Genomic DNA, 372,883 nt, shown 5'->3' on the forward strand with positions numbered 1-372,883 from the left:
CTTCTTGGAGTTATTTTATTATATTTCTTATCATTGCAATACTTGCGGCATATTCATTAACATCACTGAAATTTAGCATAATCAACAAAATTCAACCCTAAAAACGATTTATTTTAAGCTATATTTAATAATCCATAAAAATTAACCCTATATATTAACAAATATTTAAATAAAATATATTCTGTAAGGCATAGTATTTGCAACTGTATTCACTACCACATCATTTTTAATAACCTCCTTAACACTAAATATTATGAACGTTGCAGACCTTAAGATTAGAAATTTAGTAGAGTACAAAAATCAAATTTTCACTATCACAGAGATATTTCAAAATAATACGAAAGATTATTTTGTAAAAATTGAAAATGATATTCATAGTATTTCTGCTCCGGCAGATGCCATCAACCCTATCCAGATCACTGAAGAGTGGTTGGAGCAATTTGGATTTTCAAGAACATACAGTTCGGAACAACGGATTCGTTACGAACGACCGGAAGAGTTTATCAAGTATGATATTGACTTGAGTCCGAAGAAGATTGTTGAGGGACTAAAAATTTATGGTAATTCTATCCGATGTAAATATATCCACGAGTTTCAAAATATATTCTCATGTTTATTTGGAAAAGAAGCCTTCACACGAATTCAGATTCATCAATAAATTGGATTACAAGGACAACTATAATAAACCCACAACTTTAAAAAGTTGTGGGTTTATTAATTTTTTAAATTTAAAATCTTTTTATTTTCTTAAAGATTTAAATGCTGCGCGAAGTTCCCTGGCATAGATCTGAGGCTCTTCCCATGAAGCAAAATGTCCACCTTTTGTGACTTCATTAAAATAAGTAAGGGTTGGATAAGCTTTTTCTGCCCAAGTCTTTGGCGCCTGATAGATCTCCCCAGGAAATACTGTAATGGCAACTGGTACTTTTATTTCTCTTGTTTTCTGTTCTACCACGTTGAAATTGTTATTATTATTTTCCCAATACAGCTGTGCAGAGGAAACGGCAGTATCTGTAAACCAATATAAACTGATATCATCTAACATTTCGTCTTTTGTAAGTGACTTTTCAGCATTCCCACCGCTATAAGTCCATTCATTAAACTTATCAAGGAAGAAAGAAGCAAGCCCAACCGGTGAATCTGTAAGTCCATATCCCAGCGTCTGAGGACGGGTAACCATCATTCCTGCATAACCACCACCACGGGTATATAATTTATTCAATGAAATGAAAGCTGCTTTTTCTTTATCGGATAAGCCTTCCGGAGCAGGATCACCTGCTTTTAAAACATCTGCGATTTCCGCCGGTACTGTTGCGGGCATATTTACATGAATTCCTAAAAGGCCATCCGGAGCCTGACGTCCCATAGCATCAGCAATTACAGCACCCCAGTCACCTCCTTGTGATACATAATGATGATACCCCAAACGTTTCATCAATACATCCCAGCTTTTTCCTATTTTTTCCACACCCCACCCTGTTCCTTTTGGCTTTTCAGAAAAACCATAACCCGGCATGGATGGTATAACAACATCAAAGGCATCTTCAGCTTTTCCACCGTATTTCGTTGGATCTGTAAGAGGATCGATTGCTTTTAAAACTTCAAATACCGATCCCGGCCATCCATGAGTAATGATCAAAGGCATCGCATTTTTATGTTTTGAACGGACATGGATAAAATGAATATCCAAACCATCTATTTTAGTAACAAATTGCGGCAATGAATTCAGTTTGTTTTCAGCTTTATGCCAATCGTAGGTGCTTCCCCAATACTGTACCAGGTCTTGAATTTGCTGTAGCTTTACACCTTGTGACTGATCCGCAACGGTTTCCTTTTCCGGCCATCTTGTGGCATTGATCCGCTGACGGAGTTCTTTAATAGCGGCCTCAGGAATACTAACATGATAAGGGCGAATGGCATCAGCATCTTTTGTTGTATTCTGCGCAAAGCCGGTTACTGATAATAATAAAAATACACCTGTTGTAAGTGTTGTTTTTAGGTTGTTTCTTTTTGTTTCCATTGTTTTGATTTTAAATAAGTTGATTTAGAATTATTTCTTCGGCAAATGTATTTTGCTTACGAGCACTAATCAATCACCTCTTACTTCAATCAGACTAAATAGACATTGAACCGGTCATTTCAAAACTTAAAATCTACAGAGCTCTTTTTAATGATTATGATGAAGAATATCTATCTTGTTTAGCATTACCATTATTAGAAATAATTGTCTGAAATTATCTTTTAAAACATTGCCGTTTCCAATTGTCTGTTTCACCTTTTAAAATGACGACCTCATCTTATTTTCATTGGTTTTCATTTAGGATTAAGGCTTCCTTTGCAAAGCATTTTAAATGTATTATTAACTAAAATTTACAGTAATGAACAACGATCAAAAAACGGCAGGAATAGAAAAAGTATTATACACTGCAAAAACACACACTACAGGAGGGAGACAGGGAAATTCCAAAAGTGATGACGGAAATTTAGATCTCCTACTATCTCCTCCGGGATCAAGCATTCCAGGAACCAATCCAGAACAGCTTTTTGCCGCAGGCTGGTCAGCATGCTACATTGGGGCACTAGGATTAGCTGCTAAAAAATTAGGCACAGCCATTCCTTCTGATACTCACGTTGATGCGGAGGTTGATCTGGGAATGAATGGTGGAGATTTTCTTTTACAGGCTCGCCTCACTGTTAGTCTACCAGGTTTAGATAGAAATATTGCAGAGCAATTAACAGATCTTGCGCATCAGACCTGTCCTTATTCCAAGGCAATCTATGGGAATATTAATGTAACGACCACTATTATTTAGTCCAAAAAAAAATCCACAACTTCAATGCTGTGGATTTTTCTTTTCCTTGAATTTCTATTAATTTACCTTTTTAGTTTTCAGGTGAAGTCCATCTGATATCATCTCGAGCTCGTAAACTCCTGTATCTTTATTCAAAGTAAATATCAGTCCATCATTTGAAGCCGGATCAAAGAAGAAAGTGGTTTCAGAATCAGGAACCCCTTCAGTTACCTCACCATTTTTATCTGTAATGTATAATTTTCCGTCTTTTACATTAATGATCAGATATTGAGTTTGGTCGACCTCTAAGATATATTTACCCTCATATCTTTTCATTATTGCTTCTGAAAGGTTGATCTTTACTCTTTTTATTGCAGTGGGAACCTGATATGGCTTTCCATCAAATATCTTCACAATATCTTCTGTAACCTGCTGAATTGGAATTCCGGTGTAGTTACTGACAAAAAGAAAGTCGAAGCCCGTTTTCCTATTTTTATAAAAATAAGCTCTATATCCTGGCCGGCCTCCTGCTTGAGCCAATACTTCATTTTCATCAAATAGTTCTTTAATAAGAGCCTTCTGAAGATGTTTCCCGTTAAAACCTTTTTTAGAAAAAAGGTACAGATCATTAATTGTTGAAACGTAATTACCTGTTTCAAACCGATCAAGATCTTTTGCTGAAGCCATTACTATTTTACCATCTTCATTATCAAATCCCCGTACAAATTTTTTGGAAAGCTTTTTACTATTGTATTCATTTGTACTCTTTAGACCAATAGGATCAAATATTTCCTTTTTTATAAATGCCAGATATCCGTTAGGTGCCGTTTTACCAATAATATAATGGAGGATTAAAAAACCAATATTTGAATATAGTGTTTTAGTTCCCGGTTCAAATAAAAGTTTTTCTTTTTTCGCCAGTTCAATGATTTGTTCACCGGTTAGTTTATCAAATTTTTCATAATCCTTAATTTCTCTAGGCAGTCCTGACTGATGGTGTATTAAATGATTTATGGTGATTTTATTTCCTTCGGGGAAATCGGGAATAAACTTAGACAGTGGATCATCTAAAGATACTTTCTTTTCTTCAACAAGCTTCAGTATTCCATATTTTACAAATACTTTAGATACAGATGCTATAATAAATCTACTATTCTTCTTCACCTTTAAACCTTTTGGTCCACCGGATAAGTTGTAGGTTTTTTTAAGAATAATGTCTCCATCCTTTGCAATGATCACATTTCCATTAAACTGTTTTAAGCTTGTTAATGCTGAAAAATACTCATTTGTTTTCTGTTTTATTTCATATTTTGTCTTATCGACAGAAAGCTGCTGCTCCTGGCCGAAGCCAAACAAATACAAAAATGTAAAAAGCATCAATGCAAGTTGATATTTCATAATTATTTGTTTTATATAAATTTCATTTTTTTAATTAATGACCTCCAGATCCCGAAGAACATTTTTAGTAATTTCTTTACGGCATTTTCCAAAATCAGGGTTATTAAATTTTCTATCCTGCAAAAGACGAGTTGCAAAAAAATAAACTCCCTTTGGATTTTCTACGAAGCCTACCCACCAACCGGTATTTATTCCTTTATCTCTGGTCCATCCTGTTTTTGAACGAATGATGTAGTTGTCTTTTTTTTCTGTGATCATTACTTTTTTTACAATCTGTATATTCCTTTCTGAGAAAGGAAGCTGTTCATCATAGAGCTTCTTTAAAAACTCTACCTGATTAACGGTTGAAATTTCAAATGCTCCAAAATTCCAGAAATCAGCATCCTTTTGTGACAGATCTCCATTCCCATAATGGCTGAGTGCCAGGTATTTTTTATATTTCTCCTTACCTATTTTCTTTGCCAATTCTACAAATACCCAGCCTGCTGATACTTCAAAAGCTTCTTTTACACTCATATCATGATAGATATCCGGCCTGTAACCATACTTTAGTGTATCGGTTTTTCCAATCCATTTCACTACTTGGTTCTCATCTTTAATCGTTTTGGTTTCCAGAGCAATCAACAAATTGATGATTTTAAATGTGGAAGCCGGCAATGTTTCTTTACGGACACTCATTGTATCAGAAGCAAACCACTTCTTTTTCTGGTTATCAAAAATTACAATAGATCCACCAATACCACAGTCTTTAAAATAATTTTTCGTCAGAATAATTTTATCATTATTCTTCCACAAATCAGCATCATCAGCTGTTATGATATTTTTTTGATTTTGTCCAACGCAGGTTAAACTTAAAAACAAACTCAGTACTACGAAAATTTTATTCATATTTGAAAAGTATCGATAAAAATTCGAAGTTATACAAATAGGACAAAATCTTTTTTATCAGCCCATCTTGTATGATCAAATATATATACTCAAAAATAAGTCCTGCTTACTTTTTATACATATACATCGTTTTTTTATACAAAAAAGAATTGACCTCTCAATAGTAAAGAGGGGTATGAAAAAGCCCAGATCACAATCCGGGCTTTTTATTTATTCTATCTAATAAAGTTTTCTTATTTGCAGACCATTTAGGATAGGCTCGCCCTGTTTAGTAATAAAATTTATCGTTATACCCTGTCCTTCTTTCACCAACAATGTTGTCTTAGTATTATATGCTGTTATTGGTTTCAGGTAATTATCATCAGAAAGGTCTTCAAGGATGGTAAGTCCATTAACAGCTACATCAAACCTGCGTCCTATTCCGGTTTTGGTATTCTGATTGGCATTGTTTTCCAGATTATAGACCAGTTTTTCCTGTTGCTCCGGGCTAAGAAGTTCAGCAAAGTGTAATGTTAATTCATAAAATCCATCAGGAACATCAGCCTTAAAGGTCTTCAAACCTATACGTTGTGTTTCGTACATCGCATCATATGAAGTTCCAAATATATTTCTCCTTGAACCGTAACGCTCACCCTTTTCATCTTCTTTATATATTTTCCCACCGATATATCCCCAACTTCCTGCTTCATATTCTTTTTCCGGTACCCAGGCTTCTTTTGTCAAATCATCTTCAAACATTCTTTGATCTCCCATGCTTACATTTAAAGTAGAAAAAGAATTTTCTTTGCTTTTTAACTGATTGGCTATAACATGGAAATCAATATTAACAAAATCTTCCTGGCCATCATTGGTTATAGCTTTAAGTGTATTATTTCCATTTTTGAAAATACAGGTAAAAACAGCTTTACCTTCACTCATACTTTCTGCACCTATCAACTGTCCATTAAGCCAGAGTTTTACTTCTTTCTGATTGGTATATACTGTGACTGGCTGTGTTGCATACGTATCACTTCCCTGATCTGCCTGCTGAGCACGATATAACCAGTCCGACCCTCCGATTTTTACAAAAGGTTCCTTTGCCAGTAAAGCCTTATAAATAAAGTAACTGTCTTTGGGTTTGCGGTCGGTAGTTAGCAAACCCTTGTTATTAATATGCGGAACGGCTTCCTGACGGCTTTCATTCCCAAATTCTGCAAGATTCCAAACGATTGCCCCTGCAATGAAAGGATATTTTTTAATTGTTCTAATGTATGCTTCATGATAGAGATTCGCGTATTCCTGGGTTTTATCGAAAATTGTAGGTTTAAAATTATGAAGACGATAATCTGAATCAGCGCCAAATTCTGAAATGATCAAAGGTTTTAGGGGATATTCTTTATGATGTTTTAAAACAAAAGTCTCAAAATCTTCAAACTTTCCACCATACCAACCCTGATATAAATTCCATCCTGCAATTTTTGGAATATCGATGAGACCTATCCTTTTATATAAATCAAAATCGCCATGAAATGCAATCATGGTATATCTTTCACCATCTTCAGCTCTGCATAAAGCCTCCATCTTCTGGGCGAGCTCATAAAGATTTCCCCAATACTTTTCTCTTTCAGGCGTTTTATCTTTATACAGCGGTTGGATAAGTGCCTCATTCATATAGCTCCACATTATTACACTGGGATGGTTATAATTCTGGCGAATCATTTCACGTTGCATGTCCAGCATATTACGGGTATAATTTTCACTTTCAGTAATCTGATTATTACCTGGTGTTTCTACTGCTGTTAATATTCCCAAACGATCACAAGCTTCCATAATAGCCGGATCCTGTGGATAATGTGAAACTCTTAAAAAGTTTCCGCCCATATCTTTAAGCCATTGCACATCATTGATATGCAAAGCATCAGTAAGAGCAGAACCCATTCCTTTAAAATCCTGATGCCTGCTCGCTCCCATAATTTTATAGGGTTTTCCATTGAGATAAAATCCCTTTTCCACATCAAAATGGTACCATCTGAATCCTAGTGGATTAACGACTTCATCATAAACTACATTATTTGATTCATCTGCTAATTCGCTGACAACCTTATATAGATTAGGATCTTCCGGACTCCACAGATCGGGTTTTTTGATATTTTTTATCTGTGTAGTAAAGTTTCCATTTTTATCAGGTTTGCTTTCTGAAAACGCTATTTTTCTTCCCTCCTTATCATAAACTGAAGTTTTAATTCTGATCTTTTTATCACTGACTATCTTTCCCTTTATCTGTATTACAGCTGATTCTTCATTAACACTCGGAGTACTGATAAATACACCATTAGTCGCATAATTATCCATATCAAAATGATTTTTATCGACGGCAATAAGATAAACATCACGATAAATACCTCCATAAACGCTAAAATCACCTCCTAGTGGGGGAATATCGGAATTATGACTGTTATCAAGTTTTACTTTAATTTCATTTTTACCTTCATGTAAAGCTTTAGTGATATTAAAACTAAAAGCCAGATAACCGCCTAAATGAGTTCCCACACTTATCCCGTTTACGAATACTTCTGCAACCTGACTCGCCCCTTCAAAATACAGATAGATACTTTTCTCTTTCCAGCCCTGGGGAATGTAAATTTCTTTCTGGTACCAGCCAATCCCCCGATAATATCCAGCTTCATCATCCATTACATCTTCGGCATTCCATGTATGAGGAATATTAATATCTTTCCAATAGTCTTTATCACTTTCGCTTCCACCTGTTCCTTTGTGAAACTGCCATGAAGTATTCATGCTTTGTTTGATGCGCTGCGAAAATAGCAGAACTGGTAGTAGTAATAATGCAGGTATAATGATATTTTTTAACTGATTCATGGTATTAAAAGATTTATGAAAGACATAATATCTCAAAAAGAGACAAAAACAAATTTAATTGAAATAATTGGGTATTATAAAATTTTCCTTCGTTTAAATAATTTAAAAGAAAAAGATAAAATGCTTATGATTACAGCTATACGTTGTTTCAACAAAAGTTTCTTTCAAATCGTGAGCTTATATAAATTAAAAAGCAACTTAAATACTTTATATATTCATTAAAATTTTCTCTCATAATTGACAATTTGTTCATATTTTTTTAAAACAACCTTAATCTTAATTTGATGCCTTCCATCGTGTCAACCATTATTTTTACGCTGAAATTTAATATACTAAAGTGAAGAAAATTTTTACATCTGTTTTATTGTGTGCATCGATCTATTTTTATGCACAATCGGGAACTGTTTCCGGAAATATCAATGATGATTCAAAAATTACATTACCCGGAGCTAAGATCTCCCTGACTCCAGGAAATATTTATACTACATCAGATGAACATGGAAACTTTATATTCCTGAATGTTCCCGCAGGAAACTATACGATGAAAGTAGATTACATCGGCTATGGAAGCAACGAATACAATGTTCTTGTTGAAGCTGATAAAAATACAAAGCAAAATATTGTTTTCACAAGAAAGGAAACGGAAATCCAAGAAGTTGTAGTAACAGGAGCTACCCTTCGTAATCAGGCCAGAGCTTTAAACAAACAAAAGAACAATGCCAATATTACAAATGTGATCTCTTCTGATCAGATCGGACGTTTTCCGGACGCTAACATTGGAGATGCACTAAAACGTGTTCCTGGAGTAACCATACAAAATGACCAGGGTGAAGCCAGAAATCTGATTATCCGGGGATTGGCTCCTAATTTAAATTCGGTAACCTTAAATGGTGACCGTATTCCATCTGCGGAAGGAGATAACAGAAATGTTCAGATGGATTTAATTCCTTCTGATATGATAGCAACTATTGAAGTCAACAAAACACTGACTCCGGATATGGATGCTGATGCTATTGGAGGATCTGTCAATCTCATTACAAGAGCTTCTCCAAACGGACAAAGGCTTTCTGCAACGCTGGCAGGTGGTTATAATCCGATTCGTGAAAAAGGAAATTATACTGCAGGTTTCGTTTATGGAAACCGTTTTCTTAATAAAAAACTGGGCGCTGTTTTCAGTTTTTCTTATAACAATAACAATTTTGGATCAGATAATATTGAGCCTACCTGGAGTCTTGCGGATGATGTAGCAAAAACAGCATATATAAGTAAGATGGGTGTTCGTTATTATAATGAACATCGCATCAGACACAGCTTTGATTTGAATATGGATTACGAATTCAATTCAAAAAATAAGATCTATGCTTCAGCAATGTATAATTTCAGGAATGATAAGGAAAACCGATATGCTTTAGGTTATAAAATAAAACCGGTTTATAATACGGATGAAACAGAAATCACAGGCTGGACGGGAAGTATTACAAGACAGGACAAAGGTGGAGATGCCGATAATGATAATACCCGTCTTGAAAAACAAAAAGTTCAGAATTATGCTTTGAGAGGTGAACATGTATTAGGCTCTAAGATCGATCTTGACTGGTCCATGAATTATGCAATGGCAAGTGAAGAAAAGCCTCATGAACGGTATATAGAATTTGAACGTAAAAACGTAAACTTTCTAAGTGATCTGAGTGACCCTGAAAGGCCAATGATCACACCGACAACAGCAGATAACCTGGGCGGCTACAAACTAAGTGATCTTTCAGATGCAAATAGTTTCACTCAGGAAAAAGAATTTGGCGCAAAAGTGAACCTTCGTTTTCCTTTTTCAGTAATTGAGGATCAAAAAGGAAGATTGCGTGTAGGAGCGAGATTACGTCTGAAAGAAAAAGAAAGAAACAATGATTACTATGCTTTTGAACCGGTAAATAGTATGGGAAGCCTTTTAACAGTTCCTACTTCTTATTTCGATGGACACAACTTTCAGGCGGGCAATTATGTTCCGGGAACTTTTGCCAGTGCAGCCTATATGGGAGGTCTTGACCTCTTCAATCCTAATTTGTTTAAAGGAGAACTTAAACCTGAAGAGTTTCTTTCCAATAATTACAGTGCAAAAGAACATATCTATGCAGGATATATCAGATGGGATCAGGATTTTAGTGATAAATTCTCTATGATCGCAGGAGCTCGAATTGAGACTACAACAATAGATTATACAGGAAATTATGTGATGGATGAAGACGATCTTGTAGGAAAAATCAATAATACGAATACCTATACGAATATTCTACCGAATGTTTCCTTTAAGTATGTTCCTGAACAAAACCTTGTTCTTCGTGCTGCCTTTACTACAGCTTTAGCCCGTCCTAATTACTATGCATTGGTTCCTTTTCTAAGTGTCATCTCAGCAGATGAACTGATCTCAGCAGGAAATCCCAATCTGAAAGCTACTTACGCCTATAACTTTGACTTCATGGCCGAAAAGTATTTCAAATCTGTGGGTATTCTTTCCGGTGGTGTATTTTACAAAAACCTGAAAGACTTTATTTATACCTATTCGAGAAAAAATTATACTGCTGCAGATTTTTCAGGAGATTTTGCGGGTCAGACCAATCCTATTTCTGAGGGAGAAGGCAATTGGAGATTTACCCAGCAAAGGAATGGTGATAATGTAGATATTTACGGTTTTGAGGTTGCCTTACAAAGACAATTGGATTTTATTCCGGGGGCATTTTGGAAAGGCCTGGGTGTTTATGTTAATTATACTTATACCAAATCAAAAGCTAAAGGAATCACTAATGAAGAAGGCGTTGAGAGAACAGATGTAGGATTACCGGGAGCTGCTCCCCATATGTTCAACGGATCTCTTTCATGGGAAAATAAACGTTTCTCAGCCAGAGTTTCTATGAACTATGCATCTTCTTATATCGACGAATTGGGTGGCACCTCATTTGATGACCGTTACTATGATAAGCAGTTGTTCCTTGATGCTAATGCTTCCTATAAAATTACCAGCCAGCTGAGAGTTTTTGCAGAAGCTAATAATTTAACTAATCAGCCGTTGAGATACTACCAGGGAATTCAAAGCAGAACAACTCAGGTTGAGTATTACAGACCCAGATTTACAATGGGTGTAAAGTTTGATTTTTAATGATTAAAGAAAAAATGACAAAAATAAATAAGGGTATAGCTATATTAACTTTCCCTTTACTGATCAACTGCATTGGGCAAAATCAGTTAGGAAAAAAAATAATGCCTACTGCTATCACAGAGCAGGTAGGTTATGATACCGATGATCCTGCCATATGGATCAATCATCAGGATGCGTCAAAAAGCATTATCATAGGAACTGATAAAGATTCTAATGGTGGATTATATGCTTTTGATCTGAATGGAAAGATCATCAATAAAGTTCTGGGATTAAAGCGTCCAAATAATGTAGATCTTGAATATGGTTTATCTTTAAATGGAAGTAAAATAGATTTTGCTGCCGTTACGGAAAGAGAAACCAATAGTGTAAAACTTTATTCACTTCCTGATCTCAAGGAAGTGGGCTCATTCACTGTTTTTGATGGTGAAACAGAGCGGTCTCCAATGGGAATTTCTATTTATAAGAACCCTGCAACAGATGAAATATTTGCTATTGTTGGAAGAAAGTCAGGGCCTAGTGACGGTTATCTCTGGCAATATAAATTAACAGAAAAAGAAGGGAAAATTACCGGAGAAGTTGTACGGAAATTTGGAAAATACAGTGGTCTGAAAGAAATCGAAAGTATTGCTGTGGATGATGAATTGGGATACATTTATTACTCTGATGAGCTATTTGGTGTCCATCAGTATTATGCTGACCCTTCAAAAGGCAATGAAGAGCTTTTGGTTTTTGGAAAAGGAGATTTTAAATCCGATGTAGAAGGAATTTCTATTTATGCCACCTCTCCAACAACAGGATACATACTGGTCTCGAATCAACAGAAAGACACATTCAACGTTTACCTGAGAGAAAATCCTTCGAAAGGAAAAATTGCAGAAATCCCTGTATCAACCAGTGAAAGTGATGGTTCAGAGGTAACAAATGTGAACCTGGGACCAAAATATCCAAAAGGGATATTTGTAGCGATGAGCAATGGTAAAGCATTTCATATTTATGACTGGAGAACACTGGAAGAAAAGATCAAGACCACCATGAAATAAATTAATCTACATTTTTTTTAATCTTGTAAACCATTGTAACTTAGTTGCAGTGGTTTTTTTATAAAGTTTCCATATTTACAATTTCTAAACCTTGCGAACATTTTACTTTACACGTTGTAAAAACAATCACATTTCATGTTCAAAAAGTACCTTAAAATAAAGATCTTAATGATCCTGATATTCTTTAATATCTCTTTTGTTCTTGCTCAGGAAAACAGTAATGCGGTTAAAAATATAGAAAAACAATTGGCTGTACTTGAGAAAGAAAATAATTTAAGCGGAGTCGTATTGATCGCTAAAAATGGTAAACCTATTTTTAAACAAGCCTATGGGATGGCAAATATTGCAGATCATATTCCCAACAAAATCAATACAAAATTCAATCTGGCATCCATGAATAAAATGTTCACGGCAATGGCTGTTATGCAATTGGTACAGGAAGGCAAAATATCAGTTCAGGATTATGTAGGCAAGTACCTCACAGATTATCCTAATAAGACTGTTCATGATTCAGTGACCATTCATCAGTTATTGACACATACTTCAGGGCTGGAAAGTTTTTGGGATGAACACGCTAAACTCGCGAAGGAAAAGTTTAGAAATACTTCCGATTACCGCCCCTTATTTGTTGATAAAAAACCGATTTTTAAACCCGGAACACAAATGCTTTACAGTAATACGGGATATATGATATTGGGACTCATTATAGAAAAACTAACCGGAAAAAATTATTCTGATTATGTAAAAGAAAAGATCTTTGTCCCATTAAAAATGTATGATACAGACGCTTATGAACTCGATGATGCCATCCTCAATATGGCAACAGGATATACGATGTCAGTGGAAAAGCCCGGTCAATGGAAAAATAATACCTTTTTAAATGTTATCAAAGGAACTCCAGCAGGAGGTGGATTTTCAACTGCTGAAGATCTACTCAAATTTGCGGATGCGTTACAGAATAATGTTTTACTCAATAAAAAAAATACCGAAATCTACACCAAAGGTTCTTTAAAATACCGTGATGCCAGGTACGCCTATGGAATCAGTGAAAGCGATATCAACGGTCATCGCATTATAGGACATACTGGAGGACATTATGGCATTGCCAATGAACTGATGATCTTTACAGATATGGGATACACCGTGGTAATACTGACCAACGGAGAAGTCGAAAACTATTGGGAAGCAGGTAATTTCATTAAACAACAATTGGCTGGTACAACACCTGCATTGGATAACTTTTTTTACACCAGAAAAGTGATCAGGCAGATTTCTGATCACGGATATGAGTCTGGCAAGAAAATGATATCAGATGATTCCGGTAAGCATGTGTTAAAAGAAAACCTGATAGAAAGATATGGTTACAAATCACTATTTGAAAGGAAAAATCAACTGGCCATAGATTTATTTATAACTAACATTTCCCAATTTCCCGATTCCAGCTACGGCTATTATAACTTAAGTGAAGCCTATAGAATTTCCGGGCAAAAAAAAGAAGCTATCGCCTATTTAAAGTACTATTTAGAGAAGGAACCTACTGACCAGGATGCAAGAATAAAATACGAAAAACTCGCCCATTAATTATAAACAAACAAGAAGCCTCTACTATTAAGTAAAGGCTTCTTTCCACCAAAAGATATAAATATGAAAAAATATTTATTCAAAAATTTGAAATACTAATAATATCAGTTTCTATTAGTATTAGTTGAAAGTTCTGCTGCTTCGAGCATTATATAATGTAAGTCTGTGTTTTTCACAAAAGGTTTTAGCAATTCACTTCCCGGACCGAACATTGCAAGTTCAACATAATCGCCAGAATGATCCATACTGATCCAGCCAACAGAATTATGCTTTTTCTGAATTTCTGAATAGAGCTTAAATGGGAGCTTTTTATAATTATATAACCCACCTTCTTTTTCAAGGCTGGTGTAGAAACCCAAAAGACTTTTTGCTTCATCATCTGCCAGACTTACTTGATTGGTTTCATAGATCCAGTCTTTCGTCTGCTGAAGGTTGAAATCAGGATGAATAGCATTAAGTATATATTCATTAGTAAATTTATAATTGGCTATACTATTGAAATTTTTAGTGGCATCAGCTCCATAAATCGTTCCTGGGTTAGCATTTCCATGATCCGTTGTGATGATTACCAATGTATTTTTATCTTTTTCGGCAAAGTCAATCGCCACTTTTACAGCATCTTCAAAAGCAAGCTGATCATGGATAAGTGCAGCAACATCATTAGCATGAGCTGACCAATCCACCTTCCCACCTTCGATCTGAAGGACAAAACCTTCTTTATGATCCTTCATCTGATCGATAGCCGCTTTTGCCATTTCTGCAAGTGTTGGTGTGTTTTGTAAAGCAGTTGTATTTTCCCGATCTATCGTATATGGTAGTGCTCCCGTATTAAAAACCCCTAAAACCTGTTTACTTTTTTCAATCTTCTGCAAATCGGAACGGTCTCTTAAAATTTGATATCCTTTTTGCTGATACAAACCATATACATCTTTCTTATCTTTTCTTTTTGAAGGATTGAAGAATTCATCTCCCCCACCCATCATTACATCAAAGCCTATTTCAGCGTACATTTCGGCTATTTCAGGTTCGGCATTTCTACTGTCAGAATTCACGCAAAAACCAGCAGGAGTAGCATGTGTGATTGTTACAGTGGTTACACATCCGGCTTTCTTACCAGCCTTTTTAAATTTTTGCCAGATTGGAACATACCTCTCACCATTTGCTCCTACATTCAAAACTCCATTTTTTACCCGGAATCCACCTCCAAATGATGAACTGGCTGCTGCAGAATCTGTAACAATAGAACTCGCCGAAGCAGTATCCATTAATGCTCTCGATACTTTATTCTCTTTATACAGATTAACCCAGTTTCCAGTTTTACCAAGAATGTTCTCAGAATACAGATTAGCCATTGCCAACGTTCCGGAACTCATCCCATCACTTACCATAAAAATGATGTTTTTGGCCTTCTTATTGGATTTTGGAATTATCAGGGTTTGATTTGCCAGTAAATCTACCGGATTAATTGTTAATAACCCGGAAAGTAATGCTGATCCTTTTAGAAACTTACGTCTATCCATCTGTATTAAAATTTCGCTTTGCAATATAAATAATAAAAACCAATAATGAAACAATGTTGCATTAAATAATTATGAATTTAGTTTAAATGGAAACTATCAGATATTCTCGGGGAAAGGGTCCTGAAAAACTATTGACTCATCGAACATTATCTTTTCCTCTACCGTGATCAGGCAATTTTCAAGATCATTCATCATTTTTTTCTGATCTAAATTCTTTCCAATAAAAACCAGTTCATTGATCCTGTCACCCCAACTTCTATCCCACCGGCTTTCAATAAATTCCTGATTTTCTATAAATGAAGGATATTGTACACGATTACTCATGGGCATACTCGACCACCATACTCCAGCTTTTTCCAATCTAAAAGATCCACCTGCCTGGGAAAAATTAAGGGCATCATCAGGACGGGAAGCGAGCCAGAACAGCCCCTTAGCACGTAATGCACCTTCTGGATACTGTACATTGAGATATTTCCATAACCTCATTGGATGAAAAGGTTTTTTATTTCTGAACACAAATGAACCAATTCCATATTCTTCAGTTTCCGGTGTATGATGTTCAGCTTGCAGTTCTTTTTGCCATCCTGCCGACTGTTGAGCTTCATCAAAATCAAATAATCCCGTATTCATAATTTCTTTGGGTTGTACCTTTCCAAATTCAGAAGTGATCAGTTTTGCAACAGGATTTAATTTCCGGATCGTTGCTTTCAAAAAATTAACAGTTTCCGTATTTACCATATCCGTTTTGTTCAGGATAATAACGTTGGCAAATTCTATCTGATCGGTCAGAAGGTTTACAATGGTACGGAAATCTCCTTCCATGTCGGTGAGATCACGATCCATTAATCGTTCGTTGGAACCAAAGTCTTTAAAAAAATTAAAGCAGTCTACTACCGTCACCATCGTATCCACATAGCTAAAGGATGAAAGGTCAATTCCACTTTCTTCATCTATAAAACTAAAAGTCTGTGCCACAGGAACTGGCTCACTGATCCCCGTACTTTCAATTAACAGATAATCAAATCTTTTTTCACGCGCTAACCTTTCTACTTCTATCATTAAGTCTTCGCGAAGTGTGCAGCAAATACAGCCATTACTCATTTCCACCAGTTTTTCTTCTGTTCTGGACAGTGTATTTTGATTTTCCACAAGACGTGCATCAATGTTTATTTCGCTCATATCATTAACGATTACAGCTACTTTTAAACCTTCTTTATTATGCAGAATATGGTTGAGTAATGTGGTCTTCCCTGCACCAAGAAAACCACTGAGTACAGTTACAGGAAGTTTTTCCTTTGTCATGATAATAGAATTAATGTTTATGATTTTTAAAATTGAGAATATGACCGGTAATTAATCCTACAGCTCCTACATAGATCAATGGAATATGGATTTCATAAATGAGATCAACCAATACCGATATAGAGATTAATAGAATTGAGATCCAGAACAACGATTTCAACCAGAGTTTTGAAACCTTTTTCGTTACTCTGTACACAACCACTCCTCCAATGAAAAGAAAAGCAAGATCAACATAAGGATTATGAGAGATTCCCAGAGGAACAATCATTAATAAAGGAAAAATAATACAATGGATCAAACATAAAACTGCTGCTGAAATTCCTACTGCATCTAAAATTTTTGATTTCATAAATGGATATTTAAGTTTAAAATACTTATCGTAACTTTGTTGCAAATGTAAATATTAAATCTAATTAATGCAACATTGTTGCAATAAAATCATGAAGCAAGTTAGAAATACCCAGGCCAAAACTGAGATATTAAACATTATCAATAACTCAGAAAGCGCATTATCCCACACTGCTATTCAGGAGAAAGTTGGGGATCTATGCAATCGTGTTACTACTTATCGAGTATTGGACCGTTTGGAAGAGGAAGGGAAAATACATAAGATTGTGAATGTAGATGGTGTCGTGAATTATGCCAAATGTCATCATTGTACAGAGAATGATCACTCCCATAATCATATCCATTTCAATTGTGAGAAATGCCAGTCGGTTACCTGTATAGAAAATATAGTTCCGGAAATAACACTACCTAAGCATTTTGTTGCAAAAAGTTACAATTTCGTAGTAAGCGGAATTTGTCCGAAATGTTATCAAAATTAACCTTTGATAACGTAAATAAAGTAAAATATCTATCAGCTGTTAAAGATTTTTTTATCTATTTTTGATTTAAAGCATTTCAGTACAGAAAGTACCCGAAAAGTATGGCAGTCACAAATATGAAAAAAATAAATTTTTCAAAAATCTTCAAGTTGGTTCGCTGGAAGGAAGTTTTAGCAGTTGCTATCTTATTACTGGCATTTGTATTTTTCCGAAGTGAAAGACATGAGCTGGCTACTATTGGTCCTGAGCTTCAAAATGCAAAATTAGGTTGGATCTTAATTGGAGTATTATTAGCCTTCATTTATGTTCTTCTTCAAGGTTTAATGTATGTAACGAGTTTTCGCGCTACAAAATTAAATGTAAGTATATCAGATGCTACAAGTTTATTTTTAAAACGAAACTTCCTAAGTGTATTTCTTCCTGCCGGTGGCGTCAGTTCACTTGCTTATCTTCCCCGAAACATTAGAACGAAAGGTTATAAGTCTTCGAAAATCCATCAGGCCAGTGCCATATATGGATTTGTAGGCTTACTGACAGTAGTACTGGTTGGGATTCCATTAATCGCTTATGCAGTTTTGATCAATAAAAACTTTAATGACAGCTGGGTTGGTATTTTAGTTTTAGTGGCAATACTTATCGGAAGTTATCTCATTTTCATTTCTTTCCGGAAGAAAAATTCCTTCTACCAATTCCTTGATAAGAAATTCCCAAAATTTATCAGCACAGTTGATGAAATATTTACCAATGAAATCGATAAAAAGTACTTTTGGATTACTATTCTGGTTTCTATTTTTATTGAATTTTGTGGTGTTTTCCATCTTCTGATCGCCATGTATGCATTTGGAGTTCCTGCTTCATTTTCTGCGGCAGCAATATCGTATGTTGTTTCAATTTTATTAATGATCGTATCTCCTTTTCTTCGTGGTTTGGGGGCTGTGGAATTTTCTCTCACCTATATCCTTGCCAATTTCGGATATAAGCATGCCGATGGTTTAGGAATTACATTGCTTTATCGTTTTTTTGAATTTTGGATTCCTTTGATTCTGGGAATAGTAGCCTACCTATGGGGTGGAAGAAAACTATTTGCTCGTATTTTACCTGTAATCATGATCTTTTTATTAGGTATTATTAATATCCTTTCTGTAATTACACCAGCATTAACAGATCGTCTTCATATTCTGAAAAACTATTTACCCTGGGAATTGATCCATATTTCCAAGATGATCACACTTATTTCAGGAGTATTGCTTTTGGCGACTTCTGCCAATCTTTTTAGAGGTTATAAAAGAGCTTGGTATTTTGCTGTGATCCTTACCATCTTCTCTATTGTTTTTAATTTATCAAAAGCTCTGGATTATGAAGAAGCCTTGTTTTCAGCATTCACTTTAGGCCTGTTATTATATACCAGAAAAGAATATATTTTCACGACTAAAATCGTTTCTTTACAAAAAGGATTTAGCTGGTTTTTAGGGATCTTTACCGTCATTTTAATTTTCAATTACCTTAGCTTCTACTTTATAAGCAAATCTCATTTCGGTATAGATTTTACAAAAGAAGAGGCTCTGTATTATACATTACATACATTTTTATTATTCAAAGATTCCGGACTTACCCCGCTTACAGGGTTTGCAAGGGATTTTCAGAACCTCAACTATATTCTTGGGGTTATTTCCTGGTTGGTACTTATCTTTTCATTTTACAGGACCCACTCCCGTATTGAAAAAGATGACAAAGAGAGCCATATGAATGCCCAACATCTTGTAGAAGAGTTTGGAGCTTCTTCATTGGACTATTTTAAACTGACCAAGGAAAAACAGTTTTACTTTTCAGAAGAAATCAATGGCATGGTATCCTTCCGGACAGCAAACGGATTCGCTGTCGTATTAGAAGATCCTGTTTGTGCTGAGCAAAATAAGACAGATCTGATTAATGAATTTGATCAATACTGTAAGAATAATAACCTAAAGACCTGTTATTACAGAGTAGGTGAAAATGGAATCGTTTATTTTAATCCTTTAAAAAAACAAAAATTATTTATTGGTCAGGATGCAATTGTAGATACAGAAAAGTTTAGTCTGAGTGGGAAAGACAGGAAAACGATTAGAAATGGAATTAATGCTGTTGAAAAATCAGGTTATACCACAACAATACGCTATGCTCCTCATAATGAGGATATGATAGATCATATTCAAAGGGTTTCCGACGAATGGTTAAGAGAGTTTGATAAAAAAGAAATCGTATTCGCTGAAGGGATGTTTGATCGCGAAGTTGTAAAAAATCAAGATCTTATTACCATTTTTGATGTCGATGGTATGTGTGTTGCATTTTTAAATATCATTCCACATTGTGCCCCTGATGAATGCAGTTATGATATGATCAGAAAAACTGAAAATGCGCCGAATGGCAGTGTAGATGTTTTAATTGTGAAACTTATAGAATATGCTAAAAGTAAAAATCTAAAGTTTGTCAATATGGGAATGACCCCAATGGCAGGAATAGAACAGACCAACAATACGGCTGAAGATATTATGAAATTTGCCTATCAAAGAGTAGGAAGTTTTAAGCATTATCAAACACTGAGAAACTTTAAAGAAAAGTATGCTGATATCTGGGAAAACAAGTATCTGGTGTACAACAATGATTTTGAACTACTTCAAATCCCGACGACATTAAGTAAAGTGATGAAACCGCAAAAAAATGAAGAATAAGCTGCAAAAACTGATAAGAATTTTATCTGTATTGACATTAGCCTTTTTTTTCGGCTGTCAGAAAGATAATGATTTTAGGATCACGGAATGGGACTCCAATACCAATAAGCCCATCATCTTTTTTATAAGTGGGGATGCTGGTTTTAATACGTTCACAAAGAGCTTAGGGACGAATCTTCATACACTGGGTTATGATGTATTTGCTTTAGATACAAAATCTTATTTCTGGAACAAAAAAACTCCGGAACAAACCTCTTTAGACATTGAGAATTGTATTAAGGAGAAGTTACATGGACGAAAAAATCAACACGTCGTTTTATTAGGGTTTTCATTTGGTGCTGATGTTACTCCCTTTGTATATAACCGTTTTACCACCAGCTTAAAAGAGAAGATTCAAAAAGTTTTTATTATGGGCCCTTCAAAAAGTAATGATTTCAAGATCCATCTTGATGAGTACTTCGGATTTGAACCTAAAGGCAGCCTCCAGGTGATCCCTGAAATCAATAAAATGGGCACAGTTCCCGTAATGGTTGTCTTAAGTGATTTTGAATTTACCCGTTTTCCCTACCGGACAATAACCCTGGGAGCCAATTACAGGATGAAACATATAGCTGGAAATCATCATTATGGAAATAATACCAAAATGCTGGCGAATTTCATCAAGAGTAATTTATAACTTGCATAATACTGAAGCTAAATCCTGAGCCTCTACTTAATATATCTTTCTGGATACTATAATCTAAAATTTAATTTATTACTATTCATAAGAACTTATGAATAGCTGAACATATGGTATTTTGTTTAAGTGATCAAAAAATTGAGAGAAAAATAATATCTTAGTTGAATGAAATATTTAGAAAAAATTCAAGGATTATTACCATTAGGGTATTTATATCTTATTATTCTTGGACTTTTAAAGGAAAGTATTCTTTTTTATCAATTGGGAATAAATATTTTAAAATACTCATCTATTACAGATATCCTCATCAGTCCGATTGCTGATATGACATCAAGTCCTATATTGATTATAATAATAATTTCTGTCGTCCTTTTTTTCTTTTTATTTCAGGTAGTCCTGATCAGGAACAGAGATAAAAACTGGGGCAAGAAGCTACTAGGAAGCTATAAAATAAATCCTGAAAGTGATAAAAAAGAGTTGCAGAAAACCATGATTCCGATCTTTTCTATACTTGTAGCCATTGAACTTCTTGCCTTATTCGTTGGATTGGGAATAGGACAAGGCAGCATTATTAAAAAAAGAATAGAAGCCCAAAACCTAAAATACAATTATACAATCACTTCTGAATCCAGTGAACCGACTGACATCTATATGATCGACATTAATAGTACTTACTATTTTTATGTAACAAAAGGAGATCAACAAATCAAAATAGATCCTGTCGGAAAAATTAATAACCTTGAAGTCATCAAAAAAAAATAAAATGAAAAATAAACCTATAACCGAATACACAAACGAGGAACTCATCAACAATGAAAAGAAAAGTAAAGCAGTAACCACCTTGCTGATGGTTTCAATCCCGATACTATTCTTAAGTAATATGTTTTTAATATTCAAAAATGGATTTACTGCCCTCACTGTAATTCCTATCGCCCTGCTCCCTATTTTAATCCTAAATATTAACAAGTGGAATCAATTAAAAAAAGAAAAGGCGAATAGAAATTTATAAAAGATAAAAAAGCCGCCCAGAATTATAAGAGGTATTAAAGAAATACCGGATCAATATTATTTTTTATGTACATATTTTTCCAATCGGTGTAAACCTTCCTCCAAAACTTGTCTTGGACAGGCGATATTTATGCGTAAAAAACCTTCTCCAGAGCTTCCGTACATGGTACCTGAATTTAACCAAAGCTTTTCTTCTTTAAATAAAAACTTGGAAAGTTCATCTGATCCTTTACCTAAAGTATGACAATCCAGCCATACAAGATAAGTCGCCTGTAAGTCACTAACCAATACATTTGGCAGATATTCCTTGCAAAAATATTTTAGATATAAATAGTTGGCATATACATATTCTTTTAGTTCTTCCATCCAATTTCTACCCTGATTATAAGCTGCTATTAAAGCTTCAACGGCGAATGGATTAATGGTAGTTGTTTCCTGTATTGTAAGTATTTTCTCAATCCGTTTTAAGATCTCCTGATCTTTGGAGATAACATAAGATACAGGCAGGCTGGATAGATTAAATGTCTTACAGGGCGAACCACAGGTAACAGAAACCAGATCATAATTTCCTGCAACAGAAACAAACGGAATATGCCGATGATTTTTATAAACCAGATCAGCATGGATTTCATCTGAAACTACCATTACTTGATGTTTTGTGCATATGGAAGCTATTTTCTCCAGTTCTTCACGTACCCAAACTCTACCCACAGGGTTATGAGGACTGCAGATTAACAGCATTTTAGTTTGTGGATCTGAAGCTTTCAATTCCAAATCAACAAAATCTATTTGATAATTTCCATTTTCATAGATCAAATGGTTCTCAACTGTATTGCATTCACAGTTTTCTATAAGCGTAAAGAAATGATTGTAGACAGGTGATTGAACAATAATATTATCCCCCGGTTGAAGATGGGCTCTGATAATAGCTGAAAGTGCGGGGATCATTCCGGGAACTGGTAACAGCCACTCTTTTTTCAAGATCAGCTGATGGCTTATTTCCCACCAATTGATAATAGAATCATAAAATGCTGAAGGAATAATACTGTAACCAAATATTCCTTGTTCAACCTTCCTTGAAAGAGCTTTTATAACTTCAGGAGGTGTTTTAAAATCCATATCAGCTACCCACATTGGCAATACATTTTCATCAGCAACCTTATCCCATTTTATAGAGTTCGTTCCTCGTCTTGGTATTATTTCGTCAAAATTATAGTTCATGTAATTAAGGAGTGTCTAAATAGTTTTTAAGATCTGAAATAGTTTTTATTTTTAATTTCTGAGACTGTTCTCTACGCATCATTAAAGCATAAGAATTATTAAAACCCAAAGGTTTCAGCCATTCAATTCCATATTGTTTTTTAAATTCTGAATTGACATAATCATAGGTTTTTTCCGCACTCTGACTTACATTTTTAATGGTTGATTCCGTTGGCTTTAGAAGCACTAAAAGTCCGGTGCCTGTATATTCAGGATAAAAATCGATCGCATCATTCGTCAGAGCATCGAAACATATTTTAGTTCCTCCCAATCCGGTCTTCGTTTCAACCTTATAATCGGTATAGCCTTCAATAAGCATTTTATACATTTCTGTAAGAATATACTGCTCGCCAAAAATTTTTGATCCGATCCTTATGGTTCCGCCGCTACCTTTTCTTGGGGTCTTTAATAATCCATTTTTTCTTAGAAAATCTTTAGCAATTTTTTCCGGCGTCTGGTGTAAATAGTCCGATCTGTAATTAAGATCCGTCATAACGGAATCATTAAATTTTCCAACCAACAAATTTAAAACTTCCTTCAATTGGGGAAATTTTTGTAATGTTTTTGTTTTGATGATTGGTGCTGCAAAATAAGGTGGAAATATTTTTTTATCATCATTTAAAACATAGAGATCAAAAGCCTTAATTCTGCCATCTGTAGAATAACCACTGATAACATCCAGTTCTTTATCATAAGCAGCTTTGTACATAATAGCATCACTTACAATGGTAGGCTTCGCATTCAGTCCATACACTGATCTCAAACCGATATCTCCATCCTGTCGTCCCATAAACTCCGGCGTAAAACCTGCTTTAAGTTTGTTCCCGGAATTTGAAGTTAGTACATAGAATCCAACAACGACAATCAGTATTAAGGGAATGATAAATAAGATCTTACGAAGTCTTCGGTAACCTGTCTTTTGTAAAACAGCAATCAGCTGATCTAATATAATAGCAAGTAAAGCCGCTGGAATGGCACCTGCAAGGATCATATTGGTATTATTCAGTGAAATACCACCGAATATAAATTCACCTAATCCTCCTGCCGCAACAAATGAAGCTAATGTAGCCACTCCAACATTGATAACAGCAGCGGTCCGTATTCCTGCAATGATAACGGGCATTGCTAAAGGAAGTTCAACTTTGAAAAGAAGCTGTTTCCTACTCATTCCCATTGCTTTCGCCGCTTCAATAACTGCAGGGTCAACTCCCGTAATTCCTGTGTAAGTATTTCTGATAATTGGTAAAAGCGCATAGATCAGTAAAGCTACAATTGCCGGGGTTGCTCCTATCCCAAAAGCAGGAATCATAAATCCAAGCAAAGCAATACTGGGAACAGTTTGTAAGATACCTGCAGTTCCAAGAACAGGATTGGCAAATAATCTCTTCCTTGCTATCAATATTCCCAGGGGAACTCCAACTACGATCGCCAATAGTAATGACACAAAAGTCAATCCAAGATGTTGTACAATTTGAATCAGGAGTTTATCTTGTTGTTCGACAATAAATTGCCATAGACTTTGTTGCGTCATTCGGTCTGCACTTTTCTATAAATATTGAATGCTTCTGTTAATTTTTCATACTGTTCTGTATAGCTTTTATCAGCACTTAGCTTTTGTAAAATATTCCATACGTTTTCAGTTTTATTAAACCTTCCATTTAGTATTTGAGAATCGGCAAGAAAGGGTCGGACATTCTCTAAGCTGGCTACTTTATACTCCAGTAAAAGCCTGTTTTCTGCAAAAAAATCTTTTACAAAATCGTTCTCAGGGCGATAAAGCATTTCCATCGGAGTTCCTATTTGAATAATTTGCCCTTTATCCATCAAACAAATCCTATGCCCCAGTTCAAACGCTTCCTGCACGTCGTGAGTAACAAGAATGATGGTTTTATTTTTAAGCTCTTCAAGTGATTTAAATTCAGAATGAATGTCTGCTTTTGTTATATTATCCAATGCACCAAAAGGCTCATCCATTAATAGTATGGGAGTATCTGCAATTAAAGCTCTGGCAATGCCAACACGCTGTTGCTGTCCCCCACTTAATTCCTGAGGAAAACGAGTTAAAAGATCTTCGGGTAAATGAAGCTTATGTATTAACTCCCCGGTTCTGCTCTGGATCTTTTTTTTCTCCCATTTCAGCAACTCCGGAACTACAGCTATATTCTGTCGAATCGTATAATGGGGAAACAACCCTGAATGCTGCATAACGAAACCTATATGCATCCGGAGTTCTTCAACCTTCTTATTGCGAATATTTTCTCCGTTAATAAATATATTACCAGAATCAGCTTCTATCAGACGATTGATCATTTTTAGAGTCGTTGTTTTTCCGCAACCACTGGTTCCCAGAAGTACTAATATTTCCTTGTCATTCGCTTGAAAAGAAATGCGGTCGACAGCAGTTCGTTCGTCAAAATTTTTAGTTACTGATTCTACTTTAATCATAGTTTAAGACTTATTTCGCCAATCTGATTCCTGTGAACTGCCAGCGTAGATTCGCATGAAAGAAATTACGATATGTATTTCTACTGTGCCCCTTTGGTGTTGCTTCTGAGGCACCTCGTAAGACCATTTGGTTTACCATAAATTTTCCATTGTATTCCCCTACTGCACCAGCTTCTTTTTTAAATCCCGGGTAAGGTAAATAGGCACTTCCAGTCCATTCCCAACGGTTTCCCCACGGAAATTCTTCAGAAGCGACTTCCCACTCGGCTTCGGTAGGTAAACGCATTCCTTTCCAGGCAGCATAAGCTGCGGCTTCGTAGAAATTAATGTGACAGACCGCTTCTCCGGGATCTAATTCCTGTAAACCATCTAAAGTATAATACATCCATTGGCCTTCAATAAAATGCCAATACAAAGGAGATTTTATATTATTTTGTTTTACCCAGTCCCAACCTTCAGCATGCCAATGCCTGAAATCAGTATACCCGCTATCATTTATAAATTCCAAGTATTCACCATTGGTAACTGCCCGATCACTTATTTCAAAATCCTGAAGATAAACTTTATGTCTCCCTAACTCATTATCGAAACAAAAACCATTACCATTAAAACCAATTTCATAGATCCCTTCATTAAAATGGATCATTTTCCCTATACTTAGGTTTTCCTGTTTTACACCTGAATCTTTTCTATAAGCAGGAAATAAAGGATTATGTCCAAGAATATATTTGATATCGGTAAGCAAAAGTTCCTGATGTTGCTGTTCATGATTTAATCCAAGTTCCAAAAGGGACTCAATAGATTTACTCATTGATTCACTTTGAAGGAAAGCTTTCATTTGCTGATCAACATATTCTCTGTATTGGTAAACATCAGCAACTGAGGGACGGCTCAGATTACCTCGATCGGTCCTGATAACACGTGCTCCGATGGTTTCATAATAACTGTTGAAAACAAAATTATATTGGGGATCAAAAACCTCATAACCTGGAAAATTGGGTGACAATATAAAAGTTTCAAAAAACCAGGTGGTATGTCCTAAATGCCATTTTGGCGGGCTAACATCTACAATAGGCTGCACCACAAAGTCTTCAATTTCCAATGGGGCACAAATTGCTACGGAATGGTTTCGAACATCCGTATATTTCTTTACTACATCAATAATCTTAGGATTTGCTATCATCTTTTTAGATTTTAATTATTATTTCACTTTCCAAACGGAATCTATAAACCATTTTTTTGAGTCTCTTATTTCTCCCTTGATCTCAAAACCCGCTTTTTCTGCTAATTCTTCGATATCTGTTTCTGAAAACTTTTGTGAAACTTCCATATCAATCAGCTCATTTTCTTTAAACGATATTACTGCATGATCAATGGTTACAACCTGATCGATAAGACTTACAAGATAACTTCGGCATGCCCCACTAACAGGGTCGTATGTCTGATAATGCTGAAATTGCTTAAGGTCAAAATCGGCATCAAGTTCACGATTAATGCGGGTAAGAAGATTAAGATTAAATGACGCTGTTATACCAGTCTTATCATTATAGGCATTTAAAATAGTATGTGGATTTTTCTTTAGATCAAAACCTACCAATACCCGATCTCCTGATGCGAGATGTTGTTTTAGACCTGAACAAAATGAACGGGCCTCATCAAGTTCCATATTTCCGATATTACCACCTAAAAACAATATCACCTTCCTTCTTGAGGAAAGTGAAGCTGCTTTATTTAACATTTCGAAATACTCACCTTCTAAGCAGACTACTTTTAATTCCGGTATGCTTTCATTTAATTTCTGATCCAGAATTGAAAGGATATTACCTGAAATATCAATAGGCATATAGGTAAAATCCAAGCCTTTTTTTACCATGTATTTCAAGAGGTGCGTTGATTTCATGGCATCACCGGCACCAAGTTCAATAAGATCGAATGGTTGATCATCAAAGGCAATAAGATCAGCAATATCCGATGTTTTATTTTGAAATATATCCAGTTCACATTGGGTAAGATAATATTCCGGCATTGCCATTATTTTCTGGAAAAGATGATCCCCAATTTCATCATAAAAGTACTTTGAAGATAATCTCTTAGGATCACTTTCCAGTCCTTTTTTTACATCGAGGAAAAAGTTTTCGGTCTTATTGTGATTATTTTTTATTTGAGAATTGGTGTTTAAATTCATTTTACGTTTTCATTATAGTTCGGTAAGCACTACTTATTTACCGCTATCTACATTACTCCTCATAAAAGTTTGTGCTTGAATTATATCATTATAATTAAATGTATACATATTTTTTGATTTAGCAATTCCGTTTTTAGTCTTTTTAAGAAAATCATGAAAATTTAAAATATCAATCATAAAAGTAAAGCCTGCAAAAACAGTATTATTCATCTTACCTTTTTGAAAAATAATTATCTAGAAAACAGTAATATGAGCTCCTAAATAAGGTTCTAAAATAAAAACAGTATATACATTTAAAATATCGTTTTAATATTTTACTTTTAGCGCTATAATTCGATGCACAATTCTTATATATTTATAGCATGTTCTATTTAGCGGGAATCTTTATTGCTTATTTTTCTTCTTTTCTCATTTTAGGAAAGAAAAAGAAAGTAAGTGCCGATTATATATTATCATTATGGTTCTTAATTATTGGTATCCATCTGACTTTATTTTTTTTAATTTTCTCCGGAAAATATATACAGATTCCTTATCTACTTGGTTTGGAAATACCCCTACCTTTGATTCATGGGCCTATTTTATATGTTTACATTTTGAGTCTGACAAAACAGAGACCCCGTAGATATCTTTGGAGTTTACATTTTTTACCTGCGCTGGCTATTTATCTTATTTTATGGGATTTTTTCAGACTTCCTCCAAAAGAAAAAATTTCAGTTTATCAGAATGGAGGTCTTATGTATCAGGAGTTAAGAAAGAACATTAATGTATTAATTTATTTATCAGGATTTTTATACATCTGCTTAAGTATTTTTTCATTGCAGAAATATAAAAAGAACATTGCAAAACAGTATTCAAATATTGAAAAGATCAATTTAAACTGGGTATATTATCTTATTATAGGAATTTCAGTAGTCTGGATCTTAATTATTCTAAAAGATGATACCATTACCTTTACATCAGTAGTTGTCTTTGTATTGCTTGCTGCTTATTTTGGAATTAGTAAAGCAGGTATTCTGAATTTACCCGAGATAAAAACCAATATAGAAACAGAAAACATTCCTGAAGAAAGTGAGATTTCTGTTAAATATCAAAAATCCTCATTAAGTGAGGAGGCGATACGGATGATCTATGAGAATCTGGCTTATAAAATGAAATCTGAAAAGCTTTTTAAAGATCCGGAACTCAACTTAAATACGATTGCATCTACACTAGAAATCCATCCCAACATTCTTTCCCAGGTCATCAATTCTATTGAAAATAAAAACTTCTATGATTACATCAACACACAAAGAATTGAAGAATTCAAAAGAATAGCGGTTTTGCCCGAGAATCAAAAATTCACTATTCTTTCTTTAGCTTTGGAAAGTGGATTCAATTCTAAGACTTCTTTTAATAGAAACTTTAAAAAATATGTAAAATGTTCACCCCGTGATTTTTTAAAGGAACAAAATTTAGATATGGAATAATTAATTTCCATCCACCAAGGGATTTTTTCTGCTATACTGTTACTTTAGTATCAACTTCCATTCTGATACTTTTCCTTTCCATCATCACATCGTTTTTCTTTTTTGATATCAACATAGGAATCATTTTTTTCTTTTACCATCAATCTTACCAATTAAGAATTCTTATTTTAACTATGGAAGGAACAAGTCTATAGAAATTAGTCTTTTATTTTCATAAAATTAGTTCCACCTTACGTTTTGGAGCATGTACCTTTTAAATATTCTTCATTTTTGCTAAAACTTTAATCTGTTAAAAGCACTGAAGTTGAATCATTTAAATTACTTTTTGTCATGAAAAACCTCTTATTTATTATTCTCGTTATTTGCGCATTGTTAGTAGGTGCATACCCTCTTATTTATGTATTTGTTGATCACAAACATACCTTTTTAGGCTCTAAACCTTTAGAAATTCTAAACAACCCGGTATGGAGATTTTCATTTTTTTGTCACATCATCTTTGGTGCTGTATCCCTTTTCATCGGATGGAGACAGTTTGGGGCTAAATTTCGAAATAAGCATCTTTCACTACACCGATTAATTGGCAAAACATATATACTATCGGTTATTATAAGTTCATTATCAGGAATTTATATTGGCATTTTTGCCCATGGAGGAATTGTTTCATCAATGGGATTTGTTAGCCTGGGAATCGTTTGGTTTATAACCACTGTTATTGCATTTTTAAAAATTAAAAATGGAGATGTCAGGCAACATCAGAATTTTATGACCTACAGTTACGCCTGCACTTTTGCGGCTGTAACATTAAGGATATTATCACCATTATTAAAATTAGCCATAGAAACTCCGGGACTGTCATATCATATCGTTGCCTGGTTATGTTGGATTCCCAATCTGATGTTTGCTTACTATATCAATAGAAAACGTTCGTACAAAAGTGCTATTCTTGAATAAAAAAATTCGTAGAGGAAACTTTAATATAAAGTATCTGGATTACAATCCGATAGTAACAAATTTAAGCCTTATAAATGTATATTTGTATCCATTGAATTTTATGTTTTTGTCATATTTGAGTTAATATTTTACAATTATGAAAAAGAAGCTTTGCCTACTGCTTATACTATTTTTCTCTTATGGATTATATGCCCAAAGGTTTTATACTCTTGATGATGACGGTCCATATATCGATAGTCTTACACAGGTAATAAAATCAACAAAGTCAGATAGCATAAGGGGAATTAGCAGCTTCAAGCTGGCTGACCTGTTCAGAAGAAGTAAGAAAAATGAATTATCAGATCAGTATCTTCTTATGGCCAACAAGATCGCCCCAAAATATCCTTTTTTAAAAGCCGTTGCCATATATTATAATGCGGCAGGATTAGTAAGTAAAGGTGATTTTGACAACTATGCAAAGCAATTGAAACTGGCTGATAGTGAGCTTAAGAAATATAAAACCAAGGACTCGTATGTCTTGCGGGCATTCATCCTAAAAAATCTATCCCTTGTCTATGTCCTTCAAAATAATGAGGTGGAGGGAATGAAAGTTTTGGTTAATGAGGCTATTCCTTTGGCAAAAAAAGGCGGTGATCTGGAGGTTCTAAGTATTTTATACAAATCCGTTGCCGTTATTTTTATGAATAGTGAGGAAAGGGTTAAAGCTAACAGCTATTTGAAAACAGCTAAAGAATATATCGAGCAAGCAAACACCTCTTCTTACAGCTATCTGGAAACTAAGGCGGACATCTATATCGTAGACGTTGAAAATCTTTGTTTTCTTACCATGACAGCCGAAGCAAAAAAATCACTTGATAAGGCATATAACATTATAAAAAAACATCCTAATTCAAATCTAAGTGGAAGTTATTATACTGCTGAAGGTTATTATTTTTATAAGACAGGACAATTTAACAATTCTCTAAAAAGTTATGATAAAGGTATTGTTAACAGTACCCTTCATAAGGATGTACTTTTAACTAACCGTTTAAAGTTTTCCAAATATCTGCCTCTGAAAGCAATGAACAGACTGGAGGATGCTAAAGATCTTTTGCTCGATCTTATTGGAACTACAACTAATTTTGCTATTGATCAGAGAAACTTTACTAAAGAGCTGGCATTTATTTATGAAGGTCTGGGAGATACTAAAAATGCCTATAAATATCTTTCAAAATACACAGCAATTAATGACAGTTTGAATATTAGTGAATCAAAGGGGAAAATAGCAGCACTGGAAGCTAAATTCAACAAAGTTGAAAACGAAAAAAAAATCAGTATGCTCGAGGCACAGCGTGAACGTGACCGCTTGGTAGCCCAAAACAACAAACTATACTATAGTTTATTGTTTGCTATTTTAGTGATATTGCTGTTATTGGTCATTTTCCTATGGATCAATTCAAAAAATCAGAAAAAAATAGCTGCCCAGCAGTCTCAAAATTATACCCAGAATATAGAGTCTCTGAAAAATCAGAAAGAAATAGATGTAATGCAGGCAATGATCCGGGGAGAAGAGGATGAGCGTAAAAGAATAGCGCGAGACCTTCATGATGGTATTGGAAGTATGCTTTCCTCATTGAAGATTCGTTTTCTGAAGGTAAGTAAATCCTCAGAACCTGCCCCACCTATCGAAATTGAAAACATAAATAATCTTTTGAACAATTCCATTACAGAATTACGACAGATTTCTTTTAATCTTATTCCAGAGACACTTCTTAAATTGGGGCTTGAACATGCATTAAGTGATTTATGCCATATGCTGGAAACAGACGAAATTCGTATCTACTTCCAGTCTAATGAGATCAAGAACAATATCCCTGAAAACATTCAGATCATGATTTACAGGATCGTTCAGGAGCTGCTTAATAACGCTTTGAAACATTCTTCGTGTACAGAAATTCTAGTAGATTGTAGCCAGAATGAATCTCAGTTTTATATTACTGTTGAAGATAATGGTATTGGATTCGATACCACACAGATCAATGACTTTACTGGACAGGGTTTAAAAAATCTTAAAAACAGAGTGGAGTTGCTTAGTGGAAAAATGGATATTCATTCTTCACAGAAAAACAGCACGATCTTTAATATTGAACTATCTATTTAAATTCCGATGACTATGACAAAACCATATAAAACAATAATCGTTGATGATCATCCCATAATTACTGAAGGGCTACAGCTGCTTTTTTCAAACTCAGAAGATATAGAGATCGTCAAAAGTTTTAAAACTGGTGAAGCGCTTTTAAAATATGACAATCTAAATAAAATTGATATTATCCTGCTGGATATATTTCTTCCTGATATCAATGGTATCGATCTGTGTCTGAAAATTAAAAAATTACATCCTAAAACTATTATTTTAGCAATAAGCAGCCAGTCAGAGCGCAGTATTATTTTGCAAATGATAAAAAACGGAGCTCAGGGATATCTGTTGAAAAGCGCCTCAATGGAAGAATTTAAAGACTGCATCAATAAGGCTGCATCCGGACAATTAGCATTCAGTGATGAGGTTGAAAAAATAATTGAAAAGACCAGTATCTATGATCTAAAGACTGTTCCCAGATTGACCCAAAGGGAAAAGGAAATCTTACAGCTTTTAGCGGAAGGAAAATCAACTCAGGAAATATCTGACATTCTATTTTTAAGCTATCTCACCGTACAGACACACAGAAGAAACTTACTGAATAAGTATGGAGTTAGGAATGTTGTTGAACTATTAAAATTCGCTAAAGATAATGGGTTGTAACTCTGCAGTTACCAAGGCCACTACTCTATTTCACAGAATATATAACAAAAAAGTACTATCCAAGGGATAGTACTTCACCACCATAAATAAAAACAATTACTGTTTACTGATTTTTTTCGAAATAGTTTTTCCGTTTTTAAGCTCTCCTTGCACAATGTATATTCCATTGGGAAGGTTTGCCACATCAATTATTTTGTGATTTGGTGTTTTTCGAACAACTTTTCCATCAAGACTTATAATGTTAATATTTTTGATGTCTTCATTTGATTTTATGGTTATAGATTGTGTTGCCGGATTAGGATAAATAACAATCTCATCTTTTGTGCTATCCAAATCTACAGTAGATAGCGTAGAGGAAGATGTAAAATAAGCTAAAGATGGTTGAGTGGTGGTCTGACCATTAATTGTAAAAGTGTTAAATGCGACAGTAAGAACGGGACCATTACTTTCAGTAACCCATTGATAGGACTCATTAACATAGTTAAATGTTGCTCCGCCACTGGCTTGAGATCCATTTCTTATTCTTTTTATTCTAAGCGCATTGGGAAAGGTTCCATTTGGAGTGATAACGGTACCATAACCATCCACTTTAAAACTTTGCTGTCCTGTTTCAGTTGTTCCTGGTGTGCTAAACTGATAGGTATCTGTAAACTCCTGCAGATAATTTACAGGAAACTTATAGTTGATCAAAGGATCTGAATACGTCATGGTTACATTTCCCATTCCACTAAAATTACCGATCGTAGTTGCTTCGGCATCGCTATTAAGTAAATAGTCGTAAGTATCGCTTCCCACAAGTTCAGAAAGTCTGTTAGCAGTTGGAAATCTTGAACAATTTGTCTGCCCTGGACATGGATAAATTTTTGTTGTTATGACAGGAGTTCCTACATAAGAAGAAAAATTCCATGTCTGTCCAGCTCCCGATGGTCCAGGACTTAATGTGCCTGTAGAAACATCAGCATGATAAACATTAGTGGTAACATTAATTTTATCAAGAGCAAGCCTGGTTACAGTAGGCTGTGCAGCAGTCCCAATTCCCATTAATATTAAAGAAGTAAAGATTAATTTTTTCATTATGTATTTATTTTGGTGTTCTATTAGATAACTTTATATCCTGAATTATTCTAAAAATTTAAAATAGGAACAGGTTCTGATGTTACTTACTGTTTCATAAGTTATAGGACAAATTTATCCCGATAAAGACCGCGATCCAATACCTGTAGCAGTGTATAATTCTTTACCTGATATCAGGTAGTCGTGAAAAAATAAATTTTTAACAAACTGACAAACAATAGTTTACACATTTTACAATTAATTCTGTCTAGTTAAATACTTTTCATTGATATCTGTATACTAAATAAATTTATTACTTTCACTCTTCTAAAAATAATTCGTTTATGATACCTTTATCAAAAATTTAACTGATAAAAAGGATTGGCAAAATATTCAAAGTTGTATCAGTTGTAAACAAATTATTATTACTTCAAACTATTTAAATAGATGAAAAAAGCAGGAATTATTGGTTGTGGTTGGTTAGGTTCAAAGATTGCCGAAGTACTCTCAGAAAACTTTGAAATTTATACTACTACGACGACTCCGGATAAAGCAGAACTATTGATATCAAGAGGCTTCCATCCTCATATTATAAACTTCCCTGATTATCTACTGACTGAAAAACACAGACAATGGCAGGTTATTAATGATCTTGAGGTATTAATTATTACCATTCCACTTTCTGGAAAAAGCTGCTGCCCCAGCTCATTGTACAATAGGATTCAAAATTTGCTTTCTTTTATCGGGGATTTTAGTGGCCAGATATTCCTCATGAGCTCAACCGGTGTTTATCCTGATCTTTCCCAGGAATTTACAGAAGAAAATATATCTCCTGATGATATTTCAGGTGAAAGAACGATAAAAAACAGATATCCACAGGTTAACATTCTAAGATTAGCGGGGCTGATGGGAGGTGACAGACTTTTAAGCAAGTATCATGTGTCGAACTTAGAGTTTTTTGCTAATCATATTCATTATGTTGATGTATGTTCGGTAATTGAAAAAATGATCGAGCAGGAATCACAATCCAAAATTTACAATGTAGTTGCACCACTCCATCCTACAAAATCAGAAGTGATCAACGCTCAAAAAAGCATTGACAGTATAAAAGAAATCGGAGAGCCCATAGGGAAAAAAATCTCATCTTCTAAATTAATTTCAGAATTGGATTTCGTATTTAAATATCCGGATCCCAGATATTTCCATGAATTAAGTTCAAAAGAATAGCAAGAAGGATTAAATCTAAACACCAATCACCATATATCATGAACGAAGACAATCAACTATGGAAAAAATTAAAAAACTGGCTTCAACCATTAAAAGCTTCAGTAACTCCTAACCGAGCAACATTAAAAGCCGCTGGCTTTGGCATTCTTATCAGTTCAGTCATCTTTTTTATTTTGGTATCGGCTGACAAATTTTTACCGGCTATAGGTTTTGGTAATTTCATTTTGTTTATACTGATTTCCTTTTTAGTAAGTTATTTTATAGGCTGTATACTTAGCTGGATAGCCGGTTTAATCGGCAAAACACCCCCAAACTTCAGGCAGGCTATAGGTTTTTTATTATTCTTTTTCTTTTATTTAATTCTAATCACTACTACTTTCCGTTGGGTGCTTGTCATTTTTCTTATCCTATTTCCGGCACTCACTTTTGGAGCATTATTTTACTGGAAATCAAAATCAAAATCTAAAACATCATGGTCTTTGAGCCAGAAAATAACCACTAGCCTTTCACTTTTAATTGGAATTTTAGGATTAAGTATAGGCGGTTATCTTTATTTATACACCGGAAGTGTACAGCCTGTTGTAAAAAATTATAAAATGTCCGGCAAACTTCCAACACCTATTGAAGCTGTTAATCCAGCGCTTCCAGGTAAATATAAGGTTGCTTTTTTAACCTATGGATCAGGAAAAGATAAACATCGGGCAATTTATGGCCAAGAGGCACGTATTATAACACCTTCTGTTGACGGGTCACTTCTTCTTAAATCATGGGATGGTATTTCAGGTAAACTACGTACCCGATATTTTGGATTCGACAAGACCCAATTGCCGTTAAATGCAATGGTATGGTATCCTGAAAATTTTAAAGGGCAGGCTCCTTTAGTATTAATTGTTCACGGCAATCATCTAGCACAGGATTGGTCAGAAGAAGGATATGATTATCTGGGGAAACTACTGGCAAGTAAAGGCTATATTGTTGCTTCTGTAGACGAAAATTTCTTAAATACCAGCATTACTGATCTGGATCAAAAAGGCTTTAAGGATGAAAATGGTGCGCGTGGCTGGCTTATGCTTAAACACCTTGAACTCTGGCGAAAATGGAGTAAAGACCCGGCAAATCCATTTTTCAACCGTATCAATATGGATCAGATTGCTTTGATTGGGCATTCAAGAGGTGGTGAAGCGATGTCGCATGCTGCTTTATTTAATAAGCTTCCTTACTTTCCAGATAACGCTAATGAAGTATTTGATTTTAATTTCAATATAAAAGCATATGTAGCTATTGCTCCGGTTGATGGACAATACCAACCCGCATCTATATTAGCGCCTTTAAAGGACATTAATTATTTCGTTATTCAGGGCGTTCATGATATGGATATGCAATCTTACGGTGGCCTCGCTACTTACAAACGAATTCAATATTCATCAGATTACCAAGGATTTAAAGCTGGCTTATATGTCAATCAGGCTAACCATGGCCAATTCAATACTTCCTGGGGAAGTTATGATTCAAGCAGTCCATATATTAATCAATTTAATATGACCCATCTGATGCCTGAAAAGGAACAGCAACAGATTGCCAAAGTCTATATCAGTGCATTTTTAGATGTGAATCTAAAAGGAGAAATGGTATATAAACCTCTTTTTGTTGATTACCGTTATGGTCGTAAATGGCTTCCCAATCATATTTATTTCAATCAATTTGAAAATAGTGAGACTCTATTTGTTGCCCGTTATGAGGAAGATCTTAATTTATCTACTGCAACCTTACAGGGTGTAAGCATTAACATAGAAAATCTAACCTTATGGAGAGAAGCACAACAGAAGCTGATCTGGAATAGTGAGATTTCCAGGGCAGCCTATATCGGCTGGAATCATAAAGAAACATCAAATAAACCCGGCAGATATACCTTTAATTTTAATGAAAATATTGGTCAGGATTTAAAAGGACGAGCATTGGCATTCAATCTGGCAGAAAGTGATGAGCCTTCTGTAGCGCCTAAAAAGGAACAAAAGAACAAAAAAGATAAAAAGGAAAATCCTGTAAAAGGAGATCAGCAAAAACAGGCGATCGACTTTAGTATTGAGCTTACAGATCAAAAAGGCACACATGTTCGTTTTCTTTTGAGTGAATGCGCTCCATTGCAACCTCAGCTGAAAAAGAACCTGACCAAGTTTAGCTTTTTTAATGATAATGGAGATGCAGAATCAATTCCGGATTATTTCTATTTTGATCTTGATATCCTTCAAAAAAAATATCCAACAATGGATTTAAACAGTCTGAAGTCTATTTCTTTTATTTTTGATAAGAGTCCGGAAGGAGCGATTATTTTAGATGATGTAAGCTTTGTTAAACTTTCTGGTCCTTCAAATTAGTCAATTAAAATCACATCTATTAAAAAACCTTATAATGGATATTAAGAACTTTGCCGCTCAGTAGATTAATTCCTGGAACTCTCATGATTTGGAGGATATACTAAGTCATTACGCTGATGATATTGAGATCACAACGCCCATGATCAAAACATTTACTTCTGGTGAGGATACGTTGAAAGGAAAAGAAGCTGTTAAAAGGTATTGGGAGAAAGCCCTGGAAAAAGTGCCGGACTTGCATTTTGAGCTTTATGAAGTAACGTACGGGATTAATTCTATTGCACTCTATTATCAATCAATCATGAATAAAAAAGCAATGGAGGTTATGTTTTTTAATGAAGAAGGGAAAGTAAATAAAATGTTTGCATTTTATACAGACTAGCAATACACATATCTGATAAACAATACGATTAACAAAATGGAAGATAAAAAAGCATTACTTATCATAGACCTTCAAAATGATTATTTTGAGGGCGGTGCCAACGCTTTACAGGGAAGCCTTGAAGCGAGTGTAAATGCTAAAAAATTATTGGAGAATTTCAGGGAAAAATCACTTCCTGTTATTCATGTTCAACATTTTTCAACCAGAGCCGGCTCGGCATTTTTCATCCCTCATACTAAAGGTGTCGAGATCCATGAAAATGTAACCCCAATAGATGGAGAGAAAATAATTGTTAAAAATTACCCTAACAGCTTTCATCAAACAGACTTGCTCGAGTATCTCAGAACAAATGAGATCATAGAATTGGTCATTTGCGGTATGATGACACATATGTGTGTTGATTCAACGACCAGAGCAGCAAAAGATTTTGATTTTACCTGTACGTTAATTGGTGATGCCTGTGCAACAAAAGATCTCGAGATCCAAGGGCAAAATGTCGCGGCTGGCGAAGTACACAAATCTTTCCTGGCAGCATTAAGCTACTTTTATTCTACGGTTAAAAACACGGATGAATATTTAAATGAAATTTAATAACGATAAACCAAAATATCCAATCATTGATTGGATATTCTATTATAAAAGTCTTATCCGTTCTTCTTCTAAATCGATCTGATAGATTTGCCAGTTTATATATTCTTCGTGTAATTCAGGATCATCCTTGAGGCCTGCTACGAACTGGCGTTGACCTTCCAATAGTTCTAAATAATTTTGTTTGGCAGATTCTGTCATTCTCAAATGCTCAGGTTGACTTATTTTATATTCCCACTGATCAATCATTTTTTGCAGATGAGGATCGTTATAGAGACCTTTTTTTTGTTTCTCTTTCAGCACCCGTATCGTTTCTACCACAAGGTGGTTTTTTACTTTCATCTTTGCATCATCTTCAGACAGTTCCCTGCCATAATCAAAGAGTTTGGAACGTTTAATAAAATACGGAAGCGTAAGCCCCTGAATTAAAAGAGTCAGTAAGATAACGGTGAATGTGATAAATAAAATAAGGTTTCGGTGTGGGAAAGGCTCCCCATTAGGCAAAGCCAAAGGAATAGATAAGGCAGCAGCCAAAGATACCACTCCCCTCATTCCTGTCCAACCCAGCAATAAAGGCATCCCAAGTCTTCTGCGCCTGCTTAAGCCTCTTCCAGGAGTTACACTTGGCCTAAATAAGATTGTAGCGATCATTGCTCCATAAGATGAAATCATTCTGGTGGCAATTAAAATAGCAGTAACCAAGCCGCCATAAAAAATAGCTTTACTTAAAGGTATTCCATCAGCCCGTAATCCTTTCACAATTTCAGGAAGGGCTAAACCAATAATCATAAATACGATTCCATTTAGAATAAATATTAAAGCCTCCCAGAAGCTAAAGCCCTTAATCCTGCTGGAACTGCTTAAAAAAGAAAGCCTATTACTGGATAAAAGTAAACCGCCCGCTACAACCGCCAGTACACCGGAACTGTGTACCTGTTCAGCGGCCCAATAAAGTAAATAAGGTTCAACAAGGGTAAATACAATATCAGAAGGTGCATCTGTAGGTAACCTTTTATGTGCTTGTATAAATAACCAACCACCAATAAGACCAATACCAATACCACCAATTACCATCCATGAAAACTCAACAATTGCGGTCTGAAAAATAAACTGTCCGGTACCTACAGCCACTAAGGCAAACCTAACAATAATAAGTGATGAGGCGTCATTAAGCAAACTCTCCCCTTCTAATATAGCCGATGTTGCCTTAGGAATTTTTACAAATTTCATAATGGCTCCAGTACTCACAGCATCTGGAGGTGATACAATCCCACCCAGTAAAAAGCCTAATGCTAATGTAAAACCAGGAATGAAATAATTGGTAAGTAAAGCAACAGTGAGTGCCGAAAAAAAGACAACGACAAAAGCAAAACTACTGATAATACGCCACCACTTTTTCATTTCCTTAAAAGAAATACTCCATGCTGCTTCAAATAAAAGTGGGGGTAAAAAAATGAAAAAAATCAAATTCGGATCTATCTGTATCGTTGGTAACCCCGGAATGAAACTGATCAGTAATCCTACAACAACAAGAAGTATAGGATAGGCAATCTTTAGTTTTCCTGCCAGCATTTCGATCAATACAATTAACACAATAAGTGCCAACATGAAAGGTAATAATTCGTGCATATTTTTGAAAAAAGTTATTTGAATAAAACAATATAAGACTAAGCAGATACTAAAAATAAGGTTTTAACAGATTACTTTCAAGAAAAATTATGTATCCCTCTTTAAATCAGCTTTTATTCTCTTTTGTCAAAAAAATAAAACCTTACATTTATAAAACATTATGTATTATTCTTTTACAAAAAACGAGAAGAAAAAGATTATTATTTATTCTGATAAAATATTTTCAATACGATGAAAACAGTAGAAATTCTTACTGATAAAGGCCATTCTATTTCTGCAAATATTTTTGATTCTCCAGGAAACAGTACCATCCTCATCATATCTTCTGCTACCGGAGTAAAACAATCCTATTATAAAAAATTTGCCCAATTCATATGCGAAAAAGGAATTTCAGTTATTACGTTTGACTATTTAGGAATTGGAAAATCTCTTAAACAACCTCTTAAAAATTTAAACAATAATGCTGTCGACTGGGGTAATACAGACTTGACCTCTGTTATAGAGTTTTCAGAAAAAAATTACCCGGATTCTAAGATCACTTTATTGGGACACAGTATAGGTGGGCAACTGATTGGATTATCAAAATCAGCTTCAAAAGCTCATAAAATCATTCTCGTGGCCGCACAAAGTGGATACTGGAAATTTTGGAATGGATTTGAAAGATATAAATTATGGACCTATTGGACGATTCTCTTTCCAGTCCTTATTAAAGTTTTTGGCTATTTACCCTCAAAGAGAATCAGCGGAATGGAAAATCTTCCTAAAAATGTTGCAAAACAATGGATGAAATGGTGTTTATCTCCAGAATATCTTTTTGAAAACACAGCAGAAGAAGACTTGTTCTTTAAAAACATAAAGGTATCTCTGACTTCTATCAGCATTGAAAATGATTATTTCGCTCCTGTTGCAGCAGTAGACTGGCTAACGGCAAGATATGAAGATGCAGATATTACAAGAATTCATCTTGCTTCAAAAGATTTTAATACCAATGATATTGGACATTTTGGAATCTTCAGGGAAAAATTTAAAGACAATATCTGGCTGTTGCTTTTAAAAGAAACAGACTTCAGCGAAAATCAGGATATATAATATTCTATTCATTAATATACCAACAAAAGGAATGATAAGTCTGGCAAAGGAGCATACAGGTTCATCATATTATATGAAAGACAACAATTTACCTTTTCAGAGAAATGTATAAGAAGCTCCTTGAAATGTATAAATAATATCCTCTCGTTTTTAGGAATTTTGTATAGAATTTAAAAAATATCACAATGCAAAAGACCATATTAATCACGGGAGCCTCATCTGGCTTCGGCAGAGAAACAACAAAGCTATTTCAAAAAAACGGATGGAATGTTATTGCTTCCATGCGGTCACCTGAAAAGGAAAATGAGCTAAATAAACTTAATAATGTTTTTGTTACCCAACTTGATGTAACAAATAAACAAAGTATTCAGGAAGCTGTAAATGCAGGAATTAGTCAGTTTGGAAAAATTGATATCCTGCTTAATAATGCCGGATATGGTGCTATTGGTGCTATTGAAGCGGCAACAGATGAACTGATCAAACAACAATTCGATGTAAATCTGTTTGGGCTTATCGATGTAACAAAAGCTGTTTTACCTTTTATGCGCCAAAACAAAGAGGGCGTTATCATCAACATATCATCTATGGGCGGCAAAATAACATTTCCATTTGGTTCCTTGTATCATGCTACAAAGTTTGCTGTGGAAGGACTTACAGAAGCCATGCAATATGAACTCAACCCATTAGGTATTAAACTAAAGCTTATTGAACCTGGCAGTTACAGAACTGATTTTGGTAACCGTTCTCTAGCCATGTTCGGAATTGACGGACTTGAGGATTACAAACCAGGTTTTGATAAATTAACCGCGTTTGCAAGTACTCCGGATCGGGGGAACAAAAACATCAATGAAGTAGCTGAAGCTATTTATGAAGCGGCAACAGACCGCACAGATAAGCTTCGGTATCCTGTAGGGGCCGATGCACTACAGCTTATCCGGGCAAAAGAAGAATCTGGAGATATAGACTTCAAAAAAATGATGATGAGCCATATAGGTTTATGATAATCAACCAATTTGATTATTGTTGGAGTTATCTGTTTATTGTACCTTTATATTGATATTATTCATATGCCAACATACAAAAACATAGCAAGCATTAGCGAGGCACATCAATTAATAGGATTATCTCCACCAAGACATCCGTTAATTTCTGTTTTTGAACTTTCCAAAAATGTCACCAGAGGCTACCGAAGTAAGGATATCTTTTATACATTAGGTTTTTATACTATCTATTGTAAGACCTTCAGAGGTATTTTAAATTACGGCAAAGGCCACTACGATTTTGACGAAGGATCATTGATGTTTACGGCACCAAATCAGGCAATATCACCAGATCCTGATATTAATTGCGAGGAAGGCTGGGGACTTTTCTTTCATCCGGATTTGATCCACTCAACAAATCTGGGCAAACAGATCAATACGTATTCTTTTTTTAATTATGATATAAACGAAGCCCTTCATGTATCAGAAAATGAAAAACTGGATTTGAAAGATTGTTTTTTAAAAATTGAAAAAGAGTATTCACAAAATATAGATAAGCATACCCAATCTCTAATTGTAAACAATCTGGAATTGTTATTGAATTATTGCAATCGCTATTACGACCGCCAGTTTATAACAAGAGAGAAGGTAAGCAAAGATATCGTACAGAAATTTGAGGCATTACTTATAGAATATTTTTCTGTAGAAAGTCTTATTGAGACAGGATTACCATCTGTTAGTTATTTTGCTTCAAAATTAAATCTCTCCACCAATTATCTGTCGGATCTATTAAGCAAATATACAGGAAAAAGTACTATGGAACATATTCACTTGCAACTGGTTGACAGAGCAAAGACCTTGTTATGGGGTTCGGACAGATCCATCAGTGAAATCGCTTATGACTTAGGATTTGAGCACCAGTCTCATTTCACCAAATTGTTTAAAACAAAAACGGGTGTTTCACCAAAAGCATTTAGATTATTAAATTAAAGAAAAATCACATCATCTAAATCTTTTTATCTAAAAAACCGGGTATATACACCCGGTTTTTGTTTAAAATCAGACAAGAACTTTGTAAAATTATATCAGTGTCCTTAATTATTTTTCTGCTATTTCTTTCGCGGCCTTCATAATTACTGCAGCCACTTTTTGAGGTTGAGAGATAAAAACAGCATGACTTCCCTTGATCTCTGTAACTTTAGTATTAGAACGTTTGTACATATTACGTTGGATGTCCGGATGAATACTTTTATCTTCAGTAGCTACTATCCCGTAAGTTGGTTTATTTCTCCATGCTGCATCTGTAATTGGTGTTACAAAACACTGGCCATTGAATGCACCTTGTGAAGCATACATAAAATCAGCTAATTCATTGCTGACATCTGCACAAAAGCCTGCATGAAATTTTGCCTTATCATAATAAACAATCCCTTTTTCATCCGGAGGCAATACTCCATTTTCAGGGGCAGGTTTCATGGTCTGAAACCATTGTAAGGCCGTTTCTCCGTTGTCAGGTTGGAATGCTGCAATATAAACCAGTCCAGCTACTTTTGGATGATTTCCAGCCTGAGTAATAACTGCTCCACCCCATGAGTGCCCAGCAAGAATCGTTGGTCCGTCCTGAGCGTCCAGTGCCAGCTTTGTTGCTTTTACATCATCTTCCAGAGAGGATAATGGATTTTGTACTACAGTAACGTGGTAACCCTGTTTTGTAAGTACGTCATAAACACCTTTATACCCGGAACCATCAGCGAAGGCACCATGTACCAATACTACATTTTTTATAGTCTGTGCATTTACTAATGCAGTGGTGGAAAAAAGAACGGTTGCCAATGCTATGATACCGCTTTTTAATGTACTCATAAAAGTTTGCTTTTTCATTTCTTTAGTTGTTGAAGTTTTTGTTCGAATCAACACCACAAAGATGCGCTGAAAAAGAGGTGCAACCTGTGGGCATATTCCCCGGTTAGTTGTAGTTATTTCCCGTCTTTTGATATTTCAAGTGAATTTCTGAAGTCAGAAGGAGATACACCGGCATTTTTCTTAAAGAAATTGGAGAAATAAGATACATCTTCAAAGCCAAGTTCAAAAGTGATATTCTTTACAGATCTATCGGTATACAGTAAAAGTCTTTTAGCTTCCAGGATGATCCTCGTTTGGATGATCTGTGAAGGTGTTTTTTGATTGTATATTGCAAATAGGTTAGATAAGGTTTTAGGGGATTTAAAAAGTTGTTCTGCATAAAAACTTACTGAATGCTCTTCTTTAAAATTCGCTTCTACCAATAGGTTAAATTTCCTCACAATATGAAACCGGTCTTCCTGACTTTTCAGAACCGGGATATACTCTGATTTGGCCAGCCCTGTCACATAAATGATCAGTCGCTTCAGTAACACGAGCAGCATCTCATTTTGAATAAGATCAGAAGTCCCGAATTCTTCGATGAAAATATCCGATAACAACTGTAATTTTTTCTGAGCAGATTCATCCAGTTTTACAAGCATATGATCTGTACTGCTGAATAAAAATCCAACACAACTCACCTCACTATCATGATCAATAATACAATAGAATTCCCGATTAAACTGCCATACAATAATATTTGAAGAGTCTTCAAAACTGAAAGTCTGATTAAACAAAAGGGTCAGCAAAGAATGGGAAGGAAATTCATATTCCTTTCCATCAACTGTAACCTGCTGACTTTTTCCAGGATTCCAGGCAATAGTAAAGTATTTATTAAACCTGTCTCTGGTAAAAAACAACCGGTCAAAACCAGGTTCGTCTCTAAAGAACATTAATTCGCCACCCGTATTTTCTTCCTTTATTTTAAGTTTCATGGTTTATATATTCTGACCTTAAAAATACAAAACCAGAAGAGGAACTCAAAAAAGAAATCCAGTTACTGTGTTCATTTTTTATTCATTATTTGAAATATTGGTGTTTTTACTAATTTGGGTTTATACTTATTAAAGAATACCGTTATGAAAATATCATTCTCTATTGTTAACATTTTGCAAAGTATCCGTTAATTATCGTTTCGATAGAAAAAATTATGCTAATTTCACATTAAAATATAGCTTAAGAAAGGTTAAAAAAAGACAACTTTATAAGCTTAGAAGTTATTGACTTCTATCTTTATTTGTGTTTCAATCCAACTAGTACAAAATGCCTAAAAAATATATCCTACCATCTGAATTATCCTGGTTATCTTTTAATGACTGTGTTTTACAGGAAGCCGCTGATAAAACAAATCCTTTATACGAAAGAATAAAATTTCTTGCCATTCATTCCTCTAATCTGGATGAATTTTATCGTGTAAAGATCAGTGATCTGCATTCAATTCCTGAAAAGATCACATTGTTTGAAAAAGTGAAAAAGGAAATAAACCGTCAACAGAATAAATTTGGTTCCATATGGAAGGAACAAATCGTTCCGGAATTAGAGGATAGCAAAATTATCTATTACGAAAAGCAACCATTACTTCCTTTGCATTCGGATGAGATTGAAAGTTATTTTAAAACAACCATTCTTTCTTACATACAGATCGTTTATCTCTCTGAAGACGAAAAGCAGGAATATTTTTTGAATAACCGGCAGCTTTATTTACTTATTAAATTAAAGGCAAAAAATGGTGAAATCAGATATTGCTATATCAATATTCCTTCAGATAAACTGAACCGGTACAAAATATTAAGCAGTCATAAAGGAAAAAGTTATATCATCTCTATAGATACCATTATCAAACGGTGTCTGCACTACATATTTACCGATCAGGAAATTATCACAGCCTTTGCCATTAAACTCAACAGGGATGAAAATTACCAGATCGATGACGAAGCAAGCGGAAATCTAGTATCTAAAATAAAAAAGAAGGTTCTTGAGCGAAAATCAGGTTCATCAACACGTTTTTTATATGATTTCAATATGCCTGAGGATCTATTGATTCTTTGTAAAAAATCCTTTAATCTTAAAGAGGATGAAATGATTGTGGGTGGGACCCATCATAATTTTTTTGATTTGTTTAAATTCCCGAATCCCAATTTTCCAAATCTTCAAAATGAGAACTTTCCACCGGCAAAACATATCCCTTTTGAAAGTAAAAGATCAATGTTTGACATTATTGATAATGAAAACCAACTGATTCATTTTCCTTATCAATCTTATCATTATGTTCTACAGTTCTTTAATGAAGCTGCTATTCATAAAGACATCACGGAAATAAAGGTAACGTTATACAGAATATCCTCACAATCACTCATCGCCAATGCCCTTATCAGTGCTGCAAAAAACGGAAAAAAAGTAACTGTTTTTGTAGAAGTAAAAGCACGATTTGATGAAAATAACAATCTGTTCTGGGCTAATGAGATGCAAAAGGCAGGAATTAAAATCATTTACAGCATGCCCAACCTGAAGGTACACGCGAAAGTAGCATTGTTTACTTTGAAAAACGAAAAAAAAACAAAAAATTACGCCTACCTTTCCACAGGAAACTTCAATGAAAACACTGCAGAAACATACACTGATTTTGGTCTTTTCACCTCTGAAAAAGAATATACAGAAGACTTAAAACAGGTATTTCGTTTTTTTAGAACCAAAGAGAAAAAATACATTATTTCTAATTTATGGGTGGCAGGATTTAATCTGAAAGAAAATATTCTAAAACATATTGATATTGAGATCCAAAACGCCGAAAATGGTAAGAAAGCGGCTATATTTCTAAAGGTTAACGGATTGAATGACAAAGATATTATCAGTAAATTAATTGAAGCCAATAATTCAAAAGTTGAAATTACCCTTATTGTAAGAGGTATCTGTACATTATTACCTGGAATCAAGGGATATACCGAAAACATCAAAATTTACAGGATCGTAGACCGTTTTCTGGAGCATTCACGTATTTATAAATTTCATAACGATGGTGAAGAAAAAATTTATCTTTCTTCTGCAGATATGCTCAGCAGAAACCTGAACCGTAGGATAGAAGTCGCTTTTCCGATTACAGATAAAAAAATGATGCAAGAGATCGATACGATCATAAAAATGCAACTTAATGATAACACCAAAAAGAGGATATTAAATAACAAAGGTCAAAGTATCTCACAATATCAGCCCGAGCAATTACAAAACGCATCCCAAAAGGAAACTTATCTTTGGTATAAAAAGAAAGAAGAAAAGCTAAAAAAGGAATGAAAATCTGGCAAACAGCATCATTACTCAGTTGGTCATAAAGTCTACCAAATTTCTATTTATGTGATGTGGGTCACATAACTATCTTATTAATTCTGTTGACATTTGTATGAGAAAGAGGTGAAAAATTTGAAGCCTTAATTAACCATCATACATTTTATAAAATGGAAACAATAAATAATAAAATTGGTATGCCTGTACTCGGATTTGGAACATTAATTCCTGATCCCGTTCTTACGGTAAGTGCAACTATAGATGCTTTAGAAGCTGGATTTCGACACTTCGACTGTGCCGAGCGATATCAAAATGAACGCGAAGTAGGGAAAGCGTTACGTGAAGGACTTGCGACAACAGGTATTAAACGTGAAGAGATCTTTGTTACAGGAAAGTTATGGAATACCAACCATCGTCCCGATCGCGTTGAGGCCGCATTTGAAGCAAGCTTGGAACGATTGGGTCTTGATTATATGGATGCCTATCTTATTCACACTCCATTTGCCTTTCAACCGGGAGATGATCAGGATCCACGGGATGAAAATGGCCATACAATTTATGACCATGAAATCACGTTATCAGACACCTGGAGGACTATGGAAAATCTTGTAGACGATGGTAAAGTCCGCCATATCGGATTGTCTGATGTCAGCTTGGAAATACTTTCCTCTATTTACCAATCAGCAAGAATCAAACCCACTGTAGTTCAGATCGAATCACACCCCTATTTACCGGAAACAGAACTTCTAAATTTCTGCAAAGAAAATGATATTGTGTTCTTGGCTTTTGCACCATTAGGTCATGGAATAAGACCTGGGTTACTTGAAGATCCTACCATCTTAAAGATTGCTGTTCGAATTGGAAAAACGCCAGCACAGGTATTATTAGGTTGGGCAGCCCAACGTGGAACAGCTTTGCTTACCACACCAAAAACTAAGGCTCGTGCACAGGAGAATTTTGATGTGGATTTCCTGCCACAAGATGCTTTTGATGAGATTAACAGCATTCAGATCCGACAAAGATATAATCAGGTTGTGAAAACCGGAGTTCCTGGTTTTATTGCAAGGATTGACTAAGCTGAAATCAAAAAAAAATCAAAACTAAATGGTTCTAAAATTCACTGTTTTTCAGACAATAAATTTTATCTCCTTTTTTTAGCATAACCTTTTTTCAGGTATTATTATTTTTTCTACATCAATATACCATCGATTGGCTGTATGGGCTTAGGAAGTTCGGTTTCTCCTAACATCTGCAGCAGATCGATCTCAATGGTCCTGCAAATAGAAAGCATGGGTATATCGGTTGCTAATCCTTCGAATGGATTTTCAGAATAATCACCTATCAGTTCCATCATTACATAAACCCAGCCCACAACCGTTCCAAATGGAACCATCAACCAAATACCAGCCTCACCCAGTTTTTCAAATTCAGCTACAATACCAAGAGGTAGTAAAAAAATAAAAATACAGATAAAGATAAAGCTTAAACTGGCATACTGCCGGGGTAAAGGAAACTTTTTTATGCGTTCTGCCCTACCTTGATGCTCATAAAAATCACAAAGAACCTTCTGCATATCAAGTTGTCTCCTCATGTGCAGATGTTCTTTCTCTTCCTGTTCTGCCAAATACTGCGATTGTAGATTTATAATTTGTGTGGCAGCATTAGCAGCATCCTTCCATTGGTCAGCAGTTGAAAAATAATCTAATTTTTGTTTTTCATTTAAATAGTCCTTATACATTCCAATCCCATACAATTCTCTTCGCTTTACTCCAACTTTACCAAACAACCATTTCAAACTGGCATGCTCCCACTGGGTAGGTACCAATAATTGTTCTCTTAAAATATACAGCCACGCAATATGCTGATATATTAGTTTGGTTTTTATGTTCCTGTGTTCACTAGATGAAAGTTGGCTATGACCTACATAAGCATTCACCAGTACTCCCCAGCTTCGACTGCTGTTAACAATAGCTCCCCATATTTTACGGGCTTCCCAAACTCTGTCATAGGACTGATTATTTTTAAATCCTACATAAAAAGCTACCGCAGTTCCAATAAGTGATAATGGCAACGATGGGATAGAAATCCATTTCCAATCCAAAATATCGTATAGGAATGCAATAAAAAGCATATACAGGACCAGCCACCATAAATGGTGTCCTGCAAATTCGAATAATTTTTTTAGAGTAATGTTTTTTTTAACAAGCATCTTTGTGTGTTTTTCACGTACAATATAACAAAACATTTATGTTTATTACAACTTATACTGCCCACACTAGTAAGAATTACCAAATACGCACCCTCTTTTCAGGCGATAGGTATAACTTGTCTTCTGGATTTATATTGAAAGCCTTATACCATGCATTCATATTTCTTACAACGCCATTTACACGGTACTCTGCAGGCGCATGATAGTTCTGTGATACGTTCATCCGATAGGCTTCCGGAGTATAAAGGCTACGATTAACCTGAGCGAAAGATAGAAAATAGCGCTGATCACCAGTATATCCATTTAAAACACGTTGTTGATCGGCATAATCTTTACAATACAGTTGATAAGCTTCATAGGCAACTTCAGCCCCAGTAAGATCCCCAATATTCTCTCCTAGCGTTTGTTTTCCATTGATATGGATTCCATCTAAAGGTGAAAATGAATCATACTGTTCTATAAGTAGTTTAGTTCGCTCTTCGAATTGTTTTCGGGTCTGATTAGTCCACCAATCATGAACCAGTCCCTGTCCATCAAATCTTGACCCTTCATCATCAAAACAGTGTCCCAATTCATGTCCTATTATAGCACCAATGGCGCCAAAGTTTACAGCCGGATCAGCAAATGGATCAAAAAACGGTGGTTGTAAGATACCTGCAGGAAATTCTATGGAATTATATAATTTACTACTGGTTGCATCAACAGTTTGCGGAACCTGATACCAATCTTTACTAGTAAAGACTTTTTGAAGGAGTGAACGTTCATAATCCCAGTTGGCTTTTGCAATAAGTTGCTCATTACCAATAGGATCTTTAGCGTCAAATTTGATTGATGAGTAATCCCGCCAAACTTCAGGATACCCTATCCTTACAGTTACTGCATCTAATTTAGCTTTTGCTTCCTTTCTACTGCTTTCATCGAGCCAATCCAGATTGTCAAGTCTGACTGCAAATGCTTTACGGATATATCCAACTAAATCCTCGATTCTTTTAAGCGTTTCGCGAGGAAAATACCTTTCTACATATAACTTCCCTACTATTTGCCCCAACCTATTATTAACATATCGAATTGATTTCTGTTCCCTTGAAATATCCTTTGAAATCCCATTTAAAGCAGTAGAATAAAAATCAAACTGACTTTTGCGAAAGTCTTCTGATAAAATAGTAGAATGATTAACGATCCAATGAAATGCTAAATAAGATGACCACACTTCGACAGGAGTTTTTGCAAATAGAGCAGCTTTTGCTTTTATCGCTGAATCTGCCTGCAATATCACTTCACTTACATGATCTACCTGTCTGCTTGCCAGAAAGGTCTTCCAAGGGAAACCCGGAGCATACCTATTCAGTTCTGAAGTAGACAACAGATGTGAATTAATCTTACTATCACGTATTTGTGCTGGTGTCCATTGCATTGATGCTAATTTAGTTTCAAGCTCCAGAATATCATTGGCTCTTTTATCAGCATTTTTTATACCTGCAAGCTGGAAAGTATGAATAATATAATCTTTATAAGCTTTGCGATAACCCGGATAAGGTCCATCTTGTTTTTGATACCACTCAGGTGCAGGCAAACCAATACCACTTTCACTTAATGTAACAAGAAACCTGCTTCTGTCATTTAAATCAGGTCCCGTCCGAATTCCTATAATGGAGAAAGATTTTGGATTTGCCATCCATTTAGCAACATCCTTATAGCTACTTAAGGCAAATATCTGTTCTAAATCCTTTTGAATTGGTTTAATACCCAGTTTATCCATATTTTCAGTATCCAGATAACCTAAGTAAAGTGCACCTATTTGTTTTTGGGAATTATCTGCCCCACTTTTTGCGTCTGATCCTTCATGAATCACCTTGGCTATTCTCTCATTAACCTGATTGCCCACTTCACTATAGTTACTTAGCCCCGAGGATCCTGTCGGAATGGTTTTTGATTTTAACCATCCGTCATTAACATAAGCATAAAAATCATTGCCCGGCAATATTGACTTGCTTATAAACTGAGTTTCAACACCCCAATTACCAAAAGCAGCTTTATCTTTACTAAATTCCGTTGTCTGTGCACCAATGTAACAGGGAAAAGTTGCAGATACTATAATAGTCGTAATAATTTTCACTTCCAATTTCTGAAGTTGAGATGTTATGGAGAGGATTGACAGGCAGTTTCTATAATTCATTGGGTATCCATTGTAATGCCTCCAAGTTACTTCTAGATTTTGAATTTTGATTATATAAATGTCAATAAGAAGCTTTTTTTAGTTTAATTTATCATGACATCTTTATTTCTTCATTATTAAAATTTAGCTGGGAATACTTATAATTTGTTAAATTAGTATCATTTAAATACCTAAATATCACATTATGAAAATATTAAAACCCGTTGAAGCATTTGACAAAGCGGCAAAAATATACCAGGATAAGTTTATGGATGTCAGTTCCTTTGCTGACACTTTTAATTTGTTCTGCGATCATATAACAGCCGATCATGCAGACATTCTGGATATCGCCTGTGGTCCTGGAAATATTACAAAATACCTGTTGGATAGAAAACCCGATTACGATATATTGGGAATTGATTTATCATCAAAAATGCTCGATCTTGCCCAGATCAATAATCCTACTGCTCAATTTCAGCTTATGGACTGTCGGGAAATAAATCAGATTGAAAAGAGATTTAATGGAATCATCTGCGGCTTTTGCCTTCCTTATTTATCTCGTGAGGAAGCTGTTGAGTTAATCGCAAATGTCTCCGGATTATTACAACCTGGTGGTGTATTTTATCTAAGCACTATGGAGGATGACTACAATAAATCGGGATTAATCACATCCAGTTTAGGTGATCAGGTGTATCTTTATTATCATCAGGCAGATTATTTAACCAAAGCATTTCAGGAAAATAACTTTGAGGTTATTCAAACAAAACGTTTTAAATCTACTGATAAGGATGGCGCCACGATTACAGATTTGGTATTGATCGGAAAGTTGATTTGATTGATTCGTATTTCTCCTTGTAATTACTTATATTGAAGAAGTTTCATAATCAATAATCATCGCTAAAAACATTTTATGAATATTAAAAACAAATAATTATGTCATTTACAACTTACATGAAAAACATTGAAGAAAAAACCGGCAAATCACCGGAAGACTTCCAACTTCTTGCAGATGAAAAAGGTTTCACTAAAAACGGTGCTATTAATACAAATATCAAAGCGACTGAAATTATCAACTGGTTAAAGGAAGATTTTGATTTAGGGCACGGACATGCAACAGCAATGTATGCCTATCTTAAAGGCAAACGTGAATAATAGATTATAAGTTAAAGGAGATATTGTAAAAACATCTGAGCTTTTGAACAAATTAATTTTGGACTTTTGAACAAATTTATTCTTCATTTTATGATGGAACTTTGTCCTATCAAAACTTTCAAAAATGAAAAATAAAGAAACAGTATTGGTAACTGGCGGTTCAGGCTTCATAGCTTCTTACTGCATTATTACTTTACTTAAAAATGGCTACAAAGTAAAAGCCACGCTCCGTTCACTAAAAAAATCACAATTGGTAAAACAAATGTTAAAAGAAGCCGGTCTTCATTCATTCGAAGATTTATCATTTGTAGAAGCGGATTTACAGAATGAATCAAGTTGGGAAAAAGCAACCGAAGGATGCCAGTACGTCATTCATGTTGCATCACCAACTCCTCATACTGATGCAAAGACTGAAGATGATTTTGTAATTCCTGCTAAAAATGGTGTTCTATTTGTATTACGAGCGGCAAAAAAGGCAGGTGTAAAAAGAGTTGTTCTTACTTCAGCTTTTGGTGCTGTAGGATTTGGTACTGTAAAAACCACTCCATATACAGAAGAAGACTGGACAGTACTTAATGAAACAGTATTCCCTTATCAAAAATCGAAAACAATTTCTGAAAAAGCAGCTTGGGATTTTATAAAAAATGAAGGCAAAGGAATGGAATTGTCTGTGGTAAATCCCACCGGAGTTTTGGGCCCTGTATTAGGAGATGACTTTTCACATTCTATTCAAAACATCAAGCAAATGCTTAATGGAGATATGAAAGCCTGTCCCAAAATAATTTCTGGATATGTGGATGTCCGTGATGTTGCTGATTTGCACTTTAAGGCGATGACAATGCCTCAGGCCAATGGCCAACGTTTTATAGCGGTTGCAGGGAAAGGTTTTTCTCTGATAGATACAGCAAATGTCCTTAGAAAAAACCTGGGTGAAAAAGCATCAAAAGTGCCAACCAAAGAATTACCCAACTGGTTCATTAAAGTTTTGGCCATATTCAATCCTAAATTGAAATCAGTTGCTCCTTATTTAGGAATGATAAAGAATGCAAGTAGTGAAAAGGCCATCAAAGTGTTAGGATGGAAACCACGTTCTACCGAAGAAGCTATTGTAGCGACAGCCAATAGTTTGATTAAATTTGATATTGTAAAATAAACATAGATGAAAATAATTATTACCGGAGCTACAGGATTAGTAGGTGAAGGCGTTTTGCTTGTTTGCCTGGAAAATCAAGTGGTAAAAGAGGTCCTCATCATAAGCAGGAAACCTCTTACTCTCACACATGAAAAATTAAAAGAACTGATCGTAGAAGATTTTGCAACCATCAAAAACTACCGTCAAGATCTGGAAAACTATGATGGGTGCTTTTTTTGCGCAGGAGCAAGTGCTGTTGGTGAAAATGAGGAATCATTTACCAGAAAAACATTTGGCTTTGTCGTTCCATTTGCTGAGATACTATCTCAAATTAACCCTGCCATGACATTTATATATGTTTCTGGCAACCGTACTGATAGTACAGAAAAAGGAAAAGCGATGTGGGCCAGAGTAAAAGGACGAACCGAAAATGCTTTGCTTAAATTATCTTTTAAAGCAGTATATAATTTTCGTCCCGGTTTTATGAAACCGGTAAAAGGTCAAAAAAATGTAAGATCTGTTTACCGTATTTTTGAAGTACTATCTCCTTTATGGTACTTGCTTTTCCCTAATTGGATCTGTACAATGCGGGAAGTCGGTCTGGCAATGATCAATTGCGTATCCAAAGGATATAAGGCTCCTATTTTGGAAGTAAAAGACATAAAATCACAAGCAAAATCATGAAAATATCAGAAATAAAATCCTGTATCGTAGGTCCTGCCATTTCAGCAGAAGAATTCATCACCGAACATTTCTTTTTATTCCTGGTAAAAGGCAACATGAATGGCTATGATGGAAACAAGCATTATACACTCAAAATCGGCGAAAGCTGTGTTGTCCGTAAAAATAGACTGGCACGATACAATAAAGTGAGAGTGAATAATGAATTTGAAAAAATTATCTTTTTCTTCGATGAAATTTTTCTGAGAGATTTTCAAAAGAAGCATAGCATTAGCTTTCTTAATCATGAATCAAAGGACACATTTATCAGACTCAGAAAAGATAACCTTATCAATAGCTTCCTTCTTTCATTAGAACCCTATTATAATGGTTCTGGAGACATCAGTAAAACATTCTCTGATTTAAAAAGAGAAGAATTACTTCTTATCCTGTTGCAGTTGCATCCCGAATTATCAGATGTGTTATTTGATTTTGGTTTCCCTGGGCGTGTGGACCTTGAAGAATTTATGCAAAAAAATTACAGGTTCAATGTAAGTATGGAACGTTTCGCTTTCCTTACCGGGCGCAGCTTGTCAGCTTTTAAAAGGGATTTTAAAACCATCTTCAATGAAACACCTAATCGTTGGCTAACGAGGAGACGATTGCAGGAAGCAAGATTTCTTATAGAGCAAAAAAGACAAAGGCCAACAGATATATATCTTGATTTAGGCTTTGAGGATCTGTCGCATTTCTCTTTTGCATTTAAAAAAGAATTCGGTGTATCAGCAAGTAGCTTGTAGCGGATTAAAATCTACAATATTATAGACCTGGCTACTTAGAAGCGAACAAACTTTATAAATATTTCATTTTATTGATCACAGGATTAGCGTACATAGCCAGGAAGCTCTGTTTCAGAACCGAATCAGAAATATCGATACGCATTTCCATTCTTCTTCCAAAAAGCATTTTCTCATCTTCTGTATAGTAATCGGAATATTTATTTGTTCCATTTAGTAAATCATAAGCTATAAAGTTGGTCGGCCAAAGTTTATAATTTTCTATAATGGAATTATCAATGACCTGAGCGATCGCTTGCAGTTGTTTATTTTTATTGTCGAATTTTGAAACAATCTCATCAAATTCCGTATTAAGAACTTGACCTGCATGCAGGTGAATACGTTTTTTTTGTCCCAATACTCCACTGAGCATAGTCATAAAGTCTTCATCTTTCTCTTTTACATATAATTCATTTCTTGATTTTGCCATAAGTTGTGGCATTTTAAGAACATCTGTAGGATCATATTCATATGAAATGGAAAGAGGAACTATCTTCAATGTCTTAAAAAAATCATTTAACGGTTGGTCACCTGCCGCCATAGCAAGCATTTTTAAGACACCCTGCTGGGTAGCATCGTTGCCATCTTTGGTTCGGCCCTCACGTTGTGCAATCCAGACTGAACGGTTTTCTTTCGTTAATAAATCGTAAATATACTCAGACATCACCTTTGAGCTGTTCAGCTGTTCGCGAATAGGTAATCCTCTTTGAACTAAAAAGTTACGATTGAGTTTTGCAAGTATATGCAGAAATTTCTTATGTACAAGATTATCACCAATGGCTGAAGAGGTCATAATCAGTCCTTGATCCAGCAATACTAAATTAAGCAGAGAGGTATCTAAAACAATGTCTCTGTGACTGGATACGAACAAATACGCAGCATCTTTATCCAACTGATCAAATCCCGATGTACTTAATCCTTCGGAACTCTGTTTCAGAATCTGGCGGACAGTTTGTGAGATAAAATGATGTTGAAAATCACTTATTGAATGGATATTTGTAAATTCTTTAAGCCAAAACTCTTCATCATGATCGGGAAAAGTAAAACGCATCAATGCCTTCATCATAGGATGCTTAGCAATACTTTGCAATGCATCATTTACTTCATGGTCGTAAAAAGGCCTTATATCATCAAATTTCGACATTCTTTTATTTAAAAATTAAACGCTTTGCAAAAGAACAAAAAATTATTGACTACATCTGATGATTCATGTCATAATTGCTATTTTGCAAATAGAATACAAAAAAAAGATTTTAATAAGAGGCTTTTTAATTATAATTCTATTTTTTCAAAAAGATTGCAAGCCCCGAAGAACTGCTGCTGCCTCCATTAGAAAGATGTGTTGCTACACCATTTTTCCAATAGGTTACAAAATTCCCTTCATATCCCGCAATATATACTGCACCTCCCGAAAGAGCAATAGCATTCGCTTGGGATCCTCCTTGTGATCCGTTTGTAAGATCTCTGGCGACACCATTTTTCCAATATTTCGCGGTATTTCCGGTACTGCCATTATTTTGATATCCGCAAACGTATACGTTTTTCCCCAAAATGGCAATGTCGGTTGCAATATTATAATTGGCGCCATCAGTGAGTGACACAGCGACTCCGTTTTTCCAGTATTTGGCAATAGGAAGACTTCCACCGTCAGTTGTTTTAGCTTCATATCCTGCAACATAAATATCACTTCCATCAACTGCAATGGCATAAGCATGTGCTGATTTGGTGCCATCGGTAAGAGGTACGGCTACTCCGTTTTTCCAATATTTGGCAACACCCCGGCTTCCGTTAAATTCACCACCGGCTATATAAACATCGTTTCCTACCACCACTATTCCACCAGCATTGGTATGATGACCAGGTGTACCGTCGGAGAGATTCGTAGCCACACCATTTTTCCAGCATTTTCCAACTTTAGTTCCATTACTGTCAGTTTGTGCTCCTGTGACATAAACATCGTTACCACTTACAGCAATGCCGCCTGTTAATGTGTTATGATCGCCAACAGCAAGTTGTGTTGGAACACCGTTTTTCCAATATTGGAGCTTTCTTCCGCCAGGAATATCGTCCCATCCGGCTACGTATACATCGTTGCCTGCAACCGTTATTCCTGTTGCATATCCGCCACTGCTCGATGCACTGGTAAGATTGGTAACAGTACCATTTTTCCAATATTTTGCATCTCCGCTTTCATAACCAGAGACATAGATTTCAGAGACCGGTATTTCAGGTATCTCTGCATCACCAGGATCTGAAGAATCGGATTTATCTCTGTCGCAACTAACTAAAGATAAAGCTAATATAGAAACCGTTATTAGACTACGATAGTGTAATTTCATTTTAATGTGTGTGATTGGTTAGTTTGGCTCGGCTTTTCGATCTCAAATAGTATTTAACAATCTTAACTCACCTAGCTTAGAAATTAATGAGCAATATCTATACCGAAGGATTTGATTGGCTTTTGTATGTTTGTGGATTATTTTTAAATTTGAAATGCTTGTGAATTTATTTGCATTTGTATTTTTAAGCATCTTTTATAAAGGGCTTTTTACAGTGTAAAATTAAAAGTTCGTTTTTCCTCAATAAAAGGCCAATCATTATTTGTATCTTATGAAAAATCAGGAATTAAATCAGTTAATTGATATTTTATTTAAATCAGGGAAAGAAGAAAAATATAAACCCAAAACAATTATTATTGAAGAAGGTATCATTTCAAAAAAATTTTATTATCTGAAAAAGGGAATCCTTAGAGGATGGACAAATTACGATGGTAAAGAAATCTCTTTCCAATTTCTTTTCGAAGATCATATTTTCTGCTCCTCTGAAAGTTTTTTTTATAACAGACCAAGTTCTTACACCATTGAAACAATTGAAAACTGTACAGTATTATCAATAGAAAAAACGGTAATAGACAAATTATCAGAAAACAATGATTTCTTAAATTTATTCAATAAATACCTGATCAGCAGAATCAATGATTATCAGCAACTACTGATATCAAAAATACAGGACAAACCGGAGGTACGATACAAAAAACTGCTTGAAGCAAATCCTGAAATTATTCTTCGTATTCCTCAACATTTAGTTGCATCCTATCTGGGTATTACTCCGGTAAGCTTAAGTAGAATCAGAAATCGTTGAGTGTATATTTCTTTACAATTGTTATCGATTGGCCACCCGGATGCTAAGTACTTTTGTTGAAAATAATATCAACAATGGAAAAATTAATAAAAGCAGTATTTACCGATGTCATTGAAAATAAAAACTACGATGAATCATTGATCAATAAATACTTTAGTGAAGATTATATACAGAGCGTAGACAATGTAACCTTGGATTTTAATTCTTTTAAAAAGCATATTCAGAAATTAAAAGAAAAAGCAGATCAGCAAAATGTGGTATTCGAAAATATAGCAAGTAATGAAACTTCAGTATTTACCAAACATTTTGTCACAAGCGTTCTCAAAAATGGGGAAATTGTAAAACATAAGGTCTTCGCGGAATTTACTATTAAAAACAATAAGGTAATATATTGTGATGAGTTGACTACCTTATTAGAAGGCTCTGCTTCAGAAAAAAAACTCGGCTCAGAAATTTAAGCTCTGCTAAAATATGCAGAAGGGTAAATCTCCCTTGTATTATTTGAAAATGAGAAATGTAAACAAAAATGAGGTAGATATAAATTCTACCTCATTTTCTTTTATTGATCAATTCGTCAACCCTAAAATTAGAGCTCCCTGAAGGCAAGCATCAATTCTTCAAATAGGTTTCAATTACAGAAAGTGCCTTTAAAGTAAGCAGAAAGTTTTACAAGTTTTAAAATCAAAAACAATAGGGTTATTAATTGCAAAGAACAAACTATCTTAGTAGAAGGATCCGTTACTGAAATCCTGCTGAGAGGCCAAATAAATAGAATGTATGGTAAATGACTATAAAAAGTATGATCTTTTTGGAAAGACTTTAATGCAAAAAATTGCATTGACACCACCTTTTAATTTTGATTTCCCTGTTACTGAACAGGCCTGTTTTCTATATGTTCTAAAAGGTGAATTTCAATATCAGATTGATAACGAGGATATTAATATTCCTACAAATTATTCATTGTTCCTGAATTGTATAAGCTCTGGAAAGCAAATACATAATTCACACCCCGAAAGCAATTGTGAAATTGTAATTGTTACTTTTTATCCGGATATATTAAAGAAAATTTATGACCGGGAACTCCCATCATTGCTTCATCCACCAAGGAATATCATTTCAAATCAGTCAAATAAAAAAATAAATAATGAATTTTTAATTCAAAAATACATTGAAGGCTTATTATTTTATTTTGAGAATCCATCTTTGATTAATGAGGATATCCTGATCCTGAAGCTAAAGGAAATCATACTGTTGTTAGCTCAAACACAAAATGCAGAAGCGATACAGGTTATATTATCGCAGCTCTTTTCTCCAATAACTTATACTTTTAAGCAGATCATTGAAGCTAATTTGTTTTCACAATTAACAATTGAACAGCTCGCAGAACAAAATAATCTAAGTGTATCTTCTTTTAAAAGAGAATTTGCCAAACTATACAATGATACTCCCGCCAACTACATTAAAAACAAGAAACTCGAAAAAGCAGCTGAGCTACTTCTGGTTTCGGATCAGCGAATCACCGATATTGCTTTTGATTGTGGATTTAATGATCTGGCAAATTTTACAAAAAGCTTTGGTGATAAATATAACTTAAGTCCTACAAATTATCGTCAGGAACTGAAAAATAAACATTTAAAATAATATTCTATTACTCGATAATTCTTACAATATTCCCCAACAGGATCGGGCGTTCTTAAAGCTAATTTAAGAATGCTTTTTTTATGAACCAAAATCCCAAATAATTGAACGAAATCACAAAGTTATTTTTTCTTTTCTATTGCAATTTTGCAGTGTTCCTCTTAGAGAAACAATAAAGCGGACAGATGACTTTTTATCAACCTGTCGTCTTTAAAACAATAGAATTTATAACATAAAATAATATAAAATGGGACTATCAAGTTTAGGAATTTTTCACACAATTATAGGTATAGCTGCTATAATAGGCGCATTAGTATCGTTTATTAAATATGGAAGGATTAATCTGAGTGAACCATATGGCAAAGTATATTTCTATGGAACCCTTGTTACATCACTCACCGCATTGGGTATCTCAAAACATGGTGGCTTTAATCCAGGGCATGCTTTTTCGATCTTTATCATCATTTTGGTATCCGTGGCCTATTTCCTTTTTTCAAAAAAGCAAAAAAGTAAAAGAGCCCGCTATTTTGAAAACTTCTCACTTTCCTTTAGCTTTTTCCTTTCCCTTGTTCCAACAGTTAATGAAACATTCACCCGTGTTCCACTAGGGCATCCTTTGGCTAAAGATATCACTGATCCAATTATAGGTAAAACCCTCCTTGTTCTTTTTATTCTTTTTATTGCAGGCTCTGTTTATCAGTATATAACGCAGCGAAAGGCAAATAAACAAGGGTCATTTTAAACTCTTAAATTTTTTATTGAATTTCTATCTTATTTACTCTGCTAAAGGGACAACAGGCTCTTCAACGGAAGTCATATCAGCAGCTGCCTTTTTTTTAGCTAAATTGCTAACCCGCCACATTAAAAATATACTGATAAAAGAGATGACAACAATCACATAACCAACTATATCATAATGTTCTAGAGGTGCTCCTTTGCTTTTTTGGGTAACAATGACACCAGCAACAGCTGCTGCAACTCCACCTGCAATTTGTTGTAATGAAGAGTTGATACTCATAAAAGCTCCCCTATCCTGTAAATCTGGTATGGCACTTGTCAGAGCTGAAGAAGGAATCATCCTACTCATAATTCCGATCATCATCAGGATATTGAATATCATAACCAACCATAGCGGTGTTATAGATAAATTGGTATACAGCACACACATGACCACCATCCACAAAGAGGCAACGGCAAATATTTTAAACTTATCGATCTTATCACTTAATTTTCCTATTAACGGCATGATCACGAGTGAGCTTACCCCGGACACCATAAATAACATCGGAAGTTGCTCGTTTGTAAGCCCCAGATTATTGATCGCAAAGGCACTTCCAAAAGGCATCATCATAAAACCACCAATGGAAAGTAAAGCTGTTGCTGTAAAACCTACCCGGTAATTGCCTTTTGCAATGGTATGCCATAAATGCTGGAAGGCAGATTTATCCCTTTGTACAGAAAGATGTTTTACTACAGGCTGCAGTTTCATAAAAATTAAAACAGCAATAATGATACTCAAAGCTGCTACCATCCAGAAAGGAGCCTCCCAACCCCACTGATTAGCTAAATAAAGACCAATAGGCACACCCAAAACCTGGCTGCCACCAAATCCCATCTGAATAAATCCCATCACTCTACCCCTCTGCTGAAGGGCGAATAAATCGGTAATAATGGCCATAGAAATAGAACCTATTACTCCACCAAAAAGACCGGTAATGATTCTGGCAGCAACTAATACCGGATAAGATTGTGCCATTCCACAAAAGATGGTTCCAGCTATAAATCCGATGTAAAAGAAAAGTAAAAGCTTCTTCCGGTCAAACCTATCGGCAAAGCCCGCAGTTAGCAAACCTGAGATACCTGCGCTGAAAGCATAAGCTGAAACCGCAAAACCAAAAGCCGACGGTTTAAGACTAAGTGATTTCATCAGCATGTCGCCAAGCGGAGACATCACCATAAAATCTAATATTACCGTAAACTGCGTAATAGCTAAAATAAATATGACAAACTTTTGATAGCCCGTAAAGGGCAAAGGTTGTTGTTTTTCCATAATTTTAAAATTAATTTACAGCGGTTATCGCCGTTATTTTTTAATTTAAACTGACCATTCAAGTTGTTTTAATCAGTTTCTGTTGTAAATAAAAAATGTGACTGAAATTTCTAATTAGGTCTTCTTAAGCGCCTTGACTACCAGATCAAATGTTTGCCATAAAATCTCATCAGTCATTTTAAACACTTTTCCACCAAGGCTTTTTCCTTCGTTATGAAAACGTGCTAAAGAGTACATAGGCGAAAAAGCAACCGACCAGTAAACTTCAAAAGGCATCTGGTCTAATTCACCTCTCTTAACAGCATTTTCTAAAAACCTTCCTAGAATTTCCTTAAATCCGCGTAAAAAATGATGAAGAAATTCTTCCTGATAACTTGAATTTCTCAATTGTTCAAAGAACAGATGTTTATCCTGATTTGTTGTTATATAACTATATCGGTTTTTCCATTGGACTCTCAACCCTTCTTCAAAATGTGCGTCCGGATCAAAATCTTTAAGAATGGCATCAGACATTTTTTGCCCTACTTCTTTCGCGATCGTTAAAATTAAATCGTCCCTGTCTTTGTAATAGATGTAGGGAGTTGCAACAGAAATTTTGCAGGCTTTAGCCAGCTTGTTCATACTGAATCCTTCCAATCCATCTTTTATGATCATCTTAATTGCTTCTGTCTGAATCAGTTCCCTTTTATCAGTGTCTTTTATGCGCATTTTTCAAATGTTCTAAAATTTCAAGGCGTAAAATTAATGAATATTTATTAATTATAGAAATTATTTTCTCTTAATTTTCCGTAATACAAAAACATCACTACTCTAAGATTAACACAGAGTTAATAAGAGTTTGTTGATTTATTTTTAAACAAAGTTTAGTTTTGTTAACTGATAAATTTGTCTTTGTTCTATGAAAACTAAATTTTTCCTGATATTCATGCTGTTTGCACAATTGGCCGGTGCACAAAATACAAAAACCAAGAATATCGTATTGATTTCTATTGATGGTTACCGCTGGCAGGAAATCTTTAAAGGAGCTGATTCTTCTCTTTTACAAAATAAAAAATTCCGTCAGCAGGATTCTACTGAGGTGTATAAAAAATTCTGGGCTGAAACAGAAGATGAACGTAGAAAAAAATTAATGCCTTTCTTCTGGAATGTAATTTCAAAAAAAGGACAATTATATGGCAACAGGAACCTAAGCAGCCCGGTGAATGTAAAAAATAAATACTGGTTCTCTTACCCCGGAAGAAGTGAAACAGTAACCGGTTTTTATGATGAAAAGATAAATTCTAATTCATATCCAAATAACCCGAACGAAAATGTACTGGAGTTTATAAATAAACAGAAGGACTATCAGGGTAAGGTAGTTACAATTGCTGGCTGGGATGCTGTATCAAAAATTGTAAATCGTGATCGGAATCATATGCCTGTAATCAATCCGTTTGAAAATGCAGAAGGTAAAAACCTAACTGAAGCCCAGAAACTGGCTAATGAAATACAAAATTACCTTCCTAATTATTTTGGCAGATCTGTACGTTGGGACGTGGGTACTTATGCTATTGCTAAAACATATATTGCCGCCAATCATCCTAAAATGGTTTATATTGATTTCGCTGATCCTGACGATCTTGGCCATGCAGGACAATATGATTACTATTTGGATTCCGCACATTATCTGGATGCTATGATTGGAAATCTCTGGGCGGCAATGCAGGCGGATCCTTTTTATAAAGACAATACCACTTTTATTATTTGTCCCGACCATGGAAGAGGTTTAGAAAGTCAGTGGACAAGTCATGGATCATCATCAGAACATTCTAACGAAACATGGTTGATTGCACTAGGACCTGATACTCCCCCATCGGGAGAAATGAAAAATACTTCACAGATCTATCAGGATCAGATTGCTCAAACCATTGCCAGTTTACTTGGATTTACTTTTAAGACTAATCATCCCGTTGGGGAATCTATAAAATCTGTTGTTGGAAAATAAACTTGAATTGCATGTATAAACTTAAAGCCTCGATCATCATTGATCAAGGCTTTATTTTTTAAAGGAAATGATTCAGTTACTTATAAAAAAAAGGTCAGCTAAAATACTTTTGCCTCTTTCATTATCCCTTTTAATAGTTCAAATAAGATTAGATGGAATTATCTTTTACTTTTTTTAGTCGGGCTATCCTTTTTTTCAGGTTCAGGTGTTCTATTTAAGAGAATATCCAATACTTTTTCTGTATAATCGAATTTCTTCTCATGGTAAAGGACATTACTGTCTTTTTTATCGATAATGGTTCCCAATCCGTTTTTTTCAGAAACTGTCATAACAGCATTGTGTATCTGCTCCTCAAAAGGTACAGCCAGGTTTTTTTTCAGTTGACTGACTTCACCATTATTTCCGAATCTTAAGCTGGTAGTGGTTTTAATGTTTTTATCCAAATCAGCTACTTCTTTTTCTCTCTGCTTTAGCTGATCTCCTACTAATAATACTCTTTCGTTATCTAAAGCTGATTTCTTCTTTGCATATTCCGTCTGTATAGCCAGAAGTTCAGACTTCCAGGTATCTATCTGTGCGTTAAGTCTCGCTTCAGCTTCTTTATATTGAGGCATTTTATCCAATATTGCTCTGGTGTCTATAACCCCTATCTTCTGGGCATTAGTAAAGCCAAAAAGTAAGAATAATCCAAATGTAACCGCAATTTTAAAATTTTTCATTATTAAATATATGTTCTAATCATTTTGCAAAACGAACCTGAAAATGATCTAAGTATGTTTACATGCCTGATCAACTGTTGTACGTTTTGGTGTAAAAATATTAATTTTAAACGGTTTTTATCATCTAAAATTGCTGTATTAAAGAATTATTAAAAATTAAAATAAAATTTCCTTTAAAGAGGATATCTTTTTATGACAAATTAGTTTTAATTCAAACTAATTTTTACTATATTTGTTATACAAGTGATGACTTAAAGATTTTAAATAAACTTTATGATCTATCCTCACCTACAGTTAGTTAATCATTACATATGTCTGAAAAACAAAATAACATATCCGAATTAGCTTTAGAACTAGGTCTGGCAATGGGTGAAATGAAAAATCGTCTACGGCAAAAGATCCAAACGAAAGTTAATGAATATGACCCTGATCTTTCTTTTGAACTTATTGAAATACTTGGCCTACTTTCCCGTAATGACGGAATAAACCAACAGGAAATAAGTAATAAAATCAGCAAGGATAAATCAAGCGTAACCTACCTGATTAACAATCTTGTAAAAAGGGAGTTAGTTGAAAGAGTGGAATATACAAATGACCGAAGAAACAAACAGATCTTCCTTACTGTAAAAGGAAAGGAAATTGTAGAAATCGTTTATCCCTGGGCATTGGAACTTTATAAAAAAGCGGCTGATGATATTAGTAAAGATGCTATAAAAAATGCACTTTTCCTAGTAAAAAAAATGACAGCGAATCTCGAATAACTAAGCTTAAATTAATCAATATGAGAACCATACTTGTACCGGTTGACTTTACATCAACTACCGAAAATGCAGTAAAGCTTGCTGCAGAATGGGCAAAACAATATCAATACACCCATATTATTCTTTTAAAAACCTCACAGGAATCTGAATTCGACTACCTGCATATCTCAGAAGGACATGTATTAGTTAATGAGGAAAATGTAAATAGCCTGATCGAAAGTACAGAACAACTCCTTAATAACTTAGTGGATATCATAGTTGAAAAAGCACCTGATTTAAAAGTTTTAAAAGCCGTAAGTGAATGGACACTGACCAGAAGTATCCATGATCTTGTAAAGAATCAGCCTTCTATAGAACTTCTTATTTTGGGAAGTGATGATAAGGCCTCTTCCAGTGACAGTTTTGTTTCAGAGAATATTATTAGCATTGCCAGAACAAGTCCTGTCAAGGCCTTAATAGTTCCTAATGGCTATATATACAGTACAATAAAAAACATCCTGATTCCATGCGATGTAAATGGTATAACAAAATTAGACCGGTTATTTCATCACAAATCCGTTATTGAAAAACAGGATGTTCGGCTGATGTTTTTAAATATTACAAAAGAAGGAGCTGATGGTGATGATGATAAAAAGAAAGAGCTCGAAGAATATATCCGTCAATATCTTACTAAAATCCCTAGCAGTATTCATTATTATAATGATGAAAATATCATCAACGGAATCCTGACTTTCGCAGCATCTAATGAAACGGATCTGATCATTGCTTTACCGGGAAGACATAGTTTCCTGTATTATCTGGCAAACAGGAGTATTTCTGAGGGAATTTATCAAAATGTCAACCAGCCAGTTTTGATATTAAAGTAAGATCTATTCAAATAAATATCAAGCGGGTTTTTCAAAGTCATTTATAACTGATTTAAAATTATTTCATTAATAAAACTCATGAAAAGAATTTTTGTAATAAACGGTAGCGCAAGCAATACCTCAGCAAATCAGAGGCTTATAGATAACTTCGCGAGTCTGACAAAAGATTTTTTTAATCTAAAAGTTTTTAACGCACTTAAGGCACTTCCGCATTTTGACCCTGAACTTTCCATAGATAAGACACCAAAGGCAATCTTAGATTTCAGACAAGAAATTGAAACCGCAGATGGAATTTTAATCTGTACGCCTGAATATGTTTTCAGCATTCCAAGCGGACTTAAAAATGCTATTGAATGGTGTGTAGCGACAACAATATTATCTGAAAAACCCACAGGACTTATTACAGCTTCTGCAAGTGGTGAAAAAGGACATGAAGAATTACAGCTGATAATGAATACTTTAATGGCAAAATTCACTACTGATACGACACTTTTAATTCAGGGTATAAAAGGAAAAATAAATGAACAGGGAGATATAACCGATAGCCTAACTAAAACTGATCTGGAAAGATTTGTCAGTGCATTTGAGAAACTTGTTTCCTGAATCCCATTTGCGGACGGCAGAACAAATCATTATTTAGCCCTATTCCACTACTTTAATCTTTAAACATTCAGCAAATATACTACGTGAAATAAATGCAAAATTTATATTTCATGACAAATAAAAAGTAATGTAAATTTAATTATCATTATTTTATTATTATTTATTCCGTTATATCTTTGTCTCATTCTTAAAACAATGAGATTTGCCTAAAAATATACTTTTAATCCTCTTATTCATCTTTTTCAAAGTCAGCAGTCAGAAATATAACATTCAGTTATATAATACTGATAATGGGCTTCCACAAAACAGCGTTAAGGATATTATAAAAGATAAGTACGGATTTATATGGTTGACCACCGAAAACGGAATTGTAAGATATGATGGTGCTAAATTCCTGGTCTATAAAAACTTCCCATTAAACAGTCAGCGTTTTACCTTTTTCTCTGGAAACACGGATAAAGACAGTATTTTTACTGCCGGAGATTATGGAAGAGTTATACTTATACACAAAAAATTTCCAAAAGTCACTGCTCCATCAAAACGGTTTCCTAATTTGATACTTAAAGATAATATCAATTACTTTTTGTATGGTTCTAATTATAGTTACTCAAAATCTCCAGGTGTATATTTTTATATGAATTTTAAAGATGGGAGATACTACATAAAGGAAAATAATTTAACATTTATTGACTTCCACTCAAAAAATGAAGAAAATCTAAAGATCAGATCTATCTACAAAAATATACCCAGAATTTTCACTATAGATGAAGACTTATTTTATATAGACTTCAGTTCAAAAAAGGTACTTAAAATAAAAAAAGGAAAGATTATAGATTCATATGATGCGCCACTATTAACTGATATTCATAGTAAAGTTTTCTGGAGCAGAATAAATAATCAGGTTCTGATTCAAAATAAAAATATTTTCTATAGCTGCACTTATGAAAATGAGCAGCTAAAAATATCTAAGATCATTCAGATAGATAAAGTAAAAGGTGACAGTTTTATTAGTGTTTACTATGACCAATTTTACAAAAGGCTTTATCTTGGAGGAAGTACGGAAGGTTTACAAATTATAAATTTTTCAGATTTCGTTACCATAAAAAGACCGCCATCAAAACCAGAGTCGGTTTTTTATGCTACTTTACCTTATGACAGCTCTTCGGTCATGAATACATATGGAGAGATCTATAATCGAAATGGCATTGTAAAAAACAAAAATTTCAGAAACACGGTTCCTTTTTTTATGGCGTATGATCCATCTGGAAATATTATAGTAAGAAAGGATGACGATTTAAACATATATACAGAAACAACATCCTATACCGATTACACTACTGTAAAAGATTTTTCTTTAAAGGACTTTTTCTTTGACGGGGAAAAATATTATGTATTACGTTCAAAACCAAAAAAAAATGGCACTCCCGACTTTAGCGGCGTATTTGAAATATACAGAGATCGGTCATTCAGATCTTTAAAAAAGAGATTTTTATTTGATAATGAACCGACAAAATTAATACCACTTGATCAGAACAATATCTTAGTCGGTACTATAAAAGGATTATACAGGATACAGACAGAAACAAACAGAATATACAACATTACCGGAGATAAGGAGTTATCAATCCGTAGTATTATAAAATCAAAAGACGGTAATTTCTGGGTCACTACTTTAGGAAAGGGGTTTTATTTATTAAGAAATAACCGGCTAATTAAAATGCCTTATGATCTTAATAATAACATTTCTTCTTCTCATACTATTTTGGAAGATATGAAAGGTTTTTTTTGGATTCCTACCAATAATGGATTATACAGGGTTTTAGAAAGTCAGCTATTGCAATATGCTCAAAATAAAAGCTCTAAAGTAAATTATTATAGATTTTCAAAAGATTCAGGTTTCAATACCAATGAATTTAATGGCGGCAGTAATGTATGTGGTAATCAATTAGACAATGGTGATTTTGTCATTCCTTCTTTGAATGGTCTTGTTTTTTTTAATCCATTAAAGATCCGAAGTTATTATCCGAAGAATATATACATCGAAAGAGCTCTGATTGATAATAAGGAGCAATGTTTTAAAAATGATCTGCATCTGGAGCAAAAATCTAACAGGATCGATCTATTTATCGATGTCCCTTATTATGCTAATCCTGACAATATTGTTATAGAAGCAAAAATAATGGGCATACAAAATGCAAAATGGGAATCTATCGGAAAAGACAGAAAATTTTCTATTTCCAATCTTGGGTACGGAAAATATTCACTGATTGCAAAAATGCTTGTTTCTGATGATGGAAAATACATTTATAAAAAAATTAATATAATTATCCAGCCTTATTTTTACCAGACGCTATGGTTTAAGATTCTTACTTTTTCAATGTTCTTACTCCTATTATTCCTTTTGGTAAAATGGAGAATCAATTTTCTACAAAAGAAAAATCATGATCTGGAAGAAATTATTAATATCCGTACTAAAAGCCTTTCTACGACTGTAGAAAAATTAGAAATAACAAAAACACAGCTTCATAAGGAAATTGAACAACAAAAAAAACTCATCGGTACAATTACCCATGACATAACAACTCCGGTAAAATTCATTGCCCTAACAGCAAAGGAAATACTGAGTCAAAAAGAATTTGATCAACAGAGGACTGAAAAAATACTTGATTCCATTTACAAGTCATCAGATCAACTGTACAATTTTACAGTCACATTAAAAGAATATGCAGATATATACAGTCATTACCGATCAGATAAAACAGAGGTCTATTCTTTATATAAGCTAATTGAAGAGAAAAAAGTGCTTTTCCATGCCATAGCCGAAAATAATAACACATCTATTAGCAATCTTGTTGAAGAGAATATAATGACACAGATCAGTAAAAATATACTTGCTGCCATTGTTCACAATCTTTTAGATAATGCGGTGAAATACACAAAAAATGGTGAGATAACAATAGATAGCCATATGGATGGTGGGAATATTATTTTACGTATAAGTGACACTGGCATCGGAATGGACGAGCAAAAAATAAAATACTATACAAGGCTACAGAATAATATTGAAAGTGAAAAATTGTTACTTCAAAAATATGGCATGGGCCTGCATCTGGTACTGCAATTATTACAAATGATAGAAAGTAAAATTATCTTCAAAAAAAATGACTCCGGTGGAACCTCCTGCCAATTGATTTTAAAAAATAAAAAAGATGATTAGAAACATTCTTATAGCTGATGATCACCAAGTCGTACTAACAGGAACAAGCCTGATACTGGAATCAAGGATACCCAATATAGCAATTGATCAGGCCGAAGACTATCCGGAAGCTTTAGATAAGATCTCAAAACAAAAATACGATCTTATTATTTTGGATATCAATATGCCAGAGACTAAAAATAAAAAAATGATCCCTGAAATTAAAGAGCTTGATCCCGATATAAAAATTCTTATATTCTCAGCCTATGAGGAAGAAATAGCGGTACAATATATAAAAGAAGGAGCCAATGGATATCTTAGTAAGCTGAGTAAAGTTGATGAGATTTCAGAAGCAGTGAATAGAATATTTTCAGAAGGCTACTATTATCCATCCAGTATTGTCCACCAACTATTAAAGTTTTCCCCTTTAGATTCTATAAAAAATCTCTCAGAAAGGGAATATGAAATTTTTATTCTCATGGTAAAGGGATATGGGAATTTAGAAATCTCAAATGAACTGAATATTCAGATGAGTACAATCAGTACTTACAAAAAAAGAATCCATAACAAGCTAAAAACCAACCACCTTGCTGACCTGATTAAGCTTTACCAAACCTATATATCCTAGAATAAAGCTTTTCCATAATGGTATTCTTTTTTTGCTATTCATTAAATAACTCTTCTTTTGCAGTTATAAAATACACTATTTAAAATTATCAACTTAAAAAGAATGATGTAGAAAATTTTCTACATCATTCTTTACTTCATTCTACATACTATAAGATCCCTTGTAGCAGTATTTCCTATAATTTTACACCAACAAATGAAATATAAATGTACCTGCTTATTTTCTAGTAATGAAGGACTTTTAAAAGCATCATAACCATTAAAATATTTAATAAATGCGTAGAAATTTTACACCACTATTGAAAACAATAGGATTATTCATTTCAACAGTCACTTTTGCACAAACAGGAAATGTTGGAATAAATACGGTAACCCCAGGATCGACAATAGATATCAATGGATCTGTAGCTGCCAGTTACAGGGCAGTTAGTGCAACATCTTACAATTTGACCGCAACCGATTTCCATGTTTCATATAATGGCACTGCTAATGCGGTATTCAGTCTTCCCCCGGCAATTAATGGAGTTGGAAACTTCAAAGGACGTATCTATACGATTAAGAATAATACCAATTTCACAATAACAGTAAACTCTGCAGCTCCAGAAACAATTAACGGAAATACAAACGTTTCAGTACCTGCCAATCAAAGCGTACAGTTGATCAATACAGGACTAACGGGAGCAACGAGCACATGGGAGGCTACAACAGCCAATAGTAGTGCAACTACTGCCAGTAATGGACTTACGCTTTCGGGTAATGATGTAAAATTAGGAGGCGCTCTTTCCCAGGCTACAGATATTGCTACCACAGGAAACAATTTAAGTGTAACCGGTACAGGTAAAGTTTTATTAGGTACAAATACAGTTCCGGCAGGAGCTGCCAATGCGAAAATAGTTATTGATAATGGAACAACAAACGGAGCATTACAAATTAAAGATGGTACACAACAATTAGGATATGTATTAACCAGTGATTCCAATGGATTAGCGACGTGGTCATCTACAGTTACCACCGCTTTTGCCAATAACTGGACATCTTATACAGGAACATTGGTCAATCCTTTCACCGGAAATGCAGGTGGAGATAATCTAGCCACAGGAATATCCGTAAACATTCCTGCCAAAGGATGGTATTTTTTCCGTTCTGGAATTACAATCACATCTACTTGTAATGATTACTGGTTTTACATAGGTGGTATAGGAGAAGTATGGAAAGCATATTGTGGAACCGGCAGCCCTGATCCTATTAATTTTGTACCAAGAGATCAGACCAGAGTATTATACTTCGCAGCTCCCGGAATTTATCCTATAGTTGCTCACAAAACGAATTTAGTAGTTCCGACGGGATTTAATGGTGGAAACCCTTCTTTTTACTTAGATTTTGTAAAGTTCCAAAATTAATATAATATAAACTTTCAGTTCATAAAAATGAACAACAGAAATTATTTAAATACTAATGATCTAAATACCATTTAAAAACAACAATTTTATATGAGAAGAAATTCAATTTTCCTTACCTTATTACTAATTTTAAATAGTATTCTAATCTACTCACAAGCTGGAAATGTAGGCATTAATACCACTACTCCCGGTAGTACTTTAACGGTGAGCGGATCATTTGCAGCCACGTATAGATCGGTTACGACAAGTGGAACTGTAGATCCCAAAGATTACTATATAGCTTATAATGGTAACAGTAATGGAACTTTAACTCTGCCCGCAGCCATAAATGGATCCGGAAATTTTATGGGTAGGACCTACCATTTTAAAAATACAGGAACTGCCCAACTTTCCATCACCGCCAATGGAACTGAATTAATTGACAATCAAAGTGGAACTGGTATAACAACAGTAAATGTACCTCCTGGTTACTATGCATTTTTTATTAGCAAAGGAACGATCACAGGAACAACATGGGAACTTATTTTACTGTCGAGTTCTGATAATTTACCGGTAGCAGCTTCTACCTATCCCTTTTCAACGGTAAGTACTGCAACCAGGCAAAACCTTACAGCAAGCACAGGCCCTTATATTACATCTGAAATACATTATCCTGAAGGAACGGTAATAAATACAGGAAATGTTCTTAACACTGTAAATGGAAAATTCACAGCACCTACCAATGGATATTATATGTTCTACGGATCTACACAGTTCGATAATGGCTCTGTTCCAGGTGCTCCCAATTTTGCCTGGGTGGTTTTATATCTTATAAAGAATTACAGTACAAATCCCAATAACATATTAGTTCAGTCTTATCATCCTAATCCAGGCACATTAATAGGTAAAAATGTCTCTTGTATTGCCTATTTAAATGCAGGTGAAACAGTAAGCATGGCAGCAGCAGCTGCAGTAACAAGTGGTAATGTCTACCAAGTGGTTGTAAGCTCTTTATATGGTTATAAAATCGCTAATTAATAATATATCATACTAGGAGAATCATTCATAGATATGCTATTCATCGTTTATAGATTCTAATAACACAATGGAAACTCAAACATGTAGAAATCCCTCATTTTACAAGATTTAACAAGTGGCTGTCTTAAAGGGCAGCCACTTTGTTTTTAAAAATTCACAAAACATAGGTAAGTATCCAAACATTTTGACGGAGGAGTAAGGCCAAAGAACTGCTATGTTTCATTTTTTTTAAAATGTTAAAAAGCTAATTTAAAATACTCCCTATTAATTTATTTCGAGCGTTTTTATACAACAAAAACTCTGAATTTTAATTTTATATACGATTTATTTCATTATTTTTAGTCTAGCAATAAAGCCATAAACTGCATTTAATCAAACAAAATCATTATGGAAAAATTTGACGTAATTATTATTGGTTCAGGACAGGCAGGAACTCCACTTGCAAAAAGGTTATCTAAAGAAGGTAAGCGTATTGCACTTGTCGAGTCAGATTTTGTTGGTGGGACATGTGTGAACTACGGATGTACACCCACCAAGACATTAGTAGGATCAGCCAAAGTCATCTTTCAGGCCCAAAATGCCACAAAATATGGCATTACATTAAATAATAATGCACCCGATTTTCAACTAATTAATCAGCAGAAGAACAAGGTTGTAACTCATTCCCGGGAAGGTTTGGAAAAATCACTTTTTGAAGATCCCAATATTAAATTTTTTCATGGAAAAGGTAGCTTTTCAGGACATAAACAGATACGAGTAGAATTTGCAGATTCAAGCGATATTTTTATTACAGCATCATTGATATTTATTAATACGGGAACAAGAGACCGGATTCCTGAAATAAAGGGATTAACAGGCGTAAATTACCTTACATCAAAGACTCTTTTAACCCTTGAACACTTACCCAAAAAGTTACTTATTATTGGGGGTGGTTATGTTGCGCTTGAATTTTCACAGATTTTCAGTCGATTGGGCAGTCAGGTCACGATTATAGAGCAGTCAGCCAAATTATTACCTAAAGAAGATGATGATGTTGGATCTATGATCACACAGATTCTTACAGCAGAAGGGGTAAAAATTATCACGGATGCAGTGGTTAATAGTGTATGCTCAAATGCAGATGAATCCATTCAAATAGAACTGTCATCAGGAGAGAAACCTTTTACAATATCAGGAACCCATGTTTTAGTCGCTACCGGTAGAATACCCAATACTGAAACACTCAATCTATCAAAATCAAATATTCCAATGGACGGAAGGGGATTTATTCCTGTTAACGATTATCTGGAAACAACGGAAGCGGGCATCTATGCTCTTGGAGATGTAAAGGGTGGACCTGCATTTACTCACGTGTCATATCATGACTATCTTGTTGTGGCCGACCATTTATTTGGCAAAAAAACTTCTACTATTCGCGATCGATTGATTCCCTACTGTGTTTTTATTGATCCTGAGCTTGGAAGAATTGGGATCACGGAAAAAGAAGCCCGTGAAAGAAATCTGAATTTTTCTGTAGCTAAAATGGATGCATCCTCTATAGCAAGGGCTGTAGAAACTGACGAAACAATAGGTTTCGTAAAGGCGATTGTGGACCATAATACTAAGAAGATTTTGGGAGTTGCAGCACTATGTGCGGGAGGTGGTGAGTTCATGTCTATATTGCAGATCGCTATGTTGGGCGGGTTGACTTATGACCAATTACGCGATACCATGTTCGCCCATCCTACCTATGCCGAGGCAATTAACAATCTCTTTAATCCAGCCCATCTAAAACCAGGCATTTCATCATGATAAATTTTTAAAATAGTAAGCATCAGTGCCTCTCTTTCAAGGTAATCATTAAAGTTCATTAATATTAAAATAAAATTTCGAAATACTGAAACTATAATTCTTGCCTCTCGACAAAAAAAAGATGACTACAGAAAGTCTATCCTCAATATGGCTTCAAACAGTCTCGATTTAACTACAAATCCTGCTATTTTAATATCCAAATTTGCTGTATTAATTTAAATCAATTAAAATTATGCAGACAAATGAACAAAAAGTAGCATTGGTTTCAGGTGCGAATACTGGGATAGGTTTTCAAATTGCTAAGGCCCTCACCAATAATGGATACGCAGTTTATGTAGGTTCCCGTAATCTTCAAAAGGGCATGACAGCTGTCGCAGAGATTGGCGGTCAAGCAAAAGCTATTCAATTAGATATCACTGATTCCAATTCCATCGATGCGGCAGTAAAAATAATAGAAAATGAATTTGGGTACCTTACATTGTTAGTGAATAACGCAGCCATCTCACATGCTGGCCATTCCGGACGTACAATGGAAGAAGTATTGGGAGCACAACGGGCAAGCATTGTACCTATCAACGAAATAGAAACCGTTTGGAAGACAAATGTATTCGGTACTTTAGAAATCACGCAAGCCTTTTTGCCTTTATTACAAAATGCACCTGCTGCGCGTATTGTGACGGTTTCCAGTGCATTGGGATCTCTCGTGTTGAACTCAAATCCGGAAAACCCTTACCGTTCGGCATTTGATGCGGTTTATGGAGCTTCTAAAACAGCACTCAATGGGATTTTTCTTTCTCTAGCCATAGAATTGGAAAACACCAACATCAAAGTCCATCTTGTAAGTCCTGGTTTTACCGCTACGGCACTCAATAATTTTCAGGGAACAGATACAGTGGAAGAAGGATCGGTTGAACCAATAAGAGTGGCCTTGGCAGAAGATATCCCAACAGGAAGCTTTACAGGACCCAGCAATTTTTCGGGAGTAAACAACAGTCTTCCGTGGTAGGAATTCATTAAACCAAAAACTTATGGTAATCAATTTGTCATAAGTTTTTTTACAAATTTATGTAATGAAAAATAAAAACGATAAATTGATCCGGTTAAATGATAGATTTTAATTTTCGTGACTGATTCCATTTCTTTTTACAATTTCTGCTTGCTTTAAAGATGAGTTAAAAATACAAATTTCCTTTGTCTCTATTATTGACTCAAAAACTGTTTCAATACCTACTAATCAAAATACACAGGAGATCAATACAGGAAGGTATTACTTCTTCTTTCATTACAAAAGCAGCTTTGCAATGAATATTTAATTCTCTCTGATGTGAAAATTTAACATTTAGAACATACTCTATTCAATTTATTATTTTAAATTTATTATTCTATTACCAAACATATTGCATTATGAATAAATTATCATCAGACACTTCATGAATTTTAACAAATAAAAAAAACAATATTAAACTTTTAACCAAATCAAAAAAACTAATATGTCAAACATCAATTCAACATCAGAAACACAAAAAAATTTAACCTCAGTTTCTCTATCTCCGGAAGACAGATATAAACTTCTAAATGAGTTTAATGACACCAGTTGGAGCTTCCAGAAAGAACAAACTTTGGTTTCTCTTTTCCAAAAACAAGTCAGTCTTCATGCAGATCATACAGCAGCCATCTATCAGAATCGACAAATAACCTACCGCGAGCTGGATCAGAAAAGCAATCAGCTTGCCAATATCCTGATCGCAAAAGGAGTAACAGAAGGTATGTTTGTTCCCGTCTGGCTCGACCGCTCACTGGAATGGATCATTGCCATTCTCGGAGTTTTAAAAACAGGTGCAGCTTATGTACCTATAGATCCGGCGTATCCTGTAAAACGTGTAGAATATATTCTTAATGATACTAAAGCAGAAATCATTATTACCAATCATACCCTCAGCCAATCATTTGCAGGAAGTAAAATCTGCCAGATTTTTTATCTCGATCAAAAAGAAGATCTCACAAATTTATCCGTTCAACAACCGGAGGTTATCCCCCATTACTATGCCCTTGCTTATACAATTTATACCTCTGGCTCAACAGGAAATCCTAAAGGAGTAATGATTACTCATGAAAGCATCCAGCATTTAGTATCCTGGCATAACAGTCATTTTAATGTAGATCATACTTCTCACCTAACTCTGGTTGCAGGATTAGCATTTGATATATCAGTATGGGAAACCTGGTCAGCCCTTACTGCGGGTGCAACTCTTTTTATAACAAATAGTGAAGAAAGGACTGCGGCTTCGGCATTGGTTAACTTTTATCACAAGAACAGAATTACTCACGGTTTCGTACCTACTGTTTTAGCTCCGGCAGTTGTAGCACAGACTAAAAATTACGGTGACCTTGCACTGCAATATCTTTTCACAGGAGGTGAAAAACTTAAACCGGTACTTACTAACGGATTAAGCTATGAGCTTATTGATTATTACGGACCTACAGAATGTACAGTTTATGCTACTTTTAAAAAGGTAAAAGATATTAATGGAGAATATGTTTCTTCAATTGGTAAACCTATAGCAAATGCTAAAGCTTATATTCTGGGAAACCAAATGGAACTATTGCCGATAGGTGCAACTGGAGAACTGTATATTAGTGGAATTTTATTAGCTAAAGGATATCTTAATAATGAAGAACTCACCTCTTCAAAGTTCATTGTCAATCCTTTTATGGAAACTGAAAAATTGTATCGTACAGGAGATCTTGCCAGATGGACTTCAGAGGGAGATATTCAATTTCTTGGACGAATTGATAATCAGGTGAAAATTAGAGGATTCCGTGTTGAATTAGGAGAAATAGAACGCACCTTTGACCGGTTGGAGGGAATACAGGAAGCGATTGTAATCACAAAAAACACTTCAGGAGATAACAAATACCTAACTACTTTTATTGTTTTAAAACCTAATGTGGAAAAAAACATTGCACTGATCAGAAATCAGCTCAAAGAGGAATTGCCAGGGTATATGATTCCCGCACAGATTATTGCTATTGATAAAATACCATTAACGGCCAATGGAAAAACAAATACTGATCTTTTACAGAGCTTAGCTGATAAGGAAGCTAAGGAACTTATCTCCCACGAACCACCAACAAATGAGACCGAAAGAATTATCGCAGATATTTGGTCATCAGAACTAGAACTTCCCATCATTAATATGACAGATCAGTTCTTTGATATTGGCGGAAATTCTCTTTTAGTAGCTATTGTAGCTGTTGCATTACAGGAAAAATTAAATGTAAAAGTATACCTACGCGATATTTATCAATATCCTGTATTACGAAATCTCGCTAATGTACTGATAGCTCGTGCTAAGGAAGTAAGGGAGGCAATTCCTCTCGAAGATGTGGAGCCTTATGTTGAATTACAGCAAGATGTCTACCTGAATCCCGGAACCTATTTTGAGGATAATTTTGATCCAAAAAAAATTGAAGATCCATCAGCAATATTGTTGACCGGTGCCACAGGATTTGTAGGAATTCATCTTTTACAGGAACTTTTAGATACAACTACCGCAGATATTTATTGTCTGGTAAGAGCCCAGGATGAATTTCATGCAATGGAAAAAATAGACAAGTGTTTTATTCAATTTCATGTCCCTCAAAACCATGAACAGCGATCAAGAATTATCCCTGTTTTAGGTGATCTGGCAGTACCTTCGCTCGGATTATCAGAGGAAATATTTAATATGCTGGCAACAACTATTGATCTGATTTATCATTCCGGTAGTTCCGTAAACTTTATTGAGCCTTATTCTTATATGAAAGCTCCCAATGTTGATGGGCTCAGAGAAATTATAAGACTTGCAGGAGCTCAAAGAACAAAATGCCTTGCTTTGTTATCTACTATTTCTGTTTACAGTTGGGGACATGTGTTTACCGGAAAAAAAGTAATGCTGGAATCTGATGATATTGAACAAAACATTGTATCAGTAAGTAAAGATATCGGCTACGTCAGAAGTAAGTACGTAATGGAAGCCATAGCCGATCTGGCCGCAAAAGAAGGTCTCCCATTAATTACTTATCGTCTGGGATATGCAATGTGCCATAGTGAATCCGGAGCAAGTGCGCCCTATCAGTGGTGGTCGGGTCTGGTGAAAAACTGTATTGAATTTAAGTCTTACCCTGCATTAACAGAGTTAAGAGAAGGTTTGATAACAGTCGACTATATGACTAAATCAATGGCTTATATTACAAAAAATAAAAATGCCATCGGAAAGAAATTCAATCTGATTGCCAGCCCGGAGACCAATCTGACCTTGGAAGGTTTCTTTGACCTGCTTAAAAAAAATTACCCCTACCACCTTAGCCCCCTTCCCTATAAAGAATGGCGAAAACATTGGGAGAATGACAGCAAAAACAGATTATACCCATTGACAAGTTTGTTTAAAGATAATATGCATGAAGGTTTGTCTACGGTGGAACTTTATCAGCATACTTACATTTGGGACTGTTCAAATGTACAGGAGTTCCTCAAAGATTCTGATATTAAAGAACCTGTGTTCGACAAACCACTCCTCGATTCTTATTTAAAGTATCTTGGCCTGCATTCTTAGTTATGGTTTATCCCCGGTTCTGGCCGGGGATTTTATTTGAAAATCTTCTGAGCAAACTGATATAGAGATCTTCTCCAGGTAAGCCATTCGTGATAAGTGCCCGCAGAACTGTATAAAGTGTAAGAATACTTATTTTGGCTAAAAAAATCATTCAATGTTTTATTAAATTCAAAAAACCTTGCCTCTTCTTTTTCCCCGATTCCAATAAAAAAGTAAGGCTTTTTCTTTGATTTTAATAAGTTTCCGATTGGAAGTTCTTTAAAAGGGTCGGATTCGGTACCTTCATAAATCACTGGGCTAAATACCCCAATTGCTGAAAACATCTCAGGATGACTAGCTCCGATAAGCATAGCCTGATAACTTCCACGAGAAAGTCCGGCAATAGCTTTTTTATCAGTCGTTTTATATTTCTTTTCAATATAGGGAATCAGCTCCTGAGTAAGGATTTTGTCAAGGTTTTTGGAAGAAAGAACAGTTCTTGGATAATCATCTGCCATCTTTTCTTCTTCTGGATTTAACGCAACTCCATAATCCATAACCACGATCATTTCCTTAGCTTTTTTCTCTGCAAAAAGGTTATCAAGAATTTGGCGGATAAAACCTTGTTTTTCCCATCCTGTAATATCTTCTCCTGTACCATGATATAAGTACAGAACAGGTAGCTTCTCCGATCCGTAATTCGGGGGAAGATATACTTTAAAATTTCTTTTACCCTGTGTTATATTCGAATTTAGGCTGTCCTCAACTATTTCCCCATGTTTTACATTTTTCTCCATAAAAAAATCTTCTCCTGAGGGAACTTCAATACCACTGGTAGGTTGGCCATAGCCAAAATACAGCTGTGTATTTGGATCATTTACCCGTTTGCCATCCACATTCAACCAGTAATAATGAAACCCTATTTCCAACGGTGTTGTTGAGATATTCCAAAAGCCATCTTTATCTTTTGAAACAAGGGATTTTATACTTTTCATTCCATCACCACCATCTAAGGTCACCGATTTTGCATCTGGAAAATAAACACGAAATTTCGCTTTCCTCTCTGCATCTATTTTAGGAAATGCTTTTCCAGGCAAGGCTGTAGAAGTAATTGTATAGGTTTGGGAAAATGCTATTGAAGAAAATAAAATGAAACTAAGAAATATCTTTTGTAGGTACTGCATTATTTTAGTTTTAAAAAATAAGAAAATCATAATCATTCATCACAAGACACCATTTTTAAGAAAGGTCTTAAATCAGTCTTTAAGTTAACATTAGGTAATTTCATTTCAATATTAAGGAAATATTTATAGAAAAATAGTCAAAGACAGAATTTTCAAAAATTATCGAAGTTTAATTTAAAATCAAAAAAATAAATGAAAATCAAGAATATAAATACTTAGAACTTAACAATGATTAATCAAATTACAGATAAAATAATACTTCAAAACCTACATTCCATAAGTAAACTAATTGAATATTAATATTTTAATAATAATTTCACTTCAATTAACCAAAATTGATTAATTTAGAATGAACTAAACGTAATCTGCAAAACTAAAGCAGAATAGCAAATTATAAAATTAAATTCTTATGAAAAATTTAAAAAAAATCAACAGACAAGAAATGAAAACCATCCAGGGCGGCATTAACTGCATGGGTGGACAACTGTGTTTGATCAACGGAAAATGGCAGTGTATGCCATATGACGGATGTGGTGGCGGAAATCAACCGTAATTCTTAAGTTCAACCAAATTACTTTATTATGAAAAATTTTAAGAAAATTTCAAGAGATCACCTGAAGAATATTAATGGTGGTGCCGTGACGTGCTCTGAAGCATGTTGTCCTCCTCCAGGAACAAAAAGATGTCCTTGGGTGTATTGTTTTGCACCATGTGAGATATTGAGCTAAATACTACAAGTTTTTAGATCATATAAAAGCTGTCCTTTTGGGCAGCTTTTTTTTAATGTAAAATAATAATGAAATAATATTTCCACTAAAAATAGTTGACTTAGTCAACTATTGTGTATTTTTACATTATGAAACAAGAATATATTGACCAAATAAGATCCTTTAACAGGAATTATACGCAGGTACTGGGGCTGCTTAACAAAGGTATCCTGGATGGGGACCTTGGCATTTCGGAGGTTAGGGTTATGCGTGAAATTTATTTCAATTCTGATATAACACCAACACAAATCGCCAGTACTCTTGAATTAGATAAAGGTTTCTTAAGCCGGATACTTAAACGTTTTGAAAAATTGGGTCTCACTATTAAAAAGAAATCTGGAGAAGACCATCGCTCAAATATTATTAATCTTACAGATGTAGGTCGTATGACGTATGAAAAAATAAATCTTGATTCGGACAATCATATAGAAAATTTATTTACTGACTTTTCCAAAGAGAAATTGAAAACCATCATTCGATGTATGAATACCATCGATTCACTTCTTCACCAAAAGGATGATCATGACCCAGTTGACCCTATCATTATTCGTCCGATTGAAGAAAAGGACAATGAGCAATTAGCGGCTCTTATTCGTCAGGTATTTGATGAATTCAATGCTTCTAAAAAAGGAAGCGTGTATGATGATCCCCAGACAGATATATTATATCAACATTTTCTACATCCTTCTGCTGAATATTGGGTAGTAGAATGTAATCATACAATTTTAGGAGGGTGTGGCTTTTATCCAACCCCAGGACTACCTTCATCATGTGCGGAGATTGTCAAGTTCTACCTTTCAGATAAATTAAGGGGAAATGGTATTGGCTTATATCTTCTTAATATGATTGAAGAAAGAGCAAAAAAAGCTGGTTACCATCAACTCTACCTGGAATCCTTCGAGGTATTTCAAGGTGCAGTATCTTTATATGAAAAACTGGGTTACAAACATTTAGATGACTCACTCGGTAATTCAGGACATTACGCTACAACAATTCATATGTTGAAAAGTATCGATTAGAAAATGACAGAAAAGTTAATAATCTTAAAATCAAAATCTAAACTTCAACATCACCAGTTATCACTTTTCCATCACGTTTGTAAGTGGCTATAATAACTCCTTTTGATGTTACCTGATTTTCCGTTAATGTAAATGCCGCCGGAATCATATTATTTTCAAATAGCTTTTTCCCTTCACCAAGTATTAAGGGGTAAATTTTGAGCCGCATTTCATCAACGAGATCATGTTTTAGCAGCAATTGGACAAGCTTACTGCTACCCCAAACCTGAATATCAGCGCCTTCCGAATTCTTGAGCATTTTGATATCTTCAAGACTTTTGATAAAAGTGGTGTTTTCCCAATCTGATTCTTCCATGGTGTGAGACAGAATATATTTATTACCATCATTGATACCTGGCCAGAAGTCAGCATGCTGAGGCCAATAGGATGAAAAAATATCAAAGGTTTTCCTACCCAAAAGATAATCCGATGGCTTCATTTCTTCTTTCATGATCTCGCCGAAAAGCTCATCCCCGTAAGACACCGTCCATCCACCATATTTGAAGTCTCCGGATACGTCTTCCTGAGGTCCACCAGGAGCCTGGATAACACCATCCAATGTCATCATTGATAAAACAGTTATTTTCCTCATCTTATTATTTTTTCGTAGTCTAAATCTGAATTTAATTACTTTAAAAAACTGTTCAAATAACCCAAAATAATTGAAGTCTGCATCATAAGGCTGACATGGCTCTGTCCTGGAACGATGGCTAATTGAGATTTTGGCATAGGTTTAAAATCTGCAGAAATGCCACCTCCCAACAATTTATATGTTTTTGCCAGCTCTACTTTATCCAGTCCGTCATTGTCTCCAGAAATAATTAATACAGGTGAAGAAATTTTCGAAATATTATTGTCTCCAAAGTCATATGGAACTCCAGCGGAAGCAATCATCTGCTCTAAGAATTTTGTCCATTTTGTTTTATCAGGTGCTACTGCATCATACGCAGTCTGCATAGGGCTGTTTGCAAAAAGTTCTGGCTTCATGTTCTTAAAAGCATTGTTTATCTCAGGTAGCCAACCACTACTTTTATAGGTCGCAGAAATGATTACCAGGTTCTTAAGTCGTTTAGGACTTTGGATAGCAAATTCGTATGCTATAGCACCTCCAAAGCTATACCCTACTACATCGGCACTTTCAATTTTCAGATAATCCATGACTCCAACTACATCACTTGCTAAGGTAGCATGAGACAATTTTCTATCTGAAAATGCTGTATGTCCATGTCCCTGCAATTCAATTGCAATGACTTTCCTTGTTTTTGACAGCTCTGGAATTAACTGCCCCCAGTTTGTGTCAATGGTCATAAAAGCGCCATGCAATAGAACAATGGGTCTACCCTCACCATATACTTCATAATAAACTTTAATACCATTAACCGGTACGTAGCCACTGTTAGAAGGCTTTATTTGTTGCCCATATAATTGCGATGCTGTAAACATCATAATAACAACCATTACTAATGGCGTAAGGAACTTACAGGAATTTAATAGATTTTTCATAATTATATTTGATTTTGTTTAACCAAAATTAGTAATCTATCATGAAAATTAACTTACCATAAGGCAAGATTTTATTTTGAAGCTATAAAGGACCTAAGAAAAGCAGATCTTTCTATATTTTAAAAAAAAAGAAAAAATTAAACATGTTTTTTTATTATCCAGTTCCACCATATATCCTACCATTAATAATTAAAAAAATGTATTATTCCCATTTTACTGCCAGAATTCATTGCTTCATAGAAATGTTTACTTTATCAAAATATACAATCTTTATCAAACCCTTTTCTTTGATTTTTCTGTATTCTTCTCTCTCAACATCAATCCTTTTCTTTTCACCGTTAAAAGTATTTATTAAAAATATTTTGAAAATTACTTTACATTTGTAAGTAGTTACCATTTTGATATATAGGAACATAAAGTAAAACCTGGTATTAATTTCCGGAAAATAGATAATGTCAATCACCAATTGTAACCGGAGTCAGATAAGTTGCAAAAAGATATATTATAAGTTTTAATAAAATCATCATATGCAGATTTTACCTTCCACAATTTTAGTACCCTACATAAAGAACTTTACTGTTGTTACGATTGACAGGGATATTGATAATGAGGTATTTTATCCAAGTGGATATGTAGATTTAATCATTAATTTATCTGGAGGGGCAGCCGCCACTATTATCAATGGTAAACGGAAGAACACTCCAGATATAGAATTGTTGGGACATCTTACCCTTCCAACCAGGCTCACAGTAAAAAAATATACATCTATTCTTATTGCTCGTATTTACCCGTATGCTGCATCATTATTCTTTTCAGCCCCTTTATCCGAATTCACTAACTATGCCACAGATATGTATGATGTGGCCAATGCAGAAAACAAGGAATTATATGATCGCATAATGCTGACAGAAGGACTCATCTCTAAAATCAGTATTTTGGAAACTCACTTTCTTAAGCAACTGAAAAAAAACGAAACGCGGTTAAAGAAAATTTCAATTATCCAGACCCTCAGCCAAAAGTTTTTTCTCGATCACCAACCATTAGCCCTCTCTACTATTGCGCAGAACTCAGGACTGTCTGAAAGATATATCCAAAAGCTTTATATGATGAATATGGGTATTAGTCCATCAGCCTTTTCTGGAGTAATACGGTTTAATAAGAGTTTACAGATGGTACTGAATACAGCAGCATCACTTACTGAAATAGCTTATGCATGTGGATATTACGATCAGGCACATTTCATTAAGGAGTTCAGAAAATTTACAGCTATTACTCCATTTGCATCCAGGAACTCACTGATAAAAAATGATGCTGAATTTCAACAAGCCGTCAACATCGGTTTCTGAATCTATTTCACCGGGTGGTTACTGCTGAACATATCGCGATGCATCTTCCAACCTTCGTTTGTATTTTTCCAGATAACAATTACTTTTCCATCATCCAGTTTCTTACCCTCCAGATCTGTCATCTCATAATAACTTTCCTCTGTTACATATGTTTTACCGTCTCCATAAAGGTTCTGGATAGAAAATTTAACATGTACTTTAGGTCCGGACTTAAAGAATATTCCTATTTCTTTACTCCCACATACTGGTGTAGCGTTTGGAGGAAAGAGACAGGCATCATCGGTATATCGGGTCAGGATGGATCCATCATTTTTATTAGCAAGGTCAGCGTAGATAGCATTGCTCGCTTCAATTGTCTTTCTCACAGAACTAAAGGCATCACTGGTTTGAGCATTACACCAAAAAGCTAATGTCAGCAATCCACTTAAAACAAGTATTTTTTTCATTTCAATTTTTTATTCAAAGTAAATCATCTTTACTCACTAAAAATTGTAAAATAGCGAACAAATTATATGGATACAAAATATATAAATAAATCAATTTCCAGCAAAAATCTATTTTGAAAAGAACGAGAGATTGCTTTCCTATAAAAATTGACAGAAGCTTATATGTGCCAATTTTGTTGAAGGACTTTTAAAAAACATAATTAAGATCAAGCCCTGAAAACATTACCGGTTCTCCTTTACCAATCACACTCCCTAATCTAACCTCTAAAGGTAATATCATCTGTGCCGGAATCCTTAACCACAAGGGCATATTGTAATAATTGATATTAAAAAGTGGTCCTAGCTGTATGCCCACAGAGGGTACAAATACAATAGAAGCTTTTCCTTCCTGAAATTCAACCCCACCTTCCATATAACTGATAAAACCCAAAAACTTTTTATCCGTGATCCAATAATCATAATTGCTCCTGACACCTCCTTTTAACAAATAAACTCTTTGCCTGGGCAATTCAGAACCGAATTGGCCAATACTCCCAAATCCATAACTCAGCGTATAACCATTAAAATAATCCAACATTCCTCTTTTTGTTCCCAATTCATTATACTCATACCGTTTTGAGAAAAGCCCAAACTTCAACCTGAATTCACCGCTTTCCAAATTAGCACTTTTAAATGCTCTCGAATTAAAACCAAAGACTATAGAATTTCCAATCCTACTCCTGATGAAGTTTCGGTCTGGTAATATCTGACTCGCCTTCCTGGCCTCTACTGTAATCAGGCTGTCAGGAAGGAGATTGTTTAAATCGGTATTATAGGGGATCGGTATCAGCCATAGAGGTTTAATAGAATCTAACAAATCATCAGCCTTCATACTTCCAATTAACTTCCCTGAATATGCATCAAACACTTCTGAAAGCGAAACCTGAACGGCCTCAATTATCCTGTCAGCACCACTCTTTTCCAATGATCCATCACCATAAGCTTTCCATACCTCTCCTCGCCTATTGACCACCATACTTCCTTTCATCGAATAAAAATCATGCAATGCTTTATTATTGGTAAAAGATGCCAATGGACTCCTGTTTACCACAAGATGCCCTGATGAAAAAGCATCTTCCAGAAAATGGTCTGCAAAACTGTTAAACAATATAGCCTGTTGTAACCATGTTTCTGCACGTTCCTGATCAAATTCCTTAAGCTTACCAGCTTTTGCAGCAAGATCCATGGCTATTAAGTGCACCGTCACATACATTGTTAGTGCATTTGTCTTTTTCAACTTTTGAAATACAGCTTTCACTTTGGTTTTATTCTGTGCATCCTGTACCCAAGCCGGTTTAAAAGCATTAAGCTGCGAGCGTAGGTCTTTGCCATACAGATAAAAATGCGACATATTAGCTACTGCTAACAGCGCATATCGCATATCGAGCCCAGCCAGCTTTGCATCGGGTGCTGCCAATTGTCCCTGATCAATATATAATTGGTGCATAGTGATGATCTGTTGGATCACGGATTCTTTATTACGCAATTGCTCTTCAAGCAATACCGGATCTATTTCATGGTCTCCATTAAGCCCGTTTAATATACCATAACTGATTTTACTGCCGCCAGAAGATAAAAAACCAAAATTTTCAGGATCTTCTCCACTTAGTATCGCTTTAAAAAAGAATCCACCTCCAGGTTGATCCAAATGCATAAATCTGAACCGTTTAAAAGCAGCATCCCCGATCTTTTTATGTTCCCCATATAAATAGGCGAAACTTTGACCGGGGATTGCTAGAAATACTAAGATAATACCAATGGACATACGTAATTTCATAATCCATTAAAATTTATCTGTTTTTGATCTCTGAGGTTTGTTAGGCTGCAACAATATTTTATGTTTTATTTTATCTTTTGGGTTAGCAGTATCTAACAAATATAAAGCATCCGCATTTCTAATAATGAGAAATTATACTAACAGTACCTTATTTTATACAAACCCTACTAGAAGATTATTTAGTATAAAAAATATGTCTTCTTGTATAATAAAGAAAAATAACCGCCCGATTATAATTTCTTTTGTAATACGATGAATTTATTAAATAGACTTCAGCAATATACGACTCACATCATGGATGAACCCCATTTGTCAGGGATACAGCAAGAGGAAAAAATGATCCAGGTTTTTGATCTTTGTCATTTTATTCATATATACAATCAATCATTGCAAATAATCGATTATGAGCATAAAATTAACGTCATTGAAGAAAATGGTATACGAAAAGGAATCTACTTCTGTGATCTCCTTTATAACATACAATACTCTATTGACAAATGGATGTATCAAATAAGTAATTTACAGAATTTAAAAAATCAGTTAAAGATCGAAGAACTGTGGTTTGTGATTGTTGTAGAAAGCTTCTTTTCAAAAGATTTGATTGGTAGTGAGAAATTTGTGAAAAAAAATAACGTTGATAGGATATATAACAAAATATTCTATTTCAATTTTTCTCAATCAACAATTAAAATCTTAAAATAGGCTATATTAGAGATAATAACAGAGAATAAAGAACGAATAATGAAAAACGACTTAAACCTCATAAGAATTCATTATTTATTCAATTACATTTAAACTTTAAGCAATAAAAAAAAATTCCTAAAATATAGAATGACATCGTTCTATTTATTCATTTTCTTAACACATACAAGTACACTTGGTATTCATTTATTTTTATAAACTGAATTAGTTGTTTTTCCTGGAATAATTCCATTTAAATTCAACATGTAATACCTATGTCATACATTCATTAAAGGATTATGTAATACAAATTCTTATTATTGCCGCACATAATCATAAATCAATATTAATTCAAACGCCGAGAACTAAGTAATTTATTTTAATTACTTAGTTAAAGCACTCATTTAATATCTTCAGTAATTAATTCATTAATTAATGTAAAATATCAAAATATTCCCTAGTTTTACACACCACAATTCGCAAAATAACTAGTACAAAATGAAAATTTTCACATTATTCATCGCTATTTTCATATTTAATCATCAAGATATAACACCTAAATATATAGATTCAGAATTTCAAAATATAGAAAATTTAGCTAGAAAAGGTAACTACAATCAGTTTATGTCCAGAAATATGTCGGTATTGAAAAGCTCTAAACGGATCAATTATTCTAAAGGCATTGCACTGAGCTATTTGAATCTTTCTTATGGATATTCATACTCCAGAAACTACAAAAAAAGCTTCCAATATTTACAACTTGCTAAAAATGCAGAATATGCTAAAGATAATTTTGATTTTCAAGTCAACTTTAAAAGATTTCTGGGCTTTAACTACTCTAATATAGGACTTTATCGGGAAGCTATTAATGAGCTTAAAGAGGTAATAGTTTTAGCTGATGATATGTCAGCTGATACTCTCAGGGTATATACTAAATCTTCAGCATACTGTGATATAGCAGCTATTTATAAGAACCAAAAGCAATTAGATTCTTGTAAACTATATTTAGGAAAAGGACTTAATATTCTAAAAGATCAAAAAAAATTAACTCCCAGACTTCAGGCAATTTTATTATGGTATTCTATGGGTTTGATCGAAGTAAATATCACTGAAAAAAAAATAGATTCAGCAACTATACTGCTCCAGGCGATAGAAATTCCATCAAAAAAAATTCTTGGAAACAATAATTTTAGGCTATACAAAGTAAAAGGCTTAGTCAATTGCTATAAAAAAGAATATGATTTTGCCATTATAAATTATCAAAAGGCAATTGAACTGGTTAAAAACACCCATAATATAGTACAATTACAATGGCTATATCATGCTATGTCTGAAATTTACAAGCAGAAAGGGGATAATAATTCTGCTCAAAAATATTCTAAAATGTCGGCTGCTATAAATGAGAAATTAATACGGACAAAGCAACCGGAAATTGAAAAAATAGTACAAGAATTAATTATACAAAAAGAAAGTAAAATAGAGACCACAAACCAACTTTTACTAGGCAGTTTGATTTTATGTACTTTCTGTTTGCTTATTTTTATGTTTTTCATGATAAGAAAGAGAGATAAAAAGAAAAAAAAATTTAATCTAAAAGATGAAGAAACTACATTATTAAATGAAAAACTTCCCATTGCTTATGAAGAGATCATACAAATGGCGAAAAATAATAATTCAGAATTTCTAACCAGGTTTCAAGAAGTATACCCTGATTTCTTTTCAAGCCTTTTAAATATTGATCCCATGCTTCTTCACAGTGAGTTAAAGTTTTGTGCTTTGCTATTTCTCGATTTTTCTACCAAAGACATAGCGACATATACTTTCGTAAAGCCTCAATCCATACAAACACGAAAAAACAGATTGAGAAAGAAACTCAACATTACTTCTGATCAAGATATTTACAATTGGATGAAGAACATTAATAATGCTATTTAATAATTCATTAATCTATGCTAAAAATTCTATTCTTTTTATTTTCAACTTTTATATTTGCCCAGGAAAAGATCACTTCTCAATATATTGATTCGAAACTTAAAAGGCTAAGTACTTTAGGACTAAATGGAAAACATGATCAATATATAAGAGAAAATATGTTGGTCTTGAAAGAAGCAAAAAAAATCAGCTATTCTAAAGGAATTACGTTGATTTATTTAAATCTATCCAATACTTTTATTTTTGAAGCGAATTATAAAAAAAGTCTGAAGTATCTGAATTTGGCAAAAACAGAGAACTATGCTAAAAACGATCTCTGTACTCAGATGAAAATAAAACAACTTACCAGTTATAATTATATTGCTATAGGCCTTTATAAAGATGCCATAATTGAACTTAAAGAAATAGCTGTATTATCAGATAAAATACCTGTTGATTCAATAAAAATATATACTAAAGCATCGGCATTCATTGATACTGGTGTCGTGTATAGAGGTAAAAAACAATTTGACTCTGCTACTTTCTATCTCGAAAGAGCAATTGCTCTATTACAGAAGAAAAAAAATCAAAGATTACAAACAATATCAGCTTGGGCTCATTTAACATTGATAGAAGTTAAAATTGACGAAAATAAAATTGATTCGGCAGATATATATTTTAAATTATTGAAAGTACAAAAAAGAATTTTAGTAGGTAGCTGTAATGTCAAATTATATCAGGTTAAAGGCAAAATTTATGACAGAAAGAAAAAATATTCATTAGCCATTAACAACTATCAAAAGGCGTTAGAATTGGCTAAGGAAACTAAGAATATACATGTCATGTCAGATCTTTATCAATTAATTTCTCAGGCCTATTTAAAAATTAATAATAAAGAGTTATACAAAACATTTCTCCAGAAATATAATTCTACCAATAATAGTTTAAATACGAGCTCTCAAGACTCAACGGAAAGCATTGTAAAAGAGTTGGTTATCAAAAAAGAGGAGAAATTGAAGTCCAAAACCAGATCCTTAATTTATATTATATATATAATCGCTATATTGGTTATAGCTTTTTTTATATACATTTTTACAAAGATCCGTAAAGAGCGAAAGATTTTAAATAAAAAAAATCAAGAAACTAAATTATTAAACAAAAAGCTAAATACTGATTTTGAAGAAATAGTAAGATTAGCTAAAAACAATGATTCGGAATTTTTAAACCGCTTTCAAGAGGTATATCCTGATTTATTTCCAGGACTTTTAGAAATAGAACCTAATATGCTCATCAACGAATTACGATTTTGTGCTTTATTATTCCTTAACTTTTCAACTAAAGATATTGCTCAATATACGCTTGTACAACCACAATCCATACAAATAAGAAAGCATAGATTAAGAAAAAAATTGGGGATCCCATCAAACGTTGATATCTACATCTGGATGAAGAATGTCAATCAAAATAATAAAACAGCCGATTCACCTATTCAACATAAACTTTACAGTTACAGTAAATACAATTGTATAATAAAAAAATTAAGCACCTTAATTAAAAGATAAAGTATGAGTAAAAATAGGAATCAACAGAACCTTAGAACCTCACTACATTCAACATTAATTAATAATCACAAGGAAAAACATTTCCTACGGAGACATAACATCCCGATTTTGGTATTTCATTTTAAGTTTTCTTTATTATTGGTATCACAATAAATATTCAAAAAAGAGAAAATAATAGCAATAAATATCAGATTTCCTAAACCAAAAAATAGATCTGTTACAACGAGAATATAATGGAGTTGATTTGTATAAATGATATTCTTTTCAGAATCTATAATTGCAGATTACCAATTTTTAATACTTCATATCTGGAAAATAGTATACAAAATGCATGTTAAAATTGAAAAATATAGATTTTATATCTGCTTTAATTTTATTAAAATAATAATATTGCATCATCTCCCAGATTTACAAATAACTTTAAACAACTGATTTACAACAACTTAAATACATGTTATATCTATGTAATATCCTCAAATTACAGCGTATAATGGTTTGGATTGTATACTTGTGAAATCAATGGTCATTGTAAAGTGAATTGTGAAAAACATAACTTTTACTCTAACTGTTGAATTTTAATAAACAAACCAAACAAAAGATTTTATTTATGAAAAACAAATTAATTTTTGCGTTTTTTATTCCACTTTTAGTAAGTGGTATTTCTCTACAAGCTCAAAGATATGTTGAGCAAAAGATCAATAGTGATGATGGCAGATCATCATTCATTAAGTTCAATTCAGGAACAGCCGCTAAAGACCTGGCCTTATCAGACAACAAAAAGTTTTTCTCAGAGCTTTTAAACCTCCCTGCAGGATCTGAAATGGTTAAAACGGAATCTGCAAAACTGTTCAGTGATTTTTCGGACGAAAAATACCAGCTTTATCACAATGGGATTAAAGTTGAATTTGCCAAGTACATATTGCATTATATAAAAGGCAATCTGGTAAGCATGAACGGTGAAATGTATGATACTGACAATGTGAATACCCAACCCGATGTTTCAGAATCTGTGGCACTTCAAAAAGCCATAAAACATCTGGGTGCAAAAACTTTAATGACAGGAACTGAGCATGGAAAAGAAATTGGGTATCAGCCAAAAGGAGAACTTGTTTTAATCCCTGTTGAGGCTTCTAATGGAAAGTATAGACTTTTATTATCATATAAGTTTGATATTTTTTCAGCTGAACCATTTTTAAGATCTCATGTTTATGTAGATGCAAAATCCGGAGCAATAATACTTAATGATCCCATCATGAAACATGCGGGAGAAAATGCCCATGGAAAAGAATTGAGTAGCATCCCAATTATTGGAGTAGAAAATCAGGCAAAACAGGATTTTGCATCAATTTTTGTTGCAGGAACAGCCCAAACAAAATACAGTGGATCAAAGTCTATTGAAACCACTCTTTTGAATAATAAATATGTATTAAAAGATAACACAAGAGGTGGTGGAGTAAATACTTATAATAACAATAATGCGAATTATACCAACCTTGTAAAAAACAATATCACGGATACAGATAATAACTGGACCACTGCAGAACATTCTTCTACCGGTAATGATGTGGCACTGGATGTACACTGGGGAGTAGAAAAAACGTATGATTATTTCAAAACAGCTTTCAATAGAAATAGTTATGATAATCAGGGTGCTGTACTTGACAGTTATGTTCATGTATTAAATTCTTGGGAAAATGCAGCTTGGACAGGAAGCGAAATGGTATATGGTGATGGCGCAAGTACATTCAAACCACTTGGTGCATTTGATGTTACAGCTCACGAATTAGGACATGCAGTATGTCAAACAACTGCCAATTTAGTATACCAAAGAGAATCAGGAGCTATAAACGAGGGACTTTCTGACATCTGGGGTTCCGTGGTTGAAAATACATATGCACCGGATAAACAGAACTTTTTAATTGGAGAAGATATTACCAAAGTATCTCCTAGTTATTTAAGATCACTTAGTAATCCAAACTCAGGATTATCAAAACAACCGGACACTTATAAAGGAACCTATTGGAAAGATGCAAGTAACAATTGTATTCCTAACCCCAACACCAATGATAATTGTGGTGTTCATTACAATAGTGGTGTCCTGAACTATTGGTTTTATCTTTTGGTAATGGGTAGTACAGGTACCAATGATATTGGAAATAGCTTTAATGTTACGGGAATAGGATTTGAAAAAGCTGCGAAAATTGTGTATAGATTGGAGACTTCTTATCTCACATCCAACTCCACTTATAATAATGCTTTAACCTATGGAATCCAAGCCGTTAAAGATCTTTTTGGTGCTGATTCGGCAGAACATATAGCGACTCAAAATGCATTTTATGCAGTAGGTCTAGGACAGGCATATACTGGAGGTGGAAACCCGACAACAGATACTCAGGCTCCTACTGCACCTCAGTTGACAGCGTCTTCTACTACACAGAATTCCACTGCATTATCATGGAGCGGATCTACGGATAATGTTGCCGTAACGGGATATGATGTTTATAGAGGAACAAGTCTTTTAGGTTCTACTACTACAGCGACAACATATTCGGTAACAGGACTTTCGCCTTCTACAGCATATAGCTTTACGGTAAAAGCAAAAGATGCTGCAGGGAATGTTTCTCCAGCTAGCAATACAGTAAATGTAACTACCCAATCAGGTGGAACGACAACAACTTACTGTTCTTCTTCTGCAAACTCTACTTCAGATGAACGCATTGCTAATGTTAAATTTGCGAATATCAACCAAGCTTCAACAGGAACAACGGGATATGAAAACTTTACTTCTTCTATAGGAAATGTTGCAAAAGGAAATACCTATTCCATTACTATAACTCCATATTGGTCATTTTATAAGTTTAGTGAAGCTTATGCTGTTTATATTGATTATAACGGTGACGGCGACTTTACTGATGTTGGGGAATTAGCATGGTCTAAAACAGGCAGCACAACATCTCCTGTTTCAGGAAATATAACAATTCCAACAACAGCTATTACAGGTGATACAAGAATGAGAGTTATTATGAGATACAATTCATTGCCAACTTCATCATGTGGAACATTTGATTACGGTCAGGTTGAAGATTATACATTAAGAATAGCTTCATCTGCTGGTATCAGCTCATTGGTTTCTGAATCTTTAGCAGATAATAATACCATCAGTATTTATCCAAATCCGGTAAAAGAAATAATTAAAATTAAATCTGCTTCCGGTTCGGAGTTCAAATATCAGCTTATTGATGCTCTTGGAAAAGTGGTATTATCAGGAGAAACAAGATCTCAATCCATTAATGTAGAATCATTGCTTTCAGGAGTTTATATTCTATCATTAGATAATGGTAAAGAAAAAACCACACAAAAAATTATTAAAAATTAATCACTGATTTTTAAAAAATCCTGTAGGATTAAACAGGTAAAATGATGTAAACAGTTGTGAGATTAATTTCACAGCTGTTTTTTTTAAACTTATAGGTAATGACTGTTCAGTAAACTCTTTGCATTTATTTTTGCCTTTTTTACATGAAAACATTTAATAAAGAGAATTAATCTTTATCAAACCCTGTTTTAAATTCCAAAGATTGCAAATTAATACTTCCGATAAAGTTTGTAGGACAAATAAATATTTTAACTTCTATCTATTAAAAAAAACAGACCTTTGAAATTTCTTTTATTCTTTATTAATCATTATAAAAAGTACATTTTGAGTTCTTACATATCGTTTAATTTGGGTAAATCTAATTTCTCTTTATTTATTAATGCAATCGATTACATAAAAAATTATATATTTCAGAAAAAATTAGAAATCAGTTACGCCGACAGTGCAGGATAATTTCTAATTGCAATTATTTTAGATTGCGATAAAAGAAAAGAAAACTATAGAATAGCATTCCTCTTTAAAACTAAACAATCTTATAATATTATGAAAAAGTATGCTTTATTCCTTTTTGCACTGTTATTATCAATCCAGATCCCGGCTCAATATAAAGCCTGGACTTCAGCACAGGAGCCACTAAAAGAAATTCAGGCATTAAAAAAACAAATTATAAAACCCAACTTCAGAAAAAAAGATTATCTCATTACTGATTTTGGTGCCATTGGAGATGGAAAAACAAAAAATACTGAAGCATTTAGAAAAACTATTGAAAGATGCAATTCTGAAGGAGGAGGAAGAGTTGTAGTTCCAGAAGGAATTTTTTTGACGGGTGCCATTTATTTAAAAAGTAATGTGAATCTTCATGTAAGTGAGGGTGCCACAATTTTGTTCAGTCAGGACAGTAATGATTATCCTATTGTATTCACAAGATGGGAAGGAATGGAATGTATGAATTATTCATCACTGATATACGCTTACGAGGAAGAAAATATCGCCATTACAGGAAAAGGAACATTAGATGGAAATGCAGATGAAGATCATTGGTGGTTTTGGTGTGGTGCAAGAAAATACGGTTGGAATGAGTCACGTCCCGGAAAGCAAACACCTGCACGTACAAAGCTCCATCAATATATGGCTGAAAAAAAAGATCCTAGAGAAAGAGTGTTTGGAGATGGATATTACTTAAGACCTAATCTCGTTCAGCCTTACAAAAGTAAAAATTTCTGGATGGCAGATGTTCATGTAAAAAATTCCCCGATGTGGAACCTCAATCCGGTACTTTGTGAAAACGTTCTGATCGAAAGAGTAAGAATAATAAGTCATGGTCCCAATAATGACGGTTTCGATCCGGAGGCATGTAAAAATGTTTGGATTAAAGATTCCTATTTCGATACCGGAGATGATTGTATTGCCATAAAATCCGGAAGAGATGAAGATGGAAGAGATATCGGAAAACCTGCAGAAAATCATATCATTGAAAATTGCGAAATGAAAGACGGACATGGTGGCGTTGTGATCGGAAGTGAAATTGCAGGTGGTGCCAAAAACATCTATGCAGTAGGAAATGTAATGGACAGTAAAAATCTTGAAAGAGCACTTCGTATTAAAACCAGTTCGAGCCGTGGTGGAATTATTGAAAATGTATTTTTTTACAACACAAAAGTTGGCTCTTATAAAGAAGCAGCCGTCCGTTTCAATATGCATTATGAAAAACCCGGCAATTTTATTCCGACGATTCGAAATATAAGGGTAGAAAACTTAGAGGTGAAAGGAGGGGGAAAATATGCTGTCCTTTCTGATGCTTATGAAACTTCTCCTGTAACGGATTTCACCATGATCAATGCTAAAATCAATGGTGTTGAAATTCCTTATAAAGTTGATTTCTTAAAAAATGTGACTTTAAAAAATGTCATTGTGAATGGCCAACCTGTAACCAATTTTAAATAAGATGCGAAAAAGATCAATTCTGGCCTGCTTTATCGTCTTATCTGCTTTTTCACTTTCTTTTTCCCAATCAAAACACTGGCAGAAAAGTGAGCGGAAACTGCATTATAAAGAAGACAACGGTGATTTTTTATTGGTCAATGGAAAATACAGATTCAATCGTGCACTTTATGGAAACCACCTGGCTTCCCGCGTAGAAGCTGGTGACTTGCCGGAATTTGCCTTGTATTTCCCCGGAATGGGTGGCAATCTTCAGTTTGTTATTCAGAAAGGAAGTTCCATTAAAAAATTAATTCAGGCAGAAAAAATTGAAACCCGCTACCGCCCCGGAACAATGCTTTATACCATCAAAGATCCGCTTTTTGGGAATGGAGGTTTAAAATTAACTGTTTTAGCTCAATCAAAGCAGGAAGGTTTGATTTTAAAAATGGAAATGGATCATATAGATACTGATACCAAGATCTATGCTGTTTATGGGGGAGCAAGCGGAAAAGCCTTCAGTAGAAATGGTGATATTGGTGCTGATCCGGAATCAGGATTCTATTTACTTCCTGAATACTGTATCGATAATAAATTTCAAATTAATAAAAACCAATTCCAGCTCTCTTACTTTAACAAAAAAAAGGAAACTCAAGTTGTTAATGGAAGTTTTTCTAATACCAACTTATTACAATTAGCTGATGCTAAAACACTGCAAAATCTTTCTGATCTTACTCAAAATATGGTTGAACGATCTCCTGTAATTTACACAACCTATTCAGCACAAAAAAAACCTGTTTACATTCAGATTACAAAAGGAGAATCAATTTCTGAAACGACCACAGAAGAACATTTTACAGCTATTTTTGATGAAGCTGAACAAGCCCGATCCGCATTGGCCAATCGGATTCAGTTAAAAACACCGGATTTGGATTTGAATAGCTTTGGAGCTACCCTTGCTATAGCTGCGGATGGCATTTGGGAAAGCCCTACATTTCTCCACGGAGCAATAGCCTGGAGAATGAGGTTAAATGCATGGCGCGGTGCTTATGCAGCAGACGTTCTCAGCTGGCACGACCGGGCAAAAGAGCATTTTGAAAGTTATGCAAACTCTCAGGTTTTGGTTCCTGAAAAAGCACCTGTTAAGATGGATACCCTTTTACATTTGGCTCGACATGCAGAAAATATGGGAACTTCAGTATTTTCAAGTGGATATATTTCAAGGAATCCCAATGACAATTCCAAACCCCATCATTATGATATGAATCTCGTTTTCTTTGACCAGATATTTTCTCATTTTAACTATATAGGTGATGTTGAGTTTTTAAAGAAAATGTGGCCGACAATGGTCCGCCATATGGATTGGGAAAAACGAAATTTTAAACGAAATAACCTTTACGATGCCTATGCAGCGATTTGGGCAAGTGATGCCTTACAATATTCTGGTGGTGGTGTCACTCATACTTCTGCCTATAATTATAGAGCCAACCGTGAAATGGCGAAATTAGCGAAAATAGTAGGTGCAGATCCAACGCCTTATGAAAAAGAAGCTGATATAATTCTGAATGCAATGAAAGATCAACTCTGGATAAAAAAGAATGGTTATTTTGCTGAATTTAAAGATGCTTTGGGTAACAAAATCCTTCATGATAAACCGGGAGTCTGGTCAATTTATCACGTTTCAGATGCTTTTATTTTAAACGAATTTGAAGATTATCAGAATACTCAATACATCAAAAATTATATACCACACATTCCGGTAACAGTGAAAGGTGAAGCTTCCAAAAACTATTATACTTTAGCAACCACAAACTGGCAACCATACACCTGGTCTATCAACAATGTCGCCTTGGCAGAAAATCTGCAGACCGCATTAGCTTACTGGCAATCCGGAAGAAACGAAGATGCATTCCAACTTTGGAAAGGTAATTTGATGGAAAGTATGTATTATGGAATCAGCCCTGGAAATTTTGAACAGTTATCCAATTATGATGCCTTTCGTGGTGAATTGTACCGGGATTTTGCAGATCCGATCGGAGTTGCGGCAAGAACTTTAACAGAAGGCCTGTTTGGTGTCTATCCAAAATTGTTGGAAAATAAAATTAACATAAAACCGGGATTTCCAAAAGACTGGAATTTTGCAGAATTGAAACTTCCGGATTGGGAATTTAAATTTAGCAGAAATTCTAAAAAAACGAATTATTGGTTTAAATCAAACTTTGCCAATGTGGTTTCACTCGATTTGTTAATTCCGATAAATCATACCCAAATAAAATCTGTAAAAGTAAATGGTAAAAAAATACATTGGAGCATACAACCGAATTCTATTTCACAACCTGTTGTAAAGCTGGAGACAGCAAAAGGAAAAGATTTTGCCATTGAAATTACCTACTCAGGAGAAGAATTAAAAAATGAGAAGACTGATTATATAAATTATATTTCTGAAAGTCTTCAACTTAATGTAGATTCTAAAAAGAAGATTCAGCAGATTTACGATCCACAGGAATTAATAAAATTCAGAAACGGAAATCAATTTGACTTAGTAAAAGAAGAACGGAAAGGAACTTTTTTCGTTCAACTCGAGCAAAATGGAACAAAATGGTGGCAACCTGTAAATGTTGACATTCAATATCCTTTAGAAATTAATTGGAGAATGAAAGGTCTGCAAATTCAATCACAATCATCAATTCAGATTAGTGGAAAATTGAAAATTAATGATTTTTCCGATACTTTTTCTATTAAAAAAGATGAGATGAAATTCATTGAAATTCCGACAAATGCTTTAAGTAAAGGAACTAATTCTGTTGAACTCGAATACAATGGAATCAAACAAAATTTAGAAATAACAGATTGGGAGATTGAAAATAAAGGAGAGTTTAATCCCATTTCACTGCAGTCACAATATAATGATCGGGTGACCCACATTTTTAACCAAAAATACCTTTCACCCCGACCAACAGTTCCTACTCTTCAGCTTCCATGGCAGGGAATTGGAAACTGGTGCTATCCATTGTCTACCACTCAAATTGATGATACCGGATTGATTGCCATTCGGAAAAATGAAAAGCTTACGTTTTTAGGAATTCCTTTTTTAATCAATAACGAAGAAAAAAATATTGTTTTTACGAGTCAATGGGATAATTATCCAAAATCCGTTGAAATACCACTGAAAGGAAAGGGTAAAAAGATCTATTTTCTTTTGTCAGGTTCTACTAATCCAATGCAGTCGCAGATTGTAAATGGAATGATTACAATTAATTATTCCGATGGTTCGTACACCAATTTGGAGCTAAAAAACCCCGTCAACTGGTGGCCGATTGAGCAGGATCTGTTTGATGATAATTTTGCTTTTGAAATCCCGGATGATAAAATCCCCTACCGGGTACAGTTAAAAACCGGCCTATTGTATAAAGGTGGAAGTTTAACGAAATATTCAGAAATAAAAGGACTTACCAATCGGGCAGTCGAAGGTGGTGCAGCCACCATTCTTGATCTGCCAATTGACCCCAAAAAGGAATTGAAATCAATTAAATTAACAGCAGTGAGCAATGATGTTGTAATCGGAATGATGAGTGCTACTGTCCTTAAATAAAAATATAATGAAAAAATTAGTCGTATATCTTGGTCTGTTTTTGATGGGATTCTCCTCATTACACGCTCAAAAAATTGATCGTAAAAAGGTTGTCGGGCGTCATAATATTATCAATACAAAAATTGATACATTATCTACTTTGACTGTTGGCAACGGAAAATTTGCTTATACTGTAGATATTACCGGGATGCAGTCATTTCCTGAATTTTATAAGAATGGAGTTTCCCTAGGCACACAGTCTGAATGGGGATGGAACAGTTTTCCAAATCCTCAAAATTATAAATTTGATGAAACCCTGAAAGCTTATGACTTTAACAATGACGGACGTAAGGCACTATACAGTGTACAGCTTAAAGAACCCGAACGAAATAAAGAAGCCGTTGATTATTATCGTGTAAACCAACACCGATTGCAATTGGGAAATGTGGGTATTGAATTATACAAAAAAGACGGTCAGAAAGCAAAAATAGCTGATCTCAAAAATATTCATCAAACCCTTAATCTTTGGACAGGAATTATAGAAAGTGAATTTTCTCTGGAAGGAACAGTGGTAAAAGTACAGACCGCTTCTTTTCAGAATTCCGATAAAATCGGAGTTAAAATTGAATCTGATCTGATCACGCAAAAAAGGCTTAAGGTTTTTACACGTTATCCCTCTCCTACCGGTCAATTTTTAGATGATGCCGCTTTTTATGGTAATGAAAATGATCACACAACAAAAATTCTATCATCACAGCCAACATCCGGACTGATCCATCATCAGTTACAGAGTTCCGATTATTACACTCAGTTTTATTTTTCAGAAGGAATATTACGTGAAGCCGGAAAACATTATTTCGTGTATGAACCCTCTTCTAAAACAAAAAAAATAGAATTGAGTATTGAATTTTCTGCTAAAGATCCGAAAAGCAGTAAAAGTCTGTTTACTGATGCAGAAAGCGAAAGTACCTTAGGATGGAAATCGTTCTGGGAAAGCGGTGCAGCCGTTGATTTTGATGGAAGCACAGATCCGAGAGCAAACGAACTTGAACGCAGAATTGTTCTCTCAGAATATTTAACCAAAGTACAGTGTGGAGGAAGCAATCCACCACAGGAAACCGGTTTAACCTTTAACAGCTGGTATGGAAAACCACATACAGAAATGCATTGGTGGCATGGTGTACATTACGCTTTATGGGGAAGACCCGAAATTTTAGAAAAGCAACTGGATTATTATTTCAGGTCTTTTGAAAAAGCAAAGGCTTTAGCTGAAAGACAGGGATATAAAGGTGTTCGATGGATTAAAATGTCTGATAATGAGGGTAATGAAAGTCCTTCTTCTGTGGCTGCCTTTTTAATCTGGGAACAACCGCATATCATTTATATGACGGAACTGCTGTATCGGGATAAAAAGGATAAAAAAGTATTGGAAAAATATAAAGACCTGATTTTTGCAACGGCAGATTTTATGGCGGATTTTGCAACCTATGATAAAGAAAAAAACCGTTATAATCTAGGCAAAGGAGTGATCCCTGCTCAAGAAGTTTTCCCGGCTAAGGATACTTACAACCCAACTTATGAAGTAGCCTATTGGGATTGGGCACTAAAAACAGCACAGCAATGGAAAGAAAGATTGGGAGAACCGAGAGATAAAAAATGGGATGACGTCATTTCAAAATTATCTCCGCTTCCAGTTCAGGATGGTGTTTATCTGGCTACAGAATCTGCAAAAGATTCGTATACTTTTCAAAAATGGATGACCGATCATCCAGCTGTTCTCGGAGCCTTGGGAATGGTTCCGGAATCTCCAAAACTGGACAAAAAAATTATGAAAAATACGTTGGATACCGTTTGGAAAAAATGGAATTGGGAACATACCTGGGGCTGGGATTTCCCGATGACTGCCATGAATGCAGCAAGATTAGGTCTTCCATCAAAAGCTTTGGATGCTCTTTTTATGAACATTCAGACCAATACCTATTTGAAAAACGGCCATAACTACCAGGATAAACGTCTGCGTATCTATCTTCCCGGAAACGGAGGTGTTTTAACTACTGTTGCTATGATGCTCGAAGGTTGGGATAATTCAAAAGGTGAATTTCCCGGTTTTCCAAAAGATGGATCCTGGAAAATAAAAGCAGAAGGTTTCAAAAAAATGCCTTAAAAACTCACATTCATATATAGTGAAGTCTGTCCGGAAACGGCAGGCTTTTTTTTATGCTTAAAATTATATTTTCGTCAATATTCAAACACAAAAAAGAAACATTAATCAATCCTTATTCGTAATTGTATTATAATATTTAAGATAATAACAATAAAACTAACAATACAGCATAGTGCAGGATGATTTTATGGTGTTAAGCTTTTAATTTAATACAATCAAAAAATCAAAACTTATTAAACATGAAAAAAATTTCTACAACACTTTTGTTTTCTTTATTTCTGTTATCGTGTAATCATGATGATCACAGCAATCCACCAACTACTGAAAGCTGCAATTCTGAAAGGGCTTTGGCTTTTCCTGAAGCGGAAGGTTTTGGAAAATTTTCTAAAGGAGCACGAGGGGTGACGAATCCCAGCGTTTATATTGTCAGTAATCTGAATGACAGTGGTCCGGGTTCCTTTCGGGACGCTGTGAGTCAGCCCGGCAGGTTTATCGTATTTTCTGTAAGTGGTATTATCAATTTGCAATCTTCCTTAGCGATGTCACCAAATCTTACCATAGCTGGCCAGTCAGCTCCCGGGAAGGGAATCGTTCTCTATGGCCAGAAAGTATCCTTTACGGGCGCAAATAACACCATTGCAAGATACTTCAGAATCCGACTGGGGAATGTAAACGGATTATCCAAGAATACAGATGCTTCAGGAGTAGCAAATGGTAAAAATATTATGCTGGACCACATGTCTTTTTCGTGGGGTCTCGACGAAGTTTTTTCCATCAACTGGGATAATAAAGGGTTTGAACCCGACAGTATAACCATACAGAATTCTATTATAGCACAGGGTCTGCATCGTCACAACCATTCTGCAGGTGGCCTGATCCAGACAACCGACGGGCATATCAGTATTTTAAAATCTCTGTATGAAAGTAACAAAACAAGAAATCCTAAAGTAAAAGGGAAGAATGAATTTGTAAATAATGTCATATACAATTATGGTAACCTGGGAAATACTTATGGGCATACCGTTTCTGGAGATGGCTATATTATGGGTGATTCAGCAGGAATTTCGGAAGTGAATATTATCAATAATTATTTTGTTGCCGGTCCTTTAAATGTGGATAATCAATCGACACCATTCAGCAGAGGTACCAGCACATTCCATTTATATCAATCGGGAAATTATTACGACTCTAATAAAAACGGGGTTTTGGACGGAAATCTGGTTCCTCAGAATACAACGGCATTTCCCGGAAATACACCGGTTCAATTTATGAACAGCCCATTTGCATACCCTTTCAATGCAACTAACCTGTCTGCTACTCAAGCATTTTATCATGTTATACAAAATTCAGGAGCTAATTTTCCTCATCGTGATGATGTCGATAACTTGATCATTTCTGAAGTGAGTTCCAAAGGAACTCAGGGACTCTATGTGTACACTGAAAACAATCTTCCTCTTGCTAACGGTGGTTTAGGAGACTACCCTGCTTATCAAAGCATTCAGGACAGCGATAAAGATGGAATACCAGATGCTGTTGAAGTTCATATGGGACTTAATCCGCGAGACTCAACAGATGCCCTGAAGGTTAGTAAATTTTGTAAAAATTATTTAAATATTGAAATTTACTTGAACAACATTATGAAGTAAGAATCACCTTTACTATTCACTTCTAAATACTTATATTTTCGTCTTCATTCTGTTTCAACATGATTCAGAATGAAGATTTTTTAGTAAAATATTCATATATATAGACTTATTATAATTAATTAAAAATAAATATAGATTTATTGACATAAATTTTACGACTTATTTACGATCATTGGTTAATTTTTTATAAATTAGTTTCTTTAAACCGTTTTAACCGATCCTATCTGAAAAACATGGCAGAAACATTTGAAATACAGATCAATGAACACTCCAGAGTTCCTAAATATAAGCAGATTGTTGATTCTATTCTGAATGGAATAGATGGTGGAGAAATTCAGATTGGAGAGAAGATTCCTTCCATCAACGAGCTCAGCGAATCCTGCTTTCTCTCGAGAGATACTGTGGAAAAAGCATATAAGGAATTGAGGAAAAGACAGATCATAGAATCCGTAAAAGGTAAAGGATATTATATTTCACGTATCAATAAAAATGATATTATTAATATCTTTTTTCTGATCAACAAACCGAGTACCTATAAAATGATGATCTATAATTACTTCGTCAATGCAATCGGTACCAAAGGCAATGTTGAGATGTATATTTACCATTGTGATGAAACACTTTTCATTAATTCTTTGAAAAAGAATCTGGGCGGATTTGATTACTATGTCATTATGCCTCACTTTCGGGACGAACAGTCTAAACATACCAGTTCTACAAAGGAAGTGATTGACATGATTGAAAAAATACCAAAAAATAAACTGCTGTTGCTGGACAATACCAAACCCAATGTTTCAGGAGAATATGGTACTATTTTTCAGGACTTCGAACATGATATTTACAATGCCCTTCTGGAAGGTTTAGACAAGATAAAGAAATATGAGAAAATCATCTTAGTCTATCCTGATAAATCAATCCACCCCTATCCTTTCCGTATTGTACGCGGTTTTGAGAATTTCTGCAAAGATTTTAAACTTGATTATGAAATCCTTGATGAAATTTATCCTGATATGGAATTACAGGAAAAAGATATTTTCATCACAATCCGCGAACGGGATCTTGTTAATTTGGTGAAGCAGATCAGACAGAAAAATCTTGAACTGGGCAAAGACATCGGAATTATTTCCTACAATGAAACTCCTCTTAAAGAATTGCTGGGAATCACAGTGATTACTACAGATTTTAAAGCAATGGGAGAATCTGCTGCCTACATGATCCTGAAAAATAAAAGGGAACAGGTCAACAATGTCTTTAAATTTATTCAAAGGGATTCTTTATAAAGTCATTTATTTTTTTTAAATAATGCAATCGATTGCGCTTGTCATTAGACTAACACCTCTAACAATTAAATTATAGACAGCATTTAAAACCTACTAAAAAATATTTATTTAACTATGATTAAAAAATTAATTTTCGCCATGGCTTTCTTCATGGTACTTGCTGTGTCAGGACAGAAAAAGAATGATAAAGACGCTGTTACTGAAGCCGCTGAAAAGCTAAGATCGGCCATGATAAGCGGTGACAAACCAACATTAGAATCATTGATCTTACCGGGATTAACTTATGGACATTCGGGAGGTCACATTGACAATGCAGTGGAATTTGTCGAGAAATTAGTCAGTAAAAAATCAGATTTTGTAACTATTGATATTACCAATCAAAGGATCGACCTTGTTGGTAACACAGCGATTGTCCGTCACCATTTTTATGCAACAACTGCTGACTTTGGAAAAACTCCGGGTGATGTAACGTTGGATGTATTACTGGTTTGGGTAAAAACCAAAAACGACTGGAAATTACTGGCCAGACAGGCAGTAAAATCTGAAAAGAAAAAATAAGTATCAAGATTATGATAAACAAAATTCGCAAAGGTAGCTTTGCGAATTTTTTATTTAGAATTTATTCTAAGTTTTGGTTAAAGCCCATTTTTTTTTTTTATTGAGCATTAATAAGTCTTAAAGATTTTATTTCACTCTAAAATTTTGCAGATCTTCCGGTTTTTCACAGCAAAGCTGTTCCATTACCTGTCTGAACTGCATTTTAAGCATTTCAATGATGTGATCGCCCCCTTTTTCACCCAAAGCACCCACTGCATACATAAATGTTCTTCCCATAAATGTAAATTCAGCACCACAGCTGAGAGCACGGGCAACATCCGGACCTGTTCTTACACCACTGTCCATCATTATTTTTATCTGATTTTTATATTTTTCACTAATTTCCTTCACTACCGCAATGGTAGATTCCCCGGCATCCAGCTGTCTTCCGCCATGATTGGAGATAATCATTCCATCAAATCCCAGACGTACTGCTTCAGCAGCATCTTCATCAGACGCAACTCCTTTAATCACTAATTTACCTTTCCATTGATCACGGATCACTTTTAGCCTGTCTGCATTCAGCCTGCCGGAAAAAGTAGAGTTCATAAATTGCCCCAACTGCTTTACGCCCATACTCTTATCTATGTATTTATCCAAGGTTGCAAAACGGGGAACACCATGCTTTACCATTTCCATTACCCATTGTGGTTTTACCAAAGCCTGAGAAACATTTCTAAAATTAATCTGAGGCGGCATTGCCAAACCATTTCGGATTTCTTTGGCCCGGTAACCAAAAGTAGGAACATCTGCTAAAACAACGAGTACGTCATATCCGGAAGCTTCACAACGGTTGAGAATATCATCACGCAGCCATTCTTCCCTTGGATGGTATAATTGATACCAGGCTTTTCCTTCCGTTAATTCTGCAATTCTTTCAATACTGCTGGTCGTTACCGTACTTAAAATAAAAGGAATATTATGTTTGAAAGCTGCTTTTGCTAAAATTTCCGGAGCATTAGGCCACATCAATCCTTGTAAACCGACAGGTGAGATTCCAAAAGGCGCAGAATATTTCACACCGAATAATTCGGTCTCCATACTGGTTTCACTGTAATTATTCAAATAGCGTGGACGAAGAAGAACTTCTCTCAGCTCAGATGTATTCCGGTCTCTGTTTATGTTTTCATTGCAGCCTCCGTCCAGATATTCAAAAGCGAAACGGGGCATTCTTTTTTTTGCCCTTTCAATCAGAAGCTCAAGGGAAGCATATCGGGTATCGAATGGAAATGACATGATTATAAATTAAGAATTAAAGGTTGAAGCACTTTCATCTGATAATGCTGTTGTAAAAAGGTTTCATCTATTTTCTTGTTAGAAATTACCATAGAAGCCCCCAATGCAGAGCCTAGTGGTGAATGCGTTGACATCACGCTGTAGTGGTGGAAATGATGAGACATCAGTTTCATAAATACATCATTATCCGTAAATCCGCCATCAATGTAGATTGTTTCAATTTCTGAATTTCCTATTGCATTTTTAATGGTATGAATCTGCAGATCCATTAATTCTATCATCAATTGATGATAGGCTTCTTCAAAAGTTGCAAATGATTTTAGATCTGTTTCAGTGATCATTTTTCGTTTTAAAATAATTCCTTCAAACCGAAAATAAATATTCTTATTTTTCATCAAACGCAAATACACATCCTGATCAAAATGTACTTCTCTATGGAAACCATATTCTTTTCCATAATAAGCGCATAATTTTTCTACCTGAATCTTATATTCATTTCCCATAAAAAAGCGGGAAGCTTTTACGCGTTTACCATCGATCCGCATATAATTCAGACAATTGTTCTCGATATCCTCATCGGTAAGACTTTCGTCATTAAATGGATTTAAAGAAATACTCCACGTTCCTGTTGACAGCAATAAAAAAGGTTCTTTTTTACTTAAAATGTAAGGCAATAATGCTGAAGAACTGTCATGAATTCCAACACCTATTTTAATTTTTTTGTTTCTGTAGGAAGTATTTATGCTTGCTGAAGTTGGAACGATGGGTGCCAGTAAAACATCGATCCCTTCTTCATACACCCAGTCATGATAATCGGATTTATCATAGTTCCATAAATTGGTATGACAACCTATTGAAGTAAATTCCGACACACAAATTCCTGTAAACAGATAAGATAAATATTGAGGCAAGTGAAGACTGTACCTGATCTTTCTGAATGTTTCCGGATGCTTGTACTTGAGCCAAAACAACTGCATCCCTGAGTTGAGCATACCTGATTGCGGTGATGCTGTTTCGCGTGCAATTTTCAGCTTGCTCCCATGTTTTTCATAAAACAAATCCAGTATTTCCTGATCCATGGGTTTGGTATAATTGTACAGTGGAGCCAAAACATTTCCTTTGTGATCCAAATGCACCAAACTTGCTCCATAACTGGAGAAATTAATCGCTTTTACTTCAAAATTTTCATCGTCAAGAATGGCATTAAAATTATCTTTGATCCAGTTTTGCAGTGCTGCAAGATCTTCTGTAGGATAATCATCTTCATCAGTAGTTAACGGTAATTCTGTATACTCACGAACAACTTCTTTATAATTTTTATCAAATAAAAAGAACTTTTTATTGGTCTTTCCAATATCAAATACTATGGTTACCTTTTTTTTGGACATTCTCGAGATGAATTAAATTATGTATTTATAGGACAAATCAGTTTTTTAAGATCTGTGCACGCTTTTTTAAATTTTATTAAATATTCTTTTAAAGACCATTAAGGAGTGTTTAGCAATTAAGGAAGAATAAGAAAAAAATCCAATAATTTTCTTAATAAACGAAGTTTCGCTTAATACTAAACACTCTACCTTAACGGTAAAAAATAAGGATACATATAATTAAACTTTCGATTGCACCTGAAAGTTGAAATTATCAAAATTTAAATAAGTCTTATAATCCGGTTGCTTTTGTTTCTAAACCTCTTTCGGTAATTAAACGCTGTCTTATCTTTAGTTTTCTGTAAGCAGCTATCGGATCCAGAGCTGCACCAGTCTGCAACCTTGCAGCTTTTAACAATGGGCGTACATCGGTTCTGTATGCATTCTGTAAAATCTCCTGAGAGAGCACTACATCATTTTCCAATTGTGCTGTTTTTAATGCTTTTTGATCTACAAGAAGTGCCTGGGCATAAGCAATTAAAATAGCTTCAAGAGATTGTATTAAATCCTCTAAAGGATCTTTTATATTATGACTAGCATCGATCATCCATGCCGGATAAGGATTTTGAGGATTATTTTCAATTCCATATACCAACTCATTGAAAATTAAGAACAATGCATAAGGTTTGATCGATCCTACGGTTAAATCATCATCTCCATATTTGCTGTCGTTAAAGTGGAAGCCTCCTAGTTTCCCTTGGTACATTAAAGTAGCAACGATCTGTTCAATATTGGTATTTGGTAAATGATGTCCCAAATCCACTAAAGTGTAAGCCCTTTCTCCACAGGCATTTGCCAACATCAAAGAGGTTCCCCAATCCTGAATCGTTGTAGAATAAAAGTTAGGTTCATAAGGCTTATACTCGATGAACAGTTTCCAGTCTTCAGGCAAACCGCCATAAATTTCTTTTAGACTTTGCTCAGTTTTAGACAAGGCAGTCTGGAAGTTTAACTGACCTGGAAAGCTAGAGCCATCTGCCAACCAAACGGTTAAACTTTTAGAACCCAGTTCTTTTCCAATTCTGATAACTTCTTTATTATGTTCCACTGCATAAGCACGGGAATCTTCATTCACGCTGTTCAGAGAACCAAATTTATATGATTTTTGTGCTCCCGGCTGATCCTGAAAAGTGTTGGAATTCATTGCGTCAAATACAAGATTGTGAGAAGCCGCGACTTCTTTTATTGCTTTTACGTCACCCGGAATATCCCAGGGAATGTGCAGTGAAACAGCTCCTGCAGAGTGCGTTAAAGCGTGAATCAAGCCTACATCATCCAATTTCTGTTCTAAAGTACACGGTTCACCACCATAAGAAAACCTTCCGAAACGGGTTCCGCCTGCTCCTAAAGCCCAGCTTGGAATTGCCACCTGAAAATCGGCAATCTTATTGACTACTTCTGCAACATTTAACCCTGATTTTGTTAATTTATTTTGTAGAAAATCAAAATCTGAATTGAAATTTTCAATTTCTCCTTTATTATTTTGTTCAATGATATCTTTTCCTATAATCATGATTTGATTTTTAAAACTTTTTAATTGAAACATTTAAACTTTTAAGGTTTACTATTATTCAAACCAAAAGATTAAATTAATTCATTGCAGATCCAGTAAAACTGGCTCTAAATTTACCAAATTATATACTTTTGAGAATAATATTTATCTAGGAAATGCATTTGCCATCCCTCCGTCTACATTAATAATGTTTCCTGTCGTTTTATCTAAAATAGCTACACATACAAAAACACCGTTTGCAATATCTTCAGGAAGAATGATTTCGTTTAATAAATTTCGCTTTGCATAAAATGCAGGCAGTTCTTCTACAGAAATTCCATTCGCTTTAGCACGACCTTCTGCCCACGAACCTTCCCATATCTTACTTCCTACAATAACTCCGTCCGGATTAACGACATTGACACGAATTTTATCCGTTGCCAATTCCGCTGCCAATAGTCGGGTCATATGCTGTTGAGCCGCTTTAGCAGTTCCATACGCCACATTATTAGGTCCGGCAACCAGGCCATTTTTACTTGCAATATTTACAATATCACCCCCTAATCCCTGCTTCTTCATTATTTCAACACCATTTTTTGCCATTAAAAACTGACCTTTTACCAAAACATTTTCCAGGAGATCCCAGTCTTTTGTTGTGGTATCTTCCAGAGATTTAGAAATTGCCAAACCTGCCGAATGAACAATAATATCTATTCCTCCAAATGCCAGAACTGCTTCTTTAAAAGCATTTGCAATAGCACCTTCACTGGTTACATCGCACGGAACAGCTACCGCCTGATCTTTGCTGTATTTTGCTGTAACAGAATCTAATGCTTCCTGATTCAAATCTGTAAAAACAACTACTCCACCTTCCTGAACCATTTTGTCTGCAATTGCCTGTCCTATTCCACCACCAGCTCCTGTAACAACAGCTATTTTCCGGGAAAGAGGTTTCTCTTTAGGCATTCTCTGCAATTTTGCTTCTTCAAGCAACCAATATTCAATATCAAATGCTTCCTGTCTTGGTAAAGAAGTATACTCAGAAATGGCTTCTGCTCCACGCATCACATTGATCGCGTTTACATAAAATTCACTTGCCACACGGGTGGTCTGTTTATCTTTAGAGAAACTGAACATCCCTACCCCCGGATAAATAATGATCACCGGGTTTGGATCACGCATTGCGGGACTGTTTGGATGCTTGCAGGTTTCGTAATATTCCTTGTATTCTTCTCTGTATTTTTCAAACAGAGGATTTAATTTAGCAAGAATAGCCGCAGAATCCGTAAGATCCTCGTTGGTCGAAAGATTAAGAATCAATGGCTGAATTTTGGTACGTAAAAAGTGATCCGGACAAGATGTTCCCATTGGTGCCAGACGCTCCAGATCATTGCTGTTTATATATTCCAATACAGCATCACTGTCAGTAAAATGACCTATCATTCTATTTTCAGACGAAGCCAGACCACGTAATAACGGCATGAGTTGAGCCGCTTTATTCTTACGCTCATCAGCCTGCAGGGATTCAATTTTCTGTCCACCGAAAACCTGCCCGTCTTCTTCTATTTTTTTAGCAATATATTCGGAAGCCATTTCGATGACTTCTAAGCTATTAATATAGCATTCATAGGAAGTATCTCCCCATGTAAATAATCCATGGCTCCCTAAAATGATCCCGCGGATTCCCGGATTGTCATCTAAACATTTTTCCAACTGCAGTCCCAGATCAAAACCAGGACGCTGCCATGGAACCCAACCCATTGTGTCACCCCATATTTCTTTGGTAATTTTTTCGCTGTCCTTTGCTGCAGCGACAGCAATTAAAGCATCAGGATGAAGGTGATCAATATGTTTGAATGGAAGTAAGCCATGTAATGGTGTATCTATGGAGGGAGCTTTACTGTCAAGGTCAAAAATACAGTGATTGAATAATCCCACCATTCTGTCTTCATCTGCCAGACCCTGGTAAACATTTTTTAAGTTTCTCAATCTCTCTGTGTACAATCCGGCTATTCCTTTACGTGTTAATGTTCCAATGTCACCACCTGAACCTTTTACCCACATTACCTCAACTTCTTCGTTCGTCAAGGGGTCTTTTTCAATTGTTTTGCAGCTCGTATTACCACCTCCGTAATTCGTGATTCTTAAATCTGCCCCTAATATGTTTGAACGGTATAAAAATAAAGCGACCTGATCATCTTTTAAAGATGCTGCTTTGTTTTCATCCCATAAATAATCTACGTATTTAAATGTTTTTACATTTTCCATTTGTTTTCTTTTGTTTCTGAATTTTAACTCAAAATTAGATTGTTATATTTTTTTCAGTATCCCGTACTATACTGATGAACACCTTATTTAAAGATATTTTAACACTTAAATTCCATTGTAACTCAATTCATCTTTACAACTGATATACAATCCCGTTGAGTTTATTTATAAATTTATTTTCAATGATTATGTTGTTATTCACTAGTATCCAGGAAGTTGAGTAAGATTAGGATTATCAACCAGCGGATGACCGGCAGACTGCGCTGCAAGCGGAAGTAATTCCGTTTTATTAGGTACAAATCCATAGAAAAGACCTTCGCCTCCGCCCTCGATCCAGTTTGGATATGCTCCTCCGTTTTCAAATGAACCAGTTGGTTTTGTGTAGATGATATTTCCGATTTGAAGCTGATTAAAACCTTCAACAAAACCTACCGCTTTTCTTGCATTACCGTTAAAGGTACTCGTATATGCCTGGAACATATTGGCAGGATACCATTTGTCTTCTGCTGTTGAAGCTTCCCCGTTCGCTAATGCTATATTCTTCAGAGTCGTCTGATAGGCTTCATATCCTGATGAATTGGTAGGCACAGCCTGCACTTGTGCAATCTGCGCAGGATCTGTTAAATCTATATAAGTAACAGCTAAGAACGGATCTCCATAAACCTGTGCATTCTTGTGATATTTGTAAAGCCTGTAAATTGGTGTTGATGCGAATTGACCTGTACGATCAGATAAGTTTTTCATTGCCTGTCTTGTAGCATCAATTTCACTAGCAATACGATTCATCCTGATTAAATCGGTACGAAGCATAAATTCATCCGAAAATTCCCACTTACGCTCCTGAACAATTGCTGATTCAAAAGCCTGTTGACCACTTGGAACAGGTAATGATCCAATTCCGGCACGATTTCTTACCTGCATTAAAGCTGTAATACCTGCAGCAGTTGGTCCTCCATTTAAATAATTTTGTGTTTCTGCATACATCAATAATACATCAGCATATCGAATAATAGGAATATTCAAGTTACGTGCATCTGCAGCTTGTGGCTCCACACACCAGCTAATTCTGAACTTGCCCGGCATAATACAAGAATATGTAGTTCCTACATCTACCCAAGTATCGGTTGCAGAACCTGTTTTTAAGAAATAAATACTGTAAGAAGTACAAGCCACATCTCTACGTTTATCTGTCTTATTAAAAGAAAGATAATAACTTGGAAGTAAAAACTGTAAAGCTTTACGAGAACCATAGGTACCCCCTCTGGAACCTGGATGTGCATATATTCCGAATGCCGAGTTGGTATTTGGACCGTATTCAGCAATGTGCCAAAGCATCTCCTGATTTACAGCTGCAAAATTTCTTCTGTCAAAATTAAACCACAATGCTTCGAAACCACTTTTCCCTCCCTGAGCCTGTACCAAGCTATTAGTACCTCCATTAATTACAGAAGCTGCTGCTTGATCTGCAATTTGATACAGTTGTTGAACCCTGTTATTATCGGGACGACGAGACATTGTACCCGCAGATCCGGTATTCAAGTCCCAACGAAGAGAATATCCTGCAGCATACAGGGCAATTCTTGCTAAAAGAGCATTGGTTGACTGCTTGTTTAATCTCTCCGGTGATCCATTCGAAGCCGGTAAACTGTTTACTGACTCTTGAATATCGGTGATGATGCGGTCATATATTCCGTCTCGGGAAGACCGTTTCGGGTAAAATGTATTCGGATCATTGGGATCTGCATCTTCTAAAGGAATCCAAATGGCTGGTACATCGCCATACACTCTGATTAGGTTGTAGTAGCAAAATGCACGAATTGCTTTTGATTCTGCCAGTAAGGCATCACGCTTTGGACTTATAGCCATCTCACCTAGCCTGTCGATAGCAATATTGGTTCTCTCAATAACCGCATACATTGCAGAATATATTCCTGTAACAGTATTCGGAGTATAGGCATCATACTGATAGTTGCAGATGTTGTATTTGGAATTATTAGTTGTTCCGTCTTCAGCAGAATGAGTAACCGTATCTCCTGCTCCCAATTGGTAAAACATTTCGGTAGGAACAAGACCTCTATAAAGACCCTGAACAAAAGCGTCTGCGGTGTCTAAATTTGTAAACACCGATTCTGTATCAGATGAATTATAAGCAGGCTGATCTAAAAACTCCTCGCTGCAGGAATTGACACCCAATCCTGCAATTAAGATTGATGGAACGATGATTAGTTTTTTAATAAAACTATGATTATTGAATATATTTTTCATGATGGAACATTTAAATATTAGAAAGTAAGATTGATCCCTAAAACATAGCTTCTAGATCTTGGGAATGAAGAACTATCATATCCAGGAGAAACTGTAACGCCGCTTGCCGCTGAAACTTCAGGGTCAAAACCGGAATAACCTGTAATAGTTGCTAAATTATTAACTGTAGCATAGATACGCGCATTAGTCAATTTAATATGGTTCAAAAATTCTTTGGGAAAAGAATAACCCAAAGTTACCATGGAAATCCTTAGATATGAGCCATCTTCCACGTAATATGAAGAAGGATACGTTATGTTAGCAGTATTTGTATTACTTAAACTCCACAAGCTTGAATCTTCATTAGGATTAAGTTCTTTTAATCTCACCAAATTCGTTGTCGCCTGTCCCGTATTGGGATCGATCAAATGATAATAGTTGTTTCCGAATTCTGAAGGAACATTCTGATACATCCCGTAGGGACTCAAACTTTGTTTAGTTGCGTTATAAATATCACCACCTACGCTGAACTTCAGAAATACTGCAAGATCAAAACCTTTGTAAGAGAAGTTATTACTGATACCTCCAATAAAGTCAGGAGTACCGTTACCTATTTTCACCAGCTTTCTTGTAAACTGATCTCCAGCCTCATTATCTGCGGCAAATTTCATATCTCCAGGTTTAGGAGTTCCCGATGCTGGTTTCACAACGCCTGGTTTTAAGGTCAATGTTCCGTTTGCATCCTGGTTAAAGTCATCAGTCGTGTAAATTCCCTGGTAAACATATCCATACATATCCCCTAATTCTTCTCCAACTGTGGCATAATATGTTACCATACCTGCTCTGTTGCTGCCTACACTGAATGTTCTAAAGGTTCTTCCCTCGTCAAGAGACAATACTTTTGACTTGTTAAAACCTATATTGGCATCGGTAGACCATCTGAAGTTTTCAGTTTTTAAATTTATTGAGTTTAACGTGAACTCCATACCGGTGTTTTTCATGGAACCGATATTTACAAACTTGCTTTTATATCCCGTAGAGGCAGGAAGTACAGTTTCCAGTAACATACTGCTTACATTGTTATTATAAAATTCAGAAGTTAATTTTATTCTATTATTAAATAAAGCCAAATCTACCCCAATGTTGGTAGATCTCATTTCTTCCCATTGTACAATACGATTACCCAAAACACTACTTGTTACCAGAGCAAGATTACCCACTGTATTATTCAAAGGATAATCGGTCCCTACCACATTGGTTCTGAATACGTTATTTGGTATACTGTTATTCCCCACGATCCCATATTCGAATCTGAACTTCAGATCATTGATATAATTTTTGATTTTAGAATTTTTCCAGAAGCCTTCTTCTGAAACCCTCCATGCAGCAGCTACTGATGGAAATACACCCCATCTGTTATCAGGACCGAATTTTGAGGATCCATCACGACGAATAGTACCTGTTAATAAATAACGATTATCGTAATTGTAATTTACACGGGCAAAGTATGAAAGTAAGCTGAGTGAAGATCTGTCTGTATCTTTATCGGCAATGGTAGCATTAGATATATCATCTAATCCATAATTTAAGATGGAAGGAAACTTTATCAATGTTATGTTGTTACTTTCAGTTTCCTGATAGATTATTTCATTACCAATTAAAGCAGTAAGTTTATGCTTTTCACCTAAAGCCTTATTATAGGTCAATGTATTTGTGATCTGATATCGGTATGCTTCAGAATTCCCAATACTTCCGTTGATTCCTGTATTAATAGGATCTGTAAGATATGCACGGGAATTTTTATCTGAAAATGAAGTTGCTTTAGTGTTCGTCCAGTTATAAGATCCTGCAGTTCTGAATGTAAAATCTTTCAACAAATCAAATTCAAGACCTACATTAGCTAAAAATGTTCTTGCCCGTTTGTTTTGAGTAGATGCTGCCGTTTCTATATATGGGTTTTCTGTATCAAAACTCGAATCCAATGCAGAGTAATCTGGGAAAGTCTGAGTATTAAATAACTGATCCTGTGTAAATAATGTTCCTCCTGTAATAGGTTGAAGCAATATCTTTTTCATTCCTGAATAGGCCCCACCTCCGTTTGTAGAATTTGAAGTAAACATTGAACTGAAGTCTAAACGTATTCCTTTATACAGTTCTGAATTAATATTAGCTCGTAATGAGTTTCTGGTCTCATTAAAGTTTTGTAATAAACCTTCCTGTTTGTTGTAGTTGTAGCTGATAAATGCCTGTGTTTTATCATTACCTGCCGAAACGCTCACATTTTGATTCTGCGTAAGTCCTGTTCCACCAAGCATTTTTTCCTGCCAGTCTAATACTGGTGCTGATCCATACCGGTTGCCGATCCTATTAAATGCACCTGTATAAAATCCCGGAGAATCTGTTCCTAAACTATTATCAAATACATTACTCCATTTTGTTGCATTTCCTCCTAATTGAGCTAACTCATACTGATATTTCACATATTGTTCTGCATTGGAAACCATATCCAACTTCTTTGAAAGCATATCAAAAGACATGAAAGAATTATAGTTGATGGTTACTCTTCCTTTTTTTCCGGTTTTTGTCTTAATAACGATAATACCGTTGGAACCACGGGCACCATAAATGGCAATGGCAGAAGCTCCTTTCAATACATCAATACTCTCGATATCATTAGGATTAATGATGTTTAATGCATTATCCAGCTGGAAACCGTCTACAATGTAAAGCGGTTCTGTACCCTGAGTAATAGAAGCACCACCACGAATCGTAATGTTGGCACCTGCTCCCGGAGCACCACCTGCAGTAACGATATTTAATCCTGAAGCCCTTCCCTGCAAGGCTTGTAATGCATTCATTGCTGGTGTAGCTGCTAAATCCTTTGCAGATACTGAAGCCACCGATCCTGTTAAATCTGATTTCTTAACTTTACCATAACCAATAACCACTACTTCTTCAATATCTTTTGTGCTTTTCACAGTATCATTTACAGTCTTTTGCCCCCAGACAAAACTTGTTGAAAGCATAAATGCGGGAAACACTATTCGCTTTATATTCTTGTGTTTAATTATCAAAGACATATATTAAATTTTAGTAACATTAATTATTATGTCCCAATCTACACAGTTACCAAATTTTTAGCATCCTGCAATATCCTGCATTAATTATAAAATACTTAACCCATCCTAATAATGTATAATTATACTTAGTTCAAATTTTATAAATATTATTAATTTGCTTAAATATCTTTAAATAAACTCTGAAATCTGAAACCCAAATCACTCTATGAATTGTTTGCGAATATATTTATCGGGAACGTCGGATATCCATCAACACAAAAAAAGACACTGAAAAAATCAGTGCCTTACAAAAACTAAACTGTATATTGAATATGAATGATGAAGAAAAATTTTTAATTATGATCAGAAAGACTCTATCTCAAAGAATTTCCATATCCGACAATTAAAATAGAAATGAACATCACAACCATTCCCATAAGAATGGTAGAAATAGTTTTTTTAGAAACTCCTTTCCATTCCTTAATGATAACGCCCCACAGATTGGCAATTAAAATGATAAACGCCATATGTAGTATCCATGAACTAGGGCCATTTCCCATTTTACTTTCTCCCATACCATAAAAGAAGAACTGTAAAAACCACATCGTCCCGGCAAGTGCACAAAAAACGATGTTACGTACAACCGGTACTTTTCTTTTTGTATAATCTGTATACGATTTATTTTTAATAGCTAAATATAAACAGCCTATAAGATTTACTGCCATTCCACCCCAGAGTACAACGACATAGGTTACATTATTTTGAAAAAGGAATTCTCCCTGTCCCGGATTTGCATTTTTCCACAATTCATTTGCTACGACTGCCATCGGTTTTCCAGCTTCCAACCCAAAGTTAAAGCAGGCACTTAAAACTCCTGATATAATGGAAACAACTAAGCCCAACCTAAACTTGTACTCCGTTTTCACCTGTATACCGTGTGGATCTGTAGATTCAGTTTGCAGTTCTTTTTCTTTCATCATTCCCGCTTTCCCACTAATGATGATTCCGATGATACAAACTAAAAGTCCCAATAAAACCATCTGTCCCCATGTACTGGAAAGCATTAACCCAATATTGTCCTTTCCCGTATGTGGAGAAAATTCATAATATACAGATGGAACCAGCGAACCAAAAACCATACAAAGCCCAAGAATTATGCTGCTTCCAAGTGCTACTCCTAAGTATCTTACCCCTAAACCATAAGTAAACCCACCAATTCCCCACAAAGCACCGAACAAAAACGTCAATCCCAATATAGAAGAACTTTCATTCTGTATGATTTCCCAAAACCCTGGAATGGTAATAAATGCAGCAAGTGGCGGAACAATGATCCATGAAAACACCCCTCCTATCAGCCAATATGTTTCCCAGGACCATCCTTTTACTTTTTTATAAGGTAGATAAAAACTACCTGAAGAGAATCCTCCTAGGAAATGAAAAAAAACTCCTAACAATGCATTCATAATTTTATCTTATTGATATTGAATTTGAAAATTAATAATATGGTATCGATTGCGCATCTTGTAGTGTCATGTCTTCAATATGTCAGAAAATAAGCATTTCTGCAGTATCCAATACCATTAACCTTTTTTATTTTTATAAACAATTTTGTGAATCTGCTCTTCTTTATAATTTAATTCAACTTATAAACCTCACTCCCTGCGAGCAACAGACATCCTAAACCATAGTCTTCAAAATCAGGTTCTTTATCAACAGCGAGAGGCTGACCATCTTTAGGTTCTTTTCCTGTTCCCTGTACCCAGCCTAAAAATCCATTTGGCTGAACAGAGTCTTTTACAATAGCATTCCAAGCCTTTACGACAGCCGGCAAATAAGTTTCTCTATCAATTAGTCCATTATTGAGTCCATACGCCATTCCGTAAACAAATAGGGCCGTTCCTGTCATTTCTTTTCCACCAAAATTATTGGGATCATGCAGACTTACATTCCAAAAACCATCTTCTCTCTGAACAGGAAGTAAGGCTGATAATAAATCTCTGTAATCCTGTAAATATTCTTTATAGTGGGGATCTGATTTGGGTGTATCTTCCAGGGTACGTGCTAAAGCAGCAACTACCCATCCGTTTCCGCGACTCCAGTAGGAATCTTCACCGTTTGGTTCTTTATAAGGTGGAACAAAACTTTTGTCTCTCCACCAAAGCTTGTCTTTAGGATTATATAAACCATGATCTCCATGTTTGTATTTCGTATAGGCATACATTTCGTAATTTTTATCGAAATACTTTTTGTCACCTGTAATTTTACCCAGTTTTGTGAAAATAGGCATTCCCATTTGGAGTGCATCAATCCACCACCATTCATCTACTTTATTGGAAGCGATCATACTATCTATCGATGCTTTTACCAATTTTATTCGCTCAGGATTCTTTCTGCCATCGAGTTCATAAAGGTCTAAGTATGTTTGTCCACAAGCCTGATTGTCTGCATTACGGGTATAGGTATCACGCATCATGTTCCAATTGTGTTTTTCTGACCAGGAAATGGCATACTCATAATATTCTTTTTTGGGATCTATCTTATAGAGTGCTATTAATCCTTCATAGTAAACAGCACGGGTCCATAAATTACTTGGCCATACCTTTTTACCAACAATTTCTTTTCCGGTATCCGGCCATTTGTTCATGAAATATTGGTTGGCCCGTCGCGAAACTTCCAGAACCTCTTTTTTATTTGGAAGATCAATATTTTTAGCAGCTGTTTGTTTTTGAACTGAACATGAGGATAAAAGTCCAAAAGCCAATATACAAAAGGCACTTTTCATTACTATCATTTTCATAATTGGTAAGTTATTTTTTATTAATTTTCTAATTTAACGTCAAACAATAGATTGAAGATCGATCCGATGTAATCAAACTTTTAAGTATTAGTTAAAGTTTTTCTCTACTGATTTAAAGTTTGTTAATTTTTAGATTTTACAGTAATGATGTTTGGATTTGGAATTTTTGAAACAGATTCATCCAGATAATAATCAGTATGTGGAGGCTGATTATAGCCTACATTCTGCCATACGATACTCAACCGGTATTGTGGATTGTGCATCAGGGTATACAAACGGTGATGTGTTGGAAGTGTTGAACTGAAGATCCGGAGTTCCTGATTGTCTGACGTTCTGTATATTAATTCTTCCCGCCAGTCACCGAATAAATCTGCAACTAAAGATGGATTTTTTTTCGTTCCGTTATTTGATTCACATTGGAAATCTTTGGCGTCAAATATAATATTTGTATTCTCTTTCTTCCAATCCCATTTTGACACTACAGTACCGTCTAAAATTTCGCTTAGAAAATCTCCATCCCAATAGACACCCATATTACAGGCTGGATTTTTATCACTGATTTTATTTCCTTTGGCATCATAAAGACCTTTAACTCCAGCTCCTGCGGCCCAACACTCAGAACCTTCATGCCGGGGATCTATATTCAGAGACAATCCTCTCCCGGGACCCTGAAATTTGCCCTGTTTACTGTATATCAAGGATGGCAATTTCCATAATACTTTTCCTGTTGCCCCATCTCTGAAATGTGCACCGGCATCATCAAACCTTTCCTGAATATCAAAAATTTCCAATCCGGGATGAGAGGGATCCAAATCCCCGACATGCAGAGCATCTCCATGACCATATCCGGTACTGTTCAATACCGTTCCGTTGTCATCGATAGTCATTGCACCAAAAATAATTTCATCTTTTCCATCATTATCAACATCTGCAATACTCAGGTTATGGTTTCCCTGTCCTCTGAATTTTTTATTTTCTTCTGAACTTTCTGTATCGAATAACCATCGTAAACTCAACTTCTTATTTTTGTAGTCCCAGGCTGCCATCGCTGTACGGGTATAGTAACCTCTTGACATAATAACACTCGGATGCTTACCATCTAAATAACCCACTGCACCCAGAAATCGATCTACACGATTGCCTTTTGCATCGCCCCAGGTCTCTGTAAGCTGTTCCGGAGATGGATTCAGATTGTTCGGAAACCTTGGAACGACATAGTCTACTGTATTTATTTCTTCACCAGTCTGACCATCGAAAACAGTCATATACTCAGGTCCTGAAAGTATAAATCCATTTTCATTTCGCCAATCTTTTTTGGGATCACCAATATATTTCCCTCTGCTGTCTTTGGTACCATCTGCCGTTTTCATCACGATCTCCGCTTTACCGTCCTGATCTAAATCGTATACCAGAAACTGAGTATAATGAGCCCCTTCCCTGATGTTTTTACCTAAATTAATTTCCCATAACAAATCACCGTTTAACTTATATGCCTGAATAACCGGGGGATCTGTAAAGCCTTTCTGACTATTATCACGGGATTGTCCGGTTTGATGAAGGATGATTTCATAAGCACCGTCTCCATCCAGATCTGCTACAGATATATCATTTGGTGTATAGCCGGCTGGTGTTTTTAAAGGAATGGAAAAATAGGGCTTTTGAGAAGCAACATATCGGGCAGAGTCCATATCCAAGGTTTTATCTGGGGTATTGGATTTCACGAAATAAGTATAATTCTTTGCTTTATCTGCCGTTTTATCTAAAAAATTTGTTTCGTTGAGCAATATCTTTTCATTCAATTTTTTGCTCTTGTTATTTTCAACACGATATAGGTCAAACTGAGTGTTTTGAGGCTCCGAACCTAATAACCTCCAGCTGACAAAAACCCCTGATTCTGCAGGTATGGCTATAATTCCTCTTTTCAAATACTCCATTTGTCTTTGTGCTGAGAGTACTTGTGAAAAAAGAACTGTAATTAAGATAAAATTAAATTTTAAGTTCATAATTCCAGTATTGTTTTAAATATAGATAAGGCAATCGATTGCATATTTTGATTTATTTACTTTGTTTGATCAGCCATTTCACAAACTCTTCAGCTCCCTGGAAATTGGTGAAATCGGCAGGTAATTTTTTACCGTCCGTATATTCGTTGTAACACCACGGATCTCCCAGAGCGAAAACGGTTCCTTTTCCAAACTTCGCAATGGCTGCAATGTTTTTACCTTCCGCAGATAATAAAGTTTTTGCAGGCTCTTTTACAGTGATTGAACTCACTTCTTTCATGTATAATTTTTGTGCAGAAAAAACTTCATTTCCCTCTCGAACATGTACTGCACCCTGTTCAAATTCTTTCCCTTGAACTCTATTGTAGCTATCGTCATTAAAATAAATCCCAAACTCTCCCGCCAGCTGGTTAAAGTGTTCAAATTCAGAATTGCCATGATCATTACTTAACAAAACCAATACCCCACCTGCTTTTACCCATTTTACCACATTTTTAATGGTCGTAGGATCTATTAAATTGGCCTTTCCTTCAAAAGCTTCTTTGTCAATATCTGCATCTACAATAATGTAAATATCTGCGTTTTTCAGGTCTGCCTGTGTAGGAGCATTTTTAAGAGAACTGATTGATGCACCCTGTTTTATAAAGATTTCTCCTAATAATGAAAACCCACCATTGGTCTTATCATTCCACGTGTAATGCCAGGATTCTATTTCCTTCGTTTCTTTGTTTTCTTTTTTTTCATTGTTGAAAAAATTATCTAAAACTACTTTTGGTTTTTTCTGTGAATACGAAAATCCGAATGTCAACATGAAGGTTCCAACTGCTAATGACTTTACTATTTTATGTTTACTCATAACTTTTATTTTTACAATATTTGTTAAGCTTCGATGTTATTTTTAAATTTTTATTTTGAATATATGATTGGAATCAATTGAATCTGCCCATCCAAACCAGAGGGTTGAACCTTCCAACCGGAGGCATCAAAGGATTTGTAATCAATATTTACAAAGTTAATCTCATGGTAGTTACGCCACTGTATTTTTTTCTGATCCATATACCGTATTCTATTGGCCATCAGATTACAAACTTCAATTTGAATGGTATTTGTACCCTTTTTTAAATATTTACCAATGCTGATTTCAAAAGGGATGCTCCAGACAATACCGGCATCTTGGCCATTTACAATCACTTTCGCACTTTCATAGAGTTTATCCAGTTTTAAGACATAATCATCTGCATTCTTTTTCCTCAGATCCAGTGAAGTAGTGTACACACCTGTTCCCGAAAAACTTTGTGTTGCAGGATCTTCTGAAAAGCTGGTCCATGGTTGAGGTTTCTTTAGTTGTCGTGATTTGGGAAGTTCGGGACCACCTTCTTTAAAGGTTAACTGCCAGGGTTGATCTAAAATAATCGGAGTCCCTGTCTTTTCAGTATAATTCCATTTCTGTACGGATGAATCAATAGTTTTACTACTTTTCAGAATTAAAGACTGTCCTGATTTCAACTGAATTCTTGCAGAATTATTCTGTATTTGTGCCATTCCGAAATCTCCGTTTTCCGGATTCATAATAATGGTCTGCTTTCCTGTATAATTTATGGGAAGAAATTGATTGATTTCTTTTGAAGTATGATTAACAATATAGTAGTATTTTCCACCCTCAAACTGTCTTCTTACAAATTTCAATCCCGTTTCTGTTAGTTTTTCTCTTTCTATTTTCAGATATTCAAGCGCTTTTGAAACATCGGAACTCAAAATAATCTTTCCTTTTCCAAATTCTGCAGTTTTTAGATTTTCACCCTGATTATTAAATAGAATTTGAGACCACAAAGATTTTAAAAGATTTCTTCTTTTTTCAACCTCAAAGTAACCCGGAATATCTTTTGGTTCATTCTGAAAAATAACTGAAGCACCATTTCTCGCTAATTCCAGAATATTATTCAACGTTGTTTCTGGTAAATACGTTAATTCGGGAACGATCAAAACCTGATAGGAAGATCCTTCTTTTGCAATTTGAATTTTATTATTGTAGGATTTTGCTTCACCAATCATTTTATCCGAGGTCATGTCAAAAGAATATCCCATTTTATCCAGTTTGGTCAGATCTTCATAAAACGGAGTTGGCTGCAGCCATTTTTCAACGTTATGAACTTTAAAGGCAACATCTTTCCCTTTTGCTGATGCCCAAGAATCATAAACCGGCCAATATATCAGCAATTCATTATCAGATTTCCCGCTCTGCAAAATACTTTGAGAACGCATAACAAAGGAATTGAGGCCACTTATATGAGGCCATAAACTATTTTCTGGAACAAAATTAACCGAAGCATAAAATAACCACCCTGGAAAAGGGACATCAGCAGGCGTATAGGTTGTACCATGATAAAAAACATGATTGATCCCAGATAAAAAAACCTGCTCAACTTCTGGTTTGGCCTGCGACCAGGAAGTTTTAAAATGTTCAGTAAGCCAGGTAAAAGTTTCATTTGAAATCAATTGCTTCCCTTTAGCATTGGCCGCCGATGAGGCAAACTTCAACATATTTATATCCGGATGATCTGCTTTTTGCACATCCAGGCTGTCTCTTCGTAAACCCGGAATATCAAAAACAGTACTTCCGAATGTTTCTGATTCTGGAATATCTACTGCTGCATAAAGATCCAGTAAGTTTCCGGGTGAACCGTGCGCCTGATTTGTGTTTTTAGAGTTCTTGGAATGCGCCCAGCTTGTAAACTGATCAGTAAAATTGTATAATATCAATTCACTAAGGGTTTCTCTATAATCTGATTTTACCCTTCTCGTAGTCCCGTTTTCCTCATCGTTGATCAGATATTTGATGTAAGGACTAATATCATATCCCCTTCTTTTTAAAAATTCATTCTTAAAGTCAGGGGTCCAGTCTGCATTATAGACCTCATAGCTATCATTAAAAAAAGAACGGACACCATAATTGGAATTGCCAAATGCCTTATCAAATGTTTTAAAATAATCAACCGTTGCAGCACCTGAAAAATGGTTTAATGTAAATCCTTCCCCTCCGGGAGCGGCCCTTTTTACCTTCTGAAGTGTTTTACCAGTAAAAACTGCATATATTGTCCATTTCCTGGAGTCCGGTTTCCAATTGAGAACACCATCATTTGTAACTTTATCTGTTAAGACAACCGCCTCATTTTTTTCGTTGTACGCCGTTACAATATCTAATTTTACAGTCTGTAAGTTTTTAAGTTTTTCGTCTTTAAGGAATATCTTTTCGGCTAATTTTTCACCTGATAAAAGTGCATACTTCTGAACGATCATTTTTGTGGCCGCATCCTCTTCATTTACCTGAGGTCCACCTATCGGCCACCCGGTTCCGACAGCCATATCAACACCCATCTGTAAGCTTTTTGCTTTATTCACAGTAAACTGCAGCATCTTCATCCATTCCGGACTGAGATAAGATATATATCGATTTTCAAATCCTTTTGCCCCGTAAATAGGAACGACTTCCACGCCTCCAAAACCAGCGTTACTGAGCGTTGTCAATTGCTTATCCAATCCTTTTTCATCAACTGCATTTCCCATCCACCACCACCGTGTCCATGGTTTAGCGGTGTTCGTCATTACCGGCCACAGATTTTGTGCAGAAAGATTTCCAAACGCCAAACAAAATACACTTAACTTGATAATAGATTGAATATTCATTTTCCCATTCTTTATTTAGTTTCCATCGGGTTTCAAGGCTTCCATAAAAATACTTTCAGGCCAATGGAACTTTTCAGCATCATCAGGTTTTTCCGGATCAAAATTCCGGTAATTTTTTGAAATAAATTGCTGCAAAGGCAAGTTTTGTTCAGTAATACTTTTTACAACACATTTTGCCAATTCATAAGCGCCATAAGTATTGAAATGAGTATCATCGGCCAAAGCTTCTGCCTGATTGGGATAAGAATTTGCCGGATAGTAAACAAATGCTTTTTTAGAGAGCTCAGGTCCCATGGCTTCGAACAGTGTTTTACTCATTGCATTTAAATCGATTAAAAAAACATTTTCTTCTTTTGCTACTTCCCGCATTGCGGAAGGATAGTCACCGAGTGTATTGACAATTTTTTTGTTTCCATCAAAAACATGACGGTTTACTGAAGTTACCAAAACCGGAATAGCTTCTAATTGCCGGGCTTTATGAATCCATTCTTTTAATTTTTCTTTATACCCAGAATTTGCTTCCAGATGGCTGTTTCCCGGCTTTTGATCATTATGTCCAAACTCAATAAACAGATAATCCCCAGGTTTTATCCTGTTCCAGATTTTATCAATACGGTGACGGCCTTCAAATGCTTTCAGCGTTTCTCCACTTTCCGCATAGTTAGCCACAACAACCTGATGCGGAATTAAAAAATAAGGAAACATCTGTCCCCATGATGCCCAAGGTTCATATAGCTGATCTACTACCGTAGAATCTCCTGTGAGATAAATCGTTTTTGCGACTTTATTGGGTTGGATTACTACAGCACAAACTTTTGGAGCTTTATCATTAAATTCGATAGTCAGCAAATTATCCCAGTGTAAATATTTTTTTTCTCTCGGTTTTAATTTCACAATCCCAATCTCATTTCCATTTTGATTACGGATGATACTGTCTTTAACATGGACGGTTATTAATTTTTCTACAACATCACCATCTTTTGTTTTCACGTCATCCAATAGTAAACGGCGATTCTCTACGCGTACCGTTGTTTCAGAACTTCCTTTACTATCCCCCAATGTCAATTGTATGTCATAATTCCCTTCAGATAATATAACTGAAAAATAAAAAGGTCGGTCACTTGTGATAAAATCTCCTTTCAAAGTATCTCCTCCTCTGTCAACTGATTTTATATTGGAAATATCCATAAATCCATAACCTGTCTTTCTGTCAAATTTAGAATGTTCTGTGATGGCAATAAAACCGTCCTTCGTTCTGCTTCCTCCAAAATCAAATTTGAAAGTAGTTTGTTGTGCAGAAATAGATGAACAGATAAATACTGTCATAATGATTATCCAATTTTTCATAATCAATCGGTTAAAATATTCACATTCCATCATAAACTGATGATTGTCCAAAACGGTTCCCTATGTAATTTCGATCACTCTGTACTGTCAGAAGAAAACTTTATTTCCGAGCTTCATCAGAATCGTCCTTTTTATCATACAGTTTGTCAGGTGACTCTACTTTTGCTACGTTTACTTTTATTTTCTTTAAATTTTTAATGAAGTTTAGTTTTTCCAGATCGGGCTTCATTGCTTTTATGGTAAGATTTTCGAATGTGAAGTCTGATAATTGATACTGATCGGACGGATCTACCGAAAAAGCAGTTTCACAACTTATATTTATATTTTTCAGAAGAATGTTATGGGCATGTGACATTTTTGGCCCTACCTCACCTTTTAGATCAAAAAACTGATTCCAGGGTTTTACGTATAGAAAAGTTTTAACATTTCCTGTTATATTTTCGACGGTAATATATTCGTAATGCTGTGGTGTATCAGGTCTCATTTTAAGATGCAGGAGTCTGGAGGCATCTTTCACCTTAGAATTTCGTAAAACAATATTATAATTATGAATAGATTCGCTGCCACAAGTAAGCACGCTGTGACAAAATCCAAAACTGTTATCTTCAATGATGATGTTCCTGTTTTCACCATTTTGAGCATCTTTATCGGCATTCGGACCTTTTCCTCCTTTCAGAGCTATAGCATCGTCATTCACGGATAGGTAACAGTTTTTAATTAAAAAATTCTTGCATGCATCAATATCAACGGCATCTGTACTTGGTGCTTTTACAGGTTCTTTCGGAGCCAAAATCGTTAAATGCAGAAGTTTCACAAATTCACATTTATAATAATGGGTACTCCAGAAAGGAGAATTTTTTACGGTAATATCTTCAATCTGAATATTTTTTGAATTTGATATATAGATGATACGGGGTCTCATTTCATCCATATTCGTACACTTAGGATTCCACTCCCGTCTTTTCCAAAATGCTTTCCAAAACCTTAGTCCATTTCCATTTAGAGTTCCTATACCTGAAATGGTAAAACCATCCAATCCGTCTGCATTAATAAGGGCTGGAAAGTAATTGATAGTCTGTCCCTCCATCCTGGTTTTCATTACCGGATAATTGCTTATATCATCACTCCCTTTTAAGACAGCCCCTTTCTCTAGATGCAAATGGGTACCTTGTTTAAAAAAGATAGAACTTATCAGGAATGTTCCCTTAGGCACTATAATGACACCACCGCCACTTTTAGCAGCCTGGTCAATAATGGCTTGGATCTTCTTTGTCTGAAGAATGGTACTGTCATTCACAACTCCAAAATCTGTAAGGATATATTTTTTACCTAATGTATTAATGTCCGTAGGTTTGTTTTCTTTAAACCATTCCGGAATCCGGGTTCCATCCGGGAACAGATCCTGACTTTTTACTCCCGATGAAGAGAAAAGCATTATCAACAGAAACCAATAAAAAACTGATGTATTTTGAAATTTCATAATTTATTCTTTCTTGCTATATAATTTTTGATTTTTATAGCTATTAACAAAAATATATTCGTTTTAGTGTAATGAAACCGGGTTCTGCAACCCATTTGATTGATAATATAGAACCTCAACATTAATTTCCTCTTAAATCAATTCCTCTTCTTCAGTAAGACAGTAACAAAACTATCCTGAATTTCATCTTCATAAAAATATACATTTTAGGAGCTTACGGTATCCTGCTCTTTCATGTTAACTCATCTTATAATTTTAATTCTTTTTATAATCTCTGTTTATTTCAAACAAAAAAAACAAATTTATGCAATCGATTGCTCAAATTCAACTTTACGAATCAATTTTGGGAGCAATATAGAATAAATTTATCAGTTATGCTTATAGAAAATCCATGTTTATAATAAGAGATTAAATCCGTAAATAACTGATATTGAAGCACTCAAATATCCGAAACCATATAATTTATTAAATTTTCAAAAATAAATCAAATATTGTATAAAATTACTATTTTTAAATCCCTACAATTATTAACTACAATGAAATTTATAGGATATGATGTCGGAAGCTCATCAATAAAAGCTTCTATCGTAGATAACAAAGGTAGATTAATTGCTCATGCCAAATATCCGGAAAATGAGATGTCTATTGATTCACCAAAAATTGGTTGGGCAGAACAAAATCCTGAAGAATGGTGGCAGAATTTACGGATACTGACTCAAAAGATAATTGCAGAGAGCCATATCGACAAAAATGAAATCAAAGGCATTGGAATTTCGTACCAGATGCATGGCCTCGTATTGGTGGATAATAACAGGAAGGTTCTCCGGCCCTCTATTATCTGGTGCGATAGCCGTGCAGTTGAAGTTGGTGATTCCGTTTTTCAGGAAATTGGTAAAGAAATATGTATGAAAGAATTACTAAATTCTCCTGGAAATTTTACCGCTTCAAAGTTAAAGTGGGTACAGGAAAATGAGCCTGAAGTCTATGAAAAAATCTGGAAATTTATGCTTCCGGGAGATTTTATCGCTCTTAAATTAAGTGGAGAGGCCACCACTTCCATCACTGGGCTTTCCGAAAGCATTCTTTGGGACTTTGAGAGAAATGAAGTTTCCAAAACAATGCTTACTCACTTAGGCATTGATCAATCGCTGGTTTCTGATGTAGTTGAAAACTTCAAAATACAGTGTACTGTTTCGCAGCAAGGTGCTGAGGAAAGTGGCTTACCTGTAGGAATTCCTATTTTTTACCGTGCAGGAGATCAACCCAATAATGCATTAGCACTTAATGTGATGAATCCAGGCGAGATAGCTGCTACAGGAGGAACATCCGGAGTTGTATATGGTGTTACAGACACAATACAATCCAACGAACCTGTGCGTGTCAATAATTTTGCGCATATCAATCACACCAAAGAAACCCCAAGAATTGGAAAAATGCTTTGTTTAAACGGTGCAGGTATTCAATATAGCTGGCTTCGCCACCAGGTGGATCAGAAAAGACATTCTTATCATGATCTGAATGCAATTGCCTCTGAAATTCCTATAGGATCAGATGGAATTATTGTACTCCCTTTTGGGAATGGTGCCGAAAGGGTGTTAAATAATAGGGATATCGGTGCATCTGTTTTTAATCTCAATTTTAACCGTCATAAAAGTGAGCACTTATTCAGAGCAGGTTTGGAAGGTATCGCTTATTCTTTTGTGTATGGAACAAATATTCTATTATCGGATGGGTTGCAAAATGGAATTATTAAAGCTGGTGGGGATAATTTATTCCGTTCATCCTTATTTACACAGTCGATTTCTTCGTTACTGAATACTGAAATCAGGATTATTGATTCTACAGGGTCTACTGGTGCAGCCAGAGCTGCTGCTATGGGAGCTGGAGCATTTGATAGTTTTGATGATATACTTAGTAATAAAGATATTTTAAAAAGCTATTATCCTGAGCACATCTATTATGATCAATATAAAGAAAGCTATGAAAGATGGAAAACAAAATTATTACAAATTTTAAATAATTAATTAAATTCTTGATTCATTTAATGCAATCGATTGCATTAAATGAATACAATAAATTTTAAACTAAAAAATAGATCAATGGCAATTACAACAGGCAACAAAGAGTATTTTAAAGGAATCGGAAAAATCCAGTTTGAAGGAAAGGAATCTGATAATCCCCTGGCATTTAAATATTATGATGAAAACAAAGTAGTTCGTGGAAAGACCATGAAAGAATATTTCAAATTTGCTACAGCTTATTGGCATACATTCTGTGCCACAGGAGGAGATCCTTTTGGGGTGGGAACGCAACATTTTGACTGGCTCACAGCATCAGATGCAAAACAAAGAGCTGTCGAAAAAATGGATGCAGCCTTCGAATTTTTCACAAAATTAGGTGTTCCTTACTACTGTTTCCATGATTATGATTTAATTGATGAGGCAGGAAATTTCAAAGAGTCAACAAAAAGATTAGAATTTATAACAGATTATGCCAAAGAAAAGCAGTCAGCTTCAGGGGTAAAATTATTATGGGGAACTTCGAACTGTTTTTCTAACCCCAGATTCATGAATGGTGCTGCAACAAATCCTTCTTTTGATGTGTTAGCCTACGCTGGAGGCCAGGTAAAAAACGCGTTGGATGCAACTATTAAATTAAGTGGTGAAAATTACGTTTTTTGGGGTGGTCGCGAAGGCTATATGTCATTATTGAATACCAATATGAAACGTGAGCAGGAGCATATGGCAAAATTTTTACATATGGCAAAAGATTATGCTCGTTCCCAAGGATTTAAAGGAACATTTTTCATCGAACCCAAACCAATGGAACCTACAAAACACCAATATGATTTTGATGCAGCAACATGTTTAAATTTCCTTCGTCAATATGATCTGTTGGCTGACTTTAAACTGAATATTGAAGTGAACCATGCTACTTTAGCACAACATACATTCGAACATGAGCTGCAGGTTGCTGCAGATAACAATGTACTGGGAAGCATTGACGCCAATCGCGGAGATTATCAGAACGGCTGGGATACAGACCAATTTCCTGTTGATTTATATGAAATGACTCAGGCGATGTTGGTGATCATCCAGGCTGGAGGTCTTCAGGGGGGAGGTGTAAATTTCGATGCTAAGATCAGAAGAAATTCTACGGATCTGGAAGATATTTTCATCGCTCATATCAGTGGAATGGACAATTTTGCAAGAGCTTTTATGGCAGCCGATACTATTTTAGAAAAATCAAAGTATTCCGAAATCAGAAAAAATAGATATTCATCATTCGATGGCGGTAAAGGGAAAGATTTTGAAGAAGGAAAATTATCACTTGCTGATCTGGCTTCACATGCTGAAGAACTTGGAGAAGTAGGCAGAGAAAGTGGTAAACAGGAATATCTAGAGAGCTTGATTAATCAATATTTATAATTAAAACTAATGAAATTATGCAAATAATAGATTCCGGTCCGCAATATTCTTCAGGATCTAAGGCGGAAATCAATATGGTGTATGTTACTATGCTTACACTAGTAGCCACTTTGGGCGGGCTTTTGTTTGGTTATGATACGGCAGTGATTTCAGGAGCAGAAAAATCAATACAAGAACATTTAGTTACTCCTCTGGGATTAAGCTCATTGGCACATGGAGCCACCATTTCCAGTGCTTTAATCGGATGTATAATCGGAGGAGCAATTTCAGGACTTATCTCCACACGGTTAGGCCGGAAGAAAGCTTTAATGCTTGCTGCATTTCTGTTTTTTATAAGTGCTTTGGGAGCTGCCTATCCAGAGTTTTTATTCTTTAAGAAAGGAGAAACTTTGATGGGTGTTTTATTGGCTTTCAATCTTTACAGAATTATAGGTGGGATTGGAGTCGGTCTTGCTTCAGCAGTATGCCCAATGTATATTGGGGAAATTGCACCAGCTGAAATTCGTGGAAGACTTGTTTCTTTAAATCAGTTTGCCATCATTTTCGGAATGCTTGTTGTGTATTTTGTCAATTGGGGAATTGCTGACGGGAAAAGTATTGAATGGATCAACCAGATCGGTTGGAGATATATGTTTTTATCACTAACCATCCCGGCTGCCTTATTTGGAATTTTATTATTTCTTGTTCCGGAAACGCCACGCTATCTCACTTTTATCAATAAAGACGAGGAGGCACTTAAAATTTTAACAAAAATAAACGGCCAGGAACGTGGAAAAGAAATATTTTCGGAAATAAAAGGGACTGTTGCAGAACATAAAAGTGACATTTTTTCTTTTGGAAAAACAGTAATCATTATTGGAATTTTACTTTCCGTTTTTCAGCAGTTTGTAGGGATTAATGTAGCTCTTTATTATGCACCCCGTATTTTCGAAAGCATGGGTGTTCATAAGGATGCCTCTATGCTGCAGACTGTAGTGATGGGACTGGTGAATGTAGTTTTTACAGTTATTGCAATTTTTACCGTCGATCAATGGGGAAGAAAACCTCTTCTCATTATTGGATCAGTAGGTATGGCCATAGGCATGTTTGCGATTGCTATTTTTTCCTATTTCCATATCATTGGTATTGCCACTTTGATATTTATCATTGTTTATACTGCTTCTTTTATGATGTCGTGGGGGCCGATATGCTGGGTTCTGATTTCAGAGATTTTTCCGAATGAAATAAGGGGAAGTGCAATAGCTATTGCCGTAGCGGCACAATGGGCAGCTAACTATCTTATTTCATCTACCTATCCTTTTATGATGGAGTTCAGCGGAGCTTTTACTTATGGATTTTATGGAGTAATGAGTGTTCTTTCTCTTCTTTTCGTTTGGAAATGGGTCCCGGAAACCAAGAGTAAATCGCTAGAAGAAATAGAGAAAATATGGCAAAAATAAACTTTGCTAGACATTTTTTTAATTACAATTTTCTACTTCTTTGTTTTTAACAAAATTATTATAATATGATTATTTAATCCATGATAGTCTATGGAATAGTTTAATTTTATTTTAAGTATAAAATACATTTTATTTCCTAGTGATTAGACATAATTTGATTAAATTTACGTCAACGATGTATATCATTTTGATATAGAAAAAACAGCAGAAAAAAAACATTTATGAATAAAAAAAGTGCCACAATATATGACATTTCAAAGAAGCTTAATGTGAGTGTGGCTACTGTTTCCAGAGCACTTAATGATCATCCGAGAATCAGCCAGGCAACAAAAGATTTGGTAAAGAAAACCGCTAAAGAAATGAATTATAAGCAGAATAATCTTGCCAAAGCTCTTAAAAGCGGAGAAACAAAAAACGTAGGGATTATTGTTCCTTATATCAATACTAATTTTTTCTCATCTGTAATTCGCGGCATTGAAGAAGAACTTTCTCCACATGGTTACCATGTAATCATCTGTCAGAGTCATGAAGATGTTACTATTGAAAAAAGACATCTCAATACTTTATTGAATGCCCAGGTAGATGGAATATTTATGTCTGTTTCAAAAACAACCATTAATACGGAGCATATTCAGAGTATTTTAGATACCAGCAATACGCCGATTATATTCTTTGACAGGAAAAAAGATATTCCGGGAATAAGTACGGTAACAATTGATGACTACCGTGGTGGTTATATGGCGACAGAACATCTGATCAAAGAAGGATATAAAAATATTTGTCATTTTGCCGGAGATCTTAACCTTGAGATCTATCAAAACCGTCTTAACGGTTATAAACAGGCATTAATTGACCATAAGTTCCAAATAAAAGAAGATAATATCATTTCTACCGGAAGTGCAATTGATGCAGGAATTGATGCTATTAAAAAACTATGGGACAAAAAGTCGGTTCCAGATGCTATCTTTTCTTCCAGTGACTTTGCTGCATTGGGAGCCTGTCAGGAATTAAAAAAACGCAAAATAAAAATTCCTGAAGAAGTTGCGGTTATAGGATTTTCTAATGAGCCCTTTACTCAGTTTATGGAGCTTCCAATGAGTTCCGTAGACCAAACTCCACTCATAATGGGAAAAATGGCAGGACAGGTATTTATTGAAAGTGTAAAAGAAAATGGATCAGGTGTTTCCATAGAAAAAAAGGTGGTTTTAGCACCTCAGCTCTATATCAGAAAATCTTCTAAAAGGAAATAGCTTTAAAGCCTCTATTTTCTCCAAAATAACAAAAGAGTTCAATATGGTATTGAACTCTTTTGTTATCTATTATTTACAATTAAAATTTTATAAAGAAACTCCCCTTCTCCAGGGAATAAAATCATTCTGATTTAAAATAGCAGCTTTTGTTTTTACTTCACCACTGGCTACTTCAATTATAAATTCTAATAATTCTTCAGCTTTTTCATCAATTGTTTTTTCACCGGTAATTATGTCTCCGGTGTTAAAGTCGATGATATCGGGCATCCTTTCAGAAAGTGATGTATTGGAAGAAATTTTAACAACAGGTACAACAGGGTTTCCAGTAGGCGTTCCGAGACCTGTAGTAAATAAAACCATATTTGAACCGGATCCCACAAGTGCTGTGGTACATTCTACATCATTTCCGGGAGTACATAATAAATTCAGCCCCGGTTTTTCAATATACTCTGTGAAATCAAGAACATCCTGAATCGGAGATGAACCTCCTTTTTTAGCTGCTCCGGCTGATTTCATAGCATCTGTTATCAATCCATCTTTAATATTTCCAGGTGAAGGATTCATATCAAAGCCTGATCCTGCAGCAACAACTGATTTTTCAAAATCCTGCATTAATGTTAAAAATCTTTCAGCATCTTTTTCATTCACACAACGGTTAACCAACTCCTGCTCTACTCCACACAGTTCGGGAAATTCGGAAAGAATGGTGGAACCACCGATTCCGGCCATTAAATCTGATAATTGTCCTAAAACCGGATTCGCAGAAATCCCTGAGAAACCATCTGATCCGCCACATTCCAATCCCAGAACAAGTTTTGAAAGAGGTGCGGGCAACCTTTGGATTTCATTGGCCTGTTTTATTGCTTCATAAGAATCTTTGATGATACCATTCAGCATTTCATCTATAGTTCCTGATTTTTGTTGTTCGTAAACAATAATAGGCTTTTTGTTATCCGGACTTATTTTTTCTAAAGCTTCTTTAAATAGATCAACCTGTAAATTCTGGCACCCAAGACTCAAAACGGTAGCTCCGGCTACGTTCGGATTTTTAACATAGCCTGCCAATAGTCGCCCCAAAGCTTCTGCATCCTGACGAATACCACCACAACCACCCTGATGGGTGATAAATTTAACATCAATATTTTTAAAAATCCGCGAGTCCTTTTCATCTTCAATAGCAGTTTCAGTTTCAGAGTTATTCACCAATGATCTTAATAATAACTGATGCTTTGTTACTTTTTCAAACAAAAGCTCTTTTTCAAAAACTTCCTTTAAGATTTCGATATTTCTGTTTTCACAAAAAACCAGTGGAAAGAAAAGCCATACATTAGATGTTCCAACCTGTCCGTCTTCTCTATGATAACCATTGAATGTTTTGTCTTTCCATTTTTCAATATCCGGAGCGGTCCATGGAGTTATTTCCGTTTTCCCTTCAACTTTTGCACTTTGATGTTTTACATTTTCCGTAGTGATAACTTCACCTTTCTGAATAGGAAGGTTGGCTTTTCCCACGAGAACACCATACATAATGATCGCATCTCCAATTGCAAGATCTTCGGTCACGAATTTATGTTTTGCCTTTGTATTTTTTACAATATCATAAGTAAGATTACCCAAAGTAACAGTTTCCCCCTCCGTTAAATCTACCAACGCCACTGCTACATTATCCACGGGATTTACTTTCAGTACTTTCTTTTGCATAATTTCTTAAGAATTAAATTTGATAAAGTTTTTATAAGCAGTTTCAATATCATTATGATCGATTTCCCATAATGCTTTTGCTACCGCTGATTTTAAACCCTGAACTTTAGTAAGATCAATATCCCAGAAATGCGTTTCACTAAGTGCCAATTCAGCAACTATCTCATAATCTTCATTTTTCCAGATTTCTTTGAATCTGTTTATAATGAATTCCTCATCGTTCAACGGCAGTGTTTTTTCACCATAACTTCCCTGATAGAATCTGATTAAACTCGCTAAAGAAAAAATTAGGTTCAACGGTAATCTGCTATTGATCTCAAAATATTTTAAGATACTCGGAACAATTCTCACTTTAAATTTAGAAACAAAATATAAAGCGATACTTGCCTGATAATGCTTGATGAAAGGATTTCTGAACCGGTCGAAAACCTCTTCTGCAAATTCTTTCAATTCAATTTCATCTAACCCTAAAGTAGGATTAACTTCATTTGATATAGTTTCGGTTAAAAATCTGCCTATAAACTCATCATCTATAGATTCTTTTACCGTCTCCTTGCCAGATAAAATAGCTGGAGCTAACATCAAACTGTGGCCTCCGTTCAGTATCCTGACTTTTCTTAAACGGTATGGCTGGATATCATCTACCACCAATATCTGTTCGTCAATTTTATCAAAAGGAATTCTCTCCTTCAAATTTCCAGCATCCTGGATCACCCAAAGCAAAAATATTTCTGAGACCACCATCATCTGATCTTCGTAATCCAATTGACTTTCGTAAGTTTCTAAATCATCCTTTGGATATCCTGGAACAATTCGGTCCACCAATGTATTGTGAAAATAATTATTTTGTTCAATCCATTTTATAAAACCTTCTCCTAAATTCCATAGATCAGCATACTTTAAAACAATTTTTTTTAAAGCAAATGCATTATCTTCAATCAGTTCGCAAGGAATAATCCGAAGTCCTTTTTTTGTATCTCCATTGAAATATTTAAATCTTTCATGAAGTAAAACGGTTAATTTTGCGGGAAAATTCTTGTGTGGTCCTTGATAACCGGTTTCCGATTCATCATATGTGATTCCTGTCTCTGTTGTATTTGAAAAAATAAATTCTAATTCTTCTTCTTTTGCCAGTGCTAAGAATTCATCATAATTTGTATAAGGATTGATCGATTTTTGAATCGCAGAAACCACCTGTTTGGTATCAATAATTTTTCCTTTTTTTACTCCTCTTGAGAAAAGTGTATATAAATTACCCTGTTCTTCCAGTTTATGAACAGCCCCCCCCACTGTGGGCTGAACATTTACTATTCCAGCATTAAAACCTTTTTCTTTATTTAACTTATCAATTACGTAATCTGTAAATCCCCGCATGAAATTTCCACCTCCAAACTGTACAATTTTTATAGGAAGTTTTTCCTGAGAATCCAGCAATTCACGGTTTAATTTTTGTTTTAACTGTCTTTCCATCATTATTTACTTATTACTTTATATTTAGGAACCAATGCTTTCATTACACTCCATGCAATCAGATAAGCTACTGCACATACTGAAAAAATAATCATATATCCTTTATCTATTCCGTCTGATACAATGGCTCCTGACTTTTCCAACTGTTCAAAAAAACCTTCCGGTAAACGTTGATTGACGTATTCTGGATATAGTTCCAGTAATGGAGTTCCATTAATGGTTGTCCATGCCTTATGAGCATGATCGAACAGTACCCCAGAAGATTTATTAATTAAAAATGAACCAATACCACCTGCCATTCCACCTATTCCGGTAATCGTAGCAATGGCTTTTTTGGGAAACATATCGCCTACTGTCGAGAAGATATTTGCTGACCAGGCCTGATGAGCCGCACCTGCTATCCCGATAATCACAACCGGAATCCAATAGGTTATAGAGCCCAGAGGTTGAGCAAAAAGCGCCAGCAGAGGGAAAAATGCAAAAATTAGCATGGCTTTCATTCTTCCTGTGTAAGCATTCATCCCTCTTTTTTCCACGAAATATTTAGGAAGCCACCCGCCAATAATTGAAAACAGTGTAATCATGTACAATACAAACAGGGGTAATGCACTTTGGGTACTGTCCATTTTGTAGACAGAGCTTAGATAAGCAGGTGTCCAAAATAAGAAGAACCACCAGATTCCGTCAGTCATAAATTTTCCGAAAGCAAATGCCCAGGTTTGTCTATAACTGAAACATTCTTTAAAAGAAAATATCTTTTCAGGAATATTTGAATCCACATTGGATTCATCATCCTGATCCTGCTGGATATACACTAGTTCATGTTCATTAACCTTATGATGCTCATGGGGTTTTTTATAATAGAATATCCACAATCCCATCCATAAAAAACCTAAAGCTCCGATGATAATAAATGCCCACTCCCAGCCCATCGATTTTGCTATAAAAGGAATAGTAATGGGTGCAGCTAAAGCTCCCACTGTCGCTCCTGCATTGAATATACTTGTCGCTAAAGCCCTGTCTTTTTTAGGAAAATATTCTGCCGTTGTTTTAATTGCCGCTGGAAAATTTCCTGCTTCTCCAACTGCTAATACAAAACGTGCAAAAATAAATAAGGTTACGCTGGTACTGATTACAGTTGAGACATTATCTACTGTTCCTATAATTTCTTTAGATTCTCTAAATCCTACGAACCAGCTTCCGGTAAGAATACCAGATGTGGCAATCCCACAAAATGCATGTAAACAAGCACCTACAGACCAAATAGCAATTGCCCAAAGGAAGCCTTTTTTCGTATCCATCCAATCAACAAATTTTCCTGCAAAAAGCATACTTCCTGCATAGAAAATGGAGAATAATGCGGTGATATTTCCGTAATCATTATTGTTCCAATGAAATTCCGGAGCGATAAAATCTTTCCAAGTTAATGATAATACCTGCCTATCCATATAATTAATGGTAGTGGCAATGAACAATAAAAAACATATTGTCCATCTAAAACCAGTAGGTTTAGAGGATACTTCTTTTTTCATATCAATCTTTAATAGTATTGATTTTTTATTAATTTTAAAAACAAAATGGGTATAAAATACCCTTCCAAGCTATTTTTAACTAAGAATTTTTATTCGATTAAACCTTTTCCGTTTAAACCGGTATTAAGAATTGTTTTAAAACGATCTTAATTCTTTGATGAGTTCAATTGAGCTTTTCACAACGTCTGTAATTTTCCCGTAATCATACGTTCCGTCATTATTTTTTACAAACAACTGTGAACCCAGACCCACGCAATACGCTCCGGCAGATATCCATTCTGTAAGGTTTTCCTTTGTCGGAAGAACTCCACCTGTAGGCATAATATTTGACCACGGCATCGGTCCTTTTACTGCTTTGATGAATTCCGGTCCTCCCACCTGGGATGCAGGAAATATTTTAATAATTTCAGCACCCAACTCTTCAGCATAGGAAATTTCAGAAACTGACCCGCAGCCTGGCATCCAGGAAATTTTTCTCCTGTTACATACTTTTGCTATATCTACATTCAATAAAGGGGAAACAATGAAGTTGGTTCCGGACTGAATATACAGCGAGGCTGTTCCGGCATCTACCACTGAACCTACCCCTAAAATCATCTCAGGAAGTTCTTTGGCTGCATATTTTGTAAGTTCGGTAAAAACTTCGTGTGCATAATCCCCCCTGTTCGTAAATTCAAAAACACGTGCTCCACCATCGTAGCATGCTTTTAAAATTTTCTTGCCTATCTCGGCATCAGCATGATAAAAGACAGGAACAACTCCCGTTTCTCTAGCTTTTAACGCAACGTCTATACGTGTAAATCTTGCCATAATTATCTTTTTATTCTTCCACCAGAATTTCCGTTCATTACTTCCAAAATATCTTCTGCACTGCAGTAATTGGTATCTCCCAAAATAGTATGCTTGATAGCACAGGCTGCATTGGCAAATTTCAATGCCTTTTCATCATCGAAATTTAACAATCCGTAAATCAGGCCTGCTGCAAAAGCATCTCCGGTTCCTATTCTGTCAACCACCGGGCTTACTTCTAAAAGTTCAGTTTCAAAATAAGTTTCTTCAACCCAGGCTCTTCCCTGCGTTTGCTGAGAGCTTGCCGTAACACCGATTCTTACTTTATCGAAAATCCTATGAATAGAAGGAATTTGTTTTTTTAATTCTTTACAAGCTTCAATGAAGCCTTTCTGATCTGTTGAAAACTGAGTGTCTAAAATTTCGTTGATTTCATTTACACCACCAATAAAAATCGTGGAATAGGAAACCAGCTCCTTTAAAATTTCATTTCCATTTTTGCCGTATTTCCAAAGGTTTGAGCGATAGGCTGGATCGGTTGTGATCTGAATACCCATTTCCCTGGCTAGTTTTAAACCTTCTTTCAAAGTTTCATACGCTCCTTCAGAAATCCCAGGACTAATACCCGTCCAGTGAAAAAATTCACAGCTTTCCAAAGCTTTTTTCCAGTCAACCTGTTCTGGTTTTATATGAGAAAAAGAACCATGGAGTCTATTGTAAGTAATTCTACTTGCACGAACCGACGAGCCTACTTCAAGAAAATATAATCCCAGAGGATGCTCGTTTGTATTGATAAATGAAGTATCAATCCCAAAACTTTTAATGAAAGAAATTGCAGATTCACCCACAAAATCATCAGAAACATTGCTGATATGCTTTACATCACAACCTAAAGTTGCCAGTGATGAAGCAACATTAAGCTCCGTACCTCCGAAATAGAATTCCATTTCAGAGCTCTGCTTCATAGTTTTATTTCCGGGAGGTGAAAGTCTCATGATTACTTCACCGAATGTGACTATTTTACTGCTCATAATTTCACTTTAAAAATCAAAATAATTTTTAGCGTTATGATAGCAGATATCTGAAACCGTTCTTCCAATAAGCTCAATATCATCTGGCAATTCACCGTTCTTCATTTCTTCGCCGAAAAGATTACACAATACCCTTCTGAAATATTCGTGTCTCGGATAAGAAAGAAAACTTCTCGAGTCTGTAAGCATTCCTACAAAACAGCTTATAAGTCCCATATTTGAAAGGGCATTCATCTGCTTTACCATTCCATCTTTCTGATCCAGAAACCACCATCCGGAACCGAATTGTACCTTTCCTTTCACACTGCCATCATTGAAATTTCCGATCATTGTTGCAAAAATTTCATTATCGGCAGGATTTAGATTATAAAGAATCGTTTTAGCCAGCTTATCTTTTCCATCCAGCGTATTCAGGAATTTAGACAGTGCTTCAGCCTGAACGAAATCTCCGATAGAATCCCAGCCTGTATCAGGTCCTAAAACCCTGTGCATACGTTCGTTATTATTCCTCAAAGCGCCAAGGTGGAACTGTTGAACCCATCCGAATTGATGATAGGTTTCACCTAAAAATAATAAGATCGCTGTTTTGAATTGATTAACCTGCTTTCCGGCAATCACTTTTCCTGATAACTTATCACTGAAAATTGTATTGATCTCAGCATCTGTAAATTCTTCAAAAGAAATATTATTCAATCCGTGATCACATAATCTGCAACCATTTGCGTGGAAGTATTCAATTCTTTTTAATAAAGCATCACAAAGGCTTTGATAGGAATCGATTGTAATTCCTGCCGATTGTCCGAGTTTGGCCAGATAGTCCGCGAAATTGTGGTTTTCAATCAAAATAGCTTTGTCAGGACGAAAGGCTGTACTTACTTTAATACTGAAATCGGTTTTTGCTATTTCCTGATGGTAATTTAAAATATCTGTAGGATCTTCGGTTGTACATAAAGATTCTACATTCATCATTTTTAACAGACCTCTTGTTGATTTTTCAGGAGTATGTAATTGTGCGGTAACGTTTTCATAAATTTCACCTGCATTATCTTCGTTAAGAAGTTCATCGATCCCAAAATAACGTTTCAATTCCAGATGTGTCCAGTGATACAATGGATTTCTTAATGTGTAAGGCACTGTTTTTGCCCATGCTTCAAATTTTTCTTTGTCAGAAGCATCTCCTGTAATGAACTTTTCATTCACTCCCATGGTACGCATAGCTCTCCATTTATAATGGTCTCCGGCAATCCAGACTTTAGAAATATTCTCAAACGCAGTGTTTTCTGCAATATCTTTAGGGATCAGATGATTATGATAATCGATGATCGGTAACTTTTCTGCATAGTTAAAATATAACTCTTCAGCGTATTTATTTTGTAGTAAAAATTGATCTGTTATAAAGGATTTCATTGTAGTTTAATTCTGTTATTACTCATTTGCAGGTTTCCCGATAGTCGCCAGAATACCACCGTCCACATAAATGATCTGCCCGTTGATAAATCTGCTCGCATCGGAAGCTAAGAAAATAGCTGTCCCTGCAAGGTCTTCAGGGTTTCCCCATCTTCCGTCCGGAGTTCTGCTAATGATAAAATCATTGAAAGGATGACCGTCTTCTCTGATTGGCTCTGTCTGTGATGTTGCAAAATATCCCGGGCCAATTCCATTTACCTGAATATTGTGCTTCGCCCATTCTGTTGCCAGATTTTTTGTAAGCATTTTAAGCCCTCCTTTTGCTGAAGCATACGCCGCTACATTATCCCGGCCAAGCTCACTCATCATTGAGCATATATTAATGATCTTTCCTGATTTCCTTTTGATCATATGCTTACCAACGAGTTGTGACATGATAAAAGGACCTGTAAGATCTACATCGATTACCTTTCTAAAATCTTCAATATCCATATCAATCGCCGGAATACGTTTGATGATTCCTGCATTATTCACAAGGATATCAATCTTCCCATGTGTAGCAATCATAAGCGCTACCTTCTGAGCAGCCTCAAGTTTGTCTGTTACATCAAAAAGATAACCCGTTGCATGATATCCTTTTTCGCGATAATAATTTAAAGCTTCCTCTAACTTTGAAGGCGTTGTACTTGTGATGGCCAGTTCCGCCCCTGCAGAAGCTAAGCCTTCAGCCATTGCCATTCCCAATCCGTGAGTAGCCCCTGTAACGACTGCTACCTTACCGGATAAATCAAATAAATTCATTGGAAAATTACTTTAGTTCGTTAGTTTTGATACCATCCATATCGCCATAGTCCATATTCTCACCGGCCATACCCCAGATAAAAGTATAATTAGAAGTTCCAACTCCAGAGTGGATAGACCATTCCGGGGATAAAACAGCCTGACGGTTTTTCATAAAAATATGACGTGTTTCATCAGGTTGTCCCATAAAGTGACTTACCGTTTGATCTTCCTGCAGATCGAAATAGAAATATGCTTCCATTCTTCTGGTATGAGTATGTGCAGGCATTGTATTCCAAACACTTCCAGGGTGAAGTTCAGTCATTCCCATTTGAAGCTGACATGTTTGAAGGACGCTATTAACAATCAGTTTGTTTATCGTACGTCTGTTGGCGTATTTTTCCTCCCCTAGTTCCACAATCTCAGCCTCGCTCTTCGTTATTTTTCTTGTCATATAAGAATGATGTGCCGGAGCAGAGTTGATATAAAAATAAGGTTGTTCATCACCCGATTTTTCAAAAATCACTTCTTTTGCCCCTTTCCCAATATACAAGGCTTCTTTATTCATAAGCTCATATACCTCACCATCTACTGTTACTTTTCCTTTTCCGCCAACATTGATAATTCCTAACTCTCTTCTGTCAAGAAAATATTCTGCTTTCAAATCATCTGTTGGTTCAAGTTTTAAGGACTTCGATAAAGGTAGTATTCCACCTACAATAAGTCTGTCATACATAGAATAGACTAATTTTATCTGATCTTCATTAAATAAATCATCGATTAAAAACTCCCTCCTTAAATCTTCAGTTGTGTACTTTTTAACATCTTCAGGATGGTGGGCATATCGAAATTCTGATTGCGTCATACTTTCTTTTTTTTATACTTTCTTTTTACGGTTTTAATAAAACCAGTTAAACATTGCGTAATCGATTGCATTAAATTACACTTACATTTGATAGAAATACTTGTTGATAAATATATAATTATTATTTAATTAGTAAACAAAAAAATACATTTAATTAAAAAACAACTGTAAATCAACAATATAAAAACAATTATTCCAATAAAATCATTAGGCAAATTACTATAATCCAATGATTTCAATTCCCTAAAATAGAATCCTATTTTAATTTTTAAGCCAAATGGTGTATTATAATAATGATTAACTAACAATATTAAATTACCAATAATAATAGCATTTATATAATAATAGTACGACTATTTCGTGATTTATTTATTATTAAGCAAAAACTCGTTTTGTATGGTTCAAAAAAATGTGATAAAAATCAGAAAAATGGAAAAAAAACAACTTCTAAGTATCATTTTTGGGAAATTTCTAGTGCCTAAAATGAAGTATTCTTTAAAGAAATAATAAAATTTAAATAGAAAAATACTGCCTGAATTTCACTTACCTTAAATTTTAATCGAAATAACACATAATATTTAAATTACTAATAATCAATCATTTAATTACGTAATTTATGCATTATTATAATTAATATTAACAATTAAAAAAAAGAATTTAACAGAAAAATAATATTTTTTTCTTTGCATATTGGAAAATAATATTAGTTTAGGAGCCTAGATATTTTTAATAAATAATTACGCAATCGATTGCACTCCTTAAAGCGTATGTTTATTAAAATATCGGTCACTTCATTTATAGAATACTTACAAAAAATCCAAACAAACAAAAGAATGAAAAGAATTTCAACCAAGAATTAAAACTATAAGGATACAAAATGGATAAAAGAGTACAATCTATAAAGTGGTTATATTTAACTGTTTTTCTACTTCCGGTCCTTGGTCTGGCTCAAGAAAAAGAAAAGAATAAAGAAAAGGAAACCAAAATCGATGAAGTGGTTTTGGTAGGATATACCAAAGTTTCTAAGAAAGACGTTACCAATGCTGTAGGCTCAGTAAAGGCTGAAGATATGAAGGATATGCCTGTAAACAATGCTGCAGAGGCCATTCAGGGAAGAGTAGCTGGCGTACAGATTACGGCAAGTGAGGGTTCACCAGGAGCAGAGGTAGATATCAAGGTAAGAGGTGGAACTTCTATTACACAAAGCAATTCTCCTTTATATATCGTAGATGGAATCCAGATGGATAATGCATTGTCTATTCTATCTCCTAAAGAAATCGAATCAATTGAGGTACTGAAAGATGCTGCTTCCACTTCGATCTATGGAGCCAGAGGTGCCAATGGTGTTGTTCTGATCACCACAAAAGGTGGTCGTAAAAGAGCAGCAACGTCTATTAACTACAGTGGATATACTGGAGTTAGAAAGATTATGAATCAAATTCCTGTATTAAGCCCACAGGACTTTGTAATGTATCAGTATGAACTTTATTATAAAGGAGATATTCAGAGTGACAAAGACATTTTTGACGCAAGATATGGAACCTATGACCAACTTGCGGATAAGTATGGCTCCATCAAAAAAAGAGATTGGCAAAAAGAACTTTTTGGAAAAGAAGCCTTCAACTTTACCCACAATATCAATATTACAGGCGGTTCTGATAAATCAGCATTTTCATTAACGCTAAATCATGTAGAAGAAGACGGAATTATGCTTAATTCAGGTTTTAGAAGAAGCATGGCCAATTTTAAATATGATTATGATGTAAGTAAGAAGGTTAAGATAGGATTTAACACCAGATACAGCCGATCCCTAATTTCGGGTGCAGGAACTTCAGCATCCGGGTCACAAGGAACCAACAGGTTGAGAAATGCAGTAAGATACCAGCCTTTTGAGGGCGGAAGCAATGTTCCTGTAGATGACTTTGATCCTAATTATGCAACAAATACCAATCTTGTTAATCCTCTTCTTCTTAACGACAGTGAAGTAAGAAATAACAGCACAAACGACTTATTGTTAAACGCTTACTTTAATTATAATATTACAAAAGATCTTACCTTCCGATCGGTCATAGGATATGTACAAAAAGACAATGCTGTTGATCAATTCTGGGGAAGCATTACAAACGATGCAAGAGCTAATAATAACCAGCCTATTGTACAGTTAACCAGATCTCAAACCAGGAGAATCACGAACACCAATACATTAAATTACACAAAAAAATTCGGAAATCATAAAATCGATTTACTATTGGGTGAAGAAACTGTTCAGACAGACGGTGAATCTTCCAATACATATGTAAAATGGCTACCGAGTTCTATTTTGCCTAATGAAGCATTTGCTAACATCCAGTCCGCCATCCCACCATCAGGAATGATTCAGGATGCCCCTAGAACAGCTGCGCTGGCACCAGACCGATTGGTTTCATTTTTTGGACGAGCCAACTATATTTTCGATAATAAATATATAGCCACCCTTTCCATAAGAACAGACGGAACAAACGTCTTTGCCCCAAAAAACAGATGGGGAACCTTTCCTGCCCTCTCATTAGCATGGAAGCTTAAACAGGAAAATTTCCTTAAGGATAAAGAGTGGCTGGAAGAACTTAAGCTGCGTTTTGGATATGGTTTAGCAGGAAACAACAGAATTCCCGCATTCCTGTATGATACATTCTTTACCACTTCTACTGATTATGGATACACTTTCGGAAGTGGTGTAACTCCAGGAGCAACGACAGGAAACACATTGAAAAATCAAAATGTAAAATGGGAGGCAACGGTATCTAAAAACATAGGTATTGACTTTGGTTTTTTCAAGGGCAGATTATATGGTAGTGTGGATGCATATATTACAGACACTAAAGATCTTTTAATCTTAGCTAAAATTCCTCAGACCTCAGGATATGAATATCAGTATCAGAATTCAGGGAAAACTCAGAATAAAGGTATTGAATTTACCATGGGAGGAATTCTCATTAATAAAGAAAACTTCTCATGGAAGACAGACTTCAACATTTCTGCCAATAGAAATGTGATCAAAAGTTTAGGTTCCAACGCCTCTGCAAGTAATAGTTATTATCTTGCTGCTTCAGGATGGGTAAACAGTTTATATGACTTTATCGTAAAGGTGGGTAACCCTATCGGAACTTATTACGGATATGTAACGGAAGGAAGATATGAGCTCAATGATTTCGATTATAACCCTTCAACTCATGTATATACATTAAAAGCTGGAATCCCAAGTAACAGTGCTATTGCACTAGGTTCTAAAGCAGTACAGCCAGGTGACTTGAAACTTAGAGATATTAACGGTGACGGCCAGATCACTACAGATGACCAGACCGATTTGGGCAGTTCCCAGCCTAAGTTCTTTGGAGGGTTCAATCAGACTTTCCGGTACAAAAACTGGGATATGAGTTTATTCTTTAATTTCTCTGTAGGAAATAAAGTGTATAATGCCAATAAAATTGAGTTTTCAACACAGTTTCAATATAGAGATAACAATATGCTTGCTGAAGTGGCTGACCGATGGAAATGGTTTGGGCCAGACGGTGTAAAAGTTACAGATCCTGCTGCATTAGCTGCATTGAATGCCAATACAACAATGTGGACTCCCCCATCCGGTAACTATATTCTGCATTCTTATGCTATTGAAGATGGCTCTTTCTTAAGATTAAATAACCTTACGATCGGATATACCCTTCCAAAAGGGGCACTGGAAAGCGCATTTATTAAAAATCTAAGAATTTATGCCACTGTTAATAATGTATTTACCATTACAGGATATTCAGGATATGACCCTGAAGCAAGTACGAGGAGAAATCCTCTGACTCCGGGTGTAGATTATGCCGCTTATCCTCGCAGCAGATTTATTTTAACGGGAGTTGATATCACCTTTTAATTGAATAAAAAAATAGACATGAAAAAAACAATATTAATTTTAAGTTGTGTCGTTGCCTCACTTACTTTTAATTCATGCGACGATTTTCTGGATGCCGAAAACCTCTCAAGTGTATCTGAAGCGCAACAGTTTGACAGTACTGCAGATACATTCACTGCTTTGGTTGGAGCGTATAGTCAATTAGCAGGTGATGATGGTTATGGGCAGAGATTAGCACTAATTTATCCTCATTCCAGTGATGATTTCCGAACATCGGGAGACTATAACTGTAATGACAGAAGAGGGATTGCTACATTTGGAGCATGTACCACAAATTCAGAACTTAATAAACCATTCTTAAAATTATACTCAGGAATAGAGCGTGCTAATCTTTGTATTAAAAACATTCCCTTATCTCCTGTTTATAAAACAGGATCTGCTGCCGAGAAAAAACAAATGGATCGCTATCTTGGTGAAGCTCTCACTCTCAGAGCACAGTTCTACTATGACCTGATCAAAAACTGGGGTGATGTTCCTTTCCAGGATAAGCCTTCTGCAGATATGGAAAGTATTTATCTTGCAAAGACTGATAGAGATGTTATATATGAAAGAATCATTGATGACCTTGCCAAAGCAGGTAATTTAGTACCATGGAGATCCGAAGAAGGTACAAATTCAGCAAGAATTTCTAAGGGAGCTGTAAAAGGTCTTAGAGCAAGAATTGCGCTGGCAAGGGCCGGATATTCTTTAAGAAGAAATCCCCAGCAGATGGCACAAGGTTCTAACCCTCAAAAATACTATCAGATTGCTTATGATGAGTGTAGAGATATTATGAACCATACGGGAGAACATAGTTTAAACCCAAGCTATCAAGCTGTTTTCAAAGCTCTACACAATAACACTCAGGATGCTACCAATGAAGTAATCTTCGCTGTTGGAGCATTTGGAGGTAACGCGAGAACAGATAGTAAAATTGGATACTATAATGGTTTGAAGCATGATGATAATTCCTCATGGAAAGGTGGCGGCGGGATCAACGCCCTTCCCGTATACTTCTACGAATTCAGTAAATATGATTTAAGAAGGGATATGAATGTGGGAATTTTTAAAGTAAATAACTCCAACCAGGCAGAATTGGTAACAGCAATTTCGTTTACGGATTCAAAATACAGAAAGTCATGGACTAACGTGACCGGCCCTTCTCAAAATTTAGCTATAGACTGGCCTATGATCCGTTTTTCAGATGTATTATTAATGTTTGCTGAGGCAGACAATGAAATTCACGGCGCTCCTTCACAAGAAGCTCTAAATGCTTTAAAACTGGTTAGAAACAGAGCCTTTGCCGGGAACTTAGATCAGGTGGGAGCTATACCTACCGATAAAGCAGGATTTTTTAATGCTATTGTAAAAGAAAGATTATTGGAATTGGGTTGTGAAGGAATCAGAAAGTATGATCTTATCCGCTGGAATCTTTTAGATGCTAAAATTACGGAGACCAGACAGAAACTTACTGACTTTATGAATGGAACCGGACCTTATGCTAATGTTCCTTTAAACATGTATTATAAGAAATCTCCTTATGATCCTACCAAAACGGCTCAGCAAAATATCACTGATATTGATATTTATTCTACAGTATCGGATAAATCAGAAGTTTTTTACATTCCTTCACAGGATGCAACTCCTGCAGGATATACAAAAATTGCATGGAGAGCTTCCGTTCTGCAGACTTATATAAGTGATCCCGTAAAAGGTTTTGCGCAGTATTTCCAACCTAATAAAAGAGAACTACTGCCTATCTACAGTGATATTATTCAATCAAACTACAATCTTACCCAGGATTATGGGTACTAGTAACAATATACATTTATATTAACAGGAGTACAGGCTTTCTTCTCCGGAAGCGAGTCTGTATTTTTAAATGTAAAATAGATATGAAAATGTTTAATTGTCAGCGAAATATAAAACTAATATTGGTTTTAATAGTTTTAATATGCATTCTTTCTTTCAAAACCACTGATCAGACGTTTGTGGTTTCAAAGGACGGAAAGGGTGATTTCACGACCATACAAGAAGCAGTTGACGCCACTTCAAATCTATTATCTGCGAAGACTGTAATCATTCTCAAACCAGGAATTTACAAAGAGAAAATTATCATTCCGGAAACCAAAGGAGCAATCGTAATGGAGGGAGAAAACCCGGAAAATACCATTATAACATATAATGATTATGCCTCAAAAAAGAATTCTGAAGGTAAAGAGATAGGAACTACCGGTTCTTCTACGATCTTTATTTTTTCCAATGACTTTACAGCAAAAAGTATTTCTTTTGAAAACAGCTCAGGAAAAGTAGGTCAGGCAGTGGCAGTTCTGACAGGTGGTGACCGAATTACTTTTGAAAACTGTAAATTTTTAGGATTTCAGGATACGCTTTATCTTAAAGGAATGCAGGATGTACCAGCGGGTGCCAAGGGAAAAATTTCCCGAAATTATTTTAAAAACTGTTATATCGAAGGTACAACAGACTATATTTTCGGTGCGGGAACAGCTGTTTTTGAAAATTGTACAATCTATTCAAAAGAAAGTGCCAGCTATGTAACCGCTGCCTCTACTCCACAGGAAAATGCTTATGGCTTCGTTTTCATCAACTGCAAAATAACTGGTCATGCAGTAGAACATTCAGTATATCTGGGTAGACCATGGAGACCCTTTGCTAAAACTGTCTATATCGATTGTACAATTGATTCAACCATAAAACCAGAAGGTTGGCATAATTGGAATAAACCGGAGGCAGAGAAAACAACTTTTTATGCAGAATATAATTCTAAAGGAAATGGAGCAAATGCTTCAAAAAGAGTTTCGTGGTCTCATCAGCTGACCAAAGCTGAAAGAAAAAACTATACAAGAGACTATGTTCTCAAAGGAAAAGATAACTGGAGAGTGCAAAAGGATCTCAAATAATTTTAAACCCAACCATCAACCCCAAAGAAATCTTTCGATCATGAAAAAGCATTTAACAAAAATATTGACGATAGGAATTGTATGTAGTATTCAGATTTTAGTTGATGCTCAAAATGTATTGAGTTTCCCCGGAGCAGAAGGTTTCGGACAATATACAACTGGGGGTCGTGGTGGAAAAGTATATTTTGTGACTAAGACGACTGATGACGGATCAGATGGAACTTTGCGATATGCATTGAATCAGAAAGGTCCAAAATATATTGTTTTTAAAACCGGAGGAACCATTTATCTTCAATCTCCACTCAGAATAAAAGAAGGTAATGTTACTATTGCAGGACAAACGGCTCCCGGAGATGGAATTACTATAGCCAATTATGAAACTTTTGTAGCTGCAGACAATGTCATTATACGGTACATGAGATTCAGGATGGGTGATCAGAAGAAATTTGAAGGAGATGCTTTTGGAGCAAGATTCATAAAGAATCTAATCGTAGATCACTGCTCGATGAGCTGGTCAACGGATGAGACAGTTTCCATTTACGTCAACGAAAAGACAACACTCCAATGGTGTTTGATCGCAGAAAGCCTAAGAAACTCTGTTCATCAGAAAGGCGCACATGGATATGGTGGAATTGCAGGAGGAAAATTCGCTTCTTTTCATCACAATATTTATGCACATCATGATAGCAGAAATCCAAGATTAGGAGAATATGCCGGAAGTAAATTTGCGCTAACGGATCTTACAGATTTCAGAAATAATGTTATTTACAATTGGGGTCACAACAATATTTATGGTGGTGAAGGAATGAACGTGAATCTCATCAATAATTACTACAAACCCGGTCCTGCTACAATGACCAGGCAACGAATTACTGCTATCGATAAAAACGAGAAACCGCAGACCGAAGTTTATAACATCTGGGGAAAATACTACATCAATGGAAATGTAATGGAAGGGAATCCAGAAATTACCAAAGACAATTGGACCGAAGGCGTTTTTGCCCAAATGAAACCTACTTACAATTTAACGGATAAAGATAAAAATTCAATTAAAATCAATCAGCCACACGATATTGAGAATAATATAAAAACCCATTCTGCAAAAGAAGCTTACGAAAAAACACTGCAGTTTGGAGGAGCGAGTTTAGTTAGAGATGCCATTGATCGTCATGTTTTGCAAGATATAAAAAATGGAAGTTTTACTTATAAGGGTTCAAAAGGAAGTACTAACGGTATTATTGATTCTCAAACCGATGTGGGTGGGTTTCCAGATCTAAAACCCGGAAAATATTTATCAGATTCAGACAATGATGGAATGCCTGATGAATGGGAAATTAAAAATAAAATAAATCCAAAAATTGCCAATGCCAATGGACGGGATTTAGATAAAAATTACGATAATATTGAAATTTACATGAATGATATTGTAGAAAAAATAACCGAAGGACAAAACTAATAACCATGAAAACTCTTTGTTAAATTCGGCTATGTAAAAAGTATTATAAGATTCAGTTTATCATAAATAGTTTGACTATGGAAGAAGTATTTAATAACAATCAACTTTAAAATTTAATTACAATGAATTTTATTAATCAAAAGATAAAAATATATGCAGTTGCAATCTTAGGCTCAGGAATGTTCCTGGCCTGTGCTCAAACAAAAACGACACCAGCCTTAAAATCATCAAATGCAGCTTCACAGTCTGGAAAAGTTGTTCCAACAAATTTGAATTGGTCTGAAAGAATGTTACTTTCTGAAATGAACCGTTTTCCGGAGTCCTGGATGCTCGATTTCAGCAAAAGTCCAAAATGGACCTATCCTTCAGCAATAGTTTTAGACGGCGCTGAAAAACTGTACCAAAAAACAGGCAAAAAAGAATATTACAATTATGTAAGCAGCTTTGGTGAAAAGTTGATAAAAGAAGATGGCAGCATCCTTACTTATGAACGGGAAAAATATAATATCGATCTTCTGAATAGTGGAAATGTACTTCTTTATCTTTATGAAAAAGAGAAAAAAGAAAAGTATCTAAAAGCCTTGCAGATGCTTCGTTCCCAAATCGACGGACAACCACGAACTAAAGAAGGCGGTTTCTGGCATAAAAAAATCTATCCGAACCAGATGTGGCTCGATGGTTTGTATATGGGTCAACCGTTTTATGCACATTATACCAAAGATTTTGTGAACGGTGAAGAGGCTACAAAAGCTTATGACGATATTATAAACCAATTTGATCTTATTCAGAAAAACCTTCTGGACAAAAAAACAGGTCTGCTTTATCACGCCTGGGATGAAAGTCGCGAACAGAAATGGGCAGATAAACAAACCGGCCAATCACCTATTTTCTGGGGAAGAGCAATGGGTTGGTATGGAATGGCAATGGTAGATGTTCTTGATTTTCTTCCAAAAGATCATCCCGGAAGAGCGAAATTAATTTCGTACTTAAAATCTTACAGCGATGCCGTAATTAAAGTTCAAGACAAAGATAGTGGACTTTGGTATCAGGTTTTGGATAAATCGGGTGAAAAAGGAAACTATACCGAAGCAACAGCTTCCTCAATGTTTGTATATACAATGATAAAATCAGTTAACAACGGTTACCTTCCAAAATCATATAAAAAAGCTGCTCAAAAAGGGTATAATGGAATCATCAAAAATCTTATTTCTGTAGATGAAAACGGTATTGTAAATCTTAATAAATGCTGTGCTGTTGCAGGATTAGGTGGAACGCCTTACAGAGATGGGTCTTATGAATATTACGTAAACGAAGAAATCCGCTCTAACGACGCAAAAGGAACTGGCCCATTTATCCTGGCAAGTTTAGAATTTGAAAACTCTAAAAATTAAAGCAGGAATTCTGATCACAAAACAATGAATTTGATCTTTATGAGGATAAAAAATATTTTAAGAATAGCAACAGTTACAACTCTAGCAGTTGCTTCAACATATATAAACGCTCAGGAAAAACCATATGTTTCTGAAGTATGGACTGCAGATCAGGGGAAAAATTTCAGAAACCCTATTTTGTATTCAGATTATTCAGATCCGGATGTGATTCGTGTTGGAAATGATTTTTATATGACCGCTTCAAGTTTTAATGAAGCTCCCGGCTTACCTATTCTTCATTCAAAAGATATGGTGAACTGGCAATTAGTGAATTATGCTCTTCCTGACGTTCTTCCTTTTGAACATTTTTCTACTCCTAAAAGAGGCGACGGAGTTTGGGCTCCGAGTATGAGATTCCATAAGGGTGAATTCTACATTTACTGGGGAGATCCTGACTTCGGAATTTACATGATAAAGACTAAAGATCCACTTGGAGCTTGGGAGAAACCTGTTTTGGTGATGGAAGGAAAAGGTCTCATTGATTCCTGTCCGTTTTGGGATGAGGATGGGAATGCATATTTAGTCCATGGCTGGGCTGGAAGCCGTGCTGGTGTAAAAAGTTTGCTTTCCATTAATAGAATGAATCCTGAGGGAACAAAAGTTTTGGATAAAGGAGTTCATGTTTTTGACGGGCATGATGCCCATCCAACAGTTGAAGGTCCCAAATTATATAAAAGAAATGGCTTTTATTACATTTTCGCTCCTGCAGGAGGTGTTGCCACAGGATGGCAATTGGTATTAAGATCAAAAAATATATATGGCCCTTACGAAGAGAAAATTGTTCTTGAACAAGGTTCAACAAAAATAAACGGGCCTCATCAGGGAGCCTGGGTAGATACACCTTCTGGCGAAGATTGGTTTTATCATTTTCAGGATGTTGACGCCTACGGAAGAATCGTTCATCTTCAACCTATGAAATGGGAAAAAGACTGGCCTATTATCGGAATCGACACCAATAAAAATGGAATAGGCGAACCTGTTTTAACTTCTAAAAAACCTGATGTAGGACAATCCTACCCCATCGTTACACCTCCTGAAACAGATGAATTTGATGGCGATAGATTGGGTATTCAGTGGCAATGGAGCGCCAACGAAAATATCGTATGGTCTTCAAAACTTTCAGGACAGAAATTTCTAAGATTGTTTTCAATGAAAGTTCCTGAAGATGAAAAAAATCTATGGAACATCCCAAATTTATTAACCCAAAAATTCCCTGCTCCGAATTTTGTAGCATCAACTAAAGTTAAATTAACCCCTGAGGATGCCAAAGAGGGTAAAACAGCAGGTCTTTTGGTAATGGGATTAGACCATGAATCGATCGTTATCACCAATAAACCGGACGGATATTACCTTCAATTAAGAAAAGCTGAAAAAGCAGATAAAGGTGGTGAGGAAAAAGTAATATTTGAAACTAAATTGAAAGCAAACGAAGTATTCTTAAAAGTAAATGTTAACGAACCTAATGGTCTATGCCAATTCAGCTATAGTGAAAATGGTAAAGATTTCATAAAAGCCGGTGACGTTTTTCAGTCAAAACCGGGAAAATGGATTGGGGCTAAAATCGGTTTATATAGTATAAGTACAGCAAAAGCATCCCGCGGTGGATATGCAGATTTTGACTGGTTTAGAATGACAAAAAAATAAATCATGAGAAAAGTATCCTATAAAACATCTTTTGCTTTACTAATAATCCTGTTTTTATCATCTTGCCAATCACAAAAGCTTACAAGGAATACATCTGCCAAACAGAATAAAAATATCACACATATTTATCTCATCGGTGATTCCACGATGGCAGATTACACAGGAAATTATGAACCCGGTAAAGATTACATGAAAGTCCGCTACCCTATTACAGGTTGGGGACAGGTTTTTCAGCCATTTTTCCTAAAAGACAGTTTATATTCTTTAAGGCCGGGAATTACCACTGATTCTGTTACAATCATCGACAGAGCTTATGGCGGAAGAAGCACCAGAACTTTCTTCCAGGAAGGACGATGGAGATATGTTTACGAGCATTTGAAACCAAACGATTATGTAATCATGCAGTTTGGACATAATGACGGTTCAGAAAAGCATACAGAACGATATGTAAATATTGATGGATATAAAGAATTTTTAAGATTATTCATTACGCAAACCAGACAAAAGGGCGGAAATCCGATTATTGTAACACCAGTTGCAAGAAACTATCCATGGAAAGAGGGAAAACTTGAAAATATTCATGGAGATTACTGGCTGGCACCAATCGATATTGCTAAAGAAATGAGTGTTCCGTACATTGATTTAAATAAACTGTCTATGGAATATTTCACAAAAAAAGGGCAGGATTTTACCAGCAGTCACTATTTTATGAATCTTCCTGCTGGAATGTATGAGGCTTATCCTGGCGGTCAAAGAGACAATACCCATTTCCAGCCCGAAGGGGCAAAAGTAATTGCAGCGATTGTTTATAAAGAATTTAAAAATATACTTAAAACTCAAAAAAAATAGAATGAAGAAGTTTATCAAAATTATTGGTTCAGTAGCAGCAATGATGATTTCAGGGCAGATATATGCTCAGAATCTGGATATTTATAAAAATATTGAGTTTAAAATGCCTCAGGTTGTGGAAACTTCTTTTCCTGCAAATACAGTTTCCATCACACAATATGGAGGTGTTGCGGGGGGAAATGTAAAAAATACAGAAGCTTTCAAAAAAGCAATTGAAAGTCTCACCAAAAAAGGAGGTGGCAGACTGATCGTTCCACGCGGAATGTGGTTAACAGGTCCTATCGAACTGAAAAGCAATATCAATCTTCATGTAGAAGAAGGAGCTTTCATTATATTCAGCAAAGATAAAAATGACTATCCATTAGTAGATGTAAGTTTTGAAGGGTTAAATACCATCCGTTGTCAATCACCGATCTCTGCAAAAAATGCAAATAATATCGCTATTACCGGAAAAGGAGTAATCGACGGAAGCGGAGATGCGTGGAGAGCCATCAAAAAAGGTAAAGTGGCAGAATCTGAATGGAAAGAAATCATTTCCTCAGGTGGAATATTATCTTCTGACGGAAAAACGTGGTACCCTTCAGAAAGCTATAAAAAAGGATTTGAAAGCAGTTCAAGCTTCAATGTTCCTGATAAAATTTCTAAAGAAGAGCTTAAGACGGTTAAAGATTTCCTTCGTCCGGTAATGGTAAGTCTGATAGGTTGTGATAAAGTTCTTTTAGATGGTCCTACCTTTCAGAATTCACCGGCCTGGAATCTTCACCCATTGATGTGTTCCAATGTGATTTTAAGAAACCTTACGGTAAGAAATCCCTGGTTTTCTCAAAATGGCGATGGTGTAGATTTGGAATCCTGTAAAAATGTTTTGATCTACGATAATACTTTTGATGTGGGTGATGATGCGATTTGTATTAAATCCGGGAAAAATGAAGACGGAAGAAAAAGAAATATGCCTACTGAAAATGTGATCATAAAAAACAATATCGTTTATCATGGTCACGGAGGTTTTGTTGTCGGAAGTGAAATGTCAGGAGGAGCAAGAAATATTCACGTTTCTGACTGTACGTTCATTGGAACCGATATCGGTCTTCGTTTTAAAACAACACGTGGAAGAGGCGGAATTGTTGAAAACATTTACATCAAAAACATCGATATGATTAATATTCCAACACAGGTTATTGGCTTCAATATGTTTTATGAAGGAGCCTCGCCGGTTTTAGAAGACGGTCAGAAAAAGGAAGGAAATAAAGCACCCGAAAAACTTTATCCAGTGACAGAGGAAACTCCGATTTTCAGAAATATTTTCTTTAAAAACATTAATGCTATTAATTCTTACGAAGCGATTACCCTGTTCGGATTAGCCGAAATGAATCTTAAAAATATTGTAATTGAAGATTCACAGTTTGACACAAAAAAAGCTTTAACGATAGTAGATGCCGATGGAATCCAGTTGAAAAATGTTAAACTTAAATATTCTGAAGGAACAGGAGCGACAATATACAACAGCAAAAAAATTGATCTGTCTACTGTAAAATTTGAATCAGTAAATAAACCTTTCATTAAAATTTTAGGCCATAAAACCGGAGCTGTATTGTTACCAAAAGAAATTTCTACTGATAAAGCAGCTCTTTCTATTTCAACAGAAGTTGCTGAAGATTCAGTTAAATAAAAATTCTACAAGCGAATGATCATTAACAAACTTACTTATATTTCCTTTTTTTTAGTAGGAGTAATATCAGCATTCGGTCAAGTTCCACGACCGAATGCTACTCCTTATACTAATGAGGGAACTTATGATAAATTAAAGAAAAAATATCCTTTCATCACCCCTTTGGAAAGGCCTGTTCCGCAAAATATAGGCATCGATAAAGATGTAGAATATTCTAATATTGATGGACTTTCATTAAAAGCTGATATTTATTATCCCCTCGATAAATCCAAAAAACATCCGGGAATCGCCATGGTTCACGGTGGTGGATGGGTTTCAGGAAGTAAGGAAAATGAAAGATATATGGCTATGGAACTGGCTTCAAAAGGATATATAGCAATGGCAGTTGGTTATCGTCTTGCGGATGTGGCAAAATATCCAGGTGGCATAGAAGATGTTAAAACAGCTATTAAATGGTTCAAGAAAAAAAGAAAAAAGTACTCTTTAGATCAAAATAAAGTCGCCGTTTTGGGTGAATCGGCAGGTGCACAGATGGCCACTCTGGTTGGGGTACAATTACATAATAAAATTAAAGCAATTGTAAATATTGATGGAATCGTTTCCTTTATTCATCCGGAAGCTGAAGAAAGTATTTATGCTTCTTATTGGCTGGGTGGAGATAGAAATGTAAATCTTAAAAACTGGACCGAAGCCTCTCCCTTGGAATATATTAATAAAAATACGCCGCCTATTCTTTTCATTAACAGCTCACAACCTCGTTTTCATGCTGGAAGAGATGATATGATGAATCAATTGAGAAGCTACAATATATTTACAAAATCTCATGAAATTAAAGATACACCACATTCATTCTGGAGTGCTGAACCCTGGTTCACAGAAACATTACATTATACTTTAGATTTTTTAAATAATGTTTTAAAATAACTTCATGAAAAAATTATTCTTAATTCTATTTATCTCGGCTGCCAATTTTCTTTTGGCAGGAAACTCACCCTATATAAAAATTACCGTCAGCAAAGACGGAAAGGGAGATTTTACTTCTATTCAAAAGGCTATTAATTCAGTAAGAGACCTTGGTCCTTCAGAAGCATTGATTACTATTAAATCAGGGACTTACAATGAAAAAATCACAATCCCTTCTTCAAAACATAAAATTATATTAGAAGGTGAAAATAAGGAGAATACAATTATCATTAATAATGATTATTCAGGAAAACCAGACGTGTTTAATGAAAAAATGACAACTTTCAATTCCTATACTTTATTGGTAATGGGTGATGATATTACAATTAGTAATTTAACGATTCGAAACAGCTCTTGTAACGAAGGACAGGCAGTTTCCCTCCATGTGGAAGGCGATCGTTTTATCATTAAAAATTCAAAAATTCTGGGTTGCCAGGACACTCTTTATTCAGCAACCAACCACAGCAGGCAATATTTTGAAAACTGTAGTATTGAAGGAACTACAGATTTCATTTTCGGACAGGCGACCGTTGTTTTTAAGAATTGTACTATAAAAAGTTTAGCCGATTCTTATATCACCGCAGCTGCAACAGAAGCTGACAGAAAATATGGTTTTGTATTTCTTGACTGTAAATTAATTGCTAAAGAAGGTGTGACAAAAGTATACCTGGGAAGACCTTGGAGGCCGTTTGCAAAAACAATTTTTTTAAATACCGAAATGGGAAAGCATATTCTTCCGGAAGGTTGGAATCCTTGGAAAGGAGACAAAATGTTTCCTGACAAAGAAAAAACCGCTTTCTATGGAGAATTTGGAAGTAGCGGTGAAGGTGGAAATACAATAGATCGTGTAAGCTGGTCACACCAACTTACAAAAAAAGATATGAAAAATTACACTCTTGAAAAAATTTTTGATGGCTGGAAACCTAATCTATGAAGATCCTAATTATGAAAAAACTATTTTTAACTCTTTACATTTTTATCTCTGCAATTATTGTTGCCCAGCAGAAACCTACTCTATTCCTAATCGGCGATTCCACAATGGCCAATAAGGAAAATCCTGATAAAAATCCTGAACACGGTTGGGGTCAGGTGCTTCCATTATTTCTTACAACCGGAATTGAAATTCAGAATCACGCAATGAATGGAAGAAGCTCAAAAAGCTTCAGAACAGAAGGAAGATGGGATAAAGTTGAAAAACAACTTAAAAAAGGTGATTTTGTAATTATCCAATTTGGTCATAACGATCAGAAGGTCAAGGATTCTTCAAAATTTACCAACCCTTATACTCAATACCGAGCCAACCTTGAAAGATACGTTAATGAAACCAGAGCAAAAGGTGCAACACCAATTCTGATGACTTCAATAGTAAGAAGAAACTTTACTGAGAATGGTGTTTTAGTAGACACTCACAAAGAATATCCTTTGGTGGTAAGAATGGTTGCTAATGATCTTAAAGTTCCATTCGTTGATTTACAGTTATTAACCGAACAAATGGAGATTTCTTATGGTCCAGAAAAATCAAAACAGCTTCATCTGCATTACAAAGAAGGCGATGTTGAATATTATCCTAAAGGAAAATCTGATGATACGCATTTATCAAAATTCGGTGCTGAATCTGTTGCGAAATTAGCACTGAATTCTTTGAGAAATTTAAAAACCGGTTTGGAAAAGTATATTAAATAATCAAAGCTTTATGCGTTTTATTCATAGTAATAAACTAACCGAAATTTTTTAATCATTTAAAAAAATAAAAATGAAATTCAAAAAAGAACCATTCTTTGATGGAAATTCCGAATGGGAAGATTTAGGAAATGGCGTTTCCAGACAGTTTGTGGGCTACAATTCTCAGGTGATGATGGTGATCGTAAAGTTTGAAAAAGATGCGATAGGAGCTCTACATCAACATTTCCATTCACAGATCACCTATGTTGCATCAGGATCATTTGAAGTAACCGTGGATGGTGAGATAAAAATCTTACAGAAGGGTGATGGTTTTTTTGCTCAGCCCAATATTTTCCATGGTGTAAAATGTTTGGAAGAAGGACAATTAATTGATGCATTCACTCCGTTCAGAGAGGATTTTCTAAAATCATAATTGAATGAAAAAATTTGCTTTCATATTAGTAATTTTCCTCTACAATCATCTTTTAACTCAGGAAAAACTGATGGTCTGGCCAAAAGGACAAATGCCTAATTCTAAAGGACTGGAATTAAAAACCGAAGAAAAAGAGGGAAGAATTATCCAAATTCAGGAAACTGAACTTTTTGCTTTTTTACCTCCAAAAGAAGAAAGAAAGCAGATGGCTGTCATCGTCATTCCCGGTGGTGGATATTATAAACTCACCTACGACCTAAATGGTTTTCAAATTGCAAAATGGTTCAATACCCTTGGAATATCTGCTTTTGTTTTAAACTATAGGTTACCCACCTCACCAGATTTAAAACAAAAAGAACTCGCTCCTCTACAAGATATTCAGGCCTCAATAAAATATATCAGAAAAAATGCTTTACAATGGGGAATTTCACCAGACCAGATTGGAGTTCTAGGAACCTCTGCAGGAGGGCATTTAGCTGCAATGGCAAGCAATATAACCACAGATTACACAGCATTAAAAGGAGATTGGGAGAATTTTTCCACTGTTCCTGATTTCGCCATTCTTGTTTCTCCAGTCATTGATTTGGGAGAGTTTGCACATGTAGACAGCCGCAATAGCTTGCTCGGCGAAAATGCTTCCAGGGAAAAAATCAAAGAATATTCTATGCAAAACCGTGTCACTGAAAAAACCCCGCCCACGATATTATTTCATGCACAAAATGATCGGACTGTTCCTGTGATGAACAGCATTCTTTATTATCAGGAAATGATTAAAAATAAAGTAAAAGGCGCATTGTTTATTTTCCCTGAAGGTCAGCATAAAATCGGAATTAACAATAAAAACGAATTGACTGACAACTGGAAAAAACTATGTTCAGATTGGCTGAAAAGTATTAGTATTCCGTAATTGACAATTAAACATTTTTGGATCATCGCCGACGCAAATCACTTTAATAAAATATAAAATGTTGAAAATCAATCAAAATAAAATCTTCGCATTGCTTTTTGGAGCAACAATCTCCATTACCCTTCATGCTCAACAAAATTTAAAACTAACTTACGATAAACCCGCAGAAAACTGGAACGAAGCATTGCCTATCGGAAACGGAAAACTAGGAGCAATGGTTTTTGGAGGATCTTCACAAGAGCATCTTCAACTTAATGAAGAAACGATATGGGCAGGAGAACCGGGAAACAATGTTCCCAAAAACACCTTCGACAGTATTCAGAAAATCAGAAAACTTTTAAATGAAGATAAATTTGAGAAAGCTCAGAATTTATCAAATACTACCTATCCGAGAGCAGCTCCGAAAGATTTGAACTATGGAATGCCATATCAGACAATGGGTGATCTATTTCTGAATTTTAAAGATCATAAAAATATTAAAAATTACAGTAGGACTTTAGATATTGAAAAAGCCATAACTACCATTTCTTATGAAGTTAATGGTGTAATTTTCAAGCGTGAGATTTTCTCTTCATTCGTAGATAATGTTATTGTAATCAAACTGTCTTCCAACAAAAAAAGAAGCTTAAATTTCTCTATTAATGCTTCTATTCCACATTTAAAAAATTCAATTTTTACAGAGAAAAATCAATTGATTATTAACGGAACAAGCAGCTCTGTTGACAATAAAATAGGAAGAATAAATTTCAAAACTGTTACAGTTCCCATTTTAACAGGCGGAAAATTAACCACCACTGAAAATCAATTGACTATTTCAGAAGCAGATGAAGTTGTTATTTATGTATCTATTGCTACGAACTTCAAAAAATACAATGATATTTCAGGAAATCCTGATACTGGGGTTTTACAATATTTAAATTCTGCTTTAAACAAAAGCTATACTGACGAATTAAAAGCACATATTGAAAAATATCAGAAATATTTTAAGCGTGTCAGTCTTAATTTTGGAACCACTCAACAAGCGAAAAAAACAACAGATGTAAGAATTAGAGAATTTGGTAGTTCGAAAGACCCAGATTTGGTAGCGTTGTATTTTCAATTTGGCCGTTATCTTTTGATTTCTTCGTCTCAACAAGGAACCCAGCCAGCCAATCTTCAGGGTATCTGGAATTATCAATTGAATCCAGCATGGGATAGCAAATATACAGTCAACATTAATACAGAGATGAATTACTGGCCTGCCGAAAGCACGAACTTGAGTGAAATGCATGAGCCATTGTTTGATATGATTCAGGATTTATCATTGACCGGACAAGAATCGGCAAAGGAAATGTATCATGCCAGAGGTTGGAACATGCATCACAATACTGATTTGTGGAGAATCACAGGAATTGTCGACGGTGGCTTCTATGGGATGTGGCCTATGGGTGGTGCCTGGTTGACACAACATCTTTGGAATCATTATTTATACACCGGAGATAAGGTATTTTTGAAACAATATTATTCAGCTTTAAGAGGAGCTGCATTATTTTATTTAGATATTCTTCAACAGGATGCTTCTAAAAAATATCTGGTTGTCTCTCCTTCTATGTCACCGGAAAATACTTATATAAAAAACGTAGGAATTACGGCAGGAACAACAATGGATAATCAATTGGTTTTTGATGTTTTTAATAATTTCATCAATGCTTCAAAAGCTCTTGATACGGAACAAAATCTCTCAGATGAAGTGAAAACAGCCTTAAGTAAACTTCCACCAATGCAGATCGGTCAGCATACACAATTACAGGAATGGTTACAAGATATGGATCAAACTGGTGATAAACATAGACATATCTCGCATTTATACGGACTATTTCCTTCAGGACAGATTTCACCTTTCAGAAATCCCAATCTGACAGAAGCCGCCAGAAATTCTATGATATATAGAGGTGACAAATCCACAGGTTGGTCGATGGGTTGGAAAGTCAATTGGTGGGCAAGATTACTGAATGGAAATCAAGCTTTTAAATTAATTTCAGATCAATTAGCACCTGCTTCAATGGAACAGAAAGGACAATCAGGAGGAACTTATCCCAACCTGTTGGATGCTCATCCTCCTTTCCAAATTGATGGAAATTTCGGTTGTACTTCCGGAATTGCAGAAATGCTTTTACAAAGTTATGATGGCTATATTTATATTTTACCCGCTCTTCCCGATGCCCTACCTAACGGTTCTGTTAAAGGTTTAAAAGCACGAGGTGGTTTTGAAGTAGATATTGAATGGAAAGATACCAAGCTCACTAAATTGGTAATTAAATCAGCTTTAGGAGGAAATTGTAGAATCAGAATTGCAAAAAATACTGAGCTAAAATCTCAAACGCAATTCAAGCTTTCAAAAGGAGAAAATCCAAATGAATATTATCAGGTAAATACTATTAAAACGCCGCTAATTTCGGAGAAAGCACAGTTAAAAGGATTTCCTATCCCCGAAACACAAGTTTTTGATTTTAATACAGAAAAGAATAGGATATACTCTTTTGAAGTAAGATCATTCTAAAGGATCGTAAAGAGCAAACTTACAAAGCCTACATAGAAGGTATTTCATTTTCCCTTACACTGATTTCCTATCCGGAAAAACAGATATTCAAACAAATTATCTATATAATAAAGTGCAACCGATTGAATTAAATAAATATTTAACATTATAATTATATAAACATGAATATATTAAAATATAAAATAATTTAATATTAAATATATAATTTTACAAAAGAACAAATCACTAAATATAAACTATGAAAACAAAAATCAAAGCCACCCTATTTGCGGTAGCTCTAAGCTCAGCTTTTACATTAACTGGTTGCGGTCAGGAAGACATCAAGACCGAGTTATCAGGAAACCCTAACGAACTCAATCTTAAAAATGCAATTATGCTAAATGCTGTTGTCCCTTTAGCCAGTTGTGTTGCTCCTGGATGGGCTTCTCAAAACGGAGGAACAGCAGGTGGAGGAACTGCTGCTGAAACTACAGTAACAACCTATGCACAATTAAAAGCAGCTATTGAAAACACAGCTGTAAAAGTTATTAAAGTCACAGGAACTATTACCATTACCACCCGGTTATCATTTCAGGATCAAACCGGAAAAACAATTTATGGCGCAAGCGGTGCAAAACTGGTTTCAACCGATCAGACAAAGGATGGATCTGGCATTATCAATATTAAAAGATGTAACAATATCGTTATCAGAAATTTGATTTTCGAAGGACCTGGAGCTTATGACACAGATGGTTGGGATAATGCTATTTTGGATGACTGCAGAAATGTTTGGATAGACCACTGTGAATTCAGAGATGGTGTTGATGGAAATTTTGACATTAAAAACAAATCAGATTTTGTCACTGTTTCTTACACGAAATTCCATTATTTAAAGGCTCCAAAACCAGGTGGTTCAGGAGGAACCGATGATCACAGATTTTCAAACCTTATCGGTTCAAGCGATGGAGCAACTGCTGATGCGGGAAAATTGAATGTGACCTTTGTTCGTTGCTGGTGGGCTCCGGGATGCAGAGAACGTATGCCGAGGGTAAGATTTGGTAAAATCCACATTGTCAACAGTTATTTTAACAGTTCATCGAGCAATAAATGCATTGCAGCTGGAGTTCAGGCAAATATCCTTGTCGACAAAAATGTTTTTGAAAACGTAAAAGAACCAATCAACCTGATGAGCGGGTATACAGCCGTTACAGCAACAGGAAATACATTTACAAATGTCACCGGAAATACTTCAGGAAGTGGAACAGCATTCACACCTCCGTATTCTATTTCTACTTTATCTGTTTCTTCAGTAAAATCTGATGTTACAGCAAACGCAGGAGCCACATTATCGGGGAACGTTTGTAATACATTATAACTACAGGGAATTAAAATACTAAGATAAAAAGACCGGGAGGAATCTCGGTCTTTTTATCATTAATAGATTAATCATCTTAATTTCGATCTTATAACCTATTTGTTTAATGTTTCAATTCATTATTCTGGCAGGTTGTTTTCGCCAATCCATTTAGAATATTCTTTATCTATCAGTTTTACAGGTGCATCACCAAACCAGCTATAGCCATTTCTCCTTTCCTCTGAAACCTCATTATAATTGTATTTTACACTTCCGTCCCGGTCACCAAAAAGAGGTTTGTTATTATTAATATCATAAAATCTTGCCCAGATCACAGAACTTTTATCTTCAGCCAAAATTCTTACTGCTTTACCGTTTTGTTTTGCTACGTTGTAGCTGTAGCCATTTAATTTATTCTCTTGAAACCATTTTATTGCTGACCGTATCGACTTTTCAATCTCGGGAGTAATGGGCTGCATCATTAAAAACCTTACGATTCCAACCGACTCTCCTGTTGCTAAAGAAATAGGTTCAAAAGCTCTTGCTTTATCAGGTTGCAAGGTTATTTCATTGTATTGATCAGCCCAAATAGAAAGAATACCTTTCTGCAAAACCTGGGTTTTTAAAATACATTCAATACCTTTTTGAACAGCAATTTTTGATTGTTGTTTTATATGATAATCAACAATAACATCAAAATCATTTTTACCCACTGCCACATTATACAAAACCGTTAAAGCATTTATCATAGCGTTGTCATTATAAGTAATTTGCTTTCTATAAAGTCCCGTATTTGGATAATATTGTGGAAAGCCTCCGTTTTTATACTGCATTAATAGGAGGTACTTTATCCCTTTTTCTGCAGACTTAAGATAATCGGGATTCTTTGTAATTTTAAAAGCTTTTATTAATGCATTAATTTCTTTTGAAGTCGCATTATTATCTATTGTAGCATGATCATTTCCGGTCTTTTTTATTCTCTTTAAAAGTACCTCATCAATCGGTAAATTATAATTAACAACTGATTTATCATCAAGTTGCTTTCCCCAGCCACCTATTGGAAGCTGATAAATCAATATTTTCTCGGCTAAAGTATCTTTCACCTGACTAAAACCATTAAAACCAGTCAACACTAACGCTAAAATATACAGTTTCGTTTTCATTTTTTTTAATTTATTTTTTCTAATAAAATAATGCAATTAATACAATAAATTCACAATATGCAATCGATTACTCATATAAATATAATTAACAAAAGCACCATTTATTATTATCAAAAATACCAAAAAAATGTAATTTACTGATCAAAAAAATACAAATTCTATTTAGAAGAATTATTTAATGATCATAGAGCTTTACAACAAAAATTCCCAAAACTATCTATTCCGATGGAATGGCCAAAGAAAACTAAAGTTACCTATGAAAATAAATGGATCTTTTATAATTGATTTCATTCCTACATGCTTCTGCTTCCATTGGTAGAAAGCAGGTACAGAAATCCTATGTTCACGGCAGATGTTTTTTTTTATTTCTCTTTAATTTTGAATATTACAGTTAATATTTGCATCTATTTTCCAGCTTTTATGTACATTTAATAACATTTAGGACTTAATGTTAATTAAACTATTTTTTAGATACATTCTATATGATGAAACATCTTATTTTGTTATTCTTGTTTATTCTATCATCAGTTACTATTACTGCTCAAAAAATTAACTCCACAGAATATTGTAACAATTTAATCAAAAACGGGATTGATGCATTGTACAAAAAAAATCACAGCACTTCATTAGAAACATTTGCAGAAGCAAAAAAAATTGCAGAACAAAATAAACTATATGAGCAGCAATTTATTGCGACCAACTGTATCGGGCTCAATTATTATCAGATGTATGATTACAGCACAGCACTCGATTATTATTTGGAGGCCTACTCTATCGCTATTAAACATTTGAAAAGTGACCGCGAAATGACGGTATTAAATAATGTAGCACTCGTCTATTTACAACAGGGAAAATATAAAGAGTCTGAAAAGCACCAAAAAAGAGCTTATGAGTTAGCAGTTGCCAATAAGGACTATATCGGGATCGGGATATACTCTGCCAACTTAGCTGATCTTTATAATATCACCCATCAATTAGACCGTGCTTTAGAGTATGTAAAAATTTCCAGAACCGCTTTATCTATAGAAAATAATCCGAGAATTACCATTGATCTATCTATTGTAGAAGCCAAGAATTTCCTTGAAAGAAAAGAATATAATAAAGTTCTAACTATTCTTGAACCTTTACTAAACACACTAAGAAGTAAAGAATCCATGGATCATAGAATTTTAATATTACTGATTCTTTCTCAGGCATATCAAGGCCAGAACCAAAACGAAAAAGCGCTCTACTATATAAAAAAATCCCAGCAAGAGAATCTGAATTACAGCAATAATAAAGACATTTACAATCAGTTTTCAAGCCTTTACTTCAGCATGGGAGATCATACCAAGGCTTTACAATATAAAGATTCGGTAATTATTGTTAAAGATTCCCTTAGTGCCATTAAAAATCAGGCAATGTATCAAAACAGCGAAATCAAACTAAAACTTCAGGATTCAGAAAAAGAACTTAAAAGTGAAAAAAGATTAAAATTTTACATCGCAGGATTCTGCATCTTGATTCTCGGATTACTAAGCTTATTATTCAGAACTCTTTATTTAAAGAACAGACAAAAAAGAACTATTGCTGAAAGAAACGAGCAGATTATTTCCTTAGAATTAAAAAATAAAGAAACCGACAATCTCTTATTAGAAAAACAAATCAAGGAAAAAGAGACCGAAACTCTTTTAGAAAAAGAAAAGCTCAGAAACGAATTGGAAAACAGAAACAGAAAATTAGCTGCCAATGCTATCCATATCGCACAGAGAAATGATAAAATAGAACAATACATTCTTCAATTAAAAAGAAACCCTGAAATGATCAAAAATGATCAGCTCTCTCAACAATTGGATCAATTGAAATTAATACTCACTAAAGAGGAAAATAACGACGACTTTTTATCTCATTTTGAAAAAATCAACAGCAAGTTCATTAGTAACCTTAAAGAGAAACATCCTGATCTTACACTGAATGACATTCGATACATCAGTTATATCTACATGAATCTTTCTACTAAAGAAATTTCATCAATATTTAATATTACCATTGAAGCATGTAGAAAAAGAAAAGAAAGGGTTTCAAAAAGATTAAACCTTCAAAATTCAAATGACTTATATAGCTATATATCAAATGTTTAAATAAAAAAGTCACGTTTTTTCCATTTTCAGTCTCACTATTTCCCTTTTCATTGTATTGAAAGTTTTCTTCAAAAAATAAATTTGTATTCCTTAACAACTAAACAAGTATTATGAAGAAAACTGTATTTACTTTATTTTTTATTATGTTTCTGCAGCTTGCTTTCGCGCAAGTGAGCTTTGCTGGAGACCCGCAATATGGACAGCTGCGAAATTTTGTTTATGACAAAAATGTTCCCAACAGAGTCTATGCAACTACTTATGTTGATAAACACATTGTGGTTTCCAACGACAATGGCACACATTGGGAAATACTATACACTCTTCCTTATCCCGCTTATACTGCGGATATAAAAGAGATGCATCTTACCAACAATGGCACTGCTGTAAGTTTTATTCAGCATTTTGGCCTAGGCAGTCCATTAAACAAAATTATTGTACTGAATCTGCAAACATTAAATGTTGTAAAAGAATTTAATTTTCCTTCAAATCAGTCTATAGAAGCTATCACCAACTATTCTATTTATGATAATGGAAACATGACTACTGCCACAATGCTTACTAATGGTGGTAGTAATAAATTTTTTTATACAACAAACGGTGGTACGACATGGACGAAAATTTATGATGGGCAGGATCATGAAGATGTACTTTTAAATGATGCTGTCATGGATCCTCAGAATCCTCAAACATTATACATTGTGCGTAATGGAGGTCCTGGAAATATTGACGGCGGCTTACTCAAATCCACTAACGCTGGAGCTACGTGGACAGAAACATTAAATGGTCTTATTTTACAGTCAATAGCAATTGATCCTGAAAATACCAATATTCTTTATGCCGGAAGTGGTATTCTTTGGTCATATCTTAACCAACATCAGGCTGTCTATAAATCAACAGATGGAGGAACTACGTGGAATGAACAAACAGGAATTACCTGGTCAACAAGTACACAGGGATTAAGAAATGTTCCTAAAATTCAGATAAATCCCAATAACACCAACCATGTTATTGTAATGGGTGATGATAGAATTGCCATAACCACCAATGCTGGGAGTACGTGGACTACAACTTTTCATAATGGTTTGATAGATGGTCATTCCTATTTCTATGGGATAGATGCAGCCTTTAATCCTAATAATTTAAACCATGTTTTAATTTCAAATAATCGTTATGCAAAATTCTCAACAGATAAAGGAATAACACTTACCTCTGTTGTAAACCCGTTTTTTATGGGAATGGGTAAAATAAATCTTATAGATGATAATGGTACAGACAAATTGATATATGGAGTGCAATATGGTTATACAGTCAAAAACCTAGTCAATAACCAAGAAACTCCTATTAATGTTTATCCTCTTAGCGAGTTTCCGGTGGGTCAGCAAATTCCGCTTATGTATGCAGATAAAAAAAAACCGGGAAGAACTTACAGTTATGAAGAATCTTTTGGGATGGGAAATAATGTTAAGGTAAGTGATGATTATGGTGCAACATCAACATCAATTTATAATACTTTTGACACTGGTTTTACTGCTGCCGAAACAGATCCTACCAACCAAAACATAGCATGGATTGCCACTTTTAATGGGGTAAATGCAAGCCTGATCAGGTCTGATTTCACCAATATCAATAATGTAATAAACGATGTCATAACCCTGCCTTATGATGGTGATTATATTTTTGGAATCAAAGTAAATCAGAGTAATTCTAATGAAGTATTAGTAACTGTTGGAAACAGATTATTTAAAACAACAAACGGAGGAACAACATGGACGGAAATCACAGTCGGCTTGCAAGATTTAATCCTTCCAAACATCGCGTTAAGTTTAGTTCAAAACCCATTGAATGCAAACCAATATACAATGGCAGCATCAAACGGAATATATACTTCTTTAGATGGAGGAAATACATGGTCTAGAATTTATAACGAAATGGTTCATAAAGTTGAACATTCCACAAAACAAAACGGACAAATTATAGGTATTGGAAATTCATATTTAGCTACGCTTCCAAAAGTGATTTACACGAATAATAACGGAACAAACTGGCAGGTAAGAACGGCATCCAACTATTTTAACACAGTAGTTATCGATGGTACAATGCGTTTTGTAAGCCCTACTACAGCAGAAGTCTATTTGATGACAAATTCATTAGGCATCCTGAAAGACGTTATAGACTTCTCAACGTTAGGAACTTCAAATCCTGTTATCGTAAAAGATGATATCAGTATTTATCCCAATCCTGCTCAGGATGTGATCAATATCAAATTAGTTAAAAATACATCTAAACTTAAAGTAACGATTTACAACACAACAGGGCAGCTAGTTTCAACATCAGAAAATAAAACTAGCATTGACATTTCCGGTCTTACAAAAGGGGTCTATCTTCTGAAGGTGGATCAGAAAAATGCAACTACTATAATTAAAAAATTTATCAAAAATTAACTTTATCAGGTATTATCATCCTTAAACCGTCTCCCAAGGGCGGTTTTTTATTTTCATCCATTTTTAAAAGCTATCTGAACATTTTCTTAAATATTCTTTCTAAATTCCCCTAACATCCAATCTGTTATCTACTGGCTACTCTTTTACAAGTCCATACTCCATATAAGTGCCTATAATTTGTATAAAACCGCTTATCCATGCAGTAAATCAAGCTATAATGACAGTAATTTTACTTATTCGTATTTCAGAAAAAGATTAGCATTAAAAATATTTCAAATTACCCTTACTTATTAATATTATATCATTTTCAACCATCTTACGACAGCTAACTTGCTTGAAATATCATACATTTGTAAAAACACTTTTTCAAACAAAATTACCATTGAATTCCAGTCAAATGAGAGCTTACCAATCCATTTTATTCCTTATCATCCTACATCTATTTACCTTAGGAAAAAGCCAGAAAATATCCGAAGAACAATTAAAGGACGAATTACACGACATACAACACAAGATTGGCAGTACAAGTATCGTAAGCAATACCATAAAACAACTGGAAAAAAGCTACAGAACTGCAAAGGAAAATAAATACAATGTTGCATTCTCCATTGGTACTGAACTGATACGAACATATTCAACATTGGATAATTCGGAGAAAGTTATTGAGGTTGCAACAGACCTGGAAAACCACATCAATGAAGATTCATCGCCACAGGAAGTATCCAATATGTACAAGATGAAAGCAGGTTCATTGGGGGATTTGGGGTTTCTGGAAGATTCCCACAAAGCTTATCAGCTTTCAAAAAGATATTTGGCAAAAATCAAGGACAATGATGTACGTCATTATTACAGCAGCTTATTTTATTCTAACTATTCCGGTTATTTTGATCAAAGCAAAAAACAACCTGATTCCGTACGTCTATATCTCATAAAAGGCTTAAGCGAAGCAGAAAAAATATCTGAAAAAACATCAAGTATATCACTAAAAAAGAAATATGATTTGATTCTTTCCATACAGGCAAACCTGACATTGTATTATTTATGGATCATTCAGCCCACCGAACCAAGGACAGCAGAGACATATCTTTTAAAATCATTGAAGATTGCAGAAAATAGGGAAATAAGTTCACTCAATAAAATGAACCTATACAGAACGGCTGGTGATTTTTACTTTGACCAAAAAGATAACGACAAGGCCATACACTATGCTCAGAAAGGCTTAGAACTTGAGCAAAAAATTTCATCCCCTTCCAGTCGGGAAATTTTCTACGAAATCATGACAGAGGCCTATTTGGCTAAAAATAATACTCTTGAGGGAAAAAAATACAATCAACTTCTTACAAAGCTCAGGGACAGTATTAAAATTGCAGAAAAACATTCGGTGAATAAAGTTACCACAGCAATTAAAAAAGAAAAGGAAAAGGAAAAAAGCAGCAGCCTTAGAAACTACTTATATGTGTTCTTCATTATAATAATGCTGGGATGTGGTGGTGTTTGGTACTATTGGAAAAGCAGGAATAAAGTCTTACAACAGAGATTTCAGGAACTCATTACCAAAATAAAGCATGAGTCAGAAAACCAAAAGAATGAAATGGAGAAGGATGGAGAAAAAGCAGTAAAAGCTCCGAAAACAATTGCTGAGGAAACGGTCAATCAACTATTGACTAAGATATCCAAATTTGAAAAAACAGAGAAATACCTGAAAAGTGATATTACAATAGCCAGTATGGCAAGTAATTTTGGCACCAATACAAAATATCTTTCAGAAGTCATAAAATCCTATAAGGACAAGAACTTCAATCATTACATCAACAGCCTTAGAATTGAATACATTACCAGGAAACTGTATGAGGATGCAGTATACAGAAAATATAAGATTACTTCTTTGGCAGAGTTATGTGGCTATGCCAATCATAGGGTCTTTCAGACAGCATTTAAAAAAGAAACAGGTCTAACTCCCTCAGATTTTATTAACAATCTGAAAAAGAAGACTGAACTGGAAATACTGTAATACAAAATAATTTTAAAAAGGAATAGCATCAATATACCTTTGCAAAAAAAGTCTATTCAATCCATGAGCACAATACAACCGTACCTATAGCGGCAAATATTACTTTAGCTGGATACCATTCCAAGCTCTTGAAGGATGTTACATTCTGTAAAAGAAAAGTCATTGTACTATAGCTCCTTAAAAATTTATACTATCATCTGGTTGAACTGAAATGTACAAATTATTGGTCTGGAAGTATTTTACCCCTTCAGTTGGATATCCATTTCTAAAGCCTCTCCCTGATTATCTCAATCTAAGCTAAAATTCAAATCAGAGTTCATTTGCTGTGGAAATCTTTCGTAAACTTCAGTACTAATATTTAACATATATCCCAAAAATCAAATACCTATTTGGGATTTCTAAAATTTTAAACAAATACCTTGATATTTTTCAACAAACTGATTTTCAGTATATGAAAATTGTAAAATCAATCAAACAACACATGAAACTTTCCGAATTATTCATGCATCAGCCTTGTACAGGCATTGTGGCATTCATAATATTGCATCAAAATGACAACCGATTCTGAAAATAACATGATGAACCAAATCTTCTCTCTGCATTCACTTGGAGGGAGGAGGTTTTTCTTATTCATCTTGTTGTTAATCAACTTTCAGATCATACAGGCTGTTTGTATACGTAACGAAGCTCCTTCATCAGATACTCTTCATGCATCAACTGCTATAGTTGTATCAGAGGGTACTATCGTTTCAGGTATGGAACGAATATATGTTTCCCATCCGAAAAAGGATAAAATAAAGAAAATTCTCAAAAGAAAAAATACACTTGTATCCAATAAAAGGAAATACAAAAAAAGACAGGCTATTTCTCAAATCGTTAAAAACAGCAATAGATCCACATTAATTTTCAGTGGAAATACACAATCAGAGAAATCTTTACTGGCTGTTTCCGACAATGATAAGCAAATCATAAGACCCAATCAACGAACGATGAAATTCCTTTTTTTTGGGTCCGAAAACAGGATGCCTATTCTAATCCATTTACCAGATACTTTCCTGAAAAAAAACTATAAAAACCGTGGGGTTTCAAATTTAGAATTCTTTAGAAATTTCAACCGACCTCCCCCATTTCTATGTATGGCTATCGCTTAACAAATCATCGGATAGCTCTTTATTAAACGAAAATTTCAACATATGTATCCATATTCGCCGGTTTGTCCGATGTGAACAGATAACGTCGTTTTTTTGACTCAAACAAAAAAGGAGAAGAAACCATCATTGGCAACAACCAAAGGCTACTGATAATCCTGGGCTGAATACAGTCAACGACTATTTTCTTTTCAGGCGTCTTTTTTGGAAATAAAACATTCAATTCAAATAAAACCTAATTAAAAATCATGAAAAAACAACTTCTACCCATAGCAATTTTACTTGCTGTAACGGGTACTGTAAAATCTCAGATTGCCATAGGAAAACCGACAGTAACCAATGCTTCGGTATCTTTGGAATTTGCAGATACAGAAAATCGGGGATTCGTACTTCCCTATGTAGAAACAAAAACAGGAATTACAGACAACGGTACCATCATTTATGATACGACCGACCACAAAGTAAAATACCTGAAGGACTCCGGAACATGGACTGATTTAAGTGTTGACAACACCGGAACAGCGGATATTTTGATCCAGACCAATAAAACGGAATCTACGACCGCAAAATCAGTCATCGGATCAGCAGCTGCCACAGACAGTACACCTGGTATGTTGGTTTTATCCGACACCAACAAGGCAATGATATTACCCAAAGTAGCCAGTCCACACCTTAACATCATCGACCCTGCTCCTGGAATGATGGCTTATGACACTGTTAAACGACAACTTGCCATATACAACGGCAAAGTCTGGACTTTCTGGAAACCTTAAATGAATGAAATATGGAAGAAATACACTTTTATTAGCGCATTTTTTATAAACATGACTGTCTCTACTCAAGTAGGTATTAATATCAAGTGTTCAAAGATCATATTGGATATCTCTATAAAGTTCAATTCATAAAACACATCGTCATATTTATAAAAAATCACAGTATAAAAACGCACATACCGGAAATCCGGCTAAAAACTAATATATTATGAAAAAACAAATCGTCTTTTTCTTCATATTCCTCATTATGGGTAATATGATGATTTTGGCACAAAGCTGCAACATCAATGCAGGAGCCAATGCCGTCATTTGTGGCACGTCTGCCAATTTATCGGGAAGCTCCGGGGGAAGCTCAGCTGGAAATCCAGTGTGGACACTGATATCCAAACCTTCCGGTGCCCCCAACCCAATTATTGTAACCCCTTCAGGTTATAATACCAATGTCACAGGAATGACCTCTCCTGGAAATTATGTGTTTCAGATTGCCCAGAACTGTACTACAGGCACGGCAACCTCACAAATAACCATTACTGCCCCAGGAGAGGTTTCATCTTTTACCGCAGGACCTGACATCACCAATGTTTCTGCCATTACCGGTACTGCAACCTTAAATGCAGTAATTCCTGCAGGGTATACCGCATCGTGGACCTATTATAACATTTATAATAAAGAATATTATAATCAGACCACCACCACGAATGCAACGATGTCTAATACGACAACCGCAACCCCTACCCTAACCCTTACAAAGAAAGCTAATCATGACATTGACCCAGCTTATCGTGCAGTATTAAGGATAACATCTATCAACAATCCAAACTGTTGGTACGAAGATGATGCAATCATCAGGTTCATCCCTAATCCACAAATAAGTCTTCCCGCAACCCATAACAGATGCTATCCATCGACAGACACCAACCGGTATATCAGTTTGAGCGGAACCTCTCCTATGTTGGCAACCAATACGCCAAACTCATCTGGAAACCAGGCATTTGGGACAACAGTTACCATAAATGCCATCAGCCAACCAGCAGGTGGAAATATTTCATTTTATCAAATAAGAAATAGTTCTATCTACTTCAATGGTGTAAATGTTACAGGAGCCTATGTGTTCACCATCACCGTTACCAATGCCAATGGAACATACACAACTCCTCAGATAACCTATAACTATAATGGAACAGATCCCAAACTAGTAAGTTTTATCGATTCCTCTTATCCTGAACAAATGCAGTACTATGGTGCAACCGGTAGCGGGGGTGCCGTGTATTGTAATAAGGCAGGTACAACGGCACCTATTACCATCTATTTCAAAATTGATCCCTCAGACCCAGCAACACTTACCACGACAGTTGGTAATTCGGGTATTGTTCCTTCCGGAGGAAATCCCACTTTAGTTTTGAACGGAGCCGGGACGATGAACAGGAACGTAGTGGTAACACCACCTGCCGGAGGTTGGCGAGTGGGAACTTACATTGTTAATTTAGCAGTTAAAAATGGCACCTGCGGTAATAGTCAGGATTATTATATTCATATTTCAGACGGTAGCCGCCCGAATGTGGCTGTCCCAAATACTACAATATGTTATACAGGATCAGGTATTGTAACGGCAACGATTCCTTTACCTGCTGTATATCAAGGAGTAGTCAACGCTAGCTACCTTCAGGAATTTTCTGGTGTATATAACTTTACTCTGGTTTCCAAGCCAGCCGGAGCTGCCAATCCTGCTTACGAATCCAGTAATCTCAGGACATTGACAAATACTTCTACCACGATAAGTAATTTAGATAAGCAGGGAGAGTATGTATTCAAGATAAGGGCTGTTCCTAATGCAGGTGGAGTGGATTCCAGATTTCTGGATAAAGAATATGCATGCTCGGGAACTTCTCCGGAGGGTACATTTTCAATATTCGTATCCCCACAGGTAAATGCCAATGCAGGATCCAATCAAATCTTGGGAATAGGAGCTTCACAAACCTCTCTCAATGGGAATAATCCAGGAGCATCATCTACAGGTTTATGGACCGTGATTTCAAAACCAGCCGGAGCTCCAAATCCTATAATCACCAATCCATCCCTATATAATACCAATGTTACAGGACTTACCAGTTCAGGGACATATACTTTTAGATGGACTGTTACCACCGGTACCTGTACAAGTACCAGCGATCTTACCGTTACCATTACAGCTCCTGGCCCCGGTGGAGTGCAGGGAACCGAATTTTGGGTAAAATCGGATGATGCCGGAAGTATTGCTACGGCATGGAAGGATCATTCCTTAAATGCAGATAATATACCGAATGTGGGAGGGGTAACATTATCTCCTGCAGACAGAAGCCATAATTTCAATCCTTATACTACCGGTTATACCACTTCTAAATTCTTTTATAATACGGCTTCTGTAATGAACCCTACCAATGGTGAACTGCCTAATATATCCCATTCCATTTTCTCTGCAGTAAGACCCAGCACTTCGGGAACCGGACGCATTACAGGGATTGATGATGATGCAACCTATGCTTCTGAACCTGCAGCATCAATTGCCAATGGGAAGCCAAGACATTATGAATATTATAATGTTACTACCTCAACAGATTTCTCTACAAATTTCAATATCGGTTCATCCAACGTGTTCTCGGTAATAGCTAATAATTCTGTTGCCAACGGAGGATCTTCGGCTTCATCCGGAGGAGAAAAAAGATTGGGTCTGAATGGTACTTATGAAACAACTTCATTTACCGGATCTAATAAATTTCAGTTATATGGTCGTAATCTAAGAGTAGGCCAGGCCGGCTGGGATGCACCAGGTGCTTTCCCTGGAGATATTATGGAAATTTTATGGTTCAAACGTGCCTTAACAGCGAATGAACAGTCGAGGATAAATTCCTATCTGGCTGTCAAGAATGGGGCTACATTGAGCGAGAATTATCTTTCAACAACCAGCAATGTGATATGGGACAGAACCATTAATACGGGCTACAACAATAATATTTTCGGTATTGCCAAAGATGATCTCACCTTATTACATCAAAAGCAATCGGGAAGTACAAATAGCGGACAGAAGCTTGTCATTTCTACAACAGGATTTGCAGATAGTAATGCAGCCAACAGTACAGGCTTAGCTAATGACATGCAATTCCTGATGACAGGAGATAATGGTTTGGAGCAAAGCCTTAAAACACCATTTTCTTACACTACAGGCTCTAATGGTGTGGTTAACTACCGTTTTGAATCTATCTGGAAAGTACAAAACTCAGGAAATGTGGGTACCATAACGGTTGCTTGGCCTAAAGGAGTGAACAATATATACTTAGTTCAGTCTTCAGATGCTGCAATTGATGGCAATGACAACTTTACCCCAATGGTTACTGAGGTTACTGTAAACGGAATTGTATATAACACAGCTACCGCAACATTAACGAACGGTCAATATTTTACCTTTGCCGGTTTTGCATATGCACCGGGTGGAGTATTTTCCGCTGCGTGGTATCGTGCTGATGCTGCTTCAAACCTATTCTCAGACGCCGGAACTACGATCGCTGTAGATAATGCTACTGTTCAGCAATGGAACGAATTTAATAACAAACCTTTCCCTCTTTTACAGTCAACAACAGGCTATCGTCCGAAGTTTTCTAATACTACTTTAGCAAATTTCAACCCAACGGTAATTTACGATGGAACTCAAAAATGGATGCAATATGCTCCGGTAGATGCTCAAGGGTACCTGTTGAATAGAAGCAAAGGAGCATTGTTCTCAGCTGGAAACACAACAAGTGCAACCTCTTCATTACTGGGATTTGGAACAGCCGGTTCCGGAAATGCAATGGATGACCCTGGTCTGTATAGCTTTACAGGAAATAAATTTTTGTTCTATCCTGTAATAGGTGAATATGCCCCTCAAAGTACCTACACGATCAATGGATCTTATATTGGTGGCGGTACCTGGGAGAATGGCGCAGGAACGGGAGGAAACAATGCAGTAAACATCACATTAAACGGATTCCATCAGACCTTCGACATCAATATTTCAAATGTAAATACCGATGTAAGCCGTAGTGCCTTAATGGTAGGAAAAGCAGATGCCGGGGCACAATTGATTGGGCAAGAAAATGAAATGATTGTTTTTGCTGATAAGCTAACTGATCTGGAGGTAAATAAGGTAGAATCTTATCTTGCTATTAAATATGGACAAACGCTGAGCAAAGAACAAAGCAGAAATTATTTAAGCTCTGCAGGCAATGTGGTTTGGAATGGATCATCCAATAACTATTACAATAATATTTTGGGTATAGCAAGAGATAATACATCAGCTTTACATCAAAAACAATCACGAAGTGTAAATGATGGTCAAAAACTAATAATTGGAGTAGGAAATTCATTGGCCAATACCAATATTGGCAATACCAATTCTTTGACGGAAGGACAATTCCTGATCATAGGAGACAATGGGCTTAAACAATCAATGACTACTCCACTAGTTTACACTGCAGGAGCGAATGGGGAAACGAACTATCGTTTTGAAGCCATCTGGAAGGTACAGAATACCAATAGTGTAGGAACTGTAACAGTTGCCTGGCCTAAAGGAATAAAAAATCTATACCTGGTGCAGTCTGCAGGTCCTGTATTTGACCTAACTTCTACCTTCACTCCAATGGTGACCGAAGTAACTATAAACGGTGAGATCTACAAAACAGCTAATGTAACATTAACCGATGGGCAGTTCTTCACTTTTGCAGGTTTTGGACTTGCTCCGGGTGGAGTTGTGAATAATCTTTCCTATTGGTACCGGGCTGATAAAGATGCTGCAAATACAGGAGATGGGACAGATATTACAGCATGGACTGATCAGTTCTCAGGAACTACATCAGCACAATTGGGAACCAATGCCCTGCCAAAATTCAAGATGGGTGCGGCCAATTACTTTAACTTCAATCCAGGTGTCAATTTTACTGCAAATACTCAAACGATTGGAAATACATCAGTAAGAACCTTTGGCAACAATACCTATGATATCTTTATCTTGACAAAAGATGGGTTATCAAACCCTGGCGGAAATGGAAGGATATTTAGCTCTTTATTGGATAATTCTAAATTAAGTGGTAGCATCAACTATTGGGATGGTTTTGGCGATATGTATGACAATAGAACAGAAAGAGTAAGAGCTGATGAAGGGTATAGATTTCTTGCTAATCCTGGAGGAATAAGGTCAACGACGATTCCAAGCATTGTATATCACAATCTATTAAATACCACTACTGGTAAAGGAATCAACGGAGGTGTTGTTTCGATGACTGGAGCACATACTTCCATAGGCTTTCTAAACGGAGGGCATACCTTCGGTTCTACACAAATAGGCTCCAATGGAAGTGATAATGGAGGTTTTGTTGGAAATCTGGGAGAAACAATTGTTTATGGAGAAGGTAACCTTACCACCGCTGAACGTAGAAGAGTGGATTCCTATCTTGCTATTAAATATGGTATTACGCTGGGACAAGTAAATACTGACCATTATCTGAATACAGATGGAAACACAGTATGGAACGGAGCAGCCAATATTACGTTCAACAATAACATTTTTGGAATATCTCGTGACGATATTGAAATGTTAGAACAAAAGGTATCGAAAAGTGTCAATGCAGGAACAATTCTCACTGTTGCCACGATCAATGATTTTGCTTCTCCGAACCAACTTGCAACGCGAACAGGATTTACGAATGATAAAACATACTTCCTGGTTGGAGATAACAATGTTACGGCAACACCGCTTGTTAACATCACAATTGCCGGAACTACACTGCAGAGAATCCAGAGAACATGGCTATCTCAACGTTCAAATACTTCTGGAAGCCTATACTTTGAGGCAGACCTCTCAGCTTATGGAGCTATTTTCTCAGCTGGAAACAACATTCAGATGATTGTAGCAGATGATGCAACTTTCACAACAAATGTAAAAACAATCACTGGAATATTCGCAGGCGGTAAATGGGTATTCATGAATGACTTCAATGCAGATAATACCATAAGGTACATCACGTTTGCTGAAGGAAAGGCTTACTGCTATAAGCCAGGTGCTATTGCTACAACTGGCAATCCAGCATTACCTACAAAAGTAGGAGTTACCTCTCTTGGAAGAGCTGGAGCAGGAAGTACAGACAACTGGCCAATGGTAAGAAAAGGTGGCTGGCTGGTGTTGGAAGCAAAAACCAAAGGTTTTGTTCCAAACAGAGTCAAGTTTAATACATCAAACCAACCTGTTGCCGCTGATGGGATAACTCCTGTTATTACAACACCTGTAGAGGGTATGATGGTGTATGATATTACCAACAAATGTATGAAGATGTACACCCTTAAGGAAGGTGATGCAACCATGAATTGGCACTGTATCTCCACACAAACTTGTCCTGATTAGAAAAGTACAGATTTGATAATTGATAGAAACTTAGCTCCGGAAAGTATTGTACGGAACGGGGCTAAGACTATCAATTAAAAAATAAACCAACATTTAAAATAAAGAAAAACAATACGATGATAAAAAACGTTTCAACATCGTCCAACAAAGCCTCAATGTATTTACCATATTATTGGGTATTTGTCAACTGCGATCAAAATATTAATACCATAATATCGTCTCTTTTAAAAGAAATATAAGTTATGAATTCAAATTTCAGGAATATTCATATTGGGAAATTCATCCACCTTCGGGTTAAAGAAAGCAATATTGACTTATTACGTATCTGCAACTTCATGAAATGTACAGATGAAGAAATCAATGAAATGTACATACAGGAAAACCTACCCACCAATATTTTATTGAGATGGAGTAAATTGCTTGAATATGATTTCTTCAGACTATATTCTCAGCATTTGATACTCTACGCCCCTCCTTCAGCCCCAATAAAAGAGCAGGATTCTTCAAAGCTGCCTCGTTTCAGGAAGAGTATCTATACTCAGGAGATAATAGATTTCATTTTGGAGCTGATACAGAAACAAGAAAAAACCAAACGTCAAATTACGAATGAGTATGGGATACCTTATACCACTCTATGTAAATGGATAGCAAAACATAATAAATGATCAAAAGACATCTAGCAATGAAAAGTTAGAAACATCCATAATTGGATCACTTTATCTGGATCTTTAAAATAATATAATGAAAAAACAAAATCAACCTAATTATAAACGAATATATTCAGACATCATTGACCAACGATTTCCTCATAAGAAAGCCGAGTGCGAAAAGATATTGGGCAAAAAAATACTTTCTGCCATGGACATTACGGACCTGAATAACAGAATTTTTGGCACCAAAAATAAAGATGCAAAAAAGATAAATCAAAAACTTCGCTCCTACAATGAAACAGATATAATGCGTATCCTTGATTACCAGAAGAATCATAGAATGAACAATCTTCAGGTAGCCGAACACTTTGGATTAAGTAGAAATACAATGACCAAATGGCGAAGGATGTTTCAGTAAAGAGGTTGATATCCTTAAGTGGAAAAAAAGATTTTGATTTTTGAATAATCTAAAAAAATGTACATTGAGAGATATTTAAGTGATTTTTTTTATGAAAATAACATTCACAAACTTGCTCTCATCCAGGGTTACCTTAGACTTTGCCGGATTTTAAATATGTTCTTCTGAGTACTCATGATTTTTATAAAATAATGTTGTTTTGAGGCATGCTAAAGTCTGGTAAATTAATTTCTCCGATCATTTGCCTTAATTCGATTTCTAATTGGAAACTAATTTGAGATATTGGAACATCATTCGCACCTCCTTCAAATGGATTTTCAGTATTTTCCCCCACTTGAACTATAGAAAAGTATAGCCATGAAATTAAAAAGCTGAAAGGAATAATTAGCCAAATCATATTTCCCTTCATAAATCCAGCCATACCTTCATTGAGCTTATCAAAGTCATTCAACATTCCATAAGGCAACAAAAATGTAAAAGACCGGACTAACAAATTATTAATAGTATTATACTGGCCTGGAAATGGTGAATTCTTTATCTGTTCACTTTTTCCTTGTAAATTATAAAAGTCTTTTATTGATTTTTCCATATCAACAAATTGTAAAACTGTAATTTCTTGTTTGTCATAAAGAGATTTCAAAGTTTTACTTTGTAAACTTAAAATATGGGTTGAAATGTTTTTAGATTTTAAAACGGCTTGCAACTCACTGGCTATAAGATATTTTGCCAATTCCTCCTCAAGGTTTGTTTCTTGTTCAGGAATCTTAAATAATTTACGATATGCTACATTATTTGTTTCATTTGTTGACTCCCATGTTTTGAGTGTTCTCATTCCATAACGTAAAGCAGTAACCCAAGCTATATGCCTATAAATAAGGTCTTTTGAAATCTCATTATTTAAATAATCTCTGCTTACTAACCCCCAAGCCCTACTATTTGATAAAATTGATGTCCAAACATCTTGAGCATCTAGAGAACGTTTATAACTTAAGTTATTTTTAAACCCTAAAATAAACGCTGTAGCTGTCCCTAACATTGCGATAACTGACCAGGGAATTGCTATCCATTTTATTTCGAGTACATCATATAAGATGACAGGGATAGCACTTAAGAGGAGCAACATATATATTTTCCCCTTAGTCCATATCACAAATTCAAAAAGGTTGTATGATTTGCCAATATACATATTTCAATTATTTATCTATTTTAATTATCAAGTTCTCCACTGATACAAAGACGTTTTTAACCAGTCGCAAATATCAACGTTTGTTTTCGGGCTTAGCTATCCAATTTTTGTATTCATTAGTTCCTATATACACAGGATTCTGAGGAATAAGTGTTTTCCTTTCGAGTACAACACCTGAATATGGCGCATTACTATTAGTTTCAATCTCCAAAGTCTTTTCTGTTGATGAGAGATACTGCTTTATCCACTCATCAATTCTGAACTGTTCGGGGCCGCCAATTTCCAGAATCTTATTTGCTGGGGTTTCTACTGCTACTTTTACAAGAAATGTTGCAACATCAGCACTTGCAATGGGTTGAATAAATGCATCCGAAAGTTTAACTTTTCCTTCGGATGTGCTCATTGCAACAATACCGCCTGCAAACTCAAAAAATTGTGTGGCATGTACAATAGTAAAGGGTATACCAGATTCTTTGATTAAATTTTCCTGGATCTGCTTGGCACGAAAATATCCGCTATCCTGTAATTTATCCGTTCCGACAACTGACAAGGCAATGTGATGTTGTACCCCTGCCCTCTTTTCCGCAGGCAGTAGATTTTGATTTGATGTTTTAAAGAAATCCATTACAGGACCATCATCGAATGATGGTGAGTTAGAAACATCAATGACAACATTCGCGTTTTTAATGGCTTCTTCAAGACCTTCTCCCGTGATCGTGTTTACTCCTGTATTAGGTGAGGCAGCAATTACTTCGTGTTCATTTTTCAACATGTTTGCCACTTGGCTACCAATAAGTCCGGTACCTCCAATAATTACAATTTTCATTTGATTTTTGTTTTAGCTATTAATAAAAACAAAATTGAGGATAAAAAAAAAGTATAATCTTAAACCAGTTTAAGATTTTACAATGGAACTATTTTCACTTTTGTATCCAAGTATATCATAACATTTGTATCAATTAAAAAAAATTAAAAAATGAACAGCGAAAATTTAATTAAACTAACAAGAGAACTAATTTATGAAGCAACACATTTCAATGTACCTTATGTAAAGCAAGTCTATGCGGAGAATTTACTGATTGTAAAGGTTGAAAAGAATGGAACGGTAGATACTATGAACAAAGAACAGCTTGTTGGTTTTGTTCAAAGCAACAGCGATGCAAAAGTTACCCCCTTCTCAACCAAGGCAGAAATTCACTATGCTGTTTGTGATGGTAATATGGGTATGGTAGTGATGACCCGCGATTTGGAATTGAATGGAAAATCTGACCCTAAATTCTTTACATTGATTTGGGAATATTCATCAGAAAGATGGCAGGTGGTCAAAGAATCCTATCTTGTAATTAATTAAATATGTCTTACCAAAATTTGAGTTTAAGAGGTAGAACGCTTCTTCGCTTTTATCTCGCTTAGGTACTCAGGGGTCATATTAAGGTAGGATGCAAGGATATGTTGAGGAACTCTCCTGGTAAATTCTGGGAATTTATTATTAAAAAGATGATAGAGTTGTTCACTGGAAAGAGTATGCAAATATTTAGAGCGATGTTGGGTTGCAGCATAAGCTCTCTGGTAAATCAGTCTGAAATAGTGTTCAAGCTGAGGGTACTTCTTGAGAAGTTTTTCCTGATTTTTATAACTAATTGCTAAAACCTCTGTTTTTTCAACCGCTTGTATAATAAATTCTGTTTGAGCTTGTTTTTCAAACGCGAGATAGTCAGTAATCCACCAGTTCTCGATCGCAAATTGAATAGTTTGTTCAATACCTTTATCGCAAATAAAAAACATACGCAGACACCCATTTTCTACAAAATAATGAAACTTGCATTGAGAATTGTCAGGTGTTAAATTTTCCTTTTTTGCAAAAACTAAAGGTTCGAAATATGATAAAATTAAAGGCTCATCGTTAGGGTCTATTTCAACATACTTTCTAAAATGGCTTATTAATTTTTTGGTCATAATCTTGTTGAAGTTTGAAGTTATAATCACTGTTAGCTTTTGGGATATTTTAGACTTTATAAATAGTACTAACAAAATTAATTTTTAAAAAACATATTCTTTGAATTTAAATTAAATTATTCACATTAGATGCAGAAAATGGTGATAATAAGCCACTAATACTGAGTTATAGTTATCATGTTTTCTATTGAAAGCCTAGCAATATACAAAATAAGAGAGCCTATGTTGGTAGGCTCTCTTGTCTATTAATGGTGTATTACTTCTTTTGCTTAGAGTGATAATAAATCGTGACATTCACAGTCAATGAAATCACAAAACCTCGTATAATTGACCATAAAATTATTTAATTTAATTCATTCCTAATGAATTAGTCTGGTTTATAATTATTCAGCCAGAATAGGTTAATCCAATTTGTGATCCTCTTCAAGTATATTCAAAAGTAATTTGTTTTTACCTTATAAAAGGTAGAATTTCATTATATGGCTTTCCAAAAATAATTCCATACAAGGAAACCAAAAATAAAATAACTACAATAATTAAAAAAACAGGTTTGTACCTGAATACCATCCCTTTCTTTTGAGTATACCTGTAATTAATGTATGTGCCCATTAAAAAAAGACCTGTAAATATGAGTATAAAATAATTTACCTGCATAATAATTTTAAATTTAGTGATGTGTTATCAGGTTCTTCAGCTACAATTGCTCTACTTTTTTTACTTATTTCAGTTTATTTATTATAAAAAATTCATTAAACGCTGCAGCTCGCTCTCAGTATTATTTTACTTTATCTACTCTTATTTTAACTGGATAAATTGATGCTTTATCAACCTCAAATGATACTTCTACCTTATCATTCGTTGTTAGTGGTTTTCCTTCATTATCATAAAATATTGTTTTATCCGATCCCCGTCCCGCATCTTCAGGGACAAAAACGCTGTTATTTCCATTTTCTGCCCACTTCAGCTCTATTGGAGTAATAGTTTCTCCGTCATCACCCGGTGCTGTATTTACATATACTGATTGGGGTCTGTCAACATAAACAGTCATTCCTGCAGAATAATTCAAATAGCCTGTGATAGAAAAACGTTTCCCTTCATTCGTTTCTTTATCAGCTAAAATTTTTTGTACTGCCGTCTTCGACGATTCCATTGGTGTTCCTTTTTCAAGGTTTTTACCACTTTCAAAATATGAGCATGAGGTGGCTGTTGATAATGTTCCTGCAATTACTGCTGTTATAAATAATGTTTTAGATGTCATATTAATTTGGTTTTTGGTATTGATGTTTTTGGGTATCTTATAATACTTATAGTCTGCTTTATTTTCTTCATAGCCAGCGCTAATTCCCTGATTAATATTATGGAATTTTCTCTTTAGCAACGTTCGCTTATTAAGAAAAATCATAATTTATTTTGATAGATCTGATTCTAAATAATGATCATGTTTTATTTTAAGAAAGATAATGGATATTTCAAAAATAATTTAAAATAAACATAGGGTGGCACCTCATCTAATTTTAATATTGGTACTCTTTCACAAGAATCGTAATCTTTGATACAATATCAAAATTTTAAACAAAAAAATCCCGGATTAACGGGATTTTAATTTGTCATATTTAGATTTATTTGATCTCTACAGGAACTGAGATTTTATCCCAATCCATTGTGAATCCATTACTGTTTATTTTATAAACTAAAGTTTCCTGTGTTGCTGGTAAAGCTTTTGTTTTTACATCAACACGTAGAGCATCTTTTGCTTCTTCGTACTTATAAGCTCCCCATTGTTTTGGCTCTTTATTAAAAATCGCAGTCCAGGTTCCGCCTTCTTTAGGGATCAGGAAAAAGCTATATTTACCTGCAGGCAGCGGTTTACCCTGAACGGTAATATTTTTATCTGTTTCGAAAGTTGTTGCTTCATTGGCACCAGCACGCCAAACTTTATTATAAGCTTCTAAACCACCCCAAATTGTACGTCCTTTAACAGAAGGACTGCTATAGGCTATGGTAATGGTTGCATCTTTAATTTTTCCCGTAGCAGTAGCCGGAGGGCTGGCAGGTTTTTTAGTATCCTGTGCAAAGGCATTCACTGAAAGCGTCATTGCAGCAAAAAGTACGGTGACAGATTTAATCATTGTTTTCATAATATTTTTGTTTGTTTGTGCTTACGAATTTACTGCTTTCGGCTTATAAAACAATAACCCGATTGCAGAAAATATAATTACTGCCGCTGCCCCAATTACATTAAGCCAAAGGAAAGAAACGATATCGAGCTGATAAACGGCAATAACCGCGATTTCTGATAAAATTGCAGAAATAAATACATTTGAACCGGTAATTTTTTTATAGTAAAAAGCGACAAGAAAAATCCCCAATATCGGGCCGTAGAAAAGAGAACCTAATACATTAACCGCTTCAATAAGGGAACCCATTTGAGTTGCAAACATGGCTACGCCGATTGAGAAAATACCCCACGCTAAAGTGTGCAGGCGACTGTACTTCAATTCGGTTTTCTCATCAGGAATTTCTTTACTAAATATTAAATGAACATCTTTTAATGAGCAAGCGGCAAGAGAATTCAGCGCTGCCGAAATTGAACCCCAACTGGCCAGAAAAATAACGGCAAATAATAAACCAATCATCCCTACAGGCAAGGTATTTTTTACGAAATACAGGAAAATGTAATTTGTATCCGTTTTCTCCGCATTATAGTTTGAATTATTGATCGCTTCTTCTACTCTGCCGTGAAGTGCTTTTACCTGGGTTTGTGTATTTTTAAAATCCTGAATTGTTTTTGTGAGTTGGGGAGAATGAGTTTCTTTCAACCTTAGAATTTCTTTCGATTCTGCATTAAATTTTATTTGCAAATTCTGATGCTCTTTTTCAAAGACATGTGCCTGTTCAGGTTTTGTTTCCTTTAAATATTGGTAAGAACGTTCGTTAAAATAAATCGGAGCCGGTTTTAGAGAAAAGAAAGCGAAAAGCAAAGCTCCGATCAGGAGAATAGCAAATTGCATCGGAATTTTAACCAATCCATTCAACAGCAAGCCCATTTTTGCATTGGTATTGTCTTTCGCTGTAATATACCTCCCGACCTGACTCTGGTCAGTACCGAAGTAAGAAAGTGCCAGGAAAAAACCGCCAATTAACCCGCTCCAAATATTGTATTTATCTTTCCAATCAAATTCTGTGGTGATTACATTCAGCTTTCCGGATTTCCCAGCCAGATAAAGTGCATCCTTAAAACCAACTCCATTCGGCATATTTTGGATAAGCAAATAACCTGCAAAAGCCATTGTTCCCAGAATAATAAGAAACTGTAATTTTTGGGTGTGAGCGATAGCTTTTGCACCACCAACATAGGTGTAAATCATCAGAATACCACCTGTTAAAACATTGGTTAAATAAATATTCCAGTTTAAAACGCTTGATAAGATGATACTCGGAGCGTAAATGCTGATTCCTGTTGATAAACCTCTGGAAAAAAGAAAAAGCAGTGAAGTAAGTACCCTTGTTTTTTTGTCAAAACGGTTTTCTAAATATTCATAGGCCGTGTAAACATTTAAACGCTGAAAAATCGGGATGAAAGTGATACAGATAACAATCATCGCCAAAGGCAAACCAAAGTAATACTGAACGAAACGCATTCCGTCTGTATAAGCCTGACCTGGTGCTGAAAGAAAAGTAATTGCACTTGCCTGCGTGGCCATAATACCTATAAGCACAATGTACCAAGGCATTTTATTATCTGCTTTCAGGTATGATTCATTGCTTTTTTGTCCACGACCGATAAATACGCCGTAAACAACCACAGCAACAAGTGTAAAAATGAGAACGGTCCAATCTATATTACTCATGCCCAGAATTTAGTAAACAAATAATAAAATGCGATCTGAAATACTAATGCAATTGCTAATAATATGTACCAGGTATTCCAATTTTTAAGTTGTTTGTTCATCAGTTTTTCTGTGCAGATAAAAAGTTTAAAAACAAACGTGCCGCACCAACATTTCCCGCAGGCAACTGTCTGAAAAATGCCAAAGGTGTATAAATAAAATTACCCTTACCATACTTAGCATATAAAGTTGATCCCTGCAGAGGCTCTTCATCTGAATCGTGCATTTCAAAAAGCGGTTCATAAGCCGAATCCCATTGAGCAGGGAAATAGGCGCCACGCTCCTGTACCCAACCATTAAAATCATCCGCAGTGATTTTGTTCGGAAAGTTCAGTAACTTATGATTGGGATTTAAAAACGTAACCGCAGCATTTTCTTCGGTAACCCTCTTATTGGTAATACTGAAATTGTACATCCCCAATTTATCAACTGCTGTATCCTGATTGGTGTTATACTGCATTACCAAATTACCCCCGCCTTTTACATAAGACCATAAAAAAGGCATCCAGCGACCCAACTTCTTCTCTGTGTTATTGGCACGAACACCAAGTATGATTGCATCATATTGCGATAGCTTGTTTTGATTAGCTTTTCCGCCAGATTCATCTAGGTTTCCATAAAAATCTTCGTCTTTCAGGACTTCTACCTGAATACCTGCAATGCGTAGGAACTCAGGAATGAAATCGCCTGCACCTTCTATGTAACCAACTTTTCTAACTTTCGACTGAATATTGCCTTTCATTACGATTACAGTTGCAGGCGCAAAATATTGTAATGACGGTAAATGCGGGTATTGAATTAACACCTTTTTTTTATTGTAAGTTACTCCATCTGCAACATAATTTGCATCCAGTTGAAAACGATCCGAATGTATTGAGGCAAGCTTAGTTTTTGGAATAACGTAATCGACGGTAGTATCTTTTCCATTGATTGAACTTACATCAGTGCCGCCTAACCGTTCTCCGTTATACATCAGGTTCAGATTACCGTTACTGTATTGTTTGTTAGAATTAACCTTAAAATTTAAACTCAAATGTAAATCTTCATTTTCTTTGACCAAATAAAGGGGTTGTGTAAATTTCAGTTCCAGTGCAGGAACAATGCGTAAGGCTTCGACCACATCACCGCGCACAGGGTCTAATTTCTTGAAAGATAAAGGAAGTTTAACCTGAAACTTGTCCGAACCTATTCTTAAACCAAGTAAGATATTCAGTGGTGATTCTGCCTCAGGCAAACCGATTAAAGTATCATTTGTAACAGAGAAAGTTGCCGCATTCGTGGCTGGTCTTTCCAACCAGTAAGGTTCTGTGAGTGCTGCATCAGCAGGAATCTGAATTTTATGTTCAATAGTAATTAAAGAATCTTTTGATAGTTTTCTATTGAAGCTTTCTGACTTACTTAACCATTTTACATCTTCTAAAATAACAGGATTTAAAGTTCTTGAAATCAGATTCAACTTAAAATTGTAGTGATCTCCGGCAACAGCTTCAGCTTGATTGGTAACTGCCTCACCCATGAAGCCCACGCAGCTTAAAATGATATTATCGAGTGCTTTAATTTTATCCTTTTTTAGGTCTATATCATTTAGCGTCATAAACTTTTTTCGTAAAGCAAGCAAAGCAGGTAAGCTAAGGTCTGGCTCGTTGAAATTGAAAGCGGAAATAATTTTATCTAATGATTGGTCAATATCAGCGTTTCCCTTTGTGGTCCATGTTTTAACTACCCCATCAAAAAGTGTTGCTTTTGCAGGTTCACCAATAACGTGAGTAAAATATTCGGTTCTGGTCCCGGCCACAGACTGTGTTCCTGCACCCTGGCTTTTATGTAAACTTCTGCTTAATCCTGCCAATTCACCATAGCCCATTCCCAGTTGCGCATCATATTGCCCAACGGTAACTTTCAGTTGATTTTCAGCTGTCGTATTGACTGCACCAAAGCGGAAAGTATTCCATAATACGCGTTTGGGTTGCCATACATTAACATATTTTAGTTGATCTGGAAAAGCAGTTTTATCGCCTGCCAGCTTAAAAGCTTTTTCTGCAACCACAGCCGAAGCCGCATGTTGTCCGTGGCCTGCCGCTGCAGTAGGTGGAAAACGACAAATGATAACATCAGGACGGAATTTGCGGATTGCCCAAACTACATCCGCTGTAATGCTGTCTGCATCCCATTGTTTAAAGGTATCAGTAGTATTTTTAGAGAACCCGAAATCAATCGCCCGGGTAAAAAACTGTTGGGCGCCGTCTAACTTTCTTGCTTCCAAGAGCTCATGCGTTCTGATTAAACCCAATGCAGCCCCCTGCTCTGTGCCTAATAAATTCTGACCACCATCACCTCTGGTTAAAGACAAATAGCCCGTTTCTACATTTTGGTCGTTTATTAGCCAGGAGAGTAATCCTGTATTTTCATCATCGGGATGAGCAGCAAGATATAAAACTTTAGGTAAGTGTTTAAGTGTCTTAAGTTCGCGGTAAATTTCAGATGATTTTGAAGGCCGAACCTGTTGGGCCGAACAAAAAATCGTATAAAAGCCAAGAATAAATACAGTGCTTACTTTTTTGAACATTTTAATTTGCTTTGCAGGGCAAATATAAGTAAATCATCTTTCTTTCAACCTTAACATCTAAGAGCTTCTCATTTTCTTTTTGTGGGAGATTTTTTCGATACTCCATCCACGCTGATTCTAATGTAAATCAACTTTTTCAATTGTAATTTGTTTTGGAACTTTTAAGAAAGAAATTCAGCCCGTACCTTTACTCTAACAATAATTAACGTTTTAAGGGTTACAATATGTTTCGCGATCTAAAGCTATAAGCTAAAATTTGTTTTTGCTTTTGATAACATACAGTTATTGTCACACAATCTTTTATTACGTTGTTTAGCTCAATTTTGAGAAAAAATCTGTAATATCTTCAGAAAGTAATTCCGGTTGTTCCACTGCAGCAAAGTGCCCACCAGCAGACATTGTTGTCCAAGATCGGATATTAAAACCTCTTTCAATATATGACCGGGGTGGAGTGGGCAATTCTTTTGGAAATTTAGCAAAGCCAACTGGTATCGTTACGAACTCATTCTTTTTAAATACTAGTGGGTTTTTACTGTTTTCTTTATAAATCCGCATAGAGGAATGTATGGTTTGTGTTATCCAGTATAAGGTGATATTGGCAAGCAGCTCATCTTTGGTAAAACTATTTTCAATATTTCCATTATTATCACTCCAGCCCTTAAATTTTTCAATGATCCATGCACATAATCCAACAGGAGAATCATTTAGCCCGTATGCAACTGTCAGTGGTTTCGTAGCATGTATATAAGCATATGCCCCTTCCCTGGCAGACCAATCAGCTGCAGTCTTCTGAAAAGCTAATACTTCTTCAGAAAGCTGTTCACCATCTGCTATATAGGGCTTATAAGAACCAGAGATATAGTTGAGGTGCAAACCAATAATATGAGATGGATATTTTAAAGACAACCATGTGCTGATCCCAGAACCTATATCACCACCTTGTGCTCCATAACGTTGATACCCAAGTTCCATCATTAACTGATGCCAAATGTCGGCAACAAACTCACTGTTGCAACCGGGATCAGTAATTTTACCAGAAAAGCCAAATCCCGGAACAGACGGGATAACTAAGTCAAAAGAAAAATAAGGATCTTCAGTCAATAGAGGTATAAGTTTCATCATTTCCAGAAATGATCCTGGCCATCCATGGGTAATTATCAATGGTACTGATCGTTTACCCTTTCCTTTAATATGCATAAAATGAATCTGATATCCATCAATATCAGCCATGAAATTGGGATAAGAATTGATTTCAGTTTCAACTTTTCGCCAGTCAAATGTTTCCTGCCAATATGTTGTCAATTCTTTCAAATAAGAAAGATCAGTACCATAATTCCAATCGGATCCTATTATCTGATCAGGCCATCTGGTTAGATTTAACCTTAATTTTAGATCGTCCAGAACTTGTTGTGGAACCTTGACTGAAAATGGTTTAATCATATTGCTAGGTGTTGGCATCTCCATAAATGAATGATTTATTTTTGTGATTAAAGGTAACGAAATACCCATTAAAGCTAAACTACTCTTTTTAATTAATTCTCGTCTGGTTAGAAGATTCATTGTTATAAATTTAATCAGAAATTGCTAGTTTTCAACCGTAACCCTTCCCCTAAAAGCCGTAGCGGTGTCAATTAGAAATCCCCAATGATTACTTGATAAAAAATTGATAATCTGAACTTTAATTTGATTCCAAATTTTTAAAGTTTACATACCTATTGAATAGTCCCTGGGGTCAATTTATTCGGATGATTTTGCAGCTTCAAGAATCAACTGGGCTACCTTGAGGCATTTTCTGATTATTTTAAAAGTTCAAACCAATCACCAGGTTCTTTAATCATAATACCTGTATCTAGATCCGCTAAGCTGGCACTCAATCGCTCTAATGCATGTGGAGTCTCGATATAGATAGGTGGTTGATGCATGGTACCATAATGTATTGGAACCACAAAGTCAGCTCTAAGGATATTTGCAGCTGCAGCAGCCTGTTCCGGAGTCATTACAGCTTCAACGGGACTCATTGGCCTAAGTGATGGAAAATCTACAATTGGCGCATTTATCGGTAGGAATGCAATATTGAAGGGACCAAATCTGTGAAAAATTTTCCACCAAAAGCCATGATACAAGGTATCTCCGGCATGAAAAATTCTAAATCCTCCAAACTCTACAATCCAGCTCAACTGAGGATCTCCGAAACCATCAACAGCAGGCACCGAAAAAATCCGATATGGCCCGACTTTTCTTTCTTCCCACTCTCTGACTATTTCAGTCCTGAGCTCATATTTTTTAAGTTCGATCTCGGCATCCTTCGTCAATACCATATCTGCATCGCTCCCTCTAGCCTCAATTGGCCTAAAAACTATCGCATCTTTGCTAAGTGCCACACTTAATGCTTTAGGATCTGCGTGGTCACTGTGTAAATGTGTTAATAACGCGACTGAGGCCACGCCAGTTTTAGAAGATGCCAAAAATTGCTCCTCAGGATTGCGTATCACAGCCAACGGCGAAATATCCTGAACATAGTCTATCAAAAGTGTTTCTCCTGCACATTCGATTTCCACCCCGGCCCACCCCAGCCTACGCATCCTAACTTTTTCTTTATTATCCATAATTTTTCTCATTTTTTATTGACAAGACAAATGTGCAAGTAAAAAAGAGGCCATTGATAGGCAAATGTTCCTTAACAGTTAGCAATTCTTCCTGCGCTGGGTAAAGAGGAATACTATAGTAATTTTAGTGGGACTTCTGCTGCGATGCAAATTTATCACGATATTGAATGGGAGATATACCTTCTCTATTACGAAAAAACCGACTAAATGTCTGAATATCATTGTAGCCTAATTGATAAGCAATTTCCTTGATTGAAGAATTGCTGTAGTTGATCTGCCTTCTGGCATGAATCATAATCCTATCATGAATAATTTCACGAGGAGTACGTTTTAAGACCGTTGAAAATAAATTGGCCAGTGTTTTTGGTGACTTGTTTAATTTTGATGCATAAAAAGCAACGTCATGATGTTTGAAAAAGTAGGAATCGACCAGATAGTTAAATTCCCTGATGATATCCAATTGCTTTTTCTCCAAGCTTTTTAAATAAGTGGATTTACTTAAAATCCTAACAGAGAGAATTAGCATTCTCTTAAGCATTGTTTCCAACATTTCTTTTTTCAGGAGATTTTCCTTTTGCATTTCTTTACAGAAAATTTTCCATGAGATCTCAAAATCTTCGGCTTCACTTTCATTTAAAACCAACCTTGGAACGTGTGTTGTACTATAAAACAACAGACCTTTGCTCCCTACTTGGCTATCCTGATCAATCATGCAAAAAAAAGATTTATTGAACCTAATCATGCGGGCGCTAAAGAGTTGTACATGATCAATTTTGTGAAATTCAGTTAAAAAGATAATCTCATTTCTTGAAAATTGATAGGGAACATTATCAATGGTTATTGCTAAACTGTCTGCCGTATTCCAGATAAAAGTCTTGTCCATTTTCTGAGCATGAAAAACACTATCCTGATTTTCACTATCAAGTTCAGTAAGACTGAGAAACTCCTTCGAGTCATTTTCGAAAACCATGGTTAAATATATAGCTCCGCTTTTGAAAGCGCCAGATATCCTAAGGTAATTGTTTTGTCCTTAAAAAAACTTCCATGATTACATTTTACATACCTTTTCATAAACTAAAGTTTTAACAAATATATTAAAAATGAAAATTGAATATGAAGTGATTTAAACTTATTCTTCAAATAAGAAAGGGATGTCGTAATTTGTATTGCAAAACATAATCATTTCAAAATCACTCCCATGTACAGTATACTTGACAAAGATATAAACTAAAATTGCTCTTGAATTATTTAACTATGATGAAATTAAACCTGACCGTTGTTTACATCTCGACCAAAGTATTATCCAGGAACATTACATAATGTTCCATTACTTACAGGAAAAAAATCTTTTGGATGAATTTTAAAATTTTTTCCTTTTTTCATAAATTTGAATTATAGATGTCAAATAGTTATTTTAATGGATTTTTGTTAAATCGAATTGTATAAAATAAACATCATTCTTACCAATAAAATCCAAAACTTAGATATACATCTCTAAGCTTTGGATACTGTTTGATCACCCCTATTGTCCTTTCAGACACTAAGGGAAAAAGAGGTTATAGTGTAAATTAAGTATTTAAGTTTATATTATTTATTAATTTCAGGCCAGGCAAAGCCTACTCCTCCATGCTGGTATCTTTCTGTCTCCAAATAAAAAGAATTTACACCCTGCAGACCAACTCCTGCATAATAAACAAATTTATCTACATACTCCTGATATTCACCAAACTCACGATACTCAGCATGTAAGGCGAGTGCAGCTGCCAATTCTTCATTATGAATACGAAATGCCTCTGCACAGGCATCCTCCAGTGAAAAATTATATTCTTGTTGCAGTACAAAAACCAGGTTAAAAACTTCCGTTCCCTTCGCCATTTCTTTTGGTAGGGAATGAATGTCGTTTTGCCAAGCGACAACTAGGGTCATATGAGATATCATCTTTTGAAAGACAATATGCTCAAAAATATGTTCTGGCAGTACAAGTCCCGATTCAATTTCACCAAAAATCAGATATGGACGCATAAGAACAGAATACTCACGAATGGTTTTGAAAAGAGTGAGAGACGGTGGACGCTGCGCTATTTTGTAAGGATATTCCAATTCGATTCCGTATCTGAAGGATTGATAGAAATAGTAAATAAAACGCTCAACCCACATATCAGGCATCAATGCACGGAATTCATCCCTTATCAAAGCCATATGTTGATAGAGTGCATTTTCTTCCTGCCTTGGTTGCGCTCCCTTAAGAATATCTACACAACGAATCCGTAACTGTTGGATTTCCTCTAGGGAAGAATGCTCCACCTGATCATCAAGAGCGACATACTGGAGCATGAACCTATTACAGGGAATACTCTGCTCATAGGTTAAATCAGGCCACATACGTGCAGTACACATATGGAGCTTCATTTTTTTGTATATTTTCCGCTGTTTTTCTGTCAGAAAAGTATAGTCATTATCAATCCATCCATCCATATCTTTCCCCATTTGTTCTGCATGAGGATTGATAAGATCAGGCCAGGGATAATGGCCAAGAGGCAGGTAATCTTTTGAATTATATTCTTCGGGTTTCATTTTGTTTAAGTTTTAATTTTTGTAATATCATAGAATGGTACTGGTTTATTCTTGTCGGCTTATCGCATCTGGTTCAGTTTTTCTTTGAGTTCAGCTGCATCTGGAAATTCCATTCCGTTATAACGATCCAGCTTCGTAGAGATGTTTTTCCATCCACTCAGAACCATACTCATGTAATGCACCCAGTTGACAACAGCGTCTTGCCATATTCCAAAATCAGGAAGGGAGGACTGAAGTGCTATAAACTCTTTCAGGTCTTCATTATGAAGGCGAAGATCCTCGAGACAGGCTTCTTTCAGAGACATCTGATTCTCATGTTGGAGTACTTTTACAATATTGTAATAAATACTGTCGGTGGCCTCGTCTTTTAATACAGATTGTACTTCATTGAAAAAAGTAACCAGGTGACATGCCAATGTCTGTAAACGAATGATCACCGGATGCTCATGTATTTCTGGGGGCAGAACAACACCCGTTTCTATTTCTGTAAGCTGGAGAAAGGGATAGAGGCAGATTGAATTTTCACGCAGAGCAATACATTCCGTTACCGTGGGATAGGTTTTGTTTTTCTTATACCTTAACTCAGCTTCTAATCCATTAAAATACCTGCTGATCATTTTTGTGAAACGGAAAACTGATTCCTGTGGAATAAACTGTAAAAGTTCCTCTCTTAATGATGCCAGCATAGGACCTAAAGGTATTCCTGAATCTTCGGCGGTTATCTCACCGTTCAGTATCGCAATCGATTGGGCATGCACATGTCCTATGTCATCGGGCTCGCTTTCTTCGTAAAGATCATCATTGTACAGCGTCCATAGCATTAGCCGGCATATGGGTTTAAACCGGTCTGGAGATGCGGTAGGAAACCATTGAGCAGCAATATGTGCCGTTTTCGTTTTTTTGTACTTTTTCCGAAGATCAGGGTTCTGCTGATAAAGCCACAGATACTCCCCATCAATCCATTGATTTTCTGTAAGTTCCTGTAACTGTTCGGCGTTGGGGTTTTTTAATGTAGGGAAGGGGTACCTGAACTGTTTGCGTAGCAGTTCAAGGGTACTGAAATTTTCAGTGCTCATTTTGTGATGTTTTTTGGTTTTTAGTTTGAGACTAATATATAATTAAATTTAATTACACAAGTAATTTATTTCACATAATATTGATATTTAACATCATTATATTCTAATATTACATTATTAATGCATGATTATGTACACATAATAAATGTAATTGTAGTATAAAATTTTAAATGTGTTTGCTTGTTTTTAGTGATTTTCGCATCTTTTTTTAGCTAAAAAACTTTGAAAGAAGAGTTCTAGATTTAAAGCCCTACAACGGGGCTTTATTAATTTGCTTTATAGTTTTCTACTATGAATAAATCAAACTTTGGATATTTGGTAGATATTTTTTCAATTATTATTTTTATATAGATCCAATTTAACCCACCAAGTCCCGCATCAGCTTTTTTGTTTAAAATCAGAATAAAAAAAGATGGGTGATCGAAAAATAATTAATTTTAATAAACTAAACTGGCAATTACATTATGCATGATCAGCTTTACGAAAACGCAAATAATTTATACACCACTGTTCTTCTGCCTTTAACGGAAAAAGACAAACTAGTAATTGAAAAGACGATAAAAAATCATTACCAGATAAATGTTCTGTTACTGCCGCTGTTAGTCTTAATTTATTTTTGGGGATTAGTGTATTTTCTCATTTTCCTTGCTGTCGTCCTTGCCTATAATATTTCTGCTTTTTACAGTATTAATAAACATGAAGTCTCATTAAATAATCAAAAAACTGTATTAACAGGTAAAATCACCCGAAAGGAGCCTCCTGGAGAGGAAATGATCTTTTTTTTCGGTCCGGAGAGATTTGACGTCACGTATGCAAATATCACATACCCTGTTGAAGTCGGTGATACAATTTCTCTTCATTATTCGCAGTTCAGTAGTAAACGAAGAGGCATTCTTCTCAGTGTGGAAAAAGAAAATTATCCAATCAGCTACGCAATGCTTGTTAAACCTTAGTTATTTCAACTAACAAGAGATTTAACACAATAAATTAATTCTGAAAATCAGCAATCAACCGCTGCCTGTAAGCCGGAATATTTAATATTTGTTTTTGTCAATTATTTTCACTATATTGATATATGAAAAAAAGTGAAAGTCAGCACAGCATAACACATGCAGGAAAAATGAACGAACGAACAAGAGCTTTGGAAGTTCTTGAAAAAGCTAAGCAAACACAAGGGAAAATTACATTCCTAAGACAAGGAGCAGGTAGAAGCTTTAAGCCAAAAAATGAGGAGTAATAAATTGAATTATTTTATATCTTCAAAGAGTAAATAAACAATATAAAGGTGTAGCTAAAACGTTACACCTTTTTCTTTTATTCCGTTCGTCCATACGACATTATTAATCTCACTAACTTCTGACCATTTACCTCAACACTCTGGATCCTCCACTTGTCCAATGTACATGGCTTCTAATTTCATCGCGCTAATACTCTCTCGTAACACATCTTTCTCTTACTCCTTCTTGTCACATTACCTGTAGCTAAATAAGCTACCCTGTAGGTGGCTTATTTGTTAATTATTGATTGTTTGTATATTAATATCTTAACTAATGAAGTGAAAATTACACCACTTCACGACTTGGGTCAAAATTTTAGACTACAGTTAATCAAAATTAAATTCTCTCAGAATAATTAGTAACTATTTTTGTATATTCAGTTTTTGCAACATCATTGAAATGTAGCATTTCATCCAAAATTTCTACTTGCTCTTTTACGTTGTAAACATATCAGAGCTTGTTCCAAATGATTCTAAAAATTTTCTTTCATCACTAAAGAAGTGAATCCAACTACAGCTATTTCCCAATCTCGGGATCCAATAATAGCCCACTCCTTAGATTTAGAAAATATTGCCAGATTTCCGTTCATCTTCTGGCTAGCTTGAGGTGCTATCTTATTATGCATTCCAACCGGTAGTGAGCACCTTTAATAGTATATTATATTTAGTATTATTTTACTCTTACAGGAAGCTAATAAAGACACCCTGACTGCTATCAATCGTCCGTCAGAAATATCGATATTATAAGGAATTATAGCTTTCTTTTTATAACTCTTGTCAGTTACTTTGGCTATTTTACTCATACAATAGAGCCTTTCCTAATTTAAAAAAGCTTACATCAAAATTCACAGACTGGTATTTATCTTTCCCTCAATTCATTGAGCCAATCATCAAAAACGCTTCCAGCCGTTTTTTCAGCATCACCAGTAAATAACGCATCATACCCCAATTTTGCATTAAAGCTTTCAGTTTTAGGATGATAATATAGTTTAGCAAACTTAGGGACTTCCTCATCATACTTTTCGAAAACGTCTTTCAGTTCCTCTGCATCTTCAGTTCCGAGGTCAAGCATATCAAATATACGATTCATTGAAAGGTCAAATTGCTCTTCAGCATAGTTATTAATATTATTTATTTCTGTGTAGTGTCCATTTACCTTATAATAAACATTAAAGAAATAACCATTTTCCAATGAAACAAAAATGTATATACCATCAATATCCACACTATTTCTATTTACAAATTCGAATGCCAGTTCAGCCATTCTCGTAAAAATATTTTGTGATTTTTCTTGAAATTGTTCTTTATTCATCTCATTCATTCATTAAAACTTGTCTGTATAGTTTTCCATCAAACGTATACCGCACATCAAAACTCGAAAGTCGTTTACTTTTACTGGCTTTCATTGTTTGATTGCCTTTTGATCAGTTCATCCAAAAAACTAAAGACGATTTCTCTCCTGGCACAGTCATGTTATTGGGTTAGGATTAATGCACCTAATTTACGAAAATAGCCTTTACACAGGCATTGACAATTCATAAATTATTTCCAGTATAAAATGTACCTATTCTGCTTCCCCGCTTTCTGTGATGCTTTGGATATATCTTCCAGATTAAACCTTTTCCAAGCACACTTAGATCACAAATAATGATTCAATAAGTAAGTTCTACAAAAAAATACTTTCAGATTCCATTTAGTCTTTAAATTCTATACATAAAATCCGAGAAGACATTAGTTTCTCGGATTTATTTATAGACTTGGTTAATCTTTTCCAGACGAGCATTATGCTCTCACCAACAAGGCAGTCTAAAATAGACTGCCTGTTTTTAAATTATATTATAAATCAATTTTCTTTGCTAATATTGATAATAAACGAAATTAATATGCTTGTAATATTACTCCATTAATGTTTTATTGGCTTTACCATAATCATTAATATTATCATTATCACAAATAATATAAATAATGCTAAATATCCTTTATAACTCTCTTTAAACTTATATTCTAAAAACCGTTCATCTTTGACAAAAAAATAGTAAGCAAAAGACATTACAATTGGAATAATTAATAAAAAAATGTACTTATTAAGTAGATGAAAATAATTATTAAAAAAAATATTATCAATACTTGAAAAATTTAAATTAATAAAAATTGAAATAACAGCGACTAACCAAAATTTCTCAATACCCTTATCCTTATCTTTAAATCTATCCATCCTTTTATATAAAGAATTAAGATGAAAGATAAGATAATCTATAGTTTTTATCATAATACTGTTTACTTTTTAGGACCGAGTCCCATATCATTAAAAATACTTCTACCTGTTGCTGCTTGATATCCTCCAGTTACTGCACCATATACTAAAGCTGCTCCTATAGTCCAAGGTGAGGGAATAAGACCAACACCTGTCATTATATGATTTGCCCATCTTTCAGTATCTCCAATTTGTCCATCTGCATATTGGAGCTCAGTAGCAACTACAGCAACCGCTGCTAAACCATACCCCCCATATCTAGTATATTTGCTTAAATTAGCTGCAGTCGTAGAGCTCATTCTTATTCCTGCAACAGTTGTTCCCACATATGGTCTCGCTAGATCATTCAAAACAGTAAAGTTGACATAATTAGGATTCAACGCTCTACTTAAAGCATAATTACCAAAACGAGATGTAGCTTCACTAACTCCCAAATGACTGGCACTAAAATATCGGCCATTTGCCAAATTTGTAAAAAAATCTTTATCTTCAACTTTCCCTCCATTCCCATCTTGCAAATTACCCATATTCCTTGTACGCAACCATGCAAACGAATCTTCATTTGGTGCATTTGTAATGTTATATACAGGTCCAATGCTGTTGGATCCTCCGCTATAATCGCCATAGCCATATCCACCCCAAGGAGAATAATAAAAGCCAAAAGGAAGATAACCTCCGCCAGGATTATTACCTACTACTACCTCTTGGATAGGGTATGGATTATTAGCACCGCCCGGAGAATTAGGAGAAATTGAACAATCCGGAGGACAGTTTGCGCTTTCTCCAAACAGCCCTGTCGGATCTTTAATAGCTATAGGATTATTAAAAGCATATCCATAAGCATCTAATGAGAGAGAACTTAAAGGATCATGCTGTACGAATCTTCCCAGATCAGGCATATAAGAACGGGCATTCATATCATACATTCCTGTTTCCTGCAATTCATTCTCCAGATAGCCGTATTTATAATTAGGATTACCTAATCCTATATTATTATATCCCTCATGCTTTAATCCAAAAGGATAATAGTTGTTTTCTTCAATGATCTCTGTTGCTCCATTGGTTCCTTTAAGGTAACTTACCCTTACATTTCCAAGATGATCTGAATAATTGTAAATATACTTATTTTTTATAAAATCATAATATCCTTCACTTGTTGGCACAAATTGAAGCCCTGATGGAATAACTGGAGTTAATAAACCTGAATAAGAAGAATATTGAAATCCATCAATATAATCTGTGGTGGTAATTGAGTTTGAAATACCTGTATATGTTTTAGCAACTTTAGTACCGTCTGCTCTATAAATATATTGAGTAATCCCTTGTTTTTTTGTTCCCGGATTTACACTTATATTATCAGGAAGATTTAGGAAATTATAAGTTATTGTATTTATTCCTTTATCTAAATGATTTTTCATATTCCCACTGTCATCATACGTAATTGTATTTCCTCCAATGGGATAGCCTGCTCCATTATTAGTGGTATCTTTTACTCTTACAAGTCTGTTGCTGTTATTATCATAGGTATAGCTTAATCCATCAGCATACTCAGCAAAAGTACTGTTTTGCGACTTTTTAAACCGCGATAGAAGCAATATATTCCCATTGCCATCATATTCAGCACTTTCGTTAAAGTAATAAACATTTGGATTTGTGGCATTAGGTTCCATATAAAGTCCACCCGAAAGTCGGTTGACTCCATCGTAGCTATAGTCGTATCTTCTCAATACCCCATCACTTTGGGTTGCCCAGTCGATCTCTGCGATATTTCCGTTATAGAGTGCATTATTGCTTTGTGGATTCGTGTATTTAAGTTCAAATCCGAAAAGCTTATTATTTAAGCTGTTAGGGTCATTAACGTGAGTTAAAGCCCCACGTGTATTGTATCGGTAAGACAGTGACTGTATACCATTACCTACATTTTTATTCTGAAGCTGTCCCAACTCATTGTAAATATATTCAGCGAGAGTTTCTTCTGCTCCACCATTTATCTGATGAATATGTTTTATTAATCTATCTTGATGGTCATAAGTAAAGGATTCATTGATTGTTACTTCCGGACTATTGGCGTCTTTTTTATGATGCGTCAAAATATTCAATGGCACTCCGGAAAAGGTAAGCGTAGATTCTCTTTTGGTATAACCACTCAAATGGTTGATCGAATGTTCTGCTATTGTTCTTCCTTTCTCATCATAATATATATAGTTTTTTGTCCAGCTATTATTCTCTATATTTTTTACAAAAGAAGCCAAAAGATTGGATTGGGTAATCACTCCTGAACTGTTTGAAGGACTTCCCGGAGGATACGTATCATAATAGTTAACACTTAAAACCGTCATATTATTTTGCGGATAAGTATTCCCATTAGTGTAATAAATCGTGGAACCTTCTAAATCAGTAAAGCCACTGCTAATCCTCGTTTCACCAGGATTTGTATTGATTGCAGCCTGTTGAGCCAGCCTGTCACCTGAGCTGTTCAGAAGCCCCGTATAAGCAATACGACCAAAAGCGTCATATTTTGTAAAGAGCCATTTTCCTTGAGAACGTAGACTAATATCCTGCGACATGACTAATCTATCCATCTGATCGTACACCATATATTTCCAGTCTATTCCTGGAGGTTTACTTTCTACCAAACGATTCCAGCCATCATATCGGTATTGATAAATTAAGCCTGCCAGAATATCAGGGGTAACACCATTATTTGCTACAATCTTCTGGGTTGCTAAGGGAGGTATAACAAAAGCTAATTGATTATATTCGTTATAAACATAATAAGTACTAAGGTAAGAAGAACCTTCCTTTTTACGTGTCAATAAGGTTTGTCCTTGCTCATTTTTAAATTCTGTAACCTCATGTCCATCTTCATCGTTAATGACGGTTTTATATAAAGCTCCTTCAGGATAATTTATGAGTTGAGAATTCAAAACAGAGGAAATGACTCCGTTATTCAAAGTTGAGGTTGTAGTAAATTTGTAGACTTCTACGTTATTATTAATATAATAATTATAAATAGACTGCTTACCAGACCAGTCACTTCCTGGACCCGCATAAGACCGCAAACGATCTAAAGGAGAATTTTCTAAATTCTTTTTGCCATATATCAGTGCATCCACACTGCCAGAAGAGGTCTTATAATATCCTGAAGTGGAAGGTGGAACCTGGATATTACCATTTTGACTGCTCATTGGCACAGGAAGCCAATCTTCAACTTGTCTTCCGAAGTTATCATAAGGAATATGAGTAACCAGATCATTACCAGCCGGAGAAGCATGAATCATTACATTTTGATTTGGTTTCCCTAATCCGTCAAAAAAAAGGATACTCTGAATCTGCTTCGCTTGGGGATTACTTATAGTTGTTGGCTCCAGATAGTTACGAACATAGATATAATTTTCATTAACTCCCGAAAGATCTGAATTTTGTCCATTAAATATTGGCGGAACCGTCTGTGCGTAATGCAAAAGACCCACCAATATCAGTATAATAGAATATGTTTTTTTCATAGTTTAATCTTTATAGTTTTTATATCTGTATTGATAATCCTCAAGGATATATCCGTTTTTATCTTTAATAAATTGGAGTCTGCCCGCATTGTCATAAATATAATATTGTTTCACTCCGGATGGAAGTGTTGTGCTTCTAACTCCAACTAACGGGTCATATGTATAAGTGGTAATCTGATATCCTGATAATGAAGGATTATTTCTGAAAGTATTTAATGCTGATAGCAATGCATCTTCTGATACCTGAGTTCCTGCACCATTATCCACGTCTGAAGCAGCAATGATGGCTTGTGCCAAACTCTGGACCTGAGTATAAGTTGCTCCTTCAATTTTAGCGATTAAAGAAGATTGATTATATCCATATACCATGGCAGTTGGTACTCCTGAAACATTTGAAAACTGTAGAAGGTTGTCCTTGTTGTCATACAGATTCATATTTACACTTTCTTTCGTGCTCTCATCTGCGATATTGGTAGTAAGAATAGAAGTGGGTAACAAAGAACCATTATTAAATAGTACTTTTGATCTTGAGAGTAGTTTTCCATTTTCCTTTTCTTCGGTAATTATTGGAACTCCTTTCATATTTGCATTTTCCAAATGAGAATAACCAGGTAAATTAATAGGATATGTAATGAATTTTTCTTTTATATTTCCATTAACAACCGATTTTAAATAACTAGGCTTAAGATTCACAGCATTGATACTAACCTCCGATTCTTTAGTTATACTTTTATTAAAAGGATCAAACACCTTCTCTGTTTGGTTTGTTTTTAGAATGTAAGCGATCTTACTGGAAATATGTTCTGAAATCTGCACAGAATATTCCGGTGTAATTTTGAAATCATACTGGCTGTCCTGATATTGATCGAAGAAATAATTATATTCTTTTTGAGAAAGTAATGCACTCTCTTCATTATATATTTCTTCTTTGGACGGTAACCCCCATCTTGTAATATTATAATTAGGCCAGAAATAGTAATAATTGACATATAATTGTGAAGTCAAGTATTTCGGATAATCATTAGGAGTAATAAATGTTTTTTGTGTATATCCTTTACCTGCTTCCCATATCTTAACATTTTTATAAAGAATATAAGCAACATTTTTCTGGTCAGAATACTCATCCAGTTCACCAAAATATTTATATCCTGATGAAGATGTCGTGCCAAAGAAATTATAATCATAATTTATCGTTCTTTCAGGAGTAGTATCAATACTATTTTTGTAATAGTTGATGTTTTTAATTCTTTTCGCCAGGTTTGCAACTGGAAAAATATGATTAGGATAAACATGATCTTCATAATTATACTCCACAATTCCTCCGGCAGGTAATGTTATCTTCTTTAAAATGCCCTCTTGCTGCCCAGACTGTGCACTATTTTCATAATCAAAAACTGTTTGTTCTATTTTCAGATCAATTTTATCATTTTTTCTTATAAAACTTAATATACGTTTTCTTTTCATCTGTTCATTGGAAGGAAAAGATGAAATATATGTGTTAATTAAAAAAGAATATAAGACTTCTCCTGCAGGATTTTTAAGACTTATTTTATTTAATCGCAAAGGGTCATTTACGGTATTTACTAAACCATCATCATAAACAAAGTCAAAGTTAACTTCTCCTTTTGAAGTCTTTATTGATTTTATCTTGCAATATTTTTTGATTTCTTGATTCGGAAAAGTCTTACTTTGTAACTGATAATCAAGGTTTGCGATTTCAACATTGGATGGGCTCACAATTTTTGTAAGATAATAGGAAGATGTTATTCCACTAGTGATTGGATAATCATATGCGTAACATCTAAATTGGTAAGTATCAATTTTAGTAAAGTTATACTTATAACCATTATCAGTTATAATGGTAAAGTCGATAGGAGTAAATAATCCCGGGTTCGTATTAGAATTATTAACTTCTATTTTAATGTTGTTAGTAGGCGTTAGATTGACCACTTTATAAACACCGGCCGTCTTTTTGATGGCAAGTTTTCCAGATAAGTCAAGCACATTATAATAATAAGTATCTTCTTGAGAAATAGAAGGATAATTCACTCTATCACATTCTCCTACATTTCCTCGCTCTTCCCTGTAAATAAGACTTGTTCCAAATAATGACCATCCTTGGCCTACATCACTAATACCGAATGTATTTTCAGAATTTCTGACATTATATCGTAAACTGATAGGATAATCTACACTATGATCCGGCATAGGAACATTTAAAATAGGAATACTAATACTAGGAAGTCCCGTAGCTTCATTTACAGGTGCATCTATATAACTGGATAACGAGGCAATGGATTTTTCTAATGCCATACCACTCTGTGCATATCCTTTACTTAATCCCAATAATAAAAAGAAAGGCAGGACAAAAAAATCTTTATATATCTTTTTCATCATATTTATTGTTTAATGAGTTTAGCGGATGTCGTTTTACCCTCATTTGTTTTTACAGAAACTAGGTAAGCGCCCTTTACAAGTGATTGGGTATTAAGCTTGGTGATTTTGTTTTTCGTTTTTACATTCTGTAATTGTCTTCCACCCATATCATACAATGTAATATCAGCATCTTTAAAATCAAACCCAATTTCTACATAAGCATAATCTGACACTGGATTCGGATAAATTTTGATATCTTGTTTTTCTATTAACTGATCAACTTCTTTATCTCCAAGCTTTATAATCTTCCAGTTCTCTTTTCCTAATTCTTCTGCGCTGGTTCCTGCTAAAATGATGGATCCATCTCTGTTGAGCTTAATATCAGATAATCTTTCTTCTTTCCTTTTTGATTCTCCTTTTACATATTTTCTCCACTGCTCATTACCATCTGGATTCAGATATAGCATCCAAAAAGTCTCATCCTCTGCTTCTATTCTCCCTTCAGCTTGAGTATATCCACCCAACAATATTCCTTTAGAAGTTTTATCATCAGCAGAATAAATAGTACTCATTCCCATTAAAATATCCCTATTTTTAAAGCTATAAGATTTTTGCCATTGTTCCTGGCCTCTATCATCAAGTGAAATTAGCCATAGATCTGTTCCTTCAGTGGTTCCTACTGTTTTATTTCCAGATTTTTCACTTCTTGATTCTCCTCCAATTAAAAAGCCGTTTGAAGTTAAAGCTAATGTTCTTAAATGGTCATCTCCTTTGCCTCCATAATTCTTTTCCCATTCTACTTTCCCATCTTTATTAATTTTAATGATCCAATAATCACCTTCACCGAAATTTTCTGTTTTCTTTGATCCTCCAATATCACTTCGTGAATAAATCCCCAACAAAGCTCCTCCATCTCTAGTTGGTATTATCTTTTCAGTTTCGTCTAAACCTTTCCCACCTAAAATGAGTTGAGAGAGTTCTTTTCCGTTTTTGTCAAGTTTTATAATTAAAACATCTTTTGAACCATAATCTTTAGATGAGTTTTGTACATTTCCTGCAACAAAAAATCCTAAATCCGTAGTTTGAATAACCGATCTGGCTTCTTCATCAGCACTTGTTCCCAATGTTTTCTGCCACAATTCATCACCAAATTCATTGATTCTGATTAGCCAGATATCCGATCCACCCTTCGAATCTTCTTTCTTATCAACACTTTCCGATGAAAATGAGGTTCCTGAAACCAAAAAGCCACCATCTTGTGTAGCTACTGTTGCAGACAAATAGTCATGATTGCTTCCTACGAAAAACTTTCCCCAAACTTCTTGACCTTGCTGGTTCAGTTTTACTAAATGAAAATCGTAGCCGTTATTTTGTTTTGCGGTCGCTGAGCCTGTCGAAGTATTGGCCTGAATAGTACTTCCAGTAATCAAATACTGACCATCTATTGTGGTAGTTACTTGGCTTAGAAAATCCTGACTACTGGATTTAATATTCTTTTCCCAGACTATATTTTGTGCTGAGAGACCTAAGCCTATGCATAAAGTAAATGCACTCATGTAGAGGTTTTTCATGTGTATATAGTTTTATTTATCTTGAATTTAAGATGGTTCGAATTTAAAACTTTTTAGTAGCTGTAATTTTCACATTAATTAGATTTAATATTAATTTTTTATTAATCATTTTTCATTTATTTATAAATATCATATTATTGTGATATAATTTATTCTGTTATTTTTACTAAATTTTACACCTTTCCCGTTGTCAATTGTCTTATTTAGGATCAAAAATGTCCATTTAAAGCATTTATTGTTAGTCTTGCTATGATATTTCCAGTCTATTTGTGCTGCTATCATATCTAAAAAATAATAAAGTCTAATAATTAAAAACAAAAAATGAGCAGATTAATAATTTTAGGAATTACAATTTTCACCCTGTTTTGCGGACATTTTAAAAGTCAGACATCCACAGATCAAGCAAACTCGGTATTCATTACCAAAAGAAAATCCTTGGAGCAAATGCAAATATTAATGAAGCCTCAATTATATCCTGAACAGAATGCCTACACCTTAAATAATAGTTTAGAAAACTCACTCGGAATATCATTAAACCTTTTTTCTGAAAGATTCTATAAACTGGGAAGCCAAATAACTTCACCCAATTCATTGATAAAATTTGAGAGACAACTGGGAATATCAGTCAATTATATTGAAAACAATGTAGACTTCAAAGAAAAATTAAGTTTGAAAGATAAAAACGGTGCCGTTAAAGGAATAGTTCAATTTACGTTTTGCAATTATCAAAGGTATGTACCATCTCAGGAATTCGGCGTTGTATTGAAATTCTTCAAATAGGAAATGTAAATTTTAATGAATTTATAGATGAACAGTTATTTAAAAATTGCTGTTCACTTTCATTTTAACACAAAAAATCAGTTGATTAAAAAAAGTATTTTCATTAAGCAAAGATCAATATTAACTTTAATAAAGAGTTTGTTTAAATTAATTTTTATTTAACCACAAAAGGAGCAAAAGAAATTTGAAATGTATATTATTAGATATTTAAAGCTCTCAAAATGTAAATCGTCAGCAAAAGTGTACTGATTTAGGCCCTCACTTAAGGAGTGTTTCATAAGAGATTAATTTTTAAATTTGATATTATGAACACCAGGAAAAAACCAACTCCTGAAACTTACATTAAAGAGATCAGGAGAAAAACCAGAAGAATCGTCACAGCCAAGCTAAAGATTCTCATTGTAATGGAAGCTCTTCGTGCAGAAACTTCTGTAGTAGAGCTCTGCCGTAAGCATGGCATTCAGGAATCAACCTTCTACAAATGGAACAAAGAATTTCTTGAGGTCGGGTATCGAATTAATCATTGGATAGCTTAAAAAAAAGGATCTTCTTGTAGAAGACCCTCTTAGCGGGGAGAGAGAGTCCTCTGTCGAACACTTAGTACCTCTTCTCACCCTTCTAAATAACATTGAATAATTGTTCTACTAAATCAAAATGTTAACTATGATGAAATTAAACCTGACAGTTGTTTACATCTCGACCAAAGTATTATCCAGGAACATTACATAATGTTCCATTACTTACAGGAAAAAAATCTTTTGGATGAATTTTAAAATTTTTTCCTTTTTTCATAAATTTGAATTATAGATGTCAAATAGTTATTTTAATGGATTTTTGTTACTCCCGGTTCTTCACCGAATCATAAATCGAATTGTATAAAATAAACATCATTCTTACCATAAAAACTTCTATAAACTCTTTCAGGTCTTCATTATGAAGGCGAAGATCTTCAAGGCAGGCTTCTTTCAGAGACATCTGATTCTCATGTTGGAGTACTTACAATATTGTAATAAATACTGTCGGTGGCCTCGTCTTTTAATACAGATTGTACCTCATTGAAAAAAGTAACCAGGTGACAGGCTAATGTCTGTAAACATTAGTTAAAGACACTCCTATGGCAACCGCTAATTTTAACAATATGTTACATTTAATTAATAAATAATGAATTATATGCAATTTTAATTAAATATAACACTCAATAGTGAAAATATTTAATTATATTTGGTATGATTCTAAAAACCATGAAAAAAACATTTTCAAACTGAGATTTTATCTCAACAAAGAAGCTCGGCATATGTATGCCGAGCTTCTCTAATCAAATCAGTATGAAAGATTTTAACTGCTGTATGTGATTGCAATAGTTGTTAATAATATACAAAGAAAAAATACGAGCTTGTCGGGATTGTTCGTTTCCGTAAAAGAGTTTTCAATTGCTATGAGAAGGCTCTGCAATAAAACGAGGTAAAGAGTTTTAATCTGAGATACAGTCAAATTACCAGGTGAACATAAAGGACATAAGTCATGGAATTGCAATTATTCTAGAGACGAAATTTATATACTATTAATGCTACATTTTTAAAACTGAAAGTCCCTCTGACCTTCAGGTGTGAACTAAATTTTCAAATACTCACTAATTGTTTCTAACACACCAAAATCGTCGTTTGAAAGTGTAGAAAAACGGGCAGCATTCTTTACAGAAGGATGAGCGTTTTCCATTGCGTAAGAATATTTTGATTTTTCCAGCATAGTAATATCATTCATATAGTCTCCGAAAGACATTGTCTGGGAGGGCAAAATATTAAGAAGATTCTGTAATTTTTCTAATGCATTGCCTTTGTTGATGTCTTTATTCATTATATCCAACCAATATTTTCCGGATATAACGACTTCCAGATTGTCCTCTTCGAATTTTTTCAGGAAAGGATAAAGATTTTTTTCGGAACCCCCAGGATGATAAACTGCGATCTTGAATGCGTCATCATCTACCTCTTCTGTCAAGTTATTTACTTTTTGATTTTCAGTATAATATTTTGTAAAATAATCAATAAATTGCTGATCATCACTTTCATAGTAGGCTTTCTTTTTTGCAGACAAAACTGCTCTGGCACCAGGAATTTGACGTATAGCCGTTACAATATCAACAATAAATTTATAATCTAATTTATCAGCGAAAAGTTCTTTATTTTTATAAACTACATATCCTCCGTTTTCTGCAATAAAGCCGATATCATTTTTAATGTCTTCAAAATATTGGGTAATACCGGGCATTTGTCTGCCGCTCGCAGGGACAAACAATATATTTCTTTTTTTTAGTTCTTCGAAGATGGTAGGAAAGTTAGGACTTACTTTGTAATCTGAATTGAGAAACGTGCCATCCATATCTGTGACAATCAGTTTAATATCTGTCATAATAATATTCTTTACAAGAAAATCAAATTGGACTTCTTGATTATAATTCAATTAAATTTACAGTGCAAAGTTAAACACTTTTAATTATAGATTTTTGTAATGCACAATGGAAAGATTTTGTAATATTTCAGCACTCTGTTCTGGTGTGATATCTCGTTGTGATTCTGCCAGCATTTCGTAACCAACCATAAATTTTTTCACTTCACGGCTTCGCAGCAAGGGCGGATAAAAATGCATGTGGAAATGCCATTCCGGATGTGGTTTTCCATCAGTTGGTGACTGGTGAATTCCTGCTGAATACGGGAAAGAAATTTCAAAAAGATTATCATATTTGGTCGTCATAAGGCTAATAATCTCTGCCAGAGCATGCTTTTCAGGTTCAGAAAACTGCAGGATATTTTCAATTTTTTGTTTGCTGATGATCATCGTTTCGTATGGCCAGATCGCCCAAAATGGAACTAATGCTACAAAATGTTTGTTTTCCAGAACGATTCTTTCTTTAAGCTCTAATTCTTTTTTGAGATAGACTTCTAAAAGTGATTTTTTATTTTTATTAAAATACTTTTTAAAATTTTCCATCGTCTTCAAAACTGAAGAAGGAATTGAAGACTGTGCCCATATCTGCCCATGTGGATGGGGATTGCTACATCCCATTACATTGCCTTTGTTCTCAAAAATCTGAACATTATTAATATAATCTTCAGCTCCCAATTCCTCATATTGCTGTTGCCATACATCAACCACTTTTTTTATATCGTTTACTTCCATTTGCGGTAAAGTAAGACTGTGATTTTCAGAAAAACAAATGACCCTGTTAATCCCTCGTTCTGGCTTTAATAAAAAAAGATCAGATTGTTCTTCAGTAAATTCAACATCATCTTTCATCAATGAACCAAAATCGTTATCAAAAACATAGACGCCTTTATAATCAGAATTTCTTTCACCATTAACACGCAGATTTCCTGAACACAGGTAGCAATTTGGGTCGTGAATAGGAAGTTTTTCTTCGAAAACTTTTTCGGTTTGTCCTTGCCAGGGGCGGCTTGCTCTTTGTGGAGACACCAGGATCCATTCATCCAAAAGAGGGTTGTATCTTCTATGAGGATGTTTTTTCTGATTAAATGATAAATTCATTTCTTTCGTATTCATTGATTCCATCCGATATTTTCACGCGGTACACTTTCATTTCGATACCAAAATCTACCTTGTATTTTTGGGTTATTTTTTCAATCACATCATCTACATTCTCACTTTTAATGAGATTGATACTGCATCCTCCAAAACCGCCGCCCATTATTCTTGCGCCTAAGACACCTTCTTCCTTTAAAGTCTCCTCTACCATAAAATCAAGTTCTTTGCAACTCACTTCAAATTCAGTGGAAAGTCCGGAATGCGTTTCACTAAGAAGTGTACCCAGATATTTTATGTTACCTTCTGACAAAGCTTTGGCAGCTTTTTCAACTCTTTTGATTTCCTTTAAAAGATAAAGACTTCTTTTGTAGGAGGTCTCTCCTATTTCTGCTCTCACTTCATCCAGCATTGAAAAACTGAAGTCTCTGAATTTCTCAACTTCAGGAAACTTCTTCCATAATATCTTTTTAGCTTTATCAACATCCTTTCTCCTGTCATTGTAGCCGGAAGTAAGATGTGTATGTTTTACACAACTGTCGAAAAGCACCAGACTATAACCTTCTATATTGGCTTCGAAATACTGATGCTCCAGGGAATTGCAATCCAACATTATCACTTGATGTTCTTTTCCAAAAACGGATGCGAACTGATCCATAATTCCACACTTCACACCGACAAAGGTGTGTTCGGATTTCTGACCAATGAGAGCTAAATCTTTCTTTGTTAAATTTAAATCAAAAAGTTCGTTGAGAATAAAAGCAAATCCGCATTCTAGAGCTGCTGACGACGATAAACCGGAACCCATTGGAATGGTACTGCTAAAGGCAATTTGTAAACCTCCGATCTTTTTTCCGCTTTCCTGAATAACATTAAATACACCCAATAAATAATTAACCCACATCTGTGAAACCGGACTTTGCTTTTGGGTGATATTAAAACTAAAAGAATCGTCAAAGTCTTTAGCAAAAAAGGTGCAATTTTCCGAATTATCAACTTTTCTTACAGCAAAGCAGATATATTTGTCAATAGCAGCAGGAAGTACGAAACCATCGCTATAATCTACGTGCTCACCGATAATATTAATTCGTCCCGGAGCCAGAAAAATACTTTCCGGCTCGGACTCGAATACCGATTGGAATGCTTCTATTGTATAATTGATTAATTTCTCCATTATCAATGACTGCAATTTTCTTTTTTTAAATGAATTGAGCCTTAAAATTTAATTCTAGCTTTTTGCCAGAAATATTTAAAAAAGAAAAGCAGGTATTTTTAAATTAATGAATTTTCCTTTTCATTGCTTTTTTTGCAGCTTCCACGATGTCACCGGCTGTAAGCCCATATTTTTCCATCAGTTGATCAGGTGTTCCACTTTCTCCAAAACTGTCATTTACCGCAACATATTCCTGAGGGGCAAGATATTCTGTGATCAAAAGGTGAGCAATACTGTCACCTAAACCTCCTAATCTGTTATGCTCTTCGGCAGTAACAACACACCGCGTTTTTTTTACTGAATTTAAAATAGCAGCAGCATCCAAAGGCTTTATAGTATGGATATTGATAATTTCAGCATCAATTCCCTGTTCTTCCAGGAGTTCTCCCGCTTTTATTGCTTCCCAAACCAAATGACCGGTCGCAACGATGGTAACATCTTTTCCTTCATTCACCATCCAGGCTTTCCCAATCTCAAAGTTTTGATTCTCATCCGTAAAAACAGGAATTACAGGTCTTCCGAAACGCAGATAAACCGGACCCTCATAATCTGCAATAGCAATAGTTGCTGCTTTGGTCTGATTGTAGTCGCAAGTATTGATAACAGTCATCCCCGGAAGCATTTTCATCAAACCGATATCTTCCAGAATCTGATGCGTTGCACCGTCTTCGCCTAAAGTAAGACCTGCGTGTGAAGCACAGATTTTCACATTCTTATCGGAATAGGCAACAGACTGACGAATCTGGTCGTACACTCTTCCCGTAGAAAAGTTGGCAAATGTTCCTGTAAACGGAATTTTACCTTCCGTTGCCAAACCTGCGGCAATACCAATCATATTCGCTTCCGCAATCCCGATCTGGAAAAAACGCTCTGGTGCTTTTTCTATGAATTTTTCCATTTTCAATGAACCGATAAGGTCAGCGCAAAGAGCCACAACCTCAGGATTTTTGTCTGCTAGTTCAGCAAGACCAGCTCCAAAACCACTTCTGGTATCTTTTTTTTCTGTGTAAGTATATTTTTTCATTTGATATCTGTTTAATAATCCCCCAAAGTTTCTTCAAGCTGATCTAATGCTTTTGCCAATTGCTCATCGTTAGGTGCTTTTCCATGCCAGGCGTGACTTCCCATCATATAATCTACACCGTAACCCATTCCTGTTTTCAGGAGAATACAAATCGGCTGGCCTTTTCCTGTCAACGATCTGGCCTCATCTAAAGCAATAAGAATTTCCTCCATATCATTTCCATTTTCTACTTCCAGCACATTCCAGTCAAAGGCTTCAAATTTGGATTTAAGATTACCTAAAGAAAGTACTTTTGAAGTCGGTCCGTCAATCTGTTGACCGTTATAATCTACAGTTGCAATCAGATTATCTACCTTATTGTGAGAAGCGTACATGATGGCTTCCCAGTTTTGTCCTTCCTGCAATTCGCCGTCGCCGTGAAGGGTAAATACTAAATTTTCATCTTTGTTTAGTTTTTTACCCACTGCATGGCCGATTGCTACCGACAAGCCTTGCCCTAGAGAGCCTGATGCTACCCGAACACCGGGAAGGTGCTCATGTGTGGTAGGATGTCCCTGCAATCTTGAATTTAGCTTTCTGAAAGTTGCCAATTCTGATTTATCGAAATATCCTGCGTGTGCCAAAACACTATAAAAAACCGGAGAAATATGGCCATTGGAAAGATAAAATACATCTTCCCCTTTTCCACTCATATTAAATCCTTCATTTCTTTTCATCACATCAAAATACAGAGCGACCAAAAAGTCTGCACATCCCAGCGAACCTCCGGGATGACCCGATTGACAAGCATGAACCATTCTTACTATATCCCTTCTCACCTGGGAAGCGATATTTTTGAGTTTTAAAAGATCGTGCTGCATATAATTATTTCATTTTTTTTGAATCTTTGATAAACTGATCCAACCCACTGTCTGTTAAAGGATGTTTCAGCAATGACAAAATGGGAGGCAAAGGACAGGTAACAACATCAGCACCTATTTTTGCACAATTGATAATGTGCATACTGTGTCTTACAGAAGCTGCCAGTATCTGTGTTTCAAAACCGTAATTATCATAAATGGTTCTGATTTCTTCAATTAAATTTAAGCCATCTGTAGAAACATCATCCAGCCTGCCTAAAAAAGGCGAAACATACGTTGCTCCGGCTTTTGCAGCCAGAAGAGCCTGTCCTGAAGAAAAAATCAAGGTACAATTGGTTCGGATTCCTTTTTGGGAAAAATATTTAATGGCTTTGATACCGTCTTTGATGATGGGAACTTTTACCACAATCTGAGGATGCAGTGCTGCCAATTCCTCTCCTTCTTTAATCATTTCGTCATAAGTAATTCCTATAACTTCGGCACTTACATCACCATCTACAATATCGCAAATTTTAAGATAATGGTTAAGAATATCTTCTTTTCCGGAAATCCCTTCTTTAGCCATTAAAGAAGGATTGGTTGTAACGCCGTCTAAAACACCCAAAGCATGGGCTTCTTCAATCATAGAAAGATTGGCAGTGTCTATAAAAAATTTCATAAAATGTTGTTTAATCTTTTAAGTGTTAAAAATACACTTAACAAATGAAATAAACAATTTTAGTTTAATTTATTTTGAAGAAAAGCATCATTGCATGACATAATTAAACTCTTTACGATATTGAGAAGGACTTTTCTTTATATATTCCTTAAAAGTTTTGTTAAAATAGCTGAAATTATTAAAACCGCTTTCAAAACAAACGTCTGTTATGCTTAATGGTTTTTCAGCGAGCAGTTTCAGAGAATGTGTAATCCGGTATTCATTTACAAATTGGGTAAAGGTTTTGTTGGTGATTTTCTTGAAATAACGGCAGAAAGAAGGCACTTTCATATTCGCCAAATCTGCAATTTCTTTCAAAGTTATCTGCTCTTTAAAATGATCTTTCACATAATTGAAGATATGATTGATCCTTTCATTATCCTCAACCTGAGTTTGCAGGTAATATTTTCCTGCATTAAGAATTCTGTAATTATCCGTGGCAGAAAGCTCGTGTAGAATTTCAAAAAATTTCAACAGCTTTTCTAAAGATTCTGACTGATGCATCTGCGAAATTTTTTTTCTCATTACTTTTTTGACATCGTCGCCGAAGACCATTCCACTTCTTGATTTTTCGAGCATTGCGTGAATTTTTGCCATTTCAGGATTTTCCCAAATCTTTTCACCCAGAAAATCAGGCTTAAACTGAATCACCATTTCGTAATCGTTATTGGTATTTTCATTGGTTAAACCACAATGTGGCAAATTACTGCCAATCAGCACCAAATCACCATCAGTAAAGTATGAGATATTACTTCCTATCTGCCTTTTGCCGGATCCCCCTTTTACCAGAATCAATTCAACCTCAGGATGATAATGCCAAACGTGAGATTTGATATTCTCATTTCTCTGAAACTTAAGGCTCGTAAAACTGCTTCCTATATTAGGATTGACAGCTTCAAATGCGGGACTGTGGTGTTTCATAATTTAATTCTCAATCAAAGTTATAAAATAATATTTACAAAATTAACTGTTAATATTTAAATAATATACAATTAAGGTTAATATAGAACATAAATATGAAAATTACATTCTAAAATCCAACAGAGAAACACTATACATTTGCAGTATCAGTATCAGCAAACATAAAACACTTTTATTATGAATAATCTATTAAAAATCAGTCTATTTGTTGTGTTTATTTTAACTTCAGCAGATGTAATGAGTAAAGACAGAGACTTTTCTGTATCATTCGGAAATGTAAATTCTAAAACCTTTAGTTTTGAAGTGAGCAACGCGCAAAATATTTCCCTGTTTGTATACAATGATAACCAGGGAGAAATATATTCTGAGAAAATAGGAGATCAAAATTTCATTTCGAAATCATATAATCTTGAAACTTTATCCGACGGAACTTATTATCTGGTTGCAGAATCTGATTATAAAATTGAAAAATATAAAATCAGTATCCAAAATAAAAATCTGATGGTTGAAAAAAAACCGGTTACCGAAATCATCAAGCCGGAATTTACGATCAACGACAATATTGTAAAACTCAATATGCAAGACATGAAAGGTTCTGTAAACGTTTCTGTTCAGGATTTTTCAGATAATATCTACTATAGTGAAACTAAATTCGCAAAAAATGGCAAACTCAGTTTAACATTCCAACTGGATCCCAAAACCTCTCCAAGTTACATCATCGCAGTAGAGAAAAACGGTAATATATTCAGTAAAATTATTGCTCTTAAATAAAATATAGATTCATACATATTAAAAGCAGCTCTACCTTTCGGAAGAGCTGCTTTTTTTAATTATGATGTCCCATATTCAGTTTAATCTTCTTCAAATCTTCCAGTTCGTGAACCGGTCGTTCGATGTCATAAGGAATCGGCATCTTTGAATAAGTCTGAAAATACAACAGACAAGCGTCTTTCCACCACTCAGCGTCTTTTGCCTGAATTTTCAATTTAGACTGAACTTCTGTAAATCGTTCTTCATCAATATAAGGCTGAATTTTATCCCAGACTTTTTGATACCCCCGTACATTTTTAACCCCTGTATCATATTTGTATGATAATTCTTCCCACAAAGTTTTCCCATCCTTCATCTCATACTCCCAGGGAACATGATGAAACCATAGAATCAAGTTTTCTGGGCAGGTTTTGATATTTCCATAGATTTCATTTAATGGAGGAAAATAATCAGAAACTGCATTGCTTCCGGATTTTGTTCTGTCGAAACCGATTCCCATCTCATTTGCCTGATGATAATTTACTGGCGACCAGTCAGGTCTTCCACTTTTATAATCTCCCCAAGGTTCAGGGCCATAATGATGTCCTGATGCAAAAATATGGTGCAAGCCAAGAGGCATCATATAATCCACTGCTGTTTCCCTTGAAGTGAGCATCATTTCTTTTACAGGATTAACGAATTTATCATTATCCGTAAATGTCATTTTGATCCATTCATCAGCAATCTGTTCAGAGGTCAGATCCCGGTTCCATGCCAAACGTCCGAATGCATACCAATTGGACTGTGCAAAATGATGTCCCGTCCAGTTTTTATCTTCCCCAATGTTAGAAACTGCCGAGATCGCCGAAATTTTTGCAGGTCTTAAAGTGCCATCCGTAATTTTAGCAATCGTAGAACCAGTTCCGTCAGAATAGGTATCACTGTCTAAAGTTTCCTTGAATAAGGGCGCGAGATAAACCAGATGGTTGGACTGCCCTAAATATTCCTGAGTAATTTGAAATTCAACCATTTCAGGAGTTTTTCTCAAAGCTCCAAAAAGTGGATTAAATGCTTCCCGGGGTTGAAAATCAACAGGTCCGTTTTTGATCTGAATAATAACATTATCTCTGAATTTTCCATCAAGAGGAACAAATTCCAGATAAGCCTGTCTTGCACGGTCTTCTTTACTTGGACTGTACACAAAAGCCCTCCACATGACGATTCCACCGTAGGGTTTCAAAACATCTGCCATCATATTCGCTCCGTCAGCATGGGTTCTTCCATAATCCTGTGGACCGGGTTGTCCCTCGGAATTCGCTTTCACCAAAAACCCGCCGAAATCTGGAATTAATTTATATATTTCAGAAGCCTTATCTTTCCACCATTCCTGAACATCTTTGTTCAAAGGATCCGAATTCTGTAATCCACCCAAAACTTTTGGCGATGAAAAATTGACTGAAAGATAGACTTTGATTCCGTAAGGTCTGAAAAGGTCTGCCAGAACTTTAACTTTTCCAAGATAATCTTTACGTAGCATATTTGGAGATGCATTCACATTATTAAGAACAGTTGCATTAATTCCAATCGAAGCGTTAGCTCTTGCATATTCTTCGTATCTGGGAGAAACTGAATGCGGTAAATCTTCCCATTTCCAAAGAGAATGTCCGGCATAACCACGCTCAATTGTTCCATCCAGATTATCCCAATGATTGAGAATTCTCACATCATACGAAGGTTTTTCTGTAATATTAAGATTTGTTAAAGCTGACTTTGTTTGCTGCAAACGTAAAATATGATAGACCCCATAGAGCAATCCGATTTCTTTTTCGGCAGAAATAACCAGTTTGTTCTGAATCGATTTTATCGTATAACCACCTTTTAAATTTTTTAATGATTTTTCTGTGCGAAGTTCAATTTCCTGACCCTGCCAATGATTCATTAATTCTTTTTTGGCAATCTCTAAAGTTGGATTGTTTCCTTTAGAAATAATTTTATCTGCTGAAACTCCATTTTTTGCAGGAAACCGAAGCCAAAGCAGACTTCCATCCTCGGCCAAAACCGTTAAAGGAATCATTAAAAACAATATGATGTATAATCGGAAATAACGCATTGGATTCTTTAATTTTTTTATTTAAATAACTGTTAAATGGGTTAAAAACCCATCCATATTGATTAATTATCGAGTCCTTCAATGGTTTTAATTTTACCATCACTGTCGTATTCGAGTTCAATGACTTTCATGCTTCTAAGCCATGTTTTTCCCTCGCTCGGAACACAATCATGGAAGAAAAGATACCATTTCCCGTTATATTCTACAATACTGTGATGGGTCGTCCATCCAACAACAGGTGTCAGAATTTCTCCCTGAAAAGTAAATGGACCATAGGGATTGTTTCCTGTTGCATAACATATTAGATGTGTATCACCGGTAGAATAAGAAAAATAATACTTGTTATTGTATTTATGCATCCAGGAAGCTTCAAAAAAACGATGCTTGTCGCCATGGAGTAAAGGATTTCCGTTTTCGTCAAGAATAAGAACATCTTTCGGCTCTTCTCCGAATTCCAGCATATCCTCTCTTAAAATAGCAATCTTTGAAGAAATTGCCTGTTCATCATCATTGGGAAGAATAGCAGATTCAAGGGCTTTGTTATTTCTGTAACGTTGTAATTGTCCACCCCAGATTCCGCCGAAATACATATAATGTTTTCCATCCTCTTCAAAAACACAGGGGTCGATGCTATAACTTCCCATCATCGGATGTTTCTCCGGAACAAATGGTCCGTAGGGCTTATCACTTACTGCAACACCTATTCTGAAGATATCGTTTTTATCTTTTAAAGGAAAATACATATAGTACTTTCCTTTTTTATACGCTACATCGCAATCCCATAACTGCCTTCCCGACCAGGGAATATCTTTCACGGAAAGCACAACACCATGATCTTTGATTTCACCATTTTCCACATCGTCTAAAGAAAAAACATGATAATCATTCATATCAAAATGATCTCCGTTATCATTCTCTTCCATTCCACTTTCCCAGTCATGTGACGGGTAGATGTACAATTTGCCTTCAAAAACGTGTACAGAGGGGTCTGCCATATAATCCTTCGGGAATAGATATTTTGCTTTTTTCATTGTTTTAATTAGAAGTTAGATATTAGAATTATTTTTCTTTTGTCAGCTGAATGATTTTTTCCACCACAGGTTTTGTCTGACCATTCCGGTCAAAAAGCAACGGATAGTCGGTTCTTCCTTTTACAGGAAAATCATTTTTCCACGATTGTGCATCGGTAGTACCCCATAATGTCACCCTTCTTATTTTATCCTGGTGTTTGATGAAGAGTCTGAAAAAATCCAGATAACGGTTTTCCCATTCTGTCTTTATATTTTCGGGAAGACCTGTCGTATAAGGATTCATTTTTGCCTGATATTCCACGGTATCTGAAACATTGGCAGAAGTTCCCCAAGGTGAAGGAAGTGCACTAATCTCCATTTCGGTAACATTCACTTTAATGCCGTTTGCTGCATAGGCTACAATTGCTTTTTCATATTCATCAAGCTTTGGTGTATCGAGACCAACGTGTGTCTGCATACCAACTCCATCGATACGAATTCCTTTGGTTTTCAATTTTTCAACCATTTTGCTAACAGTCTGAACTTTTTCGGGGTACCATTCGTTGTAATCGTTGTAATATAATTCTGCGTTTGGATCTGCTTCGTGAGCATACTGAAATGCCAAGGGAATAAATTCTTCACCAAGGATTTCGTAAAATTTACTTTTACGGTAAGAACCGTCTTCCATGATGGCTTCATTGACTACATCCCAACCTTTCACCCGACCTTTGTATCTGCTTACAACCGTAGTGATATGATTTTTCATCCTTTGTTTAAGAACTTCTGCTGAAATCTCTTTTCCATCTTTATCAATGAAAAACCATTTGGGCAACTGAGAATGCCAAATCAGCGTATGACCGATAATGAACATTTTGTTTTTCTCTCCGAAAGCTACAAATTTATCGGCATCATCAAAAAAGAATTTTCCTTCCTGCGGTTGCAGAAACATAGATTTCATACAGTTTTCTGCAACAATAGAGCTAAACTGCTTTTTAATGATCCCAACAGAATTGGCCTCTGTTTCGTCAATCTGCGGAAGGCTCATTGCTGTTCCGACGTAAAATTTATTCTTGAATGCATTTTTAAGGGTCACCGCAGAAGCTGCATTGCCTGCTGTCTTACACGATACGGTCAAGGTTAAAATTCCTAATAATGCTGCTATTTTTCTCATAAGCTTTTTATTTTCATTTGGCTTTGGATGAAACTTATTTTAAATTTTGACTAAAGCCATTTCCTTGTATTGTATTGAACGGGTTAAAGCCCATTCGTACTTATTTTTTATTAATCTCGCCAATATTTTTTGAACACTAATCATACGCAGTCCGGCTTAAACAGAGCTCTTTTTGCGAGAAAAAAAACATTTCTGATTTGTTTTTTTACTTTCTTCTTTCTTTAAGTTCTTGCTCGATTTTAATTTCCATCTTTTTATTGATTTCGTAAAACATCAGCAGTCCACACGCTAAAAAGAAAGGAATGGAAGGAAATACACTGACCAGCATTTTTGCACCTGCGGAAACTGTTTCCGGCTGTATCACGTTTACCGCACCTTCAGAGGAGATATAACCATACTGACCAATAATATATGCGACTAATGAGCTTCCGATGCTTAAACCTACCTTCAAGCCTACCATCATTGCCGAAAAAATAATGGCAGTTGCCCGTCTGTTATTTTTCCATTCGGAATAGTCCGCGACATCAGCAATCATTGCCCAAAGCAAAGGTGTACCGATTCCGTAAAAGAAACCGTGTAAAATCTGCGACAAAAACATCAATCCAACAGATTTTGGCGGATAGAAAATAAAGGCCACTACAAATAAAGTTGATATAAACAATGAAGCAATAAACGCATCTCTTTTGCCATATTTGTCTGCAAATTTTTTAGAGAAAGTGATTCCGACAATCATCATAATGATTCCTCCGGCATTGAAAAGTCCGAAACCTGCTGAACGTGCATCTTCACCAAAGAAATTCATCCCAATGGAATTGAAGAAATTGGTTATTGGTGATATAAATTGCTGAAGAGAAGCTTCATCTACATAGTTATTAAAATAATATACATACGAACCTCCCTTCATTGCCAATGTAATGAAAATCAATGCGGTAACCACCAACATTATAATCCAGGGCTTGTTTTTCTTTAAGTCTTTTAAATCAGCACCTAAAGTCGATTCTTGCTCCGGTTTTGGAACCACTCTTTCTTTGGTGGTGAAAAATGTTATCAGTAACATTGCTGTTCCTATAATCGCTAACCAAGTCATTACCACTTCGATTCCGGCCGCTTTATTGCCATGTCCTGCAGATAAAATAATCGGTAACATAAATACCTGAACAAAAAATTGCGCAAACATTACAGCTACAAAACGATAAGAAGAAATACTGTTGCGCTCACCCATATCGCCTGTGATTACACCACTTAAAGCAGCATAAGGTAAATTATTGGCCGCGTAAAGCAATAGTAATACAGAGTAAGTGACTGCTGCATAAATCATTTTTCCTTTATACGAAAAATCAGGAGTACTGAATGCTAGAAGCGCTGCTGCACCCAACGGAATGGCAGACAGCAAAATCCACGGACGGAACTTCCCCCACTTTGTTCGTGTTCGGTCTGCCAAAGCACCAATCATTGGGTTGAAGACAAAACCAGCCAATAATCCGACGGTGAGTGTAATGATAGAGGCATTTTCCGGTTTTAATCCATAAATATCTGTATAGAAATACGCTAAATATGTTACGAGCGTCTGGAAAACCAGATTGGCTGCTAGGTCTCCTAAACTGTAGCCGATTTTCTCAATAACAGATATTTTTTGGGATGAGTTGTTCATTTTAATAGTTTATAATTGATAAGTAATAATTGATTATTCCGTAGTAAACGGTGAAGCGGGAAGTCCGGATTTATTTCTAAGGTTTCCATCGGGATTATCTGCCCAGTCATAGCGGACAGCAAATGGTTCTTTTACAATGTCATTCCAGACAGTGATTCTGTTACCTTCGATTTTCGCCTTCGCCCACTCATATTTTCCATCCTTACTTTTGATAGCAAAACCTTTCAATTCAGAAACAGGCTCAAAATTATCCGTTCCAGATTTAAAAGTAAGAATAATTCTATTTTCTTGTACCTTCATTGATTGATACACTGGTCCATCTGCGATGATATTTTTTCTATAAGCCACTTTAAATGCCTGTAAAGCTAATCTTTCGCCAACTGATTTTTTATTTAAAGGATGAATATCATTCCATTCTCCTAAATCAATAATTACGGCAAGTCCTGTATTTGGAACTTTCAACGAAACCCGACGCTGTTGGTCTCTCAACTCTGCCCAATTGCTTTCCACAGGCTGAGTTTTCGGGTCCATAAAATTGGCCAGCTGTACGGTAAAAAACGGCATATCCTTATGATTCCATTTGTTTCGCCAATCCAGAATCATCGTAGTCAGTAGATCTCCGTATTCTTTTGGTTCTCCGGTATTACCTTCCCCTTGATACCAAATTACTCCTTTTATATTATAATTGATTAGTGGATTAATCATTGCGTTGTACAATCCTACTGGTTTCCAACGAATAAAAGTTTGTCCGGGAGCCATTTTTTCCATCTTGGCACCAACCTTATATTTCCATTCTGTTTTTAAATCTATTTTATTTCCATCGATTTCGATATAATAAGGTTTGTCGGCGATAAACTCTCCTTTTCCGCTTCCATTCGTAATCCTTGTGGCAATGATATTTTTGCCTTCTTTCAAAATGCCCGCCGGAATATCGTACCAGCGAGGCGGATATTCGTAGGTTACATTTCCTACTTTTACGCCATTAATGTACGTCACATCGGCATCTTTTATTCTTCCTAAATTTAAAAATGCTGTTTTTCCTGCCTGACTTTTAGTTAAGTTAAATTCTTTTCTAAACCAAACTGAACCTTCGAAAGGCCCTTCTTTATCTTCCCACGAACCCGGAATTCGCATCGTCTTCCAGCTGGAATCATCCAGGCCGAAACTTTCCCAGTGCTGATTCAATCCGATATCACTCTGGCTAAGCTCTGTATACCATGCTTTACTTAATGCCTGTTCTGTAGATTCTGTAGACTTAATTAACTCATCATTTTGCCATTTTTTTGCTTCATCCAGATATTCAGGATATTTTTTCAGAGAATTTTCATCCATCCACGACTGGATTGGTGCCCCACCCAGACTCGAGTGAATAATACCAATGGCAATTTTATTTTTTTCACTCAACTGCTTTGCAAAAAAATAGGCAACTCCAGAAAAATTAAGAATCGTCTGTGGATTTGTTACTTCCCATTTGCCGCCGTCAAGCTCAGTTTGAGGTGACTTGAAATTATATTTTTGAGGAACAGTGAAAAATCTGATATTCTGGTTATTTGCATTTTTAATTTCATTCGCATAAAGAGGTATCAGCCTGCGCATTGGCAGTTCCATATTCGACTGTCCGGAAGCCAGCCAAACATCACCGATGAGAATATTTCTCAATGTTACTTCATTAATGGTCATAACATAAGGCCCCCCTGCTTTCTGCTCAGGAAGCGTGATTTTCCAGTTCCCCGTTTGGTCGGAAGTCGTGCTGTATTTCTTATTGAAGAATTTAATTTCAATTTTTTCTCCGGCATCTGCTTTTCCCCAGATATTTAGTTTTTGATTTCTCTGCAAAACCATTCCATCTGAGACCAATGCAGGAAGTGTTATTTTTGCTTCAATGAAAATGCAGAATAGGCAGAGAAGCAAGCTTAAAATTTTATTGAGTTTATTGTTCATATCGGATTGAAATATTTTGTAAGCCTTGTCAAGACTGTTAGTTTTTATCTGGCATTTGATTAAGTACTCTTACTTCAATGATCTTCGGGGTAAGTGATTTTTCACCTGATTTAAATTTTATCGTAAGAACTTCCTTACGATTTTCAGATTCAGGAATCGGAATTAATAATGATTGTGGAGAGCTGCCTAATGTTCCATCGAAATCTTTAGAAATCACTTTTACTCCATTAATTTCCACATTCAACATTCGGTTGTTATTGACATCGAAATAAAGAACATAAACATATTTTGCATTTTTATTCTTATTTCTCATCTGGTAACTGAACCAACCTTTAGCCTCGCGGAAATGGCGGTCTTCGATATAACCGGTATTGGAGTCTTTGCTGTCGATGAAATGGTCTGATTCTGGCTGCTGTTCACCCAACTGGATTTTATCTGCTGTAATGCTGTTCAGTTTTTTGAGGTCCTCTTCTTCTTCGGCTTTCTGTTTCTGAATCATTACAATTTTATCCTGATCCGCCTGCGGAAAGTAAATGATGTAACGTTCTTCCTGAATTTTATAAAACGGAACCAGTTCTAGTCCATTACCGAATTTATTCGGAGGATACAAACCTTTTAATCTGAAGGTGAGATCTTTTCCATTAACATTTTCCAAATGACTTATAACCGAGGCTGAGCTTCCCAAAATGGTAGGAATTTCATTTAAAGGAATCTGCGGACCGTGCGCGATGTGTCCGCCTCTGCTGTCATCGGCCAAGAGTCCATCCTGATTTTCTTTTCCATATTTGGCAGCTAAAACAATCGGGCCATATTTAAACGCAAAATAGTCCGAATTATCGGGAAGTTGTTCTGCAGAAAGATGCATCGGCATTTTCATTTCTATAACATCACTTTTCTTCCATTCTCTTTTGATATTAAAGTAACCTTCAGCATCAACAGCAACATTAATATTTTTACCATTTACTGAAATGGTAATCTGAGAAGCATCCGACCATTGCGGTGCTCTTAATTTCAAATTTATATTTGATTTTGAAGCGACGTCAAAAATCAGTTTTGTAGATGCTGATTCCGGGAAGTTATTTTCCTGCCTAAGAACCACTTTCTTTTCAGACCATTTTAAAATGGAAGGGATAAAAAGGTTTACATACAGATCTTCATCTGAATAAGCATAAATCATTTCTCCATACTTGGCCTGATTCTCCATTCCTGAGCCTACGCAACACCAAAAGCTGGTTTCAGGCTGAGAATAAACCCTGTAATGACCTGGACGCATTGGTGTGAAATAAACAAAACCACCTTTTTCAGGATTTTGAGTGGAAAGAATATGGTTGTATAAAGCTCTTTCGTAATAATCTATATAAGATGATTTTGGATTCGTTGCATATAATTCTCTGGAGAGTTTCAGCATATTATAGGTATTACAGGTTTCGGGACCTTCGACACTTTTAATCATTCCACCGAAATCATTAATTGGATTAAAATGCTCACTCACACTGTTTCCTCCGATAATTACCGAACGTTTTTGCGTAACGTTCGTCCAGAAAAAATCGGCAGCATTGCTCCATTCTTTATTATTTTCTAAATCCGCAATACGTTTAAAACCAATCACTTTCGGAATCTGTGTATTAGCATGAATTCCAGTTAGTTTATCTTCATCATTCAATAAGGGGTTTAAAATTGCAAGATGTGAAAAGCGATGGGCAAGTTTGAGATATTTCGGATTTTTTGTGATGTCGTAAACATCAGCAAATACTTCATTCAAACCGCCATGTTCACTACGAAGCATCTCCTGAATCTGCGCATCGGAAAGTCCGGAAACTTCATCAACCATCCAATCTGTGAGTTTTATCAGTATCTTTTTTGCTTTCTCACTATCAGCATACCAATAAGCATCCCGCAAACCTGAATATGTTTTGTGGATATTATACAGTGGAACCCAACGGTCGTTCAGACCAAAAGTTGCAGCCCGGATGTTCCCCCCGGCAATCTCCTTCCAGATTTTTTTACCATTCGGAACTCCCGAAAGATAACCGTTTCCTGAAAAATCCTGACACCGTTCCAGTTCATCGATCATATAATCCAAACGCTGCTTGACTTCTCGATCATCTGTTGAAGCGTACATGAGAGCCAGAGCGGAAATGTAATGACCACCGATATGACCATCCAGTCCTGTATTTTCCCAATTGGGATAATTTTCTTTTTTAAATTTCAATCCTGCTTCTTTTAGGTACGGTGCCAAAAGCCTGTCTGCATTCATCGATAGGATATATTTTTTATCCGTTTGCATTGCTTTTCGAAAATCACTATCAGATAAATGAACTCTATTTAGCGGAAAATAATTGATTTTCTTCTCTGTCTGCCCAAAAGCAAATGAAGCAAATCCTAAAAAAAGTATCAAAACCCGTCTGTTCATTATTAAATGTAATTTCAACATTTATAAAAATAGCAGAAAGAATCCAGATATAAAAGAATTTTGCAGAGAACAAAAAAACAGAGGTCTTATCAAAATTCAAAAAATGTAAAAAAAACAATAGCTTATCATAAAAAATAAGAATACCCAACTAATCACCTACACAGACCGTATATTTAAAACACTGTTTCCAAAATAATTACAACAAGTTTATATTAAGGTTTTATTAACGATTTGAATACTTATCGTAATTTTAGTAAATCAAAGAAAAACTAATTAATTAAGTTGTATTTTATTTTTTAACATAATTTTAACTTTTATTTTATGAACCACGATATGAATTTTAGGGAAAAAAGTAATAAATTTTGAATATTAAATCCCCAAAATAAGTTATCCTATGCATTTTCTGTGTGATATTAGAAAAAACAAAAATAAAGTGTTAAAATAACATTTAATCAACTTGATCGACAAAAAGCACGCTAAAAACATTAACTTTGTAGAAAATAATATTGATGTTAAAAGATTACTTACATTATCCACAGCATTTTGTTGCAGTTGACTGTATCATCTTTGGTTTTGATGGAGAAAATCTAAAAATTCTTCTCGTTAAAAGAAATTTCAAACCAAAAAAAGGAGAATGGTCTCTGATGGGAGGTTTTATAGGTTCTGATGAAAGTTCTGATCAAGCAGCAAACCGGGTTCTACATACTTTGACAGGTCTGGAAAACATTTATTTAGAGCAGTTAAATGCTTATACAAAAATTGATCGTGAACCAAATGCTAGAATTATATCCATTTCATATTATGCACTTATTAACATTGACAATGACATTCATATCAATGAAAAGTATAGTTCCAAATGGTTTGACCTCAAAAACTGCCCAGAACTCATTTTTGATCATAACGAAATGGTAAAAGATGCGGTTTTAAGATTAAGAAGAAGAGCCACTACTAAACCGATCGGTTTTGAATTGCTGGCAAAAAAATTTACAATGAAAGATATCCAGAATCTTTATGAAGCTATTTTTGATGAAAAATACGACAAAAGGAATTTCACGAACAAGATAAATGCTATGGATATTCTGGTCAATACCAATGAAAAAGATATGAACTCTTCTAAAAAAGGATCTTTCCTTTATAGATTCGATGAAGATAAATACAATAAAAAATTATCAGAAGGATTTATGTTTAAGATCTAAGTTTATAAACTTCCAATAAATTTCATCTTGATACCTGACTGAAAATTGCCAATAGTTTTGAAAATTTCAATCAATGTCACCCGTTCTATTCTGGTTAATTTACTAATATCCACATAATTGTCAGGGTGCCTCTTATCAATATTTATCTCATTAGCCTGATTTTTAAGTCGCAGCGCCATCAGATAATAGTAAGATTGATGAATTTCGTTATACTGCTGTTGCGTGAAAATTCCAATTTCAGTAAGTCTCTTCATTCTTTCGCCAGTATTTTCTATTTCCAGATGATTTTTCAATGCATATACACGAACCAGATCTACAATTGGAGACATTGCCGTTTTAATATCGAAAACTTCTGATTTACCAATCGTTTGAGTCTTTATTTTTTTGAAAAAAGTCAAAGGAGGCTCATATTGAAGCGCATTTTTTGCAATGTGTGCAAAAAACAGCTGGTTGGGTGAAACAAGTTTTTCCTTGATAAAAGTTTTAAGCTCCCATACAATATTTTCCTCACCATAAATAAAACGGAAATCAAAAAATGTAGAAAATTTCATTGCATTTTCTGGTATCGATTCATCTATCCATCTTGCATAATCTCTTTTCCAATGGGAAAGAGAATGGGTCCATTTTGGATTACTTGCCATAAAACCGCCTTTACAGTATACAAAACCAATGGTGTTAAGATCATCTGAAACACGTTTGGCAAATTCTAAAAAATATTCTCTTACAATTTCTCTCTGCTCATTCCCTTTGTCTTCATAGATGATTCCGTTATCCTGATCTGTGCTTAGGGTCTGTTCTTTTCGTCCTTCACTTCCCGTAACAATAAAAGCAAATTTCGCAGGTGGATTTCCAATTTCTTTTATCACTTTCTCTATTACCTTTCCTGTTATCGTATCGGCAATCGTGGTAATGACCTGGCTGGCAATTTCGCCGTGTACTCCTCTTCCCAAAAGCTGATTGATCATATCCGGAACCTGTTTCCATTTTTTGAGGAGCTCTTCGATGTTTTCTGCCTGCTTTACTGACTGGATAAACACCAAAGGACTTTGTGCCTGCTCGCTCAGCAACCTGTTTCTGCTTAAAAAACCGACATATCCTTCTTTATCTTTCACTAAAAGATACCTTGATTTGGTTTGGAACATCATCAGAATCGCTTCATATAAATAGGCATCACTGGAAATACTTACAATCGGATTATCCATTACCTCTAAAATAGCTGTTCTTGAATCCAGACAACGGGCGATGACACGATCCCTTAAGGTAATATCGGTAGCATAACCAATAATCTCTCTGTTTTCCGAATTTTTGATAAAGATACAGCTTACCTTATTGGCGGCCATCAGTCTGGCAGCTTCAAAAACAGGTGTATTTTCCTCACACGAAACAATACTTTTATAAGCAATGCCTTCAATTTTCCGGGAATACAGCTGATCGGCTGCAAAATAACTTTCTTCGAAGGTTGCGGGTGTTTTTACAAAGTGTGAAAACTCCTCATCCAGCATTTTTATACCAAAATCTGAAGTAAAATAATGAAAAAAATCTTCGTACGCATTACACAATTCATAAAATTCTTTTCTGGGTAAAGTATAAACCACAGTTCCTTTTTTGGCAATGGCTGATTTCAGCGCACGGACTCTGTTCAGAACCACCGAAATTCCGCCGAAACAGTAAGGAGAATGGTGTTTAGTAACACATCTTTTATTTTCAGTAGCATCGAAAAAGAAAGTTTCGTATTCTCCTGATGAAATAATATCTACACCCGCCATCTCGGTCACTTCCTGACGATAAGCCAGCGTGTCTTTAGAAAACTCGGTTTTAATAAGTGTTTCGGAGATTTCAGCAAGAACCGTTTCGGGCAAAAGGAGAAAGGGCTCTGTTATTTTTAATAGTGAAATAATTTTTTCTTCTGTCATGATTATTCCATTTTATCTGTTAAAAATTTTAATTTACATTCTATTTCGTGATGGATTTTCTGAAGTTCATCTTCAGAAATCTCTCCGCGAGAACGAATTTCAAAAAAACATTTTGCCGTCATTTCAGCATCAATCACAGCATCATGAGAGTCTTCCATTTTTTCATTAAAAAGGAAATCGTAAAGCTGTGGCAAACGAAAATAATAAACTTGAGGATTTAAAATATAGTCTTTGCTTTTTAGCATCGTGCAGTAAAAATGACTTTGAGGAAAAGGATTTTCCAAACCCGCTCTGTAAAAATCACAGCTTAGCGTATGAATATCAAATTCTGTAAAATGTCCTGTAATTAACGGATGATATTGCTGAATATCTTTTGAAAGCTTCTGTAGAACAAACTTTCGTGCTTTTCCATTGTTGCTTAAAAATTCTCTGGAAATTTTGTGAACTTTGAATGACGGTAAACTGATTTCAAAATCTTCATTAATATAAAAATTCTCTCTTTTAATTTCTTTACTGTTTTCATCATACAAAATCCATGAAACCTGAACTGCTGAAGGCCAGTTGTCCGTTTCAGAATAAGGCAGATTCCAACGTTTCGGGATTCCTGTTGTTTCGGTATCGATAAAAAGGAGATATTTTTTCAAAACTTTATTTAAAATTACAAAATCATTAGTATTTTTTTAACAAAGATAGGATGCCAAGAATGGCATCCTATTTCCAAATATTTTTTAAAATTACCAAAATCTCACATAAAGTGCGGTCAGTAAAAGAACTGTTACTACAATCATAACCAATGTTCTGGAATCTACTTTAAACATGGTTGCATCTATTGCGAAAGCTTTTGGATTTACTTTCGGACCAGCCAAACTTATTATCACCATAACAGCAACCGTGATAAAGAATGACCAGCCCATATTAATCAAAAACGGAATTTCTGTAATCGTATGAACTACGCCATTTTCTAATTTTTCATAGGTAAAAGCAGTGTATAGCCAAGTTTCTTTCCCGAAAATATCTACTGCAAAACTGTTGAAGAAAATAGCCAGTAAGAATCCCAGAATAACTCCGACTAAAGCTGCTATTCCTGTCGTTCTTTTCCAGAACATTCCCAAAAGGAACATTGCAAAAACTCCGGGACTGATAAATCCGGTATATTTCTGGATGAATGTAAAACCACCTTCTCCTCCGATTCCCAAAACATCAGTCCACGTAAAGGCTAAAGCAACAGCCATTGCAATAATTATTGCCCAACGCCCCGTTCTTACCATCTGGATTTCAGTAGCATCTGCTTTCAGGTATTTTTTATAAATATCTAAAGTGAAAATCGTCGAAATACTGTTTACTTTTCCTGCCAAAGATGCTACGATTGCTGCGGTAAGTGCTGCAACTGCAAGTCCTTTCAATCCCGAAGGTAAAAATCCTAAAATCGCCGAATACGCTCCGTCTTTTACCCCGTTGAAACCAGGTAAATGTCCTTTTGTGTATAAAACATACGCTGCAATTCCTGGAAGCATTACGATAATCGGCATAAATAACTTCAAGAATCCTGCGAACAGAATTCCGGTCCTTGCTGTTTTTAAATCAGCTCCCAAAGCGCGTTGTGTAATGTACTGGTTGCATCCCCAATAATTCAGGTTTACGATCCACTGCCCTGCAAAATACATTGCCAAGCCCGGTAGAACCACATATTTCTGCACATTCAGATTTTCCGGCATTGCCAAGGTGGTCGTTGTAGTCGTTGGTTTGTCAAGCATTAACTTAAAGTGTTGCGGTGCTTCATTCATCAAAGTTTGAAATCCTGCGAAAGCATTTCCTACATCAGCTCCGTTAATTCTCTGGTCAACAATCTGAAGAGCCATGTAAACCGTTGCAAAACCTCCGATGATAAGAACTGCCACCTGAATTACATCAGTATAACCTATCACCTTCATTCCACCTAAACCGATAAGTAAGGCCATCAACAGCAACCCAATCATAATAATATGCAAATGCCCTCCTCCAAGTAAGGTATCTATAGCCAGGGCTCCTAAATATAAAATCGAGGTAAGGTTTACAATTACATATAAAAACAGCCAGAATACAGCCATTATCAACGAAACCGACTTGTTATAACGGGTCTCCAGAAATTGAGGCATTGTATAAATCTTATTTTTAAGATAAATAGGAATGAACCAGACGGCGATGATTATCAATGCAATTGCTGCAATCCATTCATAAGCTGCAACAGCAATCCCCACAAAAAAACCTTCACCACTCATCCCGATAAACTGTTCAGCCGAAATATTGGATGCAATCAAACTGGCACCAATGGCCCACCAGGTGAGTGAGCCTTCTGCCAAAAAATAATCCTTACTACCTGTGGCAGCGGACTTCTTCTTATTATAAATCCAAATTCCGTAACCGGCTACCACCACAAAATAAACAAGAAATATGATGATATCAATCGTTGCTAAGTTTCCCATAATCTATTTTTTAACTGAGAATTTATAAATCGTTTTAGTCTGATATTTTTGTCCCGGCTTAAGCTCTGTTGAAGGGAAAGAAGATTGATTTGGAGAATCCGGAAAATGTTGGGTTTCTAAACAAAAGCCTGTTCGGAATTCGTTTTTCCCTCCTGTTTTAGTATCAAACTTTCCATCAAGAAAATTTCCGGAATAAAACTGAACACCCGGTTCGTCTGTAAGAACTTCCATTATTCTTCCTGATCCAGGATGGTACACTTTGGCAATGCTTCTCATTCCGTTACCGTTCAAAATCCAGTTGTGGTCATAACCTTTTCCTTTTTTTAGCTGGTCATCATCTGAATTGATATCTTTTCCGATTGGTTTTGAAACGGTGAAATCAAAAGGACTTCCTTTTACTTCTTTCTGTTCACCCGTTGGTATCAATGTTTCATTTACAGGTAAAAATTTATCCGCATTAATTTGTAGTTCGTGGTCGGTAACCTCTTTTGTGAAATTCCCTGAAAGATTAAAATATGAATGTTGTGTAAGATTAATAACTGTTGATTTATCTGTCGTTGCTTCATAGGAAATTTCCAAAGAATTGTCATCTGTCAAAGTATATAAGACCGTTGTAAAAAGTTTTCCAGGGTAACCTTCTTCGCCATCTGCACTGGTGTAAGTTAACTTAAGAGTCGGAAAATTCGCATCTTTTACAGGTTCAATATTCCAGAATTTGGTATAGAAACCTTCTTTTCCACCGTGAAGACTGTTTGGTTTATCATTTTTATCAATCTCGTAAGTTTTGCCTTCCAAAGTGAATTTTGCATTGGCTATTCTATTCCCATAACGACCAATTAAAGCTCCGAAATAATAAGGATTTCCATTGAAATACCCTTCAGGTTTTGTGAATCCTAAAACGACGTCTTCATATTTCCCGTTTCTGTCGGGGGCCGTGAGTGAAGTAATAATTCCTCCAAAATTGATGACTTCCACCTTCATCCCGTTTTTATTAGTTAGGGTATATTTTTTTATGGAATCGCCTTTTGCCGTCACTCCGTAGTTTGAAACCTTTATATTATCCATGTGTTGGGATTGTGTCTTTTGATCGTTTTCTTTTTTATTGCAGCCGAAAATACATAAAACTGCAATAATAATAATCAGATTGATAGTTGTTTTTCTCATTGTCTTAGGAATTTGCAATTTTAGCGATAATAAATTTCATTCCAGCGAAGATTGTTCTTAAAATCACGAATCTTTGTGTCTTCATCAATTACCAGGGATTCAATTCCTGCAATTTCAGCAAAATCTTCCAACTGTTCTGCACTGATGTTTTCACTATAGCACGTATGATGTGCTCCTCCGGCCAGAATCCATGCTTCTGCTGCCGTGTACAAATCAGGTAGTGGCTTCCAAAGGACTCTCGCCACAGGAAGTTGTGGTAATTCTTCGGTAATTTCCAACGATTTTGTTTTGTTGATTAACAGTCTGAAATGATTTCCGAAATCCATTAAGGCAGCATTCAAAGAATCAATATTTCCTCTTGAGCTAAAAACCAGACGAACCGGATCTGCCTTACCTCCAATTCCCAACGGATGAATTTCACAAGATGGTTTGCCAACCGCCAAAACAGGATCGACTTCCAGCATATGAGAACCTAAAACCGAAGGATTTACAGGATTAAGATGATAAGTATAATCTTCCATAAAGGCATTTCCGCCTTCCAAACCCTGTCCCATTGTTTTCATTGCACGGACTAATGCTGCTGTTTTCCAGTCACCTTCTCCCGCAAAACCGTAACCTTTTTCCATTAACCTTTGAACAGCAATCCCGGGAAGCTGCTCCAGACCATGGAGATCTTCAAAAGTGTCTGAAAAACCTTTAAAATCTCCTTCTTTGAGGAATTTTTCTAAGCCCAGTTCTATTCTTGCCGCAGCTTCAAGTGATTTTCTATTGCTTCCTCCCGAAAGTAAAGAATCTGCCATTTTGTAGGAAGCTTCATATTCTTCCATTAAAGTTTTTACCTCACCTTCACCAATAGAATTGACAATGCTCACTAAATCTCCGATTCCCCAAGTGTTAACTGAAAATCCGAATTTTGTTTCTGCTTCCACTTTATCACCTTCTGTAACGGCAACATATCTCATGTTGTCTCCAAAACGGGCAAATTTCGCTCCCTGCCAATCTTCCCAGCCTGCTGCAACACGACTCCAGTCTCCGATTTGTTTCTGTACTCTTTCCTCAGCCCAGTGTCCGACAACTATTTTTCTGTTTTTCCGAAGACGGCTTACCATAAAACCAAATTCACGATCCCCGTGAGCAGCCTGATTCAGATTCATAAAATCCATATCCATTGTAGACCACGGGATATCTTGATTGAACTGTGTATGCAAATGCAACATTGGTTTTCGCAAAGCCGTCAGTCCGCGAATCCACATTTTTGCAGGTGAAAACGTGTGCATCCAGGTTACAATTCCTATGCAGCTTTCTGCATAATTAGCTGTTGTTAATGTTTCAAAAATTTCTTCTGTTGATTTTACGGTTGGCTTAATAATAACTTTTACAGGAATTAATGAAGACTGATTAAAAGCTTCAACAATTTTCCGCGAGTGTTCCGCAACCTGAGCCAACGTTTCAGGCCCATATAAATGCTGGCTTCCGGTGATGAACCAGATTTCTTTGGTATTGAGAGGTGTTAACATATATTAATTGATAGTTTATAGTTTTCTGTATTTAGTTTGTCATTCCGAAGAATAAGGAATCTCTATTTGTTATATTTAAATGAGATTCTTCACTACAGTGAGTTTCATCCAAAATGATATTTTTAATTTTAATTTTTAATTATTGTCCGTAATAGGAATTTTTGCCGTGTTTGCGTTCGTAATGTTTTTTGATAAGTGAGTCTTTCAGGCGTGGTGCACCGGGGTTGATCTGTCTTGTGCGATAGGCCATTTCTGCAATAGTTTCCAGAACTTTACTGTTGTAAACGGCTTTATCAGCATTTTTACCCCAAGTGAATGGTCCGTGGTTTCCGATAAGAACCATTTCAACTTCTTCGTAAGACAGTTTTTTTTCTTTGAAGCAATCAAGAATCTGGATTCCTGTATTGTATTCGTAATTTCCTTCGATTAAATCGTCACGCATTGGTGGCGCACAGGGAATATCCGTTGTTAAATGGTCTGCGTGTGTGGTTCCGAAAATCGGAATATCCAGTTGTGCCTGTGCCCAGGCTACCGAATAAATGGCATGCGTGTGTGAAATCCCGCCAATATTTCCCCAATTTTTGTAAAGGTAAGCATGGGTTTTGGTATCGGATGACGGCCTTAATTTTCCTTCTACGACATTGACATCGTAATCTAAAATCACCATATCTTCAGGCTTTAGAATCTCATAAGGAACACCGCTTGGTTTAATAGCAAAAATTCCTTTTTCACGGTCAACCGCGCTTACATTTCCGAATGTATAAACAACAAGCTTCAAGGCATCCAATTGCATATTGGCTTCGTAACATTCTCTTTGAAGTTCTTTATAGATGCTCATTTTATTTTTATTAAATAATTAAATATTTTAAAAATTACAGATGATTTAAGCCATTCTTATTGATTTACTTTAACAATGAATCGCACACAGACAGGCTTGAGCAGAAATCTTTTTTATGCTGGCAAAAAGATTGGGTGTGGAAGACGGATATGGCTGTCTAAAAAAAATCTGAATTATTTTTAGCTGGTCAATGATCTGGATTTCTTATTCTTAAGTTTTATACTGTTTTCAGTAAAGTCGGCGAGAACCTGATACTGATTCATTAATTCTGCATAATTTTCCACCTGATCTGCCTGAGGAAAATATTCTGCTTCGAAATCCGAACCCATTTTCCGGCTTGCTTCCTTAACATTTGGGTAAATCCCTGCTGAAACCGCTGCATAAATCGCTGCTCCCAAAGCTGGAGCCTGGTCAGATGCAGCTATGACGATGGGCATATTAAGAACGTTTGCCAATGTCTGCATTATAAACGGGGATTTTCTGGCAACACCACCAATTCCGATTACTTTTTCGATTCTTACCCCTTCTTCTTCAAAACGATCTACTATTTTTTTCGAACCAAAACAAATGGAATTAACCAATGCTTTGAAAATATGTGGTGCTTTTGTACCGAGTGAAAGATTATTGATAGCAGCTTTGAGTTCCTGATTGGCATCCGGCGTTCTTCGTCCGTTAATCCAGTCCAGCGCAATAGGGAAGGCTTCGGAAAGAGGAATTTTTTCAGCTTCCAAGGTAAGGTTACGAATGAGATTATTTTCTATTTCTTCTTTTAAAAGTTCTTTCTGATTGTTATCGATCACATTGGAATTCATCAGAATGTTGTGAACAGGCCAAGTCAGAATGTCTTTGTACCATGCCAATACATCACCAAATGCAGATTGACCGGCTTCAAGACCAATCAAGCCCGGAATAACGGAACCGTTGACCTGTCCACAGATTCCTTTAACGGTTTTCTCCTGAATAATTTCTTTGGATGCTACCATAATATCACATGTAGAGGTTCCCATAATACGGATCAGTGTATTTTCTTCTACTTTTGCACCAACTGCTCCCGAATGGGCATCGAAAGTTCCCACTGTAATGACCGTATTGGTAGTCAAGCCTAATTTTTCCGCCCATTCCTGATTTAGATTTCCTGCAACTTCGTCTGAAGTATATGTTTTTTCATATAACCTGTCACGAAGTTCAGCCAGAGACGGATCTAACTGATTGAGAAACTCTTTTGACGGCAGTCCACTCCACGATTCGTGCCACATTGCTTTGTGACCCGCTGCGCAGCGACTTCTTTTGAATGTTGCCAAATCCTGATGATCGGAAAGCAGAAAAGTAATATAATCGCAGTGTTCCATCCAGCTGTAAGCAGAATTTCTCACTTTCTCATCCTGTCTGTTGATGTGAAGAATTTTCGCCCAAAACCATTCGGAGGAATAGATTCCACCCTCAAATTTGGTATAATCTTCACCGCCCCAGTTTCTTGCCAAATGGTTTATTTCTTCAGCCTCATCAATAGAAGTATGGTCTTTCCATAAAACCATCATTGTATTGGGATTTTCTTCAAATCCAGGTGTTAAAGACAATGCTATTCCGTCTTTGTTTACAGGAAGCGGTGATGAACCTGTGGTATCGATACAAATGCTGACAATTGATTCTGGTGCTACTCCACTTTCTTTTACCACATCAGAAATGGTTTGTTGTAAACCCTCAATATGATCCAAAGGATGTTGACGAAACTGGTTCTCTTCCGGTTTACAGAATTTTCCCTGCTTCCATCGTTGGTAGTAGCTGACAGAGGCAGACAGTTCTGCCCCGTTTTCTGTATCAATCAGCACTGCACGTACCGAATCCGTACCATAATCCAGTCCGATAACATATTTCTTCATTTTATAATGAATTAAGTTTTAATAAATATTTACATTTTCCTTAATCGGAGAATAAAACAAATATAAGATTCTATTTTAAATAAATGTATAAAATACACTTAATTTTATTTTTTCCTTTATTGAATGTATTTTAGACTTATTTTGTCTTTAAAATAAGCAAAGAACTGGCAGGAATTTCTATTGAAAATTTCCCATTTTTAATGACAATATTCTCCTCAACAGGTTGTATATTTTCCATTTCAAAATTATTTTCATCAGAAAGTTCTGGAGCTGTTAGGATCGTTTTTATTAATTTTTGCCCTAATTTTATATTTTTAGGATTGATTTCTATTGACCTGTTCTTATGGTCTGTGTTTACAATTTTTATGATCACCTGATTATTTTTGCTGTCTTTTACGGCCGTTGCATAGAGCTTGTCCTGGCCGCTAACCGAATTTTTATTATGAGAAATTGTTAGCAAATCAGTTCCCTTATTATTTGAAAACAATTTTTGAACATAATAATTGGGTGTTGCATATGACTGAAGATTATTAAACCATATCAGATCCGGAGTCCATTGCCAGCCATCGGCATGAGCAAATAACGGCGCATAAGAAGTCATCGTTACGACATCTGCATTTCTTTCCAGACCAGTCATAAAAGCTGCTTCCGAGAGTGCCGATTCCCAGTTGTTTCTATTGTCTGGACTTACTGTTTTCACCGACTGAACGGCATATTCACCAGCAAAAACTTTAGGCCCGTTTCTATCGTATTTATCATATCTCGCTGCATTTTCCTGAAACCATTTTGCAGAATTGTAATAATGCTCATCTACAATCTGGGCATTGAGTTTCTTAAGCTCTTTCCAACCATAATCGAAAAATTCTCCGTCTGGCGATGGTCCACTTCCTGAAATAATTTTCATGTCAGGATATTTCGCGTGAATGGCTTTTTCAAAAATCTGGTAACGTTCAATGTAATCTTCCCCCCACTGTTCGTTTCCAACACCGATATATTTCATATTAAAAGCTTTGGGATGTCCCATTTCTGAACGAATTTTACCCCACTTAGTATTTACATCTCCATTAGCAAATTCAATCAAATCCAAAGCATCCTGAACGAAGGGATTTAACTCTTCCAAATGAACCAGTTCCCCTGTATTGAACTGACATGCCATTCCACAGCTGAGAATCGGCAAAGGCTCGGCTCCCAAATCTTCCGAAAGCTGAAAATATTCATAAAAACCTAATCCAAATGACTGGTAATAATCGGGTGTAAGACGGTGTGCAAACCCCGAGCTCCATTTATTGATGAGATATTCTCTGTCGGCTATATTTCCCAATGTTTTTTTCCATTGATATCTTTCGGCAAGTGTTCTGCCTTCCACAATACAACCCCCTGGAAAACGTAAAAACCCGGGCTGTAAATCGTATAATTTCTGAACCAAATCTTTTCTTAAGCCACCTTTTCGTCCTTTCCAGGTATCTTGCGGGAAAAGAGAAATCATATCCACATTCACAACACCGTTTCCTGTAAAAGTGATTTGAAGTTTTGCTTTTTCAACTGTCCCAGGAGCAGAAAAAACAGCCGAATATTTTTGCCAACCTTCTCCTTTGATAATTATTGGAACATTGGAAATCACTTCTCCATTTTCCTCAATCAGGCTTGCATTAACCGCAGAAATATTTCCAGATACATTTTCCAGATCAAAGCTGAAATCATATTTAGCATCTTTAAGAAGTCCTATTCCCCGAAAACCTTCATTTTCCAATAGGTACTTTTTATCATTGTAAACGGTAATTCTTGCATAGTTTTTATTGGTTTTGGAATGCTCAGAATAAATCGTCAAAAAACCAGAATCCAGATTATGAGAAAGGGTTTGTGTATTTTGCTGTTTCCAGCCCATTAATGGCTCATCAAACTCAAAGCTTCGGTTCTTGATAAGCTCAGCATACATTCCGCCATCGGCTGCAAAATTGATATCCTCAAAGAAAATCCCATACATTGTCGGCTGAATTTTGATGTTGGTAGGACTACCATCCAGGTCTAAAGTAAATTTTGTTGCCTGTGCCGATGAACATGCAACGAAACCTGAGAGAAGAAGTGTGAAAATTTTATTTCTCATTCTTATAATTTTGAAATTGATTAGATTTTATTTTTTTTTGAATGCCCATTTTTAGAAATAATGCTTTTTAGCACAAATCTTTCTCAAATGACAATTGCTTTTAAACTTGCAAATGAAATTCGCTGATTCCTTTATATTTTATAAAATCAGAGGCAAAAAATGGCCTGCTCAGCAAAATTCATTAAGACTTTTCAATTACTTCAAATTGTGGATAATCATATTTTTAAAAAAAATTTATTGGACTTTCAACTCAAGACTTTTTAGTTCTGAATTTTTTGAAGTTCCGCCATACAAAACAGTATAGTCTCCTGATTTTAAAATTAAATCATCTGCTTTTTCATCGTAAAATTTAAAAGACTCTTCAGAGATCTTTAGCTGAATATTTTTTGTTTCTTTTGCTTTAATCAAAACTTTTTCAAAAGCTCTTAAAGTTTTTATGGGTGCCAAAACATCGTTATTTCTTTTCACATACACCTGCACCACTTCTTCGCCGTCTATTTCTGAAGTATTGGTAACTGGAATTGTTATCGTAATATTTTCATTTGAATTGATATTTTTTTTGCTCAATTCAGCATTCCCATAAATAAACTTTGAGTAGCTTAAACCATGACCGAATGAGTATAAAGGATCTTCGGTCATATAACGATACGTTCTTCCCTTCATATCATAATTCTCAAAACCCTGATGCTTGCTTGTTGTTGAAAGTGCATTATCCAATTGCTCAAGATTCCTGTAAAAAGTAATAGGTAATTTTCCGGAAGGATTATAGTCTCCAGCAAGAACATCTGCCACTGCTGTTCCGCTGGATTGTCCACCATACCAAGCATTCACTAGAGCATCATAATTCTTTTCGTCCTGTTGCAAACCAAGCGCACTTCCCGTACACAGAACGAACACAACAGGTTTTCCTGTTTTTCTAAGCTCAGCCAGCAATTGACGCTGAACTTTCGGAAGCTCTATTGAAGTTTTATCACCTCCTTTAAAACCTTCTGCATTAACCATCATTTCTTCCCCTTCAAGGCTTGGAGAAAGTCCGCCGACAAAAACAATTACATCAGCCTCTTTTACTTTTTCTTTTACTGAATTAAAATTCACCGGATCTTTTCGGTACACTTCAAAACCAATACTAACATATTTCCCTTTCTGGCTGTGCCGAAGCTCAACCTGATATTCTTTTCCTTTCTCCATTTTCACCGGAAATTCCGAAGGATGCCTTGCATCGGGACCTTTTCTTGTTGCAATTTCTTTTCCATCGATCACAAGTGTATAAATATCTGATGTTGAAGCAGAAAATATCACCTCACCGGAATAAGTGCTTTTAAAAACACCGGATATTATTGCCGAAGTATTTTCTCTGGCAACTCCCGGAGCAAGCTGGGTTCCGCCAAAACTGTTGTAGGTAATTCCTGTTTTATTAGTTGAAGTATTGACCGGCTTTTCTTTCCATTCATTATTATTAAAAAACTCTACCTTCATTCCCTTTTCACCATTCTTCTGGCTTACAAAATTCTGGTAAAGAGATGTTCTGGACGATGGATCTGCTACTTCGCTTCCTTTTTCATAGATGATTTCAGCATTAGGAAATTTAGCTTTAATTCCACTTAAAATCGTAACCGTTGAAGAAGGCGTTCCGTTGTAGTTTCCAAGCTGCATAATTCCGTCATCAGCATTGGGACCTACAACGGCAATTCTTTTAATATTTTTATTTAAAGGAAGGACATTTCCTTCATTTTTCATCAGTACAATAGACTTTTGAGCCATTTTCAATGCCTGCTCTCTGTGTTCTTTAGAATCTATAGTAGAATAAGGAATATTGTTCCAGTGAACGGAAGATTTAGGATCCAGCATTCCCAACTCAAACCATCCTTTCAGAATTCTTCGCATAGAAATGTCAAGATCTTTTTCTTTAATTAATCCACTTGTCAGAGATTTATTAAGATTATTATAAGTATCCCCGCATTCCAGATCTGTTGAATGTTTTAATGCATCTGCAGCGCTTGTTTTTTCATCGGGGTGTGTTCCATGGTATTTTTCCTGATAAAAATCTGCCAAAGCCCAACAATCTGAAACCACCATACCATCATATTTCCATTTGCCGCGAAGAATTTCATTAAGCAAAGTATTATTCGCGCAACAAGGCTGACCGTCGAATGCATTATACGCACACATCACCTCTCTTACATTTCCTTCCAGAACCAACGCTTTGAAAGCCGGCAGATAGGTTTCATAAAGATCTCTTTTCGAGATTTCGGCATTGTAGGAATGTCTGTTCCATTCCGGACCGCTGTGAACCGCAAAATGCTTGGCACAGGCGTGGGTTTTAAAATATCTAGGATCATTTCCCTGCAAACCTTTTACAGCAGCAACACCTAAAACAGAGGTTAAATAAGGATCTTCTCCGTATGTCTCCTGACCTCTTCCCCATCGCGGATCTCTGAAAATATTAATGTTCGGAGTCCAAAAGGTAAGACCTTCGTAACGCCCGGTTTTGCTCGCCTCATCAAAAGATTTATTGTATTTGGCACGGGCTTCGTCAGAAATCATTTCAAAAGTTTTGAGGTGTTCCGGAACATCCCAGGTTGCTGCCAATCCGATCGCCTGAGGGAAAACGGTAGCGGTTCCAGCCCTAGCTACCCCATGAAGTGCCTCATTCCACCAACCATAAGCCGGGATTTCCAATCTGGGAACGGCTTTGGAATTATCCATCATCATTCCGATTTTTTCATCCACTGTTAACAATCCCAGAAGGTTTTCAATCCTTTGCTCAACCGGCAGACTTGGATTTCGAAACGGATATTTATAATTCTGAGCAGAACTAAACACACAAACTATGACTGATATGGTTGATAAAATTTTATTCATATGATTGATTTTAAAGCAATTTTTCATTAAAACGTGCTAAATATTACCTTTAAATATGGTTTTACAATGCGATAAAGACAAATATAAGATTCTATTTTGAATAAATGTATATATTACACTTAATTATAAATGATAAAGAAAAAAAGTCACCGGAATAAACCGGTAACTTTGTGAGAAAGCATATTCTCATTAAATATGAATGAAATTATTGTTTTATAAATTTAGTTTTGATGCTTTCCTCTAAACCGGAAATTTCAATAAAATATACACCTGAAGGAAGTTTTGAAATATCAATTCTGTTTTTACCACGGCTAAGTTTTGTATGATAAGAAACTGTACCTCCTCTTGCATCACTAATTGAATATACGGCATCAGATGACTTCCAATCAACAAAAATTTCATTTCTAGCGGGATTTGGATACAAAATAATATCATTTTTCGCTTCTACTACACTGCTTACTTTAAGTGTAGCAAAGCTCAAAGGGAGAAGGTTATTTGTGTACACGTTGTTTTCAGTAAGATATCCCTGAAACGAACCGACTGTTGGTTCATTACCAGCTGTTACTTTATAAAATCCTGTAACCCCGCTTTCTGTTTTCAGTACATATCCTCCCGCAGCTACTTTTACAGACTGATAAACACCATTTATCTGATTGATCGTAATTGCTTTTGGTGTAGATACAGCACCTGATCCTGTGAATGTTTTGCTTCCTGTAGCATTGATTAATACAGGAACATTGGCAGGAATGATACCATTGGAAATCTGCGTGCAAACAACACTTCCGAAACCTGGCTGCATCATATATGCTGTAACTCCCGATGGAATGGCTGCCTGAAAAGGTAAAAGTACGATCCCATATCCATTGAAAGTTCTAGTATATTTTGCAGAACTTGCTGTAAAGCCAAAAGGCACCTGAAAATCTTTACCCAAATCCGAAAGAGTCAGATTCTGACAGGAATTGCCTGAAATTACATTTATATTATTGTTACTGACACTTCCGTTAATATAAAAAATACTGTTACGATTGGAAGAACCACTGTTCCAAGTATCTGCCGATGTGTTTCCTGTAACATCTCTGAAATCAATGGATGTATAATATTCATTTTCCAGAGCATCCGTAAGATTGCTGTCTGTAAGCGAGTAAGCTGCTGCAAATTTTGAAGCTCTTTCATTACCAACATTGAAATAAACATCACCAAGAGTGAGGGTGAGAATTGAGCTGTAATTTCCGCTTCGAAGCCCAATAATTCCCTTGCAGCCATACGGAAGAACCGTTCTTGATATATCAAATACCAGATCGAAACTTCCGGAGCCCGGAGCAGGAAATGCTATACTGCCGTAATTATAAGATCTTACTGTCCCATTAGCATCTACATAATACAGCGTCGTATTGGAAGAAGTCGGCAAATTGGTTGTGGTATAATTCAGTATATTAAAAACTAACTTGTTGTAACGGTCATCAAGATTTAAATATCCACTGGTAGCATCTGTATTTGAGCTTATCAATGGGGTGGAATTATAGAAGGTAACTGTCTTTCCGCTAAGCTGGTAATTAATACCAAACGCTGAATTGGTTGGAATCTGAGTTTCAATTTTATTATAATGAACATCACCGCCCGTCATTAAGGATATTGGTCTGTCACCGCTTTTATTAAAAACAAAAGTCATTACACTAGAAGGGCTCACCTGAACCGTCGGACGGAAGCTCGCCGTATTGAAAGAGAAAGGTGATGAGGCCATATTCAAGGATTGTGATGTGGTTGTCTGTGTCCCTGAAGTAGTAAAGAATGGCAGATCAACTTTAAGATCATACGTGCTGGAAGAAGAATTGATAACAACAAGGGTGATCTGGTTTCCGTCCAGCGAGATATAAGAAGATCCTTCCAATGTTCCACCGGAGGTTTCCCATTTTGCATCTATCCTTGTTTTTCCCGTTGTATTTTTAGCATATTGAGATAGAATATATCCTCTTTTGGTCATGTCCCCGGAAACTGTTCCGTATGAGCCGTCTCCCATAAGACCATAGTACCTTTTAGAGCTATAATGAATCCATGCATTTACATTTCCAAGCAATGCATTATTAACACTTCTTGCAAAAGTGAAACCATCCGTATTCCAGGCAAAATCTCGTGGAGCTGAACTACTTGATGAGTTCCAATTGATCAGATATTCTGTCTGCCATATTTCTTTGTTATAATTTTGAAACTGCTTGTACACAGACTGCATTGAGCCATATTGATGACCTCCGTACACCTCAAAGTTAGCCATCACCGCAGGATCCAAAAATGCATTGGCAAAATTATCTGTAAAACCAACACTTTCGGGTGCTATTACCTTGCAATTGATGAGATGTCCATAATTTTTAACAAAGGTGGCTATTTGTGTCGGAGTCCAGATACACCCTTGATACTGTGCCATTTCATCGGGCTCATTTTGTATAGATATGTAATCTAATGTTACCCCATTATTTTGCATATAAGTTACAAAATTGTTGAGATACAAAGCATAATCCTGATAATTTTCAGGTTTCAGATAGCCTATTTGCTGGACACCGTTTGGATCAGTATAAACAGCATTGACATGGTTATTGGTTTTCCATGCTGCCGGCATTGTCCATGGACTGGCAAAAATGGTAAGACCCATTGATTTAGCCAGCTGGGCCGTTGCAAGAGCAGTGCTCCAATTGCTGCTTTGCTCGGGAATATAAAGGCGCATTATATTATACCCTCCTTCACTCCCTGCACCCCAGAGTTTTTGGATCTCTGTGGTAGTCATATGATTGTACCCAAACTGTGGACTACAAACAAAACCGCCGAAACCTGTAATTTTCTGATAAGCAATATTCTTATCAATTTTTACTTTTGCCTGCACATTTTGTGCATTCAGCTGTACTGAAATTGCAATACCTATAATCATTACAAGTATTAATTTGAAGATTTTTTTCATAGTAATAAGTTGTTAAATTGTGGTGTTAAATGTGTCTAATGAATAGATTATGATGATTGTTAAGTCGTTATTTCAGCTTCTCTCTGAAAATTATCCCTTCATAAAATTCACCATCATCAATTTTCAACAATTACGCTCTTCATTTATTTTTCTGAATAATCACTTTGAGGAGCTCCCAGGTAACTTGGTTTAAGACTTCCTGTATCAATAAGTATTTTCTCTAAAACAATTCCCGGCTCCAGAACCCTAAATCTCAACGTATGTTTGCCTGGTTGCAAAATCTGATGTTTCGTCACTGATTTAATGATTTGTTCCGACTGCCATTTCCCCAATTCTCCACGGTAATGTCCATTAAAATTAACGGTCTCGGGTTTTTCTCCATCAAATGAAATCTCATAACGCAATCCTTTATTATGATTAAAATTTAAAGTTGGTGCCAACAAAAGCTGAACTTCAAATTCTCCTTTGGATTCAAAATTAATATCATATTCCAGATAAATATTTTCATCGGATTGAGGATAGGCGTTTTGTGGAAAAGTCGTAATTCCTGATTTTGTTTTGCCGAAATCAGGGATCACTTCCCAATGAATCCTGTCTGAATTATTCATCCTCGCAAAGTTTTCCGCTTCAATAGAAACATACCCGCTTCTTTCTGCAAATACTTTTTCTTTCAGTACGTTTGCCTGGGAAACATAAGTCACTTCAGGCATTATATTTATTTTTCCGTCAAACCAGGCTTTATATCCTATCTTCATTTGATCCATCATATGCGTCCATTTTCCTCCGGAAATCTCATTGTTATATTTATTGTCGAGATAAGCATTTCTTTCAAAACAATCTTTCACTTTATCAGCATAGAAGTTGGCCTGAATATCTTTTTTAGCTGCCAGTTCCTTGTTTTTGGCAACAGCGTAATACATTTCATATAAATTGCTGCACGCGTCGATCGGGTATAGAACCAACTGATAATAGGCATCCTGATATTCTGCCGGAATCTGGTCTTTCAAACGTAATGCATCTAATGCCAACGCTCTGTAGTCATTCAATACCATTTCAAATTCATCATAATTCTCAAGACTGAATGTTTTACTGTCAAGCGTTTCCGGAGTTACTCTGCGATTGTATTTTGCATACAGGTTAATCATTCTGGCAATTTCCTTTGAATGTTTTTCTCCAAACTGCTGTGCAGCCCATTTTTCGGTATATTCCAAAAGGTTTTTAGAATTAAATTGTTTCGGATTCCACGCCATTTCCAGGAAAAAGCTGATCGGAAATTCCATTGGTTTTAAGTCACCCACGTTGACCACCCAAACTTTATCTACTTTATGTTCGTACGAAAGATTCATCTGCTCCCAAACCCGTTGAATCGGACTGATATTGATCCACTTAGAATTTCTCGGTCCGCCTACATAATCGAAATGATAATACATTCCGTAACCCCCTTTATGCAAAGGCTTCGAAAGGTCCGGAAGCTTTCTCACATTGCCCCAGTTATCGTCACAAAACAGTAGAATAACATCATCCGGAACTCTCATTCCTTTATCATAGTAATCCTGAACTTCTTTATACAAAGCCCAAACCTGAGGTGTTTTGTCAGCTTTTTTTCCAGTGACATTAGCAATGATTTTGCGCTGGTCCTCTACTATACTTTCCAGTAAAGAAATATTCGTTCCCTCTCCCATTGCTTCATCACCATCGCCGCGCATTCCAACAGTAACGAGTTTTTCCCAGTTTTCACTTCTCATGATTCCCGCTTTCCAGAATTCCTGTAATACTTTGGCGTTTTTAGAATAATCCCACACATTAGGCAAATTATTTCTTTTGATATATCGGTGCCAATCAGTCTGTGCCTGAGCCATCGGTTCATGATGCGAAGTTCCCATTACAATTCCCATTTCATTAGCTAAAGGTCCGCTCAAAGGGTCATCGTCGTAAAATGCTTTTCCCCACATGGCAGGCCAAAGGTAATTGCCTTTCAGACGAAGGATCAGTTCAAAAACTTTTTCATAAAATTTTGAATTAATCCCGCCAAAAGTTGCTCGTGCCCAACTGCCAAGCGAAGGTTCTTCATCATTCAGAAAAATTCCACGGTATTTTACGCCAGGTTCTCCATCGGTGTATATTCCTTTTTTGAAATATAAATTTTCTTTCTTTTCAACCGGAACATCAGCCCAGTAATTCCATGGCGAAACGCCAATCTGCTTCGACACTTCGTAAATGCCATAAATGGTTCCTCTTTTATCGCTTCCTGCAATCACAATGGCTTCCGAAACTCCCGGAAATGGATTGCTGATATTTTGGATAATATATTTTTCTGTTTTTCCGGTTAATGATTTCCCGTCGATCTTTTTTTGTTTAATTAAGTCATCGATCACCGATTTTGTTCCAATGGTTCCGATGATAATTAAAGGAGAATTGACCCCGGAAATCTGATTCAGTATATTGGGCTGTTCACCTGTTACTTTCTGAAAATCTGTTTGCAGGTTTTTTACCGCCCTCATAATTCCTGCATCCATCTGAGCCTTTGCATATAATGAGATTCTGACTGATTTATCTTTCAGAAGAATGGCATCATTGGTTTTTTCTGTTGTGATAAAACGTTCGGTTGCCTGTAGATGACAACAAGCACCAAACAATAGTACAAAGAGAAATAGTATTGGTAATCTGTTCATAATCTCTATCTTTTATCTTATTGAACTTTATAGGTTTAAATTTAATTCGATCAGTTGCGAATCTTACGCAGCCGAAGTGCCTCTCTATTTCTTATTTTTTTTAAAATCGGCGAATCTCATTCCTCGATTTGAGCGGAAATCCTTTTTGTTTTGATTAAACAAAAAGACTGGGGCCTTCCACAAGCTCAGGATAAACTCAGGAAGATAAAGCTGCCCCAATTATTCCCGCATTAATTCTTCAATACAAATCCACCATTCGGCTGAATTTCAATTTCGTATACTCCTTTTTTATTGATGGAAATCTGTTTTATAAAAGTCGTTTCAGAATGATTGTCATTGATAAGTTCAACCTTTTTGTCTGCCAACATCGGAAGGTTCAGTTTAAGTTTTTTAGGTTTTTTTTCTGCATTCACTCCTGCGACATACCATTTATTCTGATGTCTTCTTGCGATCACCGAATATTTTCCAGGATAGCCATCGATAAAAACCGTCTCATCCCAAAGTGTCGGAATATCTTTGATAAAATCAAGCTGGAATTTCGGCGCATCAGTTAGGTTATTTGGCATTATGGCAAACATCTGAATGGGATTCTGAAAAAGGACAGCAGTGGCTAACTGAAATCCATCCGTGGTCAACCTTCTGTTTTTTTCTTTGTTGGATTTGGTTAAAAATTTATTGAGAAATGTCCCTCCAAATTCCATACTTCCGACCGTATTTCGGATAAAGGGATGTAATGTGGCAAAAAAAGCTTCCTGCTTACGTACCTCTTCCGAAAAATAAAGCATTTCCGAAGCTAGAACGGCTTCACTTCCGGCATAATTCGGGTACATTACTTCCCATCCTCTCGGTAAAGTGGCACCATGGAAAATAATTGTTAATCCAAAATCGTTGGCATCAGATAAAATATCTTCGTACAGACGCATTGTTTCCTGTTTATCTCCTCCAAAGAAATCGACCTTCAAGCCTTTTATACCAGATTCCTGCAGCCACTTCATTTCTTTTTTGCGTTCGACAGAGCTGCTCATCTTATTTCTCGGTCCCATTGGTGCATCATTGGCAGCTCCATTGGAATTGTACCAAAGCATGACACTCACATTTTTAGACTTTGCATACTGAATAAGTTCTTTCATTTTGTCTTTCCCTATATTTTTATCCCATAGCGCATCAATCAGAATAAACTCATAATTAAGAGTTGACGCTAAATCAATAAATTTTGTCTGATCATCGTAATTCATACTGTTGTCCTGCCATAGAATCCAGCTCCAGGTAGAACGTCCGAACTGATATTTTTGTGAAGGCTCGTAAAGCGGTTCTATCAAATCAAAAGGAACAGTAGTTTCCACAATTGGTTTCAACGAATCTCCAATCGTAATCGTTCTCCATGGTGTTTTTCCAGGAAGAGAAATCGCAGCTCCCGAACTTCCGAAACCGTTATTTTCTGCCATATGCGGATACGCAACCTGATAAAGATTTTTTTCTGAAGTGGTATTGAGGTGTGAAGCGCAGTATAAACTATTTACTCCTGTCTCCGAAAGTAAGACCCAGCCATCGTTTCCGACATGAAAGAGCCCAGGGAAAACATAACCGTAATCGGCTTTAACCCCTAATTCCGCATCCGCCTTATATCCGCTTTCATAGCTCGGTGCTGTTCGGGCAAATCCGGTCATCGGCTTCATCATCGGTGAGAGAAAGGTCGTCGTTTGATCTGGAAATCTATATCCCGTAATTTCTGATTGTACAACAGCGCTGAAACGGTCTTTCATTGGAGGAATTTCATAACGGAATGCAACATTATTATCGCTGACCTGAAACTCAATTGAAATGTCGAACTGATCTTTATTCATAAAATTAACAGTCAACGCATTCGCTTTATACTGAATCTCTGATTTTTTGATTTTTTCATTGTTATATTTTTTGGAAATTAAATTCATTTTATAGTTGATGAATTTTAAATTTTTAGAAAAATCCGATTCGTTGGTAATTAAACCCAACGGAGATTTATCTATCCTTGTTTTTTCCTGAAAAGTCACAGAGTATAATGCTTTTCCCTCTTCCAAAAATACATTCAGCTTCAGCTTGCCGTCCGGACTTGAAATCTCGGCAATCTGTGCTTTAACTTGTGATAAAAGACAGAAAATTATTAATGACAGAAATAGGAGTGTTGCTTTTTTCATTTTAATTTATTTTGAAAACATCCAATAATCGAAAAACATTATATCTTTTTCCGCTTTGCCATTACACACAAAATAAAGATTATGAATGCCTGTAATTTTGCTGGATATATTAATAGTGACCGTTTCAAAGCGGTCGTCACCACCTGTTAGCGGAACTTTTATGGTTGTGGCTATTGGTCCACTTACACTATCTAAACGAACCTCCATCGTAACACTGCTGTTATGCGTAGTCCCTACTCTTGCAGAAAATGATTGTGCACCTTCTTTTCCAAAATCAACATTTTTTACGCTTGTATAAGCACCATTTTTCTTTGCTTTGATGAAAACTCCCGCTGTTTTGTTTTGATAAGATTTTACATTCTCTGACCAGGCTATCATTTCCGCCTGATTAAATGAATAAGGATTAATGGTTGCAATGGCTTCTGTAATACCGTTGGTCATTTTAAAAGGTGAAATAGAACCGTCTGTATTAAAATTAAGCTCCTGAACACTTACCGATCTTGTAAATCCACTTCCACCTGGCAACGCACCATTGTGGTAGAAAAAATATGTTTTTCCTCTGAAATCAATAACTCCGGGATGATTGGTAAAAGATTTTCCTTCCGCAGGCATTATGGTTCCGCCATATTTCCAAGGACCCTGCGCACTTTTGCTTGTGGAATAGCCGATAAATTCTGGAAGCGGGCCTCCAGGCCAGAAAAGATAGTACAAGTTTTTACGTTTGTACAGCCACGGACCTTCCTCATATTTTGTTGGTCTTTCGGGATTTCCTTCTCTTTTACCAAAAGATTCTTCTGTCATCGGAACCTCAACAATATCACCGGAATAGGAAATCATATTTTCATTCAACTTTACATATTTAAGCTTCGGATTTCCCCAATACATATGCGCCTGACCATCATCAAGAAAAACGGTAGGATCTATATCACCCCATTCACTCTGAACAAGCGGTTTTCCCAAAGGATCATGAAATGGTCCAAATGGATTATCGGCAACAGCAACACCAATTGCTCCCTTATTATTTGTCTTGCTGATCATCGGCACATACATGAAAAATTTCCCGTTTCTTTCGATGCACTGTGCTGCCCACGCATCACGTTTTGCCCAATCGAAATCATTGTAGGAAAGGATAACGCCGTGGTCTGTCCAGTTAATCATATCATTGGTAGAAAACACTTTCCAGTTGTTCATGGTAAACCATGTAGAATCGTCTTCATCATGTGTTGTATAAACATATAAACGATCATTGTAAACCATCGGAGCAGGGTCTGCGGTATAGGCAGTCTGAACGATAGGGTTTTGAGCAGTTACAAGTCCTGTATAACCCGTCAACAAACTACTTATTATAAGTTTTATGGTATTATTTTTCATTTTAAACATTTCTATTTAACCATTATTTTTTCTAATATCAGATCACTTTAGTTTAAGCTAAACGATAAACACTTTAATTTGAACTAAACTTCCACCAATCGAAGTAGAAAAGTTCTTTGTTTCCTTTAAATATAAAGTACACATCATGAACGCCTTTTATGTTTTTTACTGGGGATTTAATCGTTTTGAAGAGATCGCCTTCGGCTTTTCCCGTTATCTCAACAGTCCCTAATAGAGGTCCATCAAGAGTATCAGTGTGTATTTCTATACTTCCGCCACTTATTGAGGCAACCGATACTTCCAGGAATTTTGTTCCTTTCGAAAAATCAACCCCTTGAACTTTGATATAATCTCCATTGTTGATCCATGAAACAACAAGACGATCAGTTATTTTTTTACCGGTATCATAGGGATTGTTCCTTTCCCATTCGGTCATTTTTTCGGTTTTTAAACCTTCACTGTAAGCAATGGTTTCCGCTTCAACTTTATTGTATGGATTTAAAACTGCCATTCTTTGTACACCTTCCGGATTCCAAAACGGTAACTTTTGAATGGTACCATCAGCATTGTAAATCAGTTCGCTTATACAGATGGAACGGCGCTCATAGTGTTTGCTTATTGTCTGTTTCCCTAGATTGTAATTGAAACCGAAAACATAAGATTTTCCTTTGTAATCAATAATTCCTGGGTGATTTCCGTTGGATCGTTTATCGCTGTCCATAATCATTCCCTTGAATTCCCATGGCCCGGTTGATGACTTTCCCATTGCATAACCGATTCCTTCAGGACAGCAGGTTGATGCATATGCCATATAATAATTTCCGTTGCGTTTCCAAGCCCAGGGACCTTCCTGATAATGAAAAGGATCGGGAGTACCCTTCACTTTAGCAATCGATGGGTCCTTTACCATTGGTCCGTCAATAGAAATCATGTCATTATTCAGTTTTACATACCATAAATTTGGATTTCCCCAGTACAAATAGGCCTGTCCATCCTCATCAATGAGGACGGTCGGATCGATATCGTCACTTGAATTTTTTACAAGCGGTTTGCCTATAGGATCTTTAAAAGGACCATACGGACTGTTTGCCACCAAAACTCCGATTCCTCTTTGTCCCGGCATCGGGCAATACATATAAAATTTACCATTTCTTTCTATAACCTGAGGTGCCCACGCTCCGTTTTCGGGATCAGCCCATTTAAAATCTTTTAGAGAAGCTACAATACCGTGATCGGTCCAGTTGACCATATCGGTTGAAGTATATAGCAGCCAGTCTTTCATTTTAAATCCGAATGCATCATCTTCATCGTGACTGGTGTACAGAAAAACAGTATCCTTATAAACCATTGGGGCCGGATCAGCTGTGAATTTGGTCTGAATAATGGGATTTTGTGCAGAAAGCCACGAACCGGCAAATAGTAATCCGATATTTAAAATATATTTTAAAAGTATTTTCTTTATCATAATTGAGTATCTTTCATTAATCGTTAATAATCTACCTCATTTTGGTATTTTAAGAGTTTAATTATTTTATTTTAGAACTCCACTTTAATATTTCTACCCGAATAAGCCACCGTTTTCTGCCGGCCATCCGGAAGAATAATATTGAAGTTTCTTTTTTCAATCATTCCTTTATACTTTCCTTTGCGGCTATCTATGGTAAGTGTATGGGATTTGTTATTCCAATGCATTGGTATTTCCGTGTAATCTCCTTTTTCGTAATTATAATTGTCAAATTCGTCTTCATATAAGATAAAATCTGCATCTGAACCTGGATAAACTTTCAAGGTTAAATTATCCCATTTCTTTTCTGTAGCATACTGGACATCGGGGCCAAATGGAATAATGCTTCCATCTTTTATATACAATGGGATGCTATGGATATTGACTGTTTTTTCGATTTCTTGTCCGCCCTTGTATTTTGTATTGGTCCAGTAGTCGTACCATATAGAACCGGATGGAAGATAGACTTTCACAGTTTTATTCTGGGTGAAATCTACATCAGTAGCAGAAGGTCCTTTTTTAGTTTCCTCTTTTTTATCCCAGCCGTTCTGTTCGTTGGTTTTCAGAATTTTCTCGGGAGTATATTGTGCATTCAGTATAGGAATAACCAAGAAGGATTTCCCGAACATATATTCACTATTCATGTTCCAAGTCTTTTTATCTGCTGAAAAATCCATTGCAAGCATTCTCATAAAACTTGACTGATTTTTAGAAACATCCCACGAAACGGAATAGATATAAGGCAGTAAACTGTATCTTAATCTAATAAATTTTTCAATGGCATCATATACAGGCTCTCCTCTTTTTCCGAACTGATAGATTTCTCTCGGAACATCTGTTCCATGTGACCGCATCATTGGGGTAAATGTTCCGTATTGTAGCCAGCGTACATACAATTCCTGAAACATAGGATTTTTTGATCCTGAACTTTCATTCCAGCCTTTTTTATATGTTCCTGCAAAAAAACCACCGATGTCCGAATTGAAATTAGGGTTTCCGGTGAGGGTAAAATTCAGACCCGCAGGAACCTGATTTCGTAAAGATTCCCACGAAGAATTAACATCCCCAGACCAGGTATTGGCTCCGTATCTTTGCTGGCCTGCATATGCTGACCTTGTAAGAATGAATACTCTTTTGTCACTTGTTGTAGCACGCTGATGGTCATAAACACCACCAATAGCCATTAATGGATAAGCATTTCTTACCTTTCTGAAAGAGCCTAAATATGTTTGTGTGTCTAAATCTTCCGGCTTCTGGCTGAGATGATCTGGTTCAGTAGAATCCATCCACCAGCTGTCTACGCCAAGGCTGAAAACACCTTTGTTCAGATATTTCCAATAAATATCTCTGGCTTCCGGATTATAAGCATCGTAAACACGCACTCCGGAAGGATAATTCATATCAGGAGGCCAGACTTCTCTTCCAGATTCCGGCCATGTTTTGAAATTAAAAAGCATTCCTTTTTTATCCATTTCACGGTAAGGATTGGTCATCGGACCGAATGATGACCAGATGGAAACAGACAAATGCGCATTCATTCCGTGGATGTCAGTAATCATTTTTTTAGCATCAGGAAAATCCGGGCTAATAAAATCCATCGCATTCCACTGGTAATTGTTTCCCCAATATTGCCAATCCTGAATAATTCCATCTAAAGGAACTTTCAAATCACGATATTTTTTTACGACATCAACAATCTCACTCTGACTTTTATAGCGTTCTTTACTTTGCCAAAAACCGTATGTCCATAATGGGGACATGGAGACATTTCCGGTAAGCTCACGCATTGAAGCAACTACTCCATCAGCATTTCCTCCATACATAAAATAGTAATCCACCCCTTCTCCTACTTCAGAAGAAAATGATGTTTTCAGAATATTATCGGTAAACTGAGTCGGAGACTCATTATCCCAAAAAATGCCGTAACCTTTTACAGACTGGAAGAAAGGCACAAAATCCCAGGTATTGTTCTGCACCATTCTGATGTCCTGATTCCGTTGGGATAATTTTCCGTTTTGAAGGATACCCAAGCCATAAATAGGCTCATCTTTTTCCAACTGAAAAGACTGGGTTACTGAATAAGTTTGTTGCCCGGCATCATTAAAAGATTTAAAATCACACTCTTTTTCTTTCAGAAGCTGTTTTCCCGATAATGTGGTATAATCTATCTCTCCGTTTTTTGTATTAATGGATATTTTTAAAGCATCCGTTTTTACTAATAAAATATCTTTCTTTTCTGCAACAGTAAATTTTATTCTTTGTTCCTGCTTGGTTACTGACCAACTTTTTTTCACAAATGATTTTCCTGCAGGATATTTAATGATCCGTACTGTGTGAGATCCGTAAAATCTTACTTCCATATTTAGATCAGCCGCAGAAAAAATTAATCCCGTATCTGTTTTTTTGTATGACTGCGCGTTCGCATATTGCCCGGTTATGAAGACTAATGGGGCCATGATGATATATGCTTTTATTTTCTTAAAATTTATTCTTGTTATCATGGTTTGAATTAATTTTTCAGACTGATTTTGTTTATTCAGATCTTAACTGAGCTGAAATTGCCTGCTGATCAATATTCTTAAAAAGCAATTGAGAAAACAGATACAGATCATTCTTCCAGACTTTGAAATCGTGACCGCCCGGTTCTACATAAAAAATGTGAGGAATATTATTCTGAGCCAGATAATCGCTTGTCCTTCTACTGAAAGGCATCAGTCTATCCTGATCTCCGCAGGAAATCCATAGCAATTTTAGTTCGTTAGCTTTGGTGGGCTCTGGAAGCAGTTCCTGAGGTTCTTTGGTATTGGGGGCGGAAGAAAAGCCACCAACCCAAGCAAATTTGTCGATATTTTCTAAACCAAAATTCAAGGTTTGTCCACCACCCATTGACAATCCTGCTATCGCCCGGTTTTCCCTCTCTTTTTTTACAGGATATTTTTTTTCAATGAAAGGTATAAGATCATTCAGTAAATCTTTTTCAAATGTTGCGAAAGCTTCCACCTTGTCTTTTGACATAATATCACCTATCGCTCTGTCGTCTTTCATCGCTCTTCCATTGGGTAATACGACAATCATGGGAGTTAGTTTTCCCTGAGCATAAAGATTGTCAAGAATAATCTGAGGTGTTCCGTTTCTGAACCATTCTTTTTCGTCTCCACCAATGCCGTGAAGCAGATACAAAACAGGATATTGAATCTTTTTTTTGAAGCCTGGAGGTGTATATACCAAAGCTCTTCTCTGCGTTCCCACCGTTTTTGATTCATAGGTTATAGTATCAATTTTCCCATGAGGACTTTCTTTCCTTTCAACATCAAAACCCTGAGGGGCCATTTTATCAAAAGTCTGTGCGGGAATAAACACTACTGATAAGATAAGACCTAACGCTAATGCAATTGATTTATTCATAATTTTTATTTGTATTTTTTACACTTATTAATTTAGATAAAAAAATATTATACAAATAATATTTCATCATCTATGCAACCTTAATCTAACTACTTATTGTATGAGCGAAGAATCCGTAATTCTGAAAAAATCAACATCAACAAAACCTCCTGTACTTTTTGTGGCATAATTAAAAATCGCGAATTTAGATCCCATGAATAACCTTCTGTAATCAAAAATCATTTTATAGTCTTTTTCCATAACCGTCCAGTTTTTCTGGTCGGTGCTATAAGAGAAATCTGCCAAGTCTTTTCCAAGGTTAAAATCTGCTTCAATACGAAGATAAATTATACCCGCAGCTAAAGGAATGCGCTTTTTTTCTTCCTTTTTCACTCCTATAATCGCTTTCGTTTTATTATCTAAACTAACTTCATTGGTAGAAAAAGTCAGAAATTTCTGATTGCCTTCTTTTACAATTGATAACAACCCTGAATCTCCGTTAAATGCACTGAAACCTGTAATATCACCGTCCTTCATTCCTTTTAAATCTAACGCAACAATAGCACTTGATTTTGGACCGGTTATTCTTTGCGTTAAAGTATTTGGAGCAGCATAAAGATTATCCACCACACGACTTGTTTTCAGTCTTATAAATCCTTTTCTTTCAGATAAAGACCAGGCTTCATTCATAGGATTGTGATTCCATTGCCATTGGATTTTCAATTTTTTATCTGAAAACTCATCACTTTCTACGATGCTATTTTTAGGTTTAAAAGGCGAAAGCGGAATTTCACCGTTCAAAGGGATTTTTCCGTTATTCCCCAAAACCGGCCAGTCATTTTCCCACTGGACAGGAATCAAAATAGGGACACGTCCTACTCCACCTCTGTCCTGAAAAATAAGCGAATACCAGTTGCCATTTTTATCATCAATCAAAGCGCCTTGACCAGCGTAAGAGAATCCGAGAAAATTATCTTTCAGAATCACTTTTTTCTCATAAGGACCGGTTACTTTATCTGCTCTGTAAACTTCCTGACGGCGTTTTTCACCTTTAGGCCAGGAAATCATCATCATATAATATTTTCCCTTCCTTTTAATGATCTGGTTACCTTCCAGAAGTCCAGTTTCTGATGAATCTCTCTGAAAAACAACAGTTCCGTCTGGATTTCCGATAATCTCTTTAAAATCAGCACTTAATTCAAAAACTTTATTGGAAGTGAAAACATAAACTTTGTTGTCATCATCAAAAAGCAAAGAAGCATCGTGAAAATGTCTGGTTCTGGTAATGAGCTTCCAGTTACCTTTTTCGGGATTGTCCGTTACATAAAAATAGGATCTGAAAGGCTCATCATTCGGAGAAAACAAAACGTAATATTTTCCTTTATGATAGCGGATAGAGGACGCCCATTGTCCCCTGCCGTACACTGTTCCGTTAAGCAGATCATACTTAGAATTATCATTCAGTGTATCGAAAACATAGCTTGCCATTTCCCAATGCACTAAATCCTTAGAATGCATTATTGGAGCTCCTGGCATTAAGTGCATGGTGGTACTGATGAGATAAAAATCGTCACCATTTCTGGTCACCGATAAGTCCGGAGCATCAGCCCAAATAATAGGATTGGTAAAGGCGGTCGTCTGCTCTTTTTGAGCAGGATTTACCTGGGCCGAAAAGAGATTCAGCCCAATAAATCCATAAAAAGAAACTATATGAAGTGATTTGTTAATTTTCAAAACTTTAGTATTTAATGTCTGCGTTACTTTTTTAATAATCACTGGATGACAGGTTTGGAACGTTGACCTGAAGCAGCCCGACTTGAGCGGAAATCCTTTTTATAATTGCGATTGATGGAAAGTTCAACAGATTGCTTCACGTTGTTCGCAATGACAAAAGATTGAGATCGGAAGGCGGATTAAGCTGCCATAAATGTCATCATCTCATTTAAAATCTAGTTAGGTTTAATATCGTTAGATGAAGTGCTGTACAAACCAATCAAGCTTCCTGTAAATCCACCTGCAACATCAGTAGAAAGAATATCTCCTGAAACCGGACCTCCAAGGTTTTTAAAGTTTTTGCCATCTAAGGAATAATTAAAATAATGTTCGTCTTTTTCACCTATCACCTGTAATGTGGCACTTTTTGAAAGTGAAATTTTTTCACTGGCAATTAATTTTGATTCTCCTTTTTCAGTTCTTTCCAAAACGATATAATAATCTTTATCTTTTTTTGTAATTCCGAATACATAGTTGAATCGTTCACTTTGATAGCAAGTAATTCCTGCCAGTTCTTTTTCTGATTTCGGCTTAAAATCCAGCATTACAGAAGCTTCAAAGTCTTCATGCTGCAACCTGTGAAATAATGCCGAAATTGGAGCAAGAGCTTTAATATTCGTTTCAAAAGGATTTATTTTTACTCCATTTTTGGAAATACTAATGAAATTCTCACGTGGCCCGCGCATTGCGATCCATCGGTAGTCCAGACTTTTATCAGTCAGTTTATCAGAATATGTAAAGTTTCCGTTCGGGAAAAATCCGTTTTGTCCGGCCTGATCTTTTACGCCTTCCGGTAATTTTAATTTTGGTTTCATCGGAACCAGTCCGTTTTGAAAAACAGGATACGTTCCGCTCCAGTCAACAGGAAGAATAAAAGTTTCACGACCACTGTTTACTCTGTTCTTTACATTGGGGCGAATCGCTAAAAAGACACCATAATATGTACCATCCGGGCTCTCAACCAAATCGGCGTGACCCGCCCAATCTACTTTATCTTTTCTGTCTTTCGGAAAATACCGCTGTGTCAAAATAGGATTATTCATCGCAGGAACAAACGGACCTTTCGGAGAATCCGACATAAAAATAACTTCGCTGTGATTACCTCCTGTTCCGCCTTCGGCACACATCAGATAATATTTTCCGTTCTTTTTATATAAATGCGGACCTTCTATCCAGATTGGTTTTTGGGAAAGATCAACACCTCCGTTTACAATAATTTTGTCTGAACCTGCAACTACCTGATCTTTTTCCAGATCATAATCCCACATCTTGATGACACGGTGACCGTTATACTGCTCAGTTCCTTTTGGTGGCGCATCATTGTGAACGATATAAGCTTTACCATCATCATCAAAGAAAATCGAAGGATCGATGCCATCAAAATTCAGCTTTTGAACTTCGCTCCATCCTTTTGCAGGATCTTTGGTTTTCACAACCATATTTCCAATTCCGCCGGCAATCTGCGTGGTGATCATATAGAAAGTATCATTATGCTTATTATATTTAATATCAGGTGCATAAATTCCTTGTGATACGCCTGATTTTTCTACTTTCAGCTGTGAAGGTCTGTCCAGAACGTGTCCTAGCTGTTTCCAATTAACCAGATCTTTGGATGTGAAAATCGGAACACCCGGAAACATTGAAAATGAAGAATTTACCAGGTAATAATTGTCACCTTTTCTGGTAATACTTGGATCCGGATAACATCCCTGAAGAATCGGAGAATAAAATTCGTCCTCTCTCAAAGGATTGTTTGTGTATATTTTATCATTTCCATGATAGGAAAAGTCTGAGAAAGTCTGTGCTGAAACGTTGGCAAAAGATAATAAGGCAACAGCAGCCATCAACGTTGTTTTCTTTTTTAAAAATATCGGATTCATTGTTTTCTGGTTCATTATTTTCTCTTTATGTGATTGTTATTTGATTTTAAATTCTTTCTTAAAATTTTGATTAAGGTCAATTGGTACCATTCTATTTTATAAATAACCTGAAGCCCCTTTCTATTGATGTTCTTTTTTCATTTTTAAAATATAAGTTCTTCCTGCTTCTGTTCGCAAATCATAGATGAATCTTTCTTTTATTTTCACTGGATTTAATTGAGCTTCAGGAGAAATCAAAGGTTTTTTGATCATTGGAATTTCAAAATAAGGATTTTCATTTTTTTCCGATGCTGCTTTTAATACGCTTTTTCCTTCTAAATCCAATTCATTAAGTGCACTGATTCTACAATTTCCTCCAAGATTTGATTTGATGATGACCTCAGTTGCCTGATTGTCTTTCCAAACCATGCTGACTTCAAAACCACCATACGTTTTCAGTCCGGAAATATTTCCGTTTTTCCATTCGTCGGGAAGTGCGGGTAAAATGTCGATGCTTCCGTTTTGTGTCTGTAAAAGCATTTCTGTAATTCCTGACGTACAGCCGAAATTTCCGTCGACCTGAAACGGCGGATGTGCATCGAATAAATTCGGATAGGTTCCTCCTTTTTCGCTCCAACCGTCTTTTTCCACTAAAGTTAACTGGTCTTTTATTAATTTATTCGCGTGATTTCCCTCTAAAAATTTAGCCCAAAGATTAATTTTCCAGCCCATCGACCAGCCTGTAGAAACATCACCACGGTGTATTAAAACCGTTTTCGCAGCATCAAAAAGTTCTGGCGTTGTGAGAGGATTGATTTGATTTCCGGGAAACAATCCATACAGATGAGAAACGTGCCTGTGATTGTCTTTTGGGTTGTCCCAGTCTTCAATCCATTCCTGGAGCTGACCATACCTTCCGATTTTCATCGGTGGTAATTTGGAAATGATATTGTTCCAAACCGGAATTTTATCTGAATCTAGATTTAAAATTTGTGCTGCTTTTTTTGTTTTGCTGAACAGGTCAAACATCAACTGGTTATCCATCGTATTTCCTGCCGCCAAAGCACTTCCCTGATGTCCTTGCGGAATATTTTCGGGAGATATAGACGGACCTACCACCAACCATTTGTGCGTCGGTTCTTCAATCAGAAAATCTTCATAAAATAAGGCGGCAGATTTTAGAACGGGATAAATGGATTTGAGATAATTTTTGTCTCCGCTGTACAAATATTTTTCCCAAAGATGCTGGGAGAGCCAGGCACTTCCCAATGGCCATTGCCCGGAATTAGCAAAATCCACCACACCAGTAATTCTCCAGATGTCGGTGTTGTGATGCGCTATCCAACCACGGCTTTTGTACATCACTTTTGCCGTTTCTGCCCCCGTTACACTCAAATCTTTGACCATTTGAATTAATGGTTCGTGCATTTCCGGCAAATTGGTTTTTTCCGCAGGCCAATAATTCATTTCCGTATTGATGTTGATGGTATATTTGCTGTCCCACGCCGGTTTGTTGGAATTGTTCCAAATTCCCTGAAGATTGGCTGGCTGACCACCCGGTTGTGAAGAAGAAATCAGGAGATAACGTCCAAACTGATAATATAATGAAACAAGCTCAGGATCATAACTGGTGGCGAAATTTTTAATACGAATATTGGTAGGAAATTGTGACGCAGGAGAAGTTCCGATACTGAAATCCACTCTTTTGAAATATTTCTGGTAAGCGTTGATATGATTTTTAAATAAAGTATTGAAGCTTTTATTTTTGATTTGAGTAATGTATTTTTTACTTTTTGAAACTTCGTCGGTATTTAGAGTTTTATAGTCTGTGAAATTGGTGGCAATTGAAATCAAAATCATTACTTCATCTGCATTGGTTATAGAAATTCCGTTGCCTGAAACTGAAATGGTTCCACCTTTGGAAATGAATTTTGCCAGCGCATTAAACTTAACCTGACCCTGAACGCCGTCTAATGTGGAAGAAAGTCCGTCCATTTGCAAAGTATTGGCATCAATCGCCTTCGTATTTTTTTTCAATTCGCTGTTGAATCCAGCACTGAAATTCAGTACATTTTTTTTGTCTGAGCTCAGTTTTATCACAATTACCTGATCCGGAATTGAAGCAAAGACTTCTCTTTTATAATGAGTTCCGTTGGAGGAAAACGTAGTTGTTGTTATTGCTTTTTCAATATCAAGCTCACGATAATAATCCTTAACATCGCCAAGATTATTAAAATCAAGATTCAAATCTCCGATATTCTGAAACGCAGAACCGTGAAGTGTTTTTGCCGTTAAACCTTTATTGGAAAGGGTTTCAGCTCTTTTGTAATTTCCATTAAAAAGATAGTAACGAATAGAATCCAACACTTTGGGACCATCAGGATTATCGTTTCGGGAAGGACCACCTGACCAGAATGTGCCTTCGTTCAACTGAAATTTTTCTTTTGAAGGATCTCCAAAAACCATTGCCGCCAATCTTCCATTTCCAACAGGTAATGCTTCTACCCAATGTTTTGCAGGCTTGTCATACCAAAGCTTATATTTTCCTCCTTTCTGTGCAGGGGAAAAGCCACTAATGAAAAGACAGATTATTAATATGCAATGATTTACGTTCATTTTCACTTTTTATATTTCATTAATTTCAAACCGAAATTTCAGTTTTTTTCCTGTTGATCAACCAGATAATTCCCCAAGCCGCAACGTAAGAAACACCAGCAATGAAAAATATAATATTGTAGCCTCCGTTGATATTCCCTGCTTTTTTAAATGTGTCCAAGACAATTCCGATGAAAAGCGGGAATATAATCCCTGCAGCTGAGCCCAGCATTCCGCCAAAGCCAATCACAGAACTTACATAATTATTGGGTAATTTATCACCCACCGTTGTCATTAGGTTCGCTCCCCAACCCTGATGTGCTGCTGTTGCAAAAGCAATGATCATGGTAATGAGCCACATATTGTCTACATATTTTGAGAACATTACCGGAACGACCATCAGAGCAAACAAGAGCATAGTGAAGCTTCTGGCTCTTCCGATTGCCCAGCCTTTTTTAATTAAAAATGAAGAAAGATAACCGCCGCCAATACTTCCAATCGTGGTTCCGCTATAGATAATAATCAACGGAATGGAAGGTTTCGTTAAATCCATTTTAAAAACATCTGCAAAATAAGCAGGTAACCAGAACATAAAGAAATACCAAATCGGATCTGTAAGGATTTTTCCCACAGCAAAAGACCATGTTACTTTGTATTTTAATAATTCTGACAACGGAACTTTGGATTGTTCCTGTGTTTTTCCATCCTGATCACTTTTAATATACTGTAATTCTTCCTGACTCAGTTTTTTAGTTTTTTCCGGAATTTTATAAAACCGCCACCAAAGTACAATCCATAATAATCCGAGAGCACCAATCCACACAAAGGTTTCCCGCCATCCGTAATGCCCAAGAATGAATGGCACAAGAAGCGGTGCTAAAATGGCTCCAACCGTCGCTCCGGAGTTGAAAATCCCTGTTGCCAAGGCTCTTTCTTTTTTCGGAAACCATTCTGCCACAGATTTTATAGCTGCCGGAAAATTTCCTGCCTCACTGATACCGAGGGTACTTCTTGCAATGATAAATCCAATTGTACTTTTTACAAAACCATGCCCTATTGAAGCCAGACTCCAGACAATCAATGAAACAGCATAACCTATTTTGGTTCCCACCCTGTCGATCAACCTTCCCATCGCAAGATATCCAATAGCATAAGTCGTTGTGAATGCCATCACAATGTAGCTGTAATCTTTCTCATCCCAACTGAATTCTTTTTCAAGAACAGGCTTCAGCAAACCCATTACCTGACGGTCAAGGTAGTTGATCGTGGTGGCGAGAAAGACCAAAGACAGCATAAACCATCTTATATTACGATTTTTAGGAGCCTGCATTTAGTGTCGATTAAGTTGTTGCAATAAGTTCTGAACTTTTTCCGTGAGCTGTTCTGCTATAAAATCTTTGTTGATAAGCGAACTGCCCAATCCAACAGCAACTGCGCCACCCTTAAGCCATTCTGTAATATCATCAAAGTCAGCATTGATTCCTCCGGTTGGCATATAATGCATTCCCGGAAAAACAGGCTCAATAGATTTGATATATTTTTTACCTAAAGCATCAGCCGGGAAAATCTTCACTAACCGAAGTCCGTTCTGAAATGCTACATTAACATCGGAGGGGGTAAAACATCCCGGAATTAAATTGATGTTTTTTTCAACAGAATGTTTTACCAATTCTGCGCTAATGACAGGTGTAATGATAAAATCTGCTTTTGCACGAGCATAATCATCCATCTCTTTTATATTTTTTACGGTACCTATTCCCAATAAAAGTTCCGGAAACTCTATAGAAGAAATTTCCTTCAGTCTTTCAAAATTTTCCAATGCCTGATTTCCGCGATTGGTATATTCTATTACATGGATTCCCCCTTCGTACAAAGCTTTTATGATCCTTTTTGAAACTTCAAAAGATTCGTTGTAAAAAAGTGGGACAATTCTCTGGTCCTTTATTTTTTGTAATAGTACACTCATAATTTTTCAATTTTAATGGTATCATTAATGGTATCACCTTTAATAAAGAGCTTTTTGAAAGCGACTTTTGTGGCATCTTCTAAAATTTGCTCTGTAGGATTTCCTTTTAATGTTCCGTGAATCAACGCTGCCATAAATGCATCACCGCTTCCTACTCTTTCCTCTATTTTATCTGAATGGTATTGTTGCGAAATCAAAAGTTTTTCATCAGTATATAAAGTCGCAAAATAATTTACCGCTTCGCCACTCGTGAATCGGAATGTATTTGCTATCGTTTCAACATTGGGATACATTTTCTGAATTTCCGATGCCGATTTTTCTGCTTGTTTTAAAAGATTTTCATCATCAGAATTTCCATTCAATTCATATTCAACAGGAATATTCAGAAATTGCTGAACAGACCAGATATTTCCCATCAGAACATTCACCAAAGGCATCATATGTTTTATTTTATCTGAAGGATTTTTGTCTTGCCAAAGTGCAGCACGATAATTTAAATCAAGAGAAACCTGAATGTTTCTTGAAGCTGCTTCCTTCATTAAATCCAGACATTTGATGTAAGCTTTTTCACTTAAAGCAGGTGTAATTGTACTGATATGCATCCATTTCACCTCTGAAAACACATCATCTAAATTGAAGGCGTCAAAATCCGATTGTGTAAAAACCGATGGAAAACGGTCGTAAATTACCGATGTATTTTGCATATCACCATCCGAAGAGAGGTAAAAAGTTCCGATTCTGCCTTTACTTTTCTCGGCAAGTACCTCGATTCCTTTATTTTTCAGCTGAGATTCCAATTGGATTCCCAGGAAATTTTCAGGCAGAGCCGAGAGAAATTTTACCGGGTTTTTCCAGTGCGCAAGAGCTGTGGCAACATTATATTCTGCACCACCCACAAAGATTTTCACTAACTGGTTATTCATCCAGTTTCCATTAGAATCCGGAGCAAAATGTAAAAGCAATTCTCCGAAACAAAGTATTTTATCTGACCCTGAATGTTGCATAATCATTTAAAATCTAAAATAGTTTTTGGTATTATTAAAACAAATATCCTGAATGATGCTTCCCACCCATTGTTCATCATCCGGAAGTAGCCCGGCTTCCATTTCGCTGCCGAAGATATCGCAAAGCAATCTTCTAAAATAATCGTGTCTTGAAAAAGACAGAAGACTTCGTGAATCTGTGAGCATTCCAATAAAAGTGCTGATAAGTCCAATATTGGAAAGTGTGTTTATTTGCTTTTTCATTCCCTCCATTTGATCTAGAAACCACCATGCTGCACCTAACTGTATTTTTGATTTAATTCCGGCTTCATTAAAATTCCCAACGAGCGTTGCCAATACTTCATTGAAAGACGGATTAAGGTTATAAACTATCGTTTGGGTAAGTTTCCCTGCAGTATTCAGTTCATCGAACATCATGCTCATTCTTTGGGCAAAATACTGTTCACTAATGGCATCATAACCGGCATTAGTTCCTATCGTATTTAGCATTATTGTGTTATTATTCCGTGTGGCTCCTATATGAAACTGCTGAACCCAGTTTTTTTCGGCATACATTTTACAAAGCTCTTTCAAAAGATGGCCAGACAAAGCTTCTGGATCTGAAAATGACTTTTTATTTCCAGTTAAAAATTTTTTGAATTCATTTTCTAAGGCAGTACTCCATTTCTTAGTATCAGGAAAATATTCTAATCCATGATCGGAAATCCGAGCTCCGTTTTCATGAAAGTACTGAATTCTTGAATAAAGGGCTTCCAGTAAATCTGAAGTCGATTTTATATTAATTTCACTAACCTTCTCCAATTTTTTAATCTGACGGAGGTAGTTCTCAGTGTTTATTATATTAATATAACTGTCCGGACGGAAGGTAGGGAGAACCCGAGTGGTAAAAGAGCTATTTTTTATTGTCTTATGATATTGAAGATTATCAGCAGGATCATCTGTTGTACAAAGAGTTTCCACATTAAAATTTGTAATGATGGATTGTGGTAAAAATCCAGGCATTTGGAGATTATCATTCATCTTATGATATACGGAATCTATATTTTTTAAGGATAAGTATTCTTTAATCCCAAATGGATTATTCAGCTCCATATGTGTCCAATGAAACAGTGGATTCCGAAGTGTGTAAGGGACAACTTCTGTCCATTTTCTGAATTTTTCTTGATCAGATGCATCCCCGGAAATAAATTTTTCTTCAATTCCGAAATTCCTCATCGCTCTCCATTTGTAATGATCCCCATCCAGCCAGATTGCTGTGGGAGATCTGAAGTTTTGATTTTTTGAGATGACATCCGGCTCCAGATGATTATGATAATCAATGACCGGCATATCTTTCGCATACCCAAAATATAAATTTTCTGCGGTTTTAGAACGTAGAAGAAAAGATTCGCTGAAAACATCTTTGCGATCTACAGTTTTAATATTGGTCATGTTTATTCAGTTCATTTACTATTAAAAAAACAGGGTCTTAAGCAATAGCTATTGACAAAAAGACCCTGCCAACTAACTGTATATTTTATACTCCGCTGAAAGCACTGAAACCTCCATCAACAGGAACTAAACCGCCTGTAATAAAGCTTGCTGCATCTGAACAGAGAAATTGTACAATACCATTAAGCTCTTTTGCTTCTCCAAATCGTCCCATTGGGGTTTTAGCAATAACCTTTTTACTCCTGTCCGTTAAAGATCCATCGGGATTTAATAAAATCGCACGGTTCTGGTCTCCTATAAAAAATCCGGGAGCAATAGCATTTACACGAATTTTATCACCATATTTTATAGCTAAATCCGAAGCCAGCCATTGTGTGAAATTGGTAATTGCAGATTTAGCCGCGGAATATCCTGCCACTCTTGTGATTGCAGAATATGCCGCCATTGATGAAATATTGACAATACTTCCGCTACCCCGTTCTGCCATTACTTTTCCGAAAACATAGCTGGGATAAACAGTTCCGTTGATATTAAGGTTTGTTACCTCATTCCATCCTTCAATATTCATGTCTAAAAAAGACTGGTCTGGAGAAAGAGTTGCTGCTGGAATATTTCCACCAGCTATATTAAGGAGAATGTCAATCTTCCCGAATCTTTCAATGATCTTCTTTGAAGCTATTTCCAGGCTTTCGATATTCATAACATTGGCTTCCACAGCAAAAGCATCACCACCTGATTCCTGAAGTTCTTTGACGCAGGCATCTAAAGTTGCCTGTTTTCTTCCCAACGCAACCACTTTTGCCCCGGCTTCAATAAAGCTTTTAGCAAGGCTACTTCCCAGAACCCCTGAGGCACCGGTGATCACTGCTACTTTATCTTTTATACTAAATATTTCGTTCATTTTAACTTTTTAGAATTAATTACAAACTGTAGCTTTATTTTTTTTCCAATTCCATCTGTACACTTGCCATTACCCCTTCGATCTGTCCTAGGGCCAGCATTCTTCCCAAAAATGAATATCCTGGATTGTAGCCTTTATCAATATCATCTGTCAAAAGCCTTCCATGATCAATGCGCATTGGAAGGTCCGGATTTTCTTTTTCAAATATTCGAACAACCTCAACGATTTTTCCTCTTCCCTCCAAGTGATTTGCTTCTATAAAATCTCCATTCGGAAATACATTGGTACTCCTCAGGTGGACAAATTTTGTGCGTGAAGCATATTTCTGAGCTAATTTCGGAACGTCATTCTGAAGTCCTGCACTTAAGGAACCCGTACAAAACGTAAGCCCGTTATGAGGATTGTCAACGGCGTTCAAAAACCAGTCAATGTCTTCTTCACATGTTATAATTCTTGGTAAACCTAATAATGAAAATGGGGGATCATCGGGATGTACACACATCTGAATATTGTACTCTTCACATACGGGCATGATTTTCTCAAGGAAGTATTTCATATTTTCACGAAGCTGATCTTTACCAATTCCGTCATATAGTAACAATAGCTTTTTAAAAATAGCTACAGGATTCTGGTCATCTTCCTTAATGTTTCCATTTACAAAGCCTTGAGTTTTCACAATGACCGAATCAATCAAATCATTGTTATCCTTATCAGTAAGGGTATTTTTGAGTTCTCTTACTTTATCAAGAATTTCTGAGCTATATTCTTTTTCTGCACCTTCTCTTTCAAGGATATGTATTTCAAAGTAGGCGAACTTAGCCTTATCAAAATATAATGATGATGAACCATCCTCCCATTTATGGTAAAGGTCTGTACGGGCCCAATCGAGAACGGGCATAAAATTGTAACAAACAGTTTTAACTCCTGCTTTTCCTAAATTTCCGAGGCTAATGATATAATTTGCTATTAAATGGTCTCTGTCCTCTCCTCCGTATTTGATAGATTCGCTCACAGCAAGGCTTTCAACTACAGACCAACGGAGTCCGAAACTTTCTATATATTCTTTATACTCGTTAATTGCTTCTAACGGCCATATTTCCCCGTTTGGGATATCATGAAGTGCAGAAACAATACCCTGGACGCCTATCTGACGGAGCATGTTTAATTTTATGTTGTCTTTTTTACCGAACCAACGCCATGTTTTTTCCATATTCTCTATAAATTATTTTCATTAAACAAAGCAGGTGTTTTTAAGGACACCTACTTTGCTTCTTAATATGAATGTGAAAAATTAAATTAATTGTAACCTGGATTTTGATATTTAGCTTTTATATCCGCAGATACTTCCATTGCATCAAGTTGTCCCTGAGGAATAGGTCTGAGATAATGATACGGTAGTATCGTTCTGGTAACTGTCTCTGGGGTGTGATTTCCATATGAAGCTCCGCCGATCTGATAGGTGGCTGCATATTCACTCCATTTTTGAGTACGTACAAGATCATACCATCTGTAAAACTCACCATAATATTCACGTGATCTTTCTGCAAGGATATAATCAATGGTAATATTCGAAGGTGTTGCCGCAATCATTGCCGCACTGTTATCTGCCGTATAAGCAGCATTCTGAGCATTGTTAAATTTCCATTTGCCTGCACGGGCACGGATTACATTAATAAGATCTTTGGCTGTCATTGCTCCTGTAGCTCCTTTCACAGCCGATTCTGCTGCAATAAAATAGAATTCTGAAAACTTCGCTACACTGAAAGGACGTGTTAAAGATGCATTTGGATATCCTAAGCCGTTCGGATCATCGGTACGGTAAGTTCCTATTTTCCATAAACCAGGATACACGATTCTGCTGATCCCATTTGGAGCAATAACCCAATCTGCTCTTCCGGCTAAAGTTCCTGCTCCTACACCGTTTTGTCCCGCTCCAGAAGGATATGCAGGAGTCTGCGTATCATCATTAAGGAAACTAAGGATAGCGCCCCCCGGCTGTACAGGTAAATTGTTTGCGTTATATAACACTGGTACACCCGTAAGACCGGTCCCGTTTTTATTCCAGTTTCCTCTGTATGTAGTAACAAAGGTACCATCGTAACGCGAGTCATTGGTTTTATCGGCAAATGTATTTTTAATAACCCCCAGGGTAGGACACATACGAACCCATGGACGCCCGAAGGGCTGAGCCGCTTCACGTTGCACTGGACTTACAACATCTGCACCTGCCCAGGCTGTTGTTTTACTGCTTTTTATGGCAGTATAATTCCATGTCTGCATCCATGCTGCAAAATTATCCGGAGCCCAACCTGACCCAAACCCTACAGGATCTCCTTCGTTATAATATGTACTTGACTGCGTGTGATCTGCATACAGCATACATTCGTTGTTTCTGTCATTAGAACCCACATTTACATCGTAAAAAGTAGGCTGAAGCCCATAACTTCCGGGGCTGGTAATTCCCGCCATTGCTATATCATACGCTTGCTGGAAATACCATTGGGCATTATGACCATCAGGGTCACTCCTTGAAACTTCAGGATAAGTAGGAATATTGTTAGGATTCTGCAGCCACCATCCATAAGTAAGATAAGCTTTTGCCAAAAATAATCTCGCTACGTTCTGTGTCACTCCTCCCGTTACCCGTGGTGATACAGGCAAGGTTTCAATTGCTTTTTTAAGATCAGGAAAAATAGCTTTTGTATATACTTCAGTAACAGTGTTTCTTGCGGAAGTTGTAGCAGGTAAAGTATTAAACTTTAATTCCCCGGCACCCAGATCCAATGGAACTCCTCCATATGTCTGAACCAACATAAAATAATCGAACCCTCTGAAAAATCTGGCTTCAGAAATCATTGACTCTGCAATTCCGAATCCTGGTCCCTTTTCTATAATCCCATTGGCAGTATTAATATAAGGAAAAACCGATCCCCAGATCATACTGGTCGGGAAAGTATTGGAATTAATATTACCGTTTCCTGACATATCAAGTTCTTTGAAGTTACCATCTGCACTTTGTGCCCAGGTAGATTCATCGGTTCCATTCTGACAATTGCTCATAAAGTATCCGTTACCATAGAGCAATCGTAACTGTCTGTACAGGGAAGTAAAACTCTGGTTGATTCCATCCGGCGTACTAAAGTAGTCAACAGTGTATGTTGATCTTGGCTGTTCATCAAGAATTTCATTACATCCTGTAAATGTTAATGATAAAAAGATTGCTCCTAATATCAGTTTTTTGTTAAAATTTATCATGACTGTACAGTTTTAAAAAGTTAAGTTAAGTCCCATTAAGTAATTTCTTGTAGAAGGATTGTTAGTTCCTATGATTGGCTGACGATTTTGATATCCGCTTACAGCCTGATTTTCATTACCCAAAGAATTAGGTTCCGGATCCATTCCTGAAAATTTATGATAAGGAGAGAATAGGACAACCGGATTGGTAACTGTAAAGTAGATTCTCAAACTGGTAATTTTCAAATCTTTCAGGAAGTCCTTATTGACATTATACCCTAAAGTAATCGTTCGGAGTTTGAGATAAGATGCATCAAACATTGCCAGTGTAGAAGAATATTTTGGATTATCCCCACTTAAGTGACGTCCAGGACGCGGAAAATAAGCATCTGTATTATTTTCTGTCCAATAATCAACATCAACATTATTGCCACGACCTGTTAATCTGTTAAGATAACCTGCAGATCCATATATTGAACTTATCAGAATTCCCCCATGTTGAAAAGCACCCACGGTACTTAGCTCGAAATTTTTGTACGCAAAGCGCATATTAAATCCTCCCTGAAACTTCGGAGCTGTGTCAAAAATCTGCCTGTCATCGGGTCCAATTGCTCTTATAGGAGTACCATCCGGGTTATAACCTCCTGTGTAAAGTACCTTAATAGAGCCAACTACATCACCAGAAGTTCCCGGCTCCAAAATACTCTGATAAGGATCACCTGCCTGCCAAAGACCTACATATTGATAATCATACAATGAATTTATATTATGTCCTACAAACCATAAGTTATTTACATCACGTGTAGTTCCGGAGGCAAGAGATAAAATTTTATTTCTGTTAGTATAAAAATTAGCACCTGCTTCCCATGTAAATCCGTCAGGGTTGTCGATTATAACGCCATTAACACTAATTTCGAAACCCTTATTTTCCGTCTCTGCAACATTGGATATAATAGATCCTATAGCCGTTGATGATGGAAGGTTTTTCTGAGTTAAAAGATCAAAAGTATGTGTTTTATAATATTCCACACTACCTGTAAGGCGATTATTAAATAATCCAAAATCCACCCCGTAGTTTTGTGTTTTTGAATATTCCCATCCAAGATTAGGATTCGGAGCCTGGCTTACATAAACTCCCGTACTGTTTGTAGTCCCAAAATTGTAAGGAGTAACAGTAAGTGCCCCCAACGTAGAATATGGATTCACTGCCTGGTTGGATGTTTGGCCCCAACCTGCTCTAAATTTAAGAAGATTAAGTATTTTAATATTCTTCATGAAAGCTTCATTAGTAACGTTCCATCCCAATGATAGTGCAGGATAGGTATGCCATTTATTACCGGGGGCAAGTCTTGAAGATCCATCAGCACGAAGAGTTGCGGTCAGCATATATTTGTTATTAAATGTATACATTACTCTTCCCATCGCTGAAAGCAGGCCGGTCTGCCAATATATTTGATCCTCCGGCCTCACTGTAATATCTGCCTGTGGAGATTGCCCTAAATTATAATATTGAAAAAAATCCGCCGGAACATTTTTCGCGCTCATATAAGAACTCGTATATCTATTTCCTTCAGCGGAATACAATGCTACGGCATTTATTTTATGCTTACCAAAAGTACGGTCATATGTTAAGAGATTTTCTAAAACCCAATGATAAGTCTGATTATTTCCTCTCCCTGCAGAAGATGGTCCTGCTGGATTGGTATTAAACACTCCAACTCCCGTATAGTTTCCACTGTTTGAGGTACGATAATCCAAACCTACATTTAATCTGTATTTTAATCCAGTCACCGGCAGATTTAATTCGCCATAGAGATTATTATACGATGCAAAAGATTTCGTTTCATCAATATATTTATCACCTAAATTTTCTAAATTCTTACGGGTATAAATCCAGCTCTGATCAATACCTCCTGCCGTGCTCATTAAAGTTTTCAAACTTCCATCAGCCCTGTAAGGACTAGCAATTGGAGAGTATCCCAAAACTGCTCCAGGATTTACTCCATTTCCTTCTGATACAGAATAATTGGTATTAGTGGTAAATCCGAATCGGAAAGCTTTACCCACTTGTTGGTCAATGGCTGTACGTAAGGCAAATCTCTCATAACTTTGGAGAGGAATTAATGCATTTTGTTTAAAATATGACAAGCCCACATTATAATTTCCCCCTTCAGTACCTCCTGAAACACCTACATCGTGGCTGGTTATCATTGCCGGCTTATAGTATAAATCCTGCCAGTCTGTATTGGTATTGTTATTCTCATCGACACCATTAGTATATAATGGAGTCGTATTACCAGCAGGAATAGCATAGGCACGAAGCTGAGCAAACTTTGGTCCATCCATCATCGGATATTTCGAAAACAAAGTCTGTACTCCTGTAAAGGTATTGTAGGTCAACTTGGGCTTTTGACCTTTAGATCCTCTATTCGTGGTTACTAAGATAACACCATTCGCACCTCTTGATCCGTAAATTGCCGTTGCCGATGCATCTTTTAAAATATCAATGCTCTTAATATCACTTGAACTGATGTCTCCTAATGATCCGACAAAAGGAATTCCGTCTAAAACAATTAATGGGTTATTATCTCCTGTAAGTGATCTGGTTCCCCTTATGCGGATCTGCATTGCGGCTCCCGGTTTGGTAGAGGTTTGAGAAATATCAACACCTGCTGTTCTTCCTTGTAATGCCTGGGTAATATTTGCAGATGGTACCTCTCGTAATACATCTCCTTTTACAGAAGCAACAGATCCTGTAACAGATTCTTTTCTTTGTGTACCATATCCAATAACAACAACTTCATCTATCTTTTTCTCTTTTGTTACCGTATCTTTTTTAACCTGGGAATAAACCACGCCTGAGGGTAGTAAAGCCATTGCAAAAAATAGTGCAGCTTTATTACTACCAAAATAAAATCGGCTCATAATTATTATTTTTGTGTGTTAGGTTTTAATAAAAGGCTATTAATAATTAGAGTGGTAAAAACCTTAGTGTTTAGCAGCCTTTTATTATGTATTATATATGCATATTTACAATGGCTTCAAACAACTCCTGTTTTCCACTTTTTGCTTGAGGTTCCCCTATTTCATGGGCAATTCTCTGAAGGTCTTCCAATGTAAGAGAGCCATTTTCAAAAGCCTTTCCATTTCCATTATCAAAAGAAGAATAACGATTCGTACGTAATTTGTTATAATCTGAATTCTCAAGAATGTCAGCTGCTGCCAAAAGTCCTTTGGCAAAAACATCCATTCCTGAAATATGGGAGATGAATAAATCTTCAGCATCTGTAGAATTTCTTCTGATTTTAGCATCAAAATTTACCCCGCCATTTCCCAGTCCTCCTGCAGGAAGAAGTACCAACCAAGCCTGAACCATATCATAATAATCAATTGGGAACTGATCAGTATCCCACCCATTTTGATAATCTCCTCGGTTGGCATCGATGCTTCCTAAAAGTCCAGCATCTACTGCAACCTGAAGCTCGTGCTCAAAAGTATGTCCGGCAAGGGTTGCGTGGTTAACTTCAATATTTAATTTAAAATCTTTATCCAATCCATAATGTCTTAAAAAGCCAATTACTGTTTCAGAATCGTAATCGTACTGATGCTTGGTAGGTTCCATCGGTTTTGGTTCAATTAAAAAAGTTCCTTTAAAACCTTGCTGACGGGCATAATCTCTTGACATTGAAAGAAAACGCGCTAAATGATCTTTTTCACGCTTCATATCCGTGTTTAAGAGACTCATATATCCTTCTCTCCCACCCCAAAAAACATAATTTTCTCCGCCTAATGCAATGGTTGCATCGATAGAATTTTTAACCTGAGTTCCCGCGCAAGCTACCACATCAAAATTTGGATTGGTAGATGCACCATTCATATATCTTTCATGTGTAAAAACATTAGCTGTTCCCCATAAAAGTTTAATTCCAGTTTCTTTTTGTTTTTCTTTTGCGTATTCCACAATGGCCTGAAGGTTTTTTTCATAGTCTTTCCAATTGTTGGCAGGATCTACTAAATCAATATCGTGAAAACAGTAGTAGTTGAATCCCATTTTAGACATAAATTCAAAGCCAGCATCCATTTTTTTCATAGCCCTTGTAAGGGGATCATCTCCCATGTCCCAAGGGTGATGAATTGTCGGTCCTCCAAACGGATCGCTTCCATTTGCACATAAAGTATGCCACCAGGCCATTGCAAAGCGTGTCCATTCTTTCATAGGTTTTCCCATGATTATTTTGTCTTCATCATAATATCGGAATGCAAGCGGATTTCGACTTTCTTTTCCTTCAAATTTTATCTTTTCGATACCTTTAAAAAATTCTTTTGTTTCTGTTAAAGTGTTCATATTTATTTGATTATTTTTTATTTGTTTTAAATTTGGCGTAAGGATTCTCTTCTCACTGATTAGAAAGACTCAGTGAGTACCTACCTTATAAGGCTCTGGTGTAAGTGTCTAGATTATTTCGTTAAGATGACTTTTCCATCTGGCATAAGCTTCAAAATATTGTTCTTGTTTTTCATGTTCAGGTTCTATCACTGCTATTCTCTCAAGTGAATAAAACGCTTCTTTAGAATCTGAATAAAAATTTATTCCCATTCCTGCAGCTCTTGCAGCCCCAACAGCTCCATCGGTGTCATAAAGCTCAATGACCGCATTACTGATACTGGAAAGTGACTGACGAAAAATTGAACTCAAAAACATATTTGCATTCCCTGCACGGATTACCTGAATATCCATTCCAATATGTCTCATGATATCCATTCCGTACTCATAAGAAAATACAATACCTTCCTGCGCTGCACGCAGAATATCTCCTTTTGTGTGTATATTGAAATTAATTCCATGAATCGAACAACTTGTATCTTTATTTTCCAAAACTCTCTCTGCACCGTTTCCAAAAGGAATGATGCTTAGCCCTTTTGAGCCAATTGGTGAAAGGGAAGCCATGTCATTCATGTCTCCATAAGAAGAAAGGGAAGTCGCAAAGTTATGTTTCAACCAGGAATTTAAAATTCCCGTTCCATTAATACAAAGCAAAACACCTAGTCTGATTTGCTCAGCTGTATAATTAACATGAGCAAATGTATTAACCCTGGATAACCTATCGTACTCAAGCTGATCAAGAACGCCATACACGACACCTGAAGTTCCTGCTGTAGAAGCAATTTCTCCCGGATTGAAAACATTCAGGGAAAGGGCATTGTTGGGCTGATCTCCCGCCCTATATGAAATTGGTGTACCTTCTTTTAGTCCTAATTCCCGAGCTGCCTCTTTAGACACTGTTGCCTGAATACCAAATGTTGGTACAATTTCTGGAAAAAAGCTTTTTGGAATACCATAATAGTTAATTATATCTTCAGAAATGCAATGATTTTTAAAATCCCAGAAAACTCCTTCAGAAAGACCTTCGATTGTTATTCCAATGTGATTGGAAAGTCTCATTGCGATATAATCTCCGGGAAGCATAATTTTATCAATTTTATCAAAAATTTCAGGTTCATTTTCCTTCACCCAGGCTAATTTTGAAGCAGTAAAGTTTCCTGGTGAATTCAAAAGATGTGACAGGCATTTTTCTTCGCCTATTTCTTTGAATGCCTTCTCCCCGTATGGAACGGCACGGCTATCACACCAAATAATAGAAGGTCGCAAAAGATTTTGATCCTTATCTACTAAAATCAAACCATGCATTTGCCAGGTAATCCCAATTCCTTTTATATCTTCTGCATTGATTCCGGATTCATGCATTACAGCTTCGTGGGCTAATTTCAAATTTAACCACCAATCCGAAGGATTCTGTTCAGCCCAACCCGGATTGACAGCTATAATTTTCATCTCCTTTTTTGGAGAAAAGTCTGATGCAATAATCTTTCCACTGGATGCCTCAATGAGACAAACTTTTACGGAAGAACTGCCAATGTCATATCCTAGTAAATACATAATTCAAAAAAAGGTATTGGTATTATTTTATTAGTCTACTGTTATTTTTCTTGTACACTTTAGCATCAAACCTGTAATATCTTGCCGCCCGATGGGAAACATTGGTCTCTATCTCTTCAAGAGGTATGATATAACTGAAGGATGAAATCTTTTTATGAAAATTCTTAATATCAATCTGTTTTTCACTTAAAGCACTATACAGTTGATAGAGCTGTCTTATCGTAAATTTCTTGGGCAGCAATTCAAAAATAATAGAAAAGTCGGATTCTATCCATTTTCTGATTTCTATCAATGATTCGCTGATAATTTTATTATGATCAAACGGCAGCGATGGTACCTCATCTATTGGATGCCAGTCTACTGTACTATATTTTGTGCTGTTTATTTTATGATCTATTTTGCAAAGAGATAAATATGCTACGGTGATTATCCTGTCTATGTCATATTTATATTCTTTGTTCATCCAACTTATATCATCCTTACTGCTCGCACGTAAAGGATCTGCAAAGCATTTGAACTGCTTAAGTACCATTTTTTTAATCCCTGTTAATTCATGTAGAACTCTTTGTGCTGCATCATCAACATCTTCATCACTAAATATCAGGCTCCCTGGTAATTTTTTCTGTCTTTCCAAAGGAAGTTCAGCAATATGGCGTTGAACCAATAAAATGTTGAGTCGGTTATCGTAATCGAATCCGAAAACAACACAATCAACAGAAACATAAGTATGAATAAAGTTTGGGCTCATTAATTGTTAACATTTACGTAACATCACAAATATAAAAATTCAGTCGAATAAAAAAAATAAAAATTGCACTAAGCATTGCTTATCAACATATTACATATCGATTTTTAATGATAAGAATACCGTAAAAAATATGATAAGGTTATCATTAAATTTACACCTATTAAGATTCCAAAGCATACAAAAACAAATAATTATAAATTGCTATTACAAAAATTCTTAGGTTATTTTTTTAGTTTTTATTATGATAAGAGTTTTGGAAAAGGGCAGATTATTTTTTTTAAAAAAAGTGTAAAATCAACACTTTTAAATACTAAAAAGTGACAATAAAAACGATTTTATTTTACCATTTCTGCATACAAGACTCCGTATAATTATAAAAAAAGGAAATTCAACTTAAAAAATTAATTGTTTTTTAGACTAAAATACACCACATAATGTATGAGAAAAGTCTCGTCAATGATTTTTATATTGTAAATGATTTTCTAAACATTTTTAGTTGATAAGCTTAAGAAAGTTCATAATTAATAATATGATTAAGAGTAAGTCTTTCTAACATTAGCCTGGTCTTGTACCTATTCAATATTATTTTTCATTCGAATCACAAGCAATAGTATGGCTATTGATCAAAAGCCCTCTCAATAACTTAGACATTTAAAATTAAATGGTCACAGTTTCATCAATACAAACAATGTGAAGTGTTTTCAATACACTGATGCTTTAGAGTAAGTCCTCAAGTGTGTTTCATTAAATATTCTTTTTGTTTCCTATATTGAGAAAATGGGAAGTTGTACTCTTGTAATTACTCTATTTTTTTTATATTTACGCTCATTTAGTAAATTGAATTAACAATAAAACTGTTTATTTTTGGAACTATTTTAGGAAAGATTAGATATTTGTAAAATTAAAGATTTACAAAAAGAATTGGATTAAATATGAGTAATCAAAACAGTAATTGGATTAAGGGGAAACCAAAAAAAACGAGTAACTATTGGGAAGATGAATGACAAGAATTAAGGAATAACGCAATGTTATTTACTGTTACCCACCCATTATCAATCCATAGAAAAACCTAATCCTCCAATTATCACTTATTAAAACAATCCTTACTCAGCGGACGGATATGCCTGAAAAGCCTTCAGGAAAAAATAAAACTCATTTTTGATTGAGTCTCATGGTTATAGTTTGATCCCCGGCCACAGCCGGGGATTTTTTATAAAAAAGAAGCCCTTCTAAACAGAAAGGCTCGGAAAGACAATAACATAGTTTTTATAAATTCTCAAGTAAAGCTTTCCAAACAACAGGAAGCTAATAAAAAACCTGGAAACTAATGAAAATATTGGGCAAATCATCTATCAAAGTGCTTGAAGATAATTACGTCTTGGTTACAAACAACCCAATGGCGCCACTTAAGACAAGTGACGCCATTTTTATTTACTTTAATAATACTTACCAGATTGGTATTTTTCAAAAATAGATCAAGTACGAACAGTACTATTTAAGCAATATTCTTCAAAGGCCTAGTTCATCGCTATGAATTTGAACTTGAACAATTGACAGGATGTACCATAATAATCCCAAAGTCGCAAGTTCGAATTCCCATCCATGGTACAGTCGGGCACATCCCAGCCACGAGTAGCATCCACCTTTGATAGAATTTTGTAGTAGCCATTAGCTACAGCCACTACCTGCCAGGCCTGCGCATCATTACCATAGTTCTGCCAGAGCCGGATTGAAGTTCCCAGTGTATTGCTATTACTGGCTAGATCAATACAGCGATTTGTTGCGCTGGCTTTAGACACAAAGCGCCAGTAGCCATTGCCAGCATCAATGGCTATCCACTGCTGCGCTGCAGCACCATTCCTCGTCCATGGTCTTAACACTGCGCCATTGGTATCCTCTCCTGATTTTAGATCAAGTACTTTATTGGCGTCGGTCTGAAACTCGATCTCGTAAATACCATTATTAACCAGACTACTTGCATTGCAATTTGCAACAGGATAGTTGGAGGCCGCATATTGTTGAAACCACTGTTTGCTTGGGGCAGCGCAGGCTTCCCAATTGTTACTAAAGGCCGTTCCAGCATTAGGGTCGCCCTTGTGGAGCAGGTCATCCGGGGCAAGGAGGTTCCAACTCACATTGCCTGATTGATCCGCGATATATTTTAGATTCGCACCAAATCCGTTTCCGCCTGCCGTACCGGTTGTGCCAATACCGAATGTACCATATCCCTGAGGCGCCCAGTCGGTTTCGGTAATGGCGATCGGAGCAATGTCTGCAATCGGTTTAACATTGGTATTCCAGCCATTTTGAAAGGACTGATAATTGTTGACACCACCCCAGTAACCTGGGTAGATATGAACGGCATAGCCAATATTACCGCCTGTGATTGGATTGGTGACGTAACCTTGGTAATGCGATTGCCATCCCGTGCCTGGTATCCAGCAGACATTATTTGCACCATTGTTACGAATGATATTGACCAATGGCTGGAAGAAATTTTTAAGCGCCGCAAAATGTTCGTTTCCTGTGGTACCCCATACCCCATTTGTGCCAAGGATTTCAACAGGTTCATTGGCCAACTCAAACATCACATTGTCAGCATTTTTTAAGCCCGGATGTTGCGACAAAAATGTCCATACGGTTTTAAGGTAACTATGATAGGCATCGTTTACAGCAATGCGATTTGGACATACACCCGGTGGGCGTAGGATGACATACATTCCTCGGCTCCGGGCATGGTCGATCAGTGGGATAATCACCTGATTCGTATAAGTTACCAAGCGGTTATAATTGAATCTTGAGATATCGTTCTCTGGGATAGATGGGCCGGGATCATTGGTCCAATAAGGATCGATATGGAGGCGAATATAATTGAGATACCAGCCATCAGCGGTGCTGCTGAGCTTGTCAATGACTGCTTTGTTATAATTCAAAGCTCCTTGTACATTGTAATTGTCCCAGGTACAGTAACCAGAATTGGCGCCATATTGACAGCCATTGAACCAGGGACTGGGTGTTATGGCAACCCCATGTAAGACAACATTATTGCCGCAGGGATCCTTGAGGTTCCTGCCACCGACATGCAGGGATGGTGTCACTGCCAATGCAGATGCATTGGCTCTTAGGTTTCTTTCAGATTCTTCTGGTAAAGTTTTTTCTTCCATCCTGGAGCAGTTGGAAAGAATGGTTAGCAGAAAAACCAGAAGTAACCACATTTTGTTTGTTCTCATAATTTAAATATTTAAGGGTGATTCATAATTTATTTTTTTTACCATCGATGCCCGACTCCAATCGTGCGCAGGAATGTTAGACAGATATGTGAAATTTAATCTTAATTGGATTGTTGTAATTACCAGACTTAGAAAATTCTGGATAGAGGAATTAACGTCCTTATACCGCACCAATTTCTTGGGAGGCATACTAAAAAATACACGTAAGCATGAGATTGTGAAAATTCGAATTTTCATTAATAACAATTATTAGTTTATTATAAAAATATGTAAATTATTAAATATAAAACAATATTTTATTAAAAATTAACACAAAAAACTCATATCATAAATAAAATAATTAATAAATAGTCACAATACTTTATATAGCGGGGAAAATAAAAGGATCTTATCATAAATTTCATTAAGATGTTAATCACAAAAAGATGAAATAACTATTTACTTTGCTAAAATTTTATTCATTAGCTCAAAAAAAACTCGCAAAAAAAAAATGAAATTTTATAATATTCATCTTCAAGTCAAGATGTAGATATGTAAAGTTTACAGATATTGATATAATAAATGAGGTAAGGAGCATTTGTTTCCTATATTGGAGTGGTGTTTCACCACAACTGTCATAAACTTACTAACTTTTAGAGAAAAACAATGTTGCTGAACTGAATATTTGTAAGCATTATCACATTTTTGAAGTCGCAAAAATTCATATCCTAATCTGCTAAAACCTCTTTGCAAAGAATCATAACTGCAGGACTTTCCCAACTTGTGTTCAGTCTTCACCCTAATAGAAAATGCATATAAAAATGGCGTCACTTAAAGATAAGGACACCATTTTTTATATTTTAAATTGACAACCAATTAACAATCCATTTTTTCATTGATTTTTTTAATGTTATTTCTTTATTAGCTCAATCGCATCCTTAATCCCACCACCTGCAACTTCAAAGAAAGATGGACCTGCCAACAGATATACTTTTTCCAGTTTTTTTGTTTTGGAAAGGTTATGCTCTCTTAAATAGATCTCCGAACGATTGGCCAAAACAATACCTTTAACCACGTTTCCGGCTACCAGAGCTGTTGGAGAATCAATTCCTGCATCTTTTAAGTCACTGGCAAAGGCAAAGTTGGTCACATCTAATCTCAAAGCTTCCCTTGTCGCAACCTGTGCTACTGAAGTCATCAATTCCGGAGTGAAATTGTTACGATCTCCCAAACCAATTAACAATAGTTTTTTCGCTGACATAGAACCTACAGGAGGCGTAATCAATAATGTTTCCAAAGCATGTCCTTTAAACTGACCTGATTGTCTTATTTTCGTGAATTCGCCTTTCAGAGCTTCATCCAAATGTACCAAACCATTTAAGTTTGCTGGCAAAGCCTGAGCACTGTAGATGTCGTTATCTGTATATTCGAAAACACAGGCAACCTGAAGCTGAGCATTGGCGGAAGATGGCCCCTGAACCAATCCTATCATTGAAATTCCGTCAACTGAGCCCCAATTTTTGGATGTTCCAATGGCTGTGGTTTTTGCAGACACATTAGCCCTAGTTGTATTCGTTTGTGCAAATGTTAGGGTTGAAAATGCTAATCCTGCGATTAATAATGATTTGCTAATGGTATTTCTTTGGGTATTTTTCATAATATTTATGTTTTCAAGTTTTTTAACAGTTTGTATTGGCTGATTATAATTTTGTTTTATGCTATTCAAAGATAGTTTTAGAACTGAAACCCGGCATTGATGTGAGATAACTAATATTTTTTTATTCATTTAAAACTGAAGGACAATCCTTGAATCGATAAACGATCCGTCTTTGTCATTTCATTTTGCGGTTCGTTTTATAATTGCCAATAACTTCAAATTTACGTATTGGGTCAATCTGATTTATATACTTTCGTAAAGCTAATTCTGCCGCTGATTTAAAATTCATTATATTATTTCGATATCCCTCTGATCGTTTTTTGAGATTAACCTAGCTGAAATTTTCTATATCAGATGATCCCTGAATTCTTTTTATAATCAACATTCTTAACCGATCCTCATGCTGATCCGCCCATTGGCCTAAAACACCAATCACAGGAATCAAACTTTTACCAAATTCTGTTAAACTATATTCTACTTTTGGAGGTACAACCGGATAAATTTTCTTTGTAATCAATTCGTGATCTTCCAATTCTTTTAACTGAATATTTAAAACCCTTCTTGTGGCATCCGGTATCTTACGTTGCAATTCAATAGGTCTTTTATGCCCTTGATCAATAAACCAAAGCAGACGTATTTTCCATTTGCCGTAAAGGACTTCACCTATCAGATCAAGACCGCAGTTCAGGTTCGGTATTATTTTTCTCTCATACATATTGTAAATTTAAACGTATGTTCGAATTTGTACAATAGGGGAATAATTTATCCCTATATGAATCGTAATTCCGTACTTGTGCAAACTGTTTTTATACCCCAATTTTGTCCTATAAACAATTCTAAAAATGGAACAATTTAATTTCAACAATGAGTTATCAGGTAAGATTGCCTTAGTAACAGGAGGTACGAAAGGAGCCGGAAAAGCAATTGCAGAAAGGCTTTTACAAGCTGGTGCAACAGTTGTTGTTACTGCAAGAAACGCACCGGACAAAGAAAGCAGCAAGTTGCATTTCATTCCCTCCGATTTAAGTAAGTCAGAAGGCGCGCAAAAAGTAGTCAGCGAAGTACTATCAACCTATGGGAGGCTGGATATCCTGGTAAATAACCTTGGTGCATCATCAACGCCTGCCGGTGGCTTTTCAGCATTGAATGATGAGGATTGGATTTCAACCCTACAAGCAAATTTACTTGCTCCTGTAAGGCTTGACAAGGGATTTTTACCCCAAATGATCGATCGAAAAAACGGTGTTATTATTCACATTGCATCAATACAGGGTAAGCTCCCTTTGTATGATTCTACTTTGCCTTATGCAGCTGCAAAAGCAGGATTAATCAATTACAGTAAAAGTTTATCAAATGAAGTTACGCCAAAAGGTGTTCGTGTACTTACTGTTTCACCAGGATGGATTAGGACAGAAAACACCAAAGTATGGCTGGAAACGATTGCCCAAAACTCTAATATTTCCATTGAGGAGGCTCAACAAGGTGTTGTGGATGCGCTTGGTGGAATACCCTATGGCAGACCTGCCGAACCGGAAGAAGTAGCTGAATTAGTTGGTTTTCTTGTTTCACCAAGAGCCCATTATTTAACAGGAACAAATTTTGTCATTGACGGTGGAACTATACCCACGATTTAATAACCTCAAAAATAAATAATAATGAACTTACCGAAAGTAGTATCAGATTTAGTAAAAACACAAAACAACTTTGATAGCGTTGCTTATGCAAATTGTTTTTCCGAAACAGCCGTAGTTTATGATGAAGGTAAAACGTACAAAGGACGAAAAGAAATAGAACATTGGATTGCGGATGCCAACGAGCGATACCATGCTACAATGCAGCCCGTAAGCTTTGAAGAAACAGAAACGGGAAGCGTTTTGAAAGCAGAAGCTTCAGGAAAATTTAACGGAAGCCCTATTGTGTTGAGTTATCATTTAGAAATAGCTGATGAATTGATAAAGTCATTGAAAATTACTGGATAAAAAACGGCTAAAAATTTAGCCGTTTTTTAGAATGGCAAACCATTTTTTGAAAGCGATTTTTATCGTTTTTTGAGATTTAGATATTCTATTAGTAATGTTTTTTGGGGTGCAATATTGAGACATTCAAGAACCATTCGTTCAAATTTAAAATTTCTTCTCCCAATATTGCAAAACCCTTGTTAAAATTCCATTTTATTTTCTGGAGGTTCTTTTTATTTTGTATGTTTACAAAAATCCAACAATATTCCCATAACAGGAACTAAAATGATAGCGATTATAAAAATCCAAAGCCAAGTAAGTAATGCCATTTCACTTGTTTCTGTGCTTAGCTTTATTTGATTTTACCAACTAAATTTTCTTTTAACCACTCTCTAATGGTTGTACTTGTTGTGCTTTCTTCTGTTCTCGGTTCCGTGTCATAAAGGCCATTGCCAATTGCTGTCAACATTTCTGTTAAAGAGATTGCAAAAGCTTCACTCGTATGATGTTCTACCAATAGTGCTTCTATATAGTCCTCTTTTGAAACTTGTTGAAAACGAATAGGCTTTTCCGTTAATTCACTCATTTGTAGAGCAATCTCATTGTAGCTTATATCTGCCGGACCGTGAACCGTAAATCCTTCAACGCCTGCCCAGGTTTTGTCTATTAAAAATTCTACTGCTTTTGATGCAATGTCTTTTACTGCTATTTGCGATGATTTGTAATTTCCGTCAATAGGTAAGAAAAACGTTCCTGATTTTTTTAGAGAAGCAATCTGATACAAAAGGGTTTCAAAAAATACCGGGCAACGTAATGCTCTTACTGATGCTCCGGATTGGCTGACTATATCTTCGCCTTTGTGTAACGCTGTTATAAGACCTGCCTGCAAATTACTTTCTTTACCGCCGCCTGATAAATAAACAACTCTTTTTGTACCTGCATTTTTAATTGCTTGTGAAGCCACTTTTGCAAAGCTTTCATAATAAATATTTACATCTTCTTGGGTATTACTCTGGGGCACACAAAAATAGAGGGTATCACAACCTTGCAATGCTTTTGTGAATTCATATTCATTTAGCAAAGAACCTGTGGCAACTTCTACTTTTTCTAAAATGTCAGCTGATATTTTTTTAGGATCTCTAACAAAAATTCTAACCTCTTGTTCCCCCTCTACCAATTGTTGCAGAATCATTGAACCTGTATTACCTGTTGGCGTTGTTACTAAAATCATAATTGAACTTTTAATTGTTTAGTGAAATACAAAGATGATAAGAGTATATTTTGTAAACATTGTCCTATGTTCACATTTTCAAATCTTTGATTTTAATCTACTTAATGTTTGAGGGGTAAGCCCTAAGTAAGATGCAACCATTTTGTTTGATAGTCTTGTCAACAATTTTGTTTGATCTGTCAAAACCCAACGAACTTTTTCTATTGCTTCTAAACCTTGAAAACAATAAATACGTTCTTGGGATTTTATATAGGCTAATTCTAGAATTTGTCTGTAAATAAAGCCAAACTGTGGAACCGTCTTGACCAAATGAAAGTAGTCGTCACGATTTATGACTAACAATTCCGAAGGTTCGATAGTCTGCATAAATTCGAATGAAGGTTTTTGATTGATTAAGCTTGACAGCGCAGTTCCAAAAGCATCTTCAAAATGAAAATATCTTGTGGCTTCCTCTCCTTCTTTATTAACGCTAAAAAGTCGTATGCAACCTTTGTTTACAAAATAGAAATGTTTACAGATTTCGCCTTCTTCCAACAGAAACTCGTTTCTTTTGGTCTTTTTAAATTTGAAATATGAAAAGATATAAGAAAGTGTCTTATCGTCAATTTCAGTTCTTGATTTAAAATATTTTTCTAATTGTCTATACACTTTAAATGTTTTAGGTTTTATAAAAATAGCAGATAACTGTCAAATTTTCACATTGTATCAATCTTATTTATAACTTTCATAAATTTATTTCTACCACGGCTTTAAAATTTATTATGATCGTTTTTTGATTTTACAATCCTTGTTGTAGAAATGCAGATAACTCAACACTAATTGTAGAGTCATTGAAAAATATTTTTTCTAAAAACTTAAGATTTTTATTTTGATAAAGTATTTGGGCATTACTATTCCGTTTGCATAATTAAGACCCAGCCATCCGTTAGTATCTTGTTTAAGATAATTTGAAATTTTCTCTTTGAAATTAATTTTTATAATTTGTCTCGAGGACTGGAAGCAACTTTGAGCCATAAGTTATCTTTCTATATTTTTTAAATGATAACAGTAAAGTCTTGTAGAGATTAATCCGTTACAAGACTTTTCCGCAATCAAGGTTAGTTTACAAATTAACCAATTTCTCAGTTATATTAACATTACCCCTCTTAAGATTAAACTGATCAAAGTATTCATACCATCCCCATCTAATCCCAAAGTTTCGAAAGCTTTTGCCAATTCATCAGTTGGGAATTTCCAAATGACAAAGAACTGGTGCTTTATTCCTTGAACAGTATCACTGTCATTTTCGCTCATTACTACTACCTCGCCACCCTGCTCAACAAGAAGTTGAGATGAAAGTGCAATTCTTTCAATCGAAACAGTTTCATATGTTAAGTTTAATGTTAGCAGATTACCAAGGTAAACTTTCGCCTGCTTGAGAGAAAGTGCCTGTTGTCCCTTTTTCATCAATCAAGGCTAAAGCAACCCCAGTCTCGGCACCTTGTGCAGGTGTCAATGGCGCTTCATCTGAACCGATAGAAGTTTGTACCCATCCTGGACTTGCAGCGTTTACTTTAATATTGGTTTCCTTAAGTGCATTTGCAAGGAAAACGGTAAATTGGTTCAATGCCGTTTTAGAAGCACTGTACGCATAAGGTTTTAATTGATAAAGCCAATGATTTTCATCGAGATGAGCTCCAAATGAACCAGATACACTGCTGATATTTACGATACGACCCGCGTCACTTTTTTTAATTAGCGGCAACAATGCCTGGGTAAGTTCGACTGTTCCGAAGTAATTGATATCAAAAGTGTCACGAAGTGTTTTCATAGGTACAGATTCCACATTATTGCCGAACCACGCACTGTCAAGAAATACTGCGGCATTATTGATGAGAATATCCAACTTTCCATATTCACGTTCAATGTAGGTTTTTGCATTTTCAATGTCCTGCGAATTACTGATGTCCAGCTTTATAAATTCTACATCCAGAGATTCACCTCGAAGGACTTCTTCAGCATTTTTTCCTTCGGTTTCATTTCTTGCACCTATTAGAACTTTAATATTTTGCTTAGCAAGTTGTCTTACTGTTTCAAAACCAATTCCCTTGTTACCACCTGTAACTAATGCTATTTTTGTCATTTTTAATTATTTTAAAATTATAAGACAAAGGTCGCACTAATGAAGAACTGGTATATAGCGGAATTAAAACCAATCCTTACCAAAATCAAACTTCCAGGTTAAAAAGTGTATTTAATATACTAATCTCTTTTTAGTTTTCGATAATCCGTAGGAGCTATCTTCGTATGCTTTTTGAAAAATGTATTAAAGTGGGAAGGTTCTTCAAAGCCTAATGAATTTGCAATCTCTGCAATATTCCAATTGGTCAGTTTTAGTAGAATTTTTGCTTCCTGTTCGATTCTTGCGTTGATGATATCACTAACGGTTCTTCCTTTTGAAAGCTTCACTTGTCGGTTTAAATAATTGGGATGTAGCGATAAATGTTCTGCAAATTCGCCGGCAGTTTTTAATTTAACAACATCTTGTGAATTGTCTATGGGAAACTGTGATTCCAATAATCTTATAAATGAGCAAGCTATCTCTTCAGTAGTATTGTTTTTCTTGATATAGGACGCTACAGGATCAAGCTTTTGGGCATTGAAAATAAGTTCGAGAAGGTAGTTGCGTTGTAGACTTTCTTTATAATTACCGTTGTCGAGCTTTTCATCGAAAATTTTAGCATAAATATTTGTAAAATTTTCAGCTTGATTATCGGTCAGTGAGTAAATATTTTGTCTGCCTGGTTTGTATATTGGAAATTCTAACAAACGGTGACCACTATTAGTTTTAGTTATAAAATCTTCTTTAAAAATACAGCTTATACCTTTATAAACTCCACTTAATGTATGAATACCAAACGGAATTTTGGAAGTTGTAAATAGTAATGTATTGCCAGTTATCTCAATAGTTTTATCTTCAAATTCAATGCTATATTTTCCTTGTAATAAGGTGGCTGTGTAGAAGGTTTTTCGGGAATAATTGAAGGAAAAAAAATGATTGTTATCTACTTTACTTAAATCGAGAATTTCAAAATTATCAACAAAATTCATCGCGTTTTCTGATGTGTGATTCCCCGTATTTTTAATTGCTATAGTTTTGTCCGATTTAAGTTCCATAATCTAATTTGTTAGTGCTAATTTAACTTAAAAAAACAATTTCTGAGACTTCAAAAGTGTGAAAATGCATTGCAGATGTTCAATTCAGAAAGTTTGATTTCCCCAACGAACTAGGATTTTTTTGACAGTTATGGTGAAGCATTGCTCCAATGTGGAAGAAAGAATGTCTTTTTATACGTAAATCCAGTAAGCATCGCTGTCATCAATAGCATATATGCCAAAGGGTATTTTGTTGGTAGTGAAAAGTAAAGAATTCCCAGAAATCTCAATATTTATATCCTCAAAGACGCCGAGACAATATTGTCAACTTATCTGTTCGCTTTGTTACTTTATTTTTACTACAACCTTTCCCTTTGCTCTTCCACTTGCCACGTGATTTAGAGCCTCATTCGTTTGTGAAAATGGATAAACCTTCTCTACTACAATTTTAATTGTTCCATCTTCAATGAGTTTAGTAATTTGTCCAAGTTGTCTTCCACTTGATTTCATGAACAAGAACTCGTAATCAATACCTTGCCTTTTCGCTTTTTTCCTCACACCGAAACTTAGAAGTGATAATACTGAACGAACGATCCATGAAGCGCCAATTTCTTGTGCAAATGCTGGTGTAGGAGGACCTGAAATAGAAATTATCTTACCTCCTGTTTTTACCACATTTAAGGATTTCTTCAAGGTTTTGGTATCCTGACTATTTAATACCAAATCGTAGTCCTTCAAAATTGTTTCAAAATCCTGCGTTTTGTAATCAATTAAAACATCAGCACCTAATTCTTCAAGCATTGGAAAACTTGCTTTTCCAGCTGTAGTGGCAACAGTAGCGCCTAAATATTTAGCTAACTGAATAGCAATAATACCAACTCCTCCTGACCCTGCCTGTATAAAAACTTTTTGTCCCTTTTTTAATTTCCCTATTTCTACCAAAGCTTGCCAAGCTGTTAAAGCAACGAGGGGAACACCTGCCGCCTTTTCCATAGAAAGGTTTCGGGGCTTCAATGCCAGATCTGTCTCTTCAACAGCTAAGTATTCAGCAAAGGTACCAATGTAATGATCAGAAGGACGGGCATAAACTTCGTCTCCAATCTTGAACTTTGTTACCCTCGAACCTGTTTCAATGACAATACCGGCCAGGTCATGACCGAGAATGAATGGTGGTTTATAGGGTAAAATCATTTTGAATTCACCGGACAGAATTTTAGAATCCAGCTGATTTAGGCCTGCCGCATAGATTTCAACTATGACCTCATTTTCACGGGGTATAGGTTTACTAACTTCACGGAATGTTAGCTCCTCTTTCTTACCATAATTTTGAACTACAAATGCTTTCATAAAAATTTTATTTTTATTGGATAGATTGATAATGTTTTTTCTTATTAACCAATTGATAGGCTTTATCCGGCGCAATTCGATTAAGGAAAAATAATGATTTGGCATCACCTACACGAATTGTGATTGTATCTTTTTCGAGACCTTTGATAAGTTCCTTAACAAACAGACTGATGGACATCTTTTTATCTTTTCTTTCTGCAACCATATCGGTATCTACCAGTGGTGGAAGTAATTCGAAGACCTTCACAGAGCTATTTATAAATTCTAAATGTGATCTCAGAGACTTGGTGTAAAAGGATAACGCCGTTTTTGAAGCTGAATAGGTAGCTTCCAAAACAGAAGGAACAATACTAAGAATTGAAGTGGTATTGATAATAGCAGCTTCATTTCGGGATTTTAGCATGTCCATAAAAAGATTATTTAAACGTATGACTCCAAAATAATTGACTTCCATTTCATAAATCGCTCCTTGTAAATGTTTGTCGCTCGAAATGCCCAAATTCAGTGGAGCTACCCCCACACCTGCATTATTATATAAAATGTCGATACCACCTAGATCCTTTATTTTTTCAAATAACGCAATTGCGTTCTGTGGGTTTGCAGCATCCGACTGAATGATTGTTAACTCTGGATACTCTTTTTTTGCTTCCTCTAGCTTGAGTAAATTCCGTCCGGTAATAATCACCTTATTTCCGAGAGTCATAAACTTCTTTGCTGCTTCCAAACCAATTCCAGAAGCACCTCCCGTAATCAGTATTGTCTTATTTCTTAAATTCATAATCTTAAAATTTAAAAATGAAATATACCATCATCTCTATTCTAAAAATTGAAAATGATTGGTATTGTTAAATTTATGCATGCATTAATTTAGACATTGCCTCACTGATTGCGTTTGCATAGGTCTTTGCATCTCCTACTGGAATATCAAATAAGTTATTTTCTAATCCAATGAACAGTTCATCTGCCACTTCACTTGGCTGAATTCCTGCCGTCCCACCAATTTCAGCAGAAAATTCTGTATTAACCAAGGGAGGATAAACTTCATAGATCTGGAGATTTTTCTGTTCTTCATAAGTTTGTCTTAAAGCCGTTGTATAACTATGTAATGCTGCTTTAGTTGCTCCATAAGTTGGTAAGAATTTGTGACTTCCATATACTGCTATAGATGATACATTCACCACAGCAGATTCTTCTTTTTCCAATAAGTATGGAATCATTAATTCTGTGAAGTGGATGATTGCAAAATAGTTTGTGTTCATTTCAACCAATGCTTTTTCATGTGCATTGGTTGTTTCACTCAGTAGATATCCAAAAGCTGTTCCTGCATTGTTGATGATAATATTAACATCCACATGATTCGCTTTCAAGTCTTCTGCAATACGAATCCTATCGGCTTCAATTGATAAATCACCCTGAATTGCTACTGCATCTTTTAGTTCTGCTAAAGCTTTATGAAGACGTTCTTCATTACGTCCGTTGATGATAATTTTATTTCCGACAGCATTTAATTTTTTAGCGATAGCCAACCCTATTCCGGCACTTCCGCTACTAATGAATATTGTATTTCCTGTTGTTTTCATTTGATTGAATCTATTTAATATTTAATGATACTTTATTTATGTAATCAGTTATTTTTTGAATTGATTTCTAAAATTCCCCAAAATATACTTTTTAGTATATTTTGAATCAAAAAAAATTACAGCTTATATTGCTTTAATTCTTTCTTAAGGTCTATTATAAGTTCGATCATTAATTTTTGCGAATCCATAGTTCTACTTAAAACAATACCACCTTCCACGGCCGATAATATTTTAAACGCAAAAATGTCCGCATTGAGCTCATCTGAAAATTCACCATTAACAATACCTTCTTTTAAAATATTTGAAATACCTTGCAGGCCGGTTTCCAAAACTTTTGCCACTTTTTTTTTAATGGAAGGAAAATGATCATCTGCTTCAACGGCAGTATTAAAGATAGGACAACCACCAGCAATATAGGTATCAATAGGATTCTTATGAAAATCGAGATACAAAAAAATCTTTTCTTCTGCTGTTTTACCTTGGGAAACAATACCAGCCAGCTTTTGTGACATTTTTTTTAGTGAAAAGTCCACAACCTGTTCGGATAGATCATCTTTTCCATTAAAATGCCCGTAAATACAACCTTTTGTTAATTTCGTCGCTTCCAAAACATCATCTATGCTCACACCAGAAATACCTTTCTCATTGTAAAGGGGGCTTGCTGTTTCTAAGATAAATAACTTCGTTTTTTCTGCTTTTGTTAGCATCAGTTTTAATTTTACTTTACAAATATACTAAAAAGTATATTTTAGAAACAATCAAAATATACTTTTTAGTATATTTTAATAAATTACAAAACTGATTTCTAATTTTACCAATCTATAGCTAGATAATTTAATTGCATTAAACCATCATTAAACACATTCAATTAAGATTAAGATTATATATTAAACAACTTGCTCAATGAATAATTTACTGGAGATACATGCCTAAAACCTTTGGTAGCAAAGGATAAAAACAATAATATTTCAGCAGGAAGCGTAAGCTTTACTCCCTGGTGCGAGAACAAATTGGCATACACACCCTAAAGGTCAGGTTCCCTTGGTAGGATGATAGAATACTTCATCCCCCTGTACCAATGCTAAAGCTAGAATCAGGAAATGGGTAAAAGAAAAAAATAGAATATCATTATACCCTAACTAAATCAGCTTATTTATATATCGTGAATTTATTATGTGTCAGGTTAAATCCAAGATTTTCATAGATATTGATATTCTCAATCCTTTTTTTCTTTGTTGCAACTTCAATACTTTTTAGTTTATTCTCTTCGGCTAAATCCATAATTCTGTGAATTAATTGTCTTCCTATCCCTTTGCCTCTGAAATGCTCTGTAATATAAAACTCTTGGATTTCTCCAACAAGCCCGCAATGATGTAAAAGATTTTGAGTATGCAAGGTTATAAATCCAATTTTTTCATTTTTAATTTCAGCGATTAAGTAACTGTAACTAGGGTTGTCGATATTTTCGCAGAATATTTTCTGTAAGGCTTCTCGATCTAAAATTTCATTTTCAAGATCACATAATGAATGATAAACAAATTCAAAATCATCCCTTTCAATTCTTCTAATATTCATATTTGATTCCATAAAAATTTTAAATAAATATAATAATTCTATTCATCTGATGTTGTTTTTTTCAATAACCGAAAAACACTAATCATGGCAATAATTAAAATATACGAAGAAGTGAAGTTTTAAAAATGTTCGCAGAAAAATGGTTCGAATCTCTCCCTCTGCTGAATCACTAGCAATATTATAATGTCAGATCTATAACATTACGGTTAATGTAAAATATAATTTCACTTAGCTCTAAGTAACTGTGAAAAATTATATTATTTTAAACTTTTAAAGTAAAAGCTGAAGTACCTCACTTCAGCTCCTTTGATAAAAATCGTATTTAATTATTGCTTAATCTTTACCTGCAATCACATTTTGGGAACAGCTCCGATTTGAGTTAGTAAACCAAGCAGATCAGGCTGTCCTACTTCCTCTGTGATCTGGCCGTCAGACAAACGGTAAAAATTCATTGCCTTAACTTCAATTGGTTTTTCGGTTGCCTGTACACCAAAGAAAGTTCCTTTATGAGTTCCTTTCATTGTAAACCTAATCGCTACTTTATCATCCTCAACGATCATTTCGTCGATACTCCACTGAATATCCGGAAAGCCGCTGCGCATCATTCCGATAATCGCCAAATAACCTTTAGGTCCCTGCAATGGGTCAGCTTGGAAAGGCACGTGGAATGTCGCTCCTGGATTTATTAACTGTTGTGCCAGATTTTCGTCAGCAGTATTGATGAACTGTAAAAATTGATTAAAGAATTGTTTTGTTGCTTCCATTTTTATTTTTTTTAACTTGTAATGTAGATTTGTTTCACAATGCAAAGATGATTCACAATTGTATTTCCAGCCAATAAACAATCTTAAGAAATAGTCTTAATGTAGTTTAAGGGAATATTATTTTAATGATATATTTTTTCTGATCTTGCTGAGAAATTTAGGATATTTATATGCTCGATTCGGATATTCATAGAACCCATCACCTGAAAATATCCCGAGCTTGTCCTCATTGATAAAATTTTTAATTGAATTTTATTTTGATTAAGCCTGCTTAGCAAGATTTTTCTTAATCTTCATCATTATAAAACCAGGAGTTATACGTGGAAGATTGGAAAGAAACCAATTCATAGAACCTACGATCTTCTTGCCCTTTCCATATAATAGAAGTTTTACACCTGCTTCTGCAACCACTTCGGGATGAACCGGCTTATTGGTTTTCATCATATTGGCTTTGAGCATTTCTTCGTTATAAAATCCGGTGTCGATCGGTCCGGGACAAAGTGCAGTGACCACAACTCCCGTTCCTTCCAGTTCAGAAGCAAGCGTTTCTGTGAATGCCAAAACGAAACTTTTTGTAGCAGAATAAACCGAGTAATACGGAAATGGCAGAAATGCCATCAGCGAAGAAATATTCATAATCCTTCCCGACTGTCGTGCGACCATATCTTTGACAAACAGTTTATTGAGTGCGACAAGGCTTGAAATATTCAAATCGATCATTTTCAATTCTTCTTCCAACGAGATCTTTGTAAATTCTCCGTAAGTACCTACGCCGGCATTGTTGACTAGTCCAGATATTAGTAAATTTTGCTGGTGAATTTCATTGTAAAGTCCAATGGCATTATCAACAACGGACAAGTCCTTGACAATATAATGAACAGTTACATTATACAGTGTCATTATTTCTTTCTGTACCCTCTTCAACTTCTCCTCATTTCTAGCGACTAAAATCAGGTTTTGATCTTTCTCGGCAAGCTGGATCGCCATATGGTAGCCGATTCCTGATGATGCTCCGGTGATCAATATGTATTCTTTCATTTTATTTAAATTTAATGATCTTTAATTTTTTGATTCTTCTTCGGTTTCAATCTCAAGACTTGGCGGAATCAGTTTGTACATTACAGGTGTTACAATTCTTGACAGAACCGTTGAACTGATCAAACCTCCGATCAACACAATTGCCAAAGGCGCGATCAATGGATTTGAATTCAAAGCCAGGGGGATCAATCCGCAAATCGCTGTAATTGAAGTTAATACTACCGGAAGAAAACGGGTTTCACCGGCAATGGCAATCGCTTCGTCAATTGACTTTCCTTCCAGTCTGAGCTGGTTCGTGAAATCTACCAATAACAGGGAATTTTTAACCTGAATTCCCGACAGTCCTATGAATCCGATGATCGCAACCATTGACATCGGACTTCCGTTAATCAACAATAAAGTAACGCCGCCTAAAATCCCTAACGGAATAATTGACAATACGATAATGATCCCTTTAAATGTTTTGAACTGCAGCAGCAAAACAGCAATAAAGAGGAATGTGCTTAAAATAATGACCGAGATAAAGTTTCCGCCCAGCGCATCACCTTCAGACTCTTTTTCGCCAGCTAGCTTGTAAGAATAGCCTTCCGGCATTTTTAGTTTGTCAAGCAGAGGAACAATATCCACCAACAGATCATTGGCATAATATCCTTTGGCTGTCATCGCGGATACCTTCGCAAATCTTGACTTATTAAAGTGGTTGATCGCCGTTGGAGAAGTTTCAAAGGTAACCGTCGCAATCTGATTCAATGCGATTGGCGCTCCCTGGACATTATTGACATAAAGATTTTTCAAAGCATCAAAATTGGAGAATTTTTCCCTTGGCAAAGTTAAAGTCACAGTTCTTGAATCACCCCGGTCATCGATGTAATCTCCGACAGGAAGTCCGGCAATCGCAAGACGGATCACTTTATCAACCTCGCTGGTCATTACGCCTAATGTTCTTGCTTTTTCTTTATCAATCTTTACTTTGACATCTGTTTTGTATGTATTTAACTCATTGTTAATGTAAACTGTACCTTCCTGTTTTCTCAGGATATTTTCGACCTGTGAAGAGAGGGATCTCAACACCACAGGGTCTTCACCAAACAGACGAACCACTATATTTGCCTCTATTGGAGAGCCTTGCTCAAAATCTTTGACCTCTATTTTAGCGTAAGGCATTATCTTGAATTTTTCTCTTAAAGTTTCGATCAATTCGGTTTTAGTAGCTGGTTTTGCCTCGTCATCCAATTGAACAAAAATCTGGGCAAAATCGGGTTTTCTGTCCTGTGGATGCACATTGTAATAGATCTGCGGGTTTCCCTTCCCTACATTCGCAGTATAATAGGTGATTTCCTTGTGATTTTTCAGTTCAGATTCAACGATCTTCGCCACACGGTCACTTTCAGAAATATTGGATTGAAGAGGCATTTTAATATTGATCAGAAACATTGGTTTTTCAGAGGTCGGAAATAGTTTAAATCCTGTAAAACTGAATAACATAAATGCCAACACACTCAATGCCAATGAAATTCCGATCGTTATTTTAGGATATTTCAAAGCTTTAGGCATAATTCCTTTGTAGCTGTTACTAAGGAATTTCTGAAGGTACTGAAGAAAAATATTTCCACCTTCGTGGTCGTGGGTTTTCAGAAACTTACTTCCCAAGAAAGGAACCAATGTAAGGGCAACCAGCATTGATGCTAAAACACTCGTGATCACTGCCATCGGAAGGCTTCTCATAAATTCACCTGCAACATCAGGAAGGAATGCCAAAGGGAGAAATGCAATGATCAATGTCGCGGTACAACCCACAACCGCCAAACCGATCTGTTTGGTCCCTTTCAAAACTGCATCTTTTTTGGAATGCCCTTCCCGAAGCCATCTTTCAATATTTTCGACGACTACGATACTGTCATCGACCAGCAGTCCTAAGGCGACCACCAAACCAACGATACTTAACTGGTTTAATGAAAATCCCAGTGCGTTCATTGCAATTAAGCCCAGAGCCAGTGACAACGGAATGGAGATCATCACAATCACTGAAGCGCGCGTCCCCAAAGGCAATAATGTAATAATAACCAATATGATAGCTAATCCAAAGTCAAAACCCAAATGTCCCAGACGTTGCGAAACCATATTCGCCTGATCGAAATTTTTAACCAATTTGATATTTTCAGGAAGCTCTTTTGTAAACTGTTCAATAATCGGTTCAAATTCTTTCTGAACATCTGTAATATTTACATTATCCTTCATCCCGGCACTGACCAGAACGCAGCGGTGACCGTTGATCCTTGTGATATGATCTACCGTTTGAGATTTGTAACCCACCTCGGCAACATCTTTCATATACACGATCTTTCCGTTGGCATTGAAAATGACGGTGTTCGCAACATCTACCTCATTTTTAAACTTTCCACTCGTTTTTACGTTGAAAACTTTGGTGTCCATATCGATGCTTCCGCCCGGAATGTCTGCAGCCTCACTTTGTAAACTTCCCATCACAACATTCAGAGGGATTCTTAACTGAGCAAGTTTATCCAGTTTCAGATCCACCCGGATCTCCTGCTCTGGAATTCCGGAATAGATCACGTTTTTAAGATTGGTGATCTTCTCCAGTTTTGTTTTAAGTTTATCGGCTTCATCGTGCATTTTTTTCTCCGAAGCATTTTCAGAGACTAAAGCAACCTGCAAAATTTTGACATCAGCCGAGGATATTTTTTCTGTTTTGATCTGATAGATGTCCTTCGGAAGTTCACTGTTTTTCAGTGCATTGATTTCCGTTGAAATTTCCTGGTATTTATTGTCTACATCAACGCCATATTTAAATTTGACTTCAAAAGCAGCAACACCGTCTTCCACAGTGGTCAGAATTTTATCGATATTCTCCAATCCGTAGATCTTGTTTTCAATCGGTTTCACAACCTGTTCTTCCATATCCTTGGGGCTTGTCCCTGGATAGATAACCGTGATCAGATATTGTGGTGGATGTGTTGCCGGATCTTCCGATCTTGGCATCGTAAAAAGAGTTAACAGCCCAACAACGGCAACGAGAAGAAACATGATCAGTGTGAACTGATAGTTCTTTACGGCAAAATTTGTAATTTTCATCGGTTGTTATTTAATGATTTTAATGATTGACTGCTCATTCAGATAGGCACTGTTGGAAATCACGATTTTATCGCTTTTTTGAAGTCCATCCTGAACAAAGACTTTGCTATTTTCAAATTTGGCGATTGTGATCGGTCTTTTCTTGACCTTGCTGTTTTCTACAACATAAACAAAGGCTTTTTTTCCATCTGCTTCGAGGAGAGAATTATAGGGGATCACAATAAAATCCTCAAAATGATCGGTTTTGATCTCTGCTTTTCCGAACATTCCCACGGCAGGTTTGCTGTCATTCATCATCAGTTTAAGCTCTACCTGAAAAGATCCGAGCGCCATATCAGCAGACTGCGATTTTCTAAACACAAAGGCATCGAATTTCTTACCCGGATAACCGTCCAGCGTAACAACCGCCTTTTGCCCAATCTTTGTGGATGCCCATTCGGTATCTGTCAAACCGACTTTCAGTAAATAATTGTTGTTGTGGGAAGTTTCATTAATCATTAAAACCGGAGAACCCGGACCTACAATCTCGCCATTGTTGGCTATTTTTTGTGAAACGAAGCCATCAGAGCTCGCATAAATTTTTGCGTATCTGGCATTGAAAGCAACGGCATCTTTCTGCCTTCGGGCAATATCCAAACCTGTTCTTGTGTTCTGAACCTGCTCCAATGTGTAAACACTGTCTTTATATAAATTGGTTGCACGTTTGTAATCACGTTCATTCTTTTGAACATTTAAGTCGGACTGATTCAGACCGGCACGGATCTCGGTTTCATCTAAAGTCGCCAGAAGTTGACCTTTTCTGAAAAACTGACCCTCCTCCACATAAACACCACTCACCACTCCACCAATCTTGAAGGAATAGGTTGTCTCGTTTTCTGTTGTCACCAAACCTGATGTGCTGATATTTCCGGTAAGCGCCAGAGAACCGACCGATGTGGTTTTAACGGGAATGACCTCGGCATTTTCAAATGGTTTGACTTCTTTTTTCTCTTCTTTGCAGGACATGATGAGGAAAAGAGAAAGCAGTGATATTGTGATTGTTTTATTCATAATAGTTAGTATTTTATTTATTAAAATTAAAAGTGGCATTGGCTCTCTCCAGCTCTGCAAAGGCAATCCAGGAATTATAGAGGGAAATATTGGCGTTCAGCTGAGTATTGACCACCTGATTTTGGGCATCCAGCAATTCGATGTAAATCGCCATTCCTTCTTTGTACAGTTTGGTAACATCATCATTGTATTTTTTGGCTGTTTCCTTTTGTTTCTTATCCGATTCATACTGTTCCAATGCCGATTTCAGATTGTTTTGGGAAACCTCGAACTGCAACAGCAACTGCTGTTTTACATTGTCGATCTGGGAATTGATCTTTTTGCTGTCCTCATCAATCTGTTTCAGCTTAAATTTGTTTTTGTTACCTGAGAAGATATTCCATTCCAGACTCAGACCAGCGAAATAGTAGCGGGACGATTTATTTACTTTAAAATCAAAATCCTGCAACCCCAGATCTGCAAATCCGCTTAATTTTGGAAACCAGTTGGACATCGTCAATTGATAAACATTTTCGTTGATCTCTTTCGCCTGTCTTAGTTGTTTCAATTCTTCTCTGTTGGTGGTATTTTCTACAATCATTTCGGTTGGCAGTTCCATATTTTCATCGATTTCGATTTCTGAATCAAGCTTTTGATTTAAAAGAAAATTGAAATAGGATCTTGCGTTTTTGCTGGTATTTTTAGCCGTTTCAAGATTTGCCTCGATTCTCGTTACTTCATTATCACTTCTGAGAACCGCCGTTCTGTTGATTTTGTCATTATTAAAAAGCGATTTGTTCACTCTCTGATTTTCTTTGACAATGGCCAATGCGTTTTCATAAATTCTGATGCCTTCCACCGACTGCAGGTATTTGTAATAGGCAATTTTTATTTCCTTGACCAGTTCACGCTGGTAAATCTCCAGTTCGATCTTTTGCAAAGTCGTTTGTTGGGTCTTGATCTTTTTATTGTAGATGATCTCATAATTCAAAAGAGGCATTGTCGTGTGAAGCTTGACATCATAGAAATTATTCGGATTAATCAACACCGACTGATTCGTTAATTGCGGAAAAGCGTTGGAGTTCGTGATCTGATTCAATGTGCTATACACCGGATTTAGCATATCGCCAATCGGTATATCAATGGTTCTTCCGCCATCTGCAACAGTGTAATTGGTGACAAAAGCAACATTTGGGGAAAACAGTGACTGTGCTTCCTTCAGGGCATAAAGACTTTTATTGATGTCAAAGTTTTTCTGTTTAATCACTTCGTTATTTTCGAGACCGATTTCTATGTATCGGTCGAGATGATTTTGACCATACCCAAGAAACCCGAAGCATAACAAAACCATTAATGATAAATTTTTCATTATTAAATACATTGTTTATAATTTGAACATAGTTCATTAATTTGTTAAAAAAAAGAGAATATTATTTTGATTATTTAATGAGACAAGATTTGATTATCCTGTATGATCTTCATCAAAATACTATAATCAAATCTTTTCCCGAGCTTATAAATCTTGATTCTAGTTTACTAAAGGTGCCTGAAAGACATTTACCAAAACCTTCCGTTTATGAAATTAGATGGTTTATCTGTTAAACATTTCAGCAGACAACTCTCCATTAACTTTTACTCCCGCAACCGATCCTGATGAAACTGCCAACGAAACTGATCTTAACGGGTTACTGTTGTCACCAACTGCATAAATACTATCCAAAGTTGTTTTGTGAGATTCATCAATTTTGATCAAACCTGCATCGGTCATCTCACATCCTAATTCCTCCGGAATACTAGAATGTTGTCGGAATGGAACCGGTGCATAGATTGCTTCAAAGCTTTCTGCTGTTCCATCAGAAAAAATGACCTTCTCAATATATCCGTTATGATGTTGTATCTCCGAAATCTTTTTCTCAATTATTTTAACGCCATTTCTTTTAAGGGTCAAAATACTGTCATTATTCGAAGGCTTATTTGGTGTAATTAAAGTGACATCATCGGTCAGATTCTTAATTAATGAAGTAAAATATACCAGACGATCTCCATCCGCTAATATTGCTGTTTTCTTGTTTCTCACCTCATATCCATGACAGTAGGGACAGTGTATAACAGATATGCCCCAGCATTCTGCGAATCCTGTGATATCATGTAGTGAATCTAAAATTCCTGTAGCAAAAATCAGTTTTTTAGCTTTATATGAATTGCCATTTGAAGTTTTGATCAGAAAACCTTCAGATATTGTGCTTCCATTTACTGCGAAACCATTGTAAAACTCGATGGTTGGATATTTGGCAACCTCTTCCCTAGCAATTTTCGCAATATCTGCCGGAGGAACACCATCTCTCGTTAAGAAATTATGTGAATGAGGAGTTTGTTTATTGCAGGGATTTCCACTGTCAATAATTAAGACATTCCTCAAAGAACGTCCGAGTGTCATGGCAGCAGAGAGTCCTGCATAACTGCCACCTACGATAATTGTATCGTACAATTTTTCATTGGTTAAGTCCATATCAATGTTTTTAAAAAAGACAGATGGAGTGGAGATCGCCAAAAAAGCGAGCGATCTTTTTCTAATAAAAAATCTTCTGTCCACGATTGTTATAAATATTTAAAGAGCTCGTTTTAGTATTATCAGCGCCAATTACATCCTTTTACCTACACGGTGTTTTTATTTTGAATGATGTTCATTTTTTTTCATAAAAAAAATTACATTTTTTCTAAGATTTTTAAATATTCGTTGTAGCCTTCTGAAAGAATAGTTGCCGGACTGCTAAATTTAATGCCTTTGGTTCTGTGACGGATCTCCAGACAGCACATACCGTGAACCAGACTCCAGATCATAAAAGACAATGCTTCGGAATTATGACCATTAAAATAACCTTGCCTCATGCACTCTTCCACCGTCTTTTTTAAGTAGCCATATGTTTCAGTTCCTTCCGGCCAAAGATTATTTTTCTGTTCTTCGAGATAATCCATTGGAGCTTTCAGGTTGAACATTAAATCATACATTTCAGAATTTTCCATGGCAAATTTTATGTAGACTGATCCCATTTTTCTCAGTCTTTTCATTGGGTCTTCTATTGCAAAAAGTTCATTGAAGTAATGCCCTAACTCCTGAAATCCGATTGAGTGCAGATCGTGGAAGATCGCATTTTTATCTTTGAAATAAACATACACCGTACCCACACTGTAATTGATCTCATCCGCTATGTTCCTGATCGTGGTATATTCTATACCTCTTTCAACAAACAGCTTTTTGGCTCCGTTCAGAATAAGCAGTCTTAATGCTTCCTTTTCCTTCTGTTTTCTTTCACTTATACTCATAGATGATTTTATGATGCAAATATATAAATATTTTTTGAACAACGTTCATTTTCTTTAAAAAAAATACCCACTGGTATATTTTATCAATTTACCCCACCTAACATTTAAAATATAATCAATGAAATACATTTAAAGGCGCAGCAGCAAAAAGAACACTTATGTCCGTTAATGGCACTATTGTAATTAAAAATGCATATCAAAGCATAAATTTAGTACTCAAATTAATTTACAAGAAATCTCTCTTCATATATTCTCTGAAAGTAATTGCTAAGCTTAACCGTTCTTTCCTTGTCAAACGAGTTGATATATTTAAGAAACATCTCTTCGGTACTGTGCCCGGTCGCTTCCATCAATAACGGAGTGGGTATCTTTCCATAAAAATTAGAGGCAAAACTTCGCCTTCCGATATGGCTTGATATCACTGACCATTTCTCGATTCTCAATAACTTGGTCCTGTGCCCGATCCTCTTTCGGGCATTGATCATTTCGCTGAGTCCTGATAACCTGGCGATTTCTTTTATATCATCATTATATCTCTGGATGGACAGAGCAATGGGAAAGTTACGGTTATTACTATTGATTATATTCTGAACTATGGGATGTAGCGGAAGTATAATTTCCTTCTGTGTTTTTTGCTGAACGAAATTAAGGCATCTTTTTTTATTTATTTCGGTGAGCTGTTCAATAGAAAATTTCATAAAGTCTGATACCCGCTGCCCTGTATAACAGCTGATCAACAGCCAGTCCTTGGCATCTTGAAGCCGGGGAGGTACATTGGTATATTTTATTTTCAGTATCTCGGGTTCAGTTAAAGTGATGACTTCTTTATTCTGTCGCTCTCTTCGTACTTCAAGTTCTCTTACACGGGTGTGGATGCCCTTACGTTCAGCAAAGTTAAGAATCGTTTTTACAAAGTGAATTGTTCTATAGAGCGTATTTTCACTGTAATCTTCTTCTTTTCCAAACACCAAAAAATTCTTGATGAATTCTGAATTGAGCTGTTCAATGTATAGTCTTTCAGCCAGATGTCCTTCAAATTTCTGTAATAAGTTAAAAAAAACTTTATATCGCTTATAAGTTGAATTTGAGATCAGTTCTTCCTTTGTCCTGATGTACTGCTCCATAAAATAAAGCAAAGTCATATCAGGGTAGCAGCTGGGTTTTGCAAGGCAGATATTTTTCACTGTTTTTGAAAACAGTCTTGGGCTTATCAGTTTTTTCTTGCTGATGCGTTGGCTATAATATTCTTTGATCTCTACTTTGAGATTATTTATTTTATTATTAAGATCCTTATATTTTTTAATATAAATATTCTTCGGGCGTTGTTTTTCCTTATCCCATTCGGTTTCTAAAATACGCAGGGGCATGTGCGCAACAAAGCAGCTTCTATTAGATTCATCTGTAAATTTTAGATTGATATTTCTTGTAGTTCCGTTATTTGAAAGAAAAAACTGGAATGTCATTTTTGATAATTTAAAGAATTAATTATCAGCGAAATTAGAAAAAAAATAGTAGTCCTACCTAGACTACTTTTTATGGCAAAGATAAATAATTATCAATTAACAGAAAAATATTAAACCGCTGCAAATTAAAAGATTGAAATTAAATTTTTAATAACTCATTTAGACGTGATATATAAAATATTTCAGCAATATGCTCGTTTTATTGAAAAAATATCAAGTATATACTATAAATCAATACATTAATTTTATTAGTGGTCTAGGTAGGACTATGTTTTAACGAAAGCTATCCAATTACAGCGTGAAAACGCTTAAAATAATAACCAAAATATAAAGCCGTGAAAAAAGAAATTGTCCTTATAGGTTCCTCCATGATTTTTCTTACTGAAATACTGAAGATATCCTGCAAATCTCATTTCAGGCATTTGGATGCAATGAATTTGCACGATTATTTGAGATTTGATTCTACTTTAAGAATTCAAAATATCTAAAGTTAATGGCAAATTGCAAACTTGACAATAAAAAGTACATAAGGCTATTTATGTTTACGTTTTTATGCTTGATACTTCTTGATCTTTCAATGATAGCAAGTTGTATAATCATATCATTTAAATACAGCAATATTCCGGTAATTGTCGGAGTCTTTCTTTTGCTGGTTTTCTCGTTGGCATTTTCTGCAATACGTGTTGTTGAATTTGAGAGTTCATATGCACAGATAAAGATCAGGTATTGCCATCCTTTTAAAAGATACCATCATGGTATATTAAGGGAATTCCCATCAGTAGGGCTACAAAACTGCGCAATTGAAAATTCTAATCTGACTATGGTCATAAAAAAAAGTGATGGCGATACAGAAGCCATCTCTCTTCGCCTCCATGGGTTAAGCACCGATGAAGTAAGAGAGATGGAGAGGGCTTTACGAGAAATAATTAGAAACGCATAATAACAATGAACATTGATTTTAAAGATATTCATATAGGTTCCCTTATACAAACCCGTGTAACGGAAATGGGCATAGATATGAATAGAATATGTAGCAATATGAAGCTTGAGGAAGAGGAAATTAATAATATGTATCAGCAGGATACATTAGAGACAAAAGTCTTGTTGAAATGGTGTAAGCTTCTAGAATACGATTTTTTCCGTTTTTTTTCGCAGCACCTCATACTATTTACCTCTCCCATGGGAGCGAATTATAACAGGCCGACTGATTCTGTATTACCGCAGTTCAGGAAAAACCTTTATACGAAGGAAGTGATATTTTACATACTCGAAATAATTGAAAGCAATGAAAAAACGCAACTTGAAGTGATCAATGATTACAAGATCCCTAAATCGACATTACGCAGATGGATGGCTAAATATAAGATCCGGTAAAAAATAAGTAAATGTATCTGATGGAAAATATGCCCGATTACAAAAGAATTTATACTGATATTCTGAACACCAGGTTTCAACATAAAAAGAAAGACTGCGAAAGCTTATTGAATAAAGAAACATTATCACATCTAGATGTGATAGACCTTAACACGATCATATTTGGGGCCGTCACTGCAGAAAGTTGGAAGTTTAATAAAAGGCATCGTTCTTATAATCAGGATACCATTATGGAAATACTTCAATACCAAAAAAAAAACAAATTAAGTAATACACAATTAGCTAACCATTACAAATTAAGTAGAAATACGGTAGCTCGATGGAAAAAGCTATTTGCCATATAAGTACAACTAAAATATTATAGTAAAAAATTATTAATAAAATTTATGGTCTTAACGAATAAAGATAAAGTAATATCAAAAATGAGGGTTTGGCAATTTCTTCTTGTATTTAATTGCTGTTTGGCAGTATGTGGATTTGTCTTACAATCTCTTATACCGGTGGAATTAAGATGGCCGTTACTCGGGATATTTCTTGTAATAAGTATATTAATCATTAAAAAAATAACAAGTCTTAAAGTATTTCAGTTTGAAAATAGTGGTTTCATATTTTCAATCAAATACTATCATCCATCAAAAAAAGGGATTGTATTTCCTTTAGTTGAATATCCTGTGCACAAATTACGCTCGTTTAAAATCGAAAGATCGGTATTTGCTGATATAATTGTAATCGATGTTGATTTGAAGGAAAAAGAAATGCCTTTTAGAATTAAGATCAAGGTATCTGATATAAATGACAGGGACTACCGAAAGATGATCAATTCCTTTTCACAGAAATAACAAGGTCTTCTCCTCTCCCCTATGATATATCCTTGATACCTGCTATCATTATAATTGGATTGAAAAAGATTTTTTAATGTACAATGAAGAAAAACCCAATAGGTTAAATACAAATTCCTTTCTGAAAAAGAAATTAAAATTATTGGTCTTAGCTCCTATTTCACCTTATCGTTATCCTTTCTAAAGGCTATTTTATTTTGTTTTTCCTGAATCTCACTTGTATTACCTATTCACGATCTTTTTTGTAACAAATTCACTGAAAAAGGAATCCTTATAAATACTTCCGATAGGTATTTCGTTTGTACCTATGTACACCGTGTTATTATCTACAGAATCGATATACTTAACATTAATGATATAGGACTTGCTTACTCTCACAAACATATTTTTGGGTAATTGGTCATAAATCGTTTTGATATTTATTGCCGTAATTAGTTTCTGATTATCGGTGTGCATCACTACATAGTCTTTTAAACCTTGAATAAAAAGTATATTATCAAAATAGACTTTAAAAATTCTTCGCTCTGCTTTCACAAAGAAAAAAGTGTCTGCAACCTGTTCAATATTATTGTCAGCATAATCCGCTTTGAATAATTTGGAGTAAGTGCGGGCTTTTTCAACAGCTTTTTGAAAACGCTCTAATTTTACGGGTTTTATCAGATAATCAATCGCATATACTTCATAACTTTCGGTAGCAAATTCAGAATATGCGGTTGTAAAAATTACAAATGTTTCTTTGGGAATGGTTCGGGAAAACTCAATCCCATTAATTCCTGGCATCTGAATATCAAGAAAGATTAATTCAACGGTATTGCGTTCTATAAAATTTGTGACAGCTTCAGGGCTGTTGAATGAACCTATTAAATCTAAATCATCATTTTGGTTAATCAACATCTCTATGGCTTCTCTTGCTAAAGGCTCATCATCTAAAATAATACAATTCATAATTTTATATATTTACCATACAACGAAAGACTCGTCTGCAATATTTGAATTTTCTTCTCACCACTGATCCTTATTTATCACCATGTAAGTTATAGCTGTATGGTCAAGGTTACACAATACTGTTCTGAATCATCTTCGATATTTAAACTATGTGTTGCCGGAAATAAAAGCTCCAGTCTTCGTTTGACATTTACCAATCCCAATCCACCTGTATTATTAACGCATCTAGATATAGGTTTTGAGTTGATGCATTTAAAGAAAAGTTTACCGTTTATCACATCGAAATATAGGTTTACATAAGAAGGCTTTGTTGCATCATTGTTGTGCTTGACTGCATTTTCCACAAACGAAATGAACAGCAAAGGAGGAATTTGCAAGCCACGCAAATCTCCTTCTTGTGAAATCAGGAAATCAAAACTGTCTCGTCTCACTTTTTCCAAATTTAAAAAATCTTCTAAGAAATGAATATCCGAAGTCAACAACACTTTATCTCTTGCACTGTCATAAAGTTGGTACCGAAGTAAATCGCTCAGCTTCATTAAAACCTGCGATGCTTTTTCAGGGTCTTTCTTCGTCAGTACATTGGCATTATTCAGCATATTAAACAAAAAATGCGGATTGATCTGGTTTTTCAGCTGTTCCAATTCTGCATAAGTTTTCGATTGCCCTAAATCGTAGATCAATTGCTTATCCATCATCCCTTTCTGAAATAGCTTTATGGAAGAGGAAGCAGCCAGCAGCAGCGCAGTAAGGAAGGAAAAAAGGGGGATGTTCACCCCATGTTCTTTATTAAAAGGATTGAAAAAATAGCCACAAATAGCTACTATAACCAGTATACCAATGACGGATAAACAATATTCAATATTTCTATTCCTGAACAAAAGCTTTGGTACCAGCACATACATATTTATATAGAATAATATAATAAAATATAAAAATATCACGACCGGATTGTCAATTACAGAAGTACTGTTATACAACACGGCACCGATAAAAGCAATGAACAGCAGATTCCGGTATATTCTGCGGTCAGGTGAAATCAGGAAATGAAAAAACAGGTTTTCACTAATAAGCTGTCGATGGGTAAAATCATTCATTTATAAAATTGTATAAAACAAAACTTAACATTTAAGCCTATGGTTTGATCTGCTTCTATACAATAGCAGCAAGTATTATAAAAACGTATGGAACAGGAATTATATTTTGTAGCGTCCCAACATTGTTTCCTATAAAAGATACTACGTTTTGTATAATTACAAAAAAACAGCTATTCAAAGGGGTAGTTTTGTGCTCAAACTACAATTGTTAAATCTATTTTTAAGATGAGATGCAAGATCATTTGTACACTGTTATTTATAACCATTTCATTCGGGGTTCATTCACAGAATAAAGTTACATTGAGTGGAATAATCACCATAAAGACAACCACCGAAACAATACACGGTGCAAACATTTTTATTCCTGAAGCAAAGGTATCAACAGTTACAGATGCGTACGGTTTTTATTCTATTACCCTGCCCAAAAGAGAATATAATTTGATTATAAGCTATGTGGGATTTGAGAATATTGAGGAACGTATCACTTTGATGGAAAATACCAGAAGGGATTTTTCGATGCTTGAAAAAAGCAAAACTATAGATGAAGTCGTGATAAAAAATACTGGTTCAGCAAGCAACATCCGAACACCGGAAATGAGTGTGAATAAACTATCTGTGTCTACCATTAAAAAGATGCCAGCAGTAATGGGTGAGGTTGATATTCTGAAAGCTATTCTGCAGCTTCCGGGAGTCTCCAACGCGCAGGAAGGTGCAACAGGCTTTAACGTTAGAGGCGGTTCAGTTGACGGTAATTTGGTAATGTTAGATGAGGCCGTTGTCTACAATACTTCGCACCTGTTTGGCTTTTTCTCCGTTTTTAATGCAGACATCATTAAAGATCTGAAATTATATAAAGGGGGAATACCTGCTCAATTCGGCGGGCGTACATCCTCTGTTTTGGATATTTACCAAAAAGAAGGAAACAATAAAGAATATCACATAGCAGGTGGAATCGGAGCGGTTTCAAGCAGGTTATCGGCGGAAGGCCCGATTATAAAGGACAAAGGTTCGTTCATAGTTGCTGGCCGCGCTTCTTATGCCCATTTGTTTATGAAACTTGCTGACAATTCCAATTCCGTTTCTTTTTATGATCTGAACGCTAAACTGAATTATAAGATCAATGACAATAACAGGGTTTTTCTTTCAGCCTATTTTGGCAAGGATAAAATGGATTTCAACAATTTTTTCAGCAACAATTATTCAAACTCATTTTTTAATCTTCGTTGGAACCATATCTTTTCCGATAAATTTTTCTCCAACGCATCGGTTATTTACAGCAAGTACGATTATGGGCTGAAGATAAAATATGTTGGTATAGACTGGGTATCAGACATCCGTAATTATAATCTAAAGTACAATTTTACGCATCATCTGTCTGATAGGCTGGTTTTGAATTATGGCATCAATTCCATCTACTACCAATTCAATCCCGGCACTATAAAACCTCTGGATGCAACATCCCCTATCAATGCCGATCAGATTGAAAAAAAATATGCCTTGGAAAATGCGGTTTATATTAGTACTGAACAAAGAATCACTGACAAATTATCATTAAATTACGGATTGCGATATAGCAATTTCCTACGATTAGGGGAACAAAACATAAATAATTACACTAATAATGAGGCAGTGGTTTTCAACCCTGATTTACAAATTTATGGGGAAGGAACGCCAACTGGTATTACGCATTATAACAAAAACAAAAAGATTATCAGTTTTGGGAATTTAGAGCCTCGTCTGGCCATTTCTTATGTCATAGATGACAATCAATCCGTTAAAGGGAGTTATAACCGGATGAGCCAGTATATTCATTTAATTTCCAACACGGCTTCCGTCTCTCCACTGGATATCTGGGCACCGAGCGACCAGTACCTGAAACCAGAAATTCTTGACCAGCTTGCATTGGGCTATTTCAGAAATTTCAGCAATGGAAAATATTCCCTTGAAACAGAAGCATTTTACAAAAAAACCAAAAACAAAGCGGATTATATTGACGGTGCCGAATTGATTGCTAACAGAGCCATAGAACAAGTATTACTAAACGGAGAGGCTAGAGCCTACGGACTTGAAGTAATGCTGAAGAAAAACACCGGAAAACTAACAGGGTGGCTTTCTTACACGCTTTCTCGAGCAGAACAACGTACACCGGGAAGAAATGAGGACGAACCCGGTATTAACAATGGCAAATGGTATCGTGCCAATTACAATAAAACGCATAACTTTTCACTTACAGCTACTTATCAACTGACCAAAAAATGGAGTTTTGGTGGCATTTTTACCTACCAGACAGGGAAGGCTGCAACCTACCCCATCGGCAAATATCAGTATCAGGGAATCACAATTGCAAATTACGGAGCGCGAAATGCTAATTCACTCCCATCTTATCATCATTTGGATCTATCGGCAACCTACACGCCAAAACCTGACAACAAAAGAAGATGGAAAGGTGAATGGGTGTTTAGTATTTACAATGTTTACAATAGAAGCAATGCTGCATCCATTATGTTCGAGCAAAACAGAGAAACAGGGGTGAGCGAAGCAAAGAAGATATCAATTTTCGGTATAGTTCCGGGTGTAGCTTACAATTTCAGATTTTAATTCAATACTATGAAAAATAAACTTAAATACCTGGTTATTTCATTCTGTTTTTTTCTTCTGTCTTGCACAAAAGTAATAGAAGTAGATTTAGAAACAGCAGAACCGAAATTGGTAATTGACGCATCGATTGATTGGATAAAGGGTACGACCGGCAGTGAACAGAAAATCAAACTCTCCACCACTACCGGATATTACAGTACCCTATTTCCTACAGTTTCAGGAGCTGATATAGTGATAACAAATTCAGCAAATACTGTTTTTAGTTTTATAGAGACTCCTGGTACAGGAGAATATACCTGTTCTAATTTCCATCCTGTTATCAGCGAAATCTATACATTAAAAGTAGTTTTAAATAAGGAAATTTATACGGCAACCGAAACCTGCATCGGGGTGCCGGATATTGAAAATAATATTGTACAAAATAATACCGGCGGATTTGGAGGTGATGAAGTAGAAATCAAATACTACTATAAGGACAATGGAAATGAAGAAAATTATTATCTCCACCGTATTGTATCACCTGTTTCAATGTTTCCTGATTATAAAGCCCAGGATGACGAGAACAGTCAGGGCAACCTAATGCAGGAATATTTTTCTGACAAAGATCTGAAGGTCGGGGATCTGATAAACATCCGACTGTATGGAATTTCCAGAAGATATTATGATTATTTCAGAAAACTGTTAACAGCATCCGGAGCTGGTGCCGGCCCGTTTCAAACAACACCGGGCTCGGTGAGAGGGAATATCATCAATCAGACCCATTTCGCAAACTTTGCATATGGTTATTTCAGATTATCAGAAGTGTATGTAAAGGATTATACAATACAGTAATTAATTGGGTTTACAGATATTTTTAAGTAAAAAAACGAAAATTTTATTCTTTAATTAAAAATTTAATTTATCCTATTTTATTATTCTTATCTACATACCTCCAGCCCTAAATCCAAACATGCTGCTGCATGATTCATTTTATAATCTTTACACAATTTTAATAATTCAGTAATGTCTCTAATGCTACTTTTGCCCGACCCAACAAGTACAATCGACAAAAATAGGCGTAAGACTTACCTATTTAAAACGCATATGAATAAGCTACCAAAATATTGAATCAGTTTTTTATATATTTGTACTTTATGCAAAAACAACTATTCACATATCATACTTTAATGATTGGAATGATTGCCTAATTCCGGCTATTTTGTTTCTTAAATCATCAGCTTGGTAGTCACCATATTACCAATAGTTATTTGTATGTAACAAAGTATTCGGACAATAAAGGATCTAATCAATTTATTTCATCATTTTAAACTAGTCAGTAGTGAATAACTTATCATTATATGGTTGGAACAACAATTTGTTCCAGCTTAAACAAACCTCGCAATACAAAAATCTTTTTCATGGTCGTGTTGCTGCAGTAAACAGAACCAATTATGAAGTTATTGCAGAGAATAATCGACTATTGTGCGAACTATCAGGTAATGTACTGTATGGAAGTCCATCATTTGAACTTCCATGTACAGGTGATTGGGTTATCTTTCAACCTTTTAACGATAACAAAGGAATAATTGTCGATATTTTACCACGCAAACATACATTGTACAGAAGAAAGACCGGTACATTATCCGACAGGCAAGCTATTGCATCATATGTTGACAAAGCATGTATCGTACAAAGCCTTGATGCCAATTTCAACGTTCGCCGGCTGGAACGTTTTATAGTTCAGGTAGTAGAAGAAAATATTCAACCGATATTGATCTTAACTAAATCTGATTTGGAGTTTAACCGCCACCAAATAGACGAATCATTGAAACATATTAGCTGCCAAATGCCAATATTTTTCATAAGCATCCTTTCGCCCGAAACCATATTTCCAGTGCGGGAATCAATCAAGCAGGGGGAGACGATCGTCTTTGTGGGATCATCAGGGGTCGGAAAAAGTTCTTTGATCAACGCACTGTGTGAGCGGACAGTATTTCTTACTTCTGAGATAAGTAAATCCTCAGGAAAAGGGCGACATACCTCAACCCGAAGAGAAATGGTATTGATGGATAGTGGTATTTTGATAGATACGCCCGGCGTTAGAGAATTTGGTTTAGCCGCAGATAATACTGAAACATTAGCAGAGATATTTGATGTTTCAGATCTTGCAAAATATTGTCATTTTCATAATTGTTCCCATGTTAATGAACCCGGCTGTAAAGTTATTGAAGCTGTAAACAGCGGTCTTTTAGAACTGGAGGTGTACAGTAGCTATCTCAAATTACAAAAAGAATCTTTATATTTTTCTATTTCTGAACATGAAAAGCGCAAAAGAGATAAATCTTTTACCAAAATTTCGGAAGAAGCTAAGAGAATAAAAAAGAAATAACCAATTTAACACAGGTGTTCCACTTTATAATGGAACACCTATTTTAATGATTACTTCTAGTAACCATTGAAATTTATTGGAATGTTAATATATATAGGAATATTAAAAGAATTTTACGGTTGACCGCCGAAGAAACTAGTTTACATAGTTTTTTTTATTTCTACTGCTTGGCAAGTAATATCTCACTTTTATCTAGTTACATTACCTAATTTATGCTCTGCTTGGAGGGACTGACGTGATAAGTTGAAAATTTTTCTTACTTACAAAGTAACCTTGAGATTTTTAATAGAATTACATATATAGTTTAAGAATTCTTGGCTACTAATTAATTTACATTCATTAATAAAAATTGAAGATATGTCTACAATTCCAAAATTCAAAAACAAAAAAGGATCTTCTTGTAGAAGACCCTCTTGGCGGGAGAGGTAGTCCTGTTAAACATTTAATTTTACATAATAAGTATAAAGTGAATACTATGGAGGATGAAGATAAGGTATTCATAACTTTATCCCGTACAGATTTAGCAAATATGGCAGGTATAGCAAATGAAACATTGGCACGCGTACTTCATGATTTTAAAGAGGATCATCTTATTTTGATAAAGAGCCGTAAAATACAACTCTTACATTTAAAACAATTGACTCAGATTGCTAATTTTTATTAATGCATGAGCATTTGCTATTAAATCCTATCCGTTTAATGTCAGGTAGCTAAATATCCTTCTATTCAACAGGATTATTCACTATGAACCTTAATTAGACAGAACATTTAATGATCTTAAAAAAAGCATTCAACTTAGATTGGCACAGTATTCTTATTATATAAAAAAATAACATTATGAATACTATAAAAAAATTAGGATTATTAGCGCTAACCGGATTATTTGTTTTTTCTTGTGCGCCACAATTTAAACCTAATGGAAATCATGGACTTCCACCTGGACAAGTGAAAAAAGTAACCGGAGCAAAATCTGCTAAACAATATGCGCCTGGTCAGTTAAAAAAAAATAGATAAGCGATATTATATACTGAGTATAATCTCACTGATTTTTCTCTTATTTAGTAAGATGTAATTTTGATTTCTGTAAATCAGTTTTTGAAATTATAAAATTGTTTGAGATAAATATCCATTACACATTAAGGCTTGAGTAAATAAAGCTATAATGACAGTAATTTTACTTATTCGTATGTCAGAAAAAGATTAGCATTAAAAATCATTTCTGATTTCTGACCAACATTTCAATATTTTTTAAGAATTACAACTTATACTAAATATTAATACATTTCAAATTACCCTTACTTATTAATATTATATCATTTTCAACCATCTTACAACAGCTAACTTGCTTGAAATATCATACATTTGTAAAAACACCTTTTCAAACAAAATTACCATTGAATTCCAATCAAATGAGAGCTTACCAATCTATTTTATTTCTTATCATCCTACATCTATTCACCTTAGGAAAAAGCCAGAAAATATCCGAAGAACAATTAAAGAACGAATTACACAACATCCAAGACAAGATCGGCAGTACAAGTGTCGTAAGCAATACCATAAAACAACTGGAAAAAAGCTACAGAACTGCAAAGGAAAATAAATACAATGTTACATTCTCCATTGGTACTGAACTGGTGCGAACATATTCAAGATTGGATAATTCGGAGAAAGTCATTGAGCTTGCGACAGATCTAGAAAACCACATCAATGAGGATTCACCGCCAGAGGAAGTATCCAATATGTACAAGATGAAGGCAAATTCATTGGGGGATTTGGGGTTTCTGGAAGATGCCCACAAAGCATATCAGCTTTCAAAAAGATATTTGGGAAAAATCAAGGACAATGATGTGCGTCATTATTACAGCAGCTTATTTTATTCCAACTATTCCCGTTATTTTGATCAAAGCAAAAAACAATCTGATTCCGTACGCCTATATCTCATAAAAGGCTTAAGCGAAGCAGAAAAAATATCTGAAAAAAAATCAAGTATATCACTAAAAAAGAAATATGATTTGATTCTTTCCATACAGGCAAACCTGACATTGTATTATTTATGGATCATTCAGCCCACCGAACCAAGGACAGCAGAGACATATCTTTTAAAATCATTGAAGATTGCAGAAAATAGGGAAATAAGTTCACTCAATAAAATGAACCTATACAGAACGGCTGGTGATTTTTACTTTGACCAAAAAGATAATGACAAGGCCATACACTATGCTCAGAAAGGCTTAGAACTTGAGCAAAAAATTTCATCCCCTTCCAGTCGGGAAAACTTCTACGAAATCTTAACGGAGGCCTATTTGGCTAAAAATAATACTCTTGAGGGAAAAAAATACAATCAACTTCTTACAGAGCTCAGGGACAGTATTAAAATTGCAGAAAAACATTCGGTGAATAAAGTTACCACAGCAATTAAAAAAGAAAAGGAAAAGGAAAAAAGCAGCAGCCTTAGAAACTACTTATATGTGTTCTTCATTATAATAATACTGGGATGTGGTGGTGTTTGGTACTATTGGAAAAGCAGGAATAAAGTCTTACAACAGAGATTTCAGGAACTCATTACCAAAATAAAGCATGAGTCAGAAAACCAAAAGAATGAAATGGAGAAGGATGGAGAAAAAGCAGTAAAAGCTCCGAAAACAATTGCTGAGGAAACGGTCAATCAACTATTGACTAAGATATCCAAATTTGAAAAAACAGAGAAATACCTGAAAAGTGATATTACAATAGCCAGTATGGCAAGTAATTTTGGCACCAATACAAAATATCTTTCAGAAGTCATAAAATCCTATAAGGACAAGAACTTCAATCATTACATCAACAGCCTTAGAATTGAATATATTACCAGGAAACTGTATGAGGATGCAGTATACAGAAAATATAAGATTACTTCTTTGGCGGAGTTATGTGGCTATGCCAATCATAGGGTCTTTCAGACAGCATTTAAAAAAGAAACAGGTCTAACTCCCTCAGATTTTATTAACAATCTGAAAAAGAAGACTGAATCGGAAATACTGTAATACAAAACAATTTGAAAAAGTAATAGCACCAATACACCTTAATGCACTTTTGCAAAAAAAATCTATTCAATCTTTTAGCATAAATAGGGATTTGTATGCTTCAATCAATGAGCAGAAATCTTCTTGGTGAACATTGCAAACCGATACCTGGCTTTGAAAACGGGTATGTCATTTCAAACAAAGGAAGGGCAAAATGCCTTAGTAGCTGGACGACAAGTAAAAAATAAAAGTTTTTGGAAAGAACAAATTATGTCCCTTAATATAATAATTAAGGCTGGTAAGAATAAACCGTATTTTTATATACGTGTACATCGTGAAGAACTAAGCTTAAATTAAAAGCCAGAATTTCTTTATTTAAAGAAAAAGATAAATGAAAAAACCCTCTTGAATTTTAATCAAGAGGGTTTCATTAATTTATTTTGATAAATCTGCCTTATTTTAAAGGAGATGACACTCAAGTATTTCTAGTTTTGATAATAAAACCAATCTGTTTTATAATCGCTACACCCACTAAATAAATAGGTGTCAAAGGCTAATTTAAATCTATACTTTTTCTTTTCTTTGAAAGCCTTTGAAATTCTTCCGGGAACAATTGGAATTCGGTATTCCTTAGACTCTGCACTTTTAAGACATGTCATTTTCCCTAAACATTTCTCAATGTTTAAACAGCTCGCTCCATCAAAACTAAATATAAAATAATCAAACAGAATTTTCTTTGCAACAAAGTTAGTTTATTAAGAAAAATCAACTTATCAGATGTGTGTTGGGGAATGGAATGGGTCCAATTTATTAGATTTCAGTAATTTCCTTTTTGTAAAAACATCTACGAGCAAAAAAACATGAAATAAGTAATGATTGGTAAATGCTTATAATATAAACAAAGAAGGGAGTAAGTAAGATATAAGAGAACTAAATCGGTTCTCTTTTAATTTCCTAACTTAGTCTAAAGTTGTATATCCTTACCTTATTTTAATTTTAGACGGCTATTCTTTTTTCAGATCACCAAAATCATGTACTTTGATAACTTCTATATGATCACCAGAAATTTGAAAAACATCTATAGCTTCTCTATATTTATCTTCGTTTTCTGTGTCTAATGTCCTGAAATATACCCTTCGTATATTATTCTCTTTTATTATAGAAATAAGAATAAACCAAGTATAATTGGAAGCTCCATCAGGCAAAACAGCACTAACACTAGCTTTTTCTAAAATTAAATAATCAGCCCCTGTGAACCATTTTTTAATAAGTTTTTTGTCATCAATAGGCCTTTCATTAAATTCTAAAGCAGCTGCTAATAAAGGCTTATTGGCAATATTAAAACCTGTATTGAATTTATTAGCATAATAAAATAAGATAGCTCTTGTGGGCTCATCTAATGTTTTGCAGTACTTTTGATCAATGATTACTTTTCCTGTTCCTATTCGGGAAAAAACGACGGTACTATCAAAGCTTTTGGGAGCTTTCACAGTGACAATTGTATCTAGAGGACTAGAGTTTATCACTTTAGAAACATTGTGTTTATTGCAAGAGACTGTCAGTAAGAATATGACTTGGACAATAATAATTTTTATAAAATTGATTTTTAAATTTTTTTTTCTGATTCTCATAAATTATTTTATATATATATATATTTAGAACAAAGTGCAAACTTAATTGAATAATGTTTTCTCTGTTTAGAATATTCCAAAACCTACCATCTACAGTTGCAAGTTTTATTTTATTTATAGACTCTAAAAGTTATTATTCCTTTTTCTCATTATTCATAAAGTCAGTTATTCTATTTAAATTTATCTAAAGTTTCAACGAAGTTGTCTTCATCAGGAAATGGACTATTTAAGTTGAAAACTTTCCCTTTGGTATCTATGATGATAAATCTAGGAATTGTTTGAATCTTATACCTATCCATAAATTCTTTTGCATCTGACAGCCAATATTGTGGTACTTTAGAAGGTTTTGTTTTCAAATAATTCAGCCATTTGGTTTTATCCTGATCCAAGCTGATTGAAATAAACTGGATATTGCTGTAATAGCGATACTGATTGCTTCGGGTATCAAATATCGGACGAATCTGTTTACATGGCCCACACCATGTCGCCCACAGATCTATGACCACATACTTTCCTCTGTATTGAGATAGTTGATGAGCTTTTCCTTTATTATCAAGGAGTTTTAAATCTAAAAATGGAGCTCCTTTTTGTGAGATGTTAAGCTGTTCGTATTTAGATTTTACAAAATTTTTATAATCATTACTGTTTAAACCTTTTATTTCTTTGATAAAAAGATGGGTTCTTAATGTAATGTCCGGCTCAAACTCCATACTTTTCACCAGATGCTTTGTTAAAAGGCGATCTTTATTAATTCCATTAGGTAGGGCATTTAATTTTACAAAAAGAATACTGTCAGCATTTGATAATCTATCCTTATCAGTAAGCATTTGATCAAGTTTGTATTGGATATAATCATCATTTTTGCTTAATAATAGAGTTGGGTTTTTAATTCCTGTATTTAATTCTGTCAGAAAGGAAGCTGGAGGAGCAAATTTAGAATCATCATAGGAAGTCATTTTTCTATAATTATTAATCTCATTCAAATATTGAATAGCAAGCAACTGTTTTCGGTATGCTTTATATTCATCTGAAAGTGCATTATTCTCTGCGTCTGTATAATTTTCAAGTTTATTTATATTATTGAGCCAATCAGATTGAGCCAGCTTATAAAACTGGATGGGATCATCATTAAATTTTTGCTTCTTAACAGCATAGGAAAACTGAGTTCCAAACCCGTCTTTCTCATCTTTGTACCTCTGTTCTGCAGATCGGTTAGAATTAAGATAATAAACAATATGCATTGCATTAAACGTGATATCGAAATCAAACCAATCCCCATTTCCCATTAAAATATCGATCTTTTTGTTTCCAAATTCAAGACTGTATTGATCAAATGGTATGTTCCTTTTTGTTTCCCAAAAGAATGTTCCATTTTTTACAACTGCACTACCAATCTGTTTATGTAATTCTTTAGAGAAAATCTTTATAGAATCCATTTTCAGATCTGTACTCAATTTCCCTTTGATTACAATCCCCTGTTCATCAATATGATAAGCTCTGGGTTTTTGTAAAATAAAAAATATCCCAGCCATTACTACCACAGAGAATGCTGAAAAAATAACTTGTTTTTTATTCCTTAAGAAAGCTGTTTTAAATTTTTTTCTGTGATACCAAAAATAGCCAATTATTAAAAATACAATCGCCCAAAACAGGCTTAAATATTCACTATATGAAATAAAATGGATAATGCTCCTTATATTAGGGGATTGCCATAGAAAATACATCGAATTATAGGGTATGTAGGGAAAACCTACTTCTTGTAGGGCAGAATATACATTAAAAAGAATTCCAAGAATTCCGACAAGAAAAGACCATATAAAACCAGGAAAAGCAACTGAGATACACAACTGAACTGCTGCAATTCCCGTCATAGTAACAAAAGATCTAATAAATGTTTTTATGATCCAAAATATATCAAAAGTTAGCAGCTTCGTTACGTTCGGATTAATATAATAATCAAGTGATGAAAAAAGAATATTTGATATAAAAAAAGAGGTTAGACATAAAAAAACCAGTATTAGTAAAACCATATATTTTGAAAGATATAATTGGAATTTACTGATCGGCTGTGTTTCCATAAGTTGCCAACCATTATTTTTATAATCAACCTGAGCAATTCTACTTGCTGAGACAATAATGATAAGTACCAAAAGAATTGAAAATGGCTTGAAACTGCTTGTTATTGAATTCTCAAAAATAGAGAAAGCCAGACCTCCCTCTCCTTTAAAAACAGGAATAAAGGTTTGTGCTAAAAAAGTTAAAATTGGGATTAAAGCCCCAAAAATCAGTGCTGAGTATACCAATCCAAGTCCTTTTATCTTTAGCCATTCAGTATTGACCAATATGAATAATTTTTTCATTTTGTGTTGATTTTTAATTTTTTGTTATTTCCATGAACCAATCTTCCAATCCTGCACTATTTTTGATCTCAAAAATCTCAGCCTCCTTCATCACCAGCATTTTATTAAACCTGATAATGTCTTCTCTGGACTGAACGGTTATTTCTATTGTGTTTGCATCAATTATTTTTGCTGAATAATACTCAGGAATACTTTGGACAAAATTGGCAGCATTATTCAACCCTATCCGTAAATGATTATGGCGGTAATGGCTATTTAATTCTTCTACACTTCCTGAAAACTTAATGGTACCATTCGAGATAATAGCCAAATGAGTAACCATCTTTTCAACTTCCTGTAATAAATGACTTGAAATAAATATCGTAATTCCCTGCTCTTTATTAAGCTTTAGAAGCAGCTCTCTAATTTCCAGCATTCCGTTGGGGTCAAGACCATTAACAGGTTCATCCAGAATTAAGAGCTCTGGTTTTCCAAGAAGCGCCATGGCAATTGCCAACCTTTGCTTCATTCCGAGTGAATATTTTTTCATCTTCATTTTTCTGCTATCCCAAAGATCTACCAAATTCAAAACCCTTTCGCATTCTGAATCAGGAAGGCCTCTCAGCTTAGAGAGAATAACAAGATTATCCCATCCGGATAAATGGTCGTAAAAAGCAGGGCTGTCAATTAAGCTTCCAATTTTTTGAAACCCTTCAGGATAAAGCTGAGATAACTTTTGGTTAAAAATATCAATCGTATTGCTTTCATCAGGAAGACTTCCCAACATTAACTTCATGGTAGTTGATTTTCCGGCGCCATTGGCTCCAAGAAAGCCAAAAACACTTCCCTTTGGAACGACAAGATTCACGTTTTTTAATATAGGCTTACTTTGTGTAAATCCATAGTTTAAACCTGAAATATTAATAAGATTTTCCATATGTTATATGATATATTAAATGTTATAAGAAAACATTTATGTTTATTTATGTTCCACAAACAATTAGGATATGATCTTACTTTCAGCCATTTTACCTTCATAAACACGTATTTCTTTTGACGGAAAATCAATCACTGTAATGTATTTACTTAACAATTCATAACCTACTATGCCATCAATATCGAAACCATGTTTTCTATTTAAATTTTTTAAAGAAGCACTATCAAAGCTATAAATCATATGATCATAACTGATATTATTGATGTTAGTTTGCATAATAATTCCTCTTGTAATCATACTTTCCCCATTAAAACCTTTGATAGGAGAATCCTTAAGATCATACACTGACTTTTCTAATTGTTTAAAATATTTCTTGTCCATTAAATTAATTGACGCCCCGGTATCTAACCCCATCTTATACTTATATCCATTAATTTCAATTTCAAATACAGGCATATGCTCTTTTAGTTCAAAAGATATACTTGTAAGAAGTTTACCATTTTCTTTTGTTTCCCTATCAAGATCTTTTTTTGTTCTAGCGTTTAATATATTACGCCTATAATCAAAAGTTAATTGATAATTGCTGAAAGCATTGAATCCAATTATCCCTGCCAAATTATTATTCTTTTTATCAATATGAGAAAGAGGCAGTGCAACAATATCAGTATTAGTCAACTTTATTCCCATCCAATTAAATGAGCTGATCCAAGTTGTTTCTACATTTTTAGATTTTCCTCCAATTCCATCAATATACATCTCAGAATCCTGGACATTTTCAATATATATACTTTCTGAATTTAAAATCAAATCACTTCCAAGACCACTATCCAATAAAAACTGCCCTTTATGACCATTTAAATCAGCGTCTACAAAAATTAACCCATTTTTATTTGTGAAATTTGTGATGAACTCATTAGGAAATAGTAATTTTTTTTTTCTTTTTCCTTTCCTACTATTCTACCAAAATTAATCTGATCCCAATCTTGTAGGAACATAGAACTTTCATTTTGTAATAGAATACTATTATAAGCGAGAAGTTTTATTGCATAAAATTCTGCTGAAATTGTTAATATAATAACCAATATAAACGAAATGAAATCTTGTATGTTCATAATATTTTTTTCAATTGTGCTTTAAATATTGAAATTCTCTTTTTAATTTATTTTCAATAACTTAATGATGCAAATTTCACAAGAAAAAAAAAAGATCTAGGTTATCAATTAGTTATATAGTGTTAAATAGTGTTATCACTCTATATGTTTTATTAAGTGCAATCAGTAACTTAGAATTTGCTTAATTAAGAATTAAGAATTATGAATACATTCTTTATACAATTCAGAAAACCATTATTAATAATAACAGTCATTGTCGTTTTAATCTTTCAGGGATATTGGCTAGGGAGCAATTATCAAAGTAAAAAGCAAGAACTTATGGACCGTGTTAAATCGGAAACCGTTCAGATATTACTTATAAATATGTATAATGCACCCAAAATTGCTGAAGCATTAAAAAAACAAAAAGTGTCTAAAACTGACATTATTATCACACAAAATACTCTGAAATCCGGAATTATAAAAAATAAAGAAATGAACCTTTCAAATAATAATGTATACTTTAGAGATAAAGCCTTGGATAGTGCTCTATATTATTCATTAGAAAAGGTGCTTAAAGAAAAATTAATTGATAAAGGTATTGCGATTAATGTATATTATGAAAAAGGAAAAATATCCCGAACATATCCTGAAAATCTTGAAATAACAGATGTGGGAACTACTAAACCAATAAATACATTGGTAAACGATAATGGTACATATCGTATTCATATTCGTGATATGAGGGTTACGGTCCTTAGAGAAATAAAAGGAGCTACTAATTTTTCAATTTTCTATGTGACCCTTTTTCTTGTTACTCTTTTTGTGCTTTTTCGAAATTTGACTTTTAGTCAAAAGTTGTTAAAAAGCAAAGAAATATTCACCAGAAATATGACTCATGAACTGAAAATCCCTATTTCTACAATATCTATTGCTGCAGAAGGACTTGAGAAGTACAATATTGTTACTGAGCCAGAAAGTGTAAAAAAATATGCACGAATAATTCAGCGCTCTACTCATCAGCTTTCCTCTCTTGTAGAATCTATTCTTCAACATGCCAGAGCTGGCAACAATGATGAAAAATTAGTTTTAACTAATATTAATTTATTATCTTTATTAGATGATGTAAAGGAAACTTTATCAAGTATTATCATTAAAAAAGAGGCAAAAATTGTATTTGAAAACATTAAGGAAAACATTGAAATAAAAGGAAACTATGAACAATTAAAATTAGTCTTTTTAAACCTAATTGATAATTCATTAAAGTATTCTGAAAATAATCCTCTAATAATAATTACAGCAGAAAAAGTGAAAAGTTATTTCCTAATAAAAATAAAAGATAATGGTATTGGAATTCCTTCAAAATATGCAAAAGAAATTTTTGATCCCTACTTTAGAATTACCAATGATGATACGCATGATGTGAAAGGTTTTGGATTAGGCTTAAGTTTCGTAAAAAAAGCATTAAAAAATCAACATGGAGATATTAAAGTTTTAAAACAAGAATCAGAAGGCACAACCATGGAAGTAAAAATTCCTTCTTATGAATAAGTACAGACTACTATATTTAGAAGACGATCCTGATTTGGGAGAAATAACCGTAGATATGCTTTCCCGAGAAGGTTTTATTGTGAAATGGGCTACCAATGGCACTGAGGGGCTAGAGGTTATGAACAATGAACCTTTCGATATTATTGTAGCGGATATTATGATGCCAAAATTAGATGGTTACACCTTTTTAAAAACCCTAAGAGACAGTGGAAACAATATTCCATTGATTCTTCTTTCTGCCCGTGTTCTTACAGAGGATGTTTTAAAAGGATTTTCTATTGGAGCTGATGACTATGTAAAAAAACCATTCAGTATAGAAGAACTTATAGCAAGAATCAACAGAATTTTAAAGAATTCATCTACAGTTTCTCCCGTTTTAAATGAAAAAAAGACAATATCAATTGGTGACTATGAATACAGTCCTCATTCCTACAAATTAACGCATAAAAAAGAGTCTTTCAATCTTTCCCCCAGAGCAGGCAGAATTCTTTATCTTTTAGCAACCAATAAAGAAAATTTCCTTCCACGTAAGGAAACACTTATAGATCTCTGGGGTGATGACAATTTTTTTAATGGCAGGAGTCTGGATGTATTTATTTCGAAATTACGAAAACAACTCTCACAAGACCCTCGAATTGGTATCATAAATATTCGTGCAATAGGTTATCGCTTAGTAATCGATTAATAAATATCGATTAATGTAGGTTGAACCTAGCTAACCACAAAAAAGATTGAAAAGATATTTCCTATCTATATAAGTATTTCATTTCTCCTCCAGATTTAGACAAAACTCAAATTATAATAATTAAGACTGGTAAGAATAAACCTTATTTTTATATCCGTGTAAATCACAAAGAGCATATGACAATACTAATGATTTCAAAGTTGTTTTATTACTGTTTTGTAGAAGAATTTGATATGAATAATAAACCTCATTATAATTAATCAAAGTGAACCATTGTGGGATCTCGATATCACGAAACTCAGATTACGCACCAGAATTTCAGGACCTCAAGAAAAATAACACATATAACATGGAAGCCTATACTATTAATCAATACATTAGAAATAACTCTTCCAAGTCCTATTAGACCAATTTTCCTAAGGTATTTTTCGAAGTTAGAATAATGAAAGAATTAAAAAATAAGAAGGAGCCTCCTTTTATTTATCTGAATTTTGAATGATAAATTATTATCTGAATGAAAGATAGAAAAAAGAATAAATGCATTACAATATATGCTGTCGGAGACCAAAAAAAATTCTTTTAATTTTAAATTTAGTCCTTATTATTTCTAAATCAATCTACTTTTGCATTCCCATCATCCTTTTTGCCCAGTTCTGGTAGATAGGAAACCAAACTTGATCTCCATTAGAACCATTGCAAAGTATGACAATACCGTTCTTTGTTGGTAAATCTAAAAACATGCCCGCGCTCCAGCCTTCATTTTCTCCTGTATGTCCAATTGTTCTTAGTCCTTCATAATTCATAAAACGGTACCCCAAACCACTTTCGCCCTGATCAGATAAAGGTAAAACAGGTTGCTCCATTAATGCCAAAGTTTCTGGTTTCAAAACCTTATTTAATTGCTGTGGATCGGCCATAAGGGATAACTCAGCAAAATGGGCTAAGTCCACAACTGTTGTCTGTAACCCTGCTGCGGCCTGTTCTGTAAAAATACGGTTCTTTATTGGGCTCCCTGAAGCATCATAGGCGGTTGCAGAAGTTTGTGTCATTTTTTCGGTCCATTCATAATCTGTATGTTTCAAGCCTAAAGGCTGGAAGACATTCTTTTTCATATAATCTGCAAACTTTTCTTTTGTCTTTTCTTCAAGAAGTAATTGTGCCAGGGTGTAACCACCACCTGAATATTCCCATTTCGTTCCGGGTTCACTTATTAGAGTGACCCATTCACCATTCCTTTTTGTTTTTCCTGAAAGGGATTCTTCTAAGCTCAGGAGTTGGGTTCCTTGTTCCGCACCTCCGTAGCCATGTACCGAAAGACCTGCTGTATGACTAAGCATACGTCGTAATGTAACTTTTGACACATCGTACTGGGATTCAGGCAATTTCCATCGGGTTAGATATTGATCAACAGGCTCATCCAATTTTATATATCCTTTTTCGGTTAGCTGCAGGAATCCCCATGCAGAAAATACTTTTGAAATTGAACCGATATTAAAAATAGTTTCCTTAGTAACAGGTTTTCTACTCTTCACCTCAGCAAATCCCATACATTGTATCCATTTGACTCTTCCGTTTTCAATAACTGCGACTGCTACACCAGGTACATTGTTCTTTTTCATGGCCTCCAATCCCAGCTTCTGAATTTCAGTATATAGCGAATCTCCTTGGTTAGTTACCCTTAATTCCTTAGAACATCCTATATCATATTTCATGGTGGTGCAGGAAAAAAGAAACAGTGGAATCACAATTAATAAAAACCTAAAGTTTTTGTCGCTAATTTTTGTATTGTTATTCATTGATATTTTGTTGATTTATAAATCTCAGGTTGTTTGGAACTAAAATGTCACTAATCTCCATTTCCTTTCTTGCTTTCGAAAAATTGTCAAACGACTCGGACTTAAATATCCTCTTCCGTTCATGTCTGTAGGCATAGCAGCAGTCCCCCCCCATTAACCTCCAGTGTCTGAGCATATTTATAAAATTAAGGAATAAACCTTTTGTTTACTACTTAAGTGTCATAATTTATTCATTTTTATTCTTTAGCAAACCTTTTTACATACCAGTATGTCAATAGTGGTAATGCGAAAATTTGAAAAAGGAATGTACATAAAGATATTAATCCCTCCAGATGGTTATCATTAGCTTTAATCATTAACTGTGGACCAATTGGCCCATTCGAAAACACTAAGATATTCACGAGATTCCAGCCTAGATGGATCGCTATTGGTAAATAAAGAGATCTTGTCGTCTTAAAAGCAAACGCGAGAACCCATCCAAAACCACCAGTCATAACCAGGATGATAAGCATTTGAATCGGGTTTCCAAAAGTACCATATGAAAACCAATGGTAAACACCAAATGCAATTGCTGATAATATACATGCCCATTTAGTCCCAAGCCTATTTATTGCAATATAGAGTAATGCTCCTCTAAAAATCAATTCCTCAAAAAGAACTGACTTTAATATCCACCATAGACTGTTAAGAATCATCTGTGTGGATATATTCTGGTTGCAAATCCAAAAATTATTGGCCCAATACACGTTTATGATATGATAAACTGAGCAAACCAAACTGGCCATCACAAGTCCTATAAAGAAATCTTTCAGCCTTTTCTTTGTTAACCTTAGTCCTAGGACTGTAAGCTGTTTTTTTTCCATTAACCGTAGCAAAAGCCACGATAAGAACAATATGATAATAATGCCAATCATAGTAAAAGCTTTTTTCTTTTTTCAAATATTAAATATAACTCAAGTATCTGAAAATAAAAAGTGTATATAATTATCAATGGATTACAAGTTACTAATGTATTCGTTGAAAATAACGAACCCATAGCATACAAAGCTTGCTATGGGTTCCAATTTTATTGTTTTCAACCTTAAAAAGCACCTCCCGACAGGTTTATTATTCCTTTTGTTTATTTAAGAAAGAATCCCCCTTACCTGCTTCAACCTAAGATTTTAAACTTCCAATAAATTGTTTCCATCCATCAGTACAGATCTTATAACATTCAATTTTAGGATGCAGTCCCAGATGTGTAAGGTTTAATTCCGTACTATCATTTTTACCCTTGATTTCCCAATTGATTGTAGTGTCGATCCATTCCGTCTGATTTTCCAATCCAGGAATAGCTACCAATGTTGCATTTCTAATTTTTCTGTGTACAGGATTTAGAATTGATTTTCGACTTTATATTTTACCAGTATTATACCGGATTTATAATCTTTCACTTCAATCAATTTAAGCCTTTGGGTATGTTCAATCTTTTGAAAAAGAGGTTTACCGCTTCCAAGTATGATGGGATGCACTGCTAACCTTAATTCATCAATAAGATTGAGGTTAAAAAAGGTAGTCGCTATTTTTGCGCCTCCATACAGCCAGATATCTTTACCTGGCTCTTGTTTGAGTTCCCTGACTTTTTCTTCAAGATTGGAATTAATAAAAATGGCATCAGTGCCATCATCTTTCATAGTTGTTGAGAATACATACTTGGTTTTGGTATGCATTAAATGATAGGCATCTTTTATTTTTTTGCTTGAATTTTCATCAGGCTGGATATTTCCCCACTTTTCATAAGCAATGCGTCCATAAAAGATAATATCTTTATCACTCAGGATCTCAGTAAGAATATCTCCAAGGTCAACCGTTTGGTCTTTTACAAGCCAGCCTAATTCTCCATTAGGACCTTCAATGAAGCCGTCAAAGGATATGGCAAGATTTAAAATAACACTTCTCATTTTTACAGTTCCCTTATTGAAAAGAAAATAAGATTGACGTAGAATTCAATTTAGTTAAGCATCTGGAATCTTCAGTTCTACCAGTTTAATCAGTTTTTCCAATGAGTCCAGCCCAAATGAAACCATAGGGTAACTTTCAATACAATATTTTTCGTCCATCTATTTTAATCTTATTCTCACTTTCCATTTTCTTAATAGTCCTTATCACCGTTTCAACACGCAAACCTATAAGATTGGCAAGTTGCTGTCTTGTATAAGGTACTTTAAAAGTTTTTTTATTATTGTTAACCTGGGTTGACTTCAAGTAGTCCATAACCGCTTTAATTTTAGACTCAGGATCAGCAGATGAAATATTAAAAAGCATTAAATACTTATAATATAGCCGATCTGCTATACACTTAAACATATCCATCATAACACTCTTATTTTGATTAATAAGAGTTAAAAAATTCTCCCGTGATAATTTTAAAAGTGTACACTCTGTTTTAGCAATGGCATTCATAGGATAAGGCTTCTCATTAAAGAGTAATGATTCTCCAATGCTTTGGCCGTCGGATAAAATATTCTGTATAAATTCTTTACCACCCTCATGGTAATTGTTAAGTTCTACAATACCATTAACAATCTGAAAATAAAATTTTGGTAGGTTTCCTTCATTAAAAATAATTTCATTTGGAAAGTAGTTTTCACACTTGCCTCCATAAGCTAACAAAAGATCTTCACTGATTATCATATCTTAAAATTTTTAGTTAAGTAATGAATATCTTAGTAAAAATTGATGTTTTTCAAATATCAAAAAATAAGCCATAATCATTTATCATTATTAAAAAAAGCCAAAAAATATCAACCTATTTTAAGATCGACATAATAGGATAAATAAGATGTATTTATTAATTTTATTGTTATTATCCATAAGATAAATTGAATAGGAATAAAGGCAATTAACTTATACTTTACTTATTCAAAATAATTACGGATTTTATAAACAACACCCCACTATGACCAATAGTTAATGATAAACAAATTAAACTTTGGTGCTAATATTGGTAGATAATTTAATAATTCCCAAATATTAATTAATATGAAAAAGCATATAATAATTGTTGGTGGCGGATTTGCAGGAATTAATGTTGTAAAATTTTTAAAAGGCGATAAAAGGTTCCGAATTACACTTGTTGACAAAAACAATTACCATTTTTTTCCACCTCTTATTTACCAGGTTGCAACATCTTTTATTCAGGCATCAAATATCAGTTATCCATTTCGTAGGTTATTTTCGAATTATAAAAATGTGAACTTCCACATGGGAAGTCTTATTAGGGTAAATCCTGAAATCAAAACTATTGAAACAGATACAGGAAATCTCGACTATGACTACTTAATTCTTGCTATAGGTACAGAATCTAATTTTTTCGGAATGGAAAATGTCCAAAGATGCGCTCTTCCTATGAAAAATATTGAAGAGGCACTTTATTTACGAAATCATATGCTTCTTAATCTTGAGGAGGCGGCACGGAATAAAGACGTAAAAAAAGCAGAAAGATTGCAAAATGTTGTTATAGCTGGAGGTGGTCCAACTGGTGTAGAACTCGCAGGAATGTTAGCTGAAATGGGTCGGTATATTGCTAAAAAGGAATATCCGGAAATAAAACTCAGTCTTTCCAATCTTTATTTAATTGATGCCTTACCTACTTTACTTTCCCCCATGAGTAAAATGGCTCAGCAGACTTCCTACGAATCCTTAAAGCAATTAGGAGTCAAGATCATTTTAAATGTTTCTGTAAAGGATTATATTAATAATCAGGTTCTTTTGTCAGATGGCAGCTCAATAGACACTGAAACATTAATTTGGACATCTGGTGTTATTGGGCGCGAAGTCCCGGGAATCCCTGAGAAAAGTATAGGAAAAGGAAAAAGAATTTTAGTAGATGCTTATAACAGGGTTGAAGGAACTGAAAACATTTATGCTATAGGAGATATCTGCTTGCAGCTTACTGATGAAAATTTCCCTAAAGGACACCCACAATTAGCCCAGGTAGCTATACAACAAGCAAAAAATCTGGCTGGAAATTTAATCCGCCTTGAGGACGAAAAGATATTTATTCCTTTTAAATACAATGATAAAGGAAGTATGGCAATCATTTCAAAGTTCAATGCTGTAGTGGATCTCCCAAAGTTTTCATTCAAAGGTTTTACAGCTTGGTTAACATGGCTTTTTATTCACATTATACCTTTAGTAGGATTTAGAAGTAAAATTCGTTTAGCATTAGATTGGTTTCGGTTATTCATAACAAATAATCCCTCAATAAGACTAATTCTATACCCTAAAAAAAATAACAATAAATGATTAAATGCTGTTACTTAACAAGCTTCCCAACTACGAAATAACTGCCGACAAAAACTTATTCCTATTTTTACTTCAGAACACCGAAAGGTGATCTGAAGCCTAAACCTGTTACTAAAAACAATTCAGCAAATACATATATAGAAGTCTTTCAAATTCTTACATCAATGATGCACAAAATATAAAATGTTGTATAAAAAATACCCCTGCTTGTATAAAAAGCAAACTGAAACTGATTTTGAAAATATATTTTTGACTCAGTTAGTCCTATCAATAATTTGAATAAGTTTTTTAATATTAAATTTCTAGTAATTTCTTCCAAACATAAATAAACTTTCCAGCAACATTGTTCAAAAAAACACAACTTATCTGAGGGTTCCTTCTTGAAATTGGAAGTCATCCATTAAATAATTAATTATGAAAAATATTCTAGCTCTATCAACATTGTTCTTTATCATATTCATTCCGTCGCAAACCCATAGATTTATTTATGAGCTACAGTATAAAATGGATTCAACAGATGCAGGTTATGAAAAATTGAATATGCTTCTGGACATCAGTCCAAAGGAGGTCAAATTTTATGGCCAAAATTTACTGGCAACTGATTCTCTAAATAAAAAATTCGGTACAAACAATAGCCACACCGATATGTCTGGACAGATCGTGAAAAGAAAAATCAACACGTATGATAACACAAATTTCATTGCGATTAAAGAAGGATATTATTCATTTAAAACATCAGACAAGATCAGCTGGATTATTTCGGATGAGACTAAAAAAGTGGAAAATTATACTCTTCAAAAAGCTACTACCCGATTTGGAGGAAGGAATTGGACAGCGTGGTTCTGCAAGGATATTCCTTTTAATGAAGGGCCTTATAAATTCCGTGGGCTTCCTGGACTGGTTTTTGAGCTTTGGGATACCAAAAAAAATTTCATCTATAATTTGATAAAAAGCCAGGAGCTTACAGGCACTTTTAATACTAATAATTTTGTAGAATCCAACTTTGGAAATAGAGCAATACCCATTAATGAAAAACAAAAAAACAAGCTGATTATGGATTTTTACAATGATCCTTTTGCTTTTGAAAGAAATAATTTCAGCAAAACAAATACTGACTTAAAGATTAATATTAATGGAAAAGAAATCCATACTCTTGATGAGCTGAATACCCAGAAAAAAAATATGCAGGAAGTAATAAGGAGATATAATAATCCTATAGAGATAGATAAAGCTGTTCACTACAAAGAATAACATTAAGAAGTCTTACTTTCTGACCGCTGATCAATGTGCTTGTCCAGTTCAAGCTTAAAATACTCCAATATAAACTCACTGTAATTGAATTGAACTTGTGTGGGAAGTGTATGGGTGTTTTCTTCAAGTTTCTTGGATAAAATGATTTCATTCTTATAGGCGAAACTAAAAAAAGAATATATTTTAAATCCTGAAGTTTCAACAGGCGTTGCATAACCGGTAACAGCAATCGACCAATCGGTTCTAAATAATTTCGCAACATTTATCGCCATTGTTTCAGCAATATGAGATGATACACAGTCACATTCTTTTGCTTCTATTTCATTAATATTTAAAAGCCTTACTTTTTCCTCTAAAGTATAAGCTGTAATTCCCCCTTTAAAAAATGCGGATGCATCCTTCATCTGTGAAAATGAAAATTGCAGAAATCCAGAAGTTACACTTTCAGCCACGGAAATACTTTCATTAACCGTTAGGAGGATCTGGCCGATATAGTCCAATAATTCTTTTTGAAGCTCCATTATGCAAGATTTGTATAGAAAAAGTTAACAATTATTTGTATCGATCGAAGGGCGTTTTATCTGCCTGAAATTTGGAAGTGTCTGATTCTTTTTTCGGAAGTTTACCCAGTTTCTCATAAAACTTATGCAATTCATCCAGTTCATCTTCCGTTAAATCTTCAATATCAACTATACGATTGCTGGCGTGTTCATGAGCTGAGATCAGTTCATTAAGTTTGATTTGAATCGCTTTTGAGTCTTTATTTTGCGCCTTTTGAATCAGGAATACCATTAGGAAAGTTACGATCGTTGTTCCGGTATTAATGACCATTTGCCAGGTTTCTGAAAATTTAAATGCCGGACCAGTAAAGGCCCAGACAATAACAAGAATACTTGCTCCTATAAATGCACCAGGGCTGCCAGTAAAACAAACAGCCCAATCTGCGAAACGATCAAAAAAATTCTTTTTCATAATAATAAATTTATAATTAATAGTCTAACAATACATTAGAAGTAACGATCACCTTTACCCCACTTTAAGGAGTTTCATCATGAGCCATGTCTACAGGTTTTGATTCCGGAGATCCTTTTTCTCTGAACCATATTGACAGAATAACTATTGCAGCAACAGATAAGAATTCACTCTGCCAGTTCTGAAAGGATTCAAACCAAAATCTCGACTCCGTCAAATATTCCAGAGCCGGAGAAAGAGGCTCATTTTTCAAAACCTGCTCTGCATTATAAGCTTTAAGACTTCCGTAAAAATGAAGCATAAAGCTCACTAAAAACAATATGGCAAAAGCCAGTGATAAAGAATGCTTATATATAGTAAGCCAGACTCCCCCTTTTTTTACCGGCCATGGAGCCCTGGAATGAGCGCGTGGCTCCTTATCAACATCTTCTTGTTTTTCCAGTGATTTTGATTCGCTGGATCCCTTTTGTCTTAATGATATGGTAAGTAGGACATATAAAGTCATTTGTAAAAATTCACTCTCCCAGTTTTCAAAAGTAGCCTGAATAAAATGCCCACTATGAATGTAATCACCCAAAGCAAGCAAAGGCCCTCCCTCATCTGCCAATTCTTTGTTTTCCGTGGCCCAGCCTGCGAAAAACTGACCAATAAGACATATAAGCATCAAGGAAAGAAAAACAATGCTTAAACTATTGCGATAGAAAAAACTATTTTTTTTTGACATACCATTTCAGTTTAGATTTTAATCCTATGTAAATCTTTTACAGTAGGACCAGTAAGCATTTTTCCATTAACGTTAAATCTGGAGCCATGACACGGGCAGTCCCAACTTATCTCAGCACTATTCCACCTGACTTCACATTTTGCATGTGGACAAGTACTTTTGAGAAGATGAATTTTGCCATTGGTCTCTTTATATACAGCATATGATTCACCATCAAATTTCACCACCTTTGCCTCCCCATTATTGAGCTCAGTCAAAGAATTTATTTTTTCAACAAATAATTTATCTTTCACAAAATCAAAAACAACACTTGTCTGCTCTTTTATAAAATTTGTGAAACCAGCTATTGGCTTTATCCTTGCCGGATCAAATAGCCTCTCATATTTATTAGAACCTTTTATGATCAAGTCACATAAAATCTGTGATGTAATGGTTCCAAACATCATCCCATTCCCCCTGAATCCTGTAGCAGTATAAATTTTCCCTTTACTGCCGGGCAATATTCCAATATAGGGTAATCCATCAGCAGGCTCATAATATTGACTTGACCAACTGTAAACAGCGGCTCCTACATCAAAATACTCCCTTACATAATTTTCCAGTTTGGAAAAACATTCTCCCGTATCATCTGCATGTCCTGTCTTATGGTCTTCCCCGCCTGCAATAAGTAGGTTCTCACCATTTATTTCCTGAACTCTATAGTAGTGGTAAGGATCGGTAAGGTCATAACCTAAGTCTTTTGAATATTCATTTCCGTTTAATCTAAAAGCAATAACATAACTGCGATAGGGAGCATTCATAAAATGAAGGCTATTGATACCCGGCGGGATATGGGTGGCATAGATAACATGCTGGGCATTAATATTCCCTTTTGATGATTTTAAAATGATCATATTTTCCTGCTCGTCATGACTTTCACAAAGACAATCATCTACTAACACTCCACCTGCATTAATAAATGCTTCTGCTAGAGCTTTAATATATTTTATGGGATGAAACTGCCCCTGATCCGGAATTACAACAGCTTTTTTAAAGGGAATTGGAAAGGGAATTTCATCTGTAAATCCTATCTGATATCCTACCTGTGAGGCAGCTTTGACAATATCCTCTAACTTTTTTTCCTGTTTATCATCTAGGGCAAAAAGATATCCGGTCTTCCTTTCAAAATCACAAGAAATATTAAACTCCCTGATATTATTCTTTATAATATTTTTCGCCTCTATACCAACATACTTAAGCAGTTTTGCATTGTTTAAACCAAAATCCTTAATTGCTTGGGCATAGGTTGTATCAAAAAAATCGTTTAAATGTGCAGTAGTTCCTCCTGTTGTTCCAAAACCAATATTAGCAGCATCCAGAACAATACACTTTTTGCCTTCTTTCTGTAATCTGATTGCCGTAGAAATTCCTGTAATACCAGCACCAACGATTGCAATATCGTACTGTTTTTCAATAGCCTTATCTAAAGAAAATTTTTTAATCTCTTCCTGCCAAATGCTTTTTCTTGCTCCATCCCTATTCATAACTATCTAATTTTTATGGTATCACTCTCAATTCTCGTATCATATGTATCATACATACTCTTAGATATATCATCTAGAGCACCGCAGGTACGGACAGTAAAATCCAATACACATGATGTTAATAAAATGGCTGTTTTCATTAATTATATTCTTTAAGAATTATAATTATTTATCCATTAACAATGAGTCCTCCATTTGGATGAAGAACCTGTCCGGTTATTTGTACAGAATCCTGGCTTGCCAAAAACAAAAAACTACCGGCGACTTCTTCTGGCGTCGCATTTCTTTGGAAAGGCGGCTTATTGGGATTTTCTTTTTCTTCACCAAAAGTTTCTTTTGTCAGAGGTGTTGCAACAGGACCTGGGGCAACTGCATTGATACGGATTCCCTTTGATTTTGACTGTAGTGCCAGAGAGCGCGTAAATGATACTATTGCACCTTTTGTCGCAGAATAGTCCAAAAGTTCTTCATGTCCCTGGTAGGCAACCGCCGAAGTAGTATTGATAACACTACTACCCTCTTTTAAATAAGGAAAAACTACTTTTGTCAATAAAATCATTCCGACAATATTGGAATCAAAAGTTTTTCTGATATTTTCCTCTTTTAGTTGTTCAATACTGTCTGAGGGAAACTGTACTCCCGCGTTGTTGACAAGTATATCAATACTTCCAAATTCTGAAATTACTTTTTCAACAGTCTTTTTACAAAATTCATAATCATTAATATCACCGCGGAAAATAATTGATTTTCTACCCAAAAGCATGATATCATTTTTAGTCCTTTCAGCATCTGTGTCATCTGTGTGGTAGATGATCGCAATATTAGCTCCTTCCTTGGCAAATAACAAGGCAACTGCTTTACCAATTCCACTGTCAGCCCCTGTAATGAGGACTGACTTATTATTTAGTTTTAATTCTCCCATGCTAATTATAGTTTGTGAAGATATTTTATAGACTGTTAAGTATTTCGTTCTATTTCAAGATCCCATACTCTATGCTGTGCAATTGCATCAATAAACTCTTTTTCTGACTGACCATCTGAAGCCTTTATTATAGCAGGATCCTCATGTTTTTTATGTCCTGCATTAGAATTAATATAAAGATTATCTGTACCTAATCCAAAATAAATAGCTTTACAATGCCTATAGGCCTCATTGATGAAATTTAAAACCAAATATTTGTTTTCAGGACTTAGAAGTTGTTTCTCAGATTTTTCTCCAGGGCACAGCAATAACGCATCAAAACATACACTTTTTATACTTGTCAAAGAGTGTTTTGGAATAAAAAAGGTACCATCAGCAGCCTTTACAGGTGCAATACTAGGGCCTATAATCTGTACCTGGGCACCTTCTTTTTCAAGTTTAGCTTTTAGTTTATTTGTCATACCCGCATCTACACCATTAGCCATAATAAAGCCAATTACTCTACTTTTAATTGTATCTTTAACTGTATTTTGCATACTCAAAGCATCTGAAAATTTAATTTTCGGCTCTCTTTCCTTGCTTTGTAATTCTGCAGGATTCGCATCTGCTGGTATACTTTGGTTAGGCTCTTTTAGTTTTGTCACTTTAACTCCTAATTTTGCAGCGACTTTATTAGCCAGATCCATGTCAATAAAAGCCAATTGTCCAACCAACCTCTCCCTGACAGCAGGAATGGTAACTTTTGTCAACTCAAAAACTAAAGCATTTTGAAGATGACGTTTTTCAGGCTCTGACTGGCTGTTATAAAATAATTTAGCCTGAGAATAATGATCTATGAAGCTTTTACTTCTGGCTCTGATTTTTGTACCGGAAACTCTCTCCTGATGGGAAGCAAAGCCTCCATCTTTCATCATGGCCTGAAAAGGACATCCGTTACCAATAGAATTAGGTTCATAACTTACTTTTCCTTTTACGATCTGTTGTCTCATATGACCGTCACGCTGATTATTATGTACTGTATTCAAAGATCTGTTAATAGGAATTTCGTGGAAATTTGGAGATCCTAATCTGGATAGCTGGGTGTCTGTATAAGAAAATAATCTGCCCTGCAGTAACGGATCGTTACTAAAATCAATTCCAGGAACTAAATGGCCAGGGTGAAATGCGACCTGTTCAGTTTCCGCAAAGAAATTATCCGGATTTTTGTTAAGGGTAAGGGTTCCGAAAATCTCCACCGGAATAACTTCTTCAGGAATGATTTTGGTAGGGTCAAGAAGGTCAAAATCAAATTTATCTTCATCTTCTTCCGGTATAAGTTGCACTCCAAAATCCCACTGAGGAAAATTACCGGATTCTATAGCCTCCCATAAATCCCTTCGATGAAAATCAGGATCTGTACCTGAAATCTTCTGTGCTTCGTCCCATGCAACAGAATGTACTCCTAATTTCGGTTTAAAGTGAAATTTCACAAAATGCGATTTTCCTTCCCCATTAATAAACTTAAAAGAATGAACACCGAAACCTTCCATCATTCTCAGACTACGAGGTATAGCCCGGTCGCTCATCAGCCACATAATCATATGCATACTTTCCGGCATTAAAGAAATAAAATCCCAAAAAGTATCATGCGCAGAAGCTGCCTGTGGAATTTCATTATCAGGCTCCGGTTTTACTGCATGAACCAGATCCGGAAATTTAATGGCATCCTGTATAAAAAAGACCGGCATATTATTGGCCACAAGATCATAATTCCCTTCTTCAGTATAAAACTTAATAGCAAAACCCCTTACATCTCTGGCAAGATCAGTACTACCTCTGCTTCCTGCAACAGTGGAAAACCTAACGAAAACGGGAGTCTCAGATCCTACCTCTGACAAAAACTTTGCTTTCGTATATTGCGATAGGCTTTTGGTCAATTTAAAAACACCATGAGCACCTGAACCTCTGGCATGCACAATTCTTTCAGGAATTCTTTCATGGTCAAAATGGGTTATTTTTTCTCTTAAAATAAAATCCTCCAACAATGTGGAGCCACGTTCTCCATCTTTCAAGGAGTTCTGATTGTCGTTTATTTTAAGACCCTGATTGGTTGTTAGTATTTTATTTTCGTTAGAAGTACTAAAAGAATCCAATTGATGCAGCTTTGGATCATTCTTATTCTCTTTTTTCATACTGATATATTTAAATAATTATTGGTGCAAATGCTGAATAAAATTAAGCAGCCCTGTGATAAGCAGCTTTATATCCATTTACAATCTATACTACGACTTTGAATGGGTTTTGCCTGCGAAATTCCAATCTGCCAGAAAGAAATAAAGGCTGTCCAATTGCTGAACTTCTCTCAAGGTTTATCTGAATTATCAGATAAAGTACCTCTTAAACACAGGTTAATATTAAATTTAATTTTTATTGTAAAAGCAACCCATTTTGAACATGTATTGATATAATGGTACACTGTTATATCAAAGATAGAATACAAAAACCTGATATCTTATGACCTGAATCATGTTACCACCATAAGATTCTTCATTTTTTAAATACCAATTTTTATCTTTTAAAATCATAATAACAATTTCCTTATAGATCCAATAAACCAATCCTGATTGCAACCAGACTCAATCACGAATCACCTACTATTTCAAGGAAATCATTATGATCCTAATCATAGGTATCAATTTATTAATAAATCTATATTTGATGTAAATCGTGATATACTGAACGATTCTAGTCTTAAAAGAAAAACACATAACCAAGCATGTCAGATTGAAGCTTAACTACCAAATTAAATAATATGAAAATCACAGACTTAAAAATAGAGAATCTCGTAAGATATAAGGACCAAATATACTCCCTTACTGAAGTATTTCAAAATGAAAGCAAAGAATATTATGTCAAAATAAGAAATACCAAAAGCTCTTTATGCATACCTGCAAAGTCAATTAGGCCCGTAAAAATTGATGAGTCTTGGTTAGTAAAATTTGGTTTTACAAAAACCTATGATTCTAAATATATCGTAAGATTTGAAAGAGGACAGGAATCTTTAAAATATGATTTTGATCTTCGTGACAGACACTCTATGACAGGTCTAAAACTTTATGGAAACAATATAAATTGCATATATGTCCATCAGTTCCAGAATCTTTTTTGCTTTTTATTTGGAAAGGAACTGATATGATTTAAACCTAAAACAACTATAAAATCATCATATATTAAAAGACAAAATATTATATACTATCATTATTCGAATAAAATCTATAGTATTTTTTTAATCTTTATTAAGGGATAAAATAAAACGTAAAAGATAACGACAATTAGCATATCAACAACAGACAACAGTAAAATGAAAACAAAAAGACATCGAATAATTGGTTAAAGACACCCCTATGATTACCACGAAATTTAACAATATGTTACATTTAATTAACAAACAATGAATTATATGTAATTTTAATTAAATATAACACTCAATAGTGAAAATACTTCATTATATTTGGTATGATTCTAAAAACCATGAAAAAAACATTTCAAACTGAGAATTTTATCTCAACAAAGAAGCTCGGCATATGTATGCCGAGCTTCTCTAATCAAATCGGTATGAAAAACTTTAATCATTGCAAATGATTTTGCAGTAGCTGTTAATAATAAATATTTTATTTTTGGAACTATTTTAAGAAATATCAGATAATTGTAAAGATTAAAGTTTACAAAAAGAATTGGATTAAATATGAGTAATCAAAACAGTAATTGGATTAAGGGGAAACCAAAAGAAACGAGTAACTATTGGGAAGATGAATGACAAGAATTAAGGAATAACGCAATGTTAGTACTGTTACCCATCAACCCATAGAAAAACCTAATCCTCCAGTTACTACTTATTAAAACAATCCTTACTCAGCGGATGGATATGCCTGAAAAGCCTTCAGGAAAAAATAAAACTCATTTTTGATTGAGTCTCATGGTTATAGTTTGATCCCCGACTTTGGCTGGGGATTTTTCATAAGAAAGAAAATCCACCAAAGGCTTTGGAAATAACCGATTTCAAAAGTTAGATAAATTTCAAAGCAGAAATAAACGGTTACGTGGACATTTATAACTCCTAAATATAGATTCTAATCTAAAAACTGGATGTATGTGTATGTGCCTATAATAAAAGATACTACCGTCTCGCTGTTCAGATAAACCTGCTTGGAATGGTGAATTGCTTGATTTCAACAACGATGTCTAGAAGAAATTTGAAATTTCGTAACGTTTGAGTAGTTAAAATAATACTAGTTTTTTACTTACGAATTCTTCGACCGTTGTTCGCATATTGGTACCAGATTTCATTGTCAGTTAAGCTTTTAATATATTCTGTATATACTTTATCACTGTTACATTTAAAAATGATTTATGTATAATTTTTTAAGTATCCCAATCCATATTGTAGAAAATAAAAGTGTCATGCAGGTGATTCCTAGACCAGCTTTATAAAGCTCAAAGCCAATAATACCACCCTTATAAGCAATTGTCAGAGCCAAAATGCCAAACTCCCCAGTTTGTGATAATAAAGCACCACCATACCAACTGCTTTTCCAATCAAATTTTAAAAGGCGGAAAATGATAGCAGATATGAGACTGTTGCTTAACAAAACAAAGATTGTTCCTAGAAAAATAATCTGGAAATGTTCGAAGAAATAAGCTAAATCGAGCTGTAGACCAATGGAAACAAAAAATAATGTTACAAAAAATACTTTAAAATAAGTAAGAGAATGTTCAAGCCAATTAAATATTTTAAATCTCCCTACAATTATACCAGCTACAAAACTACCCAATGCGCTACTTAGACCTACAACTTCAGCTAACAAACCAAATCCCAAGCAGATAAGCAGTCCCATAAAAAGCTGCAAATCATGATCATTTTCTATGATTTTAAAAAGCTTTGGAAGCCTTATCTCCTGTACATTTCTAATCCTTTTTAAAAGAAAATAAATGGAAATACACATTACTATAGGTAAGATAAAGTTCAACAAAGTAAATTGTTCACCACTCCAGACTCTTAATAATGTTAAAACCGGAGCAAGAAGAATATCCTGCAATAACAATACATTAAATATTGTACTCCCAAAAGTAGTATTTAGAATATCATGTTTCCTAAGTAGTTCACTGACCACTGCTGTACTATTGAAGAAGAACAGTATACTTATTAAAGCAATGCTTCTGAAATTCAGATCAAGCAAATATCCTGTTAGTAAAGCAAATCCACAGCCTAAAAGTATTTTCATACTTTGAGCTATAACGGGCTTAACGATCATATAACGTTTATTAGGGATCTTAATCTCCAATCCCAAAAAAAACATTAAAAATAGGATACCTAGGTGTCCGATAATCTCAATTTCTTTGGTTTTAGAGAAAATACCTGTGACGTACGGCCCCAATATTACACCAGCAATAATGTACGCAATCAAATAGGGTTGATGAAACCTTTTAAGTATAAACCCTAGAATTAATATAGTAAGACATAAAATACAAATAGACCATAACAGCTCATTCATATCCCTGAATAAAAATATAGTTTAACTAATGAATCAATATCACAGAACCCTCAATCTAGAATAGTTCTTAAATCCAGATAGTCAGGGCAGTTTTTTTCTTATAAAGTAAGATTATAAAAAGAAGACCATTTTTGATGGTCTTCTTTTAACTCTTGTGAAAATCCAAATAATCTTAAGATATCTGAATCAATTTGGGTGGTTTTTGCTTAGCTTCTTCTTTTTTAGGAATCGTAAGCAAAAGTAGTCCGTTTTCATATTTTGCATTGATATTATCCTGGTCAACAACATCCTTTGGAAGCTCAAAACTTCTTTGGAATGATAAATAACTAAACTCCCTACGGGTAAAGCTATCGTCCTGCATTTCGCTGCTATTCTGCTTAGAAGAAGAGATTGTCAAGAGATTACCATCTAACATTACTTCAAAATCATTCTTTTCCATACCAGGTGCAGCGACTTGCACCTCGTAGGCATCTCCGTTTTCCCTGATATTAACTGAAGGAACTGTGGTACTTGTTGATGAATAATTGTTGTTTTCCCAGTTAAAAAGTTCACGATTAAAAAAATCATCGAAAAGACTTGGAAGGGCTGAATAGCCATTCAAATTTTTTTTAATAAGATTCATAATAATGTTTTTTAAAGTTAAACAATCATTTTATAATAATCAGCCGGCCGACTGCCTTTAAAAACCAACAAAAAAAATACCACGGCAAACAAACTGTAATTATTGCAGAAAAACTGTCAAAATTTCAGCTTTTCTAACCTATTATTTAAAAAAAATACTTAAAAAGTAATATTTACTTCATCATCAGAGAAATTTTTGTAATTCAAATAAAAGAATATCTTCTGAAGAATCATTCGTCAAAGCTTTGTATAAATCGTCAATAATTTGAATAATTTTGGTACTAACATTCTTGGTTTGAACAGCACGCAAATAATACTAAAACTTTCAGAAATTGTGAAATTTTGGCAGTCCGATTTTAAGTTTAGGCCGGGAAATTTCAATGCTTAACCCTACTATTCTTCCATCAAAAGACATATTGAATAGCAGGAATAAAAGGAAGTGTTTAAATCAAAAGCTTCCCAGACAACAGGGAAGCTAAATAAAAAACTTGGAAACCGATGAAATATGCTGATAATCATTACTAACAAATTTAATATTGAGAATTTAAAAATATTTATGATTCGAATCATATTTATAATCTTCCTTATTTAATTCTATGCAATTTTTTACATCATTTGTGTTTTTAGTCTTCCATCAAAGAAGGTTTCTATTTTACATTCTTGGATTTTTTCCTCAATCTTTATTTTGGTGAAAAAAACCAGTCTATTTACTATTTTATTGCCACGATCTGACACTGATTAATATAAAACGTTTACTATCGTTAATGGTGAAAAAAACAAAAAATCCGGTTAATGAAAACAACAGATATATTGAGTTCATTAATCTTGATTAAACCACTCTTAAGTCATCTAAAATGCGTATATTTGGGTTTATCATTCTTGATATTCCCATAAGAATTTACCTAATAAATTATGTACGGCAACAACGGGCTTATAATTAGCCGAAGCGTTCCCTAAATATAAAATTAATGCAACAAATCATAGACGAAAAACAAGTCCCAATACCCTCTTTTTCTGAAGCAGTAAAATTTTGGTTCATCTTGGGATGGATAAGCTTTGGGGGGACAACCGGCCATATTACGATAATGCATTCCTTTTTAGTGGATAGAAAAAAATGGATCAGCAATAGCAAATTCTATCACGCACTTAACGCCTGTATGATCCTACCAGGGCCGGAAGCTCATCAGCTAGCCATTTACATAGGCTGGAAACTCCATGGCATAAAAGGCGGTATTGTAGCCGGCTTATTTTTCATACTACCATCCATGTTCATACTACTTGGACTGAGTTTAACATATGCGCTTTACGGAAATACACCCTTGCTGACCGCTGTCTTCGATGGATTAAAGCCTGCTGTTCTGGCTATAATTTTGTTTGCTACCTGGAAAGTAAGCCAGAAATCGTTGTTAACAACTTTCCATTTCTTTATTGCCGCAATGGCTTTTTTACTGTCCTATTTCGCTCATGTTCCAATGCCCTTTCTCTTATTGGGGATTATTATCTTAGGTATTGTGGTTTACCTTATTTTTCCAAAGTTCTTGATTCCGACTTCACGAAATAAAGAAAACAATGAGCTGGATATAGAAAACGAATATTTTATAAATTCTAATCAAGCTATCCCAAAAATATCTGCAAAGAGAATCACTAAGCAGCTGTTGGCTTTTACAGTCTTATGGCTAATCCCCTTTTTATATGTTTCTAATTTTCTGATTGATCCGACGTTTTGGCAAGACTCATCTCTTTTATTTACAAAAGCGGCTTTCTTAACCATTGGCGGATCCTATACCGTTATACCCTATGTTGCTAACCTGGTAACAAATAAATTGATGTGGATGAGTAAAGCCCAGATGATAGATGGTTTTGCCTTAGCTGAAACGACACCTGGACCATTGGTTATAGTATTATCCTACATTGGATTCATGACTGGATATAATCATTTTGGGGGCTCTTTGGCTATGGGGTCAATAGGATTATTCATCGCCTCTTATTTTACTTTTTTACCCAACTTTATTCTCATCTTTATTGGAGCGCCTTTGATAGAAAAAACGCAGGAAAATAAAATGATCAAAAGCGTATTATCTTTAATTACGGCAGCAGTGGTCGGTGTTATCCTCAACTTAGCTTTTTATCTGGGTGAAGAAATTTTATTTAACGGCCATGCGACTGGTTTAACCACCTTAAATTGGAAGTCATTTCTTTGGGTCATTATCTCATTGGTCCTGCTGCACAAACTAAAACTCAATATGATTTACTTAGTGCTGATCAGTTTATTGGTCGGTTTATTGTTTGGTTTATTCACAGTAAATAGCTTTTGGAATTTTTAAGACCATATAAAAAGCCACTGCAAAAGCAATGGCTTTATAACCTGAATAAGTATGAGCTTAATAGCTAAGTAAGATTTCTATTTGAATTTATTATTCATAAATCTACGCCTCTTAGTACTATATTATTTTTTCACCGCTGCCTTTGCCTTTTCAGACTCCATTAAATGGTGTTCCAAAGTGGGCAGGGTTTTGCTCGCAAATGATTTCAAGGAAGCCTCTTTTCCGTCAGAAGATTCTTTTTTGAATTCTGCTATATCTTTTTTATGATCCTCAACCATAAGATCACCATACGCTTGATCAAATTCAACTCCCTTTTTTACTTTTAGATCATCATATTTCTTCTGTTTTTCAGTATCCAATGCGGTAGGCAGGTTGTACCCTTTTGCTGATGCCCATTTTTTGAGTTCCTCATTGACACTCCTGTGATCTTTGACCATCATTTCTCCCAACGATTTAATACTTTTATTAGATGCATTAGTAGATGCAAGCTCTCCCATCATAACTTCCATCAGCCCGCCCCTTGCTGCTCCATCTGCAAATTTCTTGTCCTGGTCACTTAGAGAATTTGCTGCACTGTTAGCACTCGATACTGCAGTAGAATCACTACTTATTAATGCAGAATCCCCGTCAGTTTTTGCAGAATCAACAGGAAATGCAGTAGCAGTACTGTCAGTGGAATAGTTATCAGTCTTTGTTTCTTGTTTTTTGCATGCCGCTATTGCAATGGTTGCCAAAAGGGCTAAGATTGAATTTTTCATAATATAATGTAAATGGTTTAATGTAAAATTGAAATCAGGATAAAATACACAAGAGCATATTAAACGAAGATTAATGAGCTCCATCATAAAATCCTAATGTTATATATAGGACAAATAAGAACGATAAAAGCAAATGATCAGAAATTACAGAATGGCTTTCAAATTGAATTCTCCAGCAGTTTTTTATAACTCACATCTTGTCATCCTAAGCTTTAGTTAATTATTATTCGACTTTTAAAGTATCACTTTTTATTTTGAAATCATTCTTTTTTTTAGCCTCATCCTCCTGTAAATCACAAGGCATACATGAGCTAAAACTCAATAAGCATAATGCTAATAAAACTGTTGTTTTCATATTAATATATTTATGGGTTACTTTTGTCCAATCAACTAAATATTGGCCTTACCATCTTTAACCGACATAAGAAGACCTAAAATAATTAACACGTTAATTCTTATTATATCCGCTTTCAAAAACAGTCTATATTTTAAATCTTTAGACTGTACTATTAGTTTGATTTAAAATTATCCATTTGTTTTCCATAACTTTTATGATCCCAATCATAAAAAAACACAAACGTCTTTTCTACATTTGGAATATAAACTTTGCCCAACATTTTTCATTAGTTTATTAGTCTATCGCTTCCCATTCCTGGGAAGCTTTATTTGAAGAACTTTTTAGACATTATACATTTTACAGTTCTAGGAGCCTTTCGATTTTGAAAGGCTCCTTATTATATTTGGAGTTCTATATGACTCACCATCTTTTAAATATCATTGGTTTCAGATAATGACCTAAAAATATCAATCAATATGACTATAATCATAAAAGCATTAAAAACACCATTATTAAATTTGAACCGAAAAATTTGTCCACATTATTTCATCTGATTATTAATTTATTTGCTTCCTTTTCAAGGAAGCTTTTGTTTGAAAATTCTTATAATTCTTATTATTATCTCCAGGAGTCTTTCACGATTGAAAGGCTCCTTTATTATTATAAACAACAATGCGATACAGAGGTACTGGCTTTACCTGACTTGTGACATTATATTAAAACAGACGAAATTCATCACGGTTCAACTACATGGATACCAACATACCAGCAGTTAATAGTATGGATATTTCTGAGTGATTATAAGCACTCCCGTTACAAGGATGATCCTATAAATTTTAGTACGATTTACTAAAACTATCTCTAATCAATTGATGCACATCAGAAAGCTTGTAATATAACTTTCCACTTATCGTATAATATGGTAATTTTTTATCCGATCGGTAACGCTGTAATGATCTGGAACTAATTTTCAATAGCTGTAAAACATCCTGATTGTCGAGTAGCTGTTCGCCATCAATACTGTTTAAATCGTTTTTATTTTCTTTTATTTTCTCACTGAGCAGATCAAACCTTGTCATAATCCTCTCCATCCATGCAATAAATTCTATTTTATCAATATTCATGATATTTGGTTTTTAATAACTCTGACAAAGTTTAAAAAACACCGTGAAACTTTTTCGGTAGCTCATCGGTAGTACCGAACGATTATTACAGATTTTCTTTTAATGTTAAATTAAAAAGGCAACTTATAAGACCATAAAAAAATAATGAAAATCCATCCTCTCACTCTTCAATGAATGCTTTATTAAGGTTCTCTGTAAGAAGCTGTAAAAATTTGGTCGTGTTATATTTTCTGCTCTTAATTTCGCCAACAGTCTTGTAGAAATTTCCTAAATCAATATCAAATGCTTTTTCAGCCCATCTTACCATTTCACTAAAGTCGATATTCCCACCGTTAAGGCATTGGGTTAAGTGCAGCGCATACATCAGTTCTATTAATGAAACCTTAGAAGAGGTCCAGGATATATTGAATTTCTTATCAGCGATAGGGGGATTGCTGATACCATTAATAGCTTCCAAGAGGTAAGCTTCCAAAATTTCATAGCCCAGTAATACCGAGACTTTATGATCATGAGAAGTCGTGAAATCTTCATCAAAATCGTAAAGACTTGTGGGCAGATTCATTTTCAGATCAAATGATTTTCTTGTAAAATATTTATGATCCAGATATGTAGCGTTTCTGCGATAGTAGTTATAAAGCTCACTGTTCTCAGCGTAGTATCGTTTTAGTCTGTGAAGTTCGCCTGTATAATACTTCTTAAGAGCTTTTTCACTCCCTGAGGGTTTCAGGCTTTCGATTCTGATTTGATTGGAGTAGAAAATATACCTGGAGATAAAAAATGGCTTTACATCTTTAAAAAAGTATACCTCATCGGCAATACTCTCAAATGTAGTACCTTTAACCAACTTTTTAACACTCCTGATGGCCTCATCAATTTTCAAAAGAGCCATCTCTCCGGAACTGATAAGATCGCCCGTATTTTCTGGAATCAATTCCAGTTCCTTCTCTAAATCTTCCTGTAGTTTTGCAATTTTTCTAAAAAATGTTTTCATTGCCATGTCCTTTTTCTAGAAAATTACAAAGATTTGAATTTATGGAACTCAAAGACAATATCTATAAAATGTCAAATTCTAACCTTAAATTTCAGCTTGCCTATTTCCTATCCCCATATTCTCAAAAGCTTCATTCTCGTCCGACGCAGCTTATACTATTGTTTATCAAGCTCTTTAATAACTATTTTCGCCATTTCTTTGGAACTGAATGGATTTTGTCCGGTAATTAGATTTCCGTCCACCACAACATTTGAAGTCATCGGAATAAAAGCTTTCTTAAGATCTGCACCCCGTTCCTTGATCGCTGCTTCAAGATTAAATGGAACCTCTCGCTTTCTTCTGGCAATACTTTCTTCAAACCAGTCAAAACCGGTAATGGATTTTCCTTTTATCAAATATTCGCCATTAGAAATCTTGACATTAAGCAAGCCTCCTACACCATGACAAATGGCGGCGACTTTTTTTCCTTTTTCATACTGATTTTTAATAATGAATTGTATAGTTGGGTCATCCGGAAAATCATACATTGTACCGTGCCCACCAGTTAAATAGACCAAATCATATTCTTTTTGAATAACATCGGACAATGGGTGGCTATTTCCAAGCAATTCCCTAAAGCTCTTATCGGTCCAATATTTTTCAGAGATCTTATCGAGTGTGAATCTTTTAAGGCTTTCCGGATCAACAGGAACGCTTCCACCTTTTGGGCTGGAAATTGTAATCTTATAGCCTTTTTCTTTGGCAGCATGATAGATATGTGTCAATTCACTTAGCCATAGACCTGTCTCTAATCTACCGCTGGCGTACATTCCTGTATTGGTTACAATAAGTAAGATTTTCAGCATGGTCTTATTTTCATTAAGTATAGCAAAGTTCATGACAAATAGCTAAATATGAGTAGCTGAATTAGGAAAAATTGTAACAAAATCTCTGTATCAAAAGAAAATTTATATATTATCACCTAAAGGATGTTCTGAATTCTAATGATAAAACCGATGTACTATAACGGTCACAATACTTCTGTAAGAGATCCAGATTTGATACCAAAAGATCCTGGATGAAGGAGTCCATATTCGCATCTATTTCTCTAAAATGTATGTAATATGTAAATCACCTAAGCAGTGGTTAAAAACTGTATTTTTAAAGTAAGTATATTATTTATATTTTTTCTTCCACTTGGCAATGCTATTTCTACTAATTTTAAAATGCAAAGCAATCTCTGAATTTGTCATATTGTGTTTTCTTTGATATTCAAGAATATCTACAATAGCTTCATAACTGTAAGCACGAAGTCTTTGGTTAACAAGTGAAGTTTCTCTGTCTTTTTGACCAAAAATTATCATATTAAGTGATATGATATCTAATGTCGAAAGTGTTTTTTTCCTTAGAATTCCACTACATTCAGCTAGTTTATCAGGATACTCTGAGTTTAAGATATCCACATAAATTCGTTTATGATCAGGATATTTCTTCATAAATCATAGTTAAATTTTCGATTCCGAATGCTTAATAAGCCATTTATACAAAGTCGTTTTAGGTATATTATATTCTTCTATGATCTGCTTTTTCGTTTTTTGTTCTGTTGCCATCAGATTTAGAATGAATTCTATAATTTCCTTTGTGTAGATGTTTTTCCTAAAAGATGGAAGTTTAGAAGTGGACTTATTATAATTAATAGATGCAGGAGGTGAATACATGATCAAGTGCTGGGAATATATCCTAAAGAAGTCATATTCCAATAATTTACACCACTTAAGAAGAATGTCTACAGAAATACTTTCTTCCTTAAACATACATTTAATATCGTGTTCAGTGCATTTAAAAAAAAGACAGGCTCTGTCAATTTTTATTTTCTTTTCTTGAAATTTTATCTGAATAAGATTACCTATGTGTATATATTTAAAATTCATCTACAAAAAGTTTTATATGCAGGCATTATTATAGCACCTTATACAGGACAGGGACATCCTGTATAGATGCCATTTGATTCATTTGTGTTTTAGAATCGTTAAAAGAAAAAAATTGAGAAAACACTAAGAATCCTAGGATCCGTAGTAAACAATACTGAGTGAGCCTGATGAGACTCTGAATGTTCTTGTATAATCTGCTTTTATAATTATTTGATCTCCCACACCATAAAATCCGGTATAGTTTGTTGTATGGCCTACAAATGTCGATCCGTCACCATGCCCGGTTAATGTTAAAGAAGCAACACTTGTATTCTTAAATATTTGTGATTGAGCGCTACCGCCTCCGTTTGTCAGTACTATATAATTATAGCTCGTGATTGAGTAATACCCTGCTTTGTTTACCGTAAAAATACCATTATTATAAGTAAGATTATCTGCATTTATTTTATTTATCGTAAATGGTATGGTATAAAAAACATTTGCGTTCTCTAAAGATGAATCTCCTATTATTGTCCCGATAGCTGCCATGCTTGGAATATTTAATGCAGCTCCGTCTTTCAGATTACCATTGGAATCAGTTCCCAAAAAGCTGTAACTTTTATAGTTTTCAAGACGTACAACCCCGGTATCTGATACACTTACCAATTCCTTATTGGTATTATCATTAATTTCCAATGCTTTTGTTGCATTTGTATTTCCTTTACTTACAACATCTAATGACGCACTAGGCGTTGTGTTGTTGATACCAACCTGCGAATACGCAGTAACTGAGATAAGTAAAATCAGAGGTAAAAATATTTTTTTCATTTTATTATATTTTCGCAACACACTGACTATCATTCTGATTATCAAATATATTGCATATTAATACCCCAAAAATATATCATTATCCCAAACACAAGAAAAAAAAATATATTACACAGATATGACAATTAAATAAACTGCTTCCAATCACATAATCAGTTAATAGTTTTTGCTTGTTTAAAAAGAAAAGAAGCTATACATGCTCCTAAATATTGATTCCTAAAAATTAAATGAATTTCTCCTATTAAAATTTCTGAAAAATTTGAACATGTAATACCTATGTCATATGTCCCCTATAGTTTTAAGTCACCCAAATTCTTAATATTGCTTTCAATAAGTGAGATTTACTATTACGTACGGAGAAAATGATTAATCCTAATCACTAAAGATAAATGTATAAAACCTCTTCACCCATTTTATAATTATATGCTTGTATTAAAATATTACCTAGCTTTATATACATCATCAATTGAATAAATTCATATTACTAACACCCCACTTATCAATGTATTGGATTCATAATTTATCAATAAAAAAATTCAATCAGAAAAGATATATACAATCAGTTATTAGCCAAAACATTTTTTATAATCCTTAAACTATGATGAAAATTTTCTTCTTTTTACTTCCTGTTTGTCTGTTTGCCCAGGAAAAGATCACGCCACAATATATTGATTCAAAAATTACAGAAGTAAATGCCTTATCACTTACAGGAAAACATGATTTATATTTAAAAGGGAATGAGGATATTTTAGAAAAATCTAAACAAATCCATTACTCAAAAGGAATTACGTTAAGCTATTTAAATCTTTCCAATATTTCCATTTTTGAAGGGAATTATAAAAAAAGTCTGGAATATTTAAATCAGGCAAAAACGGAGAAGTATACTAAAGACGATGTTTATACAGAGATGAAAATAAAACATCTTATCAGTTATAATTATATTGCAATAGGTCTTTATACAGATGCCGTTGCAGAGCTTAAAGAAGTGGCTGAATTATCAGATAAGATCACTGTTGATTCAATAAGAATATACAATAAAGCATCTATATTCATTGATCTCGGTGTAACGTACAGGGCCAAAGGACAATTTGATTCAGCCACCCTAAGTGTTAGGAAAGCAATTAACATATTACCGCACCATAGAAGCCCAAAAATGCAAAATATGTCAGATTTGGCCCATTTAGCATTGGTGGAAGTTAAAATTGATGAAAATAAAATTGACTCTGCAGATATATATTTAAGCGAAGTAGAAGCACAATCTAAAAAGTTAACTTTAGTCAGTAATGCAAAAACGTATCAACTAAGGGGTATAATCTGTGAAAGGAGAAAAGAATATGCCTCAGCCATTAGTTTTTATAAAAAAGCATTGGAACTGACTAAAGAGACTAAAAACATTCATGTAATATCGGATTTAAATCGGTCATTATCTCAGGTATATCTGAAAATCAACGATAAAGAATCATACAGAAAAGTTTATAAGAAACTTACCTCCATAAAAGACAGCTTAAATACCAGTTCTGAGCATTCAACGGAAAATATTGTAAAAGAATTAGTGACAAAAAAAGAAGAAAAACTAAAATCCAAGAGTGATTTCTTAGTTAATATTATTATTGTAGTGATCCTATTGATAATCGTTATTTCTGTATATATTTTTAAAAGAGCCCGCACAGAACAAAAAGTTTTAAATGAAAAAAATCAAGAAGTAAAATTATTAAATAAAAAACTTAATATTGATTTTGAGGAAGTAGTAAGGCTGGCTAAAAACAATGATCCGGAATTTCTTAACCGATTTCAGGAAGCTTATCCTGATTTTTTTCCAAAACTTTTAAAAATAGAACCCAAGATGCTTGTCAGTGAATTACGGTTTTGCGCCTTGTTATTTCTCAATTTTTCAAGTAAGGATATTGCTCAATATACCCTTTTACAACCGCAGTCCGTACAAACAAAAAAGAACAGATTAAGGAAGAAATTAAGAATCCCATCAAATATTGACATTTATATTTGGATGAAGGATATTAATTTCAGCGATCAATTAACCGGTTCACTAAACCGGTCCAGAATGTACAGTTACACAAAATACTATTCTCTTATTAAAAAACTCAAAACTATTATTAAAGTAAAAAAACAGAAATAAATAAGTAAAATTAAGATTATAAAGTCATACCTATCTTAACTAAACTATGGGGTTATTAACTAAAAACAGGTGTTAATTATTCACACCTGTTTAATATTAAAATTAAATAAATACAATGGTATCAGAGTTTGGTTATTGACAAAGTATAGGTAGGGGCACCATATGAGCTCCCAAATGAAATAGTATTGAGGCTAGAGCCCTGCAATGCTGTTGATCCACCACCACTTTGCATGGTTCTATAAAATTTAATCCTAAGTAAGTCATCAGTATTTAATGTTCTGATTATGGTAGGTATTGTAAATGAGTAATTTCTTACAGCGCCTACCGCCAATCTGGGAAAAATAGGTCTTCCCCCAGATACTGATTGCCAAACCGTGCCTCCGTTTGTAGAAATATCAATATTTATTGCCATGTAAGCGTACCCATCACCATCATTTACAAAATTCAATTGTGGAGTCACAGACGCTGAAATCATATAAACTCCTCCTTTGCTTATCTTGACCAGCCCATTTGCCGGAACAGTTACTCCAATATTATTTAAGGAACTATCGCTCAAGGTTACAGGAACAGTCTGCTCATCCCCATTATTATAACTTACTGCAGGATAATTAAACGTATTCTTTGATGTAAAAAATGCTATTTGTGATTCAATAACATTTGACTTTCCCAAAACCCCATTTTCATCCACATATAAAGGAGAATGGGTTCCTGTTAAAAATTCGGTATTTCTTATTCTTACTTTCCCATCAACATCCAGTTTTTGAGTAGGTGCCGTAATTCCCGCACCTATTTTACCATCAGCTGTTACCACGAAATCATCTGTTTGCTGCTGAACTGTTGGGCTCCCTGTTGCCGGATTATTTTTTAGTCCATCAATATGGAAGACTTGTTGTGGGTTTATTGTATTAATGCCCACCTGGGAAAATACTGCACCAGAAAATAGTACAGAAATACAAATACTTGTTCTTTTTTTCATAAAATTTTTATTATTTGCGTTATAGAGATTGAATCATCGTAGATTATTCTGTATTTCGAATTATATTGAACCACCTATTATAATGACTAATATGGGGATCAACTCATGTATAATGTTCTTCTAATTAGCTATAGGAATATAAAATATTAATAAAAGAAGCCAATTATGTATTGCATGATGCAATGATACCATTTAAATAACCTGTGTATAGTACAATGGGCTATTACAAGGCTATTACATAATTTCAACCAACTACATTTCAGTCACTTAAATAACAACTACCCTTGTTTCCAATAACCCTATTTTAAAGCAACAACTTGAAAAATTAACTTATCATTTATCCACACTGCATTGGTTACCGAATTCATTATATGCTAAACAAATAGAGAGTATTATAAAATTTATTCAAATGTATAATAGCATTTTTGGAAAGTATCAGCCAGCTATCGTCTTTAATTATATTCAGACAATAAAAATGACCGAGAAAATCCCGGCCATTAAAATAATATAAACTTTTATTGAAAATGATCACAATTGGAATACATAAGGTGATGGATCCCGTTTTATGACTAATTTCGATCTACAATGATACGCCCTAATAATCTATCTATTTAATAATAGGCTATTACATAGCTATTACAAAATTTCAAACAATTGATATTCATTGAATTTAAAAACTTATTCATCTTGTATTCCTGATAAGATCAGGCAATTCTAAAAAAATATTTCTTGTAAAAAGAATAAACTTATGATACTTCTAAGTTATTGACATCTAGTAAAAATGACCGGAACTTCCGGTCATTAATAAATAGTAATTTTTATAACAAATTATAACTGTAAATACATCCTACTGTAGGCTATTACTCCACATAGGCCACATAGCTCTCACTTATAGCTCTTGCTGCAGTATTAAATCTGGATTTTGCAAAAAATGAATAATCAATCCAAAAATAACCATTTGATCCCCAACCTGCACCCCAGGAGTTCTGAACTTTAAATGCTTGCTTGTTATCATCATATCCTATTACACAAACAGCATGGCCTCCATCCACCCGGCCAGAACGTTTTTTCCAAATCCATCCCGTATTTCCAATATTCCAAAAAGCCTGGTCTACAGGAATGCCGATAATAATAGGAAGATTCATGCTTAATAGGGTTTTCACATTGGCAATATTAGTATTATCTACTGTTGCCCAGCTTGTAAATTTATGGGTACTTGCAGCATTTTTCTGAGATGCGCTTGGCTGCACTGAGCAGTTCGTATCGTTATATGGCATCTCAGTAATGCTACAAACACCTTGGTTTTTAATGAGATTCAATGCATCGCTTATATAAGAGCCATCATTACATGATCCAATTTTAATTTGATTGTACACATATTCTGGGCTTCTGGCCTGAGATATTCCTTTAAAATTATATTCAAGTGAACTTGTTGCTGCGTAAGCTGTCGCCCAACCTACGCAAGAACCTTCACCACCTTGATTTCCTATAGCTGAACTTGCAATAGTATAAGATGCCGGAATCAATGCAGCAACAGATGCTGAATTCTTACCTTTAAATTTATGGCTTAAATATTCCATGTCTGCCGTTTTAAATGTTTTATAAACATTTTCATCTACAAACCTTGCACCCAACTTAAAACTCTTTTTATCCTCCTGTGAAGGAGCTGCCGAATTCAGGTTTTCCTCTGATCTTTCACATGCTGCGAAAGTAAGTAGCCCTAAGGCTGCAATAATGATTTTAAAATTTTTCATGAATAAATATTTTATGTTATTAAAATTGTGATTTCCATAAAATCTGGTTGTGGTTTTTAATTATTCTTTTTATTATTAATTATCACAATCAGTTATCGATCACTCTGCAATTATACATTCTAAACAAATAAACCATACAGTCAGATGCTATTACACATATATTACAAAAAATCAAACACCTGAAAATCAACTAAATAAATACCATTCATATAAAAATTAATCTGCATAAATCAGCCAGCAATAAACAATAATTTTATATTTTTAAGCCGTCTTTTGACACCGTTTTGACTTTAATCTCCCTATAAAATGAATTGATAATAACGAAATCATTTACCAATACATTAAAGCAATTCGCGATTATCTATATTTTAACTAGTTTTATTAATTAATACATTTTACACATTAAAAATAATTTATAAATGATAAGAATTTTATTTCTTTTATTTTCTTCCCTACTATTTGCTCAGCAAAAAATAACATCCCAATATATAGACTCAGAAATTACAAAGGCTGATAATTTCTTCAAAAATGGGAAAACCAATGAATGTATTAAAGCAAATATTATCATATTAAATAACTCTAATAAAATAGAATATTCGAAAGGTATCGTTGCAAGCTGTATAAACCTGGCAACCCGATATTTTTTTGCAGGAAACCATCCTAAAAGTTTATTTTACTTAAAACTGGCCGAAAAAGAAAGATATACTCAAAATAGTATCTCTACTCAAATCACTATTTTAACCCTTCACAGCTATAATTATATGAATATTGGGTTATACAAAGAAGCTATTAATGAATTTGAGGAAATAATTACGTTATCTGATCAGATGACCGATGATAAGGCAAAAATAAAATCAAAATCAGAAGCATATTATAATATGGGTCTGATATATAGACGGAATAATAAATGTGATTCTGCAGCATTATACACCGATAAAGCCATTCATATTTTGCAATCACAAAAAAAACTAAATTCAGAATTGAAAAGCAATTTAGTATGGTTTTTATTAGAATCAATAGAATTAAAGATTGACGAAAAAAAAATAGATTCTGCTGAAATAGACCTTAAGCTTCTGGAAAACCGACCGGAAAAATTAGTGGGTAAAAAGATTTTTAAATTATACCAGGTAAGAGGCCTTATTCATTGTAACAAAAAAGAATATGATCTGGCAATTAAAAATTATGAAACAGCAATTGCCCTTACCAAAAAGATTCAAAACAATTTTGCCTTAGAGTACCTATACAAACTAATAATTGAAGCGCATGAAAAAAAAGGAGATAAAAAGCTGACTGAGGAATATATTCAAAAACGTAAGTTTCTAAGTGATAACTTACGAAAGATTAGAGAAAATTCGACTGAATCCACAGTAAAAGAATTAGTTAAACACAAAGAAAAAAAAGCAAAATCTAAAATTCAATATTTGATGTATTACATCTGTGCCGGGATTCTGATTGTGATAGTTCTTCTTTTATTTATCACAATAAAAATTCGTAAGGAACGGAAAAAAATCATGCAAAAAGAAAAAGAAACCAACATACTAAGTAAAAAACTTAATCTCGCTTTTGATGAGGTAGTACAGCTTGCAAAAAATAATGATTCCGAATTTCTCACCCGATTTGTTGAAGTCTATCCAGACTTTTTCCCTGCATTACAACAGATAGAACCTCAGATGCAAAATAGTGAATTAAAATTCTGTGCCTTATTATTTCTCAATTTTTCATCTAAAGATATTGCCACATACACCTTTGTACAACCTCAATCCATACAAACCAGAAAGAATAGATTAAGGAAAAAATTAAATATACCCTCTAATGAGGATATCTATATTTGGATGAAGGATATTAATAAAAAATAAATTCATTCCATTAAAATCATTTTAATGGAATTTTTGTATTCAATACAGGGTAGATTACCCTGTATTGATACATTTGATCCATTTGTGCGTTTAGAATCATAAAAATAATTTGTCATTTACTGCCTGGAACGTAAATAAATACTACATACTATTTTACTAGCTTTAAATAACTTTTATAATATTACACGAATGAAAATTGTATTGTAAATAATTTCCTATTACACATATATGACACTAACTTATAATACTGATAATCAAATATTAAATAATTGGCACCCATCTCAATATTTGAAAATAAATAATGTTTACTATGGCATTTTTTGATTCGGAAAAGTTTTATATATGGATAAATAGCCCTTCCTTCAGAAAATGACACAGACTCATATTTACACGTCTGAAATTCAATGACCTTCCAGTTCTTCCTTCCTTTTCCGTATAAAATCTTTAGGCCTTATTCCGTTGATTTCATAAAAGAGATCTGAGAAATTCTGCCTGGAGGAAATCCCACATTCTTCGGCCAATGCTTCAATGGTATAATTGAGGTATTTTTTATTGGAATTCAGAAGCTCTGTAATGTATGCAATGCGTAAGTCACCTAAATAACGGTTAAAATTGACTTTTTTATTTTCGTTAATGTATGTCGACAAATAGTAAGTGTTTGTACCAAGCTGTGAGGCCAATTTACTTTGTGTAAGCCCTTTTTTGATAAAGCCGTTACTTGTTTCAAATTTTGAAAGTTTGATCGATAATTCCTCTCTCTGCTCCAAGCTGAGTATACTCTTTTTCTGTTCATCAATAGGTTCGACAGACTTCTCATCTGAATCTTTATTAATTTTGACAGTTTGCAAGCTTAATTTTTGCTGGAGCTCTGTATATTTTTTTTGAATTCTTCGTTCCCTGTAATAACGGACTATAAACAGGCATAAAAAGAATGCTGTAAGTATAATAAAAACAACCGTTGAGATCAATCTCCCCATACTCTTTTTCTCCAGCTCTTCTCTCTTATCACTAAGTATTCTAGTGTCATACTCTTTATGGATCTTTGTGGATAAATAACTAAAGTCTTTACCCAAAACACTATCCACCTTTAACAGCTGTCTGGTATAGTATAATTCATTTTCTAAACTTTTATCTTTTTTACTTTTGTTAATTAAGTGTTCATAACTTGCTCTTACTTCGGGTAATATAAAATGGTGGATATTGAAAATTGAATCAACTTTTGTAAAATATCGCAGACTTTTTGTTTCGCTGGTGCCCAGATAACTTTTACCTAAGTAATAATAGACTACAGAAGCCCAGGTAAAGTCCTGTGCTTTTAACAGTGGATCCAATGATCTATTAAGATCAGATATCGCAGCCCTGTAATTTTTGTGGTTATATTCCATTAAACCTTTGCACTTAAAGAAATACCCACGCTCAAGAGCAAAATCATCCATATCATAGGTCTTTGAAAGTGCTATATTGACCAGACTGTCGGAAGTTTTAAATTGTTTGAGATTTCTGTAACAAACCATCATTTGGTGTAGGGTATTGTAATACCCTCTTGTATTATTGTAGAGCTCATTTGGATGTAATTTTTCCTTAGACTTTTTTTCAAAAAAAAGATAGCAGTCGGTAAACAGCTCCAAAGCTTCATGATAATACCCCAGATAGCTTTTAACAACGCCGAGATGGTATTTTACTTTATGTTTAAGATAATCGTCCGTGGTATTTTTTGCATAATGATAGGCTTTAAGATATTCATCCAGGGCCAGTTCAAACTTCTTAAAATTAAAATAATAAATAATACCCTTACCAAGGTAGGCAGTACTTATTAAATCATTGTCTTCTGATTTCAATGATGCTAAAATAGTACTATCAGCATATAGCATCTTATTTTTCTCCAAGGGAGAAAAAAGCACGGCATCCTTATACCCCTGAACCAGCCGGGAGTAATTCTTTTCCTTTTTTGCTTTTTCAATATATCGCCGTACCGATGGCAAAGCGCTGGAATTATTCTTTTGAAGGTTTTCATACCGCCTTCTAATATCCATATAATTTTCATCCGTAGTCTGCGGAAAAAAATCAACAAAAGAGAAGAGAATAATGAAGGAAAGTAATCTAGTGATTGTCATACAGAAATATTATAAACCAGACCTACCAAATTTAAACATTTTACATCAAAACAAAGTGAAATAGTAATCCGATTCAGAAATTCACACCAAACATTAAAAATATATGAGCAATAAACAATTATTGCAAAAATATTCTTGTCATGATTTAAAAATTGGGACGTCTTAATTTTAAACACCTTCACTGATGAGTTTTTTCTTATGACAATATTTGATCCCTGGTCCAATACCTATTATTTTGCTAGCATAAGCAACAGAAGAATATTTTGAAAAATTATTCCTAGTTCCATTGACAATAGCTGAAATAGACGAATCTTTAAATCATTTCGGACAATACTTAATCCGGTTTGATAGCTATGATCAGAGATTTAATAATTCTTATTTTTATCTGTGGGGGTTTTCTTTTCTTATTTGTGTAAACATCATGTATTTTTCCCAGTACTTTATATATACCATATAACTAATAGTAATTTATCATATTTTTTGATATCACACAGATATCACATGTTATAAAAGTCCCGATAAATGCCATAATTTTATAAGTCAGTCTGTATACATTTGCAAAGTTTAAAAAAGCCTCTTTAATTTAAGATGAAAAAGAATAAAATATGTAATTTTAAGAAATTAGAATTATTATTAAACCAAAATGGTATGATAATAAAATTTAATTATCCGTACTCCAGTTAAATAATTCATCTTGATAAAAAGATTATTATAATCTTATAAAATGAAACACATCCTCTATTTATTAACTATAATTCTTTTTCCTATAGCTCTACATGCTCAGAAATTATCTGAGGAAAAAGAGATCTTAAAACTTATTGGTTCGTCCCGCAATGCATTTCAGAAAGCCGATCTGCCATCCAGCACTGAATATGCGGAAAGAGCACTTTCTAAAAGTATAAAAATCAATTATTCATATGGAATCGCCTATAGCAATTTTTACATTGGTCAGGCAATGTGTGATTTGGGAAAATTCAATACTTCTCTAAAACGCTTATCAGCCGCGGAAAAAGAAGACTATACTCAGACAGACCCTTTCCTCATGTCTGAAATATTTACAGTAAGAAGCAGACTATATTCTATCGTTTCACCCGACTATTCTTTAAAAGAACAGAAGAAAGTGCTTTTATTTATCAATAAAATCGCAGACAAACGTGATAAAACTATAATAAAAATTAAAACCTACACAAACTTTGCTGCTTTTTATGGAGGTAAAAACGATATTGATTCTTTATCTTTTTATTTAATTAAAGCAAATCATGCTTTAAATTCTTTAAAAGAACAAAATATACCTCCTCAACAACTCGTCAATTTTTATTCACTATTAGGATACTCTCTTGTTTTAAAAAAACAGTATGATTCAGCTACTTATTGTTTTAAAAAATCCTTATATCTGGGAAAAAAGTACAATTACAAGAATATAACCATGACTCAAATGTCATGGGGAATTTCAGAGTTTCAACAAAAGAAAAACGATTCCGCCCTTGTCCATTTTATGAAAGCTTTGGACAATATGGAAGAATTGCATTACTCAAGTCTCATTCCGTGGGCAAGCTTCTGTATATCGGAAACATATCAAAGTCTTGGCAATATAGAAAAGTCTAATGAATACAAGGCAAAAGCCAATGAGTTACAAGAAAAAATGAGCCAAGAATATATAAATTTCCCAAAAACTACCCTTAACACCCTTCTTCTTGAGCAAGAAAATAATACACAACAAAAAACAAAGAAGAATGCTATTATTTTTTTAGCAATTATTATTTTTCTGGTGTTGCTTTTTCTTTCTTATTTTTTCATAAAACACCGTACTGCAAACAAAAAAATCAACTCTCAAGAAGAGATCATTGCCAATAAAGATCAAAAAGCTCACTTTTTGGAACAAAAAGTAAACGAAGCCTTTAAGGTCGTAATACAATTAGCCAAGGAAAATAACCCCGAATTCCTTACTCGATTTAGAGAGGTTTATCCTGATTTTATTTCGGCTTTACTAGAAATCAATTCCAAATTAGTAACAAGTGAACTCACCTTTTGCGCCTATTTATATTTAAATTTCTCTTCTAAAGATATCGCTGAATATACTTTTGTTACCCCTCGAGCCGTTCAGCTTCGTAAGAATCGACTAAGAAAAAGACTTAACATATCTTCTGAAGAAGATATCTATTTATGGATGAAGAATCTATCCTAAATTTTCCCAAAGTCCGAAAAAGAATATCTTCAGTTCAATACCTTTCCAATCATTGAAAATGCCTTCCAATTATCTGAGGACATGTTCGGAAACCTTGCAGATGTTATACAACCTACACGAGAAACCCATATTAATAAAAATTGATCCGTTTTTTAAACAATAGAAATTGTTAGGATGAAGACTTTTAAAACTATCACATTATAACTACACCTGTAGTTCTTTAGTATCACATAGGTATCACACCTTGTATTGTTCAATACAATGAGATTGAAAATCTATTACTTTTGGCCCTCATTTATAAAAATATAAACAATATGAAACTTATTATTTTTGCTTTTGCACTGATATTTCCTTTTTTAGGATTTTCACAGTGGACAAGAACAGAATTGAGGTCACAAAAAGTGAAAAAATCTCAGGAAAAATTAGAATATGCAGGGCTCTATTCGTTAGACGCTCATCAACTCAAACAGAAACTAGAAAAAGCTCCAGCCCGTTTTTCGAGCGAAAAAGGATCTGTGATTTCACTTCCTACAGCTAGTGGAAAATTGGAAAGGTTTCAGGTTTGGGAATACTCAAATATGGCTCCAGAGTTACAGGCCAAGTTTCCAGATATTAAATCTTATATAGGAAGAGGATTAGAAGATCCTTCTCTATATTTAAGATTTAGTCTTTCTCCAGTTGGCTTCTCATCAATGATTACCCGATCTGGAATATCAGAATTTATTGAACCTTATACTGAAGACAGAAGTATTTATGCTGTTTTTGATTCCAATGCAAAAAGAGGAGACAAAGAACCTTTTGAATGTTCTGTTAAGGAAATTGCAGAGAAGGCTGCTGAAAAAAAAAATGAAAGTGTAAATAAGAAAGCAGCGGGTTTTAATGTTTTTAGGCTTGCCTTATCATGTACAGGTGAATATGCTCAGTACCATTTAACAGCCTCCGGCACTCCCACTACAGCCACGGAAGCTCAAAAGAAAGCAGTGGTTCTTGCCGCAATGAACACTTCTTTAACACGAATGAATGGTGTTTTTGAAAAAGATTTATCATTACATTTTAACCTAATTGCCAATAATGATGTTGTTATTTTCTTAGATCCTGCAACAGATCCCTATAATGATGCAGACAGCGATCCTACCAATGATTTTAATCATCAAGGTGCATACTATGTCATAGCAACCCGAATCCAATCGGGTGATTATGATATGGGCCATTTGGTAGACAGAAGAAATGGTACTGGAGTAGCCGGCTTAGGTGTGATATGTGGAGCTATAAAAGCAGCAGGTTATACTTCATCCAATTTCCCAGAAGGAAGTACATTTGATATAGATTATGTTGCCCATGAGATGGGACATCAGATGGGTGCTGGTCATACTTACACCATGTATGCAACCCAAACTGACCAGAAAGTAGAACCTGGAAGTGGTTCTACTATTATGTCATATGCAGGAATAACAGGAGGGAGCAATGATGTTCAGTTTAATGTAGGTGATTATTATCATACCAATAGTATTACACAGATAAAAAATAAAATAAACAGTATTGTCTGCGGTATCAATACTCCTTTTGTAAATGCTGCTCCAAATATTAATGCCGGAGCAGATTATACAATTCCTAAATCTACCCCATTTGTATTAACCGCAACTACAACAGATGGCAATAGTGCTTCTTATACCTACACATGGGAACAAGCAGACCAGGCTGCCGCTGCTCAACTTGGGGCTAATGACATTTCAGCTGCTTACCCAACAAAGCCAACAGGCCCTATATTTAGATCATTGTCACCCGTAAATACACCAACAAGATATTTTCCTGATTTTAATAAAGTGCTGGGAGGTGTTTTGTCAACACGATGGGAATCGGTTTCCAGTATTGCACGGGAGCTTAATTTCACAGCTACTATAAGAAATAATGATCCACTAGCACCTCAGACTAATAAAGATGATGTGAAATTAACTGTTAATTCAGCATCTGGACCCTTCCAAATCACTGCACCAGTATTCGGACAGTCATTAGCTTCTGGAAGTGCCATTAATGTGACTTGGGATGTAGCTAATACAAATCAGGCTCCAATAAATACGGCCAATGTGAATATTAAATTATCTACAAATGGAGGCCAGACATTTACCGTTATATCAGCCAATACGCCTAATGATGGTAGTGAGCAAGTGAATATTCCTCCAGGTTCTACTTCATCTAATGCTTACATTCTTATAGAGGCTGTAGGAAATGTCTATTATGCTGTGAGCCCTAGCTTTGTGATCGATTATAATGTAACGGGAGAAACTTGTGCCACTTATAATTATAGTGGTGCTCCTGTTGTAATTATTGATGGTCCAGGAGGCGGGCCAACTGTGGATAATATATCATCACCAAAAGTGATAGCACCATTAATGGTAAATAATAATGGAACTATTACTAAAATTAAAGTTATTCCTTCCATTACCCATCCTAATGTAAAGGATTTGTCAGTTGGAATAGAAAGCCCTGTAGGAACATCTGCCCTTATCTGGAACAGATCATGTGGGTCACAGGATAATATAACGGCGACATTTAGTGATAATGGAACGACTCCTGTATGTACTACTCCAATCCAAGGAGATATAAAGTCTAATGAATCATTAGGTATCTTTAAAGGCCATACAGCACAAGGAGAATGGAAATTATTTGCTTCAGACAACATTGCTGGACATGCAGGAACTATTACAGGATGGTCTCTGGAGGTATGCACAAGAGAAACCCAAAGTTTAGGAACGCATGATGTAGCTTCTTCGTTGGCAGACGATATCAAAATTTATCCTAATCCAAGTGATGGTAATTTCTTTATTAAATCAAGAAACTTAAAAGGAGAAATAAAAGTAGGTATATTTGATGCCAGTGGAAGATTAATATTTTCATCTGCTTATCAAAGCCAAAGTAATGATAGTACAAAGGAGTTTAATGTAAATGTACCAAAAGGCGTTTATGTGATCAGTATAAATTCTTCAAAAGGCGTATACAATTCAAAGCTCGTCATTAAATAACTAATTATAATAAACTCTTAAGTGAAGGACTGGTAAAAACCAGTCCTTTTTTATGCAATCCCATTTTTTTAAATAGTAAAAAACTTCCTATTAGATTCTCCTATTTTATCAGAACACATTGAGGCTAATGCTAATATGGAGGTAATTAACTAAATTGGAATGAAATATTGAGAAAGTAAATTCAAAAAATAAGATGTGATAATTCACATTTTTTAAAATCTCAAAATACCACCATATCTACAAATTGGGGAAACTAAAAATAGATTAACATAGAAACATTATAATTAAAATAATAAGTACATCTGCAGTATCTGTTTCCGAATGAACTACTAAATTATGATTAGTTAAATTAAAAATGTTAGCTAATAGAAGCAACTCTGTTAATATTACTATTAACAGAGTAGCAACTTCTAAAAAAAACTTATAAACTAAAAAAACTATTTCCTATTAATTTTTGATTTATCATCCCAGAATCGCTATTGCTTTTAAGTTAAAACTGTCCAGATCTGAAATCAGCATACGCTTGTTTTATTTCATCTTCAGTATTCATAACAAAAGGACCCTTTGCTACCACTGGTTCTTGTAGCGGTTCGCCTGCAAAAAATAAAAGTTTTAAATGATCATTAGCTTTAATTGAAATTTCACTTGACCCCTCTTTACTAGTGATTCCATCAAGCATTAAAACTTCCCCTTTAGAGCCTTCAAAAAGATTGTTACCAAATATTCCCGTTCCTTCCAAGATATATAAAAAGCCATTATATGAAGATGGAAGACCTTGGGTTGCTATATAGCCAGCCTGGACTGTTATCTCAACCATTATAACAGGAACATGATTTTTTGTTTCCGAAATAACACTTCCTGAATTTCCTGAAAAAACTCTATAGGTAGCACCTTCTTCTTTACGTACTGGAGCACTACTATTCTTTATATCCTGATACCTGGGCGTTGTCATTTTTTGTGCACGAGGTAGATTTACCCATAACTGTAATAAATGCACAGTAACATTTTGTGGTGGTTCTTCATTATGCATTATCCCACTTCCTGCTGTCATCCATTGTACATCTCCCTTATTTAATATTCCACCACCTCCTTTATTATCGATATGCGTTAGTGCTCCATCAATGATATAAGTCACAGTTTCTATACCTCTATGTGGATGAAGATCAAAAGCACCTTTTTGAAATACATCTTCTGCCATTAAGAGAAAAGGATCAAACTCTAGCCAATTTCCACTGGGTAAAACTAATCCAGCGGTATGAATATCACTATTTTTTTGAAGAATTACCTTCCATTTCCTTTTTATATTTCTTTTTATTATTTGACTCATATTGTTATTTATTATTTTATTTGTTAAGCTTATTTTTAGTTTGTAAATTTTTCTCGTTAGATAGAAATAATAAAGCTGCAAAAAGTATTTGATAAAATTATAGGCAATCCATTTTTAAATTCCATACCCCACTCATAGGGTTCAATACTTTTAAGTTATAGTTTTGCCAACTGCCCTTTTGTAGGTAGTCTCTTGATCAGTTTTGATAAAACCTGAGAAACAACATATCATCAGGCAACCCTGATCCACTTTTAACAAGAATCTCAGCGTTTATCGTATACGAAGTTACTTTCTGAGTTGTCTTATTTACTACTGCCAGGTGTATTGAAACTCCTTCTGTATTAGCTGAACCACCAAAACTGTACAACTGATACCAATTATTTCCTGTTGAGCTATCTACAACACTATTAGTGTTAGCTACGGCTGAACTTCCATAATTATAGTAAGCCAGAAAGTAGATTGGATCAGTGAGATTAATTATTTCCAAATATTCTGCCGCAGTACTACCATTATAGCGAATGCACGTATTCCCTAAACAAAGCTGAGAGTTAACTGGTGTTAGGGCATTTAAGGGGATTCCTTTTGAAATGAAATTCCCTGAGATACCAGGTAAGGTACTAGACCCAGTATCAGCTGCTTTGGCAGGCGTAGACGTGGGTTTCCACTCCGTGCCATCATTAATGTACAAACCAGGTAACACATCGTTTACACTAGCCGTATTATAAACTACCATACCGGCAACATGCGCAGCCAGTGGAGAAGCATTATTAGAATTTACAAGTGCTAGTCTTGGGACTAAAACACCTTTTGTGGTAGAGGCAATATCTAATGCGGCATTTGTGTTAGGCGTGTTCGTTTCAATACCGACACTACCAGATGTAAGAACAACATTTCCGGCATTATCTACCCAAGCATCAGGAGAGGAATCCCCTGCTCCCCCTCCTCCGGAAAAGGATGTCCATGCTGATCCATTCCAATAGTGGAAGCCTTGGGTAAATGTTCCTGAATTGGCAGTAAGATAGACCAACTGCCCCTTCACCGAACCATTTGTAGATAGATCTGTTACTCTGGGAACCAAAACACCATCGGTTGCTGTTACTGCACCTAGGTGATTTTTACCACGAATATCAAGAGTCGCCTCAGGGTTTTGAGTATTAATTCCAACTTGGGAAAAGAGTGTTTGCGATAACAATACACAGAATAAAATCTTTTTCATGATTATGTTGATTTTAGGTTGCTTTATTTTTTAAATTGAGTGATGATTACTATTATCCTGTAGAAATAACTTAAGATAATTTACGATAAATCTATAAAGAAAAATCCTAACCAAGTGAAATAAAGTACCAAATATAACCCTGAAATAAAGGCTATTAGGTATCACATAGATATCACAGTAATAAAATATAATCGCATATTACTATTTAGTCATATACCCAAATAAATTTAAAATTTAAATTTGTCGACTTGAATTAAATTTCAACAAACATTGAATTATTTGATTTAAAGTAAATATTTGGACACTCAAATAAATCACATTTAATCCAACCCCATCATAAACAAAATATAAATAGTAGTTATAAATGAATGAAAAAAAGAGTTTACAAATCTATAAATCCTTTTTACTTTTTTTTCTAATGGTATTATTGATTTGTTCTTGTAATAAAAATAAGTTTCATCGGCTTTTAAATAAAAAAAATAAAATAGAAAATCTGGAACGTCTAAAAAAAAATCTGAAATTCAAACAAAACAATATATATCCCGGACTTGAAGACAAGGAATTAAAAGAATTATTATTTAAGAAATTAGATAAAATTATTGATGAATTTAAAAAAGGAGTTGAAAATAACTATAACGATAAACAATATCAAGAGTTGTTGAAAAGAAATATTATAAAGTTAGATCCTTTCAATTTAAAGGCTAAATACAGGGAAAATATTTGTCAATTTTTTGAAAAAATAATGAACGCTATAGAATTACTTAACTCTAAACATATATTAAACGAATGGTTATATACATATGATTACTAATCGCTTAGAATCAGTAATTAGCTTTTATATTTTAATAAAATTATATTATTATGAGAATTTTTTTATTAACCTTTTCCATTTCTTTTGGAATTTTTGCTTCTGCACAAGAGGTAAAAACTGAAGCTCCTGTAGTAGAT

280 protein-coding genes and 1 pseudogene (1 of these 281 only partly in view) are annotated in these 372,883 nt (G+C 35.1%); 114 read left to right on the top strand and 167 right to left on the bottom strand.

Annotation, left to right across the window (positions count from 1 at the left end; translation table 11 throughout):
- Nucleotides 1-101, top strand: partial view of an MFS transporter gene (locus AC3WRL_RS17520; RefSeq protein WP_214825679.1) — the final stretch only. It extends 1,102 nt beyond the left edge of the window; only the last 101 of its 1,203 coding nucleotides appear in the window; its start codon lies beyond the left edge, outside the window; its stop codon occupies nucleotides 99-101.
- Between the two features lie 152 nt (nucleotides 102-253).
- On the top strand, nucleotides 254-658 hold the full coding sequence (locus AC3WRL_RS17525) for a hypothetical protein (RefSeq protein ID WP_214825680.1): 405 nt from the start codon (nucleotides 254-256) through the stop codon (nucleotides 656-658).
- Between the two features lie 81 nt (nucleotides 659-739).
- Here AC3WRL_RS17525 and AC3WRL_RS17530 read toward each other — a convergent pair whose 3' ends face one another.
- Nucleotides 740-2,020 (bottom strand): epoxide hydrolase family protein, encoded by a 1,281-nt coding sequence (locus tag AC3WRL_RS17530; protein ID WP_492330851.1) that lies wholly within the window; start codon nucleotides 2,018-2,020, stop codon nucleotides 740-742.
- Between the two features lie 358 nt (nucleotides 2,021-2,378).
- Between AC3WRL_RS17530 and AC3WRL_RS17535 the strand changes: the two genes are divergently transcribed.
- A complete protein-coding gene (locus tag AC3WRL_RS17535; protein ID WP_214825681.1) occupies nucleotides 2,379-2,813 on the top strand; it encodes an organic hydroperoxide resistance protein in 435 nt (144 codons plus the stop codon).
- Nucleotides 2,814-2,870: 57 nt separating this feature from the next.
- Here AC3WRL_RS17535 and AC3WRL_RS17540 read toward each other — a convergent pair whose 3' ends face one another.
- From AC3WRL_RS17540 to AC3WRL_RS17550, 3 genes and pseudogenes are all read right to left on the bottom strand, one after another.
- Nucleotides 2,871-4,190, bottom strand: coding sequence for a serine hydrolase domain-containing protein (locus tag AC3WRL_RS17540; RefSeq protein ID WP_492330852.1), 1,320 nt, complete (start codon nucleotides 4,188-4,190; stop codon nucleotides 2,871-2,873).
- A 30-nt stretch (nucleotides 4,191-4,220) separates the two neighbouring features.
- A pseudogene (locus tag AC3WRL_RS17545) lies at nucleotides 4,221-4,952 on the bottom strand (penicillin-binding transpeptidase domain-containing protein); the annotation flags it as partial.
- A gap of 345 nt (nucleotides 4,953-5,297) precedes the next feature.
- The gene (locus AC3WRL_RS17550; protein WP_492330853.1) at nucleotides 5,298-7,937 is read right to left on the bottom strand and encodes a glycoside hydrolase family 2 TIM barrel-domain containing protein; all 2,640 of its coding nucleotides are present in this window, start codon (nucleotides 7,935-7,937) and stop codon (nucleotides 5,298-5,300) included.
- 337 nt (nucleotides 7,938-8,274) lie between these two features.
- On the opposite strand from AC3WRL_RS17550, the gene AC3WRL_RS17555 reads away from it, so the two are divergent.
- The 3 genes from AC3WRL_RS17555 to AC3WRL_RS17565 all read left to right on the top strand — a co-directional run bounded on the left by AC3WRL_RS17555 (nucleotide 8,275) and on the right by AC3WRL_RS17565 (nucleotide 13,706).
- Nucleotides 8,275-11,085, top strand: a complete 2,811-nt coding sequence (locus AC3WRL_RS17555; RefSeq protein WP_492330854.1) for a TonB-dependent receptor — start codon at nucleotides 8,275-8,277, stop codon at nucleotides 11,083-11,085.
- A 14-nt stretch (nucleotides 11,086-11,099) separates the two neighbouring features.
- Nucleotides 11,100-12,125: a phytase gene (locus AC3WRL_RS17560; protein ID WP_492330855.1), complete on the top strand. Its 1,026-nt coding sequence runs from the start codon at nucleotides 11,100-11,102 to the stop codon at nucleotides 12,123-12,125.
- A 135-nt stretch (nucleotides 12,126-12,260) separates the two neighbouring features.
- The gene (locus AC3WRL_RS17565; protein ID WP_492330856.1) at nucleotides 12,261-13,706 is read left to right on the top strand and encodes a serine hydrolase; all 1,446 of its coding nucleotides are present in this window, start codon (nucleotides 12,261-12,263) and stop codon (nucleotides 13,704-13,706) included.
- A 104-nt stretch (nucleotides 13,707-13,810) separates the two neighbouring features.
- Here the strand turns inward: AC3WRL_RS17565 and AC3WRL_RS17570 are convergent, their stop codons facing one another.
- The 3 genes from AC3WRL_RS17570 to AC3WRL_RS17580 form a co-directional block, all read right to left on the bottom strand.
- Nucleotides 13,811-15,226 carry an alkaline phosphatase gene (locus AC3WRL_RS17570; protein WP_492330857.1) on the bottom strand — a complete coding sequence of 472 codons (1,416 nt, stop codon included), beginning with the start codon at nucleotides 15,224-15,226 and terminating at the stop codon, nucleotides 13,811-13,813.
- 96 nt (nucleotides 15,227-15,322) lie between these two features.
- Nucleotides 15,323-16,528 (bottom strand): GTP-binding protein, encoded by a 1,206-nt coding sequence (locus AC3WRL_RS17575; RefSeq protein WP_492330858.1) that lies wholly within the window; start codon nucleotides 16,526-16,528, stop codon nucleotides 15,323-15,325.
- A gap of 10 nt (nucleotides 16,529-16,538) precedes the next feature.
- Nucleotides 16,539-16,877, bottom strand: a complete 339-nt coding sequence (locus tag AC3WRL_RS17580) for a MerC domain-containing protein (protein WP_214825699.1) — start codon at nucleotides 16,875-16,877, stop codon at nucleotides 16,539-16,541.
- 91 nt (nucleotides 16,878-16,968) lie between these two features.
- On the opposite strand from AC3WRL_RS17580, the gene AC3WRL_RS17585 reads away from it, so the two are divergent.
- From AC3WRL_RS17585 to AC3WRL_RS17605, 5 genes are all read left to right on the top strand, one after another.
- Nucleotides 16,969-17,355, top strand: coding sequence for a Fur family transcriptional regulator (locus AC3WRL_RS17585; protein ID WP_214825701.1), 387 nt, complete (start codon nucleotides 16,969-16,971; stop codon nucleotides 17,353-17,355).
- Between the two features lie 116 nt (nucleotides 17,356-17,471).
- A complete protein-coding gene (locus AC3WRL_RS17590; protein ID WP_492330859.1) occupies nucleotides 17,472-20,063 on the top strand; it encodes a phosphatidylglycerol lysyltransferase domain-containing protein in 2,592 nt (863 codons plus the stop codon).
- On the top strand, nucleotides 20,053-20,739 hold the full coding sequence (locus tag AC3WRL_RS17595) for an AcvB/VirJ family lysyl-phosphatidylglycerol hydrolase (protein ID WP_492330860.1): 687 nt from the start codon (nucleotides 20,053-20,055) through the stop codon (nucleotides 20,737-20,739). The genes AC3WRL_RS17590 and AC3WRL_RS17595 overlap by 11 nt, the downstream gene beginning before the upstream one ends.
- A 168-nt stretch (nucleotides 20,740-20,907) precedes the next feature.
- Nucleotides 20,908-21,504, top strand: a complete 597-nt coding sequence (locus tag AC3WRL_RS17600) for a hypothetical protein (RefSeq protein ID WP_492330861.1) — start codon at nucleotides 20,908-20,910, stop codon at nucleotides 21,502-21,504.
- A gap of 1 nt (nucleotide 21,505) precedes the next feature.
- A complete protein-coding gene (locus AC3WRL_RS17605; protein ID WP_214825709.1) occupies nucleotides 21,506-21,751 on the top strand; it encodes a redox-active disulfide protein 2 in 246 nt (81 codons plus the stop codon).
- 56 nt (nucleotides 21,752-21,807) lie between these two features.
- Here the strand turns inward: AC3WRL_RS17605 and AC3WRL_RS17610 are convergent, their stop codons facing one another.
- The 6 genes from AC3WRL_RS17610 to AC3WRL_RS17635 are packed head-to-tail and all read right to left on the bottom strand — an operon-like array spanning nucleotide 21,808 to nucleotide 27,850.
- Nucleotides 21,808-22,971: a MalY/PatB family protein gene (locus tag AC3WRL_RS17610; protein WP_492330862.1), complete on the bottom strand. Its 1,164-nt coding sequence runs from the start codon at nucleotides 22,969-22,971 to the stop codon at nucleotides 21,808-21,810.
- 4 nt (nucleotides 22,972-22,975) lie between these two features.
- The gene (locus AC3WRL_RS17615) at nucleotides 22,976-24,541 is read right to left on the bottom strand and encodes an ABC transporter permease/substrate-binding protein (RefSeq protein WP_492330863.1); all 1,566 of its coding nucleotides are present in this window, start codon (nucleotides 24,539-24,541) and stop codon (nucleotides 22,976-22,978) included.
- The gene (locus tag AC3WRL_RS17620; RefSeq protein WP_492330864.1) at nucleotides 24,538-25,455 is read right to left on the bottom strand and encodes an ABC transporter ATP-binding protein; all 918 of its coding nucleotides are present in this window, start codon (nucleotides 25,453-25,455) and stop codon (nucleotides 24,538-24,540) included. Before AC3WRL_RS17620 ends, AC3WRL_RS17615 begins: the two co-directional genes overlap by 4 nt.
- A 10-nt stretch (nucleotides 25,456-25,465) precedes the next feature.
- Complete coding sequence (egtB, locus tag AC3WRL_RS17625) at nucleotides 25,466-26,638, bottom strand: ergothioneine biosynthesis protein EgtB (protein WP_492330865.1); 1,173 nt, start codon at nucleotides 26,636-26,638, stop codon at nucleotides 25,466-25,468.
- 18 nt (nucleotides 26,639-26,656) lie between these two features.
- Nucleotides 26,657-27,640, bottom strand: a complete 984-nt coding sequence (locus tag AC3WRL_RS17630) for an L-histidine N(alpha)-methyltransferase (RefSeq protein ID WP_492330866.1) — start codon at nucleotides 27,638-27,640, stop codon at nucleotides 26,657-26,659.
- Between the two features lie 33 nt (nucleotides 27,641-27,673).
- Nucleotides 27,674-27,850, bottom strand: a complete 177-nt coding sequence (locus AC3WRL_RS17635) for a hypothetical protein (protein ID WP_261511962.1) — start codon at nucleotides 27,848-27,850, stop codon at nucleotides 27,674-27,676.
- A 152-nt stretch (nucleotides 27,851-28,002) separates the two neighbouring features.
- On the opposite strand from AC3WRL_RS17635, the gene AC3WRL_RS17640 reads away from it, so the two are divergent.
- From AC3WRL_RS17640 to AC3WRL_RS17655, 4 genes are all read left to right on the top strand, one after another.
- Nucleotides 28,003-29,106, top strand: a complete 1,104-nt coding sequence (locus AC3WRL_RS17640) for a helix-turn-helix domain-containing protein (RefSeq protein WP_492330867.1) — start codon at nucleotides 28,003-28,005, stop codon at nucleotides 29,104-29,106.
- Nucleotides 29,107-29,436: 330 nt separating this feature from the next.
- Nucleotides 29,437-30,057, top strand: a complete 621-nt coding sequence (locus AC3WRL_RS17645; protein ID WP_261511960.1) for a DUF2306 domain-containing protein — start codon at nucleotides 29,437-29,439, stop codon at nucleotides 30,055-30,057.
- A gap of 136 nt (nucleotides 30,058-30,193) precedes the next feature.
- A complete protein-coding gene (locus tag AC3WRL_RS17650) occupies nucleotides 30,194-32,197 on the top strand; it encodes a sensor histidine kinase (protein WP_492330868.1) in 2,004 nt (667 codons plus the stop codon).
- Nucleotides 32,198-32,209: 12 nt separating this feature from the next.
- Entirely contained in the window at nucleotides 32,210-32,839 is a 630-nt protein-coding gene (locus AC3WRL_RS17655) for a response regulator transcription factor (protein ID WP_214825730.1), read from the top strand.
- 96 nt (nucleotides 32,840-32,935) lie between these two features.
- Here AC3WRL_RS17655 and AC3WRL_RS17660 read toward each other — a convergent pair whose 3' ends face one another.
- Nucleotides 32,936-33,913 carry a T9SS type A sorting domain-containing protein gene (locus tag AC3WRL_RS17660; protein WP_261511958.1) on the bottom strand — a complete coding sequence of 326 codons (978 nt, stop codon included), beginning with the start codon at nucleotides 33,911-33,913 and terminating at the stop codon, nucleotides 32,936-32,938.
- A 426-nt stretch (nucleotides 33,914-34,339) separates the two neighbouring features.
- Between AC3WRL_RS17660 and AC3WRL_RS17665 the strand changes: the two genes are divergently transcribed.
- From AC3WRL_RS17665 to AC3WRL_RS17680, 4 genes are all read left to right on the top strand, one after another.
- Nucleotides 34,340-35,119: a Rossmann-fold NAD(P)-binding domain-containing protein gene (locus tag AC3WRL_RS17665; protein WP_492330869.1), complete on the top strand. Its 780-nt coding sequence runs from the start codon at nucleotides 34,340-34,342 to the stop codon at nucleotides 35,117-35,119.
- Nucleotides 35,120-35,157: 38 nt separating this feature from the next.
- On the top strand, nucleotides 35,158-37,494 hold the full coding sequence (locus tag AC3WRL_RS17670; protein WP_492330870.1) for an alpha/beta hydrolase: 2,337 nt from the start codon (nucleotides 35,158-35,160) through the stop codon (nucleotides 37,492-37,494).
- 64 nt (nucleotides 37,495-37,558) lie between these two features.
- On the top strand, nucleotides 37,559-37,873 hold the full coding sequence (locus AC3WRL_RS17675; protein ID WP_214826203.1) for a nuclear transport factor 2 family protein: 315 nt from the start codon (nucleotides 37,559-37,561) through the stop codon (nucleotides 37,871-37,873).
- Between the two features lie 36 nt (nucleotides 37,874-37,909).
- A complete protein-coding gene (locus AC3WRL_RS17680) occupies nucleotides 37,910-38,464 on the top strand; it encodes a cysteine hydrolase family protein (protein ID WP_214825736.1) in 555 nt (184 codons plus the stop codon).
- A 42-nt stretch (nucleotides 38,465-38,506) separates the two neighbouring features.
- Here AC3WRL_RS17680 and AC3WRL_RS17685 read toward each other — a convergent pair whose 3' ends face one another.
- Nucleotides 38,507-40,090: a Na+/H+ antiporter gene (locus AC3WRL_RS17685; protein ID WP_214825737.1), complete on the bottom strand. Its 1,584-nt coding sequence runs from the start codon at nucleotides 40,088-40,090 to the stop codon at nucleotides 38,507-38,509.
- Between the two features lie 231 nt (nucleotides 40,091-40,321).
- Here AC3WRL_RS17685 and AC3WRL_RS17690 point away from each other — a divergent pair, with 231 nt between their 5' ends.
- The 3 genes from AC3WRL_RS17690 (at nucleotide 40,322) to AC3WRL_RS17700 (ending at nucleotide 43,149) form a co-directional block, all read left to right on the top strand.
- Nucleotides 40,322-41,179, top strand: a complete 858-nt coding sequence (locus tag AC3WRL_RS17690) for an alpha/beta hydrolase family protein (protein ID WP_492330871.1) — start codon at nucleotides 40,322-40,324, stop codon at nucleotides 41,177-41,179.
- A 185-nt stretch (nucleotides 41,180-41,364) separates the two neighbouring features.
- Nucleotides 41,365-42,180 carry an SDR family oxidoreductase gene (locus tag AC3WRL_RS17695; protein ID WP_214825740.1) on the top strand — a complete coding sequence of 272 codons (816 nt, stop codon included), beginning with the start codon at nucleotides 41,365-41,367 and terminating at the stop codon, nucleotides 42,178-42,180.
- Between the two features lie 66 nt (nucleotides 42,181-42,246).
- Nucleotides 42,247-43,149 carry a helix-turn-helix domain-containing protein gene (locus AC3WRL_RS17700; protein ID WP_214825741.1) on the top strand — a complete coding sequence of 301 codons (903 nt, stop codon included), beginning with the start codon at nucleotides 42,247-42,249 and terminating at the stop codon, nucleotides 43,147-43,149.
- Nucleotides 43,150-43,257: 108 nt separating this feature from the next.
- Here AC3WRL_RS17700 and AC3WRL_RS17705 read toward each other — a convergent pair whose 3' ends face one another.
- Both AC3WRL_RS17705 and AC3WRL_RS17710 read right to left on the bottom strand, forming a co-directional pair.
- Nucleotides 43,258-44,022 carry an alpha/beta hydrolase gene (locus AC3WRL_RS17705; protein ID WP_492330872.1) on the bottom strand — a complete coding sequence of 255 codons (765 nt, stop codon included), beginning with the start codon at nucleotides 44,020-44,022 and terminating at the stop codon, nucleotides 43,258-43,260.
- Nucleotides 44,023-44,135: 113 nt separating this feature from the next.
- Nucleotides 44,136-44,996 carry a helix-turn-helix domain-containing protein gene (locus tag AC3WRL_RS17710; protein ID WP_214825746.1) on the bottom strand — a complete coding sequence of 287 codons (861 nt, stop codon included), beginning with the start codon at nucleotides 44,994-44,996 and terminating at the stop codon, nucleotides 44,136-44,138.
- A gap of 328 nt (nucleotides 44,997-45,324) precedes the next feature.
- On the opposite strand from AC3WRL_RS17710, the gene ppk1 reads away from it, so the two are divergent.
- Together ppk1 and AC3WRL_RS17720 are read left to right on the top strand one after the other, a co-directional pair.
- Nucleotides 45,325-47,349: a polyphosphate kinase 1 gene (gene ppk1 / locus AC3WRL_RS17715; protein ID WP_261511948.1), complete on the top strand. Its 2,025-nt coding sequence runs from the start codon at nucleotides 45,325-45,327 to the stop codon at nucleotides 47,347-47,349.
- A 161-nt stretch (nucleotides 47,350-47,510) separates the two neighbouring features.
- Nucleotides 47,511-48,416 carry an aldo/keto reductase gene (locus AC3WRL_RS17720; protein ID WP_492330873.1) on the top strand — a complete coding sequence of 302 codons (906 nt, stop codon included), beginning with the start codon at nucleotides 47,511-47,513 and terminating at the stop codon, nucleotides 48,414-48,416.
- Nucleotides 48,417-48,529: 113 nt separating this feature from the next.
- Here AC3WRL_RS17720 and AC3WRL_RS17725 read toward each other — a convergent pair whose 3' ends face one another.
- Both AC3WRL_RS17725 and AC3WRL_RS17730 read right to left on the bottom strand, forming a co-directional pair.
- A complete protein-coding gene (locus tag AC3WRL_RS17725; protein WP_261511945.1) occupies nucleotides 48,530-49,549 on the bottom strand; it encodes a bestrophin family protein in 1,020 nt (339 codons plus the stop codon).
- 76 nt (nucleotides 49,550-49,625) lie between these two features.
- Nucleotides 49,626-51,725 (bottom strand): M13 family metallopeptidase, encoded by a 2,100-nt coding sequence (locus AC3WRL_RS17730; RefSeq protein WP_492330874.1) that lies wholly within the window; start codon nucleotides 51,723-51,725, stop codon nucleotides 49,626-49,628.
- Nucleotides 51,726-51,909: 184 nt separating this feature from the next.
- On the opposite strand from AC3WRL_RS17730, the gene AC3WRL_RS17735 reads away from it, so the two are divergent.
- The 5 genes from AC3WRL_RS17735 to AC3WRL_RS17755 all read left to right on the top strand — a co-directional run bounded on the left by AC3WRL_RS17735 (nucleotide 51,910) and on the right by AC3WRL_RS17755 (nucleotide 55,448).
- A complete protein-coding gene (locus AC3WRL_RS17735) occupies nucleotides 51,910-52,539 on the top strand; it encodes a class I SAM-dependent methyltransferase (RefSeq protein WP_214825762.1) in 630 nt (209 codons plus the stop codon).
- A gap of 98 nt (nucleotides 52,540-52,637) precedes the next feature.
- Nucleotides 52,638-52,856, top strand: a complete 219-nt coding sequence (locus tag AC3WRL_RS17740) for a DUF4287 domain-containing protein (RefSeq protein ID WP_214825764.1) — start codon at nucleotides 52,638-52,640, stop codon at nucleotides 52,854-52,856.
- Nucleotides 52,857-52,980: 124 nt separating this feature from the next.
- Nucleotides 52,981-54,009, top strand: coding sequence for an SDR family oxidoreductase (locus tag AC3WRL_RS17745; RefSeq protein ID WP_214825766.1), 1,029 nt, complete (start codon nucleotides 52,981-52,983; stop codon nucleotides 54,007-54,009).
- 6 nt (nucleotides 54,010-54,015) lie between these two features.
- Nucleotides 54,016-54,672: an NAD-dependent epimerase/dehydratase family protein gene (locus AC3WRL_RS17750; protein WP_261511943.1), complete on the top strand. Its 657-nt coding sequence runs from the start codon at nucleotides 54,016-54,018 to the stop codon at nucleotides 54,670-54,672.
- The gene (locus tag AC3WRL_RS17755) at nucleotides 54,669-55,448 is read left to right on the top strand and encodes a helix-turn-helix domain-containing protein (protein ID WP_261511942.1); all 780 of its coding nucleotides are present in this window, start codon (nucleotides 54,669-54,671) and stop codon (nucleotides 55,446-55,448) included. The genes AC3WRL_RS17750 and AC3WRL_RS17755 overlap by 4 nt, the downstream gene beginning before the upstream one ends.
- Before the next feature lie 52 nt (nucleotides 55,449-55,500).
- Here AC3WRL_RS17755 and AC3WRL_RS17760 read toward each other — a convergent pair whose 3' ends face one another.
- Nucleotides 55,501-56,628 carry a lysophospholipid acyltransferase family protein gene (locus AC3WRL_RS17760; protein ID WP_261511941.1) on the bottom strand — a complete coding sequence of 376 codons (1,128 nt, stop codon included), beginning with the start codon at nucleotides 56,626-56,628 and terminating at the stop codon, nucleotides 55,501-55,503.
- Nucleotides 56,629-56,764: 136 nt separating this feature from the next.
- Nucleotides 56,765-57,823 carry a hypothetical protein gene (locus AC3WRL_RS17765; RefSeq protein WP_261511940.1) on the bottom strand — a complete coding sequence of 353 codons (1,059 nt, stop codon included), beginning with the start codon at nucleotides 57,821-57,823 and terminating at the stop codon, nucleotides 56,765-56,767.
- A 271-nt stretch (nucleotides 57,824-58,094) separates the two neighbouring features.
- Here AC3WRL_RS17765 and AC3WRL_RS17770 point away from each other — a divergent pair, with 271 nt between their 5' ends.
- The 4 genes from AC3WRL_RS17770 (at nucleotide 58,095) to AC3WRL_RS17785 (ending at nucleotide 61,005) form a co-directional block, all read left to right on the top strand.
- Nucleotides 58,095-58,625 carry a Crp/Fnr family transcriptional regulator gene (locus AC3WRL_RS17770; protein ID WP_214825776.1) on the top strand — a complete coding sequence of 177 codons (531 nt, stop codon included), beginning with the start codon at nucleotides 58,095-58,097 and terminating at the stop codon, nucleotides 58,623-58,625.
- A gap of 74 nt (nucleotides 58,626-58,699) precedes the next feature.
- Nucleotides 58,700-59,083 (top strand): hypothetical protein, encoded by a 384-nt coding sequence (locus AC3WRL_RS17775; protein ID WP_214825778.1) that lies wholly within the window; start codon nucleotides 58,700-58,702, stop codon nucleotides 59,081-59,083.
- A gap of 319 nt (nucleotides 59,084-59,402) precedes the next feature.
- Nucleotides 59,403-60,266: a helix-turn-helix domain-containing protein gene (locus tag AC3WRL_RS17780; protein WP_214825780.1), complete on the top strand. Its 864-nt coding sequence runs from the start codon at nucleotides 59,403-59,405 to the stop codon at nucleotides 60,264-60,266.
- Nucleotides 60,267-60,510: 244 nt separating this feature from the next.
- Nucleotides 60,511-61,005 (top strand): hypothetical protein, encoded by a 495-nt coding sequence (locus tag AC3WRL_RS17785; RefSeq protein WP_214825782.1) that lies wholly within the window; start codon nucleotides 60,511-60,513, stop codon nucleotides 61,003-61,005.
- A gap of 33 nt (nucleotides 61,006-61,038) precedes the next feature.
- Here the strand turns inward: AC3WRL_RS17785 and AC3WRL_RS17790 are convergent, their stop codons facing one another.
- Nucleotides 61,039-62,313: an MFS transporter gene (locus AC3WRL_RS17790; protein ID WP_214825784.1), complete on the bottom strand. Its 1,275-nt coding sequence runs from the start codon at nucleotides 62,311-62,313 to the stop codon at nucleotides 61,039-61,041.
- Between the two features lie 114 nt (nucleotides 62,314-62,427).
- Nucleotides 62,428-63,021, bottom strand: coding sequence for a TetR/AcrR family transcriptional regulator (locus AC3WRL_RS17795; protein ID WP_214825786.1), 594 nt, complete (start codon nucleotides 63,019-63,021; stop codon nucleotides 62,428-62,430).
- Nucleotides 63,022-63,211: 190 nt separating this feature from the next.
- Between AC3WRL_RS17795 and AC3WRL_RS17800 the strand changes: the two genes are divergently transcribed.
- A complete protein-coding gene (locus AC3WRL_RS17800) occupies nucleotides 63,212-64,297 on the top strand; it encodes a sulfatase-like hydrolase/transferase (protein WP_492330875.1) in 1,086 nt (361 codons plus the stop codon).
- 158 nt (nucleotides 64,298-64,455) lie between these two features.
- Here AC3WRL_RS17800 and AC3WRL_RS17805 read toward each other — a convergent pair whose 3' ends face one another.
- On the bottom strand, nucleotides 64,456-65,016 hold the full coding sequence (locus AC3WRL_RS17805; protein ID WP_214825788.1) for an OmpH/Skp family outer membrane protein: 561 nt from the start codon (nucleotides 65,014-65,016) through the stop codon (nucleotides 64,456-64,458).
- A 311-nt stretch (nucleotides 65,017-65,327) separates the two neighbouring features.
- Here AC3WRL_RS17805 and AC3WRL_RS17810 point away from each other — a divergent pair, with 311 nt between their 5' ends.
- The 10 genes from AC3WRL_RS17810 (at nucleotide 65,328) to AC3WRL_RS17855 (ending at nucleotide 79,872) form a co-directional block, all read left to right on the top strand.
- The gene (locus AC3WRL_RS17810) at nucleotides 65,328-65,777 is read left to right on the top strand and encodes a MarR family winged helix-turn-helix transcriptional regulator (protein WP_214825789.1); all 450 of its coding nucleotides are present in this window, start codon (nucleotides 65,328-65,330) and stop codon (nucleotides 65,775-65,777) included.
- A gap of 20 nt (nucleotides 65,778-65,797) precedes the next feature.
- The gene (locus AC3WRL_RS17815) at nucleotides 65,798-66,643 is read left to right on the top strand and encodes a universal stress protein (RefSeq protein WP_261511934.1); all 846 of its coding nucleotides are present in this window, start codon (nucleotides 65,798-65,800) and stop codon (nucleotides 66,641-66,643) included.
- A 78-nt stretch (nucleotides 66,644-66,721) separates the two neighbouring features.
- A complete protein-coding gene (locus AC3WRL_RS17820; RefSeq protein WP_214825791.1) occupies nucleotides 66,722-67,246 on the top strand; it encodes an NADPH-dependent FMN reductase in 525 nt (174 codons plus the stop codon).
- Between the two features lie 202 nt (nucleotides 67,247-67,448).
- Nucleotides 67,449-70,463: a sensor histidine kinase gene (locus AC3WRL_RS17825; RefSeq protein WP_492330876.1), complete on the top strand. Its 3,015-nt coding sequence runs from the start codon at nucleotides 67,449-67,451 to the stop codon at nucleotides 70,461-70,463.
- Nucleotides 70,456-71,070 (top strand): response regulator transcription factor, encoded by a 615-nt coding sequence (locus AC3WRL_RS17830; protein WP_492330877.1) that lies wholly within the window; start codon nucleotides 70,456-70,458, stop codon nucleotides 71,068-71,070. Before AC3WRL_RS17825 ends, AC3WRL_RS17830 begins: the two co-directional genes overlap by 8 nt.
- 274 nt (nucleotides 71,071-71,344) lie before the next feature.
- Nucleotides 71,345-72,469, top strand: a complete 1,125-nt coding sequence (locus AC3WRL_RS17835) for a hypothetical protein (protein WP_492330878.1) — start codon at nucleotides 71,345-71,347, stop codon at nucleotides 72,467-72,469.
- 90 nt (nucleotides 72,470-72,559) lie between these two features.
- Entirely contained in the window at nucleotides 72,560-73,486 is a 927-nt protein-coding gene (locus AC3WRL_RS17840) for a hypothetical protein (protein ID WP_492330879.1), read from the top strand.
- 387 nt (nucleotides 73,487-73,873) lie between these two features.
- The gene (locus AC3WRL_RS17845) at nucleotides 73,874-75,277 is read left to right on the top strand and encodes a mercuric reductase (RefSeq protein ID WP_492330880.1); all 1,404 of its coding nucleotides are present in this window, start codon (nucleotides 73,874-73,876) and stop codon (nucleotides 75,275-75,277) included.
- 232 nt (nucleotides 75,278-75,509) lie between these two features.
- Complete coding sequence (locus AC3WRL_RS17850) at nucleotides 75,510-76,283, top strand: SDR family NAD(P)-dependent oxidoreductase (protein ID WP_492330881.1); 774 nt, start codon at nucleotides 75,510-75,512, stop codon at nucleotides 76,281-76,283.
- 484 nt (nucleotides 76,284-76,767) lie between these two features.
- Nucleotides 76,768-79,872 (top strand): non-ribosomal peptide synthetase family protein, encoded by a 3,105-nt coding sequence (locus AC3WRL_RS17855; protein ID WP_492330882.1) that lies wholly within the window; start codon nucleotides 76,768-76,770, stop codon nucleotides 79,870-79,872.
- Between the two features lie 32 nt (nucleotides 79,873-79,904).
- Here the strand turns inward: AC3WRL_RS17855 and AC3WRL_RS17860 are convergent, their stop codons facing one another.
- Nucleotides 79,905-81,035, bottom strand: coding sequence for an alpha/beta hydrolase-fold protein (locus AC3WRL_RS17860; protein ID WP_492330883.1), 1,131 nt, complete (start codon nucleotides 81,033-81,035; stop codon nucleotides 79,905-79,907).
- 409 nt (nucleotides 81,036-81,444) lie between these two features.
- Here AC3WRL_RS17860 and AC3WRL_RS17865 point away from each other — a divergent pair, with 409 nt between their 5' ends.
- The 3 genes from AC3WRL_RS17865 to AC3WRL_RS17875 all read left to right on the top strand — a co-directional run bounded on the left by AC3WRL_RS17865 (nucleotide 81,445) and on the right by AC3WRL_RS17875 (nucleotide 82,821).
- Nucleotides 81,445-81,588: a bacteriocin-like protein gene (locus AC3WRL_RS17865; protein WP_261511917.1), complete on the top strand. Its 144-nt coding sequence runs from the start codon at nucleotides 81,445-81,447 to the stop codon at nucleotides 81,586-81,588.
- Between the two features lie 28 nt (nucleotides 81,589-81,616).
- Complete coding sequence (locus tag AC3WRL_RS17870; RefSeq protein ID WP_261511915.1) at nucleotides 81,617-81,763, top strand: bacteriocin-like protein; 147 nt, start codon at nucleotides 81,617-81,619, stop codon at nucleotides 81,761-81,763.
- Nucleotides 81,764-81,891: 128 nt separating this feature from the next.
- Complete coding sequence (locus tag AC3WRL_RS17875) at nucleotides 81,892-82,821, top strand: bifunctional helix-turn-helix transcriptional regulator/GNAT family N-acetyltransferase (RefSeq protein ID WP_492330884.1); 930 nt, start codon at nucleotides 81,892-81,894, stop codon at nucleotides 82,819-82,821.
- 37 nt (nucleotides 82,822-82,858) lie between these two features.
- Here AC3WRL_RS17875 and AC3WRL_RS17880 read toward each other — a convergent pair whose 3' ends face one another.
- Both AC3WRL_RS17880 and AC3WRL_RS17885 read right to left on the bottom strand, forming a co-directional pair.
- Complete coding sequence (locus AC3WRL_RS17880; RefSeq protein WP_492330885.1) at nucleotides 82,859-83,452, bottom strand: dihydrofolate reductase family protein; 594 nt, start codon at nucleotides 83,450-83,452, stop codon at nucleotides 82,859-82,861.
- Between the two features lie 35 nt (nucleotides 83,453-83,487).
- Entirely contained in the window at nucleotides 83,488-84,363 is an 876-nt protein-coding gene (locus AC3WRL_RS17885) for an alpha/beta fold hydrolase (RefSeq protein WP_251040467.1), read from the bottom strand.
- A gap of 527 nt (nucleotides 84,364-84,890) precedes the next feature.
- Between AC3WRL_RS17885 and AC3WRL_RS17890 the strand changes: the two genes are divergently transcribed.
- The gene (locus AC3WRL_RS17890) at nucleotides 84,891-85,709 is read left to right on the top strand and encodes a helix-turn-helix domain-containing protein (RefSeq protein WP_492330886.1); all 819 of its coding nucleotides are present in this window, start codon (nucleotides 84,891-84,893) and stop codon (nucleotides 85,707-85,709) included.
- 2 nt (nucleotides 85,710-85,711) lie between these two features.
- Here AC3WRL_RS17890 and AC3WRL_RS17895 read toward each other — a convergent pair whose 3' ends face one another.
- Nucleotides 85,712-86,155, bottom strand: coding sequence for a YybH family protein (locus AC3WRL_RS17895; protein WP_251040468.1), 444 nt, complete (start codon nucleotides 86,153-86,155; stop codon nucleotides 85,712-85,714).
- Between the two features lie 187 nt (nucleotides 86,156-86,342).
- A complete protein-coding gene (locus AC3WRL_RS17900; protein ID WP_492330887.1) occupies nucleotides 86,343-87,971 on the bottom strand; it encodes a hypothetical protein in 1,629 nt (542 codons plus the stop codon).
- Between the two features lie 252 nt (nucleotides 87,972-88,223).
- On the opposite strand from AC3WRL_RS17900, the gene AC3WRL_RS17905 reads away from it, so the two are divergent.
- The 10 genes from AC3WRL_RS17905 to AC3WRL_RS17950 all read left to right on the top strand — a co-directional run bounded on the left by AC3WRL_RS17905 (nucleotide 88,224) and on the right by AC3WRL_RS17950 (nucleotide 106,640).
- Complete coding sequence (locus AC3WRL_RS17905) at nucleotides 88,224-88,673, top strand: hypothetical protein (protein WP_492330888.1); 450 nt, start codon at nucleotides 88,224-88,226, stop codon at nucleotides 88,671-88,673.
- A gap of 477 nt (nucleotides 88,674-89,150) precedes the next feature.
- On the top strand, nucleotides 89,151-90,587 hold the full coding sequence (locus AC3WRL_RS17910) for a helix-turn-helix transcriptional regulator (protein ID WP_492330889.1): 1,437 nt from the start codon (nucleotides 89,151-89,153) through the stop codon (nucleotides 90,585-90,587).
- A gap of 164 nt (nucleotides 90,588-90,751) precedes the next feature.
- On the top strand, nucleotides 90,752-92,125 hold the full coding sequence (locus AC3WRL_RS17915; protein ID WP_492330890.1) for a tetratricopeptide repeat protein: 1,374 nt from the start codon (nucleotides 90,752-90,754) through the stop codon (nucleotides 92,123-92,125).
- A 607-nt stretch (nucleotides 92,126-92,732) separates the two neighbouring features.
- Complete coding sequence (locus AC3WRL_RS17920; protein WP_492330891.1) at nucleotides 92,733-95,501, top strand: M4 family metallopeptidase; 2,769 nt, start codon at nucleotides 92,733-92,735, stop codon at nucleotides 95,499-95,501.
- Between the two features lie 543 nt (nucleotides 95,502-96,044).
- Nucleotides 96,045-97,445: a glycoside hydrolase family 28 protein gene (locus tag AC3WRL_RS17925; RefSeq protein ID WP_492330892.1), complete on the top strand. Its 1,401-nt coding sequence runs from the start codon at nucleotides 96,045-96,047 to the stop codon at nucleotides 97,443-97,445.
- Between the two features lies 1 nt (nucleotide 97,446).
- Nucleotides 97,447-101,013, top strand: coding sequence for a DUF4450 domain-containing protein (locus AC3WRL_RS17930; protein ID WP_492330893.1), 3,567 nt, complete (start codon nucleotides 97,447-97,449; stop codon nucleotides 101,011-101,013).
- Nucleotides 101,014-101,020: 7 nt separating this feature from the next.
- Nucleotides 101,021-103,156: a hypothetical protein gene (locus AC3WRL_RS17935; RefSeq protein ID WP_261511907.1), complete on the top strand. Its 2,136-nt coding sequence runs from the start codon at nucleotides 101,021-101,023 to the stop codon at nucleotides 103,154-103,156.
- A 239-nt stretch (nucleotides 103,157-103,395) separates the two neighbouring features.
- On the top strand, nucleotides 103,396-104,802 hold the full coding sequence (locus AC3WRL_RS17940) for a pectate lyase family protein (RefSeq protein ID WP_261511906.1): 1,407 nt from the start codon (nucleotides 103,396-103,398) through the stop codon (nucleotides 104,800-104,802).
- Nucleotides 104,803-105,035: 233 nt separating this feature from the next.
- Complete coding sequence (locus tag AC3WRL_RS17945) at nucleotides 105,036-106,082, top strand: GntR family transcriptional regulator (protein ID WP_214825825.1); 1,047 nt, start codon at nucleotides 105,036-105,038, stop codon at nucleotides 106,080-106,082.
- Between the two features lie 114 nt (nucleotides 106,083-106,196).
- The gene (locus AC3WRL_RS17950; RefSeq protein WP_492330894.1) at nucleotides 106,197-106,640 is read left to right on the top strand and encodes a nuclear transport factor 2 family protein; all 444 of its coding nucleotides are present in this window, start codon (nucleotides 106,197-106,199) and stop codon (nucleotides 106,638-106,640) included.
- Nucleotides 106,641-106,766: 126 nt separating this feature from the next.
- On the opposite strand, the gene AC3WRL_RS17955 is transcribed toward AC3WRL_RS17950, so the two are convergent.
- The 13 genes from AC3WRL_RS17955 to AC3WRL_RS18015 all read right to left on the bottom strand — a co-directional run bounded on the left by AC3WRL_RS17955 (nucleotide 106,767) and on the right by AC3WRL_RS18015 (nucleotide 129,716).
- On the bottom strand, nucleotides 106,767-107,915 hold the full coding sequence (locus tag AC3WRL_RS17955) for an alpha-hydroxy acid oxidase (RefSeq protein ID WP_214825828.1): 1,149 nt from the start codon (nucleotides 107,913-107,915) through the stop codon (nucleotides 106,767-106,769).
- 2 nt (nucleotides 107,916-107,917) lie between these two features.
- A complete protein-coding gene (locus AC3WRL_RS17960; RefSeq protein ID WP_214825830.1) occupies nucleotides 107,918-109,303 on the bottom strand; it encodes an FGGY-family carbohydrate kinase in 1,386 nt (461 codons plus the stop codon).
- Between the two features lie 271 nt (nucleotides 109,304-109,574).
- Entirely contained in the window at nucleotides 109,575-110,855 is a 1,281-nt protein-coding gene (locus AC3WRL_RS17965; RefSeq protein ID WP_492330895.1) for a sugar isomerase, read from the bottom strand.
- 144 nt (nucleotides 110,856-110,999) lie between these two features.
- Nucleotides 111,000-113,102 (bottom strand): bifunctional aldolase/short-chain dehydrogenase, encoded by a 2,103-nt coding sequence (locus AC3WRL_RS17970; RefSeq protein WP_492330896.1) that lies wholly within the window; start codon nucleotides 113,100-113,102, stop codon nucleotides 111,000-111,002.
- A gap of 201 nt (nucleotides 113,103-113,303) precedes the next feature.
- The gene (locus AC3WRL_RS17975; RefSeq protein ID WP_492330897.1) at nucleotides 113,304-115,367 is read right to left on the bottom strand and encodes a RagB/SusD family nutrient uptake outer membrane protein; all 2,064 of its coding nucleotides are present in this window, start codon (nucleotides 115,365-115,367) and stop codon (nucleotides 113,304-113,306) included.
- Between the two features lie 17 nt (nucleotides 115,368-115,384).
- Entirely contained in the window at nucleotides 115,385-118,426 is a 3,042-nt protein-coding gene (locus tag AC3WRL_RS17980; RefSeq protein WP_492330898.1) for a SusC/RagA family TonB-linked outer membrane protein, read from the bottom strand.
- Nucleotides 118,427-118,779: 353 nt separating this feature from the next.
- Nucleotides 118,780-119,868 carry an L-rhamnose/proton symporter RhaT gene (rhaT, locus tag AC3WRL_RS17985; protein WP_492330899.1) on the bottom strand — a complete coding sequence of 363 codons (1,089 nt, stop codon included), beginning with the start codon at nucleotides 119,866-119,868 and terminating at the stop codon, nucleotides 118,780-118,782.
- Nucleotides 119,869-120,038: 170 nt separating this feature from the next.
- Complete coding sequence (locus tag AC3WRL_RS17990) at nucleotides 120,039-121,187, bottom strand: glycoside hydrolase family 88/105 protein (RefSeq protein ID WP_492330900.1); 1,149 nt, start codon at nucleotides 121,185-121,187, stop codon at nucleotides 120,039-120,041.
- 137 nt (nucleotides 121,188-121,324) lie between these two features.
- Nucleotides 121,325-123,205, bottom strand: a complete 1,881-nt coding sequence (locus tag AC3WRL_RS17995; RefSeq protein WP_492330901.1) for a rhamnogalacturonan lyase — start codon at nucleotides 123,203-123,205, stop codon at nucleotides 121,325-121,327.
- A 52-nt stretch (nucleotides 123,206-123,257) separates the two neighbouring features.
- A complete protein-coding gene (locus tag AC3WRL_RS18000; RefSeq protein WP_492330902.1) occupies nucleotides 123,258-124,061 on the bottom strand; it encodes a lacto-N-biose phosphorylase central domain-containing protein in 804 nt (267 codons plus the stop codon).
- A 50-nt stretch (nucleotides 124,062-124,111) separates the two neighbouring features.
- Entirely contained in the window at nucleotides 124,112-126,889 is a 2,778-nt protein-coding gene (locus tag AC3WRL_RS18005; RefSeq protein ID WP_492330903.1) for a glycosyl hydrolase, read from the bottom strand.
- Nucleotides 126,890-126,904: 15 nt separating this feature from the next.
- A complete protein-coding gene (locus tag AC3WRL_RS18010; protein WP_492330904.1) occupies nucleotides 126,905-128,236 on the bottom strand; it encodes a rhamnogalacturonan acetylesterase in 1,332 nt (443 codons plus the stop codon).
- Nucleotides 128,237-128,336: 100 nt separating this feature from the next.
- Nucleotides 128,337-129,716 carry a rhamnogalacturonidase gene (locus AC3WRL_RS18015; protein WP_492330905.1) on the bottom strand — a complete coding sequence of 460 codons (1,380 nt, stop codon included), beginning with the start codon at nucleotides 129,714-129,716 and terminating at the stop codon, nucleotides 128,337-128,339.
- A gap of 536 nt (nucleotides 129,717-130,252) precedes the next feature.
- Here AC3WRL_RS18015 and AC3WRL_RS18020 point away from each other — a divergent pair.
- The 4 genes from AC3WRL_RS18020 (at nucleotide 130,253) to AC3WRL_RS18035 (ending at nucleotide 135,833) form a co-directional block, all read left to right on the top strand.
- Entirely contained in the window at nucleotides 130,253-131,740 is a 1,488-nt protein-coding gene (locus AC3WRL_RS18020; RefSeq protein WP_214825851.1) for a xylulokinase, read from the top strand.
- Between the two features lie 75 nt (nucleotides 131,741-131,815).
- Nucleotides 131,816-133,144 carry a xylose isomerase gene (gene xylA / locus AC3WRL_RS18025; RefSeq protein ID WP_492330906.1) on the top strand — a complete coding sequence of 443 codons (1,329 nt, stop codon included), beginning with the start codon at nucleotides 131,816-131,818 and terminating at the stop codon, nucleotides 133,142-133,144.
- Between the two features lie 17 nt (nucleotides 133,145-133,161).
- Nucleotides 133,162-134,583 carry a D-xylose transporter XylE gene (gene xylE / locus AC3WRL_RS18030; protein ID WP_492330907.1) on the top strand — a complete coding sequence of 474 codons (1,422 nt, stop codon included), beginning with the start codon at nucleotides 133,162-133,164 and terminating at the stop codon, nucleotides 134,581-134,583.
- Nucleotides 134,584-134,804: 221 nt separating this feature from the next.
- Complete coding sequence (locus AC3WRL_RS18035) at nucleotides 134,805-135,833, top strand: LacI family DNA-binding transcriptional regulator (RefSeq protein WP_214825857.1); 1,029 nt, start codon at nucleotides 134,805-134,807, stop codon at nucleotides 135,831-135,833.
- Nucleotides 135,834-135,920: 87 nt separating this feature from the next.
- Here AC3WRL_RS18035 and AC3WRL_RS18040 read toward each other — a convergent pair whose 3' ends face one another.
- From AC3WRL_RS18040 to kduI, 8 genes are all read right to left on the bottom strand, one after another.
- Complete coding sequence (locus AC3WRL_RS18040; protein ID WP_214825858.1) at nucleotides 135,921-137,534, bottom strand: UxaA family hydrolase; 1,614 nt, start codon at nucleotides 137,532-137,534, stop codon at nucleotides 135,921-135,923.
- A gap of 6 nt (nucleotides 137,535-137,540) precedes the next feature.
- Nucleotides 137,541-139,004 carry a tagaturonate reductase gene (locus tag AC3WRL_RS18045; protein ID WP_492330908.1) on the bottom strand — a complete coding sequence of 488 codons (1,464 nt, stop codon included), beginning with the start codon at nucleotides 139,002-139,004 and terminating at the stop codon, nucleotides 137,541-137,543.
- A gap of 2 nt (nucleotides 139,005-139,006) precedes the next feature.
- Complete coding sequence (locus AC3WRL_RS18050) at nucleotides 139,007-140,536, bottom strand: MFS transporter (protein ID WP_261511888.1); 1,530 nt, start codon at nucleotides 140,534-140,536, stop codon at nucleotides 139,007-139,009.
- A gap of 135 nt (nucleotides 140,537-140,671) precedes the next feature.
- Nucleotides 140,672-141,346: a bifunctional 4-hydroxy-2-oxoglutarate aldolase/2-dehydro-3-deoxy-phosphogluconate aldolase gene (locus tag AC3WRL_RS18055; RefSeq protein WP_214825860.1), complete on the bottom strand. Its 675-nt coding sequence runs from the start codon at nucleotides 141,344-141,346 to the stop codon at nucleotides 140,672-140,674.
- A 2-nt stretch (nucleotides 141,347-141,348) separates the two neighbouring features.
- A complete protein-coding gene (locus AC3WRL_RS18060) occupies nucleotides 141,349-142,356 on the bottom strand; it encodes a sugar kinase (protein ID WP_261511887.1) in 1,008 nt (335 codons plus the stop codon).
- A gap of 9 nt (nucleotides 142,357-142,365) precedes the next feature.
- Nucleotides 142,366-143,763 (bottom strand): glucuronate isomerase, encoded by a 1,398-nt coding sequence (uxaC, locus tag AC3WRL_RS18065; protein WP_492330909.1) that lies wholly within the window; start codon nucleotides 143,761-143,763, stop codon nucleotides 142,366-142,368.
- A gap of 18 nt (nucleotides 143,764-143,781) precedes the next feature.
- Nucleotides 143,782-144,564 carry a gluconate 5-dehydrogenase gene (locus AC3WRL_RS18070; RefSeq protein ID WP_492330910.1) on the bottom strand — a complete coding sequence of 261 codons (783 nt, stop codon included), beginning with the start codon at nucleotides 144,562-144,564 and terminating at the stop codon, nucleotides 143,782-143,784.
- 7 nt (nucleotides 144,565-144,571) lie between these two features.
- Nucleotides 144,572-145,408: a 5-dehydro-4-deoxy-D-glucuronate isomerase gene (gene kduI, locus AC3WRL_RS18075; RefSeq protein ID WP_492330911.1), complete on the bottom strand. Its 837-nt coding sequence runs from the start codon at nucleotides 145,406-145,408 to the stop codon at nucleotides 144,572-144,574.
- 877 nt (nucleotides 145,409-146,285) lie between these two features.
- Between kduI and AC3WRL_RS18080 the strand changes: the two genes are divergently transcribed.
- The 15 genes from AC3WRL_RS18080 (at nucleotide 146,286) to AC3WRL_RS18150 (ending at nucleotide 167,151) form a co-directional block, all read left to right on the top strand.
- The gene (locus tag AC3WRL_RS18080) at nucleotides 146,286-149,306 is read left to right on the top strand and encodes a SusC/RagA family TonB-linked outer membrane protein (RefSeq protein ID WP_214825876.1); all 3,021 of its coding nucleotides are present in this window, start codon (nucleotides 146,286-146,288) and stop codon (nucleotides 149,304-149,306) included.
- Between the two features lie 18 nt (nucleotides 149,307-149,324).
- Nucleotides 149,325-151,139 (top strand): RagB/SusD family nutrient uptake outer membrane protein, encoded by a 1,815-nt coding sequence (locus AC3WRL_RS18085; protein ID WP_492330912.1) that lies wholly within the window; start codon nucleotides 149,325-149,327, stop codon nucleotides 151,137-151,139.
- A gap of 86 nt (nucleotides 151,140-151,225) precedes the next feature.
- Entirely contained in the window at nucleotides 151,226-152,245 is a 1,020-nt protein-coding gene (locus tag AC3WRL_RS18090; protein ID WP_492330913.1) for a pectinesterase family protein, read from the top strand.
- Between the two features lie 40 nt (nucleotides 152,246-152,285).
- Nucleotides 152,286-153,701: a pectate lyase family protein gene (locus AC3WRL_RS18095; protein ID WP_214825881.1), complete on the top strand. Its 1,416-nt coding sequence runs from the start codon at nucleotides 152,286-152,288 to the stop codon at nucleotides 153,699-153,701.
- Nucleotides 153,702-153,823: 122 nt separating this feature from the next.
- Nucleotides 153,824-155,092, top strand: coding sequence for a glycoside hydrolase family 88/105 protein (locus AC3WRL_RS18100; RefSeq protein WP_492330914.1), 1,269 nt, complete (start codon nucleotides 153,824-153,826; stop codon nucleotides 155,090-155,092).
- Between the two features lie 39 nt (nucleotides 155,093-155,131).
- Nucleotides 155,132-156,775, top strand: coding sequence for a glycoside hydrolase family 43 protein (locus tag AC3WRL_RS18105; protein WP_492331022.1), 1,644 nt, complete (start codon nucleotides 155,132-155,134; stop codon nucleotides 156,773-156,775).
- A gap of 3 nt (nucleotides 156,776-156,778) precedes the next feature.
- On the top strand, nucleotides 156,779-157,624 hold the full coding sequence (locus AC3WRL_RS18110; RefSeq protein ID WP_261511881.1) for a rhamnogalacturonan acetylesterase: 846 nt from the start codon (nucleotides 156,779-156,781) through the stop codon (nucleotides 157,622-157,624).
- Nucleotide 157,625: 1 nt separating this feature from the next.
- Nucleotides 157,626-159,293, top strand: coding sequence for a glycoside hydrolase family 28 protein (locus AC3WRL_RS18115; RefSeq protein ID WP_492330915.1), 1,668 nt, complete (start codon nucleotides 157,626-157,628; stop codon nucleotides 159,291-159,293).
- Between the two features lie 15 nt (nucleotides 159,294-159,308).
- Nucleotides 159,309-160,217, top strand: coding sequence for an alpha/beta hydrolase (locus AC3WRL_RS18120; protein ID WP_492330916.1), 909 nt, complete (start codon nucleotides 159,309-159,311; stop codon nucleotides 160,215-160,217).
- A 4-nt stretch (nucleotides 160,218-160,221) separates the two neighbouring features.
- Nucleotides 160,222-161,190 carry a pectinesterase family protein gene (locus tag AC3WRL_RS18125; protein WP_261511878.1) on the top strand — a complete coding sequence of 323 codons (969 nt, stop codon included), beginning with the start codon at nucleotides 160,222-160,224 and terminating at the stop codon, nucleotides 161,188-161,190.
- Nucleotides 161,191-161,201: 11 nt separating this feature from the next.
- Complete coding sequence (locus AC3WRL_RS18130) at nucleotides 161,202-161,939, top strand: rhamnogalacturonan acetylesterase (protein ID WP_214825890.1); 738 nt, start codon at nucleotides 161,202-161,204, stop codon at nucleotides 161,937-161,939.
- Nucleotides 161,940-162,009: 70 nt separating this feature from the next.
- A complete protein-coding gene (locus AC3WRL_RS18135) occupies nucleotides 162,010-162,351 on the top strand; it encodes a cupin domain-containing protein (RefSeq protein ID WP_214825892.1) in 342 nt (113 codons plus the stop codon).
- Between the two features lie 4 nt (nucleotides 162,352-162,355).
- Complete coding sequence (locus tag AC3WRL_RS18140; RefSeq protein WP_214825894.1) at nucleotides 162,356-163,258, top strand: alpha/beta hydrolase; 903 nt, start codon at nucleotides 162,356-162,358, stop codon at nucleotides 163,256-163,258.
- Nucleotides 163,259-163,316: 58 nt separating this feature from the next.
- Entirely contained in the window at nucleotides 163,317-165,797 is a 2,481-nt protein-coding gene (locus tag AC3WRL_RS18145; RefSeq protein ID WP_492330917.1) for a glycoside hydrolase family 95 protein, read from the top strand.
- Between the two features lie 238 nt (nucleotides 165,798-166,035).
- On the top strand, nucleotides 166,036-167,151 hold the full coding sequence (locus tag AC3WRL_RS18150) for a pectate lyase family protein (RefSeq protein ID WP_261511876.1): 1,116 nt from the start codon (nucleotides 166,036-166,038) through the stop codon (nucleotides 167,149-167,151).
- Between the two features lie 119 nt (nucleotides 167,152-167,270).
- On the opposite strand, the gene pelA is transcribed toward AC3WRL_RS18150, so the two are convergent.
- A complete protein-coding gene (gene pelA / locus AC3WRL_RS18155; protein ID WP_492330918.1) occupies nucleotides 167,271-168,293 on the bottom strand; it encodes a pectate lyase in 1,023 nt (340 codons plus the stop codon).
- Between the two features lie 482 nt (nucleotides 168,294-168,775).
- Between pelA and AC3WRL_RS18160 the strand changes: the two genes are divergently transcribed.
- From AC3WRL_RS18160 to AC3WRL_RS18195, 8 genes are all read left to right on the top strand, one after another.
- Entirely contained in the window at nucleotides 168,776-170,413 is a 1,638-nt protein-coding gene (locus AC3WRL_RS18160; RefSeq protein ID WP_492330919.1) for a tetratricopeptide repeat protein, read from the top strand.
- 110 nt (nucleotides 170,414-170,523) lie between these two features.
- A complete protein-coding gene (locus tag AC3WRL_RS18165) occupies nucleotides 170,524-172,854 on the top strand; it encodes a T9SS type A sorting domain-containing protein (protein WP_492330920.1) in 2,331 nt (776 codons plus the stop codon).
- A 382-nt stretch (nucleotides 172,855-173,236) separates the two neighbouring features.
- Nucleotides 173,237-174,865 (top strand): helix-turn-helix domain-containing protein, encoded by a 1,629-nt coding sequence (locus AC3WRL_RS18170; RefSeq protein WP_492330921.1) that lies wholly within the window; start codon nucleotides 173,237-173,239, stop codon nucleotides 174,863-174,865.
- A gap of 575 nt (nucleotides 174,866-175,440) precedes the next feature.
- Nucleotides 175,441-176,016, top strand: coding sequence for a hypothetical protein (locus tag AC3WRL_RS18175; RefSeq protein WP_492330922.1), 576 nt, complete (start codon nucleotides 175,441-175,443; stop codon nucleotides 176,014-176,016).
- A 245-nt stretch (nucleotides 176,017-176,261) separates the two neighbouring features.
- The gene (locus tag AC3WRL_RS18180; RefSeq protein ID WP_261511870.1) at nucleotides 176,262-176,786 is read left to right on the top strand and encodes a phage tail-like protein; all 525 of its coding nucleotides are present in this window, start codon (nucleotides 176,262-176,264) and stop codon (nucleotides 176,784-176,786) included.
- Nucleotides 176,787-176,994: 208 nt separating this feature from the next.
- Nucleotides 176,995-183,195: a DUF8202 domain-containing protein gene (locus AC3WRL_RS18185; RefSeq protein ID WP_492330923.1), complete on the top strand. Its 6,201-nt coding sequence runs from the start codon at nucleotides 176,995-176,997 to the stop codon at nucleotides 183,193-183,195.
- A gap of 242 nt (nucleotides 183,196-183,437) precedes the next feature.
- Complete coding sequence (locus AC3WRL_RS18190; protein WP_214825910.1) at nucleotides 183,438-183,860, top strand: transposase; 423 nt, start codon at nucleotides 183,438-183,440, stop codon at nucleotides 183,858-183,860.
- Nucleotides 183,861-184,053: 193 nt separating this feature from the next.
- A complete protein-coding gene (locus AC3WRL_RS18195) occupies nucleotides 184,054-184,263 on the top strand; it encodes a hypothetical protein (protein WP_261511868.1) in 210 nt (69 codons plus the stop codon).
- Between the two features lie 181 nt (nucleotides 184,264-184,444).
- Here the strand turns inward: AC3WRL_RS18195 and AC3WRL_RS18200 are convergent, their stop codons facing one another.
- Together AC3WRL_RS18200 and AC3WRL_RS18205 are read right to left on the bottom strand one after the other, a co-directional pair.
- Nucleotides 184,445-185,449 (bottom strand): bestrophin family protein, encoded by a 1,005-nt coding sequence (locus tag AC3WRL_RS18200; protein WP_492330924.1) that lies wholly within the window; start codon nucleotides 185,447-185,449, stop codon nucleotides 184,445-184,447.
- A gap of 73 nt (nucleotides 185,450-185,522) precedes the next feature.
- Nucleotides 185,523-186,275, bottom strand: a complete 753-nt coding sequence (locus AC3WRL_RS18205; protein WP_492330925.1) for an SDR family oxidoreductase — start codon at nucleotides 186,273-186,275, stop codon at nucleotides 185,523-185,525.
- A gap of 150 nt (nucleotides 186,276-186,425) precedes the next feature.
- Here AC3WRL_RS18205 and AC3WRL_RS18210 point away from each other — a divergent pair, with 150 nt between their 5' ends.
- Nucleotides 186,426-186,800 carry a hypothetical protein gene (locus AC3WRL_RS18210; protein WP_492330926.1) on the top strand — a complete coding sequence of 125 codons (375 nt, stop codon included), beginning with the start codon at nucleotides 186,426-186,428 and terminating at the stop codon, nucleotides 186,798-186,800.
- Nucleotides 186,801-186,823: 23 nt separating this feature from the next.
- On the opposite strand, the gene AC3WRL_RS18215 is transcribed toward AC3WRL_RS18210, so the two are convergent.
- The 10 genes from AC3WRL_RS18215 to AC3WRL_RS18260 form a co-directional block, all read right to left on the bottom strand.
- A complete protein-coding gene (locus tag AC3WRL_RS18215; protein WP_214825918.1) occupies nucleotides 186,824-187,405 on the bottom strand; it encodes a Crp/Fnr family transcriptional regulator in 582 nt (193 codons plus the stop codon).
- Between the two features lie 775 nt (nucleotides 187,406-188,180).
- Nucleotides 188,181-188,807: a hypothetical protein gene (locus tag AC3WRL_RS18220; protein ID WP_492330927.1), complete on the bottom strand. Its 627-nt coding sequence runs from the start codon at nucleotides 188,805-188,807 to the stop codon at nucleotides 188,181-188,183.
- 217 nt (nucleotides 188,808-189,024) lie between these two features.
- Complete coding sequence (locus tag AC3WRL_RS18225; RefSeq protein WP_214825920.1) at nucleotides 189,025-189,543, bottom strand: DUF2911 domain-containing protein; 519 nt, start codon at nucleotides 189,541-189,543, stop codon at nucleotides 189,025-189,027.
- 21 nt (nucleotides 189,544-189,564) lie between these two features.
- A complete protein-coding gene (locus AC3WRL_RS18230) occupies nucleotides 189,565-191,256 on the bottom strand; it encodes a sodium:solute symporter family protein (RefSeq protein WP_214825921.1) in 1,692 nt (563 codons plus the stop codon).
- A gap of 100 nt (nucleotides 191,257-191,356) precedes the next feature.
- The gene (locus AC3WRL_RS18235; RefSeq protein WP_492330928.1) at nucleotides 191,357-193,861 is read right to left on the bottom strand and encodes a PIG-L family deacetylase; all 2,505 of its coding nucleotides are present in this window, start codon (nucleotides 193,859-193,861) and stop codon (nucleotides 191,357-191,359) included.
- Between the two features lie 312 nt (nucleotides 193,862-194,173).
- Nucleotides 194,174-195,421, bottom strand: a complete 1,248-nt coding sequence (locus AC3WRL_RS18240; protein WP_492330929.1) for an epoxide hydrolase family protein — start codon at nucleotides 195,419-195,421, stop codon at nucleotides 194,174-194,176.
- A gap of 236 nt (nucleotides 195,422-195,657) precedes the next feature.
- A complete protein-coding gene (locus tag AC3WRL_RS18245) occupies nucleotides 195,658-196,443 on the bottom strand; it encodes an MBL fold metallo-hydrolase (RefSeq protein ID WP_251040486.1) in 786 nt (261 codons plus the stop codon).
- Between the two features lie 148 nt (nucleotides 196,444-196,591).
- On the bottom strand, nucleotides 196,592-197,437 hold the full coding sequence (locus AC3WRL_RS18250) for a helix-turn-helix domain-containing protein (protein ID WP_214825926.1): 846 nt from the start codon (nucleotides 197,435-197,437) through the stop codon (nucleotides 196,592-196,594).
- Between the two features lie 617 nt (nucleotides 197,438-198,054).
- Entirely contained in the window at nucleotides 198,055-199,041 is a 987-nt protein-coding gene (locus AC3WRL_RS18255; protein WP_214825928.1) for a terpene synthase family protein, read from the bottom strand.
- Nucleotides 199,042-199,100: 59 nt separating this feature from the next.
- Complete coding sequence (locus AC3WRL_RS18260; RefSeq protein ID WP_214825930.1) at nucleotides 199,101-200,117, bottom strand: terpene synthase family protein; 1,017 nt, start codon at nucleotides 200,115-200,117, stop codon at nucleotides 199,101-199,103.
- 464 nt (nucleotides 200,118-200,581) lie between these two features.
- Here AC3WRL_RS18260 and AC3WRL_RS18265 point away from each other — a divergent pair, with 464 nt between their 5' ends.
- Entirely contained in the window at nucleotides 200,582-201,070 is a 489-nt protein-coding gene (locus AC3WRL_RS18265) for a hypothetical protein (protein WP_214825932.1), read from the top strand.
- Nucleotides 201,071-201,192: 122 nt separating this feature from the next.
- Nucleotides 201,193-201,354, top strand: coding sequence for a hypothetical protein (locus AC3WRL_RS18270; RefSeq protein ID WP_214825933.1), 162 nt, complete (start codon nucleotides 201,193-201,195; stop codon nucleotides 201,352-201,354).
- Nucleotides 201,355-201,866: 512 nt separating this feature from the next.
- Here AC3WRL_RS18270 and AC3WRL_RS18275 read toward each other — a convergent pair.
- The 6 genes from AC3WRL_RS18275 to AC3WRL_RS18300 form a co-directional block, all read right to left on the bottom strand.
- Nucleotides 201,867-202,019, bottom strand: coding sequence for a hypothetical protein (locus tag AC3WRL_RS18275; protein ID WP_492330930.1), 153 nt, complete (start codon nucleotides 202,017-202,019; stop codon nucleotides 201,867-201,869).
- A 233-nt stretch (nucleotides 202,020-202,252) separates the two neighbouring features.
- Nucleotides 202,253-202,705 carry a hypothetical protein gene (locus AC3WRL_RS18280; protein ID WP_492330931.1) on the bottom strand — a complete coding sequence of 151 codons (453 nt, stop codon included), beginning with the start codon at nucleotides 202,703-202,705 and terminating at the stop codon, nucleotides 202,253-202,255.
- Between the two features lie 591 nt (nucleotides 202,706-203,296).
- Nucleotides 203,297-203,662: a hypothetical protein gene (locus AC3WRL_RS18285; protein WP_492330932.1), complete on the bottom strand. Its 366-nt coding sequence runs from the start codon at nucleotides 203,660-203,662 to the stop codon at nucleotides 203,297-203,299.
- Nucleotides 203,663-203,670: 8 nt separating this feature from the next.
- Nucleotides 203,671-207,153 carry a DUF6443 domain-containing protein gene (locus AC3WRL_RS18290; RefSeq protein ID WP_492330933.1) on the bottom strand — a complete coding sequence of 1,161 codons (3,483 nt, stop codon included), beginning with the start codon at nucleotides 207,151-207,153 and terminating at the stop codon, nucleotides 203,671-203,673.
- Between the two features lie 3 nt (nucleotides 207,154-207,156).
- Entirely contained in the window at nucleotides 207,157-209,547 is a 2,391-nt protein-coding gene (locus tag AC3WRL_RS18295) for a hypothetical protein (RefSeq protein ID WP_492330934.1), read from the bottom strand.
- A 5-nt stretch (nucleotides 209,548-209,552) separates the two neighbouring features.
- On the bottom strand, nucleotides 209,553-211,100 hold the full coding sequence (locus tag AC3WRL_RS18300) for a T9SS type A sorting domain-containing protein (RefSeq protein ID WP_492330935.1): 1,548 nt from the start codon (nucleotides 211,098-211,100) through the stop codon (nucleotides 209,553-209,555).
- A gap of 321 nt (nucleotides 211,101-211,421) precedes the next feature.
- Here AC3WRL_RS18300 and AC3WRL_RS18305 point away from each other — a divergent pair, with 321 nt between their 5' ends.
- Nucleotides 211,422-211,880 carry a hypothetical protein gene (locus AC3WRL_RS18305; protein WP_492330936.1) on the top strand — a complete coding sequence of 153 codons (459 nt, stop codon included), beginning with the start codon at nucleotides 211,422-211,424 and terminating at the stop codon, nucleotides 211,878-211,880.
- A 305-nt stretch (nucleotides 211,881-212,185) separates the two neighbouring features.
- Nucleotides 212,186-212,416, top strand: coding sequence for a transposase (locus AC3WRL_RS18310; RefSeq protein ID WP_492330937.1), 231 nt, complete (start codon nucleotides 212,186-212,188; stop codon nucleotides 212,414-212,416).
- 301 nt (nucleotides 212,417-212,717) lie between these two features.
- Here the strand turns inward: AC3WRL_RS18310 and AC3WRL_RS18315 are convergent, their stop codons facing one another.
- From AC3WRL_RS18315 to AC3WRL_RS18350, 8 genes are all read right to left on the bottom strand, one after another.
- Nucleotides 212,718-212,855, bottom strand: a complete 138-nt coding sequence (locus tag AC3WRL_RS18315) for a hypothetical protein (protein ID WP_261511859.1) — start codon at nucleotides 212,853-212,855, stop codon at nucleotides 212,718-212,720.
- A 636-nt stretch (nucleotides 212,856-213,491) separates the two neighbouring features.
- Complete coding sequence (locus tag AC3WRL_RS18320; protein WP_261511858.1) at nucleotides 213,492-214,289, bottom strand: HAD family hydrolase; 798 nt, start codon at nucleotides 214,287-214,289, stop codon at nucleotides 213,492-213,494.
- Nucleotides 214,290-214,373: 84 nt separating this feature from the next.
- Nucleotides 214,374-215,438 (bottom strand): UDP-glucose--hexose-1-phosphate uridylyltransferase, encoded by a 1,065-nt coding sequence (locus AC3WRL_RS18325; protein ID WP_492330938.1) that lies wholly within the window; start codon nucleotides 215,436-215,438, stop codon nucleotides 214,374-214,376.
- A complete protein-coding gene (galK, locus tag AC3WRL_RS18330; RefSeq protein WP_261511857.1) occupies nucleotides 215,407-216,591 on the bottom strand; it encodes a galactokinase in 1,185 nt (394 codons plus the stop codon). Before galK ends, AC3WRL_RS18325 begins: the two co-directional genes overlap by 32 nt.
- 103 nt (nucleotides 216,592-216,694) lie before the next feature.
- A complete protein-coding gene (locus AC3WRL_RS18335; protein WP_214825937.1) occupies nucleotides 216,695-217,654 on the bottom strand; it encodes a transketolase family protein in 960 nt (319 codons plus the stop codon).
- 11 nt (nucleotides 217,655-217,665) lie between these two features.
- Entirely contained in the window at nucleotides 217,666-218,514 is an 849-nt protein-coding gene (locus tag AC3WRL_RS18340; RefSeq protein WP_214825938.1) for a transketolase, read from the bottom strand.
- A 4-nt stretch (nucleotides 218,515-218,518) separates the two neighbouring features.
- On the bottom strand, nucleotides 218,519-219,172 hold the full coding sequence (gene fsa, locus AC3WRL_RS18345; RefSeq protein ID WP_214825940.1) for a fructose-6-phosphate aldolase: 654 nt from the start codon (nucleotides 219,170-219,172) through the stop codon (nucleotides 218,519-218,521).
- An 87-nt stretch (nucleotides 219,173-219,259) separates the two neighbouring features.
- Complete coding sequence (locus AC3WRL_RS18350) at nucleotides 219,260-220,132, bottom strand: AraC family transcriptional regulator (RefSeq protein WP_492330939.1); 873 nt, start codon at nucleotides 220,130-220,132, stop codon at nucleotides 219,260-219,262.
- 177 nt (nucleotides 220,133-220,309) lie between these two features.
- Between AC3WRL_RS18350 and AC3WRL_RS18355 the strand changes: the two genes are divergently transcribed.
- On the top strand, nucleotides 220,310-220,903 hold the full coding sequence (locus tag AC3WRL_RS18355; RefSeq protein WP_214825943.1) for a hypothetical protein: 594 nt from the start codon (nucleotides 220,310-220,312) through the stop codon (nucleotides 220,901-220,903).
- 55 nt (nucleotides 220,904-220,958) lie between these two features.
- Here AC3WRL_RS18355 and AC3WRL_RS18360 read toward each other — a convergent pair whose 3' ends face one another.
- From AC3WRL_RS18360 to AC3WRL_RS18385, 6 genes are all read right to left on the bottom strand, one after another.
- Nucleotides 220,959-222,992, bottom strand: a complete 2,034-nt coding sequence (locus tag AC3WRL_RS18360; RefSeq protein ID WP_492330940.1) for an alpha-glucuronidase — start codon at nucleotides 222,990-222,992, stop codon at nucleotides 220,959-220,961.
- Nucleotides 222,993-223,054: 62 nt separating this feature from the next.
- Nucleotides 223,055-224,023: a glycoside hydrolase family 43 protein gene (locus AC3WRL_RS18365; RefSeq protein WP_214825947.1), complete on the bottom strand. Its 969-nt coding sequence runs from the start codon at nucleotides 224,021-224,023 to the stop codon at nucleotides 223,055-223,057.
- 28 nt (nucleotides 224,024-224,051) lie between these two features.
- Nucleotides 224,052-225,173: an endo-1,4-beta-xylanase gene (locus AC3WRL_RS18370; protein ID WP_214825949.1), complete on the bottom strand. Its 1,122-nt coding sequence runs from the start codon at nucleotides 225,171-225,173 to the stop codon at nucleotides 224,052-224,054.
- A gap of 205 nt (nucleotides 225,174-225,378) precedes the next feature.
- A complete protein-coding gene (locus AC3WRL_RS18375) occupies nucleotides 225,379-226,824 on the bottom strand; it encodes an MFS transporter (protein WP_214825951.1) in 1,446 nt (481 codons plus the stop codon).
- A gap of 33 nt (nucleotides 226,825-226,857) precedes the next feature.
- The gene (locus AC3WRL_RS18380) at nucleotides 226,858-228,765 is read right to left on the bottom strand and encodes a sialate O-acetylesterase (RefSeq protein WP_214825953.1); all 1,908 of its coding nucleotides are present in this window, start codon (nucleotides 228,763-228,765) and stop codon (nucleotides 226,858-226,860) included.
- Between the two features lie 37 nt (nucleotides 228,766-228,802).
- On the bottom strand, nucleotides 228,803-231,178 hold the full coding sequence (locus AC3WRL_RS18385) for a beta-L-arabinofuranosidase domain-containing protein (RefSeq protein ID WP_492330941.1): 2,376 nt from the start codon (nucleotides 231,176-231,178) through the stop codon (nucleotides 228,803-228,805).
- Between the two features lie 509 nt (nucleotides 231,179-231,687).
- Between AC3WRL_RS18385 and AC3WRL_RS18390 the strand changes: the two genes are divergently transcribed.
- Nucleotides 231,688-232,374, top strand: coding sequence for an NUDIX hydrolase (locus AC3WRL_RS18390; RefSeq protein WP_214825957.1), 687 nt, complete (start codon nucleotides 231,688-231,690; stop codon nucleotides 232,372-232,374).
- A gap of 2 nt (nucleotides 232,375-232,376) precedes the next feature.
- Here AC3WRL_RS18390 and AC3WRL_RS18395 read toward each other — a convergent pair whose 3' ends face one another.
- From AC3WRL_RS18395 to AC3WRL_RS18555, 33 genes are all read right to left on the bottom strand, one after another.
- The gene (locus AC3WRL_RS18395) at nucleotides 232,377-234,287 is read right to left on the bottom strand and encodes a DUF294 nucleotidyltransferase-like domain-containing protein (protein WP_492330942.1); all 1,911 of its coding nucleotides are present in this window, start codon (nucleotides 234,285-234,287) and stop codon (nucleotides 232,377-232,379) included.
- Nucleotides 234,288-234,289: 2 nt separating this feature from the next.
- Nucleotides 234,290-234,931 (bottom strand): 3'-5' exonuclease, encoded by a 642-nt coding sequence (locus AC3WRL_RS18400; protein WP_261511850.1) that lies wholly within the window; start codon nucleotides 234,929-234,931, stop codon nucleotides 234,290-234,292.
- Between the two features lie 90 nt (nucleotides 234,932-235,021).
- The gene (locus AC3WRL_RS18405) at nucleotides 235,022-236,749 is read right to left on the bottom strand and encodes a sodium:solute symporter family transporter (protein WP_214825963.1); all 1,728 of its coding nucleotides are present in this window, start codon (nucleotides 236,747-236,749) and stop codon (nucleotides 235,022-235,024) included.
- Between the two features lie 3 nt (nucleotides 236,750-236,752).
- On the bottom strand, nucleotides 236,753-237,913 hold the full coding sequence (locus tag AC3WRL_RS18410) for an aldose epimerase family protein (protein ID WP_492330943.1): 1,161 nt from the start codon (nucleotides 237,911-237,913) through the stop codon (nucleotides 236,753-236,755).
- 20 nt (nucleotides 237,914-237,933) lie between these two features.
- Complete coding sequence (gene araA / locus AC3WRL_RS18415) at nucleotides 237,934-239,430, bottom strand: L-arabinose isomerase (RefSeq protein ID WP_214825965.1); 1,497 nt, start codon at nucleotides 239,428-239,430, stop codon at nucleotides 237,934-237,936.
- 139 nt (nucleotides 239,431-239,569) lie between these two features.
- Complete coding sequence (locus AC3WRL_RS18420) at nucleotides 239,570-240,268, bottom strand: L-ribulose-5-phosphate 4-epimerase (protein ID WP_214825966.1); 699 nt, start codon at nucleotides 240,266-240,268, stop codon at nucleotides 239,570-239,572.
- Between the two features lie 179 nt (nucleotides 240,269-240,447).
- Nucleotides 240,448-242,148, bottom strand: a complete 1,701-nt coding sequence (locus tag AC3WRL_RS18425) for a ribulokinase (protein ID WP_492330944.1) — start codon at nucleotides 242,146-242,148, stop codon at nucleotides 240,448-240,450.
- Between the two features lie 136 nt (nucleotides 242,149-242,284).
- Nucleotides 242,285-244,252 carry an alpha-L-arabinofuranosidase family protein gene (locus tag AC3WRL_RS18430; protein WP_492330945.1) on the bottom strand — a complete coding sequence of 656 codons (1,968 nt, stop codon included), beginning with the start codon at nucleotides 244,250-244,252 and terminating at the stop codon, nucleotides 242,285-242,287.
- A 234-nt stretch (nucleotides 244,253-244,486) separates the two neighbouring features.
- Complete coding sequence (locus AC3WRL_RS18435) at nucleotides 244,487-247,114, bottom strand: glycoside hydrolase family 3 C-terminal domain-containing protein (protein WP_492330946.1); 2,628 nt, start codon at nucleotides 247,112-247,114, stop codon at nucleotides 244,487-244,489.
- 205 nt (nucleotides 247,115-247,319) lie between these two features.
- Nucleotides 247,320-250,061 (bottom strand): T9SS type A sorting domain-containing protein, encoded by a 2,742-nt coding sequence (locus AC3WRL_RS18440; RefSeq protein ID WP_492330947.1) that lies wholly within the window; start codon nucleotides 250,059-250,061, stop codon nucleotides 247,320-247,322.
- Between the two features lie 143 nt (nucleotides 250,062-250,204).
- Complete coding sequence (locus AC3WRL_RS18445) at nucleotides 250,205-252,733, bottom strand: glycosyl hydrolase 115 family protein (protein WP_261511842.1); 2,529 nt, start codon at nucleotides 252,731-252,733, stop codon at nucleotides 250,205-250,207.
- 230 nt (nucleotides 252,734-252,963) lie between these two features.
- Nucleotides 252,964-254,907 carry a glycoside hydrolase family 97 protein gene (locus AC3WRL_RS18450; RefSeq protein WP_492330948.1) on the bottom strand — a complete coding sequence of 648 codons (1,944 nt, stop codon included), beginning with the start codon at nucleotides 254,905-254,907 and terminating at the stop codon, nucleotides 252,964-252,966.
- A 6-nt stretch (nucleotides 254,908-254,913) separates the two neighbouring features.
- Nucleotides 254,914-256,278 carry a glycoside hydrolase family 43 protein gene (locus tag AC3WRL_RS18455; protein WP_492330949.1) on the bottom strand — a complete coding sequence of 455 codons (1,365 nt, stop codon included), beginning with the start codon at nucleotides 256,276-256,278 and terminating at the stop codon, nucleotides 254,914-254,916.
- A 73-nt stretch (nucleotides 256,279-256,351) separates the two neighbouring features.
- Entirely contained in the window at nucleotides 256,352-257,743 is a 1,392-nt protein-coding gene (locus AC3WRL_RS18460; protein ID WP_492330950.1) for a glycoside hydrolase family 43 protein, read from the bottom strand.
- 71 nt (nucleotides 257,744-257,814) lie between these two features.
- Nucleotides 257,815-260,283 carry a glycoside hydrolase family 31 protein gene (locus AC3WRL_RS18465; protein ID WP_492330951.1) on the bottom strand — a complete coding sequence of 823 codons (2,469 nt, stop codon included), beginning with the start codon at nucleotides 260,281-260,283 and terminating at the stop codon, nucleotides 257,815-257,817.
- Between the two features lie 31 nt (nucleotides 260,284-260,314).
- Nucleotides 260,315-261,187 carry an alpha/beta hydrolase gene (locus tag AC3WRL_RS18470; RefSeq protein WP_214825981.1) on the bottom strand — a complete coding sequence of 291 codons (873 nt, stop codon included), beginning with the start codon at nucleotides 261,185-261,187 and terminating at the stop codon, nucleotides 260,315-260,317.
- A gap of 93 nt (nucleotides 261,188-261,280) precedes the next feature.
- Entirely contained in the window at nucleotides 261,281-262,900 is a 1,620-nt protein-coding gene (locus tag AC3WRL_RS18475) for a glycoside hydrolase family 43 protein (protein WP_492330952.1), read from the bottom strand.
- Between the two features lie 215 nt (nucleotides 262,901-263,115).
- Complete coding sequence (locus tag AC3WRL_RS18480; RefSeq protein WP_214825985.1) at nucleotides 263,116-264,834, bottom strand: glycoside hydrolase family 43 protein; 1,719 nt, start codon at nucleotides 264,832-264,834, stop codon at nucleotides 263,116-263,118.
- A gap of 105 nt (nucleotides 264,835-264,939) precedes the next feature.
- Nucleotides 264,940-267,414 carry a glycoside hydrolase family 95 protein gene (locus AC3WRL_RS18485; RefSeq protein ID WP_492330953.1) on the bottom strand — a complete coding sequence of 825 codons (2,475 nt, stop codon included), beginning with the start codon at nucleotides 267,412-267,414 and terminating at the stop codon, nucleotides 264,940-264,942.
- 25 nt (nucleotides 267,415-267,439) lie between these two features.
- On the bottom strand, nucleotides 267,440-268,723 hold the full coding sequence (locus AC3WRL_RS18490) for an MFS transporter (RefSeq protein ID WP_214825989.1): 1,284 nt from the start codon (nucleotides 268,721-268,723) through the stop codon (nucleotides 267,440-267,442).
- Complete coding sequence (locus AC3WRL_RS18495) at nucleotides 268,724-269,359, bottom strand: bifunctional 4-hydroxy-2-oxoglutarate aldolase/2-dehydro-3-deoxy-phosphogluconate aldolase (protein WP_214825991.1); 636 nt, start codon at nucleotides 269,357-269,359, stop codon at nucleotides 268,724-268,726.
- Complete coding sequence (locus tag AC3WRL_RS18500) at nucleotides 269,356-270,363, bottom strand: sugar kinase (protein ID WP_492330954.1); 1,008 nt, start codon at nucleotides 270,361-270,363, stop codon at nucleotides 269,356-269,358. The genes AC3WRL_RS18495 and AC3WRL_RS18500 overlap by 4 nt, the downstream gene beginning before the upstream one ends.
- 6 nt (nucleotides 270,364-270,369) lie before the next feature.
- On the bottom strand, nucleotides 270,370-271,794 hold the full coding sequence (gene uxaC, locus AC3WRL_RS18505) for a glucuronate isomerase (RefSeq protein ID WP_492330955.1): 1,425 nt from the start codon (nucleotides 271,792-271,794) through the stop codon (nucleotides 270,370-270,372).
- An 85-nt stretch (nucleotides 271,795-271,879) separates the two neighbouring features.
- Nucleotides 271,880-272,695 carry an SDR family oxidoreductase gene (locus AC3WRL_RS18510; protein WP_492330956.1) on the bottom strand — a complete coding sequence of 272 codons (816 nt, stop codon included), beginning with the start codon at nucleotides 272,693-272,695 and terminating at the stop codon, nucleotides 271,880-271,882.
- A 34-nt stretch (nucleotides 272,696-272,729) separates the two neighbouring features.
- On the bottom strand, nucleotides 272,730-273,905 hold the full coding sequence (uxuA, locus tag AC3WRL_RS18515; protein WP_214825998.1) for a mannonate dehydratase: 1,176 nt from the start codon (nucleotides 273,903-273,905) through the stop codon (nucleotides 272,730-272,732).
- 86 nt (nucleotides 273,906-273,991) lie between these two features.
- A complete protein-coding gene (locus tag AC3WRL_RS18520; RefSeq protein WP_214826000.1) occupies nucleotides 273,992-275,950 on the bottom strand; it encodes a RagB/SusD family nutrient uptake outer membrane protein in 1,959 nt (652 codons plus the stop codon).
- A gap of 12 nt (nucleotides 275,951-275,962) precedes the next feature.
- The gene (locus tag AC3WRL_RS18525; protein ID WP_214826002.1) at nucleotides 275,963-278,854 is read right to left on the bottom strand and encodes a SusC/RagA family TonB-linked outer membrane protein; all 2,892 of its coding nucleotides are present in this window, start codon (nucleotides 278,852-278,854) and stop codon (nucleotides 275,963-275,965) included.
- A gap of 91 nt (nucleotides 278,855-278,945) precedes the next feature.
- A complete protein-coding gene (gene xylA / locus AC3WRL_RS18530) occupies nucleotides 278,946-280,274 on the bottom strand; it encodes a xylose isomerase (protein WP_261511828.1) in 1,329 nt (442 codons plus the stop codon).
- Nucleotides 280,275-280,382: 108 nt separating this feature from the next.
- Complete coding sequence (locus AC3WRL_RS18535) at nucleotides 280,383-281,867, bottom strand: xylulokinase (RefSeq protein WP_214826006.1); 1,485 nt, start codon at nucleotides 281,865-281,867, stop codon at nucleotides 280,383-280,385.
- A gap of 22 nt (nucleotides 281,868-281,889) precedes the next feature.
- The gene (locus AC3WRL_RS18540; RefSeq protein ID WP_214826007.1) at nucleotides 281,890-282,615 is read right to left on the bottom strand and encodes an NUDIX hydrolase; all 726 of its coding nucleotides are present in this window, start codon (nucleotides 282,613-282,615) and stop codon (nucleotides 281,890-281,892) included.
- Between the two features lie 1,517 nt (nucleotides 282,616-284,132).
- Nucleotides 284,133-285,845 carry an RICIN domain-containing protein gene (locus tag AC3WRL_RS18545; protein ID WP_492330957.1) on the bottom strand — a complete coding sequence of 571 codons (1,713 nt, stop codon included), beginning with the start codon at nucleotides 285,843-285,845 and terminating at the stop codon, nucleotides 284,133-284,135.
- Nucleotides 285,846-286,734: 889 nt separating this feature from the next.
- Nucleotides 286,735-287,481 (bottom strand): M17 family peptidase N-terminal domain-containing protein, encoded by a 747-nt coding sequence (locus AC3WRL_RS18550; RefSeq protein ID WP_492330958.1) that lies wholly within the window; start codon nucleotides 287,479-287,481, stop codon nucleotides 286,735-286,737.
- Between the two features lie 331 nt (nucleotides 287,482-287,812).
- Nucleotides 287,813-288,196, bottom strand: a complete 384-nt coding sequence (locus tag AC3WRL_RS18555; RefSeq protein ID WP_492330959.1) for a winged helix-turn-helix transcriptional regulator — start codon at nucleotides 288,194-288,196, stop codon at nucleotides 287,813-287,815.
- Nucleotides 288,197-288,323: 127 nt separating this feature from the next.
- Between AC3WRL_RS18555 and AC3WRL_RS18560 the strand changes: the two genes are divergently transcribed.
- Both AC3WRL_RS18560 and AC3WRL_RS18565 read left to right on the top strand, forming a co-directional pair.
- A complete protein-coding gene (locus tag AC3WRL_RS18560) occupies nucleotides 288,324-289,115 on the top strand; it encodes an SDR family oxidoreductase (RefSeq protein WP_261511826.1) in 792 nt (263 codons plus the stop codon).
- 21 nt (nucleotides 289,116-289,136) lie between these two features.
- The gene (locus tag AC3WRL_RS18565) at nucleotides 289,137-289,460 is read left to right on the top strand and encodes a nuclear transport factor 2 family protein (RefSeq protein ID WP_492330960.1); all 324 of its coding nucleotides are present in this window, start codon (nucleotides 289,137-289,139) and stop codon (nucleotides 289,458-289,460) included.
- 331 nt (nucleotides 289,461-289,791) lie between these two features.
- On the opposite strand, the gene AC3WRL_RS18570 is transcribed toward AC3WRL_RS18565, so the two are convergent.
- The 18 genes from AC3WRL_RS18570 to AC3WRL_RS18655 form a co-directional block, all read right to left on the bottom strand.
- On the bottom strand, nucleotides 289,792-290,670 hold the full coding sequence (locus AC3WRL_RS18570) for an NAD(P)H-binding protein (RefSeq protein ID WP_492330961.1): 879 nt from the start codon (nucleotides 290,668-290,670) through the stop codon (nucleotides 289,792-289,794).
- A gap of 78 nt (nucleotides 290,671-290,748) precedes the next feature.
- A complete protein-coding gene (locus AC3WRL_RS18575) occupies nucleotides 290,749-291,318 on the bottom strand; it encodes a Crp/Fnr family transcriptional regulator (protein WP_492330962.1) in 570 nt (189 codons plus the stop codon).
- Between the two features lie 477 nt (nucleotides 291,319-291,795).
- The gene (locus AC3WRL_RS18580) at nucleotides 291,796-292,116 is read right to left on the bottom strand and encodes a DUF6616 family protein (protein WP_261511823.1); all 321 of its coding nucleotides are present in this window, start codon (nucleotides 292,114-292,116) and stop codon (nucleotides 291,796-291,798) included.
- Nucleotides 292,061-292,792: an SDR family oxidoreductase gene (locus tag AC3WRL_RS18585; RefSeq protein ID WP_214826021.1), complete on the bottom strand. Its 732-nt coding sequence runs from the start codon at nucleotides 292,790-292,792 to the stop codon at nucleotides 292,061-292,063. The genes AC3WRL_RS18580 and AC3WRL_RS18585 overlap by 56 nt, the downstream gene beginning before the upstream one ends.
- A 119-nt stretch (nucleotides 292,793-292,911) precedes the next feature.
- Nucleotides 292,912-293,826 (bottom strand): AraC family transcriptional regulator, encoded by a 915-nt coding sequence (locus AC3WRL_RS18590; protein ID WP_214826022.1) that lies wholly within the window; start codon nucleotides 293,824-293,826, stop codon nucleotides 292,912-292,914.
- Between the two features lie 324 nt (nucleotides 293,827-294,150).
- Nucleotides 294,151-295,152 (bottom strand): NADP-dependent oxidoreductase, encoded by a 1,002-nt coding sequence (locus tag AC3WRL_RS18595; protein WP_492330963.1) that lies wholly within the window; start codon nucleotides 295,150-295,152, stop codon nucleotides 294,151-294,153.
- A gap of 13 nt (nucleotides 295,153-295,165) precedes the next feature.
- Nucleotides 295,166-295,930: an SDR family oxidoreductase gene (locus AC3WRL_RS18600; RefSeq protein ID WP_214826024.1), complete on the bottom strand. Its 765-nt coding sequence runs from the start codon at nucleotides 295,928-295,930 to the stop codon at nucleotides 295,166-295,168.
- A 73-nt stretch (nucleotides 295,931-296,003) separates the two neighbouring features.
- Nucleotides 296,004-296,732, bottom strand: coding sequence for an SDR family NAD(P)-dependent oxidoreductase (locus tag AC3WRL_RS18605; protein ID WP_492330964.1), 729 nt, complete (start codon nucleotides 296,730-296,732; stop codon nucleotides 296,004-296,006).
- Nucleotides 296,733-296,848: 116 nt separating this feature from the next.
- Entirely contained in the window at nucleotides 296,849-297,439 is a 591-nt protein-coding gene (locus AC3WRL_RS18610; RefSeq protein ID WP_214826026.1) for a TetR/AcrR family transcriptional regulator, read from the bottom strand.
- A 442-nt stretch (nucleotides 297,440-297,881) separates the two neighbouring features.
- Nucleotides 297,882-298,319 (bottom strand): GNAT family N-acetyltransferase, encoded by a 438-nt coding sequence (locus AC3WRL_RS18615; protein ID WP_492330965.1) that lies wholly within the window; start codon nucleotides 298,317-298,319, stop codon nucleotides 297,882-297,884.
- A gap of 338 nt (nucleotides 298,320-298,657) precedes the next feature.
- A complete protein-coding gene (locus AC3WRL_RS18620; protein WP_492330966.1) occupies nucleotides 298,658-299,071 on the bottom strand; it encodes an ester cyclase in 414 nt (137 codons plus the stop codon).
- A 261-nt stretch (nucleotides 299,072-299,332) separates the two neighbouring features.
- The gene (locus tag AC3WRL_RS18625; protein WP_492330967.1) at nucleotides 299,333-300,109 is read right to left on the bottom strand and encodes an SDR family NAD(P)-dependent oxidoreductase; all 777 of its coding nucleotides are present in this window, start codon (nucleotides 300,107-300,109) and stop codon (nucleotides 299,333-299,335) included.
- Between the two features lie 21 nt (nucleotides 300,110-300,130).
- Entirely contained in the window at nucleotides 300,131-303,202 is a 3,072-nt protein-coding gene (locus AC3WRL_RS18630; protein ID WP_492330968.1) for an efflux RND transporter permease subunit, read from the bottom strand.
- Nucleotides 303,203-303,208: 6 nt separating this feature from the next.
- Nucleotides 303,209-304,252, bottom strand: coding sequence for an efflux RND transporter periplasmic adaptor subunit (locus AC3WRL_RS18635; RefSeq protein ID WP_492330969.1), 1,044 nt, complete (start codon nucleotides 304,250-304,252; stop codon nucleotides 303,209-303,211).
- Nucleotides 304,253-304,265: 13 nt separating this feature from the next.
- Nucleotides 304,266-305,600 (bottom strand): TolC family protein, encoded by a 1,335-nt coding sequence (locus AC3WRL_RS18640; RefSeq protein WP_492330970.1) that lies wholly within the window; start codon nucleotides 305,598-305,600, stop codon nucleotides 304,266-304,268.
- A 222-nt stretch (nucleotides 305,601-305,822) separates the two neighbouring features.
- Entirely contained in the window at nucleotides 305,823-306,740 is a 918-nt protein-coding gene (locus AC3WRL_RS18645) for an NAD(P)/FAD-dependent oxidoreductase (RefSeq protein ID WP_492330971.1), read from the bottom strand.
- 197 nt (nucleotides 306,741-306,937) lie between these two features.
- Entirely contained in the window at nucleotides 306,938-307,555 is a 618-nt protein-coding gene (locus tag AC3WRL_RS18650; protein WP_492330972.1) for a TetR/AcrR family transcriptional regulator, read from the bottom strand.
- Nucleotides 307,556-307,776: 221 nt separating this feature from the next.
- Nucleotides 307,777-309,018 carry a phage integrase SAM-like domain-containing protein gene (locus AC3WRL_RS18655; protein WP_492330973.1) on the bottom strand — a complete coding sequence of 414 codons (1,242 nt, stop codon included), beginning with the start codon at nucleotides 309,016-309,018 and terminating at the stop codon, nucleotides 307,777-307,779.
- Nucleotides 309,019-309,511: 493 nt separating this feature from the next.
- Here AC3WRL_RS18655 and AC3WRL_RS18660 point away from each other — a divergent pair, with 493 nt between their 5' ends.
- The 3 genes from AC3WRL_RS18660 (at nucleotide 309,512) to AC3WRL_RS18670 (ending at nucleotide 310,736) form a co-directional block, all read left to right on the top strand.
- On the top strand, nucleotides 309,512-309,958 hold the full coding sequence (locus tag AC3WRL_RS18660) for a hypothetical protein (protein ID WP_492330974.1): 447 nt from the start codon (nucleotides 309,512-309,514) through the stop codon (nucleotides 309,956-309,958).
- A 77-nt stretch (nucleotides 309,959-310,035) separates the two neighbouring features.
- Nucleotides 310,036-310,392, top strand: coding sequence for a transposase (locus AC3WRL_RS18665; protein ID WP_492330975.1), 357 nt, complete (start codon nucleotides 310,036-310,038; stop codon nucleotides 310,390-310,392).
- Between the two features lie 11 nt (nucleotides 310,393-310,403).
- A complete protein-coding gene (locus tag AC3WRL_RS18670) occupies nucleotides 310,404-310,736 on the top strand; it encodes a helix-turn-helix domain-containing protein (protein ID WP_492330976.1) in 333 nt (110 codons plus the stop codon).
- 717 nt (nucleotides 310,737-311,453) lie between these two features.
- Here AC3WRL_RS18670 and AC3WRL_RS18675 read toward each other — a convergent pair.
- Complete coding sequence (locus AC3WRL_RS18675) at nucleotides 311,454-312,176, bottom strand: LytR/AlgR family response regulator transcription factor (protein ID WP_492330977.1); 723 nt, start codon at nucleotides 312,174-312,176, stop codon at nucleotides 311,454-311,456.
- Nucleotides 312,177-312,265: 89 nt separating this feature from the next.
- Nucleotides 312,266-313,273 carry a sensor histidine kinase gene (locus tag AC3WRL_RS18680; RefSeq protein WP_261511816.1) on the bottom strand — a complete coding sequence of 336 codons (1,008 nt, stop codon included), beginning with the start codon at nucleotides 313,271-313,273 and terminating at the stop codon, nucleotides 312,266-312,268.
- A 225-nt stretch (nucleotides 313,274-313,498) separates the two neighbouring features.
- On the opposite strand from AC3WRL_RS18680, the gene AC3WRL_RS18685 reads away from it, so the two are divergent.
- The 6 genes from AC3WRL_RS18685 to AC3WRL_RS18710 all read left to right on the top strand — a co-directional run bounded on the left by AC3WRL_RS18685 (nucleotide 313,499) and on the right by AC3WRL_RS18710 (nucleotide 321,262).
- Entirely contained in the window at nucleotides 313,499-315,871 is a 2,373-nt protein-coding gene (locus AC3WRL_RS18685; RefSeq protein WP_492330978.1) for a TonB-dependent receptor, read from the top strand.
- 9 nt (nucleotides 315,872-315,880) lie between these two features.
- Nucleotides 315,881-316,702, top strand: a complete 822-nt coding sequence (locus AC3WRL_RS18690) for a DUF4249 domain-containing protein (RefSeq protein ID WP_492330979.1) — start codon at nucleotides 315,881-315,883, stop codon at nucleotides 316,700-316,702.
- A 487-nt stretch (nucleotides 316,703-317,189) separates the two neighbouring features.
- Complete coding sequence (gene rsgA / locus AC3WRL_RS18695) at nucleotides 317,190-318,239, top strand: ribosome small subunit-dependent GTPase A (protein ID WP_492330980.1); 1,050 nt, start codon at nucleotides 317,190-317,192, stop codon at nucleotides 318,237-318,239.
- Nucleotides 318,240-318,714: 475 nt separating this feature from the next.
- A complete protein-coding gene (locus tag AC3WRL_RS18700) occupies nucleotides 318,715-318,903 on the top strand; it encodes a helix-turn-helix domain-containing protein (RefSeq protein WP_492330981.1) in 189 nt (62 codons plus the stop codon).
- A gap of 173 nt (nucleotides 318,904-319,076) precedes the next feature.
- Nucleotides 319,077-319,253 (top strand): hypothetical protein, encoded by a 177-nt coding sequence (locus AC3WRL_RS18705; protein ID WP_261511812.1) that lies wholly within the window; start codon nucleotides 319,077-319,079, stop codon nucleotides 319,251-319,253.
- 380 nt (nucleotides 319,254-319,633) lie between these two features.
- Nucleotides 319,634-321,262 carry a helix-turn-helix domain-containing protein gene (locus tag AC3WRL_RS18710; protein ID WP_261511811.1) on the top strand — a complete coding sequence of 543 codons (1,629 nt, stop codon included), beginning with the start codon at nucleotides 319,634-319,636 and terminating at the stop codon, nucleotides 321,260-321,262.
- Nucleotides 321,263-322,245: 983 nt separating this feature from the next.
- Here the strand turns inward: AC3WRL_RS18710 and AC3WRL_RS18715 are convergent.
- From AC3WRL_RS18715 to AC3WRL_RS18735, 5 genes are all read right to left on the bottom strand, one after another.
- Nucleotides 322,246-322,872: a hypothetical protein gene (locus tag AC3WRL_RS18715; RefSeq protein ID WP_492330982.1), complete on the bottom strand. Its 627-nt coding sequence runs from the start codon at nucleotides 322,870-322,872 to the stop codon at nucleotides 322,246-322,248.
- Nucleotides 322,873-323,042: 170 nt separating this feature from the next.
- On the bottom strand, nucleotides 323,043-325,232 hold the full coding sequence (locus tag AC3WRL_RS18720; protein ID WP_492330983.1) for a thioredoxin-like domain-containing protein: 2,190 nt from the start codon (nucleotides 325,230-325,232) through the stop codon (nucleotides 323,043-323,045).
- A gap of 13 nt (nucleotides 325,233-325,245) precedes the next feature.
- Nucleotides 325,246-326,148: an ABC transporter ATP-binding protein gene (locus AC3WRL_RS18725; protein WP_492330984.1), complete on the bottom strand. Its 903-nt coding sequence runs from the start codon at nucleotides 326,146-326,148 to the stop codon at nucleotides 325,246-325,248.
- Between the two features lie 63 nt (nucleotides 326,149-326,211).
- Complete coding sequence (locus tag AC3WRL_RS18730) at nucleotides 326,212-326,979, bottom strand: retropepsin-like aspartic protease (RefSeq protein ID WP_492330985.1); 768 nt, start codon at nucleotides 326,977-326,979, stop codon at nucleotides 326,212-326,214.
- Nucleotides 326,980-327,023: 44 nt separating this feature from the next.
- Nucleotides 327,024-327,260: a hypothetical protein gene (locus AC3WRL_RS18735; RefSeq protein ID WP_492330986.1), complete on the bottom strand. Its 237-nt coding sequence runs from the start codon at nucleotides 327,258-327,260 to the stop codon at nucleotides 327,024-327,026.
- A gap of 201 nt (nucleotides 327,261-327,461) precedes the next feature.
- Between AC3WRL_RS18735 and AC3WRL_RS18740 the strand changes: the two genes are divergently transcribed.
- Nucleotides 327,462-328,790 carry a sensor histidine kinase gene (locus AC3WRL_RS18740; protein WP_492330987.1) on the top strand — a complete coding sequence of 443 codons (1,329 nt, stop codon included), beginning with the start codon at nucleotides 327,462-327,464 and terminating at the stop codon, nucleotides 328,788-328,790.
- Nucleotides 328,783-329,475, top strand: coding sequence for a response regulator transcription factor (locus AC3WRL_RS18745; protein WP_492330988.1), 693 nt, complete (start codon nucleotides 328,783-328,785; stop codon nucleotides 329,473-329,475). The genes AC3WRL_RS18740 and AC3WRL_RS18745 overlap by 8 nt, the downstream gene beginning before the upstream one ends.
- A 617-nt stretch (nucleotides 329,476-330,092) precedes the next feature.
- Here the strand turns inward: AC3WRL_RS18745 and AC3WRL_RS18750 are convergent.
- From AC3WRL_RS18750 to AC3WRL_RS18770, 5 genes are all read right to left on the bottom strand, one after another.
- Nucleotides 330,093-331,187: a serine hydrolase domain-containing protein gene (locus AC3WRL_RS18750; protein WP_492330989.1), complete on the bottom strand. Its 1,095-nt coding sequence runs from the start codon at nucleotides 331,185-331,187 to the stop codon at nucleotides 330,093-330,095.
- A gap of 320 nt (nucleotides 331,188-331,507) precedes the next feature.
- Nucleotides 331,508-332,185 carry a CPBP family intramembrane glutamic endopeptidase gene (locus AC3WRL_RS18755; protein ID WP_492330990.1) on the bottom strand — a complete coding sequence of 226 codons (678 nt, stop codon included), beginning with the start codon at nucleotides 332,183-332,185 and terminating at the stop codon, nucleotides 331,508-331,510.
- Between the two features lie 241 nt (nucleotides 332,186-332,426).
- On the bottom strand, nucleotides 332,427-332,612 hold the full coding sequence (locus tag AC3WRL_RS18760) for an SRPBCC family protein (RefSeq protein WP_492330991.1): 186 nt from the start codon (nucleotides 332,610-332,612) through the stop codon (nucleotides 332,427-332,429).
- 32 nt (nucleotides 332,613-332,644) lie between these two features.
- Nucleotides 332,645-333,211, bottom strand: a complete 567-nt coding sequence (locus AC3WRL_RS18765; protein WP_492330992.1) for a dihydrofolate reductase family protein — start codon at nucleotides 333,209-333,211, stop codon at nucleotides 332,645-332,647.
- Nucleotides 333,212-333,347: 136 nt separating this feature from the next.
- A complete protein-coding gene (locus AC3WRL_RS18770; RefSeq protein WP_492330993.1) occupies nucleotides 333,348-333,944 on the bottom strand; it encodes a Crp/Fnr family transcriptional regulator in 597 nt (198 codons plus the stop codon).
- A gap of 348 nt (nucleotides 333,945-334,292) precedes the next feature.
- Between AC3WRL_RS18770 and AC3WRL_RS18775 the strand changes: the two genes are divergently transcribed.
- Together AC3WRL_RS18775 and AC3WRL_RS18780 are read left to right on the top strand one after the other, a co-directional pair.
- Nucleotides 334,293-335,558, top strand: coding sequence for an NAD(P)/FAD-dependent oxidoreductase (locus AC3WRL_RS18775; protein WP_492330994.1), 1,266 nt, complete (start codon nucleotides 334,293-334,295; stop codon nucleotides 335,556-335,558).
- A gap of 414 nt (nucleotides 335,559-335,972) precedes the next feature.
- Nucleotides 335,973-336,809 carry a GLPGLI family protein gene (locus AC3WRL_RS18780; protein ID WP_492330995.1) on the top strand — a complete coding sequence of 279 codons (837 nt, stop codon included), beginning with the start codon at nucleotides 335,973-335,975 and terminating at the stop codon, nucleotides 336,807-336,809.
- A 2-nt stretch (nucleotides 336,810-336,811) separates the two neighbouring features.
- On the opposite strand, the gene AC3WRL_RS18785 is transcribed toward AC3WRL_RS18780, so the two are convergent.
- The 6 genes from AC3WRL_RS18785 to AC3WRL_RS18810 form a co-directional block, all read right to left on the bottom strand.
- A complete protein-coding gene (locus AC3WRL_RS18785; RefSeq protein WP_492330996.1) occupies nucleotides 336,812-337,330 on the bottom strand; it encodes a CinA family protein in 519 nt (172 codons plus the stop codon).
- Nucleotides 337,331-337,361: 31 nt separating this feature from the next.
- Nucleotides 337,362-337,781 (bottom strand): low affinity iron permease family protein, encoded by a 420-nt coding sequence (locus AC3WRL_RS18790; protein ID WP_492330997.1) that lies wholly within the window; start codon nucleotides 337,779-337,781, stop codon nucleotides 337,362-337,364.
- 64 nt (nucleotides 337,782-337,845) lie between these two features.
- Nucleotides 337,846-338,505: a DUF6766 family protein gene (locus AC3WRL_RS18795; RefSeq protein WP_492330998.1), complete on the bottom strand. Its 660-nt coding sequence runs from the start codon at nucleotides 338,503-338,505 to the stop codon at nucleotides 337,846-337,848.
- A gap of 11 nt (nucleotides 338,506-338,516) precedes the next feature.
- Nucleotides 338,517-340,028 (bottom strand): FAD-dependent oxidoreductase, encoded by a 1,512-nt coding sequence (locus tag AC3WRL_RS18800; RefSeq protein WP_492330999.1) that lies wholly within the window; start codon nucleotides 340,026-340,028, stop codon nucleotides 338,517-338,519.
- A 169-nt stretch (nucleotides 340,029-340,197) separates the two neighbouring features.
- On the bottom strand, nucleotides 340,198-340,950 hold the full coding sequence (locus tag AC3WRL_RS18805) for an SDR family oxidoreductase (RefSeq protein WP_492331000.1): 753 nt from the start codon (nucleotides 340,948-340,950) through the stop codon (nucleotides 340,198-340,200).
- A gap of 35 nt (nucleotides 340,951-340,985) precedes the next feature.
- Entirely contained in the window at nucleotides 340,986-343,121 is a 2,136-nt protein-coding gene (locus AC3WRL_RS18810; RefSeq protein WP_492331001.1) for a catalase, read from the bottom strand.
- A gap of 620 nt (nucleotides 343,122-343,741) precedes the next feature.
- Here AC3WRL_RS18810 and AC3WRL_RS18815 point away from each other — a divergent pair.
- Nucleotides 343,742-344,125, top strand: a complete 384-nt coding sequence (locus AC3WRL_RS18815) for a hypothetical protein (protein WP_492331002.1) — start codon at nucleotides 343,742-343,744, stop codon at nucleotides 344,123-344,125.
- 1,201 nt (nucleotides 344,126-345,326) lie between these two features.
- On the opposite strand, the gene AC3WRL_RS18820 is transcribed toward AC3WRL_RS18815, so the two are convergent.
- Nucleotides 345,327-346,481, bottom strand: a complete 1,155-nt coding sequence (locus tag AC3WRL_RS18820; protein WP_492331003.1) for a cation:proton antiporter domain-containing protein — start codon at nucleotides 346,479-346,481, stop codon at nucleotides 345,327-345,329.
- Between the two features lie 172 nt (nucleotides 346,482-346,653).
- Nucleotides 346,654-347,103, bottom strand: coding sequence for an Hsp20/alpha crystallin family protein (locus AC3WRL_RS18825; RefSeq protein WP_492331004.1), 450 nt, complete (start codon nucleotides 347,101-347,103; stop codon nucleotides 346,654-346,656).
- Nucleotides 347,104-348,070: 967 nt separating this feature from the next.
- Between AC3WRL_RS18825 and chrA the strand changes: the two genes are divergently transcribed.
- The gene (chrA, locus tag AC3WRL_RS18830) at nucleotides 348,071-349,426 is read left to right on the top strand and encodes a chromate efflux transporter (RefSeq protein WP_492331005.1); all 1,356 of its coding nucleotides are present in this window, start codon (nucleotides 348,071-348,073) and stop codon (nucleotides 349,424-349,426) included.
- 122 nt (nucleotides 349,427-349,548) lie between these two features.
- On the opposite strand, the gene AC3WRL_RS18835 is transcribed toward chrA, so the two are convergent.
- From AC3WRL_RS18835 to AC3WRL_RS18870, 8 genes are all read right to left on the bottom strand, one after another.
- The gene (locus AC3WRL_RS18835; RefSeq protein WP_492331006.1) at nucleotides 349,549-350,184 is read right to left on the bottom strand and encodes a DUF4142 domain-containing protein; all 636 of its coding nucleotides are present in this window, start codon (nucleotides 350,182-350,184) and stop codon (nucleotides 349,549-349,551) included.
- Between the two features lie 223 nt (nucleotides 350,185-350,407).
- Complete coding sequence (locus AC3WRL_RS18840) at nucleotides 350,408-350,539, bottom strand: hypothetical protein (protein ID WP_285439700.1); 132 nt, start codon at nucleotides 350,537-350,539, stop codon at nucleotides 350,408-350,410.
- An 818-nt stretch (nucleotides 350,540-351,357) separates the two neighbouring features.
- A complete protein-coding gene (locus tag AC3WRL_RS18845) occupies nucleotides 351,358-351,645 on the bottom strand; it encodes a helix-turn-helix domain-containing protein (RefSeq protein ID WP_214826157.1) in 288 nt (95 codons plus the stop codon).
- 160 nt (nucleotides 351,646-351,805) lie between these two features.
- Nucleotides 351,806-352,636, bottom strand: coding sequence for an RteC domain-containing protein (locus AC3WRL_RS18850; RefSeq protein WP_492331007.1), 831 nt, complete (start codon nucleotides 352,634-352,636; stop codon nucleotides 351,806-351,808).
- A gap of 155 nt (nucleotides 352,637-352,791) precedes the next feature.
- Nucleotides 352,792-353,514 carry a type 1 glutamine amidotransferase domain-containing protein gene (locus AC3WRL_RS18855; RefSeq protein WP_492331008.1) on the bottom strand — a complete coding sequence of 241 codons (723 nt, stop codon included), beginning with the start codon at nucleotides 353,512-353,514 and terminating at the stop codon, nucleotides 352,792-352,794.
- Between the two features lie 276 nt (nucleotides 353,515-353,790).
- The gene (locus AC3WRL_RS18860) at nucleotides 353,791-354,111 is read right to left on the bottom strand and encodes a helix-turn-helix domain-containing protein (RefSeq protein ID WP_492331009.1); all 321 of its coding nucleotides are present in this window, start codon (nucleotides 354,109-354,111) and stop codon (nucleotides 353,791-353,793) included.
- A gap of 9 nt (nucleotides 354,112-354,120) precedes the next feature.
- On the bottom strand, nucleotides 354,121-354,429 hold the full coding sequence (locus AC3WRL_RS18865; RefSeq protein ID WP_315941749.1) for a hypothetical protein: 309 nt from the start codon (nucleotides 354,427-354,429) through the stop codon (nucleotides 354,121-354,123).
- Between the two features lie 249 nt (nucleotides 354,430-354,678).
- Nucleotides 354,679-355,353: a hypothetical protein gene (locus AC3WRL_RS18870; protein WP_261511785.1), complete on the bottom strand. Its 675-nt coding sequence runs from the start codon at nucleotides 355,351-355,353 to the stop codon at nucleotides 354,679-354,681.
- Between the two features lie 598 nt (nucleotides 355,354-355,951).
- On the opposite strand from AC3WRL_RS18870, the gene AC3WRL_RS18875 reads away from it, so the two are divergent.
- Nucleotides 355,952-357,487, top strand: coding sequence for a tetratricopeptide repeat protein (locus tag AC3WRL_RS18875; RefSeq protein ID WP_492331010.1), 1,536 nt, complete (start codon nucleotides 355,952-355,954; stop codon nucleotides 357,485-357,487).
- Nucleotides 357,488-357,608: 121 nt separating this feature from the next.
- Here the strand turns inward: AC3WRL_RS18875 and AC3WRL_RS18880 are convergent, their stop codons facing one another.
- Nucleotides 357,609-358,463, bottom strand: coding sequence for a hypothetical protein (locus AC3WRL_RS18880; protein WP_492331011.1), 855 nt, complete (start codon nucleotides 358,461-358,463; stop codon nucleotides 357,609-357,611).
- Between the two features lie 860 nt (nucleotides 358,464-359,323).
- Nucleotides 359,324-360,217 (bottom strand): C1 family peptidase, encoded by an 894-nt coding sequence (locus AC3WRL_RS18885; protein WP_492331012.1) that lies wholly within the window; start codon nucleotides 360,215-360,217, stop codon nucleotides 359,324-359,326.
- A 419-nt stretch (nucleotides 360,218-360,636) separates the two neighbouring features.
- Between AC3WRL_RS18885 and AC3WRL_RS18890 the strand changes: the two genes are divergently transcribed.
- Entirely contained in the window at nucleotides 360,637-362,073 is a 1,437-nt protein-coding gene (locus tag AC3WRL_RS18890) for a tetratricopeptide repeat protein (RefSeq protein ID WP_492331013.1), read from the top strand.
- Between the two features lie 401 nt (nucleotides 362,074-362,474).
- On the opposite strand, the gene AC3WRL_RS18895 is transcribed toward AC3WRL_RS18890, so the two are convergent.
- Entirely contained in the window at nucleotides 362,475-364,187 is a 1,713-nt protein-coding gene (locus tag AC3WRL_RS18895; protein ID WP_492331014.1) for a helix-turn-helix domain-containing protein, read from the bottom strand.
- A 955-nt stretch (nucleotides 364,188-365,142) separates the two neighbouring features.
- Here AC3WRL_RS18895 and AC3WRL_RS18900 point away from each other — a divergent pair.
- Entirely contained in the window at nucleotides 365,143-366,372 is a 1,230-nt protein-coding gene (locus tag AC3WRL_RS18900) for a hypothetical protein (RefSeq protein WP_492331015.1), read from the top strand.
- A 314-nt stretch (nucleotides 366,373-366,686) separates the two neighbouring features.
- Complete coding sequence (locus tag AC3WRL_RS18905; RefSeq protein ID WP_492331016.1) at nucleotides 366,687-369,392, top strand: reprolysin-like metallopeptidase; 2,706 nt, start codon at nucleotides 366,687-366,689, stop codon at nucleotides 369,390-369,392.
- A gap of 490 nt (nucleotides 369,393-369,882) precedes the next feature.
- Here AC3WRL_RS18905 and AC3WRL_RS18910 read toward each other — a convergent pair whose 3' ends face one another.
- Together AC3WRL_RS18910 and AC3WRL_RS18915 are read right to left on the bottom strand one after the other, a co-directional pair.
- Nucleotides 369,883-370,719, bottom strand: a complete 837-nt coding sequence (locus tag AC3WRL_RS18910) for a pirin family protein (protein ID WP_492331017.1) — start codon at nucleotides 370,717-370,719, stop codon at nucleotides 369,883-369,885.
- A 196-nt stretch (nucleotides 370,720-370,915) separates the two neighbouring features.
- A complete protein-coding gene (locus tag AC3WRL_RS18915) occupies nucleotides 370,916-371,935 on the bottom strand; it encodes a phage tail-like protein (RefSeq protein WP_492331018.1) in 1,020 nt (339 codons plus the stop codon).
- 364 nt (nucleotides 371,936-372,299) lie between these two features.
- Between AC3WRL_RS18915 and AC3WRL_RS18920 the strand changes: the two genes are divergently transcribed.
- Complete coding sequence (locus AC3WRL_RS18920; protein WP_492331019.1) at nucleotides 372,300-372,746, top strand: DUF4844 domain-containing protein; 447 nt, start codon at nucleotides 372,300-372,302, stop codon at nucleotides 372,744-372,746.
- Nucleotides 372,747-372,883: the final 137 nt, after the last annotated feature.

This window comes from Chryseobacterium sp. FW101-FHT12H09 (assembly GCF_058790395.1).

Coding starts and splice junctions, on each gene's coding strand:
- AC3WRL_RS18230 (WP_214825921.1), bottom strand. CDS start 191,256: ATGAGTAATATAGATTGGACCGTTCTCATTTTTACACTTGTTGCTGTG.
- AC3WRL_RS17815 (WP_261511934.1), top strand. CDS start 65,798: ATGAGAACCATACTTGTACCGGTTGACTTTACATCAACTACCGAAAAT.
- AC3WRL_RS17785 (WP_214825782.1), top strand. CDS start 60,511: ATGGGACTATCAAGTTTAGGAATTTTTCACACAATTATAGGTATAGCT.
- AC3WRL_RS17870 (WP_261511915.1), top strand. CDS start 81,617: ATGAAAAATTTTAAGAAAATTTCAAGAGATCACCTGAAGAATATTAAT.
- AC3WRL_RS17880 (WP_492330885.1), bottom strand. CDS start 83,452: ATGAGGAAAATAACTGTTTTATCAATGATGACATTGGATGGTGTTATC.
- AC3WRL_RS18355 (WP_214825943.1), top strand. CDS start 220,310: ATGAATAATCTATTAAAAATCAGTCTATTTGTTGTGTTTATTTTAACT.
- AC3WRL_RS18405 (WP_214825963.1), bottom strand. CDS start 236,749: ATGGGAAACTTAGCAACGATTGATATCATCATATTTCTTGTTTATTTT.
- AC3WRL_RS18740 (WP_492330987.1), top strand. CDS start 327,462: ATGAATACATTCTTTATACAATTCAGAAAACCATTATTAATAATAACA.
- AC3WRL_RS18565 (WP_492330960.1), top strand. CDS start 289,137: ATGAACTTACCGAAAGTAGTATCAGATTTAGTAAAAACACAAAACAAC.
- xylA (WP_492330906.1), top strand. CDS start 131,816: ATGGCAATTACAACAGGCAACAAAGAGTATTTTAAAGGAATCGGAAAA.
- fsa (WP_214825940.1), bottom strand. CDS start 219,172: ATGAAATTTTTTATAGACACTGCCAATCTTTCTATGATTGAAGAAGCC.
- AC3WRL_RS18790 (WP_492330997.1), bottom strand. CDS start 337,781: ATGAAAAAGAATTTTTTTGATCGTTTCGCAGATTGGGCTGTTTGTTTT.
- AC3WRL_RS18650 (WP_492330972.1), bottom strand. CDS start 307,555: ATGAGTATAAGTGAAAGAAAACAGAAGGAAAAGGAAGCATTAAGACTG.
- AC3WRL_RS18735 (WP_492330986.1), bottom strand. CDS start 327,260: ATGAACATACAAGATTTCATTTCGTTTATATTGGTTATTATATTAACA.
- AC3WRL_RS18300 (WP_492330935.1), bottom strand. CDS start 211,100: ATGAAAAACCTCTACATGAGTGCATTTACTTTATGCATAGGCTTAGGT.
- AC3WRL_RS17565 (WP_492330856.1), top strand. CDS start 12,261: ATGTTCAAAAAGTACCTTAAAATAAAGATCTTAATGATCCTGATATTC.
- AC3WRL_RS18290 (WP_492330933.1), bottom strand. CDS start 207,153: ATGAAAAAAACATATTCTATTATACTGATATTGGTGGGTCTTTTGCAT.
- AC3WRL_RS17885 (WP_251040467.1), bottom strand. CDS start 84,363: ATGAAAAATCTATTAAATTCCTGTAAGTTCCTTACGCCATTAGTAATG.
- AC3WRL_RS18495 (WP_214825991.1), bottom strand. CDS start 269,359: ATGAGTGTACTATTACAAAAAATAAAGGACCAGAGAATTGTCCCACTT.
- AC3WRL_RS18270 (WP_214825933.1), top strand. CDS start 201,193: ATGAAAAAAAGTGAAAGTCAGCACAGCATAACACATGCAGGAAAAATG.
- AC3WRL_RS17770 (WP_214825776.1), top strand. CDS start 58,095: ATGAAAAATCAGGAATTAAATCAGTTAATTGATATTTTATTTAAATCA.
- AC3WRL_RS18645 (WP_492330971.1), bottom strand. CDS start 306,740: ATGGACTTAACCAATGAAAAATTGTACGATACAATTATCGTAGGTGGC.
- uxaC (WP_492330955.1), bottom strand. CDS start 271,794: ATGACCAATATTAAAACTGTAGATCGCAAAGATGTTTTCAGCGAATCT.
- chrA (WP_492331005.1), top strand. CDS start 348,071: ATGCAACAAATCATAGACGAAAAACAAGTCCCAATACCCTCTTTTTCT.
- AC3WRL_RS18510 (WP_492330956.1), bottom strand. CDS start 272,695: ATGAACGAAATATTTAGTATAAAAGATAAAGTAGCAGTGATCACCGGT.
- AC3WRL_RS18480 (WP_214825985.1), bottom strand. CDS start 264,834: ATGAACCAGAAAACAATGAATCCGATATTTTTAAAAAAGAAAACAACG.
- AC3WRL_RS18900 (WP_492331015.1), top strand. CDS start 365,143: ATGTGTGATTTGGGAAAATTCAATACTTCTCTAAAACGCTTATCAGCC.
- AC3WRL_RS18190 (WP_214825910.1), top strand. CDS start 183,438: ATGAATTCAAATTTCAGGAATATTCATATTGGGAAATTCATCCACCTT.
- AC3WRL_RS17665 (WP_492330869.1), top strand. CDS start 34,340: ATGAAAAAAGCAGGAATTATTGGTTGTGGTTGGTTAGGTTCAAAGATT.
- AC3WRL_RS18320 (WP_261511858.1), bottom strand. CDS start 214,289: ATGACAGATATTAAACTGATTGTCACAGATATGGATGGCACGTTTCTC.
- AC3WRL_RS18485 (WP_492330953.1), bottom strand. CDS start 267,414: ATGAACGTAAATCATTGCATATTAATAATCTGTCTTTTCATTAGTGGC.
- AC3WRL_RS18365 (WP_214825947.1), bottom strand. CDS start 224,023: ATGAAAAAAGCAAAATATCTATTCCCGAAGGATTATATGGCAGACCCC.
- AC3WRL_RS18395 (WP_492330942.1), bottom strand. CDS start 234,287: ATGACAGAAGAAAAAATTATTTCACTATTAAAAATAACAGAGCCCTTT.
- AC3WRL_RS17535 (WP_214825681.1), top strand. CDS start 2,379: ATGAACAACGATCAAAAAACGGCAGGAATAGAAAAAGTATTATACACT.
- AC3WRL_RS18825 (WP_492331004.1), bottom strand. CDS start 347,103: ATGAATCTTATTAAAAAAAATTTGAATGGCTATTCAGCCCTTCCAAGT.
- AC3WRL_RS18055 (WP_214825860.1), bottom strand. CDS start 141,346: ATGGCAAGATTTACACGTATAGACGTTGCGTTAAAAGCTAGAGAAACG.
- AC3WRL_RS17830 (WP_492330877.1), top strand. CDS start 70,456: ATGATTAGAAACATTCTTATAGCTGATGATCACCAAGTCGTACTAACA.
- AC3WRL_RS17995 (WP_492330901.1), bottom strand. CDS start 123,205: ATGAACTTAAAATTTAATTTTATCTTAATTACAGTTCTTTTTTCACAA.
- AC3WRL_RS18135 (WP_214825892.1), top strand. CDS start 162,010: ATGAAATTCAAAAAAGAACCATTCTTTGATGGAAATTCCGAATGGGAA.
- AC3WRL_RS17750 (WP_261511943.1), top strand. CDS start 54,016: ATGAAAATAATTATTACCGGAGCTACAGGATTAGTAGGTGAAGGCGTT.
- AC3WRL_RS17800 (WP_492330875.1), top strand. CDS start 63,212: ATGAAAACTAAATTTTTCCTGATATTCATGCTGTTTGCACAATTGGCC.
- AC3WRL_RS18915 (WP_492331018.1), bottom strand. CDS start 371,935: ATGAAAAAGATTTTATTCTGTGTATTGTTATCGCAAACACTCTTTTCC.
- AC3WRL_RS18745 (WP_492330988.1), top strand. CDS start 328,783: ATGAATAAGTACAGACTACTATATTTAGAAGACGATCCTGATTTGGGA.
- AC3WRL_RS17740 (WP_214825764.1), top strand. CDS start 52,638: ATGTCATTTACAACTTACATGAAAAACATTGAAGAAAAAACCGGCAAA.
- AC3WRL_RS18780 (WP_492330995.1), top strand. CDS start 335,973: ATGAAAAATATTCTAGCTCTATCAACATTGTTCTTTATCATATTCATT.
- AC3WRL_RS18895 (WP_492331014.1), bottom strand. CDS start 364,187: ATGACAATCACTAGATTACTTTCCTTCATTATTCTCTTCTCTTTTGTT.
- AC3WRL_RS18070 (WP_492330910.1), bottom strand. CDS start 144,564: ATGAATTTATTTGATTTATCCGGTAAGGTAGCAGTCGTTACAGGGGCT.
- AC3WRL_RS17600 (WP_492330861.1), top strand. CDS start 20,908: ATGAAATATTTAGAAAAAATTCAAGGATTATTACCATTAGGGTATTTA.
- AC3WRL_RS17620 (WP_492330864.1), bottom strand. CDS start 25,455: ATGATTAAAGTAGAATCAGTAACTAAAAATTTTGACGAACGAACTGCT.
- AC3WRL_RS18820 (WP_492331003.1), bottom strand. CDS start 346,481: ATGAATGAGCTGTTATGGTCTATTTGTATTTTATGTCTTACTATATTA.
- AC3WRL_RS18715 (WP_492330982.1), bottom strand. CDS start 322,872: ATGAGAATCAGAAAAAAAAATTTAAAAATCAATTTTATAAAAATTATT.
- AC3WRL_RS18210 (WP_492330926.1), top strand. CDS start 186,426: ATGAACAGCGAAAATTTAATTAAACTAACAAGAGAACTAATTTATGAA.
- AC3WRL_RS18420 (WP_214825966.1), bottom strand. CDS start 240,268: ATGAGCATCTATAAAGAACTTCAAAGAGAATGTTACGAAGCCAATATG.
- AC3WRL_RS17640 (WP_492330867.1), top strand. CDS start 28,003: ATGTTCTATTTAGCGGGAATCTTTATTGCTTATTTTTCTTCTTTTCTC.
- AC3WRL_RS17805 (WP_214825788.1), bottom strand. CDS start 65,016: ATGAAAAATTTTAAAATTGCGGTTACATTTGGATTATTCTTACTTTTT.
- AC3WRL_RS18580 (WP_261511823.1), bottom strand. CDS start 292,116: ATGAAAAAGGGACAACAGGCACTTTCTCTCAAGCAGGCGAAAGTTTAC.
- egtB (WP_492330865.1), bottom strand. CDS start 26,638: ATGATAGCAAATCCTAAGATTATTGATGTAGTAAAGAAATATACGGAT.
- AC3WRL_RS17685 (WP_214825737.1), bottom strand. CDS start 40,090: ATGCACGAATTATTACCTTTCATGTTGGCACTTATTGTGTTAATTGTA.
- AC3WRL_RS18050 (WP_261511888.1), bottom strand. CDS start 140,536: ATGAAAAAAGAAGTATCCTCTAAACCTACTGGTTTTAGATGGACAATA.
- AC3WRL_RS18800 (WP_492330999.1), bottom strand. CDS start 340,028: ATGAATAGGGATGGAGCAAGAAAAAGCATTTGGCAGGAAGAGATTAAA.
- AC3WRL_RS17965 (WP_492330895.1), bottom strand. CDS start 110,855: ATGATTATAGGAAAAGATATCATTGAACAAAATAATAAAGGAGAAATT.
- AC3WRL_RS17920 (WP_492330891.1), top strand. CDS start 92,733: ATGAAAAACAAATTAATTTTTGCGTTTTTTATTCCACTTTTAGTAAGT.
- AC3WRL_RS17775 (WP_214825778.1), top strand. CDS start 58,700: ATGGAAAAATTAATAAAAGCAGTATTTACCGATGTCATTGAAAATAAA.
- AC3WRL_RS18315 (WP_261511859.1), bottom strand. CDS start 212,855: ATGTCTCTGAAAGAAGCCTGCCTTGAAGATCTTCGCCTTCATAATGAA.
- AC3WRL_RS18810 (WP_492331001.1), bottom strand. CDS start 343,121: ATGAAAAAAGAGAATAAGAATGATCCAAAGCTGCATCAATTGGATTCT.
- AC3WRL_RS18635 (WP_492330969.1), bottom strand. CDS start 304,252: ATGAATAAAACAATCACAATATCACTGCTTTCTCTTTTCCTCATCATG.
- AC3WRL_RS18110 (WP_261511881.1), top strand. CDS start 156,779: ATGAGAAAAGTATCCTATAAAACATCTTTTGCTTTACTAATAATCCTG.
- ppk1 (WP_261511948.1), top strand. CDS start 45,325: ATGCCTAAAAAATATATCCTACCATCTGAATTATCCTGGTTATCTTTT.
- AC3WRL_RS17950 (WP_492330894.1), top strand. CDS start 106,197: ATGATTAAAAAATTAATTTTCGCCATGGCTTTCTTCATGGTACTTGCT.
- AC3WRL_RS18275 (WP_492330930.1), bottom strand. CDS start 202,019: ATGCATAATAAGATAGCACCTCAAGCTAGCCAGAAGATGAACGGAAAT.
- AC3WRL_RS18850 (WP_492331007.1), bottom strand. CDS start 352,636: ATGAAAACATTTTTTAGAAAAATTGCAAAACTACAGGAAGATTTAGAG.
- AC3WRL_RS17730 (WP_492330874.1), bottom strand. CDS start 51,725: ATGAATTATAGAAACTGCCTGTCAATCCTCTCCATAACATCTCAACTT.
- AC3WRL_RS18910 (WP_492331017.1), bottom strand. CDS start 370,719: ATGAGTCAAATAATAAAAAGAAATATAAAAAGGAAATGGAAGGTAATT.
- AC3WRL_RS18835 (WP_492331006.1), bottom strand. CDS start 350,184: ATGAAAAATTCAATCTTAGCCCTTTTGGCAACCATTGCAATAGCGGCA.
- AC3WRL_RS18725 (WP_492330984.1), bottom strand. CDS start 326,148: ATGGAAAATCTTATTAATATTTCAGGTTTAAACTATGGATTTACACAA.
- AC3WRL_RS18870 (WP_261511785.1), bottom strand. CDS start 355,353: ATGAAAAAAATATTTTTACCTCTGATTTTACTTATCTCAGTTACTGCG.
- AC3WRL_RS18390 (WP_214825957.1), top strand. CDS start 231,688: ATGTTAAAAGATTACTTACATTATCCACAGCATTTTGTTGCAGTTGAC.
- AC3WRL_RS17550 (WP_492330853.1), bottom strand. CDS start 7,937: ATGAATCAGTTAAAAAATATCATTATACCTGCATTATTACTACTACCA.
- AC3WRL_RS18335 (WP_214825937.1), bottom strand. CDS start 217,654: ATGAAAAAATATACTTACACAGAAAAAAAAGATACCAGAAGTGGTTTT.
- AC3WRL_RS18180 (WP_261511870.1), top strand. CDS start 176,262: ATGAAAAAACAACTTCTACCCATAGCAATTTTACTTGCTGTAACGGGT.
- AC3WRL_RS18655 (WP_492330973.1), bottom strand. CDS start 309,018: ATGACATTCCAGTTTTTTCTTTCAAATAACGGAACTACAAGAAATATC.
- AC3WRL_RS17845 (WP_492330880.1), top strand. CDS start 73,874: ATGGAAAAATTTGACGTAATTATTATTGGTTCAGGACAGGCAGGAACT.
- AC3WRL_RS18805 (WP_492331000.1), bottom strand. CDS start 340,950: ATGGGAGAATTAAAACTAAATAATAAGTCAGTCCTCATTACAGGGGCT.
- AC3WRL_RS17595 (WP_492330860.1), top strand. CDS start 20,053: ATGAAGAATAAGCTGCAAAAACTGATAAGAATTTTATCTGTATTGACA.
- AC3WRL_RS18430 (WP_492330945.1), bottom strand. CDS start 244,252: ATGAGAAATAAAATTTTCACACTTCTTCTCTCAGGTTTCGTTGCATGT.
- AC3WRL_RS18470 (WP_214825981.1), bottom strand. CDS start 261,187: ATGAATAAATCAATTGCATTAGCGTTAGGTCTTATCTTATCAGTAGTG.
- AC3WRL_RS17650 (WP_492330868.1), top strand. CDS start 30,194: ATGAAAAAGAAGCTTTGCCTACTGCTTATACTATTTTTCTCTTATGGA.
- AC3WRL_RS18260 (WP_214825930.1), bottom strand. CDS start 200,117: ATGAGCACTGAAAATTTCAGTACCCTTGAACTGCTACGCAAACAGTTC.
- AC3WRL_RS18095 (WP_214825881.1), top strand. CDS start 152,286: ATGAAAAAGCATTTAACAAAAATATTGACGATAGGAATTGTATGTAGT.
- AC3WRL_RS17905 (WP_492330888.1), top strand. CDS start 88,224: ATGAATTTATTAAATAGACTTCAGCAATATACGACTCACATCATGGAT.
- AC3WRL_RS18440 (WP_492330947.1), bottom strand. CDS start 250,061: ATGAAAAAAATCTTCAAATTAATACTTGTAATGATTATAGGTATTGCA.
- AC3WRL_RS18165 (WP_492330920.1), top strand. CDS start 170,524: ATGAAGAAAACTGTATTTACTTTATTTTTTATTATGTTTCTGCAGCTT.
- AC3WRL_RS18120 (WP_492330916.1), top strand. CDS start 159,309: ATGATCATTAACAAACTTACTTATATTTCCTTTTTTTTAGTAGGAGTA.
- AC3WRL_RS17660 (WP_261511958.1), bottom strand. CDS start 33,913: ATGAAAAAATTAATCTTTACTTCTTTAATATTAATGGGAATTGGGACT.
- AC3WRL_RS17585 (WP_214825701.1), top strand. CDS start 16,969: ATGAAGCAAGTTAGAAATACCCAGGCCAAAACTGAGATATTAAACATT.
- AC3WRL_RS18445 (WP_261511842.1), bottom strand. CDS start 252,733: ATGAACAGATTACCAATACTATTTCTCTTTGTACTATTGTTTGGTGCT.
- AC3WRL_RS18670 (WP_492330976.1), top strand. CDS start 310,404: ATGTATCTGATGGAAAATATGCCCGATTACAAAAGAATTTATACTGAT.
- AC3WRL_RS18520 (WP_214826000.1), bottom strand. CDS start 275,950: ATGATAAATTTTAACAAAAAACTGATATTAGGAGCAATCTTTTTATCA.
- AC3WRL_RS18595 (WP_492330963.1), bottom strand. CDS start 295,152: ATGAAAGCATTTGTAGTTCAAAATTATGGTAAGAAAGAGGAGCTAACA.
- AC3WRL_RS17865 (WP_261511917.1), top strand. CDS start 81,445: ATGAAAAATTTAAAAAAAATCAACAGACAAGAAATGAAAACCATCCAG.
- AC3WRL_RS18860 (WP_492331009.1), bottom strand. CDS start 354,111: ATGAAGAAATATCCTGATCATAAACGAATTTATGTGGATATCTTAAAC.
- AC3WRL_RS18325 (WP_492330938.1), bottom strand. CDS start 215,438: ATGAATACGAAAGAAATGAATTTATCATTTAATCAGAAAAAACATCCT.
- AC3WRL_RS17695 (WP_214825740.1), top strand. CDS start 41,365: ATGCAAAAGACCATATTAATCACGGGAGCCTCATCTGGCTTCGGCAGA.
- AC3WRL_RS18885 (WP_492331012.1), bottom strand. CDS start 360,217: ATGAAAAATTTTAAAATCATTATTGCAGCCTTAGGGCTACTTACTTTC.
- AC3WRL_RS17560 (WP_492330855.1), top strand. CDS start 11,100: ATGACAAAAATAAATAAGGGTATAGCTATATTAACTTTCCCTTTACTG.
- AC3WRL_RS18785 (WP_492330996.1), bottom strand. CDS start 337,330: ATGGAGCTTCAAAAAGAATTATTGGACTATATCGGCCAGATCCTCCTA.
- AC3WRL_RS17850 (WP_492330881.1), top strand. CDS start 75,510: ATGCAGACAAATGAACAAAAAGTAGCATTGGTTTCAGGTGCGAATACT.
- AC3WRL_RS17980 (WP_492330898.1), bottom strand. CDS start 118,426: ATGTCTTTGATAATTAAACACAAGAATATAAAGCGAATAGTGTTTCCC.
- AC3WRL_RS18660 (WP_492330974.1), top strand. CDS start 309,512: ATGGCAAATTGCAAACTTGACAATAAAAAGTACATAAGGCTATTTATG.
- AC3WRL_RS18600 (WP_214826024.1), bottom strand. CDS start 295,930: ATGAATTTAAGAAATAAGACAATACTGATTACGGGAGGTGCTTCTGGA.
- AC3WRL_RS18240 (WP_492330929.1), bottom strand. CDS start 195,421: ATGAATCTTCTAACCAGACGAGAATTAATTAAAAAGAGTAGTTTAGCT.
- AC3WRL_RS18250 (WP_214825926.1), bottom strand. CDS start 197,437: ATGGTTTTCGAAAATGACTCGAAGGAGTTTCTCAGTCTTACTGAACTT.
- AC3WRL_RS18245 (WP_251040486.1), bottom strand. CDS start 196,443: ATGCGTAGGCTGGGGTGGGCCGGGGTGGAAATCGAATGTGCAGGAGAA.
- AC3WRL_RS18205 (WP_492330925.1), bottom strand. CDS start 186,275: ATGAAAATTGTAATTATTGGAGGTACCGGACTTATTGGTAGCCAAGTG.
- AC3WRL_RS17765 (WP_261511940.1), bottom strand. CDS start 57,823: ATGAAATTACACTATCGTAGTCTAATAACGGTTTCTATATTAGCTTTA.
- pelA (WP_492330918.1), bottom strand. CDS start 168,293: ATGAAAACGAAACTGTATATTTTAGCGTTAGTGTTGACTGGTTTTAAT.
- AC3WRL_RS17755 (WP_261511942.1), top strand. CDS start 54,669: ATGAAAATATCAGAAATAAAATCCTGTATCGTAGGTCCTGCCATTTCA.
- AC3WRL_RS18450 (WP_492330948.1), bottom strand. CDS start 254,907: ATGAAAAAAGCAACACTCCTATTTCTGTCATTAATAATTTTCTGTCTT.
- AC3WRL_RS18815 (WP_492331002.1), top strand. CDS start 343,742: ATGAAAATCACAGACTTAAAAATAGAGAATCTCGTAAGATATAAGGAC.
- AC3WRL_RS18015 (WP_492330905.1), bottom strand. CDS start 129,716: ATGAAATTTCAAAATACATCAGTTTTTTATTGGTTTCTGTTGATAATG.
- AC3WRL_RS17630 (WP_492330866.1), bottom strand. CDS start 27,640: ATGAATTTAAACACCAATTCTCAAATAAAAAATAATCACAATAAGACC.
- AC3WRL_RS17725 (WP_261511945.1), bottom strand. CDS start 49,549: ATGCTTGTTAAAAAAAACATTACTCTAAAAAAATTATTCGAATTTGCA.
- AC3WRL_RS17810 (WP_214825789.1), top strand. CDS start 65,328: ATGTCTGAAAAACAAAATAACATATCCGAATTAGCTTTAGAACTAGGT.
- AC3WRL_RS18535 (WP_214826006.1), bottom strand. CDS start 281,867: ATGTATTTACTAGGATATGACATTGGCAGTTCTTCCGTAAAAGTTTGT.
- AC3WRL_RS18845 (WP_214826157.1), bottom strand. CDS start 351,645: ATGAATATTGATAAAATAGAATTTATTGCATGGATGGAGAGGATTATG.
- AC3WRL_RS18060 (WP_261511887.1), bottom strand. CDS start 142,356: ATGAGCAGTAAAATAGTCACATTCGGTGAAGTAATCATGAGACTTTCA.
- AC3WRL_RS18150 (WP_261511876.1), top strand. CDS start 166,036: ATGAAAACAAAAATCAAAGCCACCCTATTTGCGGTAGCTCTAAGCTCA.
- AC3WRL_RS18410 (WP_492330943.1), bottom strand. CDS start 237,913: ATGAGAAAAACAACTATCAATCTGATTATTATTATTGCAGTTTTATGT.
- AC3WRL_RS18220 (WP_492330927.1), bottom strand. CDS start 188,807: ATGATTTTTCTTAATAAGCGAACGTTGCTAAAGAGAAAATTCCATAAT.
- AC3WRL_RS18690 (WP_492330979.1), top strand. CDS start 315,881: ATGAAAAATAAACTTAAATACCTGGTTATTTCATTCTGTTTTTTTCTT.
- AC3WRL_RS18105 (WP_492331022.1), top strand. CDS start 155,132: ATGAGGATAAAAAATATTTTAAGAATAGCAACAGTTACAACTCTAGCA.
- AC3WRL_RS18310 (WP_492330937.1), top strand. CDS start 212,186: ATGAACACCAGGAAAAAACCAACTCCTGAAACTTACATTAAAGAGATC.
- AC3WRL_RS17910 (WP_492330889.1), top strand. CDS start 89,151: ATGAAAATTTTCACATTATTCATCGCTATTTTCATATTTAATCATCAA.
- AC3WRL_RS18490 (WP_214825989.1), bottom strand. CDS start 268,723: ATGCAGGCTCCTAAAAATCGTAATATAAGATGGTTTATGCTGTCTTTG.
- AC3WRL_RS18585 (WP_214826021.1), bottom strand. CDS start 292,792: ATGACAAAAATAGCATTAGTTACAGGTGGTAACAAGGGAATTGGTTTT.
- AC3WRL_RS18455 (WP_492330949.1), bottom strand. CDS start 256,278: ATGAAAAATAATACCATAAAACTTATAATAAGTAGTTTGTTGACGGGT.
- AC3WRL_RS18130 (WP_214825890.1), top strand. CDS start 161,202: ATGAAAAAACTATTTTTAACTCTTTACATTTTTATCTCTGCAATTATT.
- AC3WRL_RS17970 (WP_492330896.1), bottom strand. CDS start 113,102: ATGGAAAATGTAAAAACATTTAAATACGTAGATTATTTATGGGATGAA.
- rhaT (WP_492330899.1), bottom strand. CDS start 119,868: ATGAATGCATTGTTAGGAGTTTTTTTTCATTTCCTAGGAGGATTCTCT.
- AC3WRL_RS18100 (WP_492330914.1), top strand. CDS start 153,824: ATGAATTTTATTAATCAAAAGATAAAAATATATGCAGTTGCAATCTTA.
- AC3WRL_RS18185 (WP_492330923.1), top strand. CDS start 176,995: ATGAAAAAACAAATCGTCTTTTTCTTCATATTCCTCATTATGGGTAAT.
- AC3WRL_RS18350 (WP_492330939.1), bottom strand. CDS start 220,132: ATGAAACACCACAGTCCCGCATTTGAAGCTGTCAATCCTAATATAGGA.
- AC3WRL_RS17945 (WP_214825825.1), top strand. CDS start 105,036: ATGGCAGAAACATTTGAAATACAGATCAATGAACACTCCAGAGTTCCT.
- AC3WRL_RS18370 (WP_214825949.1), bottom strand. CDS start 225,173: ATGAGAAAAATAGCAGCATTATTAGGAATTTTAACCTTGACCGTATCG.
- AC3WRL_RS18265 (WP_214825932.1), top strand. CDS start 200,582: ATGCATGATCAGCTTTACGAAAACGCAAATAATTTATACACCACTGTT.
- AC3WRL_RS17525 (WP_214825680.1), top strand. CDS start 254: ATGAACGTTGCAGACCTTAAGATTAGAAATTTAGTAGAGTACAAAAAT.
- AC3WRL_RS18840 (WP_285439700.1), bottom strand. CDS start 350,539: ATGAAAACAACAGTTTTATTAGCATTATGCTTATTGAGTTTTAGCTCA.
- kduI (WP_492330911.1), bottom strand. CDS start 145,408: ATGACGCAATCAGAATTTCGATATGCCCACCATCCTGAAGATGTTAAA.
- AC3WRL_RS18610 (WP_214826026.1), bottom strand. CDS start 297,439: ATGCTAACAAAAGCAGAAAAAACGAAGTTATTTATCTTAGAAACAGCA.
- AC3WRL_RS17900 (WP_492330887.1), bottom strand. CDS start 87,971: ATGAAATTACGTATGTCCATTGGTATTATCTTAGTATTTCTAGCAATC.
- AC3WRL_RS18550 (WP_492330958.1), bottom strand. CDS start 287,481: ATGAAAAATACCCAAAGAAATACCATTAGCAAATCATTATTAATCGCA.
- AC3WRL_RS18625 (WP_492330967.1), bottom strand. CDS start 300,109: ATGAAAGAATACATATTGATCACCGGAGCATCATCAGGAATCGGCTAC.
- AC3WRL_RS17590 (WP_492330859.1), top strand. CDS start 17,472: ATGAAAAAAATAAATTTTTCAAAAATCTTCAAGTTGGTTCGCTGGAAG.
- AC3WRL_RS18665 (WP_492330975.1), top strand. CDS start 310,036: ATGAATAGAATATGTAGCAATATGAAGCTTGAGGAAGAGGAAATTAAT.
- AC3WRL_RS18295 (WP_492330934.1), bottom strand. CDS start 209,547: ATGAAAAAGATATATAAAGATTTTTTTGTCCTGCCTTTCTTTTTATTA.
- AC3WRL_RS18765 (WP_492330992.1), bottom strand. CDS start 333,211: ATGAGAAGTGTTATTTTAAATCTTGCCATATCCTTTGACGGCTTCATT.
- AC3WRL_RS18195 (WP_261511868.1), top strand. CDS start 184,054: ATGGACATTACGGACCTGAATAACAGAATTTTTGGCACCAAAAATAAA.
- AC3WRL_RS18085 (WP_492330912.1), top strand. CDS start 149,325: ATGAAAAAAACAATATTAATTTTAAGTTGTGTCGTTGCCTCACTTACT.
- AC3WRL_RS18525 (WP_214826002.1), bottom strand. CDS start 278,854: ATGAGCCGATTTTATTTTGGTAGTAATAAAGCTGCACTATTTTTTGCA.
- AC3WRL_RS18305 (WP_492330936.1), top strand. CDS start 211,422: ATGAGCAGATTAATAATTTTAGGAATTACAATTTTCACCCTGTTTTGC.
- AC3WRL_RS18175 (WP_492330922.1), top strand. CDS start 175,441: ATGATGAACCAAATCTTCTCTCTGCATTCACTTGGAGGGAGGAGGTTT.
- AC3WRL_RS18615 (WP_492330965.1), bottom strand. CDS start 298,319: ATGGAATCAAATATGAATATTAGAAGAATTGAAAGGGATGATTTTGAA.
- AC3WRL_RS18700 (WP_492330981.1), top strand. CDS start 318,715: ATGGAGGATGAAGATAAGGTATTCATAACTTTATCCCGTACAGATTTA.
- AC3WRL_RS18920 (WP_492331019.1), top strand. CDS start 372,300: ATGAATGAAAAAAAGAGTTTACAAATCTATAAATCCTTTTTACTTTTT.
- uxuA (WP_214825998.1), bottom strand. CDS start 273,905: ATGGAAAAAACATGGCGTTGGTTCGGTAAAAAAGACAACATAAAATTA.
- AC3WRL_RS18755 (WP_492330990.1), bottom strand. CDS start 332,185: ATGATTGGCATTATTATCATATTGTTCTTATCGTGGCTTTTGCTACGG.
- AC3WRL_RS18280 (WP_492330931.1), bottom strand. CDS start 202,705: ATGAATAAAGAACAATTTCAAGAAAAATCACAAAATATTTTTACGAGA.
- AC3WRL_RS18090 (WP_492330913.1), top strand. CDS start 151,226: ATGTTTAATTGTCAGCGAAATATAAAACTAATATTGGTTTTAATAGTT.
- AC3WRL_RS18425 (WP_492330944.1), bottom strand. CDS start 242,148: ATGAAGAAATATGTTATCGGACTGGATTATGGTACGGATTCGGTACGT.
- AC3WRL_RS18770 (WP_492330993.1), bottom strand. CDS start 333,944: ATGATAATCAGTGAAGATCTTTTGTTAGCTTATGGAGGCAAGTGTGAA.
- AC3WRL_RS17875 (WP_492330884.1), top strand. CDS start 81,892: ATGAAACAAGAATATATTGACCAAATAAGATCCTTTAACAGGAATTAT.
- AC3WRL_RS18620 (WP_492330966.1), bottom strand. CDS start 299,071: ATGGAAGCAACAAAACAATTCTTTAATCAATTTTTACAGTTCATCAAT.
- AC3WRL_RS17570 (WP_492330857.1), bottom strand. CDS start 15,226: ATGGATAGACGTAAGTTTCTAAAAGGATCAGCATTACTTTCCGGGTTA.
- AC3WRL_RS18435 (WP_492330946.1), bottom strand. CDS start 247,114: ATGAATAAAATTTTATCAACCATATCAGTCATAGTTTGTGTGTTTAGT.
- AC3WRL_RS17960 (WP_214825830.1), bottom strand. CDS start 109,303: ATGTCCAAAAAAAAGGTAACCATAGTATTTGATATTGGAAAGACCAAT.
- AC3WRL_RS17780 (WP_214825780.1), top strand. CDS start 59,403: ATGGTAAATGACTATAAAAAGTATGATCTTTTTGGAAAGACTTTAATG.
- uxaC (WP_492330909.1), bottom strand. CDS start 143,763: ATGAAATCCTTTATAACAGATCAATTTTTACTACAAAATAAATACGCT.
- AC3WRL_RS17955 (WP_214825828.1), bottom strand. CDS start 107,915: ATGTCATTTCCATTCGATACCCGATATGCTTCCCTTGAGCTTCTGATT.
- AC3WRL_RS18040 (WP_214825858.1), bottom strand. CDS start 137,534: ATGCAAAAGAAAGTACTGAAAGTAAATCCCGTGGATAATGTAGCAGTG.
- AC3WRL_RS17610 (WP_492330862.1), bottom strand. CDS start 22,971: ATGAACTATAATTTTGACGAAATAATACCAAGACGAGGAACGAACTCT.
- AC3WRL_RS18680 (WP_261511816.1), bottom strand. CDS start 313,273: ATGAATGATTTTACCCATCGACAGCTTATTAGTGAAAACCTGTTTTTT.
- AC3WRL_RS18795 (WP_492330998.1), bottom strand. CDS start 338,505: ATGTCAAAAAAAAATAGTTTTTTCTATCGCAATAGTTTAAGCATTGTT.
- AC3WRL_RS18360 (WP_492330940.1), bottom strand. CDS start 222,992: ATGCGTTATTTCCGATTATACATCATATTGTTTTTAATGATTCCTTTA.
- AC3WRL_RS17605 (WP_214825709.1), top strand. CDS start 21,506: ATGAAAAATAAACCTATAACCGAATACACAAACGAGGAACTCATCAAC.
- AC3WRL_RS17860 (WP_492330883.1), bottom strand. CDS start 81,035: ATGCAGTACCTACAAAAGATATTTCTTAGTTTCATTTTATTTTCTTCA.
- AC3WRL_RS18890 (WP_492331013.1), top strand. CDS start 360,637: ATGATAAGAATTTTATTTCTTTTATTTTCTTCCCTACTATTTGCTCAG.
- AC3WRL_RS18875 (WP_492331010.1), top strand. CDS start 355,952: ATGATGAAAATTTTCTTCTTTTTACTTCCTGTTTGTCTGTTTGCCCAG.
- AC3WRL_RS17975 (WP_492330897.1), bottom strand. CDS start 115,367: ATGAAAAATATATTCAATAATCATAGTTTTATTAAAAAACTAATCATC.
- AC3WRL_RS17615 (WP_492330863.1), bottom strand. CDS start 24,541: ATGACGCAACAAAGTCTATGGCAATTTATTGTCGAACAACAAGATAAA.
- AC3WRL_RS17735 (WP_214825762.1), top strand. CDS start 51,910: ATGAAAATATTAAAACCCGTTGAAGCATTTGACAAAGCGGCAAAAATA.
- AC3WRL_RS18010 (WP_492330904.1), bottom strand. CDS start 128,236: ATGAAAAATTGGATAATCATTATGACAGTATTTATCTGTTCATCTATT.
- AC3WRL_RS17680 (WP_214825736.1), top strand. CDS start 37,910: ATGGAAGATAAAAAAGCATTACTTATCATAGACCTTCAAAATGATTAT.
- AC3WRL_RS18045 (WP_492330908.1), bottom strand. CDS start 139,004: ATGGAAAGACAGTTAAAACAAAAATTAAACCGTGAATTGCTGGATTCT.
- AC3WRL_RS18555 (WP_492330959.1), bottom strand. CDS start 288,196: ATGTATGAGAGAAAAATAATACCGAACCTGAACTGCGGTCTTGATCTG.
- AC3WRL_RS17645 (WP_261511960.1), top strand. CDS start 29,437: ATGAAAAACCTCTTATTTATTATTCTCGTTATTTGCGCATTGTTAGTA.
- AC3WRL_RS18685 (WP_492330978.1), top strand. CDS start 313,499: ATGAGATGCAAGATCATTTGTACACTGTTATTTATAACCATTTCATTC.
- AC3WRL_RS17530 (WP_492330851.1), bottom strand. CDS start 2,020: ATGGAAACAAAAAGAAACAACCTAAAAACAACACTTACAACAGGTGTA.
- araA (WP_214825965.1), bottom strand. CDS start 239,430: ATGTTAACACCTCTCAATACCAAAGAAATCTGGTTCATCACCGGAAGC.
- AC3WRL_RS17820 (WP_214825791.1), top strand. CDS start 66,722: ATGAAAAGAATTTTTGTAATAAACGGTAGCGCAAGCAATACCTCAGCA.
- AC3WRL_RS17705 (WP_492330872.1), bottom strand. CDS start 44,022: ATGAGTACATTAAAAAGCGGTATCATAGCATTGGCAACCGTTCTTTTT.
- AC3WRL_RS18465 (WP_492330951.1), bottom strand. CDS start 260,283: ATGATAACAAGAATAAATTTTAAGAAAATAAAAGCATATATCATCATG.
- AC3WRL_RS17930 (WP_492330893.1), top strand. CDS start 97,447: ATGCGAAAAAGATCAATTCTGGCCTGCTTTATCGTCTTATCTGCTTTT.
- AC3WRL_RS18255 (WP_214825928.1), bottom strand. CDS start 199,041: ATGAAACCCGAAGAATATAATTCAAAAGATTACCTGCCTCTTGGCCAT.
- AC3WRL_RS17580 (WP_214825699.1), bottom strand. CDS start 16,877: ATGAAATCAAAAATTTTAGATGCAGTAGGAATTTCAGCAGCAGTTTTA.
- AC3WRL_RS18705 (WP_261511812.1), top strand. CDS start 319,077: ATGAATACTATAAAAAAATTAGGATTATTAGCGCTAACCGGATTATTT.
- AC3WRL_RS18570 (WP_492330961.1), bottom strand. CDS start 290,670: ATGATTTTAGTAACAACGCCAACAGGTAATACAGGTTCAATGATTCTG.
- AC3WRL_RS17990 (WP_492330900.1), bottom strand. CDS start 121,187: ATGAAAAGTGCCTTTTGTATATTGGCTTTTGGACTTTTATCCTCATGT.
- AC3WRL_RS18385 (WP_492330941.1), bottom strand. CDS start 231,178: ATGAACAGACGGGTTTTGATACTTTTTTTAGGATTTGCTTCATTTGCT.
- AC3WRL_RS17540 (WP_492330852.1), bottom strand. CDS start 4,190: ATGAAATATCAACTTGCATTGATGCTTTTTACATTTTTGTATTTGTTT.
- AC3WRL_RS17925 (WP_492330892.1), top strand. CDS start 96,045: ATGAAAAAGTATGCTTTATTCCTTTTTGCACTGTTATTATCAATCCAG.
- AC3WRL_RS18855 (WP_492331008.1), bottom strand. CDS start 353,514: ATGAACTTTGCTATACTTAATGAAAATAAGACCATGCTGAAAATCTTA.
- AC3WRL_RS18285 (WP_492330932.1), bottom strand. CDS start 203,662: ATGATAAAAACTATAGATTATCTTATCTTTCATCTTAATTCTTTATAT.
- AC3WRL_RS17840 (WP_492330879.1), top strand. CDS start 72,560: ATGAGAAGAAATTCAATTTTCCTTACCTTATTACTAATTTTAAATAGT.
- AC3WRL_RS18235 (WP_492330928.1), bottom strand. CDS start 193,861: ATGTTCAAAAAAGTAAGCACTGTATTTATTCTTGGCTTTTATACGATT.
- AC3WRL_RS17670 (WP_492330870.1), top strand. CDS start 35,158: ATGAACGAAGACAATCAACTATGGAAAAAATTAAAAAACTGGCTTCAA.
- AC3WRL_RS17790 (WP_214825784.1), bottom strand. CDS start 62,313: ATGGAAAAACAACAACCTTTGCCCTTTACGGGCTATCAAAAGTTTGTC.
- AC3WRL_RS17575 (WP_492330858.1), bottom strand. CDS start 16,528: ATGACAAAGGAAAAACTTCCTGTAACTGTACTCAGTGGTTTTCTTGGT.
- AC3WRL_RS17655 (WP_214825730.1), top strand. CDS start 32,210: ATGACAAAACCATATAAAACAATAATCGTTGATGATCATCCCATAATT.
- AC3WRL_RS18640 (WP_492330970.1), bottom strand. CDS start 305,600: ATGAAAAATTTATCATTAATGGTTTTGTTATGCTTCGGGTTTCTTGGG.
- AC3WRL_RS17795 (WP_214825786.1), bottom strand. CDS start 63,021: ATGCGCATAAAAGACACTGATAAAAGGGAACTGATTCAGACAGAAGCA.
- AC3WRL_RS17835 (WP_492330878.1), top strand. CDS start 71,345: ATGCGTAGAAATTTTACACCACTATTGAAAACAATAGGATTATTCATT.
- AC3WRL_RS18865 (WP_315941749.1), bottom strand. CDS start 354,429: ATGTTTAAGGAAGAAAGTATTTCTGTAGACATTCTTCTTAAGTGGTGT.
- AC3WRL_RS18905 (WP_492331016.1), top strand. CDS start 366,687: ATGAAACTTATTATTTTTGCTTTTGCACTGATATTTCCTTTTTTAGGA.
- AC3WRL_RS17635 (WP_261511962.1), bottom strand. CDS start 27,850: ATGAATAATACTGTTTTTGCAGGCTTTACTTTTATGATTGATATTTTA.
- AC3WRL_RS17760 (WP_261511941.1), bottom strand. CDS start 56,628: ATGTCGAAATTTGATGATATAAGGCCTTTTTACGACCATGAAGTAAAT.
- AC3WRL_RS18380 (WP_214825953.1), bottom strand. CDS start 228,765: ATGAACAATAAACTCAATAAAATTTTAAGCTTGCTTCTCTGCCTATTC.
- AC3WRL_RS18005 (WP_492330903.1), bottom strand. CDS start 126,889: ATGAATATTCAATCTATTATCAAGTTAAGTGTATTTTGTTTGGCGTTT.
- AC3WRL_RS18540 (WP_214826007.1), bottom strand. CDS start 282,615: ATGAGCCCAAACTTTATTCATACTTATGTTTCTGTTGATTGTGTTGTT.
- AC3WRL_RS18500 (WP_492330954.1), bottom strand. CDS start 270,363: ATGCAACATTCAGGGTCAGATAAAATACTTTGTTTCGGAGAATTGCTT.
- AC3WRL_RS18160 (WP_492330919.1), top strand. CDS start 168,776: ATGATGAAACATCTTATTTTGTTATTCTTGTTTATTCTATCATCAGTT.
- galK (WP_261511857.1), bottom strand. CDS start 216,591: ATGGAGAAATTAATCAATTATACAATAGAAGCATTCCAATCGGTATTC.
- AC3WRL_RS18545 (WP_492330957.1), bottom strand. CDS start 285,845: ATGAGAACAAACAAAATGTGGTTACTTCTGGTTTTTCTGCTAACCATT.
- AC3WRL_RS18560 (WP_261511826.1), top strand. CDS start 288,324: ATGGAACAATTTAATTTCAACAATGAGTTATCAGGTAAGATTGCCTTA.
- AC3WRL_RS18340 (WP_214825938.1), bottom strand. CDS start 218,514: ATGCAGCACGATCTTTTAAAACTCAAAAATATCGCTTCCCAGGTGAGA.
- AC3WRL_RS18605 (WP_492330964.1), bottom strand. CDS start 296,732: ATGAAAACAACAGGAAATACAATATTCATTAGTAGCGGAAGTGCCGGA.
- AC3WRL_RS17940 (WP_261511906.1), top strand. CDS start 103,396: ATGAAAAAAATTTCTACAACACTTTTGTTTTCTTTATTTCTGTTATCG.
- AC3WRL_RS18080 (WP_214825876.1), top strand. CDS start 146,286: ATGGATAAAAGAGTACAATCTATAAAGTGGTTATATTTAACTGTTTTT.
- AC3WRL_RS17690 (WP_492330871.1), top strand. CDS start 40,322: ATGAAAACAGTAGAAATTCTTACTGATAAAGGCCATTCTATTTCTGCA.
- AC3WRL_RS18720 (WP_492330983.1), bottom strand. CDS start 325,232: ATGAAAAAATTATTCATATTGGTCAATACTGAATGGCTAAAGATAAAA.
- AC3WRL_RS17890 (WP_492330886.1), top strand. CDS start 84,891: ATGCAGATTTTACCTTCCACAATTTTAGTACCCTACATAAAGAACTTT.
- AC3WRL_RS18675 (WP_492330977.1), bottom strand. CDS start 312,176: ATGAATTGTATTATTTTAGATGATGAGCCTTTAGCAAGAGAAGCCATA.
- AC3WRL_RS18775 (WP_492330994.1), top strand. CDS start 334,293: ATGAAAAAGCATATAATAATTGTTGGTGGCGGATTTGCAGGAATTAAT.
- AC3WRL_RS18020 (WP_214825851.1), top strand. CDS start 130,253: ATGAAATTTATAGGATATGATGTCGGAAGCTCATCAATAAAAGCTTCT.
- AC3WRL_RS18035 (WP_214825857.1), top strand. CDS start 134,805: ATGAATAAAAAAAGTGCCACAATATATGACATTTCAAAGAAGCTTAAT.
- AC3WRL_RS17855 (WP_492330882.1), top strand. CDS start 76,768: ATGTCAAACATCAATTCAACATCAGAAACACAAAAAAATTTAACCTCA.
- AC3WRL_RS18125 (WP_261511878.1), top strand. CDS start 160,222: ATGAAAAAATTATTCTTAATTCTATTTATCTCGGCTGCCAATTTTCTT.
- AC3WRL_RS18750 (WP_492330989.1), bottom strand. CDS start 331,187: ATGAAATATGATATAGGATGTTCTAAGGAATTAAGGGTAACTAACCAA.
- AC3WRL_RS18880 (WP_492331011.1), bottom strand. CDS start 358,463: ATGAAAAAAAGAACAAGTATTTGTATTTCTGTACTATTTTCTGGTGCA.
- AC3WRL_RS18115 (WP_492330915.1), top strand. CDS start 157,626: ATGAAGAAGTTTATCAAAATTATTGGTTCAGTAGCAGCAATGATGATT.
- AC3WRL_RS18590 (WP_214826022.1), bottom strand. CDS start 293,826: ATGGAACTTAAATCGGACAAAACTATAGCAATTAAAAATACGGGGAAT.
- xylA (WP_261511828.1), bottom strand. CDS start 280,274: ATGAACACTTTAACAGAAACAAAAGAATTTTTTAAAGGTATCGAAAAG.
- AC3WRL_RS18215 (WP_214825918.1), bottom strand. CDS start 187,405: ATGACCAAAAAATTAATAAGCCATTTTAGAAAGTATGTTGAAATAGAC.
- AC3WRL_RS17745 (WP_214825766.1), top strand. CDS start 52,981: ATGAAAAATAAAGAAACAGTATTGGTAACTGGCGGTTCAGGCTTCATA.
- AC3WRL_RS17720 (WP_492330873.1), top strand. CDS start 47,511: ATGGAAACAATAAATAATAAAATTGGTATGCCTGTACTCGGATTTGGA.
- AC3WRL_RS17700 (WP_214825741.1), top strand. CDS start 42,247: ATGCCAACATACAAAAACATAGCAAGCATTAGCGAGGCACATCAATTA.
- AC3WRL_RS18200 (WP_492330924.1), bottom strand. CDS start 185,449: ATGTATATTGGCAAATCATACAACCTTTTTGAATTTGTGATATGGACT.
- AC3WRL_RS18460 (WP_492330950.1), bottom strand. CDS start 257,743: ATGATAAAGAAAATACTTTTAAAATATATTTTAAATATCGGATTACTA.
- AC3WRL_RS17935 (WP_261511907.1), top strand. CDS start 101,021: ATGAAAAAATTAGTCGTATATCTTGGTCTGTTTTTGATGGGATTCTCC.
- AC3WRL_RS17710 (WP_214825746.1), bottom strand. CDS start 44,996: ATGAAACTTAAAATAAAGGAAGAAAATACGGGTGGCGAATTAATGTTC.
- AC3WRL_RS18145 (WP_492330917.1), top strand. CDS start 163,317: ATGTTGAAAATCAATCAAAATAAAATCTTCGCATTGCTTTTTGGAGCA.
- AC3WRL_RS18630 (WP_492330968.1), bottom strand. CDS start 303,202: ATGAAAATTACAAATTTTGCCGTAAAGAACTATCAGTTCACACTGATC.
- xylE (WP_492330907.1), top strand. CDS start 133,162: ATGCAAATAATAGATTCCGGTCCGCAATATTCTTCAGGATCTAAGGCG.
- AC3WRL_RS18375 (WP_214825951.1), bottom strand. CDS start 226,824: ATGAACAACTCATCCCAAAAAATATCTGTTATTGAGAAAATCGGCTAC.
- AC3WRL_RS18225 (WP_214825920.1), bottom strand. CDS start 189,543: ATGAAAACAATGATTAAATCTGTCACCGTACTTTTTGCTGCAATGACG.
- AC3WRL_RS18000 (WP_492330902.1), bottom strand. CDS start 124,061: ATGAGTAAACATAAAATAGTAAAGTCATTAGCAGTTGGAACCTTCATG.
- AC3WRL_RS17895 (WP_251040468.1), bottom strand. CDS start 86,155: ATGAAAAAAATACTTGTTTTAAGTGGATTGCTGACATTAGCTTTTTGG.
- AC3WRL_RS18140 (WP_214825894.1), top strand. CDS start 162,356: ATGAAAAAATTTGCTTTCATATTAGTAATTTTCCTCTACAATCATCTT.